The following is a 458,599-nucleotide window of genomic DNA, read 5'->3' on the forward strand; positions in this document are numbered from 1 at the left end:
GTCACCGCGCCAGGGCTCGGACCACGGACCACCCGGGCCGCGGAATACCGATAAACGGGATCGAGTACGTATCAGCGGCGGGTTTCGATCTTCATGTCGCCACGCGTCACATTGCGAATGTGGTCACTGGCGAGCAGGCCGTGCGGGGCACCGAGTTCGATCGCGCTGGCCTCGTCCAGGCGGGCCAGTTGGGAGGCGGTGAAGTCGACCTCCAGGGCACCCAGGTTGCCCTCCAGCTGCTCGGGCGTGCGTGCGCCGATGATCGGTGCTGTCACGCTCGGGTTCCGCAGGGTCCAGGCCAGTCCGACCTGGGCGGGTGTGTGGCCCAGGTCGGTTGCGACCTCCTTCAGTACATCGGTGATCGCGAGGTTACGTTCGGTGAGCGTGCCCAAGGCGAAGTTGAAGCTCTTGCGGGTGCCGTCGTCGGATGCGATGTTCGTCGCGGTCAGGTCGTCGCGGCTGTACTTGCCGGTGAGCACCCCGCCGGCCAGCGGTGAATACGGGACCACGCCCAGTCCCATCTCGCGTGCCATGGGGATCAGGTCACGTTCCCCGGTGCGCTCGATCAGGTTGTACTCGATTTGCAGCGCGACCAGCGGTGACCAGCCGCGCAGGTCGGCGATCGCCTGCATGCGCGATACCTGCCAGGCCGGGGCGTTGGAGATGGCCACGTACAGGACCTTGCCCTGCCGGACCAGATCGTCCATGCCGCGCAGGATCTCCTCGACCGGCGTCGTGAAATCCCACACGTGCAGATAGAGCAGATCGATGTAGTCCGTATTCAGCTGTCGCAGGCTGGCTTCCACCGACGCGAACAGGCTCTTGCGGTGCGGGCCCCCGGAATTCGGATCGCCGGGACGGCGCAGCGTCGTGTATTTCGTGGCCAGTACCAGGCTTTCGCGGTTGTCACGGGTGAATTCGCCCAGCAGCCGCTCGGAGCTGCCATTGGTGTAGGTGTTGGCGGTGTCGATGAAGTTGCCGCCGCGCTCGACGTAGAGGTCGAACAGCTTGCGCGCCTCGTCCTGCTCGGCGCCCCAGCCCCACTCGGTGCCGAAGGTCGCCGCGCCCAGCGCCAGCGGTGAGACCCGTAGTCCTGAGCGGCCCAGCAGCCGATAGGTGTCGAGGGTGAGCGACATCGTGTCCTCCTGTGCTTGTGATCCGCTGTCGAAAACAAGCCTGTGGCCGCCACGAGCCGGGGATAAGGGAAGGAAGTTCCTGGGAATGCCAGTCCTACTCTGATCGTTGGATCGGCCATGACGACCCGCACCGTGGACGCGCCAGACGCGATAGACGCGCCAGACGCCACAGACGCGATAAAGGAGCTGGCCGCGTTCCTACGGACCCGGCGCGAACGGCTGAACCCCGACGATTTCGGCCTGCCGTCGCGTCGGCGGTCCCGGCGGACCCCGGGACTGCGCCGCGAAGAGGTCGCCGAACTGGCCGGGATCAGCATCGACTACATCGTGCGGCTGGAACAGGGCCGCGGGCTGCGGCCCTCAGTGGACGTGGTGGAGGCGCTGTCCCGGGCGCTGCGCCTGGGCCCCGACGAACGCGGCTACCTCTTCGACCTGGCCCAGCAGCGCCGCCCCCGCGACGCCGACAAGCCCGCCACCACCGCGGTGCCGCCGCTCGCCCGGCTGGTCGCCGACCTGTCGCCGCTGCCGGCCATGCTGCTGAACCACCGCTACGACATCCTGGCCTGGAACGGCGAAATGGCGACGCTGCTCCTGGACTTCGACACCCTGCCACCGGCGCGGCGCAATGCGATGTGGCTGTGCCTGACGCATCCGCGGATACGCGAGTTCTATGTCGACCGCGAACGCGTCGTAAGGGAGGGAATCGCCCATCTGCGCGCCGCCTGGGCCGCGCATCCGGAGGACAAGGCGCTGACCGACCTCATCACCGAATTCACCACTCATGATGAGGAATTCGCCCGCTTGTGGGCCGAACGAGACGTCAAGGTCAATGGCCGCGGGCACAAGGTGATACGGCATCCTGACGCCGGTGTGCTCACACTGCATTTCGAAGTGCTCATGCCACTTCAAGATCCGGACCAGCGGTTGCTGATCTACCGCGCCGCGGATGATGAGAGTCAGTCGGCCTTGGACCGGTTGTTCGCACGGTGATGTCGAAGCCGCACGGTGATGTCGAAGCCACGCGGTGACAAGAAGCCGCACAGTGGCAAGGGACACGACTACCGCCACCCGCGGCAATGGGATCAGACGGTGAGGACGAGCTTGCCCCGGAGGTGACCGCCGTCGAGCAGCCGGTGCGCGTCGGCGACGCGCTCGAACGGGAACGTCTCCTGCACATGGACCCGGAGCCTGCCCTGTTCTACGAGTTCGACCAGACCTCGCAGGGCGACCGGATCGGGGTCGACCGCGATGCCGCTGAACCGCATACCGGCCGCCTCGTACGTGGCGGCGAGCCCCGAATCCTCCTCGGCGACCGCCGTCACCAGGTGACCGCCCGGGCGGAGCACTTCGAGCGACCGCTCGACGGTGTCGCCGCCGATCGTGTCGAGCACGACGTCGATGTCTCGGACCGCCTCGGTGAAGTCGACCGCCGTGTAGTCGATCACCTCGTCGGCGCCGAACCCCTCGACGAACTTCCGCTTGCTCCCGCCGGCGGTCGCGATCACGTGCGCGCCGAGCGCCTTCGCGATCTGGATCGCGACGTGGCCGACCCCGCCACCACCGCCGTGGACCAGGACGCGGTCGCCCTCGGTCACACCGCCGAGGTCGACGAGACCCTGCCACGCCGTCAGCCCGACGATCGGCAGCGCCGACGCCTCGACGTGCGAGAGCGACGCCGGCTTGCGCACCAGGTGCAACGCCGGTGCCGACACGACCTCGGCGTACGCGCTCGCCGCCCGCGGGAACAGCGGCATCCCGAACACCTCGTCGCCGGGCCTGAACCGCCACGTCTGCGGCGACTCCTCGACCACGCCGCTGATGTCCCAGCCGAGGATGAACGGCGGCCGGCCGATCAGCGGGAACTCGCCGGCGCGCAGGCGCGCCTCCAGCGGGTTCAGCCCGATCGCCTTGACGCGGACGAGAACCTCGGTCGGGAGGGGCTGGGGCTCGGGCGCGTCCACGATGGTGAGCACCTCGGGACCGCCGAGCGTCTGCTGGGTGATGACTCGCATGACTCTCCTGGCTTTCTCATGACTCCTGCCTTTGGGGAGGAGAGCACCCAGGCTAGGTTTCCGATAGGAACCGGCAGGTACCTCTGGCGCGGGTACCTTTGGCGCCATGAGCGGTTTCGGTCCCGGTGATTTCTTTCTCGCCGACTGTCCGGCGCGTCTGGCGGTCGAGCTGATCGCCGACAAGTGGACGGTGGTCGTGCTCTACGGCCTCAGCCAGGGCCCGGTGCGCCATGGCGAGCTGATCGAGCTGATCGGCGGCATCTCCCGCAAGATGCTCACCCAGACGCTCCGACGGCTCGAGGCGCACGGGCTCATCCGCCGCCACGCCTACGCCGAGGTGCCGCCCCGCGTCGAGTACGAGCTCACCCCGCTCGGGGCGACGCTGATCGATCCGATCCACATGCTGACCGAGTGGGCGAGGGCGAACGGCGACGCGGTGCTCGACGCGCTCGACGCCGGTCCGGAGCCGGTCGCCCATGGCGAGTGACGACGGCCTCAGGGGGTGGTCGCGGTGCGGCGGAAGTCGCTCGGGTTGACGCCTCGGACCCGTTTGAACGCCGCGCTGAAACCGAACGGGTCGGAGTAGCCCACGGTCCGGGCGACGTCCGCGACGGTCGCGGCCTCCCGGTCGACCAGGAGGTCCGCCGCGAGCGTCATGCGCCAGCGGGTGAGGTAGGTCAGCGGGGGTTCGCCGACCAGATCGGCGAACCGCTTGGCCAGCGTCGAACGCGACACCCCGGCACGCTCGGCGAGCGCGGCGACCGTCCAGGGTGCCGCCGGTTCGGCGTGCAGCAGCCGCAGTGCGTGGCCGACCACCGGGTCCCGCTGGGCGGCCCACCAGGCCGGGGGCTCGCCACCGGGCCGGTCGAACCACTCGCGCAGCGTGCAGACCAGCATCCAGTCCAGCAGCCGGTCGAGGACGACCTGCTGGCCCGGCGTGTCGACGGCGACCTCGGCGGCGAGGTGGTCCAGCACGGGGTCGGACGTGCCTCCGGCGTCCACGCGCAACACGACGGGCAGCGCGTCCAGCAGCCGGCGGCTGATCTCGCCGCGCACGGGGTAGGCGCCGACGATCAGGGTGGTCGTCGCATCGTCGCCGTCACGGCGGCTGTCACCGGCGTCCCCGCCGCAGTCGCCACCGGCATCCCCGCCGCAGTCGCCGCCGGTGTCCCCGCCGTCGTCGTGCCAGCCACGCCGGTGCCTGGTCCCGCCCTGCTCGGGCGTCGCGCAGTGCTCGCCGCAGGCGATCGGTTCGGCCCGGGTGCCGACCTCGTCGACGAAGGTGAACGTCCCAGGGCCGCGTACGACGACCGTCTCGCGGGCGCGGAGCGGCTCGGGCGGACGGTGCTCCGGCACGATCCAGCCCGACCCGGTGAGGACCGTGCACAGGGTCAGCGGCGCGCCGTCCACGAAGTGGAGTGCCCAGGGCGGGGACAGGGTCGAGCTGCCGAACAACGAGCCGTGGGCTCGCACCCCGCGGATCAGGTCACTGAACGCGTCCACCTCAGTGAGTTTAGACGAATACACAGGTGATCCGGCTCTTCAGCCATGGGGTCGTCCGAATCGGCCGTGTTCAATCGGCGTCATGGGCAACGACACCCTTGCCCCCTCCCATATCCAACTCACATATCCGGAAGGCCGTGATGAGCACCGACGCCAGTTCGCTGACCGCCCAGGACCTCGACTTCCTCCGCCGGCCCCTGCACGGGTTCCTGTCCGTGGCCGAGGGGCCGATCCCGCCACAGCCCCGGCCGGTGTGGTTCGAGGCCACTGCCGAGGGCACGATCCAGCTGTTCACGGCCCCGGACTCGGTCAAGGTGCGGCGCCTGCGCCGCGACCCCCGCGCCTCGATCGTCGTCGCCGCCCCCGTGGGTGAACGCGAGCGCTGGCTGTCGGTCGCCGGCCGCACCACGCTGGAGGCCGACGGAGCGCACGAGCTGTGCGCCCGTCTGGCCGCTCGCTACTGGGATCTCGACGATCCGACCCGTGCCAATGACCTCGCCGAGATCCTGGCCACGGAGCAGATCCGTCTCGTCATCCACCCGGAGACCGTGAGTCGCTTCACGTATTGACCCCCGCGACGGCCTGTCAGGGCACAACGCCATGTCAGGGGCCGTGTCAGGGGCGTGACAGGCCGGTGTCAGCCGCGGCCGGGACCGTGTTGGGCATGAAGAGTTCGGCGATCGCAGTTTCCGGGCTGCGCAAGACATATGGCGACAAAGTCGTGCTCGACGGCATCGACTTCGAGGTCGCCGCGGGATCGGTTTTCTCCATGCTCGGCCCGAACGGGGCGGGCAAGACGACGACCGTGAACGTCCTGACGACGTTGATGAAGGCCGACGCCGGGACCGTGCGGGTCGCCGGGCACGACGTGGTGACCGGGGTCAAGGAGGTGCGCGCGGTCATCGGCGTGACCGGTCAGTTCGCCGCGGTGGACGAGCTGCTGTCGGGCCGGGAGAACCTGCGGCTGATGGCGGACCTGAGGCGCGTGCGCTCCGGCGACCAGGTGGTCGGGCTGCTGCTGGAGCGGTTCGACCTGGTGGAGTCGGCGGACAAGATGGCGGCGACCTACTCCGGCGGTATGCGCCGGAAGCTGGACCTGGCCATGACGCTGGTCGGCAACCCGCGGATCATCTTCCTGGACGAGCCGACGACCGGTCTTGACCCGCGCAGCAGGCGCGCGATGTGGGGAATCGTCCGCGAGTTGGTGGCCGACGGCACCACGATCTTCCTCACCACCCAGTACCTCGACGAAGCCGACCAGCTCGCCGACCGGATCGCGGTGCTCGACCAGGGCCGCCTGGTCGCCCAGGGCACCTCCGAGGAGCTCAAGCGCCAGGTCCCCGGCACCCATGTGCGGCTCCGGTTCGCCGGTCTCCGCGAACTCGACGCGGCGGCGGGGGCCCTGCCCGGGTCCACGCGGGACGACCAGGAGCTGACCCTGCGCGTGCCCAGCAACGGTGACTCGAAGTCGCTGCGGGCCCTGCTGGACAGGCTCGACGAGCACACGATCACCGCGGAAGAGTTCTCGGTGCACACACCGGACCTCGATGACGTCTTCTTCGCCCTGACCGGTCACGCCACACATGCCACACAGGCCGCGGACACCACGCAGACCACACACACCACACCCGCCACCACGGAGGCGATCGCGGAATGAGCACTGTCTCGACGTCATTCGGCGACACGGCGATCATGCTGCGTCGCAACTTCAAGCACACGGTCAGGAATCCGGTCACGGTCTTCCAGGCGGTCCTGTTTCCCGTCGTGATGATGCTGATGTTCGTCTACGTCTTCGGCGGCGCCTTCAAGGTCACCGGCGAGTACATCGACTACGCGGTGCCGGGCCTGACCGTCATGGCCATCACCTACGGGCTGGGCCCGACCGCGGCGGCCGTGAACGGCGACATGACGAAGGGCATCAACAACCGGTTCAAGGCCATGGACGTCTCCCACGGCGCCGTGCTGGCCGGTTATGTCGTCTCCACCACGGTGCGCGGTCTGATCGCCGACGCGGTCATCATCGGCGTCGGCTTCGCGATGGGGTTCCGTCCGCACGCCAGCCCCCTCCAGTGGCTCGCCGTGATCGGCCTCATGCTGTTGCTCGCCTTCGCGACCAGCTGGCTCACGGTCGCCATGGGCCTGGCCGCGAAGACCGTGGAGTCGGCGGGCATGGCCACCGTGCCGCTGATCATGCTGCCGTTCCTGAGCAGCGCGTTCGTGCCCGCAGACACGATGGGGACCGGTGTGCGGCAGTTCGCGGAGTACCAGCCCTTCACCCCGATCATCGAGACGCTGCGCGGGCTGCTGTCGGGCGGCCACCCGTCGACCGGCGACGCGTTCGCGGCCGTCGCCTGGTCCGTCGGGTTCACGCTCGTCGGATACGTGTGGGCGATCGCCACGTTCAGGAAGCGAGCGTGACCTCGACCAGCCGGGACCAGCTGACGCGCGTCCCGTCCCGAGTCGCCTCGGCGAACTTCGCGTCGCCGAGGCGGCACCGCACGGCCCGCTCGATCCGGGCCATGTCCGGATGAGCGCGGTCCCGCAGCCCGCGTACGCCCGTGCTCGCCGCGAGCAACCGCGTGGCCTGCTCATGCTCGTCGCGGCGCAGCGCCAGGTCCGCGACCCCGACGAGCACATGCGCGATCACCAGCGCGTGGCCCACCTCGGACGCCGCCGCGCAGGCCGCCGCGCGGTGCGCCCGGACCTCGCCGAGGTCGTCGGCGAGATAGCCGAGCAGATCGTGCGTCACCGCGCGGATGTCCGCACGCTCCGCCTCGTCGCCCAGCATGGCCGTCGCGAGGCCGAGTTGCCGGTGTGCCTCCTCCGTGTCACCCTCCCACCGGGCGAGTTCCGCCCGCGAGAAGGCCAGCTCGGCCAGCGCCTCCGGCCAGGTGACCCGCTCCGCGCACCGCCGCGCCTCGGCGCCGGCGGCCGCGCCGGCGTCCGCGTCGCCCAGCAGCCAGTACAGCTGCGCCTGCCGCGACCGCATCCGGATGACGTCCTCGGGAGCACCGACCTCGCTGACGACCGCGATCGCCTGCTCGTAGCGCTCGCACGCACCGGCGAAGTCGCCGCGTACGGCGAGCAGGTCCGCCAGCTCGGTCAGGGCGAGCGAGATCCCGTACCGCTCGCCGAGCGCCCGGAACTCGGCGAGCGCCGCCTCCAGGTAGCCCTCCGCGGTCGGACGGTCCTGGCCGTCCCGGCTGTTCCGGCCATCCCGCCCGTCCTGCCCGCCCTGCCCGCCCTGCCCGTCCCGCCCGTCCCGCCCGTCCCGCCCGAACATGATCCGCATCTTGCCCATGTGCCACCGGGCCAGCGCGCGCACCCAGGGGTCCTCGTCATCCAGCAGCGGTGCGAACGCGGTCACGGCCGCTTCGGGCGTGTGCAGCATGCGTTCCAGTACCGCGATGAACTTCACCCCCGGGTGGTGGTGGCCGTGCCCGCTGAGCCGGTGCGCCTCGTGGATCCACTCCGCGGCCTGGCGCTCGTCGCCCCGCCCGGAGGTCACGAAGTGCACGATCAGCGCGTACACCAAGGCCCGTACGTCGTCGGGCACCTCCCCGGGCGTCCTGGTGGCCGCGGTGATCAGCTCCAGGCCCTCGGTCCTGCGCCCGCCGAGCCACCAGTACCAGCCCGCGCCCGCCGCGAGCCGCATCGCCGCCCCCGCCTCGCCCGCCGCGAGCGCGCCGCGCATCGCCGTACCGATGTTGTCGTGCTCGGCCTCGAGCACGGCCAGCCACTCCACCTGCTCGGCGCGGCGCAGCCGCGGCTCCGCGGTCTCGGTGAGCTCGGTGAAGTGGGCGAGATGGGCATGGCGCGCCAGTTCCGACTCCCCCGCCTCCGCAAGCCGGTGGCCTGCGTACTCCTTGATCGTGCCGATCATGCGGTAGCGCGGGGCGCCGCCGCCCTCGGCGACCAGCAGCGACTTCTCGGTCAGCGCGGTGAGCAGCTCCAGCACCTGCTCCCGCTCGACTCCGGCGCCCGCGCAGGCCCGTTCGGCGGCCTCCAGGCTCGCCCCGCCCGAGAACACCGACAGCCTCCGCAACACCATCCGTTCGGCGTCGGTGAGCAGTTCCCAGCTCCAGTCGACGACCGCGCGCAGCGTCTTGTGCCGCGGCAACGCGGTACGGCTGCCGCTGGTCAGCAGGCGGAACCGATCGTCGAGCCGGTGGGCGAGCTGGTCGATGGACATGGTGCGCAACCGGGCCGCGGCCAGTTCGATCGCCAGCGGCATCCCGTCCAGCGCCCGGCAGACCCGCACCATCGTCGCCAGCGTATGGTCGTCGGCGGCGAGCCCACGGCGCACCGCCCCGGCCCGGTCCCGCAGCAGCTGGACGGCGGGCGCGGACCCGATCTCGCCGGGGCCCGCGTTCCCCTCAGGCAGGGCCAGCGGCTCGACCGGCCACAGCGCCTCCCCGGTGATGCCGAGCGGTTCCCGGCTCGTCGCCAGTATCCGCAGCCGCCGGCACTCCCCGAGCACCCGGTGGGCGAACACCGCCGCGGACTCGATCACATGCTCGCAGTTGTCCAGGATCAGCAGCGCCTCCCGCTCGCGGATCGCGGCGATGAGCCGGTCGGTCAGCTCCGCGTTCGGGGCCGCGCCGAGCAGGGCGTCCCGGAGGCCGAGCCCGGCGAGCGCGGGCTGCGCCACGTCGCCTTCCGCGCCGATGGTGGCGAGCTCCACCAGCCAGGCCCCGTCCGGAGGTTCGCCTTCGCCGAGCAGCGTGCGCGCGGTCTCCGTGGCCAGCCGGGTCTTTCCCGCGCCGCCCGGCCCGATCACGGTGGTGAGCCGGTGCTCGGCGATCAGCCCGCGGACCGCGGCGACGTCGGCGCCCCGGCCGACGAAGCTGGTCAGCTCGGCGCGCAGGTTGCTCTTGCGGTTCGCTTCCCCCCGCCCAGGCCCGCCACGCCCCGGCTCGCCACGCCCCAGTCCGCCCCGCCCCGGCTCGCCCCGCTCCGGCCCGCCACGCCCCAGCTCGCCCCGCAACAGCGCGATGTGCAGCGCGGCCAGCTCCGGCGAGGGGTCGACGCCCAGCGCGTCGGCCAGCGCCTCCCGCGCGCGCTGGTACACCTGGAGCGCCTCGCTGTCCCGACCGGCCGCGACGAGCGCCCTCATCAGCGCCCCGACGAGCCGTTCCCGCACCGGGTGCGCCGCCACCAGGTCGGTCAGCTCCACCACCAGCTCCGCACCCCGCCCGAGGGCGACCTCCGCCTCGGCCCGCTCCTCCGCGGCGGTCAGCCGCAGCCCTTCGAGACGTACGACCGCGGCCTCGAACGCGGCGCTGTCCCGCGCACCGACGTCCTGCATGGCCGCACCGCGCCACAGCTCAAGCCCCTCGCGCAACAGCCGCGCCCGCCGGGCCCCGTCCTCGGCACTGGCCCACCCCGCGACGACGAGCCGTTCGAACCGAACGGCGTCCACGGCATCGGGCTCCACCATCAGCCGATAGCCGTCCGGCTGCCCCTCGATCACCCCGCCCGGCAGCGCCTTCCGCAGCCGGGAGACCAGCCGTTGCAAGGCGTTCGCCGCATCGGCGGGCGGCTGCTCCCCCCAGATCCAGTCGACGAGCGACGCCTTCGGGACCACCCGTCCCGGCCTGAGCGCAAGGGCGACCAGCAGTCCGCGCAACCGCGCCCCCGGCACGTCGGCCGAGCCGCCGTCGTCCGTGCGAACCTCGAGTGGCCCCAGCATCCCGATCTGCACTCGCTGATTTTGCCACGGGCGTGTCGCGAGGCGTCTTCGGCGATGATGTCGGCGGCGCGGGCGATGGCCGGGGCGCGCGTGGTGCCGGGGTGGTCCATCTCTGCCGGCCGCCTCCCCTGTTCACCGGCGGCGGCGTTCGCGCACATGGGAGGATCGGGCCATGTGCCCACCGCCGCCGTTCGGGGAGAAGCTGCGGGCTGAGCTGGGTTCGCCTCGCCGGGCTCGCAGTCTGGACAGCAGCCCGCGATCACACGTGTGGCGGGCCGAGCTGTCCGGCACACCGGTGGTGGTCAAACAGCTCATCGCGGGCCCGGAGGCCGCCGGGAGATACGCCCGCGAGGTGACCGCGTTACGGCTCGCGTCCCGCGTCGACCCACCCGTCGCGCCACGGCTCCTCGGCACCGACCCCGACGAACGGGTGCTGGTCCTGGAGGACTTGGGCGATCGACCACCGGCCGACGACTGGGTGATCGACTACGCCGAGGCGCTGGCCCGGCTCCACGCGGCCACCGGCCCTGACGACGTCGGCCTCCTCCCCGCCTGGTCCGGCCCCACAAGAGAGGACATCGGCTCCTTCCTCGGGCTCGCCCGGACGCTCGGCCGCACGGTGCCATCCGCGGTACGGACCGAGCTGGACGACCTCGTGAACCGCCTGACCCAGCCACCCGGGCGCGCCCTGCTGCACGGCGACCCCTGCCCCGGCAACGACATCCACACCGGCGGCGGGGTCAGGTTCATCGACTTCGAACAGGCCGCGCTCGGCACTGGGCTCGTGGAACTCGCCTACCTTCGCATCGGCTTCCCGACCTGCTGGTGCGCCACGGCCCCCGCTCAGCCGCTGCTGGACGCGGCGGAGACCGCCTACCGCACGGCCTGGCGCCATGCGACAGGCACCGATGTCCAGGACGATCTCACCGACGCGTGCGCGGGCTGGCTGCTCCGCGGCGACGCGCTCGTCGAGCGGGCCCACCGGGGAACCGCCGACCACCTGTCCAAAGTCCCCGAGGGGGACTGGCGGTGGGGCACGGCGACGGCCCGGCAGCGGCTCGTCCACCGCCTCGGGATCGTCGGCCGTATGACCACGAGCGGCAGCGAGCTCGAGCATCTGGGCCGGCTCGCCATGGCCATGCGCGGCGCGATGCTCACCCGCTGGCCCACGCTCCGACCACTACCCTCGCGGCGGCCCTGGCCTCGCGTGGGCCGCCAGGGCGATATCGGCCCCTGTCAGGGCTCTCTTGAGTACCACACCGAAGGTAGGACCAGCCCGGTCGGCGTGGGTGATCCGGGCGAGAAGGCCAGGCCAATCGGCGCTACACCGCGCGCGTCGGAGAGGTTGACCGTGCCACCGTTGAACACCGCGGCGGAGAAGACGACCGCGCCGCCGTCGAATGTCGCGCCGTAGAATTCGACCGCGCCACCGGAGAACTTCGCGCCACTGAAGTGGATCTCGCTGCCGGAGAACACCGCGTGGTCGAAGAGGACCGTGCTGCCCGAGAACACCGCGGTGACGAAGTGGACCGCCCCACCGGAGAACACGGCGTCGGAGAAACTGAACGTGCCGCCGGAGAACTTCGCGCCGGTGAAACTGACTGTGCCGCCAGAGAACACCGCGCGGGAGAAGCCGACGATGCCGCCCGAAAACACCGCGCGGGAGAAGTTGACCGCACCACTGGAGAACGTCCCGCCGTCGAACCGGACCATGCTGCCCGAGAACACCGCACGGCGAAAGCTGAGCGTGCCGCCGGTGAACATCGCGTCGGCGAAGCTCACCGCACCTCCCGAAAACACTGCTCCGGAGAAGTCTCCACCGTCGAAGGTGGCACCGGTGAAGTCGAAATCGTGCCCCTGCCAGGAGTGGGGATGCTCGGGCGGAAGGCGGAGGTGGTCGCGGATCAGGCGGATGACGGTGTGCCGGACTTCCCGCAGAGCCAGGTACGCGTGCCGGGCATCCGCGTCGTCCTGCGGGAGGTCGGTCTCAGCTGTGTATGGAAGGCGGAGGTAAGAGCACAGAACGTCGATGCACGTCTGGCGTAACTGGCGGGTGGGAGCGTCATCGGCAAGACCGGCCAGGGCGTGGACGCCGCCGAGGCGCACGGCGGCGGATTCCTCCCCCAACTGGGAGACGGCGGTGGTGAAACGCTCGGTGTGCAGTCGGGTGGCCTCACGCTGGGCGCCGTCCTCGTCGACACGCTGCCGTCGGTAGGCCACTACCAGGGCGACCAGGGCACCGGCCCCTGCGACAGCTCCGAATGACAGTTTCACCAGGTCGAAGAGCGTCTGCGAGGTGAGGCGGCGCTCGGACCTGAGTCCCTGGGCCCCCAGCAGGTCCCAACCGGCGAAGAAGACCGCGCCCGCCACGGCGATCGCGGTGGCGAAGGACAGAGCGAGGACGGTTCCGACGGGCCAGAGGCGCAGACCGCGCCGTTCGGCCCGGCGCCAGGGCAGGTGTGGTCTCACACATCAACAAGACCGCCGTGGCGGCCATCCGGTTGCAGCCGCTTCCTCGCGCGCGGAACAGCGGTCGCGGCCGCTTCCTCGCGCGTAGAACAGCGGTCGCGGTCAGCCGGGTACGTCCATGCGCTGTGTGCCGATCACCGACAGCAGCCGCAACGCCTCCTCCGCCGGGGAGCCGGGGTCGGCCGTGTAGATCACGACTCGCTGGTCCCGGTCGGCGATGTCCAGCACATCGCAGTTGAGCGTGATGGGACCGATCAGGGGATGCCGAAAGGTCTTGTGCGGGGCGGGTTCGACCGACAAGTCATAGGCGGCCCACAGCCGGGCGAACTCCGCGCTGCCGGTGAGCAGGTCATCCACCAGCGTGGCCACTTCGGGGTCGTCGGGGTAGCGGGCGGCGGCGGCCCGCAGGTGCCGGGCCGCGGTACGGCCGAAGATGTCCATACCGGACCGGCTGTACCACTGCCGGTCCCCCACTCGCGAATCGAGGAAGGTACGGCGAAGGAAGTTGCGCTCGTGCCGGGGCAGGGCGGAGAAGTCCTCCAGGAGGGCGGCCGCCAGATCGTTGTGCGCGATCACCTCATAGGCCGCGGACAGTACGAGTGCCGCGGCGTGCGGCAGCCGCCGCAGCAGGTCCAGGATGCTCGGGCGCACCTCGCGGGAGGGCCCTGACGGCGGTGCGGGCGGGGCGCCGGCGAGGTAGTGCAGATGGGCGCGCTCGGCGTCCGACAGGCGCAGGGCACGGGTCAGACCGGCCAGCACCTCACGCGAGGGGCGCGGGCCGCGGGCCTGCTCCAGCCGCGTGTAGTACTCGGTCGAGATGTATGCCAACTGCGCCACCTCCTCGCGCCGCAGCCCCGGGGTACGACGCCTCGGCCCGGCGGGCAGCCCCACATCGGCCGGGGTGATCCGCTCGCGCCTGCTGCGCAGGAAGCCGCCCAGCTCACGTCTGTCCATGGTCCCGAGTGTGCACGGGGCCGACGGAGCCGATCCAGGTACCGCCGGTGCCTGGATGAGGGCGCGCGGCCGGACACAGGCTCATCGGCATGAACAACGCACAGACCACCGACACCCCCAGCCCCGCCGCGCCGGGCCTGCTGACCGGCAAGGTCGCCTTCATCAGCGGAGCCGGCCGCGGCATCGGCGCCGCCGCGGCACGGCTGTTCGCCCGGGAAGGCGCCCGGGTCCTGCTCGCGGCCCGCACGGAGAACCAGCTCGAAGCGGTGGCCGAACAGATCCGGACGGCGGGCGGCACCGCGGAGTACGCGGTGTGCGACCTGGCGGACGCGACAAGCGTGCGCGCCGCCGTCGACCGCACCGTGGAGGTGTACGGCCGACTCGACGTCGCGTTCAACAACGGGGCCATCGGCACGCAGCGGATCGGCCCGATGGACCAGGTGCGGGAGCCGGACTTCGACCAGCAGTACGGCGTCAACCTCAAGGGCGTCTGGCTGGCCCTGGCCGCCCAGGTCGGCGCGATCAGGGCGACCGCAGGCACGGGCGCCATCGTCAACACCTCGTCCGTCGGCGGCTGGAGGGGCAACCCCGTACTGCCCGCGTACAGCGCGATGAAGCGAGGTGTCCACAGCCTCACCGAGTCGGCCGCCGTCGCCTTCGGCCCGGAAGGCATCCGTGTCAACGCCATCGCCCCCGGCACCACGCTGACCGAGATGATGCGCGGCTGGGAAGCGGAATCCCCGGGCGTCATCGCCCAGCTCAACGCCCGCACCCCACTGCGCCGCGCCGCCGAGCCCGAGGAGATCGCCGAGGCCGCCGCCTGGCTGCTGAGCGACCGCGCCTCCTACGTCACCGGAGTGGTCCTCCCCGTCGACGGCGGCATGCAGGCGTCGTGAGCCGTGCCCGGGGTCAGTGCAGGGCTTCGATGGCCTTCAGGATCAACGCCCGCGCCTCGGCCCCGTATACGGCCATGCTGCGCAGCTGCTCGAACGCCTTCAGATACAGCGCGATCTCCGAGGGCTGGGTGACCTGGACCCGCGCGGCCAGCAACTCGACCGACACCAGGGCGTCGTCATAGACGTGGAACAGTTCCTGAGGCCACAGAACGCGCCCTCGCGTGGCGCTGGGGATGATCCCCAACGATACGGCCGGAAGAGCCCCAGCGGTGAGCAGGTAGCCAAGCTGTGCGGCCATCGCGTCCTCGTCGCCCAGCTGGTAGCGGAGGACGCCCTCCTCGATCAGCATGACGAACCGGTGCCCCGGCTGGTGGATGATCTGCGAGCGTTCAAGGCGTGCGGCCGCAGCGTCCTCGGCATCGTCGGGAATGTCGAGCAGACGGCTATTGGTGGACAGCAGAGCGCGAGCATACCCCTCGGTCTGTAGCAGGCCGGGCACCAGGGTGGGCGAGTAGATCCGGAACAACTCCGTCGACTGGTAGAGCTCCACGTAGCTGTCCTGGAGACGCTTCAGGCCCGCGCGCACCTTGCGCTGCCATTCGACGTACAGGGATTCGGCATCCCGTGACTGAGCGATGATGTCTGCGGCCTGGTCCTCAGCGCCGCAGGCCCGGCACCAGCGGCGGACGTCGTCGGGTGTTGGCGGAGTGCGCGCGTTCTCGATGCGGGATGTCTTGGGGTGCGTCCAGCCGCAGCGCACGGCCAGCTCAGTGCCGGTAATGCCCGCGTCGGCACGTAGGTCCCGCAGGCGCTGCGCGACCCGCTCGCGCGCGGCCTGGGCCGAGGAGGACGGCGAGGTGGGCATGAGCTGACCGTGCGCCTTTCCGTGTTAGCGGATCTCGTAGTCCTCGTGGGCGGTTGCACGCGCCCACGACGTCTCGAACGCCTCGGCGCACAGCTTCGCCGCGCCCGGGTCCTCGCTCATCTCCCCACCGCCGGAAGCACCATCGCCAGTGAAGTGGTTCCACCGGATAAGCCGGCCGTCGATCAGCCAGAAGTCGTTTCCTGGCAGCGCGATGTCGGAGGCGCGTCGGCGGGCGAGCCACCGCACCCGTTCACCAGCGTGGATGTTGACGACCGTTCCGGCGTGCTCGTACCGGATGTAGTCGCTGACCGGCTCGGACACGATGCGGGTCCGGCGCACGACGACGCCGCGGGCAACGGTGCGGCGGATCAGCGCCACCCAGGGCGCCCAGTACGGCGAGTCGGGGTTGGTGTCCCGTTCTCCGGTGCTCTTCCAGCGGTTGAAGTCGGCGGCCTCGCTCACGACTCCATAGGCGTCCCGCATCTCCAGGTGGACGGCGGAGTGCTGGGCGCTGTCGAGCAGTTCATCGAAGCTCGGTACCTTCTGCGGCATCGCATGCCTTCCTCAAGATCGGCACCATGCGGGCCGGAATGCGGATAACTGCCTCGTGCTCGGGGATGCCCGCCGCGTGCCCAGGCACCTCGAACGAGGCGCACTGAGCTTCGAGTTCAGGCGTTGGCTTCCACCCTTGAATGACCAAGTCGTTGTTGCTGTTGTCGACCCACACCGTGGGGCTCTCGCCTGTTCCAGTGTTCGGGTCGATGCCGATGAACCGTAGTGTCATCGCCGCCTCCGACGCTCTTGGTGTGCACAGATGTACACCACCGTCGGCCGTTTGGCGCGGTACGTCAAGGTCGCGATCTGGGAGAAGACTCGTGTGAACATTCGTGTACATGGCTAGCTGTGTCAGACGTCACGCTCCTAGCGTCTGCGGGTACGACGAGACCCCGGCGAGGCGGCGGAGCCTCCCGGGGCGCGGCCAACGCCACAAGGAGCGCCAGCATGGCCACTTCTACGACCCAAGCCCTCCCGTGGTGGACACCGCCGAACACCGAGGACGTCGAGGTGTTACCGGTGGGCAAATGGTGGGACGCCATCTCCGCGCCCACCGCCGTCGCCGACCGTGCGCTGGAGTTGCTCGGCGCCGGGTCCGGAGCCGTCATCCAGGACGACACCTACGGCAAGACCTACTGGCTCATCGGCATCGACACCTCCACCGCCCGCAGTTGGCGCATGCGCCAGGTCCGCATCCTCACCGAACTCGCCGACGAGGGCACCCTCCTCGGCGTACCGCCCGCCTCCTGGGGCGCTGAGCACCAGACATACTGGCGGATCCCGCTCGGCCCGGACCGGTACCTGACCGACACCAATCACCTGGTCCGCGCCCTGCGCCAGGCGCTCGACGACGTCGTCGGCCCGGAGCCGGACGGCAGGCAACTCTGCTACCGCTGCCAGCTCCCCACTGACGAGCCGATCCCAGTCGATGCGGAAGACAGCGGCGGCGACTTCGGCAAGGCCACCTACGCCTGCCCCGCCCACGCGCCGCTCTACTCGAAGCGTCGCCCGCGGAGCCTCACCAGCGCGGGCGCGGCCGAGCACGAGGGGCGGCGGCGCCGATGACGACCTGCCAACAGCCCTCCCTGCTCCCGGGCATCGAGCTGCCGGACCCCGAAACTCTGACCGGGCCCCAACTCCAGGGCTGGAACTGCGCCCTGTGTGGACAGCGGCTGCTCGCCGACCAGCTGCTCGGCACGGTCGTGTGGACCTGCGGGGGCGTCGCCAAAGAGGAAGTCGAGCTGTACGTGTGCCGACCGCTGTGCGCCGGTGCGGTTCGGCAGGGTGGTGGTCGCGGGTGAGCGCTTGGACGAAGTCGTCGTTTCCCCGACGGCGCGCCGTGTGGGCGGAACGGCGTATCCGCGCGTCGGGTTACGTGCCCCTGGGTCCTCACCCGGGCCTGGCGAGCGTTCCCTGGCCGGCTGTCTGTACCACGTGCGACACGGTCCGCTATCCCACGGTGACGGGCGTGCGGCAGGGCCGGTGCAAGCACGTGCGGCCCGAGCAGCCACCCCCACCCCGCCGGGAGAGGCGAAGGGACCGGGAGGCCCCGGATGAGTCACCGCCGACCGTCCCTCGCGACGCGGGGCAGGCTGCTCGCCTTCCGCGCCGCCCGCATGGGCCTGCTGCTCAGCGTGGTCCCTGCGCTGCTGGTGCTCGTGGCTGCTGGTGCTCGTGGTCTGGCTCTGCTTCGCGAGCACCCCGGGCCCATAGACCGGGTGGGCCGCCGGCGCCCGGGGATCCCCCACCCCGGGGCTTCGCCGCTGGCGACCCACCCTCCTAGGCACCCTGCGGTCGGTGCAGCCAGGCACGGCTGTCTACCGCAGGGCGGGGACTCCGGCCCCCGAGATGGGGATCGCGAGGGCCGGAGTCCCCACAGAAGAAGCCCCCGCCTTGGCCGCCCCCGTATCGGTGAGGACGGCCGACCAGGGCGGGCCTTTACACGGACGCCCAAGCGCCCGTACTCAGGAGGTTGGAACTGTGACTGTCGAGAACAAGCACAAGGGCGACCCCGCCCCGATCAAGCCGTGGACGCCCCCGCCGACGCCCCCGCCGGACGGCACACCACCGCCGAGGCAGAAGTGAGGGAACGTGACCGACAACTGGCGACAACGCCATACGGCACTCCTGGGCGCCCTGGCCGCATCCGGTGAACTCCCGCACGCCTGGCGTCTGGCCTTCGACGCCGTCCCGCGCCACCACTTCATCCCCGGCGAGATCTGGGAGCAGCGGGCCACCTGCGTTCCTGTCACGACGAACGCGGCCTGGTGGGACCTGGTCTACCGCGATGTGCCGATCGTGACGCAGGTCGACGACGGGCAGAGTAACGGCCCGGGAATCGCGACCTCGTCCAACTCCATGCCCACGATGGTGGCGCGCATGCTCGCCGCGCTGGAGGTCGCCGACGGGCAGCGCGTGTTGGAGATCGGCACCGGCAGCGGCTGGAACGCCGCCCTGCTCGCCGCCCGCCTGGGGAGCCAGAACGTCACTACAGTCGAGGTCGACCCGGTGCTGGCGGAGAAGGCCGCGAAGGCCATCAAGGAGGCCGGATACAGCCCGGACGCCGTGTGGGGCGACGGCGCGCGGGGGTGGGAGGCCGGGGCACCGTACGACCGGATCATCGCGACCTGTTCGGTGCGCCGCATCCCCTACGCATGGGTACGGCAGACCGAACCGGGCGGGCTCATCCTCGCCCCGCTGGCGGGAGACTTCTGGTCCGGGGCGCTGGTACGGCTCGACGTGGGCGGTGATGGGGCGGCCTCCGGCCGGTTCGTCGGCGGTGCCCGGTTCATGCCGATGCGCTCGGAGCGTCCTGGCCCGGATGCCCCGGTGGACAGTGGAACCGGGCGGCGCAGTGGCACCGGCGAGCTTCCCGTCGAGACCATGGCGGGCCTCGGCTTCGCCCTCTACGCGGGCGCGAGACTGCCGGGTGTGGTCATGGCCGACGGAGCACCGGACGGCGGATATCGGATCTGGCTCCACGACCGGAACGGGTCGGCGGCCACGATCACCCAGGAGGAGGTGTGGAGTTACGGCCCACGCCGGTTGTGGGACGAGGTCACCACCGTGTACGACGCGTACGTGCAGGATGGCAGTCCGGACTCCGGCGACTTCGGGCTGACCGTGTCCCTCGGCGGACAGCGACTCTGGCTCCGCTCACCTGACACGCCCCTCGGCTGACAGGTTGGACCGATCCCGGTCCCGTCCGTGTGTCGCTCCCGTGGCGCACGGGCGGGGACGCCGATCTTCCCCCACTGTTCGACGGCACGTAACAGGTACCCGCTGGTGGACACTGTCCGAGTCAGCATCTAATTGGGTACTGCACGGACCAGCAAGGCTCAAGGATCACAGTCGCGGAACAGGCGGTAGGAGGGAAAGTTCAGCGCCCGCGCCAGGCGGGCGATCTAGTCGATCGACGTCGGGTACCGGCCGTTCTCGATCTGGCTCATGGTCTTGTTGTCGATCCCGACCCGCGCACCCAACCGCATCTGCGTCAGCCCTTTGTCGAGACGCAGGGTGCGAAGCCGCTGCCCAACCGCCCAGCGGTGTTGCTGAATCCAGGGCGGAAGATCGTCGGGCGGCGCCTTCCTACGCTCGGGCGATTACACGGAGAAGTCCTTACCACATGTGGTAAATCGCAGACTGAACCCCGCGCCAGCTGCTGCGGGCGCACGGGTTCACAGAAGCGGCGCGGTGGCGGCGTTCAGGAATCCGCCTCATTGCGTCGTTACTGACTTTGCTGGCGTGATGTCGTGGCTGACAAGCGGTGGTCGCCGATGCAGCCCGGTTGCATGAGGTATCCGCAAGGAGGCGGGTTGACCGCAGAGCGACGGGCGTTTCGCGAGCACGTCCGGATGCAGGCAGCCGAGTTATTCGCCCTGGAACACGACAATGCCGCGGTCGCGAAGGAGCTACGTGTCAGCGTGGGCTCGGTACAGCGGGTGGCGCCAGGCCTGGGAGCACGGACGTCAGCCCTTGAGTCGAAGGGGCCGGCATCCAGGCCCAAGCTGAGCGAGGCACTGTTTGAGGTGCTGGAGCAGGAAGTGGCCAAGGGGCCGGTGGCGCACGGCTGGCCGAATCAGACCTGGACGCTGGCCCGGATCAAAACGCTGATCGGGCGCCGGTTCCACAAGAGCGTGACCCTGTCGGCCATCGCGCATATGTTGCACCGGCACGGCGTCAGCCATCAGGTCCCGGCCGCCGCACGACCGAGCGCAACCAGGAAGCCGTCACGGGCTGGGTCAAGGAGATCTGGCCCCGCGTGGAAACACCGCGGCGGCGCTCGTGGCTTGGCTGTGCTTCGAGGTTGAAGCCGGCTTCTCGATGACGCCGCCCCCTCCCGCCTCTGAACCAGGCGCGGACACACACCCGACCTCAACCCCGTCGAAGGCATCTGGTGGCTACTGCGACGCAAGCAGCCAGGCCAACACCGCCTTCAACGCCCCCGACATCTGATGCGCGCCCTTCGACACGGCCTCCGCCAGATCCAATACCGCAGCGAACTCATCAACGCTGTCTCGCCGGAACCAGACTCACCATGACGACATCACGCCAGCAAGCTCAGTAACACCGAGAGCCCCCAGCCCAAGTACCAAAGACCGCCAATGATCTGAATGCGATCGACGCTGGCGAATACGCTCCAGGTGAGCGACTGCCTGGAGAGAATCAGATCAGGTCTCTGTACGGTGTGGCCAGCATGACAGCACGGCAGGCTCTCCGTGTCCTGTAAGAGGATGGTATCGCCCACGCTCGCAAAGGAGCTGGCGTATTCGTACGCTCGGACTACACGCCAGGAGAAGGGGCGCAAGCGCAGGAATGCCAGAGCGGCGTCCGCTGTGACCAGCTCATCAATGAGCTACGCCGCGCGCGGGAAGAACTAGAGCGTGCTCGCAGACTTTTGCTAAGCGTCGAGACCCGACTGACCACCATTGCGGACCTCATAGAGCCAGACTGAGTGCGCTCGCCGACGTGGCCGTTGATGACCAAACCACGAGGGCTCGGGTGCCGGTCGGGAGGCGGTCTTTCGCGAGACCCACGCTCAGGCCGATCCTGGAGGAGGCAGGATCGGATGGCTGGGGGGCTCTGATGCAGGCTGAGCGGATCCGGGTGATGGTGACCGTTAAGGCATACCCGACGCTTTCGAAACAGTACGACGAGACAGTATGCGTGGCGGGAGTCCGCGTGGATACGGGCGTACCGCAGCACGTCCGGCTCTTCCCCGTGCCGTTTCGAGATCTTGAGCAAGGTCGGCAGTTCGACAAGTACGACCTGATTGAGGTCGACGTGGTAGATCACGCCAAGGACCCACGGCCGGAGAGTCGAAGGCCTAGGTTGGACTCGATCAAGGTCGTCGGACACGTTCCCACAGACGGGAACTGGGAGCGCCGCGCTCGCTGGGTTCGTCCGTTAGTGGCGGAGTCGCTGTGCGCGATCAAACGAGAGCAGGAGGCGCGGGGGACATCGCTTGGGGTCTTCCGGCCAGCTGAGGTGAAAGATTTTCGGCTACTGAAGGCGGACGACCGGTCAGCGTGGCAGGAGATGATGGCCTCACAGATGAATATTTTTGACCAGGAGCGAAAGAAATTAGAGGCCATGCCGTATCGCTTCGTTTACCGCTTTCGCTGTAATGATTCTCGGTGCCGGGGTCATGAAATTGGCCTGCTCGACTGGGAGGCCGGAGCAGCCTACCTTAAGTGGCGCCGCCTATATTCCCCCGAGGTGCTGAAGGAGAAGATCCGGCAGAAGTGGTTCACAGAGATCGCTGGTCCAAGGCGCGACTTGCACTTCTTCGTCGGCAACCTGCACAAGAGGCCAGGACAGTTCATGCTACTCGGCGCCTTCTATCCGCCGAGTGGAGTCATGGATCAAGGCCAGCTCTTCTAGTCCAGGGCGGTAACAGTAAGGCCGTGACCGTCCCTCGCAATATCGCAGATGACCTTGCGGTGGCATCGCTCTTCATCCTGCTCGAAGCACAGCACAGCAACAGTCTGATCCGCAGCCAGAGCGAGTAGCTCGTCCAACTGCCGGGCACCCGGGTCGGCTGTGAGTAGCTGCTGGAATACCATACGCCCCTCTTCCGCGCGGCCATTCCAAAAAGGAGGGCGATTGTCCTTGGGATTACCAAGCGCACGCAGATGCCGGTAGGCAATGCCAGCCTCGGACAGCGCACCGGAAAGACGAGTCTTGCTAAATCCGGGCTTCCTGCTGATTGGGGTAAGGCGAACGTCAGCGACTGTCCGCACGTCACGTTCGGCCAGGGCCTCGACGAAGCCGTCGATGGTTCTGCCCTCGTAGCCGACTGAGACTACGCCGGCATCAGCGGTTCCACGGGCGGCCTGAAGGAGCACGCCGAGCTGCACGTCGAGAGCTTCGGCAAGTGCAGCGACAGTGAAGAAGCCAGGGTTGGCTGTACCTTCACACTCGATGCGTTCGAGGGTACGAGCCGGGATGCTGGCGACCGCAGCCAAATGCTCGCGGCTCCAGCGGCGTGCTTCGCGCAGTCGGCGCACACGAGCACCGAGCCGTCGGCCCTGGGCTCGCTTGATACTGTTTGCTGATGGTCGTCCGGCCACGATCCGGCATCCTATCTCCCATTTAAATGGGCATCGTTACGGGGCCATCCTGAGGAACGACACACCTGTGCGGGAGTCACCCGATCCCACTGACTGTGCTGTCTCAAGGGAGGCACGCAGCCACCCATCCAGCCCGCTGTCGGGATACCCCTGGATCGGTTCGCATCACAAACCGTCTGGTGAGCTGGCTCTTTTCCCGGGCAACCGCCCGGAGGGTGTCGAAGACCACGCTATGCACCCTGACCTCATGGGCAATCCACCGATCGTCGTCCATCCGTTCCGGAGTGGTCGATGGGCGACGGGTATCGCGGCGGGCGGCGTAAGTGCGAGATCCATTGCGCTAGCGGTTGCAAGATCCCTTGCGGGGTCATCTGCGGGAAGTATTGCGGCCTCCCTCCGGAGTGCTGAGGCGTTTACGCAGGTGGCACCGCATGGCCGACGGGTGACCAAGCCCAGACTTTCCCTCGTACGCCGCCTTGGGTTGTGCAGGTTGGCAGTGGGCCGCTTCCTCAAGAACCAGGGCGCCGCCGACGCGGCTTCCGGACCGTCAAGCCGGTGACGCCGTTCGCCGCGTGTACGCGCGGCGAACGGCCCGGTTTCCGAGCTCTCGCCGCATCGCTGGCTGCCCACCACTGAGGCGGCACCAATCTCCCGAAACAGCACAACTAGCGCTTCTGTAGTAGCAGTCGATCACCAACACGCGTTACGACCATCGCCACGGCATCAAGGCGGCTCGCTCCGCTCCCCCGCGCGGGCAGGCCCGGGTGGGCCTGCGCTCCTAATGGCGTCGTAAGACGTTGGTGCTGATCTAGCCAGCCGGACGTCTTGAGTGAGCCGGCATGCGGTGATCCGTAGCCGCTCCTGAGGCCTGACCTCCCGAGACAGAGTCAGCCCCACGGCTTTACCGAGCCACTTTGGCGCGAGCCTCGCAGATCATGGCCCCAACGTCGTGCTTTACCGGGCAAGTCCACAGACTGCCCGACGCGCCACAAGCTTACGGGGCCATGATCACTCGCACCAAAGCCGCTCCACCGATCTCCGTAGTCTTCTTACTCACCTAAAAACTCACTTTCGATCCACTCTGATCCTTTACCCATAGTGACGCAACAGAATTGCAAGGTTTGCTGCGGCCTGGGAGTCCCCTGCCTCCATCGCTTGTCGAAGACAATACTCCGCATCTTCGATCCTTCCAGCACGCAGCAGCGCGGCACTAAGATTATTAGCCGCACCTAAGTTCCCATTACTCAACGCCTCCCGGAAAGTCATTTCCGCTTCCTCGAGCCGCCCTTCCGCCATGAGCATATTCCCGAGATTCACGGAAACGGACGTGTAGCCGAAATCAATGGCATCCTTGAACATACGTTCGGCTTCTTCGATTCGCCCCAGCCTGGAAAACAGAACTCCAAGGTTCACAGCCATATCTGACTGGCCAGCGAACAACGCCTCCCGAAACAGTTGTTCCGCTTCGTCGTGGCGTCCAAAATCCATCAATAAAGCTCCAAGATTAACAACTGCGTCAACGCTGCCCGCCTCCTTCGCGCGACGATAAGCATTCTCCGCATCTTCTGGCCGTCCAAGATCGCATAGCAAGATGCCAAGATTCAAGGCACCACTAGGATCTCCGAGGCTCTCCGCATGGCGGTACATCTTTTCTGCCTCTTCAATGCGCCCTTTATCCGCCAGTAAGTTCCCAAGGTTTACCGCAGCGCCAGTATGCCCAGAACGTACCGCCAAGCGGAAGAGCTCTGCAGCCTCTCCTAGATTCTTACTCTTAACCATGAGGTTCCCCAGATTAAAGGCGGCTTCTATATTTCCGGAATCGATTGCACTCCGATACATCCTCGCCGCCTCTTCATCCCGCCCCAATTTAGCTAGAAGGAGCCCAAGATTATAGTCCGCGCTAGGAGAAGATGTTTCTACGCCCTGCCGATACATTGCCTCCGCATCTTCGACGCGTCCCATTTCTAGCAGTAGGTTACCGAAATTTACTGCTGCGTCCGAATCTCCAGCGCCAAGGGAACGTAAGAACATCTCCTCGGCCTCCTTGTAGCGCCCTTGGATCATTAGCAAATTTGCAAGAGGCGTGGCGTAAGGAAATCCGCCATCAAGTGCGCGCCTATACGTTACTTCCGCTTCTTCGGTTCGGCCGGTTGACGCTAGCAGGATTCCGAGGTTCATAGCCCCCAAAGGACTACCCTCAACAAGGCGAAGCGTCTTCTCGCCTTCCTCAACGCGGCCTGTTTCACCCAGCAAAATGCCCAGGTTAATTGCGGCATCAGAATATCCCGAAGCGAGTGCACGGCGGAGCCACAGCTCAGCCTCTTCTGCCTTACCAAGCTCACGCAGGAGAACTCCGACATTGAATTCAGCGGCTGCAACACCGTTGTCAGCAAGAGGACGCCAGGCGGAGAGTGCAACGTCGGGCGCTGCACGACTGGCGTTGACGCCAATGATGAAGCGCTCGCTATCACTAGTAGCGTAGGCTAGCGCGGCTCCCCAAACAGATGAAGGGATTTCGCTGCTTGTATGGTCAACGAGATAGTCAAACACGGCCCAACCATCTTCTGTCACGGGCAGAAGCATGCTGGTGACACCAAAACGAATTTGAGATGCCCAAGATACTGCACTTTCCAGCGACTCAGGACGTAATAAGCTTCCCCCCTTCATCATCAAATAAGCTTCATGCAACGGCCTCAGGGCGCTTAGGCGGTAGGGGGATCGCAGCCCGGTGCGAGATAGATCTACAGCAGCAGCAACTAGAGCAGCACCACGAGGGTTCGCACCGGCCCTGTAGGCGCCATGCCATTCATGCAAGAGCGCGGGCCCGGAAGCAAGGTATTCTGCGATCCCAAATGGGCCATGATGGGCGACCGCATCGATAATTCGCGGATCGCTGCAAGCTTGAGCTCGTCTTAACTCTTCAGCGTCCCAGACGCGTTCTAATTCAATGACTGCGGCAAGTTTCAAGACCCTAGTACCGGTGGCTTTAGCATACCAAATCTCATTTCCGCTATGAACGGCCGCTTCCTGTCTTGGGCGAAACGTCTCGTACTGCTGAGTTCTCATCGTGGCAACCACGGGGGTTTTCAGCCGCGCTAATTCATGGACCACTCTGGGGCTAAGTCCCTGAGGTCCGAGATAATCCTCGAGGTCATCCAGCCAAACTATGCAAGGGCATTCAGAGTTCGCTACCGCATCAGAGACTACATCAAAATCATCTCCGATTTCTGGCACCAGAATACGGTACCCCGGCAAAGTAGCTCGAAGTGCTTCGTAGGCAGTACGTGTCTTACCAGCAGTGGAGTCGCCGATTACGAGCACAAGGCCGCCCGATTCGGCTGCGTTGACGAGGCGATCTCTGAGAGCGAGATCTACGACACGCTCAACGTATGGTGGAACCGCATTTCCATCGTCCCCTTGCCGGCTTTGATGCACTCCCGCTGCTAACGCATTCCATGAATTCACTATTGGCCAACGATCGGAATGCAGGTGCGCTGCTGCATGCCTCTCAGATGAGTTATTGGCAACAACCGGCCCATGAAAATGGAAATCCCTGCCCTGGATCACCGCTCCGTGAACGCTGCCACCAGCAAGAGTGTTTTCGGTATCACCATTGCCTGACGTTTCCAATTCCTCCCTACGTGACTACGATCACTCGCCCCAATGCATACCCTGCACTGACTTGAAGCAATAATCAAGCACGATACTCTGGATTCCTACTGGCCCGGGGCATTGAAGTGATTTCGGAGATATCGCGCCCCGGCAAAATGGGGCCATTCTGGCGCAGGCGATGAAGGATCACAGCCTGGGTTGTGAGTGCTTCCACATAGACTTCCGCCCCCAGGGGTTTATTGATGAATTCATGTTCTCCGCCGTCGGTCTCGAAGATCAAATCGAGGGTGCGGCTATGCCGAGGCTTGACCGTTATGTGTAGCGGCATTTCAGGCTGCGCAGGTGTAGGAGCCTGGAAGCTCACGTTGCGGTAGATCGTGCGTGCCTGGACGATGGGGCCGCCGACGTCGCCGGAGGCATGGTTCTCTTGGGGCCCCTGTGGGCCTGACGAAGCTCCGGCGCCATGACCAACTCTCCCCACTACTGCGCACCATTGTTGCCAGGATGGCAGACGACAGAGCACGCAGGCACTTGATTCCGGAGGATGCATGGACACAACTGCAGCAGCGTCGGCAAGGTGTGCGCCAGGCTCGTCGGACCGGTGGGTGTCGCAGCCCGCAGGCACAGATCTTGTGAGCGGCTGGCGTATCTTCGCTCCGGGAGTGAACCGCTACCATGTGATGAGTTGAGCCGCCAAGTGGAGGGACCGACGTGCAGTAGCCCTCAGAGGTGGTAGGCGCCCCTGAGTGGCTGCCGCCGCAGGTGCGCACCATATCCGCACCAGAACGAGCGGGGAACAGCGGGGAATCACGGTGAAAGCAGCCATGCCCGACGAGATTGCATCGCGGCCGTTCGCCCAGGCAGCGCCCTCACCAACCATAAATGACCACAGCTTCCCAAGCTCAGAGCGCAACTGCCGGGCGCAGAGATGACCGGCCTACGGCACAAGGCAGTTCGGGCGGCCGGTGTGCACAATCATCGGTCGTTCTCGCCGCCCGTTTGCCCGTCGCCAAGATGGCGCTGTTCTCCCGACCAGCACAACGAATGTTGCCCGCCCGGCGGTGGTCACTGGCCGAGGACAGGCCACCAGAACGGCCTTCAGCACAGTTACTTCCAGTGCTCGGCCGCTCGTTGGAGGCTGGTACAGCCGCTGGACCGTCAGCAACGTCAGCACAAATCGCTGAGCTGTTTTTTTTGTTGCGTTGACGGGCGTCAGCAGATGTCAGCACTGTCAGCACAACTCGGAATTGTGCTGACAGTGCTGACGGTTGCTGACGCCGCGCTGACAGGTATTTCCACAGGTCAGCGATTTGTGCTGACGTTGCTGACGGTTTCGGCGTCTGTTGGCCGTCCGCAGTCCCAGTACGCCATCATGCTCACCCTACGTCGCTGCTATCTGCCTCGGCTCCGTGGCTGGTTAGCGTCTGGGCAGTCTGCGGCGTTGGGATCGCGCCGGGCCCCTGGACCACCGCTCGGCGGCCGGGGCTGACCGTGATCAGGCCCTCCTTCTTCAGTTGGGCGAAGCACCGGTGAGCCGTGCCCACGGAGATCTCGTACGTTTGTGACAGGTCGACGATCGTGGGGAGTTCGGAGCCGGGCGGCATGGTGCCGTCCTCGATGGCCTCGCGGAGTTCGGCTGTCACCTTCTCCCAGGGCGCGAGCGGCAGGGGTTCCGCGTCGCCGGGGACGGGCAGGCGACCGGGGAGGATTTCCGAAGCTCGGCGGTCGGCTTCGTGGACCCAGGCCGCGTAGTGCCGCAGGGTGGTCGCTCCCCTGCTGTGGCCGTGGCGGCCGGAGACGGTGCGGATGTCGACTCCGGCGACCAGGAGCTCGGTGACGGAGTAGTCGCGCAGGGACTGTAGGCGCGTACTGCGGAGCTTGTTGCGGCGGGCCAGGCGGCCGTATCGCTGGGTGACGGTGCCCTTCTTGATGGGCTCGGAGGAGTCCGGGCTGAGGGAGAAGACGTAGCTGTCGGGAGTGATCTGGGCCCCGAAGGTGGTGGCCTGCTCCCGGCGGCGTGCGAGGTGGGCCTTGAGGAGATCCGCGGTCACCATGTCGATGGCGACGCGGCGGATGCGGCCGGTCTTGGTCTTCTTCAGTCGGTTGGTCTTGCCGGTGGCTCGGCGGACCGTGATGACGTTGGTGTCGAAGTCGACGTTCTGCCAGCGCAATCCGCACAGCTCGCCGCGGCGGCAGCCGGTGACCATGATGAGGAAGAGCAGCGTGCCCCAGTCGAGGTCGTGGCGCCAGGCGTCGTTGAGGATGGTGGCCACCTCGGCGTTGGACGGCGGATCCGGCTCGGGGTCGTCCTCCGGTGGGGCCTGGATCGCGTCCATCGGGTTGCTGCTGAGGTAGCCCCAGACGACCGCGCGTTGCAGCGCGGGCTTGAGGATGTAGTGCAGCTTGCGCAGGTAGGCGTTGGAGAGCGGCCGGCACTCGTGGCGCTGGCCGGTGGCGGGGTCGATGCGACCGCCGAGCTTGCCCTCGCACTGTTCGCGGCAGCGGGTCAGGCGGGCATAGAAGAGTTCGATCAACTGTGGGCCGAGCTTGGCCGCCTGGAGTTCGCCGAAGGTCGGCTTGAGGTACTGGTCGATGGCGATGACGTAGCGGTCGCGGGTGCTCTCCTCGATGCGGACGACGTCCATCCACTGGTCGAGCAGCTTGGCGACCGTGATCTTCCCTTTGGGGTGGCGCTGCTCGTCGACCTTGGCGAGCAGCCGCGTGCGGGCCTTCTCGGCTTCGGGGAGGGTGGCGGCCTGCTCGTGGAGGTAGAGGGGCTTCTTCGTGAGGGGGTCGCTGCCCGCGTAGACGCGGGCCTGGAAGCCAGCCCCGTTGGGGCGGATGCTGCCGCGCGGGCGGGGCGTGGACTGGGTGTTCGCCATGGCTGCGGAACCTATTCATGGTTAATGCCATGGCTACGGCGATCAGCGCGGGCCGCCGAGACGGCATCCGCGCTGGTCCAGAGGGTGGGCGCAGACGGGTTCGAACCGCCGACATCTGCCTTGTAAGGGCAGCGCTCTACCGCTGAGCTATGCGCCCCAGGGGGCTGTCAGCCTACAGGGTTTCCGGGGTGGTGCCGCAATCGTGGGGAGGGGGCGCGGAGGGCGCGGGCCGGGGGCGGAGAAATCCGCAGATCGCGAACCGAACCGAGCGCTGTGCTCGTCAGTGTCGGGTGGGAGAATGACATTCGGACCTGGGCGATCCATCGGGAGCGGGAAGTGGCGGCGTCATCTGGAGAGTCTGCGCGTCCAGCGCGCCGTCTGCGTCGTCCGGTCGACCCTGTGGCCCCGTTCGCCCCAGTCGTCGCTTTTGACCGCCTTGCGCGCCTCGTCCGTGTGCGTCGGTCGCGGCAGTCGCGGCAGTCGCGTGGTCCCTCCGTGCTCGGGCTGGTGTTGCTGCCCGTGCCGTTGCTGGTCGCGGTGGGGTCGTTGTCGTTCGCCGGTGGGGGCGGGGGGCGGCGGTGGTTCGGGGGGCGGGGGGAGAGTCAGCGGGCGGAGGCGCAGGCGGCGAAGGACGCCGCGGCGGCGGCGTTCTACGAGCTGGACACCGCGCAGCGGGATCTGCGGATCTCCATCGAGACGATCACCGCCGTGGACGATTCGCCCGCCGCGCGCCGGACGGCGGGCGACTTCTCGGCGCTGGAGCGGCGGATCGACCAGGTCAGCCAGGACTACATCACGGCGGTGGACGCCCATGATCTGGATCGGGACGATCTGGACGCGGCGACGGCCTCCCGGGCCCGGACCGATCTGACCAGGGCGAAGGAAGCGCTGGAGCGGACGAAGGCGGATCTGGACCGGTTCGCGCAGGGGCTGGGGTCGCTGCTGGAGCAGGCCGAGACGCGGCTGGCGCGGCTGGCGCCGGCCGTGGAGCGGGCGCGGCAGGCGCTGCTCGCGGCGAGTAACGCGCTGGACGCGGTGCGTGCGTCGGGGCTGCGGGCGGACGATCTGGCGGCCCGGCTGGCGGCGCTGTCGCCCGAGCTGACCAAGCTCAACCAGGGGGCCGGGCAGCACGGTGTGCAGGAGACCCTGCGGCGCGCCGATGATGTGCTGCGCAGGGCCGAGGCCGTGCGCGGGGAGGCCGAGCGGCTGCCGGAGCGGGCGGCGGAGATCGACAAGCGGCTGGTGTCGCTGCGCACCCGCGCCCAGGCGATCACCACTCGGGCGGCCGGGGTCGAGCCCGTCCTCAGCGAGCTGCGCCGCCGGTACACGGCGGCCTGCTGGCAGGATCTCCAGCCCGTCCCCGCGCAGGCGGCGCGGGATGTGGCGCAGGCCGAGGAGAAGCTCAAGGAGGCGCAGGCGGCGCGCGAGGAGCAGCGCTGGCCGGATGCCGCCGCGCTGCTGGCCACCGTACGGGCGCTGCTGAACAGTACGGACGAGGCCGTCTCGGCGGCCGGGGACCGGCTGCGACGGCTGGACGAGGTGTCGTACGACCAGCAGAAGGAGATCGAGCGCACCCGGTTCGCGATCCGCGACGCGCAGCGGCTGGCCATGGCCGGGCGCAGCACCCCCGATCCGCGCCACGCGCGGCCGCTGGACGACGCAGTGGAGCGCCTCGACCGGGCCATCGCGGGTCTCGAGGGGCGGCATCCGGACTGGTGGCACTTCCTCTCCGAGACCGAGGCCGTCCGGCAGACCGCCGGCCGGGTCGTCCAGGAGATCCGGGACGAGCGGGGCGGGGGGCATTGAGCCCTCGCCAAGCCCAGGGCTCAGGGATCCAGGGCTCAGGAGGCCAGGGCCCCGGAGGCCAGGGCTCAGAAGCCGAGGGCACATTCGGGGGGCTGACCTGCGGTTCGGTGGTTATGCTCCTGCCATGCCTCGCTACGAGTACCGCTGCCGCGCCTGCGGCACCACCTTCGAGCTGAACCGGCCCATGGCCGAGTCCTCCGCTCCCGCGTCCTGCCCGGACGGGCACGGCGACACGGTGAAGCTGCTGTCCACCGTGGCCGTCACCGGCGCCGCGTCCTCGTCGTCCTCCGCTTCCTCTTCCTCCGCCCGGCCCCCGTCCGGCGGTGGCGGTGGCGGCTGCTGCGGGGGCGGTTGCTGCGGTTGAGCCTTGGGGGGCCGGGGCGGATCCTGGAGATACGTACCCGTGCCGCGCCTCCGGTTGTGCGCGCGTACGTCGTGCGCGCCGTGTGCGTCGTGTGCGCGCCGGTGACGTGGCGGTCCACGGGTACGGCCTCGACCGCGAAGAGCGCGCGGCCGAGGTCCGGCGTCGCCAGCAGCAAGGAGGCCGGAGATGGCTACGGGCCGCCCCTCCCCCATCGGTCCTCATCCCGCCGGAGTCGCACGGCACTTCCCGGAGCGGATCGGCGCGCACACCACGCTCGATGAGCATCTGCCCGTCGATCACCGGCTCAGCAAGGTCTATCGCGTCGGCGCCGGGCTCATGGGGCTGGTGCTCGTCGCCTTCGGCATCCTGGGTCTGATCCACCGGGTCGGCTTCTTCGACACCGGCAGCAACACGGTCGCCGGGCTCAACACCAACGGCACGCTGAGCGTGCTCTCCATCGTCATCGGGCTGCTGCTGTTCTTCGGCATGCTCATCGGCGGCAACTTCGCCTCGACGCTCAATATGGTGCTCGGGCTGCTCTTCCTGCTGAGCGGGTTCGTCAATCTGGCGCTGCTGGAGACGCCGTACAACTTCCTGGCGTTCCGGATGCAGAACGTGCTGTTCAGCTTTGTGGTGGGGCTGCTGCTGATGTGGTTCGGGATGTACGGACGGGTCAGCGGCGGGCTGCCGCATGACAATCCGTACTGGGTGACCCGCCACCCCGAGCAGGCCGAGCGCGAGGCCGCCCACGCGCGTGAGCTGATCGCGGCGCGGGAGCGGGCCGCCGAACGGGGCGATACGGCCCTCCGGCCCGGCGCCCCGCTCACACCCGAGGCCCCGGGCGCCCCGGGTGGGCCTCTTGAACGGTCCGGTCAGCCGCCCGGCAAGTGGGGCAAGCTGGATCAGCCCGGGGGCGGCGAGCCCACCGACCAGCCCAAGGGGCGCTGGGCCCGGGTCCGGCAGCGGATCCGCGACCGGCGGCTCGGCTGACCGGCAGCGGCTCGGCTGACCGGCCGGCGGCTCAGCTGACCCGGCGCGCAAGCGTCAGGCCGTCGGCGACGGTGAGCATGACCGCCTCCATCCGGGCGTCCGCCGCCACATGGTCGTTGAACGCCTGGATCGCGGCGCCCCCGGGCGACGGCGCCGCCTCCATGACCTGCGCGTGGTAGAAGACGTTGTCCGCGACGATCAGACCGCCCGGGTTCATCCGCGGGACCAGCTCCTCCCAGTACGGGATGTAGTTCTGCTTGTCCGCGTCCAGATAGGCGAGATCGACATGGGGCTCGGCGGGCATCGCGCGCAGCGTGTCCAGCGCGGGCGCGATCCGCAGGTCGATACGGTCCTCGACACCGGCCTTGGCCCACGCCTTCCGGCCGTACGACGTCCACTCCTCCGACACATCGCAGGCGATCAACCGGCCGTCGGCGGGCAGCGCACGGGCCATGGCCAGCGCGGAGAAGCCGGTGAAGGTGCCGACCTCCACGATGTGGCGGGCGCCGGTCAGCCGGACCAGGAAGGCCAGCAGCGGGGCCTGCTCCTCGGCGGACTGCATCCCGGCGTGGCCGGGGAGATCGCGGTGGGTGACCTCGACGAGCTCGCGCAGGACCGGGTCGAGCGGCGGATTGTGCCGCAGGACGTAGTCGTACAGCTCAGCCGTGATCGGTGTGCTCTTGCTCTCGGCCATCACGGCCTCCCTTTCGGCTCCCCGGCTCTTCGGCTCCCCGACCGGTTCCGTTCCCATCCGTCCGTACCAACCAGCTTCAGCTTCCCAGATAGCGCAGTACGGCGAGCACCCGGCGGCTGTACCCCGCGTTCCCCGGCAGTTCGAGCTTCTCGAAGATGGCGTTGATGTGCTTCTCCACCGCGCTGCGGGACACATACAGCCGCTCGGCGATCGCCGCGTTGGTGTGCCCCTGGGCCATCGCGTCGAGCACATCCCGCTCGCGCGGGGTGAGGCGGCCGAGCGGGTCGGTGCGGGTGGAGCGGGCGAGCAGTCTGCGGACCACCTCCGGGTCGAAGGCGGCGCGGCCCGTGGCGACCCGCTCCAGCGCGTCGAGGAACTCGTCGACCTGCACCACCCGGTCCTTGAGCACATAGCCGACTCCCCCGGACCGCGCCCCGGGAGCCCCGGGCCCGTCGGTCTCGGCCGCCCCCTCCCCCGTCAGCAGCTCCGTCGCGTACCGCTTCTCCACGTACTGCGACAGCACCAGCACGCCCACCCCCGGCCACCGCCGCCGGATCTCCAGCGCCGCGCGCAGCCCCTCGTCCGTATGCGTCGGCGGCATCCGTACGTCCACCACCACCGCGTCCACGTCCGGTGCCGCCTCGACCGCCGCCACCAGCGCGGCGCCGTCCCCCACCGCCGCCACCACCTGGTGCCCCTCCTCGGCGAGCAGCCGCACCAGGCCCTCGCGGAGCAGGGTCGAGTCATCGGCCAGGATCACCCGCACAGCACACCGCCCGGGGACGGTGCGGGCAGCTCCGCGGTGACGGTCGTGGGGCCGCCGGGCGGGCTCACCACGCTCAGCCGGCCGTCGAGGGCGGCGACCCGGCGGGCCAGGCCGAGCAGACCGCCGCCCGCCGGGTCGGCGCCGCCGGTGCCGTCGTCGGTGACGCGGACGGTCAGCGTGCCAGGGGCCACGGCCGTCAGCGCGACGTCGATACGGTCCGCGCCCGAGTGCTTGAGGGCGTTGGTCAGCGCCTCCGCCACCACGAAGTACGCGGCGGTGCGCACCGCCGTGACCGGTTCGGCCGTGAGCCCGTAGTCGAGCCGTACGGGGATGGCCGAGCGCTCGGCGACCGTCTCCAGGGCGATCCGCAGCCCGGCCTCGTCCAGTGCGGTCGGGTAGACCCGCCAGGCCACCTCGCGCAGTTCGTCCAGCGCCTGGCGGCTCTCCTCGTGGGCCTGCGCCAGAAGGGCGCGCGCCTTGGCCTGGTCCTGGCTGCGGCGGGCCCGGCCGAGCAGCATGCCGAGCGCCACCAGCCGCTGCTGTACGCCGTCGTGCAAATCGCGCTCGATGCGGCGCCGTTCGTCGTGGACCGCCTCGACGACCCCGGCGCGGCTCGCGGCCAGCTCCTCGATGCGGTGCCGCAGCGCGTCCTGGGTCTCGGGGCCGAGGATGTCGCGCGCCAGCCGCGCCTCGAGGCCGGCCACGCCGAGGGCCCCCTGGACGGCGAGGAACAGCAGGAAGAGACCGCCGATACCACTGGTCACGACGCTGACCAGATCGTGGAAGGCGTAGCCGAGCAGCCAGCCCCAGAGGAGGAAGGTGCCGTAGGCGATGCCCGCGAGCCCGGCCAGCAGCACCAGACCGCCCAGCAGCCCGACCGCGGTGCGCGCCGCGAGGTAGCGCAGCGCCTGGCGGCCGCCGTAGTCGGAGGTGACCTCGATGTCCAGGAACCGGGCCAGCCTGCGGCGCTCCAGCTCGATCAGCCGCGCCGCGCCCGCCGTGAACGGCCGCAGCACACACTGCCGCGCGCCGGGCCAGGGCACGGACAGCAGGGTCAGCCCCACCGCCGCCAGGAACGGCAGCGCGACGAGCGCCGTACCGGCCCCCGCCAGCAGCCCGGCGGCGCGCCGCGCCGCGCGCCGCGGCCATCTCCCCGTGGTGGCACTCATGGTGGAAACGCTAGCGGCCCGGGCCGGCCGGGACACTGAGGATTTCCGCAGGTTGCCGGTGTGGTGGACGGCCGGGGAACCGGACGGTCGGCCTCATGGCCGCCGGGTGCGGCCGGTTCCTAGCGTTCCGGCCATGACTGATCGGATCACCGACTGGGCCACCGGCCTGATGGACGCCCTCGGGGCGCCGGGCGCGGGCGCCGCCATCGCCCTGGAGAACCTCTTCCCGCCACTGCCCAGCGAGGTGATCCTGCCGCTCGCCGGGTTCGCGGCGGGGCAGGGGCGGATGAGCCTGGTGGCCGCGCTGCTGTGGACGACCGCCGGTTCGGTCGTGGGCGCGCTCGCGCTGTACGGGGTGGGCGCGCTGCTCGGCCGGGAGCGGACCGTCGCGATCGCCGAGCGGCTGCCGCTGGTCAGGCCCGCCGATATCGACCGGACCGAGCGCTGGTTCGGACGCCACGGCACCAAGGCGGTCTTCTTCGGCCGCATGGTGCCGATCTTCCGCAGCATGATCTCGGTTCCGGCCGGTATCGAGCGGATGCCCCTGCCGGTCTTCCTCGCCCTGACCACCCTCGGCAGCGCGATCTGGAACTCCGTGTTCGTCCTGGCCGGTTACGCGCTGGGCGACAACTGGCGCGACGTCACGGACTACGTCTCGGTCTACTCGAAGGCGGTGCTGGGCGCGGCCGGGCTCGCGGTGCTGGGATGGGTGGCGGTGCGGCTGGTCAGTCCCGGTCGCGGGAGACGGCGCGGATGATCCGGCTGCGGGCGCGCGCCCAGGTGACGGAGGAACGCTCGCCCAGGGCGCGGACGATGGCCTCGCCCGCCGCGACGCCCTGCTCCTCGACCACGGTCAGCTGGGGCGCCGACCAGCCGATGTCGGCCAGCTCGCCGTGGCCGGGACGCCAGGCGCGGTCGGCCGCGAGCAGCAGATCGGTGTCGAGCAGCGAATCGCCCGCGGCGAGCACCTCATCGGCTCCGGTGCGGCTCTTGATCTCGGCGACGGCCGCGCTCTTGGTGAGCGGCTTGGGCACGGCGTAGATCTTGCGGCCCTGGAGGGAGACCGTCCAGCCGCGCGGGTCGGCCCACTGGGTGAGCTCCTTGACGTACCCCTCGGGCAGCAGCTCCCGCCTCACCACGAGATAGGCGAACAGCTCCTCGGCCACCCGCTCCTTGAGCAGCCAGGCGGGGTCGGCGGTGGCGCTGAGATGGGCGCGCACCTCCTCCAGGGGGGCGCATCCGTCGTCGAGGGCGCCGCGCACCCGCTGGTTCCAGTCGGCGTCGGGCTCGCCGTCGACCAGCAGCTGGCCGCCGTTGGCGCAGATCGCGAAGCGGGGGGCGGGGCCGGGGAGGCGGATGCGGCGGTACTGCTCGACGGTGCGGGTGGTCGTGGGGACGAAGACGGAGGTGCGGACCAGCTCGGCGAGCAGCCCGGCGGCGGTCTCGGTCAGATACGACAGCGGCTTGCCCTCGTACGTCTCGACGCACAGCAGCCGCGGGGCCTCGGCGTCCGGCATCTCGAGGCCGAGCGCGGCCGCGGAGTAGATCAGGGTGCGGTCGAGGTCGCTTGCCACCAGAACGCTCATCGTGCCGCCACCGTTCTCTCGTGTCTGCCGACGGCGATGCCCGCCGTGTCCGAGGTGTTCGCCTTGTCGGCCGTCTCGTCGGCTGTCTTGTCGGACGCCGTGCCGACCGTCTTTCCGTCGGCCCCGGTAGCGCCCCGGGTGTAGCGCGGGTGGATCAGCCCGACGCAGGTGTACGGGAGGTCGTCGGCCTCCTCGACCGGCACTCCGCGCTGCTCGGCGAGCAGCCGCACATGGTCCAGGTCCGCGCCCGCGCCGCGCTGGGCGAGGATCTTCCACGGGACGCGGCGCAGCAGCACCCGGGTGGTCTCGCCGACGCCCGGCTTGACGAGGTTGACGTCGTGGATGCCGTACTCCTGGCTGATCCGCTCGACCGCGGCCCAGCCCTCCCAGGTGGGGGTGCGGTCGGTGGCCGCGAGCCGCCCGGCGTCGGCCAGGGCCGCCTCGGTGACCTCGGCGAAGCGGGCCGAGACGGTGTCCAGGAAGTGCTCCGAGACATCCGAGCCGGCGAGTTCGCGGTAGTACTTCGCGCCGTGGAAGTCGTTCGGGCCGACGAGGTCGGCGCGGAGCACGGTGCGCGATATCAGCCCGGATACGGTGGAGTTGAGGCACGCGGAGGGGACGAGGAAGTCGTCCCGGGTGCCGTAGGTGTCCACACAGCGGCCGGGGTCGGCGAGGACCGCGATCCGCGGATCGAAGTCCGGGTACGGGGCGACGGCGTCCGACAGCTCGCGGGTGATGGCGCCCTTACCGGTCCAGCCGTCGACGAAGACGACGTCGGACGGGTCATGGTGGTCCGCCAGCCAGCGCAGCGCGGCGGTGTCGATGCCGCGGCCGCGCACGATGGAGATCGCGTAGTGCGGGAGGTCCAGCCCGTGGGCGTGGCGCGCCCAGCGGCGCATCAGCACCCCGACGGGGGTACCGGCGCGGGCGAGCGAGACGAGGACGGGGCGCGGGGAGCGCTCGGCGAGCACGGTCTCGGTGACCGCGCCGACCGCGCGGGCGATCCGGGCGGCGGAGGTGTCGAGGGCGGCCCGGAACAGCTGCTGGTAGCGCTCGCTCGGCTGGTACTCCACGGGCAGCGACTCGGCGTAGTGCGCGCCCCCGCTCTGGATCGCCTCCTCCCGCTCCTCGGTGGGCGCCTCGAGGGTGACGTGGGAGAAGTCCTGGAGCAGCCAGCCGACCTCTTCGGGCGCGTAGGACGAGAAGTCCGGTCCGCGCAGGGGCTCGTTCGACGGTTGGTGCATGGGCGGTGCCTGTCGTTCGGTGACGGTGCGGGGGGTGGGTGGGGTCTGGGGACGGTAGGACGGCACCACGGCCAGCACCAGCCGGTCCGTGTGCGCGCCCAGGCCGGCGAGCAGCCCGCCGGGGGCGTGCAGCGCGGGCGTGTCGGCGGTCGAGTCGACGACGGCGACGATGGCGTCGAAGCGGCGGGCGGGGTCGGCACCGGGCGCCACGTTGTACGCGTAGCGGGGGCCGGGGCCGTCGGCGGGGTCGTCGTGCGCGGGGAAGGTCAGCCGGGTCCTGATCGCGTATCCGGGGTCGTCGACGGCGAGCACGGGCGAACGGGTGGTCGTCGAATACCGCACCTCGACGCCGTCGAGCACCTGGTCCAGCGCCTCCGCGATCCGCAGCGGCGCGTACATCAGCTCCTCGAACCCGAGGACGAGGACGCGACGGAGGGGGCGGGGCGGGGTGGGGGCGCCACCGGCGCCGCGGCCGCCCGCGTCGGCGTCCGGCCCGCCCGGGGCACCACCTGGGCCGCCCGGGGCACCACCTGGGCCACCCGCGGCGCCGCCTGGTCCGCCCGGGGCACCACCCGGCCCGCCCGGGGCACCACCTGGGCCACCCGCGGCGCCGCCTGGTCCGCCCGGGGCGGGTGCGGCCGGGCGCGAGGCTGTCGCCGCGCCGTCGGCAGCCGTGGCCGGTGCGTCCGGCGCGGCCGGGTGGTCCGGGTCCGGTGCGGGGTGTCCCGCAGGCGCCGCCGGGGCGGTATCGGCCGGCGCGGCAGCGGCGTCCGGGGTTTCCCGCAGCGCCGCCGCGAGGCGGGTGGCCAGGGTGGGGAGGGCCGCTTCGAGGCGGGTGCGGTGGGTCGGGGTGAAGCCGTGGCGGCCGCCGTCCGGGAGCCCTTCGGGCCAGCCGAGCTCCACGCGGACGGCGGCCCGGCCCGGGGCGGGGGCAGTGACGTCCTTACGGTCGTCACGGTCGTCGGTGGCGGCCTTACGGTCGTCAGTGGCGCCCTTACGGTCCTCGGTGGCGGGCTTATGGTCCTCGGTGGTGCCCGTACCGCCCTCGGCAGCGGCCTTACGGTACTCGGTAGTGCCCGTACCGCCCTCGGTGGTGCCACTACCGCCCTCGGCAGCGGCTTTACGGGCCTCGGTGGTGCCCCTACCGCCCTCGGTGGCGGGCTTACGGGCCTCGGCAACCGCCTCCTCGTGCGCGGCCACCAGCTCCGCGCCGCGTTCCAGGACGTCGCCGGGGAGGTGCACCGCTCCGGCCGCGGCGGCGACCAGGTCGACGCGGGCGCCGAGGTCGGCCGCGAAGGCGTCCAGGCGGGCGCGGTCCTCCGGCGAGCGCATGTCCACCAGGGCGACCACCACATAGTGGTCGCGGGGGAAGCGGCGGTGGAGGGCGGCGATGGTGTTGAGGACCGTACGGCCGGTGGAGAACTCGTCGTCCACGAGGACCAGCGGGCCCGTCGAGGCCAGGAACCCGGGGTCCTCGGGGAGCAGCAGATGGGAGGTGGCGTGGCTGTGCTCCTCCTCGAAGCCGCCCACCGTGGCGACGCCCGGGACCGGGCGGCGGGTGGAGTGGAGGTACGGGGCGAGGGCGAGCCCGTCGGCCACGCTGTGGCCGAGCCCGGTGGCGGTCTCCGCGTACCCGAGCACCACCGCCCGCGCCGCCGCCTCGTCGCCCAGCAGCTCCCGCACCCGGCGGCCGAGCCGCACGCCCGCGCCGTGGACGGTGGCGGGGCGCTGCGGGACATGCTTGCCGAGCACGTTGGAGACCAGCAGGTGCGCCCGCTTGGGGTTGCGCCGCAGGGCCAGCCCCAGCAGCTCACGCAGCTCCGCGCCGCCGTCACCATCCCCGCGCCCGCTCGCGCTCCCGGCCCCCGCCCCGCTCCCGCCTCCGGCCCCGGCCCCGCTTCCTCCTCCGGCCTCGGCAGCGGCCAGCCGTACTCCGAGCCGGTCCGCGACCCACTGTCCCGACCACACGTTGTCCACGCTCACGCCGCCCTGCGCCTCGTTTCCATCGTCCCTCGTCCCCGGGGCCGTGCCGGGCCCGGTTCGCTCTACGTCCGCCTACGTCCGTCTACGTCCGCAGGCTCGCCGCCAGCAGTTCCACGAAGCTCACATCCTCCCGGGCCACCCCGAAGACCTCCGCGCGCCGCAGGGTCCGCTCGGCCCAGGCCCGGTGCGGCTTCACCTCGTTCATTTTGTTGGTGTACGAGGAGCGCAGCACACCGCCCCCGCAGCGCTGCGGCTCGAGGATGTCCACCGCGTCGCTGAACTCCTCGTGGCTGACGACGGAGAGCGCGTGCACCGGGGCCACATGGGTGGGGTGGATGCAGGTCTTGCCCTGGAGACCGTTGGCCCGGTCCAGCTCGATCTCGCGCAGCAGCCCGTCCATGTGGTGCTCGATCAGCGCGGTGCGCAGCGATTCGGCGCGGCCGCTGCTGAAGGGGCTGATCCGCAGCTGCGGCTTGAACATCCGCTCATGCGGTTTGAAGTACTCCCACACCGGCCCGGTGATCGTGAAGCCCGTGCCATCGGCCCGGCCCAGCATGTTCACCACGTCCGCGATCACGGACGCGACCAGCTGGACGTCGTAGGCGGTCATATCGGGCGCCCTGCGCAGCCCGTACGCCGAGCACAGATCGGTGACCCCGAGCCGCAGCGCCAGCACCCGCTCCCGGTATTTGTCGACAATCCGGCTGATGCCGCTGAGGCTGTCGGTGCGCGTTTCGCGGTGCATCAGCTCGGGCGATTCGAGGACCGGCATCGCGAACAGCCGCCGTCCGCCCAACGCCTCGGTCACCTGGGCGGTTTCGGCCGACATCAGCGCCTCGAGAAAGGCTCCGCCACGCTCCTCGGTGAACTTCGGCAGTACGAATCCGGACAGCAGCCGCACGCCCGCTCCGAGCCGGGAGACAAGATCGACGATCTGCTCGGGGGTGCGGACCCGGATGAAGAGCAGCGGCAGCGAGGTGGCCGAATCGCACCCGGACAGTTCCGCGAACTGCCGTACGAGGTTCTCCTCCGCGCCCGCCACCTCGGCGTCGTCGATGGAGTCCTCCAGGCACAGCACCATGGAGACCACGCCACGACCTGCCTGTTTGACGATGTCCTCGGCAAGCCGGGGCCGGGTCGCCGGGCAGTACAGGGTGGCGCCGAGTGCGACGGCCAGCGTCCGGGTGGGCGAGTCCGCGCTGAATTCACCGGGCTCCCGGTGGAAGAGCTTGGCTCGCACCTCGACGGGCAGATGTTCGAAATGCCGCATACAACTCCCCGCACTGCCGGTACGCCGCCTCGGTCACGCTGACCCGCGGTTGGCCGATAATCGTACGTGCGGCCATGGGTCAAAAGTTCCCCAAGGGCGTGAAAATCACGTAACCCATGTGCGTCCGCGTGGTGTCCGGCATGCCCGCCCTGCCGCCCCGTACCACCCCCGCACTGCCGCCCGCCGCGTACCCTGCGTTGTCCCCGCACCCACCGGGAAGGCAGGATTGCCGCCATGACGCAGGCGATGCTGAAGGGATCGAACATCCCGCTGGAGGCCACGGCCATACGCGCGGTGCTGCGCTGGACCCCCGGCACGGACGTACCCGACGTGGACGCCTCGGCGCTTCTGCTGGGGCCGGACGACCGGGTGCGCTCGGACGAGGACTTCGTCTTCTACAACCAGCCGCGGCACCCCTCGGGTCTGGTCCGGCATCTGCCCAAGAAGCCGAACCAGGACGCGCTGACGGACACCGTCGAGGCCGAGCTGATCGGGCTGGAGCCGGAGATCCGCCGGCTGGTGATCGCCGCGTCCGCCGACGGCGGTACCTTCGGGCAGGTACGGGATCTGAGCCTGCTGCTGTACGACGCCTCGCCCGGTGCGCCGGACACGGCGGACGCCGAGCCGGTCGCGATCTTCGCGGTACTGCCGGACACCGGCAAGGAGACCGCGCTGATCTGCGGTGAGGTCTACCGGCGCGGCGACGGCTGGAAGTTCCGGGCCCTGGGGCAGGGCTATGAGTCGGGGCTGGTCGGGCTGGCCACGCAGTACGGGATCTCGGTGGAGGACGGCGAGGGCGGCCCGCAGGGCGACGCCGCGGCCGAGCCGGAGGCCATCGCCGCACCCGAGCCCGCCGCCGCTCCCGAAACCCCGGCCCCGGCCCCGGCCCCCGCCCCTGAGCCCGCGGCCGCGGCCGCCGCGACCTCCGCGCCCGCTTCGCCCCCCGGCACTCCGCCCCCGCCGCCCTCCGACGCGACGACCCAGGCCCACCCCCCGGCGTACGGCTATCCGCACCCGGTGTCACCCGACCCCTGGGACCCGCACCGCACCCAGCCCATGCACCCCGCCGCCGCGCAGGGCGACAGCGGCTACGCCTATGTGCCGTCGCAGGTGCCGCCCCCGCCCCCGCAGGCCCCGGGCACCGGGTACCCACAGCCGCCCGCCCAGGCCCCGGCGCAGCCCGGCTATGGCTATCCGCAGCCGCAGCCGCAGCCGCAGCCGGGGTACGGCTATCCGCAGCCGCCCGCGTACGGCTACCCGCAGCAGGTGCAGCCGACGGGGCCGGTGCCGCCGCCCCCGCCGCCGATCCCCGCCCAGGTGCCGGACCCCCACTTCGTCCTGCCGCCGCAGGGCCCGCAGTTCCAGAACAGATAAGTAAAGACGGGGGGCGGGGGCCGGAGAGTGAGCCGAGTCACACCTTGGACTTGTAGCCCCGGCCCCACTGGAGGCCCCAGCCGTACAGCCGGTCCAGCTCCGCCTGGAAGCCGTAGACGTACTTCACCTCGCGGCGGACCATCATCTCGCCCTTGACGTTCTCGATCAGCACGACGGCGCAGGAGCGCGCCTGCGGGGCGCGCTCGTCGAGCGCGATCTCCACCCGCGGCCCATTGCTCGGATAGAGCGTGACCAGGCCGTGGGTGCGGTCGAAGGCGGGGGTGCCGTCGTAGATGTAGACGAAGACGAGCAGTCGCTTGATGTCGTCCTTGTGGTCCATGTTGACGTAGACCGTCTCACCGGACCCGGAGCCGAACCGGTCGTCGCCGCTGAGCTTGATGTACGGCGCCTCGTTGAGATTGCCGAAGAACTCGCCCAGCGGCTGCACCACGCCCTTGGCGCCGCTCTTCAGCTCGTACATCACCGCGAGGTCGAGGTCGACATTGACCAACGCGGGTCCCTGGGCCTGCACGGGCTCGGGCTTGAACATCTGTAGCGGATGGCGCAGCGAGCCGCGCCGCGCCCTGCTGTTGAAGTCCGAGGTGCGCATCTGCCAGGAGAGGTTGATGCGCAGATTGCCGGTGGCGGCACCCTGCTTGGTCAGCGAGATCGACGAATGCCGCTTGGTCAGCTCGACCACACCGGACGCGTCACCGCTGTCGAACTGACGCCACGCGGACCTTCCCCAGTTGTTCCAGAACGCCATGGTGCGCACCCCCACCCTTCGTCGCTCGCTGTCCCGAAGCTGGCAGAAGACTGCCCCGGAAACAGCCCCACAAGCCGTCTGCCGCCCGTTCAACTGCCGCGGGGCGGCCGGGAGATCCGAAGACCTCGGCCGCCCCGCTCAGAGCGTTCCTCAAACGCCGCCGTGTCACACCCCGGCGGTCAGACTCCGGAGGTGACTTCCGTCTTGGCCTCCGAATCCTCCCCGGCGGCCGCCTCCTTACGGTTGCGCCGGACCGAGGACCAGTACGAGGCGGCGATCAGCACCACGCCCACCAGGCCGGTGATGACCTCGTTGATCTCGTACTTGATCGTGACCAGCAGGATCACGGCCAGCGCGCCGATCGCGTAGTGCGCGCCGTGCTCCAGGTAGACGTAGTCGTCCAGGGTGCCCCGGCGGACCAGGAAGACGGTCAGCGACCGGATGTACATGGCGCCGATGCCCAGACCCAGCGCCATCTCGAAGATGTCGTTGGTGATCGCGAAGGCGCCGATGACCCCGTCGAAGGAGAAGGACGCGTCGATGACCTCGAGGTAGAGGAAGAGGAAGAACGCGGCCTTGCCGGCCAGGCCGACCACGGAGGCGCCGCTGGAGCCACGGCCGCCGCTGCCGTTGAGCTGGGCGTTCGTGGCCGCCTTCGCGCCCTCGTCGCCCTCGTCCCCGGCCGCACCGGCCTCGTCGTCCTCGTCTTCGTCCTCCTCCTCTTCGAGCTTGTCCTCGAAGTAGCCGGAGATGCCGCCGACGATCAGATAGGTGAGCAGACCGGCGACGCCGGACAACAGGACGGTGGCGCTCTTGTCACCGCCGCCGTGGGCCACGTCGGTGGCCACGGTGGTGGCGGCGATCAGCAGGCCGACCAGGGCGACCACGATCGAGAACGTGTCCAGCTTGCCCAGCTTGGCGAGCGGCTTCTCCAGCCACCCCAGCCACCTGATGTCCCGGTCCTCGAAGATGAAGTCGAGGAAGATCATCAGCAGGAAGATCCCGCCGAAGGCCGCGATCGCCGGATGCGCCGCCGTGACCAGGTGCTCGTACTGGTTCTTGTCGTTGATCGCGAGATCGACGGCCTCGATGGGGCTCATCTTGGCCGTGACGGCGACGATGATCACCGGGAAGACCAGCCGCATGCCGAAGACGGCGATCAGGATGCCGATGGTCAGGAAGATCTTCTGCCAGAAGGCGTTCATCTTGCGCAGGATGCCCGCGTTGATGACCGCGTTGTCGAATGAGAGCGAGATCTCCAGGATCGAGAGGATCCCGACGATGGCGAGCCCCTGCCACCCCCAGAGGACGCCGGCCAGGGCCAGACCGATCGCCGTGATGGCGAACGACCAACCAAAGGTTTTGAGGAGCACTGCCTACCCAATCCTTCGTCGTAAGGTCTCCCCCGCGCGCTTTACGCGGTTTTACGAAACGTTGACTCCGAAGTCTAGAGCGATGCCGCGCAGACCCGACGCGTACCCCTGTCCCACGGCCCTGAACTTCCATTCGCCGCCGTAGCGATAGACCTCGCCGAAGATCATCGCGGTCTCGCCGGAGGCGTCCTCGGAGAGGTCGTAGCGGGCCAGCTCCTGGCCGTCCGCCTGGTTCACCACCCGGATGAAGGCATTGCTGACCTGCCCGAACGTCTGGCGCCTGGCCTCGGCCTCATGGATGGAGACCGGGAAGACGATCTTGTCGACCTGGGTCGGGACCTTGCCCAGATCGATCAGCAGGGACTCGTCGTCACCCTCGCCCTCGCCGGTGAGGTTGTCGCCGGTGTGCTCGACGGAGCCCTCGGGGCTCTTGAGGTTGTTGTAGAAGATGAAGTACTCATCGCCGAGCACCCGCCCCGACTGGCACAGCAGGGCACTGGCGTCGAGGTCGAACGGCGCCCCGGTGGTGGAGCGCGCGTCCCAGCCCAGGCCGATGAGCACCTGTGTGAGATTCGGAGCGGCTTTGGAGAGGGAGACATTGCCCCCCTTGGCGAGTGTGACGCCCATGATGCTGTTTCCTCCCCGCGGTGTTGCATGGGTGATACGCGTCCGGCGCCGCACCCCTGCCTCTGGGGCGCGGGGGGTGCGGCGCCGGAATGATTGCCCTGTCGACGGCCTTCGGCGGCCTTCGACGGCCCGTTCGGACGTCGCTCAGACGTTGACGCCGAAGTCCTGCGCGATGCCGCGCAGACCCGAGGCGTACCCCTGGCCGATGGCGCGGAACTTCCACTCCGCCCCGTTCCGGTACAGCTCGCCGAAGACCATGGCGGTCTCGGTGGAGGCGTCCTCGGAGAGGTCGTAACGGGCGAGCTCATTGCCGTCGGCCTGGTTCACCACGCGGATGAAGGCGTTGCGCACCTGGCCGAAGCTCTGCTGACGGGTCTCGGCGTCGTAGATCGACACCGGGAAGACGATCTTGGCGACATCGGCGGGGACGCCCGCCAGGTTCACCTTGATCTGCTCGTCGTCGCCCTCGCCCTCACCGGTGATGTTGTCACCGGTGTGCTCCACGGAGCCGTCGGGGCTCTTGAGGTTGTTGAAGAAGACGAAGTTCTGGTCGTTGCCGACCTTGCCCTCGGCGTTGGTCAGCAGGGCGCTGGCGTCGAGGTCGAAGTCCGTGCCCGTGGTGGTACGGGCGTCCCAGCCGAGACCCACGACGACCGCGGTCAGGTTCGGGGCTTCCTTGGTCAGCGAGACGTTGCCGCCCTTGCTGAGGCTGACTCCCACGAGTCCTCCCAAAAAAGGTTCGTCAGGAGCACTGCGTGCCCCTTCATCAAAGGTTTCCCATCAGGATCAACGCATCGATCCTAGTGAGCGGTTCCCCACCGCTACAGGGTTTCGCCGGGCCTTGGCTACAGGGTCTCCAGGGCCTTGGCGTAGTCGTTGAGGTCCCGGGCGTCGGGCAGGCCGTTGACGACCGTCCAGCGCACCACGCCCTCCTTGTCGATCACGAAGGTGCCGCGCACCGCGCAGCCCTTGTCCTCGTCGAAGACGCCGTAGGCGCGGCTGGTCTCGCCGTGCGGCCAGAAGTCCGACAGCAGGGGGTACTCAAGGCCCTCCCGCTCGGCGAAGACCCGCAGGCTGAAGGGCGAGTCATTGGAGACCGCCAGCAGCTGGACGTCGTCGTTGACGAACGTCGGCAGCTCGTCGCGGAGCGCGCACAGCTCGCCGGTGCACACGCCGGTGAAGGCGAACGGGTAGAAGAGCAGTACGACGTTCTTCTCGCCCCGGAAGTCGGAGAGCCTGACCGACTCGCCGTGCTGGTTCTTCAGCTGGAAGTCAGGGGCCTTCGCGCCGACCTCTATCGCCATGGAAGCCATCCCTTCGGTCACGTTCGGAAGATCATGTTCGCCATGATCAAGCTTTCAATTGATCAAGGTTTGAATTGATCATGTGCTGCGCGGCCCAGCCTACGCTCAGAGCCCCCCTCCGTAAGGGAACGGAGGGGGGCTCTGGGGTGTGGATTCGCCGGCCTCAGCGCTTGCCGCTGCGCGCGGCCTTGGGCGTGACCAGGCGGCTGCCCGTCCAGTCCTTGCCCGCGTTGAAGCTCTTGGTCTGGGACAGGCCGGCAGTGGTCGCCGCCTCATTGATGTCGCTCGGCTCGACATAGCCGTCACGGCCGGTCTTGGGCGTCAGCAGCCAGACCGGTGCGCCGTCGTCGATCATCTGGATGGCGTCCACCAGCGCGTCCGTCAGATCGCCGTCGTCCTCCCGGAACCACAGCACAACGGCGTCGGCCACATCGTCGTACTCCTCGTCGACGAGCTCCTGGCCGGTGATCTCCTCGATGGACTCGCGGAGCTCCTGGTCGACATCGTCGTCGTAGCCGATCTCCTGGACCACCTGTTCGGGCTGAAAACCCAGCCTCGCGGCAGGGTTGGTCCGCTCCTCCGCGTGGTCCGCGGTCGCGCTCACGGATTGCCTCCTGTCATCTTTCATTCACTCTTCGAGTCTGTGCGCCCCGCGCGCGTACGCGAGGGCTTGGGCGTAGTCCACACGGGCCGGGCGGATCGCGCAAGTACCCGGCCAGCGATCCCGCCCAAACGTTGACGTGTCGCCGCAACTCCCATCATGGAGGAACGGCACGCAACGGCGCGCGGCCGACCGGATTGCCCGAGGATGTCCGGCTTACGTGTGTGTCTAGCCACCCTACGCCGCTCCCGTGCCGAACGGTCGTACGCAGACGACCCCGGTCGTGGGCGTAAGGTTGCGATTCGGCCGTCGCGCGTGAGACGGCCGCCGAAGCGCCCGTCTCACCTGGTGATGGTTACCCCTGGGTAGAGGTGACGCATCCCGTACCCGAGGTACACGATGGAGAACGGCGCGACAGCAGCAGAGCACGAATCCATGTCCGTGCACAGCACGACCGAAAAGCGAAGGAATAGCGTGGCTTCCGGATCCGATCGCAACCCGATCATCATTGGCGGCCTTCCCAGCCAGGTCCCGGACTTCGATCCCGAAGAGACCCAGGAATGGCTCGACTCGCTCGACGCAGCCGTCGATGAGCGAGGCCGGGAACGTGCCCGCTACCTGATGCTTCGCCTGATCGAGCGCGCCCGCGCGAAGCGCGTCGCCGTGCCCGAGATGCGCAGCACGGACTACGTCAACACCATCGCCACCAAGGACGAGCCGTTCTTCCCCGGCAACGAGGAGATCGAGCGCAAGGTCCTCAACGCGACCCGCTGGAACGCGGCGGTGATGGTCTCCCGGGCGCAGCGCCCGGGCATCGGGGTCGGTGGCCACATCGCCACCTTCGCCTCGTCCGCCTCGCTGTACGACGTGGGCTTCAACCACTTCTTCCGCGGCAAGGACCACGACAGCGGCGACCAGATCTTCTTCCAGGGCCATGCCTCCCCCGGCATCTACGCCCGTGCCTTTCTGCTCGACCGGCTGAGCGAGGACCATCTGGACGGATTCCGTCAGGAGAAGTCCAAGCTCGGTCACGCGCTGTCCAGCTACCCGCACCCGCGGTCAATGCCGGACTTCTGGGAGTTCCCGACGGTCTCCATGGGCCTGGGCCCGCTCGGCGCGATCTTCCAGGCGCGGATGAACCGCTATATGGAGGCGCGCGGCGTGGCCGACACCTCCAACTCCCATGTCTGGGCGTTCCTGGGCGACGGCGAGATGGACGAGCCGGAGTCGCTCGGCCAGCTCTCCCTGGCCGCCCGTGAGGGCCTGGACAACCTGACCTTCGTGGTCAACTGCAACCTCCAGCGGCTCGACGGCCCGGTGCGCGGCAACGGCAAGATCATCCAGGAGCTGGAGTCGCAGTTCCGCGGCGCCGGCTGGAACGTGATCAAGCTGGTCTGGGACCGCACCTGGGACCCGCTGCTGGCGCAGGACCGCGACGGCATCCTGGTCAACCGGCTGAACACGACGCCGGACGGTCAGTTCCAGACGTACGCGACCGAGACCGGCGCCTATATCCGCGACCACTTCTTCGGTGACGACCAGCGGCTGCGCAAGATGGTCGAGGGCATGACCGACGACCAGATCCTGCACCTGGGCCGCGGCGGTCACGACCACAAGAAGATCTACGCGGCGTACTCGGCGGCCAAGGCCCACAAGGGCCAGCCGACGGTGATCCTCGCGCAGACCGTCAAGGGCTGGACGCTCGGCCCGAACTTCGAGGGCCGCAACGCGACCCACCAGATGAAGAAGCTGACGGTCGACGACCTCAAGCGCTTCCGCGACCGGCTGCACCTGCCGATCCCGGACAAGGAGCTGGAGTCCGGCCTCCCGCCGTACTACCACCCGGGCCGGGACTCGGAGGAGATCCAGTACATGCACGACCGCCGCAAGGCGCTGGGCGGCTACGCGCCGACCCGTGTCGTGCGCGCCAAGCCGCTTCAGCTGCCGGGCGACAAGACCTACGCCACGCTGAAGAAGGGCACCGGTCAGCAGCAGATCGCCACCACCATGGCGTTCGTGCGGCTGCTGAAGGACCTGATGCGGGACAAGGAGATCGGCAAGCGGTTCGTGCCGATCGCGCCCGACGAGTACCGCACCTTCGGCATGGACTCGCTCTTCCCCTCGGCGAAGATCTACTCGCCGCTGGGCCAGATGTATGAGTCGGTCGACCGTGAGCTGCTGCTCGCCTACAAGGAGTCGTCGACCGGGCAGATGCTGCACGACGGCATCTCCGAGGCGGGCTGTACGGCCTCGCTGATCGCGGCGGGCTCCGCGTACGCCACGCATGGCGAGCCGCTGATCCCGGTCTACGTCTTCTACTCGATGTTCGGGTTCCAGCGCACCGGTGACCAGTTCTGGCAGATGGCCGACCAGCTGGCGCGCGGCTTCGTACTGGGCGCGACCGCCGGTCGTACGACCCTGACCGGTGAGGGGCTCCAGCACGCAGACGGCCACTCCCAGCTGCTGGCCTCGACCAACCCGGCGGTCGTCGCGTACGACCCGGCGTTCGGCTTCGAGATCGCCCATATCGTCCAGGACGGTCTGCGCCGGATGTACGGCGAGAACAGTGAGGACGTCTTCTACTACCTCACCGTCTACAACGAGCCGATCCAGCACCCGGCCGAGCCCGAGAACGTGGACCGCGAGGGCATCCTCAAGGGCCTCTACCGCTTCCGGCAGGGCGAGAAGGGCTCCGTACCGGCGCAGATCCTCGCCTCCGGTGTCGCGGTGCCGTGGGCGCTCGAGGCCCAGCGCATCCTGGCCGAGGACTGGAACGTCAAGGCGGATGTCTGGTCGGCCACGTCCTGGAACGAGCTGCGCCGGGACGCCATCGAGGTGGAGGAGCACAACCTGCTCCACCCGGAGGAGGAGCAGCGCGTTCCGTATGTCACCCGGAAGCTCGCGGACGTGGAGGGCCCGAAGGTGGCCGTCTCCGACTGGATGCGTGCGGTTCCCGACCAGATCGCGCGCTGGGTGCCCGGCACGTACCAGTCGCTGGGCGCGGACGGCTTCGGCTTCGCCGACACCCGCGGCGCGGCGCGGCGCTTCTTCCACATCGACGCCGAGTCGATCGTGCTCGGCGTCCTGACGGAGCTGGCCCGCGACGGCAAGATCGACCGCTCTGCCCTCAAGCAGGCGATCGACCGCTACCAGCTCCTGGACGTGGCCGCGGCCGACCCGGGCCCGGCAGGCGGCGACGCGTAGCCGTCTTCGACGGCGGTAACCCGTGACGCGGGGCGGGCTGGAACTCTCCAGCCCGCCCCGCGTCGTCGTGCGCCCCGATCCCCTGGCGCCCGGGGCTGCGCCCCAGGCGCCAGGGGTTACTTGAAGGCGGGGCGCACGGCGCCCCGCCCTCCCCCACCAGGCCCAGGGGCTCCGCCCCGGCCCCCGGCCCCGGACTCCGAGGCCCGGACACGGCCCCGGCCCCGGGAGCCGGACCCAGACTCCCGGCCCCCAGGCCCCGCACCCCAGGCCCCGCACCCCGGACCCCAGGCCCCGCACCCGGGCCCCAGGCGCCAAGCCCCGGACCCCGGGCCCCCGGGAGTTCGGGCCCCCGGACCCCTGGCCCCGGATCCCGGCCGGGCGTCGGGCTCGGCCCTTCGGCCGGCCCCGATGACGGCGGAGCCGCGCCGGGGCATGGTGCCCCACGGACGGCGGCCGGGCCACCCACGACCGTCCGGCGGGACGCTTGAGGACAAGCCCGAAGGGGGCCGGGGTCCAGGGGCGGGGCCCCTGGTTCGGGAAGGGGCGGGTCGGGGAACAACCCTCCCCCAGACCCCCACCCAAGCAGCGGGATCCCGGACCCCAAGCCCCAGGCCCCCGGGAGTTCGGGCCCCCGGACCTCCAGGGCCCGGATCCCGGCCGGGCGTCGGGCTCGGCCCCTCGGCCGGCCCCGATGACGGCGGAGCCGCGCCGGGGCATGGTGCCCCACGGACGGCGGCCGGGCCACCCACGACCGTCCGGCGGGACGCTTGAGGACAAGCCCGAAGGGGGCCGGGGTCCAGGGGCGGGGCCCCTGGTTCGGGAAGGGGCGGGTCGGGGAACAACCCTCCCCCAGACCCCCACCCAAGCAGCGGGATCCCGGACCCCAAGCCCCAGGCCCCCGGGAGTTCGGGCCCCCGGACCTCCAGGGCCCGGATCCCGGCCGGGCGTCGGGCTCGGCCCCTCGGCCGGCCCCGATGACGGCGGAGCCGCGCCGGGGCATGGTGCCCCACGGACGGCGGCCGGGCCACCCACGACCGTCCGGCGGGACGCTTGAGGACAGGCCCGGAGGGGGTCCGGGGTCCAGGGGCGGGGCCCCTGGTTCGGGAAGGGGCGGGTCGGGGAGCAATCAGCCCCCGGGCCCCCACCCAAGCAGCGGGACCCAGTGCGGGCCCCGGCCCCCCGGGTCAGCGTTCCCAGATCTTGAAGGCCCGGACCTGGTACGGGGTTTCGGGGGCCCAGGTGCCGGTGGGGTAGGTGTGGAACTCCGCCGTCTCGGCGCATTCGCGGCTCTGATACGCCGTCACCGGGCGCCCCGTACGGTTCGCCAGGGCCGCGGCGGTGGTGCCGGACGGCAGGGGGACACAGCTTTCGATGTCGACGTCGGCCAGTTCATGGGTCTGGCGCGCCCCCGTGAAGCCACCGCTCCGCCACAGGCACAGCTGCCCGGCGGCGCAGTTCCCCAGCCGCGGTGGTGCGGCGGGCCCGGCCGCCGCCGCGGCCGGGGCGAGGGTGACGGCGAGGGTGGTGGTGAGGGCCAGGGCCGAGACGGCGGCCGTAATGATCTTGCGCATAACGCTTTCGCTCCCCGTGTGGAAAGAACAGAACGGGAGCCAGCCTGTCCGCCGGCTCCCGTTCCCCACCATGGGGTCGATCAAGGTCCACCCTGATAGGGGGTTGACCGCGAGGGGTCAGATGTGGACGGCGCCCCCGGACGCGTCCGCGTTCTCACCGCGCTTGGTGAAGGCCGCCACCAGGGCCGCGACCACCGAGACGACGGCGGCCACCGTGAAGGCGAGCCCCATCCCTGACACGAAGGTGTCATGCGCGACGGCCGTGATCTTGCCCGCGACCTCCGGCGGAGTGCCCTTGGGGACGGGGGCGATACCGACCTCGACCGCGTCCGACGCCTTGGACTCCGCACCCTCGGGCATCGGCGGCAGCCCGGCGCCGGCCCACTTGTCCGGCAGCGCGCTGTCCACCCGGCCCGCCATGACCGCGCCCAGGACGGCCGTACCGAGGCTGCCGCCGACCTGCATCGCGGCCTGCTGGAGACCGCCGGCGACACCGGCGTGCTGGATCGGGGCGTTGCCGACGATGACCTCCGTGGCGCCGACCATGACCGGGCCGAGGCCGAGGCCCAGCAGGGCGAACCACACGGCCATCTCGAGGCCGCCGCTGTCCACGTCCAGCCGGGACATCCCGAACATCGCCACGGCGGTGATCGTCATGGCGATCACCAGCGGCGCCCGCGGCCCGAACTTGGTGATCAGCGCACCGGCCAGCGGCGAGGCGACGATCATCATCGCGGTGAGCGGCAACAGCCGCAGCCCGCTGTCGACGGGGCTCATCCCGTGCACGTTCTGGAGATAGAAGGTGACGAAGAACAGCCCGCCCATGAAGCCGAAGGCCATCAGCACCATCAGCACGGTGCCCGCGCTCAGCGGCACCGAGCGGAACATGCTGAGCGGCAGCAGCGGCTCCGCCGTCCGGTTCTCCCAGAAGACGAAGACGGCGAAGCAGACCGCCGCCAGACCCAGGAAGAGCAGCGTGCGCTGGTCGGTCCAGTGCCAGTCGGCGGCGTTGATCAGCGCCCAGATGAGGCAGAACATCGCGCCGGACAGCAGCACGATGCCGGGGACGTCGAAGGACCGCGGGGCCTTCTCGGCGCGGTGGTCCACCAGGAGCAGCAGACCGAGGACCACGGCCAGCACGCCGACGGGCGCGTTGATGAAGAAGACCGACTGCCAGTTGACGTGCTCGACGAGCAGTCCGCCGACGATGGGCCCGGCGGCGGTGGAGGCGCCGATCACCGCGCCCCAGATGCCGATGGCCATGTTGAGCTTCTCGGCGGGGAAGGTGGCGCGCAGCAGCCCGAGCGCCGCGGGCATCAGCAGCGCGCCGCACAGGCCCTGTAGCACCCGGAACGCCACGACGAGCGACACCTCGCCGGAGAAGCCGATGGCGGCCGAGGAGATGGCGAAGCCGACGACGCCGATGAGGAAGGTCTGCCGGTGGCCGAAGCGGTCACCCAGCTTGCCCGCCGTGATCAGCGCGACGGCGAGGGCGAGCAGATAGCCATTGGTGATCCACTGCACATCGGCGAGCGAGGCGCCGAGGTCCTTCTGGATGGCCGGGTTGGCGATGGCGACGATCGTGCCGTCGAGGGCGACCATCGTCACGCCGAGGGCGACGGTGAGAAGCGTCAGCCATGGATGACCCCGAAGCCCCTTCGGGGCATCGGCTATGGGAGGTTCCGACGCCGAATCGGCGACGGTGGTCGAAGAGGTCATGACCGGAGGCTAATGTCAGCGTCTGACAATTGACAAACCGATTCATCCGCCGGTAGCTGACGTTTTTGTCACAGGTATTCTGAGCAGCCGCGACGCGGCCCCACACCGGCAGAAAGCGAGCCGATAGGTGACGACGGACGAGGCAGTGGCGGGCACGACGACGCCGCCACCGGCCGGGCTGCGCGAGCGCAAGAAGCAGCGGACGCGAAGCGCCCTGGTGCGCTCCGCGCTGGAGTTGTTCACCCGTCAGGGATACGAGCGGACGACGGTCGACGAGATCGCCGAGGCGGTCCAGGTCTCACAGCGCACCTTCTTCCGGTACTTCGCCAACAAGGAGGAGGTCGCCTTCGCGAGCCAGGAGGCGGCCGAGTGCCACTTCTTCGCCGCCCTGTGCGGACGCCCCGCGGACGAGGCGCCGCTGGCCGCGCTGCGCGGCGCGGTCCTCGACGCCTGGGGAAGCATCGGGGGCGACATCGAGCAGTTGGTGCCGCCCGAGCTCCATATGCGGATGTACCGGGTGATCGAGTCGACGCCGAGCCTGCTCGCGGTCCATCTGCGCCGCATCGCGGAGATGGAGGAGCGGCTGGCGCGCGAGATCGCCCGCCGCGAGGGGCTGGACATCGACGCCGACCCGCGGCCCCGGCTGGTGGTCGCCATGTTCGGCGGGGTGATCCGGGTGGCCGGGAAGCTGTGGACCGAGGGTGAGGAGGACAGCGTCGCCACCTTGCAAGACCTCACCGCGTTCCATCTTGATTACGTGGGTCCCGCCCTCGCCGAGAAATGGGATAAATAGCATCAATATCGGCATATCTCCCAAGCATTCCCGCCTTCAAACGTGATATGAATCACGGGATTTGGCACGCGACGCCGCGCTTCTCCTAGGGTGTCCCGCGGTGACTTCCTTCTCGGAGCTCGGCTCCCCCTCTCCCGGTTCCACCGCCTGGCGCGCCCTGCTCGCGCTGGCGGTGGTCTTCGTCCTCCTCGCCACGACCGGCTGGACGGCCATACGGAGCCACAGAGGAGCCCCGGACGCGCTCTCCGCGTCGATGGACGCCTGGCGCCACGGATCGCTCGGCGGCCGCGCGCTGCCCGACCCGTACGGCTCGCCGCGCACCCTCGGCCGCTGGTTCGGCTCGCTCACCAAGGCCCAGACGGACCGGGTGGTGCGGCGCTATCCGCTGGCCGTGGGGAATCTCAACGGCGCGCCGGTGGCCCTGCGCTACCGCGCCAACCGCGTCGCCCTGTTCAAGGCGCGCGCCGATGAGCGCAAGCGGATCCACGACCCCCGGCTCACCCCGATGGGCCGCTCGGACGCGACACGCCGGATGCACCGCTACGAGGACCTGCTGGGCGCCGGGCGGCAGATCCTCTCGTTCGACCCCTCGGGCGCCGGCCGGGCCGCCGAGGTCTTCGGCGACCTCGCCCACGCCAACCGGGTCTCGATCGTGGTGCCGGGCGTGGACACCGACATCCTGACCTTCCAGAAGACCGAGCGCCCGTACACCGCCACGGTCGGCATGGCCCGCGCGCTCTACGACAACGAGCGGGCCGACGCCCCCGACACCAAGACGGCCGTCATCGCCTGGGCCGACTACACCACCCCGGCCGGGATCGGCATGGACGCGGCCACCGGCAAGCTGGCCGCCCAGGGCGCGGTGCGGCTGCGCGCGCTGGTCAACGGGCTGCCCTCGCTCTCCCGGGTGTCGCTGATGTGCCACAGCTACGGCTCGGTGGTGTGCGGGGTCGCCGCCCGCGACCTGCCGCCCAAGGTCACCGACATCGCGGTGGCCGGCAGCCCCGGGATGCGCGCGAGCCACGTCTCCGATCTGGGCACCAGCGCTCGGGTGTGGGCGATGCGCGACTCCGGCGACTGGATCGAGGACATTCCGCATCTGGAGTTCGGCGGGCTGGGCCACGGCGCGGACCCGGTCTCCTCCGGCTTCGGCGCCCGGGTACTGGCCGCGGACGGGGCGGATGGACACGCCGGATACTTCGAACCGGGCACGACCAGCCTGGACAACTTCGCGCGGGTGGGAATCGGTGCTGTCCAGTCCGTGAGCTGCGGCGACGGCGACGACTGCACCGCGGGGCTACGCTGACGCCCGGCATAAACACCGGAAACTCTAGTGACGCGCGTAGCCTCAAAGGGGGACGGGCGGGCCACCGCCGCATACGATGAGCCGCATGGGTGATGTGCTGGCCGGTTTTCAGACCGTCTGGGAGTTCGACACCGACTCCATGCTCATCCGCTTCGAACGGGGGATCCGCACGCCGAAGCTGCTTCAGGCGCTCGGCGAACGCCGCATCCCCTTCGAGGCGCTGTCCGGGGTGGAGCTCGCCGTGGGCAAACGCGGAACGGTGGTGCTGCGCGCCGTGCCAAGACCGGGCGCCGACCCGCTGATGGACGCCGCCGACGGCCAGCTCAGGGAGGCGTACGACCCGTACCGCCTGGTGCTGCCCGCCGAGCGGGAGACCCTCGCCGACTACTACGCCGAGCGGATACGCGAGTCCCTCGGCCCCGAGGCGGACACCGCGGCCGAGGCGCATCTGGTGACCGTGCCCCCGCCGCCGCTGTCCTTCAAGGCGTACGACGGCAAGGCGTCCTTCGACGGCAAGGCCATCTCCTTCCGCTGGTTCTGGACCGGCGCCTCCTCGGAGAAGTGGAAGGTCGGAGACCAGCGCTTCCGGATCGACGAACTCACCGGTGTGGAGTGGCGCTCGCCGGAGAGCCGCGGCTCGGCGGGCACCGCCCCCAAGGAGGGCGCCGCCAGGGCCGGTGCGGCCAAAGGGGGTTCCGCCAAGGACGGCACGGCCAGGAACGGCACCGGCAAGGTCTCCCCCAAGGGCGGTGGCCACGGCCATCTGCGGCTGCTGCGGCGCTCCGCCGAGGGCCGGCCCGCCGACCGCCCCGACCGGGACCCGGCGGCCGTCGTCTTCGGGATGGGCTACGGCCTCGTCCACCAGTCGCTGCCGTTCGCCGCGGCCGTCCTGGAGGCCATACGGGCCTCCTCCCCCGTGCCGTGCGCCGAGGGCGCCCCGGCCCCGAACCGGGCCGCCGCCCCGCGCCGCGACCCCGCCGACATCGCCGAGCGCATCCGTCACCTGGGCGAGCTGCACACGGCCGGGCTGCTGACCGACGACGAGTTCAGCGCGAAGAAGGCCGAGCTGCTGGCGGAGCTGTAAGTGTCCGGTCCCTCCTCCGCACCGGCCGACGAGGCCGCCGGCGCCGCATCGACCACCGCGTCCTCCACCGCGCACGAGAGCCTGCCCAAGGCCGCCCGGCGGCAGGCGGGCGGCCTCGCCCGGGCCCTGGTGACCCCCAGCTATCCGGCGACACCGCTGTTCGCCCAGTCGCCCAGGAACTGGCTGCGCAGGGTGCCGTACGGCGTGGCGATGGTCCTCACCACGATCCTGGTCCCCACCACCGCCCAGATGCTCTCCCATGACTACGGGCTGGGCGGCGGCGTCGCCACACTGCTCGGCATCGTCCAGGGCAGCCCGCTGCTGCTGTCCGTCACCCGCCCCCTCCAGGCGTGGTGGATCGTCTTCCTCTCCGACCTGGTCTGTGCCCTGGTGGTGCTCGGCACCGCGGACCACCTGGAGAACCGGGTGTGGCCCTGGCTGCCGGGCGCCATCATCGGCTATCTCTTCCTGCTGCTCGCCCTCGCGCTGCGCGAACCGCGCCGCACCCTGGTGGCGGTGTGGCTGGTCACCGGCACCGCGGGACTGGCGCTCGGCATGGCCTTCCCGGACAAGAGCAACGGCAGCAATGTGGTGCTGTTCGTGCTCAGTGGCGTGGTGCTGCTCGTCGCCGGGGCGCTGCGCGAGCGCGGGGACGCCCAGCGGCGGCTGGCCGAGCAGGAGACGATCAGCGAGGCCGAACGGGCCCATCGCACCCTGCTGGAGGAGCGCACCCGGATCGCCCGTGAGCTGCACGATGTGGTCGCCCACCACATGTCGGTGATCACCGTGCAGGCGGACAGCGCCCCGTACCGGATCGGCGGTCTGCCCACCGAGGCGGAGCGGGAGTTCTCCACCATCGCCGCCACCGCCCGGGAGTCGCTCGCCGAAATGCGGCGGCTGCTGGGCGTGTTGCGCAGCGAGGAGACCCGCGGGGAGCGGGCGCCGCAGCCGGGGCTGCGGCAGGTCCCACAGCTGGTCGAGGCGACGGTACGGGCCGGGATACCGACCACCCTGACCATCGCGGACGACGTGGCCGAGCTCGAACCGCTGCCACAGGCCGTGGGGCTGTCCGCGTACCGCATCGTGCAGGAGGCGCTGGCCAACGTGGTGCGCCACGCACCGGGCGCGGCCACCCGCGTGGCCATCTCCGCCGAGGACGGCTCGGCGCTGACCCTGCTGGTGGTCAACGGCCCGGCCCACAGCGCGCCCACCAAACCCCTGGAGACCAGCGGCACCGGCCATGGCCTCGTCGGCATGGTCGAGCGGGTACGGCTGGTCGGCGGCATGCTCGACACCGGCCCGCTGGCCGACGGCGGCTTCCGTGTCGCGGCCCGCCTCCCCCTGGTAGACCTCGAAGAGACGGACGCGCCATGACCATCAAGGTGATCATCGTCGACGACCAGGCGATGGTGCGGGCGGGGTTCGCCGCCCTGCTCGCCGCGCAGAGCGATATCGACGTCGTCGGCGAGGCGCCGGACGGGCGGGAGGGTGTGGAGGTCAGCCGCCGCAGCCACCCCGACGTGGTGCTGATGGACGTCCGGATGCCCGAGATGGACGGGCTCGAGGCGGCCCGTCGGCTGCTGGACCCGCCGCGCGGGGTCACCCACCGGCCCAAGGTCCTGATGCTCACCACCTTCGACGTGGACGACTACGTCTACGAGGCGCTGCGCGCCGGGGCCAGCGGCTTTCTGCTGAAGGACGCCCCGCCGGCCGATCTGATCTCCGCGGTCCGGGTGGTGGCGGCGGGCGAGGCGCTGCTCGCCCCGTCCGTCACCCGCCGGCTGATCGCCGACTTCGCCCGCCAGCGCCCCGCCCCGCGCCGCGACGGCCCGGCCCTGCGGCGCAGCGGGCTGACGCCGCGGGAGACCGAGGTGCTGGAGCTGATCGCCCGCGGCCTGTCCAACCAGGAGATCGCCGAGTCGCTGGTGCTCGCGGAGCAGACGGTGAAGACGCACATCGGCCGGGTGCTGGCCAAACTGGGTCTTCGCGACCGCGCCCAGGCGGTGATCTTCGCCTATGAATCGGGCCTGGTGACGCCCGGCCAATGACCCCGGCCGCGCGGCCACCCCCTACTGGGGTATGACACCCCACTTGGCACCGGGGGGTGACGTACCGCCACCCGACGCCTCTCTACCTTTCCCTCCGCCACCGGTGGAAACCACCGACGGAACCGCCGACGGAACACCGACGGAACCGCTGACGGAAGAGGGAAAGCCGCCGCCATGTCCCAGACGCTACGCACCAGGCACTACGCACGACGCCTGATCACCGCGGCGCTCACCATCACCGTCATGGCGGGGACGGCCGGCTGGACGGTGGCCCACGAGGAGCAGGCCATCACCGGGCCGCCACCGGGGACCGCCGCATGGCTGGCGGACCATTCGCTGGGCGGGGCCGGGCGCGAGCTGCCCGATCCGGCCACCGTCTCGCCCGCCGGGATCGCCCGGTTCTTCGACCGGCTCACCGAGGTCCAGCGGAAGGCGCTGGTCATCCGGCACCCCGAGGTGGTGGGCAATCTGGACGGGGCACCGCTGAACCTGCGGTACGAGGCCAACTCCCGGGCGATCCGGGCCGCCTGGCACAAGGAGCGCGAGGCCGATCCGACGAGCCCGCTCGCCGAGCGGTACGCGGCGCTGCTGGAGCCCGGCCGCCGGATCCTCGCCTTCGATCCGCGCGGGCGCGGCCAGGTGGCGGAGGTGTACGGGGACTTGGCGGCGGCCCGCCGCACGGCCGTGATCGTGCCCGGTTCGGACATCGACCTGGACGACTTCGACCGCACGGGCGACCCGTACGGCACCCCGGCCGGAATGGCCCGGTCGCTGCGGGCCCAGATGGCCGAGGACGCGCCCGCGACCCCGACCGCCGTCATCGCCTGGGTCGGCTACACCACCCCGGTCGGGCTCGGCCCGGACGCCGCCACCAGCCGGCTGGCCGAGGCGGGCGCGCCCCGCCTGGACCGGTTTCTGGCCGGGCTCGCCGTGACCACCGCGACCACCGCCGACGCCCCGCCCGCCGTCTTCTGCCACAGCTACGGCTCGGTGGTCTGCGGGCTCGCCGCCTCCGCGATGGACCGCGCCCGCGTCTCCGACCTGGTGGTGCTGGGCAGCCCGGGGATGCGCGCGGACAGCGCCGAGTCCCTGCGCACCGGGGCCCGGGTCTGGGCGGCCCGGGACCGCACCGACTGGATCCGCCGGGTGACCGGCTATGACTTCCTGGGCCTGGGCCACGGCGACGACCCGACCGATCCGTCCTTCGGCGCCCGGGTGGTCTCCTCCGAGAGCGCCCACGGGCACACCGGCTACTTCGCTCCGGGGACGGATTCGCTGCGCAACTTCTCGCGGATCGCGCTGGGGGACTTCGACGAGGTGCGGTGCGCGGAGGAGGACGGCGGCGGTCCGGGCACGGGGCCGGACTGCCGCCAGGGCCTCGGCTGACCGCCGCCCGGCCCGGCATCTGGTGGTGCCGCGTCCGGCCCGGCATCTGGTGGTGCCGGGTGCCATCGGCCACCCGCCGCGCCCTGGCGGCCGCCGCTACGGCCGACCGCCCGCCGTCGCATACGGGTGGCCGCCCGCCGCGTCCCAGCCGCCCGCCGTCACGGCTCGACACCCACCGTCGTATCCCGGCGACCGCCCGCTGCGTCCCGGGCGTCCACCCGGCATGTCTGACCGAACGCGCCCCTGCACCCGGCAGCGCCGCGCACCGGCGGCACCGCCATGCCCGGTACGCCGCGCCCGGCCCGACGTCCCTCCGCCCTGCGGAAACCACGGGCTGCCCGGCGCACCGGCAGCACCGCGCACCGGCGGTCTCCCCCACCGCGGCCCGGCGCCGCAGGCTACTCCCGGCCCGCGCTCGTCGCGCTCATGTCGGCGTAGCGGGCGCCCGCCACCTGTCCGGCGATCGGCTCCAGCACGGCCAGCTCGTCCGCGCTCAGCTCGATCCGGGTGGCGCCGGTGTTCTGCTCGATCCGGGCGCGGGTGCGGGTGCCGGGGATCGGCACCACGGCGAGCCCGTGCACCTCGGCCTGCTGCTGCACCCAGGCCAGCGCGATCTGGGCGAGGGTGGCCCCGCGCGCCTCGGCGATCTTCCGGAGCGGCTCCAGCAGCGCGGCGTTGGCGGCCGCGTTGTCGCCGGTGAAGCGGGGCTGACGGCGGCGGAAGTCGTCCTCGCCCAGCTCCTGCTCGGCCTGGACGAAGGAGCCGGTGAGGAAGCCGCGGCCGAGCGGCGAGTACGGCACGAGGGCGACGCCCAGCTCGCGGGCGGCCCCGACCACGCTCTCCTCGATGTCGCGGCTGAACAGCGACCACTCCGACTGCACCGCCGCGATGGGGTGCACCGCGTGCGCCGCGCGCAGCTCGTCCGCCGTGACCTCGCTCAGCCCGAGGTGGGTGACCTTCCCCTCGGCCACCAGCTCGGCCATGGCGCCGACGCTCTCCTCCAGCGGCACTTCGGGGTTGCGCCGGTGCATGTAGTACAGGTCGATATGGTCCACCCCGAGGCGGCGCAGGCTGCCCTCGACGGCCTGGCGGATGTACGGGCGGTCGTTGCGTATCCGCTGGCGGCCGTACGGGTCGCTCTCGTCGCGCTCGATGGCGAACTTGGTGGCCAGGGTGATCCGGTCGCGGTTGGCCCGGACGAAGGGGGAGATGAACTCCTCGTTCCGCCCGAAGCCGTAGACATCGGCGGTGTCGAAGAGCGTGACGCCCAGTTCCAGGGCCCGCTCCAGCGTGGCTCGCGCCTCCGCCTCGTCGTGGGTCGGTCCGTAGGCCCAGCTCATGCCCATGCAGCCCAGGCCCTGGACGCCGACCTCGGGTCCGCCGGTCCCCAGGCCGACGGTCGCGATGGTCTCGTTGGTGCTGTCGCTCATACGGGGTCAAACCTCTCCGACGCCCTCCGGGCGTCAGCATAGACATCGATCTTGAAGTCGAGGACTTCGAGCGTGCTCTGGAGCTCGGCGATCCGCTCCCGCACGTTCTCGCGGTGCGTGGTCAGCAGTTCCTCGCGCTCGGCGAAGGTGTGCTCGCCCTCCCGCACCAGCTCGGCGTAGCGGACCATGTCCGCGACCGGCATCCCGGTCAGCCGCAGCTTGCCGACGAGGTCGAGCCAGTCCAGGTCGCGGTTGGTGAAGCGGCGCTGGCCGGTGTTCGTACGGTCGACATGCGGCATCAGCCCGATCCGCTCGTACCAGCGCAGGGTGTGCGCGGTCAGCCCGGTGTGGGCGACGACCTCGCTGATCGAGTAGCGGTCCTGCCCGGTGGGCCGGGGGTGCCCGGTCCTCCCCGCGCAGTTCTTCCGCGCCTTCACCGGGGCGCTCTCCATCACGGTCATGCCGATTCACCTCTCGCGGGTCGCGGATCCGCACACCTCGTCGACGTCTTCAACGCTATTGAGTTGGAGTGCACTCCAAGCAAGCCGAGATTTGGGGGAACCTTGGCGCTCCCGGCGGGTCCTTCCCCTCCCCACCCCTCCCCTCAACTGGGGCTCCGCCCCAAACCCCGACCGGACGGCCCGGATCCACGCGGGTGCCCGCCCGGCCATCGGCGGCGTGCCGTTCCCCCTCCCCGCCCCTTCCCGAAACTGGGGCTCCGCCCCAGACCCCGCCGGACGGCCCGGACGCGCCCGGCCATCCACCGCGCCGGCGCGCCGACCGCAATCAACCCGCCAGTGCAGGCGCTCACGCCCTCACCGCCCTCCCCGCAGACGTCCGAGCCCCTGCCCACCGGCCAGCCACCCGACCACCACGTCGCAGGCGGCGCCGTCGGCGCCCCGGCCGTTCAGCCGACCGCAACCACGGCCAGCTCCCCGACCCCCGGGGGCCCAGAGGCGCAACACCCCATCGCAGGCCGCCCGATCGGCGCCCCGGCCGGTCAGCCGATCACGGTGACGGTCGACCCGTCGACCCCCGGGTCCAAGGGCGGAGCTCCTGGTTGTGGGAAGGGGCGGGGAGGGAAAGGGCCCCCGCCGGGCACCCCGTAGGCTCATGGGCATGGAGAGCCTGCGGACGATCGAGAACTGGCCGGTTCCGACGGCGGCGGCCGCCGTCGTGCGCGCGGACGGCACCCTGGCGGGATCGTACGGCCCGACCGGCCATCGGTTCCCCCTCGCCTCGGTCACCAAGCCGCTCGCCGCCTACGCCGCGCTGGTCGCCGTCGAGGAGGGCGCGGTGGAGCTGGACGAGCCGGCGGGGCCCGAGGGCTCCACCGTGCGCCATCTGCTGGCGCACACCTCCGGGCTCGCCTTCGACGAGCACCGCTCGGTCGCCGCGCCCGGCAACCGCCGGCTCTACTCCAACGCCGGGTTCGAGGTGCTTGGCGACCACATCGCCAAGGCCACGGACATCCCGTTCCCGGAGTATCTGCGCCAGGCGGTGCTCCAGCCGCTCGGCATGGTCGCCACCGACCTGCCCGGCTCGCCCGCCAAGGACGGCGTCTCGACCGTGGACGACCTGGTGCGTTTCGCGGCGGAGCTTCAGGCCCCGCGGCTGCTGGCGGCCGAGACGCTGGCCGGGGCCACCTCCGTGGTGCACCCGGGTCTCACGGGTGTGCTGCCCGGCTACGGACATCAGCGGCCCAATGACTGGGGGCTCGGCTTCGAGATACGCGACGGCAAGTCGCCGCACTGGACCGGCGCCTCCTCCTCGCCCCGCACCTTCGGGCATTTCGGCCAGTCCGGGACGTTCCTCTGGGTGGACCCGGACGCGGGCGCCGCCTGTGTGGCCCTGACCGACCGGGCCTTCGGCCCGTGGGCGATCGAGGCCTGGCCCACGTTCACCGACGCGGTCCTGGCCGAGCTGGGATAACAGCCGCGTTCGGATAACGGGTGTCCGGCGGTACGCGTACGCCTGCGGCGGGCCGCGCGGCGGAGCCGCATATCGATGCTTCCCCCTCCCCGCCCCTTCCCACAACTGGGGCTTCGCCCCAGACCCAGAGCCCAGGGGCGAAGCCCCTGCCCCGCGGCGGGCGCCCCGTAACCCCTCAGCCGTAGCCCGGCTCCGCGTGCATCTCCCAGATCAGCAGCTCGGCGGGGCCCTCGGCGCGCGCCTCAAGACCCTCCGCGGCGGAGATCCGGGCCGCGTCGCCGGGTGTGAGGGTCTCCCCGTCGATGCGCGCCGCGCCGCGCACCGCGTGCGCGTACACCCACGGCGCGTCCGGCAGGGCGGTGCGCTCACCGTCCACCAGCCGCCGCACATGCAGCACCGCCTCGGTGCGCTCCAGTGCGTACGGGGTGCCGTCGGCGATGCCGCGCACCACCTCGTACGCCGGGTCCGTGGCGGCGCCTGGGCCCGGCATCAGCCACATCTGGACGAAGGTGAGGGGTTCGGCGCCCGTGTTGCGCTCGGTGTGGCGTACTCCGCTTCCGGCGCTGAGCCGCTGGACGTCGCCGGGGCGCACGACGGTCCGCGCGCCGGTGGAGTCCTCGTGGGTGAGCTCGCCCTCGACGACCCAGGTGACGATCTCCATATCGCGGTGGGGGTGTTCGGCGAAGCCCGCGCCGGGGGCGAGCCGCTCCTCGTTGCAGGCCACGAGCGAGCCGAACCGCACATTGCCGGGGTCGTAGTACCCAGAGAAGGAAAAGGCGTGGCGCGTCTCGATGCCCGTGCCCTCCCCGCCCGGATACCGTGCACCGGACCGCTGTATCCACATCACCCGGTCCACGGTAGTGCGCCCCCGACCGTCCGCCCCCGCCCCGTCCCTACCCCCGCGTATACCCCCGCGTAGCCTCCCGCCCCCAGCGCTCACCATCCGATAAGGCAGTCTTGTCCTCGTGCCTGAACCAGCCTCGAACACCCCGCATCCGCACAGTGCCACCCTGCGCCGCCTGGAGAAGTCTTCCGGGAAGCTCGCCGCCAACGCCATCGCGCGCATGGACGAGCAGCTGCCGTGGTACCGGGCGATGCCGCCCGAGAACCGCTCCTGGATCGGGCTGGTGGCGCAGGCGGGCATCGCGGCGTTCACCGAATGGTTTCGCCACCCCGAGGCACCCCAGGCGATCAGCACCGATGTGTTCGGCACCGCCCCGCGCGAGCTGACCCGGGCGATCACCCTGCGGCAGACTGTGGAGATGGTCCGCACGACCATCGAGGTCATGGAGTCGGCGATCGACGACGTGGCGGCCCCGGGCGATGAGGCGGTGCTGCGCGAGGCCCTGCTGGTGTACGCGCGGGAGATCGCCTTCGCCACCGCCCAGGTGTACGCGCAGGCCGCCGAGGCGCGTGGCGCGTGGGACGCCCGGCTGGAGTCGCTGGTGGTCAACGCGGTGCTGTCCGGCGAGGCGGACGAGGGGGCGCTGTCCCGCGCCGCCGCCCTGGGCTGGAACTCACCCGAGCATGTGTGCGTGGTGCTGGGCACCGCCCCGGACGGGGACAGTGAGCTGACCGTCGAGGCGATCCGGCGGGCCGCCCGGCACGCCAAGCTTCAGGTGCTCACCGGGGTGCTGGGCGACCGTCTGGTGGTGGTCGCGGGCGGCTCGGACAATCCGCTCCAGGCTGCGAAGGCGCTGATCGGACCGTATGCCCCGGGTCCGGTGGTGGCCGGTCCCGTGGTCTCCGACCTGCTGGCCGCGACCCGCTCGGCGGGGGCCGCGGCGGCCGGGCTGAAGGCGTGCACCGCCTGGCCGGACGCGCCCCGTCCGGTGCTCGCCGACGATCTGCTGCCCGAGCGCGCGATGGCCGGGGATCCGGCTGCCCGTGAGCAGTTGGTGGAGGAGATCTACAGACCGCTGGAGGAAGCCGGTTCGGCGCTGCTCGAGACGCTGAGTGTGTACCTCGAACAGGCGAGCAGTCTGGAGGGCGCGGCCCGGATGCTCTTCGTTCACCCGAACACCGTCCGCTACCGGCTACGACGTGTGACGGACGTCACCGGATGGTCACCTTCCGACGTCAGGTCGGCGTTTACTCTACGCATAGCCCTGATCCTGGGACGTCTCGCCGACGCGAACATATTGCCCTGACCGTTTGTTGGACCCCCACAATTCCCCTGTCGGTTCTTCGTCCTTGTCCTCACGGGCGAGCCGGACCGTCCACAAGAGAGAGTGTGAGAGTGCTCGTACTCGTCGCTCCCGGCCAGGGTGCTCAAAAGCCCGGCTTCCTGACCCCCTGGCTCGACCTCCCCGGCGTCACCGAACGTCTGGCCTGGTGGTCGGCCGTCTCCGGTCTGGACCTCATCCACTACGGCACCAAGGCCGATGAGGAGGAGATCCGCGACACCGCGGTGGCCCAGCCGCTGCTGGTGGCCGCCGGTCTGGTCGCCACCCACGCGCTGTTCGGCGAGGGCGCCGAGGGCGCGACCGGTTACGCGGAGCTGCCGAACCGTATCGGCGCGGTCGCGGGCCACAGCGTCGGCGAGATCACCGCGGCCGCGGCCTCCGGTGTGTTCACCGACGAGGCGGCCATGGTGCTGGTACGCCGCCGCGGACTCGCCATGGCGGAGGCCGCGAGCCGCACCGAGACCGGAATGGCCGCCATACTGGGTGGTGAGCAGGACGATGTCGTCGCCCACCTCGACAAGCACGGACTGACCCCGGCGAACGTCAACGGCGCCGGGCAGATCGTGGCCGCGGGCACCGCCGAGCAGCTGGCGGCGCTGGCCGAGGACAAGCCCGAGGGGGTGCGCCGCGTCGTACCGCTCAAGGTGGCCGGCGCGTTCCACACCGACCACATGGCCCCGGCGGTCGCCGCCCTCGAGGCCCTGGTCGCGGGGGTCCCGGTGGCCGATCCGCGCACGGCTTACGTCTCCAACCGGGACGGCGGGGTCGTGGCGACCGGGGCCGGGGTGATCGAGCGGCTGGTCGCCCAGGTGTCCAACCCGGTGCGCTGGGATCTGTGCATGGAGACCTTCCAGCGACTGGGCGTCACCGGGCTGATCGAGGTGGCTCCGGGCGGCACGCTCACCGGCATCGCCAAGCGCGCGCTGCCGGGCGTCACCAATGTGGCGCTGAAGACTCCGGACGATCTCGACACGGCGCGTGCGCTGATCGAGGAGCACGCCGTCCCCGTCGACACACCGGCCGAAGAGGAGCTCCGAGAAGCATGACCGCGAAGATCAAGCCCAGTAAGGGCGCCCCGTACGCGCGCATTCTCGGCGTCGGTGGCTACCGTCCGACCCGGGTGGTGCCGAACGAGGAGATTCTCAAGCACATCGACTCCTCCGACGAGTGGATCCGCTCCCGTTCGGGCATCGCCACCCGGCACTGGGCCGGTCCGGACGAGACGGTCGCCGCCATGTCCGTGGAGGCCGGGGGCAAGGCCATCGCCGATGCCGGTCTGGCGCCGGAGCAGATCGGCGCCGTGATCGTCTCGACGGTCTCGCATCTGAAGCAGACCCCGGCGGTCGCCACCGAGATCGCGCATCTGCTGGGCGCCGACAAGCCGGCCGCGTTCGACATCTCGGCGGGCTGTGCGGGCTTCGGCTACGGGCTGACCCTCGCCAAGGGCATGATCACCGACGGCACCGCGGAGCATGTGCTGGTCATCGGGGTCGAGCGGCTTTCGGACCTGACCGATCTGGAGGACCGGGCGACGGCCTTCCTGTTCGGCGACGGCGCCGGCGCCGTGGTGGTCGGCCCCTCCAAGGAGCCCGCGATCGGCCCGACCGTCTGGGGTTCGGAGGGCGACAAGTCCGACACCATCACCCAGACGCTGCCCTGGGACGTCTACCGCGAGCAGAACGCCGCCGACGTGCGCTACCCGGCGCTGCGCCAGGAGGGCCAGGCCGTCTTCCGCTGGGCCGTCTACGAGATGGCGAAGGTCGCCCAGCAGGCCCTGGACGAGGCCGGGGTCAGCGCGGACGAGCTCGACGCGTTCATCCCCCACCAGGCCAATATGCGGATCATCGACTCGATGATCAAAACCCTCAAGCTGCCGGAGCACGTCACGGTCGCCCGTGACGTGGAGACCACCGGCAACACCTCGGCCGCCTCCATCCCGCTCGCCATGGAGCGGCTGTTGGCGACGGGGCAGGCGAAGAGCGGCGACACCGCGCTCGTCATCGGATTCGGAGCGGGTCTCGTCTACGCAGCGACGGTCGTTACCCTCCCTTAGGCTCCATAGTCCATATCCACGCAGCTCCACAGAAGTCGGACGCTGCGCCACCACCGCAACACACCGAAGAAGGAGCGCCGCAATGGCCGCCACTCAGGAAGAGATCCTCGAAGGTCTCGCCGAGATCGTCAACGAGATCGCCGGTATCCCGACCGAGGACGTCCTGCTGGACAAGTCCTTCACCGACGACCTGGACGTCGACTCGCTGTCCATGGTCGAGGTGGTCGTCGCCGCCGAGGAGCGCTTCGACGTGAAGATCCCGGACGACGACGTCAAGAACCTCAAGACCGTCGGCGACGCCGTCGACTACATCCTCAAGCACCAGGGCTGAGCCCGTATCAAGACCGGTCGTCGCCGCCCGTGCGGTGGCAGGTCCAGCACCTTCTACACGTGGAGTAGGAATTCCTGTGAACTCGACCAATCGCACCGTGGTCGTCACCGGTGTTGGTGCCACGACGCCGCTGGGTGGCGACGCCCCGTCGACCTGGGAGGCCATGCTGGCCGGCCGGTCCGGCGTCCGCCTCCTGGAGGAGGAATGGGCGGCCGAGTTGCCGGTCCGCATCGCCGCGAAGATCGCGGTGGAGCCGGGCACGATCATTCCGCGTCCGCAGGCCCGCAAGCTCGACCGTTCCGCGCAGTTCGCGCTGCTCGCGGCTCGTGAGGCATGGGCGGACGCGGGCTTCACCGCCAAGGCGGGCGAGGACTCCTCGATCGACCCCGACCGGCTCGGCGCGGTCGTGGCATCCGGTATCGGCGGGGTCACCACCCTGCTCGACCAGTACGACGTGCTGCGCGAGAAGGGCGTCCGCAAGGTCTCCCCGCACACCGTGCCGATGCTGATGCCCAACAGCCCGGCGGCGAACGTCAGCATCGACCTCAACGCCCGCGCGGGCGCGCACACCCCGGTGAGCGCGTGCGCCTCCGGTGCCGAGGCCATCGGCTACGCCATCGAGATGATCCGCACCGGCCGCGCCGATGTGGTCGTCGCGGGCGGCACCGAGGCGTCCATCCACCCGCTGCCCATGGTCGCCTTCGGCAACATGATGGCGATGTCCAAGAGCAACGACGACCCGCAGGGCGCCTCGCGCCCGTTCGACGTCGACCGCAACGGCTTCGTGATGGGCGAGGGCTCGGGCGCCATCGTCCTGGAGTCGGCGGAGCACGCCGCGGCGCGCGGCGCCCGGGTGTACGCACAGGCCATCGGCCAGGGCATCTCGGCCGACGCCCACCACATCACCCAGCCGGAGCCGTCCGGCAACGGCATCGGGAACGCGCTCCAGAACCTGGTGGAGAACACCGGCATCAGCGGTGCCGAGGTCGCGCACGTCAACGCGCACGCGACCTCGACCCCGCAGGGCGACCTGGCGGAGATCAAGGCGCTGCGCAAGGTGTTCGGCGACGACGTGGACCACATGGCGGTCTCCGGCACCAAGTCCATGACGGGCCATCTGCTCGGCGGCGCGGGCGGGGTGGAGACGGTGGCCAGCGTGCTCGCGCTGTACCACCGGCTGGCCCCGCCGACGATCAACATCGGCTCGCTGGACCCGGAGGCGGACGCGGACATCGTGACCGGCGAGGCGCGGGCGCTGCCGGCCGAGGGCCCGATCGTGGCGCTGAACGACTCGTTCGGCTTCGGCGGCCACAATGTGGTGCTGGCCTTCCGCACGGTCTGACCGCTTGGCGCCGTGAGGCGCCGATATGTGGGGGTGGCCCGCCTCCGGCTCCGGCCGGGGCGGGCCATCGGCGTGTCAGCCGGTGTGCCGGCTCAGGGGGCTTCGCCGTCGAAGCTGGCGAAGTACGAGGCCACCATGTCCTCGTCGCCGTGGCCCGCCTCGATCGCGCGGCGGAACCGCTCCGCGCCCGCGGCCGCCAGGTCCAGCCGCACTCCGGCGCGCTCCCCGGCCTGCACGATCAGCCGGGCGTCCTTCTCGGCGGTCTTGGTGGCGAAGCTGGGCTCCAGGTCGCCCCGGAGCACCTGGGCCGACTTGACCCGCATATAGCCGTTGTCCAGCGGGCCGCCCTCGACCGCGTCCAGGAACCCCTGCCAGTCCACGCCGAGCCCCTTGGCGAGGGCGGCCGCCTCGGCGGTGGCATGGGTGACGTTGAGGACCCAGCTGTTGAGCACCAGCTTGAGCCGGGTGGCGGCGGCGCCCTCCGCGTTGTCGCCGACCCACACCGTACGGCTGCCGATGGCGTCGAAGACCGGCCAGACGACCGGGCGGACGGGGTTGGGCCCGGCGGCCAGCACCAGCAGCTGTCCGTTCTCCGCGGGCTGCTTGGTGCCGAGCACGGGCGAGTCGATGAGGACGAGATCCTTCTCACGGGCGAACGCGGCGAGCGATTCCAGCGCATCCAGACCCGCCGTGGTGGCCTGGGCCCACGCTGTTCCGGGGCGCAGCGCGGGGGCGGCCTGCCGCATCGTCTCGAGCGCCGCGGCGCCGTCGTAGAGGATGGTGAGGACGACATCGGCGCCGTCCACGGCCTCGGCCGGGGTGTCGGTGACGCGTACGCCGTCCTGGCCAAGCGGCTCGGCCTTGGATCGGGTGCGGTTCCACGCACGGACCTCGAGCCCGGAGCGGGCGAGGTTACGGGCCATTCCGGAGCCCATGATGCCGGTGCCGAGGACCGCGACGGACGTTGCCGGGTTTTGTTCGGTCATTCCGCCACGCTAAGCGCTCCGCGGGAAGTGGCGCGATGTGTGGTCGTTCATCCGCGGCCGCGTCGTGGCTGGTCCCACGCGGCGGAGCCGCATATCGACACAGCCGCGGCGGAGCCGAACCCGAAGCGGGCTCCCGGCCAAAGGGATGGCGGCGCGTCAGGCGCTCAGACGACCTGGTGCAGCCAGCGGACCGGGGCGCCCTCACCCGCGTAGCGGAACGGCTCCAGCTCGTCGTCCCAGGGCTTGCCGAGCAGTTTGGCGATCTCCGCCTCGAGGTCGCTCTCGCCGCGGGCGGAGCGGGCGAGGGCGGCGCGCAGCCGGTCCTCGGGGATCAGGATGTCGCCGTGCATTCCGGTGACGGCGTGGAAGATGCCGAGCTCGGGGGTGGAGCTGTAGCGCTCGCCCTCGGCGGTGGCGCAGGGCTCGGCGGTCACCTCGAAGCGCAGCAGATGCCAGCCGCGGAGCGCGGAGGCCAGTTTGGAGGCCGTGCCGACCTCGCCCTGCCAGGAGAACTCGGCACGCCAGGTGCCGTTCGCCGCCGGCTGCTTGATCCAGTCGAGGGTGACACGCACGCCGAGGACGCCCGCGATGGCCCATTCGACGTGCGGGCACAGCGCGCGCGGAGCGGAGTGCACATACAGAACTCCACGGGTCGTCACCGGTGCCTCCTGTGCGGTTCGAGGTGCGCCTTCCCCAGCGGCCTCGCGCCCGTACCGGTCCCGCCCGGGACATCGGATCACATTCTGCCCTAGTGATCAGCCCCACACCAGTCTCGACGTCACCTTCAGTGAAATTTATCGTGCAGAATTCTCTAGAAAGTGGACAGGATGTGACGGGGCGTAATGTGCTGGTACCGCATAGCGCGCCTTGTCGCCGGGACGACGCTCATCTGGCACAAGAAAAACGTACCGTGCGAGCCAGCCGGAGGAGTGACGTACCGTCGGTCCGGATAGATATCACCCAACAGCCGGAGGGGGAACAGCCATGCGGGTCAGTGCGACACGCCGAAAGCGATCGGCGGCCGCTTCCTCGACCACGCGTACGATCGTGCGCCCGTCCCCGCGCACCACCGGGCGCACCGCCGGACGCACGGGCATGGTGCTGTTCACCACCGCCGCCGTGCTGAGCTCAGCGGGCTGTTTCGGCAGCTCGGACGACCCCTCCCGGCACGGGCCGACCCGCGCGGGGAAGACGCCCGGCGCCAAGCGGTCCATCGTCTGGAACACCCGGCCGACCTCGATCGCCTCCGTGGGCGACTCCATCACCCGCGGCTTCGACGCCTGTTCGGTGCTCTCCGACTGCCCCGAGGTGTCGTGGTCCACCGGCACCGATGTGCGGAGCCTCGCCCAGCGGCTGCTGCCCTCCGCCACCGCCGACGCGGGGACCCACGCCTGGAACTTCGCCAAGACCGGCGCGGTCGTGGCCGACCTCCCCGGCCAGATCGAGGCGGCCGCGGCCCGCAAGCCGAAGCTGATCACCGTGATGATCGGCGCCAATGACGCGTGCCGGGACTCGGTGGACGACATGACCTCCCCCGAGCAGTTCCGCACCACCTTCACCTCGGCGCTCACCCGGCTGCGCCGCGATCTGCCGAAGACGCAGGTGTACGTGGCCAGCGTGCCGGATCTGAAGCGGCTGTGGTCGGAGGGGCGGAAGAACGTCTTCGGGCGGCAGATCTGGAAGCTGGGCATCTGCCCGTCGATGCTGAAGGACTCCGAGGACCTGGACGCGGCCTCCAACGACCGCCGACAGCGAGTGTCGGACCGGGTCACCGAGTACAACAAGGTGCTGAAGGACGTATGCGGGCGGGATGTGCTGTGCCGGTACGACCCGGCGGTGCACAAGTACCGCTTCACCACGCATGAGCTGAGCAAGTGGGACTGGTTCCACCCCAGCAAGGCGGGCCAGGCGCAACTGGCCGACATGGCCTACCGCCGCATCACCGCTTCCGCCCCCTGACCCCTGGCCGCGCCCGGCTCCCGGCCGGGAGCCGGGCGCGGGGTGCCCCTCCCTTTATGCGGCTCCGCCGCACGGCAGGGGCTTCGCCCCCTGGCCCCCGGGCTTGGGACGCAGCCCCGGCCCTCCCGGGGTCTGGGGCACACCCCCGGCCCCCCGAGGCCTAGGACGCAGCCCCGGCCGTGCGGGGTCTGGGGCGCAGCCCCGGCCCCCGGGGCCTGGGGCAGGGCCCCGGGTTCGGGAAGGGGCGGGGAGGGGAACAGTCCGGCGTAGCTCAGGCCGGCGGCCGCACGGGCACCGGGGTGGACAGGCGGCGGTCGGCGGCGCTGCGGTTCGCTTCCGCCGTGTAGGTGCCGGGGATCAGGCGCCAGGCGCCCTTTGTCTCGTCCCAGATCTCGGCCGCCCGGCGGGGCAGGGGGATGGTCGCCTCGGCCGTCTCCCCCGGGGCCGCGGCCACCGACGCGAAGCCCGCGAGGCGGCGCACGGGCCGCTCCACCCCGTCGTTCTCCGGCACGGTGAGGTACAGCTGCACGACCTCACGGCCCGCCCGGGGCCCGGTGTTGCGGATCCGCACGGTCACCGTGCCCAGCGCCTCGCCGTCGCCCTCCGCGGGGGTGAAGTCCATCGCCTCATACGCCCAGTCCGTGTAGCCGAGGCCATGCCCGAACCAGTACGCCGGAGCGGTCCCCGCCCGCCGCTCCCACGCGCGGTAGCCGATGAACACGCCCTCGTCGTAGACCAGTCGGCCCTCGCTGGGCGTGACCGTGCTGACCGGGGCGTCCTCGAGCCGCTGGGGCCAGGTCGTGGGCAGGCGGCCGCCGGGCTCCTCCGCGCCCAGCAGCACGTCGGCGAGCGCGGCCCCCGCCTCCTGGCCCGGGAACCAGCTCAGCAGCACCGCGGCGACCTCGTCCCGCCAGGCCATCTCGACCGGCGAGCCCGCGTTGACCACCACCACGGTGGGGGTGCCGGTGGCGGCGACCCGGCGCACCAGCTCGTCCTGACGGCCCGGCAGCCGCAGATGCCGACGGTCGAACCCCTCGCTCTCGACCCGCTCGGTGGTGGCGACCACCACCACGGCCGCCTCGGCCGCCGAGGCCGCGGTGACGGCCTCCTGGATCAGCTCCTCGGCGTCCCGCTCCGGGGCCCGGTGCAGCAGGCTGAAGCAGACGGCGTCGAGAAGGGCGTCCTCGGGGCGGGCCACCGCGCAGGTGAGGCTGACCTCCACCGGCTCACCCGCCGTGAGCTCCACCCCGCCCCGGGGCACGGGCGAGCCCATGAACGCCTCGAAGGGATCGCCGACGTCCTCCGGGTGCTGCTCCCCCTCGAAGAGCACCTTTCCGGCCACGGCCAGCCGGAGGCCGCCCAGCCCCCTGGTGCCGAAGGAGTGGACGCCGCTCTCGCGCGGGGTGAAGGTGCCGACGGTCTCGACGGTGTGCAGCTCCTCGAAGCTCAGTCCGTCGGGGAAGTCGCTGATCCACTGCACCTGCCCGCCGGCCAGCCGGGACTCGCCCAGCACCCGCCCGTCCGCGGCCCGGACCACTGCGCGCAGCTCGAAGCCCTGGGCGGCGGGGGCGAGTTCGTCGGTGGGGTCGGCGCCCACGGCGTAGCTGAGCTCGACGCCCGGGGGCAGCGCGGCCCGCAGCCCGTCGAGCGGTGAGACCACATGGTCGGGGAAGACCACGGCCGAGCCGCCGCCCAGCACCCGGGCATCGCGCGCCGCGGCGCCGATCAGGGCCAGCGACCGCACCCCGCCGGGGGCGCCGGGGTCGAGGGGCAGCACCGCTTCCCGGCCGCCCGCGCCCTCGTTCCGCAGCAGCACGAAGGAGCGCCGGGCGATCTCGCGGGCCAGCGCGTCCCCGTCGATCGGGCCGGGCCGGTCGGCGGGGGCGACGGCCGGGGCCGCGCCGTCCAGGACGCCGACCCGGGCGGCCAGGGTGAGCAGCCGCCGCACCGCCTCGTCCAGCTCCGCCTCGCTCACTTGGCCGTCGCGCACCGCGGCGGCCAGCGCCTCGCCGTAGACGGTCCGCGGGCCGGGCATCGCCACATCGAGCCCGCCCTTGAGCCCCCGCACGGTGTCACGGGCCGCCATCCAGTCGGAGACGATGAAGCCGTCGAAGCCCCATTCGCCGCGCAGCACCCCCTGCTGAAGCTCGCGGTGCTCGGTCATGGTCGAGCCGTTGACCCCGTTGTAGGCGGCCATGACGCCCCAGGGGCGGGCGTTCTTGACGATGGCTTCGAAGGGCGCGAGATACAGCTCGCGCAGCGCCCGCGCGGCGATCTGGTTGTCGACGGTGAAGCGCTCGGTCTCGGCGTCGTTGGCCACGAAGTGCTTGACGGTGGTGCCCACTCCGCCGTCCTGCACACCCGTCACATAGCCGGTGCCGATCTCGCCGGTGAGATACGGATCCTCGCTGTACGTCTCGAAGTGGCGGCCGCCCAGCGGGGAGCGGTGCAGATTGACCGTGGGCGCGAGCAGGACGTGGACGCCCTTGCGCCGCGCCTCCTGCGCGAGCAGCCGCCCCGCGCGCCGGGCCAGCTCCGGGTCCCAGGTCGCGGCGAGCGCGGTGGGGCTGGGCAGGGCGATGGAGGGGTCGTCGGCGGTCCAGTGGACGCCGCGGACACCGATCGGGCCGTCCGACATCACCAGGGAGCGCAGCCCGATCGCCGGAACGGCGGGCAGGCTCCACATGTCCTGCCCGGACAGCAGCCGCGCCTTGGTGTCCAGATCCAGCAGGCCGAGGGCCTTCTCCACCACGGCTTCTGCCGTGCCGCCCTCGCCGATCGCGTCCGCCATCGCTCGCCCCTCCCGGTGCGGGTCCCGTCCGGTCCTCGTCCGGGGCCATCGTGGACCCGGGAACCTGTTGCCAGGTAGGTACCGTTATCGACTCGTTATCAAACATGCTCTACGGTACGAACATGGAGAGGGCGACGGAGCGCGGTACCAGACGTGGTGAGGAACGACGGGCGGAGATCGTCCGCCGCGCGCTCGAAGTGATCGCCGAGCGCGGCTACCGGGGCGCGACCCTCGGCGCGGTCGCCGAGCGGGTGGGCCTCACCCAACAGGGGCTGCTCCACTACTTCCCCACCAAGGACTCGCTCCTCATCGCCGTGCTCGAGGAGCGCGACCAGTGGGACACCGGCTCCGCGCGGCGCGACGGAGGGCACATATGGCCGCTGGACCTGCTCGCCTCGCTGGTGGAGTACAACGCGATGCGCCCCGGCATCGTCCAGACCTTCTCCGCGCTCCTCGGCGAGAGCGTCACCGACGACCACCCCGCGCGCGGCTTCTTCACCCAGCGCTATGACAAGGTGCGCGCCGACATGGCGGCCATCCTGCGCGGCGAGTTCGGCGACCGGCTCCCCGGCGGGCTCACCCCCGAGGCCGCCGCGCCACTGCTGGTGGCGGTGATGGACGGGCTCCAGTTCCAGTGGCTGCACGACCGGGACGCGGTGGACATGCCCGCCCTCTTCCGGGCCTTCGTCTCCCTGCTGGGGCAGGGAGACGAAGCGGCCGGGGCATGACGGCCGTGCGCGCGGGCCGTGCCGTGACGGTGGCTCAGCCGTCGCCGCCCACCAGCCTGACCCCCCGCTCGACCCCGGCCGCGTTCCTCGGCATCGGCACGAACGAGCCACCGGCGTCGAACCTCAACAGCGTGACCTCGGCGCTCGCCGGTCCCGGTTCGTACCGCCCCACGTCCACCGCGTCGATCAGCCAGCGGTGCCGCTGTCCGTCGCAGATCGCGTCATAGCCACCGAGGCCGTGGCGCTCCGGGCCCTGGGTGAGGGTGACGAGCACGCTCGCCCGCGGGTACTCCATCCCTTCCCGGACGCATCGGTAGCTGCCGTACAGCGTGACGGATCCGTCCGGGGTGACGTCCCCGGTGCGGTCGATGGTCAGATCGTCGGTCCAGGGCAGGGGCAGACGCGGCGCGTCGGGCCTGGCGTGGGCGGCGGGCGCGGCGTGGGCGGCGGGCGCGGCGTGGGCGGCGGGCGCCGCCATGAGAAGAACGGTGAGGGCGCCGAGGGCGCGGCGGCGGTTGCGCATGGACGTACGTACCTCCTGGGGGCGGGAGTTCAGTTGCCCGTACAGCTACCGGGCGCCCGAATCCGTCCGGGGGAACCTCACCCCCGTGCGGCGTGTCCGGCACCGCCCAACGGGTGGCCGCCGGGCGCCCGGTTGACCCCACGGCCCCGCGACCGGCTGCCCCCGGTGACGCCCTTACGGTGCTCGCCCACGCCCTTACGGTGCTCGCCACGCCCTTACGGTGCTCGTCGGCGCCCTTACGGCGTCGCGCCCTTACGGGTGCTCACTCCCGGGCCGCCTCCTCCGCCGGGGCCGCTTCGCGCGGGCGTGTCGCCGCCGGATCTCCCCGCAGCCCCGGGGCCAGGGCCAGCGTGACGGCCACGGAGACCGCCGCCAGCGTGGCCATCGCCACGGCCGGTGAGGTGGGCTGGGCCAGCGCGCCCGCGAGGGCGGCGGACACGCCCTGCATGGTGAGCATGCCGGAGGAGTGCAGCCCCAGGGCCTGGCCGCTCATCTCGTCCGGCGTCAGGGCCATCAGCCGCTGCTGGAGCGCCAGCGTGGCCGAGAAGCCGATCGAGGCGAGGGCGACGGCGGCCAGCGCGAGCGGCAGCGGCGGGTGCAGGGCGAAGACCAGATACGGCGCGGCGAGCAGCAGCCGCAGGGGCGCCGCGAGCCGCGCCCGCCGGTGCGGCGGCAGCAGCCGTCCGGTGAGGAGGTCCCCCGCCAGCATGCCGAGGGAGCCCACGGCGAAGAGCAGCCCGGCGTGCCGGGGCGCGTAGGGCACGAAGAGGGACTCACAGCCGACGATCAGCCCGTTGGGCACCCAGAGCGCGTAGTAGACATGGCGGCGGGGCGCGGAGGACCACAGCCGGGCGTTGACGCGCCAGGTCTCGGCGACCGAGGGCCGTCCGCCGGCCCGGGCCGCGCGCCCGCTCAGGCCGAACCGCGCGGTGGCCCCGGCCAGCGCGTACAGCGCGGCGGCGGTGAGCAGGGTGCCGCGCGCCGAGAGGGCGGTCACGAGGAGGCCACCGGCCGCGTACCCGCCGATCTGCATGGTGCCGCCCGACATGTTGAGCACCGAACGGCCCAGCAGATAGCCGTCCTTGGGCAGGATCTCGGTGAGCAGCCCGTAGCGGACGGCCCCGCCGAGTGAGGCCGCCGCGCCCAGCCCGAACACGATGGCGAGGACGGCCGCCACCGGCAGCCCGGGGAGGGCCAACGCGGCCGTCCCCAGGGCGAAGAGCGCCGAAAGACCGGACAGCGCGGCGCGCGGCGGCAGCCGGTCGGCCGCCGACAGCAGCGCCAGCGCGCCCGCCACCTGGGCCAGCGAGGGGCCGAACATGCTGAGCGCGGAGAGCAGCGGGGAGCCGGTCGCGGCGTAGACCAGGGTGCCGAGGGCGAGTCCACTCGCCGTGGAGGCGGCCACCTGGGTGGCGGAGACCAGGAACAGCGGGGTGAACTCCGGGACCCGGAACACTTCTCGATATGTGCGCATGGCCTTCAGGCTCGGGAGTCGCCGCGCGGCGGCGTTAATGTTTCGCGCGGACGCGAAAGGACGCGGGACGACGCGAAACCACGGGGTGACGGGAGGGAGTGACCGGGTGGGGCTGTGGCTGATGGACGCGGATACGCTCGCGGGCAGCCGGTTCGTCCTCTCCGCCGCCGCCGAGACCACCGCCGCCCTGATCACCCTGGAGCGGGCGAGCGCCGCGCACCCGGGCGAGCGGGCCTGGCTCGACGCCCATCTGCCCGCCTACCGGGCGCGGTTGGCCGACGATCCGGTGACCGCGCTGCTCGTACGGGCCGCCCTGGGCCGGACCTGGCTCGCGGACTTCTTCACCCTGACACCGCCGGGCGAGGGCGAGCCGTCCGTCGAGGAGGAACTGGCCCGGATGCGCGCCACGCCCCCCGCCGCCGCCCGCTCCGACCTCACGGTCTCCCTCGGCCGCGCCCCGCTTCCCGCCGCGCTGCGCCGTGACGATCTGCCGGAGCGGCTAGCGGAGCTGCTGGAGTGGGTGTGGACGGAGGCCGTACGGCCCACCTGGCCGCGCCGCCGCCGGATCATCGAAGCCGATGTGGTGGCGCGCACCGGCCAGGTGAGCCAGGGTGGCTGGGCGGCGGCGCTGGACCACCTGCGCCCAGGGATGCGCTGGCTGGGCGGCAGCCGGCTCCAGATCAACGCCCACGACAACCCGCCCCGCGCGATCCACGGCGCCCAGCTGCTCTTCGTCCCCGTCACCCCCGCCGCCGGATGGGTCTCCTGGGACACGCCGCACCGCTACGCCGTGGTCTACCCGTGCGCCGGTGCCCTCGCCGGGTCCGATCCGCCGCCCGCCGCCGACCCCCTCGCCCGCCTGCTCGGCCCGGCCCGCGCGAGCGTCCTGCTCCTCCTCGACACCCCGAAGAGCACCACCCATCTGGTGGCCCTCACCGGCCAGACCCTGGGCTCGATCGGCCGCCATCTGCGCGTCCTGCGCGAGGCCCGCCTGGTCCGCAGGCGCCGGGCGGGGCGATCGGTCCTGTACGACCGGACGACGGCGGGCGAGGTGCTGGTGGAGGCGCAGCGAAGCGGTTCGTAGCCGCCGTCGCCCCCTGGCTTGACCTCAACCTCGGTTCATGTCCGAGCCTGCTCTCGCCGCGTCGGCCACGACCGGGGCGCGCTTCGAAACCAACCAACTCCGATCAAGGAGGTCCGGCCATGACCGAGATGGTGACTCGATGGATCGAGGATCACGCTCATCGCCTCACCACGCTGGATCCCGAGGCTCCGCTGACCGATCTCCTGCCGCTGCTCGACATCGTGCGCGACGCGAAGGTCGTGGCCATCGGCGCCTCGACCCGTCAGTCCCATGAGCTCAGCGCCCTTTCGCACCGGATCGTCCGGCTGCTGGTCGAGGAACGGGGATTCCGTTCGCTCGCGCTCGAGGGGGACAACCCGTCGAGCGTCGGCCTCGACGAGTACATCGGCACCGGGGCGGGCGACCCCCGGGAGCTGCTGGCCGGGGCCAGGTCGTTCTGGCAGACCGAGGAGATCCTCGACGTCGTCCGCTGGACGCGCTCCTTCAACCGGCGCCACCCCGATGACCCGGTCCGATTCGTCGACACCGCCCCCACCGCCCGGGAGCACCTGGCCCAGCTCTCCCTGCCCGACGGCCTCGCCCGCATCGAGCTGGGGCTGGCCGAGGACACGATCCGGTGGCACGAGCACACCGCGGACAAGATCGTCTACTGGGGTGGCCTCGCGCACACCGTCAACGGAACCCCGCGGACCGTCTCGCCCTCCTCCCCGCCGATGACGCACCGTAACGCGGGCAGTTACCTCCGTGAGCGCTTCGGAGCCGGTTATGTGTCGATCGGCCTCACCTTCCATCACGGCTTGGCCCCCGGTCCGGTACCGGAGCCGCCCGCGGAGTTCGCTGACGCGATCCTGGGAGGCACCGCGCTGGACGCCTACCTCCTGGACCCGCGCGCCGACAGCCCGGCCGCCGTGCGGGCCTGGTTCACCATGCCGACCAGAACACGCCTGCTCGGTCCCCACTACGACCCGGCCGACGATGCCGCCCACCACCTCTCCGGCGGATCGCTCGCGGACTGGTGCGATGCCGTCCTCCAGGTACGAGAGGTCACCCCGGCCCGTTTGCTCTCGCACACCAGGGACTGAGCCCCGCACCTCAGCGCCTCCAACGAACATTCCGGCAGCCATGTCGCCCAGCGAAATGATCGGTCATGATGGTTCTTGATCGGTCATGATGGGTTGTCACGTTCGAACTTCATTCGACGCACAACCATTGACACCCCCGATAGGCCCTCACTACCGTCACGTCAAGATTTCGAACGAGTGACGAAATATCGAACACCGCGAAGGGTCGATTGCTGTGCGCATCACCGGTATCAGTACGCATGTCGTCGGCACCCCCTGGCGCAATCTCACCTATGTGCAGGTCCATACGGACGAGGGGATCACCGGCGTCGGCGAGACCCGCATGCTCGGGCGGACCGATGCGCTGCTGGGCTATCTGCGTGAGGCCGAGACCAATCACCTCGCCGGGTCGGACCCGTTCGCGGTGGAGGACCTGGTCCGGCGGATGAAGTACGGCGACTACGGCCGGGCGGGCGAGATCGTGATGTCCGGCATCGCCTGTGTGGAGATGGCCTGCTGGGACATCAAGGGCAAGGCGCTCGGGGTGCCCGTCTGGCAGCTGCTCGGCGGAAAGGTGACGGACCGGGTCAAGGCGTACGCCAACGGCTGGTACACCGTCGAGCGCACCCCCGAGGCGTTCCACAAGGCGGCCTCCACGGTGGTCGAGCGCGGCTACCGGGCGCTGAAGCTGGACCCCTTCGGCACCGGCCACTTCGAGCTGGACCACGCCGAGACCCTGCACTCGCTCTCCCTCGTGGAGGCCGTACGGGACGCGATCGGGCCGGAGACCGAGCTGCTGGTGGAGATGCACGGGCGGTTCAGCCCGGCGACGGCCGTGAGGATCGCGGGCGAGCTGGAGCGGTTCCACCCGTCGTGGCTGGAGGAGCCGGTGCCGCCGGAGAACCTCAAGGCGCTCGCGAAGGTGGCGGAGAAGACGCGGCTGCCGATCGCCACGGGCGAGCGCATCCACGACCGGATCGAGTTCCGCGAGCTGTTCGAGTCGCAGGCCGCCGACATCATCCAGCCCGATGTCGGCCATATCGGCGGCATCGGCGAGACCCGCAAGCTGGCCGCTACGGCCGAGAGCCACTACGTCCTGATCGCCCCGCACAACGTGGGCGGCTCGGTGCTGACCGCAGCGTCGCTCCAGGTCGCCGGCTGCACCCCGAACTTCAAGATCCTTGAGCACTTCAACGACTTCGCCGACGCGGAGATCAAGAAGGTGGTCAAGGGCGCCCCGCAGGTCGTGGACGGCTACTTCCAGCTCTCCCACGAGCCCGGTCTCGGCGTGGAGCTGGACACCGACGCGGCGGCCGAGTTCCCCCAGCAGCAGGCCCGCTTCGACCTGTGGGCCGAGGGCTGGGAGAAGCGTGACCCGAAGGGCGGACGGCAGTGACCGCGCTCGTCCTCGACGCCCCCGGCGCGTTCCGTCTCGTCGAGACCGGCACCGCCGCCGAAGCGGCCGCGCCCGGCCCCGGTGACGCGCGGGTGCGGGTGCACGCCTCCGGGATCTGCGGCAGCGACCGCGAGCTGTACCAGGGCAACCGGCCCGAGGGGTACGTCCGCTACCCCGTCACCCCCGGCCATGAGTGGTCCGGGACGGTCGAGGCGGTCGGCGCGGGCGTCCCGGAAGCGCTCGTCGGCCGTAAGGTCGTCGGCGAGGGGTTCCGCAACTGCCAGGTGTGCGACCGCTGTCACGCCGGGGACACCACCTTGTGCACGGCCGGGTACGAGGAGACCGGCTTCACCCAGCCCGGGGCGATGGCCGACACCCTGGCCCTGCCCGCCCGGCTGCTGCACCCGCTGTCCGACGACGCCGACCTGGGCGCGGCCGCGCTGCTCGAGCCCGCCGCGTGCGTCGCCGCCGCCGCGCTCAAGGCCCGGACCCAGCCCGGTGAGCGGGTCGCGGTGGTCGGCACCGGCACGCTCGGCATGATCGCCGTGCAGTTCCTCGCCGCCGTCTCCCCCGCACGGCTGCTGGTGGTGGGCACCCGCCCGGACCGGGAGCAGCTGTCGCTGTCCTTCGGCGGCACCGAGTTCCGCACCCGGGACCAGCTGTCCGACCAGCTCTCGGGCTATGACGTGGTGATCGAGACCGCCGGATCGGCCTCCGCCGCCCGTACCTCGGCCTCACTGCTGCGCCGGGGCGGCCGGCTGGTGCTCACCGGCATCCCGGCGGCGGGCGCGGAGGGTCTTGACCCCACCGATCTGGTGGTCCGCCAGATCGAGGTGCAGACCGTCTTCGGGGCCCCGCCCGCCGCCTGGTCGCACGCCGTACGGGTCTTCGACGCCGGGCTGCTGAGCCTGCGCCCGCTGATCACCCATGAGCTGCCGCTGACCGACTTCGCCTCGGCGATCGAGCTGGTCGGCGGCGGCGATCCGGCCGTCGGCAAGGTGCTGCTGCGTCCGCGCGGCCTCGACTAGCCCATGGATCGAGCCGCGCTGTGCCAAACCTCGCCGCGTCAACCCTCCCGCCCCCGACTCCGGTCGTCCCACCAGCCTTTCGGACCAGACTCCAGTCATTCCACCAGTCCTCCCGCCCGTCTCTAGTCATCACCCCAGCCCCACTAGGACAACGATGTCCTGGGCAGCACCAGCCGGACGCCGAACCACCGGCCATCACTCCACAGGGAGCACCGTGACCGCCGCCTCACCCGCCTCTTCCGGCCCCCGCCGCCCCGCCGACGCGGCCCTCGCGTCGCTCGGCCACGCCGCGCCCGCCCCCGACCCCGCCGACGCCTCCGCGCACACCTTCCCCGACGGCGGCACCTGGCGCACCGAGATCCCCTCCGTCGAGGGCCCGGAGGCGCTGGCCACCGTGTTCAAGGAGGCCGGGCGGCTGGATGTGCCGATCCACCGGATCAGCCAGGGCAGCGGCGTCTGGATGCTCACCGATGCCGAGATCACCGAGATGGTGGAGTGCTGCGCCGAGCGGAACGCCGAGCTGTGCCTGTTCACCGGCCCCCGCGGCACCTGGGACATCGGCGCCGCCACCCGCTCCGACTCCGGCGGCGGGGGGCTGCGCGCCCGTGGCCATGACGCGGTGGCCGGCTGTGTGGAGGACGCGCTGCGCGCGGTCTCGCTGGGCGTGAAGTGCCTGCTGGTGGCCGACGAGGGGGTGCTGTGGCTGCTGAACCAGTTGCGGGCGAGCGGCGAGCTGCCCGCGGACACCACCTTCAAGCTGTCCGCGCTCGTCGGCCCGGTCAACCCGGCCTCGTTCGCGGTGTACGAGCGGCTCGGGGCCGACTCCATCAACATCCCCTCGGACCTGACGCTGGAGCACCTCACCGAGATCCGCCGGGTCTCCCGCGCCCCGATGGACTTCTACGTCGAGGCACCGGACGACCTCGGCGGCTACGTCCGGCTCTATGACGCGGCGGAGCTGATCCGGCGCGGCGCCCCCATCTATCTGAAGTTCGGGCTCAGCAAATCCCCGGGGATCTACCCGTACGGCGCCCAGCTGCGCGACGTGGCGCTGGGCAGCGCCCGTGAGCGGGTGCGCCGCGGGCGGCTCGTGCTCGACCTGCTCACCCGGCTGGGCGCGGACGGCGGGATGTCCCCGCTCGGCTCCCGGCTGCCGGGTCCGCTGCGGCGTTTCACCGCCGACGCGGACCACCCCAGTTCCTGAAGCAACGACGCCCCAGGGAAGGACCCCAACACCATGCGCACGGTAAGAGGAGCACGAGCCGCGGCGATAGGCGCCGGCCTCCTCGCGCTCTCGCTGACCGCCACGGCCTGCGGCCAGGAGGCGGTCGGCGGCAGCCGGTACAAGCCCAAGGAAAAGGGAGGCACGATCGGCATCGCGATGCCGACGAAGTCCTCCGAGCGGTGGATCACCGACGGCCGCAATGTGGCCAAGCAGTTCCAGGCGGCGGGCTACAAGACGGACTTGCAGTTCGGCGAGGACGACGTCCGCACCCAGGTGGCCCAGCTCGAAAACATGATCACCAAGGGCCACCGGCTGCTGGTGATCGCGCCGATCAACGGCGGGGCGCTCAACGACGTCCTGAAGCAGGCCCATGACGCCAACATTCCGGTGATCTCCTACGACCGGCTGCTGCTGGGCACGCCGAACGTCGACTACTACGCGACCTTCGACAACGAGAAGGTCGGCAGGCTCCAGGGCCAGTACATCGTCGACAAGCTGGGGCTGGCCAAGGGCCGCAAGGGCCCGTTCAACATCGAGCTGTTCGCCGGCTCGTCGGACGACAACAACACCGGGTACTTCTACAAGGGCGCCATGAGCGTGCTCAAGCCGTACATGGACAAGGGTGAGCTGATCGTCCGCTCCAAGCAGAAGAGCCTCAACCAGCTCTACACCGAGAAGTGGAGCGGAAGCGCGGCGCAGGACCGCATGGAGGACCTGCTCAACAAGTCGTACAGCACCGAGGACGTCGACGCCGTCCTCTCGCCGTACGACGGCATGTCCATCGGCATCCTCTCGGCGCTCAAGAGCGCCGGCTACGGCACGAAGGCCAAGCCGTTCCCGGTGGTGACCGGCCAGGACGCGGAGCTGGCCTCCGTGAAGTCCATCATCCGGGGCCAGCAGACGCAGACCATCTACAAGGACCTGCGCAAGCTGGCGAAGGCGACCGTGCGGATAGCCAAGGCGGAGCTGACCGGCGGCAAGGCCCCGATCAACGACACCAAGTCGTACGACAACGGCAAGAAGGTCGTGCCGACCTATCTGCTCAACCCGGTCAGCATCGACAAGTCCAACACCCAGGTGCTGGTGGACCAGGGTTACTACACCGCGTCGCAGCTCAAGTAGGGCGGGTCCGGGCTATGAGCACCATTCTCGAACTGCGCTCCATCACCAAGACCTTCCCCGGTGTCAAGGCGCTCTCCGATGTCAACCTCCGCGTACGCCAAGGCGAGATCCATGCCCTGTGCGGGGAGAACGGCGCCGGCAAGTCCACCCTGATGAAGGTGGTCAGCGGCGTCCATCCGCACGGCAGCTACGACGGCGAGATCCTCTTCGAGGGCCGGCCGTGCGCGTTCAAGGACATCCGCGCGAGCGAACAGCGCGGCATCGTCATCATCCATCAGGAACTGGCCCTGATCCCCTACCTGTCCATCGCCGAGAACATCTTCCTCGGCAATGAGCACGCCAGGCACGGTCTCATCTCCTGGAACGAGACCCTGAAGCACGCCACCGCGCTGCTGAAGCGGGTGGGTCTGACGGATTCCCCGCAGACCCGGATCGCCGACATCGGCGTGGGCAAGCAGCAGCTCGTGGAGATCGCCAAGGCGCTCTCCAAGGAGGTGAAGCTGCTCATCCTCGACGAGCCGACCGCGGCGCTGAACGACGAGGACAGCGGCAAACTCCTGGATCTGCTGCTGGAGTTCAAGGCCCAGGGCATCTCCTCGATCATCATCTCCCACAAGCTGAACGAGATCCGCAAGGTCGCCGACTCCGTCACCATCCTGCGCGACGGCCAGACCATCGAGACCCTGTCGGTCCGGGAGACCCCGGAGTCCGAACCGGAGGTCTCCGAGGACCGCATCATCCGCGGCATGGTCGGCCGCGACCTCGACCACCGCTTCCCCGACCGCACCCCGTACGAGGGCGAGGACGCCTCCGAGGTGGCCCTGGCCGTCGAGGACTGGACCGTCCACCACCCCATCGACCAGCAGCGCAAGGTTGTGGACGGGGTGTCGCTGAATGTCCGGCGCGGGGAGATCGTGGGCATCGCCGGGCTGATGGGCGCGGGCCGCACCGAGCTGGCGATGAGCGTGTTCGGCCGGACCTACGGCCGCTACGCGGGCGGCCGGGTCTTCCGCGACGGCCAGGAGGTCCGCACCCGTACCGTGCCGGAGGCCATCGACCACGGCATCGCGTACGTCACCGAGGACCGCAAGCACTACGGGCTGAACCTCGAGGACACCATCAGCCGCAATGTCTCGCTCTCCTCGCTCGGCAAGGTGGCGCGCCGCGGTCTGGTCAACGAGCACGAGGAGTCCCGGGTCGCCGAGCGGTTCCGCAAGACGATGAACATCAAGGCACCCACGGTCTTCGAGCGGGTCGGCCGGCTCAGCGGCGGCAACCAGCAGAAGGTCGTGCTCAGTAAGTGGATCTTCGCAGGTCCGGAGGTGCTGATCCTCGACGAGCCGACCCGCGGCATCGACGTCGGGGCCAAGTACGAGATCTACACGGTCATCAACGATCTGGCGGCCCAGGGCAAGGCCGTCATCTTCATCTCCTCCGAGCTGGGCGAGCTGCTGGGGATGTGCGACCGGATCTACACGATGGCGGCCGGGCGGCTGACCGGGGAGGTCCCCCGGGACGAGGCGAACCAGGAAGTCCTGATGCGCCATATGACAAGGGACAGAGGAGACGAAGGATGAGCACGGCCACCCAGAAGACCGAGAGCCCGGCCCCACCGCCGGCCGAGGGCTCGTCCAGCGTCGGGACGTTGCTGCTCCAGGGCCTGCGGTCCAATATGCGGCAGTACGGAATGCTGGTCGCGCTCGCCCTGATCATCGTCATCTTCCAGATCTGGTCCGACGACATCCTGCTGCGGCCCGGCAACGTCACCAGCCTGGTGCAGCAGAACGGCTACATCCTCATCCTCGCGATCGGCATGATGATCGTGATCATCGCGGGGCATATCGATCTGTCGGTCGGATCGCTCGTCGCCTTCGTCGGCGCGGCCGCCGGCGCGATGATGATCAAACACGATATGCCGTGGGGCCTCGCGGTCGTCCTCTGCCTGCTCATCGGGGCGGCCGCGGGTGCGTGGCAGGGCTTTTGGATCGCGTACATCGGCATCCCCTCCTTCATCGTCACCCTGGCCGGAATGCTGGCCTTCCGCGGCGGCACCCAGATCCTGCTGGACGGCCAGTCCCTGTCGCCGTTCCCCGACGGCTTCGAGAAGCTGAGCACCGGCTTCATCCCGGAGATGGGCCCGTACACGCAGTACCACAACCCCACCATGGTGATCGGCCTCATCGTCTGCGCCGCCGCCGTCTGGCAGGAGTGGCGGGGCAGGCAGCAGCGGGCGGCCTATGAGCTGGACGTGGCGCCGCTCGGGCTGTTCTTCGTCAAGTGCGCCGCGATCGTCGCCGCCGTGATGGCCTTCACCATGACGCTGTCCAGCTGGCACGGCGCGCCGTACGGGCTGCTGATCCTCGCCGGTCTCTTCGTGATCTTCAGCTTCGTGATGCGCAACACCGTCATCGGGCGCCATGTGTACGCCCTCGGCGGCAATCAGCCGGCGGCCAAGCTGTCGGGTGTCCGGGACAAGCGCGTCACCTTCATGGTGTTCGTCAACATGGGCATCCTGTCCGCCCTCGCCGGTCTGGTCTTCGCCGCCCGGCTGGGCTCCGCAACCCCCAGTGCGGGCCTCAACTTCGAGCTCGAGGCCATCGCCGCCGCGTTCATCGGCGGCGCCTCGGCCAGCGGCGGTGTGGGCACGGTGCTCGGCGCGATCATCGGTGGTCTGGTGCTCGGCGTGCTCAACAACGGTATGTCGCTGGTCGGCATCGGTACCGACTACCAGCAGGTGATCAAGGGTCTGGTGCTGCTGGCCGCGGTCGGCTTCGATGTCTGGAACAAGCGCAAGGTCGGGTCGTAACCCATCAGCTGTCCCTCATGGATCGAGCCTTATGGAGCCGCATATGACCACGAGCAGACGCACGGTGATCACGGCGGCGGCGGCCGGACTGGCGGCCTCGGCCGCCACGACCGGCACCGCCCACGCAGCAGGCGGAGGGGACTCCGCGGGCAAGGGAGACGCGGTGAAGGAGCACTTCGGCACGCTCGCGGACGGCACCCGGGTCGACCGCTGGACGATTGAGAACGGCCGCACCCGGCTGCGCGTGCTCAGCTACGGCGGCATCGTGCAGGCCCTGGAGATCCCCGACCGCCACGGCCGCCGCGCCAATGTGTCGCTCGGCTTCGACGACCTGGACTCCTATGTGGCGGACAGCCCGTACTTCGGCGCCCTCATCGGCCGCTACGGCAACCGCATCGCACGCGGCACCTTCACGCTGGACGGCAAGAAGTACCAGCTGCCGATCAACGACGGGCCGAACAGCCTGCACGGCGGCGACAAGGGCTTCGACAAGCGCGTCTGGTCCGTGGAGCCGTTCCGCAAGGGCGCGGACGTGGGGCTCACCCTCCGCCGGGTGAGCCCCGACGGCGAGATGGGCTACCCCGGCACGCTCACCGTGCGGGTGGACTACACGCTCACGGCGGCGGGCGACTTCCGCATCGACTACGAGGCCACGACCGACAAGGCGACGGTCGTGAACCTCACCAACCACACGTACTACAACCTGGCCGGGGAGGGCAGCGGCTCCGTCTACGACCACCGTCTGGAGATCGCCGCCAGCCGCTACACCCCGGTCGACAAGACCCTCATCCCCACCGGCGAGCTCGCCAGGGTGGCCGGGACCCCGTTCGACTTCCGCCGCGCCAAGGAGATCGGCCGGGACATCCGGGAGTCGCACCAGCAGGTGCTCTACGGGCAGGGGATCGACCACAACTTCGTGCTGGACAAGGGCATCACCAGCCGTCCGGAGCACTTCCTGACGGTGACCGAGCCGGAGTCCGGCCGGGTGATGCGGATCGCCACGACCGAGCCCGGTGTGCAGTTCTACACCGGCAACTTCCTGACCGGCACGTTCGCGGGCACATCGGGGCGGGTCTACCGGCAGGGCGACGCCTTCGCCCTGGAGACCCAGCACTTCCCGGACTCGCCGAACCAGCCGTCGTTCCCCTCGACGGTGCTGCGGCCGGGGCAGACGTACCGGTCGACGACGGTGCACTCGTTCTCGACCCGCTGAGCGGCTCCGCCGCGCACGGCCCCGTAGTCCATCGGTTCCCCTCCCGTCCCGAGCTCAAGAGCTCGGGACGGGAGGGGTTGTCGTTTCCCCGGGCCCCGCCTCAGGCCCCGCACGAGCCCCCGTCATCCGCCACTCCCTACCCGAGAGGACCCCCGCATGAGACCGATACGCCCCCGGCTCGCCCTGCTCGGCGCCGCCCTGCTCGCCGCCGCTCCTCTGGCCCTCGCCGCGCCGACGACGGCGGCAGCCGAGACCGCCGCCCCCACCGTCGAGGAGCAGCGGCTCGAGGCGGCCGCGCCCCAGGAGATCCTGCGCCGGAGCGGGTTCGACGACGTGGCACCGGACTTCGCCCGCGCGCTGGCGGACGTACGGTCCCCCGCCGAGGCCGGGCGAGTGATCGCACGCGAAGGCGGGCATCTGTGGAAGCGGGCCGTGGACCGCGTTCAGGGCCGGGGGCCCGCGGGCGGGGACCTCAGCCGGGACGACGACCGGCCGCTGTACTGGGCGCGGCTCGGGATGACCCGCGCGCTCGGCCAGTGGCAGCCGGGCTTCCCGCTCACCGACGCCCGCCGCGCGGCGCTCCTCGACACGCTGGAGCGCACCTCACGCGGACAGGACTCGATCGACCTCTCGGCCGGTACGAACATCAAGCGCATCGTGGTCACCGGCTTCGACCCGTTCCAGCTGGACGCCGACGTCCGCCGCTCCAACCCCTCCGGCGCGGCCGCGCTCGCGCTGGACGGGACGACGATCCGTACGGACAGCGGCCCGGCGCGCGTCGAGACGGCCGTCTTCCCCGTCCGCTGGGCGGACTTCGCGGACGGCACGGTCGAGCGGACGCTGCTGCCCGCCTTCCGGTCGGGCCCGCGCCGGGTGGACGCCTTTATGACGGTGAGCCAGGGCCGGGTGGGCCGGTTCGACGTCGAGCGCACCAACGGCGCCTGGCGGGGCGGCTACCCGGACAACGCGAACGTCTCCCGCACCGAGACCGTGCCCATCCCGGCCGGTGTGCCGACCCCACACCCGCAGCCGCAGTGGACGACGACCACCCTCCCCCACGAGAAGATCGTCGCGGCGAACACCGGACCCGTCCCCGTCCACGACCACACCGAGGTCACCGAGATCCCGGCGGGCGGCACCACGCCCGTGGTCCGCCCGGACGGCCCGACCCCCGGCTCAACGGCCCGCGCGGGCGGTGGCGGCGACTACCTCTCCAACGAGATCGCCTACCGCGCCACCCTGCTGCGCGACGCGGTCGGCCTGAAGGCCCCGGGCGGCCATCTCCACACCCCGGTCCTCCAGTTCGGCCCGGGCAACACCGACCCCGCCACGGGCCAGGTCACCGACCCGGACTTCGTCCACAACCGCGAGGCCATCACCGCCCAGGTGCGCTCGATCCTCACGGTGGTCGCGGCCACGGCGTGAGGTGATGGGCCGTGACCGCTGGGCAGTCGGATCGCGGCCAGGCTCGCCGGACGCGGCGCTCCCCAACTGCTCGTCGGGCGCGACCCCGGTCGAGCGGGTCGGCTGGTGGCCCGAACCCAAGGCCGCGGGATAGCCGCTACGCCCCCTGCGACCCGGCGTTGACGCCGTTGGCACCGTTGAAGGCGCCCGCCGGGTCCGCCGCCGTCTCGCCCCGCGGGGGCGCGGGCTCGTCGTCCTCGCCCCTCAGGTCGCGTACGAGCAGGGTCGCGCCCGCGACCGCGCCCGGCATCAGGAAGACCGCGACCAGCGGGATCAGGAAGAGGACGGACAGCGGGACGCCGAAGCCGAGGGAGAGGAGGCGGCGGGAGCGCAGCATGCGGCGGCGCTCCTTCAGCAGGACGCCGCGGCGCAGCAGGGCGATCGACGTCAGCTCCTCGGTGAGGAAGAAGGCGGTCACGCAGAAGGCCAGGACGGGGATCACGGTCTGGCCGACCCCCGGGATGAAGCCGAGCGCGAAGAACAGCACGCTCCAGAGGGTGACGCGGATGAGCAGCGCGATGGCCTCGCGCAGCCCTATCCACAGCTCCGCCCAGGTCGACATGCCGGACTCGGGCACCGCGCCGCCCTCGGAGCGGTCGACCGCTTCAGAGAGCGACTCGTAGAAGGGCTGGCCGACCAGCAGCGTGACCGCCGTGAACGTGATGATGGCGAGGAAGAGGCAGGTGGCGGCGAAGAGGATCGAGAGCGCGCCGCGGAAGACGCCGAGCCAGGGTGAGGACCAGTCGTCGGCGAAGGGCGTGGCCCATGCGATGACGTCATCGGTCCAGAAGAAGAGGGCGACGAGCGCCGCCGCGTACCCGACGAGGGTGATCAGGGCGGGAATCATCCCGAACCCCCACCATCTCCCGTGCCGGGCCGCCCAGCGTTGCCCCTTCATCAGATAACCGAAGCCACTCACAAGATCACGCATGGGCCGAAGCCTACTGCTGCCAGCTGAAGTCGACGGTGTGCGGATAGTGGTCGGACAGCGGTTTGCCGTCGGCGTCGAGGAAGGCCGTGTGCGCGTTGTGGTAGCGGGTGGCGGTGAGGGAGAGCCGCGGGCCGGAGCGGTAGAGGACCTTGTCCACGACCTCGCAGGTGTCGGTGACGTTGTCCGGGTCGCAGACGAGGGCGTCGGAACCGGCGGGCGGGGCCGAGCCGCCGCGTACGAGGTCCACCCAGGCGTCGGTGAGGCCGTTGCGGGTGGTGAGGTCGCGGATGTTGTCGGCGGTGCGGGTGTAGCGGGTGTTGGTGTCGCCCATGACGAGCACCGCGTTATCGGCGGAGTGGGCGGCGATGTAGTCGGAGAGCTGGGTGATGTTGGCCCGGCGGGCGGCGAGGTCGGCGTCCGTCGTCCCCGCGTTGGGGTGCAGGTTGTACAGGTCGAGGTAGGCGCCCTCGGCCAGCCGCACCCGGGCGAAGCTGAAGCCCTTCGGGGTGAGGCAGTCGGTGCCGTTGCACCGCTTCCACTTCACCCGCTCGAAGCCGTCGTACGGCAGGTCGGAGAGGGTGTTCAGACCGTCTCCGAAAACGGCGGGGCCGCTGGTGGGGGTGCGGTACGGATGGTCGTCACCGGCGTAGAGCGCGGCGTGGTAGTTGAAGTCCTCCTGGACGTTGACGATGTCGTACGCCCCGAGCCGGGGCGATATCAGCGGGGTGTTCTTGGCGGGGTGGCTGGACGACAGGCCCTCGGGGAGCCCCGCCACGTTGTAGGTGAGCACATTGAACGTGCCCGAGGCGGCCTGCGGCGTCCCGGTGTCCGCCAGCGCGGGCGTGGCGCCGGATGTCGTGACGGTCGCGCACAGGGTGAGCGCCGCCGCGGCGGCGACGGCTAAGCGTGCGATGAGTCTCAAGGAGATGTCCTCTCGGCTGATGAACCACTGACGATGGGCTGTTGGGCGTGCGGTGTTCGGCTGGTGTTCAACCTCGGTCCTTACCTTCGCGCTTATGGCCCCCGGACATCACCACCCTCACGATGAACTCGCGGTGCACAGCCTGCCCCCGGCCCTCGACCTGTCCGTACGGGACGAGGAGCTGACCCCCGACCAGCTCTCCCGGCGCTCGATGCTGCGTCGCGCGGGGCTGCTGGGCGCGGGGCTCGGCGCCGTGAGCGTGCTGGACGGCGGCACCGCGCGCGCCGACGCGGTGAACGTCGCGGCGAACGGCGCGGCGACGCCCGGCTCCCGGCACGGCGGCGGCTATCTGTGGCTCGCCGGGGACCACCACATCCACACCCAGTACAGCAACGACGGCAAGTACCGGGTCATCGACCAGGTGCGGCAGGGTGCCCGGCACGGTCTGGACTGGATGGTGATCACCGACCACGGCAACGTCACCCACGCCCGGATCGGGGTCGAGAAGGTCAACCCCGACATCCGCGAGGCGCGCGAGACCCACCGGGACGCGCTGGTCTTCCAGGGGCTGGAGTGGAACATCCCCGGCGCCGAGCACGGCACGGTCTTCGTCCACCCCGGCCGTGACGAGGTGGCGGTGCTCAAGGAGTTCGAGACCTCCTTCGACGGGTCGGTGAAGGACGCCGCGGACTCCACCCCGCGGAACGAGGCCCTGGCCATCGCCGGTCTTGACTTCCTCTCCGACGCGGTGCGCCGGCGGCGCGTCAGGGCCGCGCTGATGCTCGCCAACCACCCCGCCCGCAAGGGCCTGGACTCCCCGCACGAGATCCGGGGCTGGCGGGACGCCCAGCCGCACATCGCCGTGGGCATGGAGGGCGCGCCGGGCCACCAGGCCGCCGGGATCCCGGCCTCCGCGCACGGTCCGGGCGGTGCGCGCGGGCTGTACGAGAACGCCCCCGGGCCGCAGTCCTTCGCCGCGTACCCGGCCGAGTCGTACCGCACCTGGGGCGGCTTCGACTGGATGACGGCCACGGTGGGCGGGCTGTGGGACAGCCTGCTCAGCGAGGGCAAGCCGTGGTGGATCACCGCCAACTCCGACTCCCACAACGTCTACGCCGACACCGCGGCGCGCGGCCCCGGCAGCGACTACGAGACCAACGGGCGGCAGGACGACCCGGTGTACGGGGGCGGGCTCGACCTGGAGGAGAACGACTACTGGCCGGGCCAGTACAGCCGCACCCATGTGGGCGCCGAGGACTTCTCGTACGCCGCCGTCATGGACGGCATCCTGGCGGGCCGGGTGTGGGTGGACCACGGCGGGCTGATCAGCGGCCTGGACGCACGGCTCAGCGGTGGCGGGAGTGGCGTGGGCAGTGGCCGGGGTCGTTCGGTCACCCTCGGCGGCACGCTGCATGTGCAGCGCGGCACCCGGGTCCGGCTGGAGCTGGACATCGCCCTGGCGAACGGCCCCAACTGGGCCGGTTTCGTACCGAAGTTGGCGCGAGTGGACGTCATCCGGGGCGAGGTCACGGGCGCGGTGAGCGACCGTGACACGTTCGCGGCGCCGCGCACCCGGGTGGTGAAATCGTTTGAGATCGGCCGCGCGACGGGAACGGTCCGGCTCTCCTACGACCTCGGCCCCGTGGACCGCCCGCTGTACGTACGGCTGCGCGGCACCGACGGCAACCGCGTGGCGGTGGGCGCGCGGGGCGCGGCGGTGGATCCGCACGGCCCGGCGATGGATGTGCCGGGCGATGCGGATCCATGGCGCGACCTGTGGTTCTACGCCAACCCCATGTGGGTGCTGCCCTCGTGACGGCCCCCGGGGGCCGGTGCTGAGGCGTTTCAGAGCTTTCCCGCGCCCGCCTGGGCGGTGACGGTGGCCACGACCGAGGACGCCGGTTCCGCCGTGTACGCGTACGGCGGGGTGGTGAAGCTGCCCGTCCGGGAGATCTCGGTGGCCGCGCCGCCCAGGTCGTTGCCGCGCAGCACCGCATAGCCGTCGACATCGCTGTCCCGGCTGGTGGTGACGGCCACTTCGGTGTCGCGGAAGACGTTGTTCTCGACCAGCGTCTGCGCGCCCATCCGGGAGTGCACACCGGTCTCCGCACCCTGGACGTAGTTGTCGTAGAAGTGGCCGGTGCCGAAGCGCAGGCTGGGGATGCGGGAGTAGACGTTCGTGAACCAGTTGTGGTGGTACGTCACCTTGAGGTGACCGGTGTCCTCGGCGGCGTTGTTGTCGCTGTGGCCGACCAGGCTGCCCTTGAAGTGGTCGGCGAACTTGTTCCAGGAGACGGTGATGTTGTCCGAGCCGTGGTTGATGTCCAGCAGACCGTCGTAGTAGTCCTTGTCGTGGTCGCGGTCGGCCGAGAAGGTGTTGTGGTCGATCCACACCTTGGTGGACTTCTGCACGGTGATGCCGTCGGACGGCTTCCGGGGCTTGCTGATGTTGAGGTTGCGGACGATGACGTTCGTCGACTCCTTCAGCCGCAGACCGCCGCCGGTGAAGCCGGAGCCCGAACCCACGCCCAGCACGGTGGTGTTGGAGCCGATGTCCACCTGGCCGGTGAGGGAGATCAACCCGGAGACCTTGACCACCTTGGCCTTGTCGCCGGTGACGGCGGCCTTGAAGGCGTCCAGGGAGGTCACGGTGGTGGCGGCGGCGTTCCCGCCGCCCGTGGTACCGGCGCCGAAGCCGATGGGGGTGGTCTCGGCGGTGGGACGCGCCCCCGTACCGGAGCGGGCGGTGTCGGCCGAGTCCGCGCCGTGGGCGGAGACCGTGGAGAGGCCGCCGAGGGCGAGCACCGCGGTGACGCCCGCGGCGACCGCGGTCAGCCGGCGTCGGTCGCGGGCGGTGACGCGGGTGACGTCAGTGACATCGCCGTCGTCCGTGGTGCCGTGGTCGTGCGTCGAGCGCATGGGGGGAGTCCTCTCATTCGGAGGATCTCCACACGGGAGGGTAATCGCTTGCGGGATTGAGCGAGGGTGAGCGGCAAGCACGCTGATCACAAAGGCCGGTGGAGATCGCCAAAGGTTGCGGCTCTGACGGTGCGGGGCCCTGGCGCCGGGCGATGTGGTCAGGATCGCCCCGGCGGGCAGCGGCCATCCCGGAAGAAGCTAGTAAGCGCTTGTGGTGCTGTCAACACCCGTACGAAGCAAGGGAGTTGGCCGTATCGAGAGGTTGACGGGCGGGGACTTTGCCGAATCCACAGACGCCCCACAGGAATCGCCCCTATCTTTCCATGCTCATGACAGACCTATCCGCCCCCATGGGGCGCCGAAGAGTACTGCTCGCCGGAAGCGCCGCCGCGGCGGCCATCGGAATCGGCGCGGGCACGGCTGCCGTACGCCCCGAGACGGCCACCGCGAGTGACACGGCCACCGGGACCACCGCCGCCATCTGCACGCTCACCAAGGAGCTCACCGAGGGCCCGTACTACCTCGACCACGCCCTCGTACGCGCGAACGTCGCCGAGGACAAGAAGGGAGTCCCGCTCGAGCTCGTCCTCACCGTCGTGGACACCGCCACCTGCGCACCGATCAACAAGGCGCTGGTGGAGATCTGGTACTGCGACGCGCTCGGCGAGTACTCCGGCTTCGTCGGCAACAACGGCCACCAGGAGCCGGACAACGGCAAGTTCCTGCGCGGCGGCGTGCTCACCGGCACCGACGGGGTGGCCAAACTCACCGGGATCTACCCCGGCTGGTACCGGGGCCGCTGCATCCATGTCCACCTCAAGGTGCACACGGGCGTCACGCTCACCCCGGACGGCTCGTTCACCGGCGGCAACGAGATCCACACCGGTCAGCTCTTCTTCGACGAGAAGATCACCGAGGCGGTGGCCAAGCTCTCCCCGTACTCCACCAACACCGTCCCCCGCACTCCGCTGTCCGCCGACGGCATCTACGGCAACGGCGGCACCGCGGCCGGGCTGCTCGCCGTGACGGCGCTGGGCAGCACGCCGGCCGCCGGTTATCGCGGCACGCTCACGGTCGGCGTCGACCCGGACGCCTGACCGGCCGCCGCACAGCGTCTCCCGCACCCCGTCCACCGTCCACGCCCCGCCCGGCACCCCGGGCGGGGCCTTCGCGCCCGGGGTGCTCAGGCCAGGCGTATGACGTTCCAGGACATCGGCTCCAGCGTGGTGCGCAGGGCGCCGTCCGCGAGCTCCGTGCCCGCGCCGGGACGCGGGGTGACGCGCTCGGGGTCGGTGAGGGTGTTACGGGCCTCGGGGTCGGCGTCGGCGAGGACGGTGTGCTCGACCACGCGGGTCACGGGGAGGGCGCGCAGGGCGATCTCCAGCGGGAGCGGCCGGTGCTGGTCGCGGTTGACCGCGAAGACCGTCACCGCGCCGGTGGACTCGTCGAGCACGGCGGTGGCGTGCAGCAGCGGCACCTCGCCGTAGACGGCGGTCTCGTACGTCGGGCTGTCGACGTCGACCCGCAGCACCCGCCCGCGCCCGTGCGCCGACGCCTGTGCGAAGGGGTAGAAGGTGGTCTGCCGCCAGGCGGGGCCGCCCGGTTCGGTCATGATCGGGGCGATGACGTTGACCAGCTGGGCGAGGCAGGCGACGGTGACCCGGTCGGCGTGGCGGAGCAGGGCGATCAGCAGTGAGCCGACCACGACGGCGTCGGTGACGGAGTAGTTGTCCTCCAGGAGGCGCGGGGCCTCCTCCCAGTTGAGCGGCTCGGCGTTGTGGTAGTGGGTCTGGTACCAGACGTTCCACTCGTCGAAGGAGAGGTTGATCCTCTTCTTCGACTTCAGCCGGGCGCCGATGTGATCGCAGGTGGCGACGACGTTCTCGATGAAGGACTCCATGTCCACGGCCGAGGCGAGGAAGGAGTCGCGGTCGCCGTCGCGCTCCTCGTAGTAGGCGTGCAGGGAGATGTGGTCCACCAGGTCGTAGGTCTCGTGGAGGACCGTCGCCTCCCAGGTGGCGAACGTCGGCATCGACTGGTTGGAGCTGCCGCACGCCACGAGCTCCACGCCCGGGTCGATCTGCCGCATCGCGCGGGCGGTCTCGGCGGCGAGCCGTCCGTACTCCTCGGCCGTCTTGTGGCCGGTCTGCCAGGGGCCGTCCATCTCGTTGCCCAGACACCACAGCCCGATGCCGTACGGATCCTTGTCGCCGTGGCCGATCCGGAAGTCGGCGAGGGCGGTGCCGGACGGGTGGTTGGCGTACTCCTGGAGCTCAAGGGCCTCGGCGACGCCGCGGGTGCCGAGGTTGAGCGCCATCATGGGCTCGCCGCCGACCTTACGGACGAAGTCGGTGTACTCGGAGAGCCCGAACCGGTTGGTCTCGGTGGAACGCCAGGCCAGATCGAGCCGCCGCGGCCGCTCCTCGACCGGCCCGACACCGTCCTCCCACTTGTAGCCGGAGACGAAGTTGCCGCCCGGATACCGGATGACGCTGACGCCCAGCTCCCGGATCAGCGCGAGGACATCGGTACGCAGCCCGGCCTCGTCGGCGGCCGGATGGTCCGGCTCGTGGATACCGGTGTAGACGCAGCGTCCGAGGTGCTCGACGAACGAGCCGAAGAGGCGGGGGTTGACGTCTCCGATGGCGAAGGCGGGGTCGAGGGTGAACCGGGCGGAATCGGTCTGCGGCATGACGGCCCATCTCTTCGGGTGTCGCGACTGCGCATATGCGCGCCCGCGCGACTATTCGACATATCGACCAGCGCTCGTTTCTTCGAACGCGACCGTAAGATCTCGCCACGGCGTGCGTCAATGGCAGGACGGCGTCGGTTGTCCGAGCTGAGCGGCCCGCGCGCCGGGCGGCCGGATCTCCGTGCTCGCTCAGCCGGTGTGAAGGATCCGGAAGCGATCGGGTTCCGCCGGATCCCGATCGACGACCTGGACCGGCGGCCAGGTCCATTGCCACACGCCGCCGCCCGGGGTGCGGGAGAACCGGATCCGCCCGCGGGTGCCCTCGACCGCGACGCTCGGCCAGGACGCGGCGATGCGCGCCCGGTCCGTGCCCTGGGCACGCAGCACCTCGGCGAGGACGGCGACCGTGTCATAGCCCTCGAAGGCGACGAAGGAGGGCGCCGCGGCCAGCCGCTCGCGGAGGGCCGCCGCGACTCGTGCGCCGAGTGGGCCGAGGCGCTCGGGCAGGTAGCGCAGGAACGGGATCGCGGTGCCGTCCTCACCCAGCGACACCGCCCATTCGGCGAACTCCGGCTGCCCGGCCGGAGCACCCATCATGATCTCGGCGAGGCGCTGGTCGCGGCGGACGGCCGCAACGATCGACACGGCCGGCTCCGGGTGGCCGACCAGGAGCAGGAGGGCCGTCGCGCGATGGGCGGCGAGTTCGTCGCACAGGGCCGCGGGGGCGAGCGCGCGCATGTCGAGTTCGATGACGGTGCCGCCGCGTGGAGCGAGGTGGTCCCGCAGGACGCGGGCCCCGGATGCCCAGTAGACACTCGGCTCGGTTGCCACGGCGATGCGGCGGTGGCCCGCGCCGAGGAGGAAGTCCGCGTAGATCCGCCAGCCGTGGGACTGTGCCGGGGGGAGGCGCGCGACCCAGTCCGTCGGCCGTTCGGTGAGCGCGTCGAGAACCGCCGACGAGCAGAGGAACGGCAGGCCGAGGGCGTCTGCCCGGGTGGCGGCGGCACGAGCGACGACGCTGTGGTACTCCCCCACCAGGGCGGCCACGCCCTGGCTGGCCAGTTCGTCCACGGCCGCCGCGGCCTTCCGCGGATCGGCCGCGGTGTCCCGGACCACCAGCTCGAGTGGGCTTCCGGCGATCCCGCCGTTGTCATTGACGTCGCGTACGGCCAGCTCCAGGCCGGCGAGCAGGTGTTGACCCGCCTCGGCCCAGCCGGGCCGGGTGAGCGGAACGAGAGCGCCGATCCGGATGGATGATCCGTCTCGCCGTGGCGGGCGCGCCTGGGTGACCATGCCGGACATTGCATCCGCCGCCGTCGCCGACAGGCAACCGATTATGCGTTCGCCTAATGTGCTCGCCTTATCTCCTCGCCTTATGTCTCGCCTTATGTGCTCGCCGAGCCGCCAGGGGCCTCACCCCCTTGCTCGCTACGACGGGCGGATCCCGGTGGTGGACAGCCTCAGCCGGAGCTCTTGCTCCTGGTCGCCCGCCACCGCGCCCTGCTCGCGTACCTCGAAGGCGCGGGCCAGGACGTCCGCCATCCGTCGCACCGGGAGGGGGCCGCCCTGGAGGTCGGCGGTGACGGGGGCCGTCAGGGAGGCCGGGCGTGGCTCCGCGCGTGGGTCGGCCACCTCGAAGACGGACGTCCACACCGTGGGGCGCCCCTCCCCCGCGTCCTGCGGAAGATCCGCCGTCGCCTGGTCGGACGCGTAAGCCGTGCGCAGCACACCGAAGACGGCCTCGGCGTCGTCCCGCGAGATTCCGCTCAGCGCCACCAGCACCTGCGAGGCGGACCGAGGCTGTTCCGGACCGGCCGTCGTGGACATGGGGCCCCCTTTCCCAATTCGCTCCGGGCTCTTTCGGCCCCCGGGTACCCGCCCGTCCCCGACCCATCACCTCGTGAGCGATCCCTTGACCCATCTCACCGCCGCCTCTAGCGTGCGGCCGACGTTACGGAAACGTTCCGGAACTTTTCGGAGCCGGGAAGGGAAGTTTTCGTGATCACTTCGGTCCGCACGGCCCTCGTCGGCGCGCTCGCCGCCGCACTGCTCCCGCTCATCACACCGTCCGCCGCCGCGGCACCACTCCCAGGCGGCACCGTGGATTTCGGAAGGCATCTCCAGCCCATCGACGGTTTCGGCTTCTCCCAGGCGTTCCAGCGCCGATCTGATGCACGGCGCACAGGGCCTGACCCCGGAACACCAGCGCGAGGTGCTGGATCTGCTGCTGAACCGCGCCACGGGCGCCGGGTTGAGCATTCTGCGGCTCGGCATCGGCTCGTCCTCCGACGAGGTCTACGACCACATGAAGTCCATCCAGCCCACCGACCCGGGCGGCCCGGACGCGCCCCCGCGCTATGAGTGGGACGGCGACGACGGCGGCCAGGTGTGGCTGGCCAAGGAGGCGCGGCGGTACGGCGTCAAGCGCTTCTACGCCGACGCCTGGAGCGCGCCGGGCTATATGAAGACGAACGGGACGGACGCGAACGGCGGCACGCTGAAGGCGGAGTGGCGACGGGCGTACGCCGACTACCTGGTGCAGTACGCGAAGTTCTACCGCCAGGAGGGCGTACGCATCACCGACCTCGGCTTCACCAATGAGCCGGACCTCGCCACGTCCTACGCCTCGATGCGGTTCACCCCGGAGGAGGCGGTCGAGGTGATCAAGGCGATCGGCCCCACGGTACGGCGGGCCGGGATCAATCTGCTGTGCTGCGACGCGGCCGGATGGGACGAGCAGGCGGCGTTCTCCACCGCGATCGAGGCCGACAGCGCCGCCGCGGACCAGGTCGCGGTGCACACGGGCCACCCCTACGTCACCCCCTCCGACCAGCCCCTGCCGACCACCCGCCGCACCTGGATGTCGGAGTGGAGCCCCAACGGGACGACGTGGAACGAGGCATGGGACGACGCCAGCAGCTATGACGGCTTGGCGGTGGCGGAGGCGATCCACACGACGCTCGCGGACGCGGGGGCGAGTGGGTATGTGTACTGGTTCGGCGCGTCGGTGGGCGCCACCCGGGGGCTGATCCAGCTGGACGGCCCGGACTACCACGTCTCCAAGCGGCTGTGGGCCCTGGCCGCGTACAGCCGTTTCATCCGGCCCGGGGCGGTACGGGTCGCGGCGGACTCCGGGGCGGACGGGGTGAAGACGACGGCCTTCCGGAACCGGGACGGCCGACGGGTCCTGGAGATCCTCAACACCGGTACGGAGCCGGTGCGCACGGACTACGCGCTACGTGGAGCGGGTAGTGGCGCGGATGCGCGGGGCGCGGTCTACCGGACGGACGGGACGCATGCGCTCAGCCGCGTAGGAACCGCGCGGGTGCGCGACGGACGGCTGGCGGTCGAACTGCCGGGGCGTTCGCTGACGACGGTGGTGCTGCGATAGCCGGGACCGCCCCAGCCACACGGGTGGCAGGGGCGGTCGAACCACCGGCCCATGAACCATCGGCCCATGAACCGTCAGTCCTCGAAGCCTCAGTCCTCGAAGCCTCAGTCCTCGAAGGCGACGATCATCTTGCCGGTGTTCTCCCCACGGAGCATCCCGAGGAAGGCGTCCACCGCGTTGTCGACACCCTTGATGACGGTCTCCCGGTAGTGCAGCTTGCCCTCGCGGATCCAGCCGCCGACCTCCTGGAAGAACTGCTCCTGAAGGTGCTGGTGGTCCCCGACCAGCATGCCCTGGATCCGCAGCCGCTTGCCGATGACCATCGCGAGGTTGCGCGGGGCGGGGGTCGGCTCGGTGGCGTTGTACTGCGAGATCATGCCGCAGACGGTGACCCGGCCGTGCACCTTGAGGCGGCCGATGGCGGCCTCGAGGTGCTCACCGCCGACGTTGTCGAAGTAGACGTCGATCCCGTCCGGCGCGGCCTCCTTCAACTGGTCGGCGACCGGGCCGCTCTTGTAGTTGAACGCCGCGTCGAAGCCGTACTCGTCGAGCAGCACCCGGACCTTCTCGTCCGAACCGGCGCTGCCGATCACCCGCGAGGCGCCCTTGAGCTTGGCGATCTGGCCGACCTCACTGCCGACCGCGCCCGCCGCGCCCGAGACGAAGACTGAGTCGCCCTCCTTGAAGGAGGCGACCTCCAGCAGCCCCGCGTAGGCGGTGAGGCCGGGCATGCCGAGCACCCCGAGGTAGGCGGGGAGCGGGGCGATCTCCGGGTCGACCTTGACGGCGCTCTTGGCGTCCACCGTCGCGTACTCACGCCAGCCGCCGAAGTGCAGGACGTGGTCGCCGACGGAGATGCCCTCCGCGTTGGAGGCGACGACCTTGCCGACCGCGCCGCCTTCCATCGGCCGGTCCAGCTGGAACGGCGGCGTGTACGACTTCACGTCGTTCATGCGGCCGCGCATATACGGGTCCACCGACATGTAGAGATTACGCACCAGCGCCTGTCCGGGGCCCGGCTCGGATACCGAGGCCTCGCGCAACGCGAAGTCCTCCGGCTTCGGCCACCCCTGGGGGCGGGCGACCAGGTGCCATTCACGGCCGGTGGTGGGGATGACGGACATGGAAGGGGCCTCTCCTACGTTTCAGCAGATGAAACAATCATGCTGCTGGATATTTCATGTTGTCAAGTAAATGGGTACCCTGGTCGTCATGACGTCCCGCATCGACCCGCTGACCCTCGAGGTCGTCGAGCTCATCGGCACCATCGTGGCCCGTTATCACGAGGAATACGAGGAGGCGGCGGCCAAGCACTCCCTGACCGGGGCACAGGCCCGGGTGCTGGGCCTGCTGACCGGCGGCCCGACGCCGATGCGACGGCTCGCCCAACAGCTGAAGTGCGAGCCGTCGAACGTCACCGGGATCGTGGACCGCCTGGAGTCACGCGGCCTCGCCGAGCGCCGCCTTGACCCGGCCGACCGCCGAGTCAAGCTGGCCGCCGCCACGGAGGCGGGCCGCGAGACCTCCGAACGGCTCCGGGGCTCACTCGACTTCGCGCGCGAACCGCTGGCGGAGCTCTCGGACGAGGAGCGGACGGTACTGCGCGACCTGCTCAAACGGATGCTGGGCACCGCGCCGTAGAGCCGGGCCGCGAGGCATCGCCGGGACGCCCATCACCGGGGTGCCCGGGTTCGGGGTGCCCGGGTTCGGGGTGCCCGGGTTCGGGGTGCCCGGGTTCGGGGTGCCCGGGTTCGGGGTGCCCGGGTTCGGGGTGCCCGGGTTCGGGGTGCCCGGGTTCGGGGTGCCCGGGTTCGGGGTGCCCGGGTTCGGGGTGCCCGGGTTCGGGGTGCCCGGGTTCGGGGTGCCCGGGTTCGGGGTGCCTGGGTACGGGGTGCCCGGCGGGCCACGCGGAGGTGCCGCTCACCGATGCTTTCCCCTCCCCGCCCCTTCCCGCTACCAGGGGCTCCGCCCCTGGACCCCGAGGTCTGGCCCCAGGACCTGGGCCCCACAACGCGGCGGAGCCGCATACCGATACCGAGGGAAGGGGCGGAGCCCCGGCCCGAGGTCTGGGGCGAAGCCTCAGCCCGGCGTCGGGGGCGAAGCCCGGCCCGGGATCAGGCACGAAACCCCGGCCCGAGGTCTGGGGCGAACCCCCGGGTTCGGGGTCAGCGGCGAAGCCCCGGTCCGGCGTCTGGGGCGGAGCCCCGGGGTCAGGGTCGGGGGCGAAGCCAGGTCCGGGATCAGGCACGAAGCCCCGGATTCGGGATCAGGCACGAAGCCCCGACCCAAGGTCTGAGGCGAAACCCCGGCCCGGGGCCAGGGGCGAAACCCCGGATTCGGGGTCTGAGGCAAAGCCCCGGCCCGGGGCCAGACACGAAGCCCCGGATTCGGGATCAGGCACGAAGCCCCGGATTCGGGATCAGGCACGAAGCCCCGGCCCAAGGTCTGAGGCAAAGCCCCGGCCCGGGGTCAGACACGAAGCCCCGGATTCGGGGGCTGGGGCGAAGCCCCGGTTCGGGGTCTGGGGCGAAGCCCCGGTTCGGGGGCTGGGGCGGAGCACCAGTTTCGGGGAGGGGCGGGGAGGGGAACAGCCCGCCGCAGGCGTCGCGACCCTACGTGCACCACCACAGGAAGCGCTGGCAAGTCTCCGTGGGCGTCGGGCTCGGCGTCGGCGCCACGGTCGCCGGGGCGGTGGGCCTCGGGTTCGCCGGGGTGGTGGGCCGGTGGGTCGCCCCTGAGCCGCCCGGGGCCGGGGAGTCGTCCGACGGGTCGGAGGACGAGGCGTCGTCCGGATCGGGCGACGTGTCGTCCTTCTCGCCCTTGGGCTTCTTGCCGTCCTTGTCCTTGTCCTTGGACGACCTTCCGTCCGCACCGTCCGCCGCCGAGGGGCCCGCGCTCGGGCCGGTCGTGTCCTGGACGATCGTCTCGGCGGACTCCGTCACACCGCCGTCGCGGTCGGCCACCGGCTCCTGCCGCCTGGGCGCCGGGGAGGACTCCCGCCAGTGCCCCTCGGTGGCCAGCTCGGCCACGAACACCGCGACCAGCACCGGACCGAGCACCGACGCCAGGATCGCCACCCGGCGCCCCCGGCCCCGGCGGGCCCGACGGGCGCGGCGGCCGAAAAGACCCCGGGACTTGGGCTTCCGGCGCGAGGCGCGAGTCGTGCCGGAGCCACGGGAAGCCTGGGCCGTACGGCGGTCCGCCCGCCGTTCCGCCCGCGTGGCGGACGACTCGGCCCCGGCGCCCCCCTCCGACGCGGCAGAGGGCAGCCCGAGTTCCTCCACGGGCCTCCCGCATCCAGGGCAGGAGACGGCACCGTTGAGATGGCGGCGACAGGGAGAGCAGTAATCCATTTCGCCGGGCAGGTTATGTGACCACCGGGCAGGTCAGCAGGACGCGGGGTGTGAGGATCCTGTGCAAAGAACCGTACGAAAGCCCTCGTCAGGCCCCTGTCTTCCGGTGTCTTACGGTGTCTTACGGCGAACCGGCGACGCCCCGGCCCCGCCCGCCCCCGCTCAGCCGCCGAAGGCGGGCTGTGCGAGACCCTGCCCCACACCCTGGATGACCAGCAGCGACCCGGCGAGCGGCGGTGCGGAGGCGCCGAGGCCGACGCGTGCCGAGGTCAGATACAGATCGGTGAGGTCCGCCCCGCCGAAGGCACACGCGGTCGGGCGCGGAAACGGCAGCTCCACCACCCGATCGAGTGTCCCGTCAGGGGCGTAGCGACGGATCGCGGCGCCGTCCCACAGGGCGACCCACACCGCGCCGTCGGCGTCCACGCACAGCCCGTCCGGGTAGCCCGCGCCCTCCTCGACCTCGGCGAACGGCCGCCGGGCCGAGGCCACCGGACCATCGGGGTCCTCGACGTCGAAGACGTCGATACGGCGGGTGGGGGTGTCGATGTAGTACATGAGGCGGCCGTCCGGGCTCCAGCCGATGCCGTTGCTGACCGTCACCTCCGGCAGGAACTCCGTATGCGAGCCGTCGGCCCCGATCCGGGAGAGCGTGCCGCCGCCGACCCCCTCGTCGTAGCGCATGGTGCCCGCCCAGAGCGAGCCGTCGGGCGCGACGGCGGCGTCATTGCCCCGGCGGCCGGGGACCGCCTCGCGCCGCAGCCAGTCGAAGCCGCCGTCCGCCCCGTACGTCCCGATGCCGTCGCGGAGGTTGACCACCAGGCCGCCGCCCGCACGGGGCTTGGCCGCGCCGACGTGCTGCTCGGTGCCCAGGGTGGTGCGGCGGCCGGAGGCGGGATCGTAGGTGTGGACGCGGGAGGAGAGGATGTCCACCCAGATCAGCCGCTGCGCGGCGGCGTCCCAGGTGGGTCCCTCACCGAGCACGGCGCTCGCGCGCACCGCGATCTCGAGCGATGGCCGTGTGCTCATATGTCCCGCCTCCGATGTCCCAGCCGCACTGACAGTTCGCCCGCGCCCTTGGCCGCCAGCTCCTCCAGCTCGGCCTGGCGCTCATCGCTCCAGCGGATCGTCGGCACCGAGATCGACAGCGCCGCGACCACTTTCCCCGCCGAGTCCCGTACGGGGGCCGCCACGCAGTTCACATCCGGGTTGGACTCCCGCTGCTCGACCGCGACGCCGCGCTCGCGCACGGTGGCGAGGTGGCGGCGCAGTTCGTCGGGGGAGGTGATGCTGTTGTCCGTCATCGCGGCCAGCGGCTGATCGCCGGACAGCCGCGCGGCCAGGTCGTCCTCCGGGAGGGAGGCGAGCAGCATCTTGCCGACCGAGGTGCAGTGGGCGGGCAGCCGGCGGCCCGCGGCGGAGACCATGCGGACCGCGTGGGTGGAGTCGACCTTGGCGATGTAGATGACGTCCATGCCCTCGAGGATCGCGACATGCACGGTCTCGTCGCAGGTCTCGGCGACGCTCCGGGCCACCTGCTGGCCCTCGGCGGCCAGGTCGAGCTGCTCGGCGTAGCGGCTGCCCAGCTGGTACGGCCGCACCCCGAGCCGATAGCGGCCGGGCTGGTCGGGAACCTGGACCAGATAGGAGCGGGCGGCCAGAGTGGTCACCAGCTCATGGACCGTCGTACGGGGCAGTCCGAGCCGACGGGTGATCTCGGGTGCGGAGAGCGTGCCGTCCCCGTCCAGGAAGAGCTCGAGTATGTCCAGAGCCCGTGTCACCGCGGGCACCAGGCGTCCCATAGTGCTCGCCCTCCCCTTCTGGTTCAGATGGCAAGCGTTCGAGATTCCGGCCGGTGGCCGGTATCGCGAACACAGGTTATGCGGAGGGGACTTCCCCCGGCAATGGTCCGGCAAAGGCACGATGTGATGGGACGGGAAGCGCTTGCGCCACCGGACGGGGACGCCGCCCCCGCACACCACGGCACGGCGAGCCCGTACGCCACGGCACAGCGAGCCCGTACGCCACCATAGGAGCCATGGATTCCGCGCCCGGCTCCGGCTCGTTCGCTCAGCCCGACTCGTTCCCCGCCCCCTTCCCCTTCGTCCTCGTGCTGCTGCGCCGGATGGCCGACCATCAGCCGGGGCTGGTCGAGGACGCACTGCGCGAGCTGGGCCTCGGGCGTGCGGTGATGCGCGAGGCCAACCGCCGCTGGCAGGCCATGCAGCGCTCGCCGCGGCGGCGCTCGGCGGTGGCCCGCTACCGCTCCGTGCTGGGCCCGCCGGAGTCCACCGCCACCCGCCGGATCGGCGATCTGACCTGCGAGGCGCTGAGCTGGTCCGTGCCGCTGTGGCCGGATCTGCGGTTCGAGGTGCTCACCGCGCCGAACGGGGCGGTGTGGAACGAGTGGCTGGTGCGCGCTCCGGGCGCCCCCGGACCCCGGCTGCGTACGGCCGCCGACCTCGCGCCCTGGTCCTGCACGGTGGACGAGGTGGCGCGCGCCTTCGCGCCCGCGCGGCCCATGGAGGGCTCGGCGCCCACCCGCTGGCGGCTCGCCTTCGACGCGCCGGAGGCGGAGAACGGTGAACTCCGCCACTATGTGGCGGAGTTCACCTGGGGACTGCTCCAGCGTATGGAGGACGTCAGGCCAGCTTCGCCGACAGCGTGATCTCCGTACCGGCGAGCGCCTGGCTCACCGGGCAGTTCTTCTTGGCGTCCTCGGCCGCCGCGGTGAACGCGGCCTCGTCCAGGCCCTCCACCGTGCCCTCGACGGTGAGGTGGATACCGGTGATCCCGGTGCCGGGCTGGAAGGTCACCTCGGCCTGGGTGGTCAGCTGGGTGGGCGGGTTGCCCGCCTGGGTGAGGCCGTGCGAGAGCGCCATCGAGAAGCAGCTGGAGTGGGCCGCCGCGATCAGCTCCTCCGGGCTGGTCTTGCCGTTCGCCTGCTCGGCGCGGGACGGCCAGGAGACCGGCTGCTCGCCGATGCCGGAGGAGTCGAAGGTGACGGTCCCCTTGCCCTCGGCCAGATTGCCCTGCCAGACGGTGTGCGCGGTACGCGTCGTAGCCATGCTCGCTGTTCCCTGCTTCCTGTCGGACGTGCGGTATGCGTATACGGTTCGGTCGGAGATCCGTATACGGTCGGAGATGATCAACCGGCGGGGGTGCCACCGCTTGCGGTGGCACCCTGTCCGGAGATCGACTCCGAGCCTACGTTCCAGGCGACCATGGCCGGGCGACCATGCTCACTTCCCAGTCGACTGACGGTCGCGGTGTCGAGCCGGAAGAGCGCACCGGCGGACGGGGGCAGGCCCAGCCGCCGGGCGGTGAGCACCCGCAGCACATGGCCGTGCGCCACCAGCACCACATCGGCGCCGTCCGACGACTCCAGCTCGGGGGCGATCCGGGCGAGCACCCGGTCCACCCGGGCCCCGATCCGCTCGGGTGACTCACCAGGGTGGTCGGGACCGGCCGACGGCACGCCGTCGGTCCACAGGTCCCAGTCGGGGCGGGTGCGGTGGATCTCGTCGGTGGTGATGCCCTCGTAGCCGCCGTAGTCCCATTCGCGCAGGTCGGGCTCGACGGTCAGATCCTCGAGCCCGGCGAGCCGCGCGGTCCGCAGGGCCCGGTCCATCGGGCTGACCAGGATCAGCCCGATCTTCCGTGCGGCGAGCGGTTCGCGCAGGGCCCGTGCCTGCTCCTCACCGCGCGGGGTCAGGGGCAGATCGGTCCAGCTGGTGTGCTTGTGCGACCGGCTCCACTCGGTCTCGCCGTGCCGGACCAGCAGCAGCTCAGCCACGGCCGCCGGATGCCTTCTCCTCGCCCGCGACGCCCTGCTCCTTCTCCTCGTCGATGGCGTGCTTCTCGTTCGCCGCGGCGGCGATGGAGGCGCGCACCGTGTCCATGTCCAGGTCACGGGCCTGGCCGATGAGGTCTTCCAGGGCCGGCTCGGGGAGGGCGCCGGGCTGGGCGAAGACCGCGATGTTCTCCCGCACGATCATCAGCGTGGGGATGGACTGGATGTCGAAGGCGGCGGCCAGCTCGGGCTGGGCCTCGGTGTCGACCTTGGCGAACAGCAGATCCTGGTGGCGCTCGGCGGCCTTCTCGTAGACGGGTGCGAACATCCGGCACGGCCCGCACCAGGAGGCCCAGAAATCAATCAGGACGAATTCGCTACCGGACACGATCTCGTCGAAGTTGTCCTTGGTGAGCTCGACGGTGCTAGTGCTCATGCCTGCGTTACCCGCTTCCGTACGTCGGCAGATGCCACATGCACCGTAACCCCGCCGCTGCCCGCCGTTATTCCGCTCCGACGGCGGGGGGGGGCGGCGGCCCCACGGCTGCGTCGAGCGCTGGGGGGGTGTCCGGCGCACCACGGGGCGGATCCGCACACCGGTGCTTTCCCCTCCCCGCCCCTTCCCGATACCAGGGCCCCCGCCCCTGGACCCCGGGGGTCTGGGGCGGAGCCCCGGGCCGGGGGGAGCGGGTCCGGGGCGGAGCCCCTGCCACGCGGCGGAGCCGCATATCGACGCCACGGGAAGGGGCGGGGCCCCGGCCCGAGGCCTTGAGGCATAGCCCCGGCCCAGGATTCGGGGCCTGGCGCGGACCCCCACCCGAGCCCCGGGGCAGAACCCGCCCGAGGCCCGGGGCCTGAGGCAAAACCCCCGCCCGAGGCCTGGGGCGGAGCCCCGGCCCGGCGTCTGGGGCGAAGCCCCACCCGGAGGCTGAGGCAGAACCCCCGCCCGGGGTCTGGGGCGGAGCCCCGGGCTGGGGTCTGGGGCGGAGCCCCGGGCTGGGGTCTGGGGCGGAGCCCCGGGCTGGGGTCTGGGGCGGAGCCCCGGGCTGGGGCCTGGGGCCGGAGCCCCGGCCCGGCGTCTGGGGCGGAGCCCCACCCGGAGGCTGAGGCAGAACCCCCGCCCAAGGCCGGGGCAGAACTCCCGCCCGGGGTCTGGGGCGGAGCCCCGGGCTGGGGTCTGGGGCGGAGCCCCAGTTTCGGGAAGGGGCGGGGAGGGGAACAGGCCGCCGCAGGCGTCACGAGCCGCCGGACCCGCCCAGCTAGCCCGCCCGGAAGCGTATGCCCAGGTCGGCGGGGGTGAAGCGGCGTACGTCCCTGGTGGAGAGCCCGCGGTCGGTCCCCCGGAAGATCCAGAAGCCGCCCGTCCTGCCGCGGCCGTAGCCGGGCGCGGCGGCGACCACATCCTCGTGTCCGTCCCCGTCGACGTCGAGCAGCGGGGGCTGCGGGGCGAAGGCGTCGAAGCCGTACGGGGTGTGCCGACCGGGCACCCCCGGGGTGTCCAGGTCCAGGGACTGCTCCCCGCCGTGCCCCCGACCGTGCCCCCGGCCGTGCTCCCGGTACGGGCTCTTGGCCGGGTCGGGGGCGTACTCGCCGCCGCGCCCGTGCCGTGAGCCGGGCAGCAGCGTGAGCCGGCCGTTGCCGTTGTTCTTCTCGGGAGTGGCCACGACGAGGTCGGGGCGGCCGTCGCCGGTGATGTCGCCGACGGCCGGGGAGCCGCCGAACCCGTCCCCGCGCCGTGCGTCGTCACCAGGCATGCCCGGACCGGACTGATCGACGGTGAGATCCGCACGTCCCCGGCCCAGACCGGACTTGGCTCCGTGGACGACGGTCAGCCGTCCGGAGCCGCGGTGGCGGCCGGGGCCGAGGGTCCCCTGGCCGGGCGCGAGCAGATCGTCGACCCCATCGTGGTCGGCGTCCCCCGCCGCGGGCTCGCGCGGACCGTCCTCCGTGCCGAGGGCGTGGGCCAGGCGCGCCTCGGGCCTCTTGTCCCGCACCAGGCCCTTGGGCCCGCCGCGGTAGTGGGCGACGGGGGTGTCGAGGGGGGCGGTGTCACCCAGTTCCGGCTGGTCCGCTTGGCCGAGGCCGTAGCGGTAGGTCAGCACCACATCGGTGCGGTGGTCGCCGTTGAAGTCCCCGGCCGTGGCGGTGGCGGGCGCGCCGCGGTGGGGCCGGTCGGTGGGGCCCGCGGGGAGCGGGGCGGTACGGGCGGGGTGAACCTTCGCGCCGAACGGCCCGTACAGCACGCGTACGGCACCCCAGCCTTCACCCCTACGGTCACCCTTGCGATCACCGTTGCGTCCACCCTTGTGGTCACCCCGGCCGTCCACCCGGCCTTCGCCCCGGCTGTCACCCAGACCGTCCACCCGGCCGTCCGCCGCCGAGGCCAACAGGTCGGCCGCCCCGTCCCCGTCGAAGTCCCCCACGGCCAGCGCCAGGAATCCGGCCGCGCCACCGCCGAGCGGGCGCGGCGCGGCCAGCCCTCGGGGGCCGCCGCGCAGCACCACCGTCTCCCCCGTCCGCTCGGCCCGCGGCGAACTCCCGTGCCGGAACCGCGCCGTCACCAGGTCGGTGAATCCGTCCCGGTCGAGATCGGTGCGCAGCAGGGGGCCGACGTAGTCGTCGTCGGCGCCGTTCACGACGAGGCGGTGCCGCGGGTCGAGGCCGCGCGCCCCGCCGTAGACCACCGCGAGCCGGGCGGGCAGCGGTCCCCGGGAGGCGCTGGTGGGGCGGATGGCGGTGGCGAAGTCGTCGTAACCGTCGCCGTTGAAGTCCCCGAGCGAGGCACCGGCCGCCCCCTTGGTGGCCCCCTCCACCGGCCTCCGCCCCTCGTGGCCGCCCTCGCTGCACCCGGCGAGCAGCAGCACGGACACGGCCACGGACACCGCCACGGCGGCGACGGGAACGGACGAACGCACGGCGACACCTCGCAAGGCGGATCGAGCGGACGGGCTTCACCGCTTAAGACGGGCTTCACCGCTCAAGGACTCCAGGGAGCGCGCTCGGGTTGCCTCGCGGCCGCCCCCGCCAAATACACGCGACACCGGGCGCCGACCTTGCGATCATGACGCCTGAGGCCTGACGCCTGACGCCTGACGCCTGAGGCCTGACGCCTGACCCATGGCCCCTGGTCCCTGACCCGCGACGAGAAAGGGCGATGCACGATGCCGGCCATACCCGCCGACCCGACCGTGCTGCACCCGATGCCCGAGCAGCCACGGGTGGTGCTGCTCAAGCCGCTGATCACCTCGCCGCTGATCGAGGTCGGGGAGTTCTCGTACTACGACGACCCGGATGAGCCCACCGCGTTCGAAACCCGCAATGTGCTGTACCACTACGGGCCGGAGCGGCTGGTCATCGGGAAGTTCTGCGCGCTGGGCGAAGGGGTGCGGTTCATCATGAACGGCGCCAACCACCGCATGGACGGCCCGTCCACGTTTCCGTTCCCCATCATGGGCGGTTCGTGGGCCGAGCACTTCGACCTGATCACGGGTCTGCCGGGCCGGGGCGACACCGTGGTCGGCCATGACGTCTGGTTCGGATACCGGGCGATGGTGATGCCCGGCGTGCGTATCGGGCACGGCGCGATCATCGCCTCTGGTTCCGTGGTGGTGGACGACGTTCCCGACTACGGGATCGTCGGCGGCAATCCGGCCAAGGTCATTCGCCGCCGCTACGACGACCAGGACATCGCCAGGCTGCTGGCCCTGGCTTGGTGGGACTGGCCGATCGAGCACGTCACCGCCCATATCCGCACGATCATGTCCGGCAGCGTGGACGAGTTGGAGGCGGCGGCCCCGCGCTAGCCGCGCTGCGGTAGGAGATCTCCGAGGGGGGTTGCGCCTGCGGCGGGCTGCTCCCCTCCCCGCCCCTTCCCACAACTGGGGCCCCGCCCCAGCCCCCGCACCCGGGCCCTGCCCCAGACCCGGGCTCCGCCCCAGACCCCGGCCCGGAGTCCCACCCCGGCCCCCCGGGCCGGACCACCCCAGACCCAGATCGGAACCCCACCCCGGGCCCGGATCGGAACCCCGCCCCAGACCTCGGACCGAAGCCCCTCTCCCCGATCCCCGGATCGGAGCCCCGCCCCTCCCCGCGCCATCGCCATGCGGCTCCGCCGCGCGGCAGGGGCTCCGGCCCCCAGACCCCGGGGGTCCAGGGGCGGAGCCTCTGGTATCGGGTAGGGGCGGGGAGGGGAAGGACCCCGTGCCCCCCTTACGTCACCTCTCGAGGCTCATATACAGACGAGCCCCCCGCGGCCGAAACCCGACCCGCTCGTAGACGCGGCGGGAGCCCTCGCCCGAGTACTCCAGCCAGACCGACCGGGCGCCCCGGGCGAACATCGTCTCGGTCAGCGCGGCGGTGACCGCGGCGGCGATGCCTCGGCCGCGGAAGGCGGGCCGGGTGCCCACGCCCGCCAGTTCGGCGGTGCCCACGGCGGGAGCCGAGCAGGTGGCCCCGCCTGCGCAGCCCCCATCGGGCGCCCGGACGAACCGGACCGCACCCCCGCCCTCCTGGACGCGGCGCAGCCGGGCCGCCCCTTCCTCAGACGCGGCGAACTCACTGGCGAACGCCTCGGACAGCGCGGCGTCGATCGCCCGGTAGTCCTCGTCCGTGGCCGGAGCCGCCACCGGAACGGCCGCCGTGCCCCGCGGAACGGCGAGCCGTGCCGGGGTGCACACCAGATACGCGTGCGTGGCCTCCACGCCGAACCCCGCCTCCCGCAGCGCGGGCTCCACGCCGGGCGCGGCGTCCGGCGCGAACTCGAGCCGGGGCTTGAGCCCGCGTACCCGGAACGCCCCGATCAGCTCCGTGACGTCCCGGGCGGTGGGCCGGGCGCCGGGAAGCGGGGTCGCGTAGTTGATGTACGGGCTGGTGGTGCCGGGATCGAACCCCGCCACAAAGCCCCCGACTTCGACAAGCACGGGGCGGCGGCGAAGGTTGGCTACGGCGAAACTCTGGACGTCAGTGCCCATGGTGAAGTGACCTCACGGATCAACGCGGCGAGAGGCGATGCGCCGCGGAAGGAAGCGGTGTACGGATACGTGGGGCCGCCGTGAGGAAACGGGTTGTTGGCACCGATCGCTCAGTGCCGACGGCGGCCGCTGGGGGACGCCGAGTCCATTGGCTTCAGTCCTTTGACAGATAGTGGAATCGCCACGCGGAACTTAGCGCACAGCGTGCCCGGGTGACACATGGTTTTCGCGAAGTGGCACCTCCGTACTCACCCGGAGGATTGACGCGGACACACCACGACTCTACCGTCTCGTCACATCTCGGCGTTCACAATGAAACACCAACTTCATATACATGGACCACGGTCCATACCAACCCCCCACGGGAAGGCAATTCCCATGCGCATCCGTACGCTGCTCACCGCGCTGGCGACCGTCACCACCGCCATCGGTGGCCTGGCCCTCGCGGGCCCTGCCGACGCCTCCCCCACGGCGCGAACGGCCCCCACGGCCCGCACGGCCCCCGAGGCCCCCACGGCCGCCTTCGCCGACCCCTCGAAGGCGCCGGGCGGCAACTTCGACCTGTCCGTGTGGCAACTCCAGGAACCGGTCGGCTCCCCGGGCAAGCCGACGACCATCCCCTCGTCCCGGCTCCAGGGGGCGAGCGGATTCCAGGACGACTACTTCTACACCGACAGGCGCGACGGGGCGATGACGTTCTGGGCCCCCGAAAAGGGCGTCACCACCCCGAACTCCAACTACGCCCGCTCCGAGCTGCGCGAGATGAACCGCGACGGCAGCGCCGCGGACTGGTCGCTCGGCGGCTCGCACAAGCTTCAGGCGACGCTGCGCGTGGTGTCGGTGACGAAGAACGTCTGCGTCGGCCAGATCCACCTCGGCTCGGGCGGTTCCTCCACAAAGCCGCTGGTGGAGCTGTACTACCGCGCCAACGGCGACATCGTCCTCGGCACCGAGAACTCCCCCGACGGCGGCCAGACGCTGCACAACGTGGGACATGTGTCGGTCGGCAAGACATGGAACTACACGATCGGCGTCTCCGGCGGCGACACCATCGACCTGACGGTCAACGGCAGTACGACGCACTACGACATCCCGTCGTCCTTCTTCCCGTACAAGCAGTACTTCAAGGCGGGCTCGTACAACCAGTCGTCCTCCGACAGCACGACGAACGGAGCGCGCGTCGGCTTCTACGGGCTGACCGTCTCCCACGGCTGAGCCCCGAGGCCCGGCGGTCCTAGCCCGAGGCCCGGCGGCCAAACCCAAGGCCCGGCGGCCAAGGGAGCCGCCGGGCGTTGTCGCCCCGCCAGGCGTTGTCGCCGCTGTCCGCCGCTAGGACGCCCGGCCGCCGAAGACCTCGGCCACTTCCGGGATGCGGTCGATGTAGCCGTCGAGCAGCTTGCGGCCGACAGTCACCGAGTCGACCAGCGGGTGGAGGGAGAACGCCTTCGCGGCATCGGTCCGGGAGCCGGTGACAGCGGCGCTGATGGTGAGCCGCTCGACCGCCTTGACCTGCTGCATCAGACCGGTCTGGTGGAGATCGGGCTGGGTGATGGTGAGCGGGTGGACACCGTTCGCGTCAACGGTCACGGGCACCTCGACGACGGCGCCGTCGGGGAGGCCGGAGACGGTGGTCCCGTTGCGCACGTTGAGGATCATCGTGGCGCGTTCATTGCGGCTGATCGCGGCCATCACCGCGAGGGCGACCCCGGCATACCCCTGGTGCGCGGGGTCCGGCCGGAAGTCCTCGTCCGGTTGGGCCTCTCCCTGGACGGCGCCCTTGGCCTCCGCCATGTAGTTGGCGCTGCGGTCGGCGATGGTCTTCCGCCACAGCGACACGGCCGAGCCCGCGGCGGCCTCCGTCACCCGCTGGTAGAACTCCTGCTGCTGACGGGCGAGGAACTCGCCGCGGGTCTGCGGAGCGTCGAGGATGGACCGTACGGCCTCCCGGTTGAAGTAGTAGTAGTACAGGTACTCGTTGGGGATCACGCCGAGGTCGCGCAGCCACTCGCGCCCGAAGACGACGCCCTCCTCCAGGTCGCCGAGGCGCTGATCGTCGGCGAGCAGCCGGGGCAGGATGTCCTCGCCGTCGTGCAGAACGCGGCGCATCCAGCCGAGGTGGTTGAGACCGACGTAGTCGAACTGGGCCCGGGACGGGTCGAGGCCGAGGGTCGTGGCGATGCGGCGGCCCAGCCCTGACGGCGTGTCGCAGATGCCGAGGACCCGGTCGCCGAGGACGCTCTGCATCGCTTCGGTGATCATGCCGGCCGGGTTGGTGAAGTTGATGACGTAGGCGTGCGGGGCCAGGCGCCGTACCCGGTACGCGATGTCGAGCATGACGGGGATGGTGCGCAGCCCATAGGCCAAGCCACCCGGGCCGGTGGTCTCCTGCCCGAGGACGTCGAGGTCGAGGGCGACCCGCTCGTCACACATCCGTCCCGCCAGCCCGCCCACGCGGATGGCGGCGAAGACGAAGTCGCTGCCCTCCAGGGCGTCGTCGAGCGACGTGGTGACCGTCACCCTGGGCGCTTCGGCATGGCCGTCGGCGAACTGGGCGAGCACCTCGGCCATGGCCTTGAGCCGGGCCGGGTCGGTGTCGTACAGCCACACATCGTCGATACGGGGGGAGCCCTGATCGTGCAGCAGGGCCTGGTAGACGTATGGCACGCGGAATCCGCCGCCGCCGAGGACGGTCAACTTCATGCGAGTATCACCTTTCCGTCCGCCTCGCGGCAGAGCTGGAGCGTGTTGGGGTCGGCACCGCTGGTGGTGATCAGGACGTCGAGGTCGGAGAGCGAGCACACGCGCAGCGATCCGGTGCCGGGGAACTTGGTCTCGACGGCGACCAGGACGACCTTTCCAGCGGTCTCGATCATGGCCTGTTTCAGGGGGGCCTCAACGGCCATGTTGTCCACCACATGGCCGTTCGGCCGCACTCCGGTGCAGCTCAGGAAGAGCAGGTCGGCGCTGACCTGGCGGAGTGCCTGCTCGGTGAGGGAGCCGACCAGGGACTGATAGTTGCGGCGCAGCACGCCACCGAGCATCACCAGCCGTACGGCCTCGTCGTCGCGGAGTACGTCGAGCACCGGCAGGCTGCTGGTGATGACGGTGATCGGACGGCCCCTCAGCCGGCGGGCGATGGCCAGGGGGGTGGTTCCGATGTCGAGCACGATCACGCTGTCGTCCTCGACCAGCTTCACGGCCTCCTCGGCGATCGCCTCCTTCAGCGCCTCGTCACGCGAGATGACCAGGTTGAACGGGGTCTCGGGCTCCGCCTCCGCACCGGCGGCTTCCGCGGTCCCACGCGGCGACAGGGCCGCTCCACCGTAGGTACGGACCAGTTCACCGTTGCGGTCGAGGAGGATCAGGTCCCGGCGGATCGTGGATTCGCTGACCTGGAGGTTTTCGGCGAGCTCGCGTACCGAGGCCACCCCGGTCGACCGGAGTGACTCGACGATCTTCGCATGTCGTTTGCGTGAGGTCACGCATTGACGATAGCACCGCATGACTGAAGTCAGTCATGGAGCCCGAGAGACATTCTCGTTGCTGATCGACTCTTGTCATTCGGTAGGGGTGGTGCTCATAGTTGAGCACTTCACCGTGGTCGCACCGGAAAGAGGCGGTCCCCTTGCTCGACGTGCTCTTCGCCGGCGAGGTCTTCTGCGACCTCGTCTTCGGCGGCATGCCCCATCTGCCCACCCCGGGAACCGAGGTGTACGCCGACCGGTTCGCCGTCTCCCCCGGGGGAACCGCGAACCGCGCCGTCGCCGCCGCCCGCCTCGGACTGCGGACCGGGATCCTGGGGGTGATCGGCACCGACCTCTTCGGCGAACACCTCGCCGCCCGGCTCACGGCCGAGAAGAACCTGGACCCGACCTGGCTGCGCCGCGATCCCGCCGTGCACACCCCGGTCACGGTCGCGGTGACCCAGGAACACGACCGCGCCTTCCTCACCTACGAGGAGAAGGGGGCCCTGCGCCCCGAGGTGTGGGAGGGCGAGCTGCCCGCCGTCCGCTTTCTCCAGCTCGGGATCGGACGGCCGCTGCCCGCCTGGGCGGCCGAGTTCCGCGCCCGCGGCACCCGGGTGGTGGGCGGCGTCGGCTGGGACCCCACCGGCCAGTGGTCACGGGATCTGCTCACCCGGCTCGCCGAGGTCGACGTATTCGTCTGCAATGCCGTCGAGGCCACGAGCTACACCCGTACCGACACGGTCGAGGACGCCGTGAAGGTGCTCGCCGACCATGTGCCCGACGTCGTGGTGACCGATGGCGGGAACGGCGCGGTGGCGGTGGACGGCGCCACCGGCGAGCTGGTCCGGGTCGCCGTTCCCCAAGTTCCGGCCGTCGATCCCACCGGCGCCGGTGATGTGTTCACCGCGGGACTGATCACCGGCCTGAACCACGACTGGCCGCTCGCCACCCGGCTCCGCTTCGCCGGGCTGTGCGCCGCCCTGTCGGTGCAGAGCCTGGGCGGCGCGAACAGCGCACCGCGCTGGGAGGCGATCGACGCCTTCCTCGAACGCACCCCCCGGATCCCGGACGCGGACCTCATCCGCATCCGTTCGATCAAGCCGTAGCTCCCGCGTTCCGGGCGGTTCGGGTCGGAACGGCCGCGTCCCGCCGGACGACCGCGCCCCGCCACATCCGACCGACGCCGCCCCAGCCCCGTACCGCCGAACTCCCGGCCCCGGACCGGCCACACCCCCAGCCCCGTACGGACGAACCCCCGGCACCAACCGCACCCCCAGCACCAGCACCAGCACCAGGAGGACCACCCCATGGCCGAGAGAACCCCACGACGCCCCCGCCGGCGCCTCATAGCCGCGGCGGCGCTCGCCACCGGTGTCCTGACCGGTGTCGCGGCCTGCTCCCCCGGCCCCAGCGACGGATCGGCCACCGGCGCCAAGACCTCCGGCCCGGTCGCCACCGACCCGGCCAAGGCCGGGAAGGTCACCCTCACCGTGTGGGACCAGAACACCGACCCGGGCGCCAACGCCTCCACCGAGGCGCTCAACAAGGCGTTCATGGCGAAGTACCCGAACGTCACCATCAAGCGCGTCTCCCGGTCCTTCGCCGACCTCAAGACCACCCTGAAACTCGCGCTGTCCTCCGCCAACCCGCCCGACGTCGTCCAGGCGAACCAGGGCTACCCCGACATGGGCGCCTTCGTGAAGGCCAAGCTGCTCCAGCCGGTGGACCGCTACGCCAAGACCTACGGCTGGGACACCGCCTTCCCGTCCCAGCTGCTCGACCTCAACCGCTTCACCCCCGACGGCAAGACCTGGGAGACCGGCAATCTGTACGGCGTCTCGCAGACCGGTGAGATCATCGGCGTCTACTACAACAAGGCCAAGTTGAAGTCGCTCGGCCTGCCCGTGCCCACCACGCTCACCGGCTTCGAGAGCGCACTGGCCAAGGCCAAGGCGTCGGGCCTGCAACCCCTCTCCTACGGCGACGCCGACAAGAGCCCCGGCATCCACATCTTCGGTGTCATCCAGGCCCTCGCCGCCGGCAAGCCCGAGGTCCGCAAGCTCGTCTTCGACGAGGGCGACGCCAAGTGGACGGACTCCGGGACCCTCAAGGCCGCGACCACGCTGCGCCGCTGGGCCGACAAGGGGTATCTGGGCTCCGGATTCAACGGCAAGAGCAAGGACCAGGCCGTCGACTCCTTCGGCCGGGGCAAGTCCCTGTTCCTCCTGGAGGGCACCTGGCAGTCGGCCGTCCTCGCCCCGAAGATGAAGAAGAACGTCGGCTTCACCGCGCTCAGCCCGGCCGCCGGGCAGCCCCCGCTCACCCAGGGCGGCGAGGGCCTCGCATGGGCCGTGACCTCCAAGTCCAAGCACCCGGACGTCGCCGGCGCGTACATCGACTTCCTCGTCAACAAGAACGGCATGAAGGCCGCGGCCGCCCACGGCAACCTGCCGGCCCTTCCACCGGCCGACTACAAGCCGACACCCGGCACCGTCGACGCGGACATCCTCACCCGGTGGAAGGCGGTGAGCGAGAAGGACGGACTGCTTCCGTACCTCGACTACACCACCCCGACCTTCTACGACACCCTCACCGCCGCCGTCCAGGAGCTGACCGCCGGACACCTCTCCCCCAAGGCGTTCACCAGCCGACTCCAGTCCGACTACTCCTCCTTCCAGAACAGCAGGTAGACCCCCATCTCATGGCCGCCACCGCACATCGCCCGACGGCACGCAAGCGCCCGGCCGGTGCCCCCACCCGGGAGCCGGTCCGGCGCCGCGGCCGCGTCATCCAGTGGAAGGGCTACCTCTACGCCCTTCCCGCCCTGATCGTCCTCACGGTCTTCCTGCTGGTCCCGCTCGGCCAGCTGGTGCAGATCTCCCTCTTCCACTGGGACGGAATCTCCGTCTCCACATGGGCGGGGTTCGACAACTACGCCGAGATCGCCCGCGATCCGCAGCTGCGCGCGGGCTTCCTCCACTCCCTCGTCCTGATCCTGTTCTTCTCCGTCATCCCGATCGCGCTCGCCCTGATGCTCGCGGCGGTCACCACGCGGGCCGGCCGGCTGCGCGGCGTCTCCGTCTTCCGCGCGATGATCTTCCTGCCGCAGGTGGTCGCCATGGTCGTGACCGCCACCGCCTGGACGGCGATCTACGCTCCCGACGGCGTGCTCAACACCGCGCTGCGCGCCATCGGCCTCGAGGCGGTCGCCCGCCCCTGGCTCGGCGACTTCTCCACCGCCCTGCCAGCCGTCGGACTCATCGGCACCTGGCTGGAGATCGGCCTGTGTCTGGTGCTGTTCATCGCCGGTATCGGACAGATCCCGGCGGAGCTGTACGAGGCGGCGAAGCTGGACGGGGCGGGCGCGGTGCGGGAGTTCTTCGCCGTCACCCTGCCCGGACTGCGCGGGCAGATCACGGTCGCGCTCACCCTCACCGTGATCGCCGCCCTGCGCACCTTCGACCTGGTGTACGTCGCCACCCACGGCGGCCCGGGCAACGCCACCAGCCTGCCCGCGTACGAGGTCTACAACCGGGCCTTCGGCACCGGCCAGGTCGGCTCGGCCTGCGCCATCGCCGTGACCCTGACCGCGGTGATCCTCCTTCTCACCTTCCTGATCACCAAGGTCCAGCCACAGGAGGACGAGACATGATCTCCGGCCGCGAACGGGCGCTCAACTACGCCATCCTCACCCTCTTCGCCGCGCTGGCCCTGCTGCCGCTGATCGGCGTGGTGTCGTCCGCGCTGACCCCCGCCGCGGAGTCCGGACCCTCCTTCACCTGGCCCCACCACCTGGACCTCGGCAACTTCTCCACCGCCTGGCGCCAGGGCCACTTCGCCACCTACCTGACCTCCAGCCTGCTGGTCGCGGTCTCGGTGGTGCTCCTGACGGCCGTCCTGGCGATCCTGGCGGGCTTCTCCTTCGCGCACTTCGACTACCCCGGCCGATCAGCCCTCTTCTACGTCACCCTCATCGGGCTGATGGTGCCGCCCGAGGCCTTCGTCATCCCGCTCTACTTCAATCTGCGCGACACCGGACTCACCGACTCCTACTGGTCGCTGATCCTGCCGCAAACCGCCCAGTCCCTCGCCTTCGGCGTCTTCTGGATGCGCAACTTCTTCCGCTCGGTGCCGGTCAGCGTCATCGAGGCGGCACGCCTGGACGGGGCGTCCGACTGGCGGCTGCTGTGGCGGATCCTGGTGCCCACCAGCCGTCCGGCGCTGCTGACGATGGCGATGCTGGTGTTCATGTGGACCTGGAACGAGTTCCTGCTCCCACTGGTCATGATCACGGACGAGAGCAAGCGCACCGCACCGCTCGGCCTGGCCTTCTTCCAGAGCGAACACACCACCCAGTACTCCGTACTGGCGGCCGCGTCCATCATCGTCGCCCTGCCGGTCGTCGCCTCGTACGTCTTCCTCCAGCGGCACTTCATCTCCGGCATGCTCTCCGGCGCGGTGAAGGGCTGAACGAACGCCCAGGGCCCGGCGGCCGAGAGGACGACCGGGCCTCGGACAGCCACCTCAGCCGTCAGCCGACCGGAAACCGGGCCACCCAGCGCCGCTGCCAAGGCGTCTCGACGGCCCGGTGGTGATGGTGGGTGCGCGCCCAGGTGACAGCGTCGGCGGGGGCCACCCCCGCTAGGACGGCCAGGCAGGCGATGACGGTCCCGGTCCGGCCGACTCCGCCCCCGCACGCGACCTCCACGGGCGTGCCCGCCCGGGCCCGCTGGTGCAGTGCGCGAATCTGCCGTACGGCCAGGTCGCGGTCACGGGGCAGCAGAAAGTCGGGCCACTCGACCCACGTACGCTCCCACCCCAGCTCCCCGTCATGCCGTCGGCGCAACCGGCTGGACCCCAGATACAGCCCGAACCCGGGCAGCGGCCCCTCCGGCCGCGGATTCCGCAGCCCGCGCCCCCGAACCCATGAGCCGTCCGGCAGCCGCAGGGCACCCGCCAGCGGTGCGTCACTCATCGGTCCCCGCCCCCCGTCCGAAGCGCCCGACCACCCTCGGCACGGCGCCAATGTCCTTGCGCATGCGTTCACTCTGGCCGCGCTTCGCGCTTTTCGCAAAGGACTTGAGTCATGTGAGGATGTGCCGATGGTGTGGCTGGGGAAACGCGGGAGGCGAACGGCCGGACTCAGGTCCGCGGCGAGCGCGGCGCTGGCACTGGCGCTGGCCGCATGCGGCACGGGTGGCTCGGGCGACGGGAACTCCGGGGACCGTGAGGCGAAGTACAGACGCGTCATCGAAGACCCTCATCCGCGCCCCGCCGATGTCATCGAGGCGGCCGGGGCACCCGCCGACGTGGCCCGCGCGAGCGACGGCTCGCTGCTCCTGGCGTACGAGGCCGACAACGTCGAGGACGACGAGGGACCGGCCGCCACCGCATGGCGCGTCGTCGGCCCCGACGGCCATACGGTAGCCGAGCGCGCGGAACACGCGGACGCGGAGGATGCGCCGCCCGCGTTCAAAGGAGTCCGCGAGGGCTTCGTACGGGTGCCGCCGGGCGAGGGAGCGGAGGGGGCGTACGTCCTCGACGTACGCGGCAAACCGCACAAGGCCGTCATCACCGAGACCCCCTCGCGCACCCGCCCCGGCGATGTCCTGCTCACCGAACTGGAGCCGACCCTCATCTACCGCCCCGCCACCCGCACCGTGGCGCCCCCGGCCGGAGTGCCGGACTCCGCCATCCGCTTCGCCGTCGACGAACGGGGCACGGTCTGGAGCCTGGACCAGCCCCTGACCGACGACCCCAACCGCGTCGTACGGCAGCGCGACGGTCACACCCTCGGCTCCAGAGCCGTCCCGAAGCCGTACACGGGAGGCATCCTCGCCGCCCGGGGCGGCACCGCGGCGCTGTCCCTCATCCGGGGCGAGCACGTGCGCGGCCTGCTGCTGACGACGGACGACGGTGAACACTGGCGGACGGTCCTCGCCGGCGGAATCCCCTGGAAGGACCTCAAGCGCGACCCGGAGTCGCTGGTCCTGGAATCCCTCGCGGACGGTCGGCTGCTCGTCGGCGAGGAAGGCGGCCGCTACTGGCTCGCCGACGATCGCGCCAACAACGCCTTCCACGAATTGAAGACACCGGCGACGTTCACGTCGTTGACCGTCGACGGCACGACGCTCTACGGCATCGCGGACGCGACGACGGCGACGTACGACCTGGTGAAGGGCGAAGGGCTATGGATCTCTCGCGACGGCGGACGCGAGTGGCACCGCCACGAGCAACACGGATAAGGGCCCGGTGCGCGACGCGCGACCGCGCGCACGGGCGGACCACCGTGAGGCCCACACCCGGGCCCCGCAGTCAGCGAAGCAGGCACCGCGGAGCGTGATGGCGCAGGTTGGACGTCATTCGCCCGCGGCGTCCTCGGCCTCCCAGCGCAGCAGGTCGCCCGGCTGACACTTGAGCACCTCGCAGAGCGCGGCGAGCGTGGTGAAACGCACCGCCTTGGCGCGGCCGTTCTTGAGCACCGCCAGGTTGGCGGGTGTGATCCCCACGCGGTCCGCGAGGTCGCCCACGGACATCTTCCGCCTGGCCAGCATCACGTCGATGTCGACGACGATCGGCATCAGATCACCTCGTCCAACTCGGCCTGCATCCGTGCCGCTTCGACGTCGCGCGCGACGGCCTGGGCGAGCAGCATCCGCAGTACGAGCACGATGAGCGCGACCCCCAGGATGGCCACGCCAACCCCGCCCATGATGACGGTGACGCCCGGGTCGTCCCGCTGGCCCGGCGCGTTGATGGCCGTGACCGCGAACCACAAGAGGGCAGCCGCCACGATCGCGCCGACCACGGCGTCCACGTACCGGAAGGCGTCGTGGGAGAACACGGTTCCGCGTCGCACCATCGTCACCAGCCGCCACACGCTGACCAGGGCGACCTGGGCCGAGCCCATGCCCAGGACCGTGATCACGCGCAGCGGGGTCAGCGGCAGCGACCCGTCCTCCGGATCGCTCCCGCTGACCAACACCCACACCATCAACGCCTGCACGAACACGGTGCCGGCGAGCACCACCACGAGCACGGTGCGAAGCGCACGTACTGCCAGCTGTCCCATGCCCCATCCTCCCATCGAGTCGCGATGGAAATCTATCGAGAATCGATAGATGAATCAAGGGTTGATGGAGACGCTGAGTAGCTCGCGCCCGGCGGCAGCGTCAACGCGGCCGCCGACGGAGGCTTGGAACGCACGCGAAGAGCGGGCCAAGCGCTAGCCGCGCGGTCGGGCTAGGCGCCGTATCCGCCGTCGATCCTCAGCACCGCGCCGGTGACGTAGGAGGCCTGCGGGCTGGCGAGGAAGACGACGCCCGCGGCGATCTCCTCCGGCCTGCCGTACCGCCCCATCGCCGTGGTCGGGAGGAACATGGATGCGGCCGGGCCGTCGGCGGGGTTTCCTTCGGTGTCGATGAACCCGGGCTGGATGACGTTGACCGTGATGCCCCGGTGCGCCAGATCGCGGGCCGCGCCCCGACTGAAGCCCTCGAGGGCCGCCTTCGTGCTCGCGTAGTACGCCATCCCCTGGAAACCCGCCCGAGCAGCCGCACCCGAGCTGATGCTGATGATCCGCCCGCCATCGGGCAGCGACGGCACCGCCGCCTGGATCCCGGCCACCACGCTGGTGTAGTTGACGGCGAGCTGCCGCTCGATGGCGGCCTGGTCGACGAGCTCGCTGTCGACGAGGCCGCCACCACCCGCGGCCGCGTTGTTGACCAGAATGTCCAGCTTCCCGAACTGCTCGACCACGCGCCGGATCAGGCCCACCGCCTGCGTCGCGTCCGCCTGGTCGGCCTGGAAAGCCGCCGCACGCACCCCCTTCGCCTCCAGCTCCGCGACCACGGCCTTGGCTCGATCCGCCGAGGACGAGTAGCTGATCGCGACGTCGGCGCCTTCGTCAGCCAGCGCCAGCGCCGACGCCGCCCCGATCCCCCGCGACCCGCCGGTCACGATCGCGACCTTGTTGTCCAGCTTTCCCATGTGCTTCCCACTTCCCTAGGTGCAACGTGCCACGGAGTCCCTGACGGAGTTCTTGACCGCCCGGTCCACCATAAGCATGGTGGACCGCACGGTCAAGAATCCGTATCCTGTTCGCATGGCACGTCCGCGATCGTTTGACGAGAAGCAGGTGCTGAACGCCGTCCGTGATCAGTTCTGGGACGCCGGTTACGCCGCGACCTCGCTGGAAGACCTGATGCGGGTCAGCGGGCTGGGCAAAGGCAGCCTGTATGCGGCGTTCGGCGACAAGCGTCAGCTCTTCCTCCGGGTGCTGCACAGCTACACCGACGACATCCATGGCCATCTTCGGGAAGCCCTCGCCGAGGCTCCACGGGCCCTGGACGCACTACGCATGCTCCTCGAGCCGCCGATCGACGACCCGACCGGCGCCGGCACGCGGCGTGGCTGCCTGCTGGCCAACAGCACCTGCGAACTCGGTAACGCCGACCCGGAAGTCCTCGACCACGCCCACCGCACCTACGAGACGTCCACCGCACTGATCGGTGACTGCGTCGCCCGCGCCCAACGCGAGGGCGACCTACCGGCCGGAGCGGATCCGATCGCACTGGCGCGGGCCCTCCTGGCCGCGCAACAAGGGCTCGTGTTCATGAGCCGGACCGGGCTGGACACGGCCACACTCACTGCCACAGCACGATCGCTCGCGGCCCAACTCCTGCCGGACCACTCCGCCGACTGAACCGCCAACCGCGCGCTCAACCTGCTCGCAGACCTACTGGGTGGCCCCCGTATGGCCCCTGGATCTTGGTCTGAACGTATGAACGGGAGTCCCCGCGTCGGCGCGGCGACTCCCGTTCATATGTCTGCGCAGGTCAGGATGGGTCTGCCCGCGTAGTGCCCTGGTGGGGCGGGTGGGACTCGAACCCACGGCCGACGGATTATGAGTCCGCTGCTCTAACCGGCTGAGCTACCGCCCCGTAACGGCGCGTCGTACACATCTGCGCGCGCCGTCTGCCGCAGCATAGCCGCTCATACGATCTGCTGCTTCGGAGGGCCGATGCTGGGAGGCCCCCTGGCTGCGATCATGACGTAGATCACGTCCGGAGGGGGCCGGAAATGAAAAAGGACCCCACAAGGGGTCCTCCTCACTGCTCCCCCGACTGGACTCGAACCAGTAACCCTCCGGTTAACAGCCGAATGCTCTGCCAATTGAGCTACAGGGGACCGAGCTCCCCCGACTGGACTCGAACCAGTAACCTGCCGGTTAACAGCCGGCTGCTCTGCCAATTGAGCTACAGGGGATTGCTCCGTGTGCCGCGACCGTGGCCCCGCCCGGATCTCCCGGACGGCGTGCGCTCGCTGCGACACATACATTAGCGCAAGCAGGGGGGTGCTCCGCCAATCGGTTCGCCGCGTCCGTCCTCGGGCGAACCTCCGCCGATCCAGGGATGATCTTCTGGATGATCGTGGGTGATCTGCGGCGCGGGCGGGTAGACGTGCGGCACGACCCCGGGGTCCAGTTGTGAAGGACAGCGAGAAGGGCAGGTCGATGCGCTACCGGCTGACGTTCATCACCGGGATGGCTGTGGGTTACGTACTGGGCACGCGAGCCGGCCGCGAGCGGTACGAGCAGCTGCGCGCGTGCGCGCAGAAGTTCGCACGGAACCCGGCCGTCCGCAATACCGCCGAATCGGCCGCGCAAGGAGGCCGGCATGCGGCCGTGCGGGCGCTGGACAAGGTCCGGCCGCTGCGCGAGAAGATCGGGCAGCGGGGCCCCCGCGCGGTGGGCGAGGACGACTGGGGCACCAGCAACACCTAGACCCGGCGGTGGCATGATCTGATCCATGGGGATAGTCGCCGGGTTGGACAGTTCGTCCGAGAGCACACGAATCGTCGTCTGTGACACCGATACGGGTGCCGTGATCAAACAGGGGTACGCCCCGCATCCGGTCGGCGGCAGCGGCGATATGGACCCACAGGCGTGGCTGATGTCCCTCGGCGAGGCCGCCGAGGGCGGGCTGCTCGAGGGAGTCCAGGCCATCGGCGTCTCGGCGCAGCAGCACGGGCTGTTGGCGCTGGACGCGGGCGGGGTGCTGGTGCGCCCCGCGCTGGTGGGCAATGACAAGCGCGCCCAGTCCGCGGCCGCCGACCTCACCGAGGCGCTCGGCGGCCGTACCGCGTGGGCCCAGGCGGTCGGCGCCGTGCCGACCGCGTCGCAGCCGGTGGCGAAGCTGCGCTGGCTGACGCGGAACGAGCCGGACGCGGCACACCGCGTGGCCGAGCTGATGCAGCCCCACGACTGGCTGGTGTGGCAGCTGCTGGGGCGGCCGGTGCGGCGTACGACCGACCGCGGTACGGCCTCCGGCAGCGGCTACTGGTCGGCGGCGAACGGATCCTGGCGCCCCGACCTGGTCCAGCTGGCCCTCGGTCACCAGGTGCGGCTGCCGGAGGTCATCGGCCCGGCCGACGCCGCCGGGCACACCCCCGAGGGGCTGCTGATCTCCGCCGGTACGGGCGAGACCATGGCCGCCGCCTTCGGGCTCGGGGTCGGGGTCGGCGACGCGGTGATCTCCCTGGGCGCCTCCGGCTCGGTCTTCTCCGTCCACCATGAGGCGCTGGCCGATCCGACCGGCACGATCCTGTCGTACGCGGATGCCACCGGCATGCATCTACCGGTGGTCCATACGCTCAACGCGGTACGGGCGCTACGCGGTACGGCGGAATTGCTAAGCACGGATCTCGAGGGGCTCTCCGCGCTCGCGATGAAGTCCACCCCGGGGTCGTACGGGCTGGTGCTGCTGCCGTATCTGGAGGGCGAGCGGACCCCGCATCTGCCGCATACGGCCGGGACGCTGACCGGGCTGCGGCGCGAGTCGATGAAGCCCGAGCATCTGGCGCGGGCCGCGTTCGAGGGGATGCTGTGCGGGCTCGCGGACGCGCTGGACGTGCTGCGCGGGCGCGGCGTCCAGGTGCGGCGCGTCTTCCTGCTCGGACCCGCGGCCGACCTCCAGGCCGTCCGCGCGATCGCGCCCGCGGTGCTGGGCGCGCAGATCGTGGTGGTCCAGCCGGCCGACTACGCCGCGCTGGGCGCGGCCCGGCAGGCCGCGTGGGCGCTGGGCGTCTCGCACGGCACCCACTCGCCGCATGAGCCGCCGCGCTGGCCGGCCCCGGCGGGCCAGGTCTTCGAGCCGGGCGAGGAGCTGCCGGTGGGGCAGTCGGTGCGGCAGCAGTACGTGGCGGTGCGCGAGCAGATCCACCCCGGGGCCTTTGAGCCGGAGGCTTTTGGGTCCGGGGGCGTCGAGGCGGGAGCCCCGGAGACCGCGGGCCAGGGGACGGCCGACGGGTACGGGGCCGGTGGGTACGGGGCCATGTGAGGCCGTGGGATTCGGGCCGGGCGGGTCTCGGTCCGGCCCGCGTGGGCAGGGTCGGCGCCAAGCAGGTCGGAGGAAGTCCGCTACGGTTCGGGCAGCGCCCCGAAAGGGCGCGGGGCTGTGTCGATGTGCGACTCCGCCGCGCGGGCGCGACCAGCCACGACGGCGCCGCGGTCGGCCGACGACGCATCGCGGCACTTCCAGCGGAGCGCTTAGTCCAGATAGCCCCGCAGCTGATCGGCGAAGGCGTGGTCGCGAAGCTTGTTGAGCGTCTTCGACTCGATCTGGCGGATCCGCTCCCGCGTCACCCCGAAGATCCGGCCGATCTCCTCCAGCGTGCGGGGGCGGCCGTCGGCCAGTCCGTACCGCAGCTGCACCACCTTGCGTTCACGCTCGCCGAGCGTCGACAGCACGGCCTCCAGATGCTCGCGGAGCAGCAGGAAGGCCGCGGACTCCACGGGTGAGGCCGCGTCGCCGTCCTCGATGAGGTCGCCGAGGGCGACATCGTCCTCCTCGCCCACCGGCGCGTGGAGCGACACCGGCTCCTGGGCCAGCCGCAGCACCTCGCTCACCCGCTCCGGGAGCAGGTCGAGATGGGCGGCGACCTCCTCGGGGGTGGGCTCGTAGCCGCGCTCCTGGAGCATCCGGCGCTGGACCCGGACCACCCGGTTGATCAGCTCGACGACATGCACCGGGACCCGGATCGTCCGGGCCTGGTCGGCCAGGGCGCGGGACATGGCCTGGCGGATCCACCAGGTGGCGTACGTCGAGAACTTGTAGCCGCGGGCGTAGTCGAACTTCTCGACCGCGCGGATCAGGCCGAGGTTGCCCTCCTGGACCAGGTCGAGCATGGTCAGACCGCGGCCGACATAGCGCTTGGCGACGGAGACGACGAGGCGGAGGTTGGCCTCGATCAGCCGGCGCTTGGCCATCCGGCCCAGGACCACCAACCGGTCCAGATCCAGGGCGAGTTGGGTGTCGAGGTCGGGGGCGTTGCCGAGCTTCTCCTCGGCGAAGAGGCCCGCCTCGACCCGGCGGGCCAGCTCGACCTCCTCGACCGCGGAGAGCAGTGGTATCCGCCCGATCTCGCGGAGGTACTGGCGGAAGAGGTCGGCGGAGGGGCCGCTGGTGTCGGCGCGGGCGGGCGGCTCGATCGGTTCGACGGGCTCCACGGCCTCGACCGGGTCGACAGGTTCGGCGGACTCTGCGGGCTCGGCGGGCTCTACGGGCGCTGCGGGTTCCGCTTCGGGGGCTGCGCCGTCGGGCGCGGGGGCCGTGGCGGTGTCGGGGGCGAGCTCGGCCATGGGGTCCGGTGCGGCGTCCTGGCCGGTGTCCAGTACGCCTTCCGGGGCGAGGTCCGCCGAGTCCTCGGGCATGGCCGGCGCTACCGCTGTGGCGCGGGGCGAGTGGGGGGACAGGGGGTGCGCCGCGAGGGCCGCGTCGGTGAGGGTCTGGGTCTGCACGGGGGCGACCTCCAGGGTGATCGCTGCTGAGGGGGCAGAACGATCGGGTACGGCACGGCGGCCGCGCCGCCGTCCGTCCCGTACATCTTGAGCGACTCTGCGGGGGATTCCGGCCCTACCCGGCCAAGACCGCCGCGCTCCGAGGACTCAGGCACCGCATCCCAGTGTGGAGTACGACACAGGCCCGCCACGAGGGGCGTGCGGGCACTTTTTGCTCAGCGGCCCGTGACCGTACGACTACCCGGCGACTACAGCGCCCCCTCCGGCCCGTCCGCCGGAGCACGAACGCGCTGGCCGGAACCCATCCACCGGCCCTCGCCGCCCCCGGCCGCTTCCTTCTCCCCAAGCGCCCGCTCGTTCCTACAGCGCCGCCGCGCCCCGGTCCCGGAGGGCCTGGCCGTACTGCTGAAGCACCCACAGCTCGTTCTGCACGGCGGCGAGGTGGGCGGGGTCGGCATGCTGCCCCAGGCGCTGGAGGGTGCCCCGCACCTCGGTCACGCGGTGGTTCACCGCGGCCAGCCGGACGGCCACCAACTGCACGCCCGCGTACACCTCGTCCGGGTCCCGGCGGGTGTGCGGCGGCTCGACGGCGAGCTCGGTGACCATCGCCCGGACCGTGTCGTCGGGCGCCGCCTCCCGGACCCGGGCGAGATAGTCGTCGTCCGCGGCGGCCGCGCCGCCCGCGTCCTCGATGGCGCGGCGCACCGCCGCGTACGGCGGGGCGGTGAACTCGTCGATGCCGTAGGCGTCGAAGGCCGGGGAGACCAGATGGGGGTGTTGCAGCGCCAGCTTGAGCAGCTCGCGCTCGACGCGATGGGCGGGGCTGCGGAGGTTGAGGGCGGGACCGCGCGGAACCGGCGGCGCGCCCGCGTTGCCGGGGTCCCCGTTAGGCCCTCCGGGCCCGCCTGGGCCCCCGCCGCGCTGGTCGCCCCGGCCGCCGTACCGGGCACCGCCCGGGCCGCCGCCCCGCTGATCGCCGCGGCCCCCGTGCTCCGGGCCGCCCGGCCCGCCGTTCTGCCTGCTGCGGGCCAGCCCGCGCACCCGGCGGATGATCGACTGCTCCTCCGCCTGGGTGGCGATGCCGACCATCCCGATCAGCCGGATCGCATAGCGGTCCCGCAGCCCGGGGTTCTTGATCGCCGCGACGACCGGCACCGCCTCGTCGACCGCGGCGATACGGCCCTCCTCGGTGTCCAGGTTGTAGCGGGAGACGATCGACTTCAGCGCGAACGCGAACAGCGGGGTGCGGCTGTCGACCAGGGACGCCACGGCCTCGTCGCCGCGGGCCAGGCGGAGTTCGCACGGGTCCATCCCGTCGGGCGTGATCGCGATCGAGGTCTCGGCGGCGAACCGCTGATCGTCCTCGAAGGCGCGCAGGGCCGCCTTCTGCCCGGCCGCGTCGCCGTCGAAGGTGAAGATCACCTCCGCGCCCGAGTTGTCCATCAGCAGCCGTCGGAGGATCTTGATGTGGTCGCCGCCGAAGGAGGTGCCGCAGGTGGCGATGGCGGTGGTGACGCCCGCGAGATGGCAGGCCATGACGTCCGTGTAGCCCTCGACGACCACCGCCCGGCTGGACTTGGCGATCTCCTTCTTGGCGAGGTCGATGCCGTAGAGGACCTGGGACTTCCGGTAGAGCGGGGTCTCCGGGGTGTTGAGGTACTTCGGGCCGTTGTCGTCCTCGCGGAGCTTGCGGGCGCCGAAGCCGACGACCTCACCGGCGATGTCCCGGATCGGCCACATCAGCCGGCCCCGGAAGCGGTCGATCGGGCCGCGGCGGCCCTCCTGGGCGAGCCCGGAGACGATCAGCTCCTTGTCGGTGAAGCCACGGCCGCGCAGGAAGCGGACGAGGTGGTCCCAGCCGGCCGGGCTGTAGCCGACGCCGAAGTGCTGCGCCGCGGCCTGGTCGAAGCCGCGCTGGGCCAGGAAGGTGCGGCCGATCTCCGCTTCCGGGCGGTCCAGCTGCTCCACGTAGAACTGCGCGGCCACCTTGTGGGCCTCGACCAGCCGGGTGCGCTCGCCCTGCTGGCGGCCGGGGGTGTAGCCCCCCTCCTCGTAGCGCAGGGTGATCCCGGACTGGGAGGCCAGCCGCTCGATGGTCTCGGCGAAGGAGAGGTGGTCGATCTTCATGATGAAGTCGACCGTGTCGCCGCCCTCCTGGCAGCCGAAGCAGTAGTAGAGCCCCTTGCTGGGGCTGACCTGGAAGGACGGGCTCTTCTCGTCATGGAAGGGGCACAGGCCCTTGAGATTGCCACCCCCCGCGTTCCGCAGCTGGAGGTATTCGGATACGACGGCGTCGATCGGGACCGCTGCCCGTACCGCCTTCACGTCGTCATCGTTGATCCTGCCTGCCACGCCCGAATTCTACGGCCGGGGCCCGACAAGGCTGTCCGCCGCCTGCCGGACCCCGGCGAATGCCTGCCCGGGGCGCTACGGGAGCAGCGAGTTCAGCGGGACGGCCGGGTCGGCCAGGGCCGCCGGGTCGAGCTGCCGCCCGCCTCGGATGAGCCGTTGGATCGATTCGGTGACGTCCCAGACGTTGACGTTCATGCCCGCGAGCAGGCGGCCGTCGTTCAGCCAGAAGGCGATGAACTGCCGCTTGCCGACGTCGCCGCGCACCAGCACCTGGTCGTAACTGCCGGGCGGGGCGTAGCCGGAGTACTCCAGGCCGACGTCGTACTGGTCGGAGAAGAAGTACGGCACCCGGTCGTACGCGACGTCCTGGCCGAGCATGGCGCGGGCCGCCGCCGGGCCGCCGTTCAGCGCGTTGGCCCAGTGCTCGACGCGCAGCCGGGCGGTCGGCGGGAGCGCGGCCCGTACGGGGGTGCCCTCGAGGAACGCGAGCGGCGCGGAGGCCACGTCGCCCGCCGCGAAGATGTCCGGGTCGCTGGTGCGCAGCGAGGCGTCGACCGCGATGCCGCCGCCCGCCGCGCGGCCGACCACCTCCAGGCCCGCGGCCTCGGCGAGTGCGGTGCGCGGGGCGGCGCCGATGGCGGCCAGCACGCTGTGGGCGGGGTGCTCCTCGCCGTCGTCGGTGAGGGCGGCCAGCACCATGCCGTCCTGGCCGGTGATCTCGGTAAGGCGGGCACCGAAGTGGAAGCGGACGCCGTGCTCGCCGTGGAGGTCGGCGAAGAGGGCGCCCAGCTCGGGGCCGAGGACGGGGTGGAGCGGGGTGGGCTCGGGCTCGACGATGGTCACCTCGGCGCCGTAGCCACGGGCGGCGGCCGCGACCTCGAGGCCGATCCAGCCCGCGCCCGCGATGACCAGCTGGCCGTTGTCCCGGCCGAGGGTGGTGAGGACGCCCTTGAGCCGCTCGGCGTGGGCGAGCCGGCGCAGATGGTGGACCCCGGCCAGATCGGTGCCGGGGATGTCGAGGCGGCGCGGCTCGGCGCCGGTGGCCAGCAGCAGCCGGTCGTAGTGGACCCGGGTGCCGTCGCCCAGGGTCACGGCCTTGGCGGTGCGGTCCAGGTGGACGGCGGGCAGGCCGAGGTGGAGCTCGATATCGGACTGGGCGTACCAGGCGGGCTCGTGGACGAAGACGCTGTCGCGCTCCTGGCTGCCGGTGAGGAAGCCCTTGGAGAGCGGGGGCCGTTCATAGGGGTGGTCGCGTTCGTCACCGATGAGGATCACCCGCCCGGTGAATCCCTCCGCTCGAAGGGTTTCCGCGGCTTTCGCCCCGGCCAGGCCCCCTCCGACGATGACGAATGTCTGGTGTGCGTCCACCACTTGTGTCCTCCTCGCTGCCGAGCGGTGCCGAGCAGTTCCTCTATGAGTGCCTTACCCAGGGGAGCCTCCCGCACCGCGCGTGTGTCCGGAAGGGCCGGTAGGCCGTATGTGTGCACGGAAGCCGTATCCGGCGGGTGGCTTCGGGCTTCCGGCTACGGGCTACGGGCTCCCGGCTCCCGGCTTCCGCCTTTGGGCCCCCCGGCTTTGGGCTTCCGGCTTCCGGCCTCAACCGGTGAGCCGGGCGTGGAGTCCCCGGGCCGAGGTGTCGGTCAGGGAGGCGATCTGGTCGACGATGGCCCGCAGCCGGCCCCGGTCGTCCCCGGCCGCGTCGAAGAGCGCGCGGAACTGGGGGTCCAGGCCGTCGGGGGCGCGGGTGATCAGGGCCTCGCCCAGCTCGGCGATGACCACGCGCTGATCGGCCCGGACCAGCTCCTGGTCGGCGCGCTGGATCACATACCGGTCGGCGACCGCCTTGAGGACCGCGCACTCCAGGCGGGTGACGCGGGGGACGACCAGCTCGGCGTGGTAGCGGGTGAAGCGGCCCGTGCCGTACGCCGCGCGGGTGGCGCCCTCGGCCGCCAGACAGAAGCGGCCGATGAGCTGGCTGGTGGCGTCCTTGAGGCGGGCTTGGGCGACGGACGAGCCGTCGTAGCGGTGCGGCCACCACTCCTGGCCCAACAGCCGGTCGAGCGCCTCGGCCAGCTCGTCGGGCTCGGCCCCCGGGGCGTAGCGGTCGGCGGCGACGGCGAAGACCTCGTGGCGCTCGGGCTCGGCGAGCAGGCTCGCGGGGTTCAGATGGCCCGCGTGCAGCCCGTCCTCGACGTCGTGGACGGAGTAGGCGACATCGTCGGACCAGTCCATGACCTGGGCCTCGAAGGTCGTACGGCCCTCGGGGGCGCCCTGCCGGTACCACTCGAAGATCGGGACGTCGTCCTCATAGACCCCGAACTTCGGGGAGCGGGGGCTGTGCGGATGGCCGCCGCGCGGCCACGGGTACTTGGTGGCGGCGTCCAGCGCGGCGCGGGTGAGGTTGAGCCCGACGCTCACCGGCTCGCCGGTGCCCCGGTCGGGCACGAACCGCTTCGGCTCCAGCCGGGCCAGCAGCCGCAGCGACTGGGCGTTCCCCTCGAAGCCGCCGCAGGGCTCGGCGATCTCGTTGAGCACCCGCTCACCGTTGTGCCCGAACGGCGGATGGCCAAGGTCGTGGGCGAGGCAGGCCGTCTCCACCAGATCCGGGTCGCAGCCGAGGGCGGCCCCCAGCTCACGGCCCACCTGGGCGCACTCCAGGGAGTGGGTCAGCCGGGTGCGGGGCGTGGCGTCGAAGGCCGGGGCGAGCCCGGCCGGGCCAGGGTCGGTGGCCGGTGCGGCGGGCACCACCTGGGTCTTCGCGGCCAGTCTGCGCAGCGCGGCGGAGTGCAGCACCCGGGCCCGGTCCCGCTGGAAGGCGGTCCGGCCCGGCCGCTTGTCGGGCTCGGGCGCCCAGCGCTCGAGGTCCGCCGCGGCATAGCCGGGGACACGGCGGGGACCGGCCTCGGGGACAACACCGGTCGATGCGGCACCGGCCGGGAGGGCACCGGCTGAGGCGGCGCCAGTCGAGACGGCCGGATCCGGCTCCGGCTCCGGCTCAGGGGGTGCGTTGGGACTCATACACCGACGGTAGCCGCCGGGTGTGACAAGGGCGCAGAGGCCAGCGCCTGTTCGTAACGGCGCAGTACGAGACGCGCCACCGCCGGATGGGCGCCGAGCGGGGCGGCCGCGAGCCCGGGGGCGGCGCTCGCGCACTGGGCCGCGAAGCGGCCGGGCGCGGTGAAGTAGGAGGCGACCGCGATCCGGTCGTGGCCGAGCGCGGCCAGTTCCCGTATGGCCTCGGGCACGGAGGGACCGGAGCCGGAGGCGAAGCCGGGCAGCACGGGCACCCCGCCGAGCCGGGCGCTGAGCAGGGCGGCGGTGCGGGCCGTGTCGACGGCCGCGTCCGGGTCGCGGGAGCCCGCGGCGGCGAGGACGACGCCGCTGCCCGTCCCGTGCGGAACCGCGGCGCGTCGGCCCGCCTCCGCCAGCCGGGCGTGCAGGGCCTCGGCGAGCAGCGGGTCCGGGCCGAGCGGGGCGGCGATCCGGGCGGTCAGGTGGGACGCGGCGGCGACGGCGTCCGGGATGTCCCGTTTGATGTGGTGGCCGCGGCTCAGCAGCAGCGGGACGAGCACCGCCTCGCCGCGCAGCGCGGCCAGTGTGTCGGTCAGCAGCGGCCGGTTGAGCTCGATATGGCCGAGGCGTACGGGCAGCCCGGGGCGGAGCGCGCGGACGCGGTCCAGGAGGGCGTTCACGGCGCGCGGCGCCTCGGGGTCCCTGCTGCCGTGGGCGACGGCGACGAGCGTCGGCGGGCGATCGCGGCCGCCCCGGGGGACGCCGTGGGGGCCCAGCCGGTCGAGCTGGGTGGTGAGCTGGGCGGTGAACCGGGTCATGATCTGCTGGGCACTGTCGAAGTCCGCCGTGCCGTCGGGGTCGTGAGGGCCACGAGGGCTATGAGTGCTACGAGGGCTATGAGCGCCACTAGGGCCAGGTGGACCGGGAGGAGCGGAGTGGGGCGTCATGGCGAGAGCCTGGCAGCGGCAGATTGCACCGCCGTTGCGTGGCCGTCACGAGTGATTGCGTCGACTTCACCGGCCGTCCGGCGCCGCGCTGAGGTCCGCTTCCCGCAGGCGTAATGCGAGGTGACGCGGGCTGTAACACGGCCGTAGCACGCTCCTTCACATGGCGCACGTTCCGGTTCCCGGGGAGCACTCCCCCGCCTCCCCCGCCTCCTCCGACCCCGTCGATACGCACTGCCCTTACTGTTCGCTCCAGTGCGGTATGGCGCTGCGCCCGGTGCCGCCGGGCGGCGAGCCTGGTGACAGGCCGGGCGGCGAGCCTGGTGACAGGCCTGCTGACGGGCCGGGTGACGGGCCGGGCGGTCGGCCGGTCGGTGTCGAGGTCGTCGAGCGCACCGCGTTCCCCGTCAACCGTGGCGCGCTGTGCGGTAAGGGCCGCACAGCGCCCGCCGTGCTCTCCTCCCGGGTGCGTCTGACCGAGCCGCTGGTCCGCCGCCCTGACACCGGCCGGCTCGAACCGGCCACCTGGGAGGAGGCCCTCGACCGGATCGCCGAGGGCCTGGAGTCCACCCGCCGGGCGTACGGCCCCGACGCGGTGGGCGTCTTCGGCGGCGGCGGGCTGACGAACGAGAAGGCGTACGCGCTGGGCAAGTTCGCCCGGGTGGTGCTCGGCACCTCCCAGATCGACTACAACGGCCGGTTCTGCATGTCCTCGGCCGCCGCCGCCCATCAGCGGGCCTTCGGTCTTGACCGAGGGCTGCCGTTCCCGCTGGCGGACGTGGCCCGCACCGGATGCGTCGTCCTCGTCGGCTCGAACCTGGCCGAGACCATGCCGCCCGCGCTGCGCTATCTGACCGAGCTGAAGGAGGCGGGCGGGCGGCTGATCGTGGTCGATCCCCGGCGGACCCGTACGGCCGAGCAGGCGGATCTGCATCTGGCGCCGCGCCCCGGTACCGACCTCGCGCTCGCGCTGGGGCTGCTGCACCTGGTGGTCGCGGAGGGCCGGGTGGACGAGGAGTTCGTCGAACGGCGCACCAGCGGCTGGCCCGAGGCGCGGGCCGCCGCGATGGCCCACTGGCCGGAACTGGTGGAGCGGATCACGGGCGTCCCGGTTCCCGAGCTCCGTAAGGCCGTCACGATGTTCTGCGACGCCGAGAGCTCCATGGTGCTGACGGCCCGGGGGCCCGAGCAGCAGTCCAAGGGCACCGACACCGTGGGCGCGTGGATCAACCTGTGCCTGGCCACCGGCCGCGCGGGCCGCCCGCTGTCCGGCTACGGCTGTCTGACCGGCCAGGGCAACGGTCAGGGCGGCCGCGAACACGGCCAGAAGGCCGATCAGCTGCCCGGCTACCGCAAGCTGGACGACCCGGCCGCGCGCGCCCATGTGGCGGCCGTGTGGGGCGTCGAACCCGACGACCTCCCGGGGCCGGGGCGCAGCGCCTACGAACTCCTGGACGCGCTCGGACGGGACGTCCGGGCGCTGCTGCTGATGGGGTCCAACCCGCTGGTCTCCGCCCCGCGCGCGGCCCATGTGGAGTCCCGGCTGCGGTCCCTGGACTTCCTGGCGGTCGCGGACGTCGTGCTCTCGGAGACCGCCGCGCTCGCCGATGTGGTGCTGCCGGTGGCCCAGTGGGCCGAGGAGACCGGGACCATGACCAATCTGGAGGGCCGGGTCCTGCTCCGCCGGGCGGCCCTCACCCCGCCACCGGGCGTCCGGACGGACCTGTGGGTACTGAGCGGGCTCGCGGCCCGGCTGGGCTGGGAGAAGGGATTCCCCACGGACGCGGAGGAGGTCTTCGAGGAGCTGCGACGGGCCTCGGCCGGGGGCCCCGCGGACTACTCGGGCATCACGTACCGGCGGATCGCGGAGGAGGACGGGGTGTTCTGGCCCTGCCCGGAGAGCGCGGAACGGGACGGCCCGGAGGGGGCCGACTCCGTGAGCCCGGCCCACTCCACACCGGCCGAATCCGGGAGCTCGGCCGACTCCGTGAGCCCTGCTGACTCCGAACCGGCCGACTCCGTGAGCCCGGCCGACTCCATCCCGGCCGACTCCAGAACCGCGAGTCCCCACCCCCACCCCGGCACCCCCCGCCTCTTCCTCGACCGCTTCGCAACGGACGACGGCCGGGCCCGCTTCGCCCCCGTCAGCCATCGCCCGGCGGCCGAGGAGCCGGACGCGGAGTATCCGGTGCTGCTGACGACGGGCCGGGTGCTGGCCCAGTACCAGTCCGGCGCCCAGACCCGGCGCGTCGGCGAGCTCAACGAGGCCGCGCCCGGCCCCTACGTCCAGCTCCACCCGCTGCTCGCCGAGCGGCTGGGAGTGGACGAGGGCGCGCCGATCGCGGTGGTCTCCCGGCGCGGCCGCGCCGTGGCCTCGGCCCGTATCAGCCGGGACATCCGGCCGGACACGGTGTTCATGCCGTTCCACTGGGCGGGGCCTGGGCGGGCCAACACCGTGACGAACCCGGCGCTGGATCCGGTGTCGCGGATGCCGGAGTTCAAGGTGTGCGCGGTGCGGCTGGAGCCCGCCGAGGGCTGACCGCCTCCGGTCGGCGTCAGCTCCAGCTCTCGACCTCCTTCAGGTACGCCGCCCGTGTCTCCTCGTCCAGGAAGGCGGCCTGGAAGGAGTTGCGGGCCAGGGTGCGCAGGGTGGCCTCGTCGAGGCCGAGCGCGTCCCGTACGGCGGTGTAGTTGTCGCCCACGTAGCCGCCGAAGTAGGCGGGGTCGTCGGAGTTGACCGTCACCAGCAGACCGGCGTCCAGCATCGCGGGCAGCGGATGGTCCTCGAGGCGGTCCACGACGCGCAGCCGGACGTTCGACAGGGGGCAGACGGTCAGCGGGGTACGGTCCGCGACCAGCCGGGCCACCAGCGCCTCGTCCTCCAGGCTCCGCACCCCGTGGTCGACGCGGTCCACGCCGAGGACGTCCAGCGCCTCCCACACATACGCGGGCGGCCCCTCCTCCCCCGCGTGCGCGACGCACTTCAGCCCGGCCCGCCGCGCCAGCTCGTACACCTCGCGGAACTTCGACGGCGGGTTCCCGACCTCCGCCGAGTCCAGGCCGACGGCGGCGATCCGGTCCAGGTGGGGGCGGGCCGCCTCGAAGGTCGCCAGGGCCGACTCGGCGCTCTCGTCGCGCAGGAAGCACATGATCAGGCGCGTGGTGATGCCGTACGCGCGCGGCGCGGCGTCCAGTGCGCGGCCGATCCCGCGGATGACCGTGTCGATCTCCACGCCGCGCGCGGTGTGCGCCTGCGGGTCGAAGAAGATCTCCGCATGCCGCACGCCCTGCGCACGGGCGCGGGCCAGATACGCGTTGGTGAGGTCGGCGAAGTCGTCCTCGGTGCGCAGCACGGTCATCAGCGCGTAGTAGAGGTCCAGGAAGTCCTGGAGGTCGCCGAAGGAGTACGCGGCCCGCAGCTCCTCCTGGGTGGCGAACGGCAGCTCGACCCCGTTGCGCCCGGCGAGCGCGAAGGCCAGATCGGGCTCCAGGGTGCCCTCGATATGGAGATGGAGCTCTGCGGTGGGGATCGGGGGCATGGCGGGGATCACCTGCTGGTTTTCGCTGACGGGGGAGGACGTCACCCTATCCGGACGGCGGACCCGCCCGGAGCGATAGGCTCGGCGTCGCCTCTGATCCCCATGCCGTCGCTGACCCCGGACGCGCTCCGGGTGGCGGTCGCCCAGATCGTTCCGAGCCGTCTCCCGGAACTGAACGAGCATCTGGCGAGCGCGGCAACCAGTGCACAGCGCACGAGCAGCGTGGGACCGCTGCGAGCCTTCACCGCGCATTGGGGAACCGTCGTCAACATCGAACGCTGGCCACAGCGCGGCGGCAAGCGAGATCGGCCGCATCCTCCGAACCGCAGCCGAGGAGATCGGTGCATGATGCCTTCCTGGATGTGGGACTGCTGTACTTCCTGCCGGTGCCCAGTCAGCAGCTGATCGCCGTGGTGCGCGTCACCTGGGCCGGGTGAGGCAACCGCCGCTCCCCTCTCCGGCGTCACACAGCGCGAGCTGATCAGCGAGGCGAAGAGGGGGAGCACATGCTGGGGTGGGTGCGGGGGCGGTTGCCCAGGACGCGGCGGGGGTGGCGGCGGCTGGTGCAGGGGGGCGTCCTGGTCTGCGTACTGGCCCTGCTCCCCGCGACCTGGCTGCGGCTGAGCACGGACGACCGGATCCATACGGTCGCCGATGTGCCCTCGGCCCCGGTCGGGGTGGTCTTCGGGGCGGGGCTGTGGAACGGGGAGCCGTCGCCGTATCTGGCGCACCGGCTGGATGCCGCCGTACGGCTCTACGAGGCCGGCAGGGTCCATGCGCTGCTGGTCACGGGCGACAACAGCCGCCATGACTACGACGAGCCGGACGCGATGCGCGCGTATCTGGTCAAACGCGGGGTCCCGGACCGGCGGATCGTGAGCGACTTCGCGGGGTTCGACACCTGGGACTCCTGCGCCCGGGCCCGGCGGGTCTTCGGGGTGCGCAAGGCGGTGCTGGTGAGCCAGGGGTTCCATGTCCGCCGGGCGCTGGCGCTGTGCGGGGCGGCCGAGATCGACGCGTACGGGGTCGCGGTCGACGAGCCGCACGATGCGACCTGGTACTTCGGCGGCACGCGGGAGGTCGTGGCGGCGGGCAAGGCCGCGCTGGACGCGGCGTTCGAGCCGGATCCGCACTTCCTGGGGCCACGGGAGCGGGGGATCGAGGAGGCGCTGGCGGAGCGGGACTCGGGCGCGGCCTCGCATTGAAATGCGGCCCCGGATCTCTCCGGGCCCGCGCACCGGCCCTCGATCGCCGTCAGCCGATGGTCGTCTCCGACACCACCCACGCCAGGTAGTCCTCGCTGCCGTTCACGATGGGCGTCGCGATGACCTCGGGGGTCTCGTAGTCGTGCGCCTCGCGGATATGCGCCTCTAGCTCGTCGTAGCGCGCGGCGGTGGTCTTGAACAGCACCTGCCACTCGGCCGCCGTCTCGACCTCCCCCTCCCACCGGTACACGGATGTCACGGGCTGGCTGATCTGCGCACAGGCCGCCAGCCGGGCCTCGATCGCCCCACGGGCCAGCGCCTCGGCCTTCTCGGGGGTGTCGGTGGTGGTCAGTACGGTCAGGTAGTCGGCCACTGCTGCGGTACCTCTCTCCACGGGGTGGTCGCACGGGCGGTTGCACGGCGCGGCTGCACGGCGCGGCTGCGGACTGGCGCCCACCACGCTAGCCGGTGAGGATTGAGGGAACCCGCCGACGATCAGACCGGACCGATCGAGGGGCACTCATGGATGACCTCACCACGCTCGCGCGCCACCATCTGGACCAGGCCAAGGCCGATCCGCACGGGCGCAGCGCACATCTGTTCCTGCACGACGGCCCGCTGCGGCAGAGCGTGATCGCCATGGTCTCCGGCTGTGAGCTCAACGAGCACAACGCTCCCCCGGCGGCCAGCCTCCAGGTGCTGCACGGGCATGTACGGCTGACCGGCGGCGGTGACCGGCTGGATCTCATCGCGGGCCAGGTGCAGGAGTTGCCGCACGAACGGCACGGGTTGCGGGCGCTGGAGGACTCGGTGGTGCTGCTGACGGCCGTGACCGCCACGCATGGGTGCCCCACCCCTTACGAGGACGCGGCCACCGCCTGACGACGACCGGGCCCCGGGCGCGCCCGCCGCGCTGCCTGCGGCGCGGGCGGGGTCTGGGGCGGAGCCCCAGTTGTGGGAAGGGGCGGGGAGGGGAGCAGCACGCCGCAGGCGACCCACCGGGCAGGCTTAGTCGCCGCCTCCGCCTCCGCCGCCACCGCCACCGCAGGAGTGGTGGCCGCCGCCGTAGTCGCCCCCGTGACCGCCGTGACCGCCGTGGCCCCCGTAGTCGCCGCCGTGGCTCCCGCCACGGTCGTCGCCCCACCCGTGCGCGGTGTAGAAGGACTCCTGGTCGAGGTACTCGGGGTCGTAGGCGATGAGGAGGTTCCGGTCCCAGTAGGCCGGGTCGCCGGTCGGGATGGGTATCGCGTCGCTGACGGCCCTGCGCCGGGCCGGTTCCGGGACGACGACGGGGCCGTAGAAGACGTACGAGGGGAGCGCCCCCTCCCGCACGGCCGCCGCCACGCGGCGCCTGCCCATGCGGGTGGGGCGCCCCCGGAGCCGGGTGAGCAGCCCGTCGGCGGCGAGCCGGTGCCGGATATCCGCCAGTTCGGGTCCGTCGAGCAGCGCGGGGATCACACGATCCACCGGCTTCGAGCGCGGGCACAGCGCGACAAGCGCGCGCTCTACCGGGTGCTCGGCCCCCTCCCCCGCCGTGGCACGGATCCGGGAGCGCCGGAGGGTGATCACATCCCGCTCCTGGAGCGCTATCAGGAGGGTCTGGATCACCCACGGCCGCCCGCCCACCAGATAGGCGATGTCATAAAGGTCCGGGCGTCTCGTCATGGCACACATCGGAATGCCCCCGTCCATCCGTGCCCATCCATGTCCATCCGAACTGCTCAAGTAACGTCAGTTTTGTCTTTCTGGACCGTGATGAACCCCGATGAGTGCCATTTCAGAGCATAATTTGAGCTTTCGTCCCCTTATTCATTCGAATTACTCGCTCGAAGTCGTGATGGACACATCCGTCGACGGACCGGCGCCCGTGGCGCTCAGTGCCGCGACCGAGAAGGTGTACGCGGTGGCCGGGCGCAGCTTGCCGATCACCCGCAGCATCCCCTTGGCCCGGGGCTGGGAGACCAGGACGTCGCGGCCGGTCACGGCGATGCCCCGGCCGTCGGAGACGGTGATGCGGTAGCCGATGACCGGGGTGTCGCCGGTGGTCTTGGGCGGCGTCCAGGACACCGTCGCGGCCGTGGCATCGGCGTTGGCCTTCACACCGGTGGGGGCGCCGGGCGGGGCGCCGGGCGGGGCGCCGGGCGGGGCCCCGGGGCCGCCGGCGGTGGGCGTCACGGGGGCCGCGGGGAGGGACACCTCGCTCGCCCCGGCCTCGTTGCGGGCCGTGACGGTGACCGCGTACGGCGTCCCGTTGTCGAGCCCGCGAACGACCGCGTAGGCGGTGCGCTTGAAGTCGGCGGCCGGGACGGTGGTGGAGACGGACCGCGAACCGCCCGAAGCGGTCACCGTGTACGACGTGACCGGGGAACCACCCTCGACGTACGACGGGTTCCAGGTGACGTACAGCGAGCCGTCCGCCGCGAAGTCCCCCACGCGGGTGGGCGCTTCGGGCACGGAGTCGGCGGCGAACGTGCGGCCGAGCAGCCCCCGGTAGGGGGGTTCGAGCCCGGCCCCGGCCACGATGTCGGCCGGCGCCTTGGACGGATCGGCCAGGATGTGGTTGCCGCTGGTCACCACGCCCTTGTCGTTCCCATCGGGATCGCCCTGCTCCCAGTAGTTGCCGACGATGCGGGTCGGGTCGTTGTTGCCGAGGTCGTCGCGGTAGTCGACATGGGCGCTGAGGACGTTGGCCTGAGCGCCGTAGAGGACGTTGCCCTCGACCGTGACATAGGTGCAGCCGTTGTCGGTGTAGACGGTCCGGCCCAGCCCCCACCCGTCGTGGATGACATTGCCGGTGATCTTCTCGCCGTTGTCGAGGGAGCTTCCGGTGAGGCCCTGGGTGTAGACGCCGGCGCCGTCGTCGAGTGCCTGCATGTAGTCGAAGACGAGGTTGTTGGACACCCTGTTGTCGCGGGAGACATTGGCGGTTGCCGGTTTGCCGATCTTGTCGGGCCAGCCGCCCCAGCCCATCGAGATCGCCGAGTAGGCGACATGGTCGATCTGGTTGTGGGCGATGGTGTTGTCCTGGGTGTAGCCGTTGAGGATGGCAACGCCGCCGTGGTACTCGCGGGGCAGCGCGTAGAGGTGGTTGTTCGTCACCGACACCTCGCGGGTGAGGTCGGCGTCGCCGCCCGGCCGCGGGGCGTCCACCCCGCCGATCTCCATGCCGTTGCCGGAGATGTCGGTGAAGACATTGCCGCGTACGGTCGCGTTCCGCGTCCCGGTGCCGAGTTCGAGCCCGGCCGCGCCGAGGTGGGTGAACGCGTCGTCGGAGAACTCGATGTCACGGCCGTGGCTGATGGCCACGTTGCCGGGCATCTTGGTCCAGGACGCGTACGGGCAGGTGCCGCCCGGGGTGTACTCGCACAGCCCCTGGGTCTTCCAGCCCTCCGGGCCGGTCACCGTATAGCCCGCCTGCACCTCGGAGAAGCCCTCGGGCGAGGAGGGGGTGAGCCAGGTGGCGTACGAGAACTCGATACCGCGCAGGGCGATGTCGTGCAGCGGCGCGCGCCCGGTGCCCCGTCCGTCGACCAGCTTCTCCAGGACCGGCGCCTCCACGTCGGCGGTGCGCGGATTCTCCCCGGAGCGCGGGCGGTAGTAGACGGTGCGGGTGTGCCGGTCGAGGTACCACTCCCCGGGCTGGTCCAGGACCTCGAAGGCGTTCTCGACATAGCCGGGCAGCGCGCCGCTGGTGAGCTTGGCCGGACCGACCATGTTGATGCTGCGGCCGGGGATGTCGGGGAACTCCACGCGCCTGGTGGAGTTGTCCCAGCACGGCTGGGCCATGGTGACTGTGGTGCCGGTCATCGAGCCGATGGGGCAGCGCGGTTCGGTCCACGGGCCGAGTCCGTACTGCTGGATGTTCCACAGCGCCTCACCGCTGGGATAGACGAACTCGATGTCCGACGGATTGCGCCAGCGGGCGAGGGTGTCGGCGGACGCGGTGTAGCCGGTGTCGGTGGCGGTGAGGGTCACCGGGACCGGCCCGCGCGCCCGCTGGGCGCGGACGCCGTTCACATACAGCTGCCGGGTGTTGTCCAGCCCGGCGGGCGCGGGCGCCGACCACAGCCCGGCGCGACCCTTGACCGGCCGCCAGCCCCGGACCGCCCGCCCACCGCTGAACACGGCGCCCCGGCTGCCCTGCCAGATGACGCGGTGGCCATTGCCCCCGGAGTCACGGGCGTCGAGGACGAGCGGACGGGTGAGGCGGTACGTGCCCGGCGCGAGGTGCACCGTAAGGTCGGCACTTTGCCGCGGGACGCGCTTCCGTACGAGGTCGCGGGCGCGCTCGGGGGTGCGGACGGGGGCGGCGCGGGTGCCGGGGGCGCGGTCGTCGCCGTTGGGCGCGACATAGACATCGGCGATATCGGAGACATCGGCGACGGGGCGGGGCCCGCGCGCGACGGCGTCGGCGGTGCCGCCGAAGGCGGCACCGAGGGTGGCGAGGGTGGCTAAGACGGCCGCGGCGGCGGCTCTCGGGGCCGCCCTACGGGCCTCGCGGACGGTCCGGATGCGTGAGCGTACGTACTCCGACATGTCCCTCCCTGCGGAACCTTGCTGGAACCCCTGCTGGATTCCTGCTGGAACTCGTGGAGTGGTGGCCCCGGGAAAGGTAGGATCTATGAGCGGAACACGTCAATATGGCGGGGCAGAATCGCCGTACCTCGCCTCCAGTGCGTCAATTCATTGGATCTATTGACCCGGTGAGGGGCGTTCGGGGTGTCAGGACGCCGTGTTGGACACCGTGTCGCCGTCGTACAGGACGACGTAACGGCCGCGGGCCTCGCCGCCCTCCGACAGCCGCCAGCCCGCGCTGACATGGCCCAGGAATCCGGTGGATCCGGCCTCCGCACCGGACTCCGGACGCAGAACGCGCGTCACATGGAGGACGGGGCCCCCGTCGCCCAGCGGCAGACGGGTGCCGTCCGGACGGTTCGCGACGACCGGAGCCCCCGTGGCCCCGGCCGGGACGTCGAACCCGCCTCCGGCCACCTCGGCGGTGACGGAGGGGTCGGGGGTGTGGGACACGCTCTGCGCCTGCGGTTCGGCGCGGCCCTGGAGGAGCGCGATCAACTGGGCCACCAGCACCGGGTCATACGGCCCGTCGTAGATCCACCGCTGCCCCAGCACCCCGTGCTCGGTCGTGCCGATGAGGGCCCGCTCGGCTCCGTCGAGCGGCGCGGCGCGATAGGTCATCGGTACGTGGTACCAGGCGGGCCGGTCACCGGCGTCGTCCCGGACCACCATGAACTCGATCCCCACCTCGCCCTTCGGGTCGTCGAGCCGGAAGCCGCCGACCCGGGACAGCTCCGGAGGGCGCCGCGCGGCGGCGTACCAGGGCTGCTGGGGCAGCCACGGGGTGAGGAGCTCCAACTTGGTCGGGCTCATCGTGGTCTTGTGAATGATCGACATGCCGTGTGAACACCTTCGCTCGTCGTACGCTTCCGGGCGCTGACACGGTCTCACGGCGCGCGGAAAGCCCGGCGCGCCGTGCGGCGCACCGGGCCTTTGACGGCCGACCCCCCACTTGGCCGGCCGGTGGATCAGGAGCGGGTCGCGCGGGTCGCCTCGAACGCCGTCGTCTTCGCGTCCGAAGACTGCTTGGCGACCCGGTGCCCGTCCTTGGACACGACGATCACGCAGATCTTGCCCGGCTTGCCCGGCTTACCGGGCTTGGTGGGCATGGGCTTCCCGGGCTTGGCGGGCGTGGTGGGCTTGCCCGGCTTCGTGGGCAGGGCGGGGCCGGAGCCCGGCTTCGCGGAGCCATGCTTGATCACCACGACCTTGCAGGTCTTCCCCGGGTCGGTCGGGAAGGCGGGGATGGCGACGCAGGTGTCGTCGTGCCCGCGGGAGCGGTCCTTCGACACCGCGATGGCCTTCTTACCGGCCACCTTGCCCTGCTTGGCGCGCTCAACCACCTTGCCCGCCTCGACCGGCTTGGTCGGCTTGGTCGGCGTGGCGCTGTCGTCGTCGGCCCGGATCACACAGAGAGCCGGACCGTGGGACGTCTTCCCCTTGGTGGCGGAGGCCGACGCCGAGGAGGAGTGGGAGGCCGAGGCCGAGGCGGGGGCCGCGGCCCCCAGCGCCAGGGCGCCCGCCGCCACGGCGAGCACGACACCGCGCCGCTTCGCGGCCGAGGCACGGGGCAGGGTACGAGACATGGGCACAGCTCTCCTTCGTTCGGGGAGTGGAACTGGCTGCCGAAGAACCCTTGATCCGTCGGCGCACTCACCGTTGCGCACCGATGCTGAGTCCTCGCTGAATCGCCTGAGGCCCCGCTGAAACCGGCTTGCCGGTTTCAGCGGGGCCTCAGCTCGCCCGTGCCATCCTGACCGCGTGCGCATACTGGTGGTGGAAGATGACGCCCGGCTTCGCGAGCTGCTCACCGAGGGCCTGGAGCAGGAGGGTTTCACCATCGAGACGGCGGCGGACGGGCTGAGCGGCCTGGCGCTCGCCCGGTCCGGCGAGTACGCGGCGATCGTGCTGGATGTGATGCTCCCCGGGTGCTCCGGCTATCAGCTGTGCTCGCGGCTGCGCGAGGAGGGCGACTGGACGCCGATCCTGATGCTCACCGCCAAGGACGGCGAGTACGACGAGGCCGATGGGCTCGATGTGGGCGCGGACGACTATCTGACCAAGCCGTTCTCCTTCGTCGTCCTGATCGCCCGGGTGCGCGCCCTGGTGCGGCGCGGCGGGCTGGACCGGCCCGAGGTGCTGGAACTGGGCGATCTGCGGCTGGAGCCCGCGGCGCTGGCCTGCGCGCGCGGGACGGACGAGGTCACGCTCACGGCCAAGGAGTTCGCCGTGTTGGAGTACCTGGCCCGGCGCGCCGGGCAGGTGGTCTCCAAGTCCGAGATCGTGCAGAGCGTATGGGACGCCGCGTACGACGGCGGGGCCAATCTCGTCGAGGTCTACGTCCGCAGTCTGCGCCGGAAGATCGATGTGCCGTACGGACGGCGGTCGATCCGCACGATACGGGGCGCGGGCTATCTGCTGGCCCGCGACGGAGGGTGAGACAGTGGGGCACACAGCGGGCTCGATACGCGTCGCGGACGCGGAGCACACGGCGAACGCGGAGCACATGGCGGACGGGCAGCGGGAGTCGGAGGGCACTCGGACGCACCGCCCGCGCTTGACCTCCGGGTTGAGCGTGCGCGCCAAGGCCGTGCTGGCGGCCGCCGGGACCGTGGCCTTCGCGATCGCGCTCTGCATGCTGGCACTGGTGCTCGCCCTCCAGCACAACCTCCGTGCCAGCGCCGATCTGGACGCCAGGAAGGCCGCCGTGGCGATCAAGGGCCAGCTGGGGAAGACCCGGGCCATGCCGCAGCGGGCATACATCGTCGCCCCCGGCGCGGTGACGATCAAGGATGCCTCCGGCCGGACGGTCACCCCCATGAGCCCGACGGATACCGCCTCGCAGGGGTCGACCGGGCTCCCGAAGCTCCACACCGAACCCGCCGAGCCCACCGAGCCAACCAAACCCGCCGAACCCGCCGAGGCCGGGCAGCCGTACAAGGTGTCGGTGAGCCCCTCGACCACCTCCCTCGACAGCGCCACCGGGCTGATGCTGCGCCAGGCCGCCCCCGCGGCCGCCGGTCTGGTGCTGTTCGTCGCGGGGCTCACCTGGCTGCTGGTGGGCCGCGCCCTGCGCCCGGTCGCCGCGATGCGGCAGGAGTTCACCGAGATCACCGAGCGCGATCTGCATCGCCGGGTGCCGGTGCCCCGGGCGCGGGACGAGATCCACCGGCTGGCCCGAACCATGAACGCCACGCTGGACCGGCTGCACCGGGCCATGACCCGGCAGCGGCAGTTCGTGGCCGACGCCTCGCACGAGCTGCGCAGCCCCATCGCGGCCGTACGCGCCCAGCTCGAGCTGGTCCTGGCCCGCCCGTCGCGCACCGACTGGCCGGACGCCGTGCACAAGGCGCTGCGGGACACCGACCGGCTCCAGGCCGTCGCCTCCGATCTGCTGCTGCTCGCCCGGCTCGACGCGCAGGAGGCGCCGCCCAAGGCCGCGGTGGACCTCGGCGCGCTGGCGGCCGATGAGGTACGGCGCCACCCGGGCGCGCTGACGATGGCTGGGGGCGAGGAGGCCGCCGTCGTGACCGGCAGCCGGGTGCAGCTGTCCCGGCTGCTCACCAACCTCGCCGACAACGCCCGCCGCCACACCCGCACCGGCGTCTCCATCACCGTGGCGGTCCAGGGCGGCATGGTCGAACTGGCCGTGGACGACGACGGCCCCGGCATCCCCGAAAGCGACCGCGAGCGCGTCTTCGAGCGGTTCACCCGGCTGGATGATGCCCGGGCCCGCCAGGACGGCGGCACCGGGCTCGGCCTCGCCATCGCCAATGACATCGCTCACGCCCACGGCGGCACCCTTACGGTGCTCACCAGCCCGCGGGGCGGGGCTCGCCTGCTGTTGCGCCTGCCCCGGGCGGTCTAGCCGGGCCACGACCCCGGTGCGGACACGGCCGCCCAGTCGTGAGAGTTTGGCAACTACCGGACCAGACTGATCAGTTGGTCAGTAGTATCTGCCCTTTCCTGGCCGTGTCCCAGATGGAGGTGTCGAAGGTGCTGTCGGGGACGGGGGCCGTCGTGCTGGCCGCGTCCGCGGTGCTGGTACTGGTGTTAGCACTGTGCCTCACCTGGGTGGTCAGACTTCGCCGCGCGCTCGCGGACGCGCGTAGGGCGACCGAGCGAGAACGAGCCGTTTCCGAGCGGGAACGAGCCAATGCGGCCGAAGCGCGGGAGCTGGCGGCCGAGCGCGGCGAGGAGGTCGCCCGGCTGGCCGCCGTACAGGCCGATCTGGACGAGGCGGCGCGCCGGGAGCGGATCCTGCGCGACTCCGTCCAGGCGTCGTTCGAGTCCGTGGCCCGCAATATGCACGCCATGTCGATGGTGCAGCAGCAGGTCCTCGACGGCCTGGAGCAGTATGTCGAGGACGCCGGGCTGATGGGCGAGGTCATGAAGGCGGACCACGCCGCCGCCCAGATGACCCGCAAGGCCCAGACGCTGCTGGTGATGTGCGGGATCTGGCCCGCGCGGCGGGAGACCCGGCCGGTGTCGCTCTTCGACTGTGTGCGGGGCGCGCAGTCGCGCATCGTGGAGTTCGGCCGGGTGGACGTCCACGGCGGTCAGACCCTCTACGCGGTGGCCCCCGCGGTGGAGGGCCTGATGCACGCGGTGGCCGAACTCCTGGAGAACGCCACGGTCTTCTCCCCCTCCCGTACCCAGGTCGCGGTCGCCATCCGCGAGGTCGCCGCGGGCGCGGTCATCGAGATCGACGACGCGGGGCTCGGGATGCCGCCGGACGTGCTGGAGAAGGCCGTGGGCCAGCTGCGGGACGGTCTCGACCTGGCCCAGCTGGGCGCGGTGCCCCGGCTGGGGCTCGCCTGTGTGGGGCGCTGGTCGCGGGAGCTGGGCTTCGGTGTCGAGCTGTCCACGGCGTCGGCGTACGGCGGCACCCGGGTGGTGGTCTTCGTACCGCACCGGCTGCTGACCGAGCAGCCGAGCGCCGTACGGGCGGCGGACCACAAGCCGGTGGTCGTGGAGCCCGTGGTCGTCGGCACGGTGAACCAGGACGCGGGCGGCGCGGGGCTCGGCCCGGCCACCGCGGACCCCGCCGGGGGCGGCCTGCTGAACGGCGTGTCCGTGGGCGACGTCCCCGGCGCGCCCGATGCCCCCGCGCCCCTCGGCACCGGGCTGCCCCGGCGCCGCAACCGCCGCCGCCCGGCGTCCGGAGCCGCGTCGGCTTCCCGCGCCTCGTCCACCGACGTGGCCGCCGCGGCCGAGGCGGCCGAGGCGGTTGATCTCACCACCGCCCCCGCCCGCGCCGCGCCCACCCCGCCGGCCGCGGCGGCCCCCTGGACACCCGAGGCCGCCCGCGCCTCCATCACCAGCGTCGTCTCCGGCACCCGCCGCGGGCGCACGGAGGCGGAAGCGGAAGCGGAGGCGGAGGCGGAAGCAGAAACGGAGGCGGAGGCCGTACCGCCCGAGGATGAGACGAGTCCGGACCGAGAAGACCGAGAGGGAGGCCGGTAGTGGCCGGAACCATATCCAGGTTGCCCGACGTTGGATGGATGCTGCGTCCGCTGACGGGGATCCCCGGGGTGCGGCATGCCGTCGTCGTCTCGGAGGACGGTCTGCGCATGGGCCATGACTCCGCCGAGGGGCTGACCGGCGAGGTGTCCCGGCTCGGGGTGGCCGAGGCCGAGTCGCTGGCCGCCGCCTGTGCCGCGCTCACGGTCACCAGCCAGTCCACGGTGTCGCTGCTGTTCGGCGACGAGGCCGGGGTGCGGCAGCTGATGATCGAATCCGACAGCGGGTTCGTGCTGTTCACCTCGGCCGGTCAGGGCGCCTCACTGGGGGTGGCCACCGACACGGAGGCGGATGTCGGCCTGGTGGCTCAGCAGATGCAGTTACTGGTCGCGAAGATCGGTGCCCATCTGAGCAGCCAGCCGCGGGAGCCGATGGGCCGCCCGACGTCATGAGCCGACCCGGCGAGGAACGCACCACGGCCGCGGTGCGCCCCTACGTGATCACACGGGGGCGTGCCGGTTCCTCACGGGATGCTCTGCCGCTGGAAACGCTTGTCGTGGCGTCCGGGAGCGCGCTGCCGCCGCATCTCCAGCCCGAGTACCGGCGGATCGCCGACTGCTGCCAGGGGCTGCTGTCGGTGGCGGAGGTCGCCGCCCATCTCGGTCAGCCACCGGCCGTGGTGCAGGTGCTGCTCGCGGATCTCATCGACTGGGGGCACATCGTGGCGCGTCCGCCGATCCGGGTGGTCAAGCGAAAACGTGCCGATTTGGACTTGCTGAGGAAGGTGCTCGATGGGCTTGAGAGCAAGCTCTGAGATCTCGATGGCCGGTACGGACGGCACAACCAGGACCGACCACCACCCGGCCCACTCGGGCCACCCGGCCCACTCGGGCCACACGGCCCACCCGGGCCACGCGGACCGCACGACCCGCACAGACCACACCAACGAGACAGGCGAGACGGACGAGACGGGCGATACGGACGACATGGATGACATGGACGACACCCCCGTCATGTACGTGGAGTCCAGCGTGGCCGGGGCGGCCAAGATCCTGGTGGTCGGCCCGATGGGCGTCGGCAAGACCACGCTGATCGGCACGGTGTCGGAGATCAAGCCGCTGTCCACCGAGGCGACGATGAGCCAGGCCGGGGCCCGGCTCGACACCAAGGTGCGGCCGTCGAAGACCACGACCACCGTCGCGCTGGACTTCGGGCGGATCACCCTGGGCGGCGAGCTGGTGCTGTACCTCTTCGGCACCCCCGGCCAGCAGCGGTTCCTCCCCGCCTGGAAGGACCTGGCGCGCGGTGCGCTGGGCGCGCTCGCGCTGGTCGACACCCGCGATCTGGAGGCCTCCTTCGACGCGATCGGGCATCTGGAGGACCTGGATGTGCCGTTCTCCGTCGCCGTCAACGCCTTCCCGGACAGCACTCCGCACAACGAGGACGATCTGCGCTCCGCGCTCGATCTGCTCCCGCACACCCCGCTGGTCATCTGTGACGCCCGGGAACACAAGTCCTCGGTCCAGGCGCTGATCTCGCTCGTCTCGCATCTGATCGAGACCCTGACGGAGGCGTCGTGACCGCCCGCGCCGCCTCCCGGGTGCCGCTGTACGGGACCGCGCTCGACGGTCCGCTCACCGACCTGTACGAGCGGATGCGGCGCGACCACGGTCCGGTGGTCCCGGTGGAGATCGCGCCCCGGGTCGAGGCCTGGCTGGTCATCGGCCACCGTGAGCTGCTCCATCTCACCCGCGACGAGCAGTACTTCTCCCATGACCCGCGCCGCTGGACCCCGCTGCGTGAGGGCCGGGTGGCGGCCGACTCGCCGCTGATGCCGCTGGTGGGCTGGCGCCCGGCGCTGCTGTTCGCGGACGGCGCGGCGCACCGCCGGATGCGCTCGGCGGTGGCCGACGCGCTGGGGCGGGTCAACGGCCATGAGCTGATCCGCAGGGTGCGGGCCACCGCGGAGCGGCTGGTCGCCGGGTTCGCCGACCAGCACGCGGCGGATCTGGTCGAGAGTTACGCACGCCTCCTGCCGCTCCAGGTCGTCACCGAACTGCTGGGCCTCGACGAGGAGAACGGGGCCCGGCTGGTCGAGACGCTGACCACGATCGTCGCCCCGACCGTGGCCGCCACCGGCGCCAACAAGCGGATGGGCCAGATCCTGCTCCAGCTGATCGCCGGGAAGAAGCGGCGGCCGGGCGCGGATCTGACGTCCTGGCTGCTGGAGCACCCCGTCGGACTCAGCGACGAGGAGGTGCTGCACAACCTCGTGGTGATCATCGTCGCGGGCAACAACACCACCGTGAACTGGATCGCCTCCACGCTCCAGATCCTGCTCACCGACCCGGCGTTCCGCTCCTCGCTGGCCCGTGGCCATCTCACCGTGGACGACGCGCTGGACCTGGTGCTGTGGCGCCAGCCGCCCACCCAGAACTTCCCCGGCCGCTACGCCACCCGCGATCTGCGCTTCGGCGGCCAGGACATCCGCGCCGGGGACATGCTCATCCTGGGCCTCGCGGGCGCCAACGCGGACCCCGAGGTGCTGCCCGAGGACGGGCGGCCGGTGGTCGGCAACCGCTCGTACCTCGCCTTCGGCGCGGGCCCGCACGGCTGCCCGGCGCGGGATCCGGCCCGGCTGATCACCCGTACCGCCGTGGACACGCTGCGCCACCGGCTGCCGGACATGGAGATCGCGGTGCCGGAGGAGCAGCTTCCGTGGATCACCTCGCCGTGGTCCAAGGGCCTGGCCAAGCTGCCGGTGCGGTTCTCCGCGCCGCAGCTGGCCGCCGACGCCCCGGCTTCGGGGTCGGGGTCGGGGCCAGGTTCGGGCCCGGCTTCGGGCTCGGCTCCGGGCTCGGGCCCGGTGGCGTTCAGCTCCGTGGCCCCGGCCTCCGGCTCATCGGCTACGCCCCCCGACTGACCACCGGTCCCGACCCCCGACTCCCCCGCAGGAGACAAGCAGATGACCGACGGCCGATGCCCCGTGTCGCACGCCGACCCCGCCGCACCGCACCGCCTGGACCCCACCGGGGCGCGCCAGCACGCGGTGAACGAAGAGCTGCGCGCCCGCGGGGCCGCGGTCCCGGTCTTGCTGCCCGGTGACGTACCGGCGTACGCCATCACCCGGCACGAGGAGCTGAAGGACTTCGTCACCCACCCCGACGTGGCCAAGAACGCCTGCCACTTCGCCGCGCTGCGGAACGACGAGCTCCCGCCCGGCTGGCCGATGCGGACCTTCGCCACCGTGCGCGGCATGATCACCGCGGATGGCGAGGACCACAAGCGGCTGCGGTCCCTGGTGACCCGGGCGTTCACCCCGCGCCGGGTGGAGGCGCTGCGCCCGGTGGTCCACGAGCTGACCGGCACGCTGCTCGAGCGGCTGGGCGAGGCCGCCGCGGCCGATCCGGACGGGGTGGCCGATCTGCGCCGCCACTTCGCGCTGCCGCTGCCCATGAGCGTGATCTGCCAACTGCTGGGCGTCGACGACCACTACCAGGACCGGCTGCACGAGCTCTCCAACGAGATCGTCTCCACCCAGACCTCGCCCGAGCGGGTCCCGGCCGCCAACCGCGAGATGGTGGCGATCCTCGGCCAGGTGGCCGCCGCCCGGCTGCGGGACCCCGGGGACGATCTCACCAGCGCGCTGATCGCGGTCCGTGAGGAGGACGGCGACCGGCTCAGCGAGGAGGAGCTGATCGGCACGCTGATGCTGACGATCATCGCCGGGCACGAGACCACGCTCAATCTGATCACCAACGCGGTGCGGGCGCTGTGCAACCACCGCGATCAGCTGGATCTGGTCCGGTCCGGGGCCGCGAGCTGGAGCGATGTGGTCGAGGAGACGCTGCGGTACGACAGCCCGGTGTCCTTCTTCCCGTTCCGGTACGCCACGAGGGACCTCCCGGTCGGGGACGCGGTCATCCCGAAGGGCGCGCCCGTGCTCGTCTCGTACACCGCCGCCGGGCGCGACGAGCGGGCGTACGGCCCGGACGCCGGCCGCTTCGACGTCACCCGGGGCGCGCGCCATCTGTCCTTCGGCCACGGCGCCCACTTCTGCCTGGGCGCCCCGCTGGCCCGTATGGAGGCCGTGATCGCCCTCGAGGCCCTTTTCACCCGCTTCCCCGCGCTGGATCTGGCGGTCCCCGACGAGGAGCTGGTCCCCCACCCCAGCTTCGTCGGCAACAGCCCGCGGCGGCTGCCCATCCGGCTGGGGACGCCCTGGGTGCCTCACAACGGCTGACGAGGTGCGCTGAGGGCAGCGTTGCCTACGGGAAACGGCGGGGATGCGGTCGGGTAACAGGCACCCCGCAGGCTTCCTGGCATGGAGTCGTACAGGGAGCCGACGAGCCCGAGCCGCCGGGTGGTGATCGTCGGCGGCGGCATGGCGGGTACGCGGCTGGCGCAGCAGCTGGCTGTGCGCGGCGCGGGCCCGGGCTCGTGCGCCGTCGAGGTCACGATCATCGGCGAGGAGCCGCACCCCGCGTACAACCGGGTGCTGCTCGCCGAGGTGCTCGCCGGGCGGTACGCCCCGGAGGTCATCGCGCTCCCCGCGCCCGCCGCCGGGGTGCGGCGGCTGAGCGGGGTGCGGGTGGTGCGCATCGACCGCCCCACGGCGGAGGTGGTGTGCGACGACGGCCACCGCGTGCCGTACGACGCGCTGGTGCTGGCCACCGGCTCCAACCCGGTGCTGCCGCCGCTGCGCGGTCTGTTCGAACCGGATGGCCACGGTCACGGCCACGAGCTTCCGGACGGCGTCCACGCCTTCCGCACCATGGACGACTGCCTGGCCCTCGGCGCCGCCGTACGCCCCGGGGCGCGGGCCGTCGTCATCGGCGGCGGGCTCCTGGGGGTCTCCGCCGCGCGTGCGCTGGCCCAGCGCGGTGCCCAGGTGGTCCTGGCGCAGCAGGGCGAGCACCTGATGGAGCGCCAGCTGGACCCGGGCGCGTCGGGGGTGCTGCGGCGGCATATGGCCGCGCTGGGCGTGGAGGTCCACACGGAGTGCCGCGTCCGTGGTCTGCGCACGCGTGCGATGGGCGCGGGGCGCTTGGTGAAGGCCGTCGAACTCGCCGACGGATACGCCCTGGAGGCGGACCTGGTCGTGCTGGCGTGCGGGGTCCGGCCACGGGTCGGGCTGGCGGTGGCCGCTGGGCTGGAGGTGGCGCGGGGGGTCGTGATCGACGACGAGCTGCGGACGAGTGATCCGCGGGTGTTCGCGATCGGGGACTGCGCGGAGCACGCGGGGGTTGTGTACGGCTTGGCGGGCGCGGCGCAGGAGCAGGCGGACGTGCTGGCGCTCGTACTTTCCCCCACCCCGCCCCTCCCCGAACCTATGGGGTCCCACCCCCCAGCCCCCCGGGACTCCGCCCCAGCCCCCCACAAGGGCTCCGCCCTCGAACCCACCCGGGGCTCCGCCCCAGCCCCCCACAAGGGCTCCGCCCTCGAACCCACCCGGGGCTCCGCCCCAGACCCCGACCAGGGCTTCGCCCTCGGGCCCGCACTCGGGGACCGGTTTGTGGGCAATCGTTCCGCGGAGGGGGCACCTCCCAGCGGTAGCTGGGGGAGGAACGGGTGGGCACAAACCGGCCACCGGGCCGCACCCGGCGACGAAACCCCGACCCGGCACACGGACACCGCACCCGGCGACGAAACCCCGACCCGGCACACGGATACCGCACCCGGCAGCGGGACCGGGCCCCGGTACCGCGGCACCCGTACGCTCACCCGGCTGACGCTCACCTCGGCGTCAACCCCCGGCCCCCTCGATCTCGCTGCCTTCGGCAACCCCACCCCCGCCCCCGGCGACGACGTCATTCACCTCACCGACGCCACCCGCAACACGTACCGCAAAGTCGTGGTCCGCGGTGACCGCCTGCTCGGGGGCATTCTTCTCGGCGATCTCGGCACCGTTGGCGCGCTCGCCCGTACCTGGGAGAGCGATGAGCCGCTCCCCGCCACCACCCCCTTGCTCCACCTGTTGACCAACGATGGAGGGTCCTGACGATGAGCGCATCGAACTCCCGACAAGCCAATGCCGCACCCACCATCGTGCTCATCGGCCACGGCATGGTCGGCCAGCGGTTCCTCGAAGCGCTGGCCGAGCGTAAGGTCACGGAGACCGCCCGCGTCGTCGTGTTCTGCGAGGAGCCCCGCCCCGCCTATGACCGCGTCCAGCTGACCTCGTACTTCTCCGGGCGCACCCCGGACGAGCTCTCCCTCGTCGAGGACGGCTTCATGGCGCGCCACGGCATCGAGTTGCGCCTGAACGACCCGGCCCAGGTCATCGACCGCGACGCCCGCACCGTGACCAGCCGGTCCGGGCTGACCGTCGCCTACGACACGCTCGTGCTGGCCACCGGCTCGTATCCGTTCGTCCCGCCCGTGCCCGGCAAGGACAGCGACGGTTGCTTCGTCTACCGGACCGTTGAGGATCTGCTCGCGATCGAGGAGTACGCGAAGGACCGCTCGTCCGGCATCGTCGTCGGCGGCGGGCTGCTCGGCCTCGAAGCGGCCGGTGCGCTCAAGGGGCTCGGGCTCACCACCCACATCGTGGAGTTCAACCCGCGCCTGATGGCCATCCAGGTGGACGAGGGCGGCGGCGCCGCGCTGCGCCGCACGGTCGAGGACATGGGCCTGATCGTGCACACCGGCGTCGGCGGTAAGGAGATCACGGCGGACGGCGACGGCGCGGTCACCGCCATGACGCTGTCCGACGGCTCGTCCATCGACACCGACCTCGTCATCTTCTCGGCGGGCGTACGCCCGCGCGATCAACTGGCCCGCGACTGTGGCCTGGAGGTCGGCGAGCGCGGCGGCATCGCGGTGGACGAGACGTGCCGCACCAGCGATCCCGCGGTGTACGCGATCGGCGAGTGCGCGCTGGCCGCCGACGGCCGGGTGTACGGGCTGGTCGCGCCCGGCTACGAGATGGCCGAGGTGGCGGCCCGCGAGATCGCCGATACGCCGGACGGTGCCGCCGCCGGAGGCGAGGGCTTCACCGGCGCCGACACCTCCACCAAGCTCAAGCTCCTCGGCGTCGACGTGGCCAGCTTCGGCGACGCCCACGGCACCGCCGACGGCTGCCTGGACGTCGTCTACTCCGACTCCCGTACGGGCGTCTACAAGAAGCTCGTGGTGGGCGCCGACGGCGCCCTCCTCGGCGGGGTGCTGGTCGGCGACGCCGAGGCGTACGGCATGCTGCGCCCCCTCACCGGCTCGGTGCCGCCCGTGAGCCCCGAGCAGCTCGTCCTCCCGGCGGGGCTCGGCGCACCCGCCGCCCTCGGCCCCTCCGCGCTGCCGGACGAGGCGGTCATCTGCAACTGCCACAACGTCACCAAGGGCGCGATCCGTTCGGCCGTCACCGACCACCACTGCGCCTCCGTCCCGGAGGTGAAGAAGTGCACCAAGGCGGGCACCGGCTGCGGCAGTTGCGTCAAGGCGCTCACCTCGCTCGTCAACGACGAGCTTGAGGCGAGCGGGGTCAGCGTGGACAAGGGGCTGTGCGGCTGCTTCGCGTACACCCGCGCCGAGCTGTACGAGATCGTCCGCACCCTGCGCATCACCAGCTACGCCCAGCTGCTGGACAGCCACGGCCGGGCGGAGGCCCGGGAGGGCGACGGCTGTGAGGTGTGCAAGCCCGCCGTGGCCTCGATCATCGCCTCGCTGGCCCCGACCCTGGGCGCGAGCGGCTATGTGCTGGACGGCGAGCAGGCGGCCCTCCAGGACACCAACGACCACTTCCTGGCCAACCTCCAGCGCAACGGGTCGTATTCGATCGTCCCCCGGATCCCCGGCGGGGAGATCACCCCGGAGAAGCTGATCGTCATCGGCGAGGTGGCCCGCGACTTCGGGCTCTATACGAAGATCACCGGCGGTCAGCGGATCGACCTCTTCGGCGCCCGGGTGGACCAGCTCCCGCTGATCTGGACGCGGCTGGTGGAGGCCGGTTTCGAGTCGGGCCACGCCTACGGGAAGGCGCTGCGCACCGTGAAGTCGTGCGTGGGCCAGACCTGGTGCCGCTACGGAGTGCAGGACTCGGTCCGGATGGCCATCGACCTGGAGCTGCGCTACCGGGGGCTGCGCTCACCGCACAAGCTCAAGTCGGCCGTCTCCGGCTGTGCCCGCGAATGCGCCGAGGCGCGCGGCAAGGACTTCGGCGTGATCGCCACCTCCAACGGCTGGAACCTGTACGTGGGCGGCAACGGCGGGGCGGACCCGCGCCACGCCGATCTGCTCGCCCAGGACCTGGACGACAAGGAGCTGATCCGGCTCATCGACCGGTTCCTGATGTTCTACATCCGCACCGCGGACCGTCTGGAGCGCACCTCGGCCTGGCTGGAGCGGATCGAGGGCGGCCTGGACCACGTCCGCGAGGTGGTGGTCGAGGACTCGCTGGGGCTGTGCGCCGAGCTCGAGGCGATGATGGCCGACCATGTGACCGGCTACCGCGACGAGTGGGCCGAGACCCTGGGCGACCCCGAGCGGCTGCGGCGCTTCGTCTCCTTCGTCAACGCGCCGGGCGCGCCCGATCCGACGGTGAAGTTCGTGCCCGAGCGCGACCAGGTCAAGCCGGACCTGACGATCCTGTCAGGACCCACCCTCCCCGTCCGTACTCTCGAAGGGACTGCCAGCCGATGACCATGGCACCCATGACGCCCAGGACGCCCATGTCGCCCATGGCAGCCGAGCGGACCGCGGTCCGCGTGGAACTCCTCGTCGACCAGCGGTGGTTCACCGTCTGCGAGCTGACCGACCTCACCCCCGGGCGCGGGGTGGCCGCCCTGCTGCCGGACGGCGCCCAGGTGGCGGTCTTCCTGGACCGCTCGGGGCGCGTGTACGCGATCGCCAACCGCGACCCGTTCACCGGGGCGTACGTCCTCTCCCGGGGGCTGCTGGGCTCGGCGGGCGGGCGGCCGTTCGTCGCCTCCCCGCTGCTGAAGCAGCGCTTCGACCTGGCGACGGGGCGGTGCCTGGACGACGAGGGGGTCGTCGTCCAGGCGTACGCGACCCGTACCCGGGCGGGCGCGGACGAGAGGTCAGCCCAGGTCGCGTGAGACGAAGTCTCGGCCCAGGTCGCGTGAGACGAGTGTCAGCCCAAGTCTCGTGAGACCAGCACCCCGCACTGGACGGGGTCGCTCGCACAGCCCGCTGTCCCCGCGGCGAGCACACCCTTCGTCCCGGGGACGCCCGCGACCCCGAGCACCGTGGACATCTCGCTGTGCTCGGTGACGTCGGCGGGCAGTTCCTCGGTCGCCCACCGCGTACCGGTCCAACGGGCCAGTATGGAGTGGGGGTTGCCCGGGGCCCAGCCGGCGATCCACAGCCGCCCGGCGCCGTCCGCGCCCGCGGCGTTCGCCTCGCCGACGGGGAGCGCGGGGAGCGACTGCCAGCGGCCGCCGGTCCAGCGGGCGGCCATGGTGGCCGTGGGCGACTGCGGGTCGTTGGTCTTCCCGACGACATAGACCGAGTCACGGCCGGTGGCCACGGCGTGGTTGGCCACCCAGCCGGTCGGGTGCTCGCCGGGGGCCGGCACCTCGCGGACCGTCCAGCCGCTGCCGTTCCAGTGGTACAGCAGCGGTACGGACACCTCGCCGGTCATGGCGTTCGCGGTGACCCATACGTCGTCCGGGCCGGTGCCGGTGATGTCCCAGGGCTGTACCTCGCCACCACCGGGGGCGGCGGGGAGGGACGCCTTCTCCCACCCGGAGCCGGTCCAGCGCTCCAGGCGGGAGACCTGGGCGCCGCCGTTCGGATCCCAGTCGAAACTGGTCAGCCAGGCCGACTTCGGGCCGAACGCGGCCAGGTCGCCGACGAAGCTCAGCGACCCCTCCCCGGGCGCCGCGTGGCCGACCTTCGTCCACTTCTCGCCGTCCCAGTGCTGGAGCACGATCGGCGCGGAGGTGTTGTCGGCCAGGCTGCCGGCCGCCCAGGCGTCGTCGGGCGCGGTGGCGGCGACCTTCTCCAACTGGGCGGGCTTGCCGTCAGTGGAGGCCGCGGGCACGTCCGCCCATGTGCTGCCGTTCCAGTGCCTGATCAGAGGGGCGGGCCCATCGGCGCCGTCCGTCGTGCGGCCCACCGACCAGGCGTCCTTGGCGCCGGTCGCGGCGACGTCCCAGAACTCCCGCGAGGCGGTCTGGCTCAGCGGTGTCCGCAGCTTCCACGGGGTGTCGGCGCGGGCCGCCCGGTCGGACGAGGCGCTGGGCGCGGCGCCGGTCGTGGCATTCGCGGGGGTGCCGAGGGTGGTGAGCGTGCCGAGTGCGACCGCGCACACCGCGACCGCCGTGCGCAGCCGCGTCCGGCGGGTTCGGGGCCGTCCTGCGGATCTGTCCATGACCATCCTTCTGCTCGGGTGGGGTTCTGAGGGGTCTGAGGGGTCTGAGGGGTCTCAGAAGTCTCAGAGGTCTCAGAAGGAAGTGGCCGCCGCCCGGCCGTTCTTACAGCGCGCCCCGGCCGGTCATTCAGGGGCCTTCAGCTGCCGGTCGGTCCACTCCGACTCCACCGTGGCGGTGTAGTTCACCACCGTGCCCGCGGTGAGCCCCGCCTCGGCGGCCTTCGCGTTCGGTTTGGTCAGCACCTCCTGGTCGGACAGCAGGGCCCCGGTCGCCGGGTCCACGATCAGCTCCGACCGCCCGGTCCCGTAGTCGGGCCGGGCGGTCGCGGGCAGGGCGAAGCCGGCCCCCTTACGGCCCAGCGGGTCGGTCACCTCGCCGAGCGACCTGATGCCCGGCAGATCCGCGATGACGCGGTACGCGGCGGCCCGGACCCCGGGCGTGACCGGGAGGCCGATCAGCCCGGCCGCCTGCCGCCACATCCACTCGGTGCGGCCGGAGATCTCGCTTCCGCGGTCCTCCTCGTACAGGTCCGCCAGAACCCCCTTCAACTTCGCGCTGTCGCCGGGGAGTTTCCGCAGCTCCGCGTAGCTCACATTGCGTGCGCCAAGGGCGGCGATCTTGTCGCCGCCGTTGATCCGTGCCACCGTCGGCCGCTTCCTCGTCCCCGGCTCCAGCCGCAGACCGAGCTTGCCGCCCGACGCGAACGCGGCGAGCGTCACGTCCTTCGGCGATCCGGCGGCCCGCCAGCGCGCCGTGTCGCGCTCGGTGCGGGGCTCGGCGGTGGCGTCGATCCCCGAGACCCACAGGCTCCGCGTACCGGGCCGCACCCCATAGGACCACCGCGAGGTCTCGGACGAGACCACCGCGAAGGTGGACTCGGCCGCGGAGGCGACGCCGATCCAGGACGACCGCGTGGTCGTCTGCCAGTACGTGCCCTCGTCCGCCGTACGGTCCACCCGGGCGGCCACGTTGAGCAGCGCCAGGCGGCCGCTCCCGGCGGTGTGCCGGGGGCCGTCCGTGGAGGGTCCGGCGGTGGCGCGGGAGCCGCGGGTGTCCCGGGCGCCGGAGCCGCCCTCCGGGAGGGTGGCGACGAGCACCCCGGCCGCGGCCGCCGTCGCGGCGACGGGCAGCGCCCACCGCCAGGTGAAGGGCCGGACGGACCGGGACGCCGTCCGCGACTCCGGCGCGTCGGGCCCGCTCGCCAGGATGGTGATCAGGTCGTGCCGGGCGCGTTCCGAACCGGCCAGGCGCTCCGGGTCGAGCTCCGGGGGCCGGGCGTCCGCCAGCGTCTTCATGACATCGGGCCGCTTGCGTGCCATGTCAGTGCTCCTTCACTGTCATTTTTTTCGGGCGGGAGTCGCGAGGGTCGCGAGAGGATCCGGCCGCGTCCACGGCCCGCTCCAGCCGCCGTCTGGCCCGGTGCAGCCGCACCGAGAACGTGGCGGTGGAGCAGCCCAGGACGCGTGCCGCCTGTCTCGGGCCGAGTCCGTGCCAGGCGACCAGCGTCAGCAGTTCGCGGTCGGCGGCGGACAGCCCCGCCAGCGCTTGTAGCGCCACCGCGCGCTCGGCCACCCCCGCGGCCACGTCCTCGACCTGGGCGCCGGAGGTGATGATGCGCTGGGCCTCCCGAGCGGCCAGGTCGTACTGCCTGCCGTCGCGGCGCCGCAGCTCGCGGGTCAGATTGCGGGCCACGCCGAGCAGCCACGGCAGCGGTGGCGTGGGGATGTCCCGCATCCGCCGCCAGGCGACCGTGAAGGTCTCGCTGGTGATGTCCTCACCGACCTGTCGGCCCACCAGGCTGGTCGCGTAGGCCAGCACACGGGGATGACAGTCCTCGTAAAGGTCCCGAAAGCGTTGGGCGTCGGTCACGCCGTCTCCTCATCTCGGCTCTCTCACCATGCAGTGGTCGAGGGCCGCGCTTTCTTACACCGGAGGAGGGGGATCCCACGCGGCGAGATCGCGGGCGGCGCTGCGTAAGCTCAGGAGCTTCATGGGGACGTCCCTCTCTCGCCTCTTCACGTCCGATCCGGTTTTCCGGAAGACTTCTGCAAGGTTCCGAGGGCGCGTCCCCGGGAAGCAAGAGGCGGGGGTGGCTCCCGTCAACGGAGGAGGCGGTAATGGCTACGGAGAGCAGGGGCACCGAGGGCGGCGCCCGGCCCAAGGTGACGATCACGGCCATCGCCCAGGAGGCCGGGGTGTCGGTGCCCACGGTCTCCCGGGTGGTCAACGGCCGTTCGGATGTCTCGCCCGAGACCCGGGCCCGGGTCGAGGACCTGCTGCGGCTCCACGGCTACCGCCGCCGCCAGAGCGCGCCCGGCGACCGCGCCGCCCTGGTGGACCTGGTCTTCAACGACCTGGACAGCCCCTGGGCGGTGGAGATCATCCGGGGCGTGGAGGACGTCGCGCACCAGGACGGGGTGGGCACGGTGGTCTCGGCGATCCACGGCCGCGCGGGCTCCGCCCGGCAGTGGCTGAAGAACCTGCGGGCCCGCGCCTCGGACGGGGTGATCCTGGTGACATCCGTACTGGAGCCGGTGGTCCACGAGGAGCTGCGGCGGCTGAACGTGCCCATCGTGGTCGTCGACCCGGCCGGCTCCCCGGCGCTGGACGCGCCCACCGTGGGGGCCACCAACTGGGCGGGCGGCATGGCCGCCACCGAACATCTGCTGAGCCTCGGCCACCGGCGGATCGGCCTGATCGCCGGTCCGCCGAGGCTGCTGTGCAGCCGGGCGCGGCTGGACGGCCATCGCGCGGCGCTGGAGGCGGCCGGGGCGCCCTTCGACCAGGCTCTGGTCGCGCAGGGCGACTTCTACCACGAGTCCGGTTTCCACGGCTGCGACCAGCTGATGTCCGGGCCCACCCCGCCGACCGCCATCTTCGCGTCCAGCGACCAGATGGCGCTGGGCGCGATCGAGGCGCTGCGGCGGCGAGGGCTGCGGGTTCCGGAGGATGTGAGCGTCATCGGCTTCGACGACCTCCCCGAGGTCCGCTGGTCGGCGCCCCCGCTGACGACGATCCGCCAGCCGCTGGCGGACATGGGCAAGTTGGCCGCCCGTACGGTGTTGCGGCAGGCGCGGGGGGAGGAGATCGAGTCCCCGAGGGTCGAGCTGGCCACCCAGCTGATCATCCGCGCCAGCACGACCCCACCCACCGGGGGCTGATCCCCGGCCCCGCCCGCCGCCGAGGCTTGCCCCTCCAGGCGCCGCCCGCCCGCCGAGGGCTGATCCCCGGACGCCACCCGCCGGGGGCTGGTCCCCGGACGCCACCCGCCGGGTTGATCTCCGGGGGCCGCCCGCCGAGGGCTGGTCCCCGGGCGCCACCCGCCGAGGGCTGATCCCCCAGCGCCACCCGCCGAGGGCTGATCCCGCGGCGCCACCCGCCGGGGGCTGATCCCCCACCCCGCCCCTTCCCGAATCGGGGGCTCTGCCCCCGCCCCTCCGACGGGGCTCCGCCCCCGGACCCCCGCCGGACCCTCCACCCGAGGCTCCGCCCCCGACCCCCGCCGGGACTCCGCCCCCGGACCCCCACCGGGCCCCCGCCGGGACTCCGCCCCCTACCCCCACCGGACCCCCACCGGTCCCCCGCCGGGACTCCGCCCCCGACCCAGCGCCGGGACTCCGCCCCGGACCCCCGCCGCACCCCCGCCGGGGCTCAACCCCCGGCCCCCGCCGGACCCCCCATCCGAGGCTCCACCCCCACACCCCCGCCGGGACTCCGCCCCCGGACTCCCGCTGGACCCCCGTCAGACCCCCGCCGGGGCTCATCCTCCGACCCCCACCGACCCCCGCCGGGGCTCCGCCCCCGACCCAGCGCCGGGACTCCCGCCGGACTCCCGCCGGGGCTCCGCCCCCGGACCCCCACCGGACCCCACCGGGACTCCGCCCCCGACCCCCGCCGAGGCTCCGCCCCCGGGCTCCCGCTGGACTCCCGTCGGACCCCCACCGGGGCTCCCCCCGGCCCCCTGACCCCCGCCGGGATTCCGCCCCCGACCCCCGCCGGGGCTCCGCCCCCGGACCCCCACCGGATCCCCACCGGGACTCCGCCCCCCTGCCCCCGCCGAGGCTCCGCCCCCCGACCCCCGCCGGGGCTCCGCCTCCGGGGCCTCTCGAGCGCCCTTCGGGCGTGTTCCAAGCGCCGGGCGGGCTGGATTTCCAGCCCGTCCGGCGTTTGAGGACCGGGGTCCGGGGCGGCGTCCCGGCGGGGGTGTGGGGGCGGAGCCCCCGCAGTGGGGGCCGGGGGTTTCCCCCGGTTCGGGGAGGGGCGGGGTGGGGAACGAAAGCCGGTCGCCGCCGCACCCCTTGACACCGCATCAGCACCCCCATACCTTCCACGCAACCGCTTCCGAGAATTATCGGGCTACTTCCGGAAGGCACACGATGCGCATACCTCGGTCAAGGTCCACCCTTCGTGCGTCCACCCTGGCAGCAGCCGTGCTGCTGGTCGGAACGGCACTCGCCGGCTGCGGAAGCAGCGGCCCCGGAGGTTCGGACGACGACTCCCTCGACGTCTGGGTCTACCAGGACGCCTCGACCAAGGTGCAGCGCGAGGTCGTCAAGCGGTTCAACAAGACCTCCGACATCAAGGTGAAGCTCACCCAGGTGCCCGGTGAGGGCTACTCGGACAAGATGCGCACCTCCATGGGCACGCCCAACGCCCCGGACGTCTTCTTCAACTGGGGCGGCGGCAGCATCAGCGACTTCGTCAAGAAGGACATGCTGCTCGACCTGGACCCGGCGATGGCCAAGGACGCGGAGCTGAAGAAGGCGTTCATCCCCACGATCCTCGACGCGGGCGCGATCGACGGAAAGCACTACGGGATCCCGATGCGCGGGATGCAGCCGGTGATCCTCTTCTACAACAAGGACGTCTTCGAGGACGCCGGGGCCCAGCCCCCGAAGTCCTGGGACGATCTGTTGAAGCTCATCGACACGTTCAAGGGCAAGGGCGTCGCCCCGTTCGCGCTGGCCGGCACCGACGCCTGGACCGAGCTGATGTGGGTGGAGTACCTGGTGGACCGCTACGGCGGGGCCGGGGTGTTCCAGAAGATCCAGAGCCAGGGCATGGCGGCATGGGACGACCCGGCGGTGCTCAAGGCCGCGCGGACGGTCAGGGACCTGGTCGACCGGGGCGCGTTCGGCAAGAACTACAAGTCGGTCAACTACACCGCCGACGGGGCCTCCACCCTCTTCGCCAAGGGCAAGGCGGCCATGCATCTGATGGGCAGCTGGGAGTACGCCAACCAGAAGGCCAACCAGCCCGCGTTCGCCAAGTCGGGGCTGGGCTGGACCACCTTCCCGGCGGTCCCCGGCGGCAGCGGTGACCCCAAGAGCGTCGTCGGCAACCCGACCAACTACTGGTCGGTCAACGCCAAGGTGAAGGGCGACAAGCAGAAGGCGGCGATCGAGTTCATGAAGTTCGCGGCGAAGCAGGACTACTCCAAGGACCTGATCGCCAACGGGGACGTCCCCACCACCTCCGACGCCACCTCCCTGCTCGCCGAGCACGAGAACCCCGACTACGCGCGGTTCCAGTACGACCTGGTCAAGCAGGCCCCCGACTTCACGCTCTCCTGGGACCAGGCGCTGCCCGCCAAGTACACCCCGCCGCTGCACACCGCCGTGCAGAAGCTGTTCAACGGGCAGCTCAGCCCGGCCGGGTTCATCGACGCCCTGAAGGGCATGTGATGGCGGACGCCGCGAAGTCCGGCGGCCGGGCGAGCGTCGGGCGGGCCGGGGTCGGCCGGCCCGGCGTCGTCTGGGCCCTCCCCGGCGCGCTGTTCTTCGTCTTCTTCGCGGTGGCCCCGATGGTCCTGGTCGGCGCCCTCGCCTTCACCGACTGGGACGGCATCGGCACCCCGAGCTGGACCGGGATGAGCAACTGGTCCCGGCTGTGGGACGACCCGGAGACCCATCAGGCCATCTGGCTCAGCCTGATCCTCACCGTACTGACCTGGGTGTTCCAGACCCCGCTCGCGCTGCTGCTGGGCGTCTGGGCGGCCGGTCGGCAGCGCAACCGGGCCGTGCTGTCGGCGATCTTCTTCCTGCCGCTGCTGGGCTCCTCCGTGGCGCTCGCGCTGGTCTGGAAGTCGCTGCTGGACCCCAACTTCGGTCTGATCGCCGACATCGGGCCCGCCCTGGGCTTCGCCGACGGCGATCTGCTCGGCAGCTCCAAGGGCGCCTTCGGGGCGATCCTCTTCGTCACCGCCTGGCAGTTCATCCCGCTGCACACGCTGATCTACCAGGGCGGCGCCCGCGCCATCCCGCGCTCGCTCTACGACGCGGCGGCGATCGACGGCGCCGGGACCGTACGGCAGTTCTTCTCGATCACCCTGCCCCAGCTGCGCAACACCATCGTCACCTCTTCGGTGATCATGGTGGTGGGCGCGCTGACCTTCTTCGACACCGTCCTGATCCTCACCAAGGGCGGGCCGGGCACGGACACCACGATCGTGCCGTACCTGATGTACAAGAACGGCTTCCAGGCGTTCGACCTCGGCTACGCCAGCGCGGTCGCCACCATCCTCGTCGTCGTCGCCACCACCGTCTCGCTGCTGCTGGTGCGGCTCACCGGCTTCGCCGCGATGCGCAGCACCCGGGAGGGGATGTGACCGACGTCCTGCACGACCACCCGAATCCCCGTCCGAACCGCCCCCTGAACGGCGTCCGTACGCCGAACAAGACCCCGGCGGCCCCTCGCCCCCGCCTCCGCCGCCGGGGTCTGCCCCGCGCCAACTACCCGGCCGGGCTCGGTTCCCTGATCTGGCTCGGCATCGTCGGACTGCCGCTGTACGTCCTGGTGGCCGCCACCTTCCAGACCCGTGACGGCTATATCGACGACGGCCCGCTGGCCCTGCCCGACCATCCGACGCTCGCCAACTACCGGCGGGTGCTGCGCTCCGACTTCCTCTCCTACCTCCTCAACACCGCGCTGGTCACGGCCGTATGCGCGGCGATCGTGATCACGCTGTCGGTGACCGTCGGCTACACCGTCGTCCGCGCCCGCGGCCGCGCCTCCCGCCGGATCTTCCAGATCTTCCTGCTGGGTCTCGCGATCCCCTCCCAGGCGGTGGTGATCCCGGTCTATCTGGTCATCACCAAGCTCCACCTCTACGACACCCTGCTCGCGGTGATCCTGCCGACGGCCGCCTTCTCCCTGCCGGTCAGCGTGCTGATCCTGGTCGGCACGATGCGCGACATCGACGAGGAGCTGTACGAGTCGATGGCGCTGGACGGGGCGAGCCCGACCCGGGTGCTGCTCCAGCTCGTGGTGCCGCTGTCGCGGTCCGGGATCTCCACGGTCGGGGTGATGTCGGCCCTGCACGCCTGGAACGGCTTCCTCTTCCCGCTGCTGCTCACCCAGTCCAAGAGCAACCGGCTGCTGACCCTGGGGCTGTACGACTACGTGGGCGAGTTCCGGGTGGACACCCCGGCGCTGCTCACCGCCGTGGTGCTCTCCATCGTCCCGATCTTCCTGGTCTATCTCTTCGCCCGCCGTCAGCTGATCAGTGGACTGATGGGCGTGGGCGGCAAATAGGCCGCCCACGCGCGGCCCCCACGCCGTTCCCGGGCCGCGCGAGCCGTTGTCCCACCCCCGCCGTCCTTCCCCGACAAGGAGCTTCATGCCTCAGCCCTGGCAGGACACCTCCCTCTCCGCCGAGGACCGCGCGGCGGCCCTGCTCTCCTCGATGACGCTGGAGGAGAAGCTGGCCCAACTCGTCGGCGTCTGGCCGGGATCCGAGGCCGAGGAGGGCGAGGACGTCGCCCCGCTCCAGCACGAGGTGTCCGAGGCCGTCGACCTCGACGGCCTCCTCCCGCACGGCATCGGCCAGCTGACCCGCCCCTTCGGCACCTCCCCCGTCGAACCGGCCGAGGGCGCCGTCGCGCTGGCCCGCCTCCAGGCCCGGATCGCCGCCGGGAACCGCTTCGGGATCCCGGCGCTGGCCCATGAGGAGTGTCTGACCGGCTTCTTCGCCTGGCGCGCCACCGTCTTCCCCACCCCGCTCGCCTGGGGCGCGTCCTTCGACCCGGCGCTGGTGGGGCGGGCGGCCGAGCTGATCGGCGGTTCGCTGCGGTCGGCCGGTATCCACCAGGGTCTCGCCCCGGTGCTGGACGTGGTGCGGGACGCGCGCTGGGGCCGTACGGAGGAGTCCATCGGCGAGGACCCGTATCTCGTCGCGACCATCGGCACCGCGTACGTCCGCGGCCTGGAGTCCACCGGGATCGTCGCCACCCTCAAGCACTTCGCGGGCTACTCCGCCTCCCGTGGCGGCCGCAACCACGCACCGGCCTCCATCGGTCCCCGGGAACTGGCCGATGTCATCCTGCCGCCCTTCGAACTGGCGGTACGGGACGGGGGCGCCCGCTCGGTGATGCACTCCTACAACGACCTCGACGGGGTGCCCTCGGCCGCCAACCCCTGGCTGCTGACCGAACTGCTCCGCGACACCTGGGGCTTCACCGGCACCGTCGTCGCCGACTACTTCGGGGTGTCCTTCCTGGAGCTGGCCCACCGGGTGGCCGACAGCCGGGGCGGCGCGGCCGGGCTCGCCCTGGCGGCGGGGGTGGACGTGGAGCTGCCCGCGGTGCGCTGCTTCGGCACCCCGCTGCGGGACGCGGTACGGGCCGGGGAGGTGGACGAGGCGCTGGTGGACCGGGCGGCGCTGCGGGTGCTGCGGCAGAAGTGCGAGCTGGGGCTGCTGGACGAGGACTGGTCGCCGGTGCCGTCGGCGCTCGCGGGGGCCGTGGACCCCGCGGGACCCGCCGACCTCGATCTCGACCTCGACCTCGATCTCGATCCCCCGGAGATGCGGGCCGTCGCACGGGAGCTGGCCGAGGAGTCGGTGGTGCTGCTCGCCGACGACGGCGATGTGCTGCCGCTGGCGCCGGACGCCCGGATCGCGGTGGTCGGCCCGCTCGCCGACGACCCCGCCGCCATGCTCGGCTGCTACACCTTCCCCCGCCATGTCGGGGTGGAGCACCCCGGACTGCCCCTGGGCATCGAGGTGCCGACGCTCCTCGCCGCACTGCGCGCCGAGCTGCCCGGTGCGCGGATCACCCATGCCGAGGGGTGCGCCGCGCCCCGCCCGGCCGCGTCCGCCGGGGACGCGGGGGGCGTGGCCTCGGCCGGTGCGGCGGCGCTCACCGCCGAGAGCCGGTTGGCGCAGGCCGCGAGGACGGCGGCGGACGCGGATGTGTGCGTCGCGGTACTGGGCGACCGCTCGGGTCTGTTCGGCCGGGGCACCTCGGGCGAGGGCTGTGACGTCGCCGACCTCGAACTCCCCGGTGAGCAGGGGGCGCTGTTGGACACGCTGGTGGCCACCGGCACCCCCGTGGTGCTGGTGCTGTTCACCGGACGGCCGTACGCCCTCGGCCGCTGGTCGCGCCTGCTGGCCGCCGCCGTGCAGGCGTTCTTCCCCGGTGAGGAGGGCGGCCCGGCGGTCGCCGGGGTGCTGGGCGGGCGCGTCAACCCCTCGGGCCGGCTGCCGGTGAGCGTTCCGTACACGTCCGGCGGCCAGCCCTGGACATACGCACAGCCGCCGCTCGGTCTCGGGGGGAACAACGCCAGCTCGATCGACCCGACTCCGCTGTTCCCCTTCGGCCATGGGCTGTCGTACACCTCGTTCGCCTGGGAGCGCCCGGAGGCCGACGCGACCGATGTGCCGACCGACGGCGAGACCACGGTCCGGCTGACCGTACGCAACACCGGTGACCGGGCCGGCACGGAGGTCGTTCAGCTCTACCTCCACGATCCGGTGGCCCGTATCACCCGGCCGGTGTCCCGGCTGATCGGCTACGCACGGGTGCCGCTGCGGCCGGGCGAGTCCGCCGAGGTCCACTTCTCCTTCCATGCCGACCTCGCCTCGTATCCGCTGGGCGCCGATGGCACGAGGGTGGTGGAACCGGGCGCCCTGGAGCTGCGGCTGGCCTCCTCGAGCGCCGACTCGGGCGTACGGCACACCGTGCCGCTGACGCTGACCGGGCCCGAGCGCACGGTGGACCACCGGCGGCGGATGGTGTGCGAGGTGCGGGTGAAGTAGCGAGGCGGAAGGGCGCCCGGGGCCGGTTCGCCCCACGAGGCGGAGGGGGGCCGGTTCAGACCGGCCCCTCGCCCTTCTCCACCAGCGACCAGGCGTGGGCGAACAGTTCGGGCAGGGTGCGGGTGGGCAGCGGCAGCGGATTCTCCAGCCGCCCGTTGTAGGAGCGCCCCAGCCCGATCAGCTCCGCCTTCCACGCCTCCATGGGCTGGTACGGCTTCTTGGCGTGGATCCACTCGCCCGGCAGGAAGACCTGACGGCCCGCCCGGGGGCGCTTGTCCTCGGTGACGAGGCCGCGCTCGACCAGCGTGGCGGCGGCCTTCTGGTGCCGGGCGGTCTGCCATCCGTTCCAGGTGCGGACGTTGCGGTCGGTCGGCGCGGGCAGGGCCAGCAGCTGGAGGTAGAGCGCGGCCGCGTCCTGGTCGACGCCGAGCGCGTCGGCGACCCGCGCCACCAGGTCCGGCGCGGAGGCCGCCGGGTTGGACTCATACGCCCCGACCGGCAGCGACGCGCCCGCGACCCGCTCGACGATGCGCGCGCAGACCGGGCCGCGCAGCCACTCCACGGCGTCCAGCTCCCGGCGGCCGACTCCGGTCGCGGACGCCGCCGACAGCCGCTTCGAGCGCTCGTCGTCCCCGTAGAAGGCCGGGCGGAAGTACAGGCGGGTGGCGTTCCGGTACCCCCGGCGGTCGATCGCGCCCTCCGCACCGACGGTGAGCCCGTCGTCCACCGTGGCGACGTCCAGCCTCTCCGGCCCGGCGTACGGGCGTCCGCCGAACACCTCGCGCAGCGCCGTGATCGGCTCGTTCTCGCCGTGCCGGAAGAAGCCCGCGTCCAGCAGCAGTTCCGGGTGGTTCAGCCGTTCCCCGATCAGACCGACGAACCCGGGCACCCCGTCGCGGACCGGATCGCCCGCGGGCAGCTCGGCGTAGATCCAGGGCAGGTTGCGGACGGCGCCGCTCAGCAACTCCTCGAACCGCACGATCTGCCACCGTTCGTCGGCCGCGGAGCATCCGTAGTCGGTCCTCCGCAACCAGGTGTCGAGGTCGGCGCGGAGCGTGGGTTCGCCCGCGGGGTCGGTGAACGCGGCGCAGAAGCGGCCGGCGGTCAGCGGGAACGGCCGCATCTCGACGACCGCGCCGAACGTGCGCTCCGGCACCGTGGTCCGCCGCCCGTACCGTGCCCGCCACGCCTCGGCGAGCCGCTCGGCCACCGGCCGCATCCCTCCCGGCTCCCACAGCTCGGCCGGGTCCTCCGGCAGCACGTCCGCCAGCAGCTCAAGCCGCTCCGCCGGGCCGACCCGCGCCAACTCGCTGTGTGCGTCCTCCGCTTCGGCCGTCTTCAGCCGCAGCGTCGCCCGTTCATCGGAGTCGAGGAGCGGACGGTAGCTCAAGCTGACCATCCCGGCCAGCGCGAGCGACGCCACCGCCCGGCCCATCCCCGTGCCGTCCATGAGCAGGGCCACGGCCTCCCGGTCCCACGGCACCGGCCCGCGCTCCCGCACCAGCGCCACCAGCCGCCGCAACTGCTCCGCGCTGCCCCAGCCGCGCGGCACCTCGGCGACCTCCTCGACCTCCCCCAGGCTCGGCGGCTCCGCGTCCCCCGTCCGCAGCTCGACGAACCGGCGCCGCCCCTCACGGCTCCGTCCGACGCTGACGGCCGCCCCGCGCCCGTCGCGCACCGCCGCCCGTTCGGTGACCACGGTCCCGGTGCGCAGCCGGGCGGCCGGATCGGCGAACGGGCTCTCCGCCCACATCTCCAGCAGCGCCAGCTGCCGTTCGCGCCGCTCGGGGCGGGTGGACGCGACGGCGGCCCGGAGCGCCACGGCCCCGATCCGCCCGATGAACCGCGCCCAGGACCCCTCCCCGGCGATCCCGGGCCCGTCCTCGCCCTCGGGGCCGGGCGGATCCCACGCCCCGGTCAGGAACCGGCCGGTCCGCTCCATGCAGGCCAGCGTCCCGGTCCGCCACATCCCCGTGCCCTCGATGAGCCCGCCCAGCGCGGGCACCACGCGCTGGTCATCCACGGCCGTCCAGGCGGCCTCCCCCGTCGCACACACCATGGGGAGATCATCGCCCATGGGTCCGACAGCGACCCACCCGCCTCCGGCAGGCATCCGTGCCCGGCGGTCAGCTGTCCAACAGCCCGTCCACCAACGCCCGGAGCCCGTCCAGGTAGGTGTCCTCGACGGTCAGCTCGGCCCAGCGGTCCGCCATTCGAGCCAGGCGCGGGAGCTCGCCGGGGTCGAGATCCGCGAAGACCCGGTCCCGGTAGGTCGGTTGGTCGTCCGTCGCGCGCCGCCGGGCCGCTGTCGCCCGGACCAGGATCTCGCCGGCGGTGTAGTACCAGATCGCGCGGTAGCCGTGCACGGCCCGCTCGGGCGTCAGCCCGCACTCGACCAGGCCGTCCACGATCTGCTCCACGAACCACAGGGCGGCGGTGGACATCAGGTCATCGGCGGTCAGCACCTCCACGATCCAGGGACAGGCCGCCAGCACATCGTGGATCGCGACGGCGGCGACCACGACCCGTTCGCGGGGCTGGTCGGGCAGCGCGGGCCGGTGCAGCGTCCGCTCGGCGTAGTCGTCGAGCAGCAGGAGGAGCAGTTCCTCCTTGTCGCGGACATGGTGGTAGAGCGCCATCGGCGTACTGCCGATCTCCTTGGCGAGCCGCCGCATGGTCAGCCGGTCCGCGCCTTCCTCGGTCACGATCCGGCGGGCCGTCCCGATGATGTCTTCCCGGGAGATACGGGCAGGCCGACCGGGGGCCTTGCGCGGCGCTGAGGAGTGCGACATGGCCTCATCATCCACCAGGTCTCGACATCGGCGAGCAGCTCCCGCTATTTTTCTTACGCGTACAGAAACGGGCCCCAGCCGGAAGGAACCCCGTCATGACCACCCACCCCATCGACCTGTTCACCTCGGCGCTGCACATCCACCCGGACGGTGAAGTCCGCGCCGCCGCACGGCAGATGGCGTCCAGCGACTCCGGCGCCTGGCAGGTCGCGACGTTCCACGTCGAGACCGACGCCGACGTCCACGCCGACCACTGGGAGCAGCACCCCGAGGCCGAGGAGGCGGTCTGCTGCCTGACCGGCGGCGTACGCCTGTACTTCCGCCCCACCGACCCCGGCGGCGCCGAAGAGATGGTGCGGCTCCCGGCGGGACACGCCGCGATCGTCCCCCGTGGCCGCTGGCACCGCCTGCGACTGGACGGCCCGAGCGACCTGATGTCGATCACGCTCCGCCAGGGCACCCGCCTCGAGAAGCGCACCCCCTGAAGCCCACACCCGCCCGAGCCGATCACCCCCGGCGGCCCAGCCCCGCCGTGGGCCCTACGGTGCCTTCTGGAAATCGCTTGATGCATTAGTTGCGCCAGATCAAGCGTTTTTCGGAGGGGGTACCGGGAGGGACGGGATCGAGCGCGGCCGCCACCCGCCTGGCCACCAGCGGCCGGTGGACGGCGATGGCGCCGCGCCCCCGCCCTCCTGCCCCGCTGCTCAAATGCGCCGAAGGCGCGAGACGGCGCCGCACCCGGCCGAGCCGAGCAGCCCCCGGCTCTTCTAGTCGCCGAACTCGCCGTCTCGGACGGCGTTCACGAACGCCTGCCAGGCGGACGGCTCGAAGAGCAGGGCACCGCGCTCACGGTCCTTGGTGTCGCGGACGGCCTGATGGCCGGTAGAGAGGATGCCCCGTTCGACGCAGCCGTTGTCGTTACCGCTGTAGCTGCTCTTGTGCCAAATCGAGCCGTCCAGCTCAGATATCACGATGCATGTTCCTTGATGAGATCGCGGATGTAGTGCCGGGAGTCAGCGGGAGGCAGCGCGGCGGCCGTCAGTTCATCCCACGCCTTGGAGTACCGCTTCACGTCCTGCCGCTGTTCCAGCAAGCTACCACCGGTGATGTGCTCCAACCAGACAACGTCCGCTGGGGGCTCACCCTTCTGACGAAACATGGTGAACGGCGGATATTGGTCCGCTGGCAAGGCCGCGTCCAGGGGCAGGACCTGGATGTTCACGTTGGGCCGCTCCGCATCTTTCAGCAGTTGTTCGAGCTGCTCCCGGACCGTATCTGCCGAGCCGCCAATGCGGTGCAACGCAGGCACATCGATCACCGCCCGTAGACGAAAACCTGTACCGTCATCCAGCAATTCCTTGCGCTTCATGCGCATCTCGACGTGCAGATCCACACGCTCGGGCGGGTGCACTGCGAACGTCTGGCGCATATACGCCTCAGTCTGAACGAGGCCCGGAATGACAACCGACTCGTACGTGCGCACCAGCTCTGAGTCCGCTTCAAGGGTGAGGTAGTCCCTCAAGCTGTCGCGCAACAATGGGCCTTGATTGCTCCACCAATCGACCTTGTGGATGTCTTTCGCCAGTCGCCGCAGGCTCGCGCACTGGCGCTCGTCCTCGACCCCGTACAGCTTGAACAGCACCGTCAGATCCAGCGGACGGATGCCGCGCTTACCGTTCTCGATCTGACTGACCTTCGGGTGCCCGCACTCCAACGCGTCAGCGGCGTCCTGCACCTTCAGCCCGGCCTCGATGCGCAGCCGACGCAGCTCATTGCCGAGCCGACGACTGCGCATGGTGGGCATATCGCTCTGTGCCATGGGCGCATGCTGTCGTCCAAACGGCGCAACTCACAACCTTCACCCGCGACGTGTACCCAATGGAGTGAATCCAGGACGAACAATTTGCCTGGGCGACGACGTTCCGGTCACGATCGGCGACATTCACCGACCGTCACCGAAAGGCCGTGCCCGCCATGGCAGTTGAAGAGGTCCCCCAGAGTTACGAACAGCACCTGCACGTCGACCCGCAGATACTGCGCGGGATCCGCCGCATCATCCGTGCCCATCTGCGCCTCTGGGGGCGGGACGACCTGGTCGACGCCGTAGCACTCTGCGTCACGGAAGTGCTCACCAATGTCCCCAAGCACACGGGATCCCCCGAATGCCGTCTCCGGCTGTGGAACACCCAGGACGGCGTCCACACGACCATCAGCGACACCGACTCCGCCCTCCCCACCGTCCGCGAACCGGACTGGTGCGCCGAAAGCGGCCGGGGCATGTTCCTCCTCAGCAGCACCGCGTACCGCTGGGCGGCGCTGCCCACGCCCAGCGGCAAGGACGTCTGGTTCGAGTGCAGGCCCGCACACCTCGCACCTTCATCACCCCGCCCTTAGGCTGTCGCCGGACACAGGGGCTACCGGCGCGTAGCGCAGGCCGCGACAGACGCGACAGACCGCTAAGGAGCGCGTGATGAAGGGCTGGACCGCGAGCGACATTCCCGATCAGACCGGCCGCACCGCCGTCGTGACCGGCGCCAACAGCGGGCTCGGATTCGTCACCGCACGGGAGTTGGCGCGGCGCGGTGCGCGGGTGGTGCTCGGGTGCCGCAGCGAGAAGCGGGGGGACGAGGCGGCGGAGCGGATCCGGGCGCAGGCGCCGGGCGCGCGGGTGGCGGTCGTGCCGCTGGACCTCGCGGACCTGACGTCCGTACGGGCCTTCGCGGCCGCGCACAAGGGCGACCGGCTCGATCTGCTGATCAACAACGCGGGCGTGATGGCCCTCCCGCACCGCAGGACCGTCGATGGCTTCGAGATGCAGTTCGGCGTCAACCACCTGGGGCACTTCGCGCTGACCGGGCTGCTGCTGCCGAAGCTGCTGGAGGCGGGCCCGGGGGCGCGGGTGGTCACCGTCTCCAGCTTTATGCACATGCTGGGGACGGTGGACCCCCGCGACCTGAACATGGAGCGAAGGTACCGGCGTTGGGTCGCCTACGCCCGCTCCAAGTCCGCCAATCTCCTCTTCACCCACGAGCTCGCCCACCGGCTGCGCGCGGCGGGCGTCCGCCTCGTGGCGGCCGCCGCGCACCCCGGCTACGCCGCGACCAACCTCATGTCCGCCGCGCCGAAGATGGAGGGCCGCCGGGGGAAGGAGCGGTTCATGGAGATCGGCAACCGCTACTTCGCCCAGAGCCCGGAGCAGGGCACGCTGCCCGTCCTGTACGCGGCGACCGGCCCGGACGTCCGCCAGGACGACTTCTTCGGCCCGCCGCTCCAGGGGCTGTTGCGCGGCTCCCCCATCCGCTCGGCCCGCGCCAAGTGGACGCTCAGCGACACGGCCGGGCGGGGGCTGTGGGCCGCGTCCGAGCGGCTGACGGGGGTGCGGTACGAGGCGCTCGCACGCTGAGCCACGTCCGCCGCTGTCGAGCCGTTACGCCTCAGCGCACGGTGATGACCAGCTTGCCCGTGGTACGGCCGGTCTCCCCCTGGACATGCGCGCGGGCGCCTTCGGCGAGGGGGAAGGTGCCGGAGACGTGGGCGCGGAGCCTGCCCCGCTCCACGAGCTCGGCGATGGCGCGCATCCCGGCCTGGTCGTGCTCGACGAGCAGGGTGACGGCGCGTACCTGTGCCTTCTCCGCCGCCGCCCGGGTGTCCTCGGCGCCCGGCACCAGGGAGACGAGGGTGCCGCCGGGGCGGAGCACGCCCACGGAACGGGTGGCGGTCTCCCCGCCGAGGGCGTCGAGGACGACGTCGTAGCGCTCCTCGGTGTCGGTGAAGTCCTCGGAGCGGTGGTCGACGCAGACGTCCGCGCCGAGCTCGCGCAGGAAGTCGTGCTTGGGGCCGCTCGCCGTCCCGGTGACGTGCGCGCCGCGCTCCTTGGCGATCTGTACGGCGAGATGGCCGACACCGCCCGCCGCGGCGTGGATCAGCACCCGCTGCCCGGCCCGGAGGCCCGCGGTCTCGACGAGGGCCTGCCAGGCGGTGAGCGCGGCCAGCGGCAGCGCGGCCGCCTGGACGTGGTCGATCCCGGCGGGCTTGGCGGCGAAGGCGCGGGTGGGGCCGGTCACGTACTCGGCGTGGGAGCCGGCCCCGTACGGGTAGGGCAGCATGCCGAACACCTCGTCACCGGGCTGGAAGAGGGTGACGCCGAAACCGGTCTCCACGACGGTGCCGGAGACGTCCCAGCCGAGGGTCAGCGGCGGGGGCGGCAGGAAGATGCTCAGCGCGCGGTGTTTGAAGTCCGTGGGGTTGAGTCCGGCCGCGTGCACGGCGACGAGGATCTCCCCGGGGCCGGGCGCGGGCCGCGGAAGCTCGGTCAGCCGCAGGACCTCGGGGCCGCCGAGGGCCGTCTGGTGCAGGGCGAGCATCACGTTCTCGGGGGTGTCGAGGTTGTCAGGGGTGTCGCGGTTCTCGGGGGTGTCGCGGTTCTCAGGGGTGTCCGTCGAAGTCATGCCCCGATCCTGGCCGTACGATCGGGCCCGGGGCGATGGCCAGAAGGTCAGCCTCCGATACATTCCTGCCATGTCCATCGCCCCTGCCGCCCGCCGCCCTCCCGGAGCCCACGGCACTCCCGGCCCCCGCCCCGCGGCCACCGCGACCACCGCGACCGCCGCAGCCACCGCGACCACCGCGTCCGCCGCGGCCACCGCGACCGCCGCGCCCTCCCGGGCCCGTGACCTCGCCGACCGCGCGGCACACGCGGCACACGCGGCACACGCGGCCCGGCTGGACCGTCTGATGCACCCGGACCCGCGACCCAGCGCGCACAAGGTCGTCGTCCTCGCCCTCGACGGCGTCTACCCCTTCGAACTCGGCATCCCGCACCGGGTCCTGGGGTCCGCCGACGGCCGCTACGAGGTGCTGTCCGCGAGCGCGGACGGGCGGCCCGTACGCACCGACTCGGACCTGACGGTCACCCCCGGGCACGGTCCCGAGGTGCTGGCCGAGGCGGACACCGTGGTCATCCCGCCGTACGCGATCTCCCGGGCCTCGGCCGCCACCCCGGACCCGCAGGCCCTCGCCGCCCTGTCCCGCGTCCGCCCCGGCGCCCGTCTGGTGTCCATCTGCACCGGCGCCTTCCTGCTGGCCGCCGCCGGTCGCCTGGACGGGCGGCGGGCCACCACCCACTGGGCGCTCAGCGACCACTTCCGGGAGCTGTTCCCCCGGGTCGAGCTCGACGCCGATGTGCTCTTCGTCGACCACGGTGACGTGCTGACCTCCGCCGGGGCGGCGAGCGGTGTCGACGTCTGCCTGCACCTGGTCCGCCAGGACCACGGCAGCGAGGTGGCCAACCAGGTCGCCCGCTGCTGCGTCGTACCGCCGTACCGGGACGGCGGGCAGGCGCAGTACATCGAGCGGCCGCTGCCGCCGGCGGGCGACACCGGCACCGGGCCGACCCGCGACTGGGCGCTGCAACGGCTGGAACTGCCGCTGTCGCTGGACGAGTTGGCCGCGCACGCGGCGATGAGCACCCGTACCTTCGCCCGGCGCTTCCGGGAGGAGACCGGTCTGAGCCCCGGCCGCTGGCTGACCCAGCAGCGGCTGCGGCGGGCGCGGCGCCTGCTGGAGTCCAGCGACCTGCCGGTGGAACGGGTCGCCCACGAGGTCGGCTTCGCCACCGCCACCTCGCTGCGGCGGCACCTGGCGGCGGAGGCGGGGGTCGCCCCGTCGGCGTACCGGCGCACCTTCCGCGCCCCGGATACGCCTGATACCCCGGACGCCCCGGACGCCCCGGACACCCCGGACACCCCGGACGCATCGTGACCGCCACGGCGCCGGGGCATCGGGTACTGTGGCCCCACCCGTACGCACCGAGGAGGTGAGACCCATCAACGCCAGTTCAGGCTGGGTGCTCTCGCCGCAGGGATACACGGGATAGCTGACTGCCGGGAGCGCCCTCAGGGATCCCGAAAGGCTTCCAGGCTTCCATGTCGGCTTCACCCTCACTTGTCACCTTTTCCGCCGTCGTCACCAGGCTCCGCGCCGCCGGGTGCGTGTTCGCCGAGGACGAGGCGCGGCTGATCCTTTCCGTGGGCCACGTTCCGGCCGAGATCGACGCCATGGTGGAGCGGCGCGCCGCCGGGCTGCCACTGGAGCATGTGCTCGGCTGGGCGGACTTCCGGGGGCTTCGGATATCCATCGACGCCGGGGTCTTCGTACCGCGCCGGCGCACCGAGTTCCTGGTCGAGCAGGCCGTACCGCTGGCCCGGCCCGGGGCCGTCGTGGTCGATCTGTGCTGCGGCTCTGGCGCGCTGGGCGCCGCGCTGGCCTCGGCCCTGGGTGAGGTGGAGCTGTACGCGGCCGATATCGACCCCGTCGCGGTGCGCTGCGCGCGGCGCAACGTGGGGGCGGCGGGCGGCACGGTGTACGAGGGCGATCTGTACGATCCGCTGCCCGCCGCGCTGCGCGGCCGCGTGGACGTCCTGCTGGCCAACGTCCCGTACGTGCCCACCGAGGAGGTCGGGCTGCTGCCGCCGGAGGCCCGGGTCCACGAGGCGCGCGTGGCGCTGGACGGCGGCGCGGACGGGCTGGACGTCCTGCGCCGCGTGACCGCCGGGGCGGGCGGCTGGCTGACCCCGGGCGGCTCGCTCCTCTTCGAGACGAGCGGACGGCAGGCGCGCGTGGCGATGGCCATCGTGGCGGAGGGCGGGATGGAGCCGCAGCTGGCCGAATGCGATGAGTGGGACGCCACGGTCATCATCGGCACGAGCCCATCGGCCTCCGGTCCGTGACGCCTGCGGCGGGCTGCTCCCCTCCCCGCCCCTTCCCGTAACCGGGGGCTCCGCCCCCGGACCCCCAGGGTCTGGGGCAGAGCCCCGCGCCACGCGGCGGAGCCGCATATCGACACTACGGAAAGGGGCGGAGCCCCGGCCCGAGGTCAGGGGCAGAGCCCCAGTCCGGAGTCCGGGGCAGGCCCCGGTTTTGGGTCTGGGGCTGGGCCCCAGACCGGCGTCCGGGGCTGGGCCCCAGTTTCGGGAAGGGGCGGGGAGGGGAAAGACCCCCGCCCCGCGCCTACGCGCGCAACTCCTCCGCCGCGTCCGCCACCCGCGCAATCAACCGCAGCAGGGTCTCCCGCTCCGTCTCGTCCAGCGGGGCCAGGAAGACCCGGTTCATCCGGGACGTCCGGGTGACCAGCTTTCGGTGGAGCCGGATGCCCTCCTCCGTCAGCCGCAGGACGTTGCGGCGGCCGTCGTTCGGGTCCCGCACCCGCTCCAGCAGGCCGCGCCGGGCCAGCCGGGCGACCAGGTCGGCGATGGTGGAGCGGTCGAGGTGTACGTGTTCGCTCAGCGTCCGCTGGTCGATCTCCGGTTTCTCGATCAGCGCGTTGACCACCGCGAACTGCGGCGAGGTGGTCTCCTCGGAGACCATCGCGCCCCACAGCAGGGAGTGCGCCTGCTGGAGGCGGCGGGCCAGATGACCGGGGTGTGTGTTCAGATCGACCGCGCCGCCCATGCCGTGCCTCCCATCCCATGGCTCCCGGCTTGGATGCTTGGATTGCCCATTACTCCGTGCACTGAATGATTCTGCCCTGTGGAAGACCCCATGTCGAGAGGCCGACATTCGACCTAGACTCCCTTGACGAGCGCACCAGCCAATGGCAGCGTGCGAAATCAACACCACATCGATACCAACATCGACACCACATTAGTCAGCATACTGAGCATCCCGACCCGCGGAGTGACGATGGCCGACATCCGAAGCCTGCCGGACGCCGTGGCGGACCTCGTCCACGACGGGGACACCGTCGCGATGGAGGGATTCACCCACCTGATCCCGTACGCCGCCGCGCACGAGGTCATCCGCCAGGGCATCACCGATCTGACCCTCGTCCGGATGACCCCGGACGTCATCTACGACCAGCTCATCGGCGCCGGACTCGTCCGCAAGCTGGTGTTCTCCTGGGGCGGCAACCCCGGCGTGGGCTCGCTGCACCGCTTCCGTGACGCCGTGGAGAACGGCTGGCCGCGGCCGCTGGAGCTGGACGAGCACAGCCACGCGGGCATGGCGAACCGCTATGTGGCGGGCGCCTCCAAGCTGCCGTTCGCCGTGTTGCGCGGCTATCGCGGCAGCGACATCCCGACCCGTACGGACACCGTCTCCACCGTCGTCTGCCCGTTCACCGGGGAGGAGCTGGCCGCCGTCGCGGCGCTCAACCCGGACGTCACCGTCATCCACGCCCAGCAGGCCGACCGGTCCGGCAATGTGCAGATGTGGGGGCTGACCGGGGTGCAGAAGGAGGCGGCGCTCGCGGCCGACCGGGTGCTGGTGACCGTGGAGGAGATCGTCGAGGAGCTGACACCACGCCCCGGCGGGATCGTCCTGCCGACGTGGGTGATCGACGCGGTGTCCGTCGTCCCCGGCGGCGCCCACCCCTCCTACGCCACCGGGTACTCGACCCGCGACAACGACTTCTACCAGGCGTGGGACCGGATCGCCCGGGACCGCGAGGCGTTCACGCAGTGGATCGAGAAGAACGTGCGAAACAGCGAAGGGGCGCTCACCCGATGACCGAAACCTACGCCCCGGAATTCACCAGCGACGAGCTGATGGAGGTCAACGCCGCCCGCGCCCTGGCCAGTGCGCGGACCTGCTTCGTCGGCATCGGCCTCCCCAGCACCGCCGCCAACCTGGCCCGCGCCACCGTCAACCCGGGCCTCGTGCTCATCTACGAGTCGGGCACCATCGGCTCCAAGCCCACCCGGCTCCCGCTCTCCATCGGCGACGGCGAACTCGCCGACACGGCCGACGCGGTGGTCCCGGTGCCGGAGATGTTCAACTACTGGCTCCAGGGCGGCCGGATCGACGTCGGCTTCCTCGGCGCCGCCCAGGTCGACCGCTACGCCAACATCAACACCACCGTCGTGGACCGCGGCCCGGACAAGCCCGAGGGCCGCCTCCCCGGCGCGGGCGGCGCCCCCGAGATCGCCTCCAACTGCGGCAAGGTGCTCATGGTGCTGCGCCACTCCACCCGCAACTTCGTGCGGCGGCTGGACTTCGTGACGACCCTGGGCCACGGCGGCGGCCCCGGCGACCGTAAGAAGCTCGGCATGCCGGGCGCCGGCCCCACCGCCGTCATCACCGACCTGGGCGTCCTGCGCCCCGACCCGGCCACCGCCGAGCTGGTGCTCACCGAAGTGCACCCGGGCGTCACCGTGGAGCGGGTCCGGGCCGCCACCGGCTGGGAGCTGACCGTCGCCGACACCGTGACCACCACCGAGCCGCCCACCCCTGACGAGCTGGCCGCACTGCGCACCCTGAAGGCCGCCGGAAAGGACGCACGATGACCGCCCTGCGTGACGTCTATGTCGTCGACGCCGTCCGCACCCCCATCGGCCGTTACGGCGGCGCCCTGGCCGGGGTGCGCCCCGACGACCTGGCCGCCCATGTGGTGCGCGGCCTGCTCGCCCGCACCCCCGCCCTGGACCCGGCGCGCATCGACGACGTCTACTTCGGCAACGCCAACGGCGCGGGCGAGGAGAACCGCGATGTCGCCCGCATGGCCGTACTGCTGGCCGGGCTGCCCGTCACCGTGCCCGGCGCGACCGTCAACCGGCTCTGCGCCTCGGGCCTGGAGGCCGTGCTCCAGGCCGCCCGCGCGATCGCGGTCGGCGACGCGCACATCGCGCTCGCGGGCGGGGTGGAGTCGATGAGCCGCGCCCCCTGGGTGCTGCCCAAGCCCGAACGCGCCTTCCCCGCCGGGCATCAGCAGATGTACTCCACGACTCTGGGCTGGCGGATGACCAACCCGGACATGCCGCCCGAGTGGACCGTCGCCCTCGGCGAGGGCGCCGAGCTGATCGCCGACAAGCACGGCATCACCCGCGAGGCACAGGACGCGTTCGCGCTCGCCAGCCATGAGAAGGCGGCGCGGGCGTGGAAGGACGGGGCGTACGAGGCCGAGGTGCTGCCGTATCCGGACACAGAGCTCGTCCGGGACGAGACCATCCGCGAGAACACTTCCACCGAGGCCCTGGCCAAGCTCAAGCCCGCCTTCCGCAAACCCGGCGGCACCGTCACCGCGGGCAACTCCTCGCCCCTCAACGACGGCGCGGCCGCGCTGCTGCTCGTCGACGAGGAGGGGCTGAAGGCCACCGGACGCGAGCCCCTGGCCCGGATCGGCGCGTCGGCCGTGACCGGTATCGAACCGCAGTACTTCGGGCTCGGCCCGGTCGAGGCCGTACGCCGCGCCCTCGCCAAGGCGGGCCGCTCGTTCGCCGACCTGACCACCCTCGAACTCAACGAGGCGTTCGCCGCGCAAGTGCTGGGCTGCCTGGCCGAGTGGCCCGACCTGAACCCCCACATCGTCAACCCGCGCGGCGGCGCCATCGCCATCGGCCACCCCCTCGGCGCCTCCGGCGCCCGGCTCACCGGGGCCGTCGCCCATCAGCTCGCCGCCCGCGGCTCGGGGACGGGCCTGGCCACCTTGTGCATCGGCGTCGGACAAGGCCTCGCCCTCGTCCTGGAGAGGTAATCCCGCAACGGAACGGCACGGATGGACACGGATGGAAAGGTAAGGCTGACGGCAGACATGGCTCTCACCCAGTCCGATATCGACGGCGAACTCGCGCACATACGGGAGTCGTACGACAAGGCGCGCGCCGAGGGCGCTCCCGCCACCGATCACCCGCCGCGCGACTTCCCCCCGTACCGCAGCAGTGTGCTGCGCCACCCCAAACAGCCGCTGGTCGCGGTGGACGGCGACCCGGAGACCGTGGAGCTGCACACCCCGGTCTTCGGCCACACCGACATCACCGCGATCGACAACGACCTCACGGTGCAGCACCAGGGCGAACCGCTCGGCGAGCGGATCACCGTCTCCGGACGGCTCCTGGACAGCCGGGGCCGCCCCGTCCGGGGGCAGCTCATCGAGCTGTGGCAGGCCAACGCATCGGGCCGCTACGCCCATCTGCGCGATCAGCACCCCGCGCCACTCGACCCCAACTTCACCGGTGTGGGGCGGACGTTGACGGGCGACGACGGTTCGTACCACTTCACCACCATCAAGCCGGGCGCGTATCCGTGGCGCAACCACGAGAACGCCTGGCGCCCCGCGCATCTGCACTTCTCCGTCTTCGGCGCGGCGTTCACGCAGCGGCTGGTCACCCAGATGTACTTCCCCGGCGATCCGCTCTTCGCCTACGACCCGATCCTTCAGTCGGTGACGGACGACTCCGCGCGGCAGCGGCTGGTCGCCCGTTACGACCACGCGCTGTCGCGGCCGGAGTGGTCGCTGGGCTACCGCTGGGACATCGTGCTGGACGGGCCGTCCGCCACGTGGATCGAGGAGGGGCGCTGATGAGTGAGAGGCCCGCACCCGCACCCGCACCCGCACAGGGGCTCGCGCCCACCCCCTCCCACACCGTGGGCCCGTTCTACGGCTACGCCCTGCCCTTCCCCGCCGGCGGCGAGATGGCCCCGGCGGGCCACCCCGACGCCATCACGCTCCACGGCCATGTCCGCGACGGCGAGGGCGCCCCCGTTCCGGACGCGCTGGTGGAGCTGTGGCAGGCGGGCCCGGACGGTTCGCTCGCCGGGGCGGGCGGGTCGATGCGGCGCGACCCGGTGACCGGCGGCTTCCTCGGGCGCAACGGTGTGGACTTCACCGGCTTCGGCCGCATCGCCACCGACGCGGACGGCCACTGGACGGCCCGTACGCTGCCGCCGGGCGGCCCGGCCGCGCCCGCCGCGCCGTACATCAGCGTGTGCGTCCACGCCCGGGGGCTGCTGCACCACCTCTTCACCCGCGTGTACTTCCCCGAGAACGCCGAGGCCAACGCCGCCGATCCGCTGCTCGCCTCGCTGGATCCGGCGCGCCGCGAGACGCTGGTGGCGACGGCGGGGTCCCCGCCGGGGACATATCGCTTCGACATCCGCCTTCAAGGCGAAGGGGAGACGGTTTTCCTTGAGTTCCGCTAGTCCTGGTACTTCCGGCAGCGACGACGTGGGGTTGCTGTCCCCGGTGCGGGCCGGGTCGGCGGTGGAGGCCGCCACGGGCGACACGGCGTTCCTGCAAGCCATGCTGGACGCCGAGGCCGCGCTGGCGCGGGTGGTGGCACCGGCCGGTGCGGCGGAGGCGGTGGCGGGCGCGGCCCGCGTCGAGCTGTACGACGTACGCGATCTGGCGCTGCGCGCCCGCTCGGGGGGCAACCCGGTCATCCCGCTGGTCGCCGAACTCACGGCGGCGGTGGCCCGTACGGACGCCGAGGCCGCGTCGTACGTCCACCGGGGCGCGACCAGCCAGGACATCGTGGACACGGCCGCGATGCTGGTGGCGGCGCGGGCGCTGCCGCTGATCGTGGCCGATCTGGAGCGTACGGCGGCGGAGCTGGCGCGGCTCGCCGCCGCGCACCGCGACACCCCGATGCCCGGCCGCACCCTCACCCAGCACGCCGTCCCCACCACCTTCGGGCTGAAGACGGCGGGCTGGCGGGCGCTCGTCCTGGACGCCCGCGACCGGCTGGCGGCGCTGCGGCCGCCCGCGCAACTGGGCGGCGCGGCGGGCACGTTGGCCGCCTTCGACGGCGGGGTTCCGCTGCTGGGCCGGTTCGCCGAGGAGACCGGCCTCGCCGAACCCGAACTCCCATGGCACACCCTGCGCACCCCCGTCGCCGACCTGGGCACCGCGCTCGCCTTCGCCGTGGCGGCGCTGGGGAAGATGGCGGCGGACGTGCTGGTGCTCTCGCGGACGGAGATCGGCGAGGTGGCGGAGGGGGCGGGGGGTGGCTCGTCCGCGATGCCGCACAAGTCGAACCCGGTGCGTGCCACGCTGATGGCCGCCGCGGCCCGTCAGGCCCCGGGGCTCGCCGCGACCCTGCTCGGCTCGCTCGCCGCGGAGGACGAACGGCCGGGTGGGGCGTGGCACGCGGAGTGGCAGCCGCTGCGGGAACTGTTGCGGCTCGCGGGGGGTGCCGCCCGTGACGCCACGGAACTCGCCTCCGGGCTGCGGGTCTTTCCTGACCGGATGGCCGCGAACCTGGGGCTGACGGATGGCCTGATCGTCAGCGAGCGCCTTATCGCGGCGCTCGCGCCGGGGCTCGGGCGGGCCCGTGCGAAGGAAATCCTGGCGGAGGCGGCGAGGGAGGGCGTGGGGCTGGCCGAAGCGCTGTCGGGTGTCCTGCCGCCGGATCGCCTACGCGAACTGACCGACCCGACCACGTATGTGGGTTCGGCGCCCGCACTGACGACGCGGGCACTGACTCGCGATGGGTAGCCCCTGCGGGGGCTTGTCCCCACCCCGCCCCTTCCCGAACCGGGGGACACCCCCGGCCCCCCGCCGCAGGGGCTCCGCCCCACACCCCCGCCGGGGCTCCGCCCCGGACCCCGGTCCTCAAGCGCCGGACGGGCTGGATTTTCCAGCCCGTCCGGCGCTTGAGGACACGCCCGAAGGGCGCTCGGGGGCAGGGGGCTGGAAGAAAGCCCCCGGGGTCCAGGGGCGGAGCCCTTGGTTCGGGAAGGGGCGGGTCGGGGAACAACCACCGGCCCGCACCCGGCCACCAACCCCAACCGCAACCCCAGCCCCAGCCCCAGCCCACGCCGCATCCCACCCCGGAGCACCCACCCCATGACCAACCCCCCGCCACACCACGACCTCAGCGGACCCCCCACCGCCCCACCCCTCATCCTCGGCCCCTCCCTCGGCACCTCCCTCGCCGTCTGGGAGCCCCAGCTCCCCGCGCTCGCCCGGGGCCACCGCGTACTGCGCTGGGATCTGCCCGGTCACGGCGGTTCGCCCGTCGCGCCGCTGCTGCCCTCGGACGGCTCGGCCACCATCGACGGTCTCGCCGCCCTCGTACTGCGGCTCGCCGACGAGCAGGGATGGGAGCGGTTCGCGTACGCGGGGATTTCGATCGGCGGCGCTGTCGGGCTGCATCTCGCCGCCCACCACCCCGAGCGGATCAGCCGACTCTCCGTCGTCTGCTCCTCGGCCCGCTTCGGCGACCCCGCCGTCTGGCGCGAGCGGGCCGCGCTCGTACGGGCCGAGGGGACGGAGGCGATGGTGGCGAGCCGCCCCGGCACCTGGTTCTCGCACGACTTCGCCCGCACGCCCGTCGCCGCCGCGCTGATCGAGGATCTGCGGGCCACCGACCGCGCGGGCTACGCCGCCTGCTGTGACGCCCTCGCCGCGTACGACATGACGGCCGATCTGGAGAAGATCACGGCGCCCACCCTCGTCGTCGCCGGTCGCGACGACCCCGCGACCCCGCCCTCCCACGCCCGCCAAATCGCCGACGCGGTGCCCGGCGCGAGCCTGCTCGAGGTCGCCGGGGCCGCCCACCTGGCGGGCGTGGAGCGGCCGGAGGCGGTCACCGGGGCGCTGCTCGCCCACCACCTCAACAGCCCAGCACCCCCACGGGACGACGCCTCACGCCACGCCGCCGGGATGGCGGTGCGCCGGGCCGTCCTGGGGGACGCGCACGTGGATCGCGCGGTGGCCCGGACGACCCCGTTCACCGCCCGCTTCCAGGACTTCATCACCCGCTACGCCTGGGGCGAGATCTGGACCGGCGACGGGCTGGACCGGCGGACCCGCAGCTGTATCACCCTCACCGCGCTGATCGCCCACGGCCATGACGCCGAACTGGCCATGCACATCCGGGCCGCGCTCACCAACGGGCTGACCCGTGAGGAGATCGGCGAGGTGCTGCTCCAGTCGGCGATCTACTGCGGCGTCCCGGCCGCCAACTCGGCCTTCGCCACCGCCCAGCGCGTCTTCGACGACATGGACACCCAAGGCACCGGGCCCGACACCGACGTCGACTCTGCGTCACATTCCGATACCGAAAAGTGACATCCCCCCGCAACACCTCTGTCGTAATCCGCCTCCATCGTTGATCGTTGAGTCGTACGGAGACCGGGAGTCCGGGAGACCGAGACCGGGAGACGAGGGGGCGCACGCCAATGTCCATGAGCCGCCGAAGGCTGCTGGGTGCGGGCGGAGGGCTGGCCCTGACGGGCGCGCTCGCCTCCGCGTGTGGGTCCAACACCGGGCGGGGCGACGATGACCACGCCGGCCAGCCGGTGATCGAGCAGTGGTACCACCAGTACGGCGAGCCCGGCACCGAACAGGCCGTCAAGCGCTACGCCGACGCGTATCAGAAGGCGAACGTCCAGGTGCAGTGGCGGCCGGGCAACTACGACCAGCAGACCGCGGCCGCGCTGCTCACCAAGTCCGGCCCGGACGTCTTCGAGGTCAACGGCCCGACGCTGGACCAGATCCAGGGCGGCCAGGTGGTCGAACTCACCGATCTCCTCAGCGAGGCGAAGGACGACTTCAACCCGGCCGTGCTCGCCCCGAAGACGTATCAGGGCAAGATCTGGGCCGTACCGCAGGTCATCGACACCCAGCTGCTCTACTACCGCAAGAGCATGCTCAAGGACGCGAATGTAGAACCGCCGCGCAGCCTCGACGCGCTGATCGACGCGGCGAAGGAGCTGACCACCAAGGACGTCAAGGGGCTCTTCCTGGGCAATGACGGCGGCCCCGGCGTCCTCGGCGGCACCCCGCTCAACGCCGCCGGGCTCGCGCTGGTCACCGAGGACGGCGAGGTCGGCTTCGACGATCCGGCCGCCGCCCGGACGCTCGGCAAGCTGCGTCAGCTCTACGCCGAGAAGTCGCTGCTGCTCGGCGCGCCCTCCGACTGGTCGGATCCGGCCGCGTTCACCCAGGGGCTCACCGCCATGCAGTGGTCCGGGCTGTGGGCGCTGCCGCAGGTGAAGAAGGCGCTGGGGGACGACTTCGGGGTGCTGCCGTTCCCCCAGGACGGGGCGCACGGCGCGCCCGCGGTGCCGGTCGGCGCGTACGGGGCGGCGGTCAGCGCACGGGCCCGGGACAAGGCGCTGGCGAAGGCGTATGTGAAGTGGCTGTGGGTGGAACGGACCGACTACCAGGAGGACTTCGCGCTCCGCTACGGCTTCCACATCCCCGCCCGGATCTCGCTCGCCACGAAGGCGGCCAAGCTGCGGCAGGGCCCGGCCGGTGAGGCGGTGCGCTTCGCCACCGACCACGGCCATGCCGAGCCGCTACTGTGGACCTCCGCGAGCAAGACGGCCTACCAGGACGCGCTGAGCCGGATCATCAAGAGCGGGGCCAACCCGGAGAGCGAGCTGCGGTCGGTGGTCCGCAAGACCGAGGCCGAGCTGCGCCGCGTGAAGAAGAAGAGCTGATGCGGGGGAGGTTCGCCCGCGGGCTCCTGGGCCCGCAGAACCGTCATCTGTGGTTCTGGATATTCGTCGGCCCGTTCGTCCTGGGGCTGACCCTCTTCACCTACGTCCCGCTGGCCTGGAGCGTCTACCTCAGCTTCTTCGACGCGCACAACACCGTCTCGCCCACGGACTTCGTCGGCTTCGACAACTACACGGCGATGCTGGGCGACGACGCGTTCACCGACAGCCTGGTGACCTTCCTGGTCTTCACGGCGTTCATCGTCCCGGCCACCTACGCGCTCTCGCTCGCCCTCGCGCTGATGGTCAACCGGCTGCGCTGGGCGCAGGCGTTCTTCCGGTCGGTGTTCTTCCTGCCGGTGGCGTGCTCGTATGTGGTGGCGGCGCTGATCTGGAAGATGTCGATCTTCAACGGGGTGCGCTTCGGGCTGGCCAACACCGTGCTGGACTGGTTCGGCGCCGATCAGATCGCCTGGCTGTCGACCACGGATCCGCCCTGGTACTGGCTGGTCATCGTGACCGTACGGCTGTGGCTCCAGGCGGGGTTCTACATGGTGCTGTTCCTAGCCGGGCTCCAGCGCATCTCCCCGCGGCTGTACGAGGCGGCGGCCGTGGACGGGGCGCGGCCCGGCTGGCAGGTGTTCCGGCACATCACCTTTCCACAGCTGCGGGCGACCTCGGTCGCGGTGGTGCTGCTGCTGGTGATCAACGCCTTCCAGGCGTTCGACGAGTTCTACAACCTGCTGTCGGACTCGCGCGGCTATCCGCCCTACGCCCGCCCGCCGCTGGTCTACCTCTACTACACGGCGCTGGGCCAGGGGCAGAACCTGGGCCTGGGCAGTGCGGGCGCGGTGATCCTGGCGCTGATCATCGCCGTGGTGACGGTGGTGCAGGCCCGCTGGTTCGGCCTGGGCCGGAAGGAGGACTGATGCCCACTCCCCCGAAGTCACGCGATATCCGGCGCCGGAACACCCGCGACGTCCGGGACGCCCTCGTCGGCGTGGGGCGCGCCGTGCGGCTGGTGCTGCTGCTCGCGCTCGCGCTGGTCTTCCTGATCCCGTTCTATCTGCTGGTGCGCAACGGTCTGTCGAGCGAGGCGGACATCACCTCGCCGGGGTGGACGTTCTTCCCGGGCGAGCTGCACTGGTCCAACGTCAGCGAGTTGTTCGACGACCCCAATGTGCCGATGGCGCACGCGCTGCTCAACTCCTCGCTGATCGCGGTCCTCACCACCGTGGGCACCCTGCTGCTGGCCTCGCTCGCCGGGTACGGTCTGGCGCGCATCCCGTACGCCTACGCCAATGTGGTCTTCTACTGGATCCTGGGCACCTTGATGGTCCCGGCGGCGGTCACCTTCGTGCCCAGCTTCGTGCTGGTCAGCTCGCTCGGCTGGGTGTCCACGCTGCGCGGTCTGGTGGTGCCCACACTGTTCAGCGCGGTCGCGGCGTTCATCTTCCGCCAGTACTTCCTGGGCTTCCCCCGGGAGCTGGAGGACGCGGCGCGGGTGGACGGTCTTGGCTACTGGCGTACGTACTGGCGGGTCGTGGTGCCGAACTCCCGGCCGGTCTTCGCGGCGGTGGGCACGATCGTCTTCATCGGCGCCTGGAACTCCTTCCTGTGGCCGCTGGTCATCGGGCAGGACCGGGACGCGTGGACGGTACAGGTGGCGCTGTCGACGTTCACCACCGCCCAGACCGTCAACCTCCATGAGCTGTTCGTGGCGGCGGCGGTGTCGATCGTGCCGCTGCTGGTGGTCTTCCTGGTACTCCAGCGCTATATCGTCGCGGGCGTCGAGCGCACGGGCATCGACGACTGAGGCCGATGCGGCCGGTGCGGCTGGTGTGACCGGTGTGACCGGTGTGGCTCACCCAGCGGCCGGGCCGTCGTCCGGCAGCGGGGCGTACCGCCGCAGCCAGACCTCGGTCTGGGACAGATGCGCGGTGGCGGCCGCGGCGGCGGCCGCCGGATCGCGGGCGGCCACTGGCCACCGGGGCCACGCCGGGGAGTACTGGGGACCACGACATGGCCGAGGGCCGGAAAACCTCATCCGCGCCCTGACGGCCCCCGTCCGCTCGTGGCTACCGGCGGCAGCGCCGCCGGTAGCCCGAAGACGCGCTCCCCGGGCGCCCCGCCCCGCAGCAGCGCCGCCCCCAGCGGGGTCAGCGTGTGGAGGACGGCGCTGCCCTGGCGCAGGGTGTGCACCAGGCCCGCCTCGCGCAGCACACTGGCGTGCTGACTGGCCGAGGCCAGCGATACGCCCACCCTGCGGGCGAGTTCGCTGGTCGTACAGCCGCCGCCGACCTCCAGCAGCACCGCCGAGCGGGTCTGCCCGACCAGCTTGCCGAGCGTCCGGGCGGATCCGGCCCCAGCCTCAGCCCCGGACCCTGGCCCAGCCCCGGACCCTGGCCCGGACGCGACGGCGGGCCGCTGCTCGGGCCGGGTTACGAGGCCACACCGGGCGTGTTCGACGGGGTAGACCAGAACGGGCGTCAGCTCCGGGTTCCGGAAGGTCACCGGCGTCCCCCGGCAGAAGAACGACGGCAGCAGCAACAACCCCCGCCCCCGCAGCCACAGATCGCGGTCCACCGGATAGTCGACCTCCAGCACGGGCGCCCGCCACCGCATCGTCGGCGGCAGCGAGGCCAGCAGCCCATCGGCGCCCCCGTCCAGCAGGGCGCGGCCCCGGGCCACCCGGTCGGCCTCGATCCGGGCCTGGATATGCGGCCAGTACGGGGCGACGGCGGCCTGGTGGTAGGCGCGCAGCGTGCTGATCAGCCGGTCCAGCGATCTTCGCTCGCCCTGCGCCAGATCCCGTATCCACCCCGGGAGCCCCCGGGCCGCCGGAAGCCCCGCCAGCTCCGCGTGCAAGCGCTCACCCGAGATGGCGCGCAGCGCGGACATCGCGGCATCGCAACCGATTACCCCTTCGGCGGGTGTCAGGAAGTCCGGGAAATAGCCACGCGACGGAATGAGCGGCGCAAGCAGCCGCGCTTCGCCGTTGAGTCGGTTTCGCGCCTCGGAACGCCATTTCCCGTATACGGTCTCGGCCCGGTTCTCCCGCAGCCGATGGAAACTTAAAACGGTTTCCCAGAGCGCGTCCGGGCGGACCGCCATCCGCAGCCGGGCCAGATCGAGTTCACTGAAATGAACACGGAGCACCAGACCCCCACACGTGACATTGCGATCGCCCCCCGATCACCGATGAGTATGCACGCTGGCACGGTCAGTCACCACGCCCTTTTAGCCAGATGTGAAACGGGGAGCGGCGCGGAGCCCGGAAGAGGAAAGCTGTTCCCCAGGAAAACCGGGGGCCACCGGGAAAAAACTTCCGAGGGCTGTCCGGAATTCAACAGGCGGTGCTCAGAGCCAGTTTGCTCGTTCCCGTGGGGGGTGACGAGTACGTTACGGCGACTGGGCACTTGTGTTGCCGCACGTAGCCGATGCGCGCGGCAACAGCTCCCGTGGGGGGAGTGAGAGGGGGCGGCACCTCCGCACAAGGTGCCGCCCCCTTTGAGATCCGGAGCCCCGGGCCGCGATGTCGCCCCGAATGTGCCGCGGTGCCGCCCTCGTCATGGTCGGGAAGGCAGCCCATGACCGGCGCCCCCGCCCGCGTCCAGCCGCCAGGCCGCCGGGCGGACATGAGTGGTGGCGAATTCCTCGAGGCCGGCGACGAAGGACGCGATCGCGGGGGCCGCGTAGTGCTGAGTGGACCAGCAGGCGTGCAGGGCAAGCCGCAGCGGGTTTCCGTCGGGGGCGGTGATCAGCACCGGATGGGCGGAGAAATGCGGCAGGTCCGTGACGACGCCGACACCGGCTCCGGCGGCGGCGAGGGCCTGGATCATCCGCGCGGTGGAGCTCTCCTCCACATGCGCGAAGGCCAGACCCGCCGCCACGACCGCCTGGTCCAGTACGGCCCTGGCCGGGTGCTCACCGGTCAGCAGCACGAGGGGTTCCCGGACCAGCTCGGCGAGCTCCACGCTTCCGCGGCGCTGGACGGCCCAGGGGTGGGTGGCGGCGACATAGGCGCGCAGTGGGACGTCCGTCAGCGGCTGCCAGCTCAGCCCATGGGCGACCGGCGCGGTCGCGGCGACGCCGAGGTCGGCCCCCTCGGCAACCGTCTGGGGCACCTGCTGGGCGGGCACTTCCCGGATCGAGACGAACGGGTCGGTGGACGACAGCCGGGCCACGAAGGGGGCGACCACTTCGTGGATCGTGGTTTCCGAGGCGGCCACGACCACGCGACGCAGCCCGCCGTGCGCCATGTGGTGCGCCACCGACTCGATCTGGTCGGCGCGGCTGACCAGGTCCGTCGCACTGTCGATGAGCTGCCGGCCGGCACTGGTCAGCCGCAGGCGCGGGCCGGAGCGGTCGAACAGCACGACCCCCAACTCGTCCTCAAGGTTGCGTAGTTGCCGGGAAAGCGCGGGCTGGGCGAGATGGAGCCGCTCGGCCGCCGCAGTGACCGTACCGGCGCGAACGACGGCCAGGAAGTACCGCAGGCGCTTGATCTCCATCGCGGCATCATGCCATATCGGCATGGGAATCCCGGCATTTTTGGTATTAGACAGCATGCTCCGAGCTCAGGACGATGGAGACCCCCTCACCGTCGACTCCCCCGGAGCATCCGCCTATGTCCGCGATGACACCCGCCTCTCCGCCTCCCACACTCGGGGACTGGCTCGAACCGCCGGTCAACCAGTGGGCCTTCAACCATGTCGAGGAGTTCCTGCCGACGGCCGTGATCTCGCGGGGACGCGGCGATCACCGCGCGTTCGCCGAGGCGCCCCTTCCGCTGGAGGACGCCGAGGTCGACCTGGCCGGGGCGCGTATCACGGTGGCGGAGTTCCTGGAGCGGACCCGAACCGACGCGATCGTGGTGCTCCACGGGGAACACATCGTGTTCGAGCGGTACTTCGGCGAGGGGCGGCCGGACCGGCGGCACGCCCTGATGTCGATCTCGAAGTCGGTCGCGGGCATGGCCGCGGGCTGTCTGGTGGACGAGGACCGCCTCACGCTGTCCGCCCCGGTCGACTCGTATGTGCCCGAACTCGCCGCCTCGGCGTACGGGACCGCCACCGTGGGCGAGGTCCTGGACATGTCGGTCTCGCTTCGGTTCAACCATGACTACCGTGATCCGGCCTCCGAGGTGCAGGCGCTGGACCGCGCCTCCGGCTGGCGCCCGCGCGACCCCGAGGACCCGGCCGTGCGGGCCTTCCTGGCCAGGCTCGAACCGGACGGGCCGCACGGCCGCTCCACCCAGTACTGCTCGGCCACCACCGACGTCCTTGCCTGGATCCTCGAACGAGCCGCCGGACAGCCCTACCCCGAGGTGATCGCCGACCGGATCTGGTCCCGCATCGGCGCCGAACACGACGCCCTGGTCACCACCGACCCGGAGGGCACCCCCTACGCCTGCGCCGGGGTCAACGCGACGGCGCGCGATCTCGCCCGCTTCGGGCGCTGTGTGCTGGACAACGGCTCAGTCGGCGGCACTCGGGTCATCCCGGAGGCATGGGTCCGCGCCACCCGCGCCGGTGCACCGCCCGGGGTGGCCCCGGACGGGGACTTCCGCGAGGTCCACCCGAACGGGTCGTACCGCAACCAGTGGTGGATCACCGGCGACGCCTCCGGGAGCTTCCTCGGCCTCGGCATCTTCGGCCAGTACCTCTGGCTCGATCCCGAACGGAACGTGGTCATCGCCAAACAGTCCAGCCTGCTGGGCCCCCGCGCACAGCGCGCCGAGCACGCCTCGTCCCTCACCCAGATCGCGGCCGCGGTCGCCGCCGCCCGCCGGTCCTCCCACCTCGGCCAGGAGCCACGATGAGCAACGACGCCGAGGGGCCACGCCCGGACCCCACACCGACCCTCGAACAGCACGGCATCGAGCACATCCCGGCCGCCGAGCGCCACGGCAAGCCGTGGCATCAGCTCACCCTCTGGTTCTCCAGCAATGTGCAGATGACCGCGGTGGTCACCGGCGCGGTGGCGGTCACGCTCGGCCTCGACCTGAAGTGGGCCATCGCCACGATCGTCATCGGGAACCTGGTCGGTGGCGTCTTCATGGCCTACCACAGCGTGCAGGGGCCCGAACTCGGCGTCCCGCAGATGATCCAGAGCCGGGCCCAGTTCGGGTTTCTCGGCGGGGCGCTGCCCTCCTTCATCGTCGTCCTGATGTACCTGGGCTTCTCCGTCGAGGGCGGTCTGGTGGGCGGCGGGGCGCTGGCCGGCTGGACCGGCATGCCCAAGTCCGCGGGCATCGTGGTCTTCTGCGTGCTACACCTGCTGGTCGCGCTGGTCGGCTACAAGCTGATTCACGCCACCGCGCGGGTGATCTCCGTGCTCTCGGGGATCGTGTTCCTGGCACTGTTCGTACAGCTCGCCACCCACCTGCCCGCCCATCTGCCGAACTCCGGCTCCCCGGCCACGCCGGGCACGGTGCTGCTCGCCGTCTCGATCTCCGTCTCCTGGCAGGTCACCTGGGCGCCCTACGTCTCCGACTACTCGCGCTATCTGCCCGAGGGCACCCCCAGAGGCACCACCTTCTGGTACACCTACCTCGGCTCGGCGGTGGGCGGTACGGCCACGATGGTCATCGGCGCGATGGCCGCCGCGGTCAACGACAAGGCGCTGAACTCGGACGCGATCGGCTTCCTCGCCGACCGCTACCCGGCCATCAGCGGCCTGGTGGTCTTCGCCCTGTTGATGTCCATGATCCCGGCCGGAGCCGAGGGGGCCTACGGTGCCTTCCTCTCCACTCTCAGCATCTTTTCCCGCAAGGACAGGCTGCGCTCCCCCGCGCTCGCCCGCGCGCTCTTCGTCATCGGCTTCACCCTGGTCGGGGCGGTCCTCGCCATCCTGTCCAGCGGGAGCATGATCACCACCTACACCAACATCACCCTGTTCCTGCTGTATCTGCTCATCCCGTGGACGGCCATCAACCTCACCGACTACTACTTCGTCCGGCGCGGCCACTACGACATCTCCGCCCTCTTCGAGCCGGACGGCCGCTACGGACGGTGCAACTGGGGGGCGGTCATCCTCTACGCGGTGTCCATCGCGGCGGAGCTGCCGTTCGTCAACAGCAGCCTCTACGTGGGCCCCCTGGTGAAACCACTCGGCGGTGCCGACATCGCCTGGCTGGTCGGCCTGGTGGTGGGCGGAATCGGCTACTACGCGCTCGCCCGGGCGAACCGCTGCGACGGTGCCGAGTCGGAGGCACCACTGCCGCAGCCGCGGGTACCGTTCTGAGTGTCAGCACAGGACGGGAGTCATCATGCCCGGCAGCACCGACACGTCCACAGAGAGCATCGGCGCACGCATCCGCGAGTTCCGTCTCATCCGTGACTACTCCCTCTCTGAACTCGGGCGTCGCGCCCACGTCTCCACCAGTCAGCTCTCCCGCATCGAGACCGGCGAGCGATACCCCAGCGAACCCATCATCGCGTCCGTCGCCCGTGCGCTCGGCGTGGGCGTCTCCGTCTTGCGGGGCCAGCCCTACATCCAGGCCCTCCAGAAAGATCAACTGGACGCCCTGCTCACTCCGATCAGTACCTCGTTCGACGACTGGGACATCCCACCGGACGACGGCCCGCCTGCCCGCCCCCTCGAGACGTTGGAGGCTGAGACCGCGCAACTCGTACAGCTCCGAGTGAAGGCCGAGTTCCTTCAGATCGCGGAACGCTTGCCGGGCCTGATCAGCGAGGCCGCGATCGCCACCCAGGTGCAGGCACCGCCAGGTCATCGCAGGGAGCGAGCCCATGATCTACAGGCGGAAGTCTCACGCACTGCGGCGATCGTCGCGTATCGCCTCGGCTACATGGATCTGGCTCGTCTCGCGCTGTCCCGGATGGCGGTCGCCGCACCGCAGTCCGGCGACCCTCGCCAGGTCGCGATCGAGCGGTACGAGCGCGCGCAGATGGCGGCGGACAACTCGCGTTTGGACCGGGGGATCTCGCTGATGCGGCATGCGTTGCGGGACTTGGACGACGACGGCGATCGTGCCACCCGAGCGGTGCGGGGCACGCTTCAGCTCCGAGCCGCCGTACTGTCCGCACGCGATGGCGACGACGGCGCGGCTGGCGATTGGCTCGGGGAAGCCGCCGAACTGGCAGGCGAAACAGGCGAAACGCGAGACTACGCCCTGGCCTTCGGTCCGCTGAACGTTCGGCTGCACCAGATCGCAGCGGCCGGTGATCGGGATGAGCACGCGGAGGCACTGGACCACGCCCTTCGGGTGAGCCTGCCGGACGACTATCCGCCGACGCGGGCGGCGCATTACTGGATCGACCGGGCCCGCGCCGAGGCATGGACGGCGCAGCACGACGCTGCGCTGGATTCGTTGCGCGCGGCGCGTGAGGCGTCGTCGCAGTTGACGCGCTATCACCATTCGGCGCACGAAACGGTGGCGACGCTGTTGCGGGCGCGGCAGCGCGCGGACGAGCGTCTGCGAGAGTTCGCAGCGTGGTGCGGCGTTTAGCGCACGTTCCGTAGTCGGTCAAGCATCTGTGCGTTGCCAGTTGGGCAACGCACAGATGCTTGCGGGTAGCCACCATGTGACGGTCAGTACACAGACCGTGCACGGAGCCGCCCATGACGACCAACACCCCGGCGTGGACACCACCCACCGGGTCACAGACCACAGCCTTACCCACGGGCACATGGTGGGACGCGGTCCGTGTGCCCGAGGACATCGGCGAGCACGCCCTCCGCGTCCTCGGCGCCCAGTCCGGTGCCGTCATCAAGGACCGCTGCAACACCCTCTACTGGCTCATCACCCCCGGCTCCGCCGCAGCCTGGAACCTCTACCGCGTCCACATCCTCGGTGCGGTCGAAGGCGTCGCCACCTACCTCGGCGTTCCTCCCGTGGACCGGCTCGCCCGGCCCGGCTCGCACTGGCGAGTCCCGTTCACCCGCGACGGGTACCTGACCGACCCGCGGCTGTTGCACAAGGCGCTGATCCGCGCCCTGCTCGCCGCCGCCAGTGATGGTCGGAGCGACGGCCGGTGACGGCCCCCGAGCAGACCGCCGAAGAGACCAAGGACCCGTTCGCCGACGAGGCATGGCGTGCGGCGATCCAACACGCCGCGGGCTGCCTGTCCTGCCGGATACCCGGCGCCAAGTGCGAGACCGGGGAGCGGCTGCTGCGCGCCTACGAGGAGGCCACGCGGCAGGCCCGATCAGAGGAGATGCAACTGTGAAGATGTGAACGAGGGGGCGGCACCTCCGCACAAGGTGCCGCCCCCTTTGAGATCCGGAGCCGCCGCCGGGGGTGAGGGTGGGTGTTCCCGGCGCCGGCTCCGGTGGTCTTACCGCCCGTTCGCCGCCGCGCGGCCGGCCTCCAGGCGGGCCACGGGGATGCGGAACGGGGAGCAGGAGACGTAGTCCAGGCCCACCTCGTGGAAGAAGTGGACGGACTCCGGGTCGCCGCCGTGCTCGCCGCAGACGCCCAGCTTGAGGTCGGGGCGGGTGGCGCGGCCCGCCTGGGCGGCGTCGCGGACGAGGGAGCCGACGCCGTCCTTGTCGATGGTCTCGAACGGGCTGACGCCGAAGATGCCCTTCTCCAGGTAGGCGGTGAAGAAGCTGGCCTCGACGTCGTCCCGGGAGAAGCCCCAGACGGTCTGGGTGAGGTCGTTGGTGCCGAAGGAGAAGAAGTCGGCGGATTCGGCGATCTGGGCGGCGGTCAGCGCGGCGCGCGGCAGCTCGATCATGGTGCCGAGGGTGAGCTTGAGGTTCACGCCCCGGGCCTGCTCGACCTCCGCGATGACCCGCTCGGCCTCCTCGCGGACGATCTCCAGCTCCTGCACCGTGCCGACCAGCGGAATCATGATCTCGGCCCGGGGGTCGCCCTTGGCGCCCAGGCGCTCGGCGGCGGCCTCGGCGATCGCCCGTACCTGCATGGCGAACAGCCCGGGGATGACCAGGCCCAGCCGCACCCCGCGCAGGCCCAGCATCGGGTTCTGCTCATGGAGCCGGTGCACGGCCTGGAGCAGCCGCAGATCGTTCTCGTTGTGGTCCTTGCGGGACTCGGCGAGCGCGACGCGCACCGACAGCTCGGTGATGTCGGGCAGGAACTCGTGCAGCGGCGGGTCGAGCAGCCGGACGGTGACCGGGAGGCCGTCCATCGCCTCGAAGAGCTCGACGAAGTCGTTCTTCTGGAGCGGCAGCAGCTCGCCCAGCGCCGTGTCCCGCTCCTCTTCGGTGTGGGCGAGGATCAGCCGTTCGACCTTCTCCCGGCGCTCGCCGAGGAACATGTGCTCGGTGCGGCACAGCCCGATGCCCTGGGCACCGAACCGGCGGGCGCGGGCGGCGTCCTCGGCGTTGTCCGCGTTGGCCCGTACGCGCAGGCGGCGCACCCGGTCCGCGTACGCCATGATCCGGTGCACCGCGCCGACCAGCTCGTCGGCGTCGTCGGCGCCCGCGTGCATCCGGCCCTCGAAGTACTCCACGACCGGCGAGGGCACGACCGGGACCTCGCCGAGGTAGACCTTGCCGGAGGAGCCGTCGATCGAGACGATGTCGCCCTCCTCGATCACGATCCCGTCCTTGCCGTCCCGGCCGGGCACCGTCATCCGGCGCCGTTTGGTATCGACCTCGAGCTCCTCGGCGCCGCACACACAGGTCTTGCCCATGCCGCGGGCGACGACGGCGGCGTGTGAGGTCTTGCCGCCGCGCGAGGTCAGAATGCCCTCCGCGGCGATCATGCCGTCGAGGTCGTCGGGGTTGGTCTCGCGGCGGATGAGGATGACCTTCTCGCCCGAGCGCGACCATTTGACGGCGGTGTACGAGTCGAAGACGGCCTTGCCGACGGCGGCGCCCGGGGACGCGGCGATGCCCCGGCCGATCTTCTGGACGGTGTCGCCGGAGGCCACCTCGTGGTCGAAGCGCGGGAACATCAGCTGTGCGAGCTGCGCCCCGTTGACCCGGCGCAGCGCCTCGGGCTCGTCGATCAGTCCCTGGTCGACCAGCTGGGTGGCGATCCGGAAGGCGGCCCCGGCGGTGCGCTTGCCGACGCGGGTCTGGAGCATCCACAGCTTGCCGCGCTCGATGGTGAACTCGATGTCGCACAGGTCCTTATAGTGCGTCTCGAGGGTTTCCATGATCTGCATCAGCTGGTCGTAGGACCGCTGGTCGATCTGTTCGAGGTCGGCCAGCGGCACGGTGTTGCGGATGCCCGCGACCACGTCCTCGCCCTGGGCGTTCTGGAGGTAGTCGCCGTAGACGCCCTGGTGGCCGCTGGCCGGGTCGCGGGTGAAGGCGACGCCGGTGCCCGAGTCGGGGCCGAGGTTGCCGAAGACCATGGAGCAGATGTTGACCGCGGTGCCGAGGTCGTGGGGGATGCGCTCCTGACGGCGGTAGAGCTTGGCGCGGTCGCCGTTCCAGGAGTCGAACACGGCTCGTACGGCGAGGTCCATCTGCTCGCGGGGCTCCTGCGGGAAGCCCCGGCCGGTCTCCTTGGCGACGATCTCCTTGAACTCGCCGACCAGTTTCTTGAGGTCGGCGGCGTCGAGGTCCACGTCGACGGTGACGCCCTTGGCCTGCTTGGCCTGCTCGATGGCCTCCTCGAAGAGGTCGCCGTCCACGCCGAGCACGGTCTTGCCGAACATCTGGATGAGGCGCCGGTAGGAGTCCCAGGCGAACCGGTCGTCACCCGCCTGCGCGGCGAGCCCGGCCACGGACTGGTCCGAGAGGCCGATGTTGAGGACGGTGTCCATCATCCCGGGCATCGAGAACTTGGCGCCGGACCGTACGGATACGAGGAGGGGGTCGTCCGCCTGGCCGAGCTTCTTGCCCATCTTCGCTTCGAGGGCGTCGAGGTGCGCACTCACCTCGTCGCGCAGGGCCGGGGGCTCCGCACCGCTGTCCAGGTAGACCTTGCAGGCCTCAGTGGTGATGGTGAAGCCCGGTGGCACGGGGAGACCGAGATTGGTCATCTCGGCGAGGTTGGCCCCCTTCCCGCCGAGCAGGTCCTTGAGATCCTTGTTGCCCTCGGTGAAGTCGTAAACGAACTTCTGCTGATCTTGTGTTTCCGGCACGGGACTCGATCTCCTCGGCTCGGCTGCCCTGACGGCGGGGAGCGTACCCAGATCAAAGGCCCCTGAGCAGGTCCACTCCACCGTCATACGGCTGTAACCACCCGCCTGCCACGTGTTCGAAAGTGCGGCGCGCGAATGAGGCCCTTATGAGATGCCTTCAAGCCTCGAACACACACCCACCCTCCGCCCGTGATGGACGCTTGGAATTTCACTATACGTAACCGATGGTTCGAGGTGTCGAACATCAAGTGGGTGGCACTGAGTGCCACGCATTGGAGAGGTGAGCGCAGCGGGACACCACCGGTTCACCCCTCGGAGGCCGCTCATCTGAGCGAAGGCCCGATCAGAGTGGCGAGAATCACGCCCCGTCATGGCCCATTGTCTCGCCTTTTGGATACAACGAGAGGGGGTGCGCTCAGATGAGCGACACGCCGGGAGGGTCCTGGTCGTCCCCGGGCTCCCGCAGCCCGGCCAAGGCCTCGCGGGTCCGCACGGTGCAGTTGTGCTCGTCGCTCAGGACGCGCTCGCAGATCTCGAGCGCGGCCCGCCATTCGGCCTCCGCCTCGTCGAGGCGGCCGAGGCCCTTGAGGGTGGTGCCGAGATTGAACCGGGTCCAGAGGGTGTTGACGTGCTCCGGCCCCAGGACGCGCCGGCGGGCCGCGAGCGTCTCCCGGATCTCCGTCTCGGCCTCGGCGAACCGGCCCCGCTTGTTGAGCACATTGCCCAGGCTGTGCCGGGCCGCCAGCGTCTCCTTGGCCTCGGCCCCCATGGACCGGGTGCGCCCCTCGACCACGCGGCGGAACAGGGATTCGGACTCCTCGTAGCGCTCCTGATCGCGCAGCAGGGCGGCCAGTTGGACGAGGGTCAGCAGCGCGCTCGGGTCGTCCGGACCCAGCACCCGGGCCTCCCCCTCCATGGTCAGCCGGTACTCCCGCTCGGCCTCCGCCACACGCTCGACGCGCTTCAGGGCCCCGGCACGGCTGTAGCGCGCCACCAGCGTCGCCTGGGCGTCCGGTCCCGAGACGCGGAGGCGGCCCTGGAGCACCTCGGTGTACTCCGCCAGCGCCTCCTCATGCCGTCCGGCCCTCCCCAGGCTGGTCGCCAGCTGGTGCCGGGTGTTGAGGGTGTTGTGATGCTCGCCCCCGAGCACGGCGGTCTGCCGTTCCAGAAGGTCACGGCAGGCCGCCAGCGACTCGTCGTGCCGCCCCTGGTCGTCCAGGACCATCGCGCGCATCCGCAGTGCGGTCAGCGACTCGTCGTGCCGCTCCCCGACGGCGGCGAACGTCTCCGCCACCAGCGCGTCGGCCTCTGACTCCGCCTCCTCGTACCGCCCCAGGCCGCGCAGGCAGTTGATGCGGTTGCGACGCGCCCGGCGCACCCGCCAGTGGGTGGGGCTGAGGTCCTCCGACGTCCTGCGGACCAGGTCGTGCCACAGCGCCTCCGCCTCTTCGCCGCGCTGCCTGAGGTCCAGGATGTCGCCGAGCGTGAAGAGCGCCGTCATCAGGGGCGGGTCCACCTCCGACTCCGCCGACGCGGCGCATTCGTCGGCCGCCGCCCGCATCTCGGCCTCCGCCTCGTCGAATCGCTTCAGCCGCCGCAGCGCGGTGGACAGCCAGGCACGCGCGTTGACGGTGTCAAAGCTGGTGAGCCCGTACAGTTCCCGCGCGCTGGACACCGCGATCCGGAATTCCTCCTCGGCCTCCGCCACTCGCTCGAGGTCCAACAGCAGGCGCCCACGCCTCAGGTGCTTGGCCTCGGCGTGCTTGCGGTGGTCGTCGCCCTCCCGCCGCTCCCATGCCTCGATCAGGGTGCGGCACTCCTCCTCCGCCGCCTCGGTCCGACCGGCGTCGCTCAGCAGCTCGACGAGGTAGCCGCGGGCGAAGAGCGTGTAGTCGTGTTCGACGCCGTGCACCCTCCCCGAGGCCGCGACCACCTCGCGCAGCTCGCGCTCCGCCTCGTCGTGCTCCCCGAGATAGTTCAGAGTGAGCGCCAGATGCCCACGGAGATTGCGGGATTCGAGGTCGTCCTGGGACCTGAGCCCCTCGATCTGCTCCCGGGCCGTCTCCCGCAGGTCGTCCACATGCTCCCGCCACCCGGCGTCGATGAGCTGCTCGGCCACGTCGGGCAGGACCCGCACGCCGAACCAGCCGGTTTCCTCGTTCCGCTCATCGGCTTCGTCCAGCATCTTCTCGACGTGGTCACGCACCGACTTCGGCAGCCCGTCGTCCGCCGCGATCCGCCGCACCACCGCGATCACCGGCGGCTGGACGCGCTCGGAGGTGTAGGAGCGCGGCGGGAAGGCGGCGGCGGGTACCACCGGCTGCCGTTCCGGCGCCTTCGGCCGCGACGGCGGCTCCTCCTCCGCCGCGTCCTCCACCAGCCCCAGCCGCGACAGCAGCTCCGGTGACGCCGCCGCGAACGGGCGGGCCTCCTCGGCGACGCGGGAGTCCCCGTGGTCGCCGGAGAGCCGGGCGCGGAACTCGGGGCCGCTGCCCTGGCGGTGCAGCAGGAACTCGGTGACCTGCGCCGCCGTCTCCAGCGCGTCCGACGTCCGGACCGCGTCCAGCAGCAGATCCGCGACGCCGGGGTGGAACTCGTACTCCTCCGCGCTCCCCTCCCGTCCGCGCAGCAGCCCGCCCAGGAACACCTCGGCCAGCTGCGCCGGGTGGAAGCGCTCCCCGCGGCCCGCGCCCGACTGGTGGATCAGCCGCATCACCGGCAGGGTCAGCGGATGGACCGTGGCCAGCGCCCCGGCCAGGCGCTGGGCCTCGGGCGAGGAGGCGGCGCGGAAGCGGCGCAGCCGCTCCCCGGCCGTCGGCTCGGGGACATGGGCCGTGGCCCGCGCGGCCACCGGCTTCTCGGCGCCGTCCAGCAGCATCACCGGCAGCGGCTCGCCGCCGCCGCCCGTACCGGTGAGCGCCGCCCATCTGCCCAGCTCGCCCTCGGCCAGCTCCAGCACGGGCACCGGTGTCGTGCCGTCGTACGACACCAGGCCGCGCGGCAGCACCGGATGGCGCACCGTCAGCGCGCGGCCGGGCGCGCCCTCGCGGCCGCCCGCGTCGACCAGCAGCCGCTGGGTGGGCATACCGCGCTCCGGCCACATCCGCGCGGGCAGCGGCTGGAGCACCGCCACCGGCGAGTGGCGGGCCCAGCGGCGCAGCAGCCGCGGGATCGCGCCACCGCGCCACCCCGGGCCCACCCCGTCCGAGAGGACCAGCATCACGGTGCGGCCGGAGGTGTCGGTGAGCTGGCGGGCGGTGCGGCGCGGGGCGCCGGGGGCGTACGGGCGCGCCCTGAGCACCGGCCGGTCCTCGTGGGAGCTGTCCAGGCCGTAGCTCCGTACGGAGCGGAAGGCGCCCTGCCGCTCCAGCAGTCCGCGCACCTCGGCGGCGAGCTGCTGCCACAGCACCATCGACGGGCCGTCGTCCACGATGAGCGCGACGCTCAGCCAGCGCTCCGGGCGGGGGCGCAGCACCACGTCCGGCAGACCGGTCTCGGCGATCCACTCGGCGGTGGCGGTCTCGTCGACGCGGAAGGACGTACGGGACGGCACACTGCGCCGCAGCGGCCGCAGCGCGCGGGAGAGCCGGCGCGTCCCGGGGAGCGCCCGTACGCCCCGGACGCCGACGGCGCGGGCCGGGCGGGCGGCGGCGGGGCGCGCGGCGCCGGGGGCGTAGAGCCCGGCGGGGACGAGGGGTCCTGGCTCGGGTTCACCGGGGGTGAGTGCCCCGGGGGGCTGCCGCTGGGCGCCCTTCGCCTCGTCCTCGCCGTCGGCCGCGCCGGAGGCGGGAGCGGCGGAACGCCGGGACGGCGGTGGCTCGTCGCCGTCCCCTTCGCCCCGCGCCGGGGCGGTGGTGGCGGCGAACCACAGGACGTCGCGCAGCTCCACCTCGGAGAGCTCGACCCCCGCGTCCTCCAGCAGGGCGCACAGCCGCTCGATCATTGTGCGTCGACTTCGTTCAGCGAGCGGAACAGCTTGTCGAGGACGTCCTGGTCGACCCGCACCCCGGAGGACCGCAGCCGGACCGCGTTGAGCAGCTGGTCGGTGGCCAGCTCCCGCTCGTTGCGCCGGGACACGAAGTCCGCGATCAGCTCCTGGGCCCGCGCGCCGACCTCCTCGCCCAGATGCATGGTGACGATCCTCTGGAGCTGCGCCTCGTCGGGCTGCTTGAGGTCGAGCCGGACGCAGCGGCGCAGAAACGCCGGGGGGAACTCGCGCTCGCCGTTGCTGGTGATGACCACGACGGGGAAGACGGAGCAGCTGACCCAGCCGGCGGTGATCCCGACCTTCTCCCGGGAGCCGGCGTACTGCACCTGAACCTCCCTCCCCTCCCCCAGACGGGCCAGCTCCGGGATCTCGAACTCGCCCTCCTCGAAGACCGTAAGGAGGTCATTGGGCAGGTCGACATCGCCCTTGTCGAGCTCGTCCACGAGCAGCACCTGCGGCTTCTCGGCCGGCAGCAGCGCGGTGCCGAGCGGGCCGAGCCGCAGATAGTCGCCGATGTCCGGCTCGGTCCCGGCGCTCTCGTCGGCGCGCCGCTTGAGGGAGGCTTCGCGCAGCCTGCCCACGGCGTCGTACGAGTAGAGGCCCTCGGTGAGCGTGGAGCGGCTGTTGACCGGCCAGTGCAGCACCTCGCCCAGCATCAACTCGCGGGCGATGGCGTGGGCCAGGGTCGACTTGCCGGTGCCGGGACGTCCGGTGACCAGCAGCGGGCGGTGCAGATGCAGCGCCATGTTGACGACGTCGCGGTCCTCGTCGGAGATCAGGTACGGCAGCGGCCGCTCCTCGTCCCGGTCCTTGTCCCGGCGCCGCGCGTCATCGCCGAAGCGCCGCCACGGCGGGGCGGGGGGCCAGGTCTCCACCTTGTGGGGCCGGGTGTCGCCGCCCTGGAAGAGCCTCCAGTCCTGTGCCATCTTCTTCGTCTCTCCTCAGGGTGCGGACAGGTCGAGTTGATCGGGGAGCGGGCGGTGCGGATCGTCCCACAGGAGGGCCATATGGCTGCCGTGGTGGCTCTTGTAGGGGTCGCTGTCGGACCGGAGCTCACGCAGCCGCTGGGGAAGGGAGCGCAGGGGCCGCTCATCGCCGAGCAGCTCGCGTATCTCGTCCTCCGCTATGGACGGTTCCGCCTCGCCGTGCCATATGAGGACGGGCACCCCGCCGAACAGACAGGCGTTGAACAGGTCCGCCCGGGCCCGTGCGGGGGTGGTCGTCAGCGCGCCCGGGGTGTCCATCGACTGCTGGACGACGCGGTACACCTCACCGCAGTCCATATGGCCCGGCAGCCAGCGCAGCTCCTGGGTCCCTGCGGTGCCGACCCGGTTCCAGCGGCGCTTCCACAGATCGTGGCGCTGGGGTTCGCGGAATTCGGTGCAGCGCATGACGACCGGATAGTCCGTGCCCAGATGGCGCTTGACGGGCTGGGCGAACTGCCATTGGTGCACGGCCAGTTCGAGGTCGGTGGCGGAGACGAAGAACTCCACCAGGGTGTCCGGGGCGTAGGGCTGGGCGCTCAGCAGGGCTTCGAGGCCGCCCCGTATCTCGTCCAGTGAGGCCGGGGTGTCCACCTTGGCCAGGGCGTGGACGTCCTGGCCGCGCCGCGTCCACACCTCGTACGCACGCCGCTGTCCGGGCCCGGTGGACGGGTGGAGCCGGATCTGGAAACTCCCCCGGCTACCGCCGGGAGGTGCCCCCTGGTCCTGGTCGAGCCGGGCCGCCTTGACGGCCTCGGCGTACTCCGTGGCCTCGCCGCGCCGCTCCATCAGATGGCCCTTCAGCCCCAGCCGTTCGGCGCACCGCAGCGACCAGGCGCGCAGATCGGCGGCGACCGGTCCGTCGTCGACGGCCGCGAAGCGCTCCACGATCCTGAGCAGTTGGGGGAGCTGGTCCGGCTTGGGCAGCAGCTCCTCCAGCGCGTCGGCGAGCCGGGCCGGATCGTGGAACGGGAGATCGACCAGGCCGAACAGCGCCCGGGCCTCCTCGGCCAGGTCGCACCGCCCCCGCTGCCCCAGCCGCTCCAGCAGCCCGGTCAGCTCCGCGTACTCGGCGCGGGTCAGCCACTGGCTCTGGAGGACGTGGCACGCCTTGCGGATCTCCGTGCGGACCGGGGCCGGCGCGCTGAGCTCCGCGAGGAGGGTGACGGTGCCGTGCGGGTTCTCCAGCGCCCAGTCGACCAGCTCCTCGGCCGAGGGGGGCGTCGTGGCCGGCGGGTCGGTGGTGAACTGCTCGCAGAGCCCGACGACGACCTCCCCCGCACGGCCGGGACGCTCCCCCAGCAGCGCGCCGATCGCGTGGATCAGCTTGCCGCGCTCCCGCCGCTGCTGCTCGTCAAGCGGCGAAGGGGGCGGGCCGAGCGGGATGTCCCCGCCGCTCCCGTGCCCCTTGCTGATGTGCACGGTCGGGAACTGCCGCAGTCCCTCTTCCCGGCCCAGCCGCTCGAACTCGTCCTGGACCCCCTGCCACACCCGGTCGAGGTCCGGCGCCACACCACCGGCGGAGGCCGCTTCGAGCTGCCGTAACAGCACGGCGGTGAACAGGCCCGCGCCCTGCTGGTTCTTAGACACCGCCCCGGGCTGGCAGGCGCGCATCCAGTAGATGTCGCGGGCGTTGTTGATCACCGGCTTCGTGGTGAGCTCGTCCGGTTTGGCGACCATCATGTGGGTGCGGAGGGGAAGGGCCTGCCAGCAGGCGTCGATGATCACGGTGACCCGGTCCACGCCCCGCTTCGGCAGATGCTCGGTGCGCAGCAGCGTCATCAGGTTCAGCGCGTCGAGACCCCGCATGTCCCGGTCCCGGGTCTCCGGGTAGAGCAGGCTCCAGCCGCCTCCCGGGGCCTGTACGCCGTGCCCCGCCCAGTAGATCCACAGCCGGTCCGCGTCGAGGGAGCTCAGCTCCTCCATGAAGACCTTACGGATGACGGGGCCGTCCGCCGGGCGGTAGTCGCGGTCCGCCGCCTCCACGGCGGCCTTGTTCCCCTCCGTGGGCGAGGCCAGCAGACGGATGTTCTCCGCCGGCACGCCGAGCCCGGTCAGCCACCTCCGCATCGCGAGCGCGTCGTTCACCGGACCGTCGAGGGTCCAGCCGTCGCTGCCGCTGTACTGCTCGACCGCCACGATCACGGCGTGAGTGCGGCGCCAGTCGTGCTCCACCGCTGTCACTTCGGCAGCTCCGGGGCCAGCAGGTCGTACAGCCGCTGGTGGGCGAAGTACGAGGTGTGGGCGCGCGGAAAGGGCTGGCGGGTGTTGACGCGCAGATCGGTGACCCGGCCGGGGAAGACCTTCTCCCCGACGAAGCCGAGCAGATCCCGCTCGTCGTAGACGTTGATCCAGCGGGGGAAGGCGCCGGGCAGCGGTTCGCCGCGGCGCAGCGCGGTGAGCGCGTCCAGCTCGTAGAGGAACGGCGCCTGGGAGCCGACCGTCACCAGCAGCTCCACCCCGGCGGGCGGATCGGGCTCGGCGAGCAGATCGACACAGGCGATACCGCCGAGGCTGTGGGCGAGCAGCACCACCGGGCCGTTCCCCGCCTCGACCGCCTCGCGCACCGCCGCCCGGATCGCGGCGCGCACCCCGGCGCCGCGCACCTGGTAGCGGAGGATGTCGCCGCTGGCCGGGACGGACTTGGTGGTGATCGGGCCCCGGAAGGTGTGGGCCAGTGAGGAGAGCGGCGAGAGGTAGGAGTTGAGCGCCCGTACGGCGACGCCCTTCGCGGCACCGGCGGCGAATCCGCCCCGGTCGGTGCCGCCCAGCTGATCGCCGAGCGCGCCGACGAGCGTGTCGCGGTCGGCGCCGTCCACGGCGAGCGGTTCGTCGTCGCCGTACGGGTCCTCGGCCAGCTGGACGGCCAGCGCGTACACGGCGCGGGCCGCGATGGGCTCGATGCCGTAGGCGGGCGAGGTGCCGCCCAGGCTGCCGGAGATCTCGTCGGCCACGCGGCCGGCGGCCTCGTCGAGATGCGGTGCGAGATCCGCGACGAGCCGGGGCAGACTGCCGCCGGTCTGCCCGGTGTCGGCCGCCGCCGGCCCCGCCCCGGGCGCCACCGGCTCCAGCGTCAGCCCGCGCACCTTGTCGGCGACGGTCTCCCAGGGGTCTACGCGGCCGGGCGCGAAGCCCGTCTCCTCGCCGCCGTCGTGCGCCGCCTGCGCGAACTCCCGCAGCTCCGCGAGCGGATCGACCTCCAGCAGCGCCCATACGGCCAGCGGATCGTCCTCGTCCAACGCGCCGTCACCGCCGACGCCGCGGTTCTTCGTGCGCACCGGGAGCGACGCCCCGTCGAGCCCCAGCGAGGCTCCGTGCTCCTCGCCCCAGAAGCAGCGGGCGACCCTGATATCGGCTCTCACCCGCCCCAGGCCGCTCACGACCCGCGCGAGGCCCTTCTCGTACGACTTGGCCCGGACCCCCGTGCCGTGGACGAAGACGACGCTTGTCACCGATCCCCCCAGATCGTCCAGATCCCACCGCGACCACGAGCCCATCACTTTAACCGGTGATGCCCCCGCGAGACCCCCGGACTACGGGCTCGCGCCCGGACCAGCGGGCTCGCGGCCGGACCACCGGGTTCGCGGCCGGACCACCGGGCTCGCGGCCGGACTACCGGGTTCGCGCCCGGTCCACCCGGCTTACGACCCTTACCCGCCCTACGCCCCGGTCTACCAGGCTCAGCCGCCCGAGGTGTCCAGCTCCGCGTCCGCGCCGACGCCCGCGCAGTCGTACGGGTCGTCCAGCCAGCCGTCGGGCAGCACCACGCGGTTGCGGCCCGAGGTGCGGCCGCGCGGGCCGTCCGCGCCGGGGGGCCACTCCTGGTCCAGGTCCAGCTCGGCCAGCAGGGCGTCCAGTTCGGCGAGGGACGAGGTGATCGCCAGCCGCTTGCGCATCTCCGAGCCCACCGAGAAGCCCTTGGTGTACCAGGCGACATGCTTACGGAAGTCGATCACGCCGCGCTCCTCGTCCTCCAGCCACTCGGCGAGCAGTTCGGCGTGGCGGCGCATCACGGTCGCGACCTCCTTGAGCGTCGGCCGCGCGTACCCCGGGGCCCCGGGGCCGGGCACCGACGATCCGGGGCCGGGCACCGGCGCCCCGCCGCCCGGCTCGAACGCGGCCACCAGGTCGCCGAAGAGCCAGGGCCGCCCCAGGCAGCCGCGCCCCACGACCACGCCGTCACAGCCCGTCTCGCGCGTCATCCGGACCGCGTCGTCGGCGGACCAGATATCGCCGTTGCCCAGCACCGGGATCTCCGGGACGGCCTCCTTCAGGCGGGCGATCGCCTCCCAGTCGGCGGTGCCGCCGTAGTGCTGGGCCGCGGTGCGGCCGTGCAGGGCGATCGCGGTCACGCCCTCCTCGACGGCGATCCGGCCCGCGTCGAGATAGGTGATGTGGTCGTCGTCGATGCCCTTGCGCATCTTCATGGTCACCGGCAGCGGGCCCGCCGCGGTCACGGCCTCGCGCAGGATCGAACGCAGCAGATGCCGCTTGTACGGAAGCGCCGAGCCGCCGCCCTTACGGGTCACCTTGGGCACCGGGCAGCCGAAGTTGAGGTCGATGTGGTCGGCGAGATCCTCGTCCACGATCATCCGGACGGCCTTGCCCACGGTCACCGGATCCACCCCGTACAGCTGGATGGAGCGCGGCTTCTCGGTGCCGTCGAAGTGGATCAGCCGCATCGTCTTGGCGTCCCGCTCCACCAGCGCCCGGGTGGTGATCATCTCGCTGACGAACAGCCCACGGCCGCCACTGAACTCCCTGCACAGGGTGCGGAACGGAGCGTTGGTGATCCCGGCCATCGGTGCCAGGACGACCGGCGGCTGGACCGTATGGGGTCCGATCCGCAGCTGCGTCCGCTCCGTGTGCGGCGTCTGCGGCGATTGCGTCATGGGATCAGCTTCCTCGTGCGTACTACGGTGGGAGGGCGGGCCGATCTCTCATTGTCCCGCACCCGCGAGAGGGAACGTGTCCCGCACCCGCGAGAGGGATCGACAGGGCGGTGATGACCGCCGCACCGACGGTATCGATGTAGCGTTCAACCATGCGTGAGCTCAGCCATCGGCGGCGCATGCTTGTGCTGGCGATCTGCTGCATGAGCCTGCTGCTCGTCAGCCTCGACAACACGGTCCTCAATGTCGCGCTGCCCTCGATACGGAGTGATCTGCACGCCTCCGTCTCGGGAATGCAGTGGACGATCGACGCCTACACCCTGGTCCTCGCCGCCCTGCTGATGCTCTCGGGGTCGACGGCCGACCGGGTGGGACGCAAGCGCACCTTCCAGACCGGGCTGGTGATCTTCACCCTCGGATCGGGGCTGTGCAGCCTCGCGCCCAATCTGGAAGCGCTGGTGATCTTCCGCATGGTGCAGGCGATCGGCGGTTCGATGCTCAACCCCGTCGCCATGTCGATCATCACCAACGTCTTCACCGAGCCCAGGGAGCGGGCCCGCGCCATCGGGGTCTGGGGCGGGGTCGTCGGCATCAGCATGGCGGCTGGGCCGATCGTGGGCGGGCTGCTGGTGGAGTCCATCGGCTGGCGCTCGATCTTCTGGATAAACATTCCGGTCGGGCTCGCGGCGCTGCTCCTCACCGCGCGTTACGTCCCCGAGTCGCGTGCCCCCAAGCCGCGCCGGGCCGACCCCATCGGCCAGCTGCTGGTCATCGCGGTGCTGGGCACCCTCACCTACGCGATCATCGAGGCGCCGGACCGCGGCTGGGACTCGCCGCTGATCGCCACCTGTGCGGGGATCGCCGCCCTGGGGCTGCTCACGCTGATCCGCTACGAGCGGCGGCGCGCGGAGCCGCTGATCGATGTGCGGTTCTTCCACAGCGCGCCGTTCAGCGGGGCGACGGTCGTCGCGGTGTGCGCCTTCGCGGCGCTCGGCGGCTACCTCTTCATGAACACGCTCTACCTCCAGGACGTGCGCGGGCTCAACGCGCTGCACGCCGGGCTGTGGATGCTGCCCATGGCGTTCATGTGCTTCGTCTGCGCGCCGCTGTCCGGGCGGCTGGTGGGCGCCCGCGGGCCACGGCCGTCGATGCTGGTGGCCGGGGTGGCCATAACGGCCAGCGGGGTCCTGTTCGCCGTCTTCGACGCCCAGGCGAGCGATGCGGGGCTGCTGATCGGCTATGTGCTGTTCGGCCTCGGCTTCGGCATGGTCAACGCGCCCATCACCAATACGGCGGTCTCCGGGATGCCCCGCACCCAGGCCGGGGTGGCCGCGGCCGTCGCCTCCACCAGCCGACAGGTGGGCCAATCGCTCGGCGTCGCGGTCATCGGCGCGGTGCTGGCGGCGGGCGCCGCGTCGGCGGCGGCGGGCGGGATGGGACACGCCGCCTCGCCCGCGGCCGCCGCGTCGTTCGTGGACGCGGCCCGCCCCGCGTGGTGGATCATCGCCGCGTGCGGTGCCGTCATCCTGCTGCTGGGGCTGGTGACGACGGGCCACTGGGCCGAGAGGACGACGCGGCACGCCGCCGCGCTGTTCGAGGAGGGCGTGCCGACGGGGCAGACGTCGGCGAACGCGAAGGCGTAGTGGGCGCGAGGGGGCGGGCGTCCGGCGGACCATACCGCCTGCGGCGGCCCGTTCCCCTCCCCGCCCCTCCCCCCAACTGGGGCTCCGCCCCAGCCCCCGCCCACGCAGCAGCCGACCACGGCCGGTGCCCAACCCGACGAGCCGATCGCCCCCACGGCCACCTCGTCGCCCCCGAGACCAAGGGACGGCCGGAGCCCCGGGGTCGGGGTCCGGGGTCCCGGGTCCGGGGTCCGGGGTCCGGGGTCCCGGGTCCGGGGCCGGAGCCCCGGGTCACGGGAGCCCAGGGACGAAGCCCCGAAAGAACGGGGGCCCGAGGGCGGAGCCCCGGGAGACGGGGGCCGGGGGCCCACCCAGAGGCGAAGCCCCGAAAGAACGGGGCCCAGAGGCGAAGCCCCAGATAACGAGAGCCCAGGGACGAAGCCCCGAGAGAACGGGGACCCAGGGACGAAGCCCCAGGAGACGGGGCCCAGGGACGGAACCCCAGAGAACCGGGGCCCAGGGGCGAAGCCCCAGGAAACGGGGCCCAGGGACGGAACCCCAGGAAACGGGGCCCAGGGACGGAACCCCAGGAAACGGGGCCCAGGGACGGAACCCCAGGAAACGGGGCCCAGGGACGGAACCCCAGGAAACGGGGCCCAGGGGCGAAGCCCCAGGAAACGGGGCCCAGGGGCGAAGCCCCAGGAAACGGGGCCCAGGGGCGAAGCCCCAGGAAACGGGGCCCAGGGACGGAGCCCCAGGAAACGGGGCCCAGGGACGGAGCCCCAGGAGACGGGGCCCAGGGGCGAAGCCCCAGGAAGCGGGGGCCAGGGGCGAAGCCCCAGAGAGCGGGGCCGGGGGCGGAGCCCCGGGAGACGGGGGCCGGGGGCGGAGCTCTCGGTATCGGGAAGGGGCGGGGAGGGGAAAGAGTCCGCCGGACGCCCCCGGGGGCCCGGCGCGTCAGAGTGTCGCCGGGGCCGTCTCCCCCGTTGTGGCCTCTTCCGCCACCGCCAGCGCATGCAGCCGCTCCAGCCGCTCATGCGTCTCCACGTCCGCCGGGGTGTACGTGAGCAGCTTGGAGCCCTGCTGGGGGCCGGTCCACAGGCTGGTGGAGGCCAGCCGGAGGATGCCCACCCGCGACTGGCGGTAGACCTTGATCTTGTCGCCGGGCCGGATCACCTCATGCCGGGCCCAGATCTCCCGGAACTCCGGCGAGGCCTCCTCCAGCCGCTTCACCATCGCCTTCCAGGCGGGCTCGGCCACATGCTCGGCCATGACGGCGCGGAACTTGGCCGCCATCAGCCGGATCGTCTCGTCCCGGTCCACCAGGCTGGAGCGCCACTCGTCGTTGGTGAAGGCCAGCCACAGGCAGTTGCGGTCCTCCGGCGCCACCTGGTCCAGGTCGCACATCAGCAGCCGGTAGCTGCGGTTGTAGGCGAGCAGGTCGAAGCGGCTGTTCTGGACGCAGGCGGGGAACGGTTCGAGCCGCTCCAGCATGAGCTGAAGCGACTGCGGGATGCCCGTGCACTCGCTCGCCGGGGTCGGGTCGACGGCCCCCGCGAGGGCGAACAGATGGGCGCGCTCGCTGCGGTCCAGGAGCAGCGCGCGGGCGATGGCGTCGAGGACCTGCGCCGAGACATGGATGTCGCGGGCCTGTTCCAGCCAGGTGTACCAGGTCACGCCGACGGCGGAGAGCTGCGCGACCTCCTCGCGGCGCAGCCCGGGGGTGCGCCGGCGGCGGCCCCGGGGCAGCCCCACCTGCTCGGGCGTGATCCGCTCCCGCCGGCTGCGGAGGAAAGCGGCCAGCTCGCCGCGCCGTATCTCGGCCCCCGCGCTCCTGCTCTCGGCGGTGGCTCCGGTCGTCGCGTCCCGCACCATCGTGGTCATGGTTCCAGGGTGCCCGAGGGCTCAGCCGGTTGCCAGGTAGTTCTTGTACCAGGATAAAGACACTCTGGTACCAGCCTGAGCGACGCAGGATCTTCGTAAGCGTGACCGAAACGCAGACTTCCACGATGCGAACGAGAACCGCCGCCCCGGGCGCGACGGAGACCCCTGGGCGGACCCACAGGACCCGCACCTCCTCCGGACCCGCGCTGAGCCCCCTCGGGCTGTTCACCGTGCTGCTGGGCGCGGCGCTGCCGCTGATCGACTTCTTCATCGTCAATGTGGCCCTGCCCACCATGGACCAGGACCTCCACGCCGGTCCGGCCGTACTGGAGCTGGTCGTCGCCGGATACGGCGTGGCGTACGCGGTGCTGCTGGTCCTCGGCGGACGGCTGGGCGACACCTTCGGGCGGCGCCGGCTCTTCCTCGCCGGGATGGCGGCCTTCGGGCTGACCTCGCTGGCCTGCGGGCTCGCGCCGGACGCCTGGAGCCTGGTGGGCGCCCGGGTGGCGCAGGGCGCCTCGGCGGCGCTGATGCTTCCGCAGGTGCTGGCCACGATCCACTCCTCGACCAGCGGTTCGCGCCGCGCCCGCGCGCTCAGCATGTACGGCGCGACGGCCGGTCTGTCCATGGTCGCGGGGCAGATCCTGGGCGGTGTGCTGGTGGCCGCGGACATCGCGGGCACCGGGTGGCGCGCGGTCTTCCTGGTCAATGTGCCGGTCGCGCTGCTCGGCCTGGTTCTCGCGGTCCGTACGGTCCCCGAGACCCGCTCGAAGCGGCCCGCGCCGGTGGACGTGCCGGGCACCGTGCTGCTGGCACTGTCGCTGATCACGCTGATGGTGCCGCTGACCGAGGGACGGGCGGCGGGCTGGCCGCTGTGGACCTGGCTGGGTCTTGGCGCGTTCCCGTTCGTGGCCGCCGCGTTCTACGCCGTGGAGCGGCGCGCGGACCGCGCCGGGAGGACGCCGCTGCTGCCGCCGAGCCTGTTCGCCCTGCCCGGGCTGCGGCGCGGGCTGGCGATGGTGGTGCCGTTCTCGATCGGCTTCGGCGGCTTCATGTTCGTCATCGCGGTCGCGCTCCAGCAGGGGCTGCGGTACGGGCCGGTGGAGGCCGGGCTGGCGCTGGCGCCGATGGCCACGACGTTCTTCGTGGCCTCGCTGATGGGGCCGCGTCTGGTGGGCCGGTACGGCAGCCGTGTGGTGACCGCGGGCGGGCTGATCCAGGCGGTGGGCATCGCGCTGCTGACGCTGACCGTATGGCGGGACTGGCCGGATCTGTCGCTGGCCGGGCTGCTGCCGGGGGTCGCGCTGGCCGGGTTCGGGCAGGGGCTCCAGCTTCCGGTGCTGATCCGGATCGTGCTGGCCGATGTGCCGAACGAGCGGGCCGGGGTGGGCAGCGGCGTGATGGTCACCACCCAGCAGTCGGCGCTGGCGCTGGGCGTGGCGACGCTCGGCACGCTCTTCCTGTCCCTGGGGCCGTCGGCGGGCATGGGTGACGCGCTGGTCATCACGCTCGCGGCCCAGCTGGGGGCGATCGCGCTGACCCTGCTGATGAGCCTGCGACTGCCGCGCAAGGTGTCGTAAGGAGCTCGCGGAGCAAACAGACAGGGTGACCGGGCCGGTAGGCGATGACAGATATTGAAATCTGTCATCGCACATGCCACTCTCTCCTTGGACCCCCGAAAGAAATCCCAAGGAGCACCCCCGTGCAGAACCGCCAGCTCGGCACCACCGGCCCCCAGGTCTCCGCGATCGGCCTCGGCTGTATGGGCATGTCCCCCATGTACGGCGCCGGCGTCGACCGCGCCGAGTCCATCGCCACCATCCACGCCGCCCTCGACGCCGGGATCACCCTGCTCGACACCGGCGACTTCTACGGCATGGGCCACAATGAACTGCTCATCAACGAGGCCCTGCGCACCGCCCCCGCCGCCCACCGCGAACGCGCCCTGACCAGCGTGAAGTTCGGCGCCCTGCGCGGCCCGGACGGCGCCTGGACCGGCCATGACGGCCGTCCCGCCGCCATCAAGAACTTCCTCGCGTACTCGCTCCAGCGGCTGGGCACCGACCACATCGACATCTACCGCATCGCCCGCCTCGACCCGGCCGTCCCGATCGAGGAGACGGTCGGGGCCATCGCCGAGGCCGTACAGGCGGGTTACGTACGGCACATAGGCCTCTCGGAGGTGGGCGCCGAGACCATCCGGCGGGCCGCCGCCGTCGCCCCGATCTCGGATCTCCAGATCGAGTACTCGCTGCTCGCACGCGGTATCGAGGACGAGATCCTGCCCGTCTGCCGTGAGCTGGGCATCGGCATCACCCCGTACGGAGTGCTCTCGCGCGGGCTGATCAGCGGCCACTGGAGCCGGGAGCGCACGACGGACGGCCAGGACTTCCGCAGCAGGGCCCCGCGGTTCCAGGGCGAGAACCTCGACCGCAACCTCGAACTCGTGGAGGCCCTTCGCAAGATCGCCGGCGCCAAGGGCGTCAGCGTCGCCCAGATCGCCATCGCGTGGGTGCTCGCGCAGGGCGCCCGGCGCTCCACCGCCATCGTCCCGCTCGTCGGTTCCCGCCGCCGCGACCAGTTGGCCGAGGCCCTGGGCGCGCTTGACGTTACGCTCGACGCCGACGACCTGGCCGCCATCGAGGACGCCGTCCCGGCTGACGCCGCCGCGGGCGACCGCTACCCGGAGGCCCAGATGGCCGCCCTCGACAGCGAGAAGAAGTAAGGGACCCGATGCCGCCGCCGCCCGAGACCCCCCTGACGCCCGCCCGCATCCTCGAAGCCACCGAGGACGTGCTGCGCCGCTACGGCCCCGCGAAGGCCACGGTGGTGGACGTGGCCCGGGCGCTGGGGGTCAGCCACGGCAGCGTCTACCGCCACTTCCGCTCCAAGACGGCGCTGCGCGAGGCGGTCACCGCGCGGTGGCTGGACCAGGAGCACGACAGCCTGTCCCGCATCGCCCGCGCCAAGGGCCCGGCGGCCGACCGGCTGGAGGACTGGCTGCTCACCCTGTTCGCCGCCAAGCGCCGCAAGGCGGGCGTCGATCCGGAGCTCTTCGCCACGTATCTGGCGCTGGCCACCGAGAACAGCGAGATCGCCGCGCGCCATGTCGAGACGATGATCGGCCAGCTCACCACGATCGTCGAAAGCGGCATCGCGAGCGGGGAGTTCACGATGCGGGACGCCCGTGCCACGGGCCGGGCGCTGTGGGACGCGACGGCGCAGTTCCACGACCCCGTCTACGCGCCGCGCTGGTCGGAGCCTGACATGGACCCGGCCTTCGCGGCCGTCTGCGAGCTGCTGCTGGACGGTCTACGGGCCCGCTAACGGCTGCCCGGCGGTACGCGTACGCCTACGGCGGGCTGCTCCCCTCCCCGCCCCTTCCCGATACCAAGGGCTCCGCCCCTGGACCCCGGGGCCCGGGGCGGCCCCCCGGCCCGGGGTCCGGCGCCTGGGGTCCGGGGTCCGGGGTCTGAGGCGATCCCCGGCCCAGGGTCTGGGGCGGAGCCCCGGCCGGGGGTCCGGGGTCCAGGGCCCGGGGGTCTGGGGTCCGGCGTCTGGCGTCTGGCGTCTGGCGTCTGAGGCGGATCCCCGGCCCAGGGCCCGGGGTCCAGGCCCCGGGGGCCCGACCCAGGGTCCGGGGTCCGGGGTCCAGGGGCGGGGGCCTGGGGCGGAGCCCCGGCCGGGGGTCCGGCGTCCGGCGTCTGAGGTCTGAGGCGGATCCCCAGCCCAGGGCCCGGAGCCCAGGGCCGAGCCCCGACCCAGGGTCCGGGGTCCGGGGTCCAGGGGCGGGGGCCTGGGGCGGAGCCCCGGCCGGGGGTCCGGCGTCCGGCGTCTGAGGTCTGGGGCGGATCCCCGGCCCAGGGCCCGGAGCCCAGGGCCGAGCCCCAGCCCAGGGTCCAGGGCCCGGGGCCGAGCCCCAGCCGGGGTCCGGGGTCCGGCATCCGGCGTCTGAGGTCTGAGGCGGATCCCCCGGCCCAGGGCCCGGAGCCCAGGGCCGAGCCCCAGCCGGGGTCCGGCGTCCGGCATCCGGCGTCTGAGGTCTGAGGCGGATCCCCAGCCCAGGACCCGGGGTCCAGGGCGGATCCCCAGCCCAGGGCCCAGGGCCGAGCCCCAGCCGGGGTCCGGCGTCCGGCGTCCGGCGTCTGAGGTCTGAGGCGGATCCCCCGGCCCAGGGCCCGGAGCCCAGGGCCGAGCCCCAGCCCAGGGGCCAGGGTCCAGGGCCGAGCCCCCGCCCGGGGGGCTGGGGTCCAGGGCGGGGCCCCGGGCCGGGGGCTGGGGCGGAGCCCCAGATTCGGGAAGGGGCGGGGAGGGGGCAGCCCGCCGCAGGCGTACGCGTTACCGCCGGGCACCCCCACGCGGCGGAGCCGACCGCACATCGACACAGCCCCGCGCCCCTTCGGGGCGCCCCTCAGCCCACGCCCAGGAAGCGCAGCACGGCCAGCACCCTGCGGTGGTCCGCCTCGGCGACCGGCAGGTCCAGCTTCCCGAAGATGGAGTTGATGTGCTTGGCCACCGCGCTCTCGCTGATCATCAGCGCCCCCGCGATCCCCGCGTTCGACCGCCCGCCCGCCATCAGCTCCAGTACGTCCCGCTCGCGCGGGGTCAGCCGGTCCAGCGGATCGCTGTGCCGTCGTACCAGCAGCTGGGCCACGACCTGCGGATCCAGGGCGGTGCCGCCGCCCGCCACCCGGCGCAGCGCGTCGATGAACTCCTCCACGTCCGCGAGCCGCTGCTTGAGCAGATAGCCGATCCCCTCGGTGTGGGCCGTCAGCAGATCCGCCGCGTACCGCTCCTCGACGTACTGCGACAGCAGCAGTACGGCCGTGTCCGGCCACTGCCGCCGGATCAGCAGGGCCGCCCGGACGCCCTCGTCCGCGAAGCCCGGGGGCATCCGGACGTCCACGACCGCGATGTCCGGACGGTGTTCCTCGACCGCCGCCAGCAGCCCCTCCGCGTCGTCCGATTCCGCCACGACCTCGAAACCAGCGGTCTGTACGACCTTGACCAGGCCGATCCGCAGCAGAACCGAGTCCTCGGCGATCACAGCGCGCACGGCAGCTCCACGGTGATGACGGTCGGGCCCCCGCGGGGGCTGCTGATGTCGAACGTGCCGTCCACCGACCCGGCCCGTTTGGCGAGCCCGCCGAGGCCGCTGCCCCGCGCGGGGTCGGCACCGCCCACCCCGTCGTCGGTGACGACCACCCGCAGCGTGTCCCCGGTCCGGACGACCGTGACCTCGGCCCGGGTGGCCCTGGCGTGCTTGGCGATGTTGGCGAGGGCCTCGGAGACGACGAAGTACGCGACGGCCTCGACCGTCGGGGCGGCCCGCTCGGGGACGTCGACGTGCAGCCGCGTCGGCAGCGGGGCGCGGGCGGCGATCCCGGGGAGGGCGGCGTCCAGGCCGAGTTCGTCGAGGACGGCCGGGTGCAGCCCGCGCACCAGGTTGTTGAGCTCCTCGATGGCCTCCTTGGCCTCGCGGTGCGCCTCGTCGATGACCTGCCGTGCCTCGTCCGGCAGATCCTTGAGAGTGGCCTTGGCCAGCCCCAGGTTGACCGCCATGGAGACGAGCCGCTGCTGTGCGCCGTCGTGCAGATCGCGTTCGATGCGACGCCGCTCGGCATCCGCCGCGTCGACCGCCCCCGCACGGCTCTCGGTCAGGTCCTCGACCCGCCGCTCCAGCTCCTTGGCGGGGACGGGGCCCAGCAGCGCGGTGGCGGCGCGGGCGTCGAGCCGGGCGAGGGCGCCGATGAGCCAGTACGCCAGGGCCAGCAGGACGAGGCCGCCCACGGTGAGATACGCGGCCACCGTGGCGTCGGGCAGGAACTTCAGCCGCCCGGCCGGCTGCCGCCAGAGGAAAGCGGTCGCGGCCACCACGCCCACGAGGGCCGAGCTCCAGGCCAGCACCCCGCCGAAGGCCACCGCCGGTCCGGCCAGCAGGTGGTACCACAGCTGCCGCCACGACATCCGGGGCCCGGTGATCCGGGCGCCGAGCAGCGCCCCGAACCGCCACCGCTGCACGCGCGTCAGCAGCGGCGTGGCCACGGCCGGGGCGGCCAGCGGGACGGTGAGCGCGAGCAGGATGTCCATCGGCCACGAGGCGTCGTCGTAGATCAGCCACGGCACGCTCATCGGCGCCGCCCAGGCCATGAACTGCACCGCGATACCCGCGAATCCGAAGCGGGCGTCGCGCCGCAGCCGGTGCGGCGAACGCCCGAAGGCAGGGCGTATCGCGGTGCGGAGGCTCATGCGACGACCTTAGAGCGGCGCCGGGCGGCCGCGCGCTGGACCACATGCCCGGATCCGGGGTGTATCTGGTGCCACCCCGAGTCGGCAACTGATGTGACCGACACCGGAGGCGGCGCCGGACAGGCTGACGGTGTGCCCGGCACGACCGGCCGGGCCCGGAAGGAGATCCGCGCCATGACCACCCTGTTCGCGCCCACTACCGCCACCGGCTCGGCGACCGCCGCGCCCACCGGCCCGGGGACGTCGCGAAGGACGCGGCTCACGCTTGCCCGGCGGCTCGTGCGGCCTGAGTCGGTGCTGCTGCTCTCCGGGGCGGCGCTGGTCCCCTGGCTGTACGTACTGGCCCGGACGCTGCCGTCCACGGCGCGGGTCGGCCACTGGAACGTCGCATGGGTGGGCCTGGACGCCCTCGAAGCGCTCGGGCTGCTCTCCACCGCCGCGCTGCGCCGCCGCGGCGACGACCGCCACCGGCTGACCGCGGCGGCGACGGGGGCGCTGCTGGTGGTGGACGCGTGGTTCGACACGGTGACGGCCGCGCCGGGCGGAGAGCTGGTGGCGGCGGTCGCGATGGCCCTCTGCGCGGAGCTGCCGCTGGCGGCGGTGTGCACGGCGCTGGCGCTCGGCGGGGAACGGCGGACCGTCCGCGAGGACCGCCGGTTCACCCCTGGGAGGCGGCCCACCAGACGATGACCGCGGCCACCGCGAAACAGGCCAGCATGATGAGGACGACCTGCCGGCGCGCCGCCGCGTCGGCGGTCATCCGCGGCGAGCCGAGGGCCCCGTGCGCCTGGGCGAGGTGGTCGAGCCCCTTGTGCCGGGCGCCGCCGTAGGTGATCCGCTCCTGCCAGTCGCAGTGCCGGCAGCCGAGCAGCCGCCGCTGCCCCGGACCGTAGCCGTAGCTCACCTCGAAGACCGTGCCGTCCTCGTGGACGGCGGTGATGTGGTGCGTCACGCCTCGCACGACTGGTGAACCCCCGTTCTGCCAAGTCGACGGGCCCCGGTGCCACGGATCTCGCGTCCGTGGCACCGGAGCCCGTCGTCGGGTATGTGTCCGGTACCCGTGGTCCGGGCGCGATGGCCCGGACCGCGAGCCGGGCGCGGTGGCCCGGCCGGGGTCAGCAGCCGATCAGACGGCCGCCGAGGTAGGACTGGATCTGGTCGAGCGAGACCCGCTCCTGCTTCATCGTGTCGCGCTCGCGCACGGTGACGGCGTTGTCGTCGAGGGTGTCGAAGTCCACGGTGACGCAGAAGGGCGTGCCGATCTCGTCCTGGCGGCGGTAGCGGCGGCCGATCGCGCCCGCGTCGTCGAACTCGATGTTCCAGTGCTTGCGCAGGTCCGCGGCGAGCCCCTTGGCCTTCGGCGAGAGCTGCGGGTTGCGGGACAGCGGCAGCACCGCGACCTTGACCGGCGCCAGCCGCGGGTCGAGCCGCATCACGGTGCGCTTCTCCATCTTGCCCTTGGCGTTGGGCGCCTCGTCCTCGACGTACGCGTCGAGCATGAAGGCCAGCATCGCGCGGCCCACGCCCGCCGCCGGCTCGATGACGTAGGGGGTCCAGCGCTCGCCGGCCTCCTGGTCGAAGTACGACAGGTCCTGGCCGGACGCCGCGGAGTGCGCCTTCAGGTCGAAGTCGGTGCGGTTGGCCACGCCCTCCAGCTCGCCCCACTCCGAACCGCCGAAGCTGAAGCGGTACTCGATGTCAGCGGTGCGCTTGGAGTAGTGGGAGAGCTTCTCCTTGGGGTGCTCGTACCACCGGATGTTCGCCTCCTGGATGCCGAGGTCCCGGTACCAGTTCCAGCGCTGCTCCATCCAGTACTCGTGCCACCTCTCGTCCTCGCCCGGCTTGACGAAGAACTCCATCTCCATCTGCTCGAATTCACGCGTACGGAAGATGAAGTTGCCCGGCGTGATCTCGTTGCGGAACGACTTGCCGAGCTGCGCGATACCGAACGGCGGCTTCTTGCGCGAGGTCTGCTGGACCGCGAGGAAGTTGGTGAAGATGCCCTGGGCGGTCTCGGGGCGCAGATACGCGACCGAGCCGGAGTCCTGGGTCGGGCCGAGGTGGGTGGCGAGCAGCCCGGAGAACTGCTTGGGCTCGGTGAAGCTGCCCTTGTTGCCGCAGTGCGGGCAGTTGACGTCGGCCAGGCCGTTCTCGGGGAGCCGGCCGTGCTTGGCCTCGTACGCCTCCTCCAGGTGGTCCGCGCGGAACCGCTTGTGACAGGAGGTGCACTCGGTCAGCGGGTCCGTGAAGGTGGCGACGTGGCCGGACGCCTCCCACACCTCACGGGCCAGGATCACGGACGAGTCGAGTCCGACGACGTCGTCACGCGAGGTGACCGTGGAACGCCACCATTGCCGCTTGATGTTCTCCTTCAGCTCCACGCCGAGCGGTCCGTAGTCCCAGGCGGCGCGCTGGCCGCCGTAGATCTCGCTGCACGGGTAGACGAAGCCACGGCGCTTGCTGAGGCTGACGATGGTGTCGATCTTGTCGGCGGCCACGGTGCTCTCTTCATTGATGACGACACTGACGACGAAGCGAATGCTTCAGGTTACCGGCGGCGGCACCCCCCGGATCAAATCGATAGTCGAAGCGATCAACAAGAGGACAGTTGTTGACAATCGTTTCCATCTTTGTTGAAAATGAGAGTCATGAACATACGCCGCCTCAGGCCCACGACCGCCCTCGTAGGAGCCGCCGCACTGGGTCTGACCACCCTCACAGCCTGCTCCACCAACGCCGGAGACGGAAGGACGGACGGCAAGCTGGACGTGGTGGCGTCGTTCTATCCCATGCAATTCCTCGCCCAGCGGATCGGCGGGAACGCGGTCCATGTCTCCTCCCTGACCAAGCCGGGCGTCGAACCGCACGATCTGGAGATCAGCCCCCGGCAGACCGCCGATCTCAGCGAGGCCGGTCTGGTGGTCTACCTCAAGGGGCTCCAGCCCTCCGTCGACCGGGCCATCGCCCAGGCCGAGCCGAAGCACGTGGCCGACGCCGCCTCGTACACCTCGCTGGAGGACCACGGCACGGAGGTCGAGGGCGAGCACGAGCACGGCGACGAGGGCGAGCCGGGGCACGAGGGCGAGGAAGGGCACGACGGCCACGAGGGGCACGACCACTCAGGCGACGCGGCCGCCGACCCCCACATATGGCTGGATCCGGTGCGCTACGCCCAGGTGGCCAAGGGCGTCGGCAAGGCGCTGGAGAAGGCCGACCCCGACCACGCCGCGACCTACAAGAAGAACACCACCGCCCTGGTCAAGGAGCTGAACACGCTCGATCGGGACTTCCGGAGCGGTTTGAAGGGCCGTTCTTCGGACACCTTCATCACGACCCATGCCGCCTTCGGCTATCTCGCCGAGCGCTACGGCCTGCGGCAGGAGGCGATCTCCGGGCTCGACCCCGAGTCCGAGCCCAGCCCGGCCCGGGTCAAGGGGCTGCACGCCATCGCCAAGAAGGACAAGGTCAACACCGTCTTCTTCGAAACCCTGGTGAGCGACCGCACGGCCAGGACGCTGGCGGGCGATCTCCATCTGCGGACCGATGTACTGGACCCGATCGAGGGCATCGGCTCCAAGTCCAAGGGCGACGACTACATCCAGGTCATGCGAGCCAATCTGAAGGCGCTGAAGAAGGCGCTGGGCGCCAAGTGACGGAGGAAGCCATGAAAGCCGAGGAGACCCGGGAATCCGGGGCGGCCGGGGAGTCGGCGGCCGCCGCGGCCGGGGAGTCCAGGGCCGCCCGGGAGGAATCCGGGGTGGCCGGGGACCCGGCCGCGGACCCCATATCCCTGCGCGGCGCGACGGCCACCCTCGGTGGCCGCCCGGTGCTGCGCGGCATCGATCTGACCGTCCGCCGCGGTGAGGTCGTGGCGCTGCTCGGCGCCAACGGCTCGGGCAAGTCCACCGCCGTACGGTCCATCGTCGGCCAGGTGCCGCTCAGCGGCGGTGAGCTGGCCCTCTTCGGCATCCCCCGGCGCCGCTTCCGCGACTGGGCGCGGATCGGTTACGTACCGCAGCGCACCACCGCCGCCAGCGGCGTCCCCGCGACCGTGCGCGAGGTCGTCTCGGCGGGGCGGCTGGCCCGCCGCCGGTTCGGGCCGCCGCGCAAGGCCGACCGGGCGGCCGTTCAGCGGGCCCTGGAGCTCGTCGGCATGGCCGACCGCGCCCGGGACCCGGTGAGCGCCCTGTCGGGCGGTCAGCACCAGCGCGTACTGATCGCCCGCGCCCTCGCGGGCGAACCGGAGCTGCTGATCATGGACGAGCCGATGGCCGGGGTAGACCTCGCCAGCCAGGAGATCCTCGCGGGCACCCTCCGCGAGCAGGTCGCCGGCGGCGCCACGGTCCTGCTCGTCCTGCATGAGCTCGGCCCGCTGGAGCCGCTGATCGACCGCGCGGTGGTGCTCCGTGACGGCTGCGTCGTCCACGACGGGCCGCCGCCCAAGGCCGTGGGCCAGCACGCGCTGCCCGGCCACGATCACGTCCATCCCCATGCGGCGCCCGACGCCGAACCGATCCGGACAGGGTTGCTGACCTGAGATGCTCGAGATCCTCGACTACGCCTTCATGCAGCGGGCCCTGCTCGCCGCCGTCCTGGTGGGCATCACCGCGCCCGCCGTCGGCATCTACCTCGTCCAGCGCCGCCAGGCGATCATGGGCGACGGTATCGGCCATGTCGCCCTCACCGGCGTCGCCCTCGGCTTCCTGACCGGCACCAACCCGGTGTGGACCGCCGTCGTCGTCTCCGCCCTCGGCGCGATCCTCATGGAGCTGATCCGCTGGTACGGCAAGACCCGCGGCGATCTCGCGCTCGCGATGCTCTTCTACGGCGGGATGGCGGGCGGTGTGCTGCTGATCAACCTCTCGCCGACCGGCTCCAACGCCAACCTCACCACCTATCTCTTCGGCTCGATCACCACGGTCTCCCCCGAGGACGTCGTCGCGATCTCCCTGCTCGCCGCCTTCGTCGTACTGATCACCCTGGGGCTGCGCCGCCAGCTGTTCGCGGTCTGCCAGGACGAGGAGTTCGCCCGGGTGACCGGCCTGCCGGTGCGCACGCTCAATCTGCTGCTGGCCGTCACCGCGGCCGTCACGGTCACCGTCGCCATGCGGGTCGTGGGCCTGCTCCTGGTCAGCGCCCTGATGGTGGTCCCGGTCGCCGCCGCCCAGCAGGCCACCCGGGGCTTCGCGATGACGCTCGCCCTGGCGATCACCATCGGCGTCGTGGTGACCCTGTCCGGCACGGTCTTCTCGTTCTACAAGAACGTCCCGCCCGGCGCGAGCATCGTCGTCCTCGCCATCGGCGTCTTCGCCCTGATCACGGCCCTGGCCGCGCCCCTGGCGAAAAGACGCGCGGGGCGGGTGGCCGAGGCCGAGGAACGATGCACTCTGAGGGACGATGTACTCGTACGGTCCACTGCTCGTAGTGCACGCTCGTAGTCCACTGTCCGGCCAATGCCCCGCTCCATCGCCCATCCCATCACTCTCGTCCGCTACCCAAGCGATAACTGGCACAATGGCCGGGCAGAAAGCGCGGTGGGCGCGGAACGGGCCCCGAGAGCGACGGAGCATGCGAGGTTGAGGAGGCACCTGTGGCGACCGCCGGTCCCCCAGTACGCGGCCGGTCCACCAGGCAGCGCGCCGCGGTGGCGGCGGCACTGGACGAGGTGGACGAGTTCCGCAGTGCGCAGGAGCTCCACGACATGCTCAAGCACCGCGGCGACTCGGTCGGCCTGACCACCGTCTACCGCACCCTCCAGTCCCTCGCCGACGCCGGCGAGGTCGACGTGCTCCGCACCACGGAGGGCGAGGCGGTCTACCGCCGGTGCAACAGCGAGGAGCACCACCACCACCTGGTCTGCCGCGCCTGCGGCAAGGCGGTCGAGGTGGAGGGCCCCGCCGTCGAGAAGTGGGCCGACGCGATCGCCGCCGAGCACGGCTTCGTGGACGTCGCCCACACGATCGAGATCTTCGGCACCTGCGGTGACTGCGCCGCGGCCAAGGCATCCCAGGGCTGACCCCCACGTCGGTGGGTCAACCCCACTCCACAGGGTCACCCCTGCGGTCTGCTTTTTCCCCCGGGGCCGTCACAGCCTTGTACTGAAACCACGCCCGTGCGCGCGGCACCCTGTCCTTCGGCGGGGCGCCGAGTACGGTGCCAAGTACATGAACATTACGGCTACTTGGGGGTAAGCCTGATGTCCTTGTTTCCCGATCAACCGGGACTGCCGGGCCTCTTCATCGATCCGCCGTCCCCGAAGAAGACCGCGGGCGCCTTCCACACCGCCAGCGCGACGGGGCAGAACAAGATCAAGCTGGACGACCCCGAGGCCGCCGGGAAGGCCCATTCCGGCTGGGCGGTCGCGAAGCCCAACCAGGAGTGCGTCACGGCATGGCGCAACCGCCTGCACGAGCTCGGCAAGTCGGCGAGGGAAGCGGCCGCCGCCATCACGGACGCCATGGACGACTACATGGACACCGACCACTCCATCGAGGCGGAACTCCGCAAGGACGCCCGCTGGCTGGAGGGCGCCTGATGGTCTCCGTACCCGACCTCCACTCCGCGAGCCCGCAAGCCTGGCGCGACGCCGCCACCGATGCTCTCAGCGCCGCCAAGCACTGCGAGGAGATCGGCACCTTCGCCCGCGACGACGTGGCCCGCACGATCGAGAAGCAGTGGGTGTCCGACGCGGGGCTCGCCGCCCGCCGCACCTTCGTCAAGCACGCCGAGGACTACGAGGCGGCCCATCTGGCGCTGCGCGAGCTGTGCCGCGTCTACGACGACCTGGCCGACGAGATCGAGGCCGCGCAGCGCGATCTGAGCAGCGCGCTCGGCTACGCCAAGGACCATGAGCTGACCGTCGACGACAGCGGTCGCGTCTCCCACTCCAAGCCGGTGGCCTCCGGCAAAGGTGACGACAGCGAGTCGGAGCCGATCCGGCACGCCCAGGGCATCATCGAGGACGCCCTGTCCCGCGCGACCAAGGCCGACACCACGGCGTCGGCCGCGCTGCGGACCATCAGGGGCCTCACGGAGATCTCCGACCCGAAGCTGGTCAAGGAGGCGCTGAAGAAGAACAGCCCGCTTGCCATCGCACTGCGCCTGACGGGAGCGCCCGACGGCCCGCATCCGATCAATGTCTCCCCCGCGCAGCTCGCCGCCGTGGAACGGGCCGCGAAGGAGACCGGAATGAGCAAGACGCTGCTGCTGTCGATCCTCTGGCAGGAGCAGCAGTGGTACCAGAACTACGACAAGGACGGCCGCGGTCTCCTGCCGAGCTTCGGCAGGATGTTCAACTGGACGCTCCAGCAGACGATCAAGCCGGACAAGTCGCTCGGTATCACGCATATGAAGCTGGGGACGGCCCGTAATGTGATCGGTCAACACCGACAGGCGTTCACCGCGGCGGACGGCACCTATCTGGGAGACCTCAGCGATGCCCAACTCACCAAATACATCGAGGAGAACCCCAACGAGGACATCCGCCTGAGCGCGTACTACCTCCAGGAGTTGCAGAAGAATCCGTACGGCTCGGACACGGACAAGCAGCTGTTCATGCTCTACGCCGCCGACACTCCCGACGTCCGCGAGAAGAACGAGCAGTACGGGGACGACTCGGACCACCGAGGGGGCGACATCAAGACCCGCGGGGAGAACTGGGACAAGCTCCAGCCGCGTCTCGAGGACGCCAAGGCGTGGGAGGCCCTGAGCGACGAGGAGCGCCAGAAGGCCCTGGAGCAGTTGGAGGGCGACACCCCCAAGGGGCACTCGTTCACCGTCGACCCGATCTACGGCGATGGGACGTCCGGTACCGGCACCGGCGCGCCGGAACCTGGCACTCCGTCGCCCGAGCCCGGGAAGTCCCCCACCCCGCCGTCCTCGGGTGGCGAGAACGACCATGGAAGCGGCGGGGGCGGCGACAAGAAGCCGGCCGAGCCCAGCCCCGGTCTCACACCGCGTCCCTCGGCGACGGGCTAGGCCCCCTGAAGAAGTGAGTTCATGAAGCGAGTGATCAGCGTGTTCGCGGCGGGGATGGCCATGGCCGTCGTCGCCGCGTGCGGCAACACCACACAGGGCGGCACCGGCTCGTCGCCCAGCCCGAGCGCCACGATGCCGGGCAATGTGCCCACGAAGCCCGAGTACAACAACGCCGACGCGGTCGTGGAAGCCCTCGAAGCAGGGGGCATCCCATGCGAAGTCACCCGTCGCTCGCAGGGCGGCAGTGCCGGAGGAAGCGGCCTCGGATGCGCCTCCGTCATCGACGGCATCAAGTTCGAGAACGACATCCAGGTACTGAATCCGAAGAAGTTCAGCCGCGACGAGATCGGCGACTCCATCGCGTCCCACAGAGCGCCGCCGACCAGCCACACGTTGGTCGCCGCGGGTCACTGGTTCGTATGGGTCACCGAGCCCCGCTTCGCGAACCGGATCGCGGCCGCTCTCGGCGGCGTCGTACTGCCGCCCAAGAAGGCCAAGATCCCCGACTACCCGCTCCCGGACATCCCCCGAACCCCCCGCTACCGGACCGTAGGCGCCCTCGCCGACGACCTCGCGGCGGCGGTGGGCTGCGATGACCGGAAGCGGCGCTCGGACACCGTCCTGACCTGCACCACCGGCAAGGACACCGGCTCGCCCAACTGCGCCACCCTCGCCCTGCACGCCTCGGGCACCGACCGTAACGCGGTGCTGCGCGAGGCCATCGCCTACAAGGGCGTGCCCGCGACCCTGGTCACGGCCGGCAACTGGACCGTCAACCTCTGCGACTACGACCTCGGGTCGCGTGTCGCCGACGCCCTGCACGGCACGGTCGTGTCGTACGACGGAGGCTGACCGCCGATGCCCTCGGAAAACCCCGACCGCGCCCCCGTCCGTGTGCTGCGCCGAGCGGCGTCCGTGCTCGGGCGGGGGCGAGTGGCGTTTGTGCGGGGCTGGGCGCATCCGCGGCTGAAGTGGCCCAAGCGGGTGGCGGCGGGTGTCGCTGTGCTGCTGGTGGTGCCCATCCTGACCGCCGGGGTGTCGCTGCGGCTGCAATACGCGGGGGATCCCGCGCCCGGGACGCGGACCCGGGAGCGGGACGCGGTGTGGCTGGGGCACGCCTGGGTGGACGGGCGCAATGGTGAGGCGCGGCTGGCCGAGCTGGTCCGGCGGATGCGCGGCACCGGCATCCGGGATCTGTACGTACACGCGGGCCCGCTGGAGCATGACGGCGGCCTGCCCGCGGCGCGCTATCCGAAGGCCCGGTGGCTGGTGGACGCCGTGCGGCGGGAGCTGCCCGGGGTGCGCGTCCAGGCGTGGCTCGGGGACGTGCTGTCCACCGAGGGCAAGACGGGGTTGGACCTCGGCGAACGGGCGACGCGCGAACGCGTCGTGCGCTCGGCGCGCCAGGTGCTGGACGCGGGGTTCGCGGGCGTCCACTTCGATCTGGAGCCCCTGCACTCCGGGGACCGGGACTACCTGTCGCTGCTGGACGATGTGCACGAGGTCACCCGCGCCCACCGCGCACCGCTGTCGGTGGCCGCCCACCAGATCGACCCGCTCCCCTCCCTCCACTCCGTCGCGGGGTTCGTCGCCGGTCACCCCAAGTGGTGGTCGCAGTCGTACTTCGGCGCGGTCGCCCGCCGGGTCGACCAGATCGCGGTGATGTCCTACGACACGGCGATGCCCATGGAGAGCCTGTACGGGGGCTATGTGGCGCAGCAGACGCGGCTGGCCATCGAGGCGACCCCGCGCGGCACCGACCTGCTGATGGGCCTCCCGGCCTTCCACACCGACGACATCGGCCACCGTGAATCGGCCGAGACGGTGGCGGCGGCCGTCCGGGGCGCTCGCCTCGGCCTGAGCCGCGAGGACGCGCGCCGCGAGCGGTTCGGCGTCGCGCTGTACGTGGACTTCGCGGCGACGCCGGGTGACTGGGCCGCGTACCGGAGGGACTGGGGCGCGCCGAAATCGGATTGATCTCGGTGGGGGTTATGGGTACGGTGCCCGACGTGATGAGCCCTGAATCAGACAGAACGGAGCCGCCGGTCGCCCGGCGGCGAGCAGTTGTCTGACCACTGACCCGACCTGATCTGATTTCCGGGTCGATCTCGCTTCCAGCGACCGGACACGACTCCGTGTGTCTGGTCTCTTTCTCGGGCTCTTGGCGTAGTCCGACACCCAGCACGCGGCCGCTCTTGCCCGCATACGCTCATCGCTGATCGCTGGAGTCGACCTCTTGCCTGTCTTCCTCTATGTCCTCGCGCTTGCCGTCTTCGCGCAGGGGACGTCCGAGTTCATGCTGTCCGGTCTCGTACCGGGAATCGCCCGCGACCTCTCCGTATCGGTGGGGGCCGCGGCGAGTCTGACGTCCGCCTATGCGATCGGGATGATCGTCGGCGCCCCGGTGATGGCCGCGTTGAGCGCGCGTTGGCCGCGGCGGCGCGCGCTGGCGGGCTTTCTGGCGGCGTTCGTCGTCGTGCATGTGATCGGCGCGGTCGCGACGGACTTCGCCGTGCTCTTCGGAACACGTGTCGTCGCCGCGATCGTCAACGCCGGCTTCCTGGCCGTCGCGATGTCCACCGCGACGGCGCTGGTCCCCGCCGAGAAGCGCGGCAGGGCCACCGCCGTTCTGCTGTCCGGGGTCACGCTGTCATGCGTCGCGGGTGTCCCCGCCGGGGCGCTGCTCGGGGACTGGTCCGGCTGGCGTTCGGCGTTCTGGGCCGTGGCCGCCCTGTGCCTGCCCGCGCTGGCGCTGGTCTTCCGTCAGGCGCCCGCCGACGCGGCCGGTCGGGCGGAGGTTTCGATCAGGCGGGAGGCGGGTGCGTTGCGCTCGCGTCCGGTGCGGTGGGCGATGGCCCTCGCGGCCGTGGTGAACGGGGCGACCTTCGCGACCTTCGCCTACCTGGCCGTCATCGCCACGGACATCGCCCACCTCCCCGACGCCGCCGTCCCCGCCCTCCTCGCCGCCTTCGGGGCGGGCGCCTTCGCGGGGGTGACCACGGCCGGACGTACGGCCGACGGCGGGCTCGGGAGGGGCCTGCTCCTGGCGCTGTGCGTCCTGCCGGTGGGCTGGGCGGTGCTGGCGTGGACCAGCGCCCATACGACCCCGCTCTTCGTCGTGACGGTCGTCCAGGGCGCCCTGTCGTTCGGCATCGGCTCGACGCTCGTCGCCCGCGTCATGCATGTCGCGCCCCAGGCCCCTTCGCTGGGCGGTTCGTTCGCCACGGCCGCGCTGAACGCGGGTGCGTTCCTGGGCCCGTTGATCGCGGGCGCCGCGACCGGGACGACCGGCGACTACCGGGACGCGGCGTGGGTCAGCGCCGCCCTGGCCGCGACGGCGGTCGCCGCCGTCGCGGCTTCCCGGGCGGGGGTTGCCCGCGCCGGGGTCGAGGAAGCCGGTTAAGGGACGTCGGCGTTTCGGGACGGCCGAGCGACACGATCAGCGATCGTCGCCAACGGGTGCCAGCTGTCGGCTGAGCCTGAGCACGTCGTCGACCGTCCGGCGGTCGGTGCTTCCGCGGAAGGCGGGAACCGGGGTGGCCTCGGGGCCGATGAGCAGGCCGGTCCGGCCGTCGAGGGAGGCGTCGGTAGCGGCGACGATGGACGACCGGGCGGCCAGGGCCGCGGGGCCGGCGGTGGAGCGTTCGAACGTCCGCCGGACCAGCGGCCACAGCAGGCGCAACGCCGGGGAGACGATCTTCGGTGAGCGCATGGTGCCGTTGGTCATGTCGGTCGCGGCGCCGCCGGGGTCGGCCGCGAAGACCGTGACACCGCTGCCGCGCAGGCGTTCCGCCAGGTCCAGGGTGTAGGCGAGGTTGGCGAGCTTGGCCCGGCCGTACCAGTGGAAGCCGTAGTAGCCACCGGGCGGTTCGACGGCGTCGAAGGTGCGCTTGGCGGCGCGTATCGCACCGGAGCTGACGTTCACGATCCGGCTCGGCCCGCCGGCGCGGAGCTGGTCGAGGAGCGATTCGGTCAGCAGGTACGGCGAGAGGTGGTTGACGGCGAACGTCGCCTCGATCCCGTCGACGGTCCGCTGCCGGTCCGCGAACATCGCACCCACGTTGTTGACCAGGACCTTCAGCGGGCCCTCGGCCGCGAGTCGGGCGGCGAGCGCCCGGACGTCGGCGAGGGATGCGAGGTCGGCCGCCACGAACCGGGGCTCGCCGCCGGTCGCGACCGCGGCGAGCCGCTCGACCGCGCGGGCGCCGCGCTCGGCGTCCCGGCCCACCACGGTGACGGCGAACCCGCGCGCCGCCAGCCCCATCGCGGTCTCAAGACCGATCCCCCCGGTCCCCGCCGTCACTACCGCCCGCTGCTCCATGGGTCCGCCCTCCGCCGCCTCGCCATCCGTAATCGGATAGCTATCCGTTTCGATGAGGGCACGCTAGCACAACCGGATATCTATCCGGTTGTGGGTTGGGATGGAGTCCGCTGGGCCGAACTGCCGCTGTCAGCGCGGGGGACGCAGCCCCTCGAGGAGGACATCGAGATAGACCTCGGCGCGCTTCGGGTCGTCGTCGGCGCCGGAACGTATGGCGTGCTCGATACCGCAGAGCAGACGGCGCACGTCGTCGGCCTCGACATCATGCCGGATGACGCCACTCCGGCGGGCCCGGTCGAGCAGGCGCGCCACGGCCCCGTCGAGCTCGGCCTTCAACGCCGCGGTCTGCGCGTCGGCATCGCTGGCGGATTCGAGAACGGCGGCGAATCCGCTGTCCTCCGACGCCTCCAGGAGGGCGAACCGCAGCAGGCGGTGCAGCCCCGCGAGGGCATCCTCGTCCGCGGCCGCGGCCTGGGCCGCGTCGACCAGCTCCTGAAAGCGCTCGGTCGACAGCGCCTCCCACAGCGCGTGGCGATTGGGGAAATGCCGATAGACGGTCCCCACGCCCACCCCGGCGAGCCGGGCGATGGCATTCAGCTGAAGCGAGTCATCACCGGCGGCCAGCTGCTCCCGGGCGACCTGCAACACCCGAGCACGATTCCGCGCCGCATCCGCCCGCAGCGCCGGCCCCTGCTCGCCTTTCGATGTCACGCGCCCAGCATAAGCCGCCGCCCTCGGCCCGATGCTCCCCGCTCATGAGTGCTGCACAGCAACGGTCACGTCATGCGGGTCGGGCAGCGCCGTCGGGGCCTCGTCGGTGTACCAGGAGTACTCCAGAGCCGACAGCCTTCCGTCGCTTACCCATAGCAGCAGTTCGCCGACCAACTCCCCGGAGGAGTCCTTCACTACGCCGGTAGCGGGGATCACACCGTTGGGGATCTCCGCAGGCAGAAAAGGATCAAGCACCTTGAAGTCCACACTGGGGGAATCACTCCCCCAGCGACCGACGACACGCGCTTGAGGAACCTGCTGCCTCAATTGCTCAGCGCCGGGGAATCGCGCCGAAAGGAGCTTGTTCAGTACATCGCTTTCAGCCGGTTGTAGATGCCTGGGCGGGTGCTCGACTGCCGCCATCATTTCCCTCCGGGGAACTTGTCTTCGATGAACGCCGTGCCTACTCGCGGCACGCCCTTCACCATGGCTCCGCGAATCGTCACGACCTCGCCGTCGATCGTACGCTTGACCACAAACCCGCCAGCGTCCGGCAAGTCATCCTTTTCGCCCAAGCTATTAACGATGCGCCTGAAAGCCTGTTCCCTGCCTCCAGAATTCTTGACGATGTCCTCGAACCCGTGCTTCGGAGGGTCGATTACATGCTCCAGCTTGCGCGGGGTGTTGTCCAGCTCGTAAGCCTTGTCCAGAGCCTCCTGCGGACAGCGCTGAAGGCCGAACGGATCAGCCCAGCCGAGTGGATTAGTGACGTACGCGTAATGGTTGGGGGCGGGGTCCAGACCCAGCGGGTCCGGCGTGACGTAGCGCGCCGTTTCGGGGTCGTAGTGGCGGAAGTAGTTGTAGTACAGGCCCGTTTCGGGGTCGGCGTATTGGCCGGGGAAGCGGAGGGGGCAGTCAACGGCCTCCGGGCTTATCGGGGAGGGGAAATCCGTACCCCAAAGGGTGGTGCGGTGTTGCCAGGCCAGGTCACCGGCCGCGGTGACCAACTCCGTTGGGGTGCCGACCAGGTCCGTGATGATGGCGTGGAAGCGGGGTGTGGTGTCGTCATCGGCGCCGGTGAATTTCTCGATGAGGGATTCGCCGGGCTCACGCACCAGTGATGTGTGGTCGGTTTGGGTCAGGGGGCGGTGGGTGTCCGGGGTGTAGTCCCAGGTGGTGTGCTTGCCGTCTTGGGTGGATTGCTCCGCAAGGCGGGTGTCTTCCCATGCGAAGGTCGCCGATTCCGCCACCGTGCCGTCCTCGGCCAGGCGTTGTTTGGATATCCGGCGGCCGAGGGGGTCGTAGGTGTAGTGCCAGTGGTCGCCGTCCGGGGTTGTCGCGTCCGTCAGGCGGTCTTCCGCGTTCCAGGTGTAGGTCCAGGTGCGGGTCTGGCCGTTGAGGAGTTTGCGGGTGCGGCGGGTGAGGCGGCCCTGGGCGTCGTGTTCGTACGTCGTGCGGCCCGCTCGGTGGATCACTGTGCCGGTGAACTCGCGGTCGCCGGGCGCCTCATGACCCGGGGCCGTGGCGTGCGTCAGGTTGCCCGCCGTGTCGTAGGCATACGTCTCGGTCCAGCCGTGCGCGTGCACGGCGGTGACGCGGCCGACCGGATCGAGGTCGAAGCGGCGGGTGCCCGAGGTGAGTTCGCGGATCTCGGTGAGGTAGCCGTCCGGGCGGTAGGCGTAGGAGCGGTGTTGGAGGATCCGGTTCGCTTCGCGGTGGTGGCCTGTCGCGATTGTTTGGGTGGTGAGGCGGTCTGACCTGTCCCAGGTCTGGGTCAGGCTCACCGCCTCGCCGACGCGGCGTTCCGTCTCACGGCCCGCCGCGTCATACGCGAAGGTCAGGGTGCCCGCCGTGCCCGTGGTCAGTTCAGTGGGGCGGCCTGACTCGTCGTAGGTCCAGACGCTCCTCAGGCCCGAGGGCATCGTGCGTTCGGTGCGGCGGCCCACGGCGTCATACGCGTACGTCGTCGTCCGGCCGTTGACCGTTTCTGACAGGACTCGGCCCACTGCGTCCCGTTCGAGAGAAACCACCGCGTCGGCGTTGCTCGCTTGGGTGAGGGCGCCCTGTGCATCGTAGGCATACGTCGTCCGTGCGCCCGCATCGTCGCGTTGTTCCGTCGTGCGGCCCAGCGCGTCCCGGGTGAAGTGCAGCCTCTGGCCCGCGCCGTTGGTACGGGTCAGCAGGTCACCCGCTGGATCGTGGGTGTAGCCGATGGTGCGGCCGTTGAAGTCGGTCTCGGAGGTGAGCCGGCCCGCCGGGTCGTAGGTGTAGGTCCAGGTCAGGCCCTGGGGATTGGTGACCTCGGTCAGGCGCAGTTCGGTGTCGTAGGCGAAGGCGTACGTGGCGCCATCCGGCTCGGTACGGGTGGCGGGGACGTCGAAGTGGGTGGACGTCTGGTGGGTGGTGTTGCCCGCCGCGTCGGTGTGGGTGAGGAGGTTGCCCTCGCCGTCCCAGGTCCAGCTCTCCCGGGACCCGTCCGGCTCCTCCCGCCAGGCCGGTTTGCCCTCGGTCGTCCAGCCCATGCGGGTGGTGTGGCCCAGCGGATCCGTCGCCTCCACCACCCGGCCGAAGAGGTCCCGGCGGACGCTCGTGGTGTGGCCCAGCGGGTCCGTGACGGCGATGGGGAGCCCGGCCAGGTCCGGGGTCAGCCGCGTGGTGTTGCCCAGCGCGTCCGTCACCTCGGCCAGGTGGCCCCGCTCGGTGTAGCCGTACGCCGTGGTCGCCCCCACGGGGTCGGTCGTCGAGAGGAGGTTTCCCGTGTCGTCGTACTTGTGGCGCCACGTGCCGCCGCCCGGCTCGGTGACCTCCAGCGGCAGGCACAGGTCGTTGTACGTGGCCTCCGCCCGCGCCCCGTCCGGCAGGGTGACAGTCGTGAGGTTGCCGTCCTCGTCGTACCCGTAGCGCGTCGTGCGCCCCAGGGGATCCGTCACCGCGACCTTACGGTCGCCGCGCGCGTCCCACTCCGTCAGCGTCGTGTGCCCCAGCGGATCGGTCTCCTCGATCAGCTGCCCGTCGGCGTTGTAGCGGTACGTCGTGCGGTGGCCCAGCGAGTCCGTGTAGACGGTCGTCCGCGCCGCGTCGTCGTACTCCAGGCTGCCGTTGTAGACACCGTCGCTGCCCTCGGTGCGCACCACCTTCCCGTCCGGGCCGTACACGTACCGGAACGACGTGCCGTTGCGGTCCGTCCAGGACGTCACCCGCCCCTGGCCGTCGTACGTGAAGCGCAGCGGCTCGCCGCTGGAGTTGATGACCTCCGTAAGGTTGCCCGCTTCGTCGTAGCCGTAGCGCATCACCACCGTGCCGCCCTCGCGGCTCTGCCCGGGGGCGTAGACCGACGGCGGTTCGTCGAGGAGCCGGAGCGCGGTGACCCGCTGACCCTCGGTGTCGATGGCCAGGTAGTAGCCCCCGGAGTGGCGGATGGCCAGCGGGGCGCCGCTCAGGGCGCGTTCGATGTCGATGCGCGCGCCGTTGCGGTCCTGGAGGCTCTCCAGGGCCAGGTAGACCGCGCCCGGCTCCTCCGTGGCGGCGGGACGGACGAACGTCCGCACCACACCCGCCTCCGGATCGGTAACCGTCATGACACCGTCCGGTTTGCCGTCCCACTCCAGCGGCCACCGCGCCCCCTTCGCGGGCAGCGCCGGCACCCCCGCCTCCGGCACCGGATACACCAGCCGCATCCCGTCCGCGGCCGCGAACACCACACCCTCCGCATCCAGCTGGACCCGCTCGTCCAGCAAACTGGCCCACGTCGGGCCGAACCACACCCCGCCCCGGTACGAGGACACATGGGTGCGCTCGAAGACCAGCGGCAACGAACCGGGCAGCGTCAGATCGGTGTGCTCCATCAGCATCGCGCCGGTCGCGATGTCGATCGGCTCACCTGTACACGGGCACTTCTTCGCCGGGCGCGCGGCCGGGCCCTCCTCCACGAGGTTCGGGCGCAGCGAGGGCACCTTCGGCGGCTTGAGCAGGTCCGGGACACCGGTGAGCTTCGGCATCACACCGGGCTTGAGCACCCCCAACCCGGCCCCGAAGATCCCGCCGTCGATCATGCCGTCCCTGGCGGCCTGGTTGACCTCGTCGAGGCTGAAGCCCTTCTGCTGCCCCAGGGCGATCTTCACCGGCTGCGCCACCGCCGCGTCGATCGTCACCGACAGCACGCTGGTGAAGACCGCGCCCGTCAGCATCTCCGCCGCGATGATGGCGACCGACTCCTCCACGGCCACGCCCAGACCGGCGGCCATGGCGATGATCTCCGCCGCCACCCCGTCCGAGGCGCCCCCGGTGACGATGGTCAGCAGCCCGCCCCCAACGAGTGCGACGGCATCGATGCTGATCTGCGTCCACAGCTTCTCGATGGCGTCATCGACGGTGTCGGCGAACTTGTCCAGCGCCTTGGCCATGTTCCGGGCCGACTTGGCGAGGTTGCTCAGCCAGCCCTCGTCCTCGCCCTTCGCGTAACGCCCCCAGAAGGTCTCGAAGGCGTCGATCGCCTCGCCCTTGTTGTGGTGAATGAGCGTCGTGGCCGCCTTGTTGCTGGCGACCCGCACATCGTCCACGCTGTCGGCGAACGTCCGCCAGGCGTCGGCCGCGTGGCGCAGGGTGCCGGAGTTGGCGTCCGGCCACCACATGCCCAGCTTCATGAGGAGGGCCTTGGCCTTGTCCTCAATATCGCTGCCGAAACTCACCGATGGCCGCCCGCGCCCGGACCCTGGTCATGACCCGAGCCGTGCTTGGCCTTGGTGAACATGCCCTCGATGAGCTTGTCGTTGTCGACATGACCGTCGGCCATATCGTTCATCGCCTCATAGATGCTGGTCAGCCCGAGAACGAGAATGCCGGCCGCCGACTCGACGTGCTTCTGGTTCGGCTTGTACTGCTTACCGAAGTCCTTACCGGGCTTGTCGTCCCCCCACGGCTCCCCATAGCCGTCCAGCGTCGAGATCAGCGTGGTCAGCGCCTCACTCAGCTTCACCGCCTGGTGGTGGAACGTCGGCGCGACAGACTTGATGTCCGCCACCTTGATATCCAGGACCTTGCCGCCGCCCCCGGTGCCCATGCGACGCCTCCCCCACTGAACCGAACGTCTGCCGTACAAAGCTTCCAGGCTAGGGCGGCAACCATCACGGGCCGTTCAATGTGGCCTCTACAGCGAGTAAAGAGTGTTCACCCCAGCGCGCACCCCGCCCTCCCCCCGAGGGCCGTTGACGAAACGGAACGAGGATCCGTATATTAATCGGAACGACGATCCGCTTCTGGCGGAGCCGTGATCACGCCGTAAGGAGAGTTCAGGAATGATTCTGGTCACCGGGGGGCTTGGCTTCATCGGCTCCCACACCGTGCAGGCCCTGCTCGACGCGGGCGAGGAGTGTGTGCTGGTCCAGCGCAGCTCCACCGAGCCGCCGACCGGGCGGTTCGACGCGCCGGTCGCGGTGGAGCGGGCCGACATCACCGATCTGGGCGCGCTGCTCGACGTGGGCACACGCCACAAGATCACCGGCATTGTGCACCTCGCCGGGTCCATGCCCTGGCCGCCGGACCCCGAGCAGCCCATCGAGGCGACGCGCAAGGCGATCGGCGGCCTGCTCAACGTCCTCCAGGCCGCGCGGGACTGGGGGGTGCGGCGGGTGGGCGTCGCGAGCACGATCGGTGTCTACGGGGGCGGCGGAGCCGAGGGCCCGCTCACCGAGGACATGCCCGTGTCGTTGAGCTCGGGGCACCTCATCCCCACCTTCAAGAAGATCGGCGAACTGCTCAACGACCACGTGGCCGACGCCACCGGCATCGAGATCATCAACTACCGCATCTCCGGGATCTGGGGGCCGCTCGAGCCGCACGGTCCGCTGTTCTTCGCCGCTCCCGAGCTCGTCCACGCCGCCGCGCACGGCACCGAGCCGGACCTCTCCCCCCTCCCCGGGCCCGCGCACGCGGAGGACTCGGTCGACCTGTGCTACGCGAAGGACGCGGGCCGGGCCATCGCACTCCTCCAGCTCGCGGACCGCCTCAACCACCGCACCTACAACGTGGCCTCCGGCCGCGCCACGAGCAACGCGGAGATCATCGCCGCCATCAAGGAGGTCGTCCCGGATGCCCGGATCGACCTCCCCACCGGTGGAGCCACCTCGCAGACATACCTCGACATCACCCGCATCCGGCAGGACACCGGCTACGAGCCCGCCTACGACACCGAGCGCGCGGTCGCCGAGTACATCGCCTGGCTGCGGGCGGGCAATGAGCGATGAGCTGAGCCAGGGCCCTGGTCAGCGGCGGGTGAGGTGGGTGAGGGTGACGCCGTTGGGGAAGGCCGTGCGCTCGGCGACGTCGAAGACGGTGGGATCGAAGGCACCGTCGAAGGCGGGAATCCCGGCGCCCGCGACGACGGGGTAGTTCTTGATCACCAGTTCGTCGATCTCCGGCAGCAGGGCGCCCGCGAGCTTGCCGCCACCGCAGAGCCATACGTTCAGCCCCGCGCCGTCCTCCCGCTTGAGCTCGCGTACGAGGGCGAGCGGGTCGCCCGGGACGACGGTGACGGCCGGGTCGGTGTCGGGCTCGAGGGTGCTGGACACCACGTACTGGCGCAGGTGGGCGTATGGGCTGGTGATCCCCGCGTCGAGGGCGGGACGGTAGCTGCCGAGGCCCATGACGACGGTGTCGAAGTGGCGGTTGGGCGCGTCGGCCAGGCCGACCGCCGCGCGGTAGGCGGTCGGGACCGTCTCGGGAAACAGCGTGTTGGTCCAGTTCGAGTAGGCGGCGGACTGCCGTTCGTCGCCGCCGGGGAAGAAGTCGTACTCACCACCCGGGCCCGCGATGCGGCCATCGAGCGTGATACCGACGTAGTACACGAGCTTTCGCATCTCTAGCCGCTCCAAACGTAGTACTCTGCTTGTAGTGGTTGGAACGTAGTACTACAGCTGGAGTGGTGTCAATGGTGAGACGGAACGACCAGCGGCGCGCCGCCCTCGTGGACGCCGCGATCGAGGTGCTGGCCAGGGAGGGCGCACGCGGCCTGACCTTCCGCGCGGTGGACGCCGAGGCCGCCGTGCCCGCCGGGACCGCGTCCAACTACTTCGGCAGCCGCGACGACGTGCTCACCCAGGCCGGCGCCCGGGTCTATGAACGGCTCCAGCCCGACGAGGCCACGATCGCCCGCCAGCGGGCGGCGGGCCGCGACCGGGAGACCTACGCGGAGCTGATGCGTGAGCTCGTCGGCCGCGTCGCCGCATTCCGCACCGGCTATCTCGCGCTGCTGGAACTCCGCCTCGAGGCCACCCGCCGACCCGGGCTGCGCAAGGTCCTCACCGAGCGGGTCCGGGCCGACCTCGACGCGAACGTCGCGTACCACGAGGAGTCGGGCCTCCCTGGCGACGCCACGGCCGTCAAGCTGCTCGTGCTGGCGCTGAACTGGCTGATCGTCGAGCAGCTCACCCTGCCGGACGTGTTCACGGAGGCGGAGCGGGATCAGCTGGTGGCGGCGGCGGTGGAGCGCATCGTGGCGGCGGAGTAAGGGTTCGGCCTGAGCGCCGCCACGCTCCTGCCGCCTACGCGGACGGGGAGCCCTTCTGGGAATCCTTCTGGGAGTCCTTCTTCAGCTGCTCCTCGTTGGGGATCGCCCCGCCGAAGCGGCGGTCCCGCGAGGCGTACTCCAGGCACGCCCGCCACAGGTCGCGGCGGTCGAAGTCCGGCCACAGCACGTCCTGGTACACCATCTCGGCGTACGCGCTCTGCCAGATCAGGTAGTTGGACGTCCGCTGCTCGCCCGAGGGGCGCAGGAAGAGGTCCACATCCGGCATGTCCGGGTAGTAGAGGTACTTCGCGAACGTCTTCTCGTTCACCTTCGACGGATCGAGGCGGCCCGCCCGGACGTCCTCCGCCAGCGCCTTCGCCGCGTCCGCGATCTCCGCGCGGCCGCCGTAGTTCATGCAGAAGTACATCGTCATGGCGTCGTTGCCCTTGGTCTGCTCCTGGGCGACCTGGAGCTCCTGCGCCACCGACTTCCACAGCTTCGGCATCCGGCCCGCCCAGCGGATCCGCACGCCCATCGCGTCCATCTCGTCGCGGCGGCGGCGGATGACATCGCGGTTGAAGTTCATCAGGAAGCGCACCTCGTCGGGCGAGCGCTTCCAGTTCTCGGTGGAGAAGGCGTAGAGGGAGAGGTTCTTGACGCCCATCTCCAGGCAGCCCTTGAGCACGTCCATCACGACGCCCTCGCCGACCTTGTGCCCCTCGGTGCGCGGCAGTCCGCGCTCCTTGGCCCAGCGGCCGTTGCCGTCCATCACGCAGGCCACGTGCTGCGGCACCAGCTCACCGGGGATCTTCGGCGGCCGGGCGCCGGACGGGTGCGGTTCCGGGGTCCGGTACTCGCGCCGCTGTCGGCCCAGAAACCCGCGTCCTGCCATGCCTGCCATGTCTCCCTCAGCCCTTGCTCTCTGTACTACTTCTCTACGTACCGCAGCGACCGAAGTCCCCGCTCCAGGTGCCAGTGCAAATACGCCGCCACGAGCCCGCTGCCCTCCCGGGCATGCCGCAGCTCACACGCGTCCGCCGTCTCCCAGTCCCCGGTCAGCAGCGCGCCCAGCAGCGTCAGCGACTCCGCCGAGGGTACGACGCTTCCGGGCACCCGGCACTCTCCGCAGATGACCCCGCCCGCGCCGACCGAGAAGAACCGGTTCGGACCGGGCATCCCGCACTTGGCGCAGTCGTCGAAACTCGGTGCGTAGCCGTTCACGGCGAGGGAACGGAGCAGAAACGCGTCCAGGACGAGATGCGGCTCGTGGTCCCCGGCGGCGAGGGTGCGCAGCGCGCCGACGAGCAGCAGATACTGCTGTACGGCGGGCTCGCCCTCGTGGTCGGTGAACCGCTCGGCCGTCTCCAGCATGGCCGTACCGGCGGTGTAGCGGGCGTAGTCGGTGACGATCGACCCACCGTACGGAGCGATGGTTTCACTCTGCGTGCAGAGCGGCAGCCCGCGGCCGATCAGCTCGCCGCCCCCACGCGAGAAGAACTGCACGTCAACGTGGCTGAACGGTTCGAGCCGCGCCCCGAACTTCGACTTCGTCCGCCGCACACCCCGCGCGACGGCGCGGACGCGGCCGTTGTTGCGGGTGAGCAGCGTGATGATCCGGTCCGCCTCTCCCAGCTTCTGGGTGCGCAGCACGATGCCGTCGTCGCGGAACAGACTCATGGCGCCCATTGTCCCCTAGCGGGACAGCTGATCGAACCGCCCGGCCCGGGCGGCCCGGGTCAGCGCCCGGAGGGCGGCGGGGGTGGTTGCGATCACGGTCCCGGGTTCGTCGCTCTCGCGGAGGAGGACGGCATCCGGTATTCGAGCGAGCTCGACACAGTTGTTGGCCGCGTCACCTGAGTACGAGGACTTCCGCCAGTGTTGTAAGTCCACCTCCCTCAGCCAGCCATGTGGTCAAACCCGCCGGTCTTGATCCTCGCGACAAGCGCTCGGAGAGCAGCTGGGGTGGTGGTGATCACGACGCAGGGATCATCGCTCTCGCGGAGGAGTACCGCAGCGTTGAGGGCGTGGGCCAGCTCCACGCAAGCGTTGCCCTCGGCGTCGGCCGAGTAAGAGGACTTCTGCCACCGCATGTCGGACATCTCCATGCCTTCACAGTTGATGGGCGATGCCGTGAACGAAGTCACGGGTTTTGTCGGGAGACAGCGCCATCGCCTCGGTCCGGTCGAGAACTCTCCTGTAGTTGGCCAGGTACGTTTCCGCGTCCAGGAGGGCGCTGCCGTTGGGCGAGTCGAGCTGCACCGTATCCAACTGCGGCACCGGCCCCGTGACGTACGTCGTGGAAGTCCCCGCGTTCGGGAATCCGCCAGCGGAGAAAGGGACAACCCGTACGGTCACGTTGTCCCGCTCCGATGCCTCCACAACGTACTCCAGTTGCCGCAGCGCCACCTTGGTGCCGCCGAACTGGAGTCTCAACGCAGCCTCGTGAATAAGGAAGGTGCACTGCGGTGGATCTTCACGATCCAGCACATCCCGGCGCCTCAGGCGGTGGGACAGTCTGCAACGCAATTGCGCTGGCGTCGGCTCCGGCTCAGCCGTGGAGAACACGGCCCGCGCATAGTCCTCCGTCTGCAACAGCCCTGGGATGTGCATGATCTGCACCAAGCGCAGGCCCGCAGCATGGTGTTCCAGCTCGGCGAGGTCCAGAGCGCTGGCGGAGAGCTTGCCACGGTATTCCTCCCACCACCCTTTGACGCGTTCCGTCGCCATGACCACAAGGGCATCGACGTACGCCTGATCGCCGCATGAGTAGATCTCGGCGAGCGCCCTTACCCGTTCGTCGCTCACCCCGAACCGACCGGCCTCCGTGTTGCTGATCCGGGTCCGATCCACTCCCAGTTGCTGGGCGGCTTGCGCCACGTTCATCCCGGCGTGCTCACGCAACTTGCGCAGCTCCGCGCCGAGACGTCGCTGCCGCGCAGTCGGGGCCGTCCTCGGCATGCGCTCTTCCCTTCGCTCCCGGAACACAGTGTTGCGTGGGACGTTCCCACACATCGAGACAGAGCAGCAATTCTATCGAGCGATAGCACGCGTGCTCACTCATGCTCTATGGTCCTGCTAGCGCAGCGCAACGAACCAACCACGCACCGCGTTGGGAGTACCGCCATGCCCGAAGTCGCCGAACCCACCGAACCCCCGTACGCCTACCGCTTCAGCGCCCCCAACTCCCCGAAGAGCCCCAGGGTCTGCCGCGACGCGATCGCCGCGCTACTCCAGGCCAACGACCTGCACGACCTCGCGGACACGGCGAAACTCCTGGTCTCCGAGGCCGTGACGAACGTCAATCAGCACACCAACACCCAGCTGATCCACATCGACACCCTCGTCCGCGACCGCATCGCGACGATCGCCGTACGCGACGGCTCCCCGGAACGCCACCCGTACCCCCGCGACGCGGCACCCGACGAGGAGGGAGGGCGCGGGCTGTTCCTGATGCGGGAGCTGGCCTACGCATGGGGCGTCACCTGGGAGAACGGGCTGCGCCCCACCGGCAAGCACATCTGGTTCGAGCTCCGCGAACCCCTCACCGAGTGACCAAGAGTCAAGAGCGCACACGCGGCAGCGTGTAGCCGCGTTTGAGCCCGAACCGGGAGATGACCAGCAAGACGGTCAGTTCGCCAAGGATCAGCAGGAAGACCCCGGCCTTCGGCAGTACCGAGTCCAGCAGTCGGCCACGCGAGCCGTATCCCCAGTCGTCGCCGGCGAACACGGTGGAGCCCTTCCTCGTCGGCTCGGCGCCCGCGTCGACGTTCCCCTCGCCGGTACGCCCGCCGGAGAATCGCCACGTCGCGCGGCAGGTGTACTGCGGGGCGCCCTTGTAGCTGTGAGTGGAGCACCGCCGTACATCCAGCACATCGGCCCGATCCCCCGTGACCAACCGCTCGGCCTCCCGGTACTGCCACACGCCCCACCCGACGAGGGCGGCCAGACTCAAGGCGACCAGCAACCGGAAGATCAGCTTCCGATGCCGTTTCCCCGGCCGCTCGAGCATCCCTGTCGGATCCGGTTCCATCCCCACCACACCCCCACCATCGCCATAATCGAGGCAAAGGTAGCCGGGGAATCACGCATTCAGTCTCCGCGAAGAGGATTGTGTGTCGGTTTGCGGGGCCAGTGAGGCCAGTGAGGTGGGGCGGACCGCGTCGGTGGCGGTTGAGCCGAGGAGGAGGGCGGTCAGGTCGTGGGGCTGGGCCCGTTCGTCGGTGGGGGTCGCCGCGGTGATGCGGTCCAGGCGGAAGCCTCGGCCGGCGCGGCGGGTGCGGCACCACGCGATGAGGTACCAGCGGCCTTCGGCGGTGAGGAGGCCGGACGGTTCCACGACGCGGTCGGTTTCGCGTCCGGACGCGTCGGTGTAGGACAGCCGCAGCGCCACGTTGTGGGTGAGGGCCTGTTCCACGGCGGTGCGGATCCCGGAGTCGGTTCGGGTCGGCCGCATGACGATCCGTGCGGCGAGTTCGCGGGCCGCCGTCGAGGCGGGGCCCGTCATCGAGGCGGCGATCTTCTGGGCCGCGGTGCGGGCCGCGCCCGCGTAGGGGGTGGCGGCGCCGACGGTGGCGAGTGCGGCGGTCAGTGCGGAGGCTTCTTCGGCGGTGAAGTGGATCGGGGGCAGGGTCATCTCCGGGGAGATGGACCAGCCCCCGCCCCGCCCGGGTGAAGTGCGCACCGGAACGCCGGTCTCCATCAGCGTCTGGAGGTCGCGCTGCACCGTGCGGGTGCTGATCTCGAATCGCGCGGCGAGCGCCGCGACCGTCAGTGGCCGTGGCGCGGCCGCCCGCAACTCCTCCACCAGTGCGTACAGCCGGGCGGTGCGGTTCATGGGGCCGACGCTACCGTCACGCGGTGGACGGACGCCGCCGTCACGCGGTGGCCAGGAAGTCCCGCTCGCGCCGCTGTTCCCGCTCGGTGATGGTGAGGGGGAACAGGGTGAAGCCGTGCATCGCGCCGGCGATGACGTCGAGCCGTACGGGCGCGCCCGCCGAGCGCCAACGCTGGGCCAGGAACAGGGAGTCGTCCAGCAGCGGGTCCTCGGTGCCGACGACGAGGCGGGCGGGTGGCAGCCCGGCCAGGTCCGCGAAGAGCGGGGAGACCTCGGGGTCGCGGCGCTGCTCCGCCCCCATCCCCGGCGTGAACAGTTCATAGGCGCCCCGGAGCGATTCGGTGTTGCTCAGCCGCGGTCGGGGGCCGAACAACCGCTGGCTCGGTGTCATCGACAGGTCGTACGGGCCGTAGAGCAGGTGGGCCGCCCGGAACGCGCCGGTGATGCCGTGCCGGTCGCGAAGGCGCAGCAGCGTCAGGACGCTGAGGTGGGCACCGGCCGATTCACCGCCGATCAGCAGCCGTTCCGTACCGAACTCGGCCGCGGTGTGCTCCACCAGCCACCGGGCGACCGCTTCGCAGTCGTCGGGCCCCGCGGGGAACGGGTGTTCCGGCGCCAGGCGGTACTCCACGCTCACCACCGCCAGCCGTGCCTCCACGGCAAGCCGCCAGAGCCTTTCGTCCTGCCCGTCCGCGGCGCCGAACGCCCAGCTGCCACCGTGGATGTGCAGATGCACGCCGTGGACGCGGTCCGGCACGAACGTCCGCACCTTCACCCCGCCCGCGACGACGCGGTCCTGGCCGTGCTCCAGTCTCACCGGCGGGGTGTCGGCGCCGAGCCGGTTGCGCCGCAGGAGTGCCAGTGTGGCCGCGCTCGGCACCGGCCCTCGGACCGGCCGGCTCGCCGCGTCGGCCGCGAACTTCTCATTGAAGGCCAGGGTTTCGGCGAGGCAGTCCTCATCCGTGATCGTCGTGCCACCGACATCTGTGATCGTCATGCCGCCGACGTTCGCAGCCGCCCGCGACAACACCCTGTCACCCTTTCTCTGTGATCTACGTCATGGCCTGTGCGATGTCGCGGCCGCGACATCGCCGCCGCGATGTCACAGCCGTGTGCTGGACGCGATCTGGGCCGGTCACAACCCGGCGGAGGCAGGGCGGTTGGCGGCTCGGCGGCGTTCTCCATTGCGCACACTGGTGGTGCGGGGCAGGTCAGCGACGAGTTGGGGGGATACGCCATGGCGGCCGGTTGCCGGGACTGTGAGACATGTACGAGGTCGTGGCTGGGGCGGCTGTTCCAGAACGCGGCGGTGGGGCTGATGCATGTGGTGACGATCGGCATCAGCTATCTGGTCAAGAAGGGGTTCAGGCGGCACTGCCCGCAGTGCGGGCACCTGCTGTCCAGGCACGCGCGCAGGGCGGACGGTTCGTTCCGGGACTAGGGCCTGTCCGGCGGGGCGTCAGACGGGCATGGCCTCCAGCACGGAGAGCAGGGACGCGGAAGGCGTCACCGATACGAGCCGCAGACCGGCCCGGTTGAACACGGCCTCGAACTCGTCGGCGCTGCGCTCCCGTCCGGTCGACAGCGCCATCATGTTCAGATCCATCAGCGGCTCCAGGCCCGGCTTGCCCACCTCGTCCACGAGGAGTTCCATCACCAGCACCCGGCCACCGGGTTCGAGCGCTTCCCGGCAGTTGCGCAGGATGCGTACGCAGGAGTCGTCGTCCCAGTCGTGGAGGACGAACTTCAGCAGGTGCAGATCGCCGGACGGCACCTTGTCGAAGAAGTCACCGCCGACGAAGGTGAAGCGGTCCGCGACGCCGAGCTTCTCCGCCGAGGCGTCCGCATCGGCGCCCACATGGGGAAGGTCGAGCACGTTGCCGGTCAATCCGGGATGCCGCCGCATGAGGGTCTGGACGAGGTTTCCGCCGGCGCCGCCGACATCCACGGCGACCTCGGCGTCCTTGATGTCGATCACATCGGCCAGTTGGTGGGCCAGGTTATGTGTCATGGCGGTCATGGCGTTGGTGAAGACCTCCGCCTCGCGCGGCTGGGTGGCGAGCCAGTCGAAGACCGGCGCACCGAGAGCGGCCTGCGCCTGGGGGGTGCCGGTGCGTACCGCGTCGGCGAGCCGTCCCCATGGCTGCCAGTGCGACTCGGTACCGCCCCACAGCGCCAGATCACGCAGCGAGTCGGGGTTGTCGGTACGCAAGGTGTCGAGCAGGGACGTGCTCTCGAACCGTTTCCCGTCCGCCGACGCGGCCAGGCCGAGCGAGGCACACGACCGCAGGAACCGGAACGTCGAGGCGGGGTCCAGCGACTCCGCCTCGGCCACCTCGGCGGCGGTGGCCCCATCCGGGCGGAGGTGGTCGGCGATGCGCAGTTCGGCCGCGGTGCGCACCATCTGTGTGACCCAGTACCCCGTGATCATCTGCAACATCCGTCCCGTGTCGTCCACGGGCGGGGTGGCAGAACCAGCCGCGACGAACGGATGCTCGAACAGTGTCATGTGATCCCCTTCGACTCGCACAGACTCGGCCGCTCGTCCACCGGATGGTGCGGCCCTCTTGTGGGTCAAGAGGAAGGGAATATGGGTGGGGTTGATCCGCCGACGCGGACAAAATCGCCCGCCACCGGAGAAAATCGCCGACCGCCGCGCTCCCGCGAGGCCATCCCGCCGTCGCGTTCCCGCGAGGCCATGGCTGACGGTCACCAGCCGGCCGCGGCTCCGGCGGATGTCCGGCGCGCGGCCGGGAGGCTGCCCGCGGGGCGGCGCAGGTGCCAGACGTCGGCCGGGGGCAGATTGGCCCAGACCGTGCTGCGGCCGGTGGCGTAACGGCGGCGGTAGTCGGCCAGCACCTCTTCGGCGGCCCGGTGCCGCCGCGCCTGGTTCCGGGAGGGGAGCAGGCTGCGGGCCCGCCGGGTGCCGCGGTAGGCGAAGTAGGCCAGGAGGCCGCCGGGGCGCAGCAGCTCCAGATACCGGCCCATGATCGCCTCGATCTGGTGGGGATCGAAGTTGGCGAAGGGCAGGGCCGAGATGATCGCGTCGTAGCGGCGGCCTACGTCGAGTTCCTCGACGTAGGCCTCGTGCACACGTATCCGCTCGGACCGTCCAGCCAGGTGGGGGTGGGTGCGGACGAGGTCGCGCAGCCGGCCGGTGAAGCGGGGGTTGGCCTCGACGATGTCCAGGCGGCTGCCCGCCGGCAACTGGTGGATCAGGGAACGGGTGACCGACCCGGTACCGGCGCCGGCCTCCAGGACGCTCAGCGGCCGCCCCGCCTGTGAGCGCACCGGTTCGGTCAGCGCGTGGGCCAGCGCCCTGCCGCTGGGGGCGAGGGCCCCGGTGGTGCGGATGTCGCGGGCTGCCTCGAGGAGGAACATCCAGCCTCCGGCGGCGCGCTGTCCGAGGACGTGGTCATGCGGGGTGGTCGAGTCATCCGTGGCGTGCATGGGCGCACGCTACATACCGGCTCCGCATGGGCGGATCCCTCGATGTGTGACGGTGCCCACCCGCGCGGACGCGGGAGGCGGCGCGGAGGGCCGGCGTGTCGCACCCCGGCGGCCGACCTGGGCGCGTTTCGGGTGAGTTGGCGGCATGGGACGACGGGGCGGCGCGTACGGGCACCCCGGAGCAGTGACGCTCATCACATCCGCCACCCGGGACGATGGCCCGGCCAGGGTTACCCCTATCTCACCGTATGTACGCGGCGGCGCGGATGTCACAGCGCCGTGCCGGGCCCAGGGAACTTCGCCCCTGGGCCCGGGGAGGGCTCAGCGCTTGAGCGTGAAGGTGAAGTCGCCGGTGAGCTTGGCGCTCAGCCGGACCGCCGAAACGAGTCCGCCCTCCGTGATCAGTCTCTCGACCTCGGCCCGCGAAAGACCGCAGCCTTCAGCGATCAGTCGCACCGGCCGGACGGGGATCCGCGCCGCGAAGCGGACCGAGACATCGATGCTCCCCAAGCTCTCGGCTTCGCTCGAGCAGGGGAGACCCCATCCACGGTCCAGGTGATCCGATCCGCCGGTGTCGAGGCGCCAGGCGTCGTTCCAGTCGAGGGCGATGCGATTACGGCGCCGTACGACCGGATCCTGGAGCAACTCGGCTGTCAGGCCACGGTCGTTGGCATGCAGCCGGTCCAGCAGCTCGGGTCGTACGGAGCGCACGTTCATCCGCTCCAGGACCGTGAGCTTCGCCGTTTCCCCGCACCCGGTACAGAGCACGAGGAGCCAGGCGTCGATGAGCTTGTGGTTCGCGTTGACGCGGAATTTACCGCTTGCCCGGAAGCGCTCGGATGCGCAGGCGTGGCAACGGCGGAGAACGAGCGGCAGGCAGGTGGGCATGACCACCCAGCTATTGAGCACAGAAGTACACCGGTTTCAGTGAGAAATCCGCAGCAAAAAAGAGCGCGGCGCATATGCGCGACGCGCGACAAATCAGCGCTTGGGAGGTCTCACACGGTGTACAACGGCACGTCCCTGCCTAGACGACTTGGGTCGGCAGAACGGTAATGGCCCGGAGCGGTGCCGCTCCACTGATTTTGTCGAAGCCTCGAAGCCGCTCAGAGGGGCTGGAGCCGGCGGCGCAGGAGGCAGAACTCGTTGCCCTCGGGGTCGGCCAGGACGTGCCAGTTCTCGGTGCCGGTCTGACCGACGTCGGCGGGCTTGGCGCCGAGCGCGAGCAGCCGCTCCAGCTCGGCGTCCTGGTCGCGGTCGGTGGCGTTGACGTCGATGTGCAGTCGGAGCTTCTCGGGCCGGGGGTCGCTGCTGGGGCTGAGGACGAGGGTGGGCTGCAAACCGCCGAAGCCGGCGTCGGGCGGCCCGATCTCGATGCTTCCGTCGTCCTCCCGGCCGAGTTCGACGTAGCCGAGGACCTCGCTCCAGAACGCGGCGAGCCGCTCGGGGTCGACGCAGTCCAGGACCAGCTCACTGATGCGGCATGCCATGCCCCTCAGTTTACGGAGAGCACCCGAAAAGTCAGCGCGGCGGTGGAACCCACCGGAAGGTGGCTCCACCGCCGCGGCCGCGCGGGCATTGACGTTTACTCGTGGGCGCTGATCACACCGCGGGTGCTGAGCACGATGTACACGCCGTTGGCGTTGAGCCCGGCGTCGTGTCCGTTCGCCTCCATCGTGCCCATGACGTCACCGTGGCCGATGATCTCCGCACGGTAGTGGCTCTCGCCGACCTTCGTCACCTTGGCCGTCCAGCCGCCCGCGAGCTCGAAGGTGCCCGGCGCCTTGTGCTCGCCGCCCATCCAGGACTTGACCTCGCCGCCCATGGTGAGCACGACATACATGCCGTTGGCGTCGAGCCCGGCGTCCTGCCCGTTCGTCTCGAACGTGGCCAGGACGTCACCGTCGTTGACGATCTTGAGGCGATAGTGCTGGTCGCCGAGCTCGTAGATCTCGCCCGTGCTGCCGTCCGCCAGGGTCTCGGTGCGGTCCGGGGATGACGCCTCGTCCGCGGCGCCCGCCTTGCTCTCAGTGCCCGCCCCATTGTCGGCCTTGTCCTCGGTGCCCGCCCCGGCGCCGGCCTTGGCGTCGGTGCCCTTCCCTCCGGTGGAGGAGTCCGCGCTGTTGGACGTGGCGGAGGCCGCGGGCTTCGAGGCGTTGGCGTCCGAGTCGTTGCAGGCGGTCAGGCTGAAGCCGGCGGCTGCGATCAGGACCGCGGCGGCGACGCGCAGGGTGCGGCGGCGAACGGTGCGGACAGCGGTGTTGGAGCTCATTTCGGGTCCCCCCAGGGGCAGTCGGTGTGGTGGTCTCTTCGGTGCGTCACCCACTCTGGTCGGGCTCCCTACCGCAAGACTGCCGCCCCGCTAACGGTCCGCTAACCCGGGTGTGAGCCGGGGACCAGGGGGGCGCAAGCGACACTCTCCCGGGCGGAGCGAGATCGTCATGGGTACTCCTCGATATGTGGGGTGGGGTGCGCGATTGGCGTGCGCGGTCGCGTCTCAGGCCTTGGCGGCGGCTTCCGCTTCGGCGGCGGCGTCGGGGGCCGCCGGTTCGGGGAGGCTGGGCAGGAGCAGGCACAGCGGAACGGCGACGGCGGTGAGGGCCACCGACCACCAGAACGCGGTGCCGAAGCCGTCGGCCAGGGTGTCCGGGGTGTGGGCGCCACCGGTGCTGTGCTGGAGGATGACGGCGAGGACGGCGATGCCCACGGCGCCGCCGAGCTGCTGGGCGACTCGGGTGATGATGCTGGCGTCGGGGATCTCCCCGTGCTCAAGACCGACGTACGCGGCGCCCATGGGCGCGATCATGGCCGCGCCCAGAGCGATGCCGCGGACGAACAGCGCGGCCATGAGCAGGACTTCGCTGGTGCCGGCGGTGACGAAGGCGAATGGCACGGTGGCCGCGGCGACGAAGGCGAACGCCGCGAAGGCGACCCCGCGGGGGCCGATGCGATCGGTGTACGCGCCCGCCAGCCCGCGGGCGAGGAGCGCGCCGACACCCTGCGGGATGAGCAGCAGTCCGGCGCCGAGGGCGTCCTCGCCGCGGACCTGTTGGAAGTACAGGGGCAGCAGCATCATCGACCCGTACAGGGAGACGCCGCCCAGGAGGAGCAGAGTGGCGGAGGAGGCCACCGCGCGGTGGCGGAACAGCCGCACATTGACCAGGGCGCCGGTGGTGCGGGTCAGCGCCCAGGCGGTGAAGCCCCCGACCAGGGCGAGTCCGCCGATCAGCGGGATGAGGACCTTGGCGTCGGCGAAGCCCGCGCTGCCCTCGACCTGGGAGAGGCCGTAGACGAGGGCGGCGAAGCCCGGACAGAGCAGGAGCAGGCCGACGGTGTCCAGACGGGTGCGGGGGCGGCCGGGCGCCGGTCGGTCGTTGGGCAGATTGCGCCAGGCGAGCCAGGCGCCGACGACGCAGAAGGGGACGTTGACGAAGAACAGCCAGCGCCAGTCGGCCAGATGCAGGATGAGGCCGCCCAGGACCGGGCCGAGGATCGGGCCGAGTGAGGTGGGCACGGTGATGATGGCCATGACCTTGCCGATGTTGCGGCCCTCGGCGGCCTGCATGAGCAGCGTGGCCATGAGCGGCATCATGAGGCCGCCCGCGCCGCCCTGGACGACGCGGAAGGCGATGAGGCTGGTCGCGTCCCACGCCAGCGCGCTCAGGACCGAGCCGAGCAGGAACACGACCAGGGCGGCGATCCACAGATGTCGGCCGCCGAGCCGTGACTGGGCCCATCCGGCGAGTGGGATGGTGACGAACACCGCCAGCAGGTAGCCGGTGCTCACCCACTGGATGGTGGCCAGCGGGGCGTCGAGTTCCCCCGCCAGGTCGTTGAGCGCGACGCTGACGATGGTGGTGTCGAAGACGACGGCGAGGGCGCCCACGATGAGGGTGATCGCCATGCGCCACACGGCGGGATCCACACGATCGGGGTCCCCCGCGGTTGCCGCGGGGTCGGACCGGTTGGGGGGAGTGCCCATGAACAGCCACCTTAAGATACAGGGATCTATCTTACGGCGGTCAGAGTAGGACGCTAGGATAAGAAAGGCAACTCTATCTAATGGAGGAACGCATGCCCGAGCGACGCCGCGGCGCGGCCCTGGAGAAGGCGCTCCTCGACGCGGCCTGGGAAGAACTCACGGACACCGGCTACGCCAGGTTCACCATGGACGCCGTCGTCAAGCGCGCGGGCACCAGCCCGCCCGTTCTCTATCGCCGCTGGTCCAACCGCGACGACCTGGTCCGGGCGGCCATCGTCCACACCCTGAAGGAGTCCCGCCTCGACGTTCCCGACACGGGAAGCCTGCGGGAGGACATCCTCACCCTCATGCGGGAGATCAACTCCACCCGCGTCCAGTTCATCACCATCATGAGCATGCGCCTGGCCGACTACCACCAGGCGACCGGAAACAGCCCCGGCGAGCTGCGCGACCCCCTCGTGACGGGACGCGCGGAGGCTCTCGGCGCACTCTTCGGCCGCGCCGTCGACCGTGGCGAGATCAAACCGGAACGCCTCACCGAACGCGTCAAGTCGCTCCCCTTCGACCTGCTGCGCCACGAAATCCTCACGACCTTCGCCCCCGTGCCCGACGACACCCTCGAAGAGATCGTGGACACGGTCTTCCTCCCCCTGGTGCGCTGACCACCGACCCAGGCGAGCTCGCCGTGGCTCAGCCCTCTTCGGCGACCAGGGTGTAGCGCACGGTCTGGGCCTGGATGAGGCCGTCGCGGAAGCCGAAGGTCACCCCTTCGCGGCCCCGCAACACACCGGAGGGCGTGACGAAGACCTCCGCGTAGTTGGCGCTGGCTATTGCGTGAGCAAGTTCCTATCGAGCTGATCGGCCAGATCGGCCAAGCCGTCGGCGTGCAGATCGAACCGGTCCGAGGGACCGGGCGGGTCGCCGACGGGGCGGGCGACGTAGGCGGTGCGCAGGCCGAGAGCCTGCGCACCGCGCAGGTCCCAGGCGTGGGCGGCGACCATCAGCAGTCGCTCCGGCGGCCGTCCGGAGACGGTGACGGCCAGCTCGTAGACCGCGGGGTCCGGCTTGTAGGCGCGGGCGTCCTCGGCGGACAGGGCCTGGTGCCAGCGCAGTCCGGCGTGGGCGTTGAGCTCCAGCAGCGCCGTCCGGCTCGCGTTGGACAGGCCGATCAGCGGGAACCGCCCGGCGAGCCGGGCCAGCCCCGCCACCGTGTCGGACCACGGCGGGAGTCGGCGGCCGGACACGGCCAGCGCCGCCACGGCGGCCGGGGCGGCGACTCCGGCGGCGTCGGCGACGAGCCGGGCGGCTTCGCGGTCGAGGACCTCGGTGGTGACGTAGGGCCGGGCGCCGTCGAGGATGCGGCGCTGCTCGCGGTCGATATGCCGCTGCCACAGCGACAACAGCCGCTCGACCCCGGAATCGTCGAGCGCCGGGGCGAGTTCACGGATACCGGCGCGGATGCCGGTGGGTTCGTCGACGAGCGTGCCGAGCACATCGAAGACGACGGCGTCGATCTCCAGCTCTGACATGGGCAAGGTCTCCTGACGGAGCGGGGGCGGGCGGGGCCGAGGCCGGCAGCCGGCACCGCATGTAAGGGTTAAAATTGCGTTTAGCCGAACGTAGCGAGGAGTGCGTCAACGATGCAAGTGGCGTTGGACGATTACGTCTGGGCGGCGGGGATCGCGACGGAGCTGGTCAACACCACCGCCGAGGTCTGGCGCGGCGACGACCGCCTGCCCGACCTGGCCGCCCTCGTCGCGTTCACCGAGCCGCACGGCGACCGGCCCGGAGGTGACGACGACGTTCCGGACGCGCTGGCCGAACTCGCCCGCCAGGGACGCCCAGCCGACCTCCATGCGGTGCACGCGCTGCGGACCACCGTGCGGGACCTGATCGACCACCCCGACCGCGACCGCCTCATCACCGGCGCCACCCGGCTCACCTCGTCCGCCCGGGGCGCCACCCTGATACCGGACCCCGCACACGGGGGCCGCATGCGGTGGGCCGTCCCGCTCCGGGACGGGGCGACCATCGCCGACGCACTCTCCCTGATCTGCGGCATGGGCGTCCTCGGGGTCGTCCACACCCTCGGCGAGCGGCGGTTCCGCCCGTGCACCGCACCCACCTGCCGGGGAGCGTTCATCGACACCACCCGGCCCGGCAGCCGCCGCTACTGCATGCCCGGACTGTGCGGCAACCGCGTCAACGTCGCCAACCACCGGGTCCGCCGAACCGCGACGCGCGACCGGGCCACCGACTCCGAATAGGCCGCCCTATTAGAAGGTGACGAAAACCGGCCACATGCTCATCATGCGGCACCTCGATGCCCTGGCGGGATCAGAGGTTCCGCTATCAGAACGCACTGAGAGATCGGGTCCGGAGTCGAGGTTTTTCATTCTTCTGAACGGTCAGAACAGTGTTGCGAATAACACATATTCACCCCTTGTAGTGCATCCGAACCGCACAGAAAAACACTATCCTCGGTCCAGTCGTTGACTGGGCGGAGGCCGGAACAGCGACGCTGCCCGCACATCCGTGGGGTCAACGACGAAGTAAGCGGGCGTGGTTCTCCACGTCTGGTGAGGGCCGCCGCCCCTGCTCCAACTGCCAGGAAGGGAGGGGCGGCGGTTTCCGGCCAACACCGTCATTGCTCACCGCTCATCCGAACCATCCGCACACGATTTGCATTCGCGATCATCTCGTTGCATCCGCTATGGATAGATCGCTCGGGCAATCACTTAGCCGGACAGCAGGCCGCCGCCAATTCGAGAGGCAATTAGCCGACACCGCGGAGCCAAAAACTCCTGCTGAGCGCCGCCGCACCCCATGCCGGACATGACGCTTTCGCGAAGACACGCCGAATATGCCGGGAAATCGGTTTCTGGGGCGCTTCATCGCCACCTGGAATGTGGCGTTGGCCATATCGAGGACGGGCCCAACTGGCGCGTTAAGCGCATTTACATGCGCTCCCAATCGCAAAGTTGCGGGATACCGGTCGGTAAGTATGGCCGCTATGGTCGGCGATGAGGGCTATGCGGATCAATGTCCCTGAAGCGGAGGGGAATTGTAGTGTCACCCTCCGACAGCCGACGGCTGACGCTTTGTCAGTGGTTAGTGCGGGTTTAGTTGCGTCGAGCGACGTGGCTGCGTTAACTACACGACACCTGTCCGCGGGCAGGCGTACGTTCCGACGTGGTGTTCCCCCCTTCCTGGCAGTTGGAGCCGAACACTCCGTCAGTCCCTCACCAGACGGGCCCCGGCACATGACCGAGGGCCTCGAAATCCAAGGAGAATCCGCATGGCCGAACGCAGGCGCCGGCGACACCTCGAGGTCAACCTCGACGAGCACGTGACCTTCTCCGTCCGCATCTCCCCCAAAGCGCTGCGGTGGGCCTGGGCCGTGTGCATCACGGTGGGCAGCACCGCTTGGTACGCGCTGACGCACTAGATGTGCCGTCCGGAGACGCCGGTGGCGGGCGACGCTCGGTGAGCGGCGCCCCCGCCATGAGAGACGCAGGTCACATCCGGTCCTGTCACATCTCTCCGAGCCGTTCCGTCAGGGAGGTGTAACCACGGCAACCGCATAGGAGAGCCCGTCATGGACGCTCGCTTGAACCTCTTCGGCAACCCGCTCCTCGGCACCTTCCTGAAGCACCTCAACTCCGCGGGCAAGGTGATCAGCGACTCGGCGCTGCCGGCCGCGACGCAGGAGCTGGTGAAGATCCGCGCCAGCCAGATCAACGGCTGCGGCTTCTGCACCGACATGCACACCAAGGACGCCGCGAAGGCCGGGGAGACCCCGACGCGCCTCAACCTCGTCGCGGTCTGGCGGGAGGCCACGGTGTTCACTGACGCCGAGCGCGCCGCCCTGGAGCTGGCGGAGCAGGGCACCCGCATCGCCGACGCGGCCGGTGGTGTCACGGACGAGGCGTGGGCGAACGCCGCCGAGCACTACGACGAGGAGCAGCTCGCCGCCCTGGTGTCGATCATCGCCGTCATCAACACCTACAACCGGCTGAACGTCATCGTCCAGCAGCCCGCCGGCGACTACCAGCCCGGCCAGTTCGGATGAGGTCCGGCGTCCTCCCGCGGGGCGCTGGCGAGAATCCGTGGAGGGTCGGCACAAACGCTCATGGCTGATGCCGTGACCGGTGCCTAGCCTGCCGCAAAGCGTGATTTCCACGCGTTCGGCGGGCACACCACGGAGGCTCGAGTTGGCACGCGAAACGACGCGGGGGAACGGCCGGGGGACGGACGCCGCACGTCCGATGGAAGTCGGCATGGTGCTGTACGGGGGTCACACCATGCTCGACTTCGTCGGTCCGCACCTGGCCTTCGCCAGCACCGGCTCGCTCGTGCTCGCGGCGGCGGGTCTGCTCGACGGCTGCCGGGCGGCGACGCACTGGGCCACCCGGGATCAGCTGGCGTTCGGCGTCGAGAGCATCGCCCGCACCGTCTCGCGGGTGCTGCAACGGCGCGCCGCGCCGAGCGACGCGTGATGGCTGCTCACGCCTTGCTGTCATCGGGCCACGGCGTCCGGGCCATGGTCCGTGCCCCGAGGGGCCCAGGGCACGCCGACTCGCCCAGCAGGGCATGGACGTGGTGGTCGGCGACCTGAGCGACCTGGGAGCGGTGGTGGCCGCCGTGATCGCCGACCCCGGACCGGGCCGCACGGTCAGGCACGGACCAGCACGATCGTCTCGTTGGGCACGATCGAGCCCTCCGCGCGGCGTTCGAGCACCAGGAGGCCGACCGCGATGTTCCGGTAGGTGCCGGCCAGACCGGCGTCTTGCAGCACGAGGCCGGCCATCTCCGACAGCGCCAGCGCTTCCAGGCGGAGGAAGGCGGCCTCCGACGCCGTGATGGACCGCCGTGCCGCGGCGAGATCCGTGGTGACCTCGACGATCCTGGCGGCCATCTCCCCCAGGGCGCTGGGGAAGACGGTGTGTTCGCGGCTCGGGCCCGACACGACGGCCGCCGCGTTCCTGGCCAGGACCGAGAGCGTCTCCGGCAACAGTGCCCATAGGCGGGAGGCGGTGAAGTCGATGCCGCTCAGCGCCCGGTGGACGAGTGACGGAAAGGAGTCCGACCGCGCCGTGGCGCGCCAGGAGCCCTTCCGCCGACCGGCCAGAAGGAGCAGCAGGGCGACCAGTCTCATGGCCCGGTAGGCGTCGTGGGAGCGGAGCCTCAGGGTTCCGTGATCGGTCTGGTAGGCCGAGATGCCGAGCTCGCCCACCTCCGGCACGAGGGAGAGCCCCAGATCCGGGGCGTCGCGAGCGGCATGCCAGACGGCCGAGGTCACGTCTCTGCGCGCGTCCGACGTGGCTCCGGCGCGGAACATGGCATGGAGGTCGTCGCATGCGAGGGCCACGGTCAGGAGCAGAGCCGGATACTCCGGGGCATTCCAGGCCACGTTGACGGCGTGGCCGCGCGAACGGTCCACGGCGGTCCCGGCCCCGCCCTCTCCCGGACGGATGAGACCCGATTCGTCGATGAGGTCCCGCACCATGGCGAGCGCCCATCTGCCCTGGTCCAGGATCTCGTCGTCCTGCTCGCTCCGGCCGAGCCAGGAGTAGGACCGGCTGGTCCTCAGCTCAGCGAACCCGCCGGGCGCGTCCAGTACGAGACCGGACCGCAGGTCCGCCGGTCCGGGCCACCACGGGTTCCTCGCCCCCTCCGGCACCCACAGCGGCACCCCCACGGGTTCACCGTCCGAGGAGGCGTACCAGATGGTGTGCTCGGAGGCCGGAGCGGCGAGGCGGAAACCGGGGTCGGCCACTTCCGCCTCGGTGGGCAGCCGATAGTCGACGTCCTCGGGCAGGAGGCCGTTCAGCCACCGTACGAAGGCCCCGGCCTGCTCCCTGGTCATCCCCACGGCGGCCGCCTCGGGCGGGCCGTCGCCCAGGCCACGCGCCGTCGGCGGGAACTTCTCCGCCGCGAAGAGGCCGAAGATCTGCCACGTCACCGGCCGCGCGCAGACCAGCGTGTCCTCGCCGACCCGTACCGTGTCGCGCAGCCACCGCATGACCGTGACGGCCGTCATCAGACGGCGCCGGGACGAGCCGACGGGCTCCTGAAGCGCTTCCTCGCGCAGCGTTTCCAGACGGCGGGCCATCGACACGTCGAGCTCGGTCGCCTCCTCCTCGCAGTCGAAGGCCAGGGCGAGCGCCCTGACGGTCTCCGAGGCCAGGCACGCCCCTACCACCGGGGCCGGGTCCGCCCGGGCCGCGTACAGCAGTGTGGTCTCGCGCCACCAGTCGTCGTCCACGTTGGCGGCCAGGACGTCGGCCAGCCCCCGGTGCTGGATGTGCAGGGCGGCCAGATGTTCCTGGAGGGTGAGATGGGCGAACGAGTACAGCCCGCGCTCCCGCTCGATCAGCAATCCGCTGACCACGATCGCGTCCAGGAACTCCTGTGAGGACAGGATCGAGGAGACCCGGAACAGCAGCGGGCGCAGCACCTCCGAGGCGTACTCGCCACGGATGTCGCGCATCCGGTCGGCCATCATCACGAAGGCCAGCTCCCGCAGCAGCACCTCCTTCTTGGCCCCCGTCAGCTCGTCGTGCGAGGCCACTGCGGCGCCCTTGGCCTCCTGGCGGCGCCACAGCAGCACCTCGCAGATCTCGCCGTAGAGCTCGGCCCGGCTGCCGGGCAGCGCGCCCCGGTAGCGGTGCACGTTGGCGATCATCGTCAGCAGGAGCGGATTGGCCGCCAGGTCGTACAGCACGGGCCGGGCGCGCAGCCGGGCCAGCAGATCCTCGGCGCCCTCCTCGGCCCGGTCGGTGACGGCGGCGTCGTCCGTGCCCGTGCTCAGCCGCTCGATCGCGCGGTACCAGCCGTGGACGAAGCGCCGGATCTGCTCTCCGGTGAAGCGGCGCACCTGGAGCACCCGGGCGCGGTTGACCGGGGCGCTCGCATAGCCGTGGGGGCGTGAGGTGAGGACGAAGTCGTTCCCCTCGTACTGCTCGATCTGCTCCTCGACCCACTTGGACACATGGCGCCGGTCCTCCTCGCGGGCCACCTCGTCGAGGCCGTCCAGCAGCACCACGCAGCGGCCCTCCTGGAGTTGGCGGCCGAACCAGCCCGGTGGCTCATCGCCCTTCAGCCGCCCCAGCGAGGCCCCGACGATCTCCGGCAGCGAGACGTCCGGCCGCGCGCCGATGGTCTCGGCGTGGTCCCGTAACAGCAGCAGCACCGGCAGATCGCGCCCGCCCCGCTCCCGGGCGAGGCCCAGCGCCAGATGCTTGAGCAGGGTGGTCTTGCCGGTGCCGGGGGCTCCAATGACCGCGAGCGCGGCGCCCTCCGGTTTGCCGAGGAAGTCCCGTACGGACTGCCGCACGCGCAACTCCCCGTCGGCGCCCCCGGGGAGCGTCCCCGCCAGGGACTCGCGCGACGCCTCGTGGGCCGGCCTCGGCACCAGGCTGACATCGACGAAGACCTCCTCGAGGCCGGGGGTGTAATCCCCGCGCGTGGCCAGGCCCTTGAGGTCGATGAAGCGGTGGTGGCTCAGTACGTACGCGCGGTAGTCCCGCTCGAAGCGGGAGAGCCGCCACCGCAGCCGCTGGTCCACGGCGTCGGCGACCCGCTCGACCCACCGGTCGGCCACCTTGCCGTACACCTTGGCGAGGAATCCCAGGGCCGCCAGCAGCGCCCCGTACCCGAGGAAGAGCAGCAGCGAGACGACGGGATGCGCGCTGACCGACGACCAGAACCGTGCCCCCAGCACCGCCGGTGGCACCAGACTCGCCACCGCGAGCCCGAACCGGGTCAGCACCTCCGCGTTGCCCTTGCCGCCCGCCACAGTTCTCCCCCGAACCCTCGGTCCCCCGCTCCCCGTGCCGTCCCTTATACCCGCGCGCGTCCGCCTCGCCCATGGCCGCGTCGGATCAATCGGTGTGCGGGGGCGCCCGGGTCCCGAGTTGCGGGCCCCCACGCGGGGGGTGACGGTGGGCATAAGGGGGACGTGGGGGCTCGGGGGCTGCGGGGGCGGGTGAGACATCCCGGGGAGCGCGGGGGAGCACAGGGGAGCACACTGACCGCGCACAGGAGCGGAGAAAGGCAATGACGAACGGACCTGGGCCCGTGGGGCCCATGGGTAAGGGACCGAACGGGGAGCGGCCGCGGCAGCGGGCCGGTATGCCGCCGGGGGCGCAGCAGACCGAGTACACCGGGCGGTATGTGGTCCTGCTCGATCAGCAGGAGCCCGACCGCGGTATGGAGGCGCTGCGCTCGTCCGTGGGGATCTCGTCCGTCGAGCGCGTCCGCGGGGCCGAGCCCGGAGCGGCGGAGCTGCTGGGGCGCGCCGATGTGTCGGTGGTCTTCGACGAACTCGGTGTCGCCGTCGTCGATGTGCGGCCGGACCAGCGCCATGCGCTGGTCACCACGGCGGAGGCGGAGCCGACGATCATCGCGACGGAGCCGGAGCGCGTGGTGTACGCGTCGGTGATCACGGAGCCGCAGCGCACGCTGACCGGCTTCTTCCCGACGTACCGCAGCGACGATGGCGAGGTGTCCCGGCACACCCGGGCCGAACTCGCCACCTCGCTGGGACCGGCGTGGGACGAGCAGAACACCACCTGGGGAATCCAGGGAATCCGCGCCAACTGGTCGCATCTGACGGGCAGCGGGGTGAAGGTCGCCGTGCTGGACACCGGGGTGGACACCGACCACCCGGATCTGGCCGGATGCGTCGAGGCGACGGCCTCCTTCGTGTCCGGGGCGAGCGTCGAGGACGGCCATGGCCACGGCACCCACTGCGTCGGCACCGTGGCCGGTCCGGCCAAACCAGGGCACGCGCCCCGGTACGGCGTGGCCGGTGAGGCCCGGGTGCTGGTCGGCAAGGTGCTCAGCGACCAGGGCGTGGGCTCCGACGGCGAGATCCTGGCGGGGATGGCCTGGGCGGTCGCCCAGGGCGCCCGGGTGGTCTCGATGTCGCTCGGGGCTCCGGTGCAGCCGGGCGAGCTGTTCCCGCAGACGTACGAGAACGTGGCGCGGCGCGCGCTGCGGCGCGGCACCGTGATCGTGGCCGCGGCGGGCAACGAGAGCCGGCGGCCCGGCTTCGTGGCGCCGGTGGGACGGCCCGCCAACTGCCCGTCCATCCTGGCGGTGGCGGCGCTCGGCAAGGACCTGGGGACCGCGTTCTTCTCCTGCGGCGCCATCAACGGCGCGGGCGGGGAGGTCAACATCGCGGCGCCCGGGGTCGACATCTTCTCGGCCGCGCCCGACGGCACGTACCAGACGATGAGCGGCACGAGCATGGCGACGCCGCATGCCGCCGGTGTGGTCACGCTGCTGGCACAGGCGCATCCGGACGCCTCGGCGGCCGACCTGAGCACCCGTCTGCTGTCCGGCGCCCATCCGCTGGCGCAACCGGGCGCGGACATCGGCGCGGGTCTGCTCCAGGCCCCGTGAGCGGCGCCATGGGGCGGACGGCACGGTCCGGGCCGGTCGGGGTCATCCTCTCGGTCGACCCGGACCGGTTCGCCCAGGTCGTGGAGGCCGCGCGCCGGGTCGGGCTGACGGTCACCGGTGAGCAGCCGATCCTGGGCTCGCTGTCCGGGACGATCGCGGAGGACCGGATCCCGGTGCTGGAGGCGGTGGACGGTGTGGAGTCGGTGGACCGGGAGCGGATCGTCCGGCTGCCGCCGCCCGACGCGCCGCAGTAGGGCGCCGCCGTGGGCCTCGGCTCCTGCCGCAGCGAGCCTCGACTCCTGCCGCGTCAGACGCGGTCGAACGGCTCGGCGTACTTGAAGGGGCCCTTGACGGTCGGCTGATAGGCGGTCAGGGTCCGGACCTGGAAGTACTCGCCCCAGGCCGGATCCGGGGCCGTGATGCCGTACTCGGCCGCCGGGCGGAAGCCGAACCGGCCGTAGTACGCGGGGCTGCCCAGCAGCGCGACCAGCGATTCGCCGAACGCGTCCGCGGCGCCGAGCACCGCGTGGACGAGCGCGAGGCCCACGCCACGGCCCTGATGGGCGGGGTGCACGCTGAGCGGGCCGAGGCCGAGGGCGAGGGCCAGGTCGGAGCCGACATGGCCGCGGGTGCACACGACATGTCCGATCACCTCGCCGCGGTCGCCGGTGGCGACGAACGACAGCGCGGGCAGCCAGCCGTCGCTGATCCGCAGCTCGTCCAGGAGCGTGGCCTCGATCGGAGGTGGGGGGTTCGAACTGCTCGAGGTGTCCGAGCTATCCGAGGTATCCGACTTCGTGAACGCGGCCGAGGTGACGGTCCGTACGGCGTCGATGTCGAAGCGGGTCTCTCGTCGGATCAACATCGGGTCAGGATGCGTCCGAATGCCGCACTACGGCAAACGAATTGTGCGCCCACGCGCGGGGGCGGGCCACGCGGTCGGCCGTAATTGGTTCGACTCGGCGGCCGCGGCTCCGGCAGCCTCCCGTCATGGACCCCCATTACTGGCCCCTGTACGGTCTTCGTCTGCGCACGCCACGCCTGGAGCTGCGGCTTCCAGACCTCCCCCTGCTCGACGAGCTCGCCGCTGTCGCGGCGGACGGGGTGCACGACCCGGACGAGATGCCCTTCGCCGTCCCGTGGACCGACGCGCCCCCGGAGGAGCGCGGACGCGGCACCTTCCAGCATGTGCTCCGCACGATCGCCGAATGGCGGCCGGAGCAGTGGACGCTGAGCCTCGCGGTGCTGCACGAGGGGGCGGTGATCGGGCGGCAGGACCTGTTCGCGACCGAGTTCGGCGTCACGCGGGAGGCCGAGACCGGCTCCTGGCTGGGCACCGCCCACCAGGGCAAGGGTCTGGGCACGGAGATGCGGGCGGCCGTGGCGCACCTGGCGTTCGAGGGGCTGGGCGCGCTGTCGCTGATCTCCGGTGCGATGGTGGAGAACGGCCGCTCGCTGGGGGTCTCCCGGCGGCTCGGCTACCGCCCCGACGGGCTGTCCGTGCTCGCCGTACGGGGCGAGGCCCGCACCCTCCAGCGGCTGCGGCTGGACCGCGCGGCCTGGGAGGGGCACCGCGCCACCCCGGTCGAGATCGCCGGACTGGAGCCGTGCCGCGCGCTGTTCGGCGCTGCCTGACGCCCTTGGGCCGTGACGTCCTCGGGCCGCGGGAGTGCGAGCCCGCATTGCCCGCTCTACGATGGTTTGAGGGGGCCGAGACGGCTACAAGGTGTCCGGCGGACCACACGACGGCGCCGCATATCGGTTCACGCGGCGGAGCCGCATATCGATACTTCCCCCTCCCCGCCCCTTCCCGCTACCAGGGGCTACGCCCCCTGGACCCCGGGGGTCTGGGGCGAAACCCCGCCTTCCAGCCCCTCCAGAGGGCACCTCCCAGCGGTAGCTGGGGGAGCTTGAGGAGCGGGGTCTGGGGCGGAGCCCCAGTAGCGGGAAGGGGCGGGAGGGGAGCAGCCCGCCGCAGGCGGCGAGATCGGCCGGACACGCCCCAACGGAGGTGGCACCCATGGCAGGCAAGTTCGAGATCTACGAGGACAAGCGCGGCAAGCACCGCTTCCGGCTGAAGGCGGGCAACGGCGAGATCATCGCGGTCGGCGAGGCCTATGAGTCCAAGTCCGCCGCGCAGAAGGGCGTCGAATCCGTCAAGAAGAACGCCCCGACGGCCGAGATCAAGGAGATTCCGACCGACAAGTCGGTGTGACCAGGCCGGACTCATAGGCCGCGATGACGAGTTGGGCGCGGTCGCGGGCGCCCAACTTGCCCATGATGCGGCTGACGTGGGTCTTGGTGGTGAGCGGCGAGAGGCCGAGGGTCTGCGCGGCCTCGGCGTTGTTGAGGCCCCGGGCGACGAGGGCGAGCACCTGCCGTTCGCGCTCGGAGAGCGCGGCCAGTGCGGCGGGCGCGGGAACGCCGGGCGGCGGGGCCTCCGGCAGGCTCAGGACGCGGGCGATGAGCCGGGCGGTGGGGCCGGGCGAGAGCAGGGACTCCCCCGCCGCCACGGTCCTTATGGCGTCGAGGAGTTCGGCGGGCCGGGTGTCCTTCACCAGGAAGCCGGACGCGCCCGCGCGCAGCGCCTCGACGATGTGCTCATCGGTGTCGTATGTCGTCAGCACGAGCACCTTGACCCCGGCGAGATCCTCGTCGGCGGCGATCCGGCGGGTGGCCTCGATGCCGTCGAGGTCGGGCATCCGGATGTCCATGACCACGAGGTCGGCGCGGGCGGTGCGGGCCAGTTCGACGGCCTCGCGGCCGGTGCCCGCCTGCCCGACCACGTCCATGTCGCGGGCCGAGGAGACCAGCATGGCGAAGGCGGAACGGACCAACGTCTGGTCGTCCGCGAGCAACACCCTGATCGGCGGGTCCGGTGGTGTGGTCATGCGGGGGCCTCCCTGGACGGTGCGGCGGTCTGTCCGGTGCTGGCGCCTGTGGCGGTGCCCGTGCCCGTGCCGGTGCCGGTGCCCGTCCCAGTGGCGGCGCCTGTGCCCGTGGTGGTGCCAGTGCCGGTGGCGGTGCCAGTGCCGGTGGCGGTGCCCGTACGGCCGCCGGGCGGGCCGCCCCTCCCCCACGGCAGCGCGGCCCTGATCGCGAAGCCGGGCCCGTCCTCGCGCGGTCCTGCTGACAGGGTGCCCGCGACGCTGCGGGCCCGTTCGCGCATGCCCACGATGCCGTAGCCCGTTTCGACGGGCGCGGTAAGGGGCGGTTCGTCGCCCCCGGGGCCGTCGTCCACGGCGGCGACGCTCAGCTCCCCCTCGTCCCGTACGAGCGTGATCCGCACCCTGGTGCCGGGTGCGTGGCGGACGGCGTTGGTCAGGGCCTCCTGCACGATCCGGTACGCGGCGGCGCCCACCGCGGGCGACAGTTCGGACGCCTCCACGTCGACCGTAAGGTCCACACGGACGCCCGCCGCCTCCGCCGCCGCGGCCAGGTCGGCGAGTCCGGCGAGCCCCGGCAGCGGCCCGGTGCCCTCCTCGTCCGCGCGGTCGGCGTCGCCGCCCGTGCCGCCGCGGAGCACCTGGAGGGTGGCCCGGAGCTCGGCGCGGGCGTCCCGGCAGGTGTCGGCGATCGAGTCGAGAGCCTTGGCCATCGCCTCGCGGTCCAGCCGCTCGGGGTCGGCGATCAGGACATGCGCCGCGACGGAGGTCTGGACGCCGATGAGGGTGATGCTGTGCGCGAGCAGATCGTGCAGATCGCGGGCGATGCGCAGCCGCTCCTCGGCGACCCGCCGGGCCGCCTCGTCCTCGCGGGTCCGCTCGGCGCGTTCGGCGCGCTCCAGGATCGCGGCGATGTACTTGCGGTGGATGCGGACCGCCTCGCCGATCACCACGACCGACAGCACCCAGCCGGAGGTGCGCAGCATGTCGAGACCGGCGTGCGGCTTCCCGCTCAGGACCATCACCGACACCATGATCGAGATCACGGCCGTGACGGTGAGGAAGGACCGCAGCGGCGGGCCCATGACGGCGAGCGTGTAGACGGCGAGGAGCCCGGCCGGGACGACCGCGAGGTGGACGTTGTCCATGGCGTGGTACGGCCCGACCATGAACACCACGGCCACGGTCACCACCATCGGGCTGTGCCGCCGCCCGATGAGCACCGTGGCGCTGGCGGCGAGCAGCGCCCAGCCGAACGCGTCCGGGCGGTGGCCGTTCCGGTCGGGGTTGAGCAGCGCCAGGACCACCTGGAGGACCAGCACCGCACCGGCGATCCGGGCGTCCACCCGCCGCCGCCTGCGGGCCTCCTCCGGGGCCTCCGCGGGGCGGGGTCCGTTGTGCAGGGCGCGCGACGCGGAGGCGATCGCGCGGTGGACGGCGGAGCGCGCGGCGGGGTGCCGGGCGTTGGCGGCACGCTCCGGCGGGTTGGTCGCGGAGTGGGTCGTAGGAGGTACGGGCACGGGCTCCATCCTCGGGGATCCGCCTCGGGCCGATCCATAGGGCTGCCATAGGGCTGCCATGGGGCTGCCATGGGGCTGCCATGGGGCTACGGATCCCATCGGGGCTGTACGGGGTCCGGGAAGCGGCCAGGGGCGGCGTGGGGCGGCCAGGGGCGGTACGAAGGGTGTCCCGGACCGGCCGTCCCCTGTGCGGCCGGTCCGGGCCGGGGGACGGCGTCAGCCGCCGCGTACGGCCGGTTCCGGACGGGGCCCGGCGGCGGGTCCGTCCTGGGCGGCCGGGGCCGGCGAGGCGGGCGTACGGCGGAAGAGGGCGCCCGGCCACCACACCCACCGCTTCAGCAGCAGGCTCGCCGAAGTCACCAGGTACGTCCGTACGAGGAAGGTGTCGAGCAGCACGCCGACCGCCACCACGAACCCCATCTCGACCAGCATCACCATCGGCAGCGTGGCCAGCACCGCGAAGGTCGCCGCCAGCACCAGACCGGCCGAGGCGATCACCCCGCCCGTCGTGCGCAGCGCGGTCACCGCCGCGTCCGGGACGTCCGCCCCGCGCAGCGACTCCTCGCGCATCCGGTGCATCAGGAAGATGCCGTAGTCCACGCCGAGGGCGACCAGGAAGACGAAGGAGAGCAGCGGCAGTCCGGGGTCGACCCCGGCGAAGCCGAAGACCGGGTCGAAGAAGAGCCCGCCGAGCCCCATCGCCGCTCCCCACACCGCCACCACGGCGACCACCAGCACCAGCGGCGCGACGAGGCTGCGCAGCAGGGCGGCGAGGATCAGCAGTACGGCGATCAGTACCAGCGGGATGACCAGCGTCCGGTCGCGGGCGTTGGTGTCCTTCAGGTCGAGCTGCTGGGCGCTGGGTCCGCCGACCAGCGCGTCGGCGCCCTCGACCCGCACCAGACCGGAGCGCAGGGCGTGCAGCGCGGCCGTCTCGTCCGCCGACTGCGGGGCGCCCCGGGGGAAGACGTCGATCTCCGTCCAGCCGCCGCCGCTGCGCCCGGTGTCCGCCCGCGCCACCCCCTCCGTGCCGCGTGCCCGCCGCAGCACCTCGTCCGCGCCCGCGGTGCGCGCCATCACGCTGATGGGCTGGCTGCTGCTGTCCGGATAGGCGTCGGCGAGGGTCTCGGTGGCGGCCACCGACTCGGGCTTGTCGGTGAAGGTGTCCTCCTGCTTGAGGTTGCCGGGCAGATTGAGCACACCCAGGGCCAGGACGCCCAGCAGCGCGGCCCCGCCGAGGAGCACGGCACCGGGCCGGCGGCGGGCCGAGTCGCCCATCGCCCCGAAGAACCCGCGCCGGGTCGCCCGCGGTTCACTGCCGTAGACGGGGATCAGCGGCCAGAACACCCGGCGTCCCAGCAGCACCAGCACCGCGGGCAGCAGCGTCATCATCGCGGCCAGCGCGCAGACGACCCCGACCGCGCCGACCGGACCCAGTCCGCTGCTGCTGTTGAGGTCGGCGGCGAGCAGACACAGCAGCCCGGCCGCCACGGTGCCGCTGGAGGCGAGCACGGCCGGACCGCAGCCGCGCACGGCCTCGCGCATCGCGTCGTACGGGGCGCGGTGGCGGCGCAGCTCCTCGCGGTAGCGGGACACGATCAGCAGGGCGTAGTCGGTGCCCGCGCCGAACACCAGCACCGTCATGATCGAGGAGCTCATGCTGGTGACGATGAGGTCGAAGCCCTGGACGAGGCCGTAGACGATCGCCATGGCGGCCATGGCGGCGGCGCCGACCGCCCCCAGCGGCACCAGCCACAGCAGCGGGCTGCGATAGGTGACGATCAGCAGCAGGGCGACCACCCCGGCGGTGGCGAACATCAGCGTGCCGTCGGTGGAGGCGAAGACCTCCTGCGAGTCGGCGCTGAGCGCCCCGGGACCGCCGACCTGGACGGTCAGGCCCTCGGGATGGGAGGCGAGCTCGGCGCGGACGTCCTTGACCGCGTCGGCGCGCTCCTTCTCGTCCGTCAGGCCGGTGAGCGCCATGGGATACATCACGGTCGTGCCGTCCTTGGACGGCACGGCGCGCGGCGCCGTGCCGCCGACGAGGTCATGGCGCCCCGCCACCTCGGCGACCCGCCCGCCGGCCGCCTTACGGTCGGCGTCGGTCAGCCCGCCGTCCCGGTGGAAGACGAGGACGAGGTCGATGGTGTCGCCACCGGGCAGCCGCTCCTGGAGCCGGGCCACCTGCGTGGAGTCGGCGCCCGCCGGGAGGTAGTCGACGGCCGTGTCCCGTTTGGCGCCCTCGAGCTTGCCCGCGAAGGGGACGGCGACGAGGAGCAGCAGCACCCAGCCCGCGATGACCGCCCAGGGCAGCGAGCGCCGCCGCTTGCCGCCGGCCGCGGCGGCCGGTGGCGCCTTCGGTTGTTGGGGATCCCCAGCGATCCCTGATGATGTCGTCTGCATGCCCCCAGGCTTCCGGCGCCCGGGCGCCGATACCTCGCGCCGACGACGGAAACGGCGGCTACTACGCCGGGGGTGAGGAGGGGGCGATTACTCCCCGGGGAGTACGGAGAGCGGACCGGAACGCTCCGCTCAGAACGCCGCCCTTGTAGCTGCCAACAAGCGGGCCGTGTCGTCGGGACAGATCATCAGCGCCCGGCCGACCGTCTCCAGGACCGCGCGCTCGGCCGGGCGGTACGGGCCGTCGGCCACGGCGATCCGGGCACCCTGGAGGAGGATCGCCTCCCGGCCGGTGGGGGCCAGATGCGGGGCCAGCGGCTCCAGGGCCTCGTGCAGCTCGATGGCCAGCGCCGTACCGCACGGGTCCAGGCCGTCCCGCTCGCCGCACGCGCCCGGCAGCCGCCCGGTGTCGGCGGCCAGGGCCTCGATGAGCGCGAGCAGCTGCTCCTCGCTACAGTCGGCGAACCCGGCGGCGCGCACCGCGCCGACCGCGACCTGCCGGACCGCCGTCGCCTCGGTGCCGCCCGCAGCGAGGACCGCGAGGGCCACGGTGTGCACCGCGTCGCGGAGCATCGCGGAGAAGCGGGTCGTGGTGGGGTGGTCAAGCACCTCCGTGCCGTAGCGGCTGCCGCAGGCCGCGCATTCCACGATGGGCGCGACCGGTCCGCGCGGCAGCACCGGCAGGCCGAGCACCACGATGCGGCGACGCCCGGTACGGCGGCGGTAGTTGCGGTCACCTCCGCATTCGGGGCAGAAGAACTCACCATCGCCGACGGTCCGCCACAGAGTGCGTACGCCTACCACACACAGGTCCCGGTCACGGCGGGCTCGCCGGTGCACCACGTCACACCTCCATAACGCTTCGGCCACGTTGCCGCGTTGACGTGATGCTAGCCACATCCATGATGTGACGTCAGTACCCCGAACGGAGACAACAGGCCAAACCCGAGGCCCCGCCCACCTCGCGGGGTGAACGGGGCCCATGTGGGTGACCAGGTCAACGGGGTGATGCCCCCGTCCGGTCAGGCCGGTGAAAGATCACTTACCCATCTGAAGGAATCCGAAGGATTCCGTAAGGATCAACGGCGAGCCCGGTTCACCGCGGAGACGACGGCCTTGAGGGAGGCGCGCACGATGTTGGCGTCGATCCCGACGCCCCACAGCACCTGCCCGCCGATCGCGCACTCGATGTACGCGGCGGCCTGGGACGCGGCGCCCTCGCTCAGGGTGTGCTCGGAGTAGTCCAGCAGCCGTACGTCCACGTCAATCGCGGCCAGGGCGTCGAAGAAGGCCGCCAGCGGGCCGTTGCCGGTGCCGGTCAGCACCGTCTCGGCGCCGTCCACGACCGCCTCGACGGTGAGCGCGTCGGTGCCCTCGGTGGTGGTCGAGGTCTGCGCGCTGCGCAGCGAGATCCGGCCCCACCGGTTGTCTTCCATCGGCAGGTACTCGTCCTGGAAGGCCGCCCAGATCTGGCCCGGGGTGACCTCGCCGCCCTCGGCGTCGGTCTTGGCCTGAATCGTCTTGGAGAACTCGATCTGCATCCTGCGCGGCAGGTCCAGGTTGTGGTCGTTCTTCAGGACATAGGCGATGCCGCCCTTGCCGGACTGGGAGTTCACCCGGATCACGGCCTCGTAGGAGCGGCCGACGTCCTTGGGGTCGATGGGCAGGTACGGAACGGCCCATTCGATCTCGTCCACCGTCTTGCCCTGCTCGGCCGCGCTCGCCTCCAGCGCCTCGAACCCCTTCTTGATGGCGTCCTGGTGGGAGCCGGAGAAGGCGGTGTAGACCAGATCGCCCGCGTAGGGGTGGCGCGGGTGGATCTCCATCTGGTTGCAGTACTCGGCGGTGCGGCGGATCTCGTCGATCTGCGAGAAGTCGATCTGCGGGTCGACGCCCTGGGAGAACAGGTTCATGCCCAGCGTCACCAGGTCGACATTGCCGGTGCGCTCGCCCTGGCCGAACAGGCAGCCCTCGATGCGGTCCGCCCCGGCCATGATCGCCAGTTCGGCGGCGGCGACGGCGGTGCCGCGGTCGTTGTGCGGATGCACCGACAGGCAGATGTGCTCGCGCCGGGACAGATGGCGCGACATCCACTCGAAGCGGTCCGCGTGGGTGGAGGGGGTCGAGCGCTCGACGGTGGCCGGCAGATTCAGGATGATCTCGCGGCCCGCCTCGGGCTGCCAGACGTCCATGACGCCCTCGCAGACCTCCAGCGCGAAGTCCAGCTCGGTGTCGGTGAAGATCTCCGGGCTGTACTGGTAGCCGAAGACCGTGTCATCGCCGAGGATCTTGTCGGCGTACTCCACCACCAGCCGGGTGCCGTCCACCGCGATCTGCTTGACCTGCTCCCGGGTGCCGCGGAAGACGACGCGGCGGAAGGTGGGGGCGGTGGCGTTGTACAGGTGCACGGTGGCCTTGTGCGCCCCGCGCAGCGACTCCACGGTGCGCTCGATCAGCTCCTCGCGCGCCTGGGTGAGGACGGAGATCGTCACGTCCTCCGGGATCGCGCCCTCCTCGATGATCGACCGTACGAAGTCGAAGTCGGTCTGGCCGGAGGAGGGGAAGCCGACCTCGATCTCCTTGTAGCCCATGCGCACCAGCAGGTCGAACATCTCGCGCTTGCGGGCCGGGGACATCGGGTCGATCAGCGCCTGGTTGCCGTCCCGCAGATCGGTGGACAGCCAGCGCGGGGCGACGGTGATGCGGTTGTCCGGCCAGGTGCGGTCCGGGATGTCGACGGCCTCGTACGGGCCGTACTTGTGGATCGGCATCCCCGAGGGGCGCTGGGTGACGCTCGCGGCGGTGATGGGAGTGGGACGGCCGACGCCGTCACCGGAGATCGCGGAGGGCTCGGAATGGCCGGGCGTGTCGGAGTGAGTCATGGTGCGCGGGGCTCCTTGGATAGTCCGCTGTCCGCTGGACGAATCCGCTGTCGCGGGGTCCTGGGGCGACCGACGGGGCGTGATCAGAGCAACGCCGAACTCCGCGGGGAGGGGGTCGGCCGTTCGACTACAGGCCCTCGCCGCGGCAGCTAAGAAGAAGCAGCCCGAAACGCATGATGGAGAGCAGCCTAACCGAGACGCACGGGCCGGGCGGACCCGTATCACTATGCGGACCGAAGTATGTGCTTCGGAGGAATACACATCTTCCACTCGATTTCAGCAATCATGACCGCAAGGCGTGACACAGGCATCACGCGATGCGACATTGCCAGCTATGGACGCCAATGCCGACGCCAACGCCAATGCCCGCCCTGCCCGCGGTCACCGCCACACCGCCTTCTGCACGATCGTGCCGCCGCACGTCCTGGACAAGCTGTCCCACGCCGAGGACGCCTCGCTGGCCGATCCCGCCCGCCGCACGCTCGAGCACGACGCCCTCCAGCGCACCCGCCGCCGGATCACCACCGTGCGCGGCATCCCCGCCGCGCGGGCGGCCGCGCCCTCCGACAAGCCCCAGCGCACCATCTACGACGCCCAGCACCGGACCTCGCTGCCGGGCAGGAAGACGCGCGGCGAGGGCGACCAGGCGAGCCGGGACGACTCGGTGAACCGCGCGTACGACGGGCTCGGCGCGACCTTCGAGCTCTTCTTCAAGGCGTACGGCCGACGCTCGATCGACGACTCGGGACTGCCGCTGAACGCGAGCGTCCACTACAGCGAGGACTACAACAACGCCTTCTGGGACGGCGAGCAGATGGTCTTCGGCGACGGGGACGGGGAGGTCTTCCTGGACTTCACCATCCCGGTCGACGTGATGGCCCACGAGCTCACCCACGGCGTCACCCAGTACACCGCCAACCTCGAGTACTTCGGCCAGTCCGGGGCGCTCAACGAGTCGATGTCCGACGTCTTCGGCTCCCTGGTCAAGCAGCATGTGCTCGGTCACGGCGCCGAGGAGGCCGACTGGCTGATCGGCGCGGGACTGCTGACCGACCGGGTCACCGGGGTGGCCCTGCGCTCCATGAAGGCCCCGGGCACGGCGTACGACGACGACGTACTGGGCAAGGACCCGCAGCCGGGCACGATGGACGACTACGTCCGCACCTCACGTGACAACGGCGGCGTCCACATCAACTCAGGCATCCCCAACCACGCCTTCTACCTCGCCGCCACCGCCCTGGGCGGCAACGCCTGGGAGCGCGCCGGGCAGATCTGGTACGACGTGCTGACCGGCGGCGATCTCGCCTCCGACGCGCAGTTCGCCGACTTCGCCCAGCTCACGGTGGCCGCGGCGCAAGCCCGGTACGGCGAGGGCGAGGAGCAGTCGGCGGTGCGGGAGGCATGGGCCGGGGTGGGCATCACCGATCTGCGGGCCCACGTGGACGCGCGCTAGGGCACGCCATCGGGTAGTGATGGAGCCATGCGCATCTCCGTCACCCGGACCGGCGGATTCGCCGGAATCGAGCGCCGGGCCGAGCTGGACACCACCGGCCGGCCCGACGCCACCCATCTCGACGCCCTGGCCCACCAGGCCGTCGAGACCGGCCACACCACGGCCCCCCGCGGCGTCCCCGACGGCTTCCAGTACGAGATCACCGTCGACGGCCGCACCATCCATGCCGCGGATCCCCAGCTGAGCGACGCCCAGCGGGAACTGATCCGCGCGGTGCTGAAGGAAGGCGCGTAAGGGCCCACCTGGCTGGGGCCCACGCGCCGGGCTCAGAACCCCAGCTTCCGCAACTGCTTGGGGTCACGCTGCCAGTCCTTGGCGACCTTCACATGAAGGTCGAGGAAGACCGGCGTACCGAGCAGCGCCTCAAACCCCCTCCCTATGCCGCCCTCGCACTGCTCGGCCCCAGGGGGCCTCCCAGGCTTCGCACGGCTGCACCGGCCTCCGACCGGCGGTGGAACCCGCCCTCAGAACCCCAGCTTCCGCAACTGCTTGGGGTCACGCTGCCAGTCCTTGGCGACCTTCACATGGAGGTCGAGGAAGACCGGCGTGCCGAGCAGCGCCTCAATGTGCTTGCGGGACTTGGTGCCCACGTCCTTCAGGCGGCGGCCCTTGGGGCCGATGATGATGCCCTTCTGGCTGGGCCGCTCGATGTAGAGGTTGGCGTGGATGTCCAGGAGCGGCCGGTCCGCGGGGCGGTCCTCGCGGGGCAGCATCTCCTCCACCACCACCGCGATGGAGTGCGGCAGTTCGTCCCGTACGCCCTCCAGCGCGGCCTCCCGGATCAGCTCGGCCACCATGACCTGCTCGGGCTCATCCGTAAGGTCGCCCTCGGCGTAGAGCGTCGGGCCCTCGGGCAGCAGCGGGACCAGCAGATCCGCCAGCAGATCCACTTGCTGGTCACCGACTGCCGACACCGGGACGATCTCGGCCCACTCGATGCCCAGTTCCTTGCCGAGCCGGTCGATGGCGATCAGCTGCTGGGCCAGCTGCTCGGGCTCGACCAGATCGGTCTTGGTGACGATCGCGACCTTGGGGGTCTTCTTGATGCCCGCGAGCTCGGTGGCGATATAGCGGTCGCCCGGGCCCAGCTTCTGGTCGGCGGGCAGGCAGAAGCCGATGACGTCGACCTCGGCCCAAGTGGTGCGCACGACATCGTTGAGCCGCTCGCCGAGCAGGGTGCGCGGCTTGTGCAGACCGGGGGTGTCGACGAGCACCAGCTGGGCGTCGGGGCGGTGCACGATGCCGCGGACGGTGTGGCGGGTGGTCTGCGGGCGGTTCGAGGTGATCGCGACCTTCGTCCCCACCAGCGCGTTGGTCAGGGTCGACTTGCCCGCGTTGGGGCGGCCGACGAAGCAGGCGAAGCCCGAGCGGTGCGGGGTCTCCCGCTGCTCGGTCGGGGACGGGGAGGTACCGGCAGTCATGGCCCCCATTCTCCCCGATGCCCCGACCCGCTCGGACCAGCCGTCCCGGCCTCGTACGACCGCCGGGGGCGGGCGGGGCCGGGTCAGGCGTCCAGCGTGGCCCGCAGGGCGCCGTCGGGGCCCGCCAGCAGCACCGGGGTCCCGGCCCCGCCGAGGTCCCGGACGGCCGCGCGGTCCTCCTCCGAGGCGCTCTCCGCGTCGGTCACCACGGCCGCGGCCTCCAGGGACGTGGCACCGCTCGCCACGGCCATGGCGACGGCGGTCCGGAGGGCGCTCAGCTTCAGCGAGTCGAGGGCCACGGTCCCGGCCACATACGTACGCCCCGTCTCGTCGCGGACGGCGGCGCCCTCCGGCACGGAGTTGCGGGCCCGCACGGAGCGGGCCAGCGTGATGATCTTGCGGTCTTCGGGGTCCAACTGCGCTGCTTCGCTCATGCGGATGAGCATATGCGGGGCGTTGACCGGCGGTGACTCCGGTGGGCACACGGCGGCCCGCGCCGGGCCGCGGTGCGGCGGCCCGGCGCGGCCGATACGCGGTTGTGCGCGCGGTTTGCCCAGCTCCTTACGGGAGGATCGGCGTCGCCTGGAAGGTCAGCGAGGCCGAACCCGACGACGGGCTCAAGCCCGGAGCGCCCGCGAAGGAGGCGGTGTACGTGAAGGCGGTGATCACCGTCGACGGGACGGCGACGTTGCTGAGCGTCGCCGTGCCACTGGCGTTGGTGACCGCGCTGCCCAGCACGATCGGGCCTAGTACGGAGTTGGCGACGAAGGTGAGGGTCTGGCCGAAGATCGGGTTGTTCGACGCGTCCCTCAGCGTCGCGCTCAGGGTCGGGATGACGAACGTGCCGTTGATCCGCAGCCGGATGGTGGCCGGAGTGGCGGTCACGGTGGTCCCGGTCGGCGCCACGGCCACGTTCTGGGTGATGGTCGGTGAGGTGGAACCGGCGAAGCAGGTGTCGCCGCCGTAGGTGGCGGTGACCGTGTGCGCCCCGGTGGTGAGGGTGCTGGTGCTGACGGTGGCCTGTCCCGCGCCGTTGAGCGTGCCGGTGAGGGTGGGGCCGCCGCTGATCACGAAGGTGACGGTCCCGGTCGGGGTGCCCGTAGCCGGCGGCACCGCGGTCACGGTGGCGGTGAAGGTCACGTTCTGGCCGGGGGTGGACGGGTTCGGCGAGGAGGTGAGCACGGTCGTGGTGGTCGCCTGGCCGACGGTGACGGAGCCGGACGCCGAGGAGCCCGCCACACCCGTATTGCCCGCGTACGTGGCCGTCACCGCGTGCGTGCCCACCGGAATGGCGCTGGTCGTCACGCACGCCTGTCCACTGGCGTTCAGCGTTCCGGTCAGGGTTGGGCCGCCCGCGATCGTGAACGTGACCGTCCCGGTCGGCGCGCAGGTGCCGGGCGATGTCGGGGTCACCTGGGCACACAGGGTCACCGGCTGGCCGCACACCGGGGAGGCGGGCGTGATGGTCAGCGCGGTCGTGGACGCGGCCTGGCCGACGGTGATGGAGCCGGACGCCGCGGAGCCCGCCACACCCGTATTGCCCGCGTACGTGGCCGTCACCGCGTGCGTGCCCACCGGAATGGCACTGGTCGTCACACACGCCTGACCGGTCGCGTCGAGCGTCCCGGTCAGGGTCGGACCACCCGCGATCGTGAACGTGACCGTCCCGGTCGGGGTACAGGTGCTGGGCGCCGCGACCGTCACCTGGGCGCACAGGGTCACCGGCTGGCCGCACACCGGGAAGGTGGGCAGGAAGCTCAGGGTCGTGGTGGAGACGCCCTGGTTGACCGTGACGGACCCGGAGGCGGACGAACCCGCGACGCCGGTGTCACCGGAGTAGGCGGCCGTCACGGCGTGGGTGCCGACCGGAATGGCGCTGGTCGTCACGCACGCCTGACCGGTCGCGTCGAGCGTCCCGGTCAGGGTCGGACCGCCCGCGATCGTGAAGGTGACCGTTCCGGTCGGGGTACAGGTCCCCGGCGGGGTCGTGGTGACCTGGGCGCACAGGGTGATCGACTCGCCGCATGACGCCGTGCTGGGCGTGATGGTCAGGGCGGTCGTCGAGGACGCCTGGTTCACCGTCACGGTGGAGGTCACCGCCGAGCCCATGACGTCCCCGTCGCCCGCGTAGGTGGCGGTCACGGAGTGGGAGCCGACCGGGATGGCGCTGGTGGTCACGCACGCCTGACCGGCCGCGTTCAGCATGGCCGTCAGGGTCGGACCGCCGGCGACGACGAACGTCACGGTCCCGGTGGGGGTGCAGGTGCTCGGCGGTGCGACGGTCACGTCCGCGCAGATGGTCACCGCCTCGCCGCAGACGGACGGGCTGGGCGAGATGCTCACCGAGGTGGCCGAGGTGCCCTGGCCCACGGTGATCGACGCCGTGCCGCTGGAGCTCGCGATGTCCGTGCTGCCCCCGTAGGTGGCGGTCACGGTGTACGACCCCGCGGTCAGCGCGCTGGTGGTCACGCACGCCTGGCCGGTCGCGTCCAGCGTGCCCGTCAGGGTCGGACCACCGGTGATCACGAAGGTCACCGTGCCGGTGGGCGTACAGGTGCTCGGCGGCACCACCGAAACCTGGGCGCAGATGGTGATCGTCTCACCGCAGACCGGCGAGACCGGGGACACCGAGACCGTCGTCGTCGAGGCTCCCTGACCGACCGTGACCGAGCCGGTGTCGGTCGAGCCCGAGACGTCCCCGTTTCCGGCGTAGGTGGCCGTCACGGCGTGGGTGCCGACCGGAATGGCGCTGGTCGTCACGCACGCCTGGCCGGTCGCGTCGAGCGTGCCCGTGAGCGTCGGACCGCCGGCGACCGTGAACGTCACCGTACCCGTCGGGGTGCAGGTGCCGGGCGCGACGACGGCCACCTGGGCGCACAGGGTCACCGTCTCACCGCAGACCGGCGAGGGCGGGGAGATGGTGAGGGTCGTGGTCGAGTTCGCCGGGTTGACGGTGAGCGGCGTCAAGGGCGAGTTGGACGGGGCGAAGTTGGTGTCGCCGTTGTAGAACGCGGCGACCTGGTGCGTGCCCACGCTCAGGGCGGGGACGGTGACGGAGGCGTTCCCGGACGCGTCGAGGGTCCCGATCACCGTGGGTCCGTCCGCGCTGATGATGAAGGTGACCGTACCGGTGGGGGTGCCGCTGCCCGGGGGCACCGCCGCCACATGCGCGGTCAGGGTCACGGTCTCGCCGCAGACCGGCGCGGGCGGGACGAAGGTGACGGTGGTGGTGGTCGCCGCCTGGTTGACCTGCTGGATCGTCGTGCCGGACGAATTGTCCAGAGGATCACTGGAGTTGACGAAGTTCGCCGTGACCAGATGAGAGCCGACGGAGAGGGTGGAGTCGGTCACGCTGGCCGTGCCGGAGTCGATCCCGGTCTGGGTGAGTGTCACGGGGCCGAGGGTCGGGCCTCCGGCGATGACGAAGGTCACGTCGCCCCATGGCGGGGTTCCGGCGGTGATACCGGTGACGGTGGCGGTGTAGGTGACGGATTCGCCGAAGACGGAGGGATTCGGTACGGAGGTCACCGTGGTGGTGGACATGGAGCGGCCGCCCTTTCCTGAGCTCAGGGGATGAGCCGCCCGGCTCCGCGCGACGCACGTGCCGCGCGGAGCCATGGCCTCTGTGCGGGGGTGCCCATACGGCCGACCCGTCTACGTCAAAGCAGACAGGCCGACTGTCCCCCGACAGAGGTATGGGCGACCCACCAGTCGGTATCTGCAAGTAAGCGGGCGCCTACGCCAGATGGGCCAGGGAACGGACGGCTATTCCACCCAGATGGCGCAGCGCGGGCCGCGCGTTGGCGATGCGCTGGCGCGATGGCCCGCTGTCGTGCGGGCGCGTGCCGCGCCCCGGCGCGTACGGCGGGAGCGCGGGAGGCGGCCGGTCCGGAGAGGCCGCACCGCAGGTGCAGCGCCCCGAAGGGGCACGGGGCTGTATCGATACGCGGCTCCGCCGCGTGGGACCAGCCACGACGGCGCCGCGGACGGCCGACGACGCATCGCGGCACGTCCAGCGGAGCGCCTACTCGGCCGCGGCGGTTTCGCGGACCGGCTCGACCAGCACCGTGACGATGCGGTTGCGGCGGCCCGCCGGGGACTCGGCGGTCAGCCGCAGCGCCTTGAGCGCGGGGTCCACACCGCCCTCGGGGACGTCCACCTCGGCCTTGGCGCCCGCGATGGGCACCCGGCCGAGCGCCTTGGCGAGCAGCCCGCCCACCGTCTCGACGTCCTCGTCCTCCAGATCCGTGCCGTACAGCTCGCCGAGGTCGCCCAGGGCGAGCCGGGCGGTCACCCGGTGGGTGCCGTCGCCGAGGTCCTCGACGGGCGGCAGCTCGCGGTCGTACTCATCGGTGATCTCGCCGACGATCTCCTCGAGGATGTCCTCGATGGTGACGATCCCGGCCGTGCCGCCGTACTCGTCGATCACCACGGCCACGTGGTTGCGATCCTGCTGCATCTCGCGCAGCAGATCGCCCGCGTTCTTGGTGTCCGGGACGAAGGCGGCGGGCCGCATCGCGGTGGAGACCAGCTCGGTCTCGGCCTCGCGGTTGATATGCGTCTTGCGGACCAGGTCCTTGAGGTAGACGATCCCGACGATGTCGTCCTCGTTCTCCCCGGTGACCGGGATCCGGGAGAAGCCGGAGCGCAGGGCGAGGGTGAGGGCCTGCCGGATGGTCTTGAAGCGCTCGATGACCACGAGGTCGGTGCGCGGCACCATCACCTCGCGCACCAGGGTGTCGCCGAGCTCGAAGACGGAGTGGACCATGCGCCGCTCCTCGTCCTCGATCAGCGACTCCTGCTCGGCGAGGTCCACCAGGGCGCGCAGCTCGGCCTCGGAGGCGAACGGGCCCTTGCGGAAGCCCTTGCCGGGCGTGAGCGCGTTACCGAGGAGGATCAGCAGCGGCGGGATGGGGCCCATGACCCGGGCCAGCGGGATCAGCACATAGGCGGCGACGGTCGCGGTGTTGAGCGGGTGCTGGGCGCCGATGGTGCGCGGGGAGACGCCGACGGCCACGTACGACACCAGGACCATCACGCCGATCGCGACGGTCAGCGCCTTCCAGGTCTCGGGGAACTCGCGCAGGCTCGCGAACGTGACGACCGCGCCCGCCGCGACCTCGCAGGCGACCCGGACCAGCAGGGCCACATTGAGATAGCGGGTGGGGTCCTCGGCGACGAGCATCAGCTTGGCGCTGCCCCGGCGCCCGGAGCGCACGGCCTCCTCGGCGCGGAACCGGGTGGTGCGGGCGAGACCGGCCTCCGCGCAGGCCGCCAGCCAGGCCACCACGACCAGCAGGACGGCCGCGGTGACGAGTTGCGCACTCATCGGACGGTGGGGGCCGGGGACGGGCCGGTGACGCCCTGCTCGGCGCGCCAGCCGTCGACGATGGCGGCCTGGAGGCCGAACATCTCGGCGCGCTCGTCCGCCTCCTCGTGGTCATAGCCGAGGAGGTGGAGGACGCCGTGGACGGTGAGCAGCTGGAGCTCCTCGTCCATGGAGTGCCCGGTCGGCGCCTCCTCCCCCTGCTTCTTGGCCACTTCGGGGCAGAGCACGATGTCCCCGAGGAGACCCTGCGGGGGCTCCTCCTCGTCCTTGGCCGGCGGGCGCAGCTCGTCCATCGGGAAGGACATGACATCCGTCGGACCCGGCAGATCCATCCACTGGATGTGCAGCTGCTCCATGGCGTCGGCATCGACGACGATCACCGAGAGCTCGGAGAGCGGGTGGATACGCATCCGGGCGAGCGCGTAGCGGGCGATGTCCAGCACCGCCCGCTCGTCGATATCGGTACCGGATTCGTTGTTGACGTCGATCGCCATGGGGGTCGCGGTTACTTTCCGTTGCGGCTGTCGTACTGGTCGTATGCGTCGACGATCCGGCCGACCAGCTTGTGACGGACCACGTCGGTGCTGGTGAGCATGGAGAAGTGAACGTCCTCGACACCGTCCAGGATCTCCCGCACCTGGCGCAGACCGCTCTTGGTCCCGCCGGGGAGGTCGATCTGGGTGATGTCGCCCGTGATCACTATCTTGGAGTCGAAGCCGAGCCGGGTGAGGAACATCTTCATCTGCTCGGGGTTCGTGTTCTGGGCCTCGTCGAGGATGATGAACGCGTCGTTGAGCGTACGGCCGCGCATGTACGCCAGCGGCGCGACCTCGATCGTGCCCGCGGCCATCAGGCGCGGGATGGAGTCGGGGTCGAGCATGTCGTGCAGCGCGTCGTAGAGCGGCCGCAGATACGGGTCGATCTTCTCGTAGAGGGTGCCGGGCAGGAAGCCGAGCCGCTCCCCCGCCTCGACCGCCGGCCGGGTGAGGATGATCCGGTTGACCTGCTTGGACTGGAGCGCCTGGACCGCCTTGGCCATGGCGAGATAGGTCTTGCCGGTGCCCGCGGGGCCGATACCGAAGACGACCGTGTGCTTGTCGATGGCGTCGACGTAGCGCTTCTGGTTGAGCGTCTTGGGACGGATGGTCCGGCCGCGGTTGGAGAGGATGTTCTGGGTGAGCACCTCGGCGGGCGTCTCCTCCACCCCGCTCTCGCCGTTCTCAGCCGCGCGCAGCATGGAGATCGAGCGCTCCACCGCATCCTCCGTCATCGGTTGACCGGTGCGGAGCACCAGCATCATCTCGTCGAACAGACGCTGGACCAGGGCTACTTCCTTCGGATCCCCGGTGGCGCTGACTTCGTTGCCCCGCACATGAATATCGGTCGCCGGGAACGCGTTCTCGATAACACGGAGCAGCGCGTCACCGGATCCCAGGACCATGACCATGGGGTGCTTGTTCGGGACCGTGAACTGCGCATGCGCCTGCGGTGCTGTGGTTGGTTGCGTCATGGGCCGGCTCTCTGGCCTGCTTCTACCTCCCGATACAAGGGTTCTCGCCGCTCGACAACCTTGGGTTCCAAGGGTACGACGGAGCACCGACAACACCCGAGCCCTTTTACTCCTATCCGCTCATCGCCCCGCTCATCTGGGGCCTCCCGCGCCCCCTGATGATCCAGCGGCCGAGGCCCGAGCCAGGCCCGGCCCGCGCCCGCGCTACGCCTGGCGGAAACCGATCGTCGGGACGGCCCGGCGCAGCGGCCAGGGGCGGGCGGCGGCCGGGAGCAGCCGGTCGAGGAAGGCGTAGCGGCGCAGCGCGCGGGCGGGCTGGTCGTCGTAGGCGCGGGCGTGCTGCCACCAGGCGGCGATCTCGACCCAGCCGGGCGCCGACAGCGAGCCGCCGAACTCCTGCACCGACAGCGCGGCGGTCAGCCCCGCGAAGGCCAGCCGGTCGGCGAGCGGCCACCCGGCGAGCGTGCCGGTGACGAAACCGGCGACGAACACGTCCCCGGCCCCGGTCGGGTCCAGGGCCTCCACGGAGATCGCGGGCACCTCGGCGGTCTCGCCGGTGCGGCCGTCGACCGCGTACGCCCCCTCGGAGCCGAGCGTGACGACGGCCAGCGGGACCAGGTCGGACAGGGCACGGGCGGCGGCGCGCGGGCAGTCGGTGCGGGTGTAGCGCATCGCCTCCTCGGCGTTGGGCAGGAACGCCTCGCAGTGCTCCAGCTCGGCGAGGTCGGCCGGGTCCCAGCGGCCGGTGTCGTCCCAGCCGACGTCCGCGAAGACCCTGCTGCCGCGGCGGGCGGCCTCGGCGACCCACTCCTGGCCGCGGCCGGGCTCCAGGGAGGCCACGGCGGCGCGGGCCGGGGGCGGGCTGCTGGGCGCGGGCTCCTCGGGCGGCGGGGCCTCATGGCCGTGGGAGACCATGGTCCGCTCGCCCTCGTAGGCCATGGAGACGGTCACCGGGGAGTGCCAGCCGGGGATCGTGCGGGACAGCGAGAGGTCGATGCCCTCGCCGTGGTCCAAGGCGTCCCGGCAGTAGTCCCCGTAGTGGTCGTCGCCGAAGGCGGCGGCGAGCGAGGTGCGCAGGCCGAGCCGGGCCAGGGCGGTGGCCATATTGGCGACGCCGCCGGGGCTCGACCCCATGCCGCGGGCCCAGGACTCGGTGCCGCGGACCGGGGCGCTGTCAAGACCGGTGAAGATGATGTCCAGGAAGACCGTGCCGGTGAGATAGACGTCGCAGTCCGCGTCGCCGGGGCGGCGCACGTCCGCGAGCGGGTCGAGCAGGTGGTAGCCCGCCGCCGTGAGCTTGTCGCCGTCGTGTGTCGTCACCGCGCTCTCCCAGGTCTTGCCGGTCCGCCTCCGCCGTCGGATGCGGGTGCGGCCAGTGTGCACGATGGCACCGACAACGGGCCGGGACCCGGCCCAGCGTCACCCTGGCGGGCATCGGCCCCCGGGGCCCCGGCGCCATCGGTCCCGTCGGCCATCGGCGGCCATCGGCGGTCCCCGGCGGCCATCGGTCCCGGCTGACCCGGCTGGGCGCCCTCAGCGCCGTTTGGGCAGCGCCACCGTCATCAGGTCCTGGGCGACCGTGAGCTCCCCGTCGAACCCCGCGTCCCGCGCCTGGCGCTCGAATTCAAAAGGGTCGCCGTAGCGCTGCGAGAAGTGCGTCAGCACCAGGTGCCGCACCCCCGCCCCGGCGGCGAGCCGGGCGGCCTGCCCGGCGGTCAGATGCCCGTACTCGACGGCCAGGGCCTCCTCCTCGTCCAGGAAGGTCGACTCGATGACCAGCAGATCGCACCCCTGTGCCAGGGCGTCGGCGCCGTCGCACAGCCGGGTGTCCATGATGAACGCGAAGCGCTGCCCCCGGCGCACCTCGCTGACCTCCTCGATCGCCACCGTGCGCCCCTCGATCTCCAGCACCCGGTCCCGCTGGAGCCGGCCGATCTCCGGACCGCGGACGCCGAGCGCGGCGAGCCGCTCGGGCAGCATCCTGCGGCCGTCCGGTTCGATCAGCCGGTAGCCGTAGGACTCGACGGGGTGCGAGAGCCGGGCGGCCTCCAGCGTGTACGCGGGGGTGCGGGCCAGCACCGCGCCGTCACCGGCGACCGGCTCCTCGGTCAGCGCGACCGTCTCGCGGTAGGCGGTCGCGTAGCGCAGCCGCTCGAAGAACCGCTGTCCGCTCGCCGGGTAGTGGGCGGTCACCCGGTGCGGCACCCGGTCGAGGTTGATCCGCTGGATCACCCCGGCCAGGCCCAGGGAGTGGTCCCCGTGGAAGTGGGTGACGCAGATCCGGTCGATGTCATGGGCGGCGACCCCGGCCCTCACCATCTGGCGCTGGGTGCCCTCGCCGGGGTCGAACAGCAGGCCCTCGCCGTCCCAGCGCAGCAGATAGCCGTTGTGGTTGCGGTGCCGGGTCGGCACCTGGCTGGCGGTGCCGAGGACCATCAGTTCCCGCGCGGACAAGGGTTATCCGGGGGGCCAGTTGAGCCCGCGGCCGCCCAGGACGTGGGCATGCGCGTGGAAGACGGTCTGACCGGCGCCGGAGCCAGTGTTGAACACCACGCGGTAGCCCGTCTCGTCGAGCTTCTCATCCGCGGCGACCGCGCCCGCCTCGCGCAGCACGTCCGCGGTGACCTGCGGGTCGGCCGCCGCGAGGGCGGCGGCGTCCGGATGGTGCGCCTTGGGGATCACCAGGACGTGCGTGGGCGCCTGGGGGTTTATGTCGCGAAAGGCGACGGTGGTGTCCGTCTCACGGACTACGGTGGCCGGCACCTCCCCCGACACAATCTTGCAGAACAGGCAGTCGGCCTGCGGTTCTCCCGCCACCGGTGGCTCCTCACGGATCGTCGGCACGTACGGTCCGGATGGTACCGGGAGGGCCCGTCGGCGGAAGCGATCGCGGGCTACTCGCCCTGGGACGGCTCGGGGGCCTCCGTCGTCCGGTGCTCCCAAGGAGGGCTACGGGTCGGCTCGGGAGCCTCGGTCGTCCGGTGCTCCCAAGGAGGGCTACGGGTCGGCTCAGGGGCCTCGGTCGTCCGGTGCTGCCAGGGAGGGCTACGGGTCGGCTCGGGAGCCTCCGTGGTCCGGTGCTCCCAGGGGGGACTGCGGGTCGGCCGGGGGCTCTCGGTGTCCCGGCCACCGCCCTGGCACTCCCCGATCACATTCGCCTCGAAGACCTTCCGGCCGTCCACCTGGCCGGTCAAGTCGCCCCGGACGCAGTGGTCCTCCCGGACGTAGGTGACCCGGCCCCTGACCCTGACGTCCTTGTCGTTGTCGGTCCTGCCGTGGCAGTCCACCCGTGCGTCGGTCTCCCCGGCCCGCTCGCTCCGCGAGGGCGAAGCGGCACCCGCCGTACGGCCGTGCCTGAACTCGGCGTTGCAGCTCATCCAGCGGACGCCGACACCGCCCCGCTCCAGCGCCTCGGTGGCGACCTGGTCCGTGGTGATCGCGACCGTCACGGAGCTGATGCCGCCGCCGGTCGGCTCACATGCCGTCACCGCGACCGCCACCGCGCCGACCGCCGCGACGGCGAAGAGCGTCCGACCCCGTCCTGTCCGCCGTGTCCGTCCTGTCCTCCATGCCTCGCTCGCCTGCCGTGCCCGGCTCGCCCGCCGTGTCCGTCGTGCCTGCCTTACCTGGCTCAATACCCCCATAGGGGGTAGGTTCCCATCGGCCGACGCGAACCGGAAGGCCGTCCTCGGCCAGGTGCCGGCGTGCCCGGTGAGGGGCCCCGAAGGGGCCTCTCACCCCCAGCGGCCGGTGCGGCCGAGCAGCAGCGCGGCGGCCGCCGTTCCCGCCGTAGAGGTGCGCAGCACGCTCGGGCCCAGCCGGTACGGCCGCGCGCCCGCCTCGGCGAAGGCCGCCAACTCCTCGGGGGACACGCCCCCTTCGGGCCCCACGACTAGCACGATCTCGCCACTCGATGGCAGTTGGGCCGTCGCGAGCGGTTCCCCGCCCTCCTCGTGGAGCACGGCGGCGAATCGGGATTCGGCGAGAAGCCGGGCAACCTGCCGGGTCGTCATCGCGTCCGTGACTTCGGGGAAGGTCAGCCGACGGGACTGCTTGCCCGCCTCACGCGCCGTCGACCGCCACTTGCCGAGCGCCTTGAGGCCGCGCTCGCCCTTCCACTGGGTGATGCAGCGGGCGGCCGACCACGGCACGACGGCGTCCACACCGGTCTCCGTCATGGTCTCCACCGCCAGCTCGCCCCGGTCGCCCTTGGGCAGCGCCTGGACCACGGTGATCCTCGGGTCCGGGGCGGTCTCCCGGCGCACCTCGTCCACCGCGACCTCGAGCCGGTCCTTGCCCTCGACGGCCGCCACGGTGCCCTGGACGCCCGTACCGTGACCGTCCGTCAGCACCACGGGCTCACCGACGCGCAGCCGCCTTACGGACACCGCGTGGCGCCCCTCCGGGCCCTCCAGCCGGACCCGGGCCCCCGCGGCCGCCCCCGCCAGGGAGTCGGCCACGAACACCGGGGCGGTCACGACACCGCACCCCGCTGGGGCTGAAGGCCCAACGCGGCCCGCGCCGCGTCGAGTTCCACCGCGAGCGTGTCCACCAGCCGCGCGGCGGGCAGGTCACGCGCCAGCCGGTGGCCCTGCCCGGCCCACAGCGCCATCCCCTGGGGGTCGCCCGCCTTCGCGGCCGCCTTACGGAGGCCGGAGGTCAGGTGGTGCAACTGGGGGTAGGCGGCGGGCGCGTACGGGCTGTGCTCACGCATGAAGCGGTTGACCAGGCCCCGGGCCGGGCGCCCTGAGAAGGCGCGGGTCAGCTCGGTGCGGCCGAACAGCGGATCCGTCATCGCCTGCTTGTGCAGGGCGTTCGCCCCGGACTCGGGGCACACCAGGAACGCGGTCCCCAGCTGGGCCGCGACCGCGCCCGCGGCCAGCGCCGCGGCGATCTGCGAACCGCGCATGATCCCGCCCGCCGCGATGATCGGGATCTGGACGTACTCACGGACCAGCGTGATCAGCGACAGCAGCCCGAGCCCGACGCCCATCCCGTCCGCGGCCGGGTCATTGCTGTACGTGCCCTGGTGGCCGCCTGCCTCCACGCCCTGCACACAGACGGCGTCGGCGCCCGCCCACTGGGCGGTCTGCGCCTCGACGGGCGAGGTCACGGTCACGACCGTACGGGTGCCGACCTTGGCGAGGGCGTCGAGGACGGCGCGGGTCGGGCAGCCGAAGGTGAACGAGACGACCGGAACCGGGTTGTCGAGGAGCACGGCCAGCTTGGCGTCGTACGCGTCGTCCGAGCCCGACTCCGGGTCGCCCAGCGGGGTCTCGTACCAGGCCGCCTCGCCCGCGAGCCGCTCGCCGTAGGCCGCGACGGCGGCCGGGTCCGGGTTGGGCGGCTGCGGCATGAACAGATTGATGCCGAAGGGCCGGTCGGTCAGCCCCCGCAGCTGTTTGATCTCCTCATACATCGCCTCCGGCGTCTTGTAGCCGGCGGCGAGGAAACCGAGGCCACCGGCCTCGGAGACGGTGGCGGCGAGCTGCGGGCAGGAGGCTCCACCCGCCATCGGCGCCTGCACGATCGGGTACCGGTAGAGATCGGTCAGCGCGGAGGACATGGCCACATCGTGTCATGCCCTCCGCACCGGCTCACCACCGGATCAAGGGCGCCGCGAGCCGTTTCCCGGCCGAAGCGCTCCGCTGGAAGTGCCGCGATGCCTCGGCGGCCGACTGCGGCGCCGTCGTGGCTGGTCGCGCCCACGCGGCCGAGCCGCACATCGAAACAGCCCCGCGCCCCTTCGGGGCGCTGCCCGAACCGTAGCGGACCTCCTCCGACCTGCTCAGCGCCCGTTGAACGCGTCCTTCAAGCGCGAGAACAGCCCTTGCTGCCCCGGCTTGCCGCACTCCCCCGGGGGCCAACCCCCGCACCCCCGGCCGAAGCGCCTACCGCCCGTTGAACGCATCCTTCAAGCGCGAGAACAGCCCTTGCTGCCCCGGCTTGAACTCGCCGGTTGGGCGCTCCTCGCCGCGCAGCTTGGACAGCCGCCGCAGCAGCTCCTCCTGCTCCGGGTCGAGCTTGGTCGGGGTGGTCACCTCGACGTGCACGATCAGGTCGCCCCGGCCGCCGCCCCGCAGATGGGTGACGCCGCGCTGGTGCAGCGGGACCGACTGGCCGGACTGGGTGCCGGGCCGGATGTCGATCTCCTCCAGGCCGTCCAACGTCTCCAGCGGCACCTTGGTGCCCAGGGCCGCCGCGGTCATCGGAATCGTCACCGTGCAGTGCATATCGTCGCCGCGCCGCTGGAAGACGGGGTGCGGCACCTCATGGATCTCCACGTACAGGTCGCCCGCCGGGCCGCCGCCCGGGCCGACCTCGCCCTCACCGGCCAGCTGGATCCTGGTGCCGTTGTCCACGCCGGCGGGGATCTTCACCGTAAGGGTGCGCCGCGAGCGGATCCGGCCGTCGCCCGCGCACTCCGGGCACGGGGTCGGCACCACGGTGCCGAAGCCCTGGCACTGGGGGCACGGCCGTGAGGTCATGACCTGGCCCAGGAAGGACCGCGTCACCTGGGAGACCTCACCGCGGCCACGGCACATGTCACAGGTCTGCGCCGAGGTGCCCGGCGCCGCGCCCTCGCCGCTGCACGTCGTGCAGACGACCGCGGTGTCGACCTGGATGTCCTTCGTGGTCCCGAACGCGGCCTCGCTGAGCTCCACGTCCAGCCGGATCATCGCGTCCTGACCGCGCCGGGTCCTGGAACGCGGACCGCGCTGCGAGGCGGTGCCGAAGAACGCGTCCATGATGTCGGAGAAGTTGCCGAAACCCGCGCCGAAGCCGCCGGCGCCACCGCCGCCCGGCCCCGCGTTCGGGTCCCCGCCCAGGTCGTAGACCTGCTTCTTCTGCGGGTCCGACAAGACCTCATAAGCGGCGTTGATCTCCTTGAACCGCTCCTGGGTCTTCGGATCCGGGTTCACGTCCGGATGCAGCTCGCGGGCGAGCCGCCGGAATGCCTTCTTGATCTGGTCCTGCGAGGCATCACGAGGCACGCCCAGGACTGCGTAGTAGTCCGTCGCCACTTACGACTCCGCCAGGATTTGTCCGACGTAACGTGCCACTGCGCGTACCGCTCCCATCGTTCCGGGGTAATCCATGCGGGTCGGTCCGACCACGCCGAGTTTGGCGACCGCCTCGTCGCCGGAACCGTAGCCGACCGCGACGACCGAGGTGGCGGTGAGCCCCTCGTGAGCATTCTCATGCCCGATCCGCACGGTCATACCCGAGTCCTTGGCCTCGCCCAGCAACTTGAGGAGGACGACCTGCTCCTCGAGTGCCTCCAGAACGGGCCGGATCGTCAGGGGGAAATCATGCACGAAACGCGTGAGGTTCGCGGTGCCGCCGATCATCAGCCGCTCCTCGGTCTCCTCCACGAGCGTCTCGAGCAAGGTCGCCAGTACGATCGAGACGGTCCCCCGGTCCTCCTGTTCGAAGGACTCCGGAAGATCCTGCACCAACTGCGGCACATCCGCGAAACGCCGCCCCACGACCCGGCTGTTGAGCCGGGCACGCAGATCGGCGAGCGAATCCTCGGTGACCGGGGCGGGGCAGTCGACCATGCGCTGCTCCACCCGGCCGGTGTCGGTGATCAGCACCAGCATCACCCGGGCCGGGGCCAGCGGAAGCAGCTCCACATGGCGCACCGTCGAACGGGTCAGCGACGGATACTGCACCACCGCCACCTGCCGGGTCAGCTGCGCCAGCAGCCGGACCGTGCGCCCCACCACGTCGTCGAGGTCGACCGCACCGTCCAGGAAGTTCTGAATGGCCCGCCGCTCCGGGCTGGACAGCGGCTTGACTCCGGCCAGCTTGTCCACGAAGAGGCGATAGCCCTTGTCCGTGGGGATCCGCCCGGCGCTGGTATGCGGCTGGGCGATGAAGCCCTCGTCCTCCAGAGCGGCCATGTCGTTACGCACCGTGGCCGGGGAGACGCCCAGCCGGTGCCGCTCGGTGAGCGCCTTGGAGCCGACCGGCTCCTCCGTCCCCACATAGTCCTGGACAATGGCACGCAGCACCTCGAGTCTGCGTTCGCTGAGCACCCCGCGCACCTCCAGTCCAGCGGTCTCATCAGGTCGTCCGCCTGGCACTCACCGGGCACGAGTGCCAGAACCCCTCCGCCAGTGTACGGCGGGGGGCGGTGGCATGGGCAAGAGCCGCCGCTGGCAGCAACTCTCCCCCATCCCCGTTGAGCTAGCGTCGCGGTATGGAGACGTGTTGGGAAGAGGCGGGCTGGGAGCGGCTCGCGCCCGGTGTGGCCCGCCGTCGGATGCCGGAGTGGGACGAGACGGTCGGCGTGGTCGTCGGACGGACCGACATCCTCGTCGTGGACACCGGCGCGACCCTGCGCGCCGGGGCCGAGCTGCGCTCCGGGATCACCCGGCTGACCGGCCGCCGCCCCACCCGGATCGCGCTCACCCATCCGCACTTCGACCACGTCCTGGGCTCGGCCGCCTTCGCGGGCTGCGAGGTCTACGGGGCCACGGGACTGGACGAGCTGCTGCGCCGTGAGCGGGAGACGCTGCGCGAGGACGCGATCCGCCACGGAGTGGACCGGGACGCCGCCACCGAGGCCGTGGACCATATGGCCTCCCCGCACCACCTGGTCTGCGGGGAGCTCACCCTCGACCTCGGCGACCGTACGGTGCTGCTGGCCAATGTGGGGCCCGGCCACACCGCCCACGACCTGGCCGTCCTGGTGTCCGGCCGACCCGAGGTGGTCTTCTGCGGCGATCTGGTGGAGGAGTCCGGCACGCCCCAGGCCGGGCCCGACGCGATCCCCGGCCACTGGCCCGCCGCGCTCGACCGGCTGCTCGCCCTCGGCGGCCCGGACGCGCGGTACGTACCGGGGCACGGCTCCGTGGTGGACGCCGCGTTCGTACGGACCCAACGCGACGAACTGGCCGCCCGCTTCGGCGTGTCCGGCTGACCCTCGCTCTAGTCGTTCGCCTAGTTGTGCGCCTGCGGGAGCGGGCCTCCGTCGCGCGCTATCGTCATCCGGATGCGACAGTACGACCCGGACCTGACCCCGCCCTGGAAGCGGCAGCGGCCCGCCCCCGAGGTCCCCGCCGAACCGGACCTCGTCGTGGAGGAGGTCAGCACCGGATTCTGTGGTGCCGTGATCCGCTGCGAGAAGACCGCCCAGGGGCCGACGGTCACTCTGGAGGACCGCTTCGGCAAACATCGCGTCTTCCCCATGGAGCCGCGCGGTTTTCTGCTCGAGGGTCGCGTCGTCACCCTCGTACGCCCGCGTGCGGCCGCCCCCAGCGCGCCCCAGCGCACGGCCTCGGGGTCGATCGCCGTGCCGGGAGCCCGTGCGAGGGTCGCCCGCGCGGGGCGCATCTATGTCGAGGGGCGCCATGACGCGGAGCTGGTCGAGCGGGTCTGGGGCGACGATCTGCGCATCGAGGGCGTCGTCGTGGAGTACCTGGAGGGCGTCGACGACCTGCCCGCCATCGTCGAGGACTTCGCCCCCGGCCCGGACGCCCGGCTCGGCGTCCTCGTCGACCATCTGGTGACGGGCTCCAAGGAGTCCCGTATCGCCGCACAGGTCACCGGCGAGCATGTGCTGGTTCTCGGCCACCCCTACATCGACATCTGGGAGGCCGTGAAGCCGTCCTCCCTCTCCATCCCGGCCTGGCCGGCGGTGCCGCACGGCCAGGACTGGAAGAAGGGCGTCTGCCGCGCCCTGGGCTGGCCGGAGAACACCGGGGCCGCCTGGCAGCGGATCCTGTCCTCGGTCCACTCCTACAAGGACCTCCAGCCGGAGCTCCTGGGACGAGTCGAGGAATTGATCGACTTCGTGACGGCTCCCCAGGGCTGACGGCCCCCGCCTCAGTCCACCAGGTCCCGCACCACCGCATCCGCCAGCAGCCGCCCCCGGAGCGTGAGCACGGCCTGCCCGCGCCCGTACGGCTCCGGTTCCAGCAGACCGTCCTCCAGGGCCCGTGCCGCGGCCGCCGCCCCGGCCGGCCGCAGCAGCTCCAGCGGGCAGCCCTCGGCCAGCCGCAGCTCCAGCAGGATCCGCTCCACCCGGCGCTCCTCGGCGGACAGCAGCTCCCGGCCCGCGCCGGGCGACCGGCCCTCGCCCAGGGCCTGCGCGTACGCCCCGGGGTGCTTCACGTTCCACCACCGCACACCGCCCACATGGCTGTGTGCGCCGGGGCCCGCGCCCCACCAGTCGGCGCCGCGCCAGTACAGCTCGTTGTGGCGGCAGCGCCCGGCGGGCGAGGTGGCCCAGTTGGAGACCTCGTACCAGGCGAACCCGGCAGCCGTAAGGGTCTCCTCGGCGATCAGATAGCGGTCCGCGTGCACATCGTCGTCGGTCATCGGCACCTCGCCGCGCCGGATCCGCCGCGCCAGCTGAGTGCCCTCCTCCACGATCAGCGCATACGCCGACACATGGTCCGGGCCCGCCCCGAGGGCAGCCTCCAGGGAGGCCCGCCAGTCCGCGTCGCTCTCGCCGGGCGTCCCGTAGATCAGGTCCAGGTTCACATGGCCGAAACCGGCCGCCCGCGCCTCGGCCACACACGCCTCCGGACGGCCCGGGGTGTGGTTGCGGTCCAGCACCTCCAGGACGTGCTGCCGGGCGCTCTGCATCCCGAAGGAGATCCGGTTGAACCCCGCCTCCCGCAGCTCCGCCAGATACCGCGGATCGACCGACTCCGGATTGGCCTCGGTCGTGACCTCGGCCCCCTCGGCCAGCCCGAACTCGTCCCGGATCGCCCCCAGCATCCGCCCGAGGTCCGCCGCCGCGAGCAGGGTCGGGGTCCCGCCGCCGACGAACACGGTCTCCACGGTCCGCGGGTCGTCCCCCAGCACCTTCCGCGCCAGCCGTACCTCCTCGACGACCTGCTCGGCGTAGTTGTCCCGCGAGGCGAGCACACCGCCGGAACCGCGCAGCTCACTGGCGGTGTAGGTGTTGAAGTCGCAGTAGCCGCAGCGGGTGGCGCAGTACGGCACGTGCAGATAGAACCCCAGCGGCCGCCGCTCCACCCCCGCCAAAGCGGTCGCGGGCAGTGCGCCGTCCTCGGGCATGGGCTCACCATCAGGCAATACGGAAGGCATGCCCCCATTGTCCGGCACGACCGGCGCCACCAGGGACCACGAGACGGCGCCCAGCCGCGGCGGCCCCCGGCGGCCGGACCCCACGGCCCCAGGCGACCGGGCCTACGAGGTGTCCGGCGGACCACGCGGCGGAGCCGCATAGCGATACTTCCCCTCCCCGCCCCTCCCGGGGTCTGGGGCGGAGCCCCAGTTTCGGGAAGGGGCGGGGAGGGGAACAGCCCGCCGCAGGCGTCACGACCCGCCGGACAGCGCACCTAGAGCATCCCTAGAGCACCTTCAGGACCAGCATCGCCAGATCGTCGTCCGGCGGCTCCGCCGCGAAGTCGTCCACCGCCCGGCGCACCCGCTCCGCGACCTGCCGCGCGCTCAGCCCTCCGCACAGCGCGAACGCCGCCGCCAAGCCGTCCTCGTCGTCGAACTGCCGGTCGCCCGATCGGTGCTCCGTCACCCCGTCCGTCACACAGAGCAGCGTTTCCCCGGGCGTCAGATCGAACGATTCACTCTCGTACGACACATCGTCCACGACGCCCAGCAATATCTGCGGCGCCGCGACCGTCCGCACCTCGCCGTCGGGCCGCAGCACCAGCGGCAGCGGATGCCCCGCGCTGGCCAGCGTGCAGCGCACCCCCAGGCCGTCGCCCAGCGGCTCCAGCTCCCCGTACAGCAGCGACAGGAACCGCGCGACCCCGCCGCCCGTCGACAGCCCGGCGCCTCCGACCAGGCCGCCGTCCACCAGCTCCACGACCCCGGCGGGGCCTCCCACGGCCTCCACACCGGCCACCACGGCCTCCGCGGCGCCCTCGACGGCCTGCTCCACCGCCTCCTCGCCCAGCAGCTGGTTGAGCCGGTCCAGGACCTCCCCCACGCCATACCCCTCGCGGGCGAGCAGCCGCAGCCAGGGCCGGACCAGGCCGGTCACCACGGCCGCCTCCGGGCCGTTCCCGCAGACGTCGCCCAGGACGAAGCACCAGCGGCCGTCACCGGCCGGGAAGACGTCGTAGAAGTCGCCCCCGGCGGAGATCTCGCCGGTCGGCTCGTACACCACCGCCGACTCGACCCCGGGGATCCGCGGGATCACGGACGGCAGCAGCCCGCGCTGGAGCACCCGGCTGATGGTCGCCTGGCGGGTGTAGCGGCGGGCGGAGGCGAGCGCCAGGGCGACGCGGCGGGCGAAGTCCTCGATCAGGCCGACCACTTCGGCCGGCATCCGCACCAGCCCGGCCCGCCCCAGCAGCAGCGTGCCGAGCGCGCGGCCGCCCGCCACCAGCCGGCATGCGAGGGCCGCGCCACCGGGTCCGTACGCGGCGGGATCGGCCGGCCAGGGCCACTCCACGGCGCTGCCTCGGACCGCGGTGGGCACATGGGGCGGCTCCTTCTCCAGCACCTGCCGCAGGCCCTCGATGCGCCCCTCGCTGGCGTGCCAGACCCGGGCAAGACGGGGCGGGCCGCTGGTGGAGTCGAGCCAGATCGCGCACCAGTCGGCGAGCCGGGGCACCAGCAGCTGTCCGGCGAGCGAGGTCACCATGTCCTCGTCGAACTGCCCGGCCAGCAGATCGGACGCCTCGGCGAGGAAGGAGAGCGCGCCGCGCTGGATCCACTCGGGGTCACGGCGGGCCGGGACGAGGCCCTGCGCGGGCGCGACGATCTCGATGGCCTCCTTACGGCCTTCACCGACGGTCCCCAGGCCCTCGGGAACGGTTTCCAGGCCCCCGGGGACGACCCCCGTCCCGAAGCCGCCGTCCGGCCCGGCCGCGTCCGCGTCCGCCGCGTCCACGGCATCTCCGACGTCCACGGCGGCCGCGGCGTCCATGAAGGCCGAGCCCATGCCGCCCGCGGCCGCCTGGCCCGTGGGCGCCACCGCCATCTGGAACCACACCGACTTGGTCGCCCGCCGGTAGGTCGTCCCCCAGGACTCGGCGATCTCGGACACCAGCCGCAGCCCGTGGCCCCCGGCGTACTCCGGCGGCTCGTCCGCGTCCGGCGGATCGCCGCGCACCACCCGGGTGGGATGGTGATCGGTCACCTCCACCACCAGGGACGGCGGCTCGCCCTCGCGGTCCGACACATCCAGCGCACAGCTCACCTCGACGGCGGTGCCGGCGTGCACCACCGCGTTGGTGACCAGCTCGCTCACCAGCAGTACGGCCTCGTCCGCCACCGGGTCGGTGATCCGGTCGGCGGCCGGGACCTCCAGCGCGGCCCAGTCGGCGAGGGCGGCACGGACGAACCGGCGCGCGGCCGAGGCCGCGAGCGGACTACAGGGCAGGCTGACGCGTGCCGACGCGCTGGTACGGATGGGGCCGACCCCACCCCCGACCGGTAGAACCACCCCACCGCCCTCAACCGACCCACCAGAAGTGGCAGAAGATGACGTCCCCACTGTGCGGCTCCTGAAGAAGCTCCGTCATAACGCCGTATCCGTAACCGTATCCGGCACGGACAGAGTGACAGACGGACCGCCCTCATATGCACCGGGTTACGCAAGTGAACCGCGATAAGGGGAAAATTCATGTGTCCGGCGGGCCGGTCAACCTGAAATCCGGTGCGGGGTCGTATACTTGCCCGTTAAACCTCCCGCGCGCCCGCGTACATGTCCTCGATCAGATCCTTGTACTCACGCTCGACGACCGGGCGCTTGAGCTTCAGGCTGGGCGTCAACTCCCCGTGTTCCACATCCAGATCGCGGGGCAGCAGCCGGAACTTCTTGATCGTCTGCCAGCGCTGTAGCCCGTCGTTGAGCCGCTGCACGTGGCCGCCGATCAGCTCCCGCACCTCATCGGTGTCCACGACCTCCGCGTAGGTCTTGCCGCCGAGGCCGTGGTCGCCCGCCCACTTCATGATCGTGGGCTCGTCGAGGGCGATCAGCGCGGTGCAGTAATTGCGGTCGGCGCCGTGCACCAGGATGTTGGAGACGAACGGGCACACCGCCTTGAACTGGCCCTCGACCTCCGCCGGGGCCACGTACTTGCCGCCCGACGTCTTGATCAGGTCCTTCTTGCGGTCGGTGATCCGCAGATAGCCGTCCGGGGACAGCTCGCCGATGTCCCCGGTGTGGAACCAGCCGTCGGACTCCAGCACCTGCGCGGTCAGCTCCGGCAGCCCGTGGTAGCCCTGCATGATGCCGGGGCCGCGCAGCAGCACCTCGCCGTCCTCGGCGAACCGCACCTCCAGGCCCGGGAACGCCTTGCCGACCGTGCCGGTGCGGTAGTCCGCCGGGTTGAGGAAGCTGGCGGCGCTGGACTCGGTCAGGCCGTAGCCCTCCAGGATGTTGATCCCGGCGCCCGCGAAGAAGTAGCCGATGTCGGGCGCGAGCGCGGCGGAGCCGGACACCGCGGCCCGCAGCCGACCGCCGAACGCCTCGCGCAGCTTGCCGTAGACCAGCTTGTCGGCCACCGCGTGCTGGGCCCGGAGGCCGAAGGGCACGGAGGCGGTGCCGGTGCGGCGGAAGTTGTCCTGAGAGACCCTGGCGTAGTCGCGGGCGACCTCGGCCGCCCACTGGAAGATCTTGTACTGGGCCGCCCCGCCCTCGCGCGCCCGCTGGGCCACCCCGTTGTAGACCTTCTCGAAGATCCGCGGCACGGCGCACATATAGGTCGGCCGGACCACCGGCAGATTCTCGATGATCTTGTCGACCCGGCCGTCCACCGCCGTGGTGTGGCCGACGTAGATCTGCCCCGCCGTCAGCACCTTGCCGAAAACATGCGCGAGCGGCAGCCACAGGTACTGCACATCGTCGGGGAAGAGCAGTCCGTCCTGATTACCGATCACAATGGCCATGTAAGACCAGGAGTCATGCGCCAGGCGTACGCCCTTGGGGCGCCCGGTGGTACCGGAGGTGTAGATGAGCGTCGCCAGCTGATCGCTGCGCAGGGCGTCCATCCGCTCCCGTACGGCGTCCGGCTGCCGTTCCAGCAGGGCCGTGCCCCGCTTCTCCAGCTCGGTGAGCGAGAGCACCCAGCCCTCGGGGTCGTCCGCGGCGGGGATCGCGTCATCGGCCTGGATCACCACCACATGGGCCAGCTCGGGAAGTTCCTCGCGCTGCGCCCGCACCTTGGTGAGCTGCGCCGCGTCCTCGGCGATCAGCACCCGGCTGCCGGAGTCGGAGAGGATGAAGGAGGTCTCGTCGGCGTTGGTGGTCGGGTAGACCGTGGTGGTGGCCGCGCCCGCGCACAGCACGCCGAGGTCGGCCAGGATCCACTCCACGCGGGTCGAGGAGGCCAGCGCCACCCGCTCCTCGGGGCGGATGCCCAGATCGATCAGCCCGGCGGCGATGGCGAAGACCCGATCCGCGCTTTCCCGCCAGGTCAGCGGCCGCCACTCATCGGGGCCCGTGCCCGAGGCAGGAGGCACCGGATACCGGTACGCCTCCTTGTCCGGTGTCGCCTCGACGCGCTGGAGGAAGTGCGTCGCCAGGGACGGCGGCCGGTTCTCGAGCAAGTTCTGTGTGTCGGTCACGGCATCCTCCGGGGCCCGCATCATTGCTTGGTGACTCGCGAGTAACCTTCAAGTAGGTGATCAGGGTAGGGGCCGAATCCTTACGGCGTAAGGGGGCCGGGTCACGTTGTTCTCACGAGATGCCCAAGAGAATCCCCGGAGGGCGGCGGGCCCGGCGCATCCATCACGCCAGGCCCGCTGACCACACTGTCCCCGGTGCTCCGGCCTTGGGGCCATTTCTCCGGGGCGGAGTCCTGTTCTCCCGGGGCGAGGCCCTACTTCTTCGCCTTGGAGTCCTTGCCGTCGGAGTCGGAGGACAGCACCGCGATGAAGGCCTCCTGGGGCACCTCCACGCTGCCGACCATCTTCATCCGCTTCTTGCCTTCCTTCTGCTTCTCCAGCAGCTTCCGCTTACGGGAGATGTCACCGCCGTAGCACTTGGCGAGGACGTCCTTACGGATGGCACGGACCGTCTCACGGGCGATCACCCGGGAGCCGATGGCCGCCTGGATGGGCACCTCGAAGTTCTGCCGCGGGATGAGCTCGCGCAGCTTGGCGACCAGCCGGACGCCGTACGCGTACGCCTTGTCCTTGTGGGTGATCGCCGAGAACGCGTCCACCTTGTCGCCGTGCAGCAGGATGTCGACCTTGACCAGCTCGGAGGTCTGCTCACCGGTGGGCTCGTAGTCGAGCGAGGCATAGCCGCGGGTCTTGGACTTCAGCTGGTCGAAGAAGTCGAAGACGACCTCGGCGAGCGGCAGGGTGTAGCGGATCTCGACCCGGTCCTCGGAGAGGTAGTCCATGCCGAGCAGCACCCCGCGGCGGTTCTGGCACAGCTCCATGATCGCGCCGATGAACTCGCTCGGGGCGAGGATGGTGCCCCGGACGACCGGCTCGTGCACTGTGGCGATCTTGCCCACCGGGAACTCGCTGGGGTTGGTCACCGTGTGCTCGGTGCCGTCCTCCATCTCCACCCGATAGACCACATTGGGCGCGGTGGCGATCAGATCGAGATTGAATTCGCGCTCCAGGCGCTCACGGATGACCTCCAGGTGCAGCAGCCCGAGGAAGCCGACGCGGAAGCCGAAGCCGAGCGCGGCCGAGGTCTCCGGCTCGTAGACCAGCGCGGCATCGTTGAGCTGGAGCTTGTCCAGGGCCTCGCGCAGTTCGGGGTAGTCCGAGCCATCCAGCGGATACAGGCCCGAGAACACCATCGGCTTGGGGTCCTTGTAGCCGCCCAGCGGCTCCTGAGCACCGCCGCTGACCTGGGTGATCGTGTCACCCACCTTGGACTGGCGGACATCCTTCACACCGGTGATCAGATAGCCCACCTCGCCCACGGACAGCCCGTCGGCGGGGGTCATCTCCGGCGAGTTGGTGCCGATCTCCAGGAGCTCATGGGCGGCGCCGGTGGACATCATCCTGATCCGCTCGCGCTTGCTGAGCGTGCCGTCGACGACCTTCACATAGGTCACGACGCCCCGGTAGGCGTCATAGACGGAGTCGAAGATCATCGCGCGGGCGGGGGCGTCATGGACGCCCACCGGAGCGGGCACCAGCTTGACGACCCGGTCCAGCAGCTCGGCCACGCCCTCGCCGGTCTTGGCGGAGACCTTCAGCACGTCGGAGGGGTCGCAGCCGATGAGGTGGGCCAGCTCGGCGGCGTACTTCTCGGGCTGGGCGGCGGGCAGGTCGATCTTGTTGAGGACCGGGATGATCGTGAGGTCGTGCTCCATCGCCAGATAGAGGTTGGCGAGGGTCTGGGCCTCGATGCCCTGGGCCGCGTCGACCAGCAGGATGCAGCCCTCGCACGCGGCGAGGGAACGCGAGACCTCATAGGTGAAGTCCACATGGCCGGGGGTGTCGATCATGTTGAGGATATGGGTGGCGGGCTCGCCGCCCTCGTCCTTCGTCGGCGCCCAGGGCAGCCGGACCGCCTGGGACTTGATCGTGATGCCGCGCTCGCGCTCGATGTCCATGCGGTCGAGATACTGCGCGCGCATCTGCCGCTGCTCGACCACCCCGGTCAGCTGGAGCATGCGGTCGGCGAGCGTCGACTTGCCGTGGTCGATGTGCGCGATGATGCAGAAGTTACGGATCAGGGCCGGGTCGGTACGGCTCGGCTCCGGCACATTGGTAGGGGTCGCGGGCACGCAGGGTCCTGTGTCTAGGCGGGACTCGGTGTTATCGGTATGGGTCAGTCCCGTCCATGGTCCCATGAATGGCGACCTCTTCCGGGTTTGGGACGCCATGGACCCTGCTGGTAACCTGGCCGACTGTGTCTTGTGCCCCCTCTTTCACGGAGATCTCCGAGGACATCTCCGTGGGGGGCGCCATGGTCGTCTTCACGGACGTCCCGATGGGCGTCTCGACGGGCGCGGACACACCACGAAGCAAGTGAAACCCAACGAACCTGCGAAGGCTTTTACGTGGCGAACATCAAGTCCCAGATCAAGCGGAACAAGACGAACGAGAAGGCGCGCCTGCGCAACAAGGCGGTCAAGTCCGAGCTGAAGACCGCCATCCGCCGCACCCGCGAGGCCGTGGCCGCCGGTGACGCCGAGAAGGCCGCCGAGGCCATCCGCATCGCCGGGCGCAAGCTCGACAAGGCCGTCAGCAAGGGCGTTCTGCACAAGAACAACGCCGCCAACAAGAAGTCGGCGCTCGCCCAGCAGGTCTCCAGCATCCAGGGCTGACGCCTTCGGGCTGACCTCGAAGGCTGACGCGCCTTCCGGGGCTGGTCTCCGGCCGGTTTGGACACAGCGGTCCCTCTCACCCGCTCCGACCGGCAGCCGAGAGCCTCTTCGGCCCCTTCAGCGGTACCGCGCCGCACGCGGCCTGCGTTCGCCACGCGGGTGCGGCGCACTTGATCGATACGAAGGCCCCGCGCCTGTCCTTTCCCCCAGGACAGCGCGGGGCTTTCGCGCTTAATTCGGGTATGTTCACGTCATGTCGACACCGGGGGAAACACCCAATCCGTACGGGCCGCCGCAGCCGCCCCAACCGCCTCAGATGCCTCAGCCGCCTCAGTACAATCCGTACGCCGCCCAGCCGACGATGCCTTCCGTCCCCCTTGGCGGCGGCTACGGCCCGATGGGCGCGCCGGGCACGCCTCCCGGGGTGCCTCCCATGGGCCCCGGAGCCGGGGGCGGGGGCGGCGGCAAGGGCTGGCTGTGGGGGCTGGGCGGGGCCGTCGTCGCCTCGGCGGTCTGGGCCGGGGTGCTGTTCGCCACGGGAGGCTTCGACGGGAACGAGGCGGAGGCCGATCTCGCGGGCTACCGCTATACGACCAACCTGTGCGGCTCGACGGACTCCCAGGCCATCGAGGACTCCGGGTACCAGGAGAAGGACGAGAGCGGTTCGTCGTCCAACCCCCAGCACAGCAGCTCCGAGAACCCCGCGCTGGACTCGATGACCTGCAACATCGACTTCGAGCCGACCGGCGCGGGCAGCAGCGACTACTCCTCGGTGTGGCTCTACACAACGGCTTCGCTGCACAAGAAGACCGACCCCGGCCCCGAGTTCGAGGCCGAGTACCGGGCGTACGAGGACCAGAAGACGTCCACTTACAGCTATGAGGTGAGCCCGGTCAAGGGGCTGGGCGAAGAGGCGTATGTGGTGAGGCAGGAGAGCAAGAGCAGCACCTCCAACACCGGCGCCTATGTGATCCTCGCCGTGCGGGACGGCTGGATGACCTATCAGTCGACCTGGTCGGAGTATGTGTCGACCTCCTCCAGCGCCTCGGCCAAGACGCCTGAGGAGGCTACCGAGATGCTCAGGAAGAGCGCGAAGGCGACGCTGGAGAAGATGAAGGGGTAACCGGGAACGAAACGCGCCCCCCTACCCCCGCGCCCCCGCCCGGCGGCTAGCGGCGGCCCGCCCGGGCGGCGCGGGCGATCGTGACGACGGCCTTCTCCAGGGCGTACTCCGGATCGTCCCCGCCGCCCTTGACCCCCGCGTCGGCCTCCGCGACGGCGCGCAGCGCGATCGCCACGCCGTCCGCCGACCAGCCGCGCATCTGCTGCCGCACCCGGTCGATCTTCCACGGCGGCATGCCCAGCTCACGGGCGAGGTCGCCGGGGCGGGCGCCGCGCGGCGCGGAGGCCAGCTTGCCGATGGAGCGGACGCCCTGGGCCAGGGCGCTGGTGATCAGCACCGGCGGCACCCCGGTGGAGACGGCCCAGCGCAGGGCCTCCAGCGCCTCGGCCGCGCGGCCCTCGACGGCGCGGTCGGCGACGGTGAAGCTGGACGCCTCGGCACGGCCGGTGTAGTAGCGGGCGACGACGGCCTCGTCGATCGTGCCCTCGACATCGGCCACGAGCTGGGAGACCGCGCTGGCCAGCTCGCGCAGATCGCTCCCGATGGCGTCGACCAGCGCCTGGCACGCCTCGGGGGTGGCGGACCGGCCGGTGGCGCGGAACTCCGACCGTACGAACGCCAGCCGGTCGGCGGGCTTGGTCATCTTGGGACAGGCGACCTCGCGCGCCCCGGCTTTACGCGCGGCGTCGAGCAGCCCCTTGCCCTTGGCGCCGCCCGCGTGCAGCAGCACCAGGGTGATCTCCTCGGCGGGGGTGCCGAGGTAGCCCTTCACGTCCTTGATCGTGTCGGCCGACAGATCCTGTGCGTTGCGCACCACCACGACCTTGCGCTCCGCGAAGAGCGAGGGGCTGGTCAGCTCGGCAAGGGTGCCGGGCTGGAGCGCGTCGGGCATGAGGTCGCGCACATCGGTGTCGGGGTCGGCCGCGCGCGCGGCCGCCACCACCTGCTGCACGGCGCGGTCGAGCAGCAGCTCCTCCTGGCCCACGGCGAGGGTCACCGGGGCGAGTGGATCGTCGGTCGTCGTCTTCCTGGCCATCGCGGTCCAGCATCCCACGGACCACCGACAGCCCCGCCGCCCGATGTCCGACAATGTTCCGGTGATCGATGAAGGACTGACCGGCGCCCGCCCCGCCCGGCACATCCTGGTGCTCCCCGACCGCGACGCGGCGGAGGAGGTGGCCGAGGCCCTCCCCGGGCGCTTCGGCATCACCCAGGAGCCCCAGTTGGTGCGGGACGCCCTGGCGGGCGAGGACGACGCCGAGGACGCCCAGTGGCTGGTGGTGGTCGAGGACCCGGCCGGCGGGCTGGACCCGACCGCGCTGGACGCGCTCGCGGACGAGTACGACGGCTGGCTCGAGGCCGAATAGCGCCCGAGACTGGTGCCGTAACCAATCGTGGTCATGGAAGAGGGGGATTCCGAAGATGAACGGAACGATGAACGGAACTGTGACGGCAGTCAGCAGCAACGGCGAGTACTCGTTCACCAAACCGAACCGGGACAGCATCACCCTGCTCACCGGCCTCGGCGTCGAGGGCGACGTCCACGCCGGCGTAACGGTCAAACACCGCTCCCGCGTCGCCCAGGACCCCACCCAGCCGAACCTGCGCCAGGTCCACCTCATCCACGAAGAACTCTTCGCGGAGGTCGGTGCGGAGGGCTTCAAGGTGCTGCCCGGTGACCTGGGCGAGAACATCACCACCCGCGGCATCGACCTGCTCGCCCTCCCGGTCGGCACCCTGCTGCGCATCGGCGACGAGGCAGTGCTGGAGGTCACCGGCCTCCGCAACCCCTGCCTCCAGATCGACCACTTCCAGAACGGCCTCCTGAAACAGGTCGTCGGCCGCGACGAGGCCGGGAACATCATCCGCAAGGCCGGAGTCATGAGCGTCGTACGGGAGGGCGGCACGGTCCGCCCGGGCGACCTGATCCAGGCCGAGCTCCCCGCCGAACCCCACCGTCCCCTGGACCGCGTCTGAGGGCGGGGCGCTCCCCGCGGCGATGAGTTCCGGCCGGGCCGGGAGTCTCTTCTGGTGACCGTCGTAGAACGCCGTACGACGCCGCCCGGTACGAGACACCTGCGAAACACCACGGAGGACACCATGACGGCCACACCGGACGACCCGACCACCTCGCTGCCCGGCCGCCCGCCCGTGGTCGACCTGGCCACCTGGCAGGCCGCCCGTGACGAGCTGCTGGTCCGCGAGAAGGCCCACACCCGCGAGGGCGACGCCATCGCCGCGGCCCGCCGACGGCTGCCGATGGTGGAGTTCGACGGGACGGTCAAGGTGGTCGGACCCGACGGCCCGGTCCCCTTCCTGGACCTGTTCCAGGGCCGCGACGAGCTCGTGGTCTACAAGCACATGTGGTACGACGGCGCACCGCACCAGGGGCAGTGCGAGGGCTGCACCACCACGGCCTGGCATCTCAAGGAGGCGGACTACCTCAACGCGCGCGGTGTCTCGTTCGCCGTCCTGACCACGGGCCGCTGGGACGAGGTGGCCTCCTACGTCGCGTTCATGGGCTACCCCCAGCCCTGGTACTCGGTGCGCGGCGTGGACGGGCCGGCCGGCGGCGACATGGGCTACCTCACCTGCTATCTGCGCGACGGCGACCGCGTGTTCCTCACCTACTCCACGACGGGCCGCGGCAACGAGCGGGTCAACGGATCGCTCGGCCTGCTCGACATGACGCCCTACGGCCGCGGCGAGGCGTGGGAGGACAACCCCGAGGGCCGTCCCGAGGGGCGCGGCGCGTGCTGGTCCTGGCGCTCGGACGCGGACGGGAACGCCACCTGGGGCCCGACCAGCCGCCCCGTGCCGCAGTGGTCCCGCCCCGGCGCGACCCCCGTGGAGACCCTCGGCCGCCATGGCCACTGCCACTGAGGCGTGCCGCGGACATGAGTGAGGCGCCAGGGCCGAAGGGAAGACCTCTGGCGCCCTACTCGCGGCCGAAACCGCCTACGGGCTGTCCCGCGGACCACGCGGCGGAGACGCATATCGGTGCTGCGGGGAGGCGCGGGGAGGGGAGTTGCCCAGACGGCTCGCGCCACCAGGGACACCGCCTCGGTAGTTGGGGTGTTTCAGGCCGACCGTTGGGTGCCCGCGCCACGGCCTCCGAGGACCGCGCGCAGGCCCCGGTCGTGGGTGACCGCGATGGGGCCGTCGGTGTCGGTTCGCAGTACGGCGGCGCCCTGGGCGCGCAGGGCGGCGATGGTGCGGGGCGAGGGGTGGCCGTAGGGGTTGTCGGCGCCGCAGGAGATCAGGGCCAGGCGGGGGCTGAGGCGTCGGAGCAGCTGTGGGTCCTGGTAGGCCGAGCCATGGTGGGCGACCTTGAGAACGTCGATCTCGGGCAGGGCGGGGTGCGTCGTCAGCAGGGCCTGCTGGGCAGGGGGTTCGAGGTCGCCCAGCAGGAGCAGGGTCAGGCCCGCCGTGCGGACGAGGAGGGTGACGCTCGCGTCGTTCGGGCCCTCGGTCGCGGCCGGGCCGGGTGGCTGGCCGGGCGGCCGGCCGGGTAGCTCGGCGGGCCATAGGACCTGCCAGGACAGCGGGCCGAAGCGTCGTCGCTCCCCTGGCCGCGCCGGGATGACCGGGATATGCGCCGACCGGGCCTTGCGGCGTACGAACTCGGCCTGGCCTGGTGGTTCTTCCAGAGCGGTCGTCTCGATCGCACCGACCGCACGGCCGCGTAGCGCACCGCTCAGCCCGGCCACGTGGTCGGCATGGAAGTGGGTGAGGATCAGGAGCGGGATCCGGACGACGCCCAGGGAACGCAGACAGTGGTCGACGGCTCTTGGCTCGGGGCCGGTGTCCACGACGACGGCCGTGCCGGGGCCCGCGGCCAGGACCAGGGCGTCACCTTGGCCGACGTCGCACGCCACCATCCGCCAACCGGGCGGTGGCCAGCCGGTGATGACCCGGGCCAGGGGCGCCGGGCGTATGACGGCCAGCAGCACCAGCAGTGCGCATAGGGCGCACAGCAGGCGGTGGCGCAGCAGTCGGCGGCCCGCGAGGACCACGGCCAGAGTCACGGCGGCCAGCAGGAGCGCGCCGGTCCAGCCGTCCGGCCAGTCCGCCTCGGCGCCGGGCAGCGCCGCACCGGTCCGGGCCACCTGGGCGATCCACTCGGCGGGCCAGCCCGCCGGCCAGGCGATCCACTGGGCGAACGGCGGTACGACGGCGGCTGCCGCGAGCGCGGCGAAGCCGAGGGTGGTGGCGGGGGCCACCGCCACCTCGGCGATGAGGTTGCAGGGGATCGCCACCAGGCTCACTCGCGCGGCCATCACCACGACGACCGGTGCGCAGACCGCCTGGGCCGCGCCGGCGGCCGCCAGCGCCTCGGCCACCCGGGGCGGTACGCCACGGCGCTGAAGGGCCGCGCTCCATCCCGGCGCGATGGTGAGCAGGGCGCCGGTGGCCAGCACGGAGAGCAGGAAGCCGTAACTCCGGGCCAGCCAGGGGTCGTAGAGCACCAGCGCGAGGACGACGGCGGCCAGGGCCGGGAGCAGGGAGCGGCGGCGGCCGGTGCCGAGGGCGAGCAGGGTGATCAGCCCGCAGGCGGCGGCGCGCAGCACACTGGGCTCGGGACGGCAGACGATGACGAAGGCGAGGGTGAGACCGCCACCGAGGAGGGCGGTGGTGCGCAGCCGGATGCCGAGCGCGCCCGCGAGACCGCGCCGCTCGGCCCGCCCGGCCAGCTGCGGCGGGCCCGTGAGCAGTGCGAGGACCAGCGTCAGATTGCTGCCGGAGACGGCCATGAGGTGCAGCATGTCCGTGGCCCGGAACGCCTCGTCCAGCTCGGGTGACACCCGTGAGGTGTCCCCCACGACCAGCGCGGGGAGCAGCGCCCGCGCGTCCGGGGAGAGTCCGTCGGTCGCGGTGCGCAGCCCGGCGCGCAGCCGCCCGGCAAACCGCTGGACCGCGCTGGGCGGGCCCGTGACCCTCGGGGTCCCGCCGCTTGCGCGCACTACGGCCGCGATACGGTCGCCGCCGCGCAACGGCGGCGCCAGACGGCCGTGGACGCGCAGACGCGTGGACGGCAGCAGCCCGAGCCAGGCCGTCCGCTCCTTGCCGGACCTGGGGTGGACCGTGAGCAGGACGGGCGTGCGGGTGGTGGTCATGGTGCCGCCGGGGCCGGTGACCTGGTGGGCCTCTGCTTCCAGGACCACGGACGCGGGCGCGAGCGCCGCGCCCCGCACCCGTGGCCGAGTGAGCCGTGGGTCCCCCGTGACGGCCACCTCGGCTGTGGCCTCCGCGTACTCCCGGGCGAGTGCGGGGACGGGGCCGCGGCGTACGTCCGCCCCGTGCAGCCCGGCGACCGCCCCCGCGGCGGCCCCGCACAACAGCGATGCGGCGATCGCTCCTGCCATACGGCGCCCACGCCAGGCGGCGGCGCGTGGTGGTGAAGTGGCTTGCCGCCCCGGCAGGTTGGGGCCGTCCGGGAGCGGTGCCGACGAGGGCGCGTCCGGTCCGTGTCGGGAGCGGGGTAGGTCGTGGTGTCGGCCGTCCGGCGTCGGGGCTCGTCGGCGGGTCCGGAGGAATAGGGCCGCCGCTACGAGGGTGGCTGCTGTGCAGGCGAGGGCCACCGCCAGGAGTGGTGCGTCCAGAGCCAGTGCCGCGGCTGCCCAGGCGGCCAGGGCCGGGGGTACCAGGCGGAGGTCGGGTGGGCCTTCCTGTCGCGGTTGTGACGCACCGCGTGGGGACGCGGCCGCGGCATGGACCGGGGCGCGGGTGCGCGGGGTCTGCGCGACCGCGCGGGTGCGCGGGATCTGCGCGGACGTCATGGCTGGACCAGCGGGCGCAGGTCGGCGAACCGGCGCTCGCCGATGCCGTTCACCTCGCGGAGTTCATCGATGGAGCGGAAACCTCCGTGCTGGGTGCGGTAGTCGATGATGTGCCGGGCCAGGACGGGGCCGACTCCCGGGAGGGTGTCGAGCTGTTCGGCGGTCGCGGAGTTCAGGCTGATGGAGCCACCGGGTGCCCCCGGCCCGGCCGGTGCGTTGGGTGCGTTGAGCCCGTTGGGTGCGCTTGGCCCGTTGGGTGCGTTGGGTGCGTTCGAGCCACCGGCTGCCGCGCCCGGCGCGGGTGGTCCGGCCGCGGCCGCAGGGGCGCCGACCACGATCTGTTCTCCGTCCACCAGCGGGCGGGCGCGGTTCAGCCCGCTCAGGTCGGCGCCCGGCCGTGCCCCACCCGCCGCTTCCAGCGCGTCGGCGACCCTCGACCCGGGCGGCAGCTTGCGCAGGCCGGGACGGCGGACCTTGCCCGTCACATCCACCACGACCGTCCGGCCGCCGCCGGACGAGGTGAGCTGCCCGCCCGGCGTCGGCCCGGGTTCGGAGGGCGCGGCGCGCGGGGGCTCCGGGTCCGGGGCGCGCACGGTCTGGGGACGGCCGGTCCAGAAGTGGTAGGCCGCGAAGGCCACGGCGGTGAGCAGGGCGACCGCCAGGGCGGCGACCGTCTTCAGCTCCATGCCGCAGCGCACCTGAAGCCACACCGGCAGCCGCTCGCGCAGGGCCAGCCCTGCCCGGTCGCGTCGGCGCAGCGGAGCGCTCTCGGACGCCTTCTCGGACAAGGTCTCGGACGTCTTCCCGGACGCGCTCTGCCACGCGTTCTCGGGCCCCTCCTCGTGCCCGTCCTCGGTCGGCCCCTCGTGCCTTACCTCCTTCACAGCCACGGCCGACCCCGCGACGCCCTTCGGCCCGTCCCTGCCGCCCAGAGCGATGGACCCGACCGCGGCCGGGGACGCCCGAGGCGGCGACGAGGCCGTGGCGAAGAGCGTCGCCGCGCGGCTCGCGCGTGAGGATGCGGCAGGGTGCGTCTGGCGGTGGGCGCCGCGGTGGTGGCTTCCCGCGCCGACCAGGCTCGTGTCGGCCGGACCCGTGCCGGACGGACCCGTGCCGGACGGCGGGCGTGGGCGGCGGCCCGCCCGGCCGTCGCGATGGCGGCCCCGCCCCGGGCCCGTGGTTACTGTGCGTGATCGTGACCTCATGCCACCTGACGGTAGGCGTGTGGAGCCGATCGCACTGATCCCCGTCAATTTCCGGGGATAACCCCCGCGTTGTGGACAACTCCGTCACCCCGTCGAGTGAAGAGCCTCCCCCACCCTCCGCTATCGCGGAGAGACCACCGCCCCCAGCAGCCCCGGCCCGGTGTGCGCCCCGATCACCGCGCCCACCTCGCTCACATACAGCTCCGCCAGCCCCGGCACCCGCTCCCGCAGCCGCTCCGCGAGCGCCGCCGCCCGTTCGCCCGCCGCCAGGTGCTGCACCGCGATGTCCACCGGGCTCCGGCCAGCCCGCTCCACCACGATCTCCTCGAGCCGGGCGATGGCCTTCGAGGCGGTGCGGACCTTCTCCCGCAGCTCGATCCGCCCCTCGTCGAGCTGGAGCAGGGGTTTGACCGCGAGCGCCGAGCCGAGGAGGGCCTGGGCCGCGCCGATGCGGCCGCCGCGCCGCAGGTAGTCGAGGGTGTCGACGTAGAAGTAGGCTGCCGTGCCGTCGGCCCGCTTCTCCGCCGCCGCCACGGCCTCGTCCAGCGTGCCGCCGCCCTCCGCCGTCCCGGCCGCCGCCAGCGCACAGAAGCCGAGCGCCATCGCGACCATTCCGCTGTCCACCACCCGCACCGGAACGGGCGCGTCCTGCGCCGCGAGCACCGCCGCGTCGTAGGTGCCGGAGAACTCGGCCGACAGATGCAGGGAGACGATGCCCGTCGCGCCCTCCTCGGCGGCGGCCCGATAGGCGGCCGCGAACATCTCCGGGCTGGGCCGGGACGTCGTCACCGGCTTCCGCTTCTGCAACGCCTGCGCGAGGGACCGGGCCGAGATCTCGGTGCCCTCCTCCAGGGCCCGGTCTCCGAGCACCACCGTCAGCGGCACGGCGGTGATGCGGTGCCGCTCCATCGCATCCTGCGGCAAGTACGCCGTGGAATCGGTCACGATCGCGACATGGCGGGACATGACTGGGAGGTTATCGGGGGATGGCGCCTGCCGACAGCGCGACCCCACCGGATGATCAATTGCCTTGCCGATCATGCCCTGTTCAGACGTGACTCAGATCCTGTTCTCAGACCGGATTCGTTCCGGGATTCGCCGGTTTCGGGTTCCCGAGTTCCCGAGTTCCGGGAGTTCCGGGTTCTCAGGCCGTGTTCTCGGGACGGCGGGACTTCTGCCAGGGCTTCTGCCACGCCTGGGGCTCCGTATTCGGCCTCGCCCCCAGCGACGGCCGGGGCGGCTCCGGCTCCCGCCCCGCCTCGGACCCCGAGCGCACCCCCGCCCCGGGCTCAGGCCGTGAACCCGCCTCGGGCGCCGTCGGCGGCTCGTCGGGCTCCACCGCCGTCCAGTGCCGCAGCGCCCCCGCCTCCATCTCGATCTCGCGGCCCAGCGAGTCCAGATCGTCGTGCGCCATCCGATGCGCCCGCTCCTGGACCGCCCAGCGCAGCGAGTCGGCCGAATGGGTGATCCGCTGCGTACGCTCCCGCATCTCGGGCAGCAGGGCGGCGAGCCTGGCCCTGTCGGGCTCCTGCTCCAACCGCTTCAGATCCGCTTCCAGGTCCAGCGCATGGGTGCTCAGCCGCTGGAACAGGCCCAACGACTCCGACAGGGAGCGGTCTTGCGGGGCGGCCGCCTGGAGCGCCTGCCCGGTGGCGCGCATCGAGCCGCGCAGGGAGAGCCGCAGCTGTGCGAGCTCACCGGCCGCGCCGGGCTGGGCGAGCTGCCGGGCCCGGAGTCTGGTCTCCTCCACCGTGGCACGGGCCTGGTGCACCGTACGGTCGATACCGCGCTTGGCCGCCCTGACCCCGCGAACGACCCCATAGACCCCCGCCAGCATGATCAGGACGAAAAGCGTCAACAGGATCCAGATGGCTTCCATGTGCGCTCCTTGGGGCGGCGGTCACGGCACGGTGGCGGTCGTCCTCTCAGCGTAAACGCGCCGAGCGGGTCAGAGGTTCCTGACGAACCCCCAACCCGCCCACAGGTGAGAAGCCGATCAGGCCGGGACGATGTTCACCAGCTTCGGCGCGCGCACGATGACCTTACGGATGCCGGCGCCGTTCAGCGCCGCCACGACCGCCGGGTCCCCCACCGCCAGCGCCTCCAGCTCTTCGTCCGAGACCGAGGGCGCGACCTCCAGCCGGGCCTTGACCTTGCCCTTGACCTGCACCACACAGGTGACGGTCTCGTCCACGACGTACTCCGGATCGGCGACCGGGAAGGACTTATGGACGACCGACTCGGAGTGGCCCAGCTTGTGCCACAGCTCCTCCGCGACATGCGGGGCCAGCGGCGCGATCAGCAGCACCAGCCCCTCGGCCACCGAGCGGGGCACCTCGCGCACCTTGGTGACGTGGTTGTTCAGCTCGGTGATCTTGGCGATGGCGGTGTTGAAGCGCAGGCCCTCCATGTCCTGCCGGACGCCGTCGATCGCCTTGTGCAGGGCGCGCAGCGTCGCCTCGTCGGGCTCGGTGTCGACGACGGTGACCTCTCCGGTGCCCTCGTCGACGACATTGCGCCACAGCCGCTGCAACAGCCGGTACTGGCCGACGACCGCGCGGGTGTCCCAAGGCCGCGAGACGTCCAGCGGGCCCATGGCCATCTCGTACAGCCGCAGCGTGTCGGCCCCGTACTCGGCGCAGATCTCGTCCGGCGTGACGGCGTTCTTCAGGGACTTGCCCATCTTGCCCAGCAGCCGGGTGACCTTCTCGCCGTTGTACCAGTAGGCGCCGTCCCGCTCCTCGACCTCGGCGGCCGGGACGGCGATACCGCGGCTGTCCCGGTAGACATACGCCTGGATCATGCCCTGGTTGTACAGCTTGTGGAACGGCTCGACCGAGGAGACATGCCCCAGGTCGAACAGCACCTTGGACCAGAACCGGGCGTACAGCAGATGCAGCACCGCGTGCTCGGCGCCGCCCACGTACAGGTCGACGCCGCCGTGCGGCTGCCCCTCACGCGGCCCCATCCAGTAGCGCTCGGCCTCGGGGTCGACCAGCCGCTCGCCGTTGTGCGGGTCCAGGTAACGCAGCTCGTACCAGCAGGAGCCGGCCCAGTTGGGCATGGTGTTGGTCTCGCGGCGGAACGGCCGCGGCCCGCGCCCGTCGCCCAGGTCCAGCACCACGTTGACCCACTCCTCGTTCCGGGACAGCGGGGTCTCCGGGGAGGTGTCGGAGTCGTCCGGGTCGAAGGTGCGCGGCGAGTAGTCCTCGACCTCGGGCAGCTCCAGGGGCAGCATCGACTCGGGCAGGGGGTGGGCCACGCCCTCCTCGTCGTAGACGATCGGGAAGGGCTCGCCCCAGTAGCGCTGACGGCTGAACAGCCAGTCGCGCAGCCGGTAGTTGACGGTGCCCTCGCCGATGGAGCGTGACTCCAGCCACTCGGTGATCCGGGCCTTGGCCTCGGTCACGCCCAGGCCGTCCAGGGAGATGCCGTCACCCACCGAGTTGACGATCTTGGCATCGTACGAGCCGAACGCGTCGTCCCAGGTGGACGGGTCGGTACCGCGATCGTCCGAGGGCTCGACGACGCAGCGCATGGGCAGCTCGAAGGCTCGGGCGAAGGCGAAGTCACGGCCGTCGTGCGCCGGAACGGCCATGATCGCGCCGGTTCCGTAGCCCATCAGGACGTAGTCGGCGATGAAGACCGGCACTCGCTCACCGCTGACCGGGTTGACGGCGTACGCGCCGGTGAAGACGCCGGTCTTCTCCTTGACCTCGGCCTGCCGCTCGACGTCGGACTTGGCCGCGGCCTGCTTGCGGTAGGCGTCGACGGCCTGGGCCGGGGTGGCGTGACCGCCGGTCCAGACGTCGTGGGTGCCCTCGGGCCAGGCGGCCGGGACGATCTCGTCCACCAGGCCGTGCTCGGGCGCCAGGACCATGTAGGTGGCGCCGAACAGGGTGTCCTGGCGGGTGGTGAAGATCGTGATCTTGGCATCGGGGTGCTCGGCCACCGGGAAGTCGACCCGGGCGCCCTCGCTGCGGCCGATCCAGTTGCGCTGCTGCAACTTGATGGCCTCGGGCCAGTCCAGCTCGTCCAGGTCGTCCAGCAGCCGGTCGGCGTAGGCGGTGATGCGCATGTTCCACTGGCGCAGCTTGGCCTTGAAGACCGGGAAGTTGCCGCGCTCGGAGCGGCCGTCCGCGGTGACCTCCTCGTTGGCCAGCACGGTGCCCAGGCCGGGGCACCAGTTGACGGGCGCGTCCGAGGCGTAGGCCAGGCGGTAGTCGCCCAGGATGTCGGCGCGCTCGGGCTCGGTCAGCTCGGCCCAGGGGCGGCCGTCGGGGGTGGGGCGCTCACCGGAGGCGAACCGCTGGACCAGGGTGTCGATGGGGCGCGCCCTCTTCGCCTCCGGGTCGTACCAGGAGTTGAAGATCTCCAGGAAGATCCACTGGGTCCACTTGTAGTAGTCCGGGTCGATCGTCGCGAACGAGCGGCGCTTGTCGTGGCCCAGGCCCAGCCGGCGCAGCTGCCGCCGCATGTTCTCGATGTTGGCCTCGGTGCTGACCCGCGGGTGGGTGCCGGTCTGCACCGCGTACTGCTCGGCGGGCAGGCCGAAGGCGTCGAAGCCCAGGGTGTGCAGGACGTTGTGGCCCGTCATGCGGTGGTAGCGGGCGAACACATCGGTGGCGATGTAGCCCAGCGGATGACCCACGTGCAGTCCCGCACCCGAGGGGTACGGGAACATGTCCATGACGAACTTTTTTGGCCGGGCGGCGGCCTCGTCGTCACCGGCCAGGTCGCCGCTCGGGTTGGGCGCCTCATACGTGCCGTGCGCGTCCCAGAAGTCCTGCCAGCGGGCTTCGACGTCGGCGGCCAGGGCGGCCGTGTAGCGGTGCGGCGCGGCCACCTCGGCCGCGGCATTGGTCTCGCTCATGGTCCTCAAAGCTCCATCGGTCGTCTCTGCCTGCGGCAACGCAGCGGATCCCTGCTTCCGAAACAAAAAGACCCCTCGCACAGGAGGGGACGCCGCGCTGATGCCGACCGGAGCTACTCGGTCGGTACTGATCAGCGCGGCCCGCTAAGCAGAAGGCGTACGGCACGCATGCGGCCAGGTTACCGCAGGGCGCGGACGGGCCGCACGGAGGTGGTGGCCCTCGTCACGCGAAACGAAAAGCGAGCCGCCCTTACGGACGACTCGCCTCCTTGATGTGGAGCTAAGGAGAATTGAACTCCTGACCTCCTGCATGCCATGCAGGCGCTCTACCAACTGAGCTATAGCCCCAGGTCTCGCTCCGCCCGGTTTCCCCGGCGGCGACGCCTACATTACACGGACGCCCCGGCCTTCCGCCAAATCGATTAGCCGGAGGCCGGAGCAGATCCCCGTTACGCCGTCGCGAACGAATAGAAACGCTTCAGCGTGCAGTGCTCATCGAGGAGCCGGCCGTAGATCGGCTCCCCTTCCAGCTCTCGGTAGGTCTCGATGGGATCGCCCCGGATGATCAGCGCTCGTGCGCACTCCGCACACCAGTACTGGTAGTCGGAGTTGAGCGGCTCCATGTCGCGGACGATCGGTGTACCGGTGCCGCACCAGTCGCACTTCCGGCTGTGGGCTCCCATCTCACTCAGCTCCAGCTATGGCCGCAGGCCGTACACACGTAGGAAACACCGCCGTTGTCACCGAGGACCTGTGCCACGTGTCCGGAGCCGCAGGACGGGCACACGATGCCCGCTCGTGCCCTGCGGGACGGGTCCTCGATCGCATCGAGGATGCTGGTCCGCATCCCACCTGCCCTCCCCATCGGACGTGTCGGCCCCATCCCCCTCCGGCCGTCCGATTCTGCCACGGGACGACGCGCAGGTCAGCGGAGATGCCCCACTCGTCTCACCAGACTCATCAGCGCTCCGCACAGCGCGGCCCCGGCCAAGGCGACGCAGGTCACCCATAGGGCGTCCGCGGAGGCACCCGCACTGGGCACCGTATCGTCCGCGGCGCCCAGGAACACCGCCCCGAAGACCGCGACGCCGGTGAGCAGGCCGAGTTGAGCCGCTGTCACCAGCACCCCGCTGGCGTCCGCCGCGTCCTGCTGCCTTACGGTCGCCAACGTCCGCGTGAGCAGGGGGCTGTAGGCCAGCGAGAGCCCCGCGCCGGAAGCCGTAAGGGCGACGAGGAGCCATGGGCCGCCGTCCGTGCCGTCGCGCAGGGCCAGCCCCGTCCCGGCGAACGAGACGGCCGCCAGCAGGAATCCGCCCGGGACGGTGGCGGCGTGCCAGCGGGCGGGCAGCCGCTGCCAGTTGAGGCCAACGACGCCGAACGCGACCGCCGTGGGGACGAACGTCAGCCCCGCCCGCAGCGGGCTGTAGCCGAGCCCGCCCTGCACATGCAGGGTCAGGGCGAACAGGAACCCCGCGTTGGCCGCCATCCCCAGTGCGATGCGGATCACCGCGAGCGGTATCCCCGGCGCCCGCGCCACCCCGGGGGAGATCAGCGGCGCACCGCCGCGCCGGGCCAGCCGGGTCTCGTACGCGGCGAAGAGCGCCACCAGGACCGCGCTCAGCCCGAGCGTGATCCAGCACCACAGCGGCCAGCCACGCTCCTGCCCAAGCACGAGCGGCACCGTGAACAGCAGCACCGCGGCCGCGAGCAGCACCAGACCGGGCAGGTCCAGACCGCTCCGGCGGACGGCCGCGCCCTCCCCACGAGGGCGCGGCGCGTCGGCCGGGCGCGGGGCCTCGGCCCGGTGCGGTGGATCGGCGGGGCGCGGCGGATCGGCCGGGTCGTGCAGCAGCCTCGGGCCGATGGCCAGCAGCGCGAGCCCGATCGGCACGTTGACCAGGAAGACCGGGCGCCAGCCCGAGCCGAGCAGATCGGCCTCGACCAGCAGCCCGCCCAGGATCTGCCCGCCGGCGGCGCCGGAGGCCAGCACCGCGGAGTACGCGCCCAGCGCCCGTGCCCGCGAACCGCCCGTGAACGTCCGCTGGATCAGGCTCAGCACCTGCGGCAGCATCAGCGCGGCACCCGCGCCCTGGACGAACCGGAAGGCGATCAGCTGCCCGGTGGTGGCGGCGAGCCCGCAGGCCAGCGAGGCACCGGTGAAGACCGCGAGCCCGGTCAGGAACATCCGCCGGTGACCGATCAGGGCGCCCAGCCGCGCGCCGGTGATCAGCAGCACGGCGTAGGAGACGGTGTAGCCCGCGATGACGAGCTGGAGCCCGGCGCCGGAGGCGTGCAGATCGGCGCGCACGGTCGGGGCGGCGATATTGACGATGAAGACGTCGAGGACGGCCATGAGCTGGCCGGTGAGGACGATCGCCAGCAGCCAGCCGGGGCGCGGAGGGCGCCGGGAGGCAGGGCGCCGTGCGGCCCGGTGGTCGGCGGCCGAGCCGCCATTGGCCCGGTTGTCAGTGGTCTCGCCTTTACTGGATCCACCGAGGTCCCCCGTCGGAGGAAGGGTGGTCGGGGTCGTGTGTCTCATGGGTCGAGCCTGTGGCCGGGTGGATACCGGTAACGAGAGCCCGCCGATGCTGGTAGTGGCAGCACCTGGCAGCCGCCCGCCGCCCCCGGGAGCATGGGACCGTACGGCTCGACGGGGGAACCGTAAGGCTCCACGGGGGACCGACCGTGCGGCCCGGCTCCACGGGGGATGGGGAGAGCGACGATGACCGCGAACACTCGGCGCAGAAGGCCCGAGCTGGCCGCCTTCCTGCGCAGCCGCCGTGCCCGGGTGACCCCCGCCGACGTGGGCATGGCGCCCGGTCTGCGGCGGCGCACCCCGGGGCTGCGCCGCGAGGAGGTCGCCCAGCTCTCCGGCGTCGGTGTGACCTGGTACACCTGGCTGGAGCAGGGCCGCCCGATCAACGCCAGCGTGCAGGTGCTGGACGCGGTCGCGCGCACCCTGCGGCTGGACAAGACCGAGCGCGAGCACCTCTACCACCTGGCCGAGGTGCCGTATGTGCCCGGCCGGGAGCGCGATCCGCGCAGCGTGAGCCCCGAGGTGCAGGGCATCATCGACGCGCTCGACCCGCTCCCGGCGGTGGTCTACAACGCCCGCTACGACGTCCTGGCCGCCAATGCCGGGTACGGCGGCCTGTTCCCGGAGATGCTGCTCTCCGCCGCCGCCGAGCGGAACGCCCTGTGGCAGCTGTTCGTGGCCCGGCGCTGCTGCGCTCCCTATGTGAACCTCGAAGAGGAGCTGCCGCTCCTGGTGGCCACGCTGCGCGGCGGGTACGGACGCCATGTGGGCGAGCCCGCCTGGGAGGACTTCATAGCCCGGCTGCTGGAGGCCAGCGACGACTTCGCCCGGCTGTGGCACAGCGGGGACGTGGCGCCGCCGGGCTCCCGGATCAAGGTGGTGCGGCACGCCTCGGTCGGCGAGATCCGGCTGACCTCGACCTCGATGCGGGTCAGCGGGGTGCCGGAGACCCGGATCGTGGTCTACACGCCCTGCGACGAGGAGAGCCGCGACCATGTGCGGCGGGTGCGCCTCCTGCACGACCCGCTGATCGGCTGCACGATGCACGCCAAGCCGCTGTCCGTACTGCGGGAGGAGAGGGCCGCGGCGGAGACCCGGGCCGGAAGCGGTGCGGAAAGCAGCGATCCCGCCTCCCTGTGAGGGAGACGGGATCCCGGTTCTGTGGAGCTAAGGAGAATTGAACTCCTGACCTCCTGCATGCCATGCAGGCGCTCTACCAACTGAGCTATAGCCCCGCTCTTCTCCGCGCCGTAGCGCTTCGAACGAGAAGGAGCATAGCCGGTGACCTGCCGGGAAAGGAAATCCGCTCAGTCGTCGTCGCCGAGCACCGGCTCGGGCAGCGACCCGGCGTTGTGCTCCAGGAGCCGCCAGCCCCGCGCGCCTTCGCCCAGAACGGACCAGCAGCAGTTGGACAGGCCGCCCAGCGCCTCCCAGGTGCGGGGCTCCAGGCCGAGCAGCCGGCCGATGGTGGTGCGGATCGTGCCGCCGTGGCTGACCACCACGAGTGTGCCGTCGTCCGGCAGCTTGTCGGCGCCCTCGAGCACCACCGGCGCCGCCCGGTCGGCCACCTCTGTCTCCAGCTCACCGCCGCCGCGCCGGATCGGCTCCCCGCGCTTCCACGCCGCGTACTCCTCGCCGAAGCGCCCGATGATCTCCTCGTGGGTCAGCCCCTGCCACTTGCCCGCGTAGGTCTCCCGCAGGCCCGCGTCATGCGCGATCGACAGACCCGTGACGGCGGACAGCTCGGCGGCCGTGGCCGCCGCCCGCTTCAGATCGGAGGCGATGATCGCGTCCGGCTTCAGGGCGGCCAGCAGCCGGGCCGCGCGGTGCGCCTGCGCGACACCGGTGTCGGTCAGCTCGATGTCCAGGGAGCCCTGGAAGCGGCGTTCTATGTTCCAGGCCGTCTGCCCGTGGCGCCACAGGACGATGCGGCGGCCACGGGCGCCTTGCGTGCCGTTCAGCTCAGCTCACCGCCCGCGCCGCCGTCCGGGCCCTGCGCCTGCGCGTACTCCTGCGCCTTGCCGCGGGTGGCCTCGGCGTCGGCCGGGAGCTCCAGCTGCGGGCAGTCCTTCCAGAGCCGCTCCAGGGCGTAGAACACCCGCTCCTCGCTGTGCTGGACGTGCACCACGATGTCCACGTAGTCCAGCAGCACCCAGCGGGCCTCTCGGTCGCCCTCGCGACGCACCGGCTTTGCGCCCAGATCCTTGTTCAGCCGCTCCTCGATCTCGTCGACGATCGACTTGACCTGGCGGTCGTTGGGCGCCGAGGCCAGCAGGAAGGCGTCGGTGATGGAGAGCACATCGCTGACGTCGTACGCGATGATGTCGTGCGCGAGCTTGTCGGCGGCCGCCTGGGCGGCGGCGTTGATGAGCTCGAGGGAGCGGTCCGTGGCGGTCACAGGCAAGGCTTTCGGTCGGTGGTACCTCGAAGGTCTGGCTTCCCCCAGGGTCTCACGGCCCACCGTCACGCCGGGCGGCCGCAGTCCGGGCCGCCCGAGCCGCCCAGGCCGCCGAGCCGCCCGGGCCGCCGGGTCGCCGTCCGGGTCGCCTCAGCCCGTGGCGTCGTAGTCCGGGCCGAGGAGGACCGTGATGTCCGCGTTGGCCGCGCCCTTGCCCTTCCGCACCGCCGACTCCGGCAGCCCGAGCGTCTTGGCGACCTCCTTGGCCTGGCCCGCCTGGGCGTTGTCCGCGTAGGTCACCCGCGAGGCCGACTGCGCATCGCCGCCCTCCGCCGCCGTGACGACCGTAAAGCCGCCGTTGACGAGCGCCACCCGCGCGGCGCTCGACGCGTCCTTGGGGCCTCCGGCGTTGGTCACGCTGACCCGGGGTGCCGTGCTCTTGTCGGAGTTCTTGACCGTGCCGCCCAGGATGTCCTTGACCACATGGTCGGTCGCCTGGCTGCTGAGCGTCCCGTCCGGCTGGACCGGCAGCATCGCGGTGTCGTACGCACCGCTCTTGGCCTGTTCGGCCAGCTTCGCCAGCGACGCGCCCAGCTGCTGCTCGGACAGCGACGGGTCGGGGATCTGGGCCAGGGACTCCACGGTGCTGGTGGCGCCCTCCGCATCGCTGGAGAGCTTCTTCAGGGCCGCGTGCATGACCTGCCCGAACCGTGCGAGCTGCTTGGACTGTGCCTCACCGGGCGCGCGGTACGTGGCGTACGCCACGGCCGCCTGGCCGCTCACGATCTGATCCTTGCCCCGCTTGACCAGGGGGTCCTCGCCCTTCTGGGGGCTGGGGACGGTCGCGTCGGTGTCGAGGCTGATCCCGCCGACCAGCTCCACGAGGTTCTCCAGATAGGGCGTGTCCAGCCGCCAGGTGCCCTGGATCTTCGACCCCAGCAAGGTGCTCAGCGAGTCCCGGGTGGAGTCCGAGCCCTCGTCGGTCACGGACTTGCCGAGCGTGGTGGAGGCGCCGTCCTCGGTGGAGACGGCCAGCGAGTTCGGCAGCAGGACGGTGGTGCCCTTCTTGGTGGTCTCGTTGTCCACCAGCAGGGCCGTGGATGTGCGGCCGCCCTTGGTCTCGCGCAGATGGACGACGATCACATCGCGCTTCTGCGGACCGCCCGCGGCCGCCTGGTCCTGGGCGTCGTCGGACAGCCCCGGGAGCTTGCCCGCGTACCAGAGGTAGCCGACCCCGCCGGCCGCGGCGAGGACCAGGACCACGACGAGCGCGACGAGCCGGTTGCGGCCCTTACGGCGGCGTTCGTCACGACGTTCGGAGCGGGTCTCGGCGAACTTCAGCCAGTCGATGACGTCGTCGGATTCCTCGTCCTGTTCCTCGACGAAGGAGAACTGCTCGGTGTGGTACTCCTGCTGATCGGCGCCCCCTGGCCGCTGCCGCTCCGCAGACCGGGGCCCGGTGGCACGGGGCTCCCCGGCCGGAGGCGCCTCGGACCCGGGGCGCAACTGCTCCGGGCTCAGCTCCTCGTAGGGGTTCGGCTCCGGGCTGGGCTCCTCGCGCTGCGGGGGGACGGTCGGGGCGGCTGCCGCCTGCGGGTAGTCGTAGCCGTAACCCTGCGGTGGCTGCTGTTGGTACTGCTGCTGTTGGTACTGCTGCTGTTGCTGCTGAACGTACGGGTCGTAGTTCTGCGTCTGGGACTGCTGCTGGGGCTGCTGGGGCTGGTGATGCTGCGGCTGGCCGTAAGGGGCGTACCCGTACCCGTCGTGTTGCTGCTGTTGCTCCCCGTAGCGGGCCTGCTGCTGCGCGTACGGGTCGTAACTCTGCTGCTGTTCCGCCTGCGGCTGGTAAACCGGACGCCCATAGGCGTCATAGCCGTAGATCTGCGGCTCCTGGCCATACGGGTCCTGTGCGTACGGGTCGTACGGATCCTGCCGGTCGTTCACCGGTACCCCTTCAGCAGTCGTGCCGGTACAGCTCGCGCTTGTCGATGTAGCGCACCACGCCGTCCGGCACCAGGTACCAGACGGGGTCGCCATGAGCGACCCGCGCCCGGCAGTCCGATGACGAGATCGCCAGAGCCGGGACCTCCACCAGCGACACCCCGCCCTCCGGCAGCCCCGGGTCGGCCAGTATGTGCCCGGGTCTGGTCACCCCGATGAAGTGGGCCAGCGAGAAGAGCTCTTCGGCGTCGCGCCAGGTGAGGATCTGGTTGAGTGCGTCGGCCCCGGTGATGAAGAACAGATCGGCGTCACCGTTGAGCGCGCGCAGTTCCCGGAGCGTGTCCGTGGTGTAGGTGGGCCCGCCGCGGTCGATGTCGATACGGCTGACCGAGAATTGCGGGTTCGAGGCGGTCGCGATGACCGTCATCAGATAGCGGTCCTCGGCCGGGGAGACCTTCTTGTGGCTCTTCTGCCAGGGCTGCCCGGTCGGCACGAACACCACCTCGTCGAGATGGAACTGCGAGGCCACCTCACTCGCCGCGACCAGGTGGCCGTGGTGGATCGGGTCGAACGTCCCGCCCATCACACCCAGTCGCCGCTTGCCGGACCCTTTCTGCTCTTCCATGCGTGCAGACCCTACTGGGCCCGGCCCGGAGCCGGGGCCCATAGGGGCAATCGCCCAGGTCAGCGGTCCCGGTTGAAGCGCGTGGTGATCCACAGCAGCAGGAAGAGGATCACCAGGGCCGCACCGCCGGTCATGAAGGGGCTGATGCTCGGGTGGGTGTCGGTGTGCTCACCGCCCTCGGACGCGAGCGTGGTCAGGGCGGCATGTGCGGTGCTGAAAGCGGTCATCGCGGCAGTACCTATCCGGGTCTAGGCGTCACAACACGTCGGCCACATCGTATGCGAGGCGGTTTTCGGTCCCGATGTCCGTCCTGCCGGTGGCAGCCCCGCTCGTATCAGTCCTGCTTGTATCCGCGCAGCAGGAACCAGGCGAGCAGGGCGGCGCCCACCACGCCGACCACGATGACGATGCGCAGCAGCGCTCCCGGGCCGTCGTTGTTGTGGGAGGTGGCGGCGAGGGCTTCGGCGAGGCCAGTCATTTCGGGCATGTCTCCACGCTAGCCCCCAGGCGCTCAGGGCCTAGGCTGGGGGCCGCCGGACGAGGGCCCGGACCGGGCTCCCCGTCGAGCGGGCAATCAACGAGGGGGCGACATGAGCGACAGCCACGAGACCGGTGGTGGAAACGGGACGGGAGACGCCCGGGAGCATGTGCCCGGCCGGGAACGGCGGCGGTTCCCCGGGATCTCCTCACGGGCGTACGAACATCCGGCGGACCGCTCCGCGCTGGTCGCGCTGCGCAAGCTGACCGGCTTCGACACCGTCTTCAAGGCGCTGAGCGGTCTGCTGCCCGAGCGGAGTCTGCGGCTGCTCTACCTCTCCGACTCGGTGCGGGTCAGCGAGCGGCAGTTCACCCATCTCCACGACATGCTGCGGGACGCCTGCTACATCCTGGACCTGGAGCGGGTCCCGGCCATGTACGTCACCCAGAACCCGCAGCCGACCGCGATGTGCATCGGCATGGACGCACCGATCATCGTGGTCTCCACCGGTCTGGTCGAACTGCTCGACGAGGAGGAGATGCGGGCCGTCATCGGCCATGAGGTGGGCCATGCGCTGTCGGGGCACTCGGTCTACCGGACGATACTGCTCTTCCTCACCAGCCTCGCCATGAAGGTCGCCTGGATTCCGCTCGGCAATGTGGCGGTGTTGGCGCTGGTCACGGCGCTCCGCGAGTGGTTCCGCAAGTCGGAGCTGTCGGCGGACCGGGCGGGGCTGCTGGTCGGGCAGGATCTGCGGGCCTCGATGCGCGGGCTGATGAAGCTCGCGGGCGGCCATCACCTCCATGAGATGAACGTGGACGCCTTCCTGGAGCAGGCCGAGGAGTACGAGTCGAGCGGCGATCTGCGGGACTCCGTCCTCAAGATCATGAACATGCTGCCGCGCAGCCATCCGTTCACCACCGTGCGCGCCGCCGAGCTCAAGAAGTGGGCCGCGACCCGCGACTACCAGCGGCTCATGGACGGCCACTACCCGCGCCGCGACGAGGACCGGGACACCTCGGTCAGCGACTCGTTCCGGGAGTCCGCGAGCCACTACGCGGAGTCGGTCCGCAACAGCAAGGACCCGCTGTTCGCCTTCGTCAGGGACGTGGCGGGCGGCGCCGGGGACCTGGGCAGCAAGCTGCGCGACCGGTTCACCGGCGGCGCGGGCAGGCACGGTGAGACCGCCGAGGAGGGCACGCCGCCCCGGGAGGAGCCCCGTGACGAGCCCCAGGGCGGGGCTCAGGACAGAGCTCAGGACGCGGCCGAGGACCAGCGCACCGGAGACGGGCCGGAGGAGCGACCGGGGAACGACGGGCCCGGGGACACCCCGCCGCGGCGCTGAGACGGCCCCTGGCGGCCTCAGGACCCCTCGGGCCCGCCCGGCCCTCAGGACCCCTCAGGACCGCCCGTCGACGGCGGGCTGGGTCCCGGGGGCCATGACGCCGCACAGCGACACCGTGGTCCGGCCCGTGGTGTACGGGTCGGTGCCCGTCGGGGCGTCGCCCTTGGCGCTCTGACCGGCGAGCATCGGCCGCAGATAGCCGGAGGCGTTAGCGGCGCAGGCCTGCGGGCCCGCCAGCACGGTGCTCTGCACCAGCTCCAGATGGTGGTCGCGCAGATCGTTCCGGTCGAAGCGGAACCGCGTCTCGCGGCGCACGGTGAACAGCGAGGCATGGTCCGATCCGTGCTCATGGGCCGGCTGGACCGCGTAGACGAAGACGTGGTCGGCGGCGACCTCCAGGGTCGCGGCGCTGCGCTCGATGACCGTAAGGGTGCCGCGGACCCGCACCGGGGTGTCGGCCAGGGTCACCTCGGCCGGATTGAAGCGGTTCAGCCAGCCGGTGGCCGCATGCCGTCCGTCGTCGACCGGGTGCCGGAAGCTCTGGTCGAACTGGGTCTGCTGGGCGGGATCCAGCAGCAGCCTTACGGCCTGCACCGGGCCGCCGGTGAGCGCACCCGGGTCGATGGCGGACTTGACCAGGTAGTCCTTGGCGGTGGTGAGCGCCGTCATCACCTGGCTCTCGGAGAAGCTCTGGGTGCGGCGGGCGCCGGGCACGGTGACCCCTTGGGCGCCGGTGCGGAACTCGGCGGCAGGGCTGTTGCGGAACAGCCGGTCCGGCGGCCCTCCGGGCACCTCACCACGCGGCGCGAGCGGCACCACGCTGCTGTGCAGTGGCTCCACGGTCTGCGGCTGCGGCGTCTGGTACGGGTGGCGCACGCCCATGTAGACGGCCGCCGCGAAGGCGATGGCGATCAGCAGGACGAGCGCGACGGCCTGGCGCGACGCCCCGGCCCTGGCCCAGGCGTGCCGGCTGCGCACCGCCCGTGCGTGCTCGCCCATGCGCTCGTCCGCGGAGAACTCCTGGAGCCGGGCAGCACGGACGAACGACTCGTCGAACACGACGGAGCGGTACTCGTCCTCACCACCTCCCGGGACGCCCTCGGGTGTCCCCTCGGGAGGGTCTCCACGCCCGGTCATATCTCAAGAGTAGGTCGCCAGGGGCGACGGTAAACGCGGTGGTACTCCACAACTTGGGAGGCGAGTGCGGAGGAAACGCCCCATACGCCGCGACGTGCTAGCGAGGTGCGAGGGCGTCACCGCGACGGCGGTACGGCGGAGGCGGTCGGCCCCTTGGCCCCGCTCGGCTCCGGGGCCGACTCCGACGCCGAGGGCTCCAGGCGCGGCTGCCCCGAGGGCGAACCGTCGACACCGCTGGTGGCGGGCGGCGGGGCGGGGTCCTGGCGGTTGCCCGAGGCTCCCCGGTAGACCGCCGTGAAGGCCAGGGCGACCACCCCGATGCCCATCAGGACGGCGAGCAGCCAGGCCACCGGGCGGTGCCAGCGGGCATGGCCGCGGTAAGGACGCCCCGCGCTGCCGTAGCGCCCGTAGGGGCCGTAGGCGTCGTCCCCGTCCCGTCCGGGGCGGAAGCGCCCGTCGGGGTCGTCCGCGCCGTAGAAGTCGGCCTCCGCCCCGTATCCGTCCTCGAAGAGCTCGTCCTCGGGTGCGACACCGGCCCTGCGGCGCCGGGACGCCTCGGCCTCGGCACGGGCCTCGGCGGCGGCCAGCATCCGCTCGATGGCGGTGGGCTCATGGATCGGGGCCGACCGTACGAAGTCCTCGTCGAAGACCACGGCGGCGAACTCGTCGTTCGTCTCGCCGTGGCTGCGGTCGTCGGGCTCGTCGCCGTCCGGGAACGGCTTGCCCCCCACGTCGTCCGGCACCCATTCAGAGTAGACCGGACGGGTCAATTTGGGCAGGGTGAAATGGTATTCGGGGGAAGATCCACCCCAGCGGCGCCGGAAATCGACCATCCCCCGAACGGGTGAGTCAGCGGGTGTGGCCGTCGCCGGTGACGATGTACTTCGTCGAGGTCAGCTCGGGCAGGGCCATGGGCCCGCGGGCGTGCAGCTTCTGGGTGGAGATGCCGATCTCGGCACCGAAGCCGAACTGCCCGCCGTCGGTGAACCGCGTGGAGGCGTTCACGGCGACCGTGGTGGAGTCCACGAGCTGGGTGAAGCGGCGGGCGGCCTGCTGGGAGGTCGTGACGATGGCCTCGGTGTGCCCGGAGGACCACAGGCGGATGTGGCTCACCGCGGCCTCCAGGGAGTCCACGACGCCCGCCGCGATGTCGTACGAGAGGTACTCGGTCTCCCAGTCGTCGATCACCGCCGGGACCATGGTGGCCTTGGAGCCCTCCGCGAGCGCCATGACCCGCTCGTCCGCGTGGACCGTGACCCCGGCCTCGGCCAGCGCGTCCAGGGCGCGGGGCAGGAACCGGGGGGCGATGTCCTGGTGCACCAGCAGCGTCTCCGCCGCGTTGCACACGCTCGGCCGCTGGGCCTTGGAGTTCACCAGGATCTCGACCGCCATGTCGAGGTCGGCGTCGGCGTCCACGTACACATGGCAGTTGCCGGTGCCGGTCTCGATGACCGGGACGGTGGACTCCTCGACGACCGTACGGATGAGGGAGGCGCCACCGCGCGGGATCAGCACGTCCACCAGGCCGCGGGCGCGCATCAGCTCGCGCACCGACTCCCGGCTCTCGCCCGGCACCAGCTGCACCGCGTCCGCGGGCAGCCCCGCCCCGCCGACGGCGTCGCGCAGGACCTTCACCAGTGCGGCGTTGGAGTGGGACGCCGACGAGGAGCCACGCAGCAGCACCGCGTTGCCCGACTTCAGGCAGAGCGCCGCGGCGTCCACCGTCACATTCGGCCGGGCCTCGTAGATGATCCCGACGACGCCGAGCGGAACGCGCACCTGGCGCAGGTCGATCCCGTTGGGCAGCGTGGAGCCGCGCACCACCTCGCCGACCGGGTCGGGCAGCGCGATCACGTCGCGGACATCGGAGGCGATGGCCCGCACCCGCTCGGGGGTGAGCGTCAGCCGGTCGACGATGGCATCGCTGGTGCCGGCCTCGCGGGCCCGCTCCACATCGGCCGCGTTGGCCTCCACGATCTCCTTGGTGCGCACCTCCAGGGCGTCGGCCATCGCGAGCAGCGCGTCGTCCTTGACGGCGCGCGGCAGTGGCGCGAGATCGGCGGCCGCGACCTGGGCCCGGTAGGCGGCCTGGAGGACCGGGGACTTCGGCCAGGGGTCGGTGAGCGGCGACGTGGGTGCGCTGGTCATGCCCGAAGCGTACTGAGCCGGGGGCGGAGATCCACGCACTATTCCGCAGTTCGAGATGGCATTCTCACATCTCGGCGTCGCACATCCGTCCTCAGAACGGATGCACGCCCACCGGGGAGGCCGGTGGCGGCCCGTACCCCTCCGCGACCCGATGGTGATACGTATCACGGTCGATGACCTCGAGCCCCACGATCTCCCAGGGCGGCAGCTTGGCCGAGGCCCGGTGCTCGCCCCACAGCCGCAGCGCGACCGCCGCGGCGTCATGCAGATCACGGGCCTCTTCCCAGTAGCGGATCTCGGCGTGATCGTTGGCGTAGCGGCTGGTCAGCAGGAACGGATGGTCATGGGCCAGCTGCTCGAGCGCCCTGCGGACCTCCGGCAGCGGCGCCTCGCTCCCCGAGACGCTGAGGGTGATGTGCCACAGCCGGGACGCCTCGCCACGCCCGGCATCGTGCGCCACGGCGTCGCCGGTCCCGGCGTCGCCCGCTCCGACACTGGTCAGGGTGCGCTCCGCCGCCCCTCTGGGCGACGCCCCCGGGCGCCCTCGTCTCACCGACGGCCTCCTGTAACTCGCTGCTCCGCTCACGCGCGGGCGGAGCATCTCGTGACGGTGCCATGGCCGCGGCCTTCCGCTCGGACTCCGCCGCGTCTCCCACAGCCGGCGCGCTGCCCCGCGCGACCCCGTTGAACAAAGTTGACCAGCCCACGCCCGCCCGCGGGGCGCTTTTGAGGTTTTTCGGAGGGGGGTTATTTTCCGGCGGCCGGTTCTCCCTCAGCTACCGCTGGGAGGTGCCCCGCGAGGGTGCCCGCGCCGCCGGAGCGGCTCAGTCCAGGACGACGAGGTCGTCGCGGTGGACCACCTCGCGTTCATAGGCCGGACCGAGCTCGCGGGCCAGGTCCCTGGTCGAGCGGCCGATCAGCTGCGGGATCTCCTTGGCGTCGAAGTTGACCAGTCCACGGGCCACGGGACGGCCCTCGGTGTCCCTCAGCTCGACCGGGTCACCGGCGGTGAACTCGCCCTCCACGGCCGCGATCCCCGCGGGCAGCAGCGAGGTGCGGCGCTCCACGACGGCCCGTACCGCGCCGTCGTCCAGGGTGAGGGCGCCACGTGGCGCGGAGGCGTGGGCGAGCCAGAGCAGCCGGTTCGCCGAGCGGCGGCCGGTGCGGTGGAAGAACGTGCCCGTACGGCGGCCGAGCAGGGCGTCCCCGGCCCGGCTGGCGGAGGTGAGCACCACCGGGACCCCGGCCGCGGTGGCGATCCGGGCCGCCTCGACCTTGGTGACCATGCCACCGGTGCCCACCCCGGAGCGGCCCGCGCTGCCGATGGAGACGCCGTCCAGGTCCCGGGGGCCCCGGACCTCGTCGATCCGGGAGGTGCCGGGGGTCCTGGGGTCCCCGTCGTACAGGCCGTCCACATCGGAGAGCAGCACCAGCAGATCCGCCCGGACGAGATGGGCGACCAGGGCCGCGAGCCGGTCGTTGTCACCGAACCGGATCTCGTCCGTGGCCACCGTGTCGTTCTCGTTGACGATCGGCAGCGCGCCCATGGCCAGCAACTGGTCCAGGGTGCGGGTGGCGTTGCGGTAGTGGCCGCGGCGGCTGGTGTCGTCCGTGGTGAGCAGCACCTGGCCGACCCGGCGGCCGTAGCGCGCGAAGGAGGCCGTGTAGCGGGCCACCAGGAGCCCCTGTCCGACGCTCGCGGCCGCCTGCTGGCGGGCGAGATCGCGGGGGCGCCGGTCCAGGCCCAGCGGCGCCAGCCCGGCGGCGATGGCGCCGGAGGAGACCAGGACTATCTCCTTGCCGTTCGCGCCGCCCTTACCGTCGTCACCCTTACCGTCACCGCCCTTACGGTCGCCGTTCCTGCCGCCGCCGCCCTTACCGTCGCCGTCGAGCACCTTGGCGAGCACGTCGACCAGCGCGTCCACACGGTCCGCGTCCAGGCCCCCCGCCGCGGTGGTGAGGGAGGACGAGCCGACCTTGACCACGATCCTGCGGGCGGCGGCCACCTCGTCCCGTACCGCCGACCCGTCCTGCTCCGCCACGCCGCTCCCTCGTTCGTCCCCGGCCCATCACACGCCCAAGAAACGCATGCCTTACACACTCATCATGACAAGGGGGCAATCTACGACAGTCGGTCCTCGCCCGCCTCGGCATTTCAGCCTCCGGACACCGCCCGCGCACACCGCCTCACCCACCGCCATGAGCGCCCCGCGGAGACCTCCTGGGGGACCTTTGACACCGATTGCGACCGGTTGGCACCGGCGCGGATTGTCACCGGGCGGGGCATCGGCATACGGTCAGGGGTCCCCCCAGTCCGTTGCCCTCCTGCCAGGAGCCCACCCCGTGCCCTCTGCCGGAATCGCCCCACGCCGGGTCGTACAGCTGACGGCGCTGCTCGCGATGCTCGTGTTCTTCGCCACACAGCTCGTCGGCGCCGTGCTTCCGAACGTACCGCTTTTCATCGCCGCCTCGGCGTGCGGTCTCGCGCTCGATCTCTTCTTGCAGCACAAGCAGCCCGGTCTGCTGTCGCTGCTGGGGAAGATCCGCCTCGACGTCACGGTGCGCCAGCTGTTCCGCGACATGCTCATCATGGTCGGGCTGCTGCGCATCGAGGGCATCAACCCCCTGCACGAACAGGCGCCCCTGACCGTGGGGCTGCTGCTCTTCTACCTGGTGCACTTCGCCTGCCAGGCGGCGGCCATCCTGGTCCGCCGGACCCGGCAGCTGCCGTTCGTCACGCGCAACATCGACGCGTCCGCGCTGCGCCTGAACGAGGCCCCGCCGCGGCTGTTCGCCCGTCAGCACGGGCGCCGTCTGCTGCGGCTGGCCGCGCCGGTCACCGCCGGTCTGCTGATCACCGCCGCCACCAAGGACGCCGTCTGGGGCGGCGTCGGCCTGACGATCGCGCTGCTGATCAGCATCGGCGGCACGGCCCACCTCGCCAGCTGGCTGCTGCCGCGCAAGCGCGTGGCGAACGAGGCCACGGCCCTGCGCTGGCTGGACCAGTGGCTGGCCGACTACCAGCCGACCGTGGGCATGTACTTCTCCGGCGGCAACTCCTCGGCGTACCAGGCGAACATGTGGCTCTCCACGCTCGCCGCGCTCGACGGCAAGCCGATCATCGTGCTCCGTGAGCGGTTCATGGTGCAGAAGATCGAGGCGACGGACGTACCGATCATCTGCCTCCCCAAGGTCGCGCATCTGATGCGGCTGGAGCACTCGACGCTCAAGGTGCTGCTGCACCCGGCGAACTCCGGCAAGACCTCGCAGGTGCTGCGCATCCCCTCGATCAAGCACGCGTTCATCAACCACGGCGAGAGCGACAAGCTCTCCAGCTGCAACCCGTACGCCAAGGCGTACGACGAGGTGTGGGTCGCGGGCCCGGCGGCGCGCGAGCGCTACCAGCTCGCCGACATCGGCGTCGAGGACAAGGACGTCGTGGAGGTCGGCCGGCCGCAGCTGGCCCCCATCCGCCCCTACGCGGGCGTGCCCACCGGTGAGTTGACGACGGTGCTGTACGCGCCGACCTGGGAGGGCTGGGACGGGAACCCCGGCAACACCTCGGTGATCCTGGCCGGTGAGAACATCGTCCGCGAGCTGCTCGCCGACCCCAAGGTGCGCCTGCTGTACAAGCCGCACCCCATGACCGGCTCCGTGGACCCGCGCGCGGGCCGCGCCAACGACCGCATCAAGGCGATGATCGCCGAGGCGAACACCAAGCGCGGCGGCGACCGTCCCGGCGCGGAGGCCGCCGCCGAGCTGGCCCGGTGCGCCGATGAGCTCAACCGGCTCACCAGCACCTCCTTCCGCCCCAGCGCGGACGAGATCGAGCGCATGAAGCTCCAGGGGGCCCCGGACGGCGACCGCGCGGCGGCCACCGCCGCGGCCACCGCCGCCTGGGAGAGCGCCTACTGGGCCTCGCTGCCGGTCTGGGAGCACCAGATCATCACCGGTCCGCGTCCGGCGATCTTCACCTGCTTCAACCAGGCCGACGTGCTGATCAGCGATGTCTCCAGCGTGGTCTCGGACTACCTGACGAGCGAGAAGCCGTACGCCGTGGCGAACACCAGCGGGATGACGGAGGAGGAGTTCCGGGCGGGCTTCCCGACCGTGCGCGCCGCCACGATCCTCACGCCGGAAGCCGCGGGCGTGACCGGACTGCTGGAAGCGGTCCGCGAACCCGAGAAGGACACCCTCGCGGGCGCCCGTGCCGAGCTGAAGGTGCATCTGCTCGGCCCGTCCGACCCGCCGTCGCTGGTGCGCTTCGACCAGGCCACGCAGGATCTGTGCCGCAAGGCCGACGAGCGCCGGGCCCGGATGGCCACCCGGCTCGCCGACGAGATCCCCTCGCAGCGCGAGGCCCGGGACGCGGCGGAGGAGATGGAGCTGGAGTCCGGCTCGGCGGAGCCGGAGGAGACCGCGACGGTCTGACGTCAGACGGTCCGACGTCAGACAGACGGTCTGACGTCCGGCGTTCCGAACCGACGGCAGGCACCGAGAGCGTGGCGAAGGGCCCGGGAGATCCCTCCCGGGCCCTTCGCCGTGCCACCTGCCGCGCGGCGCCGAGAAGCCCGCTCAGAGCCCGTGCGGGTGCCCCGGAGCGCCCAGGGAGCGTCCAGGACACGCAGGGGCGGCGTCCAGGAAGCGCAGGGGCGCCCGGCTACGGCCGTGCGGCCCTCAGAACGGCTTGAACGTGTCGAACTCCTCGTCCGCCTCGTCCCGCTCGGCATCCCGGTCCCGCCGCCGCTGCGCCGCCGGGCGCGGGGTGTCGAAGCGGTGGTCCTCGCCACGGCGGCCCAGCATCTCCGCGCCGGTCGCGAGGCTCGGCTCCCAGTCGAAGACGACCGCGTCGTCCTCGGGGCCGATGACGACCTCGTCGCCCGAGTGGGCGCCCGCCTTCATCAGCTCCTCCTCGACGCCGAGGCGCGCCAGGCGGTCGGCGAGGTAGCCCACGGCCTCGTCGTTGGCGAAGTCGGTCTGGCGGACCCAGCGTTCGGGCTTCTCGCCCAGCACGCGGTAGAAGCCCTCCTCGGCGACGACCCTGAAGCCCGCGTCGTCCACGGCCTTCGGCCGGATGACGATCCGGGTCGCCTCCTCCTTCGGCTTCGCCTCCCGCGCCTCCGCGACGATCTTCGCCAGGGCGAAGGACAGCTCCTTGAGGCCGAGATGGGCGACCGCCGAGGCCTCGAGGACCTGGTAGCCGCGGGCCTCCAGATCGGGCCGGATGATGTCGGCGAGGTCCTTGCCGTCGGGGATGTCGACCTTGTTGAGCACGACGACCCGCGGCCGGTCGTCCAGACCGCCGTACTGGGCCAGCTCCGCCTCGATGACGTCGAGGTCGGTCAGCGGATCGCGCTCGGACTCCAGCGCCGCGGTGTCCAGCACGTGCACCAGCACCGAGCAGCGCTCGACATGGCGCAGGAACTCCAGGCCGAGGCCCTTGCCCTGGCTGGCGCCGGGGATCAGACCGGGGACGTCGGCGATGGTGTAGACGGTCGAACCGGCCGTGACCACACCGAGGTTGGGCACCAGCGTGGTGAACGGATAGTCGGCGATCTTCGGCTTGGCCGCCGAAAGCACCGAGATCAGCGAGGACTTGCCGGCGCTCGGGTAGCCGACGAGGGCCACGTCCGCGACGGTCTTGAGCTCCAGGATGACGTCGCCGGAGTGGCCCGGCTCGCCCAGCAGCGCGAAGCCGGGGGCCTTGCGGCGGGCCGAGGCGAGCGCGGCGTTGCCGAGGCCGCCGCGGCCGCCCTGGGCGGCGATGTAGGTGGTGCCCTGCCCGATCAGATCGGCCAGGACGTTGCCCCGCTTGTCGAGGACGACGGTGCCGTCCGGGACCGGCAGGACCAGGTCGGTGCCGTCCTTGCCGGAGCGGTTGCCGCCCTCTCCGGGCTTGCCGTTGGTGGCCTTGCGGTGGGGGCTGTGGTGGTAGTCGAGCAGGGTGGTGACGGACTGGTCCACGACCAGGATCACATCGCCGCCCCGGCCGCCGTTGCCGCCGTCCGGTCCCCCGAGCGGCTTGAACTTCTCGCGGTGCACGGAGGCGCAGCCGTGGCCTCCGTTACCCGCGGCGACATGCAGTTCGACGCGGTCCACGAAGGTGGTCATGACGGGTGCCTCCAGTTACATACGGGTTCGGGGATGTTCTGATGTGCCTCACGCTCGTAACGCGCCGAGGGCGGACCCGCTTCCCGTCACGGGAAGAGCGGTCCGCCCTCGGAAAAGGCTGTGCGATATCGCCCGGGCTGATTACTCAGCGACCGGAACGATGTTCACGACCTTGCGGCCACGGCTGGTGCCGAACTGCACCGCACCGGCGTCCAGCGCGAACAGCGTGTCATCGCCGCCGCGGCCGACACCCGTGCCCGGGTGGAAGTGCGTGCCGCGCTGGCGGACCAGGATCTCACCCGCGTTGACGACCTGGCCGCCGAAGCGCTTGACGCCGAGCCGCTGGGCATTGGAGTCGCGACCGTTCCGAGTGGACGATGCGCCCTTCTTGTGTGCCATCTCTTCTCAGTCCCTTACTTCGCAGCCTGGTCGATGCCGGTGATCTTCAGCGCGGTGTGCAGCTGACGGTGGCCGATCCGCTTCCGGTAACCGGTCTTGTTCTTGTACTTCAGGATGTCGATCTTGCCACCCTTGTGGTGGTCGACGACCTCGGCGTGAACCTTCACACCGGCCAGGACCCACGGGTCGCTGGTGACGGCATCGCCGTCGACAACGAGCAGAGTGGAAAGCTCGACGGTGTCGCCGACCTTGTTGCCGGCCAGACGGTCGACCTCGATGACATCGCCCACGGCCACCTTCTGCTGGCGGCCGCCGGTGCGCACGATTGCGTACACGCGGTTCTCACTCTCTCGCTAGAAAACGGACCTCTGATGCCAGCCGCCCAACACGGCCCACAAGGGTCGTGACAACCGAGTGATCATGCGATTCACCATCGGCCGAACGGCCTCTTCCGGCGAAGCGGAAGGGACGTGCTCAGGGGTTTGGCGTACAGACGCCGAGGGTCAAGGCTACCAGAGCCCGAAGGGCACACTGTCACGCGACAGTGTGCCCTCCCGGTCGGCCGGATGGCGGCCGGGTCAGTCGTCGGCGGCGGCCGAGACCGACTGCGGAGTCTGCTGCTCCGCCGCCGCGGTCTTCTTCGCCGCCGTCTTCTTGGCGGTCGTCTTCTTGGCCGTGGTCTTCTTGGCGGCCGTCTTCTTCGCCGCCGTCTTCTTCTCAGCGGTCTTCTTGGCCGCCGTCTTCTTGGCGGGAGCCTTCTTGGCCGCCTTACGGGCGGTCTTCTTCGCCGGTGCCGCGGCCTCGGCCTCGGCCTCACCCTCGGCGGACGCGCTCTCGGACGCCGCCTCCGGCTCGGGCTTCGACCCGGACTCCGGCTCGGGCTTCGACCCCGACTCCGGCTCGGGCTCCAGCTCCGACTCCGCGGAAGACCCGCTCACGACCACCACGGCCGCGTCCTCGGAACCCGTCGGCGAGCCCGCGGGGGCGCTCACCTTACGGGTCGCACGGCGCCGCGTACGCGGCGCGGGAACGCCCTCGAGCGGGGCCGGCTCCTCGACGGGAGCGGCGGCGGGGGCCTCGGCGGCCGCCTCCGGCTCCGTCCGGGCCGCCTCCCGACGCTCGTCGGCCACCACGACCACCACGCCCTCCGGCTCCTTGGCGGCCTTCGGGGCGCCCGCCGGGGCGGACACCTTACGGGTGGCACGGCGGCGCGTACGCCCACGGGTCGCGGCGGCCTCGGCCTCCGCGGCGCTGCTGTAAAGCTCCTCGTCGGCCGCGAAGACCGGCTCGGGCAGCGGCTTGGGCTGGGTGGCCTCCGCCGCGATCTCGGCCGCCGCCTCGGTGACGTCCTCGGACTCCGCCTCGGCTTCGGCCTCGGCCTCGGCCGCAGCGGCGGCGGCCCGCTCCTGCTGCTGAGCGGCACCGGCGGCGGACTTCTTCTTCTTGCGCTTGCCGCCACCGCCACCGGCGGACGACGCCTGGTCCATGTGGACGATCACGCCGCGGCCGTTGCAGTGCACACAGGACTCGGAGAAGGACTCCAGCAGCCCCTGGCCGACCCGCTTACGGGTCATCTGGACCAGGCCGAGCGAGGTGACCTCCGCCACCTGGTGCTTCGTACGGTCCCGGCCCAGGCACTCCAGCAGCCGCCGCAGCACCAGATCGCGGTTGGACTCCAGCACCATGTCGATGAAGTCGATCACGATGATGCCGCCGAGGTCGCGCAGCCGCAGCTGGCGCACGATCTCCTCGGCCGCCTCCAGGTTGTTCCTGGTGACCGTCTCCTCGAGGTTGCCGCCCTGGCCGGTGAACTTGCCGGTGTTGACGTCGATGACGACCATCGCCTCGGTCCGGTCGATCACCAGCGAGCCGCCGCTGGGCAGCCAGACCTTGCGGTCCAGCGCCTTCATCAGCTGCTCGTCGATCCGGTAGGTGGCGAAGACATCGACGTCCGAGGTCCACTTCTGGAGCCGGTCCGCGAGGTCGGGCGCCACGTGCGAGACATAGCCGTGGATGGTCTCCCAGGCGTCGTCACCGCTGACGATGACCTTGGAGAAGTCCTCGTTGAAGATGTCGCGGACGACCCGGACGGTCATGTCGGGCTCGCCGTAGAGCAGCGACGGGGCGTTACCGCTCTTCGCCTTCTTCTTGATCTCCTCCCACTGCGCCTGCAACCGGGCGACATCGCGGGACAGCTCGTCCTCACTCGCACCCTCGGCGGCGGTACGGACGATCACGCCCGCGTCCTCGGGGACGATCTTCTTGAGAATCTGCTTCAGCCGGGCCCGCTCGGTGTCGGGCAGCTTGCGGCTGATCCCGGTCATCGAGCCCTCGGGCACATACACCAGGTAGCGGCCGGGCAGGGAGACCTGGCTGGTCAGCCGGGCGCCCTTGTGGCCGATCGGGTCCTTGGTGACCTGCACCAGCACGGACTGGCCGGACTTCAGGGCGGTCTCGATGCGGCGCGGCCCGCCTGAGAGCCCCAGCGCCTCGAAGTTCACCTCACCCGCGTACAGCACGGCGTTGCGGCCCTTGCCGATGTCGACGAAGGCGGCCTCCATCGACGGCAGCACGTTCTGGACCTTGCCCAGATAGACGTTGCCGACGTAGCTGGTGGCCTGCTCCTTGTTGACGAAGTGCTCGACGAGGACGTTGTCCTCCAGCACCCCGATCTGGGTGCGATCGCCGTTCTGCTGGACGACCATGACCCGCTCGACCGCCTCACGGCGGGCCAGGAACTCGGCCTCGGTGATGATCGGCACACGGCGGCGGCCCTGCTCACGGCCCTCGCGACGGCGCTGCTTCTTGGCCTCCAGACGCGTCGACCCCTTGATCGACTGCACCTCGTCGGCGCCGGACTCGGCTTCCTTGGCGCGCCGCTCCCGCGGCTCGCGGACCTTGACGACCGTGCGCTCCGGGTCGTCACCGGCGGCCTCGGTCTCGGCTGCATCGCCACTGCGACGGCGGCGGCGACGGCGGCGACGGCTGCTGCTGGAGCCGCCGGGCTCACCGGCCTCGGCGCCCGACTCGTCCCGGCCCTCGCCCTGCTCCTCGGCGCCCTCGCCCTCGGCGGCCGACTCGTCCTCGTACCGCTCACCGGCCTCGGAACGCCCCTCGGCGCCCTCGGCCTCGGCGGTCTCGCCACGACGGCGACGCCGACCGCCACGGCGGCGGCGACGGGCCGGGCGGTCGCCCGACTCCTCCTCGCCGGACTCGCCCTCGGGCTGACCGGCCTCGGCCTCCGTCTCGCCCTCCTCGGTGGCCTCGGGCTCCTCTGCGGCCTCCGGCTGCTCCTCGGCGGGCGCGGCGCCACGGCGGCGGCGCCGGCGGCGGCCGGCGGGCGCCTCGGGCTCGACGGCCTCGGCCGTCGGCTGCTCCTCGTCCTCCTCCTCGGGCTCCTCCAGCGCGGCGGCGGCCTCGGCGGCGGCGCTCTCCGGCGTCTGGAAGACCGGCTCGGTGAAGACGGGTGCCTGGAACACGGCCGTGGGCGGGCGGACCGCCCGGCGCCGCGAACGGGGCGCGGGCTCCGGCTCGGACGCGGCCTCGGCGGCCGGGGCCTCGCCCTCGGCGGCCTGCGGCTCCTGAGCGCCGCCCGGCTCCTCGGCGGCGGGTGCGGTGCTCCGGGTGGCGCGGCGGCGGGTGCGGGCGCGCGGCGCCTCGTCCTCGGCCCGCGTACCGGTGGTCTCCTCGGCGCTCTCGCCGCGCTGCTCGGCGGCGGGCTCCTCGGCGGCCTCGGCCTGCGGCGCGCCCTCGGGGGCGGCGGCCTTACGGGTCGCACGACGACGCGTACGGGCGGGAGCCGGGGGCACGATCTCGGCCTCGGCCTCCGCAGCCGCCTCGGACTCCTGAGACTCTTCGAGCTCCTCCGCCGCCTCCAACGCCACGACCTCCGACTCCGCGGGGGCACCGGCCGGAGCGGTCACCTTACGGACCGCACGGCGACGCGTACGGGCACGCGGGGCCTCATCGGTCTGGGCATCGGCTGCGACTGCGGCTGGGGCCGTGGCCTCGTCACCACCGCCACCAGCGGCCGCCGCAGACGACGCGTCCGCGTCGGCGGCCTCGGCCTGCGGCGCGCCCTCGGGGGCGGCGGCCTTACGGGTCGCACGACGACGCGTACGGGCGGGAGCCGGGGGCACGATCTCGGCCTCGGCCTCCGCAGCCGCCTCGGACTCCTGAGACTCTTCGGGCTCCTCCGCCGCCTCCGACGCCACGACCTCCGCGGCCTCCGACTCCGCGGGGGCACCGGCTGGAGCGGTCACCTTACGGACCGCACGGCGACGCGTACGAGCGGGCGGAGCGGCCTCTGCGGCGGCCTCCACCACGGGCTCCGCCACAGGCTCGGCGGCGGCCTCGGTCTCCTCGCCGCCACGCCCGGCGTCGGCCGGGACCACGGTCTCCGCGGTCTCCGGCGAACCCGCCGGGGCGGTCGCCTTGCGGGCGACCCGGCGCCGCGTACGGGCGGGCGGAGCGGCGGATTCGGTGTTGGCCCCGGAGGTGTCGGACCCAGAGGTGTCGGACCCGGATACGGATCCACTCGCGGTGGCCATGGCGGCACCGGCGGCGACGGGCTCGGAAGCGGCCTCGGCGGCGGCGAAGGCACCGGTCTGCTCAGCGGCTATGGCCGGTACCGAGGCCGTGGTGACCTCGGCCTCGCTCACCGCGCCGGGCGGCGGACCGGCCGGCCGGGAGGCCGCGCGACGGCGGCGCGGCGGCAGCGTGTCGCTGGGCGTGTTCTCGATGGGTTCCCCGGGTACCGCGGCACGCGGCGCGGATGACCCCAGGGGCTGGACAGGTTGGGTCGGCTCAATAGGTTCGAGCATGCGGGCGTTTCTCCCGTCACGCTCCCGGGCGCCGCGCCTGCTTCCGGCCGGCCACCCGCGCACTGTGCGCGGGTGCCGCCGTCCGGGGCGCGGTCGCCGCACGGGAGCTGTCGTCTCGCTCGCCGGGACCGGATCTGTCGGGACCGGCGAAAGTCTTCTGGTCAGTGCGCCAGCCGGACCCGGGTGGCTCCCAAGTGCGTCGGCGGCGCATCGACGGCGGCCCTACGCGGGACCTTCCGGCGCCATCGCGGCGGTCAGCTCGGCGGCCGTGGTTGGAGCGGCCTGAGCTGCCTCGCGATCGGGCGCGAGCGGGTCGGTCACCGTGCCGGACTCCTCATCGAGCAGCCCCTGCGCCAGCCTGGTCACCGCTGCGGGGACCGGCGGCGCCAGGTCGGCCGTGGCGCGGAGACCGGACAGGACGTCGTCGGGTCGCACGGCAGGTGTCAGATGCCGTACCACCAGGCGCAGTATCGCACAGCCACCGTCGCCGGGCCTATCGGCCCGAGCCGGAATCGTCTCCAGCCGGGCCACCGCGGCACGGGCATCGAAGGTTCGCAACCCGTTTTTCGTCCGGCGTTCCACCTCGACCGTGTCGGCCTCCAGGAAGGCCGTGACGGCCCGCTCGGCGTCCGCCGTGGCGACCTGGTCGAGCCGGATCTCCCATACGGACGCCTGGAGCCGGTCGGCGAGCCCGGAGGTGCGGGCCTCCACGGACTCGATCACATCGAGGCCCGCGGGCAGCGACTCGTCGAGGACCGCCCGCAGCTTCTCGGGGTCGCGCGCCTCGGTCAGCTGGATCTCCAGGTACTCCGCCTCGCTGCCGGTGCCGGTGGGTGCGGCATTGGCATAGGACACCTTCGGATGCGGGGTGAACCCCGCCGAGTACGCCATCGGCACCTCGGCGCGGCGCAGCGCCCGCTCGAAGGCGCGCTGGAAGTCGCGGTGGCTGGTGAACCGGAGGCGGCCGCGCTTGGTGTAACGCAAACGGATGCGCTGCACCGCGGGTGCGGGCGGCGGGCCTTCGGGCTGTCGCTTGCCCAGGGGACTGTCTCCTTGTACTTCCTTGCCGTCGAACACCAGGGCCATGGGGCCCCGGTGTCTTCCAGCCTACTTTGTGGGCGGCGCGGGCGGCCCGGTGACGGAGGGCCGCCGGACGGCTACGTCACCGCCGGACCGGCCACGTCACCGTCCGACCGCCATGCCACCGGCGTACGGCTACCCGCCGTATCCGGCTACTTCACCGACAGCGGCAGCAGCTTCCGTCCGGTGGGGCCGATCTGGATCTCGGTCTGCATCTGCGGGCAGACGCCGCAGTCGAAGCAGGGCGTCCAGCGGCAGTCGTCGACCTCGGTCTCGTCGAGGGAGTCCTGCCAGTCCTCCCACAGCCAGTCCTTGTCGAGGCCCGAGTCGAGGTGGTCCCAGGGCAGGACCTCCTCGTAGGTGCGCTCGCGCGTGGTGTACCAGTCGACGTCGAGGCCGAAGTCGGGCAGGGTCCGCTCGGCGCACTCCATCCACCGGTCGTAGCTGAAGTGCTCGCGCCAGCCGTCGAAGCGGCCACCGTCCTCGTAGACGGCGCGGATGACCGCGCCCACCCGGCGGTCGCCGCGCGAGAGCAGGCCCTCGACGATGCCGGGCTTGCCGTCGTGGTAGCGGAAGCCGATTGAGCGGCCGTACTTCTTGTCGCCGCGGATCTTCTCGCGCAGCTTCTCCAGCCGGGCGTCGGTCTCCTCGGCGCTCAGCTGCGGGGCCCACTGGAAGGGGGTGTGCGGCTTGGGGACGAAACCGCCGATGGAGACCGTGCAGCGGATGTCGTTCTTGCCGGAGACCTCGCGGCCCTTGGCGATGACCTTGGTGGCCATGTCGGCGATCTGGAGCACGTCGTCGTCGGTCTCGGTGGGCAGACCGCACATGAAGTACAGCTTCACCTGCCGCCAGCCGTTGCCGTACGCGGTGGCCACCGTACGGATGAGGTCTTCTTCCGAGACCATCTTGTTGATGACCTTACGGATGCGCTCACTGCCGCCCTCGGGGGCGAAGGTGAGGCCCGAGCGGCGCCCGTTGCGGGTCAGCTCGTTGGCGAGGTCGATGTTGAAGGCGTCCACCCGGGTCGACGGGAGGGACAGGCCGATCTTGTCCTCCTCGTACCGGTCGGCGAGGCCCTTGGCGATGTCGCCGATCTCGGTGTGGTCGGCGGAGGACAGCGACAGCAGGCCGACCTCCTCGAAGCCGGTGGACTTCAGCCCCTTGTCGACCATCTCGCCGATCCCGGTGATCGACCGCTCGCGCACCGGGCGGGTGATCATGCCCGCCTGGCAGAAGCGGCAGCCCCGGGTGCAGCCGCGGAAGATCTCCACCGACATCCGCTCATGGACGGTCTCGGCCAGCGGCACCAGCGGCTGCTTGGGATAGGGCCACTCGTCGAGGTCCATGACGGTGTGCTTGGACACCCGCCACGGCACGCCCGAGCGGTTCGGCACCACGCGCGAGATCCGCCCGTCGGCCAGGTACTCCACGTCGTAGAACTTCGGAACGTAGACGCTGCCGGTGCGGGCGAGACGGAAGAGCAGCTCATCGCGGCCGCCGGGACGGCCCTCGGCCTTCCAGGCGCGGAGGATCCCGGTCATGTCGAGAACGGCCTGCTCACCGTCGCCGATCACCGCGCAGTCGATGAAGTCGGCGATCGGCTCGGGGTTGAACGCGGCGTGGCCGCCCGCGACCACCACGGGGTGGTCCTCGGTGCGGTCCACGGCGTCCAGGGGGATACCGGCGAGGTCCAGCGCGGTGAGCAGGTTGGTGTACCCCAGCTCGGTGGAGAAGGAGACGCCGAGGAAGTCGAACGCGGACACCGGGCGGTGCGAATCCACGGTGAACTGCGGCACCTTGTGCTCGCGCATCAACTCCTCGAGGTCCGGCCACACGCTGTAGGTGCGCTCGGCGAGCACGCCCTCGCGCTCGTTGAGGACCTCGTAGAGGATCATGACGCCCTGGTTGGGGAGCCCGACCTCGTAGGCGTCCGGGTACATGAGCGACCAGCGGACGTCGCACGCCTCCCACGCCTTGACGGTGGAGTTCAGCTCACCGCCTACGTACTGGATGGGCTTCTGCACATGCGGCAGCAGGGCCTCGAGCTGTGGGAAGACCGACTCGACAGACATCGCGGACTTTCGTGAAGCTGACAGGGGTGACCCTCAAGCGTACCTGCCCCGCCGGGCGCCCTCGCCACGGATCAGGTCTCGCGGCCCGTTCGGTCACGGCTCCAGGCCCGCCCGGTGCTTCTTGCGCGAGGTCTCGGCCCACAGGCCCGGCAGCTCACGCTCGCGGGCGGCCGCCCGCGCCTCCTCGCGCCCGTAGAGCAGCCCGAACGTGAAGACGCTCTCACCCGCGCCGTGCGCCTCGACGGCCAGCTCGCGCAGCGCCTCCCGGGCGACCACGCTGTCCTGGTGGTCACCGAGCAACTCCTGCACCTCGGCCATCAGCTCGGCGAACGCCTTGGCGGGCTTCCCGAGCACCGGGCGGGCGACCTCGGCCGCGTAACGGGCGCGTTTGGCGTCCTTACGGCCCTCATGAAGGGTGACGTCGCGGTCCGGCCCGGCAGGTGTGGCGAGGGCGGCCTCGATGCGGCCGGCGAGCCGCTCGTAGTCGCCCAGCACGGCCTTCGGAATCGCCTCGGCCCACGGCCGGGCGGCGGCGGGGCGCAGCGGTGGGTCGGCCAGAAGCGCGTCGAGGGCGTCCAGGAGCGCGAGATAGCGGTCACCGTCCAGCACGCCGAGGAGCCGCTCGCGCGAGCCGCCCCGGCGCGCGTGCGACCAGACGCGCAGCCGGGCGGCCACGGGGCCGAGCCGCAGCTCGACGGGCACTTCGCCGAGCCGCTCGCCGAGGCGCGCGGTGAGCACTTCGCGGTCCCGGTCGACGCCGAGCTCGGCGGCCAGCCATTTCAGCTCGGCGTCGATGGGGTCGGTGACGGTCCGGTCCAGGACCCCGCGGTACGAGCGGAAGGCGCTGCGCATCCGGCGGGTGGCCACGCGCATCCGGTGGACCGAGTCGGGGGTCTCCAGGCGTACGGCGGGGTCGAGCGTGACGATCGCGATGACCTGACGGCGCAGATAGCCCAGCACCACGTCGCCGGAGGTGGCCTTCTTGGGCTTGATTCCCTTCTCCCGCCGCTCCTTCGGAGGCTTCGCCGGCCCCGCTGGCCCCTTCTGCTTCCCGGCCTTCTCACCGCGCCGGTCCGGGTCGGTCTCCGCCAGCGCTCTGGCCAGCTTCGAGGGGGCGGCCGACCGCCGCAGCCCCGCGTCCGCGAGATGCGGCTCCAGTGTGTCCAGCAGCGCCGGGTCGCCGCCCTCCGCCAATTCCACCTCGGCCTCGGCCCAGCGCACCGGCTCCCCGGGCTCCGGTGCGAGCCGCCGCGCCGTGACGCGGTCGGCGGACAGCTCGGCGAGCGGCACTCCGCCGGCGTCCACCAGGTGCTTGACATGCCGCTCGGACAGCAGATGGACGAGCGGCACCAGCGCGGCGCCGCGCGTGCGGGAGCGTACGAGTCCGGCCAGCTTGGCGGGCAGCGTGTCCGAGAGCGGGGCGCGGATCTCGTCCCGCGTGTCCGGGCCCACGGGCAGCTTGAGATGCCATCCCTCGTCACCGCCGGTGCGTCGGCGCAGCGTGATGCCGTCGGCCGCGAGCCGCAGATCGGGGGTGTCGTAGTACGTGGCGTCGAGCGTGACGACGCCCTGGTCCGTCACGCCCGCGACCTCGGCGACCCCGGTCAGGTCCGGCAGCCCGCCATCCTCGGTGGCTTCGTACTTACGCTCGATCTCCCGCGCCATGTCCACCATGACCCGAATGTAATCCCCTGAGACCTCCGAAGGGGAGGCCTGCCGGACGGATCAGGCCGATACGGGCCTTTGCACCCGGATCGACTGGAGCAGCCCGATCGCGATCCATACGGCGAACATCGAGGACCCGCCGTAGGAGACGAACGGCAGCGGCAGACCGGCCACCGGCATGATGCCCAGCGTCATCCCGATGTTCTCGAACGACTGGAAGGCGAACCAGGCGATGATCCCGGCCGCGACGACGGTCCCGTACAGCTCAGTGGTGTCGCGCGCGATCCGGCAGGCGCGCCACAGCACGACCCCCAGCAGCAGGATGATCAGGCCCGCGCCGAGGAAGCCCAGCTCCTCCCCCGCGACCGTGAAGACGAAGTCGGTCTGCTGCTCGGGGACGAACTGACCGGTGGTCTGGGTGCCGTGGAAGAGCCCCTTGCCGGTGAGCCCGCCCGAGCCGATCGCGATGCGCGCCTGGTTGGTGTTGTAGCCGACCCCGGCCGGGTCGAGCGCGGGGTTGGCGAAGGCGGCGAAGCGGTCGATCTGGTACTGGTCGAGGACGTGCAGCTGCCAGACGAGCAGCGCGCCCACCACGGCCGTGAGGATGAGCCCCGCGATCCAGCGGTTGGACGCGCCGGAGGAGAGCAGCACGGCGAGCACGATCATCGCCATGACCATCACCGAGCCGAGGTCCGGCATCAGCAGCACGATCGCGATGGGCAGCCCGGCCAGGCCGAGCGCCTGGACGACGGTGCGGTGGTCGGGGTTGAGCCGGTCGCCCGCGTCCACGCGCGCGGCCAGCAGCATCGCCATCCCCAGGATGATCGTGATCTTGGCGAACTCACCCGGCTGGAGGGAGAATCCGCCGCCGATCACGATCCACGCGTGGGCGCCGTTGATCGTCGAGCCCAGCGGGGTGAGCACGGCGAGGACGAGGATGACGGACAGCCCGTAGAGGACCGGGACCGCGCCGCGCAGGGTGCGATGGCCCAGCCAGATGGTGCCGATGGCGAGCAGCAGCCCGATGCCGGTGTTGAGGGCGTGCCGGACCAGGAAGTAGTACGGGTCGCCCTGGTTCAGCTCGGTGCGGTTGCGGGTGGCGGAGTAGACGAGCGCCCCGCCGATCGCGGACAGGGCCAGCGCGGTGAGCAGCAGCACCCAGTCGAGGCGGCGGACGACCGAGTCGCGCGCCATGAGCTTGCTCCAGGCGCCGCGCTCCGGGGTGAAGCGGCGGACGGAGTAGCCATGCGTGGACGCGCTCATGAATCGGCTCCCCGCCGCCGCTCCCGCGCGGCCGCCTCGAACTGCTTGCCGAGCGGCTGGGACTCGATGGAGCCGTCCGACGAGATCTTCGGCAGTTCGGCCTGCGGCTGGGGCAGCAGCGCCTTCTTCTTGTCGATGCCGCCCTTGGCGTCGACCCCGTACAGCGCGTTGTAGATCTTGCGCACGGCGGGGCCGGAGGCGCCGGAGCCGGTACCACCCTGGGAGATCGTCATGACGACCGTGTAGTCCTTGGTGTACGTGGCGAACCACGAGGTGGTCTGCTTGCCGTAGACCTCCGCGGTACCGGTCTTGGCGTGCATCGGGATCTTGCTCTGCGGCCAGCCCTGGAACCGCCAGGCGGCGGTGCCCCGGGTGGCGACGCCGGCGAGCGCGCTGTCGATCTTCTCGCGGGTCTGGCCCTTCATCGGCAGCTTGCCGTGCGCCTTCGGCTTGATCTCCTGGATGTGCTTGCCGTCGGGGCTGACGATCGCCTTGCCGACGGTCGGGTCGTGGAGCGTGCCGCCGTTGCTGATGGCCGCGTAGATGGTGGCCATCTGGATCGGGGTGACGAGGGTGTCGCCCTGGCCGATGGAGTAGTTCACGGAGTCACCGGCGCGCATCTTCATGCCCTCGAGGCAGTTCTCGTAGGCGATCCGCTGACCGTAGCTCCCGTCCTTCTTACCGCTCTTGCACCAGGCGTCCTTGTTGGCCTTCCAGTAGTCCTTCTTCCACTGGCGGTCCGGGACCCGGCCGGTGACCTCGTTGGGGAGGTCGATGCCGGTCTCCTTACCGAGGCCGAACTGGTGGGCGGTCCGGTAGAACCAGTCCCCCGGCTTCTTCTTGGGCTTGTTGCCGCCGTCCTTCTTCCACTCGTCGTAGGCGATCCGGTAGAAGACGGTGTCGCAGGAGACCTCCAGCGCGCGGCCGAGGCTGATCCCGCCGTAGTTCTCGGACTCGAAGTTCTTGAAGACCTGGCTGCCGATGTTGAACGAGCTGGTGCAGGCGTAGGGGCCGTTGAAGTCGTAGCCGGCGTTGACCGCGGCGGTCGTCGGGATGACCTTGAAGATCGAGCCGGGGGCGGCCTGGCCCTGGATCGCCCGGTTGAGCAGCGGGTAGTTGGACTTCTTGCCGGTGAGCTGCTTGTAGTCCTTGCCGGAGATGCCGCCGACCCAGGCGTTGGGGTCGTACGTCGGGTTGGACGCCATGGCCACCACCCGGCCGGTCTTGGCCTCCATGACCACGACCGCGCCGGAGTCCGCCTTGTAGTTGGTGCCGGTGTTCCGGTCGTGCTGCTTGCGGGCGTCCCGCATCGCCTGGTCCAGCTCCTTCTCCGCGACGGCCTGGACCCGCGAGTCGATGCTGGTGACGACGTTGTCGCCGGGGCGGGCCCGCTGGCTCTCGCGCTGGCCGATGACCCGGCCGAGGTTGTCGACCTCGTAGCGGGTCACCCCCGCCTTGCCGCGCAGCTCGCTGTCGTACTGGCGCTCGAGGCCGTTGCTGCCGACCTGGTCGGAGCGGAGCAGGGGCGACTTGGTGTGCTCGGCCTCCTTCACCTGCTCATCGGTGACCGGGGAGAGATAGCCGAGCACCTGGGCGGCGTTGGAGCCGGCGGGCGCGGCGTAGCGGCGCACGGCGGTGGGCTCGGCGCTGATGCCGGGGAAGTCCTCTTCGCGCTCGCGGATCTGGAGCGCCTGCTTGGCGCTGGCCTCGTCGGTGATCGGGATGGGCTGGTACGGGGAGCCGTTCCAGCACGGCTGCGGGGTCTTGGCGTCGCACAGCCGGACCTTGTCCATGACGTCCTTGGGCTTCATGCCCAGGACGTCGGCGAGACGGGTGAGGACGGCCTTGCCTTCGTCCGGCATCTTCATCAGCTCGGTGCGGCTGGCCGAGACCACCAGACGGGTCTCGTTGTCGGCCAGCGGCACCCCGCGGGCGTCCAGTATCGAACCGCGCACTGCGGGGTGGACGACCTGCTGGACGTGGTTGTTGGCGGCTTCGGCGGTGTACTCGTCGCCATTGCGGATCTGGAGGTACCACAGACGTCCGCCGAGGGTCAGCAGCAGTGAGAAGACCAGGATCTGGAGGCCGACGAGCCGGATGGTGACCCGGGGGGTGCGTCCGGTCTCAGGGATATTACTCATGGCGCGTAGCGCCTCCGTTGAGGGTGGTGGCGAGCGACGGGAGGGCATTGCTCACAGGCGCTTGACCCCCTTGATGCGTGCCGTCCGGTTCTTCCCCGTGCGGGCCAGCAGCCCGCCGCGCTGGCTGCCGATCCGGGGCGCCCGGCCCGGACGCCTGAGCCGGCTCATCCGGCCGGTCCGGCCGGTGCTGACGCCGCCCGCCGTGCTGATCCAGCGGGACGGGCTCTCGCCGCCGCCCGCGCTGTCGGCCATCGGATCGTTCTCACTCCGTCTGGCGAGCCCCATGATCAGCGGCACCGTGAAGGGTGCCAGCAGCAGGTCGTAGAGGGCCGCGGTGAACAGCAGCTTGCCCAGGCCCACCTGACGGGCCGCGTCGTCGCCGACGAGGATGCCGACCCCGGCGTACAGCAGCGTGGCGCCGATGGCCGCCGCCACGACCACCAGCATCGGCCCGGTGGCCGACCTGAGCTGGCCGCTCTCCGGCTTGGCGAGCCCGGCCAGATAGCCGATGACGCAGAGCACCAGGGCATAGCGGCCCGCGGCGTGGTCGGCCGGCGGGGCGAAGTCGGCGAGCAGCCCCGCGCCGAAGCCGATGAGGGCGCCGCCGGTGTGGCCGTAGACGAGCGCGAGACCGAGCACGACGAGCAGCAGCAGGTCCGGAACGGCGCCGGGCAGTTGGAGGCGGGCCAGTACGCAGATCTGGACGACGAGGGCGAAGACCACCAGGCAGGTCGACAGGACGATCCGGTTGAGGTGCAGCATCGGTCAGCTCCTGTTGGCGGCCGGGCTGGTGGCGGTGGCGGAGGGGTTGGCCGTGACGGTGACCGTGGGCGTCGGCTTGGGCTTCGCGGGCTTGGGCGGGAGCACGCTGTCCCGCGGGTTGACCCGCGGCGGCTGGACGACGACCCCGACGATGTCCAGCTTGCTGAACCGGACGTACGGGCGCACCCGGAGCGTGCGGGTCAGATCGCCCCCGGTGGGATCGACGCCGACGACCTTGCCGACCGGGACGCCGGGGACGAACGGCTTGTCCGCCTGGGAGCCGAAGGTGACCATCCGGTCGCCCTTCTTGATCCGGGCCTTGCCGTTGAGGAGCTGCACATGGAGCGAGCGGTCGCCGCGCCCGGTGGCGAAACCGAGCTCGCCCGATCCCTCCATACGGGTGCCGACGGTGAAGTCCGGGTCGATCGCGAGCAGCACGGTGGCCGTCGAGGAGCCGACGGTGGTGACCCGGCCGACCAGCCCGTCGCCGTTGATGACGGTCATGTCGCGGCGGATGCCGTCGCCGCTGCCCATGTCGATGGTGACGGTCCAGGAGAAGCCCTGGGCGGCGCCGATGCCGATGACCTGGGCGCCCTTGATGCCGTATTGACCGGTGCCGGCGGTCTTGAGCAGCTTGTCGAGCTCGGCGGAGCGGGCGCGGTCGCGGGCGTTGTTGCCGAGCCGCTGCTTGAGCTTGGTGTTCTCCTCCTCCAGCCGGCGGACCCGGTCGTGCCGGTCGCCGGATTCCCGTACGGCCGCGACCGCGTTGCCGACCGGGTCCACGGCGGAGGCGACGCCGTCCTCCACGGGCCCGAAGACGGAAGCGGCGGCGTGCCGGGCGCCGTCGAGGGGTGAGTCCTCGCCGCCGCGGATATCCACCGTGATCAGCGCGAACGCGATGGCGACCAGCAGCACCAGGAGCAGCCGGCTCTCTCGTGTGTCCCTCACGTGCGGCGACGTGCCTTCCTCGTCGAAGTCGGACCGGCGCCGGGGATGTGATGACCGGTCGGTCCTGGGGAGCCTTATGCCTGTATATCAGCGTTCCGCCGCACGGGCAGCCAACCACCCGTACGGCCGGTCCGCCGGGTTGTCATCTGCGGGGCTGGGCGTCCAGCACCTGCTGGAGCGCCTCGAACTCCTCCACGCACTTGCCGGACCCGAGTGCGACGGAGTCCAGCGGGTCCTCGGCGATGTGGATCGGCATCCCGGTCTCGCGGCGCAGCCGCTCGTCCAGGCCGCGCAGCAGCGCACCGCCGCCGGTGAGCACGATGCCGCGGTCCATGACGTCGCCGGAGAGCTCCGGGGGGCACTTGTCGAGGGTGGTCTTGACCGCGTCGACGATCGAGTTGACCGGCTCCTCCATGGCCTTGCGGACCTCGGCGGCGGAGATCACCACGGTCTTGGGGAGGCCGCTGACGAGGTCACGGCCGCGGATCTCGGTGTGCTCCTCCTCGTCGCCCTCGTACGCCGAGCCGATGGTGATCTTGATGTTCTCGGCGGTGCGCTCGCCGAGCAGCAGGCTGTACTCCTTCTTGATGTGCTGGATGATCGCGTTGTCCAGCTCATCGCCCGCCACCCGGATGGACTGCGCGGTGACGATGCCGCCCAGCGAGATGACGGCGACCTCGGTGGTGCCGCCGCCGATGTCCACGACCATGTTGCCGGTGGCCTCGTGGACCGGAAGGCCGGAGCCGATGGCCGCGGCCATGGGTTCCTCGATGATGTGCACCTGACGGGCGCCCGCCTGGGTGGACGCCTCGATGACGGCGCGGCGCTCGACCCCGGTGATACCGGACGGCACACAGACGACCACTCGGGGCCGGGCGAGATACCGTCGCTTATGGATCTTGAGGATGAAGTACCGCAACATCCGCTCGGTGATCTCGAAGTCGGCGATAACGCCGTCCTTGAGCGGACGCACAGCGACGATGTTGCCAGGGGTGCGGCCGATCATCTTCTTCGCCTCGGCGCCCACGGCGAGAATTCCGCCGGTGTTGGTGTTGATGGCGACGACGGATGGCTCGTTGAGGACGATCCCGCGGCCCCTGACGTACACCAGCGTGTTGGCGGTCCCGAGGTCGACAGCCATGTCACGGCCGATGAACGACATGTTGTTCCCCATGAGGATACGTCAGGCCTTCCCTGCTGGAGCGATTGCTTGCTAGAGGTCGGCAGGATGGGTGTGCGCTGCGAGGCGCAGAGACTTCATCGTAGTCACGCCCGCTCGAACACGCTGCGGGGGTCCTCCGCCATTGTCAGCAGAACACGACCCCGCCTCCTCTAATGGTGACGTCGTGTCGCGGAGATGCGTTCCCCCGATCGGCTCGCATATGCCGAAGGGCGGCCGGGTAATTCGGCCGCCCCCAGGTCAGCAGGGGTGTGGCAAGCTGATGATCAAACTGATGGCCGATCAGTGACGATCGGATCGGGATCAGGCGAGCCCGGGAAAGAAAATCTTGATTTCCCGTTCGGCGGACTCCGCCGAGTCGGAGGCATGGATCAGATTTTCCCGAACGATGGTGCCGAAATCGCCACGGATGGAGCCCGGCGCCGCGGCGATCGGGTCGGTCGGCCCGGCCAGCGCCCGGACACCCTCGATCACCCGCTCGCCCTCGACCACCAGCGCCACGGCCGGACCGGAGGCCATGAACTCCACCAGCGGCTCGTAGAACGGCTTGCCGACATGCTCGGCGTAATGCTGCTCCAGGACCTCACGCTCCAGCTGACGCAGCTCGAGGGCGCTGATCGTCCAGCCCGCCTTCTTCTCGATCCGCCCCAGAATCTCGCCCACCAGTCCGCGTCGGACGGCGTCGGGCTTGAGCAGGACGAGCGTGCGCTGGCTCACGGTGCGGGCTCCTTTGGGAAAAGACATGCGGCGGGGCTGTGAGGCAGAGGCTACATGGGGGAACGACGGCCACGTCACGCAGTGTCAGGTGAGGCGGCCGAGGACGCCGCGAACCGCGCCTTGGCCTCGTCGACCTTACGGCCGAAGTGGACCGAGGCCCACCACAGCGCGGCGAAGACCGCCCCGAGGAAGAACATGGTGGGCACCACGAAACCGCTCAGCACCAGCCCGATCTGTAGGGCCCAGCCGATCTGCACCGCACCCGGACGGCTCAGCAGCCCGCACAGCAGCACACACAGCCCCATGGCGATTCCGCTGACCGTCCAGACGGTGCCCGTGGACAGCCCGGACGTCTTCATCGCGACCAGCCCGGCGAAGCCGATCACGAAGAACTCGCCGATGAGGGTGGAAGCGCACAGCGTTCGCATATCAGCCCTTTCCCAGGAGGAGCCGGGCCTCGCCGACCGTGATCACCGACCCGGTCACCAGAACGCCCGCTCCGGCGTATTCGCCCTCTTCCTCCGCCAGGGTGATGGCGGCCTCCAGAGCGTCGTCCAGCCGCGGCTCGACCTGGACCCGGTCGGAGCCGAAGACCTCGACGGCGATCGCGGCCAGCTCATCGGGGTCCATGGCACGGTGGCTGGAATTGCCGGTCACCACGACCTCCGCGAAGATCGGCTCGAAGGCTTCCAGCAGACCCCGCGCATCCTTGCCGTCACTCGCCCCGACCACGCCGATCAGCCGGCTGAAGTCGAAGGACTCGGTGACCGCCGCGGCGGCGGCACGGGCGCCCGCGGGGTTGTGCGCGGCGTCGAGCACCACGGTGGGGCTGCGGCGCACGACCTCCATCCGGCCGGGCGAGGTCACGGAGGCGAAGGCGGAGCGGATGGTGTCGATGTCGAGCGGGCGGGCGTGCTGGGAGCCGATGCCGAAGAACGCCTCCACGGCCGCCAGCGCCATCGCCGCGTTGTGCGCCTGGTGGGCGCCGTGCAGGGGGAGGAAGACATCGGTGTACTCCCCGCCGAGGCCGCGCAGGGTCAGCAGCTGGCCGCCGACCGCCACCTCCCGGGACAGCACACCGAACTCCATGCCCTCACGGGCGACCGTGGCATCCACCTCGACCGCGCGCTTGAGCACCACGGAAGCGGCCTCCACCGGCTGCTGCGCGAGCACCACGGTGGCGTCCTGCTTCACTATGCCGGCCTTCTCGACGGCGATCTGCTCCGGAGTGGTGCCGAGCCGGTCGGTGTGGTCCAGCGAGATCGGCATGATCACCGCGACGCCCGCGTCGATCACATTGGTGGCGTCCCAGGAGCCGCCCATGCCGACCTCGACCACCGCGATGTCCACCGGCGCGTCCGCGAAGGCCGCGTACGCCATACCGGTGAGCACCTCGAAGAAGGACAGCCGGTGCTCCTGCTGGGCGTCGACCATCTCGATGTACGGCCGGACGTCCTGGTACGTCTCGATGAACCGCTCGGCGGAGATCGGCGCCCCGTCCAGGCTGATCCGCTCGGTGATCGACTGGACATGGGGACTGGTGTAGCGGCCGGTGCGCAGCTCGAAGGCGCCCAGCAGCGACTCGATCATGCGGGCGGTGCTGGTCTTGCCGTTCGTACCGGTGATGTGGATCGACGGATAGGCCCGCTGCGGCGAGCCCAGGATGTCCATCAGCGACTCGATCCGCACCAGCGACGGGTCCAGCTTGGTCTCCGGCCAGCGCCTGGCCAGTTCGCCCTCCACCTCCCGCAGGGCGCGGTCCACCTCGGGGTCGGCCGGGCGGGCCGGGATGCCGTCCCCCTGCGGCGGCCCGGACTGCGCACGCAGCGTCCGGCTGCCGGCCTCGATCACCGCCAGATCGGGGTCGCGGTCGGTCTCGGCTCCGACGATCTCTTCGAACTCGTCGGACTCGTTCTGGGGGCGCTCCTCGCTCACGCCGACCAGTCTACGAGGCAGGGGTGACAACCCGGCCCAGCGCCATCCCCACCCAGGTCACGAGCCAGTATCGGCCAGAGCCGCCTTCATCATCGACTTGGCGATCGGGCCCGCCAGGCCGCCGCCTGAGATGTCGGCGCGGGCCGCGTCGCTGTCCTCGACCACCACCGCGACCGCGACCTTGTGACCGCCGCCGGCGTCCGCGTAACTGATGAACCACGCGTACGGATTGCCGCTGTTGTTCTCACCGTGCTGGGCGGTGCCGGTCTTGCCGCCCACCGTCACCCCGGGGATCTTCGCGTTGGTCCCGGTGCCCTGGTCCACGACCGTCCGCATCGCGGACTGGAGCTCGGACGCGGTGTGCTTGGACATCGCCTGGCTGTAGGTCTTCGCCGAGGTCCGGTCCAGGGCGGACGCGCTGCCGTCCGTGGTGCGGTCGACCTCGTACGGGGTCATCAGCTTGCCGTCGTTCGCGATGGCCGAGGAGACCATCGCCATCTGTAGCGGAGTGGCCGTCACATCGAACTGCCCCATACCGCTCAGGGCCGTCTGCGAGTCGTTCATACCGCTCGGGTAGGTGCTCTTCGCGGCGCGCACCGGGATGTCCAGCTTGGCGTCGTCGAAGCCCAGCTTCTTGGCCTCCGCCGCCACCTTGGACTGGCCGAGGTCCACGGCCATCTTCGCGAAGACCGTGTTGCACGAGTACTCCAGGGCGGTGCGTATCGTCGCGTTCTCGCAGGGCGCCGACCTGTTCTCGTTGCGCATATCGGTGACCGTGCCCGGCAGCCGGTACGGATCCGGGCTCTTGGTGGCCTCGTCCACCGACGAGTACAGCCCGTTCTCCAGCGCCGCGGCGGCGACCAGGACCTTGAAGGTGGAGCCCGGTGGGTACGTCTGGCGCAGCGCGCGGTTCAGCATCGGCTGCTTGTCGTCCTTCTGGAGCGCGGTCCACGCCTTCTGGTCCGCCGTGGAGGAGCCCGCGAAGGTGCCGGGGTCGTACGAGGGGGTGCTGGCCAGGCCCAGGACGGCGCCGGTGGTGGGGTCGAGCGCCACGGCCGCGCCGGTCTTGTTCCCCAGCCCCTCGTAGGCGGCCTTCTGCACGGCCGGGTTGACCGTGGTGATCACGTCGCCGGGCTTGGACCGCTCCCGTGTCACCGCCTCGAGCGGGTTCTTCAGCCGGCTGTCGGAGCCGTCGAGCACCTGCCGCTCCAGGGCCTCCACCTGGGTGCTGCCGTATGACTGGGAGGCGTAGCCGGTGATCGGCGCCCAGAGCTTCCCGTCCGTGTAGGTGCGCTTGTACTTCAAGTCGCCCTTGGTGGCGGTCGAGCCGGTGACCGGCTTGCCGTCGGCGATGATGTCGCCCAGCGGCCCGGCGTATTCGGAGATGGCCACCCGGGCGTTGCGCGGGTTCTCCCGGAGACTGTCGCCTCTCGCCAGCTGCACATAGGTGACCCAGGCGAGCAGGGTCAGCACGAGCAGCAGCGAGAACACCGATGCCCTTCTCAGCGGCTTGTTCATGGAGGGGGAGCTCCTTCCGGGACGTACGGCCGGATAACTCCCTGAAGGCAGTGTTTGGTTCCCGTTGGGGCATTGCTGTGCGGTGCCTGTGAGGCGTCTGTGGGGCTTCTCCGGGGCCCCGTGAGGCTTCTCCGGGACCGCCTGTGGCACATCGCACACACCTCACGCACAAGCGCCCCCGCCGGAATCCAGCGGGGGCGCTTGTGGTGCGATCGGTGCTCTTCGGTGGTCAGCCCTTGGGGAGGGCCGCCAACTGGGCGGTGATCCGGGCGATATCGGCCTCGGCGGTCGCCTGCCGGGTGCGGATCTTCTCCACGACATGGTCGGGGGCCTTGGCCAGGAAGCCCTCGTTGGACAGCTTCGCGGTCGTCTGCGCCTTGTCCTTCTCGGCCGCGGCGAGGTCCTTGGCCAGCCGCTTGCGCTCGGCCTCGACGTCGATCGCGCCGGACAGGTCCAGCGCCACGGTCGCGCCCGCGACCGGCAGCGACGCGGTGGCGGTGAAGTCCTCACCGGCCGGCTGGAGGCGCAGCAGGGAGCGCATCGCGTCCTCGTGGGCGGCCAGCGAGGTGCCGGACAGCTCCAGCCGGGCGGGGACCCGCTGGCCGGGCTGGAGGCCCTGGTCGGCGCGGAACCGGCGGACCTCGGTGACCACCTGCTGGAGGTTCTCGATCTCCCGCTCGGCCGCCTCGTCCCGGAAGCCGCTGTCGCCCGGCCAGTCCGCGATGACGACGGACTCCTGGCCGGTCAGCGAGGTCCACAGCTTCTCGGTGACGAACGGGACCACCGGGTGCAGCAGCCGCAGCGTGACGTCCAGGACCTCGCCGAGGACGCGCCGCGCGGCGTCGGCCTCCGCGCCGCCCTTGGCGAAGGTGGTCTTGGACAGTTCGACGTACCAGTCGAAGACCTCGTCCCACGCGAAGTGGTAGAGGACGTCGGAGAGCTTGGCGAACTGGTAGTCCTCGTAGTACGCGTCGACCTCGGCGACCACCGCGTTCAGCCGGGACAGGATCCAGCGGTCGGTGGCGGACAGCCGCTCGGGGGCGGGCAGTTCACCCTCGACCGTGGCGCCGTTCATCAGCGCGAAGCGGGTCGCGTTCCAGATCTTGTTGGCGAAGTTGCGGGACGCCTGGACCCAGTCCTCGCCGATCGGGACGTCCACGCCGGGGTTGGCGCCCCGGGCCAGGGTGAAGCGGACCGCGTCGGAGCCGTACTGGTCCATCCAGTCCAGGGGGTTGACGACATTGCCGAACGCCTTCGACATCTTCTTGCCGTTCTCGTCCCGGACCATGCCGTGCAGCGCGATGGTGTGGAACGGCGGGGTGCCGTCCATCGCGTACAGGCCGAACATCATCATCCGGGCGACCCAGAAGAAGAGGATGTCGTAGCCGGTGACCAGGACCGAGTTCGGATAGAACTTCTCCAGGCTCTCGGTCCGCTCGGGCCAGCCGAGCGTGGAGAACGGCCACAGACCCGAGGAGAACCAGGTGTCCAGGACATCGGTCTCCTGGTGCCAGCCCTCGCCGCTCGGCGGCTGCTCGTCCGGTCCGACGCAGACGACCTCGCCGTTCGGCCCGTACCAGACCGGGATCCGGTGGCCCCACCACAGCTGCCGCGAGATGCACCAGTCATGGAGGTTGTCGACCCAGTCGAAGTAGCGCTTCGACATGTCCTCCGGGTGGATCTTCACCCGGCCGTCGCGGACCGCGTCGCCCGCGGCCTTGGCCAGCGGGCCGACCTTGACCCACCACTGCATGGACAGCCGCGGCTCGATGGTGGTCTTGCAGCGCGAGCAGTGGCCCACGGAGTGGGTGTACGGGCGCTTCTCGGCCACGATCCGGCCCTCGGCGCGCAGGGCGCCGACGACGGCGCTGCGCGCCTCCAGCCGGTCCAGGCCCTGGAAGGGGCCGTGGGCGGTGATGACCGCGTGCTCGTCCATGACGGTCAGGTTCGGCAGGCCGTGCCGCTGCCCGATCTCGAAGTCGTTCGGGTCGTGGGCCGGGGTGACCTTGACCGCGCCGGTGCCGAACTCGGGGTCGACGTGCTCGTCCGCGACGATCGGGATCCGGCGGCCGGTGAGCGGCAGCTCGATCTCGGTGCCGACCAGGTGGCGGTAGCGCTCGTCGTCGGGGTGGACGGCGACCGCGGTGTCGCCCAGCATCGTCTCGGCACGGGTCGTGGCGACGACGATGGACGACTCTCCCTCTCCATACCGGATCGAGACGAGCTCGCCGTCATCGTCGTCGTACTCCACCTCGATGTCCGAGATGGCCGTAAGACAGCGCGGGCACCAGTTGATGATGCGCTCGGCGCGGTAGATCAGCTCATCCTCGTAGAGCCGCTTGAAGATCGTCTGGACGGCCTTGGAGAGCCCCTCGTCCATGGTGAAGCGCTCGCGGTTCCAGGCCACGCCGTCGCCCAGGCGCCGCATCTGGCCGGAGATCTGGCCGCCGGACTCGCTCTTCCACTGCCAGACGCGCTCGACGAACGCCTCGCGGCCCAGGTCGTGGCGGGAGACGCCCTCCTTGGCCAGCTCGCGCTCGACCACGTTCTGCGTGGCGATACCGGCGTGGTCCATCCCCGGCTGCCAGAGCGTCTCAAAGCCCTGCATTCGCTTGCGCCGGGTGAGCGCATCGATGATCGTGTGCTCGAAGGCATGGCCGAGGTGGAGCGAGCCGGTCACATTGGGGGGCGGGATGACGATGGTGTAGGGCTCTTTGTCGCTCTTCGCGTCCGCTTCGAAGTAACCGCGCTCTACCCAGCGCTCGTACAGCGGCCCCTCTACATCGGCCGGCGCGTACTGGGTCGGCAGTTCGGGGTGGCTGTTCGGCCCGCTCGTGGGGCGCTGCGAAGAGTTCTCGGTCACGCCCGCAGTCTAAAGGGCCGCGGCCTTCCGTTACGAACCCGTTGTGGCCCCGGCGCCAAGGCCCCCGAGGGCGTCGGGAAGGATGTTTGGAACCTGTCATGCGCATAAGGAGAGGCACATGAGCCATCAGCAGCCGCCGCCGCAGCCCGGCCCCTATGGGGGCCAGCCAGGGCCGTACGGCGCCGGTCAGCCTCCCGTGCCCAATCCGTACGCGCAGCAGCCCGGTCCCTACGGACAGCCGCCGCAGCCGCCCCAGCCGGGCTACGGCTACCCCGGACAGCCGCAGGGCCAGCCGAACCCCTACGGCCAGCAGCCGAACCCGTACGGCCAGCCGCCCCAGCAGGCCCCGGCGCCCCAGCAGGGCGCGGGCTACTACGGCGGGCCCCAGACCCCGCCGCCCCCGGGGCCGGCGGCCGGTGGCAACGGTAAGGGCAGGAAGGTGGGGCTCGCGGTCGGCGCGGTGGTGGTCGTGGCGGCGCTGGGCGCGGGGGCGTTCGCGCTGTTCGGCGGCGGCAGCGGCGGCCCGTACAAGCTGACCACGCCCGACACCGTGGCCTCGGACTACGAGCGCCAGGGCTCGGGCACGGACGACAGCGATCTGTCCGCGGCGGGCCGGAAGGACCTCCAGCAGGTGCCGGTCGTCAAGGATCCGCATCTGGTGGCGGCCGACTACCAGACCTCCGGTAAGGAGATGCTGAAGTTCACCGGCGTCTGGGGCGAGGTGACCGACCCGGAGCGGGGCGCGGACCTCGCGCTGGCGGTCATCGTCAAGACGCTCCAGGACAACGGCACCGCGCAGGCCAAGGGCAGTCCCCAGACGTTCTCGCCGGACGGTTTCGACGGGGACGTCCTGAAGTGCCAGTCCATGAAGTTCACCTCGGATCAGGGATCCATGGAGGCCCCCGCGTGCGTCTGGGGCGACAAGGACACCCTGGGCGTCACGGTCATGGCGGATCCGGCGGCCGCGGTGCTCGGTGGTGGCATGTCCCTTGAGGACGCCGCCGGCATCACGGCCAAGGTGCGCAAGGACGCGCGCGTCGAGATCGACGGCTAGCCCGCCGGCCGGCGCATAGCAACACAACAGCACGATTTCTAACGAGGGATACAGATGAGCTACAACCAGCCGGGCCCCTACGGCCAGCAGCCCCAACAGCCGGGTCCCTACGGGCAGGGTGGAGCGGTCGGCCAGCCCGGCTACGGCTACCCGCAGCAGCCGGGTCAGCCGGGTCCCTACGGCCAGCCGCAGCAGCCGCCCCAGCAGGGCTACGGCTACCCCGGGCAGCCGCAGGGCCAGCCGAACCCCTACGGTCAGCAGCCGAACCCGTACGGCCAGCAGCAGCCGTACGGCCAGCCGGGCATGCCGGGGCCGTACCAGCCGGGCCCGGGCCAGGGCGGCGGCAACAAGAAGGGCCTGGCGATCGCGATCGGCGCGGTGGTCGTGGTGGCCGCGGTCGTCGGCGGTGTCCTGGTGTTCAAGGGCGGGGACGACGGCGATGGCGGCGGCGGTAAGGTCGCCGACGACGGCAAGCGGTACAAGCTCACCACCCCCGCGACGGTGGCCGGCGACTACACCAAGAGCTCCTCCGGCGGTGGCGGGCTCACCTCCTCGGACGCGGACGACTTCGAGAAGTTCGGCGTCACCAACCCCAAGACCGAGAGCGCGGAGTACAAGTCCGGCGAGGGCATGAGCGCCAAGCAGTTGCAGCTCAACGGCGTCTGGGGCGAGGTGAAGGACCCCGAGGCGGTCGTCGACGGCGCCTTCTCGAAGATCGCGCAAGAGGCCGAGAAGGACCCCTCCACCAGCAATGGGATGAAGGCCGAGCTCGTGGGCAGCCCGGAGACGGTGACGCCCAGCGGCTTCGAGAACGCCGTGATGAAGTGCCAGAACACCAAGTTCACCCCGACCGGGGACTCCGGCTCCAGCGGCATACCCACCAAGGGCTTCTCGATCCCGATCTGCATGTGGGGCGACAACAGCACGGTGGCCTATGTGGTCGTCTCCGACGCGGCCGCGGCGCTGTCCGGCAAGAGCATGTCGCTCGACGAGGCCGGTGACATCACCGCGAAGGTCCGCAACGACGCGCGCGTGGAGATCAAGTAGCCGAGCGGGCCGCGCAGTTCACAGGCCACAGCCGATCCGGAGGGGGACCCCCACAGCCATGAGCCACAACCAGCCACCGCCGCCGGGGCCCTACGGCGGCGGACCCGGCCCGTACGGGGGCGCCCAGCCCAATCCGTACGGCGGGGGGCAGCAGCGGCCCGCAGAGCCCAACCCGTACGCGCAGACGCCGGGGTACGGCTATCCGCAGGCGCAGCCCCCGCAGGGCTACGGCTACCCGCAGCAGGCGGGTCCCTACGGTCAGCCGCCCCACCCCGCGCCGCCCGAGGCCGGCGGGGGCGGCAACCGCACCAAGATCATCGCGGTGACGGTGGCCGGGCTCGTGGTGGTGGGCGCGATCGTCACCGGCGCCGTGGTGCTGTCCGGCGGCGGCGACGACCCGAAGGCGATGAAGCTGGTCACCCCCAAGACGCTCGCCGACGGCAGCTACACGCTGGACAAGGGCACGGACGACCTCGACAACGAGGGCACCAGCGTGCAGGGCAGCATGCCCGAGGGCGCGACCTCGGTCCTGGCCCAGTACAAGCGGTCGGACGACGACAACTCGGGGCTCGCCTTCTCCGGTATGTACGGCGACATCAGCGACCCGGACACGGTCCGCGACGAGATGTTCAAGGGCTTCGCGGGCGGCGACGGCTCCCCCACGGTGGAGCGGAAGCGCAAGCGGTTCCAGCCGAAGGGAGCTGACGGCCCGTCGGTGGAGTGCGAGGTGGTCAAGCTCTACGACCGGATCTACGCTCCGGCCTGCGCCTGGGCCGAGGAGACGGACGCGGCGATGGTCCTCGACGTCAACGCGGAGAACACCTCGGCGTCGGACGCCGACATGGAGTCCTTCGCCAAGGTGACCGCGGGCATCTACCAGGACACCCGCAAGCCCGCCTGAACCGCCCGTAAATCGGCCACAGGGCGCGTACGACACGAAGAGGGCCCCGGGAGACCGGGGCCCTCTTCGTATGCCCTCAGCGGGGCGGCTACGCGTGCGGGAGCGGCTAGGCGCTCTTCTCGTGCCGCTCGCCCGGCTCGGTGCCGCGGGTGCGGGGCACCAGCGTGGGGTTCACATTGGAGTGCACGACGTCCTCGGTGATGACGACGCGGGCCACGTCCTTGCGGGACGGCACCTCGTACATCGCCGACATCAGCACCTCCTCGATGATCGCGCGCAGGCCCCGGGCCCCGGTGCCGCGCAGGATCGCCTGGTCGGCGATGGCCTCCAGGGCCGGGCGGTCGAAGTCCAGCTCCACCCCGTCGAGCTCGAACAGCCGCTGGTACTGCTTCACCAGGGCGTTCCGCGGTTCGACGAGGATTTGCAGCAGCGCCTCGCGGTCGAGGTTGTGGACGGAGGTGATGACCGGGAGACGGCCGATGAATTCCGGGATCATTCCGAACTTCACCAGGTCCTCGGGCATGACCTCCTGGAACTGGTCGCTCGCCTCGATCTCGCGCTTGGAGCGGATCGTGGCGCCGAATCCAATGCCCTTGGCGCCCGCCCGCGCCTCGATGATCTTCTCCAGACCGGCGAAGGCGCCGCCCACGATGAACAGCACATTCGTGGTGTCGATCTGGATGAACTCCTGGTGCGGGTGTTTCCGGCCGCCCTGCGGCGGCACCGACGCCGTGGTCCCTTCCAGGATCTTCAGCAGCGCCTGCTGAACGCCCTCGCCGGACACATCACGGGTGATCGAGGGGTTCTCGCTCTTGCGGGCCACCTTGTCGATCTCGTCGATGTAGATGATGCCCGTCTCGGCCTTCTTGACGTCGTAGTCGGCGGCCTGGATCAGCTTGAGGAGGATGTTCTCCACGTCCTCGCCGACATAGCCCGCCTCGGTGAGCGCGGTGGCATCGGCGATGGCGAAGGGCACGTTGAGCATCCGGGCGAGGGTCTGCGCGAGCAGGGTCTTGCCGGAGCCGGTGGGGCCGAGCAGCAGGATGTTGGACTTGGCCAACTCGATGCCGTCGTCGCGGTTGTGGCCGCCGTTCTCGCCCGCCTGAACCCGCTTGTAGTGGTTGTAGACGGCGACCGAGAGGGCCTTCTTGGCGGCCTCCTGGCCGACCACATAGCCCTCGAGGAATTCATAGATCTCGCGCGGCTTGGGGAGTTCCTCCCAGCGCACTTCGGAGGTCTCGGCGAGCTCCTCCTCGATGATCTCGTTGCAGAGATCGATGCATTCATCGCAGATGTACACACCCGGGCCCGCGATGAGCTTCTTCACCTGCTTCTGGCTCTTCCCGCAGAACGAGCACTTGAGCAGGTCGCCGCCGTCACCGATGCGTGCCACGAGGTGCTTCCCCTTCGCCTTGGATCCGCTTTGCTGCGCGGAACCGGGTGCTTGCGCTGCGCTTTCTGCTTCTTTCCCGTGGGCCGGGGCCCTCAGCCCTCTATGACGGTACCTTGCCGGGCCCCCGGTTCGGGCCCCCCTTGGACCTACTCGGTCCAAGGGGGGTGTTTCCACCGAAGATTCAGCCGAGGCCGACCGACGTCTTACGGGTGGAGACGATCTGGTCGACAAGACCGTACGCCAGGGACTCCTCGGCCGTGAGGATCTTGTCCCGCTCGATGTCGTCGCGGATCTTCTCGATGGGCGTCGTGGAGTGCTTGGCCAGCATCTCCTCGAGCTGCGAGCGCATCCGCAGGATCTCGTTGGCCGCGATCTCCAGGTCGGAGACCTGACCGCGCCCGGTCTCACTGTACGGCTGGTGGATCAGGATCCGGGCATTGGGCAGGGCCATCCGCTTGCCCGGCGTTCCGGCGGCGAGCAGCACGGCCGCGGCGGACGCCGCCTGGCCCATGCACACCGTCTGGATGTCGGGCTTGACGAACTGCATCGTGTCGTAGATGGCGGTCAGCGCGGTGAACGAGCCGCCGGGAGAGTTGATGTAGACCGAAATGTCACGGTCCGGGTCCATCGACTCCAGGCACAGCAGCTGCGCCATGACGTCGTTGGCGGAGGCGTCGTCGATCTGGACGCCAAGGAAGATCACGCGCTCTTCGAAGAGCTTGGCGTACGGGTCGTACTCGCGGATGCCCTGGGAGGTGCGCTCGACGAAACGCGGAACGACATAGCGGGATTCGGCCATCGGGCCGGTGTACAGGCCGCTGCCGGGGAAGTTGCTCATCTGGGTCTTCACCATCCTGTGGCGATCTGAGGGCTGGAGGTCGGCTACGGGACGGCGGGCCTCAGGCCCCGGTGCCGCCCCCGCCCGGAACGCTGGAGGCGGACGTCATGACGTCGTCGACCAGGCCGTACTCCTTGGCCTCGTCGGCGGAGAACCAGCGGTCGCGGTCGGAGTCACGGACGATCTGCTCAACCGTCTGGCCGGTGTGGAAGGCGGTCAGCTCGGCCATGCGCTTCTTGGTGTGCAGCAGGCGCTCGGCATGGATCTTGATGTCCGAGGCGGAACCCGCCAGACCCGCGGAGGGCTGGTGGATCAGGATCTCGGCGTTCGGGAGCGCGAAGCGCTTGCCCGGGGTGCCCGCGCTCAGCAGGAACTGACCCATCGAAGCGGCGAGGCCCATGGCGATGGTGACCACGTCGTTCTGGATGTACTGCATGGTGTCGTAAATCGCCATGCCCGCCGAGATCGAGCCGCCCGGGGAGTTGATGTAGAGGTAAATGTCCTTTTCCGGATCGGCGGCGAGCAGGAGCAGCTGAGCCGTGATCTTGTTGGCGATGTCGTCGTCGACCGGCTGGCCGAGGAAGATGATCCGCTCACCGAGCAGCCGGTTGTAGACCTGGTCGCCGAGGCCACCGACGGTCGGCTCGCCGGCGGCGGAAGGCATCGTATTCGTCACGTATCCACCTGCTCGTCTCTGACGGCTGACTGGCCGTCTCAGCGTCTTCTTCTGGGGTGTGGGGGCCTGGGCCGCCGATGTGGCCGGCGGGCTCGCGAGACTCCCCTGCCCTCGTATCTACGGACCCTAACGCGCTGGTCGGCGGGCGCCATCCCGCATCAGGAACTGTTCGCTCTGAGCGCATGTCCCGGCGGCGGACCGGCGTCGCGGAACACGAACGGGCCCGGACGCGTGCAGACGTTCGGGCCCGTTCGTACGGGCTGTGGAGCGGACCGTGGATCAGCTCTCGGCCTTGTCCTGCTTCTCCTCGGCCTCCGCGGGCGCCTCGGCGGCCTCCGCCTCGGCCGCGGCGGGCTCCTCGGCGGTCTCGGAGGTGGCCTCGACCGTCTCGCCGGTCTCGTCCTCCTCGTCGTCCAGGTCCACGGTCTCGCCCTTGTCGTCGACGACCTTGGCGGCCTCGACCACCACGGCCAGCGCCTTGCCGCGGGCGACCTCGCCGACGAGCATCGGCACCTGGCCGCCCTCGACCACGGCCTGGGCGAACTGGTCCGGGCTCATGCCGGAGGACTGCGCACGGCGCATGAGGTGCTCGGTGAGCTCCTCCTGGCCGACGGACAGCTGCTCCTTGTTGACCAGCTCGTCGAGGACGAACTGGGTCCGGATGCCCTTCTCGGCCTGCTCCTTGAGCTCGGCGTCGAACTCCTCGGCGGTCTTGCCCTGCATCTCCAGGTACGAGTCGAGGTTCAGGCCCATCTGGCCCAGCTGGTGGTGCTCGAGGTTGTGCTTACGGGTGTTGATCTCGTCCTGGAGGAGCTTCTCCGGGATCGGCACCTCGACCAGCTCCAGCAGGGCGTCCAGCACCTTCTCCTGGGCCTGGGTGGCCTGCTCGAACTTCTTCGACCGCTCCAGGCGCTGACGGCTGTCGCCGCGCAGCTCCTCAAGGGTGTCGAACTCGCTGGCCAGCTGGGCGAAGTCGTCGTCGAGCTCGGGCAGCTCACGGGCCTTGACCTCGGAGACCTTGACCGAGACCTCGGCCTCCTTGCCCTGGGCGGAGCCGCCCTTGAGCTCGGAGGTGAAGGTGGCCTCGCCGCCCGCCTCCAGGCCGGTCACGGCCTCGTCGATGCCGTCCAGCAGCTCGCCCGAGCCGATGGTGTAGGTGACGCCGGTGGCGACGCCGTCCTCCAGGACCTCGCCGTCCACCTTGGCCTCGAGGTCGACCACGACGATGTCGCCGTCGGCGGCGGCGCGCTCCACCGGGCTGGTGGTGGCGAAGCGCTCCCGCAGCTGCTCTACGGACTTGTCGATGTCCTCGTCCGAGACCTCGACGGAGTCGACGGTGACCTCGATACCGGAGTAGTCCGGGATCTCGATCGCCGGGCGGATGTCCACCTCGGCGGTGAAGGTCAGCAGCTCGTTGTCCTTGAGCTCGGTGATGTCGACCTCGGGCTGGCCGAGCGGGTTCAGCTCACCCTCGTTGACCGCGTCGGTGTAGAACTTCGGGAGCGCCTCGTTGACGGCCTCCTCCAGCACGGCGCCACGACCGAACCGCTGGTCGATGATGCGGGCCGGGATCTTGCCCTTGCGGAACCCAGGCACCGTGACCTGCTGGTTGATCTTCTTGTACGCCGCGTCGAGGCTGGGCTTGAGCTCCTCGAAGGGCACCTCGACAGTGAGCCGAACCCGGGTCGGGTTCAGGTTCTCCACGGCGCTCTTCACGGTTCGGTCTCCTTGGGGGCTGACGTGTGGTGTTCAGCTGCGGTGCGCTGTCGCGTCGCAGCGGATTCGCGTCCGGTTAAAAAGACACAGACACGCAGCTTGCATAGTAACCGCAAGCATGACGGGCCCCACAACGCGATCTTGACGCCTGTGGATGGTCGGGGTGGCCGGATTCGAACCGACGACCTTCCGCTCCCAAAGCGGACGCGCTACCAAGCTGCGCCACACCCCGTCGGTGCGACACGTAGGGTACATGCCCGCGGACGCCCCGGCTGCCGGTTATTCGACTGGTGGGCAAGGGTGTGCGGGGAACGGTCGGGAACCGCTACGATGCATGCCGTGCCGCGATCCGGGCGATCATGCCTGGGCGGAGGTGTCCGGGAGACCGGTGCATCCGTGTACGCGGCGTGTGCGGGCGTAGCTCAATGGTAGAGCCCCAGTCTTCCAAACTGGCTACGCGGGTTCGATTCCCGTCGCCCGCTCCACGGCTTTCGGCCCGGCCCGGGGAGTTCCCGGAGCCGGGCCGTTCGCTTTTGCGCACACTCGCGCGTCCGGGCGCCCCCGCCCCCGGGAGGCGGGGGCGGATGCCCGGGAGTCGAGGCCAGGGGTCGGCGATCAGGGGTTGATGTCGGCGATGGCCTCGGCGGCCGAGTCGAGGAACTTCTGGACGTCCGGCGCGACATTGGACGAGGCAAGCAGGAACCCGAAGAGGATCGCGACCAGGGCCGGTCCCCACTTGACCCGGCCATTGCGGATCATGAACACCAGGATGATGCCCACCAGCAGTACCAATGACAGGGAAATGGCCACAACATCCCACCCTCGGTCGCACACGTCTCACAGGCCCCGGAAGCACGCGACCCCGCACACCCCCGCAGCCACCATCGTGCCATCAACTCCCGCCGCTCAGCAGTGGGGTGGAGCGATAAACGGTCACATGTGCACACGACACCCACCCCTTCGGTACCCGTCCGGTAACCGTTCATTCAAAGGGTCACGGGTGACACTCCCCACAACTCGGCGAGCCGCCCGACCGGTGAATTCCGATCACCCGGGATGATCTCGGGCAGGAATTCGGAATTCACTCGGCGGTCACTCGACGGGGTGACAAAACATCAATGAATCAGACATTCCGCCAGAGCCTCCTGCGGGGCATATGCCCCAATTAAGCGGGACGAAGGCCACCAGAACGGACAGCCCGCGACCGGATATCGAATGATCGCATCGCTTTGTCGACCTCTCGGCCGACTTACCGGGGTCGACTATCGGCCGCGATACGAAGGCTATGAACGGAAAGCAAACCGAACGAGGTTTTACGCAATACAGGTTTCGGCGCTATCGTGCCTCAGATGTTTCACGCTGCCATGACTCCCCCACGCGCAGTGAGGTGCCGGGTGGTCTCCCCCAGTTCCTGGTGGGAGGGCCTGTGACCAACTCCCTGCGCCCGCACGGTTATCAGCGGACCCCGCTCCCCCAGGAGGCGGCGCCCACTCCCCCCTCGCCGCGGGCCGAAGAACCAGGGCAGCAGGCGACCACCCCGCCAGCCGCCTCCCCCGCCGGGCAGCAGCCCAAACAGCGGGACGCGTTCTTCGACAACGCGAAGTACCTCGCGATCGTGCTGGTCGCGATGGCCCACTCCTGGGAGCCGCTCACCGACACCAGCCGCACCGCGGAAGCGCTGTACATGGTCGTGTACACCTTCCACATGCCGGCCTTCATCGTGATCTCCGGCTACTTCTCGCGCAGCTTCGACATGCGGCCGGACCGGCTCAAGCGCCTGATCACCGGCATCGCGGTGCCCTATGTGCTCTTCGAGGTCGCGTACACGCTGTTCAAGCGCTGGGCGGACGACGACCCGACGTATGACTTCAGCCTGCTGGACCCCTGGTACCTCACCTGGTTCCTGGTCGCGCTGTTCGTATGGCGGCTGACCACTCCGATCTGGAAGCTGGTGCGCTGGCCGATCCCGCTCTCGCTCGCCGTCGCCACGCTCGCGGCGGTCTCGCCCGACATCGGCGACGACCTGGACATGCAGCGGCTGCTCCAGTTCCTGCCGTTCTTCATCCTCGGCCTGTGCATGAAGCCCGAGCACTTCCAGATGATCCGCCGCCGCTCGGTCCGGATCGCGTCGGTGCCGATCTTCGCGTGTGCCCTCGTGTTCGCCTACTGGGCGGCGCCGCGGATGAGCTCGGCGTGGTTCTACCACCGCGACAGCGTCCAGGAGCTGGGCGCTCCGCCGTGGACCGGCCCGGTGATGACGCTCGCCCTCTTCGGCTGCTCGGTCGTGCTCGTCAGCTGCTTCTTCGCCTGGGTGCCGCGCCGCCACATGTGGTTCACGGTGCTGGGCGCCGGAACGCTGTACGGCTATCTGCTGCACGGCTTCCTGGCCAAGGGCTCCCGGTTCTGGGGCTGGTTCGACGACTACCAGTGGCTGCACAAGCCGCTGGGGGAGATCACGGTCACGATCATCGCCGCCACCGTGGTCACCGCGCTGTGCACGCCACCCGTACAGCGCGCCTTCCGCTTCGCCATGGAGCCGAAGATGGCCTGGGCCTTCCGTAAGGACGCCGCCGAACAGGCCCGCAGCCGTACAACGACGGCGGCCTAGCGGCGCAGGCGCCGCCACGACACGAGGGGCTGGACCGCGGATCCCCACGGGCCAGCCCTTTCTCGGCTCTTCTAAGGGCTCATCCACAGCTCTTCTACGGCTCTTCTACGGCTCTTCTACGGCTCTTCTACGGCTCTTCTACGGCTCTTCTACGGCTCTTCTACGGCTCTTCTACGGCTCAAGGCGTGCGGCTCACGGCTTCGGCGTCGTGCGGCGCAGCGCCGCGCGGGCCGGGAGCGCCGTCGCCGCGAGGCCCAGCGCCACGGCGGTGCCCGCGAAGCCCGCGTAGGTGAGCGGCGGGACGTACGGATCCTCGCCGGTCAGGCCGCGCATCATCGGCACGAGCGTGGCCAGGGCGATCGCCGTGCCCAGGCCGATGCCCGCCGTGGCCACCAGCAGCGCCTCCCAGCGCACCATCCCCAGCACCTGCCGCCGGGTGGTGCCGATCAGCCGCAGCATGCCCAGCTCTCGGCGCCGGTCCAGCACGGTCATCACCAGGGTGTTGACGGCGGCGACGGCCGCGAACCCGCCGAGGACGCCGGCCATGACGGTGTTGGCCCAGGCGTTCAGCTTCCGCTCCTCGTCCTGGGCCGCGGCATAGCCGTCCCGGTCGGTGACGTCCTCGCCGAGCCGCCTGCCGAGCGCCGCGGCGACGGCCTTACGGTCGGCGTCTTCGGCGTCCCGCACCAGCACCTCGCTGTCGAACGCCGACGTCACATGGCCGGACAGCGCCGTACGGGGAAGCGTGAGCTCGGCGATCCCCAGCCCGCGCCCGTAGATCGCGACCACGGTGGGCGAGATCGTCGTACCGTCCGGGAGGTGGAGGGCGAGCCGGTGGCCGACCCTGGCGTGTGCCGCCTTCGCCAGCAGCCCGTCCACGGCCACCCGGCCCGGTCCCAGGGCCTCCAGGCGCCCCTTACGGACGTCCAGGTCCTGTACGGCCGCCAGGTCGCGGCCGCTCCCGGAGACGCCCTGCGCCGACGCGGTCCGCAGCCAGCGCCCGTCGCCCGAGCCCACCGGGACCAGCACCCCGGTGCGCAGCAGCCCCACGGACGCGGCCACGCCCCGTACGGAAGCGGCACGGGCCGCCGCACCGGACGGCAGCCCCTCCGGGGCGGAGATCACCTGGTCGGCCACGATGCCCGCCCGCCGCTGGCGGGCGCCCGTGTGGTCCTCACTGGTGTGCATGAAGACCAGGGTCGAGGCGAAGGCCATGGCCAGCACGATCGGGGTGATCGCCGAGGCCAGGCGGCGGGCGTTGGCCCGGCTGTTGGCCGAGGCCAGATGGGCCGGCGCCGGTCCGGCGCGCAGCGGCAGTCCGATCAGCCAGGCGCACAGCCGGGCGATGACCGGGCCGAGCAGTGCCACGGCGAGCATGAAGAGCATCACGACCCCGAGGGCGGCGTTGGCCGCGTCGTCGCCGGAGGCGGAGGCGGCGACGCCGGTCATGACGAAGCCCCCGACCAGGGCCGCGACGCCGAGGACCGTACGGATCACACCGGGCCGCAGCCGCTCCACGGCCGCCTCGCCGAGCGCCCGCCCGGGCCGGATCCGCGCGGGGCGGCGGGCGGCCATCAGGCCCGCCAGGAGCGAGGTGAGCAGGCCCGCCCCGACGGCGACGAGCAGCGGGATCCAGGAGATGGAGAGCTCCACGGGCCCCGGGACGGCGCCCTTCTCCTCGAGCTGCCCGAACCACCAGCGGGCGAGCGCGCATCCGGGCAGCAGTCCGACCGCGCCCGCGAGCGGGGCGACCAGCAGCGCCTCGGCCGCGACCGAGCGGCGGATCTGGCGCGGGGTGGCGCCGATCGCCCGCAGCAGGGCCATCTCGCGGCCGCGCTGGCCCACGGAGAGGGCGACGGTGCCCGCGGTGGTGAAGACGGCCACGGCGGTCGCGATGCCGCCGAAGGAACCGCCCAGCGCGATGAGCGTCTCCTTGGCGTTGGCGAGCGAGGGCTCCTCGATGGCGCCGCGCCCGCCGCCGGTGTGCACACGAGGGGAGTGCGCCGCGCCCTTCACGGTCCGCTCCAGGTGTGCGGCCAGCCGGTCGGGGCCGGTCCCGGTGCGGGGGCGGACCAGGACGGCATCCACGGTGGCGGGGTGGCCGCTCAGGGCACGGGCCCGGCGGTCGGTGAACCACGCCGTAAGGCCGTCACCGTCGGCGCCGTCCGCCTTACGGGTCACACCGGAGACCCGGAAGGTGTGGCGGCCGTCCGGCGCGGTCACCGTGATCCGGCCACCGACGCCGGTGCCCGCCGCACGGGCGGCCCCGGGACTGAGCACGGCCTCGCCCTCTCGGGGCGCGGCCCCCGAGGCGAGCGCCACCCTCGTGAAGGGCGCCGCGCCCCAGCCGTGGCCGGTGAGCGCCCCATGGGCGGTGCGCAGGGGGAAGGTCACATCCGGTGCCGCGGCCGCGGCTCCGGGGGTGCGGGCGGCGGTGGCCACCAGGGAGGCGTCGAGCCGGGCCCGGTCGGGGACCTGCTCGGACTCATCCGAGCGGTCGTCGCCGTGGCCGATGACGTAGTGCACCCGCTGGTCCGCGGCGATCACGACCGGGGCGCTCGCGTAGCGCTGCGGCGGTACGGAGGCCCGTAGCCCGGTCTCCAGCAGGATGCCGCACGCGGACACGATCGCCGCGGCCATGGCCAGGGCGACGAAGGTGCCCGCGAAGGCGGACGGCTTGAAACGGACGGCGGCGCGGGCCAGCCCGTTGGTGAGCGGCCTCATCGGGCCCCCTCCGGGGCCCAGGCGCCCGCGAGGGCCGGGGTGCGGGCGGTGAGGCGGCCCATCCGCTCGGCGATCTCGTGCGCCGGGGAGCGGAGGAGCCGGTCGGCGATCGCGCCGTCGGCGAGGAAGAGCACGCGGTCGGCGTAGCTCGCGGCGACGGGGTCGTGGGTGACCATCACGACGGTCGCGCCCAGCGCGTCCACGGCCTGCCGCAGGAGGGTGAGCACCTCTGCGGCGGTGTTGGTGTCCAGGGCGCCGGTCGGCTCGTCGGCGAAGACCACGTCGGGGCGGGTGACGAGGGCGCGGGCGATGGCCACACGCTGTTGCTGGCCGCCGGAGAGCTCACCCGGCCGCCGCCTGGCCTGGTCCCGAAGACCGACCTGGGCGAGCACCTCATGGGCGCGGTGGCGGTCGGGGCGGGCACCCGCGAGCCGCATCGGGAGCAGCACGTTCTGCTCGACGGTCAGGGAGGGGAGGAGGTTGAAGGACTGGAAGACGAAGCCGAGGCGGGCGCGGCGCAACGCGGTGAGCTTGTTCTCACTCATTCCGGTGATGTCGGTGCCACCGAGTTTGACGGTCCCCGCGGTCGGCCGGTCGAGCCCGGCCGCGCACTGGAGGAAGGTCGATTTGCCGCAGCCGGAAGGGCCCATGACGGCGGTGAAGCTGCCGTGCGGAAGGGCCAGGTCGATGCCGCGCAGGGCGTGGACGGCGGTGCGGCCACGGCCGTAGCGGCGCTGGACGCCGTGGAGTTCGATGGCATGGGCGTGGTGCGGGGCCGGTGCCGCCGCTGTCTGTCGCCGCTTGCGCAGCCCCATGGTGGTGACCCTTCCGAGGAGTTCGCCCGATTCCCCTCGAACGTACGGAGCACGGCACCTCGGCAGCCATGACGGCCACCGGCGTATCCGGGGTGGGGCTAACCCCCGCCGGGGCTCGGCGGGAGCGCCGGGAGGCGGCAGGGGGCAGGAGGCGGCAGGGGCCGGGAGGCGCGGCTACTGGCGGCAGATCAGCAGCAGGGCGCGGTCGTCGTTGACGTCCTTCGCGACCGTCTCGATCAGATGCCAGGCCGCGCCGTGGAAGCCGGAGCCGACGTAGCGGTCCGCCTCGCCGGTGAGGCGGTCGATGCCCTCGCTGATGTCCCGGTCGGCGGTCTCCACGAGGCCGTCGGTGAAGAGCATCAGGACGTCACCGGGCCGCAGCGTGCCCTTGGTGGGGTCGAATTGGGCGCCGTCGTAGACGCCAAGCAGCGGGCCGTCGGCGGACTTCTCCTCCCACTTGCCGGTGCCCGCGCTCAGCTGGAGTGCGGGCAGATGTCCGGCGGAGAAGAGCTCGAAGTCGCCGCTGTCGAGGTCGAGGACGAGATGGATGGAGGTCGCGAAGCCCTCGTCCCAGTCCTGGCGGAGGAGATAGCCGTTGGCGGCCGGGAGGAAGCCGTGTGGCGGCAGGGAGCCGAGGAGGCCGCCGAAGGCGCCGGAGAGCAGCAGGGCGCGCGAGGCGGCGTCCATGCCCTTGCCGGAGACGTCGGTGAGGACGACCTCGAGGGTGCGGCCGCCGCCGGTGCGGGCGGCCACGACGAAGTCGCCGGAGAAGGACTGCCCGCCGGCCGGGCGCAGCGCCATCTCACGGTGCCAGCCGCGCGGCAGGTTGGGCAGCTTGCTCTGGACGCGGATGCGCTCGCGCAGGTCGAAGAGCATGGTGCCGCCGCGCCGCCAGGGCACTCCGACGCGGCTGCGGAACTGGGCGATCAGCAGGCCGAAGAAGCCGACGGCGGCGACGACCAGGATGGTGCCGGGGGTGACCCGGGAGGAGGCGTCCTCCTCGGTGTACGGGCCGAGCACGGCGGACTCCACGATCAGGGCCGTGGCGGCCGCCGCGTACAGGGCGAGCAGGCTGGCGGGGCGCAGCAGCAGCCCGCCCGCGACGATGGGCAGGACGAGGGCGGACGGGGAGCACCAGTCGGGCTGGGCGATGGTGCCTCCGGCGATGGCGGGGACGCCGAGCAGCAGCGCGGTCAGGGCGAGCCGGTCGGAGCCCTCACCCCGGAAGTAGTCCACTCCGGCTTTGCGCACGCCAGTGCGAGCCCGGTGCAGAACTCTGCGCATCCGGGCCCACGGAGTGTCCACGCCGCCAGTCATTGCATCGGGACCCTACCCACCCGTTCGGACGCGCGTCGATTCGTGGCGCGTTGAACCACCCAGCCAGGGGGGCAATCGTAAGCGAAATTCGTTCGCGTGTACGGGAAACGGCTGCTAGGGATGGGAATATGAGGACTGAGCTGCGCGTGCTCGACCCATCGATTTGGGATGATTGGTACGGAAAACTGGTACTCGCATTCGGAGGAGTTCCCGAAGCGCCGGAGGAATCCGCGCTCTGGCGGGAGTTGACCGAATGCGAGCGTTCGATCGGCGCCTGGGACGGCGCCGACATCGTCGGCACGGCGGGGCTGTTCAGCTTCCGGCTGTCGGTCCCGGGCGGCGGGATCGTCCCGGCGGCCGGGGTCACGATGGTGAGCGTGCAGGCCACGCACCGGCGACGCGGGGTGCTCCGGGCCATGATGCGGCGGCAGTTGGACGACATCCGCGCGGCGGGCGATGAGCCGCTGGCCGTTCTGACCGCGTCGGAACCGGACATCTACGGACGGTTCGGCTATGGCGCGGCCACGCAGAACGCCTACGCCGAGATCGACACCACCCGGGTACGGCTGACCGTCCCCGAAGGCGTAGACGACGTACGGCTGCGCGCCGTGCCCCTGGAGTCCGCCGTCGAGGCGTGCGAGGCCGTCTACGCCCGGCGGGTGCGCACCCGGCCGGGCATGCTGGAGCGGATCCCCGGCTGGGAGCGGGTGCCGCTGCTGGACCCGCCGGGCGACCGCGAGGGGGCGTCCCCGCTGCGCTGTGTGCTGGCCGAGTCGGGCGGCGAGGTCAGCGGCTACGCGCGGTTCGCGGTCAAGCCCGACTGGGATCTGGCCGGGCCGAAGGGCACGGTCGTCCTGCGCGACCTGGAGGCCCTGGACCCGGCGTCCCACGCGGCGCTGTGGCGCTTCCTCTTCGATCTCGACCTGACCTCGGTGATCAGGACCGGCCCCCGCCCGGTCGACGATCCCTGGCAGCTGCTGGTCTCGGACATCCGGCGGTGCGCCGTAAGGCTGCGCGACTCGCTGTACGTCCGCCTGGTGGACGTGGGGGCCGCGCTCGAGGCGCGGACGTACACCACGCCCGTGGAGACCGTCCTGGAGGTCACGGACCCCTTCTGCCCCTGGAACGAGGGGCGCTGGCGGCTGAGCGGCGACGCCAAGGGCGCCTCCTGCGAGCGCACGGACGACGCCCCCGATCTCCGGCTGGGTGTGCGGGACCTGGGAGCGGCGTATCTCGGCGGCGTCCCGCTGACCGCGCTGGCGGGTGCGGGGCGCGTCCAGGAGGTCCGTCAGGGCGCCCTTACGGAGGCCACGACCGCGTTCGCGACCCCGGTCGCCCCGTGGCTGCCCCACGGCTTCTGAGAGCTCAGACGCTTTCCGAGAGCTCAGGCGCCCTGGCAGTCAGGGCACCAGAAGAGATTGCGGGCGGCGAGATCGGCGGTGCGGATCTCGCCACCACAGATATGGCAGGGCTGTCCGGCGCGCCGGTAGACGTAGACCTCGCCGCCGTGGTCGTCCACGCGCGGCGGGCGGCCCATCGCCTCGGGGGTGTGCTCGGGGCGGACCGTATCGATCCGGTTGTTCCGCACCCCCTCGCGCATCAGCGCCACCAGATCGGCCCATATCGCGTCCCATTCGGCGCGGGTCAGCGCACGGCCGGGCCGGTAGGGGTCGATCCCGTGCCGGAAGAGCACCTCGGCGCGGTAGACGTTCCCGACGCCGGAGATCACCTTCTGGTCCATGAGCAGCGCGGCCACGCTGACCCGGCTGCGGGAGATCCGGGCCCAGGCCCGCTCGCCGTCGTCCGCCGGGCGCAGTGGATCGGGGCCCAGCCGGTCGTGGATCACCTGCTTCTCGCCATCGGTGATCAGGGCGCAGGCGGCCGGGCCCCGCAGATCCGCGTACCCCTCGGGGTTGGCCAGCCGCAGCCGGACGGTGTCGGTGGGTGGCGGGGCGGGGGCCGGGCCGAAGGCGTACGTACCGAAGAGCCCCAGGTGGACATGGACCCAGCCGGTGGCCGCGAAGTCCAGGAAGAGGTGCTTGCCGTGCGCCTCGGCGTGGCGCAGCGGCTGGCCGTCGATCAGCCCGGCGCCGTCGGCGAACTTCCCCTGTGGGCTGGTGGCCCGGACGGGCCGGCCGCCGAAGGTCTCGAGGTGGTCGGCGGCCAGCCGGTGGATGGTGTGCCCTTCGGGCATCAGTCGCCTTGCGGGTGGTGGGCCGGGATGGGCGGCAGCTCACCGGTGGTCTCGTAACCGTTGAGCATCTCGATACGGCGGGTGTGCCGCTCCTCGCCCGAGTACGGGGTGTTCAGGAAAATCTCGACAAACTTCGTGGCCTCGTCCTGGGTGTGCATCCGGGCGCCGACGCTGACCACATTGGCGTCGTTGTGCTCACGGCCGAGGGCCGCGGTCTCCTCGCTCCAGGCAAGTGCCGCGCGCACCCCCTTGACCTTGTTCGCCGCGATCTGCTCACCATTGCCCGATCCGCCGATGACGATGCCGAGGCTCTGCTGGTCGGCGGCGGTCCGCTCGGCGGCGCGCAGGCAGAACGGCGGGTAGTCGTCCTGGGCGTCGTAGATGTGCGGGCCGCAGTCGACGGGCTCATGGCCGGCCGCCTTGAGCCACTCCACGAGGTGGTTCTTGAGTTCGAAACCGGCATGGTCGGAGCCGAGGTACACGCGCATGTACCGAGTGTGTCATGGCCGTGTGGTCCTCGCCGCCCAGGGTAGGCATCGCATAAATCCCTGTAATGCCAAAGAACCTCATGAAAACCTCAAGTAACAATCTGGATTCAAAGGTTCAACTGGTCGACCTCCTGAGATTCACTGGCGTCGCTCGTAACGCGAGAGCAAAGGAATCGAGCACATGAGCGCACAACCTGCGACCACGCCGGAGCAGCAGCGGCCCCCCGGCGACCCGGGCTCGCCCGACGGCCTCAAGGCGGGACTCAAGAACCGTCATCTTTCGATGATCGCGATCGGCGGCGTGATCGGCGCCGGCCTCTTCGTCGGCTCCAGTGCGGGTATCGCCAAGGCCGGCCCCGGCATTCTCATCTCGTATGCGCTGGTCGGCCTCATGGTCGTCTTCGTCATGCGGATGCTCGGCGAGATGTCCGCCGCCAACCCCACCTCCGGCTCCTTCTCCGCCTACGCCGACCGGGCGCTCGGCCGCTGGGCCGGTTTCTCCATCGGCTGGCTGTACTGGTTCTTCTGGGTCGTGGTGCTGGCGGTCGAGGCCACCGCCGGCGCCAAGATCCTGGAGGGCTGGTGGCCGGCCGTCCCGCAGTGGGGCTGGGCCCTGATCGTGATGGTGGTGCTCACCGCGACCAACCTGGTCTCGGTCGGCTCCTACGGTGAGTTCGAGTTCTGGTTCGCCGGGATCAAGGTCGTGGCGATCGCGGCGTTCATCGTGGTCGGCGGGCTCGCGGTGTTCGGGCTGCTGCCGCATTCGAACAACGAGGGCGCGGGCCTGGGCCACCTCACCGACAGCGGCGGCTTCCTGCCGAACGGGCCGGGCGCCATCCTCACCGGTGTGCTGCTGGTGGTCTTCTCCTTCATGGGCAGCGAGATCGTCACCCTCGCGGCCGGTGAGTCCGAGAACCCGCGGCGGGCGGTCACCAAGGCCACCAACAGCGTGATCTGGCGCATCGCGGTCTTCTACCTGGGCTCGATCTTCGTCGTGGTCACCCTGCTGCCCTGGAACTCCAAGGCGATCGCCGACAAGGGCAGCTATGTCGCGGCGCTCGACTCGATCGGCATACCGCACGCCGGCGACATCATGAACGTGATCGTGCTGACCGCCGTGCTCTCGTGTCTGAACTCCGGCCTCTACACCGCCTCCCGCATGGCCTTCTCGCTCGGCCAGCGCGGCGACGCCCCGGCCGCCTTCGCCCGCACCAACTCCCGCGGCGTCCCGCAGGCCGCGATCCTCGGCTCGGTCGTCTTCGGCTTCGTCGCGGTGTGGTTCAACTACCAGTGGCCGGACACCGTCTTCACCTTCCTGCTGAACTCCTCGGGTGCGGTGGCGCTCTTCGTATGGCTGGTGATCTGCTTCAGCCAGCTGCGGATGCGCGGGATGATCCTGCGCGAGAACCCCGAGAAGCTGATCGTCCGGATGTGGCTCTTCCCCTATTTGACCTGGGCGACGATCGCGATGATCTCGTTCGTCCTGGTCTATATGCTCACCGACAAGGACGGGCGCGAGCAGGTGATCCTCTCCGCGCTGGTGGCCGTGCTCGTGGTGGCCCTCGCCCTGGTCAAGGACCGCCTCACCGCCGGCCGCGGGCCCGCCCCGGCCGCCTCACCTGACCCCGCCCCCAAGGAGCGGGCGGCCCCGTAGGAACCGCGCTCCGCTGATTCTGACTCCCCTGTGCCCCTGGGGCGTGACTCCCCTGTGCCCCTGGGGGCGGCCGCTGCACGCCGCCCCCAGGGGCACAGCCGTGTCCGTGGGCGCGTCGGGCCCAGAGTCCAGGGCTCAGACGACGCGCGGAAGGACCCGCTCCGCGAAGCGCCGGACCGCGTCCAGCACCCCCATCCCCTGGTGCCCGACCCCGGGCACGATGTCGAGGGTGACGTCGATGCCCAGCTCGGCGTAGTTGTCCCGCAGCGCGGTGATGCGCTCCACGCGGGTGTGCCCGACGGCGTCGGCGCCGTCCATCCAATTGGAGTCACCGGGGTTGTTGATCTCCCAGGTCTCGGTGTCCTCCGCCCCGACCACCATGTGCACGGGCACCTTACGGATGTCCTCGAGCCGCAGCGGCGCCCCGAAGCGCTGCTCGAACCCCTTCGTACCCAGCCACCACTCGCGGTCCGGGTCGATCAGCGTGACCCGGCCGGGCGCGCCGATGGACACTCCGCACAGCCGGTCGGGGTGCAGATACAGGAAGCGGTGCGCGAACTGCCCGCCGCCCGAGAAGCCCTGGAGCAGAAAGCGCTCGGTGTCGATGTGGAACCGCTCCCCCGCCTCGGCCACGATCGCGAGCAGCTGCTCGTCGTAACGGATGCCGCGGTACTCGATGAACTTGAAGTTGTGCAGGTCCTCCGGGTCGTCGATGCCCGCCGGGAACATCGGGGTGAGCACGACGCAGCCGTGCCGCTCGGAGAACTCGGCCATCGCGTCCCGGTACTGGGACGCGGTGCGCCCGGTGCCGTGCTGGATCACCATGAGCGGCAGCGGGGTGTCGGTGGTCTCGTGGACGGACGGGATGTGCAGGCCGTACGAGAACCGCTGGTCGTGCCGGGAGGCGAACCAGGTGGTGGAGCCGGTGCGGTAGAACGCCTTGGTGGTCTTGACGCGGGGGGTGGTCACGTATCGCTTCCTTCTGCCGTCGCGGGTGCCGCCACGATCCGCAACGGTCGGCGCACGCTCAAGATGATTGCCGCCTGAGCGTCAATGCCTCCGTCAATACCTCCGCCGAGGCCCCTGTCGATGCCCCTGCCGATGCTTCCGGCAGTGCTTTCTCAGCGGTGCAGCGCGGAGAGCAGGTCGACGCCGAGGTTGCGCACCGCCGCCTCGTCCAGCTGGTAGTGCACCCGCGCCCCCTCCCGGTGGGTATGCACCATTCCGGCCTCCCGCAGCTTGCGCAGATGCCGCGACATCTGCGGCGGCGTCATCTCGAACTGGGTGGCCAGCTCCGTCGTCGTCATCGACTGCCGCAGCAGCGCCCGGCACATCCGGATGCGCAGCGGCTCGTCCAGCGCCCGCAGCCCGCGCATCACCACGTCCAGGGCGGTCGGCTCCGCGCCCGCCCCGTCGCGCACCGGGTACTGCACCACGACCGGGTAGCCGGGGTAGTGCTTGATCGCGAGATGCGGGTTGATGTGCAGCGACGGCACCAGCAGACAGGGGCTGTCGGCGAGGCTGGCCCGTGCGTTGTAGAGCTTGTCGAAGACCACCCGGGGCGGATCCGGCTCCATACGGGCGGTGGGGAATCCGGCCAGCACCGCCGCCCCGTAGCGGGAGTGTTCATGGGAGCGGACCCGGGCGTCGGCCTCCAGGGCGGGGCGCAGCCGCGTCCACTCCGACTCGAAGACCTCCTCGGCTACGGCGGACAGGAAGGCGAGGAGGCCGTCGCGGAATCCGGAGGGATCGGCCAGCAGCCGCAGCCCCAGGGCGAACCGGCGCTCGGAGAGCTGCCGCAGCCGGGCCAGGAAGCGCTCCGGCGCCCGGCCGCCGTGCCGGGCCCCGGAGCCCAGGCCGTGCCCGGACCCCGGACCGTGCCCGGACCCCAGGCCGTGCCCCGGCCCCGGGCCGTGGCCGTTCTTGCCGACGAGCGCCTGCTCGGTCATGGTCGCGAACGTCTCCTCGTCCAGCCGCGCCACCTCCGCCAGCTCCTCCTCCAGCTCGCGCTCCGGGCCCGGCGTGAGGGGCAGCAGATAGCGGGCGCGGAAGGCGCCCCACAGCGGCGCCCATCCGCCGGCCCGCTCCAGCAGCCGCTCGTCCGCGCCCTGAAGTACCGCACCCACCCAGCGCCGGCTGGCCGGATGGTGGCGTGGCCCGTCCAGCGCGTGAAGACAGGCGCACAGCTCGGCGAGCGGGGACAGACGGGTGCTGATGCGGTGCTCCGGGGCGGACCCCAGTTCGATCACGACGGGCATCCGGGCAGCGTCGGCCATTGATGCCTTCGAGTCAATCGTCTTGTACGGGCCGTCGGCGGAGGCGCAAGCTCCAGCCCACTTCGGCTTCCCCTCCCTCGCCTGGAGCGTCCCCAATGCCTCCTCTCCTCAGGAACGGCCCTCGTCTGGCAGCGGTGGTCGCCCTCGTGGCCACGGTGAGCAGTGCGTGCACCATCGGTTCGCTGGACGACTCGGGCGCCGTCGCCGACTATCCGTCCCGGGGGCTTTCGATCCTCGCTCCCGGGAGCGTCGGCGGCGGCTGGGACTCGCGGGCGCGCGGCATCGGCTCCGCGCTCACCAGCTGCGAGATCATCGACGAGGACGTCACGGTCACCAACGCCCCGGGCGCGGGCGGCACCATCGGGCTCGCCCGGATGGCGGGGCGGGAAGGCGATCCGTACCAGCTGATGACCATGGACACGGTGACCATGATCGGCGGCGCCCTCCAGAACCACTCCCCCGTGAAGCTGTCCGAGCTCACCCCCGTGGCGGGGCTCACGGTGAGCACCTCCGTGATCGTGGTGCCCGCCCGCTCCCCCTTCCACGACCTGCGCTCGGTGCTGGCCGCCATGCGGAAGGACCCCAAGCGGACGTCCTGGGTGGGCGGGTCGCTGGGCGGCCCGGACCACATCACGGTGGCCGGGCTCGCCAAGGCCGAGGGCGTCTCGGCACGCAAGGTCACCTACGTGCCCACCAGTGGCGGCGGAGAGGTGCTCAACCTGCTGCTGAGCGGGGCCTCGAAGGTCGGCATCTCCACGCTGACGGAGGTCCGGCCGCAGATCGAGGCCGGGAAACTGCGGGTCCTCGCGGTCAGCGGCGGCAAGGCTCCCGAGGGCATCGACGCTCCCACCCTCGGCGAGCTCGGCTACGGGGACGAGTCCGTGGTGAGCGTCGGCGGGGTCATGGCCCCGCCCGGGCTGAGCGACGACGAACAGCGGGCGATCGTGAGGGTGGTGGAGCGGATGCGCCGGACTTCGTGCTGGAAGCGGGCGTTGCGGCAGAACGACTGGAAGGACGTGTGGGTGCCGGGGAAGAAGTACGGCGCCCTGATCGACAAGCAGCAGCGCCAGGTCGGCCAGGCGCTCACGGCCGTGGGGCTCGGCTCATGAGCGCGCGGGACGAGACGGCGAACCTGACGCAGGACGCCGCGGCGGACCCGGCACCGGGCAGCGCGGCGGACCCGACACCCGACAGCGCGGCGAACCATGCCGCCGACAGCGCGTCCCCACCCGACGAGCGGCCCTGGAGCCCCCGGATAGCCGCCCTGCTCTTCCTCGCGGCGGGCGTGGCCGTGCTGGGCTGGGCCTTCGCCATCCCCGAGGGGGCCATCGACCAGGACGTGGGCCCCCGGGCGTTCCCCCTGCTGGTCGGCGTGGGGCTGTGCGTCTCGGCCTCGGTCGCCGTCGTCCAGGCGTTCCGCGGGAGCGACCCGGCGCTGACCGAGCAGGCGCGCGAGGAGGCCAGGCTGACCGAGTGGCGTCCGGTGGCGGCCCTGCTGGCGCTGCTGGTCTGCTATCTGTTCGCGCTGGCCCCCTGTGGCTACTGGCAGTCGACCGCCGTGCTCTTCGCGCTGGTCGCGCGGGTGCTCGGCAGCCGCCGGATCCTCCGTGACGCCCTGATCGGCCTGGTGCTCGCGCTGGCCGTGTACTTCCTCTTCGACCGTCTGCTGGGCATCCACCTGCCGCCCGGCATCGTCCGATTGGCGTTCTGACCATGGATGTCCTCAACGACCTCATGGGCGGTTTCGGCAGCGCGTTCAGCCCCCTGCACCTGCTGCTGGCGTTCGCGGGCTGCACGCTCGGCTCGCTGGTCGGCGTGCTGCCCGGCCTGGGCCCCGCCACCACGGTGGCGCTGCTCCTCCCGCTCACCTTCGTCTTCGACCCCACCGGCGCGCTGGTGCTCTTCGCGGGCATCTACTACGGCGGGATGTACGGCGGCTCCACCACGGCCATCCTGCTGAACGTGCCCGGCGAGACGGCGTCGGTCCCCACCACCCTGGAGGGCCATCCGATGGCCCGCTCCGGGCGCGCCGGGGCCGCGCTCGCCACGGCCGCCATCGGCTCGTTCGTGGCGGGCACGATCTCCACCGTGGGGATCACCTTCGCGGGCCCCGCCATGGCGCGGATCGCCGAGAAGATCCAGCCCGCGGAGTACTTCGCGGTGATGGTCCTCGCCTTCGCCACGGTCACCGCGGTCGTGGCCGAGGCCCCCGCGCGCGGGCTGTGCAGCCTCTTCCTGGGCCTGGCCATCGGGCTCGTCGGCATCGACAGCCTCACCGGCCAGGCCCGCTACACCTTCGGGGTGCCGGAGCTGTACGACGGCGTCCAGATCGTGGCCGTCGCCGTCGGCCTCTTCGCGATCGGGGAGGCGCTCTACACCGCGGCCCGGATGCGACGGGCGCCCGAGGAGCAGATGCTCCCGGTGGGCGGCAGGATCGGGATGGGCCCGGAGGACTGGCGGCGGTCCTGGAAGCCATGGCTGCGGGGTACGGCGATCGGGCTGCCGATCGGCGCCCTGCCCGCGGGCGGCGCGGAGATCCCCACGTTCCTCAGCTACAACGTGGAGAAGCGGCTGTCCCGGCACAAGAAGGAGTTCGGCAAGGGTGCCATCGAGGGCGTGGCCGGCCCCGAGGCCGCCAACAACGCCGCGTTCTCCGGGGTGCTGATGCCCCTGCTGACGCTGGGCATCCCCACCTCGGCGACGGCCGGTGTGCTGCTGATCGCGTTCCAGATGTACAACGTGCAGCCCGGACCCCAGCTGTTCGAGACCCAGTCGGCGCTGGTCTGGACGCTGATCGCCAGCCTCTACATCGGCAATGTGATGCTGCTGGTGCTCAACCTGCCGCTGATCCCGCTGTGGGTGAAGCTCCTCCGGCTGCCCCGCCCGCTGCTCACCGCGGGCATCCTGGTCTTCGCCGCCCTGGGGGTGTACGCCCTGTCCCAGAACGCGGTCGACCTCGGCATCGCGGTGCTCTTCGGCCTGCTGGGCTTCGGCATGCGCCGCGCCGGCTATCCCGTCGCCCCACTGATCCTGGGCGCCGTACTGGGCCCGATGGCGGAGACCCAATTCCGCCGCGCGATGGCCTTCAGCGAGGGCGACTGGACGATCTTCTTCACCCGCCCGCTCTCCGCCGCGATCCTGTGCCTGTCCCTGATCGCCCTGGCCGGCCCGATGGCCGCCCGAGCACTGCGCCGGAGCCGGGAACGCGAGCCGGAACCGGCGGGCTGACCCCCGCGAGCCCCCGCCGGGCCCCCGCGCGAGCCATCCGCGCGGGGACCTCGCCGTGGCGGCTGCTTCCGGCCCGATCCGTCGGCCTCAGTCCCGGTGGTCGGGCGCGATGCGCTCCACCAGGCGGAGGAGAGCGGACCAGGCGAGGGTGTACGCCTGGTCGTCGGTGAAGTCGGAGCCGTGGTCCTCGCCCGACAGCTGGCGGGCGGTGAGCTCGCAGACGTCCGGGTCGGGCGTGGTGAGCTTCGCGCCGCCGGCCATGGCCGTGGTCTGGATCTCGCATGCCTTGTCCAGGTAGTACATCCGCAGGAACGCCTCGCCCGGGGTCTCGCCGACGGTCAGCAGACCGTGGTTGCGCAGGATCAGCGCGGGGTGGTCGGCGAGGTCGGCGACGAGACGGCGCTGTTCGGCGAGGTTGAGGGCGACGCCCTCGTAGGCGTGGTAGCCGACCCTGCCGTAGAACTCCATGGAGATCTGGTTGAGCGGGAGCAGACCGTCCTCCTGCGCGGCGACGGCGCAGCCCGCCTTGGTGTGGGTGTGCAGGACGCAGTGGGCGTCGGGGCGGGCGGCGTGAATGGCGCTGTGGATGACGAATCCGGCGGGGTTGACGGGGTGCGGGGTGTCCTCGACGGGGCGGCCGGAGAGGTCGACCTTGACCAGGTTCGACGCGGTGATCTCCTCGAAGAGCAGGCCGTAGGGGTTGATCAGGAAGTGGTGCTCGGGCCCGGGGACGCGGGCGGAGATATGGGTGAAGATCAGGTCGGTCATCCGGAAGTGGGCCACCAGGCGGTAGACGGCGGCGAGTTCGCGGCGCAGCCGCCGTTCCTCGTCGAGGGGCGCCTGGTCGGCGCGGTGGGGTGAAGCGGACACGGTAAGGACTCCCTCGGGGCGGGGTGACGTCAGGGGACAGTTTCCCCGCGCACACCTCTTGTCACCGAACGACCGGGTCCACAGAATCCTTCGGAGACCAGCTACGGCCCATATCGCGAACATGGTTCGACATATCGAATGGGAGTGGTTCCTGATGCGTCTCGTCCCCCGCCGCCTCCGCCGCCGCCTGTCGCGCTTATCCCACCCCGAACGGCTACGGCCCAGGCGCCTGGCCGGGGCGCTGCTGGCCGGTGTGCTGACCGCCTCCGGGGTGGGCACCGTCGCGGACGCGGCAGCCCCGGCCGATGCGGCACCCACCGCCGGAAAGCCACTGGCCGCCGCAAAAACCCTGGCCGCCGCCCCGCAGATCGGCGTACCCGCCGCACCCATGGGCTGGGCCTCCTGGAACAGCCTCGCCAGCCAGATCGACTACGACACGATCAAGGCCCAGGTGGACGCCCTGGTGTCCTCCGGCATGGCCGAGGCCGGGTACGAGTACGTCAACATCGACGAGGGCTGGTGGTGGGGCACCCGCGACGGCCAGGGCAACATCACCGTCTACAGCAAGCAGTGGCCCGGCGGGATGAAGGCCATCGCCGACTACATCCACAGCAAGGGGCTCAAGGCCGGGATCTACACCGACGCCGGCAAGAACGGCTGCGGCTACTTCTACCCCACCCCGCCGGGCACCCCGCCCGCCCCGGGCAGCGGCAGCGAGGGCCACTACGAGCAGGATCTGCGGGCCTTCCAGGAGTGGGGCTTCGACTACGTCAAGGTCGACTGGTGCGGGGGCCAGGACGAGGGGCTCGACCAGGAGACCACCTACCGGGCGATCAGCGAGGCGAACAAGGCGGCGACCGCCGTCACCGGCCGCCGCCTGGTGCTGTCGCTGTGCGAATGGGGTTCGGGGCGGCCGTGGAACTGGGCCCCGGGCGTGGGCGATCTGTGGCGTACCAGCACCGACATCATCTACTGGGGGCAGACGCCCTCGGCCACCGCGATGCTGTCCAACTTCGACCAGGGCCTGCACCCCACCGCCCAGCACACCGGCTACTACAACGACCCGGACATGCTCATGGTCGGCATGAGGGGTTCCAACGCCACGCTCGACCGCACCCATATGAGCCTGTGGGCGGTCTCCGGCGCCCCGCTGCTCGCCGGGAACGACCTCACCACCATGACGCGCGAGACCGCGGGCAACCTCACCAACCCCGAGGTCATCGCCGTCGACCAGGACCCGCGCGGACTCCAGGGCGTGAAGGTCGCCGAGGACGCCGCGGGGCTCCAGGTGTACGCCAAGGTGCTGTCCGGCACCGGGAAGCGCGCCGTACTGCTGCTCAACCGCACCTCCACCGCCAAGCCCATCACCGCCCGCTGGACCGACCTCGGGCTGACCGGCGCCGCCGCCTCCGTCCGTGACGTCTGGAAACGCGCCCCGGTGGGCACCCACAGCGGCGGCTACACGGCCACCGTCCCGGCCGGGGAGGCCATGCTGCTGACCGTCTCGGGCGCGGAGGCCCCGGGCACCGCGTACCAGAGCGCCACCGGCTCCTTCACCGTCACCGCCAAGACGGCGGGGCTGAAACTGGCCGACATCACGTACGCGAACGGCGGCACCGCCCCGCGCACCGCCACCCTGCGCGTCGGCGGCCAGTCCGCCACCACGCTGGCGCTGCCGCCCACCGGCTCCGCCACCGCCCGCCGCACCGTCTCCGTCCTGGTCTCCCTGGCCAAGGGCGCCAACACCGTGACCGTGAGCGGGGGCCCGGACGCCATCAGCGTCCAGGACCTCCCGGGCACCGGCGGCGCTCAGGCCGTCGGCCGCTGAACGGCAGGGCCCCCGCGCGAGTCGACCGCGCGGGGGCCCCTTTTCCGCCTGCCCGGTGTTCGGTGAGAAGACGATCACGCAAGCAGGGGGTCCGGTGAGGGCTCCGGATTACGGTTACGGGGCCAGCAGCAGATTGTGGGCGCGCTCCTTGGCGGCCGTGTAACGGCGCGCCACATCCTGCCAGTTGACGACCTTCCACATGGCCTCGATGAAGTCCACCTTCTGGTTCTTGTACTGGAGATAGAAGGCGTGCTCCCAGGCGTCGAAGACCAGGATCGGCACCGAGCCCTGGCCCACGTTCCCCTGGTGGTCGTAGACCTGCTCGACCACCAGCCGCCCGCTGACCGGCTCGTACGCCAGCACCCCCCAGCCCGAGCCCTGGGTGGTGGCGGCGGCCTTGGACAACTGGGCCTTGAAGCCCGCGAACGAGCCGAAGGCCTCGGCGATGGCGTCGGCCAGCTCGCCGACCCCGTCCCTCTCCAGCGGCTCGCCGCCGCCGTCGCCGGTCATGTTGTGCCAGTAGATGCTGTGCAGGATGTGGCCGGACAGGTGGAAGGCCAAGTTCTTCTCGAGCCCGTTGATCGAGCCCCACTGATCCTTGTCCCGCGCCTCCGCGAGCTGCTCCATCGTGTCGTTCGCGCCCTTGACGTACGCGGCGTGGTGCTTGTCGTGGTGCAGCTCGATGATCTCGGGGCTGATGACCGGGGCCAGCTCCGAGTAGTCATACGGAAGTTCAGGAAGTGTGTAGATGGCCATGCGAAGCCCTTCGGACCGCTTATTGCAACTAACTTGCAAGTACAGGTTAGCAGCAAGAGCGTTTCCGGACCCTGCGGCGACGTGCATCCGTAGTGGCCTGATCTGGCCGCCGAGTGGCAGGGCCGGGTGCGTCGGCCGCTGCTGGCCCAGCCGGAGGTGGCGGACGAACTGCGCCGCGTCCTTGATGAGTTGAGCCCACGCCTCCCCGATCGGCGCCCCGCCGTCGGTGAGGCGACGAGCGATCGCCGGGGCAGCGCCGGGTGCTCGGCGAGGACTCCGGGGAGACGCTCTTCAGCCGAGCGTGGCTCCTTGAGGTTCTGCCCCGGCTCGGCGATTCGGCGGAGTTCGGCGAAGAGGCCCGGGTCGCCTGAAGGCACGAGTCGCCCACGGGCTGGGCAAGCTGGACGAGGCCATCACGGCGCTCCGGGAGGTCATCGAGCGCCGCGAACGGGTGCTCGGTCCCGAGCACCCGTTCGTCACGCAGCACCGCGAATCGCTCACCGCCTGGCAAGCCGAGGCCGAAGCCCAGCCCTGATCAGCCCTCCCGACGGGCCCCCGCAACCCGCTGCCGTACGAAGCCGATGATCGCGAGGGCGATCGCCATCACGGCCGTGGCGTACAGCTGGCTGCGGGTGTCGGCCTCGCGCAGCATCAGCAGCAGGACCCCGACCGTGGCGGCCAGCGCGACCCAGGTCAGATACGGGAAGAGCCACATCTTCACCACGAGCTTCTCCGGCGCCTCCCGCTGCAAGCGGCTCCGCATCCGCAGCTGCGCCGCGGCGATGAAGCCCCAGACCACCAGCACCGCGGCGCCGACCATGTTGAGCAGCCACTTGAAGATGGTGTCCGGCCACCAGTAGCTCAGCAGCACCGCGACGAAGCCGAAGAAGGAGGAGGCGAGCACGGTGAGGCGGGGCACGCCGCCGGTGACCCGGCCCAGGAAGGCGGGGCCCTCGCCGCGGGTGACCAGGGAGTAGGACATCCGGGAGGCGCCGTAGATGTTGGCGTTCATCGCGGAGAGCAGCGCGATCAGCACGATCACGTTCATGATGTCGCCGGCCGCGGGGATGTCGAGGTGGTTCAGCACGGCCACGTACGGGCCCTTCTCGACCAGGGACTTGTCGTTCCACGGGATGAGCGTGACCACGACCAGCATCGAGCCGACGTAGAAGAGGGCGATGCGCCACATCGCGGTGCGCACCGCGCCCGCGACGCTCTTGACCGGGTTCTCGGACTCGGCCGCCGCGATCGTCACCGTCTCCAGGCCGCCGTAGGCGAAGACGGACGCCAGCAGGCCGACGACCAGGCCGTTCACCCCGTTGGGCAGGAAGCCGCCGTCACCGCTGAGATGGGAGCCGCCCGGGGCGTCGGTGCCCGGCAGGACGCCGAGGACCGCGAGCACGCCCAGGGCGAGGAAGATCGTGATCGCGGCGATCTTCAGCGCGGCGAACCAGAACTCGAACTCGCCGAAGTTGCTGACCGCCGCGAGGTTCGTACCGCAGAACATCGCCATGAAGAGGGCGACCCACATCCAGGATTCGCTGCCCGGGAACCACTGGACCATGATCCCGGCCGCGCCGATCGCCTCGGCTGCGATGCCCACGCACAGCAGGATCCAGAACATCCAGCCCACCGTGAACCCGGCCCACGGCCCGATCGCCCGCTCGGCGTGCACGGAGAACGAGCCGGAGGCCGGGTTGGCCGCCGACATCTCGCCGAGCATCCGCATCACGAGCATCACCAGCAGCCCGGACAGCGCGTAGGCGACCACGATCGACGGACCGGCGGCGGCGATTCCGGCGCCGGAGCCGACGAACAGCCCCGCGCCGATCACACCACCGAGGGCGATCATCGACAGATGGCGCTGCTTGAGGCCGTGGGAGAGCGGCGGCGTGGCGGTCGCGCCGGTGCCGGTCGCCTCGGCGGCGCCGGATGGCGCCGAGGACGCGGGTGTCCGGTTCATTCTTCTTCTCTGTCCCTTACGACGAGCGCCGGTGGCGAATGCAAAACGTCCCTAGTGTGAAGGGCGAGTCCTATGGGGACAACATCGCGGACAATCTTTTCTGGATATCGGACACCGATGTCACGCTCCGTACCGGGGATGTCTGCCAGAAGCCGCCAAGCCGATGCGTCCGGCTTTGTGGTCATCCGATGGTGTCCGCGGCCCCCGCGCTGGGTTAGCGTCCCGGTATCCACCCTCTGACCTGGGAGCATCGCTGATGAGCACTGTTTCTGCCGCCGCCACACCCGGTACGGTCCTCGCGGACGCGGTCTTTCCCGCCCGGCGCGTCCTGGTCCGCGACACCGCGCTGGTCATCGGGGGCGCCGTGCTCACCGGCCTCGCGGCCCAGATCTCGGTGCCCGTCCCCGGTTCGCCGGTGCCGGTGACCGGCCAGACCTTCGCCGCCCTGCTGGTGGGCACCTCGCTGGGCGCCCGGCGCGGCTTCCTGTCGCTGGCGCTGTACACCCTGGTCGGCATGGCGGGCGTGCCGTGGTTCGCCGAGGGCAGCTCAGGCGCCGCCATGCCGTCGTTCGGCTATGTGCTGGGCATGCTGCTGGCGGCGACCGTGGTGGGCGCGCTCGCCCGGCGCGGCGGCGACCGCGGGGTGCTGCGCACCGCGGGCACCATGGCGGTCGGCTCGGCGGTCACCTACGCCGTGGGCGTCCCGTACCTGGCGCTGGCCACCCACATCTCCCTCAGTGAGGCGATCGCGGCCGGGCTCACCCCCTTCCTGATCGGTGACGCCCTGAAGGCCGCCCTGGCGATGGGCGCGCTCCCGGCCGCCTGGAAGCTGGTGGGCCGCCGCGGCTGACCCCACGGAAGCCGACAGGAAAAGGGCCCCCGCGCGGTCGACTCGCGCGGGGGCCCTGCCGTGGCGGCGGAGGAGGGGTCAGTCGAAGATCGGGCCGACCGTGCGGGTCCGCTTGATCTCGTAGAAGCCGGGGATCGAGGCGACCATCAGGGTGCCGTCCCAGAGCTTGGCGGCGGCCTCGCCCTTCGGGGCCGGGGTGACCACGGGGCCGAAGAAGGCGATCTGCTCGCCGTCCGAGCCCGGGACGGCGATGACGGGGGTGCCCACGTCCTGGCCGACCAGGTCGATGCCCTCCTTGTGGGAGGCGCGCAGCTCGGTGTCGTACGCGTCGGAGTCGGCGAAGTCGGCGAGCTCGGCGGGGAGACCGGCCTCCTCGAGGGCGGCCACGATCGTCTCGCGGTTCTTCTCCAGGCCCTGGTTGTGGAAGCGGGTGCCGAGGGCGGTGTAGAGGGGGCCGAGGACCTCGCTGCCGTGCTTCTGCTCGGCGGCGATGCAGATCCGGACCGGGCCCCAGGCGGTCTTCAGCAGCTCGCGGTACTCCTCGGGCAGCTCGTCCAGCTTGGGCTCGTTGAGCACGGCCAGGCTCATGACGTGCCAACGAACCTCGACCGGGCGCACCTTCTCCACCTCGAGCATCCAGCGCGAGGTCATCCAGGCCCAGGGACACAGCGGATCGAACCAGAAATCAGCAGGAGTCTTGGCAGTCTCGGTCACGGTTTCTCCTCAAGCGGGCGCGTTGGTATCGCAAACGAATAGAGAGCTGGTTGCTTCAGCCAACGCGCGCGGGAGGGGGCTCATTCCCCGATGCCGCGTGTCGGTGCCCCGTGACATGATTTCCGCTGTCCGATATCCGAGATGCGAGACATTGGCGAGGGAGCCGCGTCGTGCCCGGTGAGAACCTGACCCGTGACGAGGCCCGTGAGCGGGCGAAGCTGCTGGCCGTCGAGGGTTACGAGGTGGCGCTCGATCTGCGGTCCGCGGTGGGTGAGCACACCGGGTCCGGGCCGCGCACCTACCGCTCCACCACGACGATCCGCTTCCGCTGCGCCGAGCCGGGCGCCGCGACCTTCGCCGATCTGCTGGCGCCCTCGGTGACCTCGGTGCGGCTCAACGGGCGGGAGCTGGACCCGGCGGCGGTCTTCGACGGCTCCCGGATCGCGCTGGACGGCCTCGCCGCGGAGAACGAGCTGGTGGTGGACGCGCGGTGCGCGTACAGCCGGACCGGCGAGGGGCTGCACCGCTTCGTGGACCCGGAGGACGGCGAGGTCTACCTCTACACGCAGTACGAGCCGGCCGACGCCCGCCGGGTCTTCGCCAACTTCGAACAGCCGGACCTCAAGGCCCCGTTCACCTTCTCGGTGACCGCCCCGGAGGGCTGGACGGTGCTGAGCAACGGGGCGGTGGACCGGGTGGAGCCGTCCGGTGCCGCCGACGCCGCCGCGACCAGCCACTTCGTGACCACCCGGCCCATCTCGACGTACATCACGGCCGTGGTCGCCGGTCCCTACCACTACGAGAGCGACCTCTACCGCCGCACGCTGCCGGACGGCTCGGCGCTGGAGATCCCGCTGGGCGCGCTCTGCCGCAAGGGGCTGGCCAAGCACTTCGACGCGGACGACATCTTCACCGTCACCAAGCAGGGCCTGGACTTCTTCCACGACCACTTCGACTATCCGTACCCGTTCGGCAAGTACGACCAGGCGTTCGTGCCGGAGTACAACCTCGGCGCGATGGAGAACCCGGGCTGTGTGACCTTCCGGGAGGAGTTCATCTTCCGCGGCAAGGTCACGAAGGCGTCGTACGAGGGCCGGGCGAACGTCATCCTGCACGAGATGGCGCATATGTGGTTCGGCGACCTGGTGACCATGGAGTGGTGGGACGACCTGTGGCTCAAGGAGTCGTTCGCGGACTTCATGGGGGCGTTCTCGCTGGTCGGGGCGACCCGCTTCACCGACGGCTGGATCACCTTCGCCAACCGTCGCAAGGCATGGGCGTACCGCGCCGACCAGCTGCCGTCCACCCACCCGGTCACGGCCGACATCCGTGACCTGGAGGACGCCAAGCTCAACTTCGACGGGATCACCTACGCCAAGGGCGCGTCCGTGCTCAAGCAGCTGGTGGCCTACGCCGGGCAGGACGCCTTCCTGGAGGGCGCGCGGCGCTACTTCAAGCGGCACGCGTACGGCAACACCCGGCTGTCGGATCTGCTGTCGGTGCTCGGCGAGACCTCGGGGCGGGACATGGCCACCTGGTCGCGCGCCTGGCTGGAGACCGCGGGGGTCAACGCGCTCACACCGCACACCACCTATGACGCCGAGGGGCACATCACCGAGCTGGCGGTGGTCCAGGAGGCCGCCGAGAGTCATCCGACGCTGCGGCCGCACCGGGTGGCCGTGGGGCTGTACCGCAAGGAGGCCCCGGCCGGGGAGCGCCCCGGGGCGCTGGTGCGCTACGCCCGCGCCGAGGTGGACGTCGACGGCCCCCGTACGGTGATCCCCGAGCTGGCCGGCGCCTCCCGGCCCGATCTGATCCTGGTCAACGACGACGACCTCACCTACTGCAAGATCCGCTTCGACGAGGGTTCGCTGGACACCCTGCGCGAGCACCTGGGCGAGCTGACCGACCCCCTCGCCCGCGCCCTGAGCTGGTCCGCGCTGTGGAACCTCACCCGTGACGCGCTGCTGCCCGCCCGCGACTATCTGGAGCTGGTGCGGCGGTTCGCCGGGGCCGAGAGCGACATCGGGGTGCTCCAGATGGTCCAGGCGTGGGCGCTGTCCGCCCTGCACGACTACTCGGCGCCGGACGCGCGCGAGGAGGCCGCCGCCCGGGTGGCCGAGGGCGCGCTGAGCGAGCTGCGGCGGGCCGAGCCGGGCAGCGGGCACCAGCTGGCCTGGGCGCGGTTCTTCGCGCAGGTGGCCGTCGCCGACTCCGAGCTGCGGCTGCTGCGCGGGCTGCTGGACGGCACGGCCCGGATCGACGGGCTGGATGTGGACCAGGAGCTGCGCTGGACGTTCCTGGCCGCGCTGGCCTCGAGCGGCCAGGCCGACGAGGCGCTGATCGCCGCCGAGCTGGCCCGTGACGACACCGCCTCCGGCAAGCGCCACCAGGTGCGGTGCCTGGCCGCCCGGCCCTCCGCCGCGGTCAAGGCCGAGGCGTGGGAGGCGGTGGTGGAGTCCGACCGGCTCTCCAACGCCCTGGTGGAGGCCACCATCTCCGGTTTCGACCAGCCGGGCCAGCGGGATCTGCTGGCACCGTACGCACCGCGCTACTTCGAGGTGATCGAGCGCGTCTGGCAGGAGCGGTCGATCGAGATCGGGATGGCTATCGTGCGCGGGCTGTTCCCGGCCGCCCAGGGCGACACCCGCACCCTGGACGCGGCCGACACCTGGCTGGACGGGCACCCGGACGCGGCCCCCGCGCTGCGCCGACTGGTCCTGGAGGCCCGCGACGACCTCGCCCGCGCCCTGCGCGGCCAGGAGTGCGACGCGAGGGCGGCCGCCTGACGCGAACGTTCGACCGCAGCGGGAGCTTCTTCGGGAGAAGAGGGGAGCTCTTTCGGCATTCGAACTGCCGTACTTTAGTACGGCGTTGTCCGCTTTTGTCGACGACTGTGTAACAGCGGTTAGCGGGTGGAGCGGGCGCGGGAATGGCGGGAGCATGAGCCACAACACACCGCTGTCCCCCCGCCCCCTCCACCACCTCTCGGACGTCCAGCGCCGGGTCCTGACGACACGTCAACTGCGCGAGCACGGTGTGACCGCGTCCGTCGCCGCGGAGCGCTCCCGGGCCGGCGGGCCCTGGCAGCAGATCCTGCCGGGCGTCCATCTGCTCCACCCGGGCCCCGCGACCAGCGAGGAGCGGCTGCTGGCCGCGCTGCTGTACACCGCGAGCCGTGGCCAGGGGCCCGACGGGGCGACGCCGGGCGGCGAGGCGATGATCACCGGGCTGGCGGCGCTCGCCCTGCGCCACTTCTCCTCCGCTCCCCCGCTGGCCTCCCTCGACCACATCGACGTCCTGGTGCCGCGCACCCGGCGGCTGCGCGCCACCGGCTTCGTCCGCTTCGTCCGGGCCGGCACCCTGCCCGCCCCCCAGTACCTCGCGGGCGTGCCCACCGCCCCGGTGGCCCGCGCCCTCGCGGACGCCGTGGCCCGGCTCACCGACGCGGTACTGGTCCGCAGGCTGCTCACCGAGTCCGTGCGCCACGGCCACTGCGAGGCCGCGGCCGTCGTCGCGGAGCTGAACTCGGCCCGGCTGCTGTCCCGGCCGCATGTCGTGGACGCCGTGGAGGCGCTGCTCGCCGAGGGCCGGGCGATCGCCGAGGGGCGGCTGTACGACATGGTGCGCGGCCACCATCTGCCCGAGCCGCTGTGGAACGTGGAGCTGCGGCTGCCCGGCGGTCCCGCCCTCGGCGGAGTGGACGCCTACTGGCGTGAGCAGGCGGTGGCGGTGGAGATCGACGCCCGGGCGCCGCGCCAGGACGAGGAGGTCTGGCGCGGCGGCTCCGGCCGCAAGCGCGAGCACCTGGAGCGGCTCGGGATCACGGTCGTGCGCGTGACCCCGAGGCGGCTCCGGGAGTCACCGGAGGAGCAGGCCGCGGTGGTCCGTACCGCCCTGATCGCGGCGGCCGACCGCGAACCGGCCCCCTATGTGGTGGTCCTGCCGCGCTGAGGCGCCCGCCGCACGGCTCAGGGCTTGCGCAGCAGCAGCTCGGTGTTGCGGTCCGTCGCGTCGCCGGCCAGCTTCTGGCTGGCGCCGGGGGCGTTGAAGGAGAGCTCGCGGTAGAGGGCCGCGAGCCCGGTCTGGGACAGGTCCGAGAAGTCCGTACGGTGCGGCGCGGCCGACTCGATGAGCGTGGTGAACAGGGAGATCGTGCCGTCGTGGTTGTCCACGACCTCGAACACCCGGGCCAGCTGGGGAAAGTCCACATGCGAGGCGGTGGTGATCTCCCAGAAGGTGCCACGCGGGGTGATCTCGTTTTGGTGGCTGTGGCCGTTGATCCAGGCCAGCACCTTGGGGTGGCGCTGGAAGAGGGCGACGACCTCGTCCCCGCCGTGGCGGGCCTCGCCCGGGCGGCCCGGGTCGTGGTTCATGTTGTCCAGACTGCGGCTGTAGTGGTGGCTGAAGACGATCACGTAGTCGTCCTTGTGGGCCTTCAGCGTCCGCTCCAGCCAGCGCAGTTGGGCGGTGCCGAGCGAACCGGTGTAGTGGCCGCCCGGGTCGGTGGTGTCCAGGCTGATGCCGATCATGTTCTCGGAGATCCGGAACGAGTAGTGGAGCGTGCCCTGCTCGAGGTTGTCCTTGGTGTAGCCGTGGCCGACCGGTCCGGAGCCGGTGGCGGCCGGGTCGAGGTGCGCGGCCAGGTACTCGCTCTGGCTGAAGGGCGCGCGGCGCTCATCGGGGGTGACCGTGCGCATGTCCTTGGCGTGCGCGTCCAGCAGCGCCTTCATCTGGACGCCCTTGGGGTCGTCACCGACGCGCGTGCCCTTGAACAGCCGCTCCGCGTCGGCCGCCGGGATGATCTCCAGCTTGCGCTTCCCGGTGGCGAAGTCCGTGTAGTAGTCGTGGCCGAGGGAGTAGACACCGCCCGCCAGATCGTCGTGGTTGCCGATGGTGGAGTACCACGGCAGCCGCAGCCCGGGGCTGTTGACGGTGCGCAGCGCGGCCTCGAGGAAGCCGTCGACGCGCGGGAAGCCGGCCTTCTTGTCGGCGTCGCGCAGCGCCTCCTCGGGGTGCCAGAACTCCTTGAGCCCGCTGTTCTGGACGCCCTCGTAGCGGCGCGGATCGCCGGTGTTGGGGGTGATCCGGCCGCCGTTCATGGCGGTCAGGAACCAGTCCAGCTCGATCTTGGCGTTGTTGTCGGTGTTGTCGCCGGTGGTCATGACGAACGACAGCGGCGCCCCGGTGGCCGGTCCGCCGCGCAGCCCGTTGATCCGCTCGATGAGCGAGGCGACCCCGGCGACGGTCAGCGCCTCGTGCGGCCGCCATGCCCCGGCGCGCCCGGAGCGCAGGAACTCGTAGCGCATCGGGTGCTGGACATCGGTCAGGTGCAGATCCGTGAGCTGGACGAACGAGGCGAGCGCGGTGCGCCGGTCCTCGCGGCCGCCCTTGGCGCCGGTGATCTCGGTGCGGACCTCGCGGGCCCAGGCGGGGCCGTCGGCGAGCCGCCGGTAGCCCGTGGCCCCGTGTGCGGCCGAGAACGTCTCCAGCGTCGTACCGGCCGTCGAGGGCGCCGCCGGGGCCTCCACCACCCGGCGCCCCGCGGCGTGCGCGGTGGCGGGCTGCGAGGCACCGGCCGAGCCGCTGCCGGGACCGAAGGCGATTCCCAGGCCGGCCGTGGCACCGGTGGCGGTGGCGGCGGCGAGGAAGGTGCGCCGGTCGAGGGTGGCGACGGCAGCTGCGGCGGACCGTACGGACCGTATGCGGGACATGCGCGATCTCCCCGAGTGGACACGCGGTGACGGGCGGACAGCGCGGCTGTCCTCACCTGGATCGTTGGCATCGGGGATGGCCTGGGAGTGAACGAGGCGGCAACGCGGGCCGCCGATCTCCACACGTGGATCTTGGCGGTGGCAAACGGTCATCGCGCCCTTGTGAACAGGAATTCTTCCGCTCACTCGGCGTTCATCAGATCTGGGAACCGCCCCCGCCATATCCGGGACCGGCCCCAGCCGTGGGATAAATCACGGGACGATAACGGACCCGCCTGAGACACTTGCCAGGAGGGTAGGCGCCTCGAACAGGCACAACCAAGGAAAAGGGCTGATATGAGGATCGGAATCGTCGGAGCGACCGGCCAGGTCGGCGGAGTGATGCGCAGGGTGCTCGCCGAGCGTGACTTCCCGGCCGAGCAGCTGCGGCTGTTCGCCTCCGCCCGCTCGGCCGGTCGTACGCTCCCGTGGCGCGGCACCGAGATCACCGTCGAGGACGCCGCCACGGCCGACTACTCCGGTCTGGACATCGTCCTGTTCTCCGCCGGCGGCGCCACCTCCAAGGCGCTGGCCGAGAAGGTCGCCGCCCAGGGCCCGGTCGTGATCGACAACTCCTCGGCCTGGCGGATGGACCCCGAGGTGCCGCTGGTGGTCGCCGAGGTCAACCCGCACGCCGCGGTGGACCGCCCCAAGGGCATCATCGCCAACCCGAACTGCACCACCATGGCCGCCATGCCGGTGCTGCGCCCGCTGCACACCGAGGCCGGGCTCACCGCCCTGGTGGCCACCACCTACCAGGCCGTCTCCGGCTCCGGGCTGTCCGGCGTGGCCGAGCTCGACGGCCAGATCCGCAAGACCGCCGACCGCGCGACCGAGCTCACCCACGACGGTGCCGCGGTGGAGTTCCCCGAGCCCGGGGTGTACGCCCGCCCGATCGCGTTCAATGTGCTCCCGATGGCCGGGAAGATCGTCGACGACGGCCGGTTCGAGACCGACGAGGAGCACAAGCTCCGCAACGAGAGCCGCAAGATCCTGGAGATCCCGGAGCTGAAGGTGTCCGGCACCTGTGTCCGGGTCCCGGTCTTCACCGGCCACTCGCTCCAGGTGAACGCCCGTTTCGAGCGTCCGATCAGCGTGGAGCGCGCCTATGAGCTGCTGGCCGCGGCCCCGGGCGTGGCGCTTTCGGAGATCCCGACCCCGCTCCAGGCCGCGGGCCAGGACCCCAGCTATGTGGGCCGGATCCGGGTGGACGAGACGGTCGAGCACGGTCTCGCGCTGTTCCTGTCCAATGACAACCTGCGCAAGGGCGCGGCGCTGAACGCGGTGCAGATCGCCGAGCTGGTGGCGGCCGATCTGACCTGACGCCCGCGTCTCGGCTCGGAGGGGAGCGGCCCGGCGGCCGCTCCCCTCCTTTCGTCTCCCGTCAGTCCCGGGTCCGACGTGCGAGGATGGCCATCCGCCTGACGCATGGCGTACCGCACATGACGAACGGGAGTTAGCCGACGTGCCTGGCACCAACCTCACAAGGGAGGAAGCCCAGCAGCGGGCGCGCCTCCTCACGGTGGACGCGTACGAGATCGAACTGGACCTGAGCGGCGCCCAGGAGGGCGGTACCTACCGCTCCGTGACCACGGTGCGCTTCGACGCCGCCGAGTCGGGCGCGGAGTCGTTCATCGACCTGGTGGCGCCCACGGTGCACGAGGTGGTGCTGAACGGCGACACGCTCGACCCGAACGAGGTCTTCAAGGATTCGCGGATCGCCCTGCCGGGGCTGCTGGCCGGGCACAACGAGCTGCGGGTGGTCGCGGACTGCGCCTACACCAACACCGGTGAGGGGCTGCATCGCTTTGTCGACCCGGTCGACCAGCAGGCGTACCTCTACACCCAGTTCGAGGTGCCCGACGCCCGCCGGGTGTTCGCCAGCTTCGAGCAGCCCGACCTGAAGGGCACGTTCCAGTTCACCGTGACGGCGCCCGAGGGCTGGACGGTGATCTCGAACTCGCCGACGCCGGAGCCGAAGGACAACGTCTGGCGGTTCGAGCCGACCCCGCGCATCTCCACGTACATCACCGCGCTGATCGTCGGCCCGTACCACAGTGTGCACAGCTCCTACGAAAAGGACGGCCGCTCGGTGCCGCTGGGCATCTACTGCCGTCCCTCGCTCGCGGAGTACCTCGACTCGGACGCGATCTTCGCGGTGACGCGGCAGGGCTTCGCGTGGTTCGAGGAGAAGTTCGACTACGCATACCCGTTCGCCAAGTACGACCAGCTGTTCGTGCCGGAGTTCAACGCGGGCGCGATGGAGAACGCGGGCGCGGTGACCATCCGCGACCAGTACGTCTTCCGCTCCAAGGTGACGGACGCGGCGTACGAGACGCGCGCCGAGACCATCCTCCACGAGCTGGCCCATATGTGGTTCGGCGACCTGGTCACCATGGAGTGGTGGAACGACCTGTGGCTGAACGAGTCGTTCGCCACCTACACCTCGATCGCCTGCCAGGCCCACGCGCCCGGCAGCAGGTGGCCGCACTCCTGGACCACCTTCGCCAACTCCATGAAGACCTGGGCCTACCGGCAGGACCAGCTGCCGTCCACCCACCCGATCATGGCCGAGATCAACGACCTGGACGACGTCCTGGTCAACTTCGACGGGATCACGTACGCCAAGGGCGCCTCGGTGCTCAAGCAGCTGGTCGCGTACGTCGGGATGGACGAGTTCTTCCGTGGCGTCCAGGCGTACTTCAAGCGCCACGCCTACAAGAACACCCGGCTGTCGGACCTGCTCGGCGCGCTGGAGGAGACCAGCGGACGCGATCTGAAGACCTGGTCCAAGCAGTGGCTGGAGACGGCGGGCATCAATGTGCTGCGGCCGGAGATCGAGACCGACGCGAGCGGCACGGTGACCTCCTTCGCGGTGCGGCAGGAGGCCCCGGCGCTTCCGCCCGGCGCCAAGGGCGAGCCAACACTGCGGCCGCACCGCATCGCCATCGGCCTCTACGACCTCAACCCGACCGGCAAGCTGATCCGCTCCGAGCGGATCGAGCTGGACGTGGACGGCGAGCTGACCCAGGTGGAGCAGCTGACCGGCACAAAGCGCCCCGCGGTGATCCTGCTCAACGACGACGACCTCACCTACGCGAAGGTGCGGCTGGACCCGGACTCGCTGGCCGTGGTCACCGAGCACCTCGGCGACTTCGAGGAGTCGCTGCCGCGCGCGCTGTCCTGGGCCTCGGCCTGGGACATGGTCCGCGACGGCGAACTGGCCACCCGCGACTACCTCGCGCTGGTGCTCTCGGGCATCGCCAAGGAGTCGGACATCGGCGTCGTCCAGTCCCTGCACCGCCAGGTGAAGCTGGCCCTGGACCTGTACGCCGCGCCGGACTGGCGCGAGACGGGCCTGGCCCAGTGGACCCAGGCCACGCTCGACCACCTGCGGGCGGCGGCGCCGGGCAGCGACCACCAGCTGGCCTGGGCGCGGGCCTTCACGGCGACGGCCCGCACCGACGCCCAGCTGGACCTGGTCTCCGGGCTGCTCGAGGGCACCGAGACGATCGAGGGCCTGATCATCGACACCGAGCTGCGCTGGGCGCTGCTGGAGCGGCTCGCCGCCACGGGGCGCGCCAACGAGGCCGCGATCGCGGCGGAGCTGGAGCGCGACAAGACCTCCGCGGGCGAGCGGCACGCCGCGACGGCGCGGGCCGCGCGGCCGACACCGGAGGCGAAGGCGGAGGCGTGGGCCTCGGTCGTGGAGAGCGACAAACTGCCCAACGCCGTGCAGGAGGCGGTGATCGGCGGCTTCATCCAGACCGATCAGCGGGAGCTGCTGGCGCCGTACACGGAGAAGTACTTCGCGGTGGCGAAGGACGTCTGGAACAACCGCAGCCATGAGATGGCGCAGCAGATCGTGGTGGGGCTGTACCCGGCACTCCAAGTCGCGCCGGAGACCCTGGACGCCACGGACGCGTGGCTCGCGTCCGCCGAGCCGACGGCGGCGCTGAGGCGTCTGGTGACGGAGTCACGAGCGGGCATCGACCGCGCCCTCCGCGCACAGGCGGCAGACGCCGCCGCGAGCTGACCGCGGCGCGAGCGTGGTGGGTTGTGGGCAATCGTTCCGCCCTGCGGAACAATTGCCCACAAACCTGTTTACCTAGGGTCGCGTAAGGCTAGGCGGGCCATTTCGCCGTATTGGTGGAGCAGGTCCGGGTACGCCTGCGCGGCGACCCGAAGCCAGCGTTCCGCTTCCTCCACCCGCCCCAACCCCCGCAACGCCTCCGCCAGCCAGTACGGCGCCTCCTCATGCTCCCCCGCGCACGCCGCCCTCAACAGCGGCTCCGCCTCCGCATACGCCCCCCGCCGCACCATGCTCCGCCCCGCCAGAAACGCGGGCGGCACGAGACCGCTGCGCGCGGCGCGCACATACCACCGCTCGGCGTGCTGCGGATCCCCGCCGCGCTCCTCCGACGTCCAGCCCAGCCACCACGCGGCGCGCCCATGCCCCAGGTCGGCCGCCCGGCGGAACCAGATCTGGGCGGTACGCCGGTCCCCGGCCTCGTCGTGGATCCGGCCGATGTCATACGCCGCTCCGGCGTCTCCCTCCGCCGCCGCGGGCTCGTAGTACGGCACCATCCGCAGCCCCTTGGCGCCGCCCCCCTCGTACAGCATCCGCCCGAGGGCGAGCAGGGCCCGCGGGGTGCCCGCCTTGCGGTACCACTCGGCGGCCTCCGGGAGCCGGTGCAGCCGGTCCAGCGCGTCGGCGTACGCGAACCAGGCGTCCGGGCCGCCCTCCTCGGCGCGGGCCCGCAGCGCGGGCAGCCGCTCCTCCCACTCAGGGGGCGGCATCCGCTCGGGGTCGGCCCGGATCGCGGCGATGTCCCGAAGCGCCACGACGATCCGCTCCTCGCCCTCGTCGAACGGGTTAGGGCCGTCCTCCTCGCCGACGCCGCCGACACCGTCAACACTGCCGACATGGTCGACACCGTCGACCCCCGTGGCCCGCAGCCACCGCTCCGCCTCCTCCAGCCGCCGCTGCCGCACGCACAGCACCCCGAGGTTGAAGCAGGCCCACATGTGGCCGCCGTCCGCCGCGTCGGCGGTGCGGTACCACTCCTCGGCCGCGCGCAGCTCGCCGTTCTCCTCGGCCCAGACGCCGAGGACGTACGCCGCGCCGTCGTAGCCCCGCTCATGGGCGCGTTCGACGAGGGCGCGGGCCTCGGCCCAGCGGCCGTCGTCGCGGGCGATGAAGAGGGCCTGGTCCACCAGCGCCTTGGCGCCGCCGACCGCGGCCGCACGGGCGTACAGCGCCTCGGCCTCCGCGACCATCCGGGGGTAGCGCTCGAACATCGCCTTGCGCTCCGGGTCGAGCAGCTCGCGCAGCGCCTCGTACGCCCCCTCGGGGTCGCCCTCGGCCTCCGCCCGGGCGAGGGCCGCGCGCCAGCCGTCCAGGTCCCTCAGCATGTTCTGGATGGCCCGGCGGCTGTGGGCGGCGACGTCGTCGCCCTCGGCGGACGCCTCGGCCAGCCGCTCCAGGGCGGTGTCCCACGCACCGCGGGCGGCCAGCAGCACGGCGCCGTTGGTCTTGCACTCGACGCTGCCGAGCGCGGCCCCGTGCTCGTACCACCGCTCGGCGCCGGCCGTGTCACCGGCCTCCTGGAGCAGCCGGGCCAGACCGAACGCACAGCCGCCGTCGCGATCGGCGGCCGTGCGGTACCACCGCTCGGCATCGGCGAACTCGCCGCGGTCCTTATGGCAGATCGCGAGCGTGCGCGAGGCGTCGGCGTCCCCGGCGTCGGCGGCCCTGGCCCACCACGGCAGGGCCTCGTCCAAGCGGCCCAGGCCGGTGAGGAGTTCGGCGTAGGGCCGGTACGCGCCCGGCTTCCCGGCCGCCGCCGCGGCCCTCAGCCGGGCCGCTTCGGCTTCCGGATCCACCGCCGCATCTTGCGATGAATGTTCGACCATCACCCGATGGTGCCAGAGTGATCACGACCGTTCGGCACGGGCCCTGCGACGGGCCAGCAACGCCTCGCGCTTCTCGTCGAACTTGGCGGCCTGATCGTCCAATCCGCCCATGTAGAGCCCCAGTTCCTCCTGCGCCTTGAGCCCCTCCGGGCCGAGCCCGCCGATCTCCAGGACCTTCAGGAAGCGCAGCACGGGCTGGAGGACGTCGTCGTGGTGGATGCGCAGGTTGTAGATGCCGCCGATGGCGATCTGGGCGGCGGCGCGCTCGAAGCCGGGCATTCCGTGGCCCGGCATGCGGAAGTTGACCACCACGTCGCGGACGGCGCACATGGTCTGGTCGGGGGCCAGCTCAAACGCCTTCCCGAGCAGGTTCCGGTAGAAGATCATGTGCAGGTTCTCATCGGTGGCGATGCGCGCCAGCATCCGGTCGCAGACCGGGTCGCCGGAGTGATGGCCGGTGTTGCGGTGCGAGATGCGGGTGGCCAGCTCCTGGAAGGCGACATACGCCACGGTGTGCAGCATGCTGTGCTGGTTGTCCGATTCGAAGCCCTCGGACATGTGCTCCATGCGGAACCGCTCCAGCTGCACCGGGTCGACGGCGCGGCTGGTCAGCAGGTAGTCGCGCATCACGATGCCGTGACGGCCCTCCTCCGCCGTCCAGCGGTGGACCCAGGTGCCCCAGGCGCCGTCCCGGCCGAAGAGGGTCGCGATCTCGTGGTGGTAGCTGGGGAGGTTGTCCTCGGTGAGGAGGTTGACCACAAGCGCTATCCGGCCGACCTCGCTGACCTTGGACTGGTCGGGCGCCCATGCCTCACCGCCCATGATCCCGTCGAAGTTCCGGCCGTCGCTCCACGGGACGTACTCGTGCGGCATCCACTCCTTGGCGACCTTCAGATGCCGGTTGAGCTCGGTCTCGACGACCTCTTCGAGTGCGTACAGGAGCTGGGTGTCGCTCCAGACGGCCTGACCGTGGCGGTGGGAGGGGGCGAGTGTCACGGTGGGGCTCCAGGGGACGGGGCGGCGACGGGCTTTACCTACGGCCCCGTAGGTTACGACACCGTAGGTTAAAGCGAAAATAAACAGGCCAGGGCCTGTGGATGGCGCGCGGTGAACTCGGCGTGACGCGCTCCCACTTGGCGATCCGGGCCGACGGAGCCGGTCCGCCGCCGGAGAGCGATTCGCCCCGTACACAACAAAAGCGCCCCGGCCGGATGGCCGGGGCGCTCCGCAGCGGCGTGCGCGCTTCGTCGATCGATCGCGTCAGTCGGTCTGCTTGCGGGACTTCCTGTCTCCCGCCATCACCAGACCCGCGATCACCAGGAACAGGATGATCGGAGCAGCGACATAGAGGCCCAGTGTCTCGGCGACACTCAGGCCCGGACCCGGGTCGTCACCGTCGTCGCGGGTGAGCGCGAACGCGGGGGACGACATCAGCAGCATCGCCGTCGTCGCGGCGATGACTGCACCGGCGCGCACGGCGTTCTTTTTGACCTTGTTGCTCACGGACTCAAGTTATCCGACGCCCCCCGGCGCCGCGTGCCCGGGGTGGCCTTTAACACGGTGCTGAGATGGCCATGACATGGCCCCGGCCACCGGCTCAGCGGCGGCCCGCCTCGCTGAGGTGGACCGTGGGCGGCAGCAGCCGTGGCGCGGCACGCGAGGCGAGGACGCGTATCCGCAGCCCGTCGGCGGTGACGGGCGCGGCCAGCGGAAGGATGCGCCGGGCCCCGACGGTCGTCCCGGAGGCGATGTCCCGCCAGGTCCCGGCCACCCGGGCCTGCACGGTGAACTCCTCCACCCGCTGCCCCTGGCGGATGTCCTCACCGAGCCGCACCCGGTCGAAGGTCACCGGATGACCGGGGGCCGGCCGGGAGCCGGTGCCGTATGTCGTCCTTACGGCCTTGCCGAAGGCCGTAAGGGAGGCCATATCGGCGTCGTCGATCCGGCCGTTCTTCGCGGGCGGGACATTGAGCAGCAACGAGGCGTTACGGCCAACGCTGCGCTCGTACAGCGACATCAGCTGGTCCGGGGTCTTGGGCCGCTCCGCGGGGTCGTGGAACCAGCCGGGGCGGATCGAGACATCGGCCTCGGCCGGGTACCACTGGAGATAGCGCACGCCCGGCGCGGTCAGCTTCGCGCGCGAGCCGATGTCGGCGTCGGTGGAGTCATTGGGCAGCCCGCCACCGATGACGGTCCAGGGGTCGACCGCGGACGGGGTCACCGACCACTCGGTCTCCCGGGCGATGCCGTCCTCGTTGCCCACCCAGCGCACGCCCTGGGCACCCTGGAAGATCACCGAATTCGGCGAGAGCGCGTGGATCAGCTCGAACCAGTTCCTGACGTTGTAGTGCTGGGTGACGCCCGCACCGCCCCAGGGGTTGGCGCCGTCCAGCCAGAACTCGTCGATGGGGCCGTACTGCGTCAGGATCTCGTAGATCTGGTTGAGGTAGTACGCGTCGTAGTCGTCGGCGGCGAAGCGGAAGGTGGGCAGCGCGCCGGAGGCGACCTTGTCCGCCCGGTCGTCGCCGGGGACGAGGCTGGGGATGGTGCGCTCGGTGGGCTTGCTGCCGTTGCCGTAGCGGCCCTGGCCGGCGGGTGCGCGGTCGCCGTCCTCCAGGGCCATCCGCTCGGGCAGCGACAGCTCCTCGCCGTTCTGCTGCTTCTCGCGGATCTTCTCGACCCACTGGGCGTGCCAGGCGTGCGGCAACTCGGCGCCGTCCGCGGGCGAGAGATAGACGCCGACCTTGAGTCCCGCCTTACGGGCGGCCTTGACGTACGCGCCCAGGACATCGCCGTCGGGATTCCGGCCGCCGGGGCCCTTCGTCCACCAGGGGCTGGCCTCGACGTCGTGGTCGGTGTAACGGCTCGGGTAGAGCGCGAAGCCGTCGTGGTGCTTGGCGGTGAGCATGACCTGCTTGGCACCGGCGGCCTTGTACGCCCGCATCCACTGGTCCATGGCGAGCTCGGGCGGGTCGAAGAGCTTCTCGTCCTCGGCCCCGGAGCCCCACTGGCGGCCGGTCATGGTGTTCATGCCGAAGTGGGTGAAGGCGGTGACCTCGCGCTGCTGCCAGGCCCGCTGCCCCGGGGTGGGAACGGTGTGGGCGGCCTTGTCGATGATGCGGGCAGGGGTGTCGCAGCCCTCGACGACCTGCTGCGGGGCAGGGATGACGGGCCCCTCACATCCGGCCCGCGCGGCGGCCTCCGCGGCAGCCTCCGCGGGTGCGGGAGGAACGGCGGCGACCGCAAGCGCGGCCAGGGCGAGGGCACGCAGCACGAACAGCACACGCCGCCGTCCGCGATTTCCGTGGATGCCGGACGTTCCGGCCAGAGGTCGGGCCATGGTCCCCTCCAGGTCTCCGATCGGCATTGATCGGATCTCTATGGCGGTGTCCATGACAGCCTGACAGAGCAGAGACACTCTGGGGAGACCGCACACGACAGAGGTCCCACCTATGGAGTGGAACAGCCACCACGAGGCGCCCACGATGCGGCAGGGACCCCGCCCCTGCACCCCGAGGACTGGGGCGGAGCCCCCCGCTCCGAGGGCTGGGGCGGAGCCCCGGTACGGGGGCTGGGGCGGAGCCCCGGTACGGGGGCTGAGGCGGAGCCCCGGTACGGGGGCTGAGGCGGAGCCCCGGTACGGGGGCTGAGGCGGAGCCCCGGTACGGGGGCTGAGGCGGAGCCCCGGTACGGGGCCCGGGACGGAGCTCCGCTCCGGGGCTGAGGCAGAGCCCCCACGCCGGGGCCCGGGACGGAGCTCCACCCCGGGGCCTCGGCCAGAGCCCACTCCGGGATCTGAGACGGAGCCCCCGCTCCGGGGGCTGAGGCGGAGCCCCACTCGGGGGCCCAGGGCAGAGCCCCATGCCGGAGTCCGGGGCAGAGCCCCGACCCAGAACCCGGGCCGGAGCCCCCACGCCGGGGCCCGGGGCGGAGCCCCACTCCAGAGCCCGGGCCAGAGCCCCACTCGGGGCCCGCGGCAGAACCCCACTCGGGAGCCCAGGGCAGAGCCCCGACCCAGAACCCCGGCCAGAGCCCCCACGCCGGGGCCCGGGGCGGAGCCCCACTCCAGAGCCCGGGCCAGAGCCCCACTCGGGGCCCGCGGCAGAACCCCACTCGGGAGCCCAGGGCAGAGCCCCGACCCAGAACCCCGGCCAGAGCCCCCACGCCGGGGCCCGGGGCGGAGCCCCACTCCAGAGCCCGGGCCAGAGCCCCACTCGGGGCCCGCGGCAGAACCCCACTCGGGAGCCCAGGGCAGAGCCCCGACCCAGAACCCCGGCCAGAGCCCCCACGCCGGGGCCCGGGGCGGAGCCCCACTCCAGAGCCCGGGCCAGAGCCCCACTCGGGGCCCGCGGCAGAACCCCACTCGGGAGCCCAGGGCAGAGCCCCGACCCAGAACCCCGGCCAGAGCCCCCACGCCGGGGCCCGGGGCGGAGCCCCACTCGGGGGTCCGGGGCGGAGCCCCGGCTACGGGGTCTGGGGCGGAGCCCCGGTTTCGGGAAGGGGCGGGGAGGGGAACAGCCCGCCGCAGGCGGCACGATCAGGCGCCAACAGGGCCACCTCATCCATCAGCGCGCGCAGCCTGGCCGAGGCGACCAGCTCCTCCAGGGACATCGGCCGCCCCTCGGCATCAGCGATCGGCAGCCGCCAGTTGGGGTACTGATCCCATGTGCCCGGCAGATTCTGCGGTCTGCGGTCCCCCACCGCATCCGGCAGCCAGACGCCCACCATCTTCGCCGGGGTGCGCAGCAAAAAGCGGTGGACCGCCTTGACCGCCGCCTCCTCGTCGCCCGGCCCCTCCGGCAGCAGCCCGAGCCGCCCCAGCAGCCCCAGCCACTCCGCGACCTCGACCGCGTCCGCCGCGCGCTCCTCGGCCAGGGGGCGGCTCAGCAGGCCCAGCCGGTGGCGCAGCTCGACATGGTCGCCGGTGAGCCGGGCGGCCGTGCTCGGCAGATCGTGGGTGGTCACGGTGGCCAGGCAGTCCGCCCGCCACTCCTCCGGCGCCAGCGGCCGCGCGGCGCCCGTCCCGTTGTAGTTCCGCTCGAACCACATCACCGAGGTGCCCAGCACCCCCCGCCGCTCCAGCTCCTCCCGCACACCGGGCTCGACCGTCCCCAGGTCCTCCCCTATGACGACCGCCCCGGCCCGGTGCGCCTCCAGGGCGAGCACTCCGAGCATCGCCTCCGCGTCGTAGCGGACGTAACAGCCCTCGGTCGGCTCCCGCCCCTCCGGCACCCACCACAGCCGGAAGAGGCCCATCACATGGTCGATACGGAGCGCGCCCGCGTGCCGCAAGAGGCCGCTCAGCAGATCGCGGTAGGGGGCGTAGCCGGTGGCCGCGAGGGCGTCCGGGCGCCACGGCGGCAGGCCCCAGTCCTGGCCCCGGGAGTTGAAGGCGTCCGGGGGCGCGCCGATCGACATGCCGGAGGCGAAGACGTCCTGGAGCGCCCAGGCGTCGGCGCCCGAGGGATGCACCCCGACCGCCAGGTCGTGGACGATGCCGATCCCCATGCCCGCGTCGCGCGCGGCGCGCTGGGCGGCGGCCAGCTGGGTGTCGGTGAGCCAGGCCAGCCAGCAGTGGAAGTCGGTGCGGTCCAGGTGCTCGGCCCGCGCGCGTGCGGTGCCCGCGGAGCGCGGATCGGCCAGGCCGCCGGGCCAGGCGCGCCATTCGGGGCCGTGGGTCTCGGCGAGCGCGCACCACAGGGCGTGGTCCTCCAGGGCCTGACCGCGCTCGGCGAGGAAGTCGCAGTAGGCGGCGCGGCGGCCGGGGCTGAGCGGGACCGTCCGCACCAGCTCCAGCGCCTCGCGCTTGAGGGCCCAGACGGCGTCCCGGTCGATGAGGGCACCCTCGCGCAGGACGGAGTCACGGAGGGCGGCGGCGGCCTCCAGCAGCTGATCGGCCCGCTCACGGGCGCGGCCGCGCAGATGGGCGTATTCGGGTACGTCCTCGATCCGCAGATGGACCGGGTCGGGGAAGCGCCGCGAGGAGGGGCGGTACGGCGAGGGGTCGGTGGGCGCGGCCGGAGTGCCGGGCACGGCGGCGTGCAGCGGATTGATCTGGACGAAGCCGGCGCCGAGCGCCCGACCCGACCAGGCGGCCAGATCGGCCAGGTCGCCGAGGTCGCCCATGCCCCAGGAGCGTGCGGAGAGCAGCGAGTAGAGCTGTACCAGGAAGCCGTGGCTGCGGACCGGGGACAACGGCATCCGGTCGGGGGCCACGATGAGGGGGGCGGTGGCGCGGCGGCCGTCGGGGGCCTCGGCGAGCAGGGTGTGGGCGCCGGGCGGCAGTGCGGCGAGCGCGGTAAGGAGACCATCGGCGGTGGCGTCATCCGTGAAGACGCCATCCGTAAGAACGCGGCCCGTAAGAACGCCATCCGTAAGGGCACGGTCCAGGGCACCATCCAGGGCGCCGTTCTCGTGGGCGCCGTTCGCGTGGGCGCCCTTCTTCAGAGAACCATCGGCCCGTAACGCCCCCGCGGCCGCCCGCCCCCGTGGGTGCGGTGCGCCATTCTCGGGGCGCACCCGCAGCGCCGTGCCCTCGGGCAGGCTCAGGCGGGGCACCTTGCCGGGGCGCACCACCACACAGGGGGGCAGCAGCCGGTCGCGCTGCCGGCCGTCGTGCCGGTCCAGCGCTTCGCGTACGGCTCGGGGGGTCGAGGCGTCCACGCCGAGCGCGGCGAGCACGGCGACGACCGTGTCCTCGGGCACCTGGACGGTGCGGCCCGGGGCGGGGTCGTAGGAGGTGGCGACACCGTGCAGCTCGGCGAGCCGCGCTCTGCCCATCAGTACTCCATCGGCTCGCAGCCCGCGCCCGCGCCGGTAAGGACGGCGGTCGGCTCACTCGTCAGGGGAGTTTCGGCGGCGAGCGGAGGCTCGCTGGTCAGGGGAATGTTGTCGGCGAGCGGAGGCTCGCTGGTGAGGGGCGCCTCGGTGGCGCTTCCGGACCCGAAGCCGTCCAAGCCGCACAGTCCGCAGTCGGGGTCGGAGACCCCGTCGAAGGGATCCGGTTCGATGGACGCCTCGGGGCCGGGTTTGGACAGGGCGGAGAAAAGAAGTTGAGCTGACGTGGCCACACGGACCTCCGTGGGGTTGTCGGCAGTGGGTCATCCCGAGCCCTACCCACTCCGGACGGGCGCAGACGTAAACGCCCCCCGGACGTGCTGTAGGTCACATCCCCTCTGGGCGGCGATTTCACTGCGCGAAGGGACCAGGGGCACAGAGTTTACGAACAGGACCGCCCTTCATCCGTCAGACTTGCGCCGGGCGTGCCGCGCCCGGCGCGGGCCGCCCGAGGCCCGGCGCCAGGCGCCCGGGGCGCGGCGCACGCGGCAATGCCGACACTTCGGTCGTTCGCGTTGACACCCTCACCGGCCTGGTGGTGGGCTCACGCCTATCGGCGCCATATCTACGGGGACCGGCTATCTGGATCGAGGAGAGGCCCGTGCAGTTCGGGGGGAAGAGGCCCAGGGCAGCGGGCGCGACGGCGATGGCCGCCGCGGTCATCGGGGGGCTGCTCGGCGGTGCCCCGGCGGCCACCGCGGCACCGGCGGACCACGGCGCCCCGGGCGCCGCCACACCGGAGCGCGACAGCAGTGAGGGCATACCGCCCGTATGGCCGCGCCCCCAGTCGCTGAAGGCGCGGGGGTCGGAGGTGGCCCTGGGGGACGAGGCCACGCTCATAGCCGACGGCGACGCCGATCCGTACGCCCTGGACGCGCTGCGCGGCCTGCTGCACGACGCGGGGGTGCGCACCGTCAACGAGGCCACCCCCGGTGGCAAGGCCCCGGCGCGCGGGCTGGTGGTGCACGTCGGCGGTAAGGGCGCGACGAACGCGCTGCGCGCCCTGCGCGCGCCCGAGCGCGGCGACCTCCCTTCCGGCGGCTATCTCCTGGCCACGGGCCCGGTCGACGGGCAGCCCACGGTCGCGCTGTCCGGCGTCGGCCCGGACGGGCTCTTCCACGCCGTCCAGACCCTGCGCCAGCTGCTGGTGAAGCGGGAGGGCCGGGGCTCCGCCTTCGCCGGGGTGACCGTCCGCGACTGGCCCGCGACGGCCGTAAGGGGGACGACGGAGGGGTTCTACGGCTCCCCGTGGTCGCACCGCGACCGGCTGGCCCAGCTCGACTTCATGGGCCGCACCAAGCAGAACCGCTATCTCTACGCGCCCGGCGACGACACCTACCGGCAGGCCCGCTGGCGCGACCCCTACCCGGCCGAGCGGCGCGAGGAGTTCCGCGAGCTGGCCACGCGGGCCCGGGCCAACCATGTGACCCTGGGCTGGGCGGCCTCCCCCGGCCAGGAGATGTGCTTCTCGTCCTCGAAGGACCTCAAGGCGCTGCTGCGGAAGGTCGACGCCATGTGGGCGCTCGGGGTGCGCTCCTTCCAGCTCCAGTTCCAGGACGTCAGCTACAGCGAGTGGCACTGCGGCGCCGACGCCGATGAATTCGGCTCCGGCCCGGAGGCCGCCGCCACCGCGCAGGCCAAGGTGGCAGGCGCCCTCGCCCGCCACCTGGCCGACCGCTACCCCGGCTCGGCCCCGCTGTCCCTGATGCCGACCGAGTACTACCAGGACGGCGACACCGAGTTCCGGCGTGCCCTGGCCGGGGCGCTCGACCAGCGTGTGGAGGTCGCCTGGACCGGGGTCGGGGTGGTGCCCAGGACCATCACCGGGGGCGAGCTGGCCGGTGCCCGGTCGGCGTTCGGCCACCGCCTGGTCACCATGGACAACTACCCGGTCAACGACTGGGCGCAGGACCGGATCTTCCTCGGCCCGTACACCGGCCGCGACCCGGCGGTGGCCACCCAATCCGCGGCGCTGCTGGCCAACGCCATGGAGCAGCCGACCGCCTCCCGGATCCCGCTGTTCACCGCCGCCGACTTCGCCTGGAACCCGCGCGGCTACCGCCCCCAGGAGTCCTGGCAGGCGGCCATCGACGACCTCGCCGGGAACGACACCAAGACCCGCGCCGCCCTGCGCGCCCTCGCCGGTAACGACGCCTCCTCGGTGCTCGGCGGCGACGAGTCCGCGTATCTGCGCCCGCTCATCGACGCGTTCTGGACGGCCCTGGGCGGTACGGACGTGGCGCGGCTGGAGCGCTCGGCCGACCGGCTGCGCGAGGCCTTCACGACGATGCGTGACGCCCCCGAGCGGCTCTCCCGCACGCTGGGCGACGATGTGCGGCCCTGGCTCGACCAGCTGAGCCGGTACGGCGACGCGGGGGTGCGGGCCGTGGACATGCTCACCGCCCAGGCGCGCGGCGACGGGGCGGCGGCCTGGAAGGCCCAGCTCGCGGTGGAGGCGCTGCGCGAGAGGATCGGGGACAGCCGGGTCACGGTCGGCAAAGGCGTCCTCGACCCGTTCCTGGCCAAGGCCCTGGTCCGCGCGGACGCCTGGTCGGGTGTGGACCGGACCCCGAAGCTGGGGCTGCGGACCGGCAAGGAGGACCGCGCGGCGGCCGACGGTAAGGCGGCCACCGAGGTGTCCTCGCCCGGCCGCCCGGTCACCGTGCGCTTCGGCCGCAGCCGTCCGCTCGCCTCCGTCTCCGCGCTCACCGCCCGGGTCCAGGACGCCGCGCCCGGCACCGTCGAGGCGCATGTCCCCGGTGCGGGCTGGCGCCGCATCGGCGCCCTCTCCGGCAGTGGCTTCACCCAGGTCAGGGCGGCTGAGGGGGACAAGGACCTGTCGGCGGACGCGATCCGGCTCAGCTGGCCGGAGGGCACCACCCCGCCGGCCGTGCACGAGATCACGCCCTGGTTCGGCGACACCCCGGACGCCGGGCTCACGCTGTCCCACAAGACGGCGGACGCGCAGATAGGCGGCGACGCGGCCGTGGTCGAGGCCCAGCTGGTCTCCCACCGCCCCGGCGATGTGAACGGCGACCTTACGGTGAAGGCGCCGCGCGGCATCACCGTCCGCGCCCCCGACGGGGTGACGGCCCCGCGCGGCGGTACGGCGACCGCCCGGCTGGAGATATCGGTGGCCAAGGGCACCAAGCCGGGCAACTACTCCCTCCCGGTCCGCTTCGGGTCCGAGGAGCGCACGCTGACGTTAAGGGCGCATCCGCATACCGGCGGCCCGGACCTGGTCCGTGCGGAGGGCACGAAGGCGACCTCGTCCGGCGATGAGACCGCCGATTTCCCGGCGTCCGCCGCGATCGACGGCAAGGCGGACACCCGCTGGTCCTCCCCGGCCGAGGACGGCGCCTGGCTCCAGCTGGAGCTGGCCCACCCGGCCCGGATCGGCCGCCTGGAGCTGAACTGGCAGGACGCGTACGCCTCCCGCTACCGCGTCCAGGTCTCCAAGGACGGCCGCACCTGGCGCGACGCGGCGACGGTCGCCCATGGGAAGGGCGGCCTGGAGTCGATCGGCATGGATGCCCCCGACACGCGGTTCATCCGCGTCCAGGGCGTCGAGCGCGCCACCCGCTTCGGCTACTCCCTCTGGTCGGTCGCCGCCTACGCGGTCCGGAACGACTAGGGGCGTCCGACGGTACGCGTACGCCTGCGGCGGGCCACACGGTGGAGCCGCGTGGCCCGCCGGACAGGACCCGGGGGCTTCCGCGAGCAGACACAGTAATGGCCCGGTCTCTCAGGCAGATTTGCCGTCGATCCGGGCCACCGCGTCTTCCGCGCCGTATGCCTGGAGGTATGGCATCCAGCGCGGGTCCCTATGGCCCGTGCCGATGATCCGCCAGGCGAGCCCCGACGGCGGCGCGGGTTGATGGCGCAGCCGCCAGCCGATCTCGGCGACATGGCGGTCTGCCTTGACGTGATTGCACCGACGGCACGCGGCGACCACGTTCTCCCAGGTGTGCTGCCCGCCACGGCTGCGCGGGATGACGTGATCGACGCTGGTTGCGACGCCACCGCAGTAGGCGCATCGGCCGCCGTCGCGGGCGAACAGGGCGCGGCGGGTGAGCGGGACGGGGCCGCGAAAGGGCACCCGCACAAAGCGCTTCAGCCGGACGACGCTGGGTGCGGGGATCACGCGGGTCGCGCTGTGCATCAGGGCGCCTGAGTCCTCGAGGCTGACGGCTTTGTCATTGAGGACGAGTACGAGCGCGCGGCGGAGCGGTACGACGCCGAGGGGCTCGTACGACGCGTTGAGGACCAGGACATGCGGCACGGGGGCCTCCTTGTACGCCGGCGGCGCGTGGCTCGCGCCGGGACGATCTCCCCCAGTTTCCCCTGAACCCTGGCCGGAACGCCACTATCACCGGGTTAACGGTTGAGAGGCATTTCCGCGTACCGCACGTATACCCTCCGTACCCGGCGGCGACACCGGCCGCTTGACCACCGCCCCGTCGGCCTCCCGGCGCCCTTGCGAACGAGGTGCGCGGGCAGCGGGACACCACCGCGAAGTGGCAAGAATCACGGCCCGCTCCGGCCGGTGCCGCCGCACGGCCCCCGGCCGGGGCAGAAGGTGGAATTGCCGCCTCCGGACCCGCTCGAATGCGCCCCCTGACCGCGCTCGCGCGCTCTCGAACACAGGAACGGCGCATCTCGCGCCCGGCTACTGTGTGAGAGGTTGCGCGCTCGGGCGATCCGTGCGGGCATGTCGCATACGAAGGGTTTCTGCTGTGTTCTGGTCCGCTGCTCTGTCCGCTGACTCGACGCCTCGTCCCACGACTCTCGACGATGCGCAGAAGAGCGCCACGAACGCCGCGGGCTGGGTGGAGGAGAACTGGTCCACCTGGCTCGGCATCGGGCTGCGCATAGCCCTGATCCTGATCATCGCCTTCGTGCTCCGGTCCGTCGTCCGGCGGGCGATCACCAAGCTGATAGAGCGGATGAACCGCACGGCCCAGGCCGTCGACGGCACCGCGCTCGGCGGGCTGCTGGTCAATGTGGAGCGACGGCGTCAGCGGTCCGCGGCGATCGGCTCGGTGCTGCGCTCCGTGGCCTCGTTCCTGATCATGGGCACCGCGGGGCTGATGATCCTCTCCGCGCTGGAGATCAATCTGGCGCCGCTGCTGGCCAGCGCCGGGGTCGCGGGGGTGGCGATCGGTTTCGGCGCCCGCAATCTGGTCACCGACTTCCTCTCCGGTGTCTTCATGATCCTCGAGGACCAGTACGGGGTCGGCGACACGGTCGACGCCGGGGTGGCCTCCGGCGAGGTGATCGAGGTCGGTCTGCGCGTCACCAAGCTGCGCGGGGACAACGGCGAGATCTGGTACGTGCGCAACGGCGAGGTCAAGCGGATCGGCAACCTCAGCCAGGGCTGGGCCACGGCCGCGCTCGATGTCCAGGTCCGGGCCGAGGAGGATCTGGAGCAGGTCCGGGCCGTGATCACGCAGGTCGGCGTGGACATGGCCAAGGAGGAGCCGTGGAACGAGCGGCTCTGGGAGCCGATCGAGGTCCTGGGTCTCGACGCGGTCTATCTGGACTCGATGGTCGTCCGGGTGTCGGCGCGGACCATGCCCGGCAAGGCGCTCGGCGTCGAGCGGGAGCTGCGCTGGCGGATCAAGAAGGCGCTGGACGAAGCGGGCATCCAGCTCGTCGGCCGGCCGCTGGATCCGGAGCTCCAGACCGACGCCGTCGATCCGAGCGCCACCACCGCGGCACCGTCGGCGCTGGCCAACCCGGACTCGCCGCAGTCGGCGGCGGCCAGCCCGATCGCTCCCGGCGCCGGTCCGGCCGCCACCCCCTCCGCGACGGTGCCGCCGCCCACGACGAAGTGAGCGCGGCGGACATGACGCGGCTCCCGCCCCGGAACGGAACGGGAGCCGCGTCCGACCCGGCCGCTCAGCGGCGGTGGTGTCCGCCGAACGAGGTGAGATAGCCGGCCGCGGGCGTGCCCACACCGGTCACGTCGTCATAACCCACGACCGCGTGGAGCGAGCTGTCCCGGCCGAGGCTGCGCAGCGAGGTCACCAGCCCGTCGGTGTCGTCGTGGCTGTTGACGTAGTCGACCCGGACCACGCCCAGCGAGACGCCGGCGCCCAGCGGGTGGTCGGTCACATCGTGGTACGAGGCGGTGCCGTACCGGTCGTACAGCGACGGGTTGGCGAAGCCGATCGGCTGGCCGCCGCGCGCCTGCTGGGCGAGCGCCTGCATACCGGCGATCACGGGCGCGGCCAGTGAGGTCCCGCCGATGCGGTACTCGCCGTACTGGAGCGATCCGTCCGGGAAGGTCTGCGTCTGGCCCACCAGGAAGCCGGTGTTGGGGTCGGCCACGGCCGCGATGTCCGGGGTCACCCGCTGCTTGGCCGTGCCGCCGCCCGCCAGGGCGAGCGCGTCCGGGACCACACCGCGCTGGTAGAAGGGCTGGGCGACGGTCTTGCTGGTGCCGCCCCCGGCGCCGGAGGTGTACGCGCCGGGCAGCGCGTCCCAGTTGGTGCCGTCGGCCGAGAGAGTGGCCTTGGTGGTGCCCCAGCCGGTCTCCCACTGGTACTTCTCGCCCTTGCCGACGGCCAGGGAGGTGCCGCCGACCGCCGTCACCCATGCCGAGTTGGCCGGGGTGTCGACCTGCTTGGTGCCGGTGGACGCCACGTTGTCGCCGTTGTCACCGGAGGAGAAGTAGAAGCCGATGCCCTCGACCGCGCCCTGCTGGAAGATCTGGTCGTAGGCGGCGGCCACGTCCGGCGTCTCGTTGGCCTCCACATCGCCCCAGGAGTTGGAGACGATGTCGGCCAGCCGGTTGTCGACGACCTTGGCGAGTGAGTCGAGGAGATCGTCGTCGGTGCAGGAGGCTCCGCCGACGTAGACGATGTCCGCCGCGGGCGCCACCGCGTGCACCGCCTCGACGTCGAGGGTCTCCTCGCCGTACCAGCCGCTCGCGTCGCACTCCTCGGTGTACCGGTAGTCGGCCGGCAGCACCTGCGTCAACTGGCCCTTGCGGTAGCCCGGGTCGCCGTTGCGCTTGGCGTACCGGGCGGCGTCCGCGGCGATGGTGGGCGAGGCGAAGGCGTCGGTGATGGCCACGGTGGCGCCCCTACCGGTGTTGCGGCTCCTGGCGCCGTAGGCGGCGCGCAGCTGCTTGCCGGTGTACCCCTTGACCGCGTACGGCTGCTTGGCGCCGTAGGCCGAGGGCAGGCCGCGGTCGGTCCGGGAACCGTAATAGGAGGAGAACGGCCCGGCGTTCTCGAAGACCGGTCCGGGGGGCGGGAGGGTCTCGTCGTGCTTGGCCCGCTTGGGCGCGTTGTCCAGGCCGACGACCGTCAGCACGGCGCCGTGGAGCGAGGCGGGCACGGTGGCCGCGTTCGACGGCGCCCGGTAGACCTTGCCGCCCTTGGTGTAGTTGTGCAGCTGGGTGCCGAACGCCCGCTCGGCGGCGGAGACTTCGCCCGTGGCCGACAGATAGTGCTGGTTGCCGCCCGTGACCTCGAGCCCGGCGCCCTTCAACCAGGCGGTCACGGCGTCCTTCTGTTGCCGTGTCGCTCCGAAACGTGCCTGGGTCCGGCGGGCCGACAGGAACTTGCCGTAGTCCGGGGAGGAGGGGTCGGACACGGCCTTGGCGTAGTCGGCCAGCCCCTTGGCGTCCCGTCCGGCCAGATAGACGCGCGCGGTGACCTTACTGCCGTCATCGGTCGCGCCGCGGTCCGAACGCGCGGTCGCCCAGGCGGGTTTGGTGCCGTTCAGGGTGTCACGGCCGTGCGGTGCGGAGTCGGCCTGGGCCGTGGGTATGCCCAGCGCCAGCGCACCGGCCACCAACGGCAGCGCCGCCGCCAGCCCCAGGGCCGTGCGTCTTCTGGAACGGGCCGTGCGCTCCCGGGAAGATATAGATCTCACCTAGCCCCCTCGCGATTCGAGTCGTCGCATGACAGTGGGGGCTGACGATCACAGTCACCCCACCGGAGGCCACTCTTACGGTGACTTGTCCATGCCAGGTACATGGATGATCCATCTCTTCGCCAAGAACCCGCCAAGGAAAGCCCGCCTTTGACCCATTGACGCCGCCCCGGTCCGCCCCCTAGCTTGCTATTCATCAATAGGAAACTTTCTTAACAGAGTGAGACGGGGGCACCACCATGGCCGCATCACCCGGCAGCAATACGCAGGGCGGCACACCCGGGACCCCCCGCGTCCTCCGCGCCATGAACGACCGCGCCGCACTGGAGCTGCTGGCCGCCCACGGACCGCTCACCAGGACCCGGCTCGGGGAGCTGACCGGTCTCTCCAAGCCCACCGCCTCCCAGCTGCTGACCCGCCTGGAGTCCGTCGGCCTGGTCCGCACCACCGGGAACGTCACCGGACGTCCGGGGCCCAACGCGCAGCTGTACGAGATCGACCCGGCCGCCGCCCATGTGGCCGCGCTCGCCGTGGACCAGGAGGGCATCACCGCCGCCGTCGCCGACATCACCGGCCAGGTGGTCGGTGAACACCGGGTGACGGCCCCGGCGACCGACGCGAGCCTGACCAACCGGACCGGGGAGCTGGTCGCCGAGGCGGTGGACGGGGCGCTGGCCGCCGCCGGGCTGGGCCGGGACGATCTGCACTCCACCGTGATCGGCACCCCCGGCGCGCTCGACCCGCGCACCGGGACGCTGCGCTACGCCCCGCATCTGCCCGGCTGGCAGTCCCGCACCCTGCGGGACGACCTGGCCGAGGTGCTGCACACGCCGATCGTCATCGAGAACGACGTCAACCTCGCCGCCATCGCCGAACAGCACCACGGCACCGCCCAGGACTTCGACGACTTCGCGCTGGTCTGGGCCGACGAGGGAGTCGGCGCGGCCATCGTGCTCCACGGCACCCTGCTGCGCGGTGCCACCGGCGGGGCCGGGGAGATCGGCTATATGCCGCTGCCGGGCGCCCCGCTGGCCCTCGGCGGACCGGACGCCGCCGCCCGGCCGGACGGGGGCGGGGGGTTCCAGAAGCTGGTCGGCTCACCCGCCGTCGTGGAGCTCGCCCGCGACCACGGGATCGACGCGCCCACCGCCACCAAGGCGCTCTCCGCCGCGCTGCGCACTCCAGGCCCGGGTGACGAGGTGCTGACCGAGCTGGCGCGCCGACTGGCCACCGGGCTGGCCTCCGTCGTCGCCGTGGTCGACCCGGAGCTGGTCGTCCTTTCGGGTGAGGTCGCGCAGGCCGGCGGGGACCGGCTGCGTCAGCTGGTCGAGGCCGAGATGACCGGTCTCGCACTGCCCCGGCCGCAACTACGGATCAGTGAGATCGAGGGGGATCCGATTCTCATCGGCGCGCTGCGGACGGCGGTCGCCGATGCCCGTCAGACCGTTTTCGACACCGCCCGGTTCGACGCCTGAGTCACCGGGCGCCGCTGCACGACCCCGTACGCCGCCCCTTCCCCTTTCCCATTTCTCCTTTGTCCGTTCTCCCCTTTGTCCGTTGTCCGGCGCCCCTCACCGCCGCTTCCCCTGCCGTCCCCCTCGTACCGCAGTAAAGGAAGTCTCCCCATGGCACGAAAACTGGCCGCTCTCGCCGCAGCGCTGAGCGCCGGCGCCCTGCTCCTCACGGGCTGCGCCAATCCCAGTACCGGCAGCGCCGAGGACGATCCGACCAAGCCCGTCACGCTGAAGTTCTGGCACGGCTGGTCGGAGGACAGCGAGGTCAAGGCGATCGACGCCAGCATCGCCCGGTTCGAGAAGCTCCACCCCAATATCAAGGTGGAGGCCACCGGGAATGTCACCGACGCCACCGTGAACCAGGCGCTGCGGGCGGGCGGCGGCGACGCCCCCGATGTCGTCTCCTCCTTCACCACCAACAATGTGGGGCAGTACTGCTCCTCCGGGATGTGGGTGGACCTCGATCCGTTCATGAAGAAGACCGGTCTCGACAAGGCCAAGGTCTTCCCGAAAACGCTGCTGGACTACACGAGCTACCAGGGCGCCCAGTGCGCCCTCCCGCTGCTCGCCGACGCGTACGGCATGTACTACAACAAGGACGCCTTCGCCGAGGCGGGCATCAAACGGCCGCCCCGCACCATGTCGGAGCTGCGACGCGACGCCGTGAAGCTGACCAAACGCACCAAGGGCGGCGGCTATGAGCGGGTGGGCTTCATGCCCAATTTCCGGCTCTACCAGAACAGCCCGGACCGGTTCCTCGCCCAGTGGGGACCCACGTACTTCGGCAAGGACGGCAAGGCGCGGCTGGCGAAGGGGAAGGCGACCAAGGATTTCTACGCCACCACCGCTGAGCTGATGCGAAGCCAGGGCGGATATGGCCCACTGGAGACGTTCCGTACCTCCTTCGGCGATGAGATGTCGTCCCAGAACGCCTTTCTCACCGGAAAGCTCGCGATGCACATGGACGGCGAATGGCGCGGGCTCTTCATGAAGGGCGCGAAGTTCAAATGGGGCACCGCCCCGCTGCCGGTGCCCGACGACCGGCCCGAGACCTATGGCCGGGGCTATCTCACCGGCACGGTGGTCGGCATCGCCCACAGCAGCACCCATCAGAACGCCGCGTGGGAGCTGGTGAAGTTCCTGACCGCCAACACCGATCAGGTGGTCGCCTTCGCCAACGCCATTCACAATGTGCCGTCCACCAAGGCGGCGCTCACCTCCCCGAAGCTGGACTCGGATCCCACCTTCCGGGCCTTCCTCGATATCGCGCAGAACCGCTACAGCACCGCCCTGCCGCCCTCGATCAACGGTGGTCAGTACGTCACCTCGTTGCAGGACTTCTCCTACGGCGTCGAGGCGGGCAAGGTGCGCGATCTGGACGCGGGGCTGCGAGAACTCGATGACGAGATAGACGCCGACAATCTCCAGGCACAGAACTGACGGAGCGCGACATGGCCACCTTGACGAACGCCCCCGCCCTGCGCCGTAAGGCCCGGCGCGAGCGGCTGCGCACCCTCGGTTTTCTCTCCCCCTGGCTGGTCGGCTTCACCGTCTTCTTCGGCTATCCGCTGGTCGCCACCGTCTACTTCTCCTTCATGCACTACAACCAGATCCAGGCCCCGACCTTCGTCGGGCTGCGCAACTGGCGTTATGTGCTGGAGCAGATGCCGCTGTTCGGACCGGCGCTGTGGAACACGCTCTGGCTGGTCGTGGTCATGGTGGCGCTGCGGGTCGTCTTCGGCCTGGGCATCGGGCTGCTGGTCACCAAGGTGAAGTCCGGAGTGGGATTCTTCCGCACCGCCTTCTATTTGCCGTACCTCGCCCCTCCGGTGGCGGCCACCGTCGCCTTCGTCTTCCTTCTCAATCCCGGTACCGGCCCGGTCAACGACATTCTCGGCAGCATCGGGATCCACGCCCCGAACTGGTTCAACGACCCGGCCTGGGCCAAGCCGTCCCTCGTACTGCTCTCCCTGTGGGGCATCGGGGATCTCATGGTCATCTTCATGGCGGCCCTGCTGGACGTCCCCAAGGAGCAGTACGAGGCGGCCGACCTGGACGGCGCCGGGGCGTTCCACAAGTTCCGCTATGTGACCTGGCCGTCGATCACCCCGATCGTGATGTTCGCGGTCGTGACGGGCGTCGTCCAGACCATGCAGTACTACACCCAGGCGCTGGTCGCCGGAAAGCTCGCCTCCGGGGTCAGCGTCGGACCCGGATCGGTCATCCAGCCCGGCTATCCCGACCACTCCACACTCACCGTGCCGCAGCTCGTCTATTCGCTCGGCTTCCAGAACTTCAACACCGGAGCCGCCTGCGTGCTCTCGCTGGTGCTGTTCGCGATCGCGATGGCCGTGACGACGCTGCTGATGCGCAAGCGTGCCGGACTGCTGTCGGCAGATGACTGAGCCGAGGACTGAGAGGACCGATTCACCATGACCGCCACCACCGCCCTCTCGGCGCCGTCCGCGCCCGCGCGCCCCGCCACCGGACGCTCCCCCGCCCCCGCCGCCCGCCGCCGCGCCGCGCTGCACTGGATCGCCGTGCACACGGTCGCCATCGCCGCCGCGCTCTTCTTCATCCTGCCCTTCGTCTTCGTCTTCCTGACCTCGGTGATGAGCGACGACCAGGCGCTGAGCGGCGACCTGTGGCCCACCGAATGGAACTGGTCGAATTACACCGAGGTCTTCAACACTCCGGGCTTCCTGGACTGGTGGCGCAATTCGCTGATGTACGCCGGGCTCGGCACCCTCTTCACCGTCTGTTCCTCCATTCCGGTGGCCTATGCCCTCGCCAAATTCCGCTTCCGCGGCCGCCGCACCGCCATGATCCTGGTCATCTCCACGATGATGCTGCCGCCGCAGGTGATCGTGATACCGATGTATCTGGTCTGGGCCCAGCAACTGCATCTGTCGGGTTCGCTGTGGCCGCTGATCATCCCGATGGCATTCGGCGACGCGTACTCCATCTTCCTGCTGCGCCAGTTCCTGCTGACGATTCCCCGGGAGTACCTGGAGTCGGCGAAGGTGGACGGCAGCGGCGAATTCGGCACCCTGCTGCGCATCGTGATCCCGATGGCCAAACCGGGCATCGCGGCCGTCGCGCTGTTCCAGTTCTTCTACTGCTGGAACGACTACTTCGGCCCGCAGATCTACGCCTCGCAGAATCCGGGCGCCTGGACGCTCAGTTACGGCCTGGAGAGCTTCAAGAGCGCGCACAGCGTCAACTGGAACCTGACGATGGCCGCGACCCTGCTCGTCATGGCCCCCGTCATCATCGTCTTCTTCTTCGCTCAGAAAGCCTTCGTCGAAGGCGTCACACTGACAGGAGTCAAGGGTTGAAGCTCGCAGTCGTGGGGGGTGGGTCCACCTACACCCCCGAACTCATCGACGGATTCGCCCGGTTGCGGGACGTCCTCCCGCTGGAGGAGCTCGTCCTGGTCGACCCGGCCGCCGACCGGCTGGAGCTGGTCGGCGGGCTGGCCCGCAGGATCTTCGCCAAGCAGGGCCACCCGGGCACCATCTCCTGGACCGACGACCTGGACGCGGGCGTGGACGGCGCGGACGCGGTCCTGCTCCAGCTGCGCGTCGGCGGCCAGGCCGCCCGGAACCAGGACGAGACCTGGCCGCTGGAGTGCGGCTGCGTCGGCCAGGAGACCACCGGCGCGGGCGGGCTGGCCAAGGCGCTGCGCACCGTCCCGGTGGTGCTGGACATCGCCGAGCGGGTGCGCCGCCGCAACCCCGACGCCTGGATCGTGGACTTCACCAACCCGGTCGGGATCGTGACCCGGGCGCTGCTCACGGCGGGGCACCGGGCGGTCGGCCTGTGCAATGTGGCCATCGGCTTCCAGCGGAAGTTCGCCAAGCTGCTGGGCGTGGACCCCGGCGAGGTGACGCTTGAGCACGTCGGCCTCAACCACCTCACCTGGGAGCGTGCGGTGCGCGTCGGCGGCACCGACGGCGAGGACGTGCTGCCCAAGCTGCTCGCGGAGCACGGCGAGGCGATCGCCGAGGATCTGCGGATGCCGCGCACGCTGGTCAGCCGGCTCGGCGTCGTCCCCTCCTACTATCTGCGCTACTACTACCAGCACGACGCGGTGGTGCGTGAGCTGCGCAGCAAGCCGTCCCGGGCGGCGGAGGTCGCGGCGATCGAGCGGGAGCTGCTGGAGATGTACGGCGATCCGGCGCTGGACGAGAAGCCCGAACTGCTCGGCAAGCGCGGCGGGGCGTTCTATTCGGAGGCGGCGGTCGATCTGACCTCGTCCCTGCTGGGCGACACCGGCGAGGTGCGGATCGTCAATACGTTCAACGAGGGCACCCTGCCCTTCCTGCCGGACGACGCGGTGATCGAGGTCCCGGCGGCCGTCAACGCACAGGGCGCGAAACCACTGCCCGTGCGCCCCCTCGAGCCCCTGTTCGCCGGTCTGGTCGCGAATGTCACCGCGTACGAACACCTGGCGCTGGAGGCGGCGTTGAAGGGCGGCCGGGAGCGGGTCTTCCAGGCGCTGCTGTCCCACCCCCTCATCGGCCAGATCGAATACGCCGAGAAGCTGACCGACGACCTCATCGCGCACAACCGGGAGCATCTGGCGTGGGCCTGACCCAGTCCGTATCGACCCCCTCTCCTTCCCCTTCGTCTTCCTCCCCCTCGCCCGCCTCCCCGCCGGACGGGTCGGTCCTGGCGATCGACGCGGGCAACAGCAAGACGGATGTGGCACTCATCGGCCCGGACGGCTCCGTGCTCGGCGCGGCCCGCGGCGGCGGCTTCCGGCCGCCCGTCGTGGGCGCCGAGCGCGCCGTCGGCTCGCTCGCGCCCCTGGTGGAGGAGGTGGCGCGGCAGGCCGGCCGGTCCGGTCCGGCGGGCGCGGGGCATGTCTCGGCCTGTCTGGCCAACGTCGATCTGCCCAGCGAGGAGGAGGAGTTGACGGTCGTCCTGGCCGAGCGCGGCTGGGGCGCCACCGTCACGGTCGCCAATGACACCTTCGCCCTGCTGCGAGCCGGGGTCGGGGACGACGGCGAGCCGACCGGCGTCTCCGTGGTCTGCGGCGCGGGCATCAACTGCGCCGGGATCGGTCACGGCGGCCGGGTGGCCCGCTTCCCCGCGATCGGCCGGATCTCCGGCGACTGGGGCGGCGGGGGCTATCTGTCGGAGGAGGCGCTGTGGTGGGCGGCGCGGGCGGAGGACGGCCGCGGCGAGCCGACCGAGCTGGCCCGCGCCCTGCCCGCGCGCTTCGGCCTCACCACCATGTACGAGCTGATCGAGGCGCTGCATCTGGGCCGTCTGGAGCCGGGGCGGCGGCATGAGCTGACGCCGGTGCTCTTCGCGGTGGCCGGGGCCGGCGACGAGATCGCGCGGGCGATCGTCGACCGCCAGGCGGAAGAGGTGGTGACCATGGCGGTGGTCGCCCTCGGCCGGCTCGATCTGCTGGGCGAGGAGACCCCGGTGGTGCTGGGCGGCGGGGTGCTCGCGGCCCGCCATCCGCTGCTGGACGACCGGATCCGCGAACTGCTCGCGGAGCGCGCCCCGAAGGCCGAGCCGCGGGTGGTCACCGCACCGCCGGTGCTCGGCGCCGCACTGCTGGGACTGGACCGCACCGGCGCGCCGGAATCGGCGTACGCCCGGCTGCGCGCGCACTACGCCCCCGCCCATGACACCGCCCCGGCTGACGACACCACCGCAGCTGATGGCACGGAAAGTGGAACCGAAAGCCCTTCCGAAGCGTAATGAAAAGGGGAGGGAAGATCGCGATCCGAACAAGATCCAGGCTTGACCGGTGACCTCTCCTGGCGCCGCGGTCCATACTGCTGCGACACCGACCGCGACACCATCCAGGAATCCGGGCCAAGGGGGAGGTCTTGTGTCATACCCGCCGACCACCGGCAGAGCCGCACCGCCGCCCGCGCCCGCGGCCCCGCCGCGGACCGCGTGGGCCGAGGGGCTCGACCGGGCGCGGGCGGCGGCGACGACCGAGCCCGGCAGACTTCGCGTCATCGGGGCGGTGCTGGCCGCGCTGGTGATCGCGTTCGGCGCGGTCACGGCCTGGCAGGTCTCCGACCGGCAGACCGCGGCGGACGCCGTGGCCGAGCGCAGCCAGCCGCTGAGCGCCGACGCGGCGCAGATCTACCGCTCCCTCGCCGACGCGGACACCACGGCCACCGGAGGCTTCCTGGCGGGCGGCCAGGAGCCTCCCCAGGTCCGGCAGCGGTTCGTGCGGGACATCGACACCGCGTCCAAGCTGCTGGTGCGGGCCGCGGCCAATACGGAGGGCTCGTCCTCCGCCCGCGACGAGATACAGAAGATCAATCAGCTGCTGCCGGTCTACACCGGGCTGATCGACTCCGCGCGCGCCAACAACCGCCAGGGGCTGCCGCTGGGCGGCGCTTATCTGCGCTATGCCAACGACACCATGCGCGACAAGCTGCTGCCCGCCGCGGGCAGGCTCTACCAGGCGGAGACCGCCCGGCTCGGGGAGGACTACGAGGACGCCGAGGCATGGCCGTGGGTGGCGATCGCCACCGGCCTGGTCGCCCTGGGCGCGCTGGGCTGGGCCCAGCGCCGTGAGTTCCAGCGGACCAACCGGGTGCTCAGCCGCGGTCTGCTCACCGCCACGGCCGCCTCCACGGTGGTGATGCTGTGGCTGGTGGTCGGCCACGCGGTCGCCAGCACCCAGCTCAGCGACTCCAACGACCACGGGGCGAAGTCCCTCCAGGTGCTCAACGAGGCGCGGATCGACTCCCTGCGGGCCCGCGCCGACGAGAACCTGACCCTGGTGGCGCGCGGCGCGGTCGTCGTGGACGAGGACGGCGCCAACAAGGGCAAGGACGCCTACGAGGTCAGCTACGGCTCGCGGATGTCCGCGCTCGTGGGCAAGGCGTCCGGCGACCGTCCCTCGGACGGCAGTCTGCTGGACAAGGCGCGCGCCCTCGCCGACGACGACGAGGGCCGGGAACCGGTGGAGAAGGCAGGCGGCCGGATCCACGAGTGGCAGGTGCGGCACAAGGCCGCCCGCGCCGCCGACGACGGGGGCGACTACAAGACGGCGCTGACGAAGGTCATCGGCGCGGAGGACAGCACCGGCGAGTCCTTCGACGCGGTGGACAGCCAGCTGGCCAAGGCCCTCGACCACGAGCAGCGGGAGTTCCAGCAGGCCGCCGACGACGGACGCGGCGCGTTCACCGCCATGGCGCTGGGCGCCGGGGTGCTGGCCGTGCTGGGAGCCGCGGGAGCGGTGCTGGGCATAGGCCGCAGACTGTCGGAGTACCGATGAGGACGATGGGGGGCGGAAGCATGCGATCACTGCGATCGGCCGCCGCGGTGACGGTATGCGCCCTGGGCGTGGCCACGGCCATCGCGGTCCCGGCGATGATGGACGACGGCGGGGACGGCGACAGCAAGGCCGGTGCGCGGCAGCCGCATACCGTGCGGACGGGCGCCGAGGCCGCGGCGGCGGACAGCTGCCGCGATCCCGAGGCGAGCCTGCGCCCGTCCAGTGCGAGCGGCCCGGCCATCAAGCGGATCAAGAACCGTGAGGTCAACGGGCACAAGCTCAACAAGCTGATCGCCGGCGTCGACCAGAACAGCTACCGCTGGGGGTACCGCGATCCGGCCACCGGCGACCTCACCGGCTTCGACATCGACCTGGTGCGCGCCATCGCCGATGACATCTTCGGCGATCCGGACGCGGTCATCTTCCGCACCATACCCACCAGTCAGCGCATCAGGGCCCTCCAGCAGGGCAAGGTCGACGTCGTGGTGCGCACCATGACCATCAACTGCGACCGGATCAAGGACGTGGCGTTCTCCACCGCGTACTTCCAGGCCGGGCAGCAGGTGCTGGTCCCCGACGACTCGTCCATCACCGGCTACAACAAGACCCTGCGCGGCAAGAAGGTCTGCACCGCGCAGGGTTCCACCGCCGAGGCCGAGCTGGACAAGCCGGACACCGGGGCCGAGCATCTGGGCGCGATCAAGGTGAAGCCCGTCCCCAACCAGCTGGACTGCCTGGTCAGACTGCAACTGGGCCAGGTGGACGCGGTGATCACCGACAACGCGCTGGCGGCCGGCCAGGCGGCCCAGGACCCCTCCGTCAAGCTGGTCGGCTCGCGATTCACCGATGAGTTCTACGGCGTGGCGATGAACAAGGACGACGACGACCTGGTACGCCGGGTCAACAAGGTTCTGGAGGACTACCGCCAGGGCGGGACAGCCAGTCCCTGGATGCAGGCCTACCAGAAGTGGCTCGCCAAGGACTTCAGCACGGCGCAGGAGAACCCGACGCCGCCCGCCCCCGAATACAAGGACTAGCGCGGACACGGCCCCGGACACATCGGGCAAGAGCAAGGATCACGGACCGGCAAGGATTAGCACCCGCCTCACACGCGTAGGGATGACGCAGCAGACGGATCACATAACGGTTACGGACATGGAGAGGTGATCGATGGGGGTCTCGGGACCCTTCCCCAGTTTCGCGGGGACACCCGACGGCCCGGTCATGGGCCGGGAGGAGGTGGACCGCGCACTGGCGAAGCTCGCCGCCGAACACGAGGCGATCGAGTCCTCACTGCTCGCCCTCCAGGACCACGCGGGCAGAAGGCTTCTCGAAGGCGCCGAGCTCACGGGCGTCACCAAGGACCGCTGGTCCACCACCGAGCAGGCCATCTCTCTCCTGTGGAGCTACTTCGACGCGTACACCGAGGCCCTCACCCGGGCCCGTGAGGTGCGCTCCCGTCACCGCTGGCCGACGCAGGACGAGTTGGCCGAACTCACCGAGCTGCTGTGCGGCACCGCGATCACCCTGCCCAGCAGCGCCACCCTCGGCGGTTCGCCCCTGCTCAGCGAGGAGTTGAGCCTGGACCGGCTGGTCGACCGGATGAACCGCTGGTACGCGGAGGCCATCGACGTCATCGTCAGCGCCGACGCCATATGGTCCGCGCTGCCCGCCCGGATCGACATGCTCTCCGCCGAGCTGCACCGCACCCGTTCGCTGGCCCACTCCGTGGGGGTGCGCCCCGGTGAGCACCCCTCGGGGGACGATCTGGAGCAGATCACGGCCGAGCTGACCGCGCTGCGCGCCGAAGTGGTCTCCGACCCGCTAGCCTTCTGGAAACCGGCCAGCGGGAGCTCCGCACCCGGCGGCGGCAGCCCCGACACCGAGCGCTATGACCGCGCCGCCCGTGCCCTGGAGGATGTGCGCCGGGAGATCGAGGCGGTCCTGGATGTGCGGCAGGACGCCGAGCGGCGGCTGATGCGGCTGCGCGATGTGCTCTCCCGCGCCGATCGCACCCTGGCGGAGGCGCGCCAGGCGCGCGGTGAGGTGCTCGCGAAGATCGCGGCATCGGAGGTTCCGGCCGTCAGCGGCCCGCCGACCGCGCTGCACGAGCAGCTGGTCGCCGCCGCCGACTATCGCAGGCGCTCACAGTGGCACCGGCTCTCGCCGCTGCTGGAGAGCCTGGAGCAGCGCGCCGACGACGAACTGCTGCGGGCCCGCGAGTCGCTGACCGCGGTCACCGCGCCGCTCGCGGTCCGCGCCGAGCTGCGCGGCCGTCTCGACGCGTACAAGGCGAAGGTCGCCCGCCATGGCATGGCGGAGGATCCGTTCCTGGTGGAGCGGTATGACGTGGCCCGCCGGATGCTGTGGAGCGCCCCGTGTGATCTGCGGGCGGCCGAACAGGCCGTGCTGCGCTACCAGCAGGCGGCGGCCGAGGCCCTGGTGCCACGCCAGACGGGCCCGGCCGGGCAAGGCATCGAGGGAGGCACGGAATGAATGCGGCGGTCGTCGCCTGCCAGCGGCGTGACTGCGGCGGGTCCTACGAGGACGTGGGCGGTGGCGAGCTGTACTGCGATGTCTGCGGTATGGCCCCGGTCGTCTCACCGCAGGGGATGGTGGCCTCGCCGCCCACGGGGATCACCGGGCAGGCCGGGCGGGGCGGAAGTTCCTCGTCCCGGAGCGAGGGCTCGTCCGCTCGGAGCGAGGGCCCGTCGGCGCGCGGCGGGGGCTCCTCGGCGACCGGCTGGGACTCCTCGTCCGGCGCCTCGGGCCGGTCGCGTTCGGCACGCTCCTCCTCGTCCCGGCGCTCGGTGTCCGGGCGGCTGTCCCGCTCCATGTCCGGGCGGACCTCGTCCCGTTCGGTCTCGGTGCGCAGCTCCCGCTCCGCCACCTCGGCCTCCTCGGGGCGGAACGCCCTGGGCGCCGGTCTGGTCAGCGTCCCCGATGTGCCGCGCCCCGATCCGCGGACGGCGGTGCTGGCGGACCCCGAGGTCCCCGAGCGCAAGCGGTTCTGTAGCCGCGGGGACTGCGGTGCCCCGGTGGGCCGCGCCCGCGGCGAACGGCCGGGCCGCACCGAGGGGTTCTGCACCAAGTGCGGCCATCCGTACTCGTTCGTACCGAAGTTGACCCCCGGTGACATCGTCCACGGCCAGTACGAGGTCGCGGGCTGTCTGGCGCACGGCGGGCTCGGCTGGATCTATCTGGCCATCGACCGCGCGGTGTCGGACCGCTGGGTGGTCCTCAAGGGCCTGCTGGACACGGGCGACGAGGAGGCCCTGGCGGCCGCCGTCTCCGAGCGCCGCTTCCTCGCCGAGATCGAGCACTCCAACATCGTCCGGATCTACAACTTCGTCGAGCACCTCGACCAGCGCACCGGCAGCCTCGACGGCTACATCGTCATGGAGTACGTGGGCGGCAAGTCCCTGAAGGACATCGCCAACGCCCGCCGCACCACCGAGGGCCGCCGCGATCCGCTGCCGGTGGAGCAGGCGTGCGCCTACGGCATCGAGGCGCTGGAGGCGCTGGGCCATCTGCACAGCCGCAATCTGCTCTACTGCGACTTCAAGGTCGACAACGCCATTCAGCAGCAGGACCAGCTCAAACTGATCGACATGGGCGCGGTCCGGCGGATGGACGACCACGACAGCCCCATCTACGGCACGGTCGGCTATCAGGCCCCCGAGATCTCCGAGTCCGGCCCGTCGATCTCCTCCGACCTCTACACGGTGGCGCGCACCCTGGCCGTGCTCACCTTCGACTTCCAGGGCTATACGAACGTCTACGTGGACAGCCTGCCGGACCCCGAGCACATCGAGGTCTTCCGGGCCTACGAATCCTTCTACCGGCTGCTGGTGCGGGCCACCGACCCCGACCCGGGGCGCCGCTTCGCCTCCGCGCGGGAGATGGCCGACCAGCTGACCGGGGTGCTGCGGGAGGTCGTGGCGCTCCAGACCGGGCGGCCCCGACCGGCCCTGTCCACGCTCTTCGGGCCGGAACCGCGCGTCGTGGACACCGAGTTGTTCGCCGACGACGGAAAGGATCCGTCCCTGCTGGGCGCCCGGTCCACCGGCGGCGCCACCACCGCGCCCCTCCTCCCCGCGCAGCGCCCGCCGGGCCCGCTGGCCCTGCCGCTGCCCGCCATCGCCACGCTGGACGGACGGGCCACCGCGCTGGCGCTCCCGGTGCCGCTGGTGGACTCCGACGACCCCAACGCCGGGTTCCTGGCCGGTCTGCTGGCCGCCGACCCCGCCGAGGTGAGCGCCGCGCTGCGGACCGCGCCCGTGGACTCGGTCGAGCTGCGGCTGCGCCGGGTGCGCGCCCAGCTGGAGCTGGCCCAGGAGCATGACGCGGGCGTCGCGCTCACCGGTCTGGAGGCCGCGTACAGCGACGACTGGCGGATCGTCTGGTACCGGGGGCTGCACGCGCTGGCCACCGGTGACCGCGAGACGGCCGCGCTCTCCTTCGACGCCGTCTACGACGCGTTCCCCGGTGAGCCCGCGCCGAAGCTGGCGCTCGGCGTCTGCGCCGAGGTGCTGGGCCAGTTGGACAACGCGGCGGAGTACTACCGGCTGGTCTGGGCCGCCGACCCGAGCTTCGTGAGCGCCGCCTTCGGCCTCGCCCGGGTGCTGCTGTGCGCCGGGGACCGCCCGGGCGCGGTGCGGGCCCTGGAGTCGGTACCGGAGTCCTCGATCCACTACACGGCGGCGCGGGTCGCCGCCGTACGGGCCCGGCTGCGCCAGCGCGCCCCGTACGACGCCCTGTTGAGCGATCTGACGGCCTCGGCGGTCCAGGTCGAGCGGCTGGGCGAGTTCGGTCTGGACGCGGTGCGGCGCGAGCGGCTGCGTACGGAGGTCCTGGGCAGCGCCCTGGATTGGGTACTGTCCGGCAGCAGCGGGGCACCCCCGGGACACAACCGGCCGCCTCTTCTCGGCAGCAGCCTGGACGAGCGCGGGCTGCGCTTCGGATTGGAGCGCTCGTACCGTGTACTCGCCAGACTCGCCCAGCGAGGCGAGGAGAGGATCGAACTGGTGGAGCGGGCCAACCGTTTCCGCCCCAGGACGTGGGTGTGATCGATGTCGCAGATGCCGCAGCCGTCCCAGCTGTCAGCCTGCCCGGCCTGTGATGAGCCGCCGCAGGCGGGGGACAGATACTGCGATCGGTGCGGTGCCGATCTGACGGTGGCGGCCGCGCTGGCGGCGGAGGCCGCACTTTCGGCGGAGTCCATCGCCGACCGGTCGGAGGCGCACGCCGACCGGTCGGAGGCGCACGGCGGCCTGCCGGCGCCGCCGCGGGTGAACGGGGCGGCGCGGTCCACCCACCCGGGGCCGGAGCCGGACGACTACGAGCTGGCGGCCCCGACCTCCGGCGGATACGGCCAGGTGGCCGACCCGAGGGTCACGGCGGCGCTCGGCACGCCCGAGGCACCCGGCGAGTCCGCCATCCACCCGGAGACCAACGCGAGTACGCACACCAGCGCGGCGAGCAGCACGGGCAGCGGCACCGGGGCGGACCCCCGGCTGCCCGGCGACGAGCACCGTCCCCGGTGCGCCGCGTGCCAGGAGGGCACCATCGACCAGGACGGATACTGCGAGCGCTGCGGACACGCCCAGGCACGGACACGCGACCATATGGAGACCGAGTTGGAGGGGATCGCGGCAGCCAGCGACCGGGGGCTGCGCCACCACCGCAACGAGGACGCGTTCTCGGTGTCCACCGCCGCGCTGCCCGACGGCTCACCGGTCACGGTCGCCGTGGTGTGCGACGGGGTCTCCTCGGCCACCCGCCCCGACGAGGCCTCGGCCGCCGCGGCCCAGGCCGCGAGTCAGGCGCTGCGGGCCTCGCTGCCCCGCGGCGCCCACCCCCAGCAGGCCATGAACGAGGCGATCATCGCCGCCGCCGACGCGGTCAACTCCCTGGCCCTGGACACCGGCGCGACCGCTCCCCACCACGAGGGGCAGCGCCATCAGAACGCACCGGCGTGCACCATTGTCAGCGCCGTCGTCACCAGCGACATCCTCACCGTCGGCTGGGTCGGGGACAGCCGCGCCTACTGGGTCCCCGACGACCGTACGGCCCCGCCCGCGCGGCTCACCGAGGACGACTCCTGGGCGGCCCAGATGGTGGCCGCGGGGCTGATGTCGGAAGCGGAGGCGTACGCGGACGAGCGCGCCCACGCCATCACCGGCTGGCTCGGGGCGGACGCCTATGAGCTGGAACCCCACACCGCCTCGTACAAACCGGACCGGCCGGGCGTCGTGGTGGTGTGCACCGACGGGCTGTGGAACTACGCCGAATCGGCGGAGCAGATGGCCCACGCGGTGCCGCCGGACGCCCGCGCCCGGCCGCTGAACAGCGCGCAGTTCCTGGTCGGTCACGCCCTGGACGGCGGGGGCCACGACAACGTAACAGTGGCGGTCGTGCCGTTCCCCGCTGCCCCGGGCCGGGCAGGATCCGCCTGACGGTCGCCAAGGAGCGGATGATATGGCCCACTTCTCCACACCCGATGCGCCGCGGTTCTCGGTCGAGGTCTACCAGAACGAGTACCTCCCCGAGGGAGGCCGCGAGGTGAACGCGATCATCACCGTCACCTCGGCCGGCGGCGGGGCCACGGCAGGGCAGCCGACACCCGCCCCCGCCCATGCCGGGTACGAGGACGCTCCCGGCGCGTACGACGGCGCGCCCGGCCGGGGCGGCTCACCCCGCGCGGCCGTGGTGATCATGGTGGACTGCTCCGGCTCCATGGACTATCCGCCGACGAAGATGCGCCACGCACGGGACGCGACCGCCGCCGCGATCGACACCGTGCGCGACGGCGTGGCCTTCTCCGTGGTGGCGGGCACCCACAAGGCGGTCGAGGTCTTCCCCGGAAACGGGCAGTTGGCCATCGCCGATCCGCTCACCCGCGCCCAGGCCAAGGAGGCGCTGCGGAGCCTGAGTCCGGGCGGCGGCACCGCGATCGGCACCTGGCTGCTCCAGGCCGACCTGCTGCTCGACTCCGCCGATGCCGCGATACGGCACGGCATCCTGCTCACCGACGGGCGTAACGAGCACGAGGAGCCGCAGCGGCTGAGAACCGTGCTCGACGCCTGCGCGGGCCGCTTCACCTGCGACGCCCGGGGCGTGGGCACGGACTGGGAGGTCGAGGAGGTCACCGGGATCGCCGCCGCCCTGCTCGGAACGGCGGACATCGTCGCCGACCCCGCCGGGCTCACCGCGGACTTCACGCGGATGATGGAGACGGCGATGGGCAAGGAGATCGCCGACGTCAGCCTCCGGCTGTGGACCCCCAAGGGCGCCGAGGTGGCGTATGTGAAACAGGTCGCACCGACGGTGGAGGATCTGACCGCCCGGCGCGTCGAGGCCGGTCCGCGCGCGGGCGACTACCCGACCGGGTCCTGGGGCGATGAGTCCCGCGACTACCACCTCTGTGTGAGGGTTCCGGCCGCCGAGGTCGGCCAGGAGATGCTCGCGGCCAGGATTTCCCTAATCCAGCCGGTGCCCGACGGGGTCGGCAGCCCGCCCAGTCCTCTGGCGCAGGGGCTGGTGCGCGCGGTGTGGACCGATGATCTGGTCGTCTCCACCGCGATGAATCCGCAGGTAGCGCACTATACGGGCCAGGCCGAACTGGCACAGGCCATCAAACAGGGTATGAATGCCCGCAAGTCCGGCGATGCCGAACAAGCGACCGCGAAGCTGGGGCGTGCCGTACAGCTGGCGGCCACATCGGGGAACGAAGACACGGCGAAACTGCTTGCGAAGGTGGTGGACGTGCTCGACGTGGCGGCAGGTACTGTGCGACTGAAGGCGAAGGTCGCGGAGGCGGACGAGATGACACTCGAAACGCGCTCCACCAAGACAGTTCGCGTCAAGAAGTAGCACATAACCAGCACTCACGTAGCTCTTCTCGGCAGAAACGCCAAGAACGCCACAGAGGGGGATCCGACATGCCGACCTGTCCCAACGGCCACCAATCGGCGGCCGACGACTGGTGCGAGGTGTGTGGGCACCGGATGTCGGGGACACCCATGCCCTCCGGCGCCGTCCCGCCACCTCCGCCCATGCCGAACGGCCCCGGTGTTCCCGTGCCACCGGGTGGCTACGGGAGTCCGGGGCCGGGCGGCCCACCGCCGCCCGGCGGCGCGGGCGGCTACGGCTATCCGGCACAGCAGCAGGAGCTGTGCCCGCAGTGCCGTACGCCACGTGAGGCGCAGGCCCCGTTCTGTGAGGAGTGCCGCTTCAACTTCCAGACGCACGCCCCGTCTCCGTACGGCCCGCCGCAGGGCGGTTACGCGCCGCCGCAGCAGCCGGGGCCGCCACAGCCCGGCCCCGGGGGGCCGCAGGGCCCGCACCCGACACAGGGCGGCGGTCAGCCCTCCGGCTTCGGCGGCGACAGCGACTGGACGCTTCCGCCGCCGCAGGGGGGCGCGCCGCACCAGGGCACGCCCCCGCACGGCGCCCCGCAGCAGGGCGCGCCGCAGCAGGGCGCCCCAGGCCACGGCGCTCCGCAGGCCCCGCAGGCCCCGCAGTACGGCTACGGCTACCCCCAGGCCCCGGCGCCCCCGGCCCAGCCGTACGGGAACGAGGGGTACGCCCCGCCGCCCCAGCAGCAGGTGCCGGGGCACCAGCCGCCGCCGCAACAGCACCCCGGTGCCCCGCCGCAGCAGCACCCGGGGGCCCCGCAGCAGCAGCACCCCGGCGGCGCCCAGTTCGGCCAGGGCGGAGCCCCGGCGCAGGCGCCCGGCAACTGGATAGCCGTCGTCGCCCCGGACCGTGAGTACTTCATGGCGATGATGAACCGCAGCGGCCCGGAGGCCGCCGGGCTGAACCTCCCGGCCTACTCCCCCGAGCAGCAGCTGCCGCTCAACGGCCAGCAGATCACCATCGGCCGGCGCCGCCACAGCACCGGTGAGGCCCCCGACATCGATCTCGGGCGGCCGCCCGAGGACCCGGGCGTCTCGCACCAGCACGCGCTCCTCGTCCAGCAGCCCGACGGCGTCTGGGCGGTCGTCGACCAGGACTCGACGAACGGCACGACGGTCAATGGCGGCGAGGAGCCGATCCAGCCGTTCGTACCGGTCCCGCTCCGGGACGGCGACCGCGTCCACGTCGGCGCCTGGACGACGATCACGGTGCGCCGGGGCTGAGGCCCCGGACGGGCTCGAGACGGCCGGGAGGGCCCAGCGGCCAGCCGTAGGCGCCCTCCGGGTCGTCCAGCCAGGCCCATTGGCGCTCGCCCCGCACCGTCACCCCGTAGCGCTCCCGCCCCGGTCTGCCCTCGTGCTCCCACAGCGCGAGGGCTTCGACCGGCTCCATATGGCCCGCGGCCACGTTCAGCAGGAAGCGGAAGGAGTCGTCCAGCAGCGGCCGGGACGGCAGCCCGTGAGTGGGCGCCTGAGGCGGCGGGCCGCTGCCGCGCAACGGGACGAAGTACGCGGGTATGGCCAGGAAGTGCCCCTCGGCATGACGGGCGTCGGCGACCCTCAGTGCGATCAGCCCGGTCGCGAGCGGCGTGAGAATCAGCGCGTCCGGCCGGCACTGACCGAGCCACGCGGACGGGATGGACGTCACGGCGCAGGTGGCGATGATCCGGTCGTAGGGAGCGTGCAGCGGACAGCCGCGCGCCCCGTCCCCTGTGACGACCGCGGGGCGGAATCCGGCCGCGGCCAGATGGTTGCGGGCGGCCTCGGTGATCTCCGGGTCGAGATCGAGGGTGGTGACGTGGGCGTCGCCGAGCCGATGGGCCAGCAGCGCGGCGTTGTAGCCGGTGCCCGCGCCGATCTCCAGCACCCGGTCCCCGTCCCGCACCTGGAGCGCCTGGAGCATCCGCGCCATCAGCGACGGCTGGCTGCTGGAGGTGATCAGCTCGCCGTCGCGCACCCGCGTGGCGAGCGGGGCGTCCGCGTAGGCGCCGGCCAGCCAGCGGGCCCGGCGCAGCGGGTGGGGGTCGTCGCGCCACAGCCGGGTATAGCCGACCGTCCCGTGCGCCGCACCCGCCTCCCCGGCTCCTGCCGCCCCTGTTGCCCCTTTTGCCCCCGCTACCCCTGCCGTCTTGGCGCCCGGCGGTGCGGTCGCGTCCCCCGCCTCGTAGTAGTAGGGCACGAACAGATGGCGTGGCACCTCCTCGAAGGCCGCCCGCCAGGCGGGGTCGGTGAGTCCGCCGCCCGCCACGACCTCCCGGACCAGCCCGGTCCGCAGCGCCGCCGCCTCCTCGGCGTATCCATCGGCCTCCCGGCCCGCAGGCTTCCGCCGCGCCATACGCTCCGCGGCGTCCGGCGCACTACGTGTGCTCCCGCCCGTGCTGCCCATGACTCCACTCTCCTGCGCCCGGCCCCCGGCCGCGACCCACGCCCCCTTTTCCAGACGGGGGCGTCTGAGAGCATGGAGGCGTGAAAGAGATTCCGCGAGGCACACTTCAGGAGCAGACCTTCTACGAGCAGGTCGGTGGCGAGCAGACCTTCCGGCGTCTGGTCCACCGCTTCTACCAGGGGGTCGCGGAGGACCCGGAGCTCCGGCCGATGTACCCCGAGGAGGACCTGGGACCGGCCGAGGAGCGGCTCGCACTCTTCCTGATGCAGTACTGGGGCGGCCCCCGCACCTACAGCGACAACCGCGGCCACCCCCGGCTCCGCATGCGCCACGCCCCCTTCACCGTGAACCGCGCCGCCCACGACGCCTGGCTGCGCCATATGCGCGACGCGGTGGACGAGCTGGAGCTGGCCCCGGAGCTCGAGCGCCAGCTGTGGCACTACCTCACCTACGCCGCCGCCTCCATGATCAACACAGAGGGCTGACCCGGCGGGTCGAGCTGGAGGGCCGCCCCGGAGGGCTGACATGGCGGACTGACCCCGCGGACTGGCCCGGCGGGCTCAGGCGGGCGTGACGGAAAGCCCGGACAGGCCGCCGGACAGGCCCTGCGTACGCACCGCGATCGAACCGTACGGTGTGCGCAGCCGCAGCCAGGCGCCCGCGGCGAGCAGCGCCATGGGCTCGGGCGCCGCGGTGGCCACGCCGCTCCCGTGGGCGGTGACGGCCGGTGCCGCCGCCCGGACCGGCCGCAGGAAGCCCAGCGACTGGGCGGCGTGCACGGCGCGCAGCGGGAGCCCGGTGTCGCCCAGGGTGCGGGACCAGATCTCATGGCCGATGCGGTCGCGCTCGGCGCGCGTACGCCGCTCCTCGGGGAGCGCCGCGTCACGGGCCCGGAACTCGGCGACGGCGGCGGTGACCGCGCCGCGCGCCTCGTTCACGCCCGGCAGCCCGTTCACCCGGCGCCAGCCGCCGCGCGGCGGCAGCACCCCGGCCCATGGCGGGCCGGTGACGGCCTGCGGCACGGTGACCACCAGGCCCCGGTCACCCCGGTCACGGCCCTCGGGTCCGTCGGCGGTCCGCGCGGCCCGCGCGGTGTCCAGCGCGTCCGCGAACTCGCCCGCCGAGACGGTCGTGTCCAGCGCGCCCGCCCCGGCCGACGTGTGCGGCGCGTCCGGTGCGGCCTCGGTGCCGACGATCGCCTCGAGCCGCGCCGTACGGATCGCGAGAACCTCGAAGGACGGCGGCCGGCCGAAGACGGCGAGCACGCCGCCGCCCGCTTGCAGCCGCACCGCCGCCGCCCGGTCGTAGTGGATCAGCCGGGCCAGGAAGGCGGCGAGATCGGCCGCCTCCCCGGCGTCGGAGAAGTGGAGCTCCTGGCTGGGGGCCGTCATACCGAGAGGGCCCCCTCCGCCTCCGCCCGCTCGGCGCCGGCGGCGGATCCGGCGGGCTTCGCAGACGCCTTGGACGCCTTCTTCGCGGCACCCTTCCTCACCGGGTCCGGCTCCAGGTACTCGGTCAGGAACCGCTCCTCTTCCGGGGTGACCCGGCGCGGGCGGCCCTGGTCGAGGTCGTAGGGCACGATGCGGGTGGTGGCACGCACATACAGGGCGTCCTCGTCCTTGATCTCATAGCGCAGGGTGAGATACGCGGCCTTGATCTCCGTCACCCAGGTCTCGATCGTCACCGGACGGTGCCGGTGGACCAGGGGCTTCAGATAGTCGATCTCGTGCCGGGCCACGACCACGCCACCGGTGAACGCGTCACTCCCGTTCCCCGGCGCCAGCCGCCACATGAAGTCGACCCGGGCCTCCTCCAGATAGCGGAGGAAGGTCACGTTGTTGACGTGGCCGAACGCGTCCATGTCGGACCAGCGCAGGGGACAGGGATAGATATGGCGTGCCATCCACTCAGCCCCGGGTCAGCTTCTTGTAGGTGGCGCGGTGCGGACGGGCCGCGTCCGGGCCGAGCCGTTCGACCTTGTTCTTCTCGTACGACTCGAAGTTGCCCTCGAACCAGAACCACTTGGAGTCGCCCTCGTACGCCAGGATGTGCGTGGCGACGCGGTCGAGGAACCAGCGGTCGTGGGAGACGACCACGGCGCAGCCGGGGAAGTCGAGCAGCGCGTTCTCCAGCGAGGAGAGGGTCTCCACGTCGAGGTCGTTGGTGGGCTCGTCGAGGAGCAGCAGATTGCCGCCCTGCTTGAGGGTGAGCGCGAGGTTGAGGCGGTTGCGCTCACCGCCCGAGAGCACCCCGGCCGGCTTCTGCTGGTCCGGGCCCTTGAAGCCGAAGGCGGAGACATAGGCGCGGGAGGGCATCTCGACCTGGCCGACGTTGATGTAGTCGAGCTCGTCGGAGACGACCGCCCACAGCGTCTTCTTGGGGTCGATGTTGGCGCGGCTCTGGTCGACGTAGGAGATCTTGACGGTCTCGCCGACCTTGATGCTGCCCGCGTCGGCGGTCTCCAGCCCCTGGATCATCTTGAACAGCGTGGTCTTACCGGCGCCGTTGGGGCCGATGACACCGACGATGCCGTTCCGCGGGAGGGTGAAGGAGAGGTCGTCGATCAGGACCTTCTCGCCGAACGCCTTGGAGAGGTTCTCCACCTCGACCACGACATTGCCCAGACGCGGGCCCGGCGGGATCTGGATCTCCTCGAAGTCCAGCTTCCGGGTCTTCTCGGCCTCGGCGGCCATCTCCTCGTAACGGGTCAGCCGGGCCCGGGACTTGGCCTGGCGGCCCTTGGCGTTGGAGCGGACCCAGTCCAGCTCTTCCTTGAGGCGCTTGGCGCGCTTGGCGTCCTTCTGGCCCTCGACCTTCAGCCGGGCCTGCTTCTTCTCCAGGTAGGTGGAGTAGTTGCCCTCGTAGCCGATGGCGCGGCCGCGGTCGAGCTCCAGGATCCACTCGGCGACGTTGTCCAGGAAGTACCGGTCGTGGGTGATGGCCACGACGGTGCCCGCGTACTTGGCGAGGTGCTGCTCCAGCCAGTTGACGGACTCGGCGTCGAGGTGGTTGGTGGGCTCGTCCAGCAGCAGCAGGTCGGGGGCCTCCAGCAGCAGCTTGCAGAGCGCGACACGGCGCTTCTCACCGCCGGAGAGGGTGGTGACCGGCCAGTCGCCGGGCGGGCAGCCGAGGGCGTCCATGGCCTGCTCGAGCTGGGCGTCCAGGTCCCAGGCGCCCGAGTGGTCCAGGTCCTCCTGAAGCTTGCCCATCTCCTCGAGCAGCTCATCGCTGTAGTCGGTCGCCATCTGCTCGGCGATCTCGTTGAAGCGGTCCAGCTTGCCCTTGGTGACCGCCACGCCGTCCTGGACGTTCTCCAGCACGGTCTTGGACTCGTCCAGCGGGGGCTCCTGGAGCAGGATGCCGACGCTGTAGCCGGGTGAGAGGAAGGCGTCACCATTGGACGGCTGCTCCAGGCCGGCCATGATCTTCAGCACCGTCGACTTACCGGCGCCGTTGGGGCCCACGACACCGATTTTCGCGCCGGGCAGAAAGCTCAGCGTCACATCGTCGAGGATCACCTTGTCGCCGTGCGCCTTGCGCGTCTTGCGCATGGTGTAGATGAACTCAGCCAAGAGAAACCGTCCGGCAATCTGGTAGGTATCGAGGTGCGGCTCCGCCGCGGGATCCGTATCCGTGGCGGGTCCACCGCGTGAGGGCAGATACAGCCATCTTGCCGTACAGCCCGCCCGAGGCGGAAACCCGTTTCGTCCGGCGTGCGGCATGGGTCCGGCATTCGCCGTCCCCCGGCGGCACGAAGGGCCGGAGCCTCCATGAGGCTCCGGCCCTCCATCACCGCGTTCTTCGACGATCACCACATCCGGTGACCGTCGCTTCACTCAGCGATCACTGCTGCCCTGGCGTCGCCGCCCTGGCGTTCACTCGCCCGCGGTCGCCTTCTTCTTGCGGACGAAGAAGATCGCGCCGCCGCCGACCACGACCAGCGCCACGGCGATGCCCGCGATCATCGGGGTGTTGCTGCTGCTACCGGTCTCGGCGAGGTCGCCACCGGAGGTGTCACCACCGGTGCTGCCACCGGCCGACGCGGGGCTCGGCTGCGAGGAGGGGGTGTCGCTGCCGCCGCCGCTGCTGGAGGTCTTGCAGTCGAGAACGCCGGAGAAGGTCTTCTCGAAGCCGTTCGGACCGGAGATGGTGAACTTGTAGCTCTGGTCCTCCTTCACCGGGGCGGTGACGGTCTTCGACTGACCCGCCTCGACGGTGTACTTCTGGCCCAGCAGCTCGAAGGTGAACGCCTCGTCGCCCTTGTTGGTGGCCGTGATGTCCACGCCGCCCTTGGCACAGTCCTTCTCGGCGGAGACCGCCGGGACAGCGCCCTTCTTCGCCCAGTTCGCGGTGGCGGTGGCGGAGACGGTGCTCTCGCTGGAGCCGGCCAGGATCTGGGTCTGGCTCTTGGTGGCGCTGGCGAACGCGCGGCCCACCGGAACCTTGGTGGCGGCCTGGGCGGTCAGCGTGGCGGAGCCGTCCGACGCGCCCTTCGGGACGTCGAAGTACACCTCGCCGCCGTCGGCGGCGCTGGTGATGGTCTTGCCGCTCTTGTCGACCAGCTTGACGCCGTCCGCGGACCCGGTGCCCGGGGCCAGGGTGACGCTGTCGGCGTTGGTGTGGACCTTGACCGGGCCGAGCCGCTCACCGGCCTTGCCGGAGACGGCCGGCGGGTCCAGGCTCAGCGACGCCTTGGGCTCCTGGAGGTTCTGCGCGCTCTTCTCCAGGTAGTCGGCCAGCTTCTCGGCCTGCGGGTCGGCCGCGTCCACCTTCGCGTTGTCGGAGAAGCGCCAGATGGCGACCTGCGTCCCCGCGGCGGCGGTCTTCTCGGTGAGGGGACCGGTGCCCGCCGTCTTCGCCAGTGCGCCGAGGTCGTTCACCTGCGGGTAGGAGTTCTGTAGAACCCAGTTGATCTTGCCCGCGTTGGGGTTGTTCGCCAGGGACGTCTCGGCCCAGGACTTCTCCTCGTACTTGGCCTTGCTCTGCGTCGGGTTGTGCAGATCAATGCAGTACGTCTGGATGGAACCGCCATTGTCGACCGACATCTCGAAGAGACCGGCGCCGACCTGCTGGTCCTTGCCGTTGTCGTGGATGACGGCCTTGTCGAACGTCTTGAGACCGCCCAGCGTGGCGGTCGCGCCGCCCTGGCTCGGGGGCGCGTCATCGGCGGCGGCGGTGCCTGCGGTGACTATCGCACCCGCAGCGACCAGGCCGGACGCCAGAACGGCGGCCGCAAGGCGGGCAGCGCCCCGCCTCCTTACAGAAATCATGGTTTCCCCTCCGGGCGAGCGCCAGTCAGTTGGTGCGCCTCGCCAGCGAACTCAAAACTCAGGAACCCCCGTTGGGCACGCAGGGATCCTAGGGAGAAAGGAACCGAACGTTCCCCGGTAATACCTAGACCCAACCGATCCGAATCGGAATCGTTATCTAATCTCCAGATCCCATATGACCTGGGATTATCGATAAATCTCCCGTGGTCGCGCCCACTCATGGGGAAGTTGCCCCGGTCGGCGCGTTTAGAAGCGGTTTGGCCTGTGAAACCCGGCGAAATGCGGATGTACCCCGCGTGAGATCGTGTCCGACCGCCACCGCGTCGATCTCCGCGGTGACCCAGCGCCTGGACTGATGCGTCCCGCCACCGGAATCCCCGCCCATGGCCGGAGGCACGGCCGCACCTCCCGCTCCCTCTCCCGCTCTCCCTTCTCCCTGAAGCGGCCGGTCCCTCTCCCGCTCTCGCTCCCGGTCCCATTCGCGCTCCCGCACCCGCAACGTCCCATGGACGACGAGAGGTTCACCGAGCGATACCGACCCGGCGACATTCGCGGCGAGCGACCGCCACGTCCAGACCGTGTAGAAACTCGTGTACGCGTCCGCCCACGCGTCCCGCCCCCGGTCCCAGCGGCGCACCGTCACCGCCAGCCGGAACCGGGCCACCGCGACACCCGCCGCCGTCTCCCAGAAGTCCGGCCGCGTCGCGGCATTCCCCACCACGGTCACCCAGCTCTCGTTCACCGGCCACGCCTCCCCCATCACTTCGCGGCTCTGCCTTGCCGCTCGTGGACCATGCTGCCCGGCATCACGAAACCCCGCCGGGGCCTGTGCACGACCCCGCGCTTGTGGACAACTCGGCCACCCGGACGAGTGACCGCCCGTCACACCCCGCCCGCCGCGACCACGTACTGCGCCCGTACCTCCCCGTACCGCGCCAGTTCCGTCTCCACCGGCTCCAGTACCCGTCTGCGCCCGCACTCGGCCGCCGCTTCCCGCAGGCGGGCCTCCACCGACCGGCCGTGGCGCCGGGCGGGGCCCCGCGCGGCCGCCCGGGAGCCCCATGCCAGCGTCGGGCCTACCGCCGCCCCGCCCATCACCAGCAGCGCCGGCAGCCACCACTCCGGCCCGCCGAACACCCCGGCCATGGCGCCCAACAGCCACAGCACCCCCGTCACCTGCACCAGCAGCACGGTCACCTGAGCCGTCGCCACCATCGACCACCACACGGGCCGGACCGGCCGCCGGTGCGCCGTCTCGGCCGCCACCGCCTCGTCCACCGCCTCCGCCAGCCCCCTGCCGCCCCATCCCGCCGCCTCCCGGACGGCCTGGGCCCATGGACCGGGCAGCCCGTCCGTCGCCTCGTCCCCGAGCGTCCGTACCGCCTCCTCCACCGCGGGGCGCGCCGTGACCGCCTCCACCGCCAGCGTGCGCGCCCGCGCGCCCGGGATCTCCGTCCACTCCCCGGCTCCGTGGGCTCGCGAGCCCCGAGAGCCCCCCGAGGCTCGGCCCTTCCTCCCCCGCAACCGCCCCCAGGGCGTTCCGCACGCCCGCTCCGCGTCCCTCAGCCAGGCGCGCTCGGCCGCCTTCCCGGCCGCGCCCGCGCCCGCCGCCTCGGCCAGCCGGTCCTCGAACTCCGCCCGCGCCCGCTCGGTGAGCCCGACCGGCCCGCTGTCCGCCACATACTGCGGCCGCAGCCGCGTCATGGTGCCGTCCACGTCCGCCGACAGCCGGCGCTCGGCGGCGCCGCACTCGGCCGTGAGCCGCGCGAGCGTCTCCCGGAGCTCCCCGACGCCCTCGCCGGTCAGCGCGGACAGGGCCAGCACGGCCGCTCCCGGCTCCCCGTGCTCCCCGAGCGCGAGCCCGTCCTCGTCCAGCAGCCGCCGCAGATCGTCCAGCACTTGGTCCGCGGCCTCGCCCGGGAGCCGGTCCACCTGGTTGAGCACGACGAAGGTCACCTCGGCGTATCCGGCCAGTGGCCGCAGATAGCGCTCATGGAGGACCGCGTCCGCGTACTTCTCGGGGTCCACCACCCACACCACCGCGTCCACGAGACCGAGCAGCCGGTCCACCCGCTCCCGGTGGCCCGGGGCGGCCGAGTCGTGGTCGGGCAGGTCGAGCAGGACCAGGCCGCGCAGCGCGGGGTCGTACGGATAGCCCGGGTTGCGCCGGTCCACCGCCGGGATGCCGAGCCGGTCCAGCAGGCCGTCGGCGTGGTCGGTCCAGGCGCAGGCGAGGGGCGTGGCGGTGGTCGGGCGGCGGATCCCGGTCTCGGAGAGTGGGGCTCCGGCGAGTGCGTTGAACAGTGTCGACTTACCGCTTCCGGTGGCCCCGGCGACGGCGACCACGGTGTGCCCGTAAGGATGCCGTCCCCGCGCGTCCGCCTCGTCGAGCACCCGCGCGGCCCCGGCGAGCGTGCGCCCCTCGAGCCGGGGCCGGGACAGCCCGACGAGCTGGCGCAGGGCCTCCAGACGGGGCCGCAGGGTGCCCGTGGCGAAGCTGCGGACGCCGGCCTGGTACACGGCGTACGGAGGGCCGCCGAAGGACCGTCGCCCGGTCTCCTCCTCCGGGAAGTAGCCCGCCGCGGCGCCGGGGATGTCCGGTGCGGCCTCCTCCGCCGCCCCCTGGTCCATCGCACGGGCCGGGCGGCCCGCGGCGCGCCCGGCGGCCCGGCGGTGCGCCCGCCGGGCGATCAGGCCGTCGTCCCAGGTGTGGCGGACCCCCGCCGCCCGGTCTCCCCCGCCGCCCCCGCCGCGCTCGTTGCCGCCGTTGCCCTCCATGGTCGTCACCTGCGGTCACCTCTCCTTCTGAAGTACGGACAGCGCGGCGATCAGCTCGACCTGGTGTTCCGGGGACATGTCCAGGGCGTCCAGAGGGGCGAGCCTGCGGTCGCGCTCCGCCCGCATGGCGCGGGTGACACAGCCGTCGAGCAGCCGCCCGCCGCGGTCGCCGAGACGCAGCGCCGCATGCGCGCCCAGGGTCTCGGCGAGCTTCTCGCCCGCCTTACGGGCGCGGCGTCCGCCCAGGAGGGACGCGGCGAGCAGGGCGGCGATCTCCTCGGGAACGCAGTTGCCCCCGTATTCGGCGATCCGGGCCCGGGCCTCCTCCTCGGCCAGCTCCTCGGCGCAGCGCCGCCAGTGCCGTACGGCCACGCCGATCCGCTCGGCGGCGCCGCGCGCGTCGCACGGGGCGAGTCCGACCCGCGCGGCCGGGTCCTGCCTCCCGGCCTCCGCGACCCGTTCGTCAGCCGTGGCGGCCGCACTGCGCAGCAGGGTGGCCAGGGAGTCGGTGAGAGCCGTAAGGAGCTCATCGGGGGCGCTGCCGTGCGGCAGCCCGTGCCAGTGGGTGAGCGCACCGCCCGCGAGCGGCGCCCCCTGCGCGATCTCGCGCCGCACCCGCTCCCCGGCCTCCCCGTACGCGCCCTCGACCCGCTGGATCAGCCGCACCGCGGCCGCGTGCTGCGCCGCCGCGGCCCCGGCCAGCGCGGGCATCCGGGCGCGCAGCGAGGCCAGCGTCCCGGCGGCCGTACGGGCGGCGGCGACGGTACGGGCGTACGGATCCTGTGCGTGCTGGGTGAGCCAGGCCCGCAGGGCGGCGACGGCGGTGGCCGGGAGCAGCCCCCTGCCACCGCCCGCGGATTCGGGGAGCTCGGGGATGGTGAAGCGCGGGACATCGCCGAGCCCGGCCGCCGTAAGGAGCCCGGCGTACTGCCGCGAGACCTCGGCGGCAAGCTGGTGCGGCACCCGGTCGAGGACGGTGACGAGGGTGACGTCGTACTCCTTGGCGGTACGCAGCAGATGCCAGGGGACGGCGTCGCCGTAACGGGTGGCGGTGGTGACGAGCACCCAGATGTCGGCGGCGCAGATCAGTTCCGCGGCCAGATCGCGGTTCCGCGCGACGAGCGAGTCGATGTCGGGCGCGTCGAGCAGGGCGAGCCCCCGCGCGAGCCCCGGGTCGGTCTCCACCCGCAGCGCCGCCGGCCCCTCCTGCGCCCGCCCCTCCTCGTCGTACGCGCTCTCCGCCCGCTCTCCCTGCGCCGGCACCCACACCCGGGTGAGCCGCGGCAGCACCCGCTGTCCGGCGAACCAGGGGTGATCGTCGGGGTGGCACACCAGCACCGGCGTACGCGTTGTGGGCCGCAACACACCTGCCTCGGTGACCCGTCGGCCGACCAGCGAATTGACCAGGGTGGACTTGCCCGCACCCGTCGATCCCCCGATTACCGCCAGGAGGGGCGCTTCGGGGGCGCGCAACCGGGGCACGAGGTAGTCGTCCAGTTGAGCGAGCAGCTCGGCACGGCTACGGCGAGCGCGGTCGGCGCCGGGAAGGGGGAGCGGAAACCGAACGGCGTCCACACGGTCACGCAGTGAGGTCAGCGCGTCGAGCAGCCGGGGCCGTACATCCAAGATCGCCACATGGTGAAGAATGCCCGCTTTTAGTGGCTTTTTGAAGCGTATGCTCACTCGTGCGCGTCAAAGAGACCCACCCGGATCACCCCAAAAGGAGCACGAGACAGACGTGACGACAGGGGCGCGGGCATAACGAGTGCACAACACCCGTTCCTTGAGGCGTGAAAAACGATGCAAGTTTCGGACCTGCCTGCGATTATCAGACCGCTTCACCGAACCTCCACAACGTGCCACGGAGGTGAAGCAACCGGGGCGAGGTGCAAGGAGCCCTATCCTTGTCCCGGCAAGGTCACGGTCCGTCGAGCCCGGCCACCCGCACCACGGCCGCCCGTCGGCCCCGCAGGCACCGGGGGCTCACCCGCTCCATGACCACCACCGGCCCCCGTAGCTCAGTGGATAGAGCAGGCGCCTTCTAAGCGCTTGGCCGCAGGTTCGAGTCCTGCCGGGGGCGCACTGGGCCCTCTCCTCTACGCACGTAGCGGAGGGGGTCTTCGCGCTGCTGAGAGCGCATAAGGCCACAGACACGCGGATGCGGTCGGGAACACCCCGGTCGTCGTTCTCGTGATTGAGCCGATCTCGGCTCGGGGGTCAGTCCCCGCGGCCCTCGGAGAGGGGCGGCCGGTCGGTGGTGGGGACCTCGTGGGGGACGACCTCGGGGTGGTGGAGGTCGAAGGCGGGGGATTCGGAGCGGATCTTCGGCAGGGTGAGGAAGTTGTGCCGGGGCGGGGGGCAGGAGGTGGCCCATTCCAGGGAGCGGCCCCATCCCCAGGGGTCGTCGAGCTCGACCCGCTTCCCGTACTTCCCGGTTTTCCACACGTTGTAGATGAACGGCAGCGTGGACAGGCCGAGGAGGAACGAGCCGATGGTGGAGACCGTGTTCAGCGTGGTGAAGCCGTCGGCCGCCAGATAGTCGACATAGCGACGCGGCATGCCGATGACGCCGAGCCAGTGGTGGACCAGGAAGGTGGTGTGAAAGCCGACGAACAGGGTCCAGAAGTGGATCTTGCCGAGGCGTTCGTCGAGCATCCTGCCGGTGAACTTGGGCCACCAGAAATAGAATCCGGCGAACATCGCGAAGACCACCGTGCCGAAGACCACGTAGTGGAAGTGGGCGACGACGAAATAGCTGTCGTGGACCTCGAAATCCAGCGGAGGCGAGGCCAGGATCACCCCGGTCAGCCCGCCGAAGAGGAAGGTGGCCAGGAAGCCGATGGCCCAGAGCATCGGCGTCTCGAAGGAGAGGGAGCCACGCCACATGGTGCCGACCCAGTTGAAGAACTTCACCCCGGTCGGCACCGCGATGAGGAACGTCATAAAGGAGAAGAACGGCAGGAGTACCGCTCCGGTGGCGAACATGTGGTGGGCCCACACCGTCGCGGAGAGACCGGTGATACCGATGGTGGCACCCACCAGACCCATATATCCGAAGACCACCTTGCGGGAGAACACCGGAATGATTTCGGTGATGATGCCGAAGAACGGCAGGGCGATGATGTAGACCTCGGGATGGCCGAAGAACCAGAAGAGGTGCTGCCACAGCACCGGACCGCCGTTGGCCCCCTCGAAGACGACCGCGCCGAATCTTCGGTCCGCCTCCAGCACCAGCAGGGCGGCCGCCAGGATGGGAAAGGCGAGCAGCACCAGGATCGACGTGAAGAGGATGTTCCAGGTGAAGATGGGCAGCCGGAACATCGTCATTCCCGGGGCGCGCATGCACACGACGGTCGTGATGAAGTTGACGGCGCCCAGGATCGTCCCGAAGCCGGAGAGGGCGAGGCCCATCACCCACATGTCGCCGCCCACGCCCGGCGTCCGTACCTTGCTGCTGAGCGGCGTATAGGCCGTCCAGCCGAAGTCCGCCGCGCCGCTGGGGGTGAGCAGACTGCCGATCACGATCAGCCCGCCGAAGAGGAAGAGCCAGTACGAGAGCATGTTCAGCCGGGGGAAGGCGACATCCGGGGCGCCGATCTGGAGCGGCATGATCTCGTTGGCGAATCCGGCGAATACCGGTGTGGCGAAGAACAGCAGCATCAGCGTGCCGTGCAGGGTGAAAGCCTGGTTGTACTGCTCCGGGCTGATCAATTGCAGTCCGGGCCGGGCGAGTTCGGCCCGCATGATCATGGCCAGAAGGCCGCCGATCAGAAAGAAACCGAACGCGGTCACCAAGTACAGGTGTCCGATTTTCTTGTGGTCCGTGGTGGTGAGCCAGTCGACCACGATGGTGCCGAGTTTGGTGGGTTCGGCGGGAGCTTCAAATTCGGGCTTGGTTGTCGTCGCCATGTCCGTGTCCGCTCCTCGGCCGTCTGCATGGGTGGGCGGCCGGCGGCACCGGCCGACGAATTCGTTGTATCGATTCGCCCACCATTACCCGAAGCGGAATGGCGATTCGGACCCGACTCGCCGTAGCGGCCGAGTCATTCACCGGAGTCCTGGGCGCGACTCACGGGCCGATCTGCGCCGCCATCGCCGGATTCCCGCGCTCACGACGATTGCCACGGCGCTCAGCAGCGCCGATCTCACCCGTCGCACACGTGACATCGGTTTCTCCCGTCCTCTGGGATGAGCCGCTGGGATCAGCCGCCCCGGATTCCGCGGGCCGACGCGAGTTACCCATGGCCGGAGGGCCCATTCAGAATAGCTGTCCGTGAGCGAATGAACACTGAGCCGGACCGTCGGGCACGTCGGCGGCCGGGACCGCGCCACCCTGGCCGGTTTTGCCACACCAGGACGCGTACATGGGAATCCCTTTACCTTCCCGTTCGTTCCACGCATGCCCCCCACGGAACTCAGGAACGAACGCCCCCCACGGGACAGAGAACGATCACAGTGACAGTGAAGGAGTGAACGCCGCGATGGTGTTCAAACGAGTGCTCGGCTCGCTCGGGGTCGGTGGGCCCGTCGTGGACACGATCCTGGACCGGGAGCCGGTGCGCCCCGGTGGGGTGGTGCGGGGGCATGTGCGGCTCCGGGGCGGAGGCAGCGCCTGCGACCTCGAGCACCTCGCGCTTGAGCTGGTCGCCGAGCTGGCCGCCGGGGTCGAGACCAGGTACGGCGGTGAGGAGCGCGAGGGCGGCGTGGTCTTCGACCGCCTCCGGCTCAGCGGCGGGTTCCGGCTCGACGCGAGAGAGCACAGAGACATTCCGTTCACCATCCACATACCGTGGGAAACGCCGCTCACCGAGATGTCCGGACAGCCGCTGGGTGTCGTCCTGGGCGTCCAGGTCGAGCTCGCGGCGGCCGGTGTGAGGGACCACGGCGATCCGGAGCCGCTGATCGTGCGCCCGCTGCCGGTCCAGGAGGCCGTGCTGGGGGCGCTGGGGCGGCTCGGCTTCGGCCTCGTCGCCGCCGATCTGCGGCTCGCCCATATCGCGGGCACCGGGCAGCGGCTCCCCTTCCACCAGGAGATCGAGCTCACCCCCGCCCCTCGGTACCTCCACGACGTGAACGAGATCACACTGACCCTTCTCGCCGGGCCCGACGGCATGGAAGTCGTCCTGGAGGCCGATAAGCGCGGCGGGGGCCCTGGCGCCCTGGCCCGCCACACCGTGCGCCATGAGGGCCTCGAACGGCGCGACTGGACCGGCCAGGTCGACTCCTGGATCCGGGCGCTCATCGAATCCCGCGCGACGCATACCGCCCGCGATGGCCGCCCCGGTGCGGCCATCGCGGGCAGCGCGGGCAGCGCGGGCAGCGCGGGCGTCACGGCCGGTACGGCGGCGGGCGGGGCCGTGGGCGGCAGCATGGTCGCGGCCGGGCTCGGCGACGCGTTAGGGAACTTAGCGGGGTTAGGCGATTTAGCGGGCTTAGGTGAGTTGGGTGAGTTGGGTGACTTGGGTGAGTTGGAAGGCTTAGAGGGCTTAGAGGACAGAAGAGACTTAAGGGGCTCAGGGGCCGAGGAGGGGGGCCGGGGCTGAGCCACGGAGCACCGGGGCTGAGCCGCGGAGGGACGCGGAGGGCCGGAGGGCCGCGGGTCCTCCCGCGGCCCTCCCCGTACGCACCGACCCGTACGCACCCGACCTATACGCACCGACGAACGGCTATGAGCGGCGCCCCACCGCGTCCGGGTCGTCCACCGCCCCTCGCGGCTCCTTCGCCGCACCACCGCCGCCGCCCTCGACCGCCGCGGCGACAGCGGGCTCGCGGCGCGCCGCCAGCCGGGCCGTGAACCGCCGGGCGACGGGCTCGGTCCAGCGGGCGGTGAGCGGGCCCAGGACGACCAGGATCAGGACGTAGGCCGTGGCCAGTGGGCCGAGCGACGGTTCGATACCAGCCGTGACGGCGAGCCCCGCGATGACGATCGAGAACTCGCCCCGGGCCACCAGCGTGCCGCCCGCCCGCCAGCGGCCCCGGGCCGAGATCCCGGCCCGCCGCGCCGCCCAGTAGCCGGTGGCGATCTTCGTACCGGCGGTGAGGACGGCCAGCGTCATGGCGGGCAGCAGCACCGGGGGAATGCTGGCCGGATCCGTGTGCAGGCCGAAGAAGACGAAGAACACGGCGGCGAACAGATCCCGCAGCGGGCTGAGCAGATGGTGCGTACCCTCGGCGACCTCCCCGGAGAGGGCGATGCCCACCAGGAACGCGCCGACGGCCGCCGACACCTGGAGCTGCTGTGCGATCCCCGCCACCAGCAGCGTCAGCCCGAGCACCACCAGCAGCAGCTTCTCGGGGTCGTCGCTGGAGACGAAGCGGGAGATGTGCCGCCCGTAGCGGACGGCCAGGAACAGCACCAGACCGGCCACGCCGAGGGCGATGGCCAGGGTGACGCTGCCCGCCGCCAGGCCCGCACCGGCCAGCAGGGCGGTGACGATCGGCAGATACACGGCCATCGCCAGGTCCTCGAGGACGAGGATGCTGAGGATCACCGGGGTCTCACGGTTGCCGAGCCGGCCCAGATCGCCGAGCACCTTGGCGATGACGCCGGAGGAGGAGATCCAGGTGACGCCGGCCAGCACGACGGCGGCCACCGGCCCCCACCCCAGCAGCAGGGCCATGACGGCGCCGGGCAGGGCGTTGAGCACCGCGTCGACGAGCCCGGCCGGGTACTGGGTCTTGAGATTGCTGACCAGGTCGCTGGCGGTGTACTCCAGCCCGAGCATCAGCAGCAGCAGGATGACGCCGATCTCGGCGCCGGTCGCGACGAACTCCTCGCTCGCCCCCAGCGGCAGCAGCCCGCCCTCGCCGAAGGCCAGTCCGGCCAGCAGATACAGCGGGATCGGGGAGAACTGGAACCGCCCGGCGAGCCGCCCCAGCAGCCCGAGGCTCAGGATGACCGCGCCGAACTCGATCAGAAAGACAGCGGACGAATGCATGGGCTCACTCCCGCCCGAGTATCGCCGCGGCCGTTTCCACACCCTCGCGGGTGCCGATCACGATCAGTTCGTCCCCACCGGCCAGCCGGAAGTCGGGGGTCGGGGAGGGGATCGCCTCCGCCCTGCGCAGGACGGCCACGATCGAGACACCGGTCTCCGTCCGCATCCGCGTCTCGCCCAGCACCCTCCCGTTCCAGTACGACGTGGACGACAGCTCGATCCGCTCGGCCACCAGCCCCAGCTCGGTGGTGGACAGCAGATTCGGGCTGTGATGACTTGGCATCAGGACCCCGATGAGCGCCTCCGCTTCCCCTGGGGTCAGCCTGGTGGACAGGGCACACTCATCGGGGTCCTCCTTCCGGTACGCACTCAGCGTCCGTCCGCCGTCGCGATGCGCGATGACCGAAAGCCGCCTGTTCTCTCGTGTCGTCAGGTCGTAGCGAACCCCGATGCCGGGCAATGGCGTACTGCTCATGCGCGGAGCGCCCACAATCATCCCTCTCGTCGCTCGATTCTTGTGCCACCCTAACGAATGGCAAAGAATTGGTAATGACGGCAGGTGCGCGAGGGTGCGATGGGACGATGCCGACCGCGTATGGGTGGGGTAGCCATCGATCTACGAAGAGGATGGTGCCCAGAGGAGGGGTGGTGCCCATGATCGAGTGGAGGCGGCTCAGCACCGGGATCAGGCCAGTCCCCGATCCGGTCGCCACTCCCGTCATCTGGGGCGGGGCCTTCCTGGGCGCGCTGGCGCTGGTGGCGACCCTGAACTTCCTGGGCGGCCACGGCCGCCCGATGTTCGCCCTGGTCGCGCTCTCGCTGCTGGCCGCGCTGCTGGGGCTGTGCGCGCGATTCGTCGCGGCGCCCGGTACGGCGGGGCTGTGCTGGCTGTTCCTCAACGGCTTCGCCATTCCGCCCGCGGGGCAGCTCTCCTGGGCGGGCGGCCGCGACGCCCGCTGGCTCGCCTGTCTCCTGGCGGCGGCCGTCGCGGGCACCGCGCTCGCCCGCATTGTCAACGCCCGGGCGGGATACCGTCGCATCAGCCCGCTCGGTCGCCGTCCGGGGTCGCCGGAGTGAGGTGACCGGTCCGCGAGAGGCGATGCGACCGGTCCACGGGGTGAAGTGGCCCGGTCCACGGTCGTAGGTCCCACGGCCGTGGGAAGGCCCGGCGCGCGGCCGATACCCCGCGGCGGGCCCGTCCCTAGGCTCGGGGCGCGGCCCGGCGATCACGGTGCCGTCGATGTGTTCCACGTGTTCCGCCACGACGAAGGAGGCGCCCATGCCCGCCGACGGTCAGAGCCACATCCGCATCGCCCGCCCCTCGCGCGATCTCGCGGCGGCGGAGCGCTTCTGGTGTACGGGGCTGGGCTTGAGCGTGGTGTACCGGGCCGAGGGCGGTGACCGGGCCGGGGAGCACGATCTGCTGATGGTGGGTTGGCCGGACGCCTCCTGGCATCTGGAGCTCGTCCACGAGGCGGCCCACCCCGTGGAGCCCCGGCCGACCGAGGAGGATCTGCTGGTGATCTACCTCGACGAACCAGTGCCCGAGGAACTGGTGGGCCGCCTCACCCAGCACGGCGGCACCCGTGTCACCTCCCCCAATCCGTACTGGAACGAATGGGGCGTCACCATCGAGGACCCGGACGGCTACCGCCTGGTGCTGTGCCGCCGCGGCTGGTCGAATTCCTGAGGTGCCGAGTTTCCCAGGGTCAGGCCCGGGGCCACCGGGGTCAGGCCCGGGGCCAAGGCCATCGCGCCGCAGGGTGTCCGGCGGACCACTCGGCGGAGCCGCGTATCGAGGCTTTCCCCTCCCCGCCCCTTCCCGCTACCAGGGGCTCCGCCCCTGGACCCCGGGGGCCGGTGGGCCGACCGTCGCCGCGGCCGGCCCCCCGGCCGGGGCGCCGACCGTGCCGCCCGCGGCACAGCCGGGGCCCAGGGCGGAGCCCCGCCGCGCAGCGGAGCCGCCCAGCCGAGCCGCGCGGCGGAGCCGCCCAGCCGAGCCGCGCGGCGGAGCCGCCCAGCCGAGCCGCGTCGCGGAGGCGCGTAGCCGAGCCGCGTAACCGAGCCGCCCAGCCCAGCCGCGCGGCGGAGCCGCCCACCCGAGCCGCGTCACGGAGGCGCGTAGCCGAGCCGCGTAGCCCAGCCGCCCAGCCCAGCCGCGTGGCGGAGGTGCCCACCCGAGCCGCGTCACGGAGGCGCGTAGCCGAGCCGCGTAGCGGAGCCGCCCGGCCGAGCCGCGTCGCGGAGGTGCCCAGCCCAGCCGCGTAGCCGAGCTGCCCAGCGAGGCCGCCCAGCCGAGCCGCGTCACGGAGGCGCCCAGCCGAGCCGCGTGGCCGAGCCGCGTCGCGGAGCCGCCCAGCCGAGCCGCGTAGCCGAGCCGCGTCGCGGAGCCGCCCGGCCGAGCCGCGTCGCGGAGGCGCCCAGCCCAGCCGCGTAGCCGAGCCGCCCAGCGAGGCCGCCCAGCCGAGCCGCGTCACGGAGGCGCCCAGCCGAGCCGCCTAGCCCAGCCGCCCAGCCCAGCCGCCTAGCGGAGCCGCCCAGCCCAGCCGCGTAGCCGAGCCGCCTAGCGGAGGCGCCTAACAGAGGCGCGTGGCCGAGGCGTGGGAAGGGGCGAAGCGTCGGGGCCGGGGGCTGGGGTGGAGCCCCAGTTGAGGGAAGGGGCGGGGAGGGGAGCAGCGCGCCGTAGGCGTCACGATCCGTCGGACAGGACACGACAGGACACCACTCGGCACCGCGGGACACCCCCCTAGTGCGGCATCGTCAGGACCGCCACTCCGTTGACGCGGTCGGCGGCGAGGTCGTCGAGGGCGGCGTCCGCCCGGTCGAAGGGGTACGGCGTGACCGTGGCGCCGATCCGGTGCTCGGCGGCCGCGGCGAGGAATTCGCGGCCGTCCTCCCGAGTGTTGGCGGTGACGCTGCGAACGGTGCGTTCGCGGAAGAGGTGCCGCTCGTAGTCGAGTGACGGGATGTCGGTGAGGTAGATCCCGGCGATGCTCAGTGTGCCGCCCGCGTCCAGGGACTCCAGGGCGACCGGGACCAGTTCGCCCACCGGGGCGAAGAGGATGGCGGCGTCGAGCGGCTCGGGCGGGCGGTCGTAGGCGTCGTTCGCGGAGGCGGCGCCGAGGTCCATGGCGAGCTCGCGGGCGGCGGGCGAGCGGGTCAGGACGTGGACGACGGCGCCCTGCGCGATGGCGACCTGGGCGGTGAGGTGCGCCGAGCCGCCGAAGCCGTAGATGCCGAGCCGGCCGCCCGGCGGGAGATCGGCCCGGCGCAGCGCGCGGTGGCCGATGATCCCGGCGCACAGCAGCGGGGCGAGCTCCTCGTCGCGGTATCCGGTGGGAAGCTCATAGGCGTAGGCCGCCGGTACGGTGACGTACTCGGCGTAGCCACCGTCCGCGTCCCAGCCGGTGTACTCGGAGAACGGGCACAGGTTCTCCTGGCCCCGGAGGCAGTAGCGGCAGCGGCCGCAGGTACTCCGCAGCCAGGGGACGCCGAGCCGGATCCCGGGGCCGGGGCCGTGCGCCCGCGAGCCCGCCGCGACGACCTCGCCGACCGCCTCGTGACCGGGGACGACGGGGCTGCGGTGCGGGGGCAGATCGCCGTCGCGGACATGCAGATCGGTGCGGCAGACGCCACAGGCCCGGACCCGGACCAGCAGCTCGTCCTCCGCCGGGCGCGGAACCGGCAGCTCCACCTGCTCGATCCGGCCCGGGGTGGGGACCACCCACGCCCGCATGGTCGCCGGAAGGTCGACGTTCGTGTCCGTCACCTCGCCAACGTAACGCCGTGAGCACCGTGGCGACCGTAAGGCACGCGTTACGGCCATACGGCGCCAAGAAGGGAAGAGATATGACCGGAAACTGCCAACCGCGTGCGGACGCGGTCAGGCCGAGGTGCCGTCCTTGGCGTTGATCAGGCCGAGGGGCCGTCCATCGCGTTGATCAGGCTCGTGGGGCGCATATCGGTCCAGTGCTCATTGACGTAGTCCAGGCACGCCTGGCGGTCGTCCTCGCCATGGGCGACCGTCCACCCCGCCGGGACCTCGGCGAAGGCGGGCCACAGCGAGTGCTGCCCCTCCTCGTTGACGAGCACGAGATAGCGGCCGTCGGGGTTCTCGAAGGGGTTGCTCATCGCTGGTCTCCTCGCTCACGGTCGGCGTCGACGAGCTTGACGGTACCGGCAGGGCCGGGGACCCGCCGAGGGGTTCCCGGGGGCCTGGGGAAAAGCCTGGGATACGGGAAATGGCACCTTCCTGACGGAATTCGGGGTTCCGGGGCGGTCCTCGCCTACGGTCCGCGGCATGGTCGCGTCCGCCAGAACCGAGCCCAGGGGCTCCATGGCCATGGAGCTCACCACCGGCGACCCCGCGCTCACGGCCCGGCTGGAACGCGGAATGGACGCCTCGGAGGAGTGGCTGCGCGCTCTCGCCGCCGAGGCCCAGGACCCTTGTGTCGCCGAAGTCGCCGGACATCTCTTCGGCCCCGGCGGCAAGCGGCTGCGCCCGCTGCTGGCGCTGGTGGGCGCGGAGTTCGGCGCGCGCGCCCCGGTCGGCGCCGCCCCATCCACCGCCGTGGAGGCCGCCGCCCTGGCCGAGCTGGTGCACGTCGCCTCGCTCTACCACGACGACGTCATGGACCAGGCCCGCACCCGGCGCGGAGTCCCCAGCGTCAACGCCCGCTGGGGCAACACCACCGCCGTCCTCGCGGGCAACTGGCTGCTGTCGAAGGCGGCCCAGCTCGCCGCGGAACTCGGCCCGGAGACCATACGGTTGCAGTCCAAGGTCACCAATCGGCTGATCATGGGCCAGATACGGGAACTCGTCGGCCCCTCGGACGACGACGATCCGCTCTCCCACTACTTCACGGTGGTGGCCGGGAAGTCGGCCGCGCTGATCGCCATGGCGCTACAGCTGGGTGCGGTCCGGACGGGCGCCCCGGAGCATGTCGTCCAGACGCTCGCCGAATACGGGGAACATCTGGGCATCGCGTTCCAGATATCCGACGACATCCTCGACATCACCTCCACCTCCGAGGTCTCCGGCAAGGAACAGGGCAAGGATCTCGCGATCGGGGTCGCCAGCCTCCCGGTGCTGCTGGCCCTGGCCGACGAGCGGCCGGAGGCGGGCGAGTTGCGCACCCTGCTGACCGCCGCCACCGCGGGCCCGGAGGGCGGCGGGCTGCCGAGGGCCGTCGCGCTGCTGCACCGCTGCGGGGCGCTGGCGGAGGCGCGCACGGTGATGCACGCCCGGCTGCTGCGCGCCCGGACCGCGGCGAACGGACTGCCGGACGGTCCGGCGACCCGGGTCCTGCACGCGCTGTGCGACTTCGTGGCGCGCCGGGATCACTGACGGGCTTCCTCCGTAAGGCGAGTAAGGCGCCCGTACGACGACCGTTACGCCCATGCGGCAACCGTAAGACGCCCGTACGGCGACCGTAAGGCGCACATCCCTCTCTCCTCGCCCTCCCCCTCGCCCTCCCCTTCGTCGGCCCCGGTCGGCCGGTGTCCGCGTCACGACGTAATCTGAGCCCTATGGGCAGCTCACGGTCAGATGTGGTGGACGAGCCCATCGACCCCGATACCGGCCCGGTCCCGCCCGTCCGGCACAGTCCGTGGCGAGGGCAGGGCCCCGTGGTGGGTGTGGTGGCGGTGGGCGGCGCGCTCGGGGCGACGGCCCGCTACGCGGCGTCGCTGCTGTGGCCGACCCCGTCCAGCGCCTTCCCTTGGACGATCCTGCTGGTCAACGTCCTCGGCTGCGCGATCATCGGCGTCTTCCTGGTGCTGATCACCGAGATGTGGACGGCCCACCGGCTGGTGCGGCCCTTCTTCGGCACCGGTGTGCTCGGTGGCTTCACCACCTTCTCGACGCACGCCGTGGACTTCACCCGGCTGATCCAGGACGGCCGTATCGCGATCGCCTTCGGCTATCTGCTGGGCACGCTCGTGGTGGCGATGACGGCCGTATGGGCGACCGTGGCGGCGACCCGGCGCGTCCTCGGCGCGTACGGCGGCGGCCCCGGCGGGAGGGCGGCCCGGTGACCGGCGAGCCCGCGCTGCGGCTGACCGTCTTCATCGGCGAGAACGACACCTGGCACCGCAAACCGCTGTCCGCCGAGATCGTGCACCGCGCCCATCGCGCGGGGCTCGCGGGGGCGAGCGTGTTCCGCGGTGTCGAGGGGTACGGCTCCACGTCCCTGATCCACACCTCGCGGCTGCTGTCGCTCGGCGAGGATCTGCCCATGGCCATCGTGATCATCGATACGGAGGAGCGAGTGCGGTCCTTCCTGCCCGAGCTGGAGGAGATCGTGGGTGACGGCCTCGTGGTGGTCGACCCGGTCGAGATCGTGCACCCCCGGCGGCGGGCCCGGTGAACTGGCTGCTGGTGATCGCGGGCGGGATGGTCGGCGCCCCACTGCGCTATCTGACCGACCGGGCGGTGCAGACACGGCACGACTCGGTGTTCCCGTGGGGCACGTTCCTGGTCAATATGGTGGGCTGTCTGGTGCTGGGCCTGCTGACCGGCGCGGCGACGGCGGGAGCGGCGTCCCAGCAGTTGCAACTGCTGCTGGGCACGGGGCTGTGCGGGGCGCTGACGACGTATTCGACGTTCTCGTACGAGACCCTGCGGCTGGCCGAGGAGGGCGCCCGGCTCTTCGCCGTGGCGAATGTGGGCCTGAGTCTGGTGGTCGGGGTGGGCGCCGCCTTCGCGGGTGTGGGGCTGGCCCACGCGATCTGGGGCTGATCACCAACGCCCGGCGGCCTTACCGCCCGCGACGCCCTTACCGTTCATACCGCCGCCGCTCCACTACGGCAGCAGTCGCGTCGTGGTCGGCGGCAGGCCGTACTCCCCCGTGGCCGCCGTCCGCAGATGCTCCAGCATCACCCGGCGCAGCTCCCGCGCGGCCCGGGGCGGCGCGACGTCCTTACGGTGGGCGACGGCGATGGTGCGCTGCATGTCGTGGCCCGCGAACGGGGTGATCCGCAGCCCGGACCGGGCCGCCACCATCCCCGGCAGTACGGCGATGCCGAGCCCGGCCCGTACGAAGCCCAGCACCGCGTCCATCTCACCGCCCTCGACCGTGAAGGACGGCTCGAAACCGGCCGCCCGGCAGGCCGCCGTGGTGAATTCCCGCAGGTCGTAGCCGCGCCGGAACATCACCATCGGCCGGTCCCGCAGCTCCTCGACCTGGATCCGCCGGCGCCGGGTGGGCGGCGGGGACGCGGGTGAGGAGGCCACCACCAGCTCCTCCCGCAGCAGCTCGGTGGCGGCGAGGGCGGGGGCCTGGCCGAGTACCGGGGTGATGATCAGAGCGAGGTCCAGCTCGCCCGCGGAGAGCGTGCGGACCAGATCCTGGGAACCGCCCTCGTCCACGATCAGCTCGATGCCCGGGAACTCGTCGTGGAAGCGGCGCAGCACATCGGGGACGAAGCTGGCGCACAGGCTCGGCGTGGCTCCCAGCCGCACCCGGCCGCGCCGCAGCTGGGCGACCTCCTGGACCTCGCGGTGCGCGGTCTCGGTGTCGGCGAGGATCTGGCGGGCCAGTGGCAGCAGGGCCTCACCCGCGTCGGTGAGGGCGATGTTGCCGCGCGCCCGGTGGAAGAGATCGGCTCCCAGCTCCCGTTCGAGGGCGCGGATCTGCTGGGACAGCGAGGGCTGGGCGACATGCAGGAGCTCCGCGGCGCGGGTGAAGTGCCGGGTCTCCGCGACGGTGGCGAAATAACGCAGCTGATGCAACTGCACACCACGATGATAGGCACCGGCTATGGACGTCTCGCCACGGCGTGCCCAGGACGTATGGGCCCCTCTCGGGGATGCTCCCTCGGGGCGGGCGGAGCCGGGCGGGGAACCCGGCGGAACTCCGGAGGAAAGCAGGGCGCCACCCGGCGACCGGCCTCCAGGAGGGCGGCCGCCGCCGAGTGACGACATGCGCCCTACTGGTGGGCGGCCAGCGCCCGCATCCCCGGACTACAGGATTCCAGCAGCGAGGTGAGCTCCTCCTCGGCCAGCCTGCTCGCCGCGCCCGGCCGGCCACCGTCGAGGTGGGCGATGGACGCGTCCAGCCAGTCGCGGTGCGGTTCCACCCCGATGAACTCGGCGAGCCGGATCAGCTCCTTCTCCGGCTCCTCCAGCAGGGTCTCGTACGACAGCGCGGCGCGCTGCTCCGCCGGGACCTCGTCCAGCTTCCTCAGACCGTCGACGATCGTCTCGGACCACAGGGTGCCGAACGCGTCGATCGGGATGGGGCGGTCCCACACCAGCGCCGGGTCGTAGCGGTCGCTCAGCAGCGGGGCCAGGTCGGGCGGGAGCTGGTCCGCGTGCCGCGGCGTCAGCTGCCTCGGGGTCTCGAGACCGCAGTGGGCCGCCATCTCCCACAGCATCGGGATCATCCGGAAGCTGAAGTGGCGGCTCATCGAGACGGCACAGTCGGGGCCCTGTCGGTAGAGGTGCAGGAAGCGGGCCTCGGGGAAGGCGCGGTGCATCTCAGGTACGCGGCCGATGGACAGGCCGGTGCGCTCGACGACGGCTCCGGGGTTGCCGAACCGTGCGCCGAGGGTGGCGAAGAGGGCCGTCCAGTGGTCTGCCGGACGGCGGGTGGGCCAGGTGGTGACCTCGGCCGCCAACTCGTCGAAGAGCGCGTCGGGGTCGTCGGTCAGATGGGGCAGCACCATGACGCTGATGGCCGGGATACCGGTGGTCTCCGCGTCGAACCGCCGCTTGGGCATCCTGTGGTAAAGGAACTCGGGCGGGATGGCGCCATTTTTGATCATGCTATTGGTGACCACATTGGGCCTGGACAGAAATCCCCAGAAATCCGCACCGCTCAGCGGGGCCTCGTCCAGTATCTCCGAGTCGGGAATACTGGCGAACAATTCATTGATGCTGAGAACATCCGGATGAATATTGATAATCTGAGACAGAGCCGTCGAACCACACCGTCCGGTGCCGACGACAAATGTCAACTTCTGGTTGACCACGCGCACTTCCTCCCGTTCCTTGCTCGGACAACTAGTTGTTTCCCTAGTGGCCGTTCCCATAGTGGCCCATGACACACCGCGGTCGATTCGGTGGCCGCGGGCATGCTAATGGACGCCCCGGGCGACGATGACTCCGACCATCGAACAGGGGAAACACACACAACGGGATGCGAGAGGGCGAACTCAAGGTTCAGCCGCTTCCTACACTTTTGCGCAACTTTCACATCCGACAGGGGCGTTACCTTCAGGAACCCCCCAACTACCAGCGACGAAGCCCGATCTGAGAGTCGTCTCCGGACTTCACAACTCGACCCTGGGGACGGAACCGTAATCGAACAGTTTCTTCCGTGACGAGACGGTCATCTTTTCGTACCAACGGCACTGCTAGAGTGCGCATCCACCCCATACCCGTGACCCCGGGTTGGCATGCCCAACCAGGCCGGGTGGGGCGGGGAACAACGCGACATGACGCAGAGCAGCGATGCCGCCGCACAGGGTGCAGTAACGGAAGGGACAGGGGACCCGAACAGCGGCACGGTATTTCAAATCTCGGGGGACGATGCATTACCAGGTGCGCCATGCACGGTGATTCGCTTTCAAGACCCCTGCGCACACGGAAAATCGGGGAAGGTGTTTCGTACGTGTTGGTGGAGCGCGATCAGGAGATAGCCCGGCTCAATCGGCTCCTCTTCGAGGGCGCCCGCGAGGGAAGCCGGCTCGCCGTTATCAGCGGC

386 protein-coding genes, 9 tRNA genes and 5 pseudogenes (1 of these 400 running past the window's edge) are annotated in these 458,599 nt (G+C 71.3%); 179 read left to right on the plus strand and 221 right to left on the minus strand.

Annotated elements, in window-relative coordinates; all coding sequences use genetic code 11:
* Positions 1-71 precede the first annotated feature (71 nt).
* Positions 72-1,136, minus strand: a complete 1,065-nt coding sequence (locus tag ACJX2R_RS18395) for an aldo/keto reductase (RefSeq protein WP_413101016.1) — start codon at positions 1,134-1,136, stop codon at positions 72-74.
* Between the two features lie 117 nt (positions 1,137-1,253).
* On the opposite strand from ACJX2R_RS18395, the gene ACJX2R_RS18400 reads away from it, so the two are divergent.
* The gene (locus tag ACJX2R_RS18400) at positions 1,254-2,126 is read left to right on the plus strand and encodes a helix-turn-helix transcriptional regulator (RefSeq protein WP_413101017.1); all 873 of its coding nucleotides are present in this window, start codon (positions 1,254-1,256) and stop codon (positions 2,124-2,126) included.
* Between the two features lie 92 nt (positions 2,127-2,218).
* On the opposite strand, the gene ACJX2R_RS18405 is transcribed toward ACJX2R_RS18400, so the two are convergent.
* On the minus strand, positions 2,219-3,148 hold the full coding sequence (locus ACJX2R_RS18405) for an NADP-dependent oxidoreductase (RefSeq protein ID WP_413101018.1): 930 nt from the start codon (positions 3,146-3,148) through the stop codon (positions 2,219-2,221).
* A 106-nt stretch (positions 3,149-3,254) separates the two neighbouring features.
* On the opposite strand from ACJX2R_RS18405, the gene ACJX2R_RS18410 reads away from it, so the two are divergent.
* Positions 3,255-3,635 (plus strand): winged helix-turn-helix transcriptional regulator, encoded by a 381-nt coding sequence (locus tag ACJX2R_RS18410; RefSeq protein ID WP_413101019.1) that lies wholly within the window; start codon positions 3,255-3,257, stop codon positions 3,633-3,635.
* A gap of 8 nt (positions 3,636-3,643) precedes the next feature.
* On the opposite strand, the gene ACJX2R_RS18415 is transcribed toward ACJX2R_RS18410, so the two are convergent.
* Complete coding sequence (locus tag ACJX2R_RS18415; protein ID WP_413101020.1) at positions 3,644-4,651, minus strand: cupin domain-containing protein; 1,008 nt, start codon at positions 4,649-4,651, stop codon at positions 3,644-3,646.
* A gap of 140 nt (positions 4,652-4,791) precedes the next feature.
* Between ACJX2R_RS18415 and ACJX2R_RS18420 the strand changes: the two genes are divergently transcribed.
* From ACJX2R_RS18420 to ACJX2R_RS18430, 3 genes are all read left to right on the plus strand, one after another.
* Positions 4,792-5,220, plus strand: coding sequence for a pyridoxamine 5'-phosphate oxidase family protein (locus ACJX2R_RS18420; protein ID WP_413101021.1), 429 nt, complete (start codon positions 4,792-4,794; stop codon positions 5,218-5,220).
* A gap of 95 nt (positions 5,221-5,315) precedes the next feature.
* Positions 5,316-6,308 carry an ATP-binding cassette domain-containing protein gene (locus ACJX2R_RS18425; protein WP_413101022.1) on the plus strand — a complete coding sequence of 331 codons (993 nt, stop codon included), beginning with the start codon at positions 5,316-5,318 and terminating at the stop codon, positions 6,306-6,308.
* A complete protein-coding gene (locus ACJX2R_RS18430; RefSeq protein WP_413101023.1) occupies positions 6,305-7,069 on the plus strand; it encodes an ABC transporter permease in 765 nt (254 codons plus the stop codon). The genes ACJX2R_RS18425 and ACJX2R_RS18430 overlap by 4 nt, the downstream gene beginning before the upstream one ends.
* Here ACJX2R_RS18430 and ACJX2R_RS18435 read toward each other — a convergent pair.
* Complete coding sequence (locus ACJX2R_RS18435) at positions 7,053-10,355, minus strand: AfsR/SARP family transcriptional regulator (protein WP_413101024.1); 3,303 nt, start codon at positions 10,353-10,355, stop codon at positions 7,053-7,055. The genes ACJX2R_RS18430 and ACJX2R_RS18435 overlap by 17 nt on opposite strands.
* Before the next feature lie 160 nt (positions 10,356-10,515).
* On the opposite strand from ACJX2R_RS18435, the pseudogene ACJX2R_RS18440 reads away from it, so the two are divergent.
* A pseudogene (locus ACJX2R_RS18440) lies at positions 10,516-11,541 on the plus strand (phosphotransferase family protein); the annotation flags it as partial.
* A 38-nt stretch (positions 11,542-11,579) separates the two neighbouring features.
* Here ACJX2R_RS18440 and ACJX2R_RS18445 read toward each other — a convergent pair.
* Positions 11,580-12,812, minus strand: a complete 1,233-nt coding sequence (locus ACJX2R_RS18445; protein WP_413101025.1) for a pentapeptide repeat-containing protein — start codon at positions 12,810-12,812, stop codon at positions 11,580-11,582.
* Between the two features lie 102 nt (positions 12,813-12,914).
* Positions 12,915-13,766 carry a helix-turn-helix transcriptional regulator gene (locus ACJX2R_RS18450; protein ID WP_413101026.1) on the minus strand — a complete coding sequence of 284 codons (852 nt, stop codon included), beginning with the start codon at positions 13,764-13,766 and terminating at the stop codon, positions 12,915-12,917.
* An 89-nt stretch (positions 13,767-13,855) separates the two neighbouring features.
* Between ACJX2R_RS18450 and ACJX2R_RS18455 the strand changes: the two genes are divergently transcribed.
* Complete coding sequence (locus ACJX2R_RS18455; RefSeq protein WP_413101027.1) at positions 13,856-14,662, plus strand: SDR family NAD(P)-dependent oxidoreductase; 807 nt, start codon at positions 13,856-13,858, stop codon at positions 14,660-14,662.
* 13 nt (positions 14,663-14,675) lie between these two features.
* Here ACJX2R_RS18455 and ACJX2R_RS18460 read toward each other — a convergent pair whose 3' ends face one another.
* The 3 genes from ACJX2R_RS18460 to ACJX2R_RS18470 are packed head-to-tail and all read right to left on the minus strand — an operon-like array spanning position 14,676 to position 16,311.
* On the minus strand, positions 14,676-15,527 hold the full coding sequence (locus ACJX2R_RS18460; protein ID WP_413101028.1) for a helix-turn-helix domain-containing protein: 852 nt from the start codon (positions 15,525-15,527) through the stop codon (positions 14,676-14,678).
* Between the two features lie 24 nt (positions 15,528-15,551).
* A complete protein-coding gene (locus ACJX2R_RS18465) occupies positions 15,552-16,079 on the minus strand; it encodes a DUF6879 family protein (protein WP_413101029.1) in 528 nt (175 codons plus the stop codon).
* Positions 16,051-16,311 carry a hypothetical protein gene (locus ACJX2R_RS18470; protein WP_413101030.1) on the minus strand — a complete coding sequence of 87 codons (261 nt, stop codon included), beginning with the start codon at positions 16,309-16,311 and terminating at the stop codon, positions 16,051-16,053. The genes ACJX2R_RS18465 and ACJX2R_RS18470 overlap by 29 nt, the downstream gene beginning before the upstream one ends.
* 218 nt (positions 16,312-16,529) lie before the next feature.
* Between ACJX2R_RS18470 and ACJX2R_RS18475 the strand changes: the two genes are divergently transcribed.
* The 3 genes from ACJX2R_RS18475 to ACJX2R_RS18485 all read left to right on the plus strand — a co-directional run bounded on the left by ACJX2R_RS18475 (position 16,530) and on the right by ACJX2R_RS18485 (position 19,262).
* Complete coding sequence (locus ACJX2R_RS18475; protein WP_413101031.1) at positions 16,530-17,147, plus strand: hypothetical protein; 618 nt, start codon at positions 16,530-16,532, stop codon at positions 17,145-17,147.
* On the plus strand, positions 17,144-17,383 hold the full coding sequence (locus ACJX2R_RS18480; RefSeq protein ID WP_413101032.1) for a hypothetical protein: 240 nt from the start codon (positions 17,144-17,146) through the stop codon (positions 17,381-17,383). The genes ACJX2R_RS18475 and ACJX2R_RS18480 overlap by 4 nt, the downstream gene beginning before the upstream one ends.
* A 790-nt stretch (positions 17,384-18,173) precedes the next feature.
* Entirely contained in the window at positions 18,174-19,262 is a 1,089-nt protein-coding gene (locus tag ACJX2R_RS18485; protein ID WP_413101033.1) for a methyltransferase domain-containing protein, read from the plus strand.
* A gap of 224 nt (positions 19,263-19,486) precedes the next feature.
* On the opposite strand, the gene ACJX2R_RS18490 is transcribed toward ACJX2R_RS18485, so the two are convergent.
* A complete protein-coding gene (locus ACJX2R_RS18490; RefSeq protein WP_413105892.1) occupies positions 19,487-19,639 on the minus strand; it encodes a helix-turn-helix domain-containing protein in 153 nt (50 codons plus the stop codon).
* A 258-nt stretch (positions 19,640-19,897) separates the two neighbouring features.
* On the opposite strand from ACJX2R_RS18490, the gene ACJX2R_RS18495 reads away from it, so the two are divergent.
* From ACJX2R_RS18495 to ACJX2R_RS18505, 3 genes and pseudogenes are all read left to right on the plus strand, one after another.
* Positions 19,898-20,392: a helix-turn-helix domain-containing protein gene (locus ACJX2R_RS18495; RefSeq protein ID WP_413101034.1), complete on the plus strand. Its 495-nt coding sequence runs from the start codon at positions 19,898-19,900 to the stop codon at positions 20,390-20,392.
* 270 nt (positions 20,393-20,662) lie between these two features.
* Positions 20,663-20,808 (plus strand): annotated as a pseudogene (locus ACJX2R_RS18500) (GntR family transcriptional regulator); the annotation flags it as partial.
* A 242-nt stretch (positions 20,809-21,050) separates the two neighbouring features.
* The gene (locus ACJX2R_RS18505; RefSeq protein ID WP_413101035.1) at positions 21,051-21,965 is read left to right on the plus strand and encodes a hypothetical protein; all 915 of its coding nucleotides are present in this window, start codon (positions 21,051-21,053) and stop codon (positions 21,963-21,965) included.
* Here ACJX2R_RS18505 and ACJX2R_RS18510 read toward each other — a convergent pair.
* The 5 genes from ACJX2R_RS18510 to ACJX2R_RS18530 all read right to left on the minus strand — a co-directional run bounded on the left by ACJX2R_RS18510 (position 21,962) and on the right by ACJX2R_RS18530 (position 29,305).
* Entirely contained in the window at positions 21,962-22,654 is a 693-nt protein-coding gene (locus tag ACJX2R_RS18510; protein WP_413101036.1) for a DUF488 family protein, read from the minus strand. The two genes, ACJX2R_RS18505 and ACJX2R_RS18510, sit on opposite strands and share 4 nt — an antisense overlap.
* A gap of 1,089 nt (positions 22,655-23,743) precedes the next feature.
* Complete coding sequence (locus tag ACJX2R_RS18515) at positions 23,744-26,284, minus strand: tetratricopeptide repeat protein (RefSeq protein WP_413101037.1); 2,541 nt, start codon at positions 26,282-26,284, stop codon at positions 23,744-23,746.
* Positions 26,285-26,348: 64 nt separating this feature from the next.
* Positions 26,349-26,546, minus strand: coding sequence for a hypothetical protein (locus tag ACJX2R_RS18520; protein ID WP_413101038.1), 198 nt, complete (start codon positions 26,544-26,546; stop codon positions 26,349-26,351).
* Between the two features lie 1,096 nt (positions 26,547-27,642).
* Entirely contained in the window at positions 27,643-29,148 is a 1,506-nt protein-coding gene (locus tag ACJX2R_RS18525) for a tyrosine-type recombinase/integrase (RefSeq protein WP_413101039.1), read from the minus strand.
* 85 nt (positions 29,149-29,233) lie between these two features.
* A tRNA-Val gene (locus tag ACJX2R_RS18530) sits at positions 29,234-29,305 on the minus strand.
* A gap of 338 nt (positions 29,306-29,643) precedes the next feature.
* On the opposite strand from ACJX2R_RS18530, the gene ACJX2R_RS18535 reads away from it, so the two are divergent.
* The 3 genes from ACJX2R_RS18535 (at position 29,644) to ACJX2R_RS18545 (ending at position 32,308) form a co-directional block, all read left to right on the plus strand.
* Positions 29,644-30,954, plus strand: coding sequence for a hypothetical protein (locus ACJX2R_RS18535; RefSeq protein WP_413101040.1), 1,311 nt, complete (start codon positions 29,644-29,646; stop codon positions 30,952-30,954).
* 124 nt (positions 30,955-31,078) lie between these two features.
* Positions 31,079-31,318: an FmdB family zinc ribbon protein gene (locus ACJX2R_RS18540; RefSeq protein ID WP_262703855.1), complete on the plus strand. Its 240-nt coding sequence runs from the start codon at positions 31,079-31,081 to the stop codon at positions 31,316-31,318.
* A 186-nt stretch (positions 31,319-31,504) separates the two neighbouring features.
* Positions 31,505-32,308: a DUF4383 domain-containing protein gene (locus ACJX2R_RS18545; RefSeq protein WP_413101041.1), complete on the plus strand. Its 804-nt coding sequence runs from the start codon at positions 31,505-31,507 to the stop codon at positions 32,306-32,308.
* Positions 32,309-32,339: 31 nt separating this feature from the next.
* Here ACJX2R_RS18545 and ACJX2R_RS18550 read toward each other — a convergent pair whose 3' ends face one another.
* From ACJX2R_RS18550 to ACJX2R_RS18560, 3 genes are all read right to left on the minus strand, one after another.
* Positions 32,340-33,002 carry an O-methyltransferase gene (locus tag ACJX2R_RS18550; RefSeq protein WP_262703857.1) on the minus strand — a complete coding sequence of 221 codons (663 nt, stop codon included), beginning with the start codon at positions 33,000-33,002 and terminating at the stop codon, positions 32,340-32,342.
* Between the two features lie 76 nt (positions 33,003-33,078).
* Positions 33,079-33,768, minus strand: a complete 690-nt coding sequence (locus ACJX2R_RS18555) for a response regulator (RefSeq protein ID WP_413101042.1) — start codon at positions 33,766-33,768, stop codon at positions 33,079-33,081.
* Positions 33,759-34,937, minus strand: coding sequence for a sensor histidine kinase (locus ACJX2R_RS18560; protein WP_413101043.1), 1,179 nt, complete (start codon positions 34,935-34,937; stop codon positions 33,759-33,761). The genes ACJX2R_RS18555 and ACJX2R_RS18560 overlap by 10 nt, the downstream gene beginning before the upstream one ends.
* 133 nt (positions 34,938-35,070) lie before the next feature.
* Here ACJX2R_RS18560 and ACJX2R_RS18565 point away from each other — a divergent pair, with 133 nt between their 5' ends.
* Positions 35,071-35,694, plus strand: coding sequence for a DedA family protein (locus tag ACJX2R_RS18565; RefSeq protein ID WP_044575994.1), 624 nt, complete (start codon positions 35,071-35,073; stop codon positions 35,692-35,694).
* On the opposite strand, the gene ACJX2R_RS18570 is transcribed toward ACJX2R_RS18565, so the two are convergent.
* The 3 genes and pseudogenes from ACJX2R_RS18570 to ACJX2R_RS18580 form a co-directional block, all read right to left on the minus strand.
* Positions 35,663-36,523: an HAD family hydrolase gene (locus tag ACJX2R_RS18570; protein WP_413101044.1), complete on the minus strand. Its 861-nt coding sequence runs from the start codon at positions 36,521-36,523 to the stop codon at positions 35,663-35,665. The two genes, ACJX2R_RS18565 and ACJX2R_RS18570, sit on opposite strands and share 32 nt — an antisense overlap.
* 98 nt (positions 36,524-36,621) lie before the next feature.
* Positions 36,622-39,744 (minus strand): annotated as a pseudogene (locus ACJX2R_RS18575) (phosphoribosyltransferase); the annotation flags it as partial.
* Positions 39,745-39,832: 88 nt separating this feature from the next.
* On the minus strand, positions 39,833-41,020 hold the full coding sequence (locus tag ACJX2R_RS18580; RefSeq protein WP_413101045.1) for an HpcH/HpaI aldolase/citrate lyase family protein: 1,188 nt from the start codon (positions 41,018-41,020) through the stop codon (positions 39,833-39,835).
* 234 nt (positions 41,021-41,254) lie between these two features.
* On the opposite strand from ACJX2R_RS18580, the gene ACJX2R_RS18585 reads away from it, so the two are divergent.
* On the plus strand, positions 41,255-42,394 hold the full coding sequence (locus tag ACJX2R_RS18585) for a TerD family protein (RefSeq protein WP_413101046.1): 1,140 nt from the start codon (positions 41,255-41,257) through the stop codon (positions 42,392-42,394).
* Positions 42,395-42,431: 37 nt separating this feature from the next.
* Here ACJX2R_RS18585 and ACJX2R_RS18590 read toward each other — a convergent pair whose 3' ends face one another.
* The 6 genes from ACJX2R_RS18590 to ACJX2R_RS18615 all read right to left on the minus strand — a co-directional run bounded on the left by ACJX2R_RS18590 (position 42,432) and on the right by ACJX2R_RS18615 (position 47,068).
* The gene (locus tag ACJX2R_RS18590) at positions 42,432-43,160 is read right to left on the minus strand and encodes a TerD family protein (RefSeq protein ID WP_262706307.1); all 729 of its coding nucleotides are present in this window, start codon (positions 43,158-43,160) and stop codon (positions 42,432-42,434) included.
* Positions 43,161-43,339: 179 nt separating this feature from the next.
* Positions 43,340-44,533 carry a DUF475 domain-containing protein gene (locus ACJX2R_RS18595; protein ID WP_413101047.1) on the minus strand — a complete coding sequence of 398 codons (1,194 nt, stop codon included), beginning with the start codon at positions 44,531-44,533 and terminating at the stop codon, positions 43,340-43,342.
* Between the two features lie 51 nt (positions 44,534-44,584).
* A complete protein-coding gene (locus tag ACJX2R_RS18600; RefSeq protein WP_413101048.1) occupies positions 44,585-45,160 on the minus strand; it encodes a TerD family protein in 576 nt (191 codons plus the stop codon).
* Between the two features lie 144 nt (positions 45,161-45,304).
* Positions 45,305-45,880, minus strand: a complete 576-nt coding sequence (locus ACJX2R_RS18605) for a TerD family protein (RefSeq protein WP_009718272.1) — start codon at positions 45,878-45,880, stop codon at positions 45,305-45,307.
* Positions 45,881-46,005: 125 nt separating this feature from the next.
* Positions 46,006-46,464 carry a peroxiredoxin gene (locus tag ACJX2R_RS18610; RefSeq protein WP_262706310.1) on the minus strand — a complete coding sequence of 153 codons (459 nt, stop codon included), beginning with the start codon at positions 46,462-46,464 and terminating at the stop codon, positions 46,006-46,008.
* A gap of 163 nt (positions 46,465-46,627) precedes the next feature.
* Positions 46,628-47,068, minus strand: a complete 441-nt coding sequence (locus tag ACJX2R_RS18615) for a DUF3052 domain-containing protein (RefSeq protein ID WP_014060347.1) — start codon at positions 47,066-47,068, stop codon at positions 46,628-46,630.
* Between the two features lie 471 nt (positions 47,069-47,539).
* On the opposite strand from ACJX2R_RS18615, the gene aceE reads away from it, so the two are divergent.
* The gene (gene aceE, locus ACJX2R_RS18620) at positions 47,540-50,269 is read left to right on the plus strand and encodes a pyruvate dehydrogenase (acetyl-transferring), homodimeric type (RefSeq protein WP_413101049.1); all 2,730 of its coding nucleotides are present in this window, start codon (positions 47,540-47,542) and stop codon (positions 50,267-50,269) included.
* Positions 50,270-51,453: 1,184 nt separating this feature from the next.
* On the opposite strand, the gene ACJX2R_RS18625 is transcribed toward aceE, so the two are convergent.
* Complete coding sequence (locus tag ACJX2R_RS18625) at positions 51,454-51,840, minus strand: peptidase inhibitor family I36 protein (protein WP_413101050.1); 387 nt, start codon at positions 51,838-51,840, stop codon at positions 51,454-51,456.
* A gap of 117 nt (positions 51,841-51,957) precedes the next feature.
* Positions 51,958-53,559, minus strand: a complete 1,602-nt coding sequence (locus ACJX2R_RS18630) for an MFS transporter (protein ID WP_413101051.1) — start codon at positions 53,557-53,559, stop codon at positions 51,958-51,960.
* 127 nt (positions 53,560-53,686) lie between these two features.
* Here ACJX2R_RS18630 and ACJX2R_RS18635 point away from each other — a divergent pair, with 127 nt between their 5' ends.
* The 6 genes from ACJX2R_RS18635 to ACJX2R_RS18660 all read left to right on the plus strand — a co-directional run bounded on the left by ACJX2R_RS18635 (position 53,687) and on the right by ACJX2R_RS18660 (position 60,176).
* Positions 53,687-54,352: a TetR family transcriptional regulator gene (locus ACJX2R_RS18635; protein WP_413101052.1), complete on the plus strand. Its 666-nt coding sequence runs from the start codon at positions 53,687-53,689 to the stop codon at positions 54,350-54,352.
* Between the two features lie 100 nt (positions 54,353-54,452).
* Positions 54,453-55,658 carry an alpha/beta hydrolase family protein gene (locus tag ACJX2R_RS18640; RefSeq protein WP_262704068.1) on the plus strand — a complete coding sequence of 402 codons (1,206 nt, stop codon included), beginning with the start codon at positions 54,453-54,455 and terminating at the stop codon, positions 55,656-55,658.
* An 85-nt stretch (positions 55,659-55,743) separates the two neighbouring features.
* Complete coding sequence (locus ACJX2R_RS18645; RefSeq protein WP_413101053.1) at positions 55,744-56,742, plus strand: DUF4429 domain-containing protein; 999 nt, start codon at positions 55,744-55,746, stop codon at positions 56,740-56,742.
* A complete protein-coding gene (locus tag ACJX2R_RS18650; RefSeq protein WP_413101054.1) occupies positions 56,743-58,116 on the plus strand; it encodes a sensor histidine kinase in 1,374 nt (457 codons plus the stop codon).
* The gene (locus tag ACJX2R_RS18655) at positions 58,113-58,790 is read left to right on the plus strand and encodes a response regulator (protein ID WP_201855546.1); all 678 of its coding nucleotides are present in this window, start codon (positions 58,113-58,115) and stop codon (positions 58,788-58,790) included. The genes ACJX2R_RS18650 and ACJX2R_RS18655 overlap by 4 nt, the downstream gene beginning before the upstream one ends.
* Positions 58,791-58,964: 174 nt before the next feature.
* Positions 58,965-60,176 (plus strand): alpha/beta hydrolase, encoded by a 1,212-nt coding sequence (locus tag ACJX2R_RS18660; protein ID WP_413101055.1) that lies wholly within the window; start codon positions 58,965-58,967, stop codon positions 60,174-60,176.
* A gap of 398 nt (positions 60,177-60,574) precedes the next feature.
* Here the strand turns inward: ACJX2R_RS18660 and ACJX2R_RS18665 are convergent, their stop codons facing one another.
* Both ACJX2R_RS18665 and ACJX2R_RS18670 read right to left on the minus strand, forming a co-directional pair.
* Complete coding sequence (locus ACJX2R_RS18665) at positions 60,575-61,606, minus strand: aldo/keto reductase (protein WP_413101056.1); 1,032 nt, start codon at positions 61,604-61,606, stop codon at positions 60,575-60,577.
* A complete protein-coding gene (locus tag ACJX2R_RS18670; protein WP_413101057.1) occupies positions 61,603-62,067 on the minus strand; it encodes a MerR family transcriptional regulator in 465 nt (154 codons plus the stop codon). Before ACJX2R_RS18670 ends, ACJX2R_RS18665 begins: the two co-directional genes overlap by 4 nt.
* Before the next feature lie 658 nt (positions 62,068-62,725).
* On the opposite strand from ACJX2R_RS18670, the gene ACJX2R_RS18675 reads away from it, so the two are divergent.
* A complete protein-coding gene (locus ACJX2R_RS18675; protein WP_413101058.1) occupies positions 62,726-63,538 on the plus strand; it encodes a serine hydrolase domain-containing protein in 813 nt (270 codons plus the stop codon).
* A gap of 175 nt (positions 63,539-63,713) precedes the next feature.
* On the opposite strand, the gene ACJX2R_RS18680 is transcribed toward ACJX2R_RS18675, so the two are convergent.
* Positions 63,714-64,382, minus strand: a complete 669-nt coding sequence (locus ACJX2R_RS18680) for a pirin family protein (protein ID WP_413105893.1) — start codon at positions 64,380-64,382, stop codon at positions 63,714-63,716.
* Positions 64,383-64,503: 121 nt separating this feature from the next.
* Between ACJX2R_RS18680 and ACJX2R_RS18685 the strand changes: the two genes are divergently transcribed.
* The 5 genes from ACJX2R_RS18685 to ACJX2R_RS18705 all read left to right on the plus strand — a co-directional run bounded on the left by ACJX2R_RS18685 (position 64,504) and on the right by ACJX2R_RS18705 (position 69,450).
* Positions 64,504-65,688: a PucR family transcriptional regulator gene (locus ACJX2R_RS18685; RefSeq protein ID WP_262704074.1), complete on the plus strand. Its 1,185-nt coding sequence runs from the start codon at positions 64,504-64,506 to the stop codon at positions 65,686-65,688.
* 89 nt (positions 65,689-65,777) lie between these two features.
* On the plus strand, positions 65,778-66,770 hold the full coding sequence (locus ACJX2R_RS18690; RefSeq protein ID WP_413105894.1) for an ACP S-malonyltransferase: 993 nt from the start codon (positions 65,778-65,780) through the stop codon (positions 66,768-66,770).
* Entirely contained in the window at positions 66,767-67,777 is a 1,011-nt protein-coding gene (locus ACJX2R_RS18695; protein ID WP_413101059.1) for a ketoacyl-ACP synthase III, read from the plus strand. The genes ACJX2R_RS18690 and ACJX2R_RS18695 overlap by 4 nt, the downstream gene beginning before the upstream one ends.
* Positions 67,778-67,859: 82 nt before the next feature.
* A complete protein-coding gene (locus ACJX2R_RS18700; protein WP_020871568.1) occupies positions 67,860-68,108 on the plus strand; it encodes an acyl carrier protein in 249 nt (82 codons plus the stop codon).
* Between the two features lie 76 nt (positions 68,109-68,184).
* The gene (locus tag ACJX2R_RS18705; protein ID WP_262704077.1) at positions 68,185-69,450 is read left to right on the plus strand and encodes a beta-ketoacyl-[acyl-carrier-protein] synthase family protein; all 1,266 of its coding nucleotides are present in this window, start codon (positions 68,185-68,187) and stop codon (positions 69,448-69,450) included.
* Positions 69,451-69,542: 92 nt separating this feature from the next.
* Here the strand turns inward: ACJX2R_RS18705 and ACJX2R_RS18710 are convergent, their stop codons facing one another.
* On the minus strand, positions 69,543-70,436 hold the full coding sequence (locus ACJX2R_RS18710) for an NAD(P)-dependent oxidoreductase (protein ID WP_413101060.1): 894 nt from the start codon (positions 70,434-70,436) through the stop codon (positions 69,543-69,545).
* 164 nt (positions 70,437-70,600) lie between these two features.
* Positions 70,601-71,095, minus strand: coding sequence for a DUF3145 domain-containing protein (locus ACJX2R_RS18715; RefSeq protein WP_044575947.1), 495 nt, complete (start codon positions 71,093-71,095; stop codon positions 70,601-70,603).
* 325 nt (positions 71,096-71,420) lie between these two features.
* Here ACJX2R_RS18715 and ACJX2R_RS18720 point away from each other — a divergent pair, with 325 nt between their 5' ends.
* Complete coding sequence (locus tag ACJX2R_RS18720; RefSeq protein ID WP_262704079.1) at positions 71,421-72,395, plus strand: SGNH/GDSL hydrolase family protein; 975 nt, start codon at positions 71,421-71,423, stop codon at positions 72,393-72,395.
* 271 nt (positions 72,396-72,666) lie between these two features.
* On the opposite strand, the gene ACJX2R_RS18725 is transcribed toward ACJX2R_RS18720, so the two are convergent.
* Positions 72,667-75,186 carry a glycoside hydrolase family 3 protein gene (locus tag ACJX2R_RS18725; protein ID WP_413101061.1) on the minus strand — a complete coding sequence of 840 codons (2,520 nt, stop codon included), beginning with the start codon at positions 75,184-75,186 and terminating at the stop codon, positions 72,667-72,669.
* Between the two features lie 122 nt (positions 75,187-75,308).
* Here ACJX2R_RS18725 and ACJX2R_RS18730 point away from each other — a divergent pair, with 122 nt between their 5' ends.
* Positions 75,309-75,914, plus strand: coding sequence for a TetR/AcrR family transcriptional regulator (locus ACJX2R_RS18730; RefSeq protein ID WP_413101062.1), 606 nt, complete (start codon positions 75,309-75,311; stop codon positions 75,912-75,914).
* 34 nt (positions 75,915-75,948) lie between these two features.
* Here ACJX2R_RS18730 and ACJX2R_RS18735 read toward each other — a convergent pair whose 3' ends face one another.
* Together ACJX2R_RS18735 and ACJX2R_RS18740 are read right to left on the minus strand one after the other, a co-directional pair.
* The gene (locus tag ACJX2R_RS18735; protein WP_413101063.1) at positions 75,949-76,437 is read right to left on the minus strand and encodes a DUF6299 family protein; all 489 of its coding nucleotides are present in this window, start codon (positions 76,435-76,437) and stop codon (positions 75,949-75,951) included.
* A 262-nt stretch (positions 76,438-76,699) separates the two neighbouring features.
* Positions 76,700-77,911, minus strand: coding sequence for an MFS transporter (locus ACJX2R_RS18740; protein ID WP_413101064.1), 1,212 nt, complete (start codon positions 77,909-77,911; stop codon positions 76,700-76,702).
* A gap of 106 nt (positions 77,912-78,017) precedes the next feature.
* Between ACJX2R_RS18740 and ACJX2R_RS18745 the strand changes: the two genes are divergently transcribed.
* The 10 genes from ACJX2R_RS18745 to ACJX2R_RS18790 all read left to right on the plus strand — a co-directional run bounded on the left by ACJX2R_RS18745 (position 78,018) and on the right by ACJX2R_RS18790 (position 90,271).
* Positions 78,018-78,995 carry an ArsR family transcriptional regulator gene (locus ACJX2R_RS18745; protein ID WP_413101065.1) on the plus strand — a complete coding sequence of 326 codons (978 nt, stop codon included), beginning with the start codon at positions 78,018-78,020 and terminating at the stop codon, positions 78,993-78,995.
* A 119-nt stretch (positions 78,996-79,114) separates the two neighbouring features.
* Positions 79,115-80,077 carry an erythromycin esterase family protein gene (locus ACJX2R_RS18750; protein WP_413101066.1) on the plus strand — a complete coding sequence of 321 codons (963 nt, stop codon included), beginning with the start codon at positions 79,115-79,117 and terminating at the stop codon, positions 80,075-80,077.
* Between the two features lie 214 nt (positions 80,078-80,291).
* Positions 80,292-81,452: a mandelate racemase/muconate lactonizing enzyme family protein gene (locus ACJX2R_RS18755; RefSeq protein WP_413101067.1), complete on the plus strand. Its 1,161-nt coding sequence runs from the start codon at positions 80,292-80,294 to the stop codon at positions 81,450-81,452.
* On the plus strand, positions 81,449-82,480 hold the full coding sequence (locus ACJX2R_RS18760; protein ID WP_262704087.1) for a zinc-dependent alcohol dehydrogenase: 1,032 nt from the start codon (positions 81,449-81,451) through the stop codon (positions 82,478-82,480). The genes ACJX2R_RS18755 and ACJX2R_RS18760 overlap by 4 nt, the downstream gene beginning before the upstream one ends.
* A 214-nt stretch (positions 82,481-82,694) precedes the next feature.
* Positions 82,695-83,684, plus strand: coding sequence for a hypothetical protein (locus ACJX2R_RS18765; RefSeq protein ID WP_413101068.1), 990 nt, complete (start codon positions 82,695-82,697; stop codon positions 83,682-83,684).
* Between the two features lie 33 nt (positions 83,685-83,717).
* On the plus strand, positions 83,718-84,827 hold the full coding sequence (gene chvE, locus ACJX2R_RS18770; protein WP_164428968.1) for a multiple monosaccharide ABC transporter substrate-binding protein: 1,110 nt from the start codon (positions 83,718-83,720) through the stop codon (positions 84,825-84,827).
* 14 nt (positions 84,828-84,841) lie between these two features.
* Positions 84,842-86,404: a multiple monosaccharide ABC transporter ATP-binding protein gene (gene mmsA, locus ACJX2R_RS18775; RefSeq protein WP_262704089.1), complete on the plus strand. Its 1,563-nt coding sequence runs from the start codon at positions 84,842-84,844 to the stop codon at positions 86,402-86,404.
* A complete protein-coding gene (gene mmsB, locus ACJX2R_RS18780) occupies positions 86,401-87,633 on the plus strand; it encodes a multiple monosaccharide ABC transporter permease (protein ID WP_413101069.1) in 1,233 nt (410 codons plus the stop codon). The genes mmsA and mmsB overlap by 4 nt, the downstream gene beginning before the upstream one ends.
* Positions 87,634-87,676: 43 nt before the next feature.
* Entirely contained in the window at positions 87,677-88,846 is a 1,170-nt protein-coding gene (locus ACJX2R_RS18785; RefSeq protein WP_413101070.1) for an aldose epimerase family protein, read from the plus strand.
* Between the two features lie 156 nt (positions 88,847-89,002).
* On the plus strand, positions 89,003-90,271 hold the full coding sequence (locus ACJX2R_RS18790; protein ID WP_413101071.1) for a pyroglutamyl peptidase: 1,269 nt from the start codon (positions 89,003-89,005) through the stop codon (positions 90,269-90,271).
* Positions 90,272-90,407: 136 nt separating this feature from the next.
* Here the strand turns inward: ACJX2R_RS18790 and ACJX2R_RS18795 are convergent, their stop codons facing one another.
* A complete protein-coding gene (locus tag ACJX2R_RS18795; RefSeq protein ID WP_413101072.1) occupies positions 90,408-91,241 on the minus strand; it encodes an EI24 domain-containing protein in 834 nt (277 codons plus the stop codon).
* A gap of 19 nt (positions 91,242-91,260) precedes the next feature.
* Positions 91,261-92,163: pseudogene (locus ACJX2R_RS18800) on the minus strand (endonuclease); the annotation flags it as partial.
* 94 nt (positions 92,164-92,257) lie between these two features.
* Here ACJX2R_RS18800 and ACJX2R_RS18805 point away from each other — a divergent pair.
* Positions 92,258-93,979, plus strand: coding sequence for a PHP domain-containing protein (locus ACJX2R_RS18805; RefSeq protein ID WP_413101073.1), 1,722 nt, complete (start codon positions 92,258-92,260; stop codon positions 93,977-93,979).
* Positions 93,980-94,008: 29 nt separating this feature from the next.
* On the opposite strand, the gene ACJX2R_RS18810 is transcribed toward ACJX2R_RS18805, so the two are convergent.
* Positions 94,009-95,082 (minus strand): pectate lyase family protein, encoded by a 1,074-nt coding sequence (locus tag ACJX2R_RS18810; protein ID WP_413101074.1) that lies wholly within the window; start codon positions 95,080-95,082, stop codon positions 94,009-94,011.
* Between the two features lie 323 nt (positions 95,083-95,405).
* Between ACJX2R_RS18810 and ACJX2R_RS18815 the strand changes: the two genes are divergently transcribed.
* A complete protein-coding gene (locus tag ACJX2R_RS18815) occupies positions 95,406-96,179 on the plus strand; it encodes an intradiol ring-cleavage dioxygenase (protein WP_413101075.1) in 774 nt (257 codons plus the stop codon).
* A gap of 86 nt (positions 96,180-96,265) precedes the next feature.
* On the opposite strand, the gene ACJX2R_RS18820 is transcribed toward ACJX2R_RS18815, so the two are convergent.
* From ACJX2R_RS18820 to ACJX2R_RS18830, 3 genes are all read right to left on the minus strand, one after another.
* On the minus strand, positions 96,266-97,774 hold the full coding sequence (locus ACJX2R_RS18820; protein WP_413101076.1) for an alpha-N-arabinofuranosidase: 1,509 nt from the start codon (positions 97,772-97,774) through the stop codon (positions 96,266-96,268).
* A gap of 189 nt (positions 97,775-97,963) precedes the next feature.
* Positions 97,964-99,076, minus strand: a complete 1,113-nt coding sequence (locus ACJX2R_RS18825) for an ABC transporter substrate-binding protein (protein WP_413101077.1) — start codon at positions 99,074-99,076, stop codon at positions 97,964-97,966.
* Positions 99,077-99,202: 126 nt separating this feature from the next.
* Entirely contained in the window at positions 99,203-99,601 is a 399-nt protein-coding gene (locus ACJX2R_RS18830; protein WP_262704103.1) for a hypothetical protein, read from the minus strand.
* Positions 99,602-99,944: 343 nt separating this feature from the next.
* Here ACJX2R_RS18830 and ACJX2R_RS18835 point away from each other — a divergent pair, with 343 nt between their 5' ends.
* Positions 99,945-101,165, plus strand: a complete 1,221-nt coding sequence (locus tag ACJX2R_RS18835; protein ID WP_413101078.1) for a glycoside hydrolase family 30 protein — start codon at positions 99,945-99,947, stop codon at positions 101,163-101,165.
* Positions 101,166-101,269: 104 nt separating this feature from the next.
* On the opposite strand, the gene ACJX2R_RS18840 is transcribed toward ACJX2R_RS18835, so the two are convergent.
* Positions 101,270-102,289: an NADP-dependent oxidoreductase gene (locus ACJX2R_RS18840; RefSeq protein WP_262704105.1), complete on the minus strand. Its 1,020-nt coding sequence runs from the start codon at positions 102,287-102,289 to the stop codon at positions 101,270-101,272.
* An 88-nt stretch (positions 102,290-102,377) separates the two neighbouring features.
* Between ACJX2R_RS18840 and ACJX2R_RS18845 the strand changes: the two genes are divergently transcribed.
* Positions 102,378-102,806, plus strand: coding sequence for a MarR family winged helix-turn-helix transcriptional regulator (locus ACJX2R_RS18845; RefSeq protein WP_182472113.1), 429 nt, complete (start codon positions 102,378-102,380; stop codon positions 102,804-102,806).
* A 971-nt stretch (positions 102,807-103,777) separates the two neighbouring features.
* Here ACJX2R_RS18845 and ACJX2R_RS18850 read toward each other — a convergent pair.
* The 3 genes from ACJX2R_RS18850 to ACJX2R_RS18860 all read right to left on the minus strand — a co-directional run bounded on the left by ACJX2R_RS18850 (position 103,778) and on the right by ACJX2R_RS18860 (position 106,320).
* Positions 103,778-104,449, minus strand: a complete 672-nt coding sequence (locus ACJX2R_RS18850; protein WP_413101079.1) for a hypothetical protein — start codon at positions 104,447-104,449, stop codon at positions 103,778-103,780.
* A gap of 231 nt (positions 104,450-104,680) precedes the next feature.
* Positions 104,681-105,547: an SMP-30/gluconolactonase/LRE family protein gene (locus ACJX2R_RS18855; protein WP_413101080.1), complete on the minus strand. Its 867-nt coding sequence runs from the start codon at positions 105,545-105,547 to the stop codon at positions 104,681-104,683.
* Positions 105,544-106,320 carry an IclR family transcriptional regulator gene (locus ACJX2R_RS18860; RefSeq protein ID WP_413101081.1) on the minus strand — a complete coding sequence of 259 codons (777 nt, stop codon included), beginning with the start codon at positions 106,318-106,320 and terminating at the stop codon, positions 105,544-105,546. The genes ACJX2R_RS18855 and ACJX2R_RS18860 overlap by 4 nt, the downstream gene beginning before the upstream one ends.
* A gap of 236 nt (positions 106,321-106,556) precedes the next feature.
* Between ACJX2R_RS18860 and ACJX2R_RS18865 the strand changes: the two genes are divergently transcribed.
* Positions 106,557-107,186, plus strand: a complete 630-nt coding sequence (locus ACJX2R_RS18865; protein WP_413101082.1) for a hypothetical protein — start codon at positions 106,557-106,559, stop codon at positions 107,184-107,186.
* Here ACJX2R_RS18865 and ACJX2R_RS18870 read toward each other — a convergent pair.
* The 4 genes from ACJX2R_RS18870 to ACJX2R_RS18885 all read right to left on the minus strand — a co-directional run bounded on the left by ACJX2R_RS18870 (position 107,161) and on the right by ACJX2R_RS18885 (position 111,226).
* Positions 107,161-107,586: an OsmC family peroxiredoxin gene (locus ACJX2R_RS18870; RefSeq protein ID WP_020871531.1), complete on the minus strand. Its 426-nt coding sequence runs from the start codon at positions 107,584-107,586 to the stop codon at positions 107,161-107,163. The two genes, ACJX2R_RS18865 and ACJX2R_RS18870, sit on opposite strands and share 26 nt — an antisense overlap.
* A gap of 80 nt (positions 107,587-107,666) precedes the next feature.
* Positions 107,667-108,314, minus strand: coding sequence for a histidine phosphatase family protein (locus ACJX2R_RS18875; protein WP_413101083.1), 648 nt, complete (start codon positions 108,312-108,314; stop codon positions 107,667-107,669).
* The gene (gene trxA, locus ACJX2R_RS18880; protein WP_262704111.1) at positions 108,307-108,747 is read right to left on the minus strand and encodes a thioredoxin; all 441 of its coding nucleotides are present in this window, start codon (positions 108,745-108,747) and stop codon (positions 108,307-108,309) included. The genes ACJX2R_RS18875 and trxA overlap by 8 nt, the downstream gene beginning before the upstream one ends.
* 823 nt (positions 108,748-109,570) lie before the next feature.
* Positions 109,571-111,226, minus strand: a complete 1,656-nt coding sequence (locus ACJX2R_RS18885; RefSeq protein ID WP_413101084.1) for an FG-GAP-like repeat-containing protein — start codon at positions 111,224-111,226, stop codon at positions 109,571-109,573.
* 246 nt (positions 111,227-111,472) lie between these two features.
* Here ACJX2R_RS18885 and ACJX2R_RS18890 point away from each other — a divergent pair, with 246 nt between their 5' ends.
* A complete protein-coding gene (locus ACJX2R_RS18890; RefSeq protein WP_262704113.1) occupies positions 111,473-112,114 on the plus strand; it encodes a CatB-related O-acetyltransferase in 642 nt (213 codons plus the stop codon).
* A 411-nt stretch (positions 112,115-112,525) separates the two neighbouring features.
* Here the strand turns inward: ACJX2R_RS18890 and ACJX2R_RS18895 are convergent, their stop codons facing one another.
* Positions 112,526-113,281 carry a GNAT family N-acetyltransferase gene (locus ACJX2R_RS18895; protein ID WP_413101085.1) on the minus strand — a complete coding sequence of 252 codons (756 nt, stop codon included), beginning with the start codon at positions 113,279-113,281 and terminating at the stop codon, positions 112,526-112,528.
* 378 nt (positions 113,282-113,659) lie between these two features.
* Here ACJX2R_RS18895 and ACJX2R_RS18900 point away from each other — a divergent pair, with 378 nt between their 5' ends.
* Positions 113,660-114,496 carry a polysaccharide lyase family 7 protein gene (locus ACJX2R_RS18900; RefSeq protein WP_413101086.1) on the plus strand — a complete coding sequence of 279 codons (837 nt, stop codon included), beginning with the start codon at positions 113,660-113,662 and terminating at the stop codon, positions 114,494-114,496.
* A 114-nt stretch (positions 114,497-114,610) separates the two neighbouring features.
* On the opposite strand, the gene ACJX2R_RS18905 is transcribed toward ACJX2R_RS18900, so the two are convergent.
* The gene (locus tag ACJX2R_RS18905) at positions 114,611-115,981 is read right to left on the minus strand and encodes a 6-phospho-beta-glucosidase (protein WP_413101087.1); all 1,371 of its coding nucleotides are present in this window, start codon (positions 115,979-115,981) and stop codon (positions 114,611-114,613) included.
* Positions 115,978-116,763 carry a DeoR/GlpR family DNA-binding transcription regulator gene (locus ACJX2R_RS18910; RefSeq protein WP_413101088.1) on the minus strand — a complete coding sequence of 262 codons (786 nt, stop codon included), beginning with the start codon at positions 116,761-116,763 and terminating at the stop codon, positions 115,978-115,980. The genes ACJX2R_RS18905 and ACJX2R_RS18910 overlap by 4 nt, the downstream gene beginning before the upstream one ends.
* 152 nt (positions 116,764-116,915) lie before the next feature.
* Between ACJX2R_RS18910 and ACJX2R_RS18915 the strand changes: the two genes are divergently transcribed.
* The 4 genes from ACJX2R_RS18915 (at position 116,916) to ACJX2R_RS18930 (ending at position 121,218) form a co-directional block, all read left to right on the plus strand.
* On the plus strand, positions 116,916-117,854 hold the full coding sequence (locus ACJX2R_RS18915; protein WP_413105895.1) for a carbohydrate kinase family protein: 939 nt from the start codon (positions 116,916-116,918) through the stop codon (positions 117,852-117,854).
* Positions 117,855-118,055: 201 nt separating this feature from the next.
* Entirely contained in the window at positions 118,056-119,438 is a 1,383-nt protein-coding gene (locus ACJX2R_RS18920) for an extracellular solute-binding protein (protein ID WP_413101089.1), read from the plus strand.
* Positions 119,439-119,449: 11 nt separating this feature from the next.
* Entirely contained in the window at positions 119,450-120,400 is a 951-nt protein-coding gene (locus tag ACJX2R_RS18925) for a carbohydrate ABC transporter permease (protein ID WP_262704120.1), read from the plus strand.
* Positions 120,397-121,218 carry a carbohydrate ABC transporter permease gene (locus ACJX2R_RS18930; protein ID WP_044575851.1) on the plus strand — a complete coding sequence of 274 codons (822 nt, stop codon included), beginning with the start codon at positions 120,397-120,399 and terminating at the stop codon, positions 121,216-121,218. Before ACJX2R_RS18925 ends, ACJX2R_RS18930 begins: the two co-directional genes overlap by 4 nt.
* 61 nt (positions 121,219-121,279) lie before the next feature.
* Here ACJX2R_RS18930 and ACJX2R_RS18935 read toward each other — a convergent pair whose 3' ends face one another.
* Positions 121,280-121,723, minus strand: a complete 444-nt coding sequence (locus ACJX2R_RS18935) for a protein-tyrosine phosphatase family protein (RefSeq protein WP_413101090.1) — start codon at positions 121,721-121,723, stop codon at positions 121,280-121,282.
* A gap of 127 nt (positions 121,724-121,850) precedes the next feature.
* Between ACJX2R_RS18935 and ACJX2R_RS18940 the strand changes: the two genes are divergently transcribed.
* Positions 121,851-122,993: a hypothetical protein gene (locus ACJX2R_RS18940; protein WP_413101091.1), complete on the plus strand. Its 1,143-nt coding sequence runs from the start codon at positions 121,851-121,853 to the stop codon at positions 122,991-122,993.
* 114 nt (positions 122,994-123,107) lie between these two features.
* Here the strand turns inward: ACJX2R_RS18940 and ACJX2R_RS18945 are convergent, their stop codons facing one another.
* The 3 genes from ACJX2R_RS18945 to ACJX2R_RS18955 form a co-directional block, all read right to left on the minus strand.
* Entirely contained in the window at positions 123,108-123,329 is a 222-nt protein-coding gene (locus ACJX2R_RS18945; protein WP_182472953.1) for a helix-turn-helix domain-containing protein, read from the minus strand.
* Positions 123,329-123,820 (minus strand): DUF2975 domain-containing protein, encoded by a 492-nt coding sequence (locus ACJX2R_RS18950; RefSeq protein ID WP_413101092.1) that lies wholly within the window; start codon positions 123,818-123,820, stop codon positions 123,329-123,331. Before ACJX2R_RS18950 ends, ACJX2R_RS18945 begins: the two co-directional genes overlap by 1 nt.
* Positions 123,821-123,990: 170 nt before the next feature.
* Positions 123,991-124,737 carry an SDR family NAD(P)-dependent oxidoreductase gene (locus tag ACJX2R_RS18955; RefSeq protein WP_413101093.1) on the minus strand — a complete coding sequence of 249 codons (747 nt, stop codon included), beginning with the start codon at positions 124,735-124,737 and terminating at the stop codon, positions 123,991-123,993.
* A 115-nt stretch (positions 124,738-124,852) separates the two neighbouring features.
* Here ACJX2R_RS18955 and ACJX2R_RS18960 point away from each other — a divergent pair, with 115 nt between their 5' ends.
* Positions 124,853-125,452 carry a TetR/AcrR family transcriptional regulator gene (locus ACJX2R_RS18960; RefSeq protein WP_413101094.1) on the plus strand — a complete coding sequence of 200 codons (600 nt, stop codon included), beginning with the start codon at positions 124,853-124,855 and terminating at the stop codon, positions 125,450-125,452.
* Between the two features lie 161 nt (positions 125,453-125,613).
* Here the strand turns inward: ACJX2R_RS18960 and ACJX2R_RS18965 are convergent.
* The 3 genes from ACJX2R_RS18965 to ACJX2R_RS18975 form a co-directional block, all read right to left on the minus strand.
* Positions 125,614-125,690: transfer RNA gene (locus ACJX2R_RS18965), tRNA-Ile, on the minus strand.
* Between the two features lie 174 nt (positions 125,691-125,864).
* A tRNA-Asn gene (locus ACJX2R_RS18970) sits at positions 125,865-125,937 on the minus strand.
* Between the two features lie 5 nt (positions 125,938-125,942).
* A tRNA-Asn gene (locus ACJX2R_RS18975) sits at positions 125,943-126,015 on the minus strand.
* 247 nt (positions 126,016-126,262) lie between these two features.
* Between ACJX2R_RS18975 and ACJX2R_RS18980 the strand changes: the two genes are divergently transcribed.
* Together ACJX2R_RS18980 and ACJX2R_RS18985 are read left to right on the plus strand one after the other, a co-directional pair.
* Complete coding sequence (locus tag ACJX2R_RS18980; RefSeq protein ID WP_262704159.1) at positions 126,263-126,532, plus strand: YtxH domain-containing protein; 270 nt, start codon at positions 126,263-126,265, stop codon at positions 126,530-126,532.
* A gap of 25 nt (positions 126,533-126,557) precedes the next feature.
* The gene (locus ACJX2R_RS18985) at positions 126,558-128,087 is read left to right on the plus strand and encodes an FGGY family carbohydrate kinase (RefSeq protein WP_413101095.1); all 1,530 of its coding nucleotides are present in this window, start codon (positions 126,558-126,560) and stop codon (positions 128,085-128,087) included.
* Positions 128,088-128,296: 209 nt separating this feature from the next.
* Here the strand turns inward: ACJX2R_RS18985 and ACJX2R_RS18990 are convergent, their stop codons facing one another.
* From ACJX2R_RS18990 to ACJX2R_RS19010, 5 genes are all read right to left on the minus strand, one after another.
* The gene (locus ACJX2R_RS18990; protein WP_413101096.1) at positions 128,297-129,547 is read right to left on the minus strand and encodes an RNA polymerase sigma factor; all 1,251 of its coding nucleotides are present in this window, start codon (positions 129,545-129,547) and stop codon (positions 128,297-128,299) included.
* 360 nt (positions 129,548-129,907) lie between these two features.
* Positions 129,908-131,899: a DNA primase gene (gene dnaG / locus ACJX2R_RS18995; RefSeq protein ID WP_413101097.1), complete on the minus strand. Its 1,992-nt coding sequence runs from the start codon at positions 131,897-131,899 to the stop codon at positions 129,908-129,910.
* A 75-nt stretch (positions 131,900-131,974) separates the two neighbouring features.
* Positions 131,975-133,270, minus strand: a complete 1,296-nt coding sequence (locus ACJX2R_RS19000) for an NAD(P)/FAD-dependent oxidoreductase (RefSeq protein ID WP_262704132.1) — start codon at positions 133,268-133,270, stop codon at positions 131,975-131,977.
* 225 nt (positions 133,271-133,495) lie between these two features.
* Positions 133,496-134,917: a deoxyguanosinetriphosphate triphosphohydrolase gene (locus ACJX2R_RS19005; protein ID WP_413101098.1), complete on the minus strand. Its 1,422-nt coding sequence runs from the start codon at positions 134,915-134,917 to the stop codon at positions 133,496-133,498.
* Positions 134,914-135,729: a sirohydrochlorin chelatase gene (locus tag ACJX2R_RS19010; protein ID WP_413101099.1), complete on the minus strand. Its 816-nt coding sequence runs from the start codon at positions 135,727-135,729 to the stop codon at positions 134,914-134,916. The genes ACJX2R_RS19005 and ACJX2R_RS19010 overlap by 4 nt, the downstream gene beginning before the upstream one ends.
* A gap of 289 nt (positions 135,730-136,018) precedes the next feature.
* Between ACJX2R_RS19010 and ACJX2R_RS19015 the strand changes: the two genes are divergently transcribed.
* The gene (locus tag ACJX2R_RS19015; RefSeq protein WP_413101100.1) at positions 136,019-138,394 is read left to right on the plus strand and encodes a molybdopterin-dependent oxidoreductase; all 2,376 of its coding nucleotides are present in this window, start codon (positions 136,019-136,021) and stop codon (positions 138,392-138,394) included.
* Positions 138,395-138,410: 16 nt separating this feature from the next.
* Here the strand turns inward: ACJX2R_RS19015 and ACJX2R_RS19020 are convergent, their stop codons facing one another.
* Positions 138,411-139,394 carry an adenosine deaminase gene (locus tag ACJX2R_RS19020; protein ID WP_413101101.1) on the minus strand — a complete coding sequence of 328 codons (984 nt, stop codon included), beginning with the start codon at positions 139,392-139,394 and terminating at the stop codon, positions 138,411-138,413.
* 506 nt (positions 139,395-139,900) lie between these two features.
* Here ACJX2R_RS19020 and ACJX2R_RS19025 point away from each other — a divergent pair.
* On the plus strand, positions 139,901-140,599 hold the full coding sequence (locus tag ACJX2R_RS19025) for a vancomycin high temperature exclusion protein (protein ID WP_413101102.1): 699 nt from the start codon (positions 139,901-139,903) through the stop codon (positions 140,597-140,599).
* A gap of 49 nt (positions 140,600-140,648) precedes the next feature.
* On the opposite strand, the gene cutA is transcribed toward ACJX2R_RS19025, so the two are convergent.
* Positions 140,649-140,972: a divalent-cation tolerance protein CutA gene (cutA, locus tag ACJX2R_RS19030; RefSeq protein ID WP_020871507.1), complete on the minus strand. Its 324-nt coding sequence runs from the start codon at positions 140,970-140,972 to the stop codon at positions 140,649-140,651.
* Between the two features lie 149 nt (positions 140,973-141,121).
* Here cutA and ACJX2R_RS19035 point away from each other — a divergent pair, with 149 nt between their 5' ends.
* Positions 141,122-141,481 carry a cupin gene (locus ACJX2R_RS19035; RefSeq protein ID WP_210951624.1) on the plus strand — a complete coding sequence of 120 codons (360 nt, stop codon included), beginning with the start codon at positions 141,122-141,124 and terminating at the stop codon, positions 141,479-141,481.
* A 126-nt stretch (positions 141,482-141,607) separates the two neighbouring features.
* On the opposite strand, the gene ACJX2R_RS19040 is transcribed toward ACJX2R_RS19035, so the two are convergent.
* From ACJX2R_RS19040 to ACJX2R_RS19055, 4 genes are all read right to left on the minus strand, one after another.
* Positions 141,608-142,264, minus strand: a complete 657-nt coding sequence (locus tag ACJX2R_RS19040) for a TIGR04222 domain-containing membrane protein (protein ID WP_413101103.1) — start codon at positions 142,262-142,264, stop codon at positions 141,608-141,610.
* Positions 142,265-142,417: 153 nt separating this feature from the next.
* Entirely contained in the window at positions 142,418-145,135 is a 2,718-nt protein-coding gene (locus ACJX2R_RS19045; RefSeq protein ID WP_413101104.1) for a fibronectin type III domain-containing protein, read from the minus strand.
* Positions 145,136-145,321: 186 nt separating this feature from the next.
* Positions 145,322-146,011 carry a maltokinase N-terminal cap-like domain-containing protein gene (locus ACJX2R_RS19050; RefSeq protein ID WP_413101105.1) on the minus strand — a complete coding sequence of 230 codons (690 nt, stop codon included), beginning with the start codon at positions 146,009-146,011 and terminating at the stop codon, positions 145,322-145,324.
* Between the two features lie 131 nt (positions 146,012-146,142).
* Entirely contained in the window at positions 146,143-146,760 is a 618-nt protein-coding gene (locus ACJX2R_RS19055) for a hypothetical protein (protein WP_413101106.1), read from the minus strand.
* Positions 146,761-146,935: 175 nt separating this feature from the next.
* On the opposite strand from ACJX2R_RS19055, the gene ACJX2R_RS19060 reads away from it, so the two are divergent.
* The 11 genes from ACJX2R_RS19060 (at position 146,936) to nirD (ending at position 159,690) form a co-directional block, all read left to right on the plus strand.
* Positions 146,936-147,613: a response regulator transcription factor gene (locus ACJX2R_RS19060; RefSeq protein WP_210950658.1), complete on the plus strand. Its 678-nt coding sequence runs from the start codon at positions 146,936-146,938 to the stop codon at positions 147,611-147,613.
* A gap of 4 nt (positions 147,614-147,617) precedes the next feature.
* Positions 147,618-149,042, plus strand: coding sequence for a sensor histidine kinase (locus ACJX2R_RS19065; RefSeq protein WP_413101107.1), 1,425 nt, complete (start codon positions 147,618-147,620; stop codon positions 149,040-149,042).
* Between the two features lie 113 nt (positions 149,043-149,155).
* Positions 149,156-150,640 carry an ATP-binding protein gene (locus tag ACJX2R_RS19070; RefSeq protein ID WP_413105896.1) on the plus strand — a complete coding sequence of 495 codons (1,485 nt, stop codon included), beginning with the start codon at positions 149,156-149,158 and terminating at the stop codon, positions 150,638-150,640.
* On the plus strand, positions 150,640-151,089 hold the full coding sequence (locus tag ACJX2R_RS19075; protein WP_121824213.1) for a roadblock/LC7 domain-containing protein: 450 nt from the start codon (positions 150,640-150,642) through the stop codon (positions 151,087-151,089). The genes ACJX2R_RS19070 and ACJX2R_RS19075 overlap by 1 nt, the downstream gene beginning before the upstream one ends.
* Positions 151,086-151,451, plus strand: a complete 366-nt coding sequence (locus ACJX2R_RS19080; protein ID WP_413101108.1) for a DUF742 domain-containing protein — start codon at positions 151,086-151,088, stop codon at positions 151,449-151,451. The genes ACJX2R_RS19075 and ACJX2R_RS19080 overlap by 4 nt, the downstream gene beginning before the upstream one ends.
* Entirely contained in the window at positions 151,435-152,217 is a 783-nt protein-coding gene (locus ACJX2R_RS19085) for a GTP-binding protein (protein WP_413101109.1), read from the plus strand. Before ACJX2R_RS19080 ends, ACJX2R_RS19085 begins: the two co-directional genes overlap by 17 nt.
* Complete coding sequence (locus ACJX2R_RS19090; protein ID WP_413101110.1) at positions 152,214-153,560, plus strand: cytochrome P450; 1,347 nt, start codon at positions 152,214-152,216, stop codon at positions 153,558-153,560. Before ACJX2R_RS19085 ends, ACJX2R_RS19090 begins: the two co-directional genes overlap by 4 nt.
* 42 nt (positions 153,561-153,602) lie before the next feature.
* Positions 153,603-154,880, plus strand: coding sequence for a cytochrome P450 family protein (locus ACJX2R_RS19095; RefSeq protein WP_413101111.1), 1,278 nt, complete (start codon positions 153,603-153,605; stop codon positions 154,878-154,880).
* Between the two features lie 120 nt (positions 154,881-155,000).
* A complete protein-coding gene (locus ACJX2R_RS19100) occupies positions 155,001-156,638 on the plus strand; it encodes an FAD-dependent oxidoreductase (RefSeq protein WP_413105897.1) in 1,638 nt (545 codons plus the stop codon).
* A gap of 2 nt (positions 156,639-156,640) precedes the next feature.
* Positions 156,641-159,274, plus strand: a complete 2,634-nt coding sequence (gene nirB, locus ACJX2R_RS19105; protein WP_413101112.1) for a nitrite reductase large subunit NirB — start codon at positions 156,641-156,643, stop codon at positions 159,272-159,274.
* Positions 159,275-159,285: 11 nt separating this feature from the next.
* Complete coding sequence (gene nirD / locus ACJX2R_RS19110) at positions 159,286-159,690, plus strand: nitrite reductase small subunit NirD (protein WP_413101113.1); 405 nt, start codon at positions 159,286-159,288, stop codon at positions 159,688-159,690.
* Positions 159,691-159,725: 35 nt separating this feature from the next.
* Here nirD and ACJX2R_RS19115 read toward each other — a convergent pair whose 3' ends face one another.
* The 3 genes from ACJX2R_RS19115 to ACJX2R_RS19125 all read right to left on the minus strand — a co-directional run bounded on the left by ACJX2R_RS19115 (position 159,726) and on the right by ACJX2R_RS19125 (position 162,837).
* On the minus strand, positions 159,726-160,967 hold the full coding sequence (locus tag ACJX2R_RS19115) for a hypothetical protein (protein ID WP_413101114.1): 1,242 nt from the start codon (positions 160,965-160,967) through the stop codon (positions 159,726-159,728).
* 123 nt (positions 160,968-161,090) lie between these two features.
* Positions 161,091-162,287 (minus strand): CU044_5270 family protein, encoded by a 1,197-nt coding sequence (locus tag ACJX2R_RS19120; protein WP_413101115.1) that lies wholly within the window; start codon positions 162,285-162,287, stop codon positions 161,091-161,093.
* 1 nt (position 162,288) lies between these two features.
* Positions 162,289-162,837: an RNA polymerase sigma factor gene (locus tag ACJX2R_RS19125; RefSeq protein WP_413101116.1), complete on the minus strand. Its 549-nt coding sequence runs from the start codon at positions 162,835-162,837 to the stop codon at positions 162,289-162,291.
* Positions 162,838-163,085: 248 nt separating this feature from the next.
* Here ACJX2R_RS19125 and ACJX2R_RS19130 point away from each other — a divergent pair, with 248 nt between their 5' ends.
* The 5 genes from ACJX2R_RS19130 to ACJX2R_RS19150 all read left to right on the plus strand — a co-directional run bounded on the left by ACJX2R_RS19130 (position 163,086) and on the right by ACJX2R_RS19150 (position 171,004).
* Positions 163,086-164,129: a LacI family DNA-binding transcriptional regulator gene (locus tag ACJX2R_RS19130; protein WP_413101117.1), complete on the plus strand. Its 1,044-nt coding sequence runs from the start codon at positions 163,086-163,088 to the stop codon at positions 164,127-164,129.
* A 1,215-nt stretch (positions 164,130-165,344) separates the two neighbouring features.
* Complete coding sequence (locus ACJX2R_RS19135; RefSeq protein ID WP_413101118.1) at positions 165,345-166,652, plus strand: ABC transporter substrate-binding protein; 1,308 nt, start codon at positions 165,345-165,347, stop codon at positions 166,650-166,652.
* Positions 166,652-167,575 (plus strand): carbohydrate ABC transporter permease, encoded by a 924-nt coding sequence (locus ACJX2R_RS19140; RefSeq protein ID WP_020871487.1) that lies wholly within the window; start codon positions 166,652-166,654, stop codon positions 167,573-167,575. The genes ACJX2R_RS19135 and ACJX2R_RS19140 overlap by 1 nt, the downstream gene beginning before the upstream one ends.
* 110 nt (positions 167,576-167,685) lie before the next feature.
* On the plus strand, positions 167,686-168,501 hold the full coding sequence (locus tag ACJX2R_RS19145) for a carbohydrate ABC transporter permease (RefSeq protein WP_210950310.1): 816 nt from the start codon (positions 167,686-167,688) through the stop codon (positions 168,499-168,501).
* Positions 168,502-168,586: 85 nt separating this feature from the next.
* Complete coding sequence (locus tag ACJX2R_RS19150; RefSeq protein ID WP_413101119.1) at positions 168,587-171,004, plus strand: glycoside hydrolase family 3 N-terminal domain-containing protein; 2,418 nt, start codon at positions 168,587-168,589, stop codon at positions 171,002-171,004.
* 55 nt (positions 171,005-171,059) lie between these two features.
* Here ACJX2R_RS19150 and ACJX2R_RS19155 read toward each other — a convergent pair whose 3' ends face one another.
* A complete protein-coding gene (locus tag ACJX2R_RS19155; protein ID WP_413101120.1) occupies positions 171,060-173,063 on the minus strand; it encodes a hypothetical protein in 2,004 nt (667 codons plus the stop codon).
* 67 nt (positions 173,064-173,130) lie between these two features.
* Positions 173,131-173,796, minus strand: a complete 666-nt coding sequence (locus ACJX2R_RS19160) for a TetR/AcrR family transcriptional regulator (RefSeq protein WP_413101121.1) — start codon at positions 173,794-173,796, stop codon at positions 173,131-173,133.
* A 95-nt stretch (positions 173,797-173,891) separates the two neighbouring features.
* On the opposite strand from ACJX2R_RS19160, the gene ACJX2R_RS19165 reads away from it, so the two are divergent.
* The gene (locus ACJX2R_RS19165) at positions 173,892-174,281 is read left to right on the plus strand and encodes a cupin (protein WP_413101122.1); all 390 of its coding nucleotides are present in this window, start codon (positions 173,892-173,894) and stop codon (positions 174,279-174,281) included.
* Positions 174,282-174,563: 282 nt separating this feature from the next.
* On the opposite strand, the gene ACJX2R_RS19170 is transcribed toward ACJX2R_RS19165, so the two are convergent.
* Together ACJX2R_RS19170 and ACJX2R_RS19175 are read right to left on the minus strand one after the other, a co-directional pair.
* A complete protein-coding gene (locus ACJX2R_RS19170; protein WP_413101123.1) occupies positions 174,564-174,767 on the minus strand; it encodes a DUF397 domain-containing protein in 204 nt (67 codons plus the stop codon).
* Positions 174,764-175,615, minus strand: a complete 852-nt coding sequence (locus ACJX2R_RS19175; RefSeq protein ID WP_413101124.1) for a helix-turn-helix domain-containing protein — start codon at positions 175,613-175,615, stop codon at positions 174,764-174,766. Before ACJX2R_RS19175 ends, ACJX2R_RS19170 begins: the two co-directional genes overlap by 4 nt.
* Positions 175,616-175,770: 155 nt before the next feature.
* On the opposite strand from ACJX2R_RS19175, the gene ACJX2R_RS19180 reads away from it, so the two are divergent.
* Both ACJX2R_RS19180 and ACJX2R_RS19185 read left to right on the plus strand, forming a co-directional pair.
* Positions 175,771-176,190: an ATP-binding protein gene (locus tag ACJX2R_RS19180; protein WP_037946315.1), complete on the plus strand. Its 420-nt coding sequence runs from the start codon at positions 175,771-175,773 to the stop codon at positions 176,188-176,190.
* A gap of 76 nt (positions 176,191-176,266) precedes the next feature.
* Positions 176,267-177,199: an oxidoreductase gene (locus ACJX2R_RS19185; RefSeq protein ID WP_413101125.1), complete on the plus strand. Its 933-nt coding sequence runs from the start codon at positions 176,267-176,269 to the stop codon at positions 177,197-177,199.
* A gap of 31 nt (positions 177,200-177,230) precedes the next feature.
* Here the strand turns inward: ACJX2R_RS19185 and ACJX2R_RS19190 are convergent, their stop codons facing one another.
* Positions 177,231-178,244 carry an NADP-dependent oxidoreductase gene (locus tag ACJX2R_RS19190; protein ID WP_262700122.1) on the minus strand — a complete coding sequence of 338 codons (1,014 nt, stop codon included), beginning with the start codon at positions 178,242-178,244 and terminating at the stop codon, positions 177,231-177,233.
* A 286-nt stretch (positions 178,245-178,530) separates the two neighbouring features.
* On the opposite strand from ACJX2R_RS19190, the gene ACJX2R_RS19195 reads away from it, so the two are divergent.
* The gene (locus ACJX2R_RS19195) at positions 178,531-179,556 is read left to right on the plus strand and encodes a GlxA family transcriptional regulator (RefSeq protein WP_413105898.1); all 1,026 of its coding nucleotides are present in this window, start codon (positions 178,531-178,533) and stop codon (positions 179,554-179,556) included.
* Between the two features lie 164 nt (positions 179,557-179,720).
* Positions 179,721-180,524, plus strand: coding sequence for a putative protein N(5)-glutamine methyltransferase (locus tag ACJX2R_RS19200; RefSeq protein WP_413101126.1), 804 nt, complete (start codon positions 179,721-179,723; stop codon positions 180,522-180,524).
* A 280-nt stretch (positions 180,525-180,804) separates the two neighbouring features.
* Here ACJX2R_RS19200 and ACJX2R_RS19205 read toward each other — a convergent pair whose 3' ends face one another.
* Positions 180,805-181,245 (minus strand): MarR family winged helix-turn-helix transcriptional regulator, encoded by a 441-nt coding sequence (locus tag ACJX2R_RS19205; protein ID WP_413101127.1) that lies wholly within the window; start codon positions 181,243-181,245, stop codon positions 180,805-180,807.
* A 231-nt stretch (positions 181,246-181,476) separates the two neighbouring features.
* On the opposite strand from ACJX2R_RS19205, the gene ACJX2R_RS19210 reads away from it, so the two are divergent.
* The 10 genes from ACJX2R_RS19210 (at position 181,477) to ACJX2R_RS19255 (ending at position 191,770) form a co-directional block, all read left to right on the plus strand.
* Positions 181,477-182,301, plus strand: a complete 825-nt coding sequence (locus tag ACJX2R_RS19210; protein WP_413101128.1) for a CoA transferase subunit A — start codon at positions 181,477-181,479, stop codon at positions 182,299-182,301.
* Positions 182,298-183,077 (plus strand): CoA-transferase subunit beta, encoded by a 780-nt coding sequence (locus ACJX2R_RS19215; RefSeq protein ID WP_413101129.1) that lies wholly within the window; start codon positions 182,298-182,300, stop codon positions 183,075-183,077. Before ACJX2R_RS19210 ends, ACJX2R_RS19215 begins: the two co-directional genes overlap by 4 nt.
* The gene (locus tag ACJX2R_RS19220) at positions 183,074-184,264 is read left to right on the plus strand and encodes a thiolase family protein (RefSeq protein WP_413101130.1); all 1,191 of its coding nucleotides are present in this window, start codon (positions 183,074-183,076) and stop codon (positions 184,262-184,264) included. Before ACJX2R_RS19215 ends, ACJX2R_RS19220 begins: the two co-directional genes overlap by 4 nt.
* Positions 184,265-184,321: 57 nt before the next feature.
* Positions 184,322-185,089 carry a protocatechuate 3,4-dioxygenase subunit beta gene (gene pcaH / locus ACJX2R_RS19225; RefSeq protein WP_262700116.1) on the plus strand — a complete coding sequence of 256 codons (768 nt, stop codon included), beginning with the start codon at positions 184,322-184,324 and terminating at the stop codon, positions 185,087-185,089.
* A complete protein-coding gene (gene pcaG / locus ACJX2R_RS19230; protein ID WP_413101131.1) occupies positions 185,089-185,709 on the plus strand; it encodes a protocatechuate 3,4-dioxygenase subunit alpha in 621 nt (206 codons plus the stop codon). Before pcaH ends, pcaG begins: the two co-directional genes overlap by 1 nt.
* A complete protein-coding gene (pcaB, locus tag ACJX2R_RS19235; RefSeq protein WP_413101132.1) occupies positions 185,696-187,003 on the plus strand; it encodes a 3-carboxy-cis,cis-muconate cycloisomerase in 1,308 nt (435 codons plus the stop codon). The genes pcaG and pcaB overlap by 14 nt, the downstream gene beginning before the upstream one ends.
* A gap of 351 nt (positions 187,004-187,354) precedes the next feature.
* Positions 187,355-188,581 carry a 3-oxoadipate enol-lactonase gene (gene pcaD, locus ACJX2R_RS19240; RefSeq protein ID WP_413101133.1) on the plus strand — a complete coding sequence of 409 codons (1,227 nt, stop codon included), beginning with the start codon at positions 187,355-187,357 and terminating at the stop codon, positions 188,579-188,581.
* 110 nt (positions 188,582-188,691) lie between these two features.
* Positions 188,692-189,957: an ABC transporter substrate-binding protein gene (locus ACJX2R_RS19245; RefSeq protein WP_413101134.1), complete on the plus strand. Its 1,266-nt coding sequence runs from the start codon at positions 188,692-188,694 to the stop codon at positions 189,955-189,957.
* Positions 189,957-190,883: a carbohydrate ABC transporter permease gene (locus ACJX2R_RS19250; protein WP_413101135.1), complete on the plus strand. Its 927-nt coding sequence runs from the start codon at positions 189,957-189,959 to the stop codon at positions 190,881-190,883. The genes ACJX2R_RS19245 and ACJX2R_RS19250 overlap by 1 nt, the downstream gene beginning before the upstream one ends.
* Positions 190,883-191,770, plus strand: coding sequence for a carbohydrate ABC transporter permease (locus ACJX2R_RS19255; RefSeq protein ID WP_413101136.1), 888 nt, complete (start codon positions 190,883-190,885; stop codon positions 191,768-191,770). The genes ACJX2R_RS19250 and ACJX2R_RS19255 overlap by 1 nt, the downstream gene beginning before the upstream one ends.
* 227 nt (positions 191,771-191,997) lie before the next feature.
* On the opposite strand, the gene ACJX2R_RS19260 is transcribed toward ACJX2R_RS19255, so the two are convergent.
* Both ACJX2R_RS19260 and ACJX2R_RS19265 read right to left on the minus strand, forming a co-directional pair.
* Positions 191,998-193,113 carry an ArsR/SmtB family transcription factor gene (locus tag ACJX2R_RS19260; RefSeq protein WP_413101137.1) on the minus strand — a complete coding sequence of 372 codons (1,116 nt, stop codon included), beginning with the start codon at positions 193,111-193,113 and terminating at the stop codon, positions 191,998-192,000.
* 410 nt (positions 193,114-193,523) lie between these two features.
* Positions 193,524-194,468 (minus strand): LysR family transcriptional regulator, encoded by a 945-nt coding sequence (locus ACJX2R_RS19265; protein WP_413101138.1) that lies wholly within the window; start codon positions 194,466-194,468, stop codon positions 193,524-193,526.
* 116 nt (positions 194,469-194,584) lie between these two features.
* On the opposite strand from ACJX2R_RS19265, the gene ACJX2R_RS19270 reads away from it, so the two are divergent.
* The 5 genes from ACJX2R_RS19270 (at position 194,585) to ACJX2R_RS19290 (ending at position 199,151) form a co-directional block, all read left to right on the plus strand.
* Positions 194,585-195,778 carry a serine hydrolase domain-containing protein gene (locus ACJX2R_RS19270; RefSeq protein WP_413101139.1) on the plus strand — a complete coding sequence of 398 codons (1,194 nt, stop codon included), beginning with the start codon at positions 194,585-194,587 and terminating at the stop codon, positions 195,776-195,778.
* Positions 195,775-197,202 carry a purine-cytosine permease family protein gene (locus ACJX2R_RS19275; protein WP_413101140.1) on the plus strand — a complete coding sequence of 476 codons (1,428 nt, stop codon included), beginning with the start codon at positions 195,775-195,777 and terminating at the stop codon, positions 197,200-197,202. Before ACJX2R_RS19270 ends, ACJX2R_RS19275 begins: the two co-directional genes overlap by 4 nt.
* A 25-nt stretch (positions 197,203-197,227) precedes the next feature.
* Positions 197,228-198,430: a helix-turn-helix domain-containing protein gene (locus tag ACJX2R_RS19280; RefSeq protein ID WP_413101141.1), complete on the plus strand. Its 1,203-nt coding sequence runs from the start codon at positions 197,228-197,230 to the stop codon at positions 198,428-198,430.
* Between the two features lie 113 nt (positions 198,431-198,543).
* A complete protein-coding gene (locus tag ACJX2R_RS19285; protein ID WP_413101142.1) occupies positions 198,544-198,960 on the plus strand; it encodes a hypothetical protein in 417 nt (138 codons plus the stop codon).
* Positions 198,957-199,151, plus strand: coding sequence for a hypothetical protein (locus ACJX2R_RS19290; protein ID WP_413101143.1), 195 nt, complete (start codon positions 198,957-198,959; stop codon positions 199,149-199,151). Before ACJX2R_RS19285 ends, ACJX2R_RS19290 begins: the two co-directional genes overlap by 4 nt.
* Positions 199,152-199,259: 108 nt before the next feature.
* Here the strand turns inward: ACJX2R_RS19290 and ppdK are convergent, their stop codons facing one another.
* From ppdK to dusB, 6 genes are all read right to left on the minus strand, one after another.
* A complete protein-coding gene (ppdK, locus tag ACJX2R_RS19295) occupies positions 199,260-201,986 on the minus strand; it encodes a pyruvate, phosphate dikinase (RefSeq protein ID WP_413101144.1) in 2,727 nt (908 codons plus the stop codon).
* Between the two features lie 415 nt (positions 201,987-202,401).
* On the minus strand, positions 202,402-205,929 hold the full coding sequence (locus tag ACJX2R_RS19300; protein ID WP_413101145.1) for an SAV_2336 N-terminal domain-related protein: 3,528 nt from the start codon (positions 205,927-205,929) through the stop codon (positions 202,402-202,404).
* A complete protein-coding gene (locus tag ACJX2R_RS19305; RefSeq protein WP_413101146.1) occupies positions 205,926-206,900 on the minus strand; it encodes an AAA family ATPase in 975 nt (324 codons plus the stop codon). The genes ACJX2R_RS19300 and ACJX2R_RS19305 overlap by 4 nt, the downstream gene beginning before the upstream one ends.
* Before the next feature lie 15 nt (positions 206,901-206,915).
* Positions 206,916-209,141, minus strand: a complete 2,226-nt coding sequence (locus ACJX2R_RS19310; protein WP_413101147.1) for a caspase family protein — start codon at positions 209,139-209,141, stop codon at positions 206,916-206,918.
* Positions 209,138-210,409: a hypothetical protein gene (locus ACJX2R_RS19315; RefSeq protein ID WP_413101148.1), complete on the minus strand. Its 1,272-nt coding sequence runs from the start codon at positions 210,407-210,409 to the stop codon at positions 209,138-209,140. The genes ACJX2R_RS19310 and ACJX2R_RS19315 overlap by 4 nt, the downstream gene beginning before the upstream one ends.
* 228 nt (positions 210,410-210,637) lie before the next feature.
* The gene (dusB, locus tag ACJX2R_RS19320; RefSeq protein WP_413101149.1) at positions 210,638-211,849 is read right to left on the minus strand and encodes a tRNA dihydrouridine synthase DusB; all 1,212 of its coding nucleotides are present in this window, start codon (positions 211,847-211,849) and stop codon (positions 210,638-210,640) included.
* A gap of 152 nt (positions 211,850-212,001) precedes the next feature.
* On the opposite strand from dusB, the gene ACJX2R_RS19325 reads away from it, so the two are divergent.
* Positions 212,002-213,492 (plus strand): MFS transporter, encoded by a 1,491-nt coding sequence (locus ACJX2R_RS19325; RefSeq protein WP_413101150.1) that lies wholly within the window; start codon positions 212,002-212,004, stop codon positions 213,490-213,492.
* Between the two features lie 936 nt (positions 213,493-214,428).
* Here the strand turns inward: ACJX2R_RS19325 and ACJX2R_RS19330 are convergent.
* Complete coding sequence (locus ACJX2R_RS19330; protein ID WP_413101151.1) at positions 214,429-215,355, minus strand: helix-turn-helix transcriptional regulator; 927 nt, start codon at positions 215,353-215,355, stop codon at positions 214,429-214,431.
* A 125-nt stretch (positions 215,356-215,480) separates the two neighbouring features.
* Here ACJX2R_RS19330 and ACJX2R_RS19335 point away from each other — a divergent pair, with 125 nt between their 5' ends.
* The 3 genes from ACJX2R_RS19335 to ACJX2R_RS19345 all read left to right on the plus strand — a co-directional run bounded on the left by ACJX2R_RS19335 (position 215,481) and on the right by ACJX2R_RS19345 (position 218,682).
* Complete coding sequence (locus ACJX2R_RS19335) at positions 215,481-216,935, plus strand: MFS transporter (protein WP_413101152.1); 1,455 nt, start codon at positions 215,481-215,483, stop codon at positions 216,933-216,935.
* 122 nt (positions 216,936-217,057) lie between these two features.
* Positions 217,058-218,080 (plus strand): aldo/keto reductase, encoded by a 1,023-nt coding sequence (locus ACJX2R_RS19340; protein WP_413101153.1) that lies wholly within the window; start codon positions 217,058-217,060, stop codon positions 218,078-218,080.
* Between the two features lie 8 nt (positions 218,081-218,088).
* Positions 218,089-218,682, plus strand: coding sequence for a TetR family transcriptional regulator (locus ACJX2R_RS19345; protein ID WP_262700095.1), 594 nt, complete (start codon positions 218,089-218,091; stop codon positions 218,680-218,682).
* A gap of 1,084 nt (positions 218,683-219,766) precedes the next feature.
* Here the strand turns inward: ACJX2R_RS19345 and ACJX2R_RS19350 are convergent.
* Together ACJX2R_RS19350 and ACJX2R_RS19355 are read right to left on the minus strand one after the other, a co-directional pair.
* Positions 219,767-220,411, minus strand: coding sequence for a response regulator (locus ACJX2R_RS19350; RefSeq protein ID WP_413101154.1), 645 nt, complete (start codon positions 220,409-220,411; stop codon positions 219,767-219,769).
* Positions 220,399-221,604 (minus strand): sensor histidine kinase, encoded by a 1,206-nt coding sequence (locus tag ACJX2R_RS19355; protein WP_413101155.1) that lies wholly within the window; start codon positions 221,602-221,604, stop codon positions 220,399-220,401. Before ACJX2R_RS19355 ends, ACJX2R_RS19350 begins: the two co-directional genes overlap by 13 nt.
* Before the next feature lie 132 nt (positions 221,605-221,736).
* Between ACJX2R_RS19355 and ACJX2R_RS19360 the strand changes: the two genes are divergently transcribed.
* Positions 221,737-222,294, plus strand: coding sequence for a hypothetical protein (locus ACJX2R_RS19360; protein WP_413101156.1), 558 nt, complete (start codon positions 221,737-221,739; stop codon positions 222,292-222,294).
* Here the strand turns inward: ACJX2R_RS19360 and ACJX2R_RS19365 are convergent.
* Together ACJX2R_RS19365 and ACJX2R_RS19370 are read right to left on the minus strand one after the other, a co-directional pair.
* Positions 222,263-222,556, minus strand: a complete 294-nt coding sequence (locus ACJX2R_RS19365) for a hypothetical protein (RefSeq protein WP_262700091.1) — start codon at positions 222,554-222,556, stop codon at positions 222,263-222,265. The two genes, ACJX2R_RS19360 and ACJX2R_RS19365, sit on opposite strands and share 32 nt — an antisense overlap.
* A gap of 163 nt (positions 222,557-222,719) precedes the next feature.
* Positions 222,720-224,102 (minus strand): glycine--tRNA ligase, encoded by a 1,383-nt coding sequence (locus ACJX2R_RS19370; RefSeq protein WP_413101157.1) that lies wholly within the window; start codon positions 224,100-224,102, stop codon positions 222,720-222,722.
* A gap of 150 nt (positions 224,103-224,252) precedes the next feature.
* Between ACJX2R_RS19370 and ACJX2R_RS19375 the strand changes: the two genes are divergently transcribed.
* From ACJX2R_RS19375 to ACJX2R_RS19415, 9 genes are all read left to right on the plus strand, one after another.
* Positions 224,253-225,257 carry a metal ABC transporter substrate-binding protein gene (locus tag ACJX2R_RS19375; RefSeq protein WP_413101158.1) on the plus strand — a complete coding sequence of 335 codons (1,005 nt, stop codon included), beginning with the start codon at positions 224,253-224,255 and terminating at the stop codon, positions 225,255-225,257.
* 11 nt (positions 225,258-225,268) lie between these two features.
* Entirely contained in the window at positions 225,269-226,141 is an 873-nt protein-coding gene (locus ACJX2R_RS19380) for a metal ABC transporter ATP-binding protein (protein WP_413101159.1), read from the plus strand.
* Position 226,142: 1 nt separating this feature from the next.
* Positions 226,143-227,042 carry a metal ABC transporter permease gene (locus tag ACJX2R_RS19385; RefSeq protein ID WP_413101160.1) on the plus strand — a complete coding sequence of 300 codons (900 nt, stop codon included), beginning with the start codon at positions 226,143-226,145 and terminating at the stop codon, positions 227,040-227,042.
* A gap of 152 nt (positions 227,043-227,194) precedes the next feature.
* Positions 227,195-227,620 (plus strand): Fur family transcriptional regulator, encoded by a 426-nt coding sequence (locus tag ACJX2R_RS19390; RefSeq protein ID WP_020871449.1) that lies wholly within the window; start codon positions 227,195-227,197, stop codon positions 227,618-227,620.
* A gap of 180 nt (positions 227,621-227,800) precedes the next feature.
* On the plus strand, positions 227,801-228,139 hold the full coding sequence (locus ACJX2R_RS19395; protein WP_413101161.1) for a hypothetical protein: 339 nt from the start codon (positions 227,801-227,803) through the stop codon (positions 228,137-228,139).
* Positions 228,139-229,581, plus strand: coding sequence for a hypothetical protein (locus tag ACJX2R_RS19400; RefSeq protein WP_413101162.1), 1,443 nt, complete (start codon positions 228,139-228,141; stop codon positions 229,579-229,581). Before ACJX2R_RS19395 ends, ACJX2R_RS19400 begins: the two co-directional genes overlap by 1 nt.
* 21 nt (positions 229,582-229,602) lie before the next feature.
* On the plus strand, positions 229,603-230,433 hold the full coding sequence (locus tag ACJX2R_RS19405; protein WP_413101163.1) for a hypothetical protein: 831 nt from the start codon (positions 229,603-229,605) through the stop codon (positions 230,431-230,433).
* A 6-nt stretch (positions 230,434-230,439) separates the two neighbouring features.
* A complete protein-coding gene (locus ACJX2R_RS19410; protein WP_413101164.1) occupies positions 230,440-231,558 on the plus strand; it encodes a hypothetical protein in 1,119 nt (372 codons plus the stop codon).
* A 259-nt stretch (positions 231,559-231,817) separates the two neighbouring features.
* Entirely contained in the window at positions 231,818-232,984 is a 1,167-nt protein-coding gene (locus tag ACJX2R_RS19415; RefSeq protein WP_413101165.1) for a Cmx/CmrA family chloramphenicol efflux MFS transporter, read from the plus strand.
* Positions 232,985-233,020: 36 nt separating this feature from the next.
* Here ACJX2R_RS19415 and ACJX2R_RS19420 read toward each other — a convergent pair whose 3' ends face one another.
* From ACJX2R_RS19420 to ACJX2R_RS19440, 5 genes are all read right to left on the minus strand, one after another.
* Positions 233,021-233,902: an SDR family NAD(P)-dependent oxidoreductase gene (locus tag ACJX2R_RS19420; RefSeq protein WP_413101166.1), complete on the minus strand. Its 882-nt coding sequence runs from the start codon at positions 233,900-233,902 to the stop codon at positions 233,021-233,023.
* A gap of 129 nt (positions 233,903-234,031) precedes the next feature.
* Positions 234,032-234,613 (minus strand): TetR/AcrR family transcriptional regulator, encoded by a 582-nt coding sequence (locus ACJX2R_RS19425; protein ID WP_413101167.1) that lies wholly within the window; start codon positions 234,611-234,613, stop codon positions 234,032-234,034.
* 42 nt (positions 234,614-234,655) lie between these two features.
* On the minus strand, positions 234,656-234,880 hold the full coding sequence (locus ACJX2R_RS19430; protein WP_413101168.1) for a hypothetical protein: 225 nt from the start codon (positions 234,878-234,880) through the stop codon (positions 234,656-234,658).
* 155 nt (positions 234,881-235,035) lie between these two features.
* Positions 235,036-239,256: an RHS repeat-associated core domain-containing protein gene (locus tag ACJX2R_RS19435; RefSeq protein WP_413105899.1), complete on the minus strand. Its 4,221-nt coding sequence runs from the start codon at positions 239,254-239,256 to the stop codon at positions 235,036-235,038.
* Between the two features lie 41 nt (positions 239,257-239,297).
* Positions 239,298-239,672, minus strand: coding sequence for a hypothetical protein (locus ACJX2R_RS19440; RefSeq protein WP_413101169.1), 375 nt, complete (start codon positions 239,670-239,672; stop codon positions 239,298-239,300).
* A 235-nt stretch (positions 239,673-239,907) separates the two neighbouring features.
* Here ACJX2R_RS19440 and ACJX2R_RS19445 point away from each other — a divergent pair, with 235 nt between their 5' ends.
* A complete protein-coding gene (locus ACJX2R_RS19445; protein WP_413101170.1) occupies positions 239,908-240,855 on the plus strand; it encodes an NAD-dependent epimerase/dehydratase family protein in 948 nt (315 codons plus the stop codon).
* 18 nt (positions 240,856-240,873) lie between these two features.
* Here ACJX2R_RS19445 and ACJX2R_RS19450 read toward each other — a convergent pair whose 3' ends face one another.
* Positions 240,874-241,467: a dihydrofolate reductase family protein gene (locus ACJX2R_RS19450; RefSeq protein ID WP_413101171.1), complete on the minus strand. Its 594-nt coding sequence runs from the start codon at positions 241,465-241,467 to the stop codon at positions 240,874-240,876.
* Between the two features lie 71 nt (positions 241,468-241,538).
* On the opposite strand from ACJX2R_RS19450, the gene ACJX2R_RS19455 reads away from it, so the two are divergent.
* A complete protein-coding gene (locus ACJX2R_RS19455) occupies positions 241,539-242,117 on the plus strand; it encodes a TetR/AcrR family transcriptional regulator (RefSeq protein WP_413101172.1) in 579 nt (192 codons plus the stop codon).
* 34 nt (positions 242,118-242,151) lie between these two features.
* Here ACJX2R_RS19455 and ACJX2R_RS19460 read toward each other — a convergent pair whose 3' ends face one another.
* The 5 genes from ACJX2R_RS19460 to ACJX2R_RS19480 are packed head-to-tail and all read right to left on the minus strand — an operon-like array spanning position 242,152 to position 245,075.
* A complete protein-coding gene (locus ACJX2R_RS19460; protein WP_413101173.1) occupies positions 242,152-243,009 on the minus strand; it encodes an isoprenyl transferase in 858 nt (285 codons plus the stop codon).
* A gap of 35 nt (positions 243,010-243,044) precedes the next feature.
* Complete coding sequence (gene recO, locus ACJX2R_RS19465) at positions 243,045-243,794, minus strand: DNA repair protein RecO (protein WP_044575559.1); 750 nt, start codon at positions 243,792-243,794, stop codon at positions 243,045-243,047.
* A gap of 15 nt (positions 243,795-243,809) precedes the next feature.
* Positions 243,810-244,007, minus strand: a complete 198-nt coding sequence (locus ACJX2R_RS19470) for a DUF397 domain-containing protein (protein ID WP_413101174.1) — start codon at positions 244,005-244,007, stop codon at positions 243,810-243,812.
* 5 nt (positions 244,008-244,012) lie between these two features.
* On the minus strand, positions 244,013-244,222 hold the full coding sequence (locus tag ACJX2R_RS19475; RefSeq protein ID WP_413101175.1) for a DUF397 domain-containing protein: 210 nt from the start codon (positions 244,220-244,222) through the stop codon (positions 244,013-244,015).
* Between the two features lie 4 nt (positions 244,223-244,226).
* The gene (locus tag ACJX2R_RS19480; protein ID WP_413101176.1) at positions 244,227-245,075 is read right to left on the minus strand and encodes a Scr1 family TA system antitoxin-like transcriptional regulator; all 849 of its coding nucleotides are present in this window, start codon (positions 245,073-245,075) and stop codon (positions 244,227-244,229) included.
* A 165-nt stretch (positions 245,076-245,240) separates the two neighbouring features.
* Here ACJX2R_RS19480 and ACJX2R_RS19485 point away from each other — a divergent pair, with 165 nt between their 5' ends.
* Positions 245,241-245,669 carry an ATP-binding protein gene (locus ACJX2R_RS19485; protein WP_413101177.1) on the plus strand — a complete coding sequence of 143 codons (429 nt, stop codon included), beginning with the start codon at positions 245,241-245,243 and terminating at the stop codon, positions 245,667-245,669.
* A gap of 7 nt (positions 245,670-245,676) precedes the next feature.
* On the opposite strand, the gene ACJX2R_RS19490 is transcribed toward ACJX2R_RS19485, so the two are convergent.
* The 3 genes from ACJX2R_RS19490 to ACJX2R_RS19500 are packed head-to-tail and all read right to left on the minus strand — an operon-like array spanning position 245,677 to position 247,948.
* The gene (locus ACJX2R_RS19490; protein ID WP_413101178.1) at positions 245,677-246,147 is read right to left on the minus strand and encodes a hypothetical protein; all 471 of its coding nucleotides are present in this window, start codon (positions 246,145-246,147) and stop codon (positions 245,677-245,679) included.
* Positions 246,148-246,198: 51 nt separating this feature from the next.
* The gene (locus tag ACJX2R_RS19495) at positions 246,199-246,951 is read right to left on the minus strand and encodes a helix-turn-helix transcriptional regulator (protein WP_413101179.1); all 753 of its coding nucleotides are present in this window, start codon (positions 246,949-246,951) and stop codon (positions 246,199-246,201) included.
* Positions 246,952-246,991: 40 nt separating this feature from the next.
* Positions 246,992-247,948: an alpha/beta hydrolase gene (locus tag ACJX2R_RS19500; RefSeq protein WP_413101180.1), complete on the minus strand. Its 957-nt coding sequence runs from the start codon at positions 247,946-247,948 to the stop codon at positions 246,992-246,994.
* Positions 247,949-248,188: 240 nt separating this feature from the next.
* On the opposite strand from ACJX2R_RS19500, the gene ACJX2R_RS19505 reads away from it, so the two are divergent.
* Positions 248,189-248,392: a hypothetical protein gene (locus ACJX2R_RS19505; RefSeq protein WP_262700062.1), complete on the plus strand. Its 204-nt coding sequence runs from the start codon at positions 248,189-248,191 to the stop codon at positions 248,390-248,392.
* 18 nt (positions 248,393-248,410) lie between these two features.
* On the opposite strand, the gene ACJX2R_RS19510 is transcribed toward ACJX2R_RS19505, so the two are convergent.
* The 6 genes from ACJX2R_RS19510 to ACJX2R_RS19535 all read right to left on the minus strand — a co-directional run bounded on the left by ACJX2R_RS19510 (position 248,411) and on the right by ACJX2R_RS19535 (position 254,383).
* A complete protein-coding gene (locus ACJX2R_RS19510) occupies positions 248,411-249,460 on the minus strand; it encodes a methyltransferase (protein WP_413101181.1) in 1,050 nt (349 codons plus the stop codon).
* A gap of 200 nt (positions 249,461-249,660) precedes the next feature.
* A complete protein-coding gene (locus tag ACJX2R_RS19515; protein ID WP_413101182.1) occupies positions 249,661-250,401 on the minus strand; it encodes a class I SAM-dependent methyltransferase in 741 nt (246 codons plus the stop codon).
* A 321-nt stretch (positions 250,402-250,722) separates the two neighbouring features.
* The gene (locus ACJX2R_RS19520) at positions 250,723-251,310 is read right to left on the minus strand and encodes a DUF1062 domain-containing protein (protein ID WP_413101183.1); all 588 of its coding nucleotides are present in this window, start codon (positions 251,308-251,310) and stop codon (positions 250,723-250,725) included.
* A 197-nt stretch (positions 251,311-251,507) separates the two neighbouring features.
* Positions 251,508-251,891 (minus strand): VOC family protein, encoded by a 384-nt coding sequence (locus tag ACJX2R_RS19525; RefSeq protein WP_413101184.1) that lies wholly within the window; start codon positions 251,889-251,891, stop codon positions 251,508-251,510.
* A gap of 95 nt (positions 251,892-251,986) precedes the next feature.
* Positions 251,987-252,673 (minus strand): hypothetical protein, encoded by a 687-nt coding sequence (locus ACJX2R_RS19530; RefSeq protein ID WP_413101185.1) that lies wholly within the window; start codon positions 252,671-252,673, stop codon positions 251,987-251,989.
* A 225-nt stretch (positions 252,674-252,898) separates the two neighbouring features.
* The gene (locus ACJX2R_RS19535) at positions 252,899-254,383 is read right to left on the minus strand and encodes an MDR family MFS transporter (RefSeq protein ID WP_413101186.1); all 1,485 of its coding nucleotides are present in this window, start codon (positions 254,381-254,383) and stop codon (positions 252,899-252,901) included.
* 92 nt (positions 254,384-254,475) lie between these two features.
* On the opposite strand from ACJX2R_RS19535, the gene ACJX2R_RS19540 reads away from it, so the two are divergent.
* The gene (locus ACJX2R_RS19540; protein WP_413101187.1) at positions 254,476-255,045 is read left to right on the plus strand and encodes a TetR/AcrR family transcriptional regulator; all 570 of its coding nucleotides are present in this window, start codon (positions 254,476-254,478) and stop codon (positions 255,043-255,045) included.
* Positions 255,046-255,210: 165 nt separating this feature from the next.
* Here the strand turns inward: ACJX2R_RS19540 and ACJX2R_RS19545 are convergent, their stop codons facing one another.
* Complete coding sequence (locus tag ACJX2R_RS19545; protein ID WP_413101188.1) at positions 255,211-255,912, minus strand: haloacid dehalogenase type II; 702 nt, start codon at positions 255,910-255,912, stop codon at positions 255,211-255,213.
* A gap of 111 nt (positions 255,913-256,023) precedes the next feature.
* On the opposite strand from ACJX2R_RS19545, the gene ACJX2R_RS19550 reads away from it, so the two are divergent.
* The 4 genes from ACJX2R_RS19550 to ACJX2R_RS19565 all read left to right on the plus strand — a co-directional run bounded on the left by ACJX2R_RS19550 (position 256,024) and on the right by ACJX2R_RS19565 (position 258,882).
* The gene (locus ACJX2R_RS19550; protein ID WP_413101189.1) at positions 256,024-256,650 is read left to right on the plus strand and encodes a CGNR zinc finger domain-containing protein; all 627 of its coding nucleotides are present in this window, start codon (positions 256,024-256,026) and stop codon (positions 256,648-256,650) included.
* A gap of 1,031 nt (positions 256,651-257,681) precedes the next feature.
* Entirely contained in the window at positions 257,682-257,831 is a 150-nt protein-coding gene (locus tag ACJX2R_RS19555; protein WP_262700052.1) for a hypothetical protein, read from the plus strand.
* A gap of 150 nt (positions 257,832-257,981) precedes the next feature.
* Positions 257,982-258,455, plus strand: coding sequence for a carboxymuconolactone decarboxylase family protein (locus ACJX2R_RS19560; protein ID WP_413101190.1), 474 nt, complete (start codon positions 257,982-257,984; stop codon positions 258,453-258,455).
* 208 nt (positions 258,456-258,663) lie between these two features.
* Positions 258,664-258,882 carry a hypothetical protein gene (locus ACJX2R_RS19565; RefSeq protein WP_413101191.1) on the plus strand — a complete coding sequence of 73 codons (219 nt, stop codon included), beginning with the start codon at positions 258,664-258,666 and terminating at the stop codon, positions 258,880-258,882.
* A gap of 7 nt (positions 258,883-258,889) precedes the next feature.
* On the opposite strand, the gene ACJX2R_RS19570 is transcribed toward ACJX2R_RS19565, so the two are convergent.
* Both ACJX2R_RS19570 and ACJX2R_RS19575 read right to left on the minus strand, forming a co-directional pair.
* A complete protein-coding gene (locus ACJX2R_RS19570; protein ID WP_413101192.1) occupies positions 258,890-259,066 on the minus strand; it encodes a hypothetical protein in 177 nt (58 codons plus the stop codon).
* Positions 259,059-262,184 carry an NACHT domain-containing protein gene (locus ACJX2R_RS19575; protein ID WP_413101193.1) on the minus strand — a complete coding sequence of 1,042 codons (3,126 nt, stop codon included), beginning with the start codon at positions 262,182-262,184 and terminating at the stop codon, positions 259,059-259,061. The genes ACJX2R_RS19570 and ACJX2R_RS19575 overlap by 8 nt, the downstream gene beginning before the upstream one ends.
* A gap of 260 nt (positions 262,185-262,444) precedes the next feature.
* Here ACJX2R_RS19575 and ACJX2R_RS19580 point away from each other — a divergent pair, with 260 nt between their 5' ends.
* Both ACJX2R_RS19580 and ACJX2R_RS19585 read left to right on the plus strand, forming a co-directional pair.
* The gene (locus ACJX2R_RS19580) at positions 262,445-263,794 is read left to right on the plus strand and encodes a S8 family peptidase (protein WP_413101194.1); all 1,350 of its coding nucleotides are present in this window, start codon (positions 262,445-262,447) and stop codon (positions 263,792-263,794) included.
* Between the two features lie 8 nt (positions 263,795-263,802).
* Entirely contained in the window at positions 263,803-264,048 is a 246-nt protein-coding gene (locus ACJX2R_RS19585; protein WP_413101195.1) for a hypothetical protein, read from the plus strand.
* A 53-nt stretch (positions 264,049-264,101) separates the two neighbouring features.
* Here the strand turns inward: ACJX2R_RS19585 and ACJX2R_RS19590 are convergent, their stop codons facing one another.
* Positions 264,102-264,659 carry a GNAT family N-acetyltransferase gene (locus tag ACJX2R_RS19590; protein ID WP_413101196.1) on the minus strand — a complete coding sequence of 186 codons (558 nt, stop codon included), beginning with the start codon at positions 264,657-264,659 and terminating at the stop codon, positions 264,102-264,104.
* Between the two features lie 125 nt (positions 264,660-264,784).
* On the opposite strand from ACJX2R_RS19590, the gene ACJX2R_RS19595 reads away from it, so the two are divergent.
* A complete protein-coding gene (locus ACJX2R_RS19595; RefSeq protein WP_413101197.1) occupies positions 264,785-265,429 on the plus strand; it encodes a GNAT family N-acetyltransferase in 645 nt (214 codons plus the stop codon).
* A 385-nt stretch (positions 265,430-265,814) separates the two neighbouring features.
* Complete coding sequence (locus tag ACJX2R_RS19600; RefSeq protein ID WP_262700045.1) at positions 265,815-266,009, plus strand: YegP family protein; 195 nt, start codon at positions 265,815-265,817, stop codon at positions 266,007-266,009.
* Here ACJX2R_RS19600 and ACJX2R_RS19605 read toward each other — a convergent pair.
* From ACJX2R_RS19605 to leuA, 5 genes are all read right to left on the minus strand, one after another.
* Positions 265,978-266,685: a response regulator transcription factor gene (locus ACJX2R_RS19605; RefSeq protein ID WP_413101198.1), complete on the minus strand. Its 708-nt coding sequence runs from the start codon at positions 266,683-266,685 to the stop codon at positions 265,978-265,980. The two genes, ACJX2R_RS19600 and ACJX2R_RS19605, sit on opposite strands and share 32 nt — an antisense overlap.
* Positions 266,682-268,208: a sensor histidine kinase gene (locus ACJX2R_RS19610; RefSeq protein WP_413101199.1), complete on the minus strand. Its 1,527-nt coding sequence runs from the start codon at positions 268,206-268,208 to the stop codon at positions 266,682-266,684. Before ACJX2R_RS19610 ends, ACJX2R_RS19605 begins: the two co-directional genes overlap by 4 nt.
* Positions 268,209-268,415: 207 nt before the next feature.
* A complete protein-coding gene (locus ACJX2R_RS19615) occupies positions 268,416-270,602 on the minus strand; it encodes an MMPL family transporter (protein WP_413101200.1) in 2,187 nt (728 codons plus the stop codon).
* A gap of 129 nt (positions 270,603-270,731) precedes the next feature.
* Positions 270,732-271,442, minus strand: coding sequence for a TerB family tellurite resistance protein (locus ACJX2R_RS19620; protein WP_044575485.1), 711 nt, complete (start codon positions 271,440-271,442; stop codon positions 270,732-270,734).
* Positions 271,443-271,678: 236 nt separating this feature from the next.
* Positions 271,679-273,481 (minus strand): 2-isopropylmalate synthase, encoded by a 1,803-nt coding sequence (gene leuA / locus ACJX2R_RS19625; RefSeq protein WP_262700041.1) that lies wholly within the window; start codon positions 273,479-273,481, stop codon positions 271,679-271,681.
* A 334-nt stretch (positions 273,482-273,815) separates the two neighbouring features.
* Here leuA and ACJX2R_RS19630 point away from each other — a divergent pair, with 334 nt between their 5' ends.
* On the plus strand, positions 273,816-274,934 hold the full coding sequence (locus ACJX2R_RS19630; protein WP_413101201.1) for a M4 family metallopeptidase: 1,119 nt from the start codon (positions 273,816-273,818) through the stop codon (positions 274,932-274,934).
* A 27-nt stretch (positions 274,935-274,961) separates the two neighbouring features.
* Positions 274,962-275,228: a protealysin inhibitor emfourin gene (locus tag ACJX2R_RS19635; RefSeq protein ID WP_201849664.1), complete on the plus strand. Its 267-nt coding sequence runs from the start codon at positions 274,962-274,964 to the stop codon at positions 275,226-275,228.
* 32 nt (positions 275,229-275,260) lie between these two features.
* Here the strand turns inward: ACJX2R_RS19635 and ACJX2R_RS19640 are convergent.
* From ACJX2R_RS19640 to ACJX2R_RS19700, 13 genes and pseudogenes are all read right to left on the minus strand, one after another.
* Positions 275,261-275,359: pseudogene (locus ACJX2R_RS19640) on the minus strand (GTPase Era); the annotation flags it as partial.
* A gap of 99 nt (positions 275,360-275,458) precedes the next feature.
* Positions 275,459-276,415, minus strand: a complete 957-nt coding sequence (gene era, locus ACJX2R_RS19645; RefSeq protein WP_262700038.1) for a GTPase Era — start codon at positions 276,413-276,415, stop codon at positions 275,459-275,461.
* 83 nt (positions 276,416-276,498) lie between these two features.
* Positions 276,499-276,849: a cytidine deaminase gene (locus tag ACJX2R_RS19650; RefSeq protein ID WP_262700037.1), complete on the minus strand. Its 351-nt coding sequence runs from the start codon at positions 276,847-276,849 to the stop codon at positions 276,499-276,501.
* 127 nt (positions 276,850-276,976) lie between these two features.
* A complete protein-coding gene (locus ACJX2R_RS19655; protein ID WP_413101202.1) occupies positions 276,977-279,958 on the minus strand; it encodes a beta strand repeat-containing protein in 2,982 nt (993 codons plus the stop codon).
* 481 nt (positions 279,959-280,439) lie between these two features.
* Entirely contained in the window at positions 280,440-281,744 is a 1,305-nt protein-coding gene (locus ACJX2R_RS19660; RefSeq protein ID WP_262700035.1) for a hemolysin family protein, read from the minus strand.
* Entirely contained in the window at positions 281,741-282,238 is a 498-nt protein-coding gene (gene ybeY / locus ACJX2R_RS19665; RefSeq protein ID WP_413101203.1) for an rRNA maturation RNase YbeY, read from the minus strand. Before ybeY ends, ACJX2R_RS19660 begins: the two co-directional genes overlap by 4 nt.
* 11 nt (positions 282,239-282,249) lie before the next feature.
* The gene (locus ACJX2R_RS19670) at positions 282,250-283,254 is read right to left on the minus strand and encodes a PhoH family protein (protein WP_262700034.1); all 1,005 of its coding nucleotides are present in this window, start codon (positions 283,252-283,254) and stop codon (positions 282,250-282,252) included.
* A 204-nt stretch (positions 283,255-283,458) separates the two neighbouring features.
* Positions 283,459-284,574, minus strand: a complete 1,116-nt coding sequence (locus ACJX2R_RS19675) for a carbohydrate kinase family protein (RefSeq protein ID WP_262700033.1) — start codon at positions 284,572-284,574, stop codon at positions 283,459-283,461.
* Between the two features lie 213 nt (positions 284,575-284,787).
* Positions 284,788-285,708, minus strand: a complete 921-nt coding sequence (locus ACJX2R_RS19680) for a ribonuclease Z (protein WP_413101204.1) — start codon at positions 285,706-285,708, stop codon at positions 284,788-284,790.
* 3 nt (positions 285,709-285,711) lie between these two features.
* On the minus strand, positions 285,712-286,071 hold the full coding sequence (locus ACJX2R_RS19685; RefSeq protein WP_262700031.1) for a histidine triad nucleotide-binding protein: 360 nt from the start codon (positions 286,069-286,071) through the stop codon (positions 285,712-285,714).
* A gap of 77 nt (positions 286,072-286,148) precedes the next feature.
* Positions 286,149-286,742, minus strand: coding sequence for a hypothetical protein (locus ACJX2R_RS19690; RefSeq protein WP_413101205.1), 594 nt, complete (start codon positions 286,740-286,742; stop codon positions 286,149-286,151).
* Between the two features lie 246 nt (positions 286,743-286,988).
* Complete coding sequence (locus tag ACJX2R_RS19695) at positions 286,989-287,732, minus strand: 16S rRNA (uracil(1498)-N(3))-methyltransferase (protein ID WP_262700029.1); 744 nt, start codon at positions 287,730-287,732, stop codon at positions 286,989-286,991.
* Entirely contained in the window at positions 287,729-288,820 is a 1,092-nt protein-coding gene (locus tag ACJX2R_RS19700; protein ID WP_262700028.1) for a nitronate monooxygenase, read from the minus strand. The genes ACJX2R_RS19695 and ACJX2R_RS19700 overlap by 4 nt, the downstream gene beginning before the upstream one ends.
* Positions 288,821-288,834: 14 nt before the next feature.
* On the opposite strand from ACJX2R_RS19700, the gene ACJX2R_RS19705 reads away from it, so the two are divergent.
* A complete protein-coding gene (locus ACJX2R_RS19705; protein WP_413101206.1) occupies positions 288,835-289,023 on the plus strand; it encodes a hypothetical protein in 189 nt (62 codons plus the stop codon).
* 122 nt (positions 289,024-289,145) lie between these two features.
* Here ACJX2R_RS19705 and dnaJ read toward each other — a convergent pair whose 3' ends face one another.
* A complete protein-coding gene (dnaJ, locus tag ACJX2R_RS19710) occupies positions 289,146-290,279 on the minus strand; it encodes a molecular chaperone DnaJ (protein ID WP_037946013.1) in 1,134 nt (377 codons plus the stop codon).
* Positions 290,280-291,296, minus strand: coding sequence for a heat-inducible transcriptional repressor HrcA (gene hrcA, locus ACJX2R_RS19715; protein WP_413101207.1), 1,017 nt, complete (start codon positions 291,294-291,296; stop codon positions 290,280-290,282).
* A gap of 164 nt (positions 291,297-291,460) precedes the next feature.
* On the opposite strand from hrcA, the gene ACJX2R_RS19720 reads away from it, so the two are divergent.
* Positions 291,461-292,183 (plus strand): MBL fold metallo-hydrolase, encoded by a 723-nt coding sequence (locus ACJX2R_RS19720; protein WP_413101208.1) that lies wholly within the window; start codon positions 291,461-291,463, stop codon positions 292,181-292,183.
* Between the two features lie 72 nt (positions 292,184-292,255).
* On the plus strand, positions 292,256-293,077 hold the full coding sequence (locus ACJX2R_RS19725) for a DUF3097 domain-containing protein (RefSeq protein WP_413101209.1): 822 nt from the start codon (positions 292,256-292,258) through the stop codon (positions 293,075-293,077).
* 11 nt (positions 293,078-293,088) lie between these two features.
* Here the strand turns inward: ACJX2R_RS19725 and hemW are convergent, their stop codons facing one another.
* From hemW to lepA, 4 genes are all read right to left on the minus strand, one after another.
* Positions 293,089-294,321, minus strand: coding sequence for a radical SAM family heme chaperone HemW (gene hemW / locus ACJX2R_RS19730; RefSeq protein ID WP_413101210.1), 1,233 nt, complete (start codon positions 294,319-294,321; stop codon positions 293,089-293,091).
* A gap of 265 nt (positions 294,322-294,586) precedes the next feature.
* Positions 294,587-296,650, minus strand: coding sequence for a SpoIIE family protein phosphatase (locus tag ACJX2R_RS19735; RefSeq protein ID WP_413101211.1), 2,064 nt, complete (start codon positions 296,648-296,650; stop codon positions 294,587-294,589).
* A gap of 236 nt (positions 296,651-296,886) precedes the next feature.
* Positions 296,887-298,776 carry an AMP-dependent synthetase/ligase gene (locus tag ACJX2R_RS19740; protein WP_413101212.1) on the minus strand — a complete coding sequence of 630 codons (1,890 nt, stop codon included), beginning with the start codon at positions 298,774-298,776 and terminating at the stop codon, positions 296,887-296,889.
* Positions 298,777-299,030: 254 nt separating this feature from the next.
* The gene (gene lepA / locus ACJX2R_RS19745) at positions 299,031-300,908 is read right to left on the minus strand and encodes a translation elongation factor 4 (protein WP_413101213.1); all 1,878 of its coding nucleotides are present in this window, start codon (positions 300,906-300,908) and stop codon (positions 299,031-299,033) included.
* A gap of 276 nt (positions 300,909-301,184) precedes the next feature.
* Between lepA and rpsT the strand changes: the two genes are divergently transcribed.
* Positions 301,185-301,451 (plus strand): 30S ribosomal protein S20, encoded by a 267-nt coding sequence (gene rpsT / locus ACJX2R_RS19750; RefSeq protein ID WP_262700020.1) that lies wholly within the window; start codon positions 301,185-301,187, stop codon positions 301,449-301,451.
* A gap of 433 nt (positions 301,452-301,884) precedes the next feature.
* On the plus strand, positions 301,885-302,574 hold the full coding sequence (locus ACJX2R_RS19755) for a hypothetical protein (RefSeq protein ID WP_413101214.1): 690 nt from the start codon (positions 301,885-301,887) through the stop codon (positions 302,572-302,574).
* Between the two features lie 46 nt (positions 302,575-302,620).
* Here ACJX2R_RS19755 and holA read toward each other — a convergent pair whose 3' ends face one another.
* Positions 302,621-303,610: a DNA polymerase III subunit delta gene (holA, locus tag ACJX2R_RS19760; RefSeq protein ID WP_020871375.1), complete on the minus strand. Its 990-nt coding sequence runs from the start codon at positions 303,608-303,610 to the stop codon at positions 302,621-302,623.
* A gap of 43 nt (positions 303,611-303,653) precedes the next feature.
* Between holA and ACJX2R_RS19765 the strand changes: the two genes are divergently transcribed.
* The 3 genes from ACJX2R_RS19765 to ACJX2R_RS19775 all read left to right on the plus strand — a co-directional run bounded on the left by ACJX2R_RS19765 (position 303,654) and on the right by ACJX2R_RS19775 (position 305,457).
* Positions 303,654-303,941: a hypothetical protein gene (locus ACJX2R_RS19765; protein WP_413101215.1), complete on the plus strand. Its 288-nt coding sequence runs from the start codon at positions 303,654-303,656 to the stop codon at positions 303,939-303,941.
* Positions 303,942-304,008: 67 nt separating this feature from the next.
* A complete protein-coding gene (locus ACJX2R_RS19770) occupies positions 304,009-304,551 on the plus strand; it encodes an MOSC domain-containing protein (protein ID WP_413101216.1) in 543 nt (180 codons plus the stop codon).
* Between the two features lie 123 nt (positions 304,552-304,674).
* On the plus strand, positions 304,675-305,457 hold the full coding sequence (locus tag ACJX2R_RS19775; RefSeq protein WP_413101217.1) for a DUF899 domain-containing protein: 783 nt from the start codon (positions 304,675-304,677) through the stop codon (positions 305,455-305,457).
* Between the two features lie 197 nt (positions 305,458-305,654).
* On the opposite strand, the gene ACJX2R_RS19780 is transcribed toward ACJX2R_RS19775, so the two are convergent.
* The 8 genes from ACJX2R_RS19780 to ACJX2R_RS19815 all read right to left on the minus strand — a co-directional run bounded on the left by ACJX2R_RS19780 (position 305,655) and on the right by ACJX2R_RS19815 (position 316,971).
* A complete protein-coding gene (locus ACJX2R_RS19780; RefSeq protein ID WP_413101218.1) occupies positions 305,655-307,940 on the minus strand; it encodes a ComEC/Rec2 family competence protein in 2,286 nt (761 codons plus the stop codon).
* A 410-nt stretch (positions 307,941-308,350) separates the two neighbouring features.
* On the minus strand, positions 308,351-309,244 hold the full coding sequence (locus ACJX2R_RS19785) for a helix-hairpin-helix domain-containing protein (protein ID WP_413101219.1): 894 nt from the start codon (positions 309,242-309,244) through the stop codon (positions 308,351-308,353).
* Between the two features lie 435 nt (positions 309,245-309,679).
* Positions 309,680-310,525, minus strand: coding sequence for a DegV family protein (locus ACJX2R_RS19790; protein WP_413101220.1), 846 nt, complete (start codon positions 310,523-310,525; stop codon positions 309,680-309,682).
* Between the two features lie 178 nt (positions 310,526-310,703).
* Positions 310,704-311,438: a hypothetical protein gene (locus ACJX2R_RS19795; protein ID WP_413101221.1), complete on the minus strand. Its 735-nt coding sequence runs from the start codon at positions 311,436-311,438 to the stop codon at positions 310,704-310,706.
* Between the two features lie 117 nt (positions 311,439-311,555).
* Complete coding sequence (gene leuS, locus ACJX2R_RS19800) at positions 311,556-314,432, minus strand: leucine--tRNA ligase (protein ID WP_413101222.1); 2,877 nt, start codon at positions 314,430-314,432, stop codon at positions 311,556-311,558.
* Between the two features lie 275 nt (positions 314,433-314,707).
* Positions 314,708-314,780 (minus strand) — tRNA-Ala (locus ACJX2R_RS19805).
* A 101-nt stretch (positions 314,781-314,881) separates the two neighbouring features.
* Positions 314,882-315,115, minus strand: a complete 234-nt coding sequence (locus tag ACJX2R_RS19810) for a hypothetical protein (RefSeq protein ID WP_030835565.1) — start codon at positions 315,113-315,115, stop codon at positions 314,882-314,884.
* A 242-nt stretch (positions 315,116-315,357) separates the two neighbouring features.
* Positions 315,358-316,971, minus strand: a complete 1,614-nt coding sequence (locus ACJX2R_RS19815; protein WP_413101223.1) for an MFS transporter — start codon at positions 316,969-316,971, stop codon at positions 315,358-315,360.
* A 183-nt stretch (positions 316,972-317,154) separates the two neighbouring features.
* Here ACJX2R_RS19815 and ACJX2R_RS19820 point away from each other — a divergent pair, with 183 nt between their 5' ends.
* The gene (locus ACJX2R_RS19820; protein ID WP_413101224.1) at positions 317,155-318,108 is read left to right on the plus strand and encodes a helix-turn-helix transcriptional regulator; all 954 of its coding nucleotides are present in this window, start codon (positions 317,155-317,157) and stop codon (positions 318,106-318,108) included.
* Positions 318,109-318,130: 22 nt separating this feature from the next.
* Here the strand turns inward: ACJX2R_RS19820 and ACJX2R_RS19825 are convergent.
* From ACJX2R_RS19825 to ACJX2R_RS19855, 7 genes are all read right to left on the minus strand, one after another.
* Positions 318,131-318,203, minus strand: a tRNA-Ala gene (locus ACJX2R_RS19825).
* A gap of 72 nt (positions 318,204-318,275) precedes the next feature.
* Positions 318,276-318,929: a histidine phosphatase family protein gene (locus ACJX2R_RS19830; RefSeq protein WP_413105900.1), complete on the minus strand. Its 654-nt coding sequence runs from the start codon at positions 318,927-318,929 to the stop codon at positions 318,276-318,278.
* Entirely contained in the window at positions 318,926-319,366 is a 441-nt protein-coding gene (rsfS, locus tag ACJX2R_RS19835; protein ID WP_020871362.1) for a ribosome silencing factor, read from the minus strand. Before rsfS ends, ACJX2R_RS19830 begins: the two co-directional genes overlap by 4 nt.
* Positions 319,367-319,516: 150 nt before the next feature.
* Entirely contained in the window at positions 319,517-321,310 is a 1,794-nt protein-coding gene (locus tag ACJX2R_RS19840) for a LytR C-terminal domain-containing protein (RefSeq protein WP_413101225.1), read from the minus strand.
* A 10-nt stretch (positions 321,311-321,320) separates the two neighbouring features.
* Positions 321,321-321,932: a nicotinate-nucleotide adenylyltransferase gene (nadD, locus tag ACJX2R_RS19845; protein ID WP_037945980.1), complete on the minus strand. Its 612-nt coding sequence runs from the start codon at positions 321,930-321,932 to the stop codon at positions 321,321-321,323.
* Positions 321,933-321,991: 59 nt separating this feature from the next.
* Positions 321,992-322,159, minus strand: a complete 168-nt coding sequence (locus ACJX2R_RS19850; protein ID WP_037945979.1) for a hypothetical protein — start codon at positions 322,157-322,159, stop codon at positions 321,992-321,994.
* Positions 322,160-322,266: 107 nt separating this feature from the next.
* Positions 322,267-322,419 carry a hypothetical protein gene (locus ACJX2R_RS19855; protein WP_262700148.1) on the minus strand — a complete coding sequence of 51 codons (153 nt, stop codon included), beginning with the start codon at positions 322,417-322,419 and terminating at the stop codon, positions 322,267-322,269.
* A 103-nt stretch (positions 322,420-322,522) separates the two neighbouring features.
* Here ACJX2R_RS19855 and ACJX2R_RS19860 point away from each other — a divergent pair, with 103 nt between their 5' ends.
* Positions 322,523-323,755, plus strand: a complete 1,233-nt coding sequence (locus tag ACJX2R_RS19860) for a M48 family metallopeptidase (protein WP_413101226.1) — start codon at positions 322,523-322,525, stop codon at positions 323,753-323,755.
* Between the two features lie 54 nt (positions 323,756-323,809).
* Here the strand turns inward: ACJX2R_RS19860 and ACJX2R_RS19865 are convergent, their stop codons facing one another.
* The 5 genes from ACJX2R_RS19865 to proB all read right to left on the minus strand — a co-directional run bounded on the left by ACJX2R_RS19865 (position 323,810) and on the right by proB (position 329,082).
* On the minus strand, positions 323,810-324,892 hold the full coding sequence (locus ACJX2R_RS19865; RefSeq protein WP_413101227.1) for a hypothetical protein: 1,083 nt from the start codon (positions 324,890-324,892) through the stop codon (positions 323,810-323,812).
* Positions 324,893-325,008: 116 nt separating this feature from the next.
* The gene (locus tag ACJX2R_RS19870) at positions 325,009-325,635 is read right to left on the minus strand and encodes a hypothetical protein (protein WP_262700002.1); all 627 of its coding nucleotides are present in this window, start codon (positions 325,633-325,635) and stop codon (positions 325,009-325,011) included.
* 106 nt (positions 325,636-325,741) lie between these two features.
* Positions 325,742-327,040: a glutamate-5-semialdehyde dehydrogenase gene (locus ACJX2R_RS19875; protein WP_413101228.1), complete on the minus strand. Its 1,299-nt coding sequence runs from the start codon at positions 327,038-327,040 to the stop codon at positions 325,742-325,744.
* A gap of 91 nt (positions 327,041-327,131) precedes the next feature.
* On the minus strand, positions 327,132-327,593 hold the full coding sequence (locus ACJX2R_RS19880; protein ID WP_262700000.1) for a hypothetical protein: 462 nt from the start codon (positions 327,591-327,593) through the stop codon (positions 327,132-327,134).
* A 271-nt stretch (positions 327,594-327,864) separates the two neighbouring features.
* Positions 327,865-329,082: a glutamate 5-kinase gene (gene proB, locus ACJX2R_RS19885; protein ID WP_413101229.1), complete on the minus strand. Its 1,218-nt coding sequence runs from the start codon at positions 329,080-329,082 to the stop codon at positions 327,865-327,867.
* A gap of 301 nt (positions 329,083-329,383) precedes the next feature.
* On the opposite strand from proB, the gene ACJX2R_RS19890 reads away from it, so the two are divergent.
* Entirely contained in the window at positions 329,384-331,471 is a 2,088-nt protein-coding gene (locus ACJX2R_RS19890) for a hypothetical protein (RefSeq protein WP_413101230.1), read from the plus strand.
* A 246-nt stretch (positions 331,472-331,717) separates the two neighbouring features.
* Here ACJX2R_RS19890 and obgE read toward each other — a convergent pair whose 3' ends face one another.
* The 17 genes from obgE to ACJX2R_RS19975 all read right to left on the minus strand — a co-directional run bounded on the left by obgE (position 331,718) and on the right by ACJX2R_RS19975 (position 356,520).
* Positions 331,718-333,151 (minus strand): GTPase ObgE, encoded by a 1,434-nt coding sequence (gene obgE, locus ACJX2R_RS19895; RefSeq protein ID WP_413101231.1) that lies wholly within the window; start codon positions 333,149-333,151, stop codon positions 331,718-331,720.
* A gap of 141 nt (positions 333,152-333,292) precedes the next feature.
* Positions 333,293-333,550 carry a 50S ribosomal protein L27 gene (rpmA, locus tag ACJX2R_RS19900; RefSeq protein ID WP_262699997.1) on the minus strand — a complete coding sequence of 86 codons (258 nt, stop codon included), beginning with the start codon at positions 333,548-333,550 and terminating at the stop codon, positions 333,293-333,295.
* A gap of 14 nt (positions 333,551-333,564) precedes the next feature.
* Positions 333,565-333,885 carry a 50S ribosomal protein L21 gene (rplU, locus tag ACJX2R_RS19905; RefSeq protein ID WP_262699996.1) on the minus strand — a complete coding sequence of 107 codons (321 nt, stop codon included), beginning with the start codon at positions 333,883-333,885 and terminating at the stop codon, positions 333,565-333,567.
* Positions 333,886-334,128: 243 nt separating this feature from the next.
* Positions 334,129-338,373: an Rne/Rng family ribonuclease gene (locus ACJX2R_RS19910; RefSeq protein ID WP_413101232.1), complete on the minus strand. Its 4,245-nt coding sequence runs from the start codon at positions 338,371-338,373 to the stop codon at positions 334,129-334,131.
* A 222-nt stretch (positions 338,374-338,595) separates the two neighbouring features.
* Entirely contained in the window at positions 338,596-339,372 is a 777-nt protein-coding gene (locus tag ACJX2R_RS19915) for a TIGR03936 family radical SAM-associated protein (RefSeq protein ID WP_413105901.1), read from the minus strand.
* A 233-nt stretch (positions 339,373-339,605) separates the two neighbouring features.
* The gene (locus ACJX2R_RS19920) at positions 339,606-341,528 is read right to left on the minus strand and encodes a TIGR03960 family B12-binding radical SAM protein (protein WP_413101233.1); all 1,923 of its coding nucleotides are present in this window, start codon (positions 341,526-341,528) and stop codon (positions 339,606-339,608) included.
* 93 nt (positions 341,529-341,621) lie between these two features.
* Positions 341,622-343,202: a CHAD domain-containing protein gene (locus ACJX2R_RS19925; protein ID WP_413101234.1), complete on the minus strand. Its 1,581-nt coding sequence runs from the start codon at positions 343,200-343,202 to the stop codon at positions 341,622-341,624.
* A gap of 51 nt (positions 343,203-343,253) precedes the next feature.
* On the minus strand, positions 343,254-344,456 hold the full coding sequence (gene rodA / locus ACJX2R_RS19930) for a rod shape-determining protein RodA (RefSeq protein ID WP_262699992.1): 1,203 nt from the start codon (positions 344,454-344,456) through the stop codon (positions 343,254-343,256).
* A complete protein-coding gene (mrdA, locus tag ACJX2R_RS19935) occupies positions 344,453-346,597 on the minus strand; it encodes a penicillin-binding protein 2 (RefSeq protein ID WP_413101235.1) in 2,145 nt (714 codons plus the stop codon). The genes rodA and mrdA overlap by 4 nt, the downstream gene beginning before the upstream one ends.
* Before the next feature lie 51 nt (positions 346,598-346,648).
* Complete coding sequence (gene mreD, locus ACJX2R_RS19940) at positions 346,649-347,356, minus strand: rod shape-determining protein MreD (protein WP_413105902.1); 708 nt, start codon at positions 347,354-347,356, stop codon at positions 346,649-346,651.
* 6 nt (positions 347,357-347,362) lie between these two features.
* On the minus strand, positions 347,363-348,307 hold the full coding sequence (mreC, locus tag ACJX2R_RS19945; protein WP_262699990.1) for a rod shape-determining protein MreC: 945 nt from the start codon (positions 348,305-348,307) through the stop codon (positions 347,363-347,365).
* Positions 348,308-348,449: 142 nt separating this feature from the next.
* Positions 348,450-349,469 carry a rod shape-determining protein gene (locus ACJX2R_RS19950; protein ID WP_037946248.1) on the minus strand — a complete coding sequence of 340 codons (1,020 nt, stop codon included), beginning with the start codon at positions 349,467-349,469 and terminating at the stop codon, positions 348,450-348,452.
* A 321-nt stretch (positions 349,470-349,790) separates the two neighbouring features.
* Positions 349,791-350,204, minus strand: a complete 414-nt coding sequence (ndk, locus tag ACJX2R_RS19955; RefSeq protein ID WP_020871339.1) for a nucleoside-diphosphate kinase — start codon at positions 350,202-350,204, stop codon at positions 349,791-349,793.
* A gap of 74 nt (positions 350,205-350,278) precedes the next feature.
* On the minus strand, positions 350,279-350,632 hold the full coding sequence (locus ACJX2R_RS19960; RefSeq protein ID WP_037945949.1) for a DUF4233 domain-containing protein: 354 nt from the start codon (positions 350,630-350,632) through the stop codon (positions 350,279-350,281).
* A gap of 1 nt (position 350,633) precedes the next feature.
* Entirely contained in the window at positions 350,634-352,139 is a 1,506-nt protein-coding gene (gene folC / locus ACJX2R_RS19965) for a bifunctional tetrahydrofolate synthase/dihydrofolate synthase (RefSeq protein ID WP_413101236.1), read from the minus strand.
* 57 nt (positions 352,140-352,196) lie between these two features.
* Positions 352,197-353,657: a peptidoglycan D,D-transpeptidase FtsI family protein gene (locus tag ACJX2R_RS19970; protein WP_413101237.1), complete on the minus strand. Its 1,461-nt coding sequence runs from the start codon at positions 353,655-353,657 to the stop codon at positions 352,197-352,199.
* A gap of 229 nt (positions 353,658-353,886) precedes the next feature.
* Positions 353,887-356,520 (minus strand): valine--tRNA ligase, encoded by a 2,634-nt coding sequence (locus tag ACJX2R_RS19975; protein ID WP_413101238.1) that lies wholly within the window; start codon positions 356,518-356,520, stop codon positions 353,887-353,889.
* A gap of 118 nt (positions 356,521-356,638) precedes the next feature.
* Here ACJX2R_RS19975 and ACJX2R_RS19980 point away from each other — a divergent pair, with 118 nt between their 5' ends.
* From ACJX2R_RS19980 to ACJX2R_RS19990, 3 genes are read left to right on the plus strand one after another with little or no spacing between them, the layout of a single operon-like run.
* The gene (locus tag ACJX2R_RS19980; RefSeq protein ID WP_262699986.1) at positions 356,639-357,574 is read left to right on the plus strand and encodes a hypothetical protein; all 936 of its coding nucleotides are present in this window, start codon (positions 356,639-356,641) and stop codon (positions 357,572-357,574) included.
* Between the two features lie 54 nt (positions 357,575-357,628).
* Complete coding sequence (locus tag ACJX2R_RS19985; RefSeq protein ID WP_413101239.1) at positions 357,629-358,621, plus strand: hypothetical protein; 993 nt, start codon at positions 357,629-357,631, stop codon at positions 358,619-358,621.
* Between the two features lie 58 nt (positions 358,622-358,679).
* On the plus strand, positions 358,680-359,522 hold the full coding sequence (locus tag ACJX2R_RS19990; protein ID WP_413101240.1) for a hypothetical protein: 843 nt from the start codon (positions 358,680-358,682) through the stop codon (positions 359,520-359,522).
* 106 nt (positions 359,523-359,628) lie between these two features.
* On the opposite strand, the gene clpX is transcribed toward ACJX2R_RS19990, so the two are convergent.
* From clpX to ACJX2R_RS20015, 5 genes are all read right to left on the minus strand, one after another.
* The gene (gene clpX, locus ACJX2R_RS19995) at positions 359,629-360,915 is read right to left on the minus strand and encodes an ATP-dependent Clp protease ATP-binding subunit ClpX (protein ID WP_037945935.1); all 1,287 of its coding nucleotides are present in this window, start codon (positions 360,913-360,915) and stop codon (positions 359,629-359,631) included.
* A gap of 181 nt (positions 360,916-361,096) precedes the next feature.
* A complete protein-coding gene (locus ACJX2R_RS20000) occupies positions 361,097-361,753 on the minus strand; it encodes an ATP-dependent Clp protease proteolytic subunit (RefSeq protein ID WP_037945933.1) in 657 nt (218 codons plus the stop codon).
* 61 nt (positions 361,754-361,814) lie between these two features.
* Complete coding sequence (locus tag ACJX2R_RS20005; protein ID WP_171072767.1) at positions 361,815-362,417, minus strand: ATP-dependent Clp protease proteolytic subunit; 603 nt, start codon at positions 362,415-362,417, stop codon at positions 361,815-361,817.
* Positions 362,418-362,708: 291 nt separating this feature from the next.
* Positions 362,709-364,145, minus strand: a complete 1,437-nt coding sequence (gene tig / locus ACJX2R_RS20010; protein ID WP_413101241.1) for a trigger factor — start codon at positions 364,143-364,145, stop codon at positions 362,709-362,711.
* A 155-nt stretch (positions 364,146-364,300) separates the two neighbouring features.
* Positions 364,301-364,377: transfer RNA gene (locus tag ACJX2R_RS20015), tRNA-Pro, on the minus strand.
* Positions 364,378-364,556: 179 nt separating this feature from the next.
* Between ACJX2R_RS20015 and ACJX2R_RS20020 the strand changes: the two genes are divergently transcribed.
* Positions 364,557-364,630, plus strand: a tRNA-Gly gene (locus ACJX2R_RS20020).
* A 130-nt stretch (positions 364,631-364,760) separates the two neighbouring features.
* Here the strand turns inward: ACJX2R_RS20020 and ACJX2R_RS20025 are convergent.
* Entirely contained in the window at positions 364,761-364,955 is a 195-nt protein-coding gene (locus ACJX2R_RS20025) for a hypothetical protein (RefSeq protein ID WP_413101242.1), read from the minus strand.
* 616 nt (positions 364,956-365,571) lie between these two features.
* Here ACJX2R_RS20025 and ACJX2R_RS20030 point away from each other — a divergent pair.
* Positions 365,572-366,753 (plus strand): acyltransferase family protein, encoded by a 1,182-nt coding sequence (locus tag ACJX2R_RS20030; RefSeq protein ID WP_413101243.1) that lies wholly within the window; start codon positions 365,572-365,574, stop codon positions 366,751-366,753.
* A 192-nt stretch (positions 366,754-366,945) separates the two neighbouring features.
* On the opposite strand, the gene ACJX2R_RS20035 is transcribed toward ACJX2R_RS20030, so the two are convergent.
* The 3 genes from ACJX2R_RS20035 to ACJX2R_RS20045 all read right to left on the minus strand — a co-directional run bounded on the left by ACJX2R_RS20035 (position 366,946) and on the right by ACJX2R_RS20045 (position 371,609).
* Entirely contained in the window at positions 366,946-369,477 is a 2,532-nt protein-coding gene (locus ACJX2R_RS20035) for an ABC transporter permease (protein WP_413101244.1), read from the minus strand.
* Complete coding sequence (locus ACJX2R_RS20040) at positions 369,474-370,292, minus strand: ABC transporter ATP-binding protein (RefSeq protein ID WP_413101245.1); 819 nt, start codon at positions 370,290-370,292, stop codon at positions 369,474-369,476. Before ACJX2R_RS20040 ends, ACJX2R_RS20035 begins: the two co-directional genes overlap by 4 nt.
* Before the next feature lie 174 nt (positions 370,293-370,466).
* Entirely contained in the window at positions 370,467-371,609 is a 1,143-nt protein-coding gene (locus ACJX2R_RS20045) for a PP2C family protein-serine/threonine phosphatase (protein ID WP_044575252.1), read from the minus strand.
* Positions 371,610-371,737: 128 nt separating this feature from the next.
* Here ACJX2R_RS20045 and ACJX2R_RS20050 point away from each other — a divergent pair, with 128 nt between their 5' ends.
* The gene (locus tag ACJX2R_RS20050) at positions 371,738-372,970 is read left to right on the plus strand and encodes a GNAT family N-acetyltransferase (protein WP_413101246.1); all 1,233 of its coding nucleotides are present in this window, start codon (positions 371,738-371,740) and stop codon (positions 372,968-372,970) included.
* Positions 372,971-372,993: 23 nt separating this feature from the next.
* Here ACJX2R_RS20050 and ACJX2R_RS20055 read toward each other — a convergent pair whose 3' ends face one another.
* Positions 372,994-373,803: an Fpg/Nei family DNA glycosylase gene (locus ACJX2R_RS20055; protein ID WP_262699978.1), complete on the minus strand. Its 810-nt coding sequence runs from the start codon at positions 373,801-373,803 to the stop codon at positions 372,994-372,996.
* Positions 373,803-374,291: a ribose-5-phosphate isomerase gene (locus ACJX2R_RS20060; protein WP_413101247.1), complete on the minus strand. Its 489-nt coding sequence runs from the start codon at positions 374,289-374,291 to the stop codon at positions 373,803-373,805. Before ACJX2R_RS20060 ends, ACJX2R_RS20055 begins: the two co-directional genes overlap by 1 nt.
* A gap of 181 nt (positions 374,292-374,472) precedes the next feature.
* Between ACJX2R_RS20060 and ACJX2R_RS20065 the strand changes: the two genes are divergently transcribed.
* Positions 374,473-375,945 carry an amino acid permease gene (locus ACJX2R_RS20065; RefSeq protein ID WP_413101248.1) on the plus strand — a complete coding sequence of 491 codons (1,473 nt, stop codon included), beginning with the start codon at positions 374,473-374,475 and terminating at the stop codon, positions 375,943-375,945.
* Between the two features lie 135 nt (positions 375,946-376,080).
* Here ACJX2R_RS20065 and ACJX2R_RS20070 read toward each other — a convergent pair whose 3' ends face one another.
* Both ACJX2R_RS20070 and ACJX2R_RS20075 read right to left on the minus strand, forming a co-directional pair.
* Entirely contained in the window at positions 376,081-376,914 is an 834-nt protein-coding gene (locus ACJX2R_RS20070) for an alpha/beta hydrolase (protein ID WP_413101249.1), read from the minus strand.
* 152 nt (positions 376,915-377,066) lie between these two features.
* Positions 377,067-378,203, minus strand: a complete 1,137-nt coding sequence (locus tag ACJX2R_RS20075; protein ID WP_413101250.1) for a DUF5937 family protein — start codon at positions 378,201-378,203, stop codon at positions 377,067-377,069.
* 113 nt (positions 378,204-378,316) lie between these two features.
* Here ACJX2R_RS20075 and ACJX2R_RS20080 point away from each other — a divergent pair, with 113 nt between their 5' ends.
* The 3 genes from ACJX2R_RS20080 to ACJX2R_RS20090 are packed head-to-tail and all read left to right on the plus strand — an operon-like array spanning position 378,317 to position 381,449.
* Positions 378,317-379,330, plus strand: a complete 1,014-nt coding sequence (locus ACJX2R_RS20080; protein WP_413101251.1) for a Bug family tripartite tricarboxylate transporter substrate binding protein — start codon at positions 378,317-378,319, stop codon at positions 379,328-379,330.
* On the plus strand, positions 379,327-379,932 hold the full coding sequence (locus ACJX2R_RS20085; protein WP_413101252.1) for a tripartite tricarboxylate transporter TctB family protein: 606 nt from the start codon (positions 379,327-379,329) through the stop codon (positions 379,930-379,932). The genes ACJX2R_RS20080 and ACJX2R_RS20085 overlap by 4 nt, the downstream gene beginning before the upstream one ends.
* A gap of 2 nt (positions 379,933-379,934) precedes the next feature.
* Entirely contained in the window at positions 379,935-381,449 is a 1,515-nt protein-coding gene (locus ACJX2R_RS20090; protein ID WP_413101253.1) for a tripartite tricarboxylate transporter permease, read from the plus strand.
* 87 nt (positions 381,450-381,536) lie between these two features.
* Here ACJX2R_RS20090 and ACJX2R_RS20095 read toward each other — a convergent pair whose 3' ends face one another.
* Positions 381,537-382,319: a class II aldolase/adducin family protein gene (locus ACJX2R_RS20095; RefSeq protein ID WP_413101254.1), complete on the minus strand. Its 783-nt coding sequence runs from the start codon at positions 382,317-382,319 to the stop codon at positions 381,537-381,539.
* A 241-nt stretch (positions 382,320-382,560) separates the two neighbouring features.
* Here ACJX2R_RS20095 and ACJX2R_RS20100 point away from each other — a divergent pair, with 241 nt between their 5' ends.
* Positions 382,561-384,147 carry an alpha-galactosidase gene (locus ACJX2R_RS20100; protein WP_413105903.1) on the plus strand — a complete coding sequence of 529 codons (1,587 nt, stop codon included), beginning with the start codon at positions 382,561-382,563 and terminating at the stop codon, positions 384,145-384,147.
* Between the two features lie 114 nt (positions 384,148-384,261).
* On the opposite strand, the gene ACJX2R_RS20105 is transcribed toward ACJX2R_RS20100, so the two are convergent.
* Positions 384,262-384,903 carry a superoxide dismutase gene (locus ACJX2R_RS20105; RefSeq protein WP_020871311.1) on the minus strand — a complete coding sequence of 214 codons (642 nt, stop codon included), beginning with the start codon at positions 384,901-384,903 and terminating at the stop codon, positions 384,262-384,264.
* A gap of 412 nt (positions 384,904-385,315) precedes the next feature.
* Between ACJX2R_RS20105 and ACJX2R_RS20110 the strand changes: the two genes are divergently transcribed.
* Positions 385,316-385,438: a tetratricopeptide repeat protein gene (locus ACJX2R_RS20110; protein WP_413105904.1), complete on the plus strand. Its 123-nt coding sequence runs from the start codon at positions 385,316-385,318 to the stop codon at positions 385,436-385,438.
* Here the strand turns inward: ACJX2R_RS20110 and ACJX2R_RS20115 are convergent, their stop codons facing one another.
* Entirely contained in the window at positions 385,439-386,866 is a 1,428-nt protein-coding gene (locus tag ACJX2R_RS20115; protein WP_413101255.1) for an amino acid permease, read from the minus strand. It lies immediately after the preceding gene.
* Between the two features lie 256 nt (positions 386,867-387,122).
* Here ACJX2R_RS20115 and ACJX2R_RS20120 point away from each other — a divergent pair, with 256 nt between their 5' ends.
* Positions 387,123-387,716 carry a biotin transporter BioY gene (locus tag ACJX2R_RS20120; RefSeq protein ID WP_413101256.1) on the plus strand — a complete coding sequence of 198 codons (594 nt, stop codon included), beginning with the start codon at positions 387,123-387,125 and terminating at the stop codon, positions 387,714-387,716.
* 78 nt (positions 387,717-387,794) lie between these two features.
* Here the strand turns inward: ACJX2R_RS20120 and ACJX2R_RS20125 are convergent, their stop codons facing one another.
* Positions 387,795-388,430, minus strand: coding sequence for a DsbA family protein (locus ACJX2R_RS20125; protein ID WP_413101257.1), 636 nt, complete (start codon positions 388,428-388,430; stop codon positions 387,795-387,797).
* Between the two features lie 170 nt (positions 388,431-388,600).
* Here ACJX2R_RS20125 and pepN (ACJX2R_RS20130) point away from each other — a divergent pair, with 170 nt between their 5' ends.
* Both pepN (ACJX2R_RS20130) and ACJX2R_RS20135 read left to right on the plus strand, forming a co-directional pair.
* A complete protein-coding gene (gene pepN / locus ACJX2R_RS20130; protein ID WP_413101258.1) occupies positions 388,601-391,219 on the plus strand; it encodes an aminopeptidase N in 2,619 nt (872 codons plus the stop codon).
* Between the two features lie 154 nt (positions 391,220-391,373).
* Positions 391,374-392,384 carry a hypothetical protein gene (locus tag ACJX2R_RS20135; protein ID WP_413101259.1) on the plus strand — a complete coding sequence of 337 codons (1,011 nt, stop codon included), beginning with the start codon at positions 391,374-391,376 and terminating at the stop codon, positions 392,382-392,384.
* A 17-nt stretch (positions 392,385-392,401) separates the two neighbouring features.
* On the opposite strand, the gene ACJX2R_RS20140 is transcribed toward ACJX2R_RS20135, so the two are convergent.
* Positions 392,402-394,144 carry a TIGR03767 family metallophosphoesterase gene (locus tag ACJX2R_RS20140; RefSeq protein ID WP_413101260.1) on the minus strand — a complete coding sequence of 581 codons (1,743 nt, stop codon included), beginning with the start codon at positions 394,142-394,144 and terminating at the stop codon, positions 392,402-392,404.
* Between the two features lie 336 nt (positions 394,145-394,480).
* On the opposite strand from ACJX2R_RS20140, the gene ACJX2R_RS20145 reads away from it, so the two are divergent.
* On the plus strand, positions 394,481-395,506 hold the full coding sequence (locus tag ACJX2R_RS20145; RefSeq protein ID WP_413101261.1) for an aspartate-semialdehyde dehydrogenase: 1,026 nt from the start codon (positions 394,481-394,483) through the stop codon (positions 395,504-395,506).
* Between the two features lie 142 nt (positions 395,507-395,648).
* Complete coding sequence (pepN, locus tag ACJX2R_RS20150; protein WP_413101262.1) at positions 395,649-398,219, plus strand: aminopeptidase N; 2,571 nt, start codon at positions 395,649-395,651, stop codon at positions 398,217-398,219.
* 68 nt (positions 398,220-398,287) lie between these two features.
* Here the strand turns inward: pepN (ACJX2R_RS20150) and ACJX2R_RS20155 are convergent, their stop codons facing one another.
* The 6 genes from ACJX2R_RS20155 to ACJX2R_RS20180 all read right to left on the minus strand — a co-directional run bounded on the left by ACJX2R_RS20155 (position 398,288) and on the right by ACJX2R_RS20180 (position 407,169).
* Positions 398,288-400,099 (minus strand): tetratricopeptide repeat protein, encoded by a 1,812-nt coding sequence (locus tag ACJX2R_RS20155; protein WP_413101263.1) that lies wholly within the window; start codon positions 400,097-400,099, stop codon positions 398,288-398,290.
* A 21-nt stretch (positions 400,100-400,120) separates the two neighbouring features.
* Positions 400,121-401,095 (minus strand): acyl-ACP desaturase, encoded by a 975-nt coding sequence (locus tag ACJX2R_RS20160; protein WP_262699958.1) that lies wholly within the window; start codon positions 401,093-401,095, stop codon positions 400,121-400,123.
* 264 nt (positions 401,096-401,359) lie between these two features.
* Entirely contained in the window at positions 401,360-401,602 is a 243-nt protein-coding gene (locus ACJX2R_RS20165; RefSeq protein ID WP_014060726.1) for a hypothetical protein, read from the minus strand.
* A 94-nt stretch (positions 401,603-401,696) separates the two neighbouring features.
* Positions 401,697-403,439 (minus strand): alpha-L-fucosidase, encoded by a 1,743-nt coding sequence (locus ACJX2R_RS20170; RefSeq protein WP_413101264.1) that lies wholly within the window; start codon positions 403,437-403,439, stop codon positions 401,697-401,699.
* Positions 403,440-404,563: 1,124 nt separating this feature from the next.
* On the minus strand, positions 404,564-406,879 hold the full coding sequence (gene malQ, locus ACJX2R_RS20175; RefSeq protein WP_413101265.1) for a 4-alpha-glucanotransferase: 2,316 nt from the start codon (positions 406,877-406,879) through the stop codon (positions 404,564-404,566).
* On the minus strand, positions 406,879-407,169 hold the full coding sequence (locus ACJX2R_RS20180; protein ID WP_413101266.1) for a hypothetical protein: 291 nt from the start codon (positions 407,167-407,169) through the stop codon (positions 406,879-406,881). Before ACJX2R_RS20180 ends, malQ begins: the two co-directional genes overlap by 1 nt.
* A 413-nt stretch (positions 407,170-407,582) precedes the next feature.
* Between ACJX2R_RS20180 and ACJX2R_RS20185 the strand changes: the two genes are divergently transcribed.
* Complete coding sequence (locus tag ACJX2R_RS20185) at positions 407,583-410,570, plus strand: beta-N-acetylglucosaminidase domain-containing protein (RefSeq protein ID WP_413105905.1); 2,988 nt, start codon at positions 407,583-407,585, stop codon at positions 410,568-410,570.
* A 111-nt stretch (positions 410,571-410,681) separates the two neighbouring features.
* Here ACJX2R_RS20185 and ACJX2R_RS20190 read toward each other — a convergent pair whose 3' ends face one another.
* On the minus strand, positions 410,682-411,218 hold the full coding sequence (locus tag ACJX2R_RS20190) for an HNH endonuclease (protein WP_262699954.1): 537 nt from the start codon (positions 411,216-411,218) through the stop codon (positions 410,682-410,684).
* A 454-nt stretch (positions 411,219-411,672) separates the two neighbouring features.
* Between ACJX2R_RS20190 and ACJX2R_RS20195 the strand changes: the two genes are divergently transcribed.
* Positions 411,673-412,773: a mechanosensitive ion channel domain-containing protein gene (locus ACJX2R_RS20195; protein ID WP_413101267.1), complete on the plus strand. Its 1,101-nt coding sequence runs from the start codon at positions 411,673-411,675 to the stop codon at positions 412,771-412,773.
* A gap of 64 nt (positions 412,774-412,837) precedes the next feature.
* On the opposite strand, the gene ACJX2R_RS20200 is transcribed toward ACJX2R_RS20195, so the two are convergent.
* Positions 412,838-414,763 (minus strand): protease pro-enzyme activation domain-containing protein, encoded by a 1,926-nt coding sequence (locus ACJX2R_RS20200; protein WP_413105906.1) that lies wholly within the window; start codon positions 414,761-414,763, stop codon positions 412,838-412,840.
* A gap of 299 nt (positions 414,764-415,062) precedes the next feature.
* Between ACJX2R_RS20200 and ACJX2R_RS20205 the strand changes: the two genes are divergently transcribed.
* The 13 genes from ACJX2R_RS20205 (at position 415,063) to ACJX2R_RS20265 (ending at position 432,744) form a co-directional block, all read left to right on the plus strand.
* Positions 415,063-416,298, plus strand: a complete 1,236-nt coding sequence (locus ACJX2R_RS20205; protein ID WP_262699952.1) for an ROK family transcriptional regulator — start codon at positions 415,063-415,065, stop codon at positions 416,296-416,298.
* A 150-nt stretch (positions 416,299-416,448) separates the two neighbouring features.
* A complete protein-coding gene (locus ACJX2R_RS20210) occupies positions 416,449-417,777 on the plus strand; it encodes an ABC transporter substrate-binding protein (RefSeq protein WP_413101268.1) in 1,329 nt (442 codons plus the stop codon).
* Positions 417,778-417,788: 11 nt separating this feature from the next.
* Positions 417,789-418,742, plus strand: a complete 954-nt coding sequence (locus tag ACJX2R_RS20215) for a carbohydrate ABC transporter permease (RefSeq protein WP_413101269.1) — start codon at positions 417,789-417,791, stop codon at positions 418,740-418,742.
* A gap of 27 nt (positions 418,743-418,769) precedes the next feature.
* Positions 418,770-419,675, plus strand: a complete 906-nt coding sequence (locus ACJX2R_RS20220; protein WP_262699949.1) for a carbohydrate ABC transporter permease — start codon at positions 418,770-418,772, stop codon at positions 419,673-419,675.
* Entirely contained in the window at positions 419,672-420,934 is a 1,263-nt protein-coding gene (locus ACJX2R_RS20225) for a 6-phospho-beta-glucosidase (protein WP_413101270.1), read from the plus strand. The genes ACJX2R_RS20220 and ACJX2R_RS20225 overlap by 4 nt, the downstream gene beginning before the upstream one ends.
* A gap of 77 nt (positions 420,935-421,011) precedes the next feature.
* A complete protein-coding gene (locus ACJX2R_RS20230; protein WP_413105907.1) occupies positions 421,012-422,058 on the plus strand; it encodes an N-acetylglucosamine kinase in 1,047 nt (348 codons plus the stop codon).
* 133 nt (positions 422,059-422,191) lie between these two features.
* A complete protein-coding gene (locus ACJX2R_RS20235) occupies positions 422,192-423,601 on the plus strand; it encodes a hypothetical protein (RefSeq protein ID WP_262699947.1) in 1,410 nt (469 codons plus the stop codon).
* Positions 423,598-424,638: a glutamate ABC transporter substrate-binding protein gene (locus tag ACJX2R_RS20240; protein WP_413101271.1), complete on the plus strand. Its 1,041-nt coding sequence runs from the start codon at positions 423,598-423,600 to the stop codon at positions 424,636-424,638. The genes ACJX2R_RS20235 and ACJX2R_RS20240 overlap by 4 nt, the downstream gene beginning before the upstream one ends.
* A 133-nt stretch (positions 424,639-424,771) precedes the next feature.
* Positions 424,772-426,097: a hypothetical protein gene (locus tag ACJX2R_RS20245; RefSeq protein WP_413101272.1), complete on the plus strand. Its 1,326-nt coding sequence runs from the start codon at positions 424,772-424,774 to the stop codon at positions 426,095-426,097.
* The gene (locus ACJX2R_RS20250) at positions 426,094-428,670 is read left to right on the plus strand and encodes a tetratricopeptide repeat protein (protein WP_413101273.1); all 2,577 of its coding nucleotides are present in this window, start codon (positions 426,094-426,096) and stop codon (positions 428,668-428,670) included. The genes ACJX2R_RS20245 and ACJX2R_RS20250 overlap by 4 nt, the downstream gene beginning before the upstream one ends.
* Positions 428,671-428,673: 3 nt before the next feature.
* Positions 428,674-430,059, plus strand: coding sequence for a PP2C family protein-serine/threonine phosphatase (locus ACJX2R_RS20255; RefSeq protein ID WP_413101274.1), 1,386 nt, complete (start codon positions 428,674-428,676; stop codon positions 430,057-430,059).
* A gap of 22 nt (positions 430,060-430,081) precedes the next feature.
* Positions 430,082-431,476, plus strand: coding sequence for a vWA domain-containing protein (locus ACJX2R_RS20260; protein WP_413101275.1), 1,395 nt, complete (start codon positions 430,082-430,084; stop codon positions 431,474-431,476).
* A 68-nt stretch (positions 431,477-431,544) separates the two neighbouring features.
* Positions 431,545-432,744: an FHA domain-containing protein gene (locus ACJX2R_RS20265; RefSeq protein WP_413101276.1), complete on the plus strand. Its 1,200-nt coding sequence runs from the start codon at positions 431,545-431,547 to the stop codon at positions 432,742-432,744.
* Here ACJX2R_RS20265 and ACJX2R_RS20270 read toward each other — a convergent pair.
* Positions 432,725-433,855, minus strand: coding sequence for a methyltransferase domain-containing protein (locus ACJX2R_RS20270; protein ID WP_413105908.1), 1,131 nt, complete (start codon positions 433,853-433,855; stop codon positions 432,725-432,727). The two genes, ACJX2R_RS20265 and ACJX2R_RS20270, sit on opposite strands and share 20 nt — an antisense overlap.
* A 131-nt stretch (positions 433,856-433,986) precedes the next feature.
* On the opposite strand from ACJX2R_RS20270, the gene ACJX2R_RS20275 reads away from it, so the two are divergent.
* Complete coding sequence (locus tag ACJX2R_RS20275) at positions 433,987-434,391, plus strand: globin (protein WP_262699940.1); 405 nt, start codon at positions 433,987-433,989, stop codon at positions 434,389-434,391.
* A 75-nt stretch (positions 434,392-434,466) separates the two neighbouring features.
* Here ACJX2R_RS20275 and ACJX2R_RS20280 read toward each other — a convergent pair whose 3' ends face one another.
* The 7 genes from ACJX2R_RS20280 to ACJX2R_RS20310 all read right to left on the minus strand — a co-directional run bounded on the left by ACJX2R_RS20280 (position 434,467) and on the right by ACJX2R_RS20310 (position 443,580).
* The gene (locus ACJX2R_RS20280; RefSeq protein ID WP_413101277.1) at positions 434,467-435,297 is read right to left on the minus strand and encodes a hypothetical protein; all 831 of its coding nucleotides are present in this window, start codon (positions 435,295-435,297) and stop codon (positions 434,467-434,469) included.
* On the minus strand, positions 435,294-435,809 hold the full coding sequence (locus tag ACJX2R_RS20285) for an acyl-CoA thioesterase (protein WP_413101278.1): 516 nt from the start codon (positions 435,807-435,809) through the stop codon (positions 435,294-435,296). The genes ACJX2R_RS20280 and ACJX2R_RS20285 overlap by 4 nt, the downstream gene beginning before the upstream one ends.
* 4 nt (positions 435,810-435,813) lie before the next feature.
* Positions 435,814-437,478 carry an energy-dependent translational throttle protein EttA gene (ettA, locus tag ACJX2R_RS20290; protein WP_413101279.1) on the minus strand — a complete coding sequence of 555 codons (1,665 nt, stop codon included), beginning with the start codon at positions 437,476-437,478 and terminating at the stop codon, positions 435,814-435,816.
* A gap of 303 nt (positions 437,479-437,781) precedes the next feature.
* The gene (locus ACJX2R_RS20295; RefSeq protein ID WP_262699936.1) at positions 437,782-439,176 is read right to left on the minus strand and encodes a Cys-Gln thioester bond-forming surface protein; all 1,395 of its coding nucleotides are present in this window, start codon (positions 439,174-439,176) and stop codon (positions 437,782-437,784) included.
* 217 nt (positions 439,177-439,393) lie between these two features.
* A complete protein-coding gene (locus tag ACJX2R_RS20300) occupies positions 439,394-439,936 on the minus strand; it encodes a single-stranded DNA-binding protein (protein ID WP_413101280.1) in 543 nt (180 codons plus the stop codon).
* A gap of 122 nt (positions 439,937-440,058) precedes the next feature.
* Positions 440,059-441,954, minus strand: a complete 1,896-nt coding sequence (locus ACJX2R_RS20305) for a GTPase (protein WP_413105909.1) — start codon at positions 441,952-441,954, stop codon at positions 440,059-440,061.
* 15 nt (positions 441,955-441,969) lie between these two features.
* Positions 441,970-443,580 carry a dynamin family protein gene (locus ACJX2R_RS20310; protein ID WP_413105910.1) on the minus strand — a complete coding sequence of 537 codons (1,611 nt, stop codon included), beginning with the start codon at positions 443,578-443,580 and terminating at the stop codon, positions 441,970-441,972.
* Positions 443,581-443,961: 381 nt separating this feature from the next.
* Here ACJX2R_RS20310 and ACJX2R_RS20315 point away from each other — a divergent pair.
* A tRNA-Arg gene (locus ACJX2R_RS20315) sits at positions 443,962-444,034 on the plus strand.
* Between the two features lie 137 nt (positions 444,035-444,171).
* Here the strand turns inward: ACJX2R_RS20315 and ctaD are convergent.
* The gene (gene ctaD / locus ACJX2R_RS20320) at positions 444,172-445,863 is read right to left on the minus strand and encodes a cytochrome c oxidase subunit I (RefSeq protein ID WP_413101281.1); all 1,692 of its coding nucleotides are present in this window, start codon (positions 445,861-445,863) and stop codon (positions 444,172-444,174) included.
* Between the two features lie 572 nt (positions 445,864-446,435).
* Here ctaD and ACJX2R_RS20325 point away from each other — a divergent pair.
* Positions 446,436-447,497, plus strand: coding sequence for a sporulation protein (locus ACJX2R_RS20325; RefSeq protein WP_413101282.1), 1,062 nt, complete (start codon positions 446,436-446,438; stop codon positions 447,495-447,497).
* 123 nt (positions 447,498-447,620) lie between these two features.
* On the opposite strand, the gene ACJX2R_RS20330 is transcribed toward ACJX2R_RS20325, so the two are convergent.
* Together ACJX2R_RS20330 and ACJX2R_RS20335 are read right to left on the minus strand one after the other, a co-directional pair.
* Entirely contained in the window at positions 447,621-448,892 is a 1,272-nt protein-coding gene (locus ACJX2R_RS20330; protein ID WP_413101283.1) for a cation:proton antiporter, read from the minus strand.
* A gap of 4 nt (positions 448,893-448,896) precedes the next feature.
* Positions 448,897-449,367: a cation:proton antiporter regulatory subunit gene (locus ACJX2R_RS20335; RefSeq protein WP_413101284.1), complete on the minus strand. Its 471-nt coding sequence runs from the start codon at positions 449,365-449,367 to the stop codon at positions 448,897-448,899.
* 179 nt (positions 449,368-449,546) lie between these two features.
* Between ACJX2R_RS20335 and ACJX2R_RS20340 the strand changes: the two genes are divergently transcribed.
* Positions 449,547-449,969 (plus strand): hypothetical protein, encoded by a 423-nt coding sequence (locus ACJX2R_RS20340; RefSeq protein ID WP_413101285.1) that lies wholly within the window; start codon positions 449,547-449,549, stop codon positions 449,967-449,969.
* A gap of 202 nt (positions 449,970-450,171) precedes the next feature.
* A complete protein-coding gene (locus ACJX2R_RS20345) occupies positions 450,172-450,582 on the plus strand; it encodes a VOC family protein (RefSeq protein WP_413101286.1) in 411 nt (136 codons plus the stop codon).
* A gap of 1,056 nt (positions 450,583-451,638) precedes the next feature.
* Here the strand turns inward: ACJX2R_RS20345 and ACJX2R_RS20350 are convergent.
* Positions 451,639-452,628, minus strand: coding sequence for a zinc-binding alcohol dehydrogenase family protein (locus ACJX2R_RS20350; RefSeq protein WP_262700133.1), 990 nt, complete (start codon positions 452,626-452,628; stop codon positions 451,639-451,641).
* 176 nt (positions 452,629-452,804) lie between these two features.
* A complete protein-coding gene (locus ACJX2R_RS20355; protein WP_413101287.1) occupies positions 452,805-453,023 on the minus strand; it encodes an MbtH family protein in 219 nt (72 codons plus the stop codon).
* Positions 453,024-453,192: 169 nt separating this feature from the next.
* On the opposite strand from ACJX2R_RS20355, the gene ACJX2R_RS20360 reads away from it, so the two are divergent.
* From ACJX2R_RS20360 to crcB (ACJX2R_RS20375), 4 genes are all read left to right on the plus strand, one after another.
* Positions 453,193-454,239, plus strand: a complete 1,047-nt coding sequence (locus tag ACJX2R_RS20360; protein WP_413101288.1) for a polyprenyl synthetase family protein — start codon at positions 453,193-453,195, stop codon at positions 454,237-454,239.
* Between the two features lie 182 nt (positions 454,240-454,421).
* The gene (gene crcB, locus ACJX2R_RS20365; protein ID WP_413101289.1) at positions 454,422-454,928 is read left to right on the plus strand and encodes a fluoride efflux transporter CrcB; all 507 of its coding nucleotides are present in this window, start codon (positions 454,422-454,424) and stop codon (positions 454,926-454,928) included.
* On the plus strand, positions 454,925-455,260 hold the full coding sequence (locus tag ACJX2R_RS20370; RefSeq protein WP_413101290.1) for a DUF190 domain-containing protein: 336 nt from the start codon (positions 454,925-454,927) through the stop codon (positions 455,258-455,260). The genes crcB (ACJX2R_RS20365) and ACJX2R_RS20370 overlap by 4 nt, the downstream gene beginning before the upstream one ends.
* Positions 455,257-455,631: a fluoride efflux transporter CrcB gene (gene crcB / locus ACJX2R_RS20375; RefSeq protein WP_413101291.1), complete on the plus strand. Its 375-nt coding sequence runs from the start codon at positions 455,257-455,259 to the stop codon at positions 455,629-455,631. The genes ACJX2R_RS20370 and crcB (ACJX2R_RS20375) overlap by 4 nt, the downstream gene beginning before the upstream one ends.
* Before the next feature lie 63 nt (positions 455,632-455,694).
* On the opposite strand, the gene ACJX2R_RS20380 is transcribed toward crcB (ACJX2R_RS20375), so the two are convergent.
* Positions 455,695-456,630 carry a LysR family transcriptional regulator gene (locus ACJX2R_RS20380; RefSeq protein ID WP_413101292.1) on the minus strand — a complete coding sequence of 312 codons (936 nt, stop codon included), beginning with the start codon at positions 456,628-456,630 and terminating at the stop codon, positions 455,695-455,697.
* Positions 456,631-456,821: 191 nt separating this feature from the next.
* A complete protein-coding gene (locus tag ACJX2R_RS20385; RefSeq protein WP_413101293.1) occupies positions 456,822-457,925 on the minus strand; it encodes a sulfotransferase in 1,104 nt (367 codons plus the stop codon).
* 581 nt (positions 457,926-458,506) lie between these two features.
* Between ACJX2R_RS20385 and ACJX2R_RS20390 the strand changes: the two genes are divergently transcribed.
* A protein-coding gene (locus ACJX2R_RS20390; RefSeq protein ID WP_413101294.1) for an AAA family ATPase crosses the window boundary here: on the plus strand, positions 458,507-458,599 show its beginning. It continues 2,718 nt past the right edge of the window; 93 of the gene's 2,811 nt are visible here — the first part of the coding sequence; its start codon is at positions 458,507-458,509; its stop codon lies off the right edge, out of view.

Origin of the sequence: Streptomyces sp. Inha503 (assembly GCF_047215865.1) — a bacterium.
Classification (GTDB): Bacteria; Actinomycetota; Actinomycetes; order Streptomycetales; family Streptomycetaceae; genus Streptomyces; species Streptomyces lycopersici.

Excerpts from the sequence above, each read along its gene's own strand:
- ACJX2R_RS18395 (WP_413101016.1), bottom strand. The coding sequence starts at position 1,136 with ATGTCGCTCACCCTCGACACCTATCGGCTGCTGGGCCGCTCAGGACTA.
- ACJX2R_RS18400 (WP_413101017.1), top strand. The coding sequence starts at position 1,254 with ATGACGACCCGCACCGTGGACGCGCCAGACGCGATAGACGCGCCAGAC.
- ACJX2R_RS18405 (WP_413101018.1), bottom strand. The coding sequence starts at position 3,148 with ATGCGAGTCATCACCCAGCAGACGCTCGGCGGTCCCGAGGTGCTCACC.
- ACJX2R_RS18410 (WP_413101019.1), top strand. The coding sequence starts at position 3,255 with ATGAGCGGTTTCGGTCCCGGTGATTTCTTTCTCGCCGACTGTCCGGCG.
- ACJX2R_RS18420 (WP_413101021.1), top strand. The coding sequence starts at position 4,792 with ATGAGCACCGACGCCAGTTCGCTGACCGCCCAGGACCTCGACTTCCTC.
- ACJX2R_RS18425 (WP_413101022.1), top strand. The coding sequence starts at position 5,316 with ATGAAGAGTTCGGCGATCGCAGTTTCCGGGCTGCGCAAGACATATGGC.
- ACJX2R_RS18430 (WP_413101023.1), top strand. The coding sequence starts at position 6,305 with ATGAGCACTGTCTCGACGTCATTCGGCGACACGGCGATCATGCTGCGT.
- ACJX2R_RS18450 (WP_413101026.1), bottom strand. The coding sequence starts at position 13,766 with ATGGACAGACGTGAGCTGGGCGGCTTCCTGCGCAGCAGGCGCGAGCGG.
- ACJX2R_RS18455 (WP_413101027.1), top strand. The coding sequence starts at position 13,856 with ATGAACAACGCACAGACCACCGACACCCCCAGCCCCGCCGCGCCGGGC.
- ACJX2R_RS18460 (WP_413101028.1), bottom strand. The coding sequence starts at position 15,527 with ATGCCCACCTCGCCGTCCTCCTCGGCCCAGGCCGCGCGCGAGCGGGTC.
- ACJX2R_RS18465 (WP_413101029.1), bottom strand. The coding sequence starts at position 16,079 with ATGCCGCAGAAGGTACCGAGCTTCGATGAACTGCTCGACAGCGCCCAG.
- ACJX2R_RS18470 (WP_413101030.1), bottom strand. The coding sequence starts at position 16,311 with ATGACACTACGGTTCATCGGCATCGACCCGAACACTGGAACAGGCGAG.
- ACJX2R_RS18475 (WP_413101031.1), top strand. The coding sequence starts at position 16,530 with ATGGCCACTTCTACGACCCAAGCCCTCCCGTGGTGGACACCGCCGAAC.
- ACJX2R_RS18480 (WP_413101032.1), top strand. The coding sequence starts at position 17,144 with ATGACGACCTGCCAACAGCCCTCCCTGCTCCCGGGCATCGAGCTGCCG.
- ACJX2R_RS18525 (WP_413101039.1), bottom strand. The coding sequence starts at position 29,148 with ATGGCGAACACCCAGTCCACGCCCCGCCCGCGCGGCAGCATCCGCCCC.
- ACJX2R_RS18540 (WP_262703855.1), top strand. The coding sequence starts at position 31,079 with ATGCCTCGCTACGAGTACCGCTGCCGCGCCTGCGGCACCACCTTCGAG.
- ACJX2R_RS18545 (WP_413101041.1), top strand. The coding sequence starts at position 31,505 with ATGGCTACGGGCCGCCCCTCCCCCATCGGTCCTCATCCCGCCGGAGTC.
- ACJX2R_RS18550 (WP_262703857.1), bottom strand. The coding sequence starts at position 33,002 with ATGGCCGAGAGCAAGAGCACACCGATCACGGCTGAGCTGTACGACTAC.
- ACJX2R_RS18560 (WP_413101043.1), bottom strand. The coding sequence starts at position 34,937 with ATGAGTGCCACCACGGGGAGATGGCCGCGGCGCGCGGCGCGGCGCGCC.
- ACJX2R_RS18565 (WP_044575994.1), top strand. The coding sequence starts at position 35,071 with ATGACTGATCGGATCACCGACTGGGCCACCGGCCTGATGGACGCCCTC.
- ACJX2R_RS18570 (WP_413101044.1), bottom strand. The coding sequence starts at position 36,523 with ATGAGCGTTCTGGTGGCAAGCGACCTCGACCGCACCCTGATCTACTCC.
- ACJX2R_RS18580 (WP_413101045.1), bottom strand. The coding sequence starts at position 41,020 with ATGCGGCATTTCGAACATCTGCCCGTCGAGGTGCGAGCCAAGCTCTTC.
- ACJX2R_RS18585 (WP_413101046.1), top strand. The coding sequence starts at position 41,255 with ATGACGCAGGCGATGCTGAAGGGATCGAACATCCCGCTGGAGGCCACG.
- ACJX2R_RS18590 (WP_262706307.1), bottom strand. The coding sequence starts at position 43,160 with ATGGCGTTCTGGAACAACTGGGGAAGGTCCGCGTGGCGTCAGTTCGAC.
- ACJX2R_RS18600 (WP_413101048.1), bottom strand. The coding sequence starts at position 45,160 with ATGGGCGTCACACTCGCCAAGGGGGGCAATGTCTCCCTCTCCAAAGCC.
- ACJX2R_RS18610 (WP_262706310.1), bottom strand. The coding sequence starts at position 46,464 with ATGGCGATAGAGGTCGGCGCGAAGGCCCCTGACTTCCAGCTGAAGAAC.
- ACJX2R_RS18625 (WP_413101050.1), bottom strand. The coding sequence starts at position 51,840 with ATGCGCAAGATCATTACGGCCGCCGTCTCGGCCCTGGCCCTCACCACC.
- ACJX2R_RS18630 (WP_413101051.1), bottom strand. The coding sequence starts at position 53,559 with ATGACCTCTTCGACCACCGTCGCCGATTCGGCGTCGGAACCTCCCATA.
- ACJX2R_RS18645 (WP_413101053.1), top strand. The coding sequence starts at position 55,744 with ATGGGTGATGTGCTGGCCGGTTTTCAGACCGTCTGGGAGTTCGACACC.
- ACJX2R_RS18655 (WP_201855546.1), top strand. The coding sequence starts at position 58,113 with ATGACCATCAAGGTGATCATCGTCGACGACCAGGCGATGGTGCGGGCG.
- ACJX2R_RS18660 (WP_413101055.1), top strand. The coding sequence starts at position 58,965 with ATGTCCCAGACGCTACGCACCAGGCACTACGCACGACGCCTGATCACC.
- ACJX2R_RS18665 (WP_413101056.1), bottom strand. The coding sequence starts at position 61,606 with ATGAGCGACAGCACCAACGAGACCATCGCGACCGTCGGCCTGGGGACC.
- ACJX2R_RS18670 (WP_413101057.1), bottom strand. The coding sequence starts at position 62,067 with ATGACCGTGATGGAGAGCGCCCCGGTGAAGGCGCGGAAGAACTGCGCG.
- ACJX2R_RS18675 (WP_413101058.1), top strand. The coding sequence starts at position 62,726 with ATGGAGAGCCTGCGGACGATCGAGAACTGGCCGGTTCCGACGGCGGCG.
- ACJX2R_RS18680 (WP_413105893.1), bottom strand. The coding sequence starts at position 64,382 with ATGTGGATACAGCGGTCCGGTGCACGGTATCCGGGCGGGGAGGGCACG.
- ACJX2R_RS18695 (WP_413101059.1), top strand. The coding sequence starts at position 66,767 with ATGACCGCGAAGATCAAGCCCAGTAAGGGCGCCCCGTACGCGCGCATT.
- ACJX2R_RS18700 (WP_020871568.1), top strand. The coding sequence starts at position 67,860 with ATGGCCGCCACTCAGGAAGAGATCCTCGAAGGTCTCGCCGAGATCGTC.
- ACJX2R_RS18710 (WP_413101060.1), bottom strand. The coding sequence starts at position 70,436 with ATGACCGAACAAAACCCGGCAACGTCCGTCGCGGTCCTCGGCACCGGC.
- ACJX2R_RS18720 (WP_262704079.1), top strand. The coding sequence starts at position 71,421 with ATGCGGGTCAGTGCGACACGCCGAAAGCGATCGGCGGCCGCTTCCTCG.
- ACJX2R_RS18725 (WP_413101061.1), bottom strand. The coding sequence starts at position 75,186 with ATGGCGGACGCGATCGGCGAGGGCGGCACGGCAGAAGCCGTGGTGGAG.
- ACJX2R_RS18730 (WP_413101062.1), top strand. The coding sequence starts at position 75,309 with ATGGAGAGGGCGACGGAGCGCGGTACCAGACGTGGTGAGGAACGACGG.
- ACJX2R_RS18735 (WP_413101063.1), bottom strand. The coding sequence starts at position 76,437 with ATGCGCAACCGCCGCCGCGCCCTCGGCGCCCTCACCGTTCTTCTCATG.
- ACJX2R_RS18740 (WP_413101064.1), bottom strand. The coding sequence starts at position 77,911 with ATGCGCACATATCGAGAAGTGTTCCGGGTCCCGGAGTTCACCCCGCTG.
- ACJX2R_RS18750 (WP_413101066.1), top strand. The coding sequence starts at position 79,115 with ATGACCGAGATGGTGACTCGATGGATCGAGGATCACGCTCATCGCCTC.
- chvE (WP_164428968.1), top strand. The coding sequence starts at position 83,718 with ATGCGCACGGTAAGAGGAGCACGAGCCGCGGCGATAGGCGCCGGCCTC.
- mmsA (WP_262704089.1), top strand. The coding sequence starts at position 84,842 with ATGAGCACCATTCTCGAACTGCGCTCCATCACCAAGACCTTCCCCGGT.
- mmsB (WP_413101069.1), top strand. The coding sequence starts at position 86,401 with ATGAGCACGGCCACCCAGAAGACCGAGAGCCCGGCCCCACCGCCGGCC.
- ACJX2R_RS18785 (WP_413101070.1), top strand. The coding sequence starts at position 87,677 with ATGACCACGAGCAGACGCACGGTGATCACGGCGGCGGCGGCCGGACTG.
- ACJX2R_RS18790 (WP_413101071.1), top strand. The coding sequence starts at position 89,003 with ATGAGACCGATACGCCCCCGGCTCGCCCTGCTCGGCGCCGCCCTGCTC.
- ACJX2R_RS18795 (WP_413101072.1), bottom strand. The coding sequence starts at position 91,241 with ATGCGTGATCTTGTGAGTGGCTTCGGTTATCTGATGAAGGGGCAACGC.
- ACJX2R_RS18805 (WP_413101073.1), top strand. The coding sequence starts at position 92,258 with ATGGCCCCCGGACATCACCACCCTCACGATGAACTCGCGGTGCACAGC.
- ACJX2R_RS18810 (WP_413101074.1), bottom strand. The coding sequence starts at position 95,082 with ATGCGCTCGACGCACGACCACGGCACCACGGACGACGGCGATGTCACT.
- ACJX2R_RS18815 (WP_413101075.1), top strand. The coding sequence starts at position 95,406 with ATGCTCATGACAGACCTATCCGCCCCCATGGGGCGCCGAAGAGTACTG.
- ACJX2R_RS18820 (WP_413101076.1), bottom strand. The coding sequence starts at position 97,774 with ATGCCGCAGACCGATTCCGCCCGGTTCACCCTCGACCCCGCCTTCGCC.
- ACJX2R_RS18825 (WP_413101077.1), bottom strand. The coding sequence starts at position 99,076 with ATGTCCGGCATGGTCACCCAGGCGCGCCCGCCACGGCGAGACGGATCA.
- ACJX2R_RS18830 (WP_262704103.1), bottom strand. The coding sequence starts at position 99,601 with ATGTCCACGACGGCCGGTCCGGAACAGCCTCGGTCCGCCTCGCAGGTG.
- ACJX2R_RS18835 (WP_413101078.1), top strand. The coding sequence starts at position 99,945 with ATGCACGGCGCACAGGGCCTGACCCCGGAACACCAGCGCGAGGTGCTG.
- ACJX2R_RS18840 (WP_262704105.1), bottom strand. The coding sequence starts at position 102,289 with ATGTCCGTCATCCCCACCACCGGCCGTGAATGGCACCTGGTCGCCCGC.
- ACJX2R_RS18845 (WP_182472113.1), top strand. The coding sequence starts at position 102,378 with ATGACGTCCCGCATCGACCCGCTGACCCTCGAGGTCGTCGAGCTCATC.
- ACJX2R_RS18855 (WP_413101080.1), bottom strand. The coding sequence starts at position 105,547 with ATGAGCACACGGCCATCGCTCGAGATCGCGGTGCGCGCGAGCGCCGTG.
- ACJX2R_RS18860 (WP_413101081.1), bottom strand. The coding sequence starts at position 106,320 with ATGGGACGCCTGGTGCCCGCGGTGACACGGGCTCTGGACATACTCGAG.
- ACJX2R_RS18865 (WP_413101082.1), top strand. The coding sequence starts at position 106,557 with ATGGATTCCGCGCCCGGCTCCGGCTCGTTCGCTCAGCCCGACTCGTTC.
- ACJX2R_RS18870 (WP_020871531.1), bottom strand. The coding sequence starts at position 107,586 with ATGGCTACGACGCGTACCGCGCACACCGTCTGGCAGGGCAATCTGGCC.
- trxA (WP_262704111.1), bottom strand. The coding sequence starts at position 108,747 with ATGAGCACTAGCACCGTCGAGCTCACCAAGGACAACTTCGACGAGATC.
- ACJX2R_RS18890 (WP_262704113.1), top strand. The coding sequence starts at position 111,473 with ATGCCGGCCATACCCGCCGACCCGACCGTGCTGCACCCGATGCCCGAG.
- ACJX2R_RS18895 (WP_413101085.1), bottom strand. The coding sequence starts at position 113,281 with ATGGGCACTGACGTCCAGAGTTTCGCCGTAGCCAACCTTCGCCGCCGC.
- ACJX2R_RS18900 (WP_413101086.1), top strand. The coding sequence starts at position 113,660 with ATGCGCATCCGTACGCTGCTCACCGCGCTGGCGACCGTCACCACCGCC.
- ACJX2R_RS18905 (WP_413101087.1), bottom strand. The coding sequence starts at position 115,981 with ATGAAGTTGACCGTCCTCGGCGGCGGCGGATTCCGCGTGCCATACGTC.
- ACJX2R_RS18920 (WP_413101089.1), top strand. The coding sequence starts at position 118,056 with ATGGCCGAGAGAACCCCACGACGCCCCCGCCGGCGCCTCATAGCCGCG.
- ACJX2R_RS18925 (WP_262704120.1), top strand. The coding sequence starts at position 119,450 with ATGGCCGCCACCGCACATCGCCCGACGGCACGCAAGCGCCCGGCCGGT.
- ACJX2R_RS18930 (WP_044575851.1), top strand. The coding sequence starts at position 120,397 with ATGATCTCCGGCCGCGAACGGGCGCTCAACTACGCCATCCTCACCCTC.
- ACJX2R_RS18935 (WP_413101090.1), bottom strand. The coding sequence starts at position 121,723 with ATGAGTGACGCACCGCTGGCGGGTGCCCTGCGGCTGCCGGACGGCTCA.
- ACJX2R_RS18940 (WP_413101091.1), top strand. The coding sequence starts at position 121,851 with ATGGTGTGGCTGGGGAAACGCGGGAGGCGAACGGCCGGACTCAGGTCC.
- ACJX2R_RS18945 (WP_182472953.1), bottom strand. The coding sequence starts at position 123,329 with ATGCCGATCGTCGTCGACATCGACGTGATGCTGGCCAGGCGGAAGATG.
- ACJX2R_RS18950 (WP_413101092.1), bottom strand. The coding sequence starts at position 123,820 with ATGGGACAGCTGGCAGTACGTGCGCTTCGCACCGTGCTCGTGGTGGTG.
- ACJX2R_RS18955 (WP_413101093.1), bottom strand. The coding sequence starts at position 124,737 with ATGGGAAAGCTGGACAACAAGGTCGCGATCGTGACCGGCGGGTCGCGG.
- ACJX2R_RS18960 (WP_413101094.1), top strand. The coding sequence starts at position 124,853 with ATGGCACGTCCGCGATCGTTTGACGAGAAGCAGGTGCTGAACGCCGTC.
- ACJX2R_RS18980 (WP_262704159.1), top strand. The coding sequence starts at position 126,263 with ATGCGCTACCGGCTGACGTTCATCACCGGGATGGCTGTGGGTTACGTA.
- ACJX2R_RS18985 (WP_413101095.1), top strand. The coding sequence starts at position 126,558 with ATGGGGATAGTCGCCGGGTTGGACAGTTCGTCCGAGAGCACACGAATC.
- ACJX2R_RS19005 (WP_413101098.1), bottom strand. The coding sequence starts at position 134,917 with ATGAGTCCCAACGCACCCCCTGAGCCGGAGCCGGAGCCGGATCCGGCC.
- ACJX2R_RS19010 (WP_413101099.1), bottom strand. The coding sequence starts at position 135,729 with ATGACCCGGTTCACCGCCCAGCTCACCACCCAGCTCGACCGGCTGGGC.
- ACJX2R_RS19015 (WP_413101100.1), top strand. The coding sequence starts at position 136,019 with ATGGCGCACGTTCCGGTTCCCGGGGAGCACTCCCCCGCCTCCCCCGCC.
- ACJX2R_RS19020 (WP_413101101.1), bottom strand. The coding sequence starts at position 139,394 with ATGCCCCCGATCCCCACCGCAGAGCTCCATCTCCATATCGAGGGCACC.
- ACJX2R_RS19025 (WP_413101102.1), top strand. The coding sequence starts at position 139,901 with ATGCTGGGGTGGGTGCGGGGGCGGTTGCCCAGGACGCGGCGGGGGTGG.
- ACJX2R_RS19035 (WP_210951624.1), top strand. The coding sequence starts at position 141,122 with ATGGATGACCTCACCACGCTCGCGCGCCACCATCTGGACCAGGCCAAG.
- ACJX2R_RS19040 (WP_413101103.1), bottom strand. The coding sequence starts at position 142,264 with ATGACGAGACGCCCGGACCTTTATGACATCGCCTATCTGGTGGGCGGG.
- ACJX2R_RS19045 (WP_413101104.1), bottom strand. The coding sequence starts at position 145,135 with ATGTCGGAGTACGTACGCTCACGCATCCGGACCGTCCGCGAGGCCCGT.
- ACJX2R_RS19050 (WP_413101105.1), bottom strand. The coding sequence starts at position 146,011 with ATGTCGATCATTCACAAGACCACGATGAGCCCGACCAAGTTGGAGCTC.
- ACJX2R_RS19055 (WP_413101106.1), bottom strand. The coding sequence starts at position 146,760 with ATGTCTCGTACCCTGCCCCGTGCCTCGGCCGCGAAGCGGCGCGGTGTC.
- ACJX2R_RS19070 (WP_413105896.1), top strand. The coding sequence starts at position 149,156 with ATGGAGGTGTCGAAGGTGCTGTCGGGGACGGGGGCCGTCGTGCTGGCC.
- ACJX2R_RS19080 (WP_413101108.1), top strand. The coding sequence starts at position 151,086 with ATGAGCCGACCCGGCGAGGAACGCACCACGGCCGCGGTGCGCCCCTAC.
- ACJX2R_RS19095 (WP_413101111.1), top strand. The coding sequence starts at position 153,603 with ATGACCGACGGCCGATGCCCCGTGTCGCACGCCGACCCCGCCGCACCG.
- nirB (WP_413101112.1), top strand. The coding sequence starts at position 156,641 with ATGAGCGCATCGAACTCCCGACAAGCCAATGCCGCACCCACCATCGTG.
- nirD (WP_413101113.1), top strand. The coding sequence starts at position 159,286 with ATGACGCCCAGGACGCCCATGTCGCCCATGGCAGCCGAGCGGACCGCG.
- ACJX2R_RS19115 (WP_413101114.1), bottom strand. The coding sequence starts at position 160,967 with ATGGACAGATCCGCAGGACGGCCCCGAACCCGCCGGACGCGGCTGCGC.
- ACJX2R_RS19120 (WP_413101115.1), bottom strand. The coding sequence starts at position 162,287 with ATGGCACGCAAGCGGCCCGATGTCATGAAGACGCTGGCGGACGCCCGG.
- ACJX2R_RS19130 (WP_413101117.1), top strand. The coding sequence starts at position 163,086 with ATGGCTACGGAGAGCAGGGGCACCGAGGGCGGCGCCCGGCCCAAGGTG.
- ACJX2R_RS19135 (WP_413101118.1), top strand. The coding sequence starts at position 165,345 with ATGCGCATACCTCGGTCAAGGTCCACCCTTCGTGCGTCCACCCTGGCA.
- ACJX2R_RS19140 (WP_020871487.1), top strand. The coding sequence starts at position 166,652 with ATGGCGGACGCCGCGAAGTCCGGCGGCCGGGCGAGCGTCGGGCGGGCC.
- ACJX2R_RS19150 (WP_413101119.1), top strand. The coding sequence starts at position 168,587 with ATGCCTCAGCCCTGGCAGGACACCTCCCTCTCCGCCGAGGACCGCGCG.
- ACJX2R_RS19155 (WP_413101120.1), bottom strand. The coding sequence starts at position 173,063 with ATGGTGTGTGCGACGGGGGAGGCCGCCTGGACGGCCGTGGATGACCAG.
- ACJX2R_RS19160 (WP_413101121.1), bottom strand. The coding sequence starts at position 173,796 with ATGTCGCACTCCTCAGCGCCGCGCAAGGCCCCCGGTCGGCCTGCCCGT.
- ACJX2R_RS19165 (WP_413101122.1), top strand. The coding sequence starts at position 173,892 with ATGACCACCCACCCCATCGACCTGTTCACCTCGGCGCTGCACATCCAC.
- ACJX2R_RS19175 (WP_413101124.1), bottom strand. The coding sequence starts at position 175,615 with ATGGCACAGAGCGATATGCCCACCATGCGCAGTCGTCGGCTCGGCAAT.
- ACJX2R_RS19180 (WP_037946315.1), top strand. The coding sequence starts at position 175,771 with ATGGCAGTTGAAGAGGTCCCCCAGAGTTACGAACAGCACCTGCACGTC.
- ACJX2R_RS19185 (WP_413101125.1), top strand. The coding sequence starts at position 176,267 with ATGAAGGGCTGGACCGCGAGCGACATTCCCGATCAGACCGGCCGCACC.
- ACJX2R_RS19190 (WP_262700122.1), bottom strand. The coding sequence starts at position 178,244 with ATGACTTCGACGGACACCCCTGAGAACCGCGACACCCCCGAGAACCGC.
- ACJX2R_RS19195 (WP_413105898.1), top strand. The coding sequence starts at position 178,531 with ATGCACCCGGACCCGCGACCCAGCGCGCACAAGGTCGTCGTCCTCGCC.
- ACJX2R_RS19200 (WP_413101126.1), top strand. The coding sequence starts at position 179,721 with ATGTCGGCTTCACCCTCACTTGTCACCTTTTCCGCCGTCGTCACCAGG.
- ACJX2R_RS19205 (WP_413101127.1), bottom strand. The coding sequence starts at position 181,245 with ATGGGCGGCGCGGTCGATCTGAACACACACCCCGGTCATCTGGCCCGC.
- ACJX2R_RS19210 (WP_413101128.1), top strand. The coding sequence starts at position 181,477 with ATGGCCGACATCCGAAGCCTGCCGGACGCCGTGGCGGACCTCGTCCAC.
- ACJX2R_RS19215 (WP_413101129.1), top strand. The coding sequence starts at position 182,298 with ATGACCGAAACCTACGCCCCGGAATTCACCAGCGACGAGCTGATGGAG.
- ACJX2R_RS19220 (WP_413101130.1), top strand. The coding sequence starts at position 183,074 with ATGACCGCCCTGCGTGACGTCTATGTCGTCGACGCCGTCCGCACCCCC.
- pcaH (WP_262700116.1), top strand. The coding sequence starts at position 184,322 with ATGGCTCTCACCCAGTCCGATATCGACGGCGAACTCGCGCACATACGG.
- pcaG (WP_413101131.1), top strand. The coding sequence starts at position 185,089 with ATGAGTGAGAGGCCCGCACCCGCACCCGCACCCGCACAGGGGCTCGCG.
- pcaD (WP_413101133.1), top strand. The coding sequence starts at position 187,355 with ATGACCAACCCCCCGCCACACCACGACCTCAGCGGACCCCCCACCGCC.
- ACJX2R_RS19245 (WP_413101134.1), top strand. The coding sequence starts at position 188,692 with ATGTCCATGAGCCGCCGAAGGCTGCTGGGTGCGGGCGGAGGGCTGGCC.
- ACJX2R_RS19250 (WP_413101135.1), top strand. The coding sequence starts at position 189,957 with ATGCGGGGGAGGTTCGCCCGCGGGCTCCTGGGCCCGCAGAACCGTCAT.
- ACJX2R_RS19255 (WP_413101136.1), top strand. The coding sequence starts at position 190,883 with ATGCCCACTCCCCCGAAGTCACGCGATATCCGGCGCCGGAACACCCGC.
- ACJX2R_RS19265 (WP_413101138.1), bottom strand. The coding sequence starts at position 194,468 with ATGGAGATCAAGCGCCTGCGGTACTTCCTGGCCGTCGTTCGCGCCGGT.
- ACJX2R_RS19270 (WP_413101139.1), top strand. The coding sequence starts at position 194,585 with ATGTCCGCGATGACACCCGCCTCTCCGCCTCCCACACTCGGGGACTGG.
- ACJX2R_RS19275 (WP_413101140.1), top strand. The coding sequence starts at position 195,775 with ATGAGCAACGACGCCGAGGGGCCACGCCCGGACCCCACACCGACCCTC.
- ACJX2R_RS19280 (WP_413101141.1), top strand. The coding sequence starts at position 197,228 with ATGCCCGGCAGCACCGACACGTCCACAGAGAGCATCGGCGCACGCATC.
- ACJX2R_RS19285 (WP_413101142.1), top strand. The coding sequence starts at position 198,544 with ATGACGACCAACACCCCGGCGTGGACACCACCCACCGGGTCACAGACC.
- ACJX2R_RS19300 (WP_413101145.1), bottom strand. The coding sequence starts at position 205,929 with ATGATCGAGCGGCTGTGCGCCCTGCTGGAGGACGCGGGGGTCGAGCTC.
- ACJX2R_RS19305 (WP_413101146.1), bottom strand. The coding sequence starts at position 206,900 with ATGGCACAGGACTGGAGGCTCTTCCAGGGCGGCGACACCCGGCCCCAC.
- dusB (WP_413101149.1), bottom strand. The coding sequence starts at position 211,849 with ATGACGCAATCGCCGCAGACGCCGCACACGGAGCGGACGCAGCTGCGG.
- ACJX2R_RS19325 (WP_413101150.1), top strand. The coding sequence starts at position 212,002 with ATGCGTGAGCTCAGCCATCGGCGGCGCATGCTTGTGCTGGCGATCTGC.
- ACJX2R_RS19330 (WP_413101151.1), bottom strand. The coding sequence starts at position 215,355 with ATGACCACGATGGTGCGGGACGCGACGACCGGAGCCACCGCCGAGAGC.
- ACJX2R_RS19335 (WP_413101152.1), top strand. The coding sequence starts at position 215,481 with ATGCGAACGAGAACCGCCGCCCCGGGCGCGACGGAGACCCCTGGGCGG.
- ACJX2R_RS19345 (WP_262700095.1), top strand. The coding sequence starts at position 218,089 with ATGCCGCCGCCGCCCGAGACCCCCCTGACGCCCGCCCGCATCCTCGAA.
- ACJX2R_RS19355 (WP_413101155.1), bottom strand. The coding sequence starts at position 221,604 with ATGAGCCTCCGCACCGCGATACGCCCTGCCTTCGGGCGTTCGCCGCAC.
- ACJX2R_RS19375 (WP_413101158.1), top strand. The coding sequence starts at position 224,253 with ATGAACATACGCCGCCTCAGGCCCACGACCGCCCTCGTAGGAGCCGCC.
- ACJX2R_RS19380 (WP_413101159.1), top strand. The coding sequence starts at position 225,269 with ATGAAAGCCGAGGAGACCCGGGAATCCGGGGCGGCCGGGGAGTCGGCG.
- ACJX2R_RS19385 (WP_413101160.1), top strand. The coding sequence starts at position 226,143 with ATGCTCGAGATCCTCGACTACGCCTTCATGCAGCGGGCCCTGCTCGCC.
- ACJX2R_RS19395 (WP_413101161.1), top strand. The coding sequence starts at position 227,801 with ATGTCCTTGTTTCCCGATCAACCGGGACTGCCGGGCCTCTTCATCGAT.
- ACJX2R_RS19400 (WP_413101162.1), top strand. The coding sequence starts at position 228,139 with ATGGTCTCCGTACCCGACCTCCACTCCGCGAGCCCGCAAGCCTGGCGC.
- ACJX2R_RS19405 (WP_413101163.1), top strand. The coding sequence starts at position 229,603 with ATGAAGCGAGTGATCAGCGTGTTCGCGGCGGGGATGGCCATGGCCGTC.
- ACJX2R_RS19410 (WP_413101164.1), top strand. The coding sequence starts at position 230,440 with ATGCCCTCGGAAAACCCCGACCGCGCCCCCGTCCGTGTGCTGCGCCGA.
- ACJX2R_RS19420 (WP_413101166.1), bottom strand. The coding sequence starts at position 233,902 with ATGGAGCAGCGGGCGGTAGTGACGGCGGGGACCGGGGGGATCGGTCTT.
- ACJX2R_RS19435 (WP_413105899.1), bottom strand. The coding sequence starts at position 239,256 with ATGAAGCTGGGCATGTGGTGGCCGGACGCCAACTCCGGCACCCTGCGC.
- ACJX2R_RS19440 (WP_413101169.1), bottom strand. The coding sequence starts at position 239,672 with ATGGGCACCGGGGGCGGCGGCAAGGTCCTGGATATCAAGGTGGCGGAC.
- ACJX2R_RS19445 (WP_413101170.1), top strand. The coding sequence starts at position 239,908 with ATGATTCTGGTCACCGGGGGGCTTGGCTTCATCGGCTCCCACACCGTG.
- ACJX2R_RS19450 (WP_413101171.1), bottom strand. The coding sequence starts at position 241,467 with ATGCGAAAGCTCGTGTACTACGTCGGTATCACGCTCGATGGCCGCATC.
- ACJX2R_RS19455 (WP_413101172.1), top strand. The coding sequence starts at position 241,539 with ATGGTGAGACGGAACGACCAGCGGCGCGCCGCCCTCGTGGACGCCGCG.
- ACJX2R_RS19460 (WP_413101173.1), bottom strand. The coding sequence starts at position 243,009 with ATGGCAGGACGCGGGTTTCTGGGCCGACAGCGGCGCGAGTACCGGACC.
- recO (WP_044575559.1), bottom strand. The coding sequence starts at position 243,794 with ATGAGTCTGTTCCGCGACGACGGCATCGTGCTGCGCACCCAGAAGCTG.
- ACJX2R_RS19475 (WP_413101175.1), bottom strand. The coding sequence starts at position 244,222 with ATGGAGATGTCCGACATGCGGTGGCAGAAGTCCTCTTACTCGGCCGAC.
- ACJX2R_RS19480 (WP_413101176.1), bottom strand. The coding sequence starts at position 245,075 with ATGCCGAGGACGGCCCCGACTGCGCGGCAGCGACGTCTCGGCGCGGAG.
- ACJX2R_RS19485 (WP_413101177.1), top strand. The coding sequence starts at position 245,241 with ATGCCCGAAGTCGCCGAACCCACCGAACCCCCGTACGCCTACCGCTTC.
- ACJX2R_RS19490 (WP_413101178.1), bottom strand. The coding sequence starts at position 246,147 with ATGGAACCGGATCCGACAGGGATGCTCGAGCGGCCGGGGAAACGGCAT.
- ACJX2R_RS19495 (WP_413101179.1), bottom strand. The coding sequence starts at position 246,951 with ATGAACCGCACCGCCCGGCTGTACGCACTGGTGGAGGAGTTGCGGGCG.
- ACJX2R_RS19500 (WP_413101180.1), bottom strand. The coding sequence starts at position 247,948 with ATGACGATCACAGATGTCGGTGGCACGACGATCACGGATGAGGACTGC.
- ACJX2R_RS19505 (WP_262700062.1), top strand. The coding sequence starts at position 248,189 with ATGGCGGCCGGTTGCCGGGACTGTGAGACATGTACGAGGTCGTGGCTG.
- ACJX2R_RS19510 (WP_413101181.1), bottom strand. The coding sequence starts at position 249,460 with ATGACACTGTTCGAGCATCCGTTCGTCGCGGCTGGTTCTGCCACCCCG.
- ACJX2R_RS19515 (WP_413101182.1), bottom strand. The coding sequence starts at position 250,401 with ATGCACGCCACGGATGACTCGACCACCCCGCATGACCACGTCCTCGGA.
- ACJX2R_RS19525 (WP_413101184.1), bottom strand. The coding sequence starts at position 251,891 with ATGGCATGCCGCATCAGTGAGCTGGTCCTGGACTGCGTCGACCCCGAG.
- ACJX2R_RS19530 (WP_413101185.1), bottom strand. The coding sequence starts at position 252,673 with ATGAGCTCCAACACCGCTGTCCGCACCGTTCGCCGCCGCACCCTGCGC.
- ACJX2R_RS19535 (WP_413101186.1), bottom strand. The coding sequence starts at position 254,383 with ATGGGCACTCCCCCCAACCGGTCCGACCCCGCGGCAACCGCGGGGGAC.
- ACJX2R_RS19540 (WP_413101187.1), top strand. The coding sequence starts at position 254,476 with ATGCCCGAGCGACGCCGCGGCGCGGCCCTGGAGAAGGCGCTCCTCGAC.
- ACJX2R_RS19545 (WP_413101188.1), bottom strand. The coding sequence starts at position 255,912 with ATGTCAGAGCTGGAGATCGACGCCGTCGTCTTCGATGTGCTCGGCACG.
- ACJX2R_RS19550 (WP_413101189.1), top strand. The coding sequence starts at position 256,024 with ATGCAAGTGGCGTTGGACGATTACGTCTGGGCGGCGGGGATCGCGACG.
- ACJX2R_RS19555 (WP_262700052.1), top strand. The coding sequence starts at position 257,682 with ATGGCCGAACGCAGGCGCCGGCGACACCTCGAGGTCAACCTCGACGAG.
- ACJX2R_RS19560 (WP_413101190.1), top strand. The coding sequence starts at position 257,982 with ATGGACGCTCGCTTGAACCTCTTCGGCAACCCGCTCCTCGGCACCTTC.
- ACJX2R_RS19565 (WP_413101191.1), top strand. The coding sequence starts at position 258,664 with ATGGTGCTGTACGGGGGTCACACCATGCTCGACTTCGTCGGTCCGCAC.
- ACJX2R_RS19580 (WP_413101194.1), top strand. The coding sequence starts at position 262,445 with ATGACGAACGGACCTGGGCCCGTGGGGCCCATGGGTAAGGGACCGAAC.
- ACJX2R_RS19585 (WP_413101195.1), top strand. The coding sequence starts at position 263,803 with ATGGGGCGGACGGCACGGTCCGGGCCGGTCGGGGTCATCCTCTCGGTC.
- ACJX2R_RS19590 (WP_413101196.1), bottom strand. The coding sequence starts at position 264,659 with ATGTTGATCCGACGAGAGACCCGCTTCGACATCGACGCCGTACGGACC.
- ACJX2R_RS19595 (WP_413101197.1), top strand. The coding sequence starts at position 264,785 with ATGGACCCCCATTACTGGCCCCTGTACGGTCTTCGTCTGCGCACGCCA.
- ACJX2R_RS19600 (WP_262700045.1), top strand. The coding sequence starts at position 265,815 with ATGGCAGGCAAGTTCGAGATCTACGAGGACAAGCGCGGCAAGCACCGC.
- ACJX2R_RS19605 (WP_413101198.1), bottom strand. The coding sequence starts at position 266,685 with ATGACCACACCACCGGACCCGCCGATCAGGGTGTTGCTCGCGGACGAC.
- ACJX2R_RS19610 (WP_413101199.1), bottom strand. The coding sequence starts at position 268,208 with ATGGAGCCCGTGCCCGTACCTCCTACGACCCACTCCGCGACCAACCCG.
- ACJX2R_RS19615 (WP_413101200.1), bottom strand. The coding sequence starts at position 270,602 with ATGCAGACGACATCATCAGGGATCGCTGGGGATCCCCAACAACCGAAG.
- leuA (WP_262700041.1), bottom strand. The coding sequence starts at position 273,481 with ATGACTCACTCCGACACGCCCGGCCATTCCGAGCCCTCCGCGATCTCC.
- ACJX2R_RS19630 (WP_413101201.1), top strand. The coding sequence starts at position 273,816 with ATGGACGCCAATGCCGACGCCAACGCCAATGCCCGCCCTGCCCGCGGT.
- ACJX2R_RS19635 (WP_201849664.1), top strand. The coding sequence starts at position 274,962 with ATGCGCATCTCCGTCACCCGGACCGGCGGATTCGCCGGAATCGAGCGC.
- era (WP_262700038.1), bottom strand. The coding sequence starts at position 276,415 with ATGACTGCCGGTACCTCCCCGTCCCCGACCGAGCAGCGGGAGACCCCG.
- ACJX2R_RS19650 (WP_262700037.1), bottom strand. The coding sequence starts at position 276,849 with ATGAGCGAAGCAGCGCAGTTGGACCCCGAAGACCGCAAGATCATCACG.
- ACJX2R_RS19655 (WP_413101202.1), bottom strand. The coding sequence starts at position 279,958 with ATGTCCACCACCACGGTGACCTCCGTACCGAATCCCTCCGTCTTCGGC.
- ACJX2R_RS19660 (WP_262700035.1), bottom strand. The coding sequence starts at position 281,744 with ATGAGTGCGCAACTCGTCACCGCGGCCGTCCTGCTGGTCGTGGTGGCC.
- ybeY (WP_413101203.1), bottom strand. The coding sequence starts at position 282,238 with ATGGCGATCGACGTCAACAACGAATCCGGTACCGATATCGACGAGCGG.
- ACJX2R_RS19670 (WP_262700034.1), bottom strand. The coding sequence starts at position 283,254 with ATGACGCAACCAACCACAGCACCGCAGGCGCATGCGCAGTTCACGGTC.
- ACJX2R_RS19700 (WP_262700028.1), bottom strand. The coding sequence starts at position 288,820 with ATGTCCTCCGCGCTGACCGATCTCTACCGGTACCCGATCGTGCAGGCG.
- ACJX2R_RS19705 (WP_413101206.1), top strand. The coding sequence starts at position 288,835 with ATGCCCTCCGCACCGGCTCACCACCGGATCAAGGGCGCCGCGAGCCGT.
- ACJX2R_RS19720 (WP_413101208.1), top strand. The coding sequence starts at position 291,461 with ATGGAGACGTGTTGGGAAGAGGCGGGCTGGGAGCGGCTCGCGCCCGGT.
- ACJX2R_RS19725 (WP_413101209.1), top strand. The coding sequence starts at position 292,256 with ATGCGACAGTACGACCCGGACCTGACCCCGCCCTGGAAGCGGCAGCGG.
- hemW (WP_413101210.1), bottom strand. The coding sequence starts at position 294,321 with ATGCCTTCCGTATTGCCTGATGGTGAGCCCATGCCCGAGGACGGCGCA.
- ACJX2R_RS19755 (WP_413101214.1), top strand. The coding sequence starts at position 301,885 with ATGGGCCCCGGAGCCGGGGGCGGGGGCGGCGGCAAGGGCTGGCTGTGG.
- holA (WP_020871375.1), bottom strand. The coding sequence starts at position 303,610 with ATGGCCAGGAAGACGACGACCGACGATCCACTCGCCCCGGTGACCCTC.
- ACJX2R_RS19765 (WP_413101215.1), top strand. The coding sequence starts at position 303,654 with ATGTCCGACAATGTTCCGGTGATCGATGAAGGACTGACCGGCGCCCGC.
- ACJX2R_RS19770 (WP_413101216.1), top strand. The coding sequence starts at position 304,009 with ATGAACGGAACTGTGACGGCAGTCAGCAGCAACGGCGAGTACTCGTTC.
- ACJX2R_RS19775 (WP_413101217.1), top strand. The coding sequence starts at position 304,675 with ATGACGGCCACACCGGACGACCCGACCACCTCGCTGCCCGGCCGCCCG.
- ACJX2R_RS19780 (WP_413101218.1), bottom strand. The coding sequence starts at position 307,940 with ATGGCAGGAGCGATCGCCGCATCGCTGTTGTGCGGGGCCGCCGCGGGG.
- ACJX2R_RS19790 (WP_413101220.1), bottom strand. The coding sequence starts at position 310,525 with ATGTCCCGCCATGTCGCGATCGTGACCGATTCCACGGCGTACTTGCCG.
- ACJX2R_RS19795 (WP_413101221.1), bottom strand. The coding sequence starts at position 311,438 with ATGGAAGCCATCTGGATCCTGTTGACGCTTTTCGTCCTGATCATGCTG.
- leuS (WP_413101222.1), bottom strand. The coding sequence starts at position 314,432 with ATGAGCGAGACCAATGCCGCGGCCGAGGTGGCCGCGCCGCACCGCTAC.
- ACJX2R_RS19810 (WP_030835565.1), bottom strand. The coding sequence starts at position 315,115 with ATGGGAGCCCACAGCCGGAAGTGCGACTGGTGCGGCACCGGTACACCG.
- ACJX2R_RS19815 (WP_413101223.1), bottom strand. The coding sequence starts at position 316,971 with ATGAGACACACGACCCCGACCACCCTTCCTCCGACGGGGGACCTCGGT.
- ACJX2R_RS19820 (WP_413101224.1), top strand. The coding sequence starts at position 317,155 with ATGACCGCGAACACTCGGCGCAGAAGGCCCGAGCTGGCCGCCTTCCTG.
- nadD (WP_037945980.1), bottom strand. The coding sequence starts at position 321,932 with ATGGAAGAGCAGAAAGGGTCCGGCAAGCGGCGACTGGGTGTGATGGGC.
- ACJX2R_RS19850 (WP_037945979.1), bottom strand. The coding sequence starts at position 322,159 with ATGACCGCTTTCAGCACCGCACATGCCGCCCTGACCACGCTCGCGTCC.
- ACJX2R_RS19855 (WP_262700148.1), bottom strand. The coding sequence starts at position 322,419 with ATGCCCGAAATGACTGGCCTCGCCGAAGCCCTCGCCGCCACCTCCCAC.
- ACJX2R_RS19860 (WP_413101226.1), top strand. The coding sequence starts at position 322,523 with ATGAGCGACAGCCACGAGACCGGTGGTGGAAACGGGACGGGAGACGCC.
- ACJX2R_RS19865 (WP_413101227.1), bottom strand. The coding sequence starts at position 324,892 with ATGACCGGGCGTGGAGACCCTCCCGAGGGGACACCCGAGGGCGTCCCG.
- ACJX2R_RS19875 (WP_413101228.1), bottom strand. The coding sequence starts at position 327,040 with ATGACCAGCGCACCCACGTCGCCGCTCACCGACCCCTGGCCGAAGTCC.
- obgE (WP_413101231.1), bottom strand. The coding sequence starts at position 333,151 with ATGACCACCTTCGTGGACCGCGTCGAACTGCATGTCGCCGCGGGTAAC.
- rpmA (WP_262699997.1), bottom strand. The coding sequence starts at position 333,550 with ATGGCACACAAGAAGGGCGCATCGTCCACTCGGAACGGTCGCGACTCC.
- ACJX2R_RS19910 (WP_413101232.1), bottom strand. The coding sequence starts at position 338,373 with ATGCTCGAACCTATTGAGCCGACCCAACCTGTCCAGCCCCTGGGGTCA.
- ACJX2R_RS19920 (WP_413101233.1), bottom strand. The coding sequence starts at position 341,528 with ATGTCTGTCGAGTCGGTCTTCCCACAGCTCGAGGCCCTGCTGCCGCAT.
- ACJX2R_RS19925 (WP_413101234.1), bottom strand. The coding sequence starts at position 343,202 with ATGGTGGACATGGCGCGGGAGATCGAGCGTAAGTACGAAGCCACCGAG.
- rodA (WP_262699992.1), bottom strand. The coding sequence starts at position 344,456 with ATGAGCGCGTCCACGCATGGCTACTCCGTCCGCCGCTTCACCCCGGAG.
- mrdA (WP_413101235.1), bottom strand. The coding sequence starts at position 346,597 with ATGAGTAATATCCCTGAGACCGGACGCACCCCCCGGGTCACCATCCGG.
- ACJX2R_RS19950 (WP_037946248.1), bottom strand. The coding sequence starts at position 349,469 with ATGTCGTTCATCGGCCGTGACATGGCTGTCGACCTCGGGACCGCCAAC.
- ACJX2R_RS19960 (WP_037945949.1), bottom strand. The coding sequence starts at position 350,632 with ATGCGAACGCTGTGCGCTTCCACCCTCATCGGCGAGTTCTTCGTGATC.
- ACJX2R_RS19970 (WP_413101237.1), bottom strand. The coding sequence starts at position 353,657 with ATGAACAAGCCGCTGAGAAGGGCATCGGTGTTCTCGCTGCTGCTCGTG.
- ACJX2R_RS19980 (WP_262699986.1), top strand. The coding sequence starts at position 356,639 with ATGAGCCATCAGCAGCCGCCGCCGCAGCCCGGCCCCTATGGGGGCCAG.
- ACJX2R_RS19985 (WP_413101239.1), top strand. The coding sequence starts at position 357,629 with ATGAGCTACAACCAGCCGGGCCCCTACGGCCAGCAGCCCCAACAGCCG.
- ACJX2R_RS19990 (WP_413101240.1), top strand. The coding sequence starts at position 358,680 with ATGAGCCACAACCAGCCACCGCCGCCGGGGCCCTACGGCGGCGGACCC.
- ACJX2R_RS20000 (WP_037945933.1), bottom strand. The coding sequence starts at position 361,753 with ATGAGCAACTTCCCCGGCAGCGGCCTGTACACCGGCCCGATGGCCGAA.
- ACJX2R_RS20005 (WP_171072767.1), bottom strand. The coding sequence starts at position 362,417 with ATGCCTTCCGCCGCCGGCGAGCCGACCGTCGGTGGCCTCGGCGACCAG.
- ACJX2R_RS20035 (WP_413101244.1), bottom strand. The coding sequence starts at position 369,477 with ATGAGGCCGCTCACCAACGGGCTGGCCCGCGCCGCCGTCCGTTTCAAG.
- ACJX2R_RS20040 (WP_413101245.1), bottom strand. The coding sequence starts at position 370,292 with ATGGGGCTGCGCAAGCGGCGACAGACAGCGGCGGCACCGGCCCCGCAC.
- ACJX2R_RS20045 (WP_044575252.1), bottom strand. The coding sequence starts at position 371,609 with ATGACTGGCGGCGTGGACACTCCGTGGGCCCGGATGCGCAGAGTTCTG.
- ACJX2R_RS20050 (WP_413101246.1), top strand. The coding sequence starts at position 371,738 with ATGAGGACTGAGCTGCGCGTGCTCGACCCATCGATTTGGGATGATTGG.
- ACJX2R_RS20055 (WP_262699978.1), bottom strand. The coding sequence starts at position 373,803 with ATGCCCGAAGGGCACACCATCCACCGGCTGGCCGCCGACCACCTCGAG.
- ACJX2R_RS20060 (WP_413101247.1), bottom strand. The coding sequence starts at position 374,291 with ATGCGCGTGTACCTCGGCTCCGACCATGCCGGTTTCGAACTCAAGAAC.
- ACJX2R_RS20065 (WP_413101248.1), top strand. The coding sequence starts at position 374,473 with ATGAGCGCACAACCTGCGACCACGCCGGAGCAGCAGCGGCCCCCCGGC.
- ACJX2R_RS20075 (WP_413101250.1), bottom strand. The coding sequence starts at position 378,203 with ATGCCCGTCGTGATCGAACTGGGGTCCGCCCCGGAGCACCGCATCAGC.
- ACJX2R_RS20080 (WP_413101251.1), top strand. The coding sequence starts at position 378,317 with ATGCCTCCTCTCCTCAGGAACGGCCCTCGTCTGGCAGCGGTGGTCGCC.
- ACJX2R_RS20085 (WP_413101252.1), top strand. The coding sequence starts at position 379,327 with ATGAGCGCGCGGGACGAGACGGCGAACCTGACGCAGGACGCCGCGGCG.
- ACJX2R_RS20090 (WP_413101253.1), top strand. The coding sequence starts at position 379,935 with ATGGATGTCCTCAACGACCTCATGGGCGGTTTCGGCAGCGCGTTCAGC.
- ACJX2R_RS20105 (WP_020871311.1), bottom strand. The coding sequence starts at position 384,903 with ATGGCCATCTACACACTTCCTGAACTTCCGTATGACTACTCGGAGCTG.
- ACJX2R_RS20115 (WP_413101255.1), bottom strand. The coding sequence starts at position 386,866 with ATGAACCGGACACCCGCGTCCTCGGCGCCATCCGGCGCCGCCGAGGCG.
- ACJX2R_RS20120 (WP_413101256.1), top strand. The coding sequence starts at position 387,123 with ATGAGCACTGTTTCTGCCGCCGCCACACCCGGTACGGTCCTCGCGGAC.
- ACJX2R_RS20135 (WP_413101259.1), top strand. The coding sequence starts at position 391,374 with ATGAGCCACAACACACCGCTGTCCCCCCGCCCCCTCCACCACCTCTCG.
- ACJX2R_RS20140 (WP_413101260.1), bottom strand. The coding sequence starts at position 394,144 with ATGTCCCGCATACGGTCCGTACGGTCCGCCGCAGCTGCCGTCGCCACC.
- ACJX2R_RS20145 (WP_413101261.1), top strand. The coding sequence starts at position 394,481 with ATGAGGATCGGAATCGTCGGAGCGACCGGCCAGGTCGGCGGAGTGATG.
- ACJX2R_RS20155 (WP_413101263.1), bottom strand. The coding sequence starts at position 400,099 with ATGGTCGAACATTCATCGCAAGATGCGGCGGTGGATCCGGAAGCCGAA.
- ACJX2R_RS20170 (WP_413101264.1), bottom strand. The coding sequence starts at position 403,439 with ATGGCCCGACCTCTGGCCGGAACGTCCGGCATCCACGGAAATCGCGGA.
- malQ (WP_413101265.1), bottom strand. The coding sequence starts at position 406,879 with ATGGGCAGAGCGCGGCTCGCCGAGCTGCACGGTGTCGCCACCTCCTAC.
- ACJX2R_RS20185 (WP_413105905.1), top strand. The coding sequence starts at position 407,583 with ATGGCCGCCGCGGTCATCGGGGGGCTGCTCGGCGGTGCCCCGGCGGCC.
- ACJX2R_RS20205 (WP_262699952.1), top strand. The coding sequence starts at position 415,063 with ATGGCCGCATCACCCGGCAGCAATACGCAGGGCGGCACACCCGGGACC.
- ACJX2R_RS20210 (WP_413101268.1), top strand. The coding sequence starts at position 416,449 with ATGGCACGAAAACTGGCCGCTCTCGCCGCAGCGCTGAGCGCCGGCGCC.
- ACJX2R_RS20215 (WP_413101269.1), top strand. The coding sequence starts at position 417,789 with ATGGCCACCTTGACGAACGCCCCCGCCCTGCGCCGTAAGGCCCGGCGC.
- ACJX2R_RS20220 (WP_262699949.1), top strand. The coding sequence starts at position 418,770 with ATGACCGCCACCACCGCCCTCTCGGCGCCGTCCGCGCCCGCGCGCCCC.
- ACJX2R_RS20240 (WP_413101271.1), top strand. The coding sequence starts at position 423,598 with ATGAGGACGATGGGGGGCGGAAGCATGCGATCACTGCGATCGGCCGCC.
- ACJX2R_RS20245 (WP_413101272.1), top strand. The coding sequence starts at position 424,772 with ATGGGGGTCTCGGGACCCTTCCCCAGTTTCGCGGGGACACCCGACGGC.
- ACJX2R_RS20250 (WP_413101273.1), top strand. The coding sequence starts at position 426,094 with ATGAATGCGGCGGTCGTCGCCTGCCAGCGGCGTGACTGCGGCGGGTCC.
- ACJX2R_RS20255 (WP_413101274.1), top strand. The coding sequence starts at position 428,674 with ATGTCGCAGATGCCGCAGCCGTCCCAGCTGTCAGCCTGCCCGGCCTGT.
- ACJX2R_RS20260 (WP_413101275.1), top strand. The coding sequence starts at position 430,082 with ATGGCCCACTTCTCCACACCCGATGCGCCGCGGTTCTCGGTCGAGGTC.
- ACJX2R_RS20265 (WP_413101276.1), top strand. The coding sequence starts at position 431,545 with ATGCCGACCTGTCCCAACGGCCACCAATCGGCGGCCGACGACTGGTGC.
- ACJX2R_RS20270 (WP_413105908.1), bottom strand. The coding sequence starts at position 433,855 with ATGGCGCGGCGGAAGCCTGCGGGCCGGGAGGCCGATGGATACGCCGAG.
- ACJX2R_RS20280 (WP_413101277.1), bottom strand. The coding sequence starts at position 435,297 with ATGACGGCCCCCAGCCAGGAGCTCCACTTCTCCGACGCCGGGGAGGCG.
- ACJX2R_RS20285 (WP_413101278.1), bottom strand. The coding sequence starts at position 435,809 with ATGGCACGCCATATCTATCCCTGTCCCCTGCGCTGGTCCGACATGGAC.
- ACJX2R_RS20295 (WP_262699936.1), bottom strand. The coding sequence starts at position 439,176 with ATGATTTCTGTAAGGAGGCGGGGCGCTGCCCGCCTTGCGGCCGCCGTT.
- ACJX2R_RS20300 (WP_413101280.1), bottom strand. The coding sequence starts at position 439,936 with ATGGGGGAGGCGTGGCCGGTGAACGAGAGCTGGGTGACCGTGGTGGGG.
- ACJX2R_RS20305 (WP_413105909.1), bottom strand. The coding sequence starts at position 441,954 with ATGGAGGGCAACGGCGGCAACGAGCGCGGCGGGGGCGGCGGGGGAGAC.
- ctaD (WP_413101281.1), bottom strand. The coding sequence starts at position 445,863 with ATGGCGACGACAACCAAGCCCGAATTTGAAGCTCCCGCCGAACCCACC.
- ACJX2R_RS20325 (WP_413101282.1), top strand. The coding sequence starts at position 446,436 with ATGGTGTTCAAACGAGTGCTCGGCTCGCTCGGGGTCGGTGGGCCCGTC.
- ACJX2R_RS20330 (WP_413101283.1), bottom strand. The coding sequence starts at position 448,892 with ATGCATTCGTCCGCTGTCTTTCTGATCGAGTTCGGCGCGGTCATCCTG.
- ACJX2R_RS20335 (WP_413101284.1), bottom strand. The coding sequence starts at position 449,367 with ATGAGCAGTACGCCATTGCCCGGCATCGGGGTTCGCTACGACCTGACG.
- ACJX2R_RS20340 (WP_413101285.1), top strand. The coding sequence starts at position 449,547 with ATGATCGAGTGGAGGCGGCTCAGCACCGGGATCAGGCCAGTCCCCGAT.
- ACJX2R_RS20345 (WP_413101286.1), top strand. The coding sequence starts at position 450,172 with ATGCCCGCCGACGGTCAGAGCCACATCCGCATCGCCCGCCCCTCGCGC.
- ACJX2R_RS20350 (WP_262700133.1), bottom strand. The coding sequence starts at position 452,628 with ATGCGGGCGTGGGTGGTCCCCACCCCGGGCCGGATCGAGCAGGTGGAG.
- ACJX2R_RS20355 (WP_413101287.1), bottom strand. The coding sequence starts at position 453,023 with ATGAGCAACCCCTTCGAGAACCCCGACGGCCGCTATCTCGTGCTCGTC.
- ACJX2R_RS20360 (WP_413101288.1), top strand. The coding sequence starts at position 453,193 with ATGGTCGCGTCCGCCAGAACCGAGCCCAGGGGCTCCATGGCCATGGAG.
- crcB (WP_413101289.1), top strand. The coding sequence starts at position 454,422 with ATGGGCAGCTCACGGTCAGATGTGGTGGACGAGCCCATCGACCCCGAT.
- ACJX2R_RS20385 (WP_413101293.1), bottom strand. The coding sequence starts at position 457,925 with ATGGGAACGGCCACTAGGGAAACAACTAGTTGTCCGAGCAAGGAACGG.